This is a genomic window from Sulfurimonas sp. HSL1-2, from assembly GCF_039645565.1.
Classification (GTDB): Bacteria; Campylobacterota; Campylobacteria; order Campylobacterales; family Sulfurimonadaceae; genus Thiomicrolovo; species Thiomicrolovo zhangzhouensis.
Genome location: NZ_CP147914.1, coordinates 1 through 451666, shown reverse-complemented (window position 1 = coordinate 451666; position 451666 = coordinate 1). Strand labels below are relative to the sequence as shown.

Here is a 451666-nt window from a genome sequence, read left to right as displayed (position 1 = left end):
GCGCATGCGGCAGCAGCGCCGTTGACGGCTATGCGGACAACAGCATGGACTGTGCTGATGCCGATGCAACGGCCTATCCGGGTGCGACGGAAACGGTGGATGACGGCATCGACAGCAACTGCGACACCCGCGAACTCTGCTACAAGGATGCCGACAACGACGGCTACCGCCCCGACAGCACGAGCACCGTCCTCTCTTCGGACCTGGACTGCGTAGACTACGGTGAAGCCACCGCTGCCGACCCGACCGGAGACTGCGACGACAATGACCCACTTGTCTACCCGGGCAACGGTTGTCCAATATGACAGAGCCGTTGCACATTGAATAAATAAACAAAGTATCCCAAGAAGTCTCTTCTTGGGTAAAGAGCTTTACTTCCAAAAACAAAACTCTTCTATAAATCGACAATTTCAACAAAACAAATTATTCAGATCTTTTCAATAATACGAGCTGGTTCAAACACTTGTATTTCAAGCTTTGATCCAACGTTCTTAATATGGATATACCAAGGCAACCACTTTTCATATTCTCTTAAATATCGAATATTCTGCATGCTCAAAAATCTGTAGAGCTGATCTACGTTAGTAAAGAGTTCTGACGGCCCATAAAAGCTAAGAGCTGGCAAGGTAAAAGGCTTGAAGGTCTGCATACTCAAATGATAAATCAATGAACGAACTAGAACTGAATGTATGGCAATTCCATTAAAAATATCAAGAAACAAGGAAGGGTCTGGTAGATTTGTCTTCAATAAATAGGAGTTGGACCTATGAAAATATTTCATATTTTTTTAGCATTAGTAAATAATCATAAATTCAATACTATTAGTTTTCTTTTCGCTGTAGCTTCAATTCTTTTTGCTATTTACACAACTTATTTTAAAAATGACGATCCGATCTTCAGTATTCGAGTTGAAAAAGAACAGAACCTAATCGATATCAAAGAAGATATAGAAGAATTAACAATTCTATATAAAGAAAAAGATATCGACAAGATTCAAAAAACAATATCATCAATAATTTTTAAAATAAAAAATGAGGGAAATAAGCCTATTATTATTTCATACTACGATGACAATTATCCTATTAAAATTAATGTATCAAATGGAAAAATTCTCAAAACAGAAGTATTAACATCTAGCAATGAATATCTACAAAAGAATGCCATCCCTAAAATAATAAATGAGAACACTCTTACTTTGTCAAAAGTAATACTTGAGCCAGACGAATTTTATGACATAAAAGTTAGAGTACTACACGATGCAAAAACAAAACTTTTTTATAAAGTGAATGGAAAACTAGCATACGTTCCAACTTTGGAAATAAAAGAAAATGAGCAAAAAACAGATTACATAAAAGAAATATTTTCTGGAAGTCCTTTAATTCAAATAAGTCGATTCTTTTTCTTTTTTTTCATTTTGATACTAATGATTATGTTTACAGGATATTCTTATGGTTTCATGGACAAAAATATTTTTGTGAATGCTAGAAAGAAACTAATAGAAAATTTCAAACAAAAACATGAAGATATAGATAAAGATTTTGAGATAATTATCAAAGAATATCATGATAATGGGACCTCTTTAATTCAATCATATAGAATTATTAAAAAAATAGAAGAAGGTACATTTGTCCCTACACAAATATTAAATCTACATAATGATTCGATTTCTCAAAAAACAAAAGATTTTCTCGAAAAAAATGAAAAAACTATTTTAGATCTTCTAATAGATGCAAAAGTTATTAATGAAGAATTTGTACCTAGTAAAAATTTTGAAATATATAAAAAATTCACAGATTTTATTTATACTGACAATTAAGAAGCTAAGAATTAAGTTCAAAACTATTTAGTCTAGATTAATAGTATATTTTAAATATCACTGATCTAAACCGGTGGTTTTTATTCGAATCCCTCCTTACGAAAAACGGTGTATTTTTTCAAATCTTGCCGGTCGCGCCATCAAAGCAAAAACTTCCAAACTAGAAACTTTTCAAAAAATTTACAATTTCAACAAAACAGATCATTATCGTTTAATTCCAAAACCACTCCTAATTGGAAAGTGCATCGACATTAAGGATACAAGCAACAAATTATTCAGATTTTCTCAATAATACGAACCGGTTCAAACGCCTGAATTTCGGGCTTTCCTAAACACACTTTATATGAACGTACCATGGCAGGCATAATTCACACTCTTGCAAATAATAAATATTCTCCATTATTAAAGCTCTGTAAAGCTTGTTCCAAAAGTGTAAAAAGTTATGTCACAAAATGAAAACAAAGCGCCGGAAATATAACGTTCTTGAATAATTTATGCATCCCGCATTTTGAGTCATTGATGTGGATGTACTTCATGACATGGCAAGTAGAAATTTGATTGCACTTAATTTTGAAAGCCAGGGTGATTATTTTGAACGGCACCAATCCGTCTCAGATGAAAGTAGCATTGCAGGTGTGATTAGAGTGCCACTGGGAATGGCACTCCGGTCAGAATCAAAACCAGTAGAAGTGGTTTTAGACTATAACGCAAAACATATTTTAGTCTGTGGACTAGAAATTAGGGCTGAAAATCTAAGATTACCCTAATAAACAGACTAATATGTCACGTCTCACCACTTATGCTGGCAGCATAAGGATCAAGATATGGCAGCAAAATACTATGTAAGCAAAGAAGCAGGGAATTCAGGTGAACACGCAGTTCATAAAGAGGGTTGCACACAGTTACCGAGTGAGAGAATTTTCCTGGGCGGCTTTTCACACTGTCTGAATGCGCTTGAGGCAGCAAAAGTATTCTACCCGGCCGTAGATGGATGCGACTACTGCTCACCGATGTGTAGCAGATAGTAGACACCCCCTTGTCGGACCAATCCTAGGCATTGGGTCCGTCATGCAGGGTCTGTTTTTGCAGATCCCGCCGATCAAACTATCCAAACAGAAACTTCGTTCTTTAATCTTTCAAACCCCAAAACATCCTCAGTAAAAACTCTTCTCCAAAACGCCAAATACTATGCAATAAGTTCGTCCGCAAGAGAGGGGCTTGCATATATAATTGTTCAAATGCCACTACAGAGGAGCGGAAATGCAACTGCTTGAGGACAGCTACGGCAACGTCATCGCCGTCAGGAACATCTCGGGGGTCACCGGGATCTATGAAAACGAGAACTATGTCGCGAACAGCAACAAGATGGATGAGAAACTCTACTACTTCAAAATCATCGCGGGCATCGTGTGGACACGCTATTACAGCACGGTGGCCGAGGCGGAGACGTACAGAAACGCCGTCATCGAGGCCATGCAGCACACGCCGGACTGAATTGACCCATGGAATACGACATCATCGACGAGAAAATCCATATTTACAAAAATGCGGCGCGGACGACCACCTACGTCTACTGGCCCGAAGAGCTGATCAAGATAGTGGAAGCGCAGGAAGCGGGACTGAGGAGTATCGTGCTCCCCGATTTTGCCGAGATCCTGGCGGAAGTACTCGACGAGCGCCCCGAGTGCTTCGTGTGCCACTACAACTCGGACCTCGTCATGTGATGCTCAGGCGTGCTGCGGGTCTTCCATGATGGCGTAGGTGCCCGTAGCAAAGGCGACGAGCTTGCCTTCGTCGTGCAGTTCGATCGTGACAAAGGCCGTCTTGCGTCCCTGTCTCTTCACGGCGGCCGAGGCCAGCAGGTGCTTGCCAGATGCCGGTTTGAGGTAGTTGATCTTGATCTCCATGGTCACAGCCGTATAGCCCTCGTCCAGGTTGGAGACGGCGGCGTACCAGCCGGTGTTGTCCATGAGCGTCGAGATGACCCCGCCGTGCACGAAGCCCAGGTGCTGCAGATGGTGCGGCTGGACGTGAAGCTCCACCTCCGCTTCGCCCTGCTCCGCGCGCTTCAGTGTCGCGCCGGTGTGTTCGAGAAAAGGGAATTTGATTGCCTGCATTGCATCTCCTTTTTTGGAGCGATTTTACCCGGGAAACGTAGCAAATCCGTAGCAGCAGACCCATAGCTTCATTTCCATCCGTGGCCATTTACAGTAAAATAATACATCAATAGACTACGTCAAAGGATTCTTGATGCGTAAATCCATGCTTTTTATCCCGCTGCTGCTGGGGACCCTCTCGGCCAATGCCTGGGCGCAGCGGGCGGACCTCTATTTCGGTCTGAACCTTTTCGGCAGCGAAAACAAATTCGATTTTGAAGCCAACGGCTATCATGAAAGACCATCGATCGGCAGTAAAGGTTTCGCCCTTAAATTCGGGGCCGTCCTCTACGACGGGTGGCGCCTGCAGGGCTATCTGCTCGGTGAACTCTTCGACGAGCCGCTCTTTGACTACTCGAACGACGAGCTGTACGAGCTCGGGCTGGATGTCATGAAAACCTTCGAAACGTACTCGGCACTGATGCCCTTTATCCAGGCGGGAATCGGCAGCGGCTCGATGCGGCTTGACAGCTATTACTACCCTGATGACGACCGTATCAACGAACTCAGTCTCAAGATCGGGGCAGGACTTATCTTCCGCATCGCGCCGCAGCTGGAGCTGATGGGCGGCGTCGATTTTCAGTGGCGCACATGGCAGGACATCACGTATTACACGCCAAGCTACACCAAGCTCTCGACGGATGACAACTCCGTACGCTACTACGGCGGGATCAACTTCCTCTTTTAACAAAACGCGCGCGGGTGCGTGCGCTCAGGGACCTAGTGGTCGATCCTGTTTTCGATGTACTGGTAGAGATAATCGGTGGAGTCGGGGACGGTCATAAACGTTTTGTCGGGATGAACAGCCTCTTTGTCCACCGGTATAAACGCGAGCACCCGCCCGGGGTGTTTGAGGTCATCACGCTGGTAGAACATCTCCAGGAACTTTGCCATCTTCACCTTCATATTGCCGAATGAGGGGTCGGCCAGGTAGACGAAGTCGCCGCGGATCCCCTTGAAGACGGTAAAGTGTTCGAAGCGGCGGATCTTGACATAGAGGATGACCGGAATCCGCAGCTTGCGCAGGGCATCGATATCCATCGCAACACCCACGCCCCTGAACCCGATGGTCTGCCCGTAATCGGCGAGATCGGCAAACGAGAGGGCGAAATCGCTCTTCTCAAGTTTGTGGGCATCGCTTCCGACGCCTTTCATTTTCAGGACCGTCTGCACGATACCGTTCTCGGTCACGTTCTGCTCGTAAAAATGGTTCATGATCGTCGCCATCGACGCCGCACCGCACGAGAAGTCGTAGCGCTGGCGTACGACATCCTGCTCTTTGAGCTCGCTCCAGCTTTTCACCGGAACCCTGACGGTGTACTCCTGCTCGATGATCGGCATGGCGGTTTTCACCTCGCCCTCCGCCTGGCCGGCATACACATCAGCCGCCGCGAGCAGCCAGAGTGCCGGGAAGAGTGCCTGCAATGCCCGTTTCATCAGAACCGCTTTGAGTAGATAAGGTTGATCGTGTTCTGGCTGTACGTGGCCGTTTCGTTGTTGCTGGCATCCAGAGAGATGATGTTGCCCCGGGAGACCTCGTAGCTCACCCCGATGTTGTAGCCGATGGAGGATTCCGCAATCGTCTCCACTTTGCCGTTAAAGCGCTGCTCCGTCTGGTAGCGGTAGGTCACACCCCAGCTGAGGTTGGTATAGGGGTTGACGGCAAAGTAGACCTGCGGCGAAATCGCCAGGATATCCGGACGGTCACCCGTATCGCCTTTGTAATCCTCTTCCACACTCCACTGGTACTGCGCTTTGAAGACGAAAACAACCGGGTCCACCGTGTAGTAGGAGAGCGCATAGAAGTTGAACGATTCAAACGTCTTGTCCTGCTTCGTCGTCCCGATGACGTTGCCGTCGACATCGCGGTCTGCAAAGGTCAGCCGGCCGATCACGTTGGTCGAGACCCCCACCAGCAGCGAGGGGTATACACCCTCATCCTTGACCCTGAACGTCGCCCCGATACCGGCATGGTCAAAATCCGTGTCGGCCTGGTTCGCGATCGCGTCGCCGAGCTGCACGCGGCTGGAAGTATTATGCCCGTTGGCATACATGACCAGTTCAAGCCAATCGGTCAGACCGTACTTGAGGTTGAGGGATGTAACGACCACGTCCTGGTCGAGGACCTGCTCGCCCGCGTACGCCGGGATGTAGATGAACGAAAGCAGCGTCGAGACCGGGACCACCGTACTCATCGCCGTTTTTTGGTCGATGTTGGAATACGCGACGGAGACATCGACGTTGAACGCATTCTTTTTGGAAAGAAGCTCTTCGACTTTCAGCGGAGTCTGGCCGTCCGCGTGCAGCAGTGTCGAGAGCAGTGTCGCCGCACCTAAAAAGCCAAATAATGCTTTTTTGTTGAACATAAATAACCTTTGTGTAATTTCATCATGATTTTAGGGGGATTCAACTTAAAAAGTAAAAGCAGAAAAGGGGTGGCGTGCAGGTTGACACCTGCACACCGGGGTATGTTACAGTGAGGAAACGACCGCACCGACCAGTGCCGGGAGTCCGGAGTCGATGGTAAGCGGATCTCTACCTGTATCAATGCTCAGCAGGCCGCCGACGTTGACATCGAGGTCAGCCGTGATCGGGAATGCCGCGCCGAGTGCAGCCGGTACCAGCCCGAGCAGTGCGCCGAGGTTGAGGCTAGCGAGCAGATCCGTCAGGATCGGACCTGCAACCGGGATCGCGCCGAGTGCACCGAGTGCTTCGAGGAGTTGACCTTCCGTCTGTGCCATTTCCGCACCACTCATCGTTACGACATTGACACTGTCCTGACCAAACATGAACTGTGCATCCGCTGTGCCGAAATCTGCAGCGCTAACGCTTGTGATCATACCTGCAACTGCAATACTTGCCAACACTTTTTTCATCTTTTCTCCTTTAGATGTGATACCTGAAGCGTTTGAATTAACGTTCGTACGTAAACTTTATACCGTATCACATTAAACTATTGTTAAAAATACAACAATTTTTAAATAATTTAGCCTTTCGTATAGAAATCACAATTAAAACATTGAAAAACAGAAATTTTTTTTCTTTTCATCACAAAAATATCAATGTGATACGGATCAGAACCGTGCTGTTGCTGTCGTTAAAAGAAGGTTGATTTGGAATAGGGAAAGAAGAACCCCTCCCCGGAGGGAGGGTAAGGGTAAGAGGGGTGTGTTAACCGAGCAGCGGGAGGCCGCCGCCGAGCAGACCGCCAACGAGCGGAAGACCGCCGCCGAGCAGACCTGAAAGCAGACCGTCAACAGTATCGAGCAGACCAGAAACGATTGGTCCGACGAGCGGCAGGCTGCCGACAATGTTAAGAACCGGGTCGAGGATAGTCAGACCGAGCAGTTGTCCCTGCGTACCGACCATTTCAGCACCAGTCATTGCGACTGCATCTACATTGCTCGCACCGAACATAAACTGCGCATCAGTAGCTGCCAGTTCTGCTGCAGATGCAACTGAAGTGATACCTGCCGCTGCTGCGACACCCATCATCATCTTTTTCATATATACACTCCTGTAAAAATCTGAAGACCGTTGAGCCGTCCTCTGCAAAATATTATTTTCTTTTTTATTAAATAGAATTGAATTTAACAGTTTCCTAACTATTTTACCAAACTGTAATGTTTTTGTTTAACTTTTTTTCATCTTTACACACACTATAACATTATTTATTAATATTTATTGCTTTTGTTACTATTTTTTATCCTTTGACATTGATGCCGCTGCCGGCTGTAACCCCTTTGAAACACCTGCGCGTTACGATTTCCGACTTATCGTCACGGAGCAAGCAACTATGCGCATCTGCATTTTTACCGACACCCTCGGTGATCTTAACGGCGTCTCGCGTTTTATCCAGGATATGGGGGAACAGGCCCTCGCAAACGGTATCGACCTCCATATTGTCGCCTCAACCGCCAAATACTGTCCCAATCTTCCCAATGTCCACAACCTGCCTCCCCGCTGGAGGGTCCCTATGCCCTTCTACCGTGAACTGGACCTGGCCTATCCCTCTTCCGAAGCGCTCGAGAGGGTCCTGAGGGAGCTGCGCCCTGACATCCTGCATATCTCCACCCCGGGGCCGGTCGGCATCATCGCCAAGAAACTGGCCGTTAAACACAAGCTGCCCGTGCTCGGCACCTACCATACGGACTTTCCCGCCTATATCCGCGACAATACGGGGCTCGCCTGGGCCAAGCGGGCCGCCGACCGGGTCATGCAGCGCTTCTACCTGCCGTTTGAACGGGTCTTTACCCGCTCGTCCGAATACCTTGACATTATGGAAAAGGAGATCGGGATCGACCGCACACGCAGCGCACTGCTCCCCCCGGGCACCAACCGGACCCGCTTCCACCCCTCCCATAAAGACACGACTGTCTTCGCCAAATACGGCGTAACGGGAGAAGGCCCGAAAGTGCTCTATGTCGGGCGGATCTCCAAAGAGAAAAACGTCCCCTTTCTGCTGGATGTCTGGCAGCGCTACAAGGCCTGCAACCCCGATAGTACGGCCGAACTGCTGCTCGTAGGCGAGGGCTTTCTGCGCCACAAGCGCGCCAACCTCGCCCTCGATGACGTCACCTTTGCCGGCCCCGTCATCGGCGACGACCTCTCCATGCTCTACGCTTCGAGCGATCTTTTCGTCTTCCCCTCCGTCACCGATACGCTCGGCCAGGTCGTAATGGAGGCACAGGCGAGCCGGGTCTGCTGCCTTGTGTCGGACGTGGGCGGTCCGCAGAGCATCGTCAACCACGGCGGCGGGGCCGGAGGCATGGTCGTCAGGGGCAATGACGCCGACGCCTGGATTGATGCCTTGGAAGCCCTGCTTGAAAATGCTACACTACGGCAAAATTTCGCACGTCGTGGGTATGAGAACATGCAGCATTTCGACATCAAAGTCTCGTTCACGCACTTTATAGAGACCCACAGCGATGCCCTGAAGCGGCTGCACCGGTGACCCCGCAGCGCCAGGGCGAGCTCTACGCCGTCGTGCTCTCGCTGCTGGAGAGCTGGTTTCCCATTCTCGCCCTCGTTGCCGTCCAGTCCATCGGTCCGCTGAACACCTACGGCTTCATCCTTATTATCGCCACCGCCGTACTGCTGCTCCTGCTCTATGTGCGGGAGGGGTTCGGCGGGCTTGCCGACAGGGAGGCCCTTCCCGACCTGCTGTGGACCTCCTTTTATATCACCCTGCTCTTCACCCTCGTTTTTATCGGGCTGCGCTATACGACGGCAGGGAACATGGCTGTCATCCTGACGCTTCAGCTCTTCTTCTCCTACCTCTATTTCAATCTGCCGGGACGGGAGAAGCTCGATGCGTTGCATACCTTCGCCGCCTTTTTGATGGGATCGGGGGCCGTCATTATTCTCTTTCCCGCGACCTTCATCTTCAACCCGGGCGACCTGCTCATCCTCATTGCCGCCGCGACCGCCCCGCTGGCGAACTTCTACCAGAAGCGTGCCCGCCAGCGGGTCAGCGCCCTCACCATCCTCACCTTCCGTAACCTGGCGGCCCTACCCGTGCTCTTCGGCGCCGCACTGCTCTTCGAGGGCCTGCCCACCTTCGAAGCGCTCCTGAAGGTCCTCCCCGCCATCGCCGCTGTCGCGCTCCTTGTCTACGTCCTGGCCAAGATCCTCTGGATCGAAGCCCTGCACCGTATCGGCATCACCAAGCTCAGTGCCATGATCGCCTTCATGCCGCTTTTTACGCTGATCTTTGCCTACCCGACCCTGGGGGAGATCCCGACGCTGCGGCAGATGCTCGGCACCCTCCCGATCCTGCTCGGCGCCTACCTCATCACCCGTCCCGCCCCAGCAGCGCGCGTTCCGTAACCGCTTCGATAACAATTCTTCGCTATAATATAACCCATTCCAATATTTTTCCCGAGCTGCCTATGACCAATCTGAAAGACCCAAAATTCTATTTTAACCGTGAACTCTCCTGGCTGCAGTTCAACACCCGTGTGCTGCAGCAGGCCCAGGACAAAAAACAGCCGCTGCTCGAGCGCCTGAAGTTCCTTGCCATCTACGGAACCAACCTCGACGAGTTTTACATGATCCGCGTTGCGGGGCTTAAAAAGCTCTTCACCTCCGGGATCATCCTCTCCGGCCCCGACCGCCTCACCCCGCTGCAGCAGCTGCGCGAGATCCGCAAGTACCTCCACCGGGAGCTGCAGGTCGTCGAACATACCTTTATCGAGATCATGTCCGGCCTGAAAGACGAGGGGATCTTCCTCAAACGCTATTCGGAGCTGAACAACCAGGAGAAGGGGGAAGTCAACCGTTACTTCCATGAACATATCTACCCGGTCATCGTCCCGATCGCCGTCGACGGCACCCACCCCTTCCCGCACCTGAACAACCTCAGCTTCGGCCTCATCGTCAAACTCCAGGACAACGACGATCCAAACGTCCAGCGCTACGGCCTGGTGCGCATCCCGCGGGTTCTGCCACGCTTCGTACAGATCGGTACCGGCATTTACGTCCCCATCGGCAGCATCGTCGCCCAGCACATCGATGAGCTCTTCCCGGGCTACACCCTGCTGCAGTACACTCCTTTCCGCGTCACGCGCAACGCCGACATCACCATCGAAGAGGAGGAGGCCGACGACTTCATGGAGATGCTCGAAGAGGGGCTCAAGCTCCGTAAAAAAGGGGAGCTGGTCCGTCTCGAGATCGGGGTCGACGCCGACGACGAGCTTATCGACTTCTTCAACCGCCATACCAACGTCTATAAAGACGACCTCTACCGCTTCAAGATCGTGCTGAACCTCGCCAGCCTCTGGCAGATCGTCGGCAACAAGGATTTTGCGCACCTCGTCGCGGCGCCGTACAAACCGCGGAACCTGCCCCCGCTGGATTCCGAGGACAGCATCTACTCCGTCCTCGACAAACAGGACGTCTTGCTCTACCACCCCTACGAGAGCTTCGAGCCTATCGTCAAATTCATCCAGGCGGCGGCCAAAGACCCCGATGTCGTCTCCATCCGGATGACGCTCTACCGCAGCGGGACGAACTCCCCCATCGTCAACGCCCTGATGCAGGCGGCCGAATCGGGCAAGCAGGTCACGACCATGGTCGAACTCAAGGCGCGTTTCGACGAGGAGAACAACCTCATCTGGGCCAAGGCGCTGGAGAGCGCGGGGGCGCACGTCATCTACGGCATCCCCGGCTTCAAGGTCCACGCCAAGGCCGCCCTCGTCACCCGCAAGGTCGGCGACAAGCTCAAACAGTACGCCCACCTGGGCACGGGGAACTACAACCCCGGTACGGCGAAGATCTATACGGACGTCAGCTATATGACCTCCAACGAGGCGATCACGAACGATATGACACGCTTCTTCCACTTCCTGACGGGATTCAGCAAGAAAGGGAAACTGAACAAGCTTTACATGTCCCCGACACAGACGAAGCCGAAGATCCTCTCGCTGATCCAGAACGAGACCCGCATGGGGACGGAGGGGCGCATCATCGTCAAGGTCAACTCCCTCGTCGACGAGGATGTCATCCGTGCCCTCTACAAGGCCTCGCAGGCCGGGGTCAAAATCGACCTGATCGTCCGCGGGATCTGCTGCCTCGTCCCGGGCATCGAAGGGGTGAGCGAAAATATCCGGGTCACCTCGCTGATCGGGAAGTACCTCGAGCATGCCCGTGTCTTCTACTTCAAACACGGCCACCCGCAGATGTACATCTCCAGCGCCGACTGGATGCCGCGGAACCTCGTGCGCCGTATCGAACTGATGACGGGAATCGAGGACGAAGAGTCCAAAGAGAAGCTCCTGCAGCTGCTCACCCTCCAGCTCACGGACAACGTCCTTTCCCATGAACTGCAGAGCGACGGAAGCTACCACAGGGTCGAGTCCGGCGAAAACCCGGTCAACTCCCAGCTCCTGCTCGAACAGCATACGACCAAACTCTACAAGTCGTCGAAAAAACGCGATACGAACTACATCAACAAACTGGCCTCCCGCCTCTTCAAAGAGAGCTGAGGCCGCCGCAAGGAGCAGCAATGACCTACCCTTTCAAACAATGGGAACCCCAGATCGGCGACGATTCCTGGATCGCAAAGAGCGCCGACGTCATCGGGAATGTCACCATGGGTGAATCCTGCGCCGTCTGGTTCGGCTGCGTCGTGCGCGGGGACGTCCACCGCATCGTCATCGGCGACCGGACCAATGTTCAGGACCTCTCCATGATCCACGTCACCCACTACAAAAAGCCCGACATGAGCGACGGCCACCCGACCATCATCGGCAGCGACGTCACCATCGGCCACCGCGTCATGCTCCACGGCTGCACGATCGAAGACGCCTGTCTGATCGGCATGAGCGCGACCATCCTCGACGGCGCCGTCATCGGCAAGGAGTCCATCGTCGGTGCCGGGGCGCTGGTCACGAAGAACAAAGTCTTCCCGCCCCGTTCGCTCATCATGGGCTCCCCGGCCAAAGTCGTCCGTGAACTGTCCGATGAAGAGGTCAAAGAGCTTTACGCCTCCGCAGAACGCTATGTCGCGTTCAAAGAGGATTTCCGCATCGCGGGTGCCTGACACACCGGGACCATGGACTTTTTTATCCTCGCCGACATCATCGGCATCGTTGCCTTTGCCCTGAGCGGTTTCCTCGCCGGGGTACGCCACCGGCTTGACCTGCTGGGGCTGATTATCGTCGCTTCCCTGACGGCGCTCGGCGGCGGGGTCATCCGCGACCTCATGCTTGACCGCACCCCCTTCGCCTTTACCCACTACTACCCGGCAGTGACCGTCATTGCCAGCGTCGTGCTAGCCCTGGCCCTCCGCCTCTACCGCCGGGACGCGCTGGAACGCAAATGGCTCTTTATCATCAGCGACACGGTGGGCCTCGTCGCCTTCAGCATCACCGGCGCCCTGCTGGGCCTCGCGGCGGAATTCAACTTTTTCGGCATCATCATCGTCAGCTTCCTCACCGCCATCGGCGGCGGGGTGACCCGCGACGTTCTCGTCAATACCGTTCCCGCCATCCTCACCAGCGACTTCTACGGCACCATCGCCGTCATCGTCGCCGTCCTGCTGATCCTGCTCGATGCCCTCGGCTGGCTGAACGACACGGCCATTCTCGCCGTCGCCCTCTTTGCCACCGTGCTCCGCCTGGTCGCCCATTACCGCGGCTGGCACCTCCCCCACCTCGACCTTCCCCCACGCTGAAACCCGTACTTTCACGGGGGCACTCAGATAACTTTTTATTATTTTTCAGAAAAATGTGAATAAAATGTGATTGTCTGTATGATAAATGGAAAAAGTTTGCCTATCGTGCACACGATTTTTCTTCAAGAGAGGAGTAAAAATGAAGAAAACGACCCAACTGCTCAGCGTCCTGGCAGGCGCCGCGATTTTGTCTGCATCGGCGGCAACCGCCGCAGACAAATTCGTCCTGCTGCCCATCTTCACTGATCCGGACTGGAAAGCGAACATCGAACTCGCCGCCGTCGGCGGGACGATGAACTTTGACAATGGTTCCGTCAAGGATGACTACAACTACGGTCTCCAGTTCTCTTTCGACTGCCCCGTATTCACCCTTCCCGGCGACAACCTGCTTCGCCAGCAGCTGAGCCTGAGCCGTTACGATAAAAATGACGTGACGATTACTGCAATCGAAATGAACCCCTACTATTTCATCCATTTCACCAAGAACCTCGTCCTCGGCTTCGGACCCGGCATCGGTGCAATGTATACCGAATACCCCGTGACCACGACTACAGGCGGACTGTTCCCGACGACATCCACCGATACCCAGAATGACTGGCTCTTTACGCTGCAGGCCGGCGCGGGTCTGAAATACTATATGGGAAGTTTCCTGGCGGGTGTGGATATCCGCCGCACATGGACCACCGAAAACGATTTCGGCGGTACGAAGAAATACAGCCTCGACAATCTGCGGACCCTTCTCAAGGTAGGCTACCGCTTCTGACGACGGCCGCGCAGGCCGCCGTCTTCTCCTTCAAATCGCCGCTACGTTCTGTAGTCGGCGTTGATCTTGACGTACTCGTGCCCGAGATCGCAGCCGTAGGCGTCAAACGCTCCCTCACCCATTCCCAGGTCACAGCTGATCGTAAAGCGTTCGCGTTTCATCACCGCCGCCGCCAGCTTTTCCGATTCCGCATCAAAGAGGATCGTCCCCCTGTCGTAGACGCAGACCTCGTCGAAACTGACCGTGAGCGTCGCCTCGTCACACGCAACGCCGCTGGCACCGATCGTCGATGCGACCCGGCCCCAGTTGGGGTCCTCGCCGAAGATGGCCGTTTTCATCAGCAGCGAGTTGGAGAGTGCCTTCGCCGCCGTCTCCGCCTCTTCATCGCTGGCGGCGCCCGTCACGTGGAAGGTGACCATCTTCGTCGCCCCCTCGCCGTCGCTGACCATCATCTGGGCCAGTTCAAGCAGCATTTCGTGCAGGGCTGTCGTGAACGCCTCGGCGTCAAACGCACCGCTCTTGCGGTTGGAAAAGAGCATCACCGTATCGTTCGTCGACGTATCGCCGTCGACGCTGGCCGCGTTGAAGGTCGTCGGGATGACCGCTTCGAGGCAAGCCTGCAGCGCTTCCGCACCGGCATCGGCGTCGGTGGTGACAAAACAGAGCATCGTCGCCATCGCCGGGTTGATCATCCCCGCCCCTTTGGCGATCGCACCGAGGCGGAAACGCTTGCCGCCCTCCAGGACGACCTCGGTCGACACCATTTTGTAAAAGGTGTCCGTCGTCATGATCGCTTTCGCGGCCGCCAGGCTGTCTTTGACGGAGAGGTCGAAGGTCTTTGCCGCCGCCGTGATCTTGGCTTTGGGCATGCGGACACCGATGACCCCCGTGGAACTCATCACCGGGTTCTGAAGGACGCCGTAATGCGCCTGCAGCTCCCCGAGGACCTCGTCGATATCGCTGATCCCGGCGGGGCCCGTCATGGCGTTGGCATTTTTGGCGTTCATCAGCACAAAGTTGCTCTTGAAACTCCCTTTCGCACGGTAGTGGCGGATCGGAGCCGCCGTCATCTTGTTGGTCGTGAAGACCGCCGCCATTTCACAGGGGGTGTCGGCATAGATAAAGGCGACGTCGTCCGCCCCGTTCGGGCGCAGGCCGGCACTCGCCGCCCCCGCAAAGAACCCCTCCGGCGCGCAGACGCCGCCACCGACTTTTTTCATCTCAAACATAACGCAACTCCTGCGGTTTTTTACGCTGTTTCACCAGCTCTTTGGTCATTTTGATCCCCTTCTCGGTCCCGACGACCAGCAGTTTCGACTCGCTGGTGACGAGGTCGTCGCCTTTGGGCATGGCGACGAACTTGCCGTCTTTGCGCGTGACCCCGACGACGGAGACGTTCGCGATCTCGCGGAGATGGGTCTCCTTGAGGCGGTTGAGCACCATCCAGCTGTATTTGGGTACGAAGATCTCCTCCATATCAAGCGGGGTGTCGCTGCGGTAGAGGAACTCCTCGAGGAGGTTTTCCATATCGGGGCGCGCCGCCATGGAGGTGATACGCTGTGCCGTCAGCTTCGTCGGGGAGACGACGGTATCTGCCCCGAGTTTTTTCAGCTTCTCGACGTCGCTCATCGTCTCGGCCGAGCTGATCAGGTTGTACGGCCGCGGCAGCTGGTGCTCCTTCTCGAAGAGGCGCACGGAGGCGATGATCGCGATGTTGTCCGCGATGAGCGGCGAGAGGGTGATCACCCCGCTTGCAGAGCTCAGGTGCCCCTTGAGCATCGCCACCTCGGTGTGGGGCTCTTCGCGGAGAAAATAGGGGTACTTGTGCTGTTTCGCCCACGCCTCGATCTCCTCGCGGGGATCGATCACGACGAAGGGGATGTGCGAACGGCGCAGCTCCTTCGTGACTTCGATGGTGTAATCGTTGTGGTAGCAGATGACAAAATGCTTTTTCAAGCGCGCGATCTTGTAGAGCATGTCCCGCTCCTTTATGGTTTTGTAGATGTTGCCGCGGTTGATCTCGTTGACCAGAATACCGACCGCCATCGAGAAGACGGCGAACCCGGTAATGATCAGCGTGATCGTAAAGAGCCTTCCCGCATCGGAGATGGGGGCGATCTCCCCGAAGCCGACCGTCGTAAAGGTGATCCCCGTCTGGTAGATGGCGTCGATGAGCGAAAAGTCGTCGATGACCATGTAGCCGATGGTACCGAGGAACATGATGATTGCCGTAAAAATCAGCGGCAGTCTAAACGGTTTGAGATGGCTGTAAATATCGGGAAGTAGATCGTATTGGGGTTTGGGAGGGGTCTCCCAGTGAAGAAAGGCCCGAATCTTTTCAATTAGATTCAAACGGCGCTCTATTTTAGGCGTAAGGGGTTACGCCTGCTTTTTCTTCATAGTACGAAGCTCAGAAGCAGAGATCTTAATCTTCTTAGTCGTACCGTCTTCCATCTGGACGCGGACGGTGCGAAGATTAGGCATGAAACGTCTTTTCGTGCGATTTTTCGCGTGAGAAACGTTGTTTCCGCTCATTGGGCCCTTACCGCTAATAGCACATTTTCTTGCCATATGAAGGCTCCTTGCGTAAATTTAGTGGCGCATTATATCCTCTCAAATCAAAAGAGTTCCTTAAATAGCCACTGTAGCACTTTGGTGTCCCGACATTTTATCGCAATACACGCACTATTTGGATAAAATGCCACAAAAAAGAAAGGGTAGCGCAATGCTTGTAGCCCCCAGTATTCTCTCCGCCGATTTCGGCAACCTCGCGCGCGACGTCAACGCAATCTGCGACGCCGGGTGCGACCTGGTGCACGTCGACGTCATGGACGGCCATTTCGTCCCGAACCTCACCATCGGGCCCGTCGTCGTCTCCGCGGTAGCCGAAGCGGCCACCAAACCCCTCGACATCCACCTGATGGTCGAGAACAACACCTTCTTCGTCGACCTCTTCGCCCCGCTGAAACCGGCGTACATCTCCTTCCATATTGAAGAGGAGAAACACCCGCACCGCCTGGCGCAGTATATCCGCAGCCTCGGCATCAAACCGGCCATCGTGCTGAACCCGCACACGCCGGCAGAGAGCCTCGAATACCTGCTGCCCTACATTGACATGGTCCTCGTCATGAGCGTCAACCCCGGCTTCGGCGGTCAGAAATTCATCGACGTATACGAGAAGGTGCGCCGCCTGCGCGACCTGCGCGACCGTCTCAACCCCGACTGCCTTATCGAGGTTGACGGCGGGGTCAACGATGCCAATATCGCCGCGCTCGCCGAAGCGGGTGTAGACGTCTGCGTCGCCGGCAGCTACGTTTTCAAACATGCAGACGGCCTCAAAGCGGCCATTGACAGCCTGAAAGTCTGAGCCTTCCGTGCGCGTCAAGATCTGCGGCATCACCTCCTATGAAGACGCGATGAGTGCAATCGAGGCCGGGGCCGACGCGCTCGGTTTCGTTTTCTATCCCCCCTCGCCGCGCCATATCACCCCCGAAGCGGCTGCCGACATCATCAAACGCCTCCCCCCCTTCGTCGAAAAAGTCGGTCTCTTCGTCAACGAGGAGGCTCCCGCCATCAACGCGGCGGCGAAGACGAGCGGCATCACCCTCGCCCAGATCCATTTCGACGCGCCCGAAAGCCTCTTTGACGCCCTGGAGTGCCCCTATGTCCGGGTCATCCGGGCCCAGAGCCCTGAAGACGTCAAAGCACACGCCGACGAGTACCGGCTTGTCGACGCTTATTGCGAGGCGTACGGCGGCATGGGCAAGCGGCTCAACCTCGAGTGGTTCGAGGGTGTCGACTGTTCGAAGATCATCCTCGCCGGCGGCCTCTCTCCGGAGAACGTCGAAGAGTGCCTCCCCTTCGGTTTCTACGCCCTCGACGTCAGCAGCGGTGTCGAAGCCGCCAAAGGGAAAAAAGACCCCGACAAGGTACGAGGTTTCATCACAAAGGCCAAAGGGTGATCGAGGCGTCCCAGCTCCCCCAGAAGCTCTGCGAGGGCCTCACCGCCTACCAGATTGAGCATCTCACCGGCGAATCCGTCGACCTGGCCGTCGAACTGATGAAGGCACAGGGGCTTGAACTCGTCAGCCGCGACGGTACACGCTACTATCCCCAAAGCTGCGACCAGTTCCTCTCTGCGGCGACCTTCTGCATCGTCGATATCGAGACCAACGGGTCCAAACCCGACAAGCACCAGATTATCGAGATCGGGGCCGTCAAGGTCCAGAACCTGCATATCATCGACCGCTTCGAAAGCCTGGTGCGGTGCGACCATATCTCGGGGCACATCACCGAGATCACCGGTATTGCCGAAGAGGACACCCAGAATGCCCCGACCATGAAAGAGGTGCTCGAAGCGTTTAAACTCTTCCTGGGCAACGACATCTTCGTCGGCCACGATGTGAAGTTCGACTTCCAGTTCACCTCAAAGATGATGGAGCGCGTCGGTATGGCGCCCCTGCTCAACCGCAGTCTCTGCACCATCGATCTCGCCGAGCGCACCATCAGCTCCTACCGTTACGGCCTCGCGTTCCTGAACGAGCAGCTCGAGCTCTACAAAGAGGCGACCCACCACCGCGCCCTCTCCGATGCGATGACCACGGCCAAGCTCTTCAAGCGCACCCTGAGATGCATCCCCACGGAGATCCAGACCGTCGAGGAGCTCATCACCTTCTCCAAGAAGGCCAAACGCCTCAAACGCCCAAAATTCCCGCCCCAGCCCCCGGAACAGACACCCCCCGAAGCATAACCACTTTCCAAAAAATTTTAATTGTTGAGGCAGAAACGGTCATTAGCGTGTCAGCCAGATTACCGGGGAATGGAATGCCCCGAAAGCGGCAGCCCTTTATCCTTTTTTCTTCCCGGTTCGGCTTCTTTTTTGGATAAGCAAAAAAGAAGGGGAACAAAACAGTCTAGAAAATAAAAAGAGGTCGGAGCAGCCAAGCCGCTCCAATAAAAAAAAGAGAGTTTGTTTGATTAGTTTTCGGAGTAAGCGCCCATACCCGTCAGGCGGTCATAGCGCTTGTGGCGTCGTTCGGAGCCGCTGTAGTTCGAGAGCTCGTTAATCCGCTCGAGGATGTAGTTTTTCATCGCATCGGCCGCACCGGACTTATCACGGTGCGCCCCGATAAGCGGCTCGTCGATGATGTCGTCGATCAGGTCGAGCTCTTTGAGGTCGCTGCTCGTGATCTTGAGCGCCTTCGTCGCCGCTTCCGCCTTGGACGGATCGTTCCAGAGAATGGCGGAACACCCTTCCGGAGAGATGACACTGAAGACGGAGTAGCGCATCATCGCCAGTCTATCGGCTACGCCGATGGCCAGGGCGCCGCCGCTGCCCCCCTCGCCGATAACGATGGAGATGGTGATCGTCTCCAGTTTGGAGAGTTCCAGCAGGTTGCGGGAGATCGCTTCGCTCTGGTTGCGCTCTTCTGCGCCCAGTCCCGGGTAGGCGCCCGGGGTGTCGATGAGCATGACGACGGGGATGTTGAACTTGTCCGCCAGCTGGGCGCAGCGCAGCGCCTTGCGGTACCCTTCTGGGTGCGGCATCCCGAAGTTGCGCTTGAGCTTGTTCTTCGTCCCTCGTCCCTTCTGTTCCCCGATGACCATGACCCGTTGACCGTCGATGTAGCCCATGTAGCAGAGGATCGCCGCGTCGTCGCGGAAATGGCGGTCGCCGTGCAGTTCGTACTTGTCTTCGAGCAGCAGGTTGATGTAATCGAGCGCATACGGGCGGTCCGGGTGGCGCGCCAGCTGCAGTTCCTGGTACGGGGAGAGGTTCTTGTAGGTTTTACTGACCTCTTTCTCCAGATCTTTTTTCAGGATCTCGGCGGCGTGGAGGTCATGGCGCACTTCGGCGCTGACGATCTCTTCCTGGATCTGCTGGATCTTCTGCTCAAAATCGAGGTAGGTAGCCAAGTGCGGGGCCTTAGAGCTTCTTGAAGATGACGACGCCGTTGGTGCCGCCGAAACCGAAGGAGTTGCTCATGACAATGTTCAGTTCCGCCTTGCGAGCCGCGTTCGGGACGATGTCCAGGTCGCAGTTCTCGTCCGGGTTGATGTGGTTGATCGTCGGCGGGATGATGCCTTCTTGCATCGCCATCAGGCAGACGACCGCTTCGATACCGCCGGCCGCGCCGAGGCAGTGGCCCGTCTGGCCTTTGGTGGAGGTCACCGGCGGGCAGTTCTCTTTGCCGCCGAAGAGCTCTTTGAGTGCCGCCGTTTCGTTCTTGTCGTTCGTCGGCGTGGACGTACCGTGGGCATTGACGTAGTCGACTTTCGGGTTGCCGGCCATCGTCATCGCCGCTTTCATCGCGCGCAGCGGGCCGTCCATGCTCGGGCTCGTAATGTGGCTCGCGTCGCCGCTCTCGCCGAAGCCGATCAGCTCACCGTAGATCTTCGCACCGCGGGCAACGGCCAGATCGTAATCTTCGAGAACGAGCGCCGCCGCGCCTTCACCCATGACGAAACCGTCGCGCTCCGCGTCAAAGGGACGGGAGGCCGTTTTCGGGTCGTCGTTGCGCGTGGAGAGCGCTTTCATGGAGGCAAAACCGCCGATACCGACGCCGGTAACCGCAGACTCGGCCGCGACGACGAGCATACGGTCTGCGCCGTTGCAGATGATCGTCTTTGCCGCTTCGCTGATGGAGTGTGTTCCCGCCGCACAGGCGGTGACCGCCGCGACGTTAGGGCCTTTCAGACCGTGTTCGATAGAGACGAAGCCGCCGAGCATGTTGACCAGGGCACTCGGGATAAAGAAAGGCGAAATACGGCGCGGACCGCGGGTCTCGAGAACGATCGAGTTCTTCTCGATCGCCGGAAGACCGCCGATACCGGATGCTGCAGCAACACCAAAACGCTCGTACTCGATCTCGATCTCGTTGAAGGCCGCGTCTTCCATCGCTTCCTGGGCCGCTTTGAGACCGAGGTGGATGAAACGGTCCGCTTTTTTGACCTCTTTGGCGGCCATGACGGTCGCAGGGTCGAAGTCTTTGACCTCGCCGGCAATCAGGACACCCTGTCCTTCGGCTTCGGCATCGAAAAGGGTAATTCTGTCAATGCCGCTCACGCCGTCGCACATCGCTTTGAACGACTCTTCTTTATTGTGACCGACAGCATTGATCATGCCCATACCCGTTACGACAACTCTTCTCACATCAACTCCTGAAAAATATGTGTATAGCTTTATATACCCGTCCGAGGACGGCAATACAAAACCATTTTGCGGGAAACCCGCAAAGGAAACTTACGCCTTGTTTTCGACGTAGTTTACGACATCCTGAACTGTCTGAATTTTTTCAGCTTCATCGTCCGGGATTTCAATATCGAATTTTTCTTCGAGTGCCATGACCAGTTCAACGACGTCGAGGCTGTCCGCTCCGAGATCTTCAACGAATTTCGCATCCGGCTTTACTTCGTCCGGGTTTACGCTCAGTTGTTCAACTACGACTTCTTTGATGTCATCCAAAAGTGCCATTATAGCTCCTCTTTCCAATTTGAAATTCCGGAAGTATAGCATACGGAATATAAAAAAAAGCGCTGAAGGGGGGTCCCCCCTCCGGCCTTAGGCCATGTTCATCCCGCCGTTGACTTTGAGGGTTTCGCCCGTAATATAGGAGGCGGCGTCGGAGAGCAGGAAGGCCGTCGCTTCCGCGACTTCGCGTGCTTCGCCGAAGCGTCCCATCGGGATTTTGGAGGTAAAGTTGGACTTGATATCGTCGCTGAGTTCGTCGGTCATATCCGTCGCGATAAAGCCCGGAGTGACCGTGTTGTAACGGATACCGCTCGTGGCCGCTTCGATGGCAAAACTCTTCGTCATCGCGATCAGTCCGCCCTTCGACGCCGCATAGTTCGTCTGCCCCGCGTTGCCCGTTTCGCCGACGATGGAAGCGATATTGACGATGGCGCCCTGCTTCTTCTTGCGCATGACTTTCATCGCTTCGCGACAGCCGATAAAGGCGGAAGTGAGGTTGGCGTTGATCACGGCGAGGAACTCCTCCGTTTTCATGCGCAGGGCCAGTTTGTCGTTCGTGATCCCGGCGTTGTTGACCAGGTAGCCCAGCTCGCCGTCGGTGTCGACGATCGTCTTGATCGCATCGACAAAAGCCGCTTCGTCCGCGACGTCAAAGCCGATCGTTTCCGCTTCGCCGCCCGCTGCGATGATGGCCGCCTTGACCGCCTCGGCCGCCTCGGCGCCGCTGCGGTAGTTGACCCATACTTTCAGGCCGTACCCGGCCAGCACTTTCGCGATCTCCGCGCCGATTCCCCGGCTTGATCCCGTTACCAATACGTTTTTACCACTGAATTTCATCTCACTCCTTTTGATTAATTTACTTGCATCTACGGAAACTCTGCCGTCATGCATAAGCGCGGTTTACTGCGCGTGCCCCGCAGGAAATGCCCTTGGGGTATGGGCTCTCCGCCAAGGAGAACACAGCGTCAGCGTAGGCATCCGGGCTTTTGCTCGGATGCCGTACCCAAACTATAAGAGGCTGTCGTCCATCTCGGCCGGTTTTTCGATGCCCATCAGTTCAAGGACCGTCGGGGCGATGTTGTTGAGCCCGCCGGGGTGGACTTTATCGACCCCTTCGGCCATGACGAAGGCCCAGACCTTGCCGACGGTATGGTTGGTGAGGACGTTGCCCTCCTCGTCCCACATCTCCTCGCAATTGCCGTGGTCGGAGGTGAGGACCATCGCATAGTCATCGGCTTTCGCCTTCGCCACGATGCGGCCGAGTTCATGGTCGACGGCTTCGACCGCCTTGATCGCGGCATCATAGACACCCGTGTGCCCGACCATGTCGCCGTTGGCGAAGTTGACGACTATGAAGTCGTACCCCTCGTCCATCGCGCTCAAAACGGCGTCACCGACTGCGGGAGCGCTCATCTCCGGCTGCAGGTCGTAGGTCTTCACCTTCGGGCTGGGAATCAGCACCCGCGCTTCGTTCGTGTAGGGCTCGTCGATGCCGCCGTTGAGGAAGAAGGTGACGTGGGCGTACTTCTCCGTCTCCGCCGTATGAAGCTGGCGAAGTCCCTGGTTGCTGATCACTTCCGCCAGGGTGTTTTTCGGCGTCTCTTTCCGGAAGAGTACCGGGTAGCTGAAGCTCTTGTCATACTCCGTCATCGTCGCGATGTTCGCCACGGCGAAGGGGCGGTCGAACTCGGCGAACGCCGGCGAAGCCAGCGCCGTCGTAATTTCGCGGACGCGGTCGCTGCGGAAATTGGTCACGAGGACGGCGTCGCCCGCTTTCATCCCCGCGTAACCGTTGAAGGCCGCCGGAACGATGAACTCGTCCGTCTCTTTCCTGGCGTAGGAGGTTTCGACATAGGCCGCAGGGGTCAGCTCGCTGGCGGGCTGCGCGGTCACGATGGCGTCGTAGCCGCTCTGGACACGCTCCCAGCGGTTGTCCCGGTCCATCGTATAGAAGCGGCCGCCGATGGTCGCGATCCGGACGTTCGGGCTCAGGGCCTCCTGCAGCTTCTCCAGGTAGTGGGGTGCGGACGTCGGCGAGACGTCGCGACCGTCGGTAATGAGATGGAGCCACACCTTCTTGCCCGCTGCTTCGCCGATCTTTGCCAGCGCGATCGTATGATCAAGGTGTGAATGGACCCCGCCGTCACTGAAGAGGCCGACGAGGTGCAGCGTGTCGGAACGCTCCAGCAGCGCCGTCAATGCCGGGTTGCCTGCCAGCGTCCCTTCGGCCACGGCGAGGGAGATCTTGACGAGGTCCTGGTAGAGCACCCGGCCGCTCCCGATGGTCATATGACCTACTTCGGAGTTCCCCATCTGCCCCTCGGGCAGGCCGACGCTCAGGCCGAAGGTATCGATCAGTGCGTGGGGAACCTCCGCGAACAGTTTCTCATAAGTCGGCTTTTTGGCATGGTAAAAAGCGTTCGCTTCCGTCCGTTGGCTGTAGCCGACCCCGTCCGTAATCACGAGTACTGTCTTTTGTCCCATAAAAAATCCTTTGAAGGCCATTATGCAACCTGTCGGGATTGCAACGATGCCCTTAAACATATAATGACGGCAATTATATTAAAATAGCACTTTTTACTCACTTTATCACTATGACCTAGTGAAAACTCTTTATGGACTGATAATGCTTTACTGGTTTTACGAACTTCTGGATATCAACCTGCTGCAATATATCACCGTCCGTGCCGGCGTCGCCTTTTTCCTGGCGCTCTGCATGACCCTTTTCCTGATGCCCGTGTTCATCCGCTGGGCCCAGAAAACCTCCAGCGTCCAGCCCATTAACGACTACGCACCCGACCGCCACCGCGAAAAAGCGAAGACCCCGACGATGGGGGGTGTCGTCTTCATCGTATCGACCCTCATTGCGTCGGCTATCACCGTACGGTACGACAACTTTTTCGCCCTGGGCGGGATGCTCGTGCTCGCACTCTTCATGCTGATCGGCTTCAAGGACGACTACGCCAAAATCGACAAACAGCACAACCTTGCCGGCCTCACGGCCCGCGCAAAACTGATGTTCCAGATCGGGGCGGCTCTCGCAGGCGCCCTTTTCCTCCTTTTCGCGGCGGGGCTCGATACGGAGCTCTACGTCCCTTTTTACAAACACCCGCTCTTTGACATGCACCTCTTTGCCCTGCTGTTCTGGGTCCTTGTCATGGTCGCTTCCTCCAACGCCGTCAACCTCACGGACGGCCTCGACGGCCTGGCAACGGTCCCCTCCGTCTTTGCCCTGATGACCCTGGGCGTTTTCGTCTACGTTATTGGGCATGCCGGCCTCTCCGCCTACCTGCTGATGCCGAACTTCCCGGCCGGGGAGGCCTCCGTCGTCGCCGCGGCGCTGATCGGCGCGCTGATCGGCTTTTTGTGGTTCAACTCCCACCCGGCCGAGGTCTTTATGGGCGACAGCGGTTCGCTCGCCATCGGTGCCTTTATCGGCTACCTCGGCATCGTCGCCAAAAGCGAGTTCCTGCTTCTGCTCATCGGGCTCATCTTCGTCATCGAGACGGTCTCCGTCATCATCCAGGTCGGCAGCTTCAAACTGCGAAAAAAGCGGGTCTTCCTGATGGCCCCCATCCATCACCACTTCGAAATGAAGAACTGGGCGGAAAACAAGATCATCGTCCGTTTCTGGATCATTGCCATGCTCTCAAATCTGGCCGCGCTGATCACGCTGAAAATCCGTTAAGGCCCACCGATGCAGCACAAACGCACCTCCCTTTTCGGCTACGGCATCACGACCCGCGCCATCGCCAAGGCCTTCGGCCCCTTCACCTTCTATGACGACCATGTCCACAAGCCCTTTACCGACGACGACGGCAACCGGGTACGCCCCACGGCGGAGTTCGACCCGCGCTACTCCGACCTCGAAATCCCATCACCTGGGATCCCGCCCGAGCATCCGCTGATCCAAAAAGCGGGCCATCTCGTCAGCGAGTACGACCTCTTCCTCTCGCCGCTGTCGCGTCCCCCTTTTACGCCGGAAGCGAAACCTTTCACCGTCTGGATCACCGGCACAAACGGCAAGACAACCACGACACAGATGCTCACCCACCTGCTCGCCGACAAGGGGGCGCTTTCCGGCGGCAACATCGGCACCCCGCTGGCCGCGCTGGATACGAAGGCACCGCTCTGGGTCCTGGAGACGAGCTCCTTTACCCTGCACTACACCCATGAGGCGAAACCGGACCTCTACGTCGTGCTGCCCATCACCCCGGACCATGTGAGCTGGCACGGCAGCGAGCAGGCCTACATCGACGACAAACTGAAACCCCTGGCACAGATGCGCGAGGGCGAGACCGTCCTGCTGCCGCGCGCCTATGCCGACATACCGATGGACGCCTTCGTCATCCCCTACGACGATGCCCAGGATCTCGCCGCCTTTTTCGGTTTCGATACGGAGCGTATCCGCTTCAAAGGACCCTTCCTCCTCGACGCCCTTCTGGCCATGGCCGTCGACCGGCTCCTCTTCGACCGCATCGACTATGAGAAGATGAACGCCTTCGTCCTCGACCCGCACCGCCAGGAGGAGTTCAGCGACGCGCAGAACCGCCTCTGGGTCAACGACACCAAGGCCACCAATATCGATGCGGCCCTGGCCGCCGTGCGGCGCTACGCCGACCGCCCCATCCACCTCATCGTCGGCGGGGATGACAAGGGGGTCGACATGGTGCCGCTCTTCGAAGCCCTCGCCGACGTCGACGTCACCCTCTACACCATCGGCAGCAACCAGGCGAAGCTCGACGCCCTCTCCGAGCGTTTCGGCATCCCCTTTGAGAGCTGCGGGATCCTGACCGAAGCCGTCAAACGGATCGCCGATGTGCATACCCTGGAAAGTGTTGCCCTGCTCTCCCCGGCCTGCGCCAGCCTGGACCAGTTTCCCTCCTACGCCGTACGCGGAAACACTTTTAAAGAAGCCGTCGCCAATTTAAGCTAGGCTTCAATATGCCGTTGCTATAATTTCGGCCTCCTTAACGAATGGCCTGTTAGCTCAGTCGGTAGAGCAAGGGATTGAAAATCCCTGTGTCCGTGGTTCGATTCCGCGACAGGCCACCACGAAACAACATTTCCTTTACATTATTTCCAGAACAAACCCGCAGAAAATTCAAACACGTTTTCGCTATTCTCAACCCCATTCCAACTCCGGCTTCCGGAAAATTTTAGCTTGCACTAAACCTAATATGTTATCGTAGGGCCTATCAGCTATCGGAGGATGCCGCCAAGCAGCCTTGTATCACTCCGATCCCCCGTATTTTTCACCCGTACGGGATCTATTCATTCCAGCATGAAGGATCTGCCAATGCCCATTCCTCCCGACCTGTTCGAAGAGACCAAAACCGTTGCCCGCCGGTGGCAGGAGAATATCTCGCACCATATCGGGAAAGAGGAGCAGAGACTGCATACGATGATGCAGCGCATGCTGAAAAACCCTATTAACAAAATCTTCCTTATCGAACTGCTCGACCAGAGCTTCCGTTCCAAGGACCCCGACCGGGTCGCCGACCAGCTCGAATACATCTTCGAAAAATACAAAAGTACGGATTTCTTCAGCCACTTCGAGCAGATCCTGATCTGGCTCTTCCGCGACGTCGGCATCTATGTCAGCTCCCTCTCGGTCCCCATGTTCATCAACTACCTGCGCAACGACATCAGCAGCATTGTCATCCAGGGCGAAGACCCCGTCCTCTCCAAGCACATGAAAGCGCGCCGCTCAGAGGGAACCCGGGTCAATATCAACGTTATCGGGGAAGTCGTCCACAGCGAAGCCGAGGCTGAACGCCGGGTTGAAAAGTACATCGCGATGCTCGAGAACCCCGATATCGACTACCTCTCGCTCAAGATCTCCAATATGTTCTCGCAGATCCTGTCCCTGGCCCACGACAACAACGTCGCGCACGTCTCCTCCCGGCTGGAGCGGGTCTACCGGGCGGCCGTCGCCAACCCCTGCCACGACGGGGAGGGAAAGGCACAGCCCAAGTTCGTCAACCTCGATATGGAGGAGTACCGCGACGTCCGCATCACCATCGACGCCTTCAAAAAGGTCCTCTCCCAAGCAGAGTTCACGCAGCTGCATGCCGGGATCGTCGTCCAGGCCTACCTCCCCGATGCCATGCTCTACATCCGGGAACTGGCCGACTGGGCCAAAGCGCGCGTCGACGCCGGGGGCGCGCCGATCAAGATCCGTATCGTCAAGGGGGCCAACCAGGAGATGGAGCTGACCGAGGCATCGCTTCGCGGCTGGCCCAACGTCACCTATGCGCACAAGGCCGAATCCGACGCCAACTACAAAAAGGCGATGGACTACCTGCTCGACCCCGCCATCGCCCCCTACGTGCACACGGGTATCGCTTCGCACAACCTCTTCGACCACGCCCTGGCCATGCTGCTGGCAAAGGCGCGCGGCGTCGAGCAGTATGTCACCGCCGAGATGCTCGAGGGGATGAGCGAAGCGGCCTACCGCCTCCTCAAAGCCGAGGGGTGCAACGTCATCCTCTACGCGCCGACGGCGACCAAGGAGACCTTTACCAATGCCATCGCCTACCTGGTGCGCCGCTTTGATGAGAACACCGCCGAGCAGAACTTCCTGCGCCACAGTTTCGGACTCAGGGTGGACACCCCGGAGTGGGAGCAGCTTGTCAAAACTTTCGACGATGCCGTCGCCCTTATCCCCTCCGTGTCCGAAGCACCCAACCGTACCCAGGACCGTACCCGGCCGGTCGAAAAAACCGACATCGATCCTGCCGTCTACCATTTCGAGAACGAGCCCGATACGGACTTTATCCTCCCCGCCAACCGCGCCTGGGCGGAGGCGATCCGCGAGAAGTGGCAGCATATCGGCGAAAGCGGCGGCTTTAGCGCCTACCCCGTCGTCGGCGGGCAAGTCATGCAGCGCGACGAGACGGTCACGGTCATCGACAAGTCCCAGTACCATGAAGGCAAACGCGCAGGCGCCTACGTCGAAGCGACCCCGGAAGATATGAAAAACGCCATTGCCACGGCCAAGGCCGACCCCGACGGTTGGCGGGAACTGACCCCGCAGGCGCGCCAGAAGATCATGATGGAGGTCGCCCACGAGATCCGCGCTGCCCGGGGCGACCTCATCGGCGTGGCAGCCGCCGAAGTCGGCAAGGTCTTTACCGAGACCGACGTGGAGGTGAGCGAAGCGATCGACTTCGTCAACTTCTACCCCTACAGCGTCACCAAGCTGGCGGGACTGACGGGCATCGAGGCCAGAGGCAAAGGGGTCGGCCTCGTCATCAGCCCCTGGAACTTCCCCGTCGCCATTCCCACCGGGGGGATCGCCGCGGCCCTTGCCGCGGGCAACACGGTGATCCTCAAACCCGCCGAGGCCTCCATCCTCACCGCCTACCGCCTCTGCCAATGCTTCTGGGATGCGGGGATCAGTAGGAACACCCTGCAGTTTATCCCGGGACGCGGTGCCGTGGTCGGGGAGTATATGATCCCCAGCGAGGCGATCGATTTTACGATCTTTACCGGCGGCGAAGCGACGGCCTACCGCATCATCAAGGCCCGCCCCGACATCCACCTGAGTGCGGAGACGGGCGGCAAGGACGCCACTATTGTCACGGCGATGGCGGACCGGGACCAGGCGATCGGCCACATCATGGCCTCGGCTTTTCACAACTCGGGCCAGAAGTGTTCGGCGACCTCCCTGCTCGTCCTCGAAAAAGAGCTCTACGACGACGAGGAGTACAAGCGGCAGCTCAAAGAGGCGGCCGAGTCGATGCAGACCGGCTCCGTCTGGGACTTCGGCAACCGCGTCGGCACCCTCGTCGACCGCCCGGCGGGCAAACTGGAAAGGGCCCTCGAGGCTCTGGACGAGGGAGAGGAGTGGCTACTGGCACCCGACTATGCCGACCGGGGCAACCCCTATATGCTCACCCCCTCGATCCGCTGGGGAACCAAGCCCGGGGATTTCTGCCATATGAACGAGCTTTTCGGCCCGGTGCTCAGCGTCATGCGCGCCGAAGACCTCGAAGACGCTATCAAGATCGTCAACGCCACCGGCTACGGCCTCACCTCCGGGCTTGAATCCCTCGACCGCCGCGAACAGGAGCAGTGGAAAACGGCGCTGCTCGCGGGGAACCTCTATATCAACCGCGGCACAACCGGTGCGATCGTCCTGCGCCAGCCCTTCGGCGGGATGCGCAAATCGGCCATCGGCAGCGGCAGGAAAGCGGGCGGCTTCAACTACGTCAGCCAGTTTATGGATATCACCTGCCGCGAAACCAACCTCTACGAGTCCTGTTCCACCCCCTTCACCGACCGGATGCGGGTGATGCTCCAGCGCGACACCGTCTTTCATGACGAGTGCGAGAGGGCCCTGCGCCACCTCTGCCATTTCGCGCACTGGTATGAGACCGAGTTTATGAAACCCCATGACTACGCCCATATCCGCGGGGAGTCCAACGTGATCCGCTACCTGCCGGTCGCAAACGTCCTGCTGCGCCTCGAGGAGGGGGAGTGCCTGGAGGAGGCCCTCGCCACGATCATGGCCGTCAGGATGGTCGGTGCACGGCTGCATATCTCGCTGCCCGAACACTCCCGGCAGGCGGAGTTCCTCTGGCTCGAATCGAAGCAGGCGAGCCTGCTCGGGGAGCATGACGCCATCACCCGCGACAGCGAAGCGGTGTTCATCGACCGGATCCCCCATTACGAGCGGGTCCGCTTCCTCCGCCCTGAGATCGTCTCCCCGGCCCTCTTCGACGCCGTGGCCGACCGGGCCGTCTACATCGCCAGGGAGCCCTTCGTCGCCCACGGTCGAATCGAGCTGATGCACTACTTCATCGAACAGAGCATCTCCAACAGCTATCACCGCTACGGCAACCTCGGCATTGCCGGCCTGCACCCGGAAGAGGAGGTGTAGATGCAGACACCCGTACTGATCTCATTCGGACTCTACATGCTCGTCATGGTGGCCATTGGCCTCTACTTCTATTTCAAGACCGAGGACCTTGGCGACTACGTGCTCGGCGGGCGGGGCCTCGGCCCCGGCGTCACGGCACTGAGCGCGGGGGCCTCGGATATGAGCGGATGGCTCCTGCTCGGGCTGCCCGGCATGATGTACAGCGACGGCATCGCCGGTAGCTGGATCGCCGTCGGGCTGCTGATCGGCGCCTACCTCAACTGGCACTACGTCGCCCGCCCGCTGCGCATCATGACCCACCGTCTTGACGACGCCATTACGATTCCCGACTACTTCGCTAACCGTTTCGGCGATATCAAAGGCCATCTGCGTGTCATCACCGCCCTCGTGATTTTGCTCTTTTACACCCTCTATACCTCCTCGGGCCTCGTCGGCGGGGCAAAGCTCTTCGAAGCGACCTTCCACCTCGACTACGCCGTCGCCCTGGCCGTCGGCAGCATCATCATCGTCTCCTACACCTTCCTTGGCGGCTACAACGCCGTCAGCTGGACCGACTTCATCCAGGGAATCCTGATGATGCTCGCCCTTATCATCACACCTGCCGTCGTCATCAGCCACCTCGGCGGCCTCTCCGCCGCCCTGGAGCTGATGGAGTCGATCGACCCGACCCACCTCGACATCGTGCACGGCACCGGCATCATCGGCATTCTCTCCCTGATGGCCTGGGGGCTGGGCTATTTCGGGCAGCCCCACATTCTTGTGCGCTTCATGTCGATCCGCAGCGAGGATGAGATGCACTACGCCAAGGCGATCGGCATGGGCTGGATGGCCCTCTCCATTCTCGGCTCGCTGGCCGTCGGCTTCTTCGGCCTCGCCTACGTCGTCTCGTCGGGTACAGACCTCGCCGACCCCGAAAAGATCTTTATCGCCCTCTCGCAGCTGCTCTTCAACCCCTGGATCGCCGGCTTCCTCCTCGCCGCCATCCTCGCGGCCATCATGAGCACGATCGATTCGCAGCTGCTCGTCTCCTCGTCGGTCCTGACGCGGGACATCTACCACGCTACTCTGCGCAAAAACGCGTCGGACCGGGAGCTGGTCTGGGTCGGACGGGCCACGGTCATCGCGATCGCACTGATCGCCTGGTACCTCTCGACGGACAAAGACTCCAGCGTCCTTGCCCTTGTCGCGTACGCCTGGGCCGGTTTCGGGGCGGCCTTCGGACCGCTGATCATCCTCTCGCTTTACCGCCGCGACATCACCAAAGGTGGTGCGATTGCCGGTATGGTGACGGGGGCCCTCACCGTCATCGTCTGGAAACAGCTCGAAGGGGGAGTGTTTGACCTCTATGAACTCCTGCCGGGATTCATTGCCGGCTGGGTGGCGATCAGACTCGTCTCACCAATGACATCACCGGTCCCCGAATCGATCTTGCACCGCGTCGAAGAGACCAGCGGCGATTTCAGACGCAAGAAAGGGGAAGCGTGAGCAGACGCATCGTGATCAAAGTCGGCAGTGCCGTCCTCACCGAGGGCAATGAGATCGCCAGAGAACGGATGCTCGCCCTCGTCCAGATGATCGTCGACATCCGCGAGCGCTATGACGTCATCCTCGTCACATCCGGAGCGGTGGCAGCGGGCTACAGCGCGCTAAAACTCGACAAACGCGAACGGATTGGGAAAAAAGCCCTGGCAGCCGCCGGGCAGCCCATTTTGATGAGCAGTTATAAAAAAGAGTTCGATGTTCACGGCATCGATACGGCGCAGATTCTCTTGACGGAGGACGACTTCGATTCGCGCAAACGCACGGAGATGTTCCAGGAAATCATCAACGCGCACCTGGTCAACGACATCCTCCCCATCATCAACGAGAACGACATCACCTCCACCCCCGCACAGCTCTTCGGGGACAATGACCAGCTCTCCGCCCACGTTACCGATGCGACGGACGCCGACCTGCTCGTGATCCTCAGCGACATTCACGGCTACTACGACAAGAACCCCCGCGAACATAAAGACGCGAAACGCCACACGGTGCTCCACGCCGTCCCCCCGGAGGCCCTGAAGGCAGAATCCACCCCCAACGACCTCTTTGCCACCGGCGGGATCGTCACCAAGCTTATGGCCGCAGACTTCCTGCTGCGGCGCGGCAGAAGGATGTTCCTCTGCAACGGCTTCGAACTCTCCACGGCCGTCCAGTTCCTGATCCACGGCGAACAGACGCTGGGGACGCTCTTTGAACCGCGACCGAAGATAGCAGGTTAATCCAGGAGCGCCAACAGCCCTTCGATCGTATTGATGCGGTGGGTCGCAGCTGAGAAGTCGTGCTGCGCCGTAAAGGCGTTATCCACGATGACGCAGTCAATGCCGGCACTCACCGCCGAACGCAGTCCCCGCTGCGAATCCTCGACGACAACAGCTTCATGCTTCGCGCCGCCGAGCAGTTCCAACCCTTTCAGATAGGGATCGGGGTAGGGTTTCGCCCGGGCGTATTCGCCGCTGCAGAGTACGAACTCCATACTGTCCGTGATCCCTCTGCCGGCATGGATCAGTTCAAAATCCTCCCGCCGTGCCGAGGTGACAATGCCCATCCGGTAGCGCGCTTTGAGGGCATCCAGGACCTCGTGCACCCCTGGGATGGCGATCTCCTCGGTCTGCAGGTAGTACTGGTAGAGCTCGTTCCGCCTGCTGCGGGCCGCTTCGACCGTTTCGGAGTCGTACCCCGCCTCCTCCGCCAGCAGAAAAGCACTCTGGCCGTTGATCATGATCTCGCGGTAACGCGCCTCTTCAAGGGTGATGCCCATGGTTTTCAGGATTTCGACGTTGGCCCGGAAATACCACGCCTCCGTTTCGACAAGTACGCCGTCGTTGTCGAAGAGAATGTACTTTTTCTGCCGCACGTCAGAGGGTCTCGATGTCGACGATCTCGATGCGGTCGCACCCCTTCTTGAGCAGTTTTTTCGCTTTTGCATCCTCTTCGGCGAGGGTCAGCGCATCCATGAAACTCTCTTTGGGGATGGTCACCGTCTGGAGCGCCTTTTTATTCTTGATCGTCAACGCACCGGGGTCCGTCACCACGGCCTCGATATCCCTTTTGCCCTTGGCATAGGCATTTTTGATTGCCCGCGCAACCGCTTCGTTCTGCAGCAGATCCGCCAGCGTGACGCTGATCTCCAGATCGCCGTCGCAGAGCACAATATACTTGATCATCATTTCACCCGTCATGACTGTTCCTTTCGTAAATAAAACCATACCATAAATGAGTGTGGAGGCCCGAAAAGCGGGCGGTACGTCAGACGAGTTTGCAGATAATGCTGCCGATCTCCGCCCCGATGGAGCGGGAGACGACGTTGCATTTGACCTTGAGCAGGTACACGAGGTCGCTGCGCGGTGCGGGGGAGAGGCATTCGTAGTTGCCCATCCCCTTGGTGAGCACCACGTCGCTCGTATCGAAAAGGTGCTGCGCCGCTGTGCTGGCACGTTCGTAGACGAAGCCCGGGGTGTCGACGCCGCTGTCGACGAGGTCGGCGACCTCCGCCAACCCGTCCGCCATCGCCTCGTCGAAGGTGACGTCGTTGATGATCGGCTTGCCGCGGGTCATGTAGGTGATCGCGAGCTGCGGGTAGAGCGCCGCGATGGCTTCGATAGCCAGGGCGTCGAAGAGATGCTCGCCGGCATTGTCGCCGATATAGAGCAGCGTCTTTGCAGCGGCGAGGCGCTCGCGCAACGCATCCACGTCGTCGTGGGCAAAGTGGGTATGGAAAAGCTTGTCTATTTCCGTATCGAGGTCGAAGGAGACTTCGGCCGCAAGGTCGATGACGTTGCCCGCGACGCCGACTTTGACAGCCGTCAGGAAGGGATCTTCGGCCTTAGCGATCTGTTCGCGCAGGAAAGGGATGAAGGTTTTCGCTTTTTCGGAGGAGTGGCGCTTGACCTCATCGTAGAGGTCTTTTTTCCCGGCGAGCACGGCAAGGTGTTCGTAGACCTCCCGGGCGACTTCCGGCGGCGACTTGGCAAAATCGAAATCTTTCGACATTGCCAAAACGTCATCATTGATTTTCTTGCGAAGTGCCGCGTCGGCACCGATCGCGTCTGCTACACGCAGACTTTGACCGATGATACACTCGACGCAGGCATTTTCGATTTTCATTTACAGTTTGGTCTCGATCTCGAGGGAGTCCATCTCGACTTTTTTCGCCTTGGCGACACGGTCTTCCTGGAGCTTGATGCGCAGGTCCTCGTTCTCAAGGGCCATGATCTGCATCGCGAGGTAGGCCGAGTTGATCGCACCCGCTTTCCCGATGGCCACGGTCGCGACCGGCATGCCTGCCGGCATCTGGACGGTGGAGAGGAGCGCGTCGATCCCGCTCAGCGCCGAGGCGCTCATCGGCACGCCGATGATCGGTTTGACCGTTTTGGACGCCAGGACACCCGCAAGGTGCGCCGCCATGCCTGCCGCTGCGATGAAGACCTGGGCCCCCTTCTCTTCCGCTTCGCGGATGTACTCTTTGGTACGTTCCGGCGAACGGTGCGCCGAAGAGATAATCAGCTCATACTGCACGCCGAAAGTTTCCAGCGTATCCGCGCACGACTTCATGACGTCATAGTCACTCTTGGATCCGATAATGATAGAAACGAATTTCATTTCATGCCCTTCTGTTTTGGATGCGGAATTATACCGAATTCACGGCGGGCGTTAGCGGCGCCGCTATACGGGCGGCGACTGGTCGATCCCGTCGGCGGGGATACGCAGGAAGCAGTATTGGGGCAGTCTGCCCGGCAGAGCGATGGGGTTGACGTTGCCGCTGTGCACCGCTTCCCACTCCCGGCCGTTTTCCGCGACGAGCTTGTCAAAACGGACATACCAGCGGCCGTCGCGCTCGTAGATCGAACCGTACTCGTTCGTATAGGGAGAGAGAACGGCGTCGGAAGGCGCAACGATCTCCGCCTCGTCCCCGGGACGGGTCGTGTACTTGCAGAGGAAATGTTCGCCGTCTTCGGTGACCATGCCGCTTACCTGGTGCGTCCCCATCTGCATCGTGAAATCGAGGCTCTGGGTGTCGTGTTTCTCGAAGGGGCGGTTGACGAGGTAGGCGTCGGTAAAACCGCGGTTCTGCATCGTGTTCAGCTCCTCCTGGTAGCGTTCGCTCGGTTCCAGCCCCGCATAATAGTCATCGATGGCCATACGGTACGCCTTGGCCGTGATGGCGGCATAGTAGCTTGCCTTCGTCCGCCCCTCGATCTTGAGCGAGTCGACCGCACCGGCATCGATGATCTCCTTGATATGCGAGGCGAGGTTGAGATCCTTCGAGTTCATGATATAGGTCCCGATGCCCGGGTCCTCTTCCAGCCGGAACAGCGTCCCCGTCTCCGGGTTCGCCGCGTAGAGCTCATAGGGAAAGCGGCAGTCGTTGGCGCAGCTGCCGCGGTTGGGGACCCGGCCGCTCTGCACGGTCGAGATGAGGCAGCGCCCGCTGTAGGCGAAACACATCGAGCCGTGGACGAAGACCTCGAGCTCAAGGTCCGGCAGCTCCGTTTTGATCTGTTTAAGATCTCTGAGCGAGATCTCCCGGGCGGCAATGATGCGGCGCGCCCCCATCTCGTAGTAGACCTTGGCGTCCAGCACGTTCATGACGTTGGCCTGGGTCGAGAGGTGCAGCGGGATCTGCGGCGCGAGTTTGTGCGCCAGCTGAAGGACGCCCGGGGTCGCGACGATAAAGGCGTCCGGTTCCAGCTCCGCCATCGCAAGGATGTGCTTCTCCAGCAGGTTCAGCTGGGAGTTGAAGGGGAAGCCGTTGATGGTCGTGTAGACCTTTTTGCCCCGCGCATGGGCGTAGTCGATCCCCTCTTTGAAGCTCTCCATCGTAAATTCTTTGCCCGAACGGATCCGTAGCGAGAAGTGGCTGACCCCGCCGTAGACGGCATCGGCCCCGAAGTCGATCGCGATCTTGAGTTTCTCCAGGTTGCCCGCCGGGGAGAGTAGTTCAACTTTATGCATTCTTTTTCTTTGAATCTTTTTGCGTATTTTACCCGACCTTCTTGATACGCACCCTATAATGGCATAACTAATATGGGATTCAAGCTATGAAAATCGACCTGCACAACCATACGACACTCTGCAACCATGCCGAAGGCACCGTCGACGAATATGTCCAGGCGGCCATCGCTGCGGGCATCGACGTTTTCGGTTTTTCCGACCACGCCCCGATGGCGTTCGACCCAAAGTACCGCATGCAATTCGAGGAGATGGAGCACTACCACGCCATGGTCATGGACGCGCGGGCTAAGTACGAGGGCAGCATCGACATCCTTTTCGGCTACGAAGTCGACTACCTCGAAGGGCATATGGACGAGAGGGTGCTGGACGCCGATGTCGACTACCTTATCGGTTCCGTGCACTTCCTCGACGATTGGGGCTTCGACAACCCCGAGTTCATCGGCCAGTACGCGCACGAAAATATCGACGTCATCTGGGAACGCTACTTCGGCCAGGTCGAAGCAATGGCCAAAAGCGGCCACTTTGACATCGTCGGCCACCTCGACCTCATCAAGGTCTTCAAATTCATGCCCGAACGCGATATCGTCTCCATCGCGGGTTCTGCCCTCGATGCCGTCGCCGCGGCGGGGATGACGATGGAGATCAACGTCGCGGGCTACCGCAAACCCGTCGCCGAAGCCTACCCCTCCCCGGAACTGCTCAGGGCCGCTTTTGAACGGGGCATCCCCGTCACCTTCGGCTCCGATGCGCATGCGCCGGGACAGATCGGCCTGTTCAGAGATGAGGCAGAGGCCCTTGCACGGGAAGCAGGGTACACCGAATGTGTATACTTCCGTAACAGGAAAGCCTACAGCACGCCGCTGTAACACGCTTCAATCTCCCCATTTCCCTACAAAAAGCGACAAATTGCCTAAATTTTGTCCACACTGTTTTCTCAAGCGTAAAGGACATTCAGATATACTTACCGCAAATTATCACCTCAGGAGAAATCAATGGGCAAATTCGTTAACAACATTGACGAGTTCTTTAAATACTGTGAAGAGAACGACGTACAGTTCGTCGATCTCCGTTTCACAGACATCAAAGGGGCATGGCACCACCTCACGTACCGCATGAGCGCCGTCAATGAAGGCAACCTGACAAACGGATTCCCTTTCGACGGTTCTTCCATCGAAGCATGGCAGCCGATCAACCGCTCTGACATGCTCCTCAAGCCGGACGTACCGACGGCATTCCTCGACCCTTTTACAGCTGATCCGACCATTATCGTCTTCTGTGACGTCTTTGATATCTATAAAGGCGAACTCTACGAAAAATGCCCGCGTTCCATCGCGAAAAAAGCCCTGAAACACGCTGAAGATCTCGGTATCGCCGATGCAGCTTACTTCGGACCGGAAAACGAATTCTTCATCTTCGACGAAGTCCACTTTGTCGACTCCATCAACGAAGCGGGCTACCGCATCGACACCGAAGAAGGTGAGTGGAACTCCAACACCCGTTTCGAAGAGACCTACAACACGGGTCACCGCCCGGGCACAAAAGGTGGTTACTTCCCGGTAGCGCCGACTGACTCCATGGTCGACCTCCGTGCCGAAATGATGATGGTCCTCGAGCAGGTCGGTCTCGAAGTCGTTCTGGGTCACCACGAAGTTGCACAGGGCCAGGGCGAGATCGGTATCGTCTTCTCCGACATCATCGGTGCTGCGGACAACGTCCAGAAGTACAAGTATGTCGTCAAAATGGTCGCACACCTCAACGGCAAAACAGCAACCTTCATGCCGAAGCCGCTCTTCGGTGACAACGGTAACGGTATGCACACGCACCAGTCCCTGTGGAAAGACGGTAAGAACCTCTTCTACAAAGAAGGAAACTACGCTAACCTCTCCGAGATGGCACTCAACTACATCGGCGGTATCTTCAAACACGCTAAAGCGGTTGCGGCGTTCACCAACGCATCTACCAACTCCTACAAGCGTCTTATCCCGGGCTTCGAAGCACCGAGCATCCTGACGTACTCCAGCCAGAACCGTTCTGCTTCCTGCCGTATCCCGTACGGTGCAGGTGAAAAAGCGACACGTATTGAGATGCGTTTCCCGGACTCTACAGCTTGTCCTTACCTCGCCTTCGCCGTCATGATGATGGCCGGTCTCGACGGTATCAAAAACGCTGACATTCCGGTCGGTCCGATGGACGAAGACCTCTTTGAACTGACCCTCGACGAGATCCGTGCAAAAGGTATCCCGCAAATGCCGCATACCCTCCGCGAAGCGCTGGAAGGTCTCATCGCAGACAATGACTTCCTCAAGCCGGTCTTCACGGAAGAGTTCATCGAAGCATACCAGCACTACAAATTCGAGCGCGACGTATGGCCGGACGAAGGCCGCCCGACTGCCTACGAATTCAAAACCACTTACCAGTGCTAATCCTACCCCCGTTACGGGGGTAAACTCCTCTTGTTTTTTTCCGCTAAAATCAGCCCCGCTTTATCCTAGTTTCGCTATAAATAAAACATATATTCAGAACATTTTTCGAATCAGAGACAGGAACGAGTGAAACCGCCAAAAACCCAGACACTAATCGACGACATCCTGACCCTGTCAAGACAGTGTGACAACGGATTGCGCGAAAAGATCGAACTCCTGATCGAAAGCTACACCACCGAAGGGTCTGCACGCGAACACATGCTGGAATCGCGGGTTATCGAAGAGATCAACAAGCGTCTGGAACGTGAAAAAGTGCTGCAGAACCAGGCGAAGATGGCGGCCATGGGCGAGATGATGGATGCCGTCGCCCACCAGTGGAAACAGCCCCTCAACGCACTCTCCATGTACGGCGACCTGCTGAAGATGGACTTCGAGGCCGGGGACGTCACGCTGGAGTACGTCGAAAAGTTCGTCGAGGATATCCAGGAGCAGATCACCCACATGGTCTCGACGCTGAGCGAGTTCCGTACCTTCTTCCGTCCGGACAAGGAGAGCGGCCCTTTCGGGCTCAAACGCTGTACCCAGTCGGTCCTGCTGCTGGTTCACGACGAGATGCTGCGCAACAACATCGCCGTCACCGTCGAAGAGGGGCGCGAGGTCATCGTCTCCGGGATCGAAAACGAGTTCAAACACCTCCTGCTCAACCTCCTCGCCAACGCGAAGGATGCCTTTATCGAACGCGAGAGCCAAGCGCGCGAGATCCACATCCGTTTTTACAAAAAAGGAGCGCATATCTACATCGAGGTGGAGGACAGTGCCGGCGGGATCGACCCGGAGCTGCTTGATGAAATCTTCAAGCCCAACTTCACGACCAAACGCGACGACAAAGGGACCGGAATCGGCCTCTACATGAGCACCCAGATCGCCCAGAAGATGCAGGGTTCCCTGACCGTCGAAAACACCGGCCGCGGGGCCCTCTTCCGCCTCGAACTCCCCCTCCCCTGACCTGCTGAAACTTTTCGCGGACTGAACAAACACCCCCGCCCGCCACCCCAAATCCGTACCCGGTGACAGTTTTGCTATAATTGCGCACGATTTCTAGCAGGAGATCGACTATTTTAGTTCAAGGAGGAGCATATGAAAAATGCTCACAGCGGTAAATACCGCCCGTACCCCAAGATTGATTTGCCGCAACGCCAGTGGCCGGACAACACCATCGACAAAGCACCCCTGTGGTGCAGCGTCGACCTGCGCGACGGCAACCAGGCGCTGGTGACTCCGATGAATCTGGATCAGAAACTTGAACTCTTCGACCTCCTGCTCAAACTCGGTTTCAAGCACATCGAGGTGGGCTTCCCCTCTGCGTCCAAGGTCGAATTCGACTTTCTGCGCACGCTGGTAGAGCGGAAACTGATCCCGGACGACGTCACCATCCAGGTCCTCGTCCAGGCAAGAGAGCACCTGATCGACAAAACCTTCGAGGCGCTCCGGGGTGTCAAAAAGGCGATCGTGCACCTGTACAACTCGACGTCGACGGCACAGCGCAAGATCGTCTTCAAAAAAGAGCAGGAGGACATCACCGCCCTCGCCCTCGAAGGCGTCGACATGGTCAAAAGCCGTGCGGCAGACTTTGACGGGGAGATCACGCTGGAGTATTCGCCGGAGAGCTTTACCGGGACCGAGATGGAGTTTGCCGCCCAGATCTGTAACGCCGTGACGGCACGCTGGGGCATCAGCGCAGAGCGTCCGGTGATCATCAACCTGCCGGCGACGGTGGAGATGGCGACGCCGAACATCTATGCCGACCAGATCGAGTGGATGAGCCGCCACCTGGACAACCGGGAGCACATTCTCATCTCGACGCACACGCACAACGACCGCGGCACCTCCGTCGCGGCAACCGAGCTGGCACTGCTGGCGGGCGCCGACCGCGTCGAAGGGACCCTGCTCAGCAACGGCGAGCGGACCGGGAACGTCGACATCATCACCCTGGCGCTGAACATGTACACCCAGGGCGTCGATCCCGGACTCGATTTTGGCGACGTCAACACCGTCGTCGACGTCGTCGAGCGCTGCACGGATATCGAGACGCATGTCCGCCACCCCTACGTGGGCGAACTGGTCTATACGGCCTTTTCCGGCTCCCACCAGGATGCCATCAACAAAGGCCTGGCCTACCAGCGTGCGAAAAGCGAGCCGTTCTGGGAGGTTCCGTACCTTCCGATCGACCCGGCCGACGTCGGCCGGACGTATGAGAGCATCATCCGCATCAATTCGCAGTCGGGCAAAGGGGGTGTCGCCTACATCCTCGAGGATAAATTCGGCTACCAGCTGCCCAAGAAGATGCACCCGGAGATCGGACGTATCGTTCAGGGTGTCACGGATGTCGAAGGGCGTGAACTGACGGCGGAGGAGATCCTGGGGATCTTTGAAAAGACCTATTTCGAGGTACCGCAGTACATCGAGTTCGTCGATATGGCCGTCAACTCCGAAACGTCAAAAAGCGGGATCGTCACCGTCAAACTGACCTACCGCTATGAAGGCGAGGAGATTACGAGCACGGGACAGGGCAACGGGCCTATTGACGCCTGCCGCAAGGCACTGGCCGAGAAGTTCCCGCACGCCTTCGTGCTGCGCTCCTACGCCGAGCACTCCTGCGGGGAGCAGTCCTCGGCGAAGGCCGTCGCCTACATCGAGATCGAGACGGAGGATTTCGGCTCCTTCTTCGGTGTCGGACGCGACAACGACATCACCATCGCCGGCGTTATGGCGATGTTCAGCGCCCTGAACCGGGCGTATCATTCCTAATACACGTGATACGGAGTAAAACCCCGTATCACTACGCTGGCCGCTGTGGCACTAAAGTACAACGCTGCTTTCGGCAGCGTCATCATCATGCATCAAATGCAAAGCCCCGTCTCGCTACGCTCAGCCGCTATGGCACATGTAGCGCAGTGGAATTCCGCAGCAATGCGAGGACAAAAGCACACCGCTGTTTCCGACAGTGGCGTTATGTCCATTAAACCCCATATAGCTATTGACATCGTCAACACAGTTTTTCCCACTCAACAGTCTATTCTTTCCCTCTACCCGCTACTTTCCTCGTAGCCGTAAAGTCTAGAAACTGATGGCGGCGGTGAGTTCCGGGTAACCGCGTCTGATCGTATCGCCGTTACTGCGGCTGTACCACTCCTCAGCCCATCCTACTGACAGGTAGACGCGTCCTTCGGCGTAGGCAATGCCGGCCCGGGCACCGAGGGTCTCGTAATCGTCATAATTACCGCTGATGAAAGTGTGCCGGTAAAAGACACCGGCATAAGGTCGGAATGTAGCACTGAGGGGGAGAAAATAGGTCACCGGGAGGTCGACTTCGTTCATCGTCGGCGTACCGCCGAACCAGCCACGGTAGCCGATGCCGACGGCAAGACCGTTCAAAGCAAAATAGTTCGCACTGACGCCTACAATCGTGTAGGTATTGTCAAAGCCGGTGCCGCTGCCCACTGTCACCGCGACGCTCTTCGACCCGCGGTCAAAAACCCCCGCCTGAAGCAGGAGCGCCGTCGCCATTAACCCAAGGGTGATCTTTTTCATAGGGACTCCTTGGGGCCATTGTAGCACACGCGTTTAGAAGAGGAGGCCGTCCTCGGCCTCGGAAGGCATCTTCTCCACCGGCGGCGGGGAGGCCTTGGTAAAGAACTCCTCGGCACCGTTGCGCTCAACCTTCGTCACCCCCTCGGGCATCTCGAATTTGCGTTGAACCTGCGGGAAGAGGTGCAGAAGCTGGGTATAGTATTTCCGGAACGCCGGGGCCGCCGCACGCCCCCCCGTCTCTTTTTTCGGCAGCGGCGTATTGTCGTCGTTCCCGAACCAGACGATGGTCTCGACGCTCGGCGAATAGCCGGCGAACCAGGCGTCGATGGAGTTGTTCGTCGTGCCCGTCTTCCCGGCCGTCTCAATCCCGCCGACAGCCGAGGCACGCCCCGTCCCCCGCAACACGACGTCACGCAGGATCGTCGTCATCAGGAACGCCTGGGCCGGACTCGTAATCTCTCGATGCTTCGGCTGCGCATCGTAGTGTGTGCCGTGTTTGTCGATGCTTGTAATGAGGAAGGGTTCGCTCTGGACCCCGTCCGCGGCAAAGGAGCTGTAGGCGCCGGCCAGTTCGACCGGCGATAGGGTGATACTGCCCAGGGCCAGGGAGAGGTCCTTCGGCAGGCCGGCAAACTGGTAGCGTGAGAGCTCGCGGTAGATACGCGACAGCCCGATATCCGTCACCAGGTTGATAGTCGCGAGGTTCCGTGAATGCACCAGCGCTTCGCGCAGGGTGATCAGCCCTTTGTAGTCGCGTTCGTAGTTCTTGGGCTGCCACTTCTTCTCGCTCCCCTCCGTCTCATAGTCGTAGGTACGTGAGATGTCGACGAGCTCCGTCGCCGGCGAATACCCCAGGTCCAGCGCCACCTGGTAGATGAAGGGCTTGAAGGCCGAACCCGGCTGGCGGCGGGCCTGCGTCGCCCGGTTAAAGGCGCTCTTGGTGTAGTCCACCCCGCCCACAAGTGCAAGGATTTCACCTGTGACCGGGTCGATGCTGACCAGCGCGCCGTTGAGCTGTTCGAACTGGCTCGCGTTGGCATCCTTGTCGCGCTCCAGGGCGCGGCTGATGATGCCGTCGTAAGCATACGAGAGGGCCGACCGCCCCGCCTCCTGCAGCCGCAGGTCCACGGTCGTATTGATCGTGTACCCTCCCGTCCGGATATCGGGATAGAGCACCTCCGCACGCCGCAGGACCTCGTCCGTGACGTAGGGGGCCTGATTCTGCGTCAGGGTTTCGTCGAACACCTCCGGACGCTCCTGCATCGCCGTGTTGTACGTTTCATCGTCCACCCATCCCAAGTCATGCATACGCGCAATCACACGGTTCGCCCGCCCCAGAGAGAGTTCGTAATTGCGTGTCGGCGCATAGAACGAGGGGGCTTTCGGCAGCCCGACGAGCACGGCCGTCTCTTTAAGCGTCAGCCGGTTCAGCGGTTTGTGAAAATACCCCATCGCCGCCGTTTTGATGCCGTAATAGCCGTGCCCGAGGTAGATGGCGTTGAGGTAGCGCTCGAGGATATCCTCTTTGCTCAGCTCCGTTTCGAGTTTCAGCGAGAAGATCAGCTCCTTGAGCTTGCGCGAAAACTTCTTCTCCCGTGTCAGCAGTGTGTTTTTGACGAGCTGCTGGGTGATCGTACTGGCCCCTTCCACCAGTTTGCCCGCCTTGATATCCTTGACGATAGCCCGGAATATGGCATCGACATTGACGCCGCGGTGCTCGAAAAAGGTCGTATCCTCGATGGCAAGCAGCGCTTCGATCATTTGCGGCGGGATCTCGTCGAACGTTGCAAACGCACGGTTCTCCTTGTCGAAGATATTGGCGATCTTCTCGCCGTTGCGGTCAAAGATATAGGTCGTCAGCGGCGGATTGTAGCGGACCAGTTTGCGGGTCTCATGCCCGTACTGCGCCACGAAGTAAGCGACGAAAAGGAACAGGGCGACCACACCGGCCAGGCCTCCCCACAGCAGCATTTTTTTCACGTTCTAAACTCCCTTCCGGCGAAACTTGATTCAATCAGTGTGCGCGTATATGCATGTTGGGGCGACGCCATCACCTGCGCCATCTCCCCCTGTTCCACCACGCTGCCCTCGCGGATGACGCAGACCTCGTCGCAGAGCGCGCGGGCCGAGACGATGTCATGGGTGACAAAGAGCATGCTGAAGCCCATCTGTGTCTGCAGCTCCCGCAGCAGGGCGATGATGACGCGCCGCGTCTCGGGGTCGAGGGCTGTCGTCGGCTCGTCGAGCAGCAGCAGTTTCGGTGCATGCGACAGAGCAATGGCGATCACGGCGCGCTGCAGCTGCCCGCCGGAGAGCTCCGGCGGGAACCGGTCCAGCAGGCCCGCATCGAGGCCCACCCGTGCCATCAGCGTTTCCGCCTCCCCCCGGGTGACCCCGTCAAAATGGCGCCCCACCCGTGTCAGAGGGGAGAGGGCCGTAAAGGGGTTCTGGGGGACGAATGCGACGGTCTCGCCGCGGCGGAGCGCAAAGGGGGCTTCCAGCTCGATCGTCGGCGTCATCGCGGGCGGCAGCATCCCCAGCAGCGCCTTGAGCGTCAGACTTTTTCCGCTTCCGCTCTGCCCCACCAGGGCCAGCGCACTCTCAATGCCGAAGGCAATATCCACCAGCGTGCTGCCGTCAAAATCGATCCGTAAACGTTTGACCTGAATCATCGCGCCTATTTTACCCAACGGGCGACAATCTCGCAACCGCGCCGCAGCGCTGCCTCATCGACCCCAAGACGTCCGATGAGCCGCACGATCGCCCGCTCCACCGTCGGCTGGCGGATGGCACCTACGAGCATCCCCTCTTCCAGCAGCGCCGCCTGGATATCCATCACCTTCCGGTTGTCGCCGACGGGAACGGCCGCGATAAGGCCGTCCGCGTTGATACCGAGCATGGCGTTCATCATCGCACGGCGCGCTTCTATCTGTTCATGCAGTTCCCCGGCATGTTCCAGGATATGGCGCAGAGACGCATGGGCCAGTGCCGTATCGAAGAGGGAGGGTGCCGTTGCATAGATGACGGGTTTTGCCCGGTTGAGCAGATAGTCGGTAATATGGCGTGAGGCGAGTACGTAGGCCCCGAAACTGCCGTACGCCTTTCCCAGCGTTCCCATCTTGAGGTGGTTGGGTTTCGGCGTGATACCGTAGAGATCGAAAACGCCGAGCAGCCGCGGCCCGACCACCCCGCTGCTGTGCGCCTCGTCGACGATCAGCAGGGCGTCGTGCCGCTCGGCGATGTCGAAGATCTCGCGTGCCATCAGGTCTCCGTCCATCGAGTAGATCCCCTCGACGGCGATGATACGGCGGCGGGCATCGGACACGGCAAGTTTCGCCTCCAGCTCCCGGATGTCGTTGTGCCCGAAATAGGTCACCTTCCCCTCGACGAGTTTGGCGGCCAGCACCCCACTGGCATGGTACTTCGCATCCATAAAGAGCTCGTCGCCGCGGCGCACCAGGGCCTCGATCATCGCAAGGTTCGCGTTGAACCCGCTGCCCATGACGATCCCCGCTTCAAACCCGTTGGCCTCACAGAGTGCATCTTCGAACTCCCGGTGGATCGCGTGGTAGCCGTTGACGAGCATCGAGGCCTTGGGGGCGTGCACCTTCTCCCCGTGCAGCCGCGCGACGGCGGCGTCGAACATCTCCGGTTTCTCCGCCAGCCCCAGGTAGTCGTTTGAGGCGAGGTCGACCGTCTCCGCACCGAACACGCGGCGCGTTCTGAAACGGCCGGCGTGCCGGAGTGCGGCCAGCTCTTTGTCGTAATAGTTCATCGCTCTTCCGGGAGGCTCTTCACAAAAGCCCTGATCGCATCGATACGCGACTGGTCCGACGGGTGGGTCGAGAGGAACTCCGGCGCCTTCTTGCCCCCGGAGGCCTCTTTCATCTTCTGCCAGAACGCCACCGCCTGGTTCGGATCGAAGCCCGCTTTCCACATCAGGTAGATGCCGATCTGGTCCGCTTCGGATTCATGCTTCCGGCTGTAGGGCAGCAGTACCCCCAACTGCGTAGAGAGCCCGTAGGCCTGGCTGTAAAGCCCCTGGTACTCCGCGGGCACCCCCATGGCTGCTCCGAGCAGCTGACCGCCTGTATTGCTGACCATCTGCATCGACATCCGCTCCGCCCCGTGGCGCGCGAGGGCATGGGCGATCTCATGCCCCATCACCGTCGCAATCTGGTCGTCGTTCGCCGTCAGTTTGAGCAGCCCCGTGTAGAAGTAGACCTTCCCGCCGGGGAGGCAGAAGGCGTTGAGGGTGTCGGATTCAATAACGTTGAACTCCCACTGGAAATCATCCCTGCCGCTTACCGCGGCGATCCGTTTCCCGATACGGCGGATACGCTCCGTCTGGGCTTTGTCCGTCGAGAGCTTGGCGCTCTGTTTGAGCTTTTCGGACTCGCTGAGCCCCAGGGAGATCTCCTGTTCGTTGGAGATCAGGATCAGCTGGGAACGCCCCGTGACGGGGGTTTTGGCACAGCCGGCGATCATCAGTATCAGCATCAATGCGGTAGCAAGTCGATTCATAAGCCCTCCAGGAATGGTTTCAGGGCCTCGACGTTGAGCCCCATCGCCGTGCTTTCGTTTCCGCGAACGCTGCGGATGTAGGGTTTGCAGAAGCCTTCGACCATGCAGCCCCCGGCTTTGCCCCGCCACTCCCCGGAAGCGAGGTAGCGCTCCAGGTCCTCGGGGTCGAAGGGGTCGAAAAGATAGTCTGTCGCAGAGATGTCAATGAGTTTCAGGCGGGGGGAGTGGTAGATCATGCAGGTGATGATGGAAGTGACGTTTCCGCTCTGCGTCATCAGGATATTGCGCGCGTCGTCAAGGCAGCGCGCCTTGCGCAGGATCTGCCCCTGCGAGGTGACGACGGAGTCGGCGACGAGGAGCGGATGCTCCTCCATGCCGAAGGTCTGCATCCCCTCCTCGTACTTGCCCACCGTCGCCTGGTAGACGAAGTTTTTCGGCGACGTGGCAACGATCTGCTCCTCGTCGTAGTCCACCGGGGTCTGGATAAAATCGATCCCGGCCTGCGTCAACAGCAGGGCCCGGCTTTGCGAGGCGGAGGCGAGGCGGAGGGGTGCGGCCATAACCTTACGCGTGCGAGTAGCGCAGCGTGACTCCCAGGTAGATGGCGATAACGCCGAGGATGATGTTCAGCGGGACCATGTATTTTCCGATCAGCCCCAGCAGCCCTTTGGCCGCGGCGAAATCACCGGCATCGATCTTTTTCTGCGCCTTGTTGCGGCGCAGAATCATGGCACCGAGGTTAAGCGCCATAATGAGCCAGATCGCCTCTTTGACGTGCACGAGCTGGTAGGTCGCGAACGCCGCTTCATCGATGACGTTGCCGTTCGCGTCCACCGACGCGGCACGGAAGCCCCAGCCTACCGCCATCAGGACGGCCGTAACGATCAGGATGACGACGAAGGGAGTGACGATCGCGAAGAGGCGCTTAAGAGCCTGTGCGGTACGTGCCAGGCGCAGCGGCGGCTCCAGCTCCATAAAAGAGTGGTGCGCGGCGAAACGCATGGCGATCATCCCGCCGACCCAGACGACGGCGCTGAGCACGTGCAGGAAGACGATCAGGGTGCTGTATTCCCAGAAGAGGGTGACCATAGCCTCTTTCATGACAGCGCCTCCGTAATATAGGCTTTGGACGCCTCAAGCGCCTCGGGCAGCTTGGAGGCGTCTTTGCCGCCGGCCTGGGCGAAGTCCGGACGTCCGCCCCCGCCGCCGCCGAGGATCGGTGCGATCGCTTTGATCCAGTCACCCGCCTTGGCACCGGCGTTCTTGACGCCGGCGGCGATCATCACCTTGTCGCCTTTGACCTGGAAGAGCATCGCCGCGACGCTCTCGTTCATGTTCTTGAGCTCGTCGATGCGCCCCTTGACGTCACCGCTCTTGATCTCTTCGACGAAGACGCTGACGCCGTTGATCGTCTCCGCGGCCAGGGACTCCTTCGCAGCGTTCTGGGCATCCTGGAGTTCGACTCTCAGCGTGTTAATCTGCTCTTTGAGGCGTTCGACCCCGGCCAGTACGTCGCGGTTCTTGACCGCGGCTTCCGCTTCGCCGATCAGGTGGCGCTGCTGCTTGAAGTAGTCGTAGGCCGCCTTGGAGCAGACCGCTTCAATCCGGCGAACACCGGCACTGACACCGCTCTCTTTGGTAATGACGAACATCCCGATCTCGCTCGTGCTGCCGACGTGGGTCCCGCCGCAGAATTCGATGGAAGCATCGCCGAAACGGACGACGCGGACACGGTCGCCGTACTTCTCGCCGAACTGCGCTTTCGCGCCGCTCTGCTTGGCCGCTTCGATATCCATCTCCTCTGTCGCGTTCGTGATGCCGCGCTGAACGACGAGGTTCACGCGTTCTTCGACGGCCGCGATCTCCGCGGCGGTCATCGCCTTGGGGTGGGAGAAGTCGAAACGCAGACGGTCGGCTTCGACGAGAGAGCCCGCCTGGGAGATATGCTCGCCCAGCTCTTCGTAAAGCGCCGCATGCAGGAGGTGCGTCGCGGAGTGGTGGCGTTCGATCTCCCGGCGTGCTTCGTCGACGACCGCCGTGACGCTGTCACCGACATTGATCGTCGCCGTGGCACGGATCTTGGAGAGGTTGAGGCCGAAGAACTTCTTCGTCTCCAGGACCTCTGCAACCCCTTCAAGCAGGCCCGTATCGCCCGTCTGTCCGCCGCTTTCGGCGTAGAAAGGCGTCTCATCGAGCAGCACCCACCCTTCGTGGCGCGCATGCAGGCTCTCCTCGCGGCCGAAACCTGTGCTCAGCAGAGCCAGGACCTTCGACGTTGCCTTCATGGTGCTGTAGCCGATGAAAGCGTTCTCGCCGAACTGTTCCAGGAGTGCTTTGAAGTCCCCTTCGACGTGGGCGTCACCGCTTCCTTTCCAGGCCGCTTTGGCGCGTTCGCGCTGTTCGGTCATCAGGCGTTCGAACGTCGCCGTATCGAGGCCCAGCCCTTTTTCGCGCAGCATGTCCTCGGTGAGGTCGAGCGGGAAGCCGAAGGTGTCGTAGAGTTTGAAGGCGGTCTCGCCGCTGAAGACATCCTTGGTCTTCTTGAGTTCTTCGCTGAAGAGGGCGATCCCGTCCTCGATCGTTTTGAAGAAGCGCTCCTCCTCGAGCATGATCTGCTCCTTGACGACGGGCGCCTTTTCCGACAGGTAGGGGTACTGGTGCCCCATCAGCTCTACGACGGTATCGACGATCTCGTGCATAAAGGGTTTGCTGAAGCCCAGCAGGTAGCCGTGGCGTACCGCGCGGCGGAGAATACGGCGCAGGACGTAGCCCCGCCCCTCGTTGGAGAAGTTCGTCCCCTGTGAAAGCAGGAAAGTGACGGTACGGATATGGTCCGCGATGACGCGGTAGCTCGCGCCGCCGGCATAGTCATACGGCTTGCCGATGAGCGCTTCGACCTTGTTGATGATCGGCATGAAGAGGGAGGAGTCGTAGTTGCTGAACTTGCCTTCTTTGACGGCGACGACGCGCTCAAGTCCCATCCCCGTATCGATGGAGGGCTTGGGCAGCGGGTTCAGTTCGCCCTTCGCATTGCGCTCATACTGCATGAAGACGAGGTTCCAGATCTCTAAGAATCGGTCGCCGTCGCCGCCCATGTAGTCCTCTGGGCCGTTGAAATGCTCCGCACCCTGGTCGATAAAGATCTCTGAACAGGGACCGCATGGGCCCGTGTCGCCCATCTGCCAGAAGTTGTCTTTGTCCCCCAGGCGCATGATGCGGTCAGCCGCGATGTGTTTCTTCCAGATCGCCTCGGCCTCGTCGTCGCTTTCGTGTACCGTGACCCAGAGTTTTTCCACCGGCAGTGCGAGCACCTCGGTTACGAACTCCCACGCGTAGGCGATCGCTTCCTCTTTGAAATAGTCGCCGAAGCTGAAGTTGCCCAGCATTTCGAAGAAGGTGTGGTGGCGGGCCGTGTGGCCGACGTTTTCCAGGTCGTTGTGCTTCCCGCCGGCACGGACACAGGTCTGGCACGACGTGGCACGGGGGTTCTCGGGTACCGGCACCTCGCCGGTAAAGATCGTCTTGAACGGGACCATCCCCGCATTGTTGAACAGCAGCGTGGCGTCGTCGGGCACGAGCGGCGCGCTCGCCACCGGCGTGTGGCCCTTGGATTCAAAAAACTTCAGATAGGCTTCGCGTACATCCATACTCTCATCACTTTGTGCGGCAGCTCACCGCGTAAAATATGCGCGATTATAGCAAAGCGGGGATTAAGCGTACCTCTAATGACCGGGAGGCGCTCCTGCAGCGCAGGAAGTTAAAGGCGGGAAAGCGCCGTCGCGATATGGCGGCGGATCGTCCCGAGGGTGGCAATGAACTCGAAGTAGAAGTGCTCCGTCTCCTCGTCCACCTCGCCTGTCTGTCCTATCACTTCGAGCCACTCCATCGCCTCGCGCAGCGTATCGCGTTCGATCGCGCAGGCGCAGCAGACTTCGGGTTCGCTGTTCATGCCGTCATTGAGCATCACATAGGAGCGGGTAACGCAATCGGCAAGCTGCACGGCGTAATCACGGTCCTGCAACATCTCTGCCGACAGCGGATCGATTTTGGCGATGAGGGCATCAAACTGCCTGTGGATCGACTCGATCATCTCTTTCATGGGGTCTCCTGGCGCCGCATTTAACCCTCCATGATACATAAGTTTTCCTAAAGAGTTACTCAAACCTCATCGGGGGTTTCGCGCGGCCGTCGACGGCGGTAGACATAGAAGGCGACGAGCAGGACCACCCCGGCGAAAACCGCCAGGGTGATTTCCCGCAGGTAGGTGCGCAGCAGCGCCTCGTTCTCCCCGATCAGGTAGCCCGCCATCACCAGGATGAGGCTCCACAGCCCCGCCCCGAGCGCCGTATAGCCCAGGAAAGGGACCAGGGGCATCCGCGCCAGCCCGGCGGGAATGGAGATAAGCTGCCGGATTCCGGGCAGCAGCCGCCCCGAAAAGGTCGAAATCGGCCCGTGCGCCGCGAAAAACGCATCGAGACGCTCCAGGCTTTTTTCGGAGATGAAGAAGTAGCGGCCGTAGCGGCGCAGCAGCGGCAGTCCGAGCAGCAGCGCCAGGTAGTAGTTGACGAGCGCTCCGGTCAACGAACCCAGCAGAGCCATGAGCATGACAAGCAACGGGTGCATCTCCCCCCGGGCGATGAGATAGCCCGCCGGCACCAGGACGACCTCGCTCGGGAAGGGAACGAAGGAGCTCTCCACCGCCATCAGGGCGAAGATCCCCGCGTACCCCAGTCCCAGGACCGTCTCGACGAGCCACTGCGTCAGTTCCGCCAGCATCAGCACGCCTCCCGGACTGCGTCCATGATCCGTGCCGCCGCATCCTCGCGCTCAAGCATACGTAACCCGCGGCTGGCCGCGGCAACACCCTCATCGAGTATCTCTGCCAGCATCTCGGGACGGAGCGCTTCCTCGCGGACAACCCAGGAAAGCCCCTGCTCCGCCAGGAAGACAGCATTGTAGTACTGGTGATCCCCAGCCGCGTAAGGGTAGGGAACATAGAGCGCCGGCAGCCCGTTGGCCGCCAGCTCCCAAAGCGTGCTCGCCCCCGCCCGGCTGACGGCGAGGTCGCTGCGTGCCAGCAGGGCGGGAAGCTCCTTTGTAAACCCGTAGAGTTCCGCTTCGATCCCGCTTTGTGCATAGGCGGAGCGCACCCGTTCATAATCGCGTTCGCCGCACTGGTGGATGACGGCAATCCCGCGCCGGGCAAGTTCCGGCGCGACGGCCAGGGCGAAATCATTGATCGCTTTCGCCCCCTGCGAGCCGCCCAGGAAGATCACCGTCTGCACGCTGTCGCGTTCCCGCGCCGTCTCGAACAGCGCCCGGTTGACCGGGTAGCTCCTGACGGGGCTGCCCGGGTCGTAGGAGCTGAAAAAGCGGCGCGCATAGCGGCGCAGAAGACGGTTGAGCCTTCCGGTGACGGCGTTTTGTTCGTGAATGAAAAAGGGGATACCCAGGGCGAGGGCCGCAAAGGAGGCCGGGGCCGCCGAGAAGCCCCCGACGCTGATCACCGCGTCGGGCCGGTAGCCCTTCAGGATCCGCCGCGCTTCCGCCCCGGCCCGTGCCACCCGCCACAGCGCCGCCAGTTTCGCCGCGCCGCGGCGGTTGACGACCCCCGTCGTCCCGAGAAAGTGGGTCTGGACGAATGCCGACCCCTCCCCGAACCACATCCGGTCCTGCCCCGTGGTCGAACCGATAAAGATCGCCTCGTCGCCTGCGGCGGTGATGGCGTCCAGGAGTGCCTTGGCGATGGCCAGGTGCCCGCCGGTCCCGCCGCCTGTCAATACGAATTTCAATACTGTGCCTTTTTCGAGATCATCAGGACCATGCCCACGCCGACGGCCGACGCGATCATCGCCGAACCCCCGTAGCTGAGGAAAGGTACCGAGATCCCCTTGATGGGGGTGATGCCGCTGATGCCGAAGGCGTTGAGCAGGAATGCGAAGGCCAGCAGCAGCCCCACCCCGACGCTGAAGAGCGAATAGCGGGCATTGCCGGTGCGGTTGGCAATGGTAAAGATGCGCTTGAGCATCCAGGCGAAAAGCCCCGTCACGACGGCCACGCCGATAAATCCGAACTCTTCGGCGATCCCCGCCAGAATGAAGTCCGTATGCACCTCGCTGAGGAAGCCCAGTTTGAACGTCCCGCTGCCGAGCCCCGTACCGATGATCCCGCCGTTGTGGATCGCGTTGAGGGAGTGGCTGATCTGGTAGGGTTCGTCGTGGGACTGCACCCGCAGATGCGAGGCGATGAATTCGGGCATGAGCGAGAGGATGGAGTCCTGCGCCAGCGACCACCAGGAGATGATCCGCGCAACGCGGTGCTGGGCCGTAAAGATAAAGACAACGAAGGCCCCGACCGCCAGAGCCATCAGCACCAGAAAAAAGCGGAAACTGCTGCCGGCAAGCATCAGCATGAAGAGCAGCGACATCGCCAGGACCATCACCTGGCCCAGGTCCTTCTGCATCACGGCGATCAGGACCATGACGAGGATGAAGAAGGCGGCATAGGGGATAAACTGCCGGAATTCCCCCTTGATGCCGAGTTCGCTGTGGTGGCGGATCTTGCGCGAAAAACTCCACGCGAGGAAGTAGACGAACCCGATCTTGAAGAGCTCCACGGGGGCCAATGAAACCCCGGCGAAGCGGATCCACCGTTTCGCCCCGCCGACTTCCGTCACCAGCGACGAAGGCATAAAAGGCATCCCCAGCATCAGCACGAGCCCGCCCAGAAAGAGCAGGAAGCCGAGCCGGCCGAGCCAGACGTCGGGATCGAGCTGGGCGATGGCCCACATGAGGAGAATGGAGAAGAGGCCGAACGCCATCTGGCGCAGGGCGAAGTGCATCGGGGTGTAATCGAACAGCACGACCGTATACTCCGAAAGGGAGTAGATCATCACGACACTGATCGCGATCAGGGTCGAGGCGGTGACGAACAGGGTTCTATCGGGCATGCACACTCCGGCTTTTTGGGATGTATTTTAGCCGCCGTCGGCTTATGCCCTCCTCTGAAGCGAGCCTGTTCCAAGCGTTCGGACGCGCAGAGGTCTGCCTAGTCGCAGGTGTGGTTCGGCAGGCGGAAGGTCTGGGCGCCGCCGAAGTAGAGCGTGTTGTTTTCCAGCCGTATGTCGTAGCGTTCGGAACTCCCGTCGCCGAAGTTCAGCTGCAGGTGTTCGTCTTCGAGATGCCATTCGCCCCGGCGCAGCAGGGTATGGCGCGACGTTTCGTTCGCCACGGTATAGACCCCCCGCAGCAGCGCTTCGCCGCTGCGGCACAGCCACACTTCGCGCCTCTCGGTAAACGTGCCGCTGTTCTGGTAGAAAACGAAGTGCCCGCCGGTGATGCGCTGGTAAATCCCCTCCATATGCGCCGGCAGGGCACGCAGGGGGGTGAAGCCGATGCTGTCGCCGACCGAGATCATCGTCTGGCGCATCCCGTCATACCCTTCAGGGGTAAAAAAGCCGTACAGCACAATCGCACGCCCCTGCGGCCCCAGCACGACATAGACCAGTGCCCGCGTAAAAGGGCCGGGGCCCTCGACCCGGTAAAGCCGGTAGAGCAGCGACGTCCGCAGGGCCGACGGCTGTGACGGGGAGAAGAGTTGCAGCCCGTAATAGGTCATCTGTTCGGGCAGCATCTGCAGGGGACTGCCGAGCACGCTGGCATTGGCTTCGGCGAGGATGCGGCCGCTGCCGTCGGGCGACTGCAGGATCAGAGGTCCCCGTTCACCGGAGAGCTGCGCGTTCCACCGTGCGGGGAGCATCATCGACGCCCCCAGGCTCGGAACACCCAGTTTCTGCGGCCCTGTATACACCCGGCCGCTTTCAAGGGTCTCGGCTGACACTATTCCCGATACAAAAAGGCACAGCAGCATAAGGGTGCGAACTATCATGGGCACACTATACACTAACCCCCCTTTCAAGCACAAAACGCTATAGTCCGACTACCGAAACATGCAGGGCGGAAGCAGCACGATGGTCAACGTTGAACTGAACAAAAAGAAAAAGATCGTCATCCTCTTTTTGCTGATCACCTTCGCGTTTGCCGTCTTCGCCCTCGTCATGGCAAGCAAAGCCCTGGGCGAACGCCACACCCCGCGCCTCTACACCTCCGCCACCACCAAAGCGATGCGCGGCAGCATCGTCAGCGCCGACGGCTTCCACATCGCGACGACACGCAAACTCTACAAGGCCACCGTCAACACCCGGAACATCGACCCCGGGAAAAAAGAGCTCTTCGTGCAGCTCTTCTCCATCTACAGCGGCATCCCGGTTCAGAAGATCCGCCAGAAACTCGCCAAGCGCCAGGGCATCGTGGTGCTCAGTTACGACATCTCCCCCAAGCGGGCCCAGTACCTCAAAAGCCTCGCCTTCGAGCTGCGGCGCCTCGGGGTCTTCGTCGAGTATGAAACCCCCTCGGGCGATACGATCCTGCACGGACTGAATGTCGTCGAAAGCGGCGAGGCCCGCGTCTACCCCTACGGCGATCTGCTCACCCCGCTCATCGGCTACCCCCGCAAATTCGAGGAGGACGGCTATACCCGCAACCGCGGCATCAAAGGGCTGGAAAAGCAGTTCGATGACTCGCTGCAGGCGCGCCGCAACGGCTACACTTACGCCCCCCGCGACGCCAACAACTACAAGCGCCTCACCAAGGAGAGCCTCTTCACCCCGCCGCTCGACGGCTACGACCTCCAGCTCACGATTCCCGTCACCCTGCAGATCAGGGTCGAGCGCATCGCCGACGCCATGCAGGCATACCTGGGGGCCGAGGAGATCATGGTGGTGATCATGCGCAGCGACGACGGGAAGGTCCTCTCGCTGGCCAGCTCCAACCGCTTCCAGCCGACCCAGATCAAAAAGAGCGACTACAGCTCCCTCAATACGGGGGCGCTCGAATACAGCTTCGAACCGGGTTCGGTCCTCAAACCCCTCGTCTTCTCCATCCTGCTCGAGCACGGCAAGGTCAACCCCTTCGACATTGTCAACGGGCACGGGGGCCGCTTCAAGATGGGCCGCAAAGTGATCACCGACGAGCACAAATTCCACTGGATCAGCGCCGAGAACGTCATCGTCCACTCCTCGAACATCGGAATCGCCCAGCTGGCCCAGAAGCTCGACGGCGACGAGTTCGTCGAAGGGCTCCGCAATTTCGGTCTGACCCTCCCGACTGGGATGGATTTCCCCTACGAAAAACACGGGGTCCTTCCCAGCGTACGGCAGCTCAACGCCGAGATCTACAAGGCCACCACCTCCTACGGCTACGGTCTGCGCGTCGACCTGATGCAGCTCATCAAGGCCTACAACGTCTTCAACAACGGCGGCAAGGCGGTGGTCCCGACCGTCGTGGAGCAGCTTATCGATCCCGCGACGGGTGAGACCATCGCCCTCGAAACAGACGACCCGGTCCAGGTGCTCACCCCTTCCACGGCGGAGCGGATGAAACAGATCCTTATCAAGACCGTCCGGGAGGGGACCGGGACGGGGACGATCACCCCCGGCCTCGAGATCGGCGGTAAAACGGGGACGGCCCACATCGCAGAGCGGGGACGCTACGTCAACCAGTACAACACCTCCTTCCTCGGCTTCGCCAACGACACGCAGGGGCACCGCTATACGATCGGCGTCACCGTGATCCGGCCGAAAAAATACCATTTCGCGTCGCTGACCGCCGTCGCGGTCAACAAAAAAGTGATCGATATGATGGTGCGGGAGGGGTACCTCGTGCCGGACCCGGTAGTGGCGGCGTTAGAGGAAACAGTGACAAAGCCGCAACATTAAGAAGCGACGTAAAGCATGTCCAAAGAGATGTAAATGGTCGGGACCGAAACGGTCTTTAGCGGTCGAGCGGATCACCGGGGAGTGGCATGTCCCGAGAGCGGCAGCTTGTTGCCCTTTCTTCTTCCCGGTTCGGCTTCTTCTTTGGGCACACAAAGAAGAAGGGGAACAAAACCCCTCAAATCCAGACGTTATCCAAAAGCCGTGTCGTCCCGACAACCGCCTCGACAAGAATGATCGTATTGCCGACTTCCACCGTGTCTATAGGCATAAACGCCCGGTTGACGATGGCAACGTGTTCGACTTCCAGCGGCTCCAGGACGGCCAGCATCTCCACGTAAAGACGGTCACAGTCCAGAACCCCCTTGCCGACCAGATGCGACGCCTTCGTCAGCGCGCGGGAGATCTTCAGCGCTTCACTGCGCTCGTCGGCGGAGAGGTAGGCGTTGCGCGAACTGAGCGCCAGCCCGTCGCTGTCGCGCACCGTATGGCACGGCACGATCTCGACGTCCATGAAGAGGTTCTTGACCATCTCACGGATGAGCATCAGCTGCTGGGCATCTTTCCGCCCGAAATAGGCGCGGTCGGGACGGACGATATTGAGCAGCTTGTTCACGACCGTCAATACACCGCTGAAGTGGCCCGGCCGCGACGTACCCTCCAGGATGTAGCCGCGTACATCCGGGGCGATGAGGCTCACTTCGTCCTCGCCGTACATATCCGAGACATCGGGATAAAAGAGGAAATCGACACCGGCAAGAGCACAGATCTTTTCGTCCGCCTCTTTGCGGCGCGGGTATGCGTCCAGGTCCTCGCCTGGCAGGAACTGCGTCGGGTTGACGAAGATGGAGACGACGACGATGTCGTTCGCCTCCCTGGCCGCCTGGATCAGCGTCTTGTGACCGATGTGAAGCGCCCCCATCGTCGGGACGAAACCGACACTCCCCTGCGCCGCTTTAAGCGCGTCTTTAAGGGCATTGGGGCTCTTGATAATCTCCATGTTTTAAGCCTCGATTGAATATAATCGGCATTATATCTGATCTATTTTTGGAGAGACATTTTTGGACCATTACGAATACGGCGAACTCTTAAAAACGCTCAAAACGAAAATGAAAAATATCACCGGTGTCGTCCGGCCCGACGCCATCAAAACGCGTCTGGGCGAGATTGCGGACCTGGAAAACTCCCAGGATTTCTGGAACGATGCCGCCAATGCCGCCGTCGTGCAGAAAGAGAAGACGCAACTCGAGCGCAAGCTGGCCAAGTACGAAACGGCGGCAGCCGCGCTGAGCGACGCCGCCGACCTCTACGAGATGGCCAAAGATGAGGGGGACGACGAGACGGTCCAGACCCTCTTCGACGAAGCCGCAGACCTGGAAGAGAATGTCCGGACCATGGAGATAGAGGTACTCCTCAGCGGCCCCAACGACGGCAACAACGCCATCGTTTCCATCCACCCGGGTGCGGGTGGAACGGAGTCCCAGGACTGGGCCTCCATTCTGCTGCGGATGTATACCCGCTGGGCGGAACGCCGCGGTTTCAGCGTCGAAACCCTCGACTACCAGAGCGGTGAAGAGGCGGGGATCAAGGATGCCTCCATCATCATCAAGGGAGAAAACGCCTACGGCTACCTCAAGGTCGAAAACGGCATCCACCGCCTCGTGCGGATCAGCCCCTTCGACTCCAACGCCAAGCGCCACACCTCCTTTACCTCGGTGCTCGTCTCCCCGGAGATCGAGGATGACATCGACATCGTTATCGAGGACAAGGATATCCGTATCGATACCTACCGCGCCTCCGGTGCCGGCGGCCAGCACGTCAACAAAACCGAATCGGCCATCCGCATCACCCACATCCCGACGAATATCGTCGTACAGTGCCAGAACGACCGGAGCCAGCACAAGAACAAGGCAACGGCGATGAAGATGCTCAAGTCCCGCCTCTACGAGTATGAACTCGAACTCAAACGTGCGGAAGAAGCGGGGATCGAGAAGAGCGAAATCGGCTGGGGGCACCAGATCCGCTCCTATGTCATGCAGCCCTACCAGCAGGTCAAAGACACCCGTTCGAACGAGGCCTACTCCAACGTCACTGCCATCCTCGACGGCGACATCGACAAGATGCTCGAAGGGGTACTGATCACGCAGAGCAGGAGCTAGCATGCGCGGGCTGATCCTCGCTCTGTTTCCGCTGCTGCTGCTTTTGGGCTGCGGTGAAAGCAACAGCCGCCAGCAGCCCTACCTGATGGGACAGAACCCCAACGGCCCCTACGCGACACCGCAGCAGGTGCGTGAACGCTCCGAGAAGATCGAAACCGCCAAGATCAAAGCCGACGCGGACAAAGAGATCGCCCTCATCAACAAAGCGCGCGACATCGAAGTCCAGAAACTCATCTCCGAGACCGACGTTACCAAGGCCGGCATCACCAAAGAGGTGGCGATGGAAGAGGCGCAGACGAAGAAGATCGCCATTGAAAAAGAGCATGAGCAGACGACCTACCTCTACTGGCTTATCGCGGCCGCACTGCTGATGCTCTTCTGGTTTCTCTTCTACTACACCGGCAAGAACCGCAAGGAGCGCCTCAAGATCCACGAGGACGAGCTGCTCTACAAGCTCCGGGTCCAGGAGCAGGAGATGAAGATGAAGATGGCCGAAAAGATGCTCGACTCCATCACCTCAGGCAAGCTCTCCCCCGAACAGGAGAACCGCCTCATCGAGACCCTCGAAAATACCACTACGAAGCTGATCGAGCAGAAGCGATGAAAACCCAGGGCGCGAACCGGCTGCTCAAAGAGTGTGCCCTCGAGGAGAAGTGCGCCTACCTCCCCGGACAGGGGCAGACCACCCACTACAAGATTATCTCACACTGCTCCCCCGCCTACTGCGACCACCTCATACGCCGGGGCTGGCGCCGTTTCGGCGAAATGTTCTTCCGCCCCATCTGCAGCAACTGCACCGCCTGCGAAAGCATCAAAATCGACGTGAATGCCTACCGTTTCAGCCGCTCCGAAAAACGGGTCCTGCGCAAGAACGAGGATCTCACCGTCATGATCCGGCGTCCCGGGATGAGCCGAAGGCACCTGGAGCTCTTCAGCGCCTACCACCGCTACATGCACCACCGCCGCGGCTGGGACGAGCAGCCCGTGACGCCGCGCAACTACTACAGCTCCTTCGTCCACGGTTACAACGATTTCGGCTACGAAGTGCTCTACTTCGACCGTGAACGTCTGATCGGCGTCGATCTCATCGACATCCTCCCCAGCGGCATCTCCTCGATCTACTTCTACTACGATCCCGAATATGCCGACCGCTCCCTGGGGAAATACTCTCTCCTGCGGCAGATCAGCCTGGCCAAAGCGCGCGGGCTGCCGTGGATCTACCTGGGCTACTACGTCGAAGGGTGTCAGAGCCTGATGTACAAGCGGGAGTACACCCCGCTGCTGCAGCTGCAGGGCCGCCCCGCCGAAGAGGAGAGCGACACGTGGACCGAACTCCCCTCCTAGGCGACATCATCCGTCCCCTGCTCCCGCTGCTTATCACCGGCGCACTCGGCCTTCAGGCCGCGACGATCGAAGCACGCTACAGTATCGCTTTCTGGGTCATCGGCCATGTAGGCACTGCCACCTTGAAGCTGACGACTGAACAGCAGCGTTACCGCATTGAAGCAAACGCGACGCTCGAAGGGATTGCCGCGCTGCTGGCGCATCATCACAGCGAACACTTTCTGAGCGAGGGGCATATCGACGCCCAGGGGCGTCTTATCCCCGAACGCTACCGTGTCCTGCGTACAATGGATGATTACCGCCGCGAACAGCTCTACCGTTTCGGCCGTAACGGTATCACCGTTTACCAGCATGAAAAAATGCTCGTGACACTGCGCCGTTTCGACCCTAATACCATGCGCTACGTCTCAAAGCGCCGGCCTGCAGAACGCCGTTCCTTCCTCCGTCTACCCTACCGCGCCGAGGATGACCTTCTCACCCTTTACTTCAATGCACGGCCTCAGCTCGAGATTCTTGCACCGGATGACTCCCTCATACAGCGTGCAGCCGGGGCGGACAGCGGCGAAGTCCATGTCACGCGTATGCCCGTACCGTACCGTTACAGCGTTCAGCTAGACCAGGATATTTTCCGGAGTGCGCGCGGCGAAATGGAGATTGAGACGGACGAAGCCTATTATGTCAAAAATGCCGTCTTGAAAGATGTATTACTGTTTGGGGATTTAAAGGTAGAGAGGGAGTGGTTGAGACAGAGCCCGTAGGCTCTAGACGCAGCGGCTTAGCCGTTGCGCTTTTTGATGATCTCTTCTGCGACGTTGCGCGGAACTTCTTCGTAGTGGTCGAACTCCATCGCGTAAGTCGCGCGGCCCTGTGTTGAAGAACGCAGGTCCGTAGAGTAACCGAACATCTCGGAGAGCGGTACGAAGGCGTCAACGATCTTGTTACCACCACGGTCGCCCATGTTGTTAACCTGACCGCGGCGGCGGTTAAGGTCACCGATAACGTCACCCATGTACTCTTCCGGAACTTCGACTTCGACTTTCATCAGCGGTTCGAGGATCGCAGGGTTCGCCTTGCGTGCACCCTCTTTGAAGCCCATGGAAGCTGCAAGTTTGAACGCCATCTCAGAGGAGTCGACCTCGTGGTAGGAACCGTCGTAAACCGCTACTTCAACGTCTTCGATCGGGTAACCCGCGAGGATACCGTTCTGCATCGCTTCTTCACAACCCTTCTGGATCGCCGGAATGTACTCTTTCGGAATAACACCGCCTTTGATCTCGTTGTGGAAGATATAGCCTGAACCCGGTTCGCCCGGCTTGATGCGCAGGTAGACGTGGCCGAACTGACCGCGACCGCCTGACTGCTTGGCGTATTTATACTCCTGGTTGACTTCGTTGCGGATAGACTCGCGGTAGGCAACCTGCGGCGCACCGACTTCCGCTTCGACTTTGAACTCGCGCTTCATACGGTCGACAATGATCTCGAGGTGAAGCTCACCCATACCGGAGATGATCGTCTGGCCGGACTCTTCGTCGGTGTGAACACGGAAAGAAGGGTCTTCCGCAGCCAGTTTGCCCAGTGCGATACCCATTTTTTCCTGGTCAGCTTTCGTTTTCGGCTCAACCGCAACGGAGATAACCGGCTCCGGGAAGTCCATACGCTCGAGAACGACTTTGTCTTTTTCGGACGCCAGGGTATCACCCGTTGTCGTATCTTTCAGACCGACGACCGCGCCGATTTCACCCGCGTAGATCTCTTTGACCTCTTCACGTTTGATGGCGTGCATCTTCATGATACGGCCGACACGCTCTTTCTTGTCCTTGGTCGTATTGATCGCGTAGGAACCTGACTCCAGAACACCGCGGTAAACACGGATGAACGTCAGGGTACCGACGAACGGGTCCGTCATGATCTTGAACGCCAGTGCCGCGAATGGACCGTTGTCCGTAGATTCGACGATGACCTCTTTCTCTTCGTCGTCCATCATCGTACCGCGGATCGCCGCAACTTCCGTCGGGGCCGGCAGGTAGGCAACAACAGCGTCGAGCAGGGTCTGGACACCTTTGTTCTTGAATGCCGTACCGGCAGTCATCGGAACGATGTGCATCGCGATCGTTGCGCGTTTGATCGCCGCGATGATCTCGTCGTTGCTGATCTCTTCACCCTCGAGGAATTTCTCCATCAGCTCTTCGTTACCGTCAACGGAAGAGATCTCTTCGATCATCTTTTCGCGGTACTCTTCGGCTTTGTCCATCATATCGTCGCGGATATCCTGCTCGTGGTAAGCAGAACCCATTGCCGCGTCGGCATCCCAGACGATCTCTTTCATCTTGACGAGGTCGACGACACCTTCGAAGCTGTCTTCCGCACCGATCGGCAGCTGGATCGGCACCGGGTTACCCTTGAGGCGGTTGCGGATCTGGTTTTCAACTTCGTAGAAGTCCGCACCGATACGGTCCATCTTGTTAACGAATACGATAGACGGTACACCGTAACGGTTACGCTGACGCCATACAGTCTCAGACTGCGGCTGAACACCACCGACCGCACAGAATACGGAAACAGCACCGTCAAGAACACGCATGGAGCGCTCAACTTCAATCGTGAAGTCGACGTGGCCCGGGGTGTCGATGATGTTGATCTGTTTGCCGGCCCATTCACAGGTAGTCGCAGCAGACGTAATCGTAATACCGCGCTCCTGCTCCTGCTCCATCCAGTCCATAGTAGCCGCACCGTCGTGTACCTCACCGATCTTGTGCTCAACACCGGTATAGAAGAGGATACGTTCGGTCGTCGTCGTTTTACCCGCATCGATGTGCGCGGCGATACCGATATTTCTTACATCTTCGAGTTTATGAGATCTTGCCATTGTAATAAGCCTTAGATATAGTAGTTAGAGGGGACCGTGCCCCTAAAGCGAGACGCGATAGTAGCACGGAAGGGTTGCATGACGATTACCAGCGGTAGTGTGCGAACGCTTTGTTCGCTTCTGCCATTTTGTAGGTATCTTCTTTCTTCTTGAACGCAGAACCTTTGTCAGTTGCTGCATCCATCAGTTCGTTCGCCAGGCGCTCTGCCATCGTACGCTCATTGCGTTTACGGGCAGCATCGACAAGCCAGCGGATCGCCAGGGAGAGTTGGCGGACAGGGCGTACTTCTACTGGAACCTGATAGGTTGCCCCACCAACGCGGCGGCTTTTGACTTCCAGAACCGGCTTGATGTTGTCGATCGCTTCGTTGAATACTTCGATACCCGGTTTTTCACCGCGGGCACTGATGATATCCAGGGCGCTGTACATGATCTTCTCGGCAGTGCTTTTCTTGCCGTCGAGCATGATTTTGTTAATGAACTTTGTCAGAACTTTGCTGCCGTGAACCGGATCGGGCATGATCTCACGGACGGGCGCTCTTCTTCTACGCATTGTATTTCCTTCAATTTAAAAAAATTTACTCAAAGCCCTCAGGCTCTGTATTCTAGACTCACTTCTCAGGCTGCTGCCCGATACTCAATGAGCGTAGGACTGTAAGGGGTGGCCTTACTTGCTTTTCGGGCGTTTCGTACCGTATTTGGAACGGGCAACCGTACGGTTGGCAACACCGGCAGTATCGAGCGCACCGCGAACGATGTGATACTTAACACCCGGAAGGTCTTTGACACGACCGCCGCGTACGAGAACGATAGAGTGCTCTTGCAGGTTGTGACCTTCACCACCGATATAAGAGATCACCTCGAAACCTGATGTCAGGCGGACCTTGGCGACTTTACGAAGTGCCGAGTTCGGTTTTTTAGGTGTCGTCGTGTAAACACGCGTACAGACGCCGCGGCGCTGCGGGCAGTTTACGAGTGCAGGAGACTTAGATTTCTTGATCACAGCCTTGCGCTCTTTACGAATCAACTGGTTGATTGTAGGCATTTGAATCCTTTCATAATGTAAATGTTCCAGTAGATACTTCTCACGAGAGAGTATTGAACGCGAAATAATACTAAAGTTAAGTTGAATTTTAGCTTATCTTAAGAGAAAAGGGGGTGGTGTGCGGGGGAGACCCCCGCGGAGGGGAACGTTACGATTCGAAGTCGATCGTGTAGTCTTTGTACATACCGGTACCGGCCGGGATCGTACGACCGATAATGACGTTCTCTTTCATATCGGTCAGGTCGTCGATCTTCGCAGAGACGGCCGCTTCAGTGAGGACCTTCGTGGTATCCTGGAAGGACGCCGCGGAGATGATGGAGTCCGCACTGACGGAGGCACGGGTGATACCGACCAGGAACGGCTCGGCAATCGCCGGCTCGCCGCCGAGGCGCAGGATCTTCTCGTTCTCTTCCTTGAAGCGGTTCTTCGAGACGAGGTCGCCCTGAATGAACTTCGTATCGCCGGATTTGACGATCTTGACCTGGCGGATCATCTGGGTAAAGATGACCTCGATGTGTTTGTCCGCAATGTTAACCCCCTGGCGGCGGTAGACCTGCTGGACTTCGCTGACCAGGTAGTTGTACAGTGCCTTGACTCCGAGGATACGCAGGATCTCGTGGCTCGAGACCATACCGTCGGAGAGACGTTCGCCGGCGTGAACGAATTCGCCCGGGTGGACCAGGGCGTTCTGGTTCTTGTCGACAAAGTACTCTTTGATGATGCCGTTTTCGCCGGTAATGACGATACGCTCTTTCCCGCGCAGCGGCTTGCCGAAGCTGACGACACCGTCAACCTCTGCGATGAGGGCGACATCTTTCGGCTTACGGGCTTCGAAGAGCTCGGAAACGCGCGGGAGACCCCCGGTAATGTCGCGTGACTTCTGGAGCGCTTTCGGTGTTTTCGCCAGGATGTCGGCGACGTTGACCGTCGCGTTGTTCTGGGCGAAGACCGCCGTTTTCGGCTCGAGCGAATAACGGATAAGCTCGCCGGCTTCCGTCGCGAGCACGATCGCCGGTTTGTATTCCGGAGAGATGTACTCGTTGATCATCAGACGCGTTTTGCCCGTCAGTTCGTCGAACTGCTCGGACGCCGTGACGCCCGGGATGACATCTTCGAACTTGACCGTACCGGCCGCTTCGGAGATGATCGGGTTGGAATAAGGGTCCCACTCGGCGATGACGAGCGATTCGGCCGTTGCCGCGTGGGCAATGACCGTTGCCGCTTCCGCCTCGGCATCATCGTCGATATCGACGATGGAGCCGCGGGCGATGTAGTGGCGGTTCGCTTCACGGTCATCAGCGTCGACGACGACGGCGAAAAGTCCCTTCTCGGTGACTTCGTAGCCTTTGCTGATCGCGTCGTAGCGCTCAAGGTAATCCCCTTTGAGGAGGAAGAACTTGACCGTACCTTTCGCGCCAGCTTCGACACGCTGTGTTACCGGTGCGCCGTCGTCGACGAGCAGCTCGGAAGCGTACGGGATACGGTTCGGAACGTTCCAGCCGTCACGGATCGTCTCGACGATCGACTCATGGGCGACGACTTTCGCGCCGCTGTCGTACGGCAGGTAGAACTTCCCTTCGATCTTGCCGCTGACGCCGGCCAGTTCGTTCGGGCGGGCAACCTCGGTCTTGCGCAGGGTATAGCGCTGTGTCTGTTCCCCGTTGCTGACGCTGACCAGAACCTCGTCGTGGATCGTCTGAACGTCGATCGTACCGTCAAACGGCGCCTTGATCTTCGGTTCGACCAGCAGGACACCCGCATTACGGCGGTTGGCGACGATGTTCTTGCCTTCCTGGTTCTTATAGGTTTTCAGGTTGTAGTAGCGGATGAAACCTTTCTTCGTTGCCACAACCTGGCGCTCTTCACGGGTGCTGGACGCCGTACCACCGACGTGGAAGGTACGAAGCGTCAGCTGCGTACCCGGTTCCCCGATCGACTGTGCCGCGATAATACCGACGGCCTCGCCCTTGCGGACCAGTTCGCCTGTTCCGAGGTTTTTACCGTAGCAGAGCGCACAGACGCCGCCTTCGGACTTACAGGTCGCCGGCGTACGGATATGCACGGACTTGATGCCCGCTTCGACGATTTTGCTCGCCTTGATCTCGTCGATCAGCTCACCCTCCGGATAGAGGATCTCGTTGGTGATCGGGTCGATCGCGTCCTCGGCGAGGACACGGCCGTAGATACGGTCTTCAAGCGGTTCGATCATCTCGTTACCGATGGAGATGTCCGTGATCTCGATCCCTTCGTGGGAACCACAGTCGTCCTCGACGATCTTCACGTTCTGCGCGACATCGACGAGTTTACGCGTCAGGTAACCGGCATTCGCCGTTTTCAGCGCGGTGTCGGCGAGACCTTTACGGGCACCGTGGGTCGAAATGAAGTACTCAAGGACGTTCAGACCCTCTTTAAAGTTTGAGATAATCGGCGTCTCAATGATCGAGCCGTCCGGCTTCGCCATAAGACCCCGCATACCCGCGAGCTGACGGATCTGGGCCGCGGAACCCCGCGCCCCGGAGTCGGCCATCATGTAGATGGAGTTGAAGCCCGCTTTGTCGTTCTCGATCAGCGTCATCATATCGCCCGCAAGCGTATTGTTAACGTCGGTCCAGACGTCGATGATCTTGTTGTAGCGTTCCTGCTCGGTCAGAAGACCCGCTTCGTACTGCTTCTGGATCTCCTTGACCTTCGCTTTGGACTGCGCGATCAGTTCCGGCTTCTCTTCCGGGACGATAACGTCGTCGACGGAGATGGAGACCCCCGCCGCCGTCGCGTGTTTGAAACCGAGGTTTTTCAGACGGTCGAGGAAGCCCGCGGTGACAGCGATGCCGCCGTACTTCTGGACGTAGTCGACCAGAGCGTTGATCGCTTTTTTCTTCATGACGCGGTTCCACAGGTCGACCGGAACGAAGGACGGCAGGATCTCCTTGATCAGGAGGCGGCCGACCGTCGTCGTGATCATACGGCCGTCGACACGGGTACGGATACGTGCATGCAGGTCAAGCGAGCTCTGCTCCAGTGCGATGCGGATCTCGTCGACGTTGGCGAACAGCTTGTTCGAGCCGACGACACCGTTCTTCTCCAGGGAGAGGTAATAGATCCCGAGGACCATATCCTGCGACGGTGTCGCGATCGCTTTACCGGAGGCCGGGAGCAGAATGTTCATGGATGAGAGCATCAGAACTTTCGCTTCCGCAATCGCCTCGGCGGAGAGCGGCACGTGGACCGCCATCTGGTCACCGTCGAAGTCGGCGTTGAAGGCCGCACAGACGAGCGGGTGCAGCTGGATCGCTTTCCCTTCGATCAGGCGCGGGTGGAAGGCCTGGATCGAGAGTTTGTGCAGCGTCGGTGCACGGTTGAGCATGATCGGGTAGCCCTCGACGATCTCGGAGAGACACTCCCAAACCTCGTTGGTTTTGTCCTCGATCATCTTCTTGGCAGCCTTGACCGTTGTCGCGTACCCTTTATCTTCGAGCTTCGCAATCAGGTGCGGCTTGAAGAGTTCAAGGGCCATTTTCTTCGGCAGACCGCACTGGTCCATCTTGAGGTCCGGACCGACGACGATGACCGAACGGCCGGAGAAGTCGACACGCTTACCGAGGAGGTTCTGACGGAAACGTCCCTGCTTGCCCTTGATGACTTCTGAAAGGGATTTCAGCGGACGCTTGTTGGCACCCTTGACGGCATTGGCACGGCGGCCGTTGTCGAAGAGGGCATCGACGGATTCCTGAAGCATACGCTTCTCGTTGCGGACGATAATTTCCGGCGCTTCGAGCTCGATCAGGCGCTTCAGACGCTGGTTACGGTTGATAACACGGCGGTAGAGGTCGTTGACGTCTGAGACGGCGAACTTGCCGCCGTCCAGGCTGACCAGCGGACGCAGATCCGGCGGCAGGACCGGCAGCACGGAGAGCATCATCCACGCCGGGTTGTTCCCGGAGTTCAGGAAGGATTCGATGACCTTCAGGCGCTTGACGATCGTTTTGCGCTTCGCTTCGGAACGGGTCCCCTCCATCTCCTCTTTGAGGACGGAGAAGAGCTCGACGAGGTCGATGTCGTCGAGCAGGTCACGGATAACCTCACCACCCATCTGGGCGACAAAACCGCTCTCGCTGTAGCGCTGGTTCAGGGTACGGTACTGCTCTTCGTTGAGAACGTCGTACTTGATGACCGGTGCGCTCTGTTCCGCATCGTAGTACGCTTCACCGCCGCTTTTGACGATGTACGCCTCGTAGTAGAGTACGCGCTCGAGGTCTTTCATCTTGACACCCAGGAGCGTACCGATACGGCTCGGCAGGGAGCTGACATACCAGATGTGCGCGACCGGCGTGACCAGGTCGATATGACCCATGCGCGTACGGCGGACTTTGGAAGTCGTGACCTCAACGCCACACTTCTCACAGACGACGCCCTTGTAGCGCATCTTCTTGTACTTGCCGCACAGACACTCGTAATCGCGGACCGGTCCGAAGATCTTCGCGCAGAACAGACCGTCGCGTTCCGGTTTCAGGGTACGGTAGTTGATCGTCTCCGGCTTTTTGACTTCGCCGTGGCTCCAGGAGAGGATCTTCTCCGGGCTCGCCAGGCGGAACTGCAGCTGTTTAATGTCCTTCGGGCGATTCTCTTCCGTTACTTCAATCGGCACTAATTTGCTCATCGTCTTCCACCTCGTCAAAAATCTCTACATCAAGCGCAAGGGATTGCAGCTCTTTTGTCAGTACGAACAGCGTTTCAGGAATACCGGATTCCGGCACGCTTTCACCTTTTGTCAATGCTTTGTACGCCGCGACACGACCGTCAACGTCATCCGACTTGATCGTCAGCATCTCTTTGAGGACGGCGGAAGCACCGTAGGCCTCGAGGGCCCATACTTCCATCTCCCCGAAGCGCTGCCCGCCGAAGAGGGCCTTACCGCCGACCGGCTGCTGGGTAACGAGGGAGTACGGCCCCGTGGAACGGGCGTGGACCTTCTCGTCAACCAGGTGGTGCAGTTTGATGACATACATGTAACCGACGTTGACACGCTCTTTGAGCTGTTCACCGGTCTTACCGTCGAACAGGACGGTCTTACCGTCTTTGTCCATCTTGGCCATGGCGAAGAGGTTCTCGAACTCCTCGGCGTTGACACCCTCGAAGATCGGCGTCGCGAAACGGACACCGTTGCTCCAGTCGCGGGCATACTTGAGGATCTCGTCGTCGCTCATCTTGGCGACGGCGTCTTCGAGTTTCATCAGGCGTGCAGTAGCCGCGATCTCACCGAGCTGCTTGCGAAGCGAAGCGATCAGATCCGCCTGCTCCTTCTCGAACTGCTCCTGGATCTGGTAGCCGAGCTCGCGGCCGACCATACCGAGGTGCATCTCGAGGATCTGTCCGATGTTCATACGCGACGGAACCCCCAGCGGGTTCAGACAGACGTCGACGGAACGGCCGTTTGCCATGTACGGCATATCGACTTCCGGGACGATCGTGGAGACGATACCCTTGTTCCCGTGACGACCGGCCATCTTGTCCCCGACTTTGAGCTTGCGCTTCGTCGCGACGTAGACCTTGACGTATTTGACGACGCCGTTGGGGAGAATGTCGTCTTTTTCAAGGATCGTCAGCTTCTCTTCGTGCTCGTCGCGGAACTTCTTCTTCTCTTTCTGGAAGTGGTTCTTCGTCTTGTTGTACTTCGCCTGGACCTCTTCGCTGTACGCCTTGACGATGTTGTTCATCGCGAAGCGGTTGACGTTCTCAAGGTCTTCGGCCTTGATCAGGTCGCCGGCACTGTAGGCCGTACCATTGGCGGTAACATCGCTTTCCAGCGGCGACTTGGTCAGCAGGGAGACGACACGCATCATCTCCTCTTTGTCGATCATCAGGAGGCGGTCGTAGTGCTCGCGCTCGAGCTCGTCGCGTTCCGCTTTCTCCATCTCGAGGGTACGCGGGTCTTTGTCATAGCCCTTCTTCGTGAAGACCTTGACGTCGACGACGACCCCTTCCATGCTTGGCGGACAGTAGAGCGACTTGTTGACGACATGGCCCGCTTTTTCGCCGAAGATGGCGCGCAGGAGGCGTTCTTCCGGTGTCGGCTTCACTTCACCCTTCGGGGAGACCTTACCGACGAGGATCATGCCGCCGCTGACATAGGTACCGATCTTGACGATACCGCTTTCATCCAGGTGCGCGAGGTCTTCGTCGCGGACGTTCGGGATATCGCGGGTGATCTCTTCGACACCGTGCTTCAGTTCGCGCGCTTCCGCCTCTTTCTCGTAAATGTGAACGGAGGTGTACGCATCCTCGCGGATCAGCTTTTCGGAGATGACGATAGCATCCTCGAAGTTGTAACCGTTCCACGGCATGAACGCGACGAGCGCATTCTGGCCGAGGGCGAGCTCGCCCTGGTCCATGTTCGGACCGTCGGCGATGACCTGCCCGGCTTTAACGTGCTCACCGACCTTGACGATCGGCTTCTGACCGAAGGTCGTATTCTGGTTGGTACGCAGGTTCTTCTGCAGCGGGTAGTAGTCGATGACCGCGCCTTCGTCATCCTTGCTGATGACGTAGATGTGGCGGGCGTCGATCTTCTCGACGATACCGGCGCGTTTCGCCTTGACGCTCTCCCACGCATCGCGGGCGACAAGTTTCTCGACACCCGTTCCGACCATCGGTGCGGAGGGCTTGAGGAGCGGTACGGCCTGGCGCTGCATGTTCGATCCCATAAGGGCGCGGTTCGCGTCATCGTGTTCCAGGAACGGAATCAGTGACGCGGCGACACCGACGACCATGTGGGACGAGAGGTCCATGTACTCTGCATCTTTCGGTGAACCGAGAATGATCTCGCCGTCTTTGCGCAGCTCGATCAGGTCTTCGACGAACTGGCCGTTTGCATCAACTTTGTTCGATGCCGCGGCGATGGTCATCCCCTCTTCCTGCGTTGCCGTCAGATAGATGACGTTCTCGTCACCGTACTGGACGACGCCGTCTTTGACGACGTTGTACGGCGCTTCGATAAAGCCGTGCTCGTTGACCTTCGCGTAGGTCGCGAGGGTGTTGATAAGACCGATGTTCTGACCCTCCGGGGTCTCGATCGGACAGATACGGCCGTAGTGCGTCGGGTGGACGTCACGGACTTCGAAGCCGGCACGCTCTTTGACGAGACCGCCCTCACCGAGTGCGGAGAGGCGGCGTTTGTGCGTCACTTCTGACAGCGGGTTCGTCTGGTCCATAAACTGGCTCAGCTGGCCGCCGGAGAAGAACTCCATGATCGTCGACGTGATCATCTTGGAGTTGATCAGGTCGTGCGGCATCAGTTCGGCCATCGGCCCGCTCATCGTGGAGAGCTTGTCCTTGATCGCCTTCTGCATCTTGATGAGACCGTTGTGCAGCTCGTTTCCGAGCAGCTCACCGATGGAGCGGATACGGCGGTTACCGAGGTGGTCGCGGTCGTCGATGTGGCCCTTGCCGTTCTTGACCTTGATGACGTACTTGACCGTATTGATGATATCCTCGTTCGTGAGTACCGTGACGTACTCCGGGATCTCCTGGCCGAGCTTGTGGTTCATCTTCATACGGCCGACGCGGGTCAGGTCGTAGCGTTCCGGGTCAAAGAAGAGCTGGTTGACGAAGGCTTTCGCCGCCTCTTTCGTGACCGGTTCACCCGGGCGCATGACCTTGTAGATACGGATCGCCGCGAGGTCGTTCTCGTCTTCGAGCTCTTCGGTCTGCTTCAGCAGTTTCAGTGAATCCGCATCCGCCAGGAAGGCGTTGATAACGGAGCTGTCGACGCCGGAAGCCAGGTCGTTCGCGATAATGAAGGAGCTGATGCCCGCTTCCGCGATCTTCTTGAGCTTCATCTCGTCGATGGAGGTCATCGTATCGAAGAGGACTTCGCCCGTCTCCGGATTGATGATCGGCTCGGCAAGGTGACGTTCGCAGAGAACTTCGACCGGATACTGGACACGCGTAATGCCCGTTTCGATCATCTTCTGCGCTTTCTTGCTGGAGAGACGTTTACCGGCGGCGACGTGGACATTGCCCTCTACGTCGCGGAGGTCGAACTCCAGGCGCCCGTCGAACTGGTCCGGCTCGAACGGCATCAGGAACGCATTGTCCACGATCTCGATCGTCTGGAGCGGGTAGAAGAGCTTCAGGATATCCTGCTTGCTGTACCCCAGGGCACGGAACATGATCGTGACCGGTACTTTACGGCGCTTGTTGATGCGCATGTAAAGGATGTCTTTCGGGTCATACTCGAAATAGAGCCATGAACCGCGGTCCGGGATGATCTGACCGGTGTAGATCAGCTTGTTGCCGGCCGTCGTCGCTTCTTCTTCTTTGAAGATAACACCCGGCGAACGGTGGAGCTGGTTGACGACGACGCGTTCGACGCCGTTGATGACGAAGGAGGTACGGTCCGTCATCAGCGGGATATCGCGGATAAAGATCGACTGTTCTTTGATCTCGCTGACACCCTTCTTCTCTTTGGTGTTCTCGTCACGGTCCCAGAGGACCAGGCGCGTTTTCATGCGCAGGGAGACGGAGTAGGTCAGGCCGCGTTCCATACACTCGCGTACGGTGTATTTCGGCGTACCGATCTCGGACCCCATGTACTCAAGCGTAATGCGGTTCTGGGCATCATGGATCGGGAAGACAGACTGGAATACGCGTTCCAGGCCGCTTTCGGCGCGATCCTTCTGATCCATCATCAGAAAGTTTTCGTAAGAGCTCAGTTGCAGTTGAAGGAGGTTAGGAACATCGATCTGTTGCGGGGTTTTAGCGAAGTCAACACGTAAGCGGTTTCCGGAGTAGAGTGTGTTTAACATATAGGCTACCTCGAATGAAGTTAAATTACTGAAAGCAGTTCAGTAAGTGCAGTGTCCAAGCAGGCGTCCCTGCCATAAACGACGTAAGGGCACTTTTGCCGTCCGTTCGAAAACGGGAGGCAAAAGCGCCCGGAAAAGGTTCGGAAGGCCACGCCTTCCGAGGAAAGAGAACTTACTTGAGCTCGACGGAAGCGCCGGCTTCTTCGAGTTCTTTCTTTGCAGCTTCTGCAGTCTCTTTATCAACACCTTCTTTGATAACAGAGCCAGCAGTTTCAACCGCTTCTTTCGCTTCTTTGAGGCCGAGACCTGTCAGGCCGCGGACAACTTTAATAACGTTGATCTTCTTCGCACCAGCGTCTTTGAGGATAACGTCGAATTCAGTTTTTTCTTCGGCAGCTTCAGCAGCTACAGCAACACCGGCAACAGCAACCGGCTGAGCAGATACGCCGAATTTTTCTTCGAACTCTTTAACAAGTTCGGACAGTTCGAGAACGGAAAGGTTAGAGATGTACTCGAGTACGTCTTCTTTAGTTACAGCCATTTTTATCTCCTAATGGTAGTTAGTAATAGTAATTAAGCCTCTTCTTCGCGCTTTTTTCTAAGCGCATCGAGACCGATCGTAAAGTTGGTGAGCGGTGCCATCCAGGTAGCAGCCAGCATGCCAAGCAGTTCGTTGCGACCCGGGAGTTTTGCGAAAGCTTCGATCTTCGCTTTGTCCGCAGGCTCTTTATCGAGGTAACCCGCTTTAATGCTCAGTTTATCGTTTTTCTTCGCGAAATCCGCTGCAACTTTTGCCGCGCCGATAACGTCGTCGGACCAGATGAAGATGTTCATATCTTTCAGTTCGACGCCGGTCATATCAGCATTCGCCAGTGCGATGTTCGCCAGGGTGTTTTTTACAACCTGAACTTTCGCATCGCTTTGGCGAGCCATACCGCGCAGCTCTTCAAGATCAGCTACACCCAGACCGTTATAGTCACAGATAACGACGGCTGCAACACTTCCGAACTCGCCGGTAAGATAGTTGACAACTTCCGTTTTTTCAGCTCTTGTCATTCGTTCTCCTTTCCAGACTTCAACTTCAAGCGGGGCGGGGAAAGGCCGATTAAGCAGCACAGGCTGCCCCCAACTCTCTTTAGTCCAAAGATTTCAGATCTTCGTTTAGTGAAAATCTTGCGTCTGGCATCCGTGATGTCAAACGCAAGACTTCCGTCCCCCGGAGGGGAAAGAATTACTTGATGTCCGCCAGTTCGGCGACGTCAAATTTGAGCGCCGGGCTCATTGTCAGAGAGAGCGCAGCGTTCTTGATGTAGCGGCCTTTTGAAGAAGCCGGCTTGTGCTTGTTGATCGCGGCGACGAACGCTTTGACGTTCTCGGCGATCTTGTCAGCATCGAAGCTTGCTTTACCGATACCGGCGTGGATGTTCCCTTTTTTGTCAACACGGAAAGCGACCTGGCCGCCTTTGACGTTCTTGACCGCAGTCGCGACGTCCGGTGTTACCGTACCCGTTTTCGGGTTCGGCATCAGGCCTTTTGGCCCGAGGATACGGCCGATCTTACCGACGACACCCATACAGTCCGGCGCTGCGACAACAACGTCAAACGGCATGTTACCGGCCTGGATCATCTCGACGAGCTCATCCGTACCGACGATATCGGCACCGGCTGCTTTTGCTTCATCGATTTTGGCGCCTTTGGCGAAAACGGCGACGCGAACTGTTTTACCTGTACCGTGAGGAAGCACAACGGCACCGCGGACCATCTGGTCAGCGTGGCGCGGGTCAACACCCAGGTTCATCGCGATTTCGACCGTTTCGTCAAACTTGGCAGACTGCAGTTCTTTTACGAACGCTGCCGCTTCAACGACGCTGTACTGTTTTGTCGCGTCGATTTTTTCGTTCAGCTGCTTATAACGTTTGCTAGCCATATTATTCTCCTGAATTTATTCTGCCGCAGTTTTTTTGTATCTTTGCGGTCGAAGATAGTTCGGTTGCTTACAGTTATTCTGTAATTTCAAGGCCCATTGCACGTGCAGAACCGGCAAGGATTTTCGCTGCCTGCTCTTCGTCGTCCGTGTTGAGGTCGGCGATCTTCATCTTCACGACTTCCATCAGCTGCGCCTTGGTGATCTTCGCAACTTTGTTTTTCAGCGGGTTGTCAGAACCCTTCTTGATACCAGCTGCTTTCATCAGCAGAGCAGATGCCGGCGGCTGTTTCGTGATGAAAGAGAAGCTTCTGTCGTTGTAGACCGTAATGATGGTCGGAACTTTGAAGCCCATCTTGTCTTTTGTCTTTTCATTGAATGCTTTACAGAATTCCATGATGTTGACGCCGCGCTGACCCAGCGCAGGACCGACCGGAGGTGCCGGGTTGGCAGCGCCGGCTTGAATTTGCAACTTGATATAACCCATGACTTTCTTTGCCATTGTGCTTCCTTTTCCTTTGTAAGATTAAATAATTTTTTCGACCTGGGTGTACGAAATGTCCACCGGGGTGCTGCGACCGAAGATCGATACGTTGAGCTTCAGTGTACCGTGTTCGAGGTCGTATTCGTCGACTGTACCCGTAAAGTTCGCGAACGGGCCGTCGATGATACGGACCATCTCGCCGTTTTCGAAGTAGACCTTCGGTTTCGGCGCCGCACGGTTCTCGACGCGGTCGAGGATCGTGTTAATGTCGTTCTCGCTCAGCGGTGTCGGATGATTGGCCTCACCGATGAAGCCGGAGACGCGCGGCAGCGACTGAATCAGGTGCTGCGTCGGCGTATCCAGATCGACGTTGATGAAAACGTAACCGGAATAGAGGGAACGTTCGCTGATCTTTTTCTTTCCGTCTTTGACCTCGATGACGTCTTCCGTCGGAACGACGACCTCTTTGATCTTTTCGGCGAGGTTATGCTCGTCAATCAGGTTGAGGATCGCGTTTTTAACGCTGCGTTCGCTGCCCGCGTAGGTCTGGATAGAATACCATTGATGTGCCATATGTTCTCCCTTAGCCCAAAATCGCTGACAGTGATGAAGACATGATCAAGTCTACAAGTGCCAAAAAGATCGAAACGAAAGCAACTACCACCACGACGGCGATGAACGCCTGTTTCACCTGCGCCTTAGTCGGGAAAATGACTTTGGAGAGCTCGATGCGGGCGTTTCTGACATAACTGTTAAGTGTTGATTTCATTTCCATTCCTCTTGCGCACCTCGAAGAATCTGACGCGGAGATTTTTCGAGGTACCCATTGACATTCGCGATAACTGAAGCCCCGGGGCTGCATTGATCGGGAATGTGGCAGGCGAAGAGGGACTCGAACCCCCAACCATCGGATTTGGAATCCGGCGCTCTACCATTGGAGCTATTCGCCTATGATTCTCCCGAGCGGGAGAACAACTTACAGTTTTGCTTCTTTGTGAACCGTATGTTCGCGGCAGAACTTGCAGTATTTGCGCACAGAGAATTTCTCAGTGTGCGTCTTTTTGTTTTTGCTTGTGTGGTAGTTGCGACGTGTGCACTTCTCACAAGCCAGGTGGATATTTTCACGCATTGTTATTTCCTAGAATTGCGAATCGGAGACCCGATTACGCAAGGATTTTGGAAACGACGCCGGCGCCGACAGTACGGCCACCTTCGCGAATCGCGAAGCGTGTACCTTCTTCCATCGCGATCGGAGCGATGAGTTCTGCGACGATCGCAACGTTGTCACCCGGCATAACCATCTCTGTACCTTCCGGCAGAGTGATCGCACCCGTTACGTCAGTTGTACGGACGTAGAACTGCGGGCGGTAACCGTTGAAGAACGGAGTATGGCGTCCACCTTCCTCTTTGGAGAGGATATAGACTTCTGCTTCGAACTTCGTGTGCGGTGTGATGGATTTCGGCTTACAGAGAACCTGACCACGCTCAACCGCTTCTTTAGCGATACCGCGGAGGAGGACACCACAGTTGTCACCGGCGACACCACAGTCCATCTCTTTACGGAACATCTCAACACCTGTAACAGTTGTTGTCTGCGTGTCGCGGATACCGACGATTTCGATCGTCTCACCGACACAGACCTGACCACGCTCAACACGACCAGTAACAACTGTACCACGACCGGAGATAGAGAATACGTCCTCAACCGGCATCAGGAAGTCTTTGTCAGTTTCACGAGTCGGCTCAGGAATGTAAGCGTCGACTTCTTCCATCAGCTTGAGGATTTTTTCGCCCCATTCGCCGATTTTGCCTTCTTTAGCTTCTTCCAGTGCTCTCAGTGCTGAACCAGCAACGATCGGAGTGTCGTCACCCGGGAACTCGTACTGATCGAGCAGTTCGCGAATTTCCATTTCAACCAGCTCGAGGAGCTCTTCGTCGTCAACCATGTCTTCTTTGTTCATGAAAACAACGATGTACGGAACACCGACCTGGCGAGAAAGGAGGATGTGCTCGCGCGTCTGCGGCATCGGGCCGTCAGCAGCAGAAACAACGAGAATCGCGCCGTCCATCTGAGCAGCACCCGTAATCATGTTCTTGACGTAGTCGGCGTGGCCCGGACAGTCAACGTGCGCATAGTGGCGGTTAGCTGTCTCATACTCAACGTGAGACGTAGCAATCGTAATACCGCGCTCGCGCTCTTCCGGAGCGTTGTCGATCTGATCGTAGTCCATGAATGCAGCTTTGTCGCCATGCACGCCAAGTACCGCTGTAATTGCTGCTGTCAGTGTAGTTTTACCGTGGTCAACGTGACCGATGGTACCGATGTTAACGTGCGGTTTCGTACGTTCAAACTTTTCTTTTGCCATTGTGTCCTCCGACTTTAAGAATTAATGGAAACGGAATTATACCAGATAAAGCGTACAAAATAGCTTTTTAGGCTCCCATTATTACTCCAGCATTACAGGGAAACGTACCCAAACGTTCCGTGGAGCCCAGTAGCAGAATTGAACTGCCGACCTCTTCCTTACCAAGGAAGTGCTCTACCTCTGAGCTAACTGGGCATGTAACAGCAATAAAGTAATAATGGGAAACTAAAAACTATTTATGTAGTTGTGAAGTAGTAAACAACTTATACTACAGCTCCCAGTGGAGCGGGAAACGAGACTCGAACTCGCGACCCTCAGCTTGGAAGGCTGACGCTCTAGCCAACTGAGCTATTCCCGCAATGGTGGTGAGAGGAGGATTCGAACCTCCGAAGGTAAAAACCAGCAGATTTACAGTCTGCCCTCGTTGGCCACTTGAGTATCTCACCACGGCCTGTTATATCTGGTCTAACACTGTTTCTAAATGAAAAAACAATTTCGAAATGGTGCCGGCACGAGAAGTCGAATCCCGGGCCTACTGATTACAAATCAGTTGCTCTACCAGCTGAGCTATGCCGGCGTATTTGAAATTGAGCCAGAATTATAGTCGATTCCACCCGTGATGTCAAGACTAAATTGAAAAAATTTTGTACAATATGCAAAAAAGAGATTTCAGCATGATTTTCACCCTCTTCTCCCCCTCCGAAGGCAAACGCACCGGCGGCGCTTTCGGCGGTCTCGATACGGAAACCCTCCTTTTTGGACTCCCGCCCCGCAAGGCGATTCTCGATGCCTATAATGCCATCGTCAGCGGTGATGACCTCGACCAGGTACTTGCCCTTTTCGGTCTGAAAAAAGCCGGGGATGCCCAGCCCTTCATCGCCGACCTCTACAGCGCGCCGACCATGCCCGCGGTCGAACGCTACGACGGCGTAGCCTACGAATACCTTGACTACCCCTCCCTCGATGCGGAGGGGAGCGCCTACCTGCAAGAGCGGCTCATTATCTTCTCCAACCTTTTCGGCCCGCTGCGCGGCGGCGACCTCATCCCCGCCTATAAAGTCAAGCAGGGCAACAGCGTCGGCGACTTCGCGCCCGAACGCTATTATAAGGATGCGTTTAACGCCGAGCTCGACGCCCTGATCGGCGAAGACGAGATCCTCGACCTGCGTGCGGGCTACTACGACAAATTCTTCAAACCGACAAAACCGATCACGACGATGAAGTTCATCAAGGAGGGGAAGGTTGTGAGCCACTGGGCGAAGGCGTACCGCGGCATCGTGCTGCGCCACCTCGCGCAGCACCGTTTCGAAACCATTGAGGATCTGCTCGCTTCGCAGATCCCGGGGCTCGCCTGCCGGGAGATTCTCGAGAAAAAAGGGAAGCGTGAAGCCGTCTTCGACATTATTGCGTGATTGTGGGGTAAAATTCTCTCATGCAAACACTTACCGAGATCGAAAACACCCTCCGCGAGAAGCCGGCGGTCATGCTCTACTTCAGTGCCCCGACCTGCAACGTCTGCCATGCCCTGAAACCGAAACTCGTCGACGCCGTCACCACTAATTTCGATGCCGTCGAGATCGTCAGTATCGATATCTCCGAATCCCCGGAGATCGCTTCGCACTACAGCGTCTTCGCCATCCCGACCCTGCTCGTCTTCCTCGACGGGCGGGAGTTCCTGCGCAAAAGCCGCCACATGAGCGTCGGCGAGGTCGTCGAAGCGATCCGCCGCCCTTACGAGATGATGTTCTCCTGAGCGCCGCTAGCGCGAAAAACTGAACCCGATCGAAAATTTCGTCACGTAGTTGTTATAGTCGATAAGGCTCTCGCCGTAACCGGTGAAGGCCTTCAGGCACCAGAAGACATTCTCGCGGTGTGAGAACGGATAGGTCCAGATCAGCTGCTGCGCCCCCTTGCCCGTCACAAAGTTCTGCCGCAGCAGCAGGCTCGTCATACTCTTGCCGTACGGCAGAATAAACCGCAGCGACCCATACCCAAGGTAGTCGGTCAGATCCGGGTTATCATCCTCTTCGCTCTCTTTGAAACGGTACCAGAGCTTCAGCTCCGTAAAGAGGCTTCCCGTCTGCAAGATAGCCTCCGTCCAGGCGTAGTTCCACGAGCGCGACCGGTTGCGCAGATAAGGCGCTATGGCTGCGGGATCGCTGACATTGATATCGCCGAAATCCTGCTCGGTGATATTCCCCTGACCGTTGGACTGGTGGGCAAAACCGACGGCCACCGATTTGATCGGCACTTTGTGCGACGCCGTCGGGAAGGTAACGAAGACTTCGGGCTGGTAGTTCGTCTCCCGGAAGGGCGAAGAGCCCGCGTACACCTGCCAGAAGGAGCGCTGGGTATAGGCCGCCGAATAGGTCTCGTTCAGGCCGAAGAGATTGGGGAGGAAATCGAGGCGGAAACTCAGCTGCAGTTCCGATTCAATGTTCTTGTAATGGTCCGAGGGCACATAGCTGTCATACACGCCTTCACGGTAGCCGAAGGGGAGCAGGTAGTTCTCGTGAAAGGTCTTCAGACCGAAATCGGAAACGATGCTTTTGCGGATCGTCTCGGCGGTCTCATTGTCCTCGACGGGGTCGAGTTCGCGGTAGGTCGAAAGCAGCCGCTTGTTCTCCCGGTGCAGGGAGGAGTCCGCCGCCGCCTCGAAGTAGCGCCGCGCCGAACGGCGGTACCACCTGGCGGCCTCGGCCCGGTCGGCTTCGACCCCCTCGCCTTTTTCATACATCCTGGCGAGCATATAGGCCGCGTCCTCATCCTCCGTCGCCTCGTACGCGGCCGTAAAGATCGCAAACGCCGCGGGGTAGTCTCCCTGGCGGTAATGTTCCATCCCCGTCTCGAACCGGCTCTCCGCCATCGCCCCCAGGCAGAGCAGGAACATCCACAGCACAACCCGTCTCATGCCATTACTCCCCGGCCGGCAGAAAGGCCAGCAGCGCCGCCGTGACGGCAACGTTGAGCGACTCAACCCCCCGCTGCATCGGGATGGCGACCTGCGCGTTGCAGCGTGCCGCCACCGCGTCGCTCACCCCCTCGCTCTCATTGCCCAATACGAAAACCGTCCGTGCCGGAACGGCGAGCGTGTGGAGCGTTGCATCGGCATGGGAGGAGAGGCCGAAAATGCTCCACCCCTGCGTTTGCAGCGCCTCCAGGATCTCCGGGAGCGCCTCGCAGTAGTAGACCGGCAGCTTGAAGAGCGTCCCCGCGCTCGCCTTCATGACCAGTGGGGAGAGTTTGGCGCTGCCCTGCTTGGGCAGGAGGATGCCGTCGATGTTCCCCGCCGCCGCCGAACGGATGATCATCCCGAGGTTCTGGGGGTTGTGGATGCCGTCAAGTGCCAGCAGCCGGCCCTTGGCCACCGGTGTCTCCAGCAGCGTCTGGGCACTACGGTAGGTCGGCGCGATGATGTCGAGGGCGACTCCCTGGTCCTGTTTGGCATTCCGGGAGATACGCGACAGCGCCGCTTTGGCATGGTACCTGATCGCCACGCCCCGTGCCTCTGCTTTGGCGGTGATGCGCTCGATCACCCCCTCTTGCTTGTTCGACTCGGCCAGGTGGAGGGCATGGATCTCGACCGTCGGGTCGTCCAGGACCTCCTCGACAGCATTGCGCCCGTACAGGGTGATCATGCTTTCGAAAAAACGCTTCTTGTTTTGGTAGGTTGAGGAATCTTTCATAGCCGTTATTATACCCATCGGGACTGAACCCGGTTGATTTGTAACACTTCAGGCACTATAATGTTGCAACTCTCCCGAGGTTTTTTCGTATGACCCGATTGGCATCCCTCCTGCTACTCCCCACCCTTGGCCTGCACGCGGCGCTCCTGCAAAGCAGTACCGTCCCCTGCGACGCGCCCTATTTCACGGCCGAACTCGGCGACTGCGAGCTGATCTATACGGAAGGGAACCTCCCCGTCGCCCGTGAAGCGGCCGCGGTCGAAAACGCGATGCTGCCGCAATATGACAAGCTCTACGGCTATAGCATGGACGAGACGCTCTACGTCGGCCTGCTCTCCAGCCACAACCAGATCGCCAACGGTTTCTCGACCCCCTATCCCAACAACCGGCAAATCAACTACGGCGGCGGGGCGCTGATGATCGACTACTTCAGTTCGACCTCCTGGCTGAACACCCTGCTGTACCACGAAACCGCCCATAACTACCAGATGAACGCCAAAGACAACCCCGTCTCCGGCGCACTGCACACCGTGTTCGGCAACGGCTTCGTGCTGCTGCCCTGGTTCACCCTGCCCAATATCGTCGAGAGCAGCTTCCTGCTCGAAGGGAATGCCGTCCTGAACGAGTCGTGGCACGGCAACGGGGGGCGCCTCTACAGCGGCCGCTTCAAAGCCGCGACCCTCCAGCAGGCGAAAGCAGGCCTCCTCACCCCCGAGCGGGTCTATAATGCCCATTACGACTTCCTCTACGGCTCACACTTCTACACCCTGGGGGGCTTTTACCAGTACGACCTGGCCCTTACATACGGAATGGCCGATGTCAATGCCTACTGGAAAGAGCACTCCTATGACTGGTTCTGGCCCTTCTTCACCAATAGCACGACCAGGCGCACTATCGGCTACGATTTTGAAACGGCCCTTCGTGCCTGGGCCGACGAGATGGCGGCAGAAGCACGTGAAATGAAAGACGTCGAAGGCACCCCTCTGGCCGAAACGCAGTTCTACACGCCGATAAACAGCGACGACGACGCCGTCTACTTCACCGTCAACGCAACCGGCAGAAGCTTTCCCGAGCTGATCGTCTACGACAAGAAAAGCGGCAGGCTCACCCGGGAAAGCGGCAGCTACCGCACCGGGAAGGTCGTCAGGAGCCCTGAAGGACGCTATGCAACCCAGAGCAGCGCCTACACCTCGCCGCTGCGCATCGAAGCCGGTCTCTATACGGAAGGCGCCCACCTCATAGACGGTACGGCAGGCCGCGTCATCGAAGGGTACCTGCGCGACGGCACCCCCGTCTACTTCAACGTCCCCGCCTCCTTCGACCAGCCGCAGCTCTATGTCGGCGACACTTTCTACGCCCGTACCAACTCCTCGGTCTTTATCGACGGGGAGGACAACCTCTACTACTTCGTGCAGGGTGAAGGTAAAACGCGCACACTCTACAAAAACAAAACCCCGCTCTTCTCCCTCCGAGGGTACTATGGCAACGTCAGCGGCGTCGACAGCCGGGGCCGCATCTACTTCATCGCCAATTCGCCGCACGGTTCCGGCCTTTTTTGCTATGACCACGGACGGGTCAGCCGGGCGCACCCCGCCGACACGATCTTCGAGGCACGCCTGATCGACGACACCCATGCCCTGGCCGCCGTGATGGGCGCGGATGCCTACACCTATCAAAAGATACCCCTCGAAACGTTCGACGAAGCGCCCTATGAAGTCACCCTCTTCTTCGAGAAGACGGGGGAGACCCCTCCGGAAACGAATGCCTCGGCGGAGGCCATTGACCTCGGGCACCCCTACCATTCGCCGCTTGAGCTGCACTACAGCGGTACGGACGTCGCCCTGGGCAGCGACAGCGACGCCGGGCTGCTCTATACCCTCTCGCTCAACTTCGCCGACCCGCTGACGCGCAACGCCCTCTCAGCCTTCGTGACCCGGAACGTCGACGCCTATACCCTCGGCGGGATGCGCTACGCCAACAGCCAGTACCTTCTGCAGTTCGCCGTGACCGCCTACGGGGTCATCGATTCCCCCGAGCGCAATGCCACCGAACCCGCTCCCCGCCATTTCGGCTTCGCGGCGGAAGCGGAACTCCCCTTCTGGCGGCGCGGGTACGAATACGGGGCGCTGCGTGGCACCTACTACCAGGATTACGAGGCGGACACCCGGACCCCGATCTCCCTCGCGCTTCCCCTGGCACGCAGCGAGCAGTACGGTGTCAGCATGTACCGCAACGCCTTTTACGCTCTGACCCCCTATAGTGCCTTCGACCGGGGGGATGTCGCCTGGGGTGGAGAGGCGGCGCTGGAGCACGACCTGAGCCACGAATTCTATCTTGCCCTCGGCGGACAGTATTCGCAAAGCAGTGCCGACAGCGGCCTGGAGGCCCGCGGCGTCAAACTCGCAACGGGCATCGCCGACAAGCTCAAAGAGAACGACCCCTCGACGGTTGTCATGCCGACCCTGCGCGATACGACCTATGCCAAAAGCGCGCTCAAAGCCGATGCAGAGCTGCGCAAGGTGTTCAACCTCTCCGCCTACTTCTTCACCTTCCCCGTTTCGCTCCGCCGCGAAGCCCTGCGGGCCGGTTACGCCTACTACGACTTCGAACCCTTCAACCCCTCGGCCTCGCATCTCTATACGTCCGAGGCCTCGGCAGGGTTGACGCTCGACACTTTCTGGTTCAACAAACTCCCGCTGCCCATCACCGTGGATTACTACTACAGCGACTCACCGCTGGCCTCGGACCGCCACACGATCCGCTTCGGCCTGGGCATCGCCTACTGACCTAATAATCCAGCGTGAATCCCAGCCCGATGTTATACCCCCGCAGCCCGTCGGCCTGGATCGTGCTCACTTCGAGAAAGAAGCGCTCGATATATTTCATCGCTTCGCCGACGTACCAGTAGGCGACACCCCCGAGCGTACCGTACCCGTCGAAATGGGTCACGCTTGTAATGTCGCCGCCCAGGTAACTGCCGCGCAGGTACCCCTCCAGCGTCAGGTACATCCCGTGGTAGTCGGCCAGTGGCGCCGTTTCTCCGCCGATGGAGAAGGAGGTAACGCTTGTCTGGGTTGTGAACTTGCTCAGCTGCTTGGTGCTGATGGCGCTTTTCGTCTCATAGAGGTCGTAGGTCAATGTCGCGTACGGTTTGTAGCGATGCCATGTCTGCCGGTACTCCAGCGCCATAAAGACGCGGTAGGAGATGTTCGCGTTGTAGCTCTCTTCGAAAAAATCGCCGACGGTCTCCCCGGCACCGTTGTTGTCCCGTGCAGCGATGCCGACCCTTGAATAGATCGCTTCGAGCCCGCCGAGCAGTTCGAACCCGAGCCCCGGCCGGTAGCGCAGCCCCCCACCGATCCCGCCCGTGTAGGTGCGCAGCATGTTTGTCGCACTCAATGCGATATCACCCGAGAGCGGTGTCGATGTGTTGACGTCGTTGGTCAGCCTGGTTTCGCTGTAGCCCACCCCGCCGATCACGAAGGCATTCAGGTCCGGGGCGAACGGATCGAACTGGTAGCGAAACGGCAGGTGGATGATGTACATGCTCGTATTGGCCCGGGTGAAATCATAGGTCCCGGAGTTGAGCCCGTCCTTGGTCGTAAAGACCATCAGCGCATTGATGTTGGCGAGGTACGCTTTTTTCGCTGCCTCTTCGGCCGTATCCACCGCCGACAGGATTGAAGACATCAAAAGGAGGGCCACTGCAATTCGCGTCATCGTTCCGCTTCGCTTTTTTCGTTATTATAGCGTCATGAAGTGCCATGCCTGTAAGATCATCCTGCTCCTCCTCGCCCTCTTCCTGGGGCTGCTCTATATCGGCAGCCGTTTCCTCCCGCCGCTGGCCCCCGACCGCCTCACCATCGCCACCGGCGAGAAAAACGGCATCTACTATCAGAGCGCGCTGCGCTACAAGGCCATGCTCGCCAAACAGCATGTCACGGTCGAGATCATCCCCACCCACGGTTCGGTGGAAGCGCTCGGACTGCTCAAGGAGCACAAGGCCGACGTCGCATTCGTGCAGAGCGGGAGTACGGATGCGTTCAAAACCGAACCCTTCACCTCCCTCGCCAGCCTCTACAACGAACCGATCTGGGTCTACTACTCCGCCGCAGGGATGGAACTGCACAACCTCAGCGAACTTAAGGGGAAACGTATCGCCGTCGGTGCCGAGGGGAGCGGAACGAAAGCCCTTGCGATCACGCTGCTCGAAGCGAACGGCGTCACCCCCGAAAACAGCTCTTTTCTGACCCTCGGAAGCGAAGCGGGAGCGCAGGCACTGTTCGACGGCGACGCCGATGCGCTTTTTAGCATCATCGGCGCCTTCGCCCCGCTGACAAAGACGCTGCTGCTCGACCCGCAGATCAAACTGCTCGACTTCACCCGGACGCACGCCTATACCGTCCGCTACCCGTTTCTCAATGCCGTCACGCTCTATGAGGGGGTCATGGACCTCGAACACAATCTCCCCGCAACGACCAAACACCTCATTGCCGCGACGGCGACGCTCGTGAGCCGCGAGGGTCTCCACCCCGATCTCATCCGGCTCATCCTGCGCGCAGCGAAAGAGGTCCACGGCGGGGCGGGTGTCTTCCGCAAAGAGGGGGAGTTCCCCGGTACCTCGCGCCTGGAGTTCCCCATCAATGCCGATGCGGAGGTCTACCTGCGCGACGGCGAAAGCTGGCTGGAGAGCCTCTTCCCCTTCTGGATCGCTTCGATCATCAAACGCCTGATGCTGCTCTTCATCCCGGTCATCGCCCTGATGATCCCGCTGGTGAAACTCTTCCTGCCGCTCGTATCGTGGCGCAGCCGCTCCAAGATCTACCGCTGGTACAGAACGCTCAATGACATCGAGGATGAGATGGGGAGCTATGACGCGGCGCAGCGGCGGGAGGCGGTCAATAAGCTTGAACAGGCGCTGCAGAAGATCCAGAAAGTCGACGTGCCGCTCTCCTACCGCCGGGAGTATTACGACCTGATCCAGCACTTTGAGCTGATCCTGGGCAAGCTACGCACGCAAAGCTAGAAGGGCTACACCCCTTTGTTCGCGTCCCAGATGCGGATATGGAGCCGGTCGCTGTAGGTGTAGCCCCGGGCTTTGCAGAAATCGATGACAGCCTCGGTGTTGGCTTCGATCTCGGCACGGCTGCCGCCCATGGGCATGCAGTAGACCTGAATCTGCGGCGCATGGGCGACGATTTCGTCGATCTCGTGCTCCATGTTCTCGCCGATGGAATCCCGGTCGATCGTAAACTTGAAGTAGGCCTCTTTCGCCTGCTGTGCAATGGGGACAAAGGCGTTCGGGCGTACCCGTTTCTCAACCGGCTCGCCGCTGTTGGAGAGTTTGACGGAGAGGGCGAAGACACAGTCGCGGTAGACCGGGAAGCGGTCGAAATCGACGGGCATCGCGCCGTTGGTCTCGAAGGTGACGCGGTGTCCCCGGTCGACAAGATGGCGGACAAAGGCCGTGAAGACCTCATTCTCCGCGTAGATCAGCGGCTCGCCGCCGGTCATGACGACATCGACTTTCGGCGGCAGGGTATAGCCGTTCATGATCGTAATGAGTTCGTCGGCATGCTCGATGCAGAGCCACTGCTCACCGAAATGCTGTTTGTTGACGGCGTAGACGGTATCGCAGCCGGTGACGGTCACCCCCGTGGAAGCCGTTTCCGTACAGCCGAAACCTTCGCAGCGCATATTGCAGCCGCCGAAACGGAAAAAGAGCGACGGTACGCCCGTATAGCGCCCCTCGCCCTGGATGGAGTAGAAGTGTTCGACGAGGTAGAGCATCAGCCCCCCGTTTCGTAAAAAGCGCGCTTGGAGTGCTCGCCGTCCGGATCGCTCCAGCGGTTCTTCTCCGGTTTGTTCTTGACGACCTCTTTGAGGATCAGGGCCGCGGTTTTGATATCACCCCGCTTCACCGCATCCTTGATGCTCATCGCCTCGTCGAAATAGAGGCAGGGAATCAGCTGCCCTTCGGCCGTGAGGCGGATGCGGTTGCACTTTTTGCAGAAGTCATCCTTGTGCGGTTCGATAATGCCGAACTCGTAGCCGTCACCGAGCTTGTAGTAATGCGACGGGGAGTGGCCGTCGAATCCCTCGTCCTCGTAAGCATAACGGCTACCGATAATGCTGAGCAGCTCCTCGCTGTCGAGCCCCTTGACGTCGGAGTGCGCATGGACGTTTTCCATGTACTCGATAAAGCGCACGACCATCCCGCGATCTTTGCAGTATTCGAGGATGTCAAGGATTTCACCGTCGTTGACCCCTCTCATCGGGACCATGTTCACCTTGACCTTCAGACCGACTTTCAGCGCCTCGTCGATACCGGCGAGGACCTGGGTGAGCACATCTTTCTGGGCGATCTTCTCCGCGACGTCGGGCTTGAGCGAATCGACGGAAACGTTGAGACGGCGCAGACCGGCGTCGTAGAGTTTCTGCGCCGCGCCTTTGAGCAGAAAGGCATTGGTCGTCATCGCCAGGTCGACATCGGGTTTGTAGTCGTGGATCATCTTGATAAAGACATCGAGGTCTTCACGCAGCAGCGGTTCGCCCCCGGTGATGCGGATCTTCTTCACGCCCTCGTCAATGGCCACCTTGATAAAGGCGAATAGCTCCTCGAAACTGAGCAGGTTCTCTTTGGGCACCCAGGAGAAGGGCTTTTCCGGCATACAGTACTGACAGCGGAAATTGCATCGCTCCGTTACCGAAACGCGGAGATAATCAACGGTTCTGTCAAATTTGTCTACCAGCAATGCCTACTCTTTTTCCTGCGTCCCGTCGTCTCCGGAACAGCCTCGTATTTTGATGTGTGGAAAGGTATCCAATCCATTAGAAAAGTGAAATTATAGCGGGAAGTTGATTGGAAAGGGTTGAGATAGGTTAAGTAAAGGGTGCGGCAGGGCCGCCGCGCCCCGCTGGGCTTAGTGCAGATCTTTCCAGATCTCTTTTTTCCAGAGATAGGATGCTGCCGCGAAGACAAGCAGGAAGATCATGACCTTGACACCGACACTGTCGCGTTCGGCATGCTTCGGGTCACCGGCCTCGACGAGGTACTCAAGTACCTTCTCAGCCCCGTCCTTGCTGACACCGACACGCGGCATCGCCGTACCGTGCAGCAGGTTCTGCGGGTTCTCGATAAAAGTCGAGAGGTAGTGTTCACCGCGGGAACGGATATACATGGAGAGATCCGGCGGGAGTTTACCCATGTAACCCATCAGGTTCGCGTTGTAATCCTCGAGCTGGGTCAGGAAGACCAGCTCGTCGCGCTTCTTCTTGAAGACCGGTTTCTCGCCGATCTGCGTCCAGTTCTCGTACTTGACGGAGTGGCAGCGGCCACAGGCCGTCTCAAACGCCTGAGCCGGCGTGATCTGGTCCGGTTTCGGAGCGATGGACTGCAGGTAGGCGACCATGTCGGCGACCTCCTGGTCGATATCTCCGCCGGCACCGTAGAAGGCGATCATCGGGTGCATTTTCCCGCTTTCAGGCGTGAACTTGTGCTCGACCATCAGCGCCTGCGTCGGGTTCTTGATCAGGGCGGCAAGGAACTTCGGCTCATAGATGCCGCCCGCATTGCTCAGGTCCGGCGGGTTGACGCCGTAAGAGGCACTGTTCGTGACCGCATCCATCGCCGCCGGGAAACCGGCGGATTCGATGCTGTGACAGCCGATACAGCCGCCGGCACCCATGACCAGGTCCTGGCCGCGGGTCGCGTCGCCCGTTTTTTCGAGCGGCGGAAGGTCATCATAGGAGAAGCCTTCGCTCTCAACATGCGCATGCATCTGCGAGTGGGCGAAAGGCTCCACCAACCAATAGGTCACCAGGGTAAAGAAGATGACAACGGCTAAAATTTTAAATTCTTTCATCTACTTCTCCTTATACCCGTTTTTCCGATTTAGTAATGAACGGCAGGATGATCCAGAGCAGGAAAAAGAATCCTGCAGCATACAGACCGATCGTGCTGTAAATACCCTGCGGCGGCAGCTTGCCCATCGCGGTCAGGACGATCAGGTCGATGACCATCGCCCAGAACCAGAAGAAGAAGAGGCCGCGGCGGCTTGCCGGCACGGCGTTCGGGCTGCGGTCAAGCCACGGCAGCAGGAAGAAGATCACCTGAGCGATCCCGAAGGCGACGAGTCCCGGATCTTTCGGGAACGGGCGCAGGATCTCATAACTCCAGAGGAAGTACCACTCCGGATAGATGTGCGGCGGTGTCTTCAGGCCGTCTGCCGGGTCGAAGTTGATCGGGTCCATCGCGAAACCGAAGTGCCAGAAGACCAGGTAGAAGAAGAAGATCAGGTAGATGCTCACGACGAACATATCCTTGGAAAGGAAGTCGTTCGCGAAGGCAATGACCTTGGACTCTTTCTTTTTACCGGCTTTATACTTGGCTGCTTCCTCGTCGAAATCGAACTCCTCGCCGTCCTGGTTGTTAACGTGCGGGATACGCAGCGCACCGAAGTGCAGCCCGATGAGGCCCAGGATCGCCAGCGGGATCAGCAGGACGTGCAGCATGAAGAAGCGGTCCAGGAACGCCTGGCCCGGGACGTAGTCACCGCGGATCCACTCTACGAGTCCGTTGAACTCGAGTGAACCGAGGCTAAACAGGTTGGTGATAACCATCCCCGCCCAGTAGCTCATCTGGCCCCACGGCAGCATGTAACCGCTGAACGCTTCGGCGGAGAACGCGACGAACAGGAGCATACCGGAGATCCAGATCATCTCGCGGCCCTTCTTGTACGAGCCGTAGTAGATCCCCGTCAGCATGTGGATATAGATGATCAGAAAGACGACGGAAGCCGCGACTGCATGGACGTGACGCCAGAGCCAGCCGAATTCCACTTCGCGCATGATCGTGAAGTTGACACTGTCGAAAGCCGTGTCGACGTGTGGCTGATAGTACATCAGCAGGAAAATCCCTGATACGAGCAGGATGCCGAACGTAAACGCCAGGACCATCCCCATTGCCCAAAGAAAATTGATATTTTTCGGAATCCAATACTCTTTTGAGAGTACGCGCTGCAGCGTATCGATCGCCAGGCGCTGGTTCAACCAGTCATGTACGCTGGTTGCTTTAGTAAAGTGTGCCATTTCCCCTCCTCACTTACGCCAGCACGCCGGCTTCTTTCATTTGGCGATACGTTTCGCCCTCTTCGCCCAGAACCACGGTATTGCCTTTGACATTGAAAGGCGGAATCACCATCGGGCTCGGCGGCGGCGCAAGGGTATCGATACCGCTGCTGTCGAATTCCCCCCCGTGGCAGGCACATTTGAAGTCCTGCTTCGCCTCGCGGTACGCCGGGATACACCCAAGGTGCGTACACAGACCGATACAGATCAGGAAGTGTTCCCCGTTCACGATGATATCGCGCGCCGACTGTTCAGCACTCTCTTTCGCGACCATTTCCGGCGTTTTTTTCAGAATGAAAATCGGCTTCCCGCGCCACTTCTCGACCATCAGCTTGTTCGGTTCAGCAGCGCTCAGATCGACTGTCGTAAAACCCGCCGCTTTAACGCTCGGAAGCGGGTCCCACGATTTTTTCATAGCATAAAGTGCTCCGACGGCGCCGACACCGGCAACCGCTCCGAAGACTTTACCCATAAAACCCCTACGGCTTTGCTCCATAGTTTTGTCCTCACTTATAAAACATTTCGCTCTATCTTATATAAAATAGGATTAAGTCAATATAAATTTAGATTTTGTTTAAGAAAGGTTGCTAATTCTTCGCTATTTTTGGGACAAGCGTGATAGGTATGTGATTGCACTTCGTTTAATGCTGCCGATAATGCTGACTTATTAAAACCGTGAATAACGGGAATGGTGAGGGATTCGAAAAGCGGGATAAAATCGGTCGGGTAATCGGCACGCTGAAGGTAGATCGGTTTGCCGCCGGCGGCAAGGTGCTCCAGCACCGCCTGGGGAGACGACGTCACCAGGCATTCGCTTCCGGCGACGACCGTATCGTACGCCTCTTCATCATGCAGCGCCGTAAAACGCTCCTTGAGCTTCCCGCCGTAGCCGTAAAACCAGTAGAACCCTTCCAGCAGCTCCAGCTCCAGCCCTGCAAAAGTCTCGGCGTTCGCCGCCAGGTCCTCCTCGTAGTCGTCATCGCCGAAAAAGAAGGCCCGCTTGATTGTTTTGGGTTTTATATCGAACCAGGCGTCGTCCACGGCGACGCCTTTGAAGATCCCTTCACCTTCGAGGTAGGGGGAGACGAGCAGTTCGCCGGGGTGCTTCTGCTCGTTCGGATCGTCGCTGATGCGGATAAAGGTCGAGAAGTAGCGGGTCATGTCGTCGAGCATGACCGGATTGATCTCGGCGGAGTCGAAGATGATCTTGTCGCCGTTGTTCGCGATCTGGGGGATATTGCGTACGACGTCGACGCCGACGGCACGCTTGATGCCGTGTTCGCGTGCCATCGAAGCGATACGGAAATCGGAAGTCAGCAGGGTGATATCGACGTCGCCCAGGGCGCGGATGATCGTCGCGGCGCGGCGGAAACGGTCCAGGCCGATGCGGTGCCCGGTGTGTACATAGTAAAAGAGTCTCATCCTGCCGCCTTTTTCTGTGCCATCTTGATATAGATGTGCAGGATCTCGATCGCCGCCGGCGTCACCCCGCTGATCTGCGAGGCTGCCTGCAGGGTCGGCGGGTTGAAGGTTTTCAGCTTCTCGACGATCTCGTTGGAGAGCCCCTTGACGGAGGCAAAGTCGAACCCTTCAGGGATCTTGATGCTGATGTTCTTCTTCATCTTCTCGATCTCGTCGAGCTGCTTCTCGACGTAGCGGGCGTACTTCGCCTCGACCATGATCTGCTCCTGGATATACGGATCGTACTTGCCAAGCTCCGGAAGGAGGGTGAGCATCTTCTCGCGGGTGAAGCTCTTGCGCGCGATAAGCTGCTGCGCGGTAATTTTGTCCGTCACACGCTCCTCGCCGATGCTTTCCAGGAAGGCGAGGAACTCCTTGTTCGGGGTATATTCCGTCGCATTGACGAGGGCCACCCCCTCCTCGATCTGCTTGCGTTTCGTCTCGAACCGTTCGAAAGTCGCATCGTCGATAAGTCCCGCATCGTGGCCGTATTTGCCCAGGCGGATGTCGGCCGTCTCTTCGCGCAGCAGCAGACGGTACTCGGCACGGGAAGTGAACATACGGTAGGGCTCTTTGGTCCCCTTCGTCACCAGGTCATCGATCAGGACGCCGATATAGGCCTCGTCGCGGCCCAGGACCAGCGGCTCCCGGCCGTCCAGCGAGAGCGCGGCGTTGATCCCCGCCATCAGCCCCTGGGCTGCCGCCTCCTCGTACCCTGTCGTCCCGTTGATCTGGCCGGCCAGGAAAAGATGGTGCACCTTTTTCGTCTCCAGCGAGTGCTTCAGCTCCGTCGGGTCGACGTAGTCATACTCGATCGCGTAGCCGTAGCGGACGATCTTCGCGTTCTCCATCCCCCGCACCGAGTGGACCATCGCCTGCTGTACATCCGGCGGCAGCGAGGTGCTCATCCCGTTGATGTAGCACTCGGTGTTCTCCTCGGTCTGCGGCTCGATGAAAAGGTGGTGACGGTCTTTGTCCCGGAAACGGTTGATCTTGTCCTCGATACTGGGGCAGTAGCGGGGGCCAATCCCCTCGATCTGGCCCGTAAAGAGCGGGGCGCGGTGGAAGTTGCCCTCGATGATGCCGTGCGTATCTTCATTCGTATAGGCGATATAGCAGGGGAGCTGCCGCTTCTCTTCGGCAAACTTTTTGCGGTCGGTCCGGAAACTGAAAGGGTTCGGCAGTTCGTCGCCGGGCTGCTGCTCCATCACCGAGAAATCGATCGTCTTGGAGTCGACGCGGGGACAGGTACCCGTTTTGAGGCGGCCGACCTTGAGCCCGAGGGCGCGGAGCGAATCGGAGAGATTCTCCGCCGAAAACTCCCCGAAACGGCCGGCCGTCTGTTTCACCTCGCCGATATGCACGACCCCTTTGAGGAAGGTCCCCGTCGTGAGGACGACACGTTTGGCACGGTATTCGTTGAGCAGGTTCGTGCGCACCCCTGTGACCGTCTGCTCGTCATAAAGCAGCCCTTCAACGGTCTCCTGCAGCAGGTCGAGGTTGGGCGTGTTCAAAATCACGTTGCGTGCCGCGATACGGTATTTGTCCATATCGATCTGTGCACGGCTGCCGCGTACGGCGGGCCCTTTCGCCGCGTTGAGAATACGGTACTGGATCCCCGCTTCGTCGGTCAGCAGTCCCATCTCGCCGCCGAGAGCATCGAGTTCTCTGACCAGGTGCCCCTTCGCCAAACCGCCGACGGCCGGGTTGCACGACGTCGCGCCCACCTGTTCGGCCAGCATGGAGACCAGCAGGGTCTTTTTGCCCATACGTGCCGCCGCCAGGGAAGCCTCTATGCCTGCATGCCCGCCGCCGACGACGATAATATCGTATTCCAACACGTCTTTTCTCTCCGGAATCAGGTCTCTTTTCAACCTTTAATGACTGGAATTATAGCGACTTCGAAGCCGATACCGCTTCTTAGCCGATTCGTTTAAAACTAAATTGAGAATTGTTTGAGTATAATGCGGGTCTTCAAAATGTAGACAGGTGGCCGAGCGGTTGAAGGCGCACGCCTGGAACGCGTGTAAGTGTAACAGCTTCGAGGGTTCGAATCCCTTCCTGTCTGCCATTATTGAACCCTTCATTCCCTACAGAACGATTCAGACAAAATATCCCTAAGATCCTATCAATGTTATAGACGTTCGGAACAGTGCCAAGGAACGTATCCCCCGGCATACTTCAATTACTCCTCTTCGTCGTCCAGAGCATCCCGCTGCGGTCTATGCGTTTTCAGCCACGCTTCGATCATGTCGCGCTCCTGAGACGTATAGCCTCTTTTCTGGTTGACCAGCTCCTCGTCGGCACGCTCTTTGCGGGGCGATTTTTTGCGCGGAACGGTGTCCTCTTCATCATCGTCAAAGGGTGTGACGTTTTCCTTGCTTAATGAAGCATCATCGTCGTCATACTCCATCGTATTCCTCCATGTAAATATTCAGCATCATAATCTATTTCCGCACAGGAAACAAGAGTAAATTTTCGGCACTGAAGGTGAAAGAAAAAAGGGGGTGAACCGGCCGTGGGCCGGGGAGGAGTAGGGGTTTACTGTTTACACATTTTCCAAAGCGTGGACGTCGCCGTTCCGCCCGCGAGCTCAAGGGTCGCGATACAGTTCACGTCGGGATCATCGAGGTACTGGAAGACCAGGTAGCGAACCCCGGCGATCTCGATCACTTTCCCGTCCGCGCTGACGCCCCACTCGCCGCCGCTGCCCGTCGAGATTGTGCCGTTGTCGCTGAAATAAACCGTCGTCTCGGGAGCCGGGTTTGCGTCAAAGCCCGAAATCGTCCACGTGCCGACAACGGTGAAGTTGTAATTGAGCAGGTTCCCGAACTTGACCGTGGTGCCGTAATAGTAGCCCGTGCTCCCCATCGTGGCGCCCTCGTTCTGCAGCGTTTCATGGCAGAGCTTGAGGGTGGTGCCGTCATCGGTCACCTCGTAACAGTTCGGCTGCCCCTGGAACCCCTGGCCCGTTGCCGTGTATTGGTGAAGTATCCCGTTATAGTTTCCAACGTTCAGCGGGTTCCCGCTGCTGGCGACGCCCCATTCTCCGTAGTACGTATAATCATCCGACGCGTTTTGCTGAAAAGCGTACCCCAGTGAGGAGAACTGGTATCCGAACTGATAACGGTCGTAAAAGACGACACCGTCCGTCCGGTTCGTATTGCTTTGCGAATAAACACTCCACATATCCTCGACCACCGTCTCACCCGTCGCACTCGGGAAAAGGGCGCTGCTGTCGTAGCACCCGAAATCGTTCTCCGAATACGTCCCCGTTGGGCAGTTGTTCGCCGGGGTCGTCGGCAGGTCAATGGTGTTGTTATCCTGGGTCTGCGTATCCTCGACCTGTCCGCATCCGGAGAGCACGGCCAAGAGAGCCGCCGAGGCAATCATCGCGCTATGTAATTTCTTCATGCCTCTATTATACCCTCTGAAATTAAACCCTGTCACGGCTTCGGGAAACTCACAGCCGACTTTCTCTATAATGTGCGCAAGAAACCGAAGGCACCCGAAAAAAGGAGTTCTATTGCCCAAAATCAGCAAAGCCATCGCCAACCTCGATGACAGCGAACTGGGCGATAACCTCCTCTACTACGACTACCACGTCAAGCACCTCCTCTCCCTGCTCAAAAAGGGGCTCGGTCCCGACGACGACGCCTTCATGAGCGCCTACCGCTCCTTCGAGGGCGAAGTCTTCGAGAACTACGCCTACGAGATGCTCCTGCGCTACGTCAAGCAGCATCAGTTCATCAAAAAGTTCATCGTCAAGGGCCCCCACAAGGAGCGTACGAAGGCCCAGCCCAATGCGCTCTCCGTCAACTGGAAGGGACAGATCGTCTACCGGATCAAACGCAACGAGATCGGCGAATTCGACGCCATGTTCTTTACGGACAAAGAGCTTTACTTCGTCGAGATGACCCTGGTGGGCTCGGTGACGAACCTGCGCAAGCGCATGCGGAAAAAACGCGCACTCCTGCAGACCCTTTTCCCGCACTACTCCATCAAGGCCCTCCTGATCCTCAACGAAGGGGTGACGGGGCTGAGCACCCTGCCCGATTACGCGACGGCCTGGGTCACCAAACCCTACAGTGCCGCAAGTGTTTTCGAATGGCTGCAGCAGGAGAAACGTCCGAAACGCAAGCCTTTCAAACGCATCGGCGGGGCGCAGATCGTCGGCACGGAAGACCTGAAAATCCATCCGTTCCGCTACTACAATACCCTGGGGTGGGTGCTCAATAAAATCCGGATCAAGAACGGGGTTATCAATACCCAGTTCCTCTTCTCCAAAACCGTCCAGCGCTACCACGACCTGTTCGTCAAAATGTACATCGGCTACATGGAGCCCGAGGCGTTCCACGAACGCTTTCCCGGCATCGCGAACCCCCATGACGCCCGGGCCTATATCGCCATCGAGAAAGAGCACGCCGGGGGGTATATTCTCAACTTTTTCCTCTCCCACAGCCGCAAGAACCTGGAACTGATCACCGAGCGCAACGGCAAGCCCTATTCCGTAAAAAAAGACCCTTACGGGGTGACGGTGACGGAAATCGCCTATATCAGCAACGTGGTCAAGGTCCACCACGCCCTGACCAGCGCCCAGATCGATACCATTATCCGCAAACTCTCCAAACACCACACCGAGGATTAGGCGCTATGCCTCGGAGGACTCTCCGTAGACGATGCGGTTCCGCCCCGCTTTTTTCGCCCTGTAAAGCGCCTGGTCTGCGGCGGCGATGCATTTGGCGATGCTGTCATGCGGCCCGGGCACCAGTGAACAGAACCCGAAACTGAGCGTAATACCGCTGACCGCTTCCGCCGGCGGTGGCAGCGGCGACATCGCCCACACCTTCTCCTGCAGCCGTTTCACCAGCGCCTGTGCATCGGCATACCCCGTATCGAAAAGGATCACGGCAAACTCCTCGCCGCCGTAGCGGGCCACGAGGTCGGATGCACGCTTGATCTCACTGCCCAGGATCTCCGCAATGCTCCGGATCACCACGTCACCGGCAGGGTGCCCGTAGGTGTCGTTCACGCGCTTGAAGTGGTCGATATCGCAGATGACGAGCGAGAGGGGAATCTGCTCGCGGACGCATACCGCCCAGGATTCGTTCAGATGTTCCTGGAACGAACGACGGTTGGCGATCCCCGTCAGGACGTCCAGTCGGCTCAACGCCGTCAGCCGTTCATTGGCCCCCTTCAGCGCCTGCTCCGCCGTTTCGCGGATACGGATCTCCTCCTGGAGCTGCGCATTGGTCCATGTCAGGGCATCCGTCCGTTCGCGGACCTTCTCATCCAGGTTGCGGTTGAGTTCATCGAGTTCCGAGGTGTAGTGGCGGATACGTTCAAACATCTGCTGCATAGACTCCTCGATCATCCGCACCTCATCACAGCACGCCTCGGGCATCGTGCTCATATCATCGGTTTTCGGATCAAAGTTACGGATCCAAGTCAGCAGAACATAGATCGGCCGTATGGCGTAATGCAGAATGACAATCAGCAACAGCAACAGCAGCCCCGCAACGAGTACGAAACTGATGATGAAGGTCCGGTGTTCCTGCTCCGTCATCTGCAGCACACGGCTGGTAAAGATGAAGGTCACTTCGCCCAGCGCACTCCCGCCTTGCGGGTCCGGCACGATTTTATGCAGGCGGATAAGCGTCGTATGCTTTGGGATATGTTCCCCGATGTCAATCATCGCCATGCCCTCGGCAGTGAGAATGACACGTACGAGGTCCGGATTTTGGCGCACCAGTTCCGCAATGTACTGGCGGTTCTCATGTTCGAGTTCAAATGCCGTGTTGACCGCCAGGATGGGGAGTACCGTATCGGCCACCGTCTCATACTTGCTCTGCTCGGTCGTATTGAGGATCACTTTGAGTTTGACCTCGTACTGGTACTGCACCAGCAGGAAAAGGGCGAGAGCAAAGACGATGACCGTACCGAGGATACGGGTGCGGACGGAGGGCTTCACGGCGTCTCCTTCGGCAGTTCCAGGAACTTGGAGATACGCTTGAGGCCGCTGCTGAAATGAATCCCCGCCTCTTTGGCCTGCTGCAGGTTGAGGTAGGGGCGGACGCTCCGGCCCACATGCAGCGACATCAGCACCCCGTATTCGAGGAAGCGGTTCTCATAGGCCATTGTCAGTTTCTTGTGCGCGGTCGCATAGGAGACGGCGCGCCGGACTTTCTCTTCGTCCGCATTGAGAAAAAAAAGAAGTTCGCAACGGTCGCAGCGTGTTTCCAGTGCCTCATAGCGGCTTTTGACGATCCGTATCCTCATACCTTTCCAGCCGTCCGGATACGCCGAGCGTACCATCCCCGCAAAAGCGTCCGCCACCTCCCCCTCTCCCGCTTCGTAAATGACACAGATCGAGAGAAGGTCCGCCGGACCCTTTTCCACCCCCTCGCTCATCATCAGCAGCCGGGGGGCAAGTTTGGCCTGGGTCTCGAGCAGCACGGGTTCATACTGGTACGCCGCCAGTGACAGCGGCAGCAGGAGGACCAGGAGCAGCCACCGTTTCAAAACCGGTACTCGGCTTCCACAAGAAAATTCCGGTCTTCTCTCGGAAGGCCGTCAGGATGGCGGGAGTAGTAGCTGGGGTAGCGCACGTCGGCATCCAAGAGGTTTTTGATGGAAAAAAGCAGGCTCCAGTGCAGCGGGCTGACATAGGCCATCGTCGTATCCATGATCAGGTACGGATCCATGTTCACCGTCCCGGCCCGCGCCTCAAACTCCCGGTTGTAAGGGTGTTCCCCGATATACTTTGCCAGGACGGAGAGTGAAAAAAGCGGGCTCAGGTAATGAACAAAGTAGCCCTTGCTCATCCAGATGGCCGCCGTCGGCATCAACTGCTCGATCCCGCTGCCGGCCGTTTGGTACGTCGTGTTTGTATAAGAGAGACTCAGATGCAGATGGTCCTGGGCCAGCAGCATCGCGTCATAGGCCACTTCAACACCCGTCGATGTCCGTGACGGCCAGTTCCTGTAACCGCCTTCCGCCGGTTTATCATCGATGTCAAGGACATCATGCTGCAGGGCGTGATAGGTATTGACCTGGAAACGCTGCGCGGAATCCTTTTTGTAAATGGCGATCACTTCAAACGTATCCGTCGTCTCGGCCTTGAGGTCAGGGTTGCCGCTACGGGTGCCGTCACCGGGACCGTATTCGACCGAATACTGCTCCACCCATGACGGGATTCGGAACGCATGGCCGTAATTGGCCTTCAGCTGCCACCGGTCATTCGGGGTATACAGGGCCCCGAGCTGGGCACTCGGGTAGAACTGCTTCTCCTTGGTATAGTAATCCCCCCGCGCAGCGAGCAGCAGCCCGAAACTGCGACCCAGGTCCCAGTTGTCCTGAAGATAGAGCGCGAGGTTGTCCCGCAACAACCCTTCTTCGACGACCGGACGGTCGCCGTAAGGCGACAGCGTCTCGCTGATCTCACTGTTGCGTTCGCGTATGCGCTGCCAGAGCACCCCTGCATTCGTATGATGACCTTCCACCTCCGTACTGCTCATACGGCTCTCGACCCTGAACTTGTCCTCGCTTTCGGCAACACTGAAACGGTACGGTACCATGACATTCGTATCCGGGTCCCTGTAATAGTCCTGTGCCTCTATATCCAGATCATAATAGCTGTACATCAGGGTGGTGTGCAGCGTCGTCGCCCCGCTGAGCGTTGCTTCGTAACCGCCCTCGACGAAAAAATAACGCTCGATGTTGCGGGGATCCGTGTCAAGCTCCAGGCGCTCGTTCCATCCGTAGTAGTTCCCGCTCTCGCGGCTTTTCATACGGCTTTTCAGACTCCACCCCTTGTGGGTGATCGTCGTCCCGATACTGTAATCGTTAAGACGCTCGTTACTTTCGGGGGCCCGCAGAAACGGAATGGTGTTACCGCTCCCCGGATCATAGATGTTCTTCGGCACGAAATCGTCCCCGGCAGACAGAAATTTTTCGGAACGCTGCAGATAGACGTCGGCCTGCAGCGTCGTCTCCGGCCCCAGCACTTCGAAAAGGCGCCCGCCCCCCATTCGGTAGGCGTAGCTCCCCCCGCCGAAGAACATTGCGCTGCCGTCTCCTTCCATATGCCGTGTTGTCACGCTGATGACCCCGTTGAATGCACCGTTCCCGTAATAGGCCGACGCCGGCCCGCGCAGCACTTCGATGCGTTCGATCACGGCAACTGGCAGTTCCAGGAAGGTGGCTGTATTCGACAGAAAAGCGGTTTCGATGGGGACGCCGTCGAGTTCGAGGCGTGTTTTGTCAAAGGTAAAGGTGTCAGGGTTGTCAAAACCGCGTACAATGACTTTCTTCACCCCGAACTGGCTGATACTCGTCTCTACCCCAGGGACGATCGAGAGGGCTTCAAAGAGGGTGTTCACCCCCAGCCGGAACAGCTGATCGTGTTCGAGTACCGAGACGACCGACGTCGTGTAGTCAAGGTTCAGCCCCGCCTCGGACACATCCCGGTTTGCCTCTTCCAGCAGTGCCGCCAGTTCGTCCCCACCCGTTCCGGAAGCAAGGAGCACGAGCGGAACGGCGCAGCTCCATAGGGCTCCTAATTTCACCGATCAACCTGAATAGAATATGCCATAGACCTATACTATACGAGAAAATATAAGGAGATCGTTAAAAACTGCGTTTATATATGTTTAAAGCGTATTAAACGCCCGGTCCCCCGCATCGCCGAGGCCCGGTTGAATGAACTTATCCGCATCCAGCCCCGGATCGATCCGGGCGACAAAGAGGGCAAGATCCGGATGCGCGGCACTCACCCTCTCCAGTCCCTCGGGCGAAGCGATGATATGCAGCGACGTGATCCGCGCCGGCGCTTTCTGACGGAGCAGCGTCACGGCATCGGCAAGGGAACCGCCCGTGGCGACCATCGGGTCGACAAGCACCACATGTTTGCCGCGGCAGTCGGGGACACGGTCATAGTAGAGCTTCGCTTCGTGTGTCGTTTCGTCCCGTTTCATTGCCAGGAACCCGGCCGACGCCTGCGGGAAAAGTTCCATGGCCGCTTCGAGCATCGGCAGCCCGGCCCGCAGGATCGTCACAAAGAGGAGCTCCGACTCCGCGACCAGCGGGTACTCGGCCTCCCCCCGCCAGGTCTGAAGCCTTACCGGGTTCAGATCGTCCGTCCCGATCGCAGCGTCCGCCAGAAGCAGGGTCAGTTGGGCTATCAGGCGTCGAAAACGTTCGGCGTCGGTGGCTTCGTCACGCAGCCTGTTTACAAGATGGGTCGCCAGGGGCGTAGAGAGTTCGTGGACCATGGGATAACCTTCATCGTCGAGGTCATCAATTGTACAGAAGATTGTCTAAAAGGGGAAAAGGGAGTCGGGGCCGGAGCCCCGGAAGATTACAGGGCCGCTTTGGCCTGTGCAGCGACGGCGGAGAAAGCCGCGGCGTCGTTCATCGCCATATCGGCAAGAATTTTACGGTCAAGCTCGATGCCTGCTTTTTTCAGACCGTTCATGAACGTAGAGTAGTTCATATCGTTGAGGCGGCATGCCGCGTTGATACGAACGATCCACAGTTTGCGGAAATCGCGTTTTTTCTGCTTGCGGTCACGGTAAGCATAAACGAGGCTGCGCTCGAGCTGCTCTTTCGCTTTGCGGAAGTGTTTGCGGCGACCGCTATAAAAACCGCGTGCAAGTTTCAGTACTTTTTTGTGACGGCGGCGTCTGACGACACCTGTTTTTACTCTTGGCATATTCTGTTTCCTTTCTTTACCCGTTCATATCTTTCAATGTTTCGGGTGCCGCTGTGCGGACTTGCCCAGTCTGGACTGGAGAGTTGACTGTTGGACCGCTTACGCGATCATCGCTTTGACGGCTTTGGCATCTGTATTCGTCAGATACTTCGGCGCGTTCTGCTTACGGCGTGTACCGGCATCCTGTTTTGTCAGGATGTGGCTGCGAAACGCTGTACCGCGTTTGACTTTGCCGCTTTTCTTGACCTTGAAACGCTTGACAGCGCCCTTGACCGATTTCATCTTTGGCATCGTGCATCCTTTCTGTAATCTCGACATTTACACCCGTGGGCATAAAATGAGGACGCGATTATAGCGTATAAAGTGTTAAAATGGAATAGAGTGATTGGAAAGTGCCGGCAGCGGCCGGCAGCGGCCGGCAGCGGGGGAAAGCGTTACTTCTTCTTGTCGTCTTTTTTCGGCAGGACGAGCATGTTGTAATAGCGCCCTTCCAGGCGGGGCTCTTTATCCATGACGCCGATATCTTCGACCATCGGCCACACTTTGAGCAGGACATCCTTTGCCGCTTCGGGGTGGGCCATTTCACGGCCGCGCAGGAAGACGCGGAATTTGACGTGCTTGCCCTCTTCGAGGAACTCGCGGGCGTGCTTGACCTTGTAGCCGACGTCGTTCTCGGCGATCTTGACGGAGAGCTTGATCTCCTTGACCTCGATCTTGACCTGCTTCTTTTTGGCCTCTTTTTTCTTCTTCTCTTCTTGGTACTTGAATTTACCGTAATCCATGATCTTCGCGACCGGCGGTTTCGCCGTCGGTGAGATCAGAACAAGATCGAGTCCGAGCTCATTCGCCTTGTCCATCGCGACTTCTGTCGGGACGACGCCCAGTGCCTCTCCGCCGTCTACAACACAGCGTACCTCGTGAGCTCGGATGTCATCGTTCATGATGACGCGGTCTTGTTTTTTACTCAAAAATGTACCTCATTAATTTTCTTTTGGATCAGCCCCATGAACTCCGCTTCCGGGAGTTCGTACTGTGTCCGTTCGCGGCGGTCGCGTACCGCCACTTTTTTATTGCTTACCTCTTCGTCACCGATAACGATGATCATAGGCACCCGTCCTTTTTCCGCTGTACGGATCCGTTTGTTCAGACTCTCGTTCTTATCGAAGATCTCCGAATCGGCGCCGATATCCATCAGCATGTCGGAAAGTTCCTTCGCATAAGCGTTGTGTGTCTCGGCAATCGGGATGATCGCCACCTGCGTCGGTGCGACGAACATCGGGAATTCCCCAGCGTAATGCTCTGTCAATATACCAATAAATCGCTCAAATGAACCTAAAATCGCACGGTGGATCATGACCGGCTGCACTTTGCTGTTGCCCTCGCCGGTGTATTCAAGCTCAAAACGTTCCGGCAGGTTGAAGTCGAGCTGCACCGTACCGCACTGCCATTCGCGGCCGATGGCATCGGTAATCTTGATGTCGATCTTCGGCCCGTAGAAGGCCCCGCCCCCTTCGTCAATCCCGTAGGTGAGGCTGTTGCGGTCCATCGCGGTTTTGAGCGCGTTGGTCGCCGTCTCCCAGATCGCGTCGTCGCCGACGGCCTTCTCCGGCTTGGTGGAGATCATCATCTGGTAGTCGAACCCGAAGGTCTTCATGATCTTGTCGATGAAATCGACGATCTCGATGATCTGCCCCTCGATCTGATCCGCTGTACAGAAGATGTGGGCATCGTCCTGCGTAAACTCCCGCACACGGAAAAGCCCGTGCAGGGCCCCCGTCATCTCGTGGCGGTGGACGACGCCGTATTCGAAGTACTTCAGCGGCAGGTCGCGGTAGGAGTGCAAATCGTGTTCATACGCCTTGATATGCCCGACGCAGTTCATCGGTTTGACGCCGAACTCGATCTCGTCGATGTTGGTGAAGTACATGTTCTCGCCGTAGTTCTGGTAGTGCCCGGAGGTCTTCCAGAGGTCCGAACGCAGCATCTCCGGCCCGCGGACCGGCTCGTAGCCGCGCTTGCGGTGGGCTTTGAACAGCAGCCCCTCCAGGCGGGAGCGCAGGCGTCCTCCGGCCGGCAGCCAGATCGGGAAGCCCGCACCGACCTCTTCGCGGAAGGTGAAGAGCTTCATCTCGTTCCCGATCTTGCGGTGGTCGCGTTTCTCCGCTTCGGCCATACGGTCGAGGTAGGCCTTGAGGCTCTCCTTGTCCGCAAACGCGATCCCGTAGATCCGGGTCAGCATCTCGTTCTTGCTGTCGCCGCCGCGGTAGGCCCCGGCGATCTTCGTCAGCTTGAAGTGGCGGATATGGCCGATGCTCGGCAGGTGTGGCCCGCGGCAGAGGTCTTCAAAATCGCCCTGCTTGTAGATGGAGACTTTTGTCTCCGGGATCCGCTTCAGGACATCGAGTTTCAGCTCGTCGTTGCCGAATTTGCGTTTGGCCTCTTCCATCGAGATCTCGTAGCGTTCGATGTCATACTTCTTTTTCGCCAGTCTGAGCATCTCTTTCTCGATGTTCTTCAGGTCCGCTTCGCCGATCTCTTCGTCGACTTTGAAATCGTAATAGAACCCTTCTTTGACAACGGGACCTACGAAAAACTTGGCATTGGTGTAGAGCGAATTGATCGCCTGTGCCATCAGGTGCGCCGTTGAGTGGCGCAGCACTTCCAGGGCGGCATCCGAGTTATCCAGCACGATCGCTTCTCCGCTGATCCCGAGGGCCTCGGCAGTTTGCAGGTCTATGATATCGTCGTTGTGTTTGAGTGCAATAGCATCCATCAATCTCTGTTCCTAACATTCATTTTGTCACGGGACACCCGAAGACGTCCGGAAATAATGGCGTGATTCTAGCGCATTTTCCTATGGAACTTCGTTAAAGGATCGGATAAAGAGTGGGATTTAATTTTGTTTGGAAGAATGGTGGCCCCAACAGGACTTGAACCTGTGACCACCACCATGTCAAGGTGGTGCTCTACCAACTGAGCTATGGGACCATCAGTTAAGAGGCCGAAATTATAGCTCCTCCTACTTTAGATTTTGCTTAAGAGCGTAACCGCCGCAGACACGTCTCCCGTTTCCCGTCGGCACGTTAAAATACCGGAATATCACCAGCTATGCTATGATTATAGACTCACAGCGCAAGGAGCGGACATGACGGCAACGCAGTTGGAACATTCACGGATGAAGGGTGGAACCGTCAGCGTCAACCCTTTCTTGCTCTTTCTCATGCTGCTGGTTGCCCCCTATGTGCTCTTTCTCGGTCTGCTGGTGGTGGTGACGGGGGAGCTTGACCTGTTCCTCCTGGCCGAAACCGTCTGGCAGGGCGAGTGGAATGCCTTTGTCAAGACGTGGATCATCGGCAGTTTCGTCCTGGCCCTGCTCGGGGCGCTCACCTTCGGCGGCTACCGTACCGAACGCTACCTGCTTCGGCGGCGCACCGCCCATACGGTGGCGCCGCGATTGACCCGGCACAACAGCCACTACGTCATCGAGGACGAACCCGAACCGGAGGACGAGACCCGCTATGCCGATCTGGGTGACGCCATGGAGTCGCCGAAACAATGAGTCTCCCCAGCAGTGCCGCCGCACTGATCCCCTTCTCCCCGCGTGAACGGGAACGCGCCGCCCTCGCCGAACGGACGTTCGCGCTGGACGGCAAAGCGCTACCGCAGCTGGAAGCGGCCGTCGCGGCCTATCACGGCTGCGCGCATGCCGTCGCATTCGACACGCCGGCTTCCGCACTCGAAGCGGCCCTTAACGGTGCAGGCAGGGTCATCACCGACGCCATGGCCCCGCCCCATCGCCACACCGCACTCTCGCGCAGCGGCGCGCAAACGGTCTATGCCGATATCGGCCTCGGCGGCGTCCTTATAGGCAGCGCCATCGCCGACGCCGTCAATGCCGAAACGACGACCGTGCTCTTTGCCCATTTCGAAGGCATCCGTTCCCAGTGCCCCGCGCTGCCCCCGGCACTGACACTGATCGAAGACATCACCGCCTCGCTTGCCCCGGCCCCCATCAGCGCGACGGCCGTCTGGTCCCTGTCGCCCCTTATGCCCGAAGGCGTCAGCCCCACCGGTTTTCTGCTGACCGACGACGATGCGAGTGCGGCGCACGCACGCCTCTTCCGGAGCGCTGGCCGGAAACCGGGCAGCCTCTGGAACTACGACCTCCCCCTGCGCGGCGCCGACTGCACGCTGGACCTCCTGGCCGCCGCCGTGGGACTGGAACAGATGACACAGCTGGAAGCTGCCTGCGAACGCCGCCGCGAAAACAGTACACTGTTGGATGAACGGCTGGGCGCTTCGACCCTTTTCGACCGCATGAAACGCGCACCCGACGATGCACCGGCCAGCTACCCAGTTTTACTGACGCCGCAGCTTTACTGCCCCAAAGAGGATATTTATACCGGTATCAGCGCAAAGGGGGTGGAGGCAGCCGTCTGCTGCAAACCGCTCTACAAAACAACCGCTTTTAAAGATGACAGTGTCCGTTTACCGGTGACGGAGGATTTCTACAAAGCCCTGCTGCAGCTGCCCTGCCACCACCGGCTTACATCGTCGGAAGCGGAACAGGTCGCCGCGGTCCTGCTTGAAGCGACGGAGAAATACGCCTACCGGGGATGCCGCTTTTAGTCGCCCACGGCAATCCGCAGCGCCAGAACGTTGGCAATGCCGAGGATCATCATGGCAGGATAGAAGAGTCCGGCCATCAGAGAGACCATCACGACCGGCCCCAGGAAAGGGACCAGTATCAGCAGCATTACGACAACCATCGCCAGCGCGGCGATCCCCATGAATGCCAGCCCGAGATAAAAGACGAAACGGAAATACTCCCCCTTGGCCGCGACCTGCCACACCGCAGGTGTGAAGACCGAAAAAACCGCCTTGAACGCTTCCCCGAAGGTATCCGAGAGGATCACCCGTCCCTGGGCGATGGGGTAGACGTAGGCGATCAGCATCCCGACGACCAGCACGGGGATCACCGTTATCCCCATCGCTTCCATGAAGGCGATCAGCTGCGCTTCGTCCGTGGCGGACTCCTCGAGGACGGCCGGGTCTATTCCCACGGCAAACACCAGCACCATCCAGAGCAGGAACAGCCCCATCCCCATTACAAACCAGGCCAGCCAGGCACCGAAAGCGGGTGCCTGGTAGCGGGTCATAAACGCTGCGAACGTCGTCTGTTCCGCTGACGCGATAAAGGTGCCGATGGTATCGGCATTGACCAGGGTGCGTCCGACGTAGATCTGTACCGCTTGGGCAAAAACGCCGAGCGCCACGGCAGCGACCATCCCCAGCAGCGGTATCAGCTCCAGCAAGGAGAGCAGTATAAAAGCGGCCAGGGTTGTCAGGGCCAGCGTACGGTTGCGTTCTACGAATTCCCACCCCAGACGAAACGCGTTCTTCACCGGCTCCCGGCGGGCCTCGTCTACAAGGCGGTTCTCTGTCAGCTCCATGGTTCCCCCATTCATGATTTCGGACCATTATACAAAACCGCCGCCTTCAAAACCCTGCACCTCCCCAAGGCCGTCCGAAAAACTTGTCTCTGCCTTAATCTGGCAAACCGTTTTCAGAGCGTTAAAACTTTTTTCGCTACACTTGCGAACTCAAAACCGCAATACTATATATATAGGAAACTCATTGAAACTGATTATCGTAGAGTCCCCGGCCAAGGCAAGAACCATCAAGAACTTCCTCGGAAAAGGGTACGAAGTCATCGCTTCCAAGGGGCATATCCGCGACCTCCCCAAAAGCCGCTTCGGCATCAAGGTCGACGAGGAGGCACGCACGCTCACCCCTGAATACAGCGTCTCCAAGGAGAATGCGCCCACGGTCAAACAGATCCAGGATCTGGCCAAGAAAGCGGATGAAATCTACATCGCGACCGATGAGGACCGCGAAGGAGAAGCGATCGGATGGCACATCGCCCATGCGATCAAAAAAGACCCTGCCGCCCTGCCGCGCATCGTCTTCCACGAGATTACCAAAACCGCTATCGAGCACGCCCTGGAGACGGCCCGCGCCATCGACATGGACCGCGTCAACGCCCAGCAGACCCGCCGTCTGCTCGACCGTATCGTCGGTTACAAGCTCTCCCCGCTGCTGAGCTCCAAGATCCAGAAGGGGCTCTCCGGCGGCCGCGTCCAGTCTTCGACACTCAAGATCATCGTCGACCGCGAACGGGAAATCAAGGCCTTTAAACCCGAAGAGTACTGGACCATCGATACGGTTTTCACCCCTGGCATCGACGCCAGCCTCTACAGCTACGATGGTGAAAAGCTCGACAAACTCTCCATCAAGAACCAGGCCCAGGCCGAAGCGATGACCGAGCGCATCCGCGGCGAGGCCTTCAGCGTCAGCGCGATCGAAACCAAGCAGCGCAAAACCTCCACGCCGCCGCCATTCATGACCTCGACCCTGCAGCAGACGGCCTCGAGCAAGCTCGGCTTCTCTCCGAAAAAGACGATGATGCTGGCCCAGACCCTCTACGAAGGAGTCAAAACCCCCAGCGGCACCTCCGGGGTCATCACCTATATGCGTACGGACTCTCTCAATATGGCCAAAGAGGCCGTCGAAGCGGCCCGCGACACCATCGTGAAGACCTACGGCGAAAAGTACCTTCCGAAATCCCCCAAAGCCTACGGCAAAAAGGCAAAGGGGGCCCAGGAAGCCCACGAAGCAATCCGCCCGACGATGCTCGATTTCACCCCGCAGGTCGCGGCCCAGTACCTCAAACCCGACGAACTGAAGCTCTACCGCCTCATCTACACCCGCTTCCTCGCCTGCCAGATGACCGATGCGCTCTTCGAGCAGCAGTCCATCACCTTCCAAAGCGATAGCGCCGAGTACAAGGCGACGGGCCGCAAACTCCTCTTTGACGGCTTTTACAAAGTCCTCGGTACCGATGACAAGGACAAACTGCTGCCGGCCCTCGAAGAGGGGCAGAGGATCGCCCTCGAGTCGATCGCGCCGACGCAGCACTTTACCGAGCCGCCGTCACGCTACTCCGAAGCGAGCCTGATCAAGAAGCTCGAAGCCGAAGGGATCGGCCGTCCGTCGACCTACGCCCCGACGATCTCGACGCTCCAGGCGCGCAGCTATATCGACATCGAAAAACGCCAGATCGTCCCGACCGAGGTCGCCTTTACCGTCACCGAACTGCTGGAGAAGCACTTCCCGGAGATCGTCGACGCGAACTTTACCGCGAACATGGAGGAGATCCTCGACAAGATCGCCGACGAACACCATGACTGGCAGAACGTCCTCGTCGACTTCTACTTCCCCTTCATGGAGGAGATCACCAAGGGCAAAACGGAGATCAAGAGCCTCAAGATGGCGGAGCCGATCGGCCGCAACTGCCCCGAATGCGGTTCGGAACTGCTGATGCGCTCGGGCCGTTACGGCAAATTCATCGCCTGCAGCGGCTTTCCGAAGTGTAAATACACCGAGCAGGTTGCCGAAGAGGGTGCACCTGCCAAGCAGGCACCGGAAGCGGAAACGACCGATGAGATCTGCGACAAGTGCGGCAGCCCGATGGTCATCAAAAGCGGCCGTAACGGCAAGTTCCTCGCCTGCAGCTCCTATCCGAAATGCAAAAACACCCGTCCCCTCGAAGCCCCGAAAGCAGCAACGGTCCCCTGCCCGGACTGCGGCGGCAAACTGCTCTTCCGCCAGTCGCGCCGCGGGGCGTTCTGGGGCTGTGAGAACTACCCTACCTGCAAATTCATCTCGAAGTTCGAGCCGACGGACAAGAAGTGCGACCAGGAGGGGTGCGACGGCGTCCTTGCCCGCCGTACCTACCGCGGCAAAGAGGTCTATGAGTGCGTCAAGTGCAAGCACCGCACCCCGATCGAGGAAGAGGCGTGAAAATCGGGCTGCTCTCCGACACCCATAAAAAGGTGGAGTATTCCCAGCAGGTGATCGACCACCTGCTGGCCGAGGGCGCCGAATTCCTGATCCACTGCGGCGATATCGTCAAAGAGGAGATGCTCCAGCAGCTCAAAGCGGCCGGCAAACGCTACGTCGCCGTCTACGGCAACAACGACCCGCACCTGGCGGCGGTGCATAACCGCTACAACCTGGTGCAGGAGCCGCACTACTTCAAGCTGGCGAAGACGAAATTCAAACTGATGCACCTGCCGTTTTACATGAGTGCCGACGCCCAGATCGTGCTCTTCGGACACACGCACACTTTCGAGTGCGATTTCAAAAACGGTACGCTCTATCTTAACCCCGGTGAAGCATGCGCCCGGTCCAAACCGGTCTCGGAATGTGCTATGCTTGAGATCACGGATGACGCCTTCAACGTCACCCAGTACAGTCGGCAGCTGGACGAAGCAGCGTTCCACGCCCGGCACTTCAGTTTCGAGAGGGAATCGGAATGACCGAGAAGGTTTTCCTGTGCGCTATCAGCAACATCAACAGCGGGACCTGCAGCGAAGACTGCAAGTTCTGCTCCCAAAGCGTCCGCTATAAAGCCGACATCGCCCGCTACAAGCAAAAACCCGTCCCCGACATCATCCAAGAGGCCCGCTCGGCCAAAGCCTCCGGCGCCCTCGGCTTCTGCCTTGTTACCGCGCACAAAGGACTCGATGACCGTACACTCGATTTCGTCTGCGAAGTCGCCGAGGCCGTCAACGCGGAAGTGCCGGGGCTGCGCCTGATCGCTTGCAACGGTACCGCCTCCGTTTCCCAGCTCGAGACCCTCAAACGATCCGGGATCAAGGCCTACAACCACAACCTGGAGACCTCCCGGGAGTTCTACCCGCAGATCTGCACCACCCACCCCTGGGACGAACGGTTCGAGACCTGCGAGAACGTCAATGCCGTCGGTCTCAAACTGATTTCCGGCGGGATCTTCGGCCTGGGCGAAACCCAGGAGGACCGGCTCAGTATGCTCACCTCCCTGCAGAAACTGAACCCGGTCTCCGTGCCCATCAACTTCTACCACCACAATCCGGCCCTGCCCCTGCGTCCCAACCCGCTCACGGCGGACGAGGCCCTGGAGCTGATCACGCTGACGCGGGAGATGCTGCCCGATGCCGAGCGCATCATGGTCGCCGGCGGGCGGGAGCTGATGTTCGGGGAGCGGCAGCACGAAATCTTCGCCGCCGGTGCCAACTCCATCGTCGTCGGCAACTACCTCACAACGGAAGGGCGCGACCGCAATGCCGACCTCGAAATGCTGCGCAGTCTCGGCCTGGCCGTCGCGGACCGCGTCGGGGAGTAAGCGATGGATCATGATATCACGCTGATCATCACCCTCGCGCTGATCATCATGTTCTCTCCTTTCCTCGCCAAACTGTTCAAAATCCCCACCACGCCGATCGAGATCATCCTCGGGGCTTTTTTCGGCTATGCCGGACTGCTGCACGGCAGCCACTTCTTCGAATTCATCGCGGAGGTCGGCTTTCTTTTCCTCATGTTCCTGGCCGGGATGGAGATCAACCTGCGCACCTTCTGGCGTATGGACCGTACCGTTTTGCGGCGTATCACCCTCTACCTCATGGCACTCTATACCCTCTCGGGCATCGCCGTCTGGTACTTTGAACTCGGCCGTATTTTCATGGTCCTGCTGCCGCTCATCTCCGTCGGTCTGGTCGCCGCGCTCAACAAGGAGTACGGCAAGTCCGAGTGGCTCGCGCTGGCGATGCTCGCCGGGGGGATCGGCGAAGTCGTCTCCATCGCCATCCTCACCGTCTCCTCCGCCGCGCTCGAGTACGGCGACGGCATCGGGCTCTTCAAAACCATCGGTTCGCTCGTCCTCTTTATCGTCATCATCACCCTGCTGTTCAAGCTGCTGCAGCTCTTTTTCTGGTGGTACCCCGAGGTGGCGACGATGCTGATGCCCCACGTGGACAACCGCGAACAGGACGTCCGCCTCTCCATCGGTATTCTCTTCCTGCTGGTGGCCATCATGCTCTATCTCGACCTCGAGCTCGCCTTTGCCGCCTTCATCGCCGGGATGTTCATCCCGACCTTTTTCGAGCATAAGCATGAGCTCCCGGAGAAACTCGGAAGTTTCGGTTTCGGCTTCCTCGTCCCCCTCTTCTTCATCTACATCGGGACGACTTTTGACCTCAATGCGCTGATGATGGAGGGGCTGATTTCCAAAGCGCTGATGGTCACCTTCGTGATGATCGCGATCCGGCTCATCGCGGCGCAGATCTTCGCCCCCGCGATGGGGTGGCGCGACGCCCTGCGTATCGGGCTCAGTCACGCCATGCCGCTGACGCTCCTTATCGCCATTACGACCCTCGCCTACACCAGCAACAGTATCGACAAGCTCCACTATTATGCGCTGATCCTTGCCTCGCTCTTCGAAGTCATCGTCGTCATGATCGCCATCAAGCTGCTCCATATCGTCCGGATGCCGGCCGAGGAGCTGCATGGCTGACCTGTCACTATACGTAACATTTTGTGCTATAATCATCTGATATGGCATGAAGGAGACGGCTATGACGCTTCAGACCCTCCTGCTGCAGCTTGCACGCGCAGCGATCGCATCGGCGTTCGGCGAACCTTTCCCTTTCGATAAAGCCGAACTGCTTGCTCAATTCCCGGAACTGGATGAACCCCGCGCCACCTTCGTCACCCTCAAGATCGGGGGAAAAGCACTGCGCGGCTGCATCGGTTCCATCGTCCCGCACACCTCGCTCTACGAGGATGTCATCGCCAACGCTCGATCCGCGGCCTTCAGCGATCCCCGCTTTTCGGAACTGACCGATCGTGAATACCGCCGCTGCAGCGTAGAAATCTCGCTCCTGAGTGTTCCGGAAAATCTCCCGTATGAAGATGCCGACGACCTACGGCGCAAAATTCGTCCGAACGTCGACGGCGTTATCCTGCAGTTCAATGGCCGCAGCGCGACCTTCCTGCCGCAGGTCTGGGAGGAGCTGCCCGACTTTGATTCCTTCTTCGCCCACCTCGGCCTCAAGGCCGGCCTGGGGACGGACGTCCTCAACCACCATCCCGATATCTTCACCTACCAGGCGGAGCATTTCGAGGATGCTCCCCTGGAACAAGGAGGTGTATTATGAGCGCACGCACAACCGCACATGCCGGGACCTTCTACCCGGCCCAGGCTTCGGAAATTGAACGTTTTTTCAAAGCGTTCGAGGAGATGGGAAACGTCGACGTTCCCGAAACGCCGCGGGCGCTGATCGTCCCCCACGCCGGTTACATGTATTCGGGCTTTACCGCGCACCTGGCCTTTGAGCAGCTGCGCCATTCAACCGCCAAACGCGCCATCGTCATCGGCCCTTCACACCGGGTCGCCTTTCACGGGATGAGCGTCTCGCTTTTTGACGAGTTCTCCACCCCGCTGGGGGACCTGACCATCGACAGGACTTATGCCGAGAAGCTGAAGGAGAAATACGGGCTCGCGTTCGAGCCCGCAATGCACATGGAACACTCGACGGAGGTACAGATGCCCTTTATCAAGCACTACGCCCCGCAGCTGGAAGTCGTGGAGATGGTCTACGGCGCCTTCGACCCGAACACACTCGGCGTCATCATTACCGACCTGCTCAAAGACGAGGAGAACGTCGTCGTCATCAGCACGGACCTCAGCCACTTCTATACGGAAGAAGAGGCGAACAGGCTCGACAATATCTGCCTGAACGCCATTAACAAACGGGAGCCTTCCATGATGCATTCGGGATGCGAAGCCTGCGGCGCCATCGGGGTGGAAGGGGTACTTATTGCTGCCCAGAACGACGACCTCAATGTCAAGCTCCTCGACTACCGCACCAGCAGCTGGACGACCAAGGATACAAGCAACGTCGTCGGATATACTTCGGCGGTCTTCTACTAACCGCGGAAGAGCGCTTCTGCTGCACTGCCTAAAACACCTTTTACCAAAAGCGGCCCCCTCTGACGTACAATGAATCCAACTTCAATATTTGACATACGCCAATGCATATCGCAATATTTAATATATTTAAATTGTATGAAATATTTAAAAACTTCTATATCCTAATCATATCCTATTATTTTCTATTTAAGTTATCTCATTATTGAAAGGTGTACAATAGTTTTTAGGTAATGAAACTCGACCAGAATCATATAAGGAGTACACGATGAATTTGGTAAGCAAAATGCTGACAGCAGCTGTATCAACGGCAGCAATTGTGGCTATGACGGCTTGTGGCGGTGGTGGTGGCGGATCGTCAACACCGGCAGGGGTGTTTCTGAAAACGGTAATTGACAGCGTAACATCAGGCAATAGGTATCCGCTAAATAATGATGATGCCTATCAAAAGTATCAGAATCTATACCTGGCTTCGGAAATCGAGGGCTCGGGTAATATAGAGAAGATCTCCCTTTATTATTTTTATGATGAAGCATCCGAGATTTCGTGTCCGCAGATGACCATTAGGCTGGGACATACCAGCGAATCGAACCTGACAGCCACCTACGCTGACAACGTGGAAAATGGCTATGGTTCACTGCAGACTGTTTTCGACAACAGAACACTGACCATCCCAGCCGGCAATGCTGGAGAAGCATTTGACATCACCCTTGATGAACCGTTTGCCTACAATGGTACAGACAACCTTGTCATTGAATTTGAAAGAAGCGCAGCATGTTCGGCCAACCTCTATGCCCAGAGAGGTGATAGGCCCGAGCCGCGTAGAGCCTATAATTTTGGCGCCGTTTCACCGACAGCCACCGGTCTTGATGGAACTTTGTTGAAAGCGACATTTGCGTTCGGCGGCGGTGACAACACCCAATATTACGGTACAGGGCTCGACCATGCCTACCCATTGACGACAGGGGCAAATCTCCGTATGCAAAACATGTACATGGCAGCCGATATCAACGGTTCCGGTCCCGTTACCGGCTATGCCTTGCGGCTGAACAAGCTCTCCGTCGAAGGGAACTATACGATGACCGTGAAGATGGGGCATACTTCATCTGATGTGCTTTCGGCGACCTTTGCCGACAATGCCGACAAATTTGTGACCGTAGCACAGGATGTCACCGTCCATGTCCCGGCCGGAATTCCGGCCGGCGGATGGGTATGGATTCCTCTGAACGGCACCTTCAACTATAACGGGACAGACAACCTTGTCGTCGATTTCACTACGTCCGCTGGACAAGGGGACCTGAACTATGTCGAAGCGGTCAATCTGGGCGGCAGCCAGCGTGTTTATGGGAACAACGTCGCTACGGGCACGGTAGACGGCTATGTCAACAATGCCAAGTTCCGTTTCAATGGTGCAGGTATGAGCGTACTGATGTCGACAAACCAAACAGGTCAGGCTTTCCCATTCTGGGCCACAGAAGGTTCTATGCAGCATCTTTACAGTGCGTATCAACTGGGTTCTGCAGGTACCATCAACCGCATCGAGTGTAGAGCGAACAATGACCAAGCAGCCGATACGGGCTATGATTACAATGTCTCTATGGCACATACGACCGCCATGGATTTAGGTACTGTTTTTGCGGACAACCTTGTGTCCGATAAAACCGTTGTCTATTCCGGCATGATCAACACGCCTGCAGTAAAAGCGGGGGACTGGGTCGGTATCAATCTGACGAAGCCGTTCAAATATGACGGTGTTTCCAACCTGGTACTCGAGATCAGAGGTACAGGCGGTTCAGGCGGTATTGACTGTAGACGCGGCAATACCCCGAATCAGCAGCTCTTGTGGGGCAATTATGATGCAGCAGCAACATCCGGCTCCACAGAAGCGAAACTGGTCGACACCCGCTTCTATTTTAAATAAACAGCCTGGGGGCTGTGTTAGATGTTTCTGCTCTCGCAGCAGAAACATCATCTCTCACCAAAGAACGTTCATCAAATGAAAAAACACTCTCGTTGAATGTTAAAGTCCTGCTTTCTTTCACTCATATCGTAATCTGCGAGAGTCCAATAATGTTTTCAAATACATTCGCCTGTAGATCACGCCATCCTTGGTTGCCCACTCAGTCTTCAAGCCCTTAATTGAGCCGCTTGATAACGTCGTCGTCACGCCGCAGCGTCTTGTCGTTGTCGAGAATGTGCCGCGCGATATAGAATCCGTGGTTCAGCCCAAGTGCGATGGAGCCACCACGCTCCTGGGTGATATCCCCGGCAACAAAGATGCCCGGGACGTCGCTCTCGTAGTTTTCATCGTGGACCGGGCACCCCTCTTCGATCCCAATGCCCGATCCCGTCAGGAAGGCACTCGGTGTCGTCCCGCCGATGGCGTAAACGACGCGGTCAAAGGTCTCCGGCTCGCGATCTTCGAAGATCACCTTCACTTTGCCGTCCTCCTCTTCAAGGCCTTCGATGTTTGTATTGAGAATAGGGCGTACCTCGCCATGGGCAATGGCATTGGCGATATCGGTCTGGTTCGTCGGGTTGGCGCGTCGGAACGTCGCACGGCGGTAGCAGATGGCCACATTGTTTTTCGTGGCCAGGTCGACGGCATACTCGACCGCCGAATCCCCCCCGCCGACAACAAGAATCTTCTCGTTCTCCGTCACGTCGTCGAGGGTGTAGTTGACCTGTTTGCGGATCGAAGGCGGAATCTTGTAATCGGGTTTGTTCGGTTTGCCCATCCGGCCGATGGTGACGACAACATAGCGCGCACGGATGCTGCCGCCGGGGACCATGACATCGAAGATGCCGTCGTCGCCTCTGACGATCTTCTGCACTTCCGTCTGCGTCTGCAGTTTGACAGAGTGTTTCTCCAGTACCTCATCGAAAAAGTCGAGGGTGCTCTCTTTCGTGCCGTCGATAAAGTAGATGTTGCCGTCGAGCTCGACCTTCTGACCCTGCCAGTCTTTGTCGACACGTTTGTTGTCCTTGTAATATTTCCGGATCGTCTCGTTGTGGCTCTGCCCCTTCTCCAGGATGATGATGTCGCGCATCCCCAGCAGGTAGCTCTCTACCGCTGCGGCGATTCCCGCGGGGCCCGCCCCGATGATCGCCAGGTTGTAAACTTCGTCCATACTCTCTCTCCTGCAGCCGTTTGTATTGCCTATTATTGTAGCACTTTAGGATGACGAAACCCCTCCGGCTGCCACCTATTTGTTCTATTTATACCTCCAAATGGGAAGAAGGTATACTATAATCGTCATTCATCATGAAATTTCTGTTCTTCAGCCTGTTGTCGGTTCTGCTGTTTATCGTCCCTTATGCCGCCGGGGCAACCGCCAAAAAACCACTGAACGAAGTGCTGCCCGTTCTGCTCACCATAAGGGACGATGCCATCGAACTGGGAAAAGGCCCGACGGACGTGTACGCCTTTATCGATCCGCGCTGCCCCCATTCGCGGGATTTCGTCGGCATGATCACCGAGAGTGATAAGATGCAGGAGCGTTACCACTACTACTTTTTTCTCTACGCCCACCCCATGTTCAAGTCCGAGGCCGTCATTAACGCCATCTACAACGCCCCCCGTCCCAAAGAGGCAATGCTGGACTATATGCAGGGGCGCGCGCCCCTGCCCAAACTCAACCGCCTCACCCCGCCCTCGATCCACGTCAAAGTCGCCCGTATCAAGACGGCGGCGGAGCAGATCGGCGTCGACAAACGCCCCTACCTCATCCTCGACAAAAAGAAGCAGCCATGAGATACCAAGAGACCCCCAAAGTCAGCCGCTACGTCACCTTCATTGCCCGTAACCGTGCCGCCGTGATCGGGCTTTTCCTGCTGCTTGCAATCCTGACGCTCTCCCTGGGGCGTTTCAGTTTTGTCCTCAGCGACGAACGGTTCTGGCTGGGAGGTTCGCAGGAGCTGGCCATGACGAAGGCCCTGGGGATCGTACCGGAAAACGTGCAGCACCTTCGGGTCTACGTCGACCGGTTCGACGACGACACCAAGGCGAAACTGGCGGCGCTCCATACGCAGCTGACAGAGGTCCCGGGGGTACGGCACGTCGATTCGCTCTTTAGCAGCCGATACATCTACAACGACAAGGCAACCGAGGGGTCGTCGCTCATCAAGGCCCTTCCCCTCTCCGAACTGAACGCGGCCCAGGCGTACGCATTCATCCGCGCCCTGCCCGACGCCTACCGCCGCTACGTTACGGAGCACTTCGACGCCTTTGACTTCTACCTCTACGGGGATGAACGGCTGGCCGAAGCACAGCTTTCCATCCCTTTCGCCTATACGCTCGATGAGACCGACAGCAGCTTCAGCTACCGGCAGACCCTGCTCTACCTGGGGCTGATCGTCCTGGCCGTCATCTTCTTTTTCCGGTTCATCTTTCACAACTACGTCTCCGCCTTCGCCGCACTCATTGTCGTCTCGGGCACCCTGCTCTTTACCTTTGAACTCATCTACCTCATCACCGGACTGCACGAACTGCATCTCGCCCTGGGGCTCATTATTATCGCCATTGCCCTGGTAGACTATCTCTACTTCTACTACCGTTGGCATGTCACCCAGTACCGCGACGACTCCCACCGCGCCCTACTCAAGTCCCTCAACCGGACCGTCACCCCAGCACTCTGGACCACGGTCATCACCGCCGTGGGGCTGGGAACCCTGCTCTTTTCGGAAAACGAGATCGTCCGGATGCTCAGTATCAGTATCATCGGCGCCTCCCTCATTGCACTGCTGCTCAACACGACCCTGCTGATTGCACTGCTCAGCTATTTCCGGGTGCGCCACCCCCGGGTGCGTTTCAGCCGGCCCGTCTACTACTTCGTCAGCCGGGAACTGGAGTACAATCCCAAACTTCTGCGCCTGCTCAACCTGGCCACCATCGGCATCCTGCTGCTGGGCCTCAGCCTCTTTCTGACCCGCGCCGACCTGCTTCTCTCCCCAGGGCAGAGCGGCCGCACCCTCGTTCTCACCGTGCCGTTCGACGAGATCGACCCCGCCACCGTGGAACAGATCGACACCTTCGCCTCGGAATTGACACACCGTTTCGCCAGCGTCAACAGGGTCGACAGCGTCGCCGCGCTGCTGCACCTCATCCACCAGGCCGAAGCCCCCGGTGAGCCGATGGACGACCAGGCAATCCTGCGTGCGCTCTTCTTTATCGACATGTACGACCTCAACCAGCGCTACTTCGATGACGAAAAACAGACCCTGAAACTTACCCTTTTCATGGAACCCGGCGTCGATACGGCAGCGCTGCTCACCTACCTGCGCGGCTACCAGGCCCTCCCCCTGCACTTCAGCGACGTCCAGACCCTCGTACGCAGCGCCAAACAGCAGCAGATTGTCGTGCTCGCCGCCTCGCTCTTTACGGCCCTTGTCATCATCGGGCTCATCATGGGGATCATCTTCGGGTCGGGGCGGATGATCTACATCGGCTTCATCACCAATGCCATCCCCATTGCCTGGTTTGGGCTGGCCATGGAGATGCTCGATACCCCCGTCAACCTCGAGATGCTCATTGCCATGTCCATCTCCGTCGGGCTTGGTTCCGACGCGACGGTGCACTTCGCCTTCAAATATTTCCGCGCCCGCTTCTTCGGCCGCAGCCGCAAACACGCCCTGGAGATCACCTTCTTCTACGGTGCCGTCCCCGTCGTCATCGGCGCCTTCGTGCTCGTCATCTTCTTCGCGTCGCTGATGATGACATCGATCGCGAGCCTGCGTGACATCGGCAAATTCGGTGCTGAGCTCATCACCCTCTCCCTCGCCACCGACCTGCTCCTGCTCCCGGTCTTCCTGCTCTCCATCGACCCCTACCCCAAAAGCAGGGAGATCCACAAGGACCACTGCACGATTTAGTTAAGAGTTAAGAGTTAAGAGTTAAGAGTTAAGAGTTAAGAGTTAAGAGTTAAGAGTTAAGAGTTAAGAGAAACGTGCGACAATCCGCTTCTTCTGTCAAGGCCGAAACGGAAATTAGCGGGTCGAGCGGACCTATGACGCTTGGAATCTCCCGAAAGCGGCAGCCTTTCGCACTTTCTTCTTTCGGGTTCGGTTTCTTCTTTGTGCGAGCAAAGAAGAAAGGGAACAAAAAACCCTTTAGAAAAGCAACCCGACCAACGCCGCCAGCAGAACAGGCGGCGTAATGACAAGGCCGACTTTCATATACTCCCCCCACCCTATTTTCACGCCTTTATTGGCAAGGACATGCAGCCAGAGAAGGGTCGCCAGCGAGCCGATCGGCGTCATCTTCGGCCCCAGGTTTGCCCCGAGGATGTTCGCGTACGCAAGGGCATTCTGGCCCGCGTCGGCGATGGCGATGTCCATGATCATAATGGTGGGCATATTGTTCATCACGGCACTGAGGCCGGCGGAGAGGAAGCCGGTCCCGATAACCGCAACTGCTTCTCCCTGCGCCGCCATCGCCGATACGGCATCGGCAAGGTAATCGGTCAGCCCCGCGTTTTTCAGGCCGTAGACAACGACGTAGAGGCCTATGGAAAACCAGACGACCTGCCACGGCGCCGCCTTGACGGTCATTATGGGTTTGACCGCCTTGTAGTAGTTGGCGATGAAGAGGAAAATAACCGCCCCGCCCAGGGCGAAGAGGGAAACAGGGAGGTCATAGCGGTCGCCGATAAAGTAGCCCGCCATCAAAAGGGCGAGAAAGCCCCAGCTGAGCTTAAACATCGTCATATTCTTGATGACACTGGCGGGCTCGGGGAGTTCAGAGACGTCGACTTTGAGCGGGATATCTTTGCGGAAATAGAGCCAGAGCACAATGATCGAAGCAATAATGCTCAAAAGGTTCGGCAGGAACATCGCCTGTGCGTACTCCCAGAACCCAAGGTTGAAATAGCCCGCCGTGACGATGTTGGTGAGGTTGGAGATCACCAGCGGGTTGGAGGCGCTGTCGCCGATAAAGCCCCCCGCCATCAAAAAGGCGAACACGGCAACGGGGTTCATTTTCAGGTGTTTCATCTTCGCCAGCAGGATCGGTGTGAGGATCAGCGCCGCCCCGTCGTTGGCGAAGAAGGCCGCCACCAGGGCGCCGAGCAACAGGATGTAGACGAACATTTTGTTGCCGCTGCCGCCGGAAAGCTTTGCCATCTTCAGCGCCGCCCACTCGAAGAAGCCGATCTCGTCCAGGACAAGAGAGAGGAGGATGATCCCGATAAAGGCGAGCGTCGCATCCCAGACTATTCCCGTCACCGTCCAGACGTCACCGATACTTACGACGCCGAGTACGACGGCTATGATGGCGCCGATGACGGCCGTCGTACCGATCTGGAGCCCCCTGGGCTGCCAGATGACGAAAAGAAGTGTCACAAGAAAAAGCAGGGCTGCCGTCAACATAAGTTCCGTCCTCACCGAAAGTTCAGCCGTAAATATATCAATATTTATTGATATAATCAACTCTGCTGCCGATCGCCCCGAAAAATGCTATGCTGTGTTATTTCAATTACGGAGTCTCCTGTGAATACGGCATCCACAGAACTGCTCGCCCTCTATCTCCCCAAACCGCTGAACTACAAGAGGCTCCAGCTTGCCCTCGGGGCGGAGATGCAGAAACGGCTGGAAGGAACCTACTATCTGCGCAAAGATGACTTTATCGTCGTCTTCACGCAGTTCAACGTACTGGCGATGGTCAACATGCCGCCGCCCGAACGCATCGCCCTGCTTCAGGCGCTCGGGATCGATGCCGCCGAACATGACATGAAACAGATGGTCTACCAGGACTACAATATCTGCTTCGACCCGGCGCTGACCTCCCCGTTTACCGTCAGCAATGAAGCGATCACCCTTCAAAGCGCCTCGGATCTGAATATGGTCATCATCGCCTATGTGATCGCCCAGAGCGTTGCCCTGGACGTTTATGAACAGAAGCTGGCCGACTACTCCGAACGGAGCCGGACCCTGATCGAGGATTCCGACAGCTATTCGCTCTTCAAACGGACCCGTCTCGCCCGTTTCGCCAAGCAGCTCGTGCTTATCCGCCACGACCTCCTTATCGACCTCTACCTGCTGGACAAACCCAACATTTTATGGGACAACGCCGATGCCGAAGCGCTCTACAACAGCCTGGCAACCGCATTGGAACTCAGCGACCGTTTCGAAGTCGTCAGTTACAAGCTCGGCAGCATCAAGGACGATATCATCATGGTCATGGATATCACCAACCATAAGCACAGTTCGTTTCTGGAGTGGATCATCATCGTCCTTATCGCCGTCGAGATCGGCATGGGACTGATCGAGTGGTTCAAGCCCGCATTTTTGCACTGAGTCCGATCACTTTTCGCAGCCGCAGGACTCCCCCGAACAGCACGCCTCTTTTTTCGCGAACCACGGTTTGGCGATAAAGTAAAGTACCAGCCCCCAGAGCAGCAGTGACGAAGCGACGGCGATGATGCCCGCCTCTTCATGCAGATGCACCAGTGCCTTCGGGTCGATCTCGGCCCGGATAAAGAGCCAGTCGAGCATGAGCCCGAAAACGACGCTGGCGACGGTGATGGTGCCCAGGTAGATGGCGAGGGCCCTTGTTCCCAACATCTTTTTCACGACGCCGATGGTGACGGTGTTGGTCGCGGGGCCCGCGCTGAGGAAGACGAAGGCCGCCCCGGCGCTCACCCCCGAGAGCATCAGCCCCGCCGCGATCGGCAAAGACGCCGTCGCGCAAACGTACATCGGCACGGCGACGGCGATGACAATGAGGTAGGAGAGCCAGCTGTTCTCGGCCAGCAGTGTGCCAAGGTCCTCGGGGATCGCCACCGTGATCAGCGCCCCGACGATGAGTCCCCAGAAGAGCGGTTTGGCGATGTCGCCGAGCAGGGTCACGAAGGCGTAGCGCAGTGCCCCGCCGGGCGCAAAACGTTTTTTCTCCTCCGTTTCGCAGCCGCAGCCGGAGCTGCAGCAGCTCTCCTCCTCTTTTTGGGGAGACGCCATGCTGAAGCCGACCGGCGCGGCCTGTTTCGGCGGGGCGGCCATCGAGAAGGCCGGGGCCTTCGGCGCGGGCGCGGGTTCAGGCTCCGAACCGAACAGGTTTGTCAGGATCCCGGCAATCATCGCCATGAGCATGGAGGTGAAGACGCGGTAGAGGGTAAAGGCCCACCCGAACATCCCGTAGGTCGCGAGAATGGAATCCACCCCCGTGATGGGCGTCGAGATGAGGAAACTGAGCGTCGCGCCGTGGCTCGCCCCGCTCTTCTTGATGGAGGTCGCCAGCGGGATCACCCCGCAGGAGCAGACCGGCAGCGGAATGCCGAAGAGGGTCGACTTGACGACGGAGGCCACGTTGTCGCTGCCCAGGTGCTTCGTGACCAGCGCATCGGGCACGAGCTCATGCAGGACCCCCGCGAAGAGGAGGCCGAAAACGATATAGGGGGCCATCGCATTGCTCAGGTCGACAAGCGCACCCCAAAAGAGGACCAGATACTCCATTGCTTTCCCTTCTTCCAAAAACGCCATTGTCCGACGAAACGTTTTATAACACGCTTTTATCCGTCAATCTTACCGTTTTTATGTCCGGGCGCTAAGGTTGACCTGCACACTTCTTACACACAGCACCAGTATCATTCCCTATTCACTCAAAAGGAGACCGATGTTCCGTCCGCTCTTAGCCCTGCTGCTCGCTGCCGCCGCGCTCCGGGCCGAGGGGATCGACACCCTGATCGACCGCGCGCTAGAACAGCACCACTCGCTGAAGATGATCGAACAGCGCCTCGGCGCCTATGACGCCATGGAGGACAAAAGCACCCTCTTCGCCAACCCGGAGCTGCTCGTTGGCATCAACGACGTCCAGTTCGACGACCCCACGGACCGCACCCTCGAGCCGATGCAGTTCACCTCCGTCACCCTGAAGCAGAAATTCCCCTGGTTCGGGAAGCGCGGCGCGGCGGGTGAGAAGGTGCGGGCACAGAAAGCCGTGCTCTTCGCCTCCCTCGAGGCGGCGCAGGCGGAGCTGGCCAAGCGGATCCGGCTGCGCGCCTACACCGTCGCCGAACTGAACGCGCGCCTGGGCGTCTTGCAAAACTACCTGGAACTAACAAACCAGAACATCACCCTCAACACCGCCTACGCCTCCACCCAGCGCGACCGCCATATGGGAATAATGTCCGCCGAACTGCTCCGCTCCGACATCGCCGTGCGCCGGGAAAAGCTTACGGCGATGCTCACGGCGCAGAAAGCGCGTCTGGCCTACCTCGTACAGGCCCCCTTCGACACCGTCGAGGCCGACGAAGCGGTCACGCCCCCGCCGCCCCTGGAGACCTACCTGCAGCAGCTGGAGAACAACCGGATCTACCGCGTCAAAGCGGCCGACCAAAAGGCCGCGGCGGCGGAGACGAAGGTCAAAGCGCTCTCGGCCAACGCCGACCCCTTCGTGATGGTCGGCTACTACTACCGCGAAGCCCACCCCGACTACCTGAGCGTCACCGTCGGCGCGGCGCTGCCGCTCTACGGCGCGGAGCGCGACGACACCGAAGCGGCGCGGCAGGCGGAGCTGGCAGCAGCGGAAGCGGCCGCCGACTACCGCCTGCAGCTTCGCAGCGAGATCGAAGCGGCGTACGCGGCGCTGACCGAGGCCTACCGCACCTACCGCATCATCACCGAGGAGAGCCTGCCCCAGGTGGAACACATGGTCGATCTCAGCGACGCGAAACTGCGCAGCGGCAGCGACCTCTTCAACTATTTCGACCTGCTTGAACGCAAGCTTCGCTTCGACGAACAGCGCATCGCCGCGAAAGCCGACTACCTCCGCGCCGGCGCGCGCCTCAAAGCATTGACGGGAGAGATCAAATGAGACAACACATCCTAGTGCTCGCAGCCCTGCTGCCCCTGCTGCTATGTGCCGATGAGCGGCCGAGCGTCGAACAGCTCTTCGCCGTCAAAACGGTCAAAGTGCAGCAGACCAGCGCCGCGCGGGCGCAGACCAACTACGGCTATGTCCGCGCCGAAGATTCCCGCATGTACGACGTATCGCCGCGGTTCGGCGGCTATGTCCAGAAACTCTACGCCGATACACGCTACCGCCGGGTCAAGAAGGGCGAGGCGCTGGCCGAGGTCTACTCGCCCGAAGTGCTCCAGGCGAAGGAGGATTACCTCACCGCCCTGCGTTTCAACGCGACGCGCCCCAGCCCGGAGATGCTGCGCAGCCTCCGCAAAAAACTGACGCTGCTCGGTGTCAGCCGCGCCGAGATCGACGCGGTCCGCTCCGGGATGAAAGCCGCCTCCCTCACCACGATCCACGCCCCGGCATCGGGGTGGCTTTTTGAAAAGAGCGTCGTTGAGGGCTCCGCCTTCAAAGCGGGCATGAAGCTCTTTACCATCGTCAACCTTGAGCGCGTCTGGGTCGAGGCCGCGCTCTACCAGCAGGAACTGCCGCGGCTCGCCTCTCTGAACAATTTCACCGTCAGGGCCAGCGGCGTGGAGCGGGCCTACCCCGCCAAAAAACTCACGCTCTACCCCGACATCGACCCCAAGGCGGCCACGGTCACCCTGCGTCTCGCCGTCGACAACCCGCGCGGCGAGCTGCTGCCGGGCATGTACGCCACGGTCACTGCGGCGGCGGCGGCATTGCCGCTGCTCACCCTCCCCCGCACGGCGGTGCTGCGCAAGCACGGCGGATGGTACGTTTTCCGCGCCGGGGATTTCAAGGGGGTTTTCGAACCTGTCAAGATCGTGGTCAAACCCCTCGACAAGGATCGTTTCGAGGTCGTTTCGGGCTTGAACGCCGGGGATGAAGTCGCCGGCGACGCCCTCTTCATGCTCGACGCCGACGCCCAGATCAGCGGACTGGAGTAGGGAATGATCGAACGTCTTATCGCCTTCAGCGTCAAAAACCGGTTTCTCGTCCTTATGGCGACGCTCTTTCTCATCTTCGGCGCCTACCGGGCGATGATGACGACGCCGCTCGACGCCCTGCCGGACCTCTCCCCGCCCCAGGTAATCGTGCAGGTCACCTGGAAGGGGCAGAGCCCCGAAATCGTCGAGGACCAGGGGACCTACCCCCTGGTGTCGCAGTTCCTCTCCATCGCCGACATCCGCACCGTGCGCGGCTTCTCCACCTATGAAAACGCGCTCGTCTATATCATCTTCAAGGAGGGGACTGATCTCTACTGGGCCCGGTCACGGGTCCTGGAGCAGCTTGCCGCCATCCAGAGCAAACTGCCCGAGGGGATGGAAGTCGCCCTGGGGCCGGACGCCTCGGGGGTGGGCTGGGTCTATGAGTACGCCCTGACGTCGAAAACGAAGAGCCTCGCCGAGCTGCGCACCCTGCAGGACTACTACTTCAAATACGCCCTGATGGGCGTCGACGGCGTCAGCGACGTGGCCACCGTGGGCGGCTTCGTACCGACCTTCCAGCTCACCGTCAACAACGACGCCCTCATCCGCTACGGCCTCTCCGTCGGCGACGTCGCGCGGGTGCTGCGGCAGAACAACAACGACACCGGCGGGCGTATCGTCATCCAGAACGGCTTCGAATGGATGGTGCAGGCGAAGGGCTACCTCAAAGATCTGGATTCCATCGGAAAGCTCATCGTCACCGTCAAAAACGGCATCCCCGTCACCCTCGCGCAGCTGGGGAGGGTGGAAGTAGTCCCCGCCGCCCGCCGCGGTGTGGCGGACCTTAACGGCGAGGGCGAGGTCGTCGGCGGGATCGTCATGGTACGTTACGGCGAGGACGTCTACAGCGTCATCAAGCGGATCAAGGCGAAAATGGCCGCCCTGCATATCGACGGCGTCGACGTCGTCACCACCTACGACCGCTCCGGGCTGATCGACAAGGCGATCGGTACCCTGACTGACACCCTCGTCGAGGAGAGCGTCATCGTCGTGATCATCATCGGCCTCTTCCTGATGCACCTGCGCTCTTCGCTCATCGTGCTGCTCGTGCTGCCGCTCGTCATCGGTGCGACCTTCGGGCTGATGAAACTGGCCGGCATCGGCAGCAACATCATGAGCCTCGGCGGGATCGCCATTGCGCTCGGTACCGTCGTGGACGCGAGCATCGTCATGATCGAAAACGCCCATAAGCGGCTGCGTAAAAAGCGCGGGGAGCTGGGCCGCGAGCTCACACCGGCCGAACACGCTGAGACGGTCGTGGCGGCGGCGCAGCAGGTGGGACGCCCCATCTTCTTCGCCCTCGCCCTCGTCGTCGTCTCTTTCCTCCCCATTTTCGCGCTCTCGGGCGAGGAGGGGCTGCTGTTTACCCCGCTGGCCTTCACCAAAACCTTCGCCATGTCCGCGGGCGCCATTCTCGCCGTCACGCTGGTGCCGGTGCTGATGGTCTCCTTTATCCGCGGCCCCATCCGCGAAGAGACCGCCAACCCCATCAACCGCTTCTTCCTCTGGCTCTACCAGCCCCTGCTGGCGTGGGGGCTGAAGCTGCGCTACGTCGTCCTGGCCGCCTCCCTCGCGCTGCTCGTCGCCATCGCGCCGCTGTACGAGAAGCTCGAGTGGGAGTTCATGCCGATGCTCAATGAACAGACGTTCATGTACATGCCGGTGACGCCGTTCGGGATCAGCATCGACCAGAGCAAGGCGCTGACGCAGAAGACGGACAAGATCCTCAAGAGCTTCCCCGAGGTGGAGACGGTCTTCGGCAAAGGGGGGCGCGCCGACACTGCCACCGACCCCGCTCCCCTGGGGATGCTGGAGACCATCATTACTTTCAAAGATCCCTCCCAGTGGCGGGAAGGAATGACCTACGAGCAGCTGCGAAACGATATGGAAGCGGCCCTCCAGGTCCCCGGGCTTGTCAACTCCTGGACCTACCCCATCCGCGGCCGGATCGATATGCTCCTAAGCGGCATCCGCACCCCCGTGGGCATCAAACTCTACGGTAGCGACGCCGCGACGCTGCAGCGGCTGGCACAAGCCATCGAACAGAAACTGATGCCGCTGCCCGAATCCCAGTCGGTCTTCGCCGACCGCTCCGCCGCGGGCTACTATATCGACATCGACATCGACGAAACGGCGCTGCAGCGCTACGGGCTGGCAAAGACGGCCCTGCTCGAAACCACCCGCGCGGCCATCGGCGGGATGAAGGTGACGACGCTCTACAAAGGGATCGAACGCTACCCGGTCGCCCTGCGGCTCGAGGAGGATGAGCGGCGGAACCTCGACGATATCCGCGCCCTTCCCGTCAAGACGCCGCTGGGGTTCGTCCCCCTCTCTACCTTCGCCGACGTCCGCTACCGTGAAAGCGCCTCGGTCATCAAGAGCGAAATGGCGACGCCGGTCACCTATGTCTACATCACGCCGCGCCCGGGCGTGGGCGCCGTCGCCTACAAAGAAGCGGCCCTGAAGGCACTCACGGACTTCCCGCTGCCGCCGGGCTACCACATGGAGTGGGCGGGCCAGGCGGAGTACCTCGCCTCGGCCATGGAGAAGATGCGCTGGATCATCCCGGCGGTGCTGGCGGTGATTTTGCTGCTCATCTACCTCTCGCTGCGGCGCTTCGCCGCGACCCTGATCGTCTTCCTGACACTGCCCTTTGCGCTGCTGGGCGGGGTCGTCTACGTCTGGATGCTCGGTTTCAGCATGAGCATCGCCGTCATCGTCGGTTTCCTCGCCCTGCTGGGGATCGCCGCGGAGACGGCCATCGTCATGATCGTCTACCTCACCGACAGCGTGGAGGCCTCCCGCGCGGCGCTGGGCGAACGTTTCGACGCCCAAGCCCTGAAGGCGGCGATCAATGAGGGGGCCGTCAAACGGGTGCGGCCCAAGCTGATGACGGTCTTTTCCATCCTCGCCGGCCTCGCCCCCATCATGTACACCCACGGGGTCGGCAGCGAGGTGATGCAGCGCATCGCCGCCCCGATGCTCGGCGGGATCGTCACCTCGGCACTGCTCAGCCTCCTCATCATCCCGATTCTCTACGAAATGTACGAGCGGCGCCACTTGAACAAACAACCGGGCAACACTGCCCACACCACACAAAAGGAAAACAGATGAAACAGACTCTTTATACCACCGCGCTGCTCGCAGCGCTCGTCGCCCTGACAGGCTGCAGCGATCAGAAAAAAGCCTCCGACACCCCTACCGCCGGTGCCATGAAATGCGGGGCCGGCAAATGCGGGGCCAATATGGTCAGCGGCAGTTCGGAACTGGCGAAGAAACAGCGCTCTGTCCTCACCCAGATGTCAACGGACGACCCGCGCATGGGATGCGTCATGAATGCGAAGACGGTTGAAGCGGTCTACGACTGCGTCCGGGACCCCGACACCGGCAAGCTGACGCTCGAGTACAACGTGTCGAAATAAAAAAGGTGGGAATGCCCCCATAAAGGGGGCAGGCGGCCTCAAAGTCCGCGCCGCGCTCACTCTTTCGATTGCAGAATAAACGCCAGCGTATCACGCGCCTCTTTGCCCGTCAGGTTGGCGCGGACCCGCATGTGCTGCATGGAGATGCGCCATGCGCGTTCGGAAAGGTTCGAAGGGGGCCTCATGTTGTGGCACCGTACACAGGTGTCGGCCCACACCTTCGCCCCGTTGACAGGGTCGCCCTCACCGGCGGGCGCCGCGCAAAGGGCACCAGCCACCATCGCCTGGATACAGATTAATTGTGCAAACCGGTTCATCATCCCCTCCTAAAAACCGAAGGCAAACTGGGCCAGGACGCGGTTGTCATCGTACTCCGGCGCCTTGTCCGCATTATTGAATTCGTACGCCACCTTGGCGATAACGCTCGGGGCGAACAGATAGTTGAGCCCCACGGAGACCTGGTCGCGGTCGAGGTCGGAATCGGCCGGGCGGAACGCCCCGTAGCGCACGACGGGCTCGAGGGACAGCGCATCGAACTGGTAGGCCAGCTGCGCATACCACGCTTTCCAGGTGAAGGCGTCGGGGGCGATACTGCTGTTTTGCTTCCCGACTTTCTGCTGGCTGTATTCCGCTTTCAGATCCGCGCCGTCGTAGTGCCACGAGAGGTCCGCGTCGAACACGCTGTAATCGCGTTTCGATTCACCTTCGAGTGCCGCCTTGCCGTACGCACCGGAGACACCGATCTCGCAGTTGGGCAGCGGATCTACGGCATAACGCAGCCCGACGGTATAGCCCGCGGTATCGGAGGATGTAGGGCCCTCCGCCGCGATCGCGCCGATGGTCGTGTTGTTATCATCGGAGAGTTCGAGCACGGGTGCATTGGCCACGAAGAGGGTGTAGTTGCTCGGCAGCGCCCCAAGCGGGAGCCCGCCGCGCAAGCCGAGGCCGGTAAAGGAGATCGGGGCGGCGCCGTCCTCCCCGAAACCGATCGGCTCCGTCGGCAGTTTGTTGATCCACGAAGGGTGCAGGTTCTGCCGGAACTGCCCCAGCGGGGAGAGAAACTTCCCGGCAACCAGCACCATGTAGTCGTTTAAGAAGATGCTCGCCGAGGCATACTCCAGCTCCACGCTCGTTTCCAGATCGTCATTCATTTTCGTTTCAAGCTCTCCGGTAAAGAGGACAAGGTCTTTATAGGCGTACTGGAAAATCGGCGAGAACTGCACCAGGTCGAACCCGCCGTTGGTGTGTTCGGAATAGACATACCCCGCCGCCGCATATCCCGAGAGCATAAAGGCGGCATCGGCGTTCGTCTCCCGGGCACGCTGCAATTCGGCCACGGATGTTTTCAGCGCAGTGATCTCCTCGCGCATCTGCGCGATATCGTCCTGCGCCGCCAGCACCGTGGCCAGGGAAAACAGCAGGACTCCCTGCACCTTCAAACGTTTCATGACTGCTCCTTGGACCAGGTGCCGGCCAATGTTTGAAGAGGCACCCGGATGGTGTCTGCATAAAGCCTATCAGCATAGTGTGCACACTGTGTGCACACAATCACTCTATGATGATACAAAGCAGCATGACAAAGGAGCCCCTATGGAACACGACCACACGATGCACCATGATCACGGTCAATCGCATGACCACTCTGCGCATGCGCATGCAGGGCATGGGCACGGCGGCATGGGGCACATGCACCACATGGAGGAGATGCGGCTGCGCTTCATCGTTTCGCTGATCGTCACCGTTCCCATCCTCCTCTTCTCGCCGATGCTCCAGGGCTGGGCCGGCATCCGTTTCGACTTCCCCTACCGTGACGGCATCACCGCCCTGCTTGCCACGTTCATCTACTTTTACGGCGGCAAACCCTTCCTGACGATGACCCTGGACGAACTCAAATCGCGCCAACCGGGGATGATGACCCTGATTTCAATGGCGATCACCGTCGCCTACGGCTACTCGGTCTCCACCCTTTTTTTCCCCGGCGGCAAAGCCTTTTTCTGGGAGCTGGCCACCCTGATCGACGTCATGCTCATCGGCCACTACATCGAAGCCAAAAGCATCCTCGGCGCCTCCAATGCCCTCGAAGACCTCGTACGGCTGATGCCCAAAACGGCAACGCGCCTGAACCGGGACGGCACCTCGGAAAGTGTCGACGTCAGTGCCCTGCAGCCGGGCGACCGCATCCTCGTACGGCCCGGCGAGAACATTGCCGCGGACGGCACGGTCGAAGCGGGGGAGAGCACCGTCAACGAAGCCCTGCTCACGGGGGAGTCGAAACCCGTCTTCAAAACGGCAGGCGAGACGCTCTTCATGGGGGCCCTCAACCTCGACGGTGCCCTGCGTGTGCGGATTACGAAACCCGGCGAACAGAGCTACCTCTCTCAGGTGATCGCCCTCGTCAAGGAGGCCCAGCAGAGCCGCTCGCATACCCAGGACCTGGCCAACCGCGCCGCCGGGTGGCTTTTCTATGCGGCGCTCGCCGCCGGGAGTGGCACCTTCGCCGTCTGGTCTGTGCTGCTCTCCCCCGCCGATGCCGTTTTGCGCAGTGTGACCGTGCTTATTATCGCCTGTCCCCACGCCCTGGGGCTTGCCGTACCGCTGGTCGTCGCCATCTCAACATCGCTCGCGGCGAAATCGGGCATTCTTATCCGCAACCGTCAGGCGTTCGAAGCCCTCCGCGGCATCGATACGATCTGCTTCGACAAAACGGGGACCGTCACCGAAGGGCGCCTTGCCGTCAGCAAAACAGTGGCCCTGGAGGATGAAGAGACCCTGCTCGCCTATGCGGCTGCACTGGAACAAAACTCCGAACACAGCATCGCCCGCGCCGTCGCCGTCTATGCCGACAGTGTGGGAATCCGTCCGGTCCAGGCCGGCGCGTTCAAGGCGCTTCCGGGCATCGGGGCCTCGGCAGAGATCGACGGGCATAAGGTCATGGTCGGCGGCCCGCAGCTCATTGCACGCGAAGACCTCGACATCCCGCCGCCACTGCGCCAGTTCGAGAAGACGGCCTCGACGACCGTCTGGGTCGTCATCGACCGCCGCCTCGTCGGTGTCATCCTCCTCGATGACAAGATCCGTGACACCTCTGCGGATGCCGTCGCGGCGCTCAAATCGTTCGGCATCGAGACCTGGATGCTGACCGGCGACAACGAAGCGGTCGCCACCGCCGTCGCCAAGAAGGCGGGCATCGACCATTACCGCGCCGGGCTGCTGCCCGACGAGAAACTCGCCTTTGTCAAAGCGCGCCGGGCCGAGGGCAGGCGTGTCGCGATGGTCGGCGACGGCGTCAACGACGCTCCCTCCCTCCTCGGGGCCGACATCGGCATCGCCGTCGGCGCAGGCACCGACATCGCCATCGACAGCGCCGACATCATCCTGACCCAGAGCGACCTGCGCAGCGTCGTGGACGCCGTACGGCTTTCGCGCCGCACCTACGGCAAAATGAAAGAGAACCTCTGGTGGGCCAGCGGCTACAACCTCGTTGCCATCCCCCTCGCGGCCGGGGTACTCGCCCCCTGGCACATCGTTATCGGCCCCGCGTTCGGCGCCGTGCTGATGTCCATAAGCACCGTTATCGTCGCCCTGAATGCGCAGCTGCTCAAACGGGCGGCGCACTGAGGCCCGGTATGCACACTCTCTGCACACTATCCCACTACACTCTTTGTCAATACCATTCAAAGGATGAAGAATGAGAACGATCACTCTCGCTGCGGCATCGCTGCTGGCACTCGGACTGACGACAACGGCGGCCGCCCAAATGGGCAAGTGCAACGGTATGGGGATGCAGCAAGGAAACATGCAACAGGGCAAAATGATGATGAACGGTGATATGGATCATGACCGTATGATGATGATGCAGCACCTCGACAACGTCAAGAGCTGCGTCAACAGCGCCACAACGACGCAGGAGCTCAATATGTGCAACATGAAGATGCGCAAAGGCGGTCCCATGATGCCGCAGGGCATGGACGGCAAAAATATGGGTGGCCAGGGCATGGGCGGTCAGAAGAAGTGCAGCGGGGGCAACTAAGGCCGCAGCCTTAGCTCCCCTGCCTCAAAGGAGAGAAGATGCATACCTTCGGCATGGGCTGGATGTGGCTGTGGTGGCTGCTTCCCCTGTTGATCATCGCCGCCGTGCTTTACGTGGCTTCCGGACGCAACGGCCGCAGCAGCCGCTCCCGGGCCCTCGAAATCCTCGATGAGCGCCTGGCCCGCGGGGAGATCGACATCGGTACCTACGAACGACTCAAAGCGGAGTTGACCGAAAACGACTGAAACGGTAAAAAGCCGCTTCTAACCGTGAAAAGATTAAGATAGTTGATTCCCAATGGAGGCGGGCCATGCGCATACTGCTGCTCGAAGACGACCCCGTGCTCTCCGACATCGTCGGCGATTACCTTGCGGAGCACTACGAGACGGACCGGGCCTACACGGCTGACGAGGCAACGGCCCTGATCGGACAGAAGCGCTACGACCTCTTCATTTTCGACATCAACGTCCCCGGCCAGAACGGCATCGCCCTGCTGAAGAGCCTGCGCGGACTCAATGTCACCACCCCCGCCATCCTCGTCACCGCCTATGAAGACACGGCCCGGCTCAAGGCCGGTTTCGACGCCGGTGCCCACGACTACATCCGAAAACCCTTCGCCCTCGAAGAGCTGCGGCTGCGCGTCGAGAACAGCAAACGGCTCTTCAAGATCGAGCAGAAACAGAAGGTCCTGCTCGGCGGCGACTGCTTCTACGACCCGGATGCCAAACGCATCGAAACATCACAGGGGCGCCAATCTCTCGCCCCGAAAGAGGCCGCGATGCTGGAGTATTTCCTCGCCCATCCTGGCCGCACCCTCTCCGCGGAGGAGCTGGTCCAGAACCTCTGGGAATTCGACCAGCTCCCCAGCGATGCGACTCTGCGCTCGCATATCCGCCGCCTGCGCGAACTGGTCGGCAGCGAGCGGATCACTACCGTGCGCGGCATAGGCTACCGCTATGAATGAACTCGAAAAACGTTCATTCTACTCTTTTCTGGGGCTCTACGTCGTCTCCTCTTTTCTCTTTATTCTGCTGACGGGCTTCTGGTACTACACGGCCCAGAAACACGCCTTCGAAAACAACGAGCACTACCGGCTGGAGCATATCGCAGACCGCATCGGCACGGCGATTATCATGGCCCATATGCACGGTACCCCCCTGCAGATTCCCGAGCTGCACGGCGGGGATGTCCGTATCGCGCTGATCGGCATAGACGGCCGGCTTGTTTCGGGGGAGCTCCCCTCCGGCCTTATTCCGGAGCTCCCCGATTACCGCGAATACAACGGCCGCATGGTCCTCATTTCCGATGCCCCCAAGGAGCACCTGAACATCCGCTATGTCATCGTCAGCTCCGATACGCTCTTCGGGGTGCTCGCAGAGCTGCGCGAAATCGTGCTGGCGATGATGGCCGCCATCGCACTGCTCGCCGCCACCGTCGCCTGGACACTTTCCAAACTCTTCATGCGTCCCCTGCACCAGCGCGTCGTACAGACCGAACGCTTCGTCAACGACGTCACTCATGAACTCAACACCCCTGTAACCGCCCTCACCATGGCGGCCGAACAGCTCCTTCTGCGGGGAGGATGCAGTGAAAAGACCCTGCGCAACATCACCGCGAGCACCCGGCAGCTCTATGACATCTACCGCTCACTGACCTACCTCAATTTCGCACGCAAACCGGAAACGCCACTCCCCATCGATCTGGCCCTGGTGGCGGAAAAAAGCGCGGCATACTACCGTCCGCTGATGGAGAGCAAACAGCAGCACCTCGCCCTGCAGACCCAGCCCCTCCGCTTTGCCATCCAGGAAGCGGAGGCGCAGCTGCTGCTGGGCAACCTCATCGGCAACGCCGTCAAATACTCCCCGCCGGGCGCGACCGTGCATCTCGAGATGGACGCGCGCTGCATCACTGTCACGGATGAAGGGATGGGGATTCCACCGGAGCAGCGGCACCGGATCTTTGAACAGTTCACCCGTGCCACGGAAGTCGGCGGAGGCTTCGGCGTGGGGCTCTCCATCGTCAAACGGATCTGCGGCGCCTACGGTATCACGCTGACACTTGATTCTGAAGAGGGGAAGGGGACGCAGTTCCGCCTCTGCTTCCCGCAAGAAGCGGCTGCGGTATAGCGCGGGATGCGGCTCAACCGAGCCGGTTAAGGTCCGCTTCGTCGAACGCCTGCCTCAGCGGGAGCAGGATGCTCACGGCGACCAGCGCGCCCAGCAGCAGGGCCATCAGCAGACCGCCGAGCCACCAGGGAATACGTCTGATCATGTTAGAGCCTTTATCAATATTTATTTGTTTTCATAATTATAATACAGATAAATATAAACAATAAATCAATATTATTTTTAAAATCATTCAAACTTTTTGAGCATCGCAGCAGAGCCTATGCTATGATAAGGCCATGAATGAGACTATCGCCCCGGAATTCCTGCCGCTTGTCGACGCCGTCGAAGCGCACCTGCTCGGCAAACGCCACGCCATCTCCCTGACGCTCGCCGCCTTCTTTGCCGGGGGGCACGTCCTGCTCGAGGACATCCCCGGCGTCGGGAAAACGACCCTCGCCAAAACCTTCGCCGGCGTGATGGGGCTCGATTTCGGGCGCATCCAGTTTACCGGCGACCTGCTCCCCTCGGACATCCTCGGGGTGAGCTACTTCGACCAGGAGAGCGGCAAGTTCGTCCTGAAAAAGGGGGCCATCTTCACCCAGTTCCTCCTCGCCGACGAAATCAACCGCTCCATGCCCAAGACCCAGTCCGCGCTGCTCGAGGCGATGGAGGAGCACCACGTCACCATCGACGGCAAAAGCCACGATCTCAAAGAGCCCTTCTTCGTCATCGCGACCCAGAACCCCTACGAAGAGGTCGGTACCTTCGCACTGCCACATTCCCAGCTGGACCGTTTCCTCTGCTCGTTCGGGATCGGCTACCCCGACAAGGAGGCGGAACGCGCGGTGCTGCTGGGAGGAGGAAGGCGCGCCGCCGCGGCAGTGCCGTTGATTGATGCCACAGCCATCACAGCCGCAATGAATGCCGTGCAGAACGTCCACCTCAGCCCGATGCTGCTGGACTACCTCCAGTCACTGATCACCTATACCCGTGACAGCGGCCGCTTCGTTTACGGCCTCTCCACCCGCGGCGCCCTGGCCATGACGGCCATGACCCGCGCCTGGGCGCACCTGCACGGACGCGACTATGCCATCCCCGACGACGTCCAGGCCGTGGCCGGCGAAGTCTGTCTCCACCGCCTCGCCTTCAAAGAGGGCGTCACGACCCTCGCACGCCTCCGCCATGAGCTCTTTTCGCACGTTTCGGCGGATGCGTAAACGCGTCCGCCAGCGGGCAACGCGTTTCAGCCTCCTCGTCGTCGTCCTGCTGTTCGGCCTCTTTCTCGAGGCCTACATGCACAACTTCAACCTCGTCTATATCACCCTTTTTTTCGTCTTTGCCAGCGCGTTTGCCGCCGGGCCGCTCGGGCTGCGTAACCTCGGCTGCCTCGAAGCGGAACAAAGCGGCTGCGAACGGCTTTTCGCCCGTCGGGGCGGAACCTGCCACTTCAAGATCCGCAACACCTCCGCCCTGGGCGCCTGGGCCGTGGAGCTCCACGGCGCCGGAAGCGTCAAGCCTCTGCCCGAGATCCCCCCGCATACGACCGTGACCGCCGCACTGCCGCTCGCCCCCGAACGGCGCGGCCGGTTCGAAGCGGGCCCCTGCACTCTTCAAAGCCTCTTTCCCCTCTCGACGGTGCGTTTCGTCCTCGACATCGGCAAGAGTTGCGAGCGCATCGTCTTCCCCGAACCCAAAGGCGAACCCCTGCGCAGTTTTCTGCTGCGCCAGCGCTCCCCTTTCGGGGACGAGACGGATTTCGAGGGTCTGCGCAGCTACAGCGGGGCGGAGAGCCCTTCGCGCATCCACTGGCCCTCCGTCGCCAGGGGGGAACTCGCCGTTAAAAACTTCGACCGGGAACGGCAGACGGAGACCCTCCGGTTCGAATTTCTGCGCAGCGGCAGGGACGACGAGAGCCGCCTTTCGCAACTGACCCTCTGGGCCCTCGAATGCGAGGCGGCACGGCTCCCTTTTACCATCGTCATGCCCCGCAAGGTACTCGACAGCAAGAAGGAGGGGATCAATGCGATTCTCACTACTCTGGCGCTCTACTGATCCCTCGGCGAAGCAGCCGGGACGCATCGCCGCCCGCCTGCAGGGCTGGAGCGCATCGCGCGAGCTCTTTCTGCTGGACCTCGCCTACCTCGCCGTCATCACGCCCCTTCTGCTGCTCGTCAAAGCCCCGATGCTGCTTTTCCTGCTGCTCGTGCTCACGCTGCTGCTCGTCGGGAAAAAGGGGAGTACGGCGACCCTCATGCTCGTCGCCCTGACCGGCCTGCTTGCCGTCTTCTTCTCCATCTACGGGGCATTCAACTTCGCAGGCCTCTCGCGGTTGAAACTCTTCGTCGAGCTGATCCTCTACCTGCTGCTGCTCGCCGTCAGCCTGCAGCGGCTCACCCGCACGATCAACTTCTACCTGCTCATCTCCCCCGTACTGCTGCTGGCCCTGTCGCTCTTCTTTTTCGACTCCATCGCGATGCTTGGTTACGTTGTTTTCGAGGTCTTTGTGCTGCTGTGGCTGATCCTCGCCTACCGTACCCGTGCCGATGCGCTCTCAAGCCTCCGGATCACGGGGATGCTCTTCGCCCTCTCCCTGCCCTGGGTCGTGCTGCTCTTTTTCTTTTTCCCCCGCATCTCCTTCGAGCACGCCTCCTACGGTTTCCGGGGCGACGACATCACCCGCACCGGCCACGACGGTACGATGCGCATGGACGGCGCCGCCCTGCTCGTGCCCTCCGAACGCATCGTCATGGAGGTGGGGTTCCTGGGCGCGATCCCGCCCGAGGAGCAGCTCTATTTCCGTGGCAGTGTCCTCTACCGCGACAAAAAAGATCACTGGGAACCGCTCCCGGCCTATGTCCGAAGAGCCTTTGCACCGAAACAGCGTGCCCAGGAGGGTATGTACCGTACGATCGAGAAGGTAACCGCTTACAAGGTGTCGCTCTACCCGACCCACAAGAAGTGGCTCTACCTTCTCGACCTGCCGCTCGAAGCCCCGGAGGGGGCAACGATCAACGCCGATTTCGAAACGACGCTGGAGAAGCCCATCGACGAACCGCAGCACTACGATGCGGGCTCGGCCCTCGTCTACCGCTACGGCAGTAGGACCGAACGCACGGTGCTGGCCTACGCCCTCGACGTCAACCGCAGCGCCCATCCGCGCAGCAGTGCCGCGGCCGAAAGCATCGTGGCGGCCAACCCCGACCCGAAACAGCGCCTCGGTGCCCTTTTCCGTTTTTTCCGCGACCAGAACCTCACTTACAGCCTGCGCCCGGAACCCCTCGACCTGAACCGTACGGCCGACAGCTTCCTCTTTGACAAACGCAAGGGGTACTGCGTCCATTTTGCAGGCGCCTTCGTCACGCTCTCAAGGCTGGCAGGCCTGCCCGCCCGCGTCGTGACCGGCTACAAAGCCGACCGCAAAAACAGCGTCAACAACTACCTCGCCGTCAAGGAGCGCGATGCCCATGCCTGGGCCGAGGTCTATGTCAACGGCCACTGGCAGCGCGTCGAAACAACGGCGGCCGCCGCCTTTGTCGACGACGAGAGCGCAGAGCTGCTGCGCCGGACCGGTACCCTCGAAGACAACAGCGACCGCCTCACCCGCCTGAATCTCTACCTGCTCTATGTCAAGTACCAGGTGGAAACCTGGGTGCTGCAGTACAGCCACTTCCGGCAGATGCGGCTGCTCGAAAAGGTCAAAAAAGACCCGGCCTTTGCCGCCAGACTCGCCGCCGCCTTCGCCCTGCTCGTGCTGGCGAGCGCGGCGCTCTTCCTCTGGCTGCGCCGCCCACGCTGCGGCAACAGGCTCCTTTGCCTGCTGCGCCCCCTGCTCTCAAGGCTGCAGCGCAGCGGCTTCGTTCGGGAGGAGGGGGAGACCCTGCACACATTTTTCGCACGCTACCTCGCGGCCCACCCCGGCAGCGCTCTGGCCGAAGTCGACCGCCTCTACCACCGGCAGCAGTACGGCAGTGGCAAAGAGGATGCAGTACAATTCAAAAAATCCATCCGCGCCTTTTTGCGCGAGAAACCCTCCCAAGGAGACCCTGATGCTCGTTAACTACGACACCGTATCCGCCTCGGACATCTATAAACTGATGTCGCAATCCGTCATTCCCCGTCCCATCGCCTGGGTCGTCACCGAGAGCAACGGCGTCGTGAACGTGGCACCGTTCAGCTACTTCACCGGCCTCTCCTCGAACCCGCCGACGATGCTCTTCTCCGTCGGACACAAAAGTGACGGCACGCCCAAGGACACCCTGCGCAACCTGCGCGAAACGCAAAAATGCACCGTCTGCATCGCTTCGGAAGCGCAGCTTGAACAGCTGCACCTCTCCTCCAAGGAGCTTGAAGCCCACGTCAGCGAAGCGGAACACTTCGCCATCCCCCACACGCGCCCCGTGCCGGGGTACCCGCCGATGATCGAGGGTGCCCCCGTCGCCTTTTTCTGCGACTTCTACAGCGAAGTCGACCTGGGGGAGAGCAAGACGATCCCGCTCATTGTCGAGATCAAGTCGCAGTTCGTCGACGTTGTCTGCATCACGGATGAAGAGCGCATGACGATTACCTTCGATCCCATCGCGCGGATCGGCAAAAGCTACGCCTACCTCGGCGAGGAGCGCACCCCGCCGCCGATCCCCTGATCACTCCCGTTCAATCTTCCTGTCCCGCCCGAGCCGGAACACGTCGAAATCCTCGGCGATAAAGAGTGGGCCGCCGTAGGCCGAGCGGATTTCCTGCTCTATTTCCGTCAATTCGTGGGGACCGCCCCTGCCGAAGCGGGGACTGATGTGCGTCGCGATGAGCGCGCCGACGCCGGCAGCCCCTACGGCACGGCCCAGATCGCGGGCCGTCGTGTGCAGCTGTTTTTCGACGAGGCTGTCGTAGATCTCCTGGGTATAGGTGCATTCGTGCACCAGAAGGTCGAGCCCCTCCAGTGCCGCGCCCAGCACGGCAGGCTCCGCATTATCGCCGGCGATAAGGAGTGAACGTCCACGCACCGGCTGCAGCATGTACGCCTGCGGTTCGTAGACCCGCCCCGCATGGGTGACGGTCAGACCCCTTTTCAGCTCGCCGTAAAGCGATGAAGGTTCCAGCCCGTCACGGCGCAGCTTCGCCTCGTCGAGCCGGTTGGCGGTGTCGTTCTCCTTGATCAGGAAGGCATGGCTCTCGATGGAGTGCACCAGCGGCAAAACGGTGACGCGGAAGCGGTCAAAGACAAACTGTTCCCCCGCAGCGTACTCGATGATCTGCAGATCGTACCCCAGGTAGTCGGCATCGGTCTGCATGAAGCAGTTGATGAACGCGGCAATTCCCCTGGGGCCGTAGATCCGCAGCGGCCGGAAGGCCCGGTCCATCCGTTTTGAGGCCAGCAGCCCCGGCAGCCCGAAGATATGGTCGCCGTGCATGTGGGTGATGAAAATCGCGGCCAGTTTTCCGACGGAGGGGTGCGTACGCAGCAGCTGGTGCTGCGTCCCCTCCCCGCAGTCGAAGAGGTACCACTGCGGGTCCTGCTCCATCTGAAGCGCCAGCGCCGTGACGTTGCGCTCCTTCGTCGGTTTCCCCGCGCTCGTTCCAAGGAAGGTCAGTTTCATACGGATAGTATAGTACAATATAGGGTTTCCAGAGGTACCCTTATATGCGCAAACATCGTGGATTGGCCCCCGAAGACACCCTCTTTTTCGATCCGGAGCGGCTTGCCGTGCTGCGGCAGGCGGTCGGCGACCTCTCGTGGCTGCTGCGGCGCGGCTACAGCACCAAGGCCGCCCTGACGCTGGTCGGCAACCATTTCCAGCTCGTCGAGCGCGAACGGCTCGCCATCGTGCACACCGCCGGTGACGGCGCGGTGCGTAACACCCCCTTGGCGTTCGGGGCGCTGCGGGGCAAAACACTCTGCATCGACGGCTTCAACCTGCTCATCACCCTCGAAACGGCGCTGGGCGGCGGCATCATCCTCATCGGGACGGACGGCTGTTACCGCGATATCGCCAATATCCACGGCTCTTATGCCCTGCGGGCCGAGACCGAGGATGCCATCGTTCTCGCCGCAACTTCGCTCAAAAAGGCCGGGATCGCCGAAGCGCAATGGCTCTTCGACCGACCCGTTTCCAACAGCGGAAGAGTGGCCGCCCTCGTCAACGGTACCGCGCGCAGGCTCTCGGTCCCGATGGAGGCGCTCACGGCCGACGAGGTCGATGCCAAGGTGAAACGGTGCGGCGGCGTCGCCGTCACCGCCGATTCGGAGATCCTCGCCAGCGGGGTGGCATGGTTCGACCTCGCCGGCTGGATCATCCAAAAGCAGATCCCGGATGCGCGCCTCATCGACCTGCGTTCTCCCGCCGATGCTTAAGCCGTCCGCAGAGGGCCTGTACCCCTCAGACCTGCCTAAGCAAGCTGTGTTAAGATTGCACTATCAGACGGCCTCCCTGGAGTGTTGGCCGTTTGCTCCAACGAATGGGCGCATACCATGACGTATCCTCTCGCGCTTTTATCCATCTTTTTTTTACTTTTTCTGATCTGGGCCTTCATCTCCTTTTATCGAAGCCGCCGGCAAAGCAGGCTACTGGAAACCCTGCGTACCATGCCTTTTCCCGAACAGTGGCGACGTTACCTGGAGCGGACGCTCCACTACCCGCAGCTGGAAAATGAAGCCCGCCGGAAGATCGAACGCGCCGTCCTGCGCTTTGTCCACACGAAGCCCTTCAGCGGGGTCGGGATCGAGGTCACGGAGGAGATGAAAGTCCTCATCGCCTTCTACGCCTGCATGATGGTGCGCCACCGCCCCGAATCCTACGACTACCCGACACTGGGCGGCATCATCATCTACGCGGACGGTTTCCTCGTCGACGAGTTTCACGAACACGGCGGAATCGTCTCCGAACAGCGCTCGGTGCTGGACGGGCAATCCTCCCACGACACCGTCGTCTTCGCCTGGCCCGACGTGGAAGCCGAGGCCTACCACCCCTCCGAATACAACGTCGTCATTCACGAATTCGCCCATCTCCTGGACTTCGAGGACGGGCTGACCGACGGGCTTCCGCTGCTCCCAAAGGAGCTCGCCCCCCAATGGGAGCATCATCTGACCCGGGAGTTCAGTCACCTCAGGAACGCCGCCGACCACGGCCATCTGAACGAAAAGCAGCAGCTCCTCGGCACCTACGCGGCCACGGACATGGCCGAGTTTTTTGCCGTCGCTTCCGAACGCTACTTTATGCAGCCCGACGCTTTCGAGCAGCACTACCCCGAACTCTACACGCTCTTTTCCGCCTACTACCGCTGATACCGCACCATACGAAATCGTCTCATCCAATTGAAAACCACTCTCAAATGACGATAAAACTATATTTTTATTTTGGTTTAATCGTCAGGTATTATAATGCTGTCAGATCTTTTTTATAAGGTGGTGTAAATGAATAAATCCATATTGACCCTGATCGCAGCTGCGGCACTGACCACTTCGGCCTTTGCCTATGACACTGCCAAGGCCGCAGAGTTCAACGGCTTCTTCTCCCATATGACCCAAAAGGCGTGTGCAGAATCGACGCTCTTCGTCAAAGCCGACGACGTCATGAAGATGCTGCGCGAAGCCAAACCGATGCTCCTGCTCGACATCCGGACCGACGGGGAAGCCTCCGTCGTCGGTCTGGGCGGTGCAGGCTCCAGACACGTCCCCGTCGAGCATCTGTTCGAAAAACCGAACCTCGACGCCCTCCCCACTGACCGCCCGATCGTCATCGTCTGCTACTCCGGAAGTAGAGCGACGATGGCGGCCATGGGGCTGAAGATGATCGGAATCAAGAACGTGCAGGTGCTCAAAGGGGGCATCGTCGCGCTCGCCGCTTCCGATACGACCAAAAACGCACCGTTAAAGGATGAAAAATGAAAATCGCAGTCCCCGTAGAGGGTGAAAACCTCAAAATCGTCAAACGGACGGGGCAGGCCCCCTACTACGCTCTTTTCGACGACACCGTATTTGAGCGGATCGTCGAAGCGCCGCAGAGCGGGCATGCCCATGACGATCATCTCGACCACCATGACCATGAAGAGCACGGCGGCCACCACGGGCATCACCACCCCGAAGACGAGGAACATATCAAGGGGCACGGCAAGAGCCTCTCCAACCTCGCCGGCGTCGAGATGATGCTCGTACGCATGATCGGAACGCATATGAAAGAGGCGGTCGACCGCGCCGGCATCACCGTCAAGAAGATCCGCGAAAAACACGGCGAAACTGCCGACGAAGCCGTCAAAAACTACCTGGAGGAGAAAGCAGCATGAAAATCGTATTCCCTACCGATGAGGACATGGGGTTCCTCTCCCGCCGCGGGGCGCACTTCGGCAAGGCGAAGTTCTATACCCTCGTCACCGTCGAAAATAATCGTATAATGGATGTCGAAGGAATCGTCAACCCGGGCCACGATGCCGGGGGCTGCGGCAACGCCGTCGCCAATATCATGGCCCTGCACCCCGACGCCCTGGTTGTCTCGGGGATCGGCGGCTCCCCGGCCAAAGGATTTGAACAGGCGGGACTCTCCGTCTATGTGGACCGCGAATCGGCGACGGTACGCGACTCCGTCGAGCGCCTGATGCAGAACGCCCTCGGCGCCCTCGGCGGCAAAGGGACCTGTTCCACCCACTGAACAAGGAAAAAAAATGAAACTGGCAGCCCTTTACCGTTTTTACCGTGACGGGTTCAGCGCCATGCGGCTGGGCCGCACGCTCTGGACCGTCGTGGCTGTCAAACTGCTCATTCTTTTCGGTGTGATCAAAGTCCTCTTTTTCAGCGACACCCTGCAAAACCGCTTCGACAGTGACGAAGCACGGCAGGAGTTCGTGAGCCGGCAATTGATGAACACACCGTAAGCACACGATTCACGCCCGATTTTGACACCCCTGCGCCCCATCAAGAGGCAAGGCATGCCGAAAATCGGGCATTGATGCATCGTAAAATCCATTTTCGATAGATCCACGCGCCCATGGTGCTCCACGAAGAAGCCGACAGCTTCTTTGTGCTTCAGCGCCTTAGCGGCGAGCGAAAGCGGGATGGACTTGGTTCATCCCGCGGCAAAAGGGATAGGGTCCCTTTTAGTTTATGAAATAAAATCAAAGGAAAAATAATGCTGTATGAAACGGCCGCAAGCGTTGACTGGGCACGGGCCCAGTTTGCCCTGACGGCGATCTACCACTTCCTGTTCGTCCCGCTGACGCTGGGGCTCTCCTTTATCGTCGCGATCATGGAGACCCTCTATGTCCGCACCAACGACCCGCAGTGGAAGCGGGCGACGAAGTTCTGGATGACGCTCTTCGCCATCAACTTCGCCGTCGGCGTCGCCACGGGGCTGATCATGGAGTTCGAGTTCGGGACCAACTGGGCCAACTACTCCTGGTTCGTCGGCGACATCTTCGGCGCACCGCTGGCGGTAGAGGGGATCCTCGCCTTCTTCATGGAGTCGACCTTCTTCGCCGTCATGTTCTTCGGCTGGGACAAGGTGAGCAAAGGCTTTCACCTCCTCTCCACCTGGCTCGTCGCGATCGGCTCGAACCTCTCCGCGCTCTGGATCCTCGTCGCCAACGGCTGGATGCAGTACCCCGTCGGCATGGCCTTCAACCCCGACACCGCCCGTAACGAGATGGTCTCCTTCTGGGACGTCGTTCTCTCCCCGGTGGCCATGTCGAAGTTCCTGCACACCATCAGCAGCGGCTACGTCATCGCCGGCCTCTTCGTCGTCGGGATCTCCGGCTGGTACCTGCTGAAAAACCGTGACGTTCTGATCGCCAAGCGCAGCATGGTCGTCGGCGCCTCCTTCGGCCTGCTCGTATCGCTCTTCCTCGCGCTCAGCGGCGATGAGAGCGCCTACAACGTCGCGCAGAAACAGCCGGTAAAACTGGCCGCGATGGAGGGGCTCTACAAAGGCGAGACCCGCGCGGGCATCATCGCCTTCGGTATCCTCAACCCCGACAAGCAGCTCGGCGACGACCGCCATGAGTTCTACGGCGATATCGAGATCCCCTACGCCCTCTCCTTCCTGGGCTACCACGATATCGACGCCTTCGTGCCGGGGCTGGACGACCTCGTCTACGGCAACGAGAAGCACGGCATCGAACCGGCACAGGCGCGGATCGACCGCGGCAAAACGGCTGTGGCGGCCTTCAAGGAGTACAAAGCGGCCGTGAAAGCGGGCGATGACACCGCTGCCGCAGAGGCGCGCGGCGTCATCGAAGCCAACATCGCCGATTTCGGCTACGGCTACCTCGAAAAACCCGAGGATATCGTCCCGCCGATCGCCCTGACCTTCTACAGCTTCCACGTCATGGTCGGGCTGGGGAGCTGGTTCATTCTCCTGTTCCTCGCCCTGCTCTACCTGACGATGGCCAACGAGATCACCCGCTTCCGCAAACTCCTTTGGCTCGCCATCTGGTCGATCCCGCTGGGCTACATCGCCGCCGAGGCGGGCTGGATCGTCGCCGAGGTCGGCCGCCAGCCCTGGGCCGTGCAGGATCTGCTGCCCGTCGGCATCGCGATGACGGACATCTCGAGCAGCAGCGTCCAGACGACCTTCTGGATGTTCGCAGCGCTCTTTACGGCGCTGCTCGTCGCGGAGATAAAGATCATGCTCCGCCAGATCAAAATCGGACCCGACGGAGGAGATCACTGATGTTTGAAGCACTCACCTTTTTACAATTGCAGCAGTACTGGTGGATCATCATCAGCCTGCTGGGCGGACTCTTTGTCTATATCATGTTTATCCAGGGGGGACAGACCCTGCTGAATCAGCTCAGCGACAACGAAACGGAGAAGACGATGCTCGTCAACTCCCTGGGGCGCAAATGGGAGCTCGGCTTTACGACCCTGGTCCTTTTCGGCGGGGCGCTCTTTGCCGCATTCCCCCTCTTTTATGCCACGAGTTTCGGCGGGGCGTACTGGGTCTGGATGGTCATCCTCTTCTGTTTTATCATCCAGGCAGTCAGCTACGAGTACCGCAAGAAGCCCGACAACGTCCTGGGGCAGAAGACCTACGAGGCCTTCTTGTACATCAACGGCAGCCTCGGCGTCGTGCTGCTCGGCATCGCCATCAGCACCTTCTTCAGCGGTGCGGATTTCGCCCTCGATGACAATAACTTCGTCCACTGGCAGGGGGCTTCCAGGGGCCTCGAAGCGTTGCTGAACCCGATGAACTACCTGCTCGGATTCGCACTGCTCTTCCTTGTGCGCATCGCGGCCGGGATGTATTTCATCTCGAGCATCGACCATGCCCCGATCGAGGCCAAGGCCCGAACGATGATCAAACGCAACATCGTCTGGTTCCTGCCTTTTTTCCTCGGCTTCGTCGCGTGGATCTTCCTCAAGGACGGTTTTGCCTACGATGCCGCCACCAAAGCGGTCTCGATGGTGCCGAACAAATACTTCTGGAACTTCATCGAGATGCCGGTTGTGGGCATCATGTTCCTCGCCGGGGTCGTCATGGTCCTGCTCTCGGTCTTCAACACGGTCTTCCGCGGCAAGAGCTGCTGCGCCTGGACCAACGGGGTCGGAATCGTGCTCACCGTTATGGCGGTGCTGCTCGCCGTCGGCTTCAACGGCACGGCCTTCTACCCCTCGACGCACGACCTCCAGCACTCGCTCACGATCGAGAATGCCTCGGGCAGCCTCTATACGCTGACCGTGATGAGCTACGTCTCGCTGATGGTGCCCTTTGTCCTCGCCTACATCGCCTACGCATGGCGGCAGATGGACCGGGTCAAGATCACCGAAGAAGAGATCACCGCGCCCGATGCGCACAACTATTAAGGAGCCCGCAATGGACTACACATCCTCACTGATCTGGTTCGCCTCCTGGCCGCTGATCATCTATGTCAGCTACCGCTTCGTCCGCCTCAACATCGACGAGATCGCCCGCCGAGAAAAAGAGCAGTCGTGACCCCCTTTCGGCAAGGGGTTTCGCTACAATCGTCTTTATGAAAGAGAACTCCCGCACCAAAGAGGCCTTTGTCAAAGCCCTGCGCTCCCTCGCCGCCATGACGCCGATGCTCCTCGCCGTGATCGGGCTGGTCGGCCTCTTCCAGGCCTTTGTCTCCCCGGAGATGCTTCGCACCCTCTTCAGCGGCTCCCCCCTCCTTGACACCCTTATCGGGACCGTCATCGGCGGGATCTCCATCGGCCAGCCCGTCATCAGCTATATCATCGGCGGTGAGCTGCTCGGCCAGGGGATCTCCCTCTATGCCGTCACCGCCTTTATCCTCGCGTGGGTGACGCTCGGGATCATACAGCTGCCGCTCGAAGCCTCCCTCTTCGGAGCGCGTTTCACCCTTGTCCGCAACCTACTCAGTTTCCTTTTCGCGATGCTGATCGGCTTCGCCACGGCCTTGACGCTGCAGGGGCTCTCATGAAAAAAGCGCCGGCCCCCGCACTGAAATGCAACGGCTGCATCCTGCTCGCCGTCACCCTCCTGGTCTACGGCGCGGCCGCCCTGTTCGCTCCGGACAAAACCCTGACGGCGGCGGAGGAGAGCCTGGGGATCCTCATGAAGATTCTTCCCGTCCTGCTGGTCGTCTTTTTCCTCACCGCCCTGCTCAACACCTTCCTCAAACCCAAGAGCATCGCGAAACATCTCGGCAAAGGTTCACGGCTCCGCGGCTGGTTCATCGCCCTCTTCGGCGGGATCCTCAGCCACGGCCCCGGCTACGTCTGGTACCCCATGCTTGCCGACCTGCGGAGCCAGGGGGCCCGCGACAGCCTCATCGTCGCCTTCTTCTACGCCCGGGCCATCAAACTCCCCTGGCTCCCCGTCATGATCAGCTACTTCGGCATCGGGTTCACCCTCGTGCTCAGCTTCTACATCCTACTGGGTGCCTGGCTGCAGGGGCTGATCGCAGATAAACTCCTGGCAAAGAATGAAGCGTAAGAAATGCCTGCTTCCGTTTTTCGTCCAGGCCGAAACGGTCATTAGCGTGTCAGCCGGATCACCGAGGATTGGAATGCCCCGAAAGCGGCAGCCTTTTGCACTTTCTTTTTCCCGGTTCGGCTTTTTCTTTGTGCACGCAAAGAAAAAGGGGAACAAAGCACCTCATCAAGAAGGGAAACAATGAAAACGATCTATTTAGCCGGCCCCGACGTCTTCGAACCCGACCCTTTTGCCGCGGGCGAGACCCTCAAGCAGCTCTGCACTGCGTACGGCTTCGAGGGGCTCTTCCCCCTGGACAACGCCATCGAAGATTTCGACCACCCCCACAAGACCGCCGAAGCGATCCGGCAGGCGAACATCGACCTCATCCGCCGCGCCGACATCGTCATGGCGAATCTCAACCCCTTCCGGGGATTCGAACCCGACTCCGGTACCGTCTACGAAGTCGGGTTCGCCGAGGCCCTCGGCAAGCCGGTTTTCGCCTACGCGGCCGACCGCCGCCACATGCCCGAACGGCTGCGGGCCCATCAGCAGCTCGCACCCGACGACCTGCAGTGCCGGGAGGGCAAAAGCATCGAGTCCTTCGCCCTGTCGCACAACCTGATGTTCGCCCATACGGTCGTGGCAGAAGATGCGCGCAGCTGCCTTCGTTATATCGCGGAGCGCTTCTCCTGACACTCCCAAAGTATAGGGTGCTATAATAGTTCTCCCACCTATGAAAAAGGATTTGCGATGCGTGAGCTTTTCGAAGGGTTTTTGGACGGCATAGAGGAAGTGCTGCGATGGAGGACAATGCTCGTCCTCGTCATCTTCGCCACGGTCGCCATGGGTTTCTGGGCGGTCATAGGGATCATCTACTGGGAGCACTTTCTCGCTTTCAGCGACCGTCTCGTCGAATGGCTCCCCTTTGCGATGCTCCGCTCCAACGGGGCGTGGATGCTCTCGACCTTCCTCTGGGTCCAGGCCATTATGCTCACCGTCGCCCTGCTCTCGCTGCTGCTGACGGTCACGCTCTACCGCAACCTTCCCAAGCGGGATTTTACCGGGGCCGCCGTCTGGCTGCTGCTGGGGTCCACCGTCTTCTGGACCGTCGTATGGCTTTTCAAGGGAGGTGCTATCTACGACGGCGTGCTGAAACTGCTGACCATGCTCCCCTTCGACACCGTCGAGAACGGGGTCAGTACCCTACTGATCTTCTATTTCCTCTACAACGCCGCCATCATCACCATGCTCTTTTTCACAAGCCTCTATTCGCCGGTGCTTCTGCGGCGTATCCGCGAAGAGCTCTACCCCTATGAGGATGTACACAGTGAGGCCGAACTGCGCTCGCTGGTCTACACCGCCAGGAACACCCTGCTTTTCGTTGCCGCCTCCCTGGTACTGATGCCGCTGCTCTTCGTGCCGGTGCTCAATATCTTCGTCCAGCTTCTGCTCTGGATCTGGCTCGTCAAAGACACCTTCACCTACGATGTCGGAGCCCTCTTCTTCAACGCCAACGAGCTGCGCCTGATCAAGAAGGGCGACAAGCGCATCTGGACCATAGCCGCCGTCACCGCGCTGTTCAACTTCTTCCCCCTGCTCAACTTCGCCGGTCCCTTTATCGGGGAGATCATGATGTTCCGCTACCTCGTCGGACTCAAAAGCAAAGCCTAGGTCCGCATGGCTATGCATACGCCGGATCCGCAGCCCCAGGTGCGGACGGCTACCCCTTGAGATCGTGCACAAGGGGGGAGCCGCACTTCTTGTGCCACTTGACGATCAGCTCCCACGCCTCATCGGCCGTTTCGGCAAAAGCGAAAAGTTCCCGGTCCTCTTCGTCGATCGTCCCCTCCTCGACAAGCATCTCGAAATTGATGATCCCCCGCCAGTAGCTTTCACCGACGAAGATGACGGGCATCGGGTCGATCTTGCGCGTCTGCACCAGGGTCAGCACTTCGAAACATTCGTCAAGGGTACCGTAGCCGCCGGGGAAGATGACCAGGGCTTTGGCCCGCCGCAGGAAATGGAGCTTGCGGATGGCGAAGTAGTGCACCTGGAAACAGAGTTCGGGGGTGATGTAGGGGTTGGGGTACTGTTCATGGGGCAGGGTGATGTTGAGGCCGATTGATTTGGCACCGACATCGAAAGCCCCGCGGTTGGCCGCTTCCATGATGCCCGGCCCTCCGCCTGTCATCAGGGTGATCTTCGTATCTTCGGGCCCTTTGCCACTGCGGCCGACGATGCGGCCGAAGGCACGGGCCGTTTCGTAATAGTGGCTCTTGGCCAGCAGCCGCCGTGCGATCCCCAGCTCTTTTTCCAGGGCCTCGCCGTCCTTGGCATCCCGTTCCGACTCCAAGGCCTCGATCAGCCGCTTGGCCTCCGCCTCCTCCATGATCCGCGTGGAGCCGAAGACGACGATGGTGTGCTCAATGCCGTGTTCGCGCAGCAGCAGTTCGGGCTTGAAGTAGTCCACCTCCAGCCGCACGCCCCGCACCTCGTCGCGGCGGAGAAACGCCGGGTCCCGGTCGGCCTGGATAAAATTGTCATGGTCCATGATCGCCTTGACGCGCTTGTGCGCTTTGGGGTCATCCTCGTCGGGCTTGGGGTGTTCCCACGGCAGCGGCTTCTGGTGCCGCTTCAACAGCTTACGAAACGCTTTTTTATCATGGTTTTTCTTCATGGGCACCCCTTGCAACTCCGTTGCCCCATTGTAGCACGCATCGCGGCCGACATGGTACAATCATCCTATGGAATATGCCGTACTCAAATCGATGCTTATCGCGCTGTTGCTGGGGTTCATGATCGGCATGCAGCGCACCATGAGTTACCTGCCCAGGGGCAAAGAGAGCTTCGCCGGGAGCCGTACCTTCGCGCTGCTGGCCCTCATCGGCTACCTGGCCGGCTGGCTCGGCGAGGCGGTACCGGGCTTCGTCTTCGCCGCGACGGCGGTCGTCGGGGTGCTCGTCGGGCTCTCGTACTACCTCAAGGTCACCCGCTTCCACCAGACGGGGATGACCACCCAGGTGGCCGCAATCGTCACCTTTTTGCTGGGGCTCATGGTCTACGCCGCGCTGGAGCACTACGCCATCTTCATCGCCGTCGTGATGGTCGTGCTGCTCGAGATCAAGCCCCACCTGCGAGAGTTCGAATCCCACCTCTCCTCCACCGACATCAGTGCCGCTGTGTTGCTGCTGGCCATGAGCTTCGTCGTCCTGCCGGTCCTGCCCAACACGATGATCGGCCCCTATGAACTGTTCAACCCCTACAAGACCTGGCTGATGGCCGTCATTATCGCCGCCATCTCCTTTGTCGGGTATGCCGCGGTGAAACTGTGGGGGCACAAGCGCGGCCTCTTCATCACCGGCGCGGCGGGCGGGCTTGTCTCCTCCACCGGGGTGGCCGTATCGTTGTCAAAGATGTTCGCCAACCAGACCACACTGCTCAACAACTACGCCGCCGGGGTCGCCATCGCCTGCACCTTCATGTACCTGCGCGTCCTCTTCGAAGCGGCCGTCATCTCCCCCGCCCTGGCCAAAGCCCTCGCACCGGCCTATCTCGCGGCAACAGCAGCCGGGCTGCTCTTTACCTACTACCTCTACAGCCGTTCCCAGAGCGCCGACATCCACCTCGAGAACCAAGCCATGACAAAAAACCCGCTGCAGCTGAGTGAAGCGCTGAAGTTCGGGCTGCTCTTCGGCATCATCTACGGCGCTATCGCCTTCACCGAAAACCGCTTCGGCGATATCGGGGTCTACATCGTCTCGTTCATTTCCGGCATCACGGACGTCGACGCCATCACGCTTTCGCTCTCCGAGCTCACCCGCGACGAGAAACTCGTCATGACGACGGCGATGAACGGCATCGTCATCGCCTCCGTCACCAATTCGCTCGTCAAACTCGGCATCGTCTTCTGGATCGGCGGCCTGAAACTGGGGTGGCGTGTCGCGCAGTTTTTTGTGCTGACACTGGGGGTGATGGCTTTTGGGCTATTCGTTTCGGAAACGCTCATGATGTGATATCACAATATTTATTTTTTAACAGAAAGTGCTATTTTTTAGGCATTATTTTGTGATAGACTTCCCTTTGAAAAACAGATCAAAGGAAAAAAAATGAAAACCAGTGCACGCAATCAGATTAAAGGAACCGTGACCGAGGTCATCGGCGGCGCTGTCAACAGCGAAGTCGTGATGGATGTGGCAGGGACACCGCTCAAGGCGATCATCACCAAAGAAGCCGTCACGGACATGGGGCTCGCGGCAGGATCGGAAGTCTATGCGATCATCAAGGCATCCTTCGTCATGATCGCCAAGGAGAAACCGGGCAAAATCAGCACACGCAACGTGATCGAGACGACAGTCAGCGACATCATCGAGGGCCCGGTCAGCTGCGAGCTCAAACTGGCGATGGGCGGTACCACGCTCACGGCCATCATCACCGAAGAGGCGGCCAAAGATCTCGGCGTCGCCAAAGGCGACACCGTCTATGCACTGGTCAAAGCCAGCTCCATCATCCTCGCACAGTAACCCGCATTGCCGCCCTGCCGTGGCGGCGCTTCAACGCTTCACCCCTTTCAAAAACACCGCATTACTGTTCAGAAGGTGCCCCGTTCAGCGCCGTTTCCAGTTCGATGATCCGCGGCAGTGTCGTCAGCACGCTGTCGGGGTTGAGACTGATAGAGTCGATCCCGAGTTTGACGAGGAACTCCGCGACTTCGGGGTAGTCCGAGGGGGCCTGCCCGCAGATACCGCTGTGGCGGCCGTTGCGCTTGGCCCCCTCGACGGCCATCTCGATCATCGTCAGCACCCCCTCGTCCCGCTCTTCGTAATCGAACGCGACGATCTCGCTGTCGCGGTCGACGCCGAGGGTGAGCTGGGTCAGGTCGTTGCTGCCGATGCTGAAGCCATCGAACACCTCGCTGAAGCCGTCGATGGAGATGACGTTGTTGGGGATCTCGCACATGACGTAGATCTGCAGCCCGTTTTCGCCGCGTACCAGCCCGTGCCGCGCCATCGTCTCGACGACCCGCCGCCCCTCCTCGACCCGACGGCAGAAGGGGATCATCAGGATGACGTTCGTAAAGCCCATCTCGTCGCGGACCCGCTTCATCGCCGCGCACTCCAGCGCGAACCCCTCCTCGTAGGCAGGGTGGCTGTAGCGTGCCGCCCCCCGGAAACCGATCATCGGGTTCGCCTCGTCCAGCGGTTCGAAGAATTTCCCGCCCGCAAGCGTGGCGTATTCATTCGTCTTGAAGTCGCTCATACGCACGACACAGGGCTCGGGATAGACCGCCGATGCAATCGTCGCCACCCCCTCGGAGAGGGTCTTGACGAAGAAATCCTCCGGAGTCTCGTAGGCGGCAGTGAGCGCTTCGATCTGCACCCGCGTGGCCAGGTCTGTCTTTTCGGGGTGGATGAGCGCCATGGGGTGCGCTTTGATGGACTCGTTGATGATAAACTCCATCCGCGCCAGGCCGATCCCGTCGACGGGGAGGTGTGCGAGCGAAAAGGCGAGGTCGGGATTGCCGAGGTTCATCATGATCTTCGTGCGCGTTTTGGGGAGGTGGCTGAGATCGGTCCGCTCGACGTCGTAGGAGATTTTGCCGTCATAGACCCTGCCCGTCTCCCCCTCGGCGCAGCTGACCGTCACCTCCCGGCCGTCCGCAAGCTTCTCGGTCGCATCCTCCGCACCGACGATGGCCGGGATGCCGAGTTCGCGGCTGACGATGGCCGCATGGCAGGTACGCCCGCCGCGGTTGGTCACGATGGCCGAGGCCATCTTCATCACCGGCTCCCAGTCCGGCGTCGTCGTATCGGCCAGCAGCACCTCGCCCTCTTTGAAGTCGCCGAGCTGCGCCGTGTCGCGGATATGGTGCACCTTCCCGCTGCCGATCTTCGTCCCGACAGCGCGGCCGCTGACGAGGACCTCCCCCGGTTCGCTCAGATGGTAGATCTCAAGGATCGACCCCTTTTTCTGCGACTCCACCGTCTCCGGGCGCGCCTGTACCATGTAGAGCCGGCCGTCGATGCCGTCCTTGGCCCACTCCATGTCCATCGGCTTGTCATGCCCGACGTTCTCCGAGTAGTGTTTCTCCACCTTGACGGCATAGTCGGCCAGCACCATCACATCCTCGTCGGTGATGCAGAACCGCGCCCGTTCGGAGGGCGGCGTCTCGACGTTTTTCGTGTACTCGACGGCGATACTGCCACTGCTGAGCGCTTCGGAAAAGATCATTTTGAGCTCTTTTTTCCCCAGGCTCCGTTTCAGAACCGCCCGGTGCCCCAGGGCAAACGTCGGCTTGTGGACGTAAAAACCGTCCGGGTCGATCGTCCCCTGCACAACGTTCTCGCCGAGCCCGTAGGCAGCGGTGATGTAGACGACGTCGCGGAAACCCGTCTCCGTGTCGATGCTGAACATGACGCCGCTCGCACCGATGTCGCTGCGGACCATCTTCATGACGACGACGCAGAGCCTGACGTCGAAATAGTCGAAGCCGCTGTCAAACTTGTAGTGCAGGGAGCGGTCGGTGAAGTTAGAGGCGAGGCAGCGTTTGTAGGCATCGAGCAGCGCCTCCGGGGACGCGATGTTGAGGTAGGTGTCGTTCTGCCCGGCGAAAGAGGCCTCCGGGGAGTCCTCCGCCGTCGCGGAGGAGCGCACCGCCAGGGAGACGTCGTCACCGTATTCGCGTTTAAGCGCTTCGTAGCCTTCCAGGATCTCCGCTTCCAGCGCGCTCGGGAGCGTGCAGTTGTAGACGATCTCCCGGCACGCTTTTCCGCGCGCCTGCAGCTGCACAACATCGTCGGGGTCAAAATCATCGAGAAGGGCATGCAGCCTTTCAAGGGCGCCGTTCGCTTCGAGCACGGCGTCATAAGCCTCCGCCGTGACGGCAAAACCGTTGGGGACCAGGACCCCCGCCGCGCTGAGATGCCGGTACATCTCCCCCAGGGAGGCGTTTTTGCCCCCGACGGTGGGGACATCGCCGATCCCGATCTCCCTGAACCACTTTACATATGCCATCGCTTCCTCCTTAGAGCAGTGTTCCTTGCTCTTGCCTTTCCCGTTGCGCTACAGGTAGATCACCTCGTTCTGCTCTACGATATGCGCCTCTTTGTGCAGCTTCTCCGCAATCGCCTGCTTGAACAGCAGCTCCTTGTCCGCTTCCCCGTGGATGAGAAAGATCTTCTTCACACCGTTCATCCCTTCGATCCAGGAGAGGATCCCCGACTGGTCGGCATGGGCCGAGAAGCCGTTGATGGTGTAGACGCTGGCCTCGATCCGGATATCTTCGCGGTAGATCTTGATCCATTTCTCCCCGTCGATGATCCGCCGCCCCAGCGTCCCGGCCGCCTGGTAGCCGACGAAGATCAGCGCGTTCTTGCGATTCCAGAGGCGGTGCTTGAAGTGGTGCAGGATCCGGCCACCCGTACACATCCCGCTGCCGGCGATGATGATGGCCCGGCTGTCGATCTGGTTGATCGCCTTGGACTCCCCGACGTCGAGGGTATAGGAGAGCAGCTCAAAATCGAAGACGCGGCCGTCGCGCGCCTTCACCTCGCGGCACTTGGCGCTGAGCAGGTCGCTGTAGCGGTCATACACCTCCGTCGCCCTTATCGCCATCGGGGAGTCGACGAAGATCCTACAGTGCGGCAGTTCACCGCTTTCGTGCATCTCCTTGAGCAGGAAAAGGATCTCCTGGGTCCGCTCGACCGCAAAGGAGGGAATCAGGACGTTCCCCCAGTCAAACAGGGTATCGGTGATGACCTTTTTGAACTCCGCCGTACTCTGCAGGGCGTTCTGGTGGTCGCGGTCCCCGTAGGTCGATTCGGTATAGAGGTAATCCGCATGGCGGCAGGGGGCGAGGTTGGGCAGCACCATGTCGTTATCGTTGCCGATATCGCCGGAGAAGACGATGGTCCGCGTCTCCCCCGCCTCCTCGTAGGCGATCTCGATAAAGGCGGAGCCGAGAATGTGCCCCGCATCCCGGTAGGTCACTTCGACCCCTTTGCAGAGGGTGAACGGTTCGCCGTATTCGGGCAGGATGCGGGTGAGGCTCAGGGCATCCCTGACGTCGTCTTCGCCGTAGAGCGGAGGGTTCACCTCTTTTTCGCTGCCGCGGCGCAGCGCCTTTTTGAAGTGGGTTTCGTAATCTTCGAGCATGATCTTGGCACTGTCGAGCAGAATGACTTCGGCCAGGTCGAAGGTCGCCTGCGTCGCCACGATCGTTTTGTCGAACCCCTCTTTGACGAGTTTGGGCATCCGTCCGCAATGATCAAGGTGCGCATGGGTCAGCAGCAGGAAATCGACCTGCGCCGGGTCAAATCCGAATGCGTCTGCGTTGCGCTCCTCCTCCCCGCCCTGGAACATACCGCAGTCGATAAGGATCTGCTTGCCGTTTTCCAGTTCGAGCAGGTGGCATGACCCCGTCACCACTTCCGCCGCGCCGTACGAGATAACCGTTGCCATTTCTCCCTCCTACTGCTTCGCTGCCACTATCATAGCACTAAACCGCCGGGGGGATCAAACCCAACTGAACAAAACAATAATTATTATTTGTTGATCTTGACTTAAGATGAATCGTCTTATGATGGAATTATTACAATTTCTTAAAGGAGTCCGTCATGGCAATTCGCGGTATTTCCATACTCAAAGGCATTGAAGCGGAAGCGGTCGTCAAACTGCTCAACAAGGCGTACTGCGATGAGTGGCTGGCCTACTACCAGTACTTCATCGAGTCCAAGGTCGTCAAGGGAATCATGAAAGACGCCGCGATCACCGAGCTTGACCAGCATGCGGCGGACGAACTGCGCCACGCGACGATGGTCGCCGACCGCATCATCCAGCTCGGCGGCACGCCGGCACTGAGCCCTTCGGAGTGGATGGTGCACAGCAACTGCGGTTACGAAGCGCCTGAAAACCCCGACGTCATGGCGGTCCTCGAGCAGGCGATCAAAGGGGAGCAGTGCGCCATCAGCGTCTACTCGGACCTCGTCGACCTCACCCGCGAAAAGGACATTGTCACCTACGACATCGTCTCGCAGATCCTTGCCGACGAGGTCGAGCACGAAGAGGATCTCCAGGCCCTCTACAACGACATCGAGGAGTTCGTCGAGCAGATCAAAGCAGCCCTAAAGTAGCACGACAGCCCAGATCATCACCGTCATAACGACACTGATAAGGCAGGCCGCCGCGGCGCTGTCCTTGGCCGCCTTGGCCAGCCGGTGGTAGTCGCGCGTGCTCAGATCCACCCCCCGCTCGACGGCGCTGTTGAAGAGCTCCGCGACAATGGGGAGGAAGAGCGAGAACTGCAGCCAGAGCCGTTCGCACTTGGGCACGTCGATGCTCCACGCGACGATGCTGAGTACGACAAAGAGCGCCGTCTCGATCTTGAAGATCGTCTCGTGCCGGAAAACGTGCATGAACCCTTCAATGGCATAGCCGAAGTTCTTGCGCAGCGAATATTTCGGTTTGTTCATCCTCGGAGCCCCCTTCTCAATCCATATAATACACTAACGGCCAGGGTTCCCCCCAGGGCGACATCGAGCGCGGTCTGCATGCCGAACTGCTCCCAGAGCCAACCGCCGAATGCCGCCCCCGCCGCGGCGAAGAGCGCGACGGCGGCGTAGAAGATGCCGTAGACCGAACCGCGGTTGTCCGCCTGTTCCGCGATCATCGCCCGGTTTGCATTGAGCGTCGCGACCGTAAAGAGCCCCAGAAAAGCAAAAGCGGCCCAGGTCGCCGCAGGCGTCTGCAGCCACAACAGGGCCTGGGCGGCGATACCGCAGCCGTAGCCGAGGGCACTCACCGCCTTGCCGCCGAAGCGGTCGGACGCCAGCCCGAAGAGATAGCTTGTCAGGGTCTGCACCCCCGTCGATACGGCAAAGAGCAGCGGGATAAGCGCCGTGGCGATGCCGACGGTTTTGGCCTGCACCGTGAAAAAGGCCTCGCTGAAGATGAAAAAGAGAAAGAGGAAGTAGAAGAGCAGCTGCATGACGGTCTTTTTGTCCGCTGCGCTCAGCCGGAAGCGCTCCGTACACTGCTCGCGTTTGGGGACGTCGCGTACGAGAAAGATGACGATCACGACCCCGATGATGCCGGGCAGGAGCGTGGCCACGAAGAGCGTACGGATCACCTCCTCGCTTTCGCCGAAATACCACAGCAGCCCGAACAGCAGCAGCGTCCCGCTGAACTCCCCCGCGATATCCATCGTTTTGTGGAACCCGAAGGTTTTGCCGTGGGCGTTCTGTTTGCTGTACGCGGCGATCATCAGGTCCTTCGGGGCCGAGCGTACCCCCTTGCCCATCCGCTCCAGCGCCCGCAGCGCCGCAATGCTTCCCCACCCCTGGCTCAGCCCCAGCAGCGGTTTCGAGAGTGCCGAAAGCAGGTAGCCGCCCACCACCAGCGGCTTGACCACGCCGTAGTAGTCCGCAATGTACCCCGAGACCATCCGGAGCGCATAGGAGACAAAGGTAGCCACAGCGACGATGATGCCCAGCTTGTCCATCCCCTCGTGCAGTACCGTGACAATGAAAATCGGCAGTATGGGGTTGACCATTGCGGAGGCCAGGTCGGTGAAGTAGCTCACCCACCCCAGGCGCACGACGTTTTGATTGATTGTGTGCATTCGGGCATTATAGCGCAGCCCGGTGCGCGAAGAGAGGCTTATTTCTTGCCGAAGAGTTTGCCGAAGAAGCCGAACATGCCGCTCAGTTTTTTGTGGAAGATATCGTCAATATAGGAGGAGTAGTCGTGGAAGCCGTCATTGTGCAGCTTCAGCTCGAGGAACATCTCCGCGTCGCGCTGCGTCTTCGTCGCTTCCAGGTCGAGCAGTTTCGCATAAAGGGTCTCGACCTCTTCAAGCACCTTTTTCGGAACCGGCCAGCGGTGCGAGCGGTAGCCGCGGATCTGCTTGTGCTCGTTGAACAGCGGCTTGTACTCCGAGTAGACCCAGTAGTATTTACCGTCTTTGCGGCGGTTTTTAACGATGGCTTTGTACTCTTTGCCCGCTTTGAGCGCGTCCCAGAGCAGTTTGAAGACGGTTTTCGGCATATCAGGGTGGCGGACAATGTTATGCGGTTTGCCCATCAGCTCCTCTTCCGGGTAACCCGAGAGTTCAACAAAATATTCATTGGCGTAGACGATTTTACCCATGGCATCCGTCTCGGATAAAATCTCTTTTTTGGAATCGACGGGGACCTCGATATCGAGGGGCTTCAACTTAAACTTGTCCGACATTGGAAATCCTTATATAGCTATTTCTTTTTCGGATAGTAACAGAAGCAAAATTAATACTATACAAAATCTAATAGTTAATATTATATACGGATAATAACGCTGTTAGTTTTTATACATTAATGTGACGAATAAAAAACCCGGATACACCTCTTCGTGCACGGCACCCTCCCTGTTTTTGGTAAACCGGCAGAGGCTTTCGCCGATCGGGATGACAAGAATACCGCCGGATCGCAGCTGCGCCAGGAGCTGCTCGGGAAGCTCCGGCGCCGCGGCGGAGACGAGAATCCGGTCAAACTGTTCCCCGGGCACGCCCAGTTCTTCGCCCGCCGCCTCAATCCGGATCTGCCCGGAACCGAACGACGCGATGTTCCGGCGCCCCTGTTCCACCAGGCTTTTTCGGCACTCCAGCCCGATGACTTCCCCCTCCGGGCCGACAATATGTCCCAGCAGCGCCGTCGTCCAGCCGGAGCCCGAACCGATGTCAAGTACCCGCTGGCCCGGCTGGGCATTGAGCAGTTCCAGCATAAAGGCGACCGTCGTCGGCTGGGAGATCGTCTGCCCCTCGCCGATAGGAAGCGGGTAGTCGCCGTAGCTGTCGTCGCCGTAGATCTCAGGCACGAAGGTGCTGCGGTCGACGGCACGGAACGCCTCGATGATGCGCGGCGTACGCAACGCCCCGTATCCGATCATCTCGGCGATCAGCGCCGCCTGTGCCTGCCGGTCACGCATGCTCCGGCCCCCCTATCGTCAAAAAGGCATCGGGCAGCAGCGAGGTGGCAAGCATGACCGTGTTGATGTCCGCATGTTCCCGCCAGGTCGCAGCCGCCTGGTGCGCCTCCCGCAGCCAGAAAAGCTCCAAAACCTCGGCCATCGGCACGGAGGCCTGCAGCGCGCCAAGCTGCTCGGCCAGCACCCCGTTCTTCCAATGCCCATCGTTCAGCACCTGCATCAATGAAATACCGTGCAGGCCGATGCCCAGTCCCAGCTCCCGGAAGGCCAGCCTGGCCTCCGCTGGGTAACGCAGCGCACTGCTATGCAAAAAACGTTCCGTACCTTCCCGCGCCGCTTCCAGCATCGCGCGCAGCAGGCCGCGCAGCGGCAGGTCGTGCCCCGCCATCAGCTGGGTCACCCGCGTCGCATCAAAGAGCAGCCCCCCGAGCCCCAGCGGGTCATCCGTAGCGAGCGGCATCGTTTCGGCCATCGCCCCGGTCGCTTCAAGCTCCCCGCCGAGCCCCGCATCGTCTCCCAGGGCACGGGCCGTCACCGAGAGCTGCAGATAGGTCACGTACGCTTCGAGGGCATCATGCTGCCTCATCGACATCACCAGCGGCCGCCGCAGATCGGTACTCATTTTCCAGTACATGCGTTTCGAGCCGTCTGGCATCGCATAGGTAAAGGCGCGGTGCGCGCTTTTGGCCAGCTCGACGGCCCAGCGGCTGTAGCGTACCTCCCCGCTCACGGCCGCCATGCGGTCAAGGGCATGCATCCACTTGGTCAGGTAGTGGAAATACTGCCCGTCACGGTCCCACTCCGACGTTTCATCGTACGCCTCCGCTTCCCCGCGTTCCGGCAGTGCCTTGCCGATGCGCAGTCCCGCTACCGTCGGGTAGTTCGCCGCATCGGCCTCCCCCAGACCGCTCAGGGCACCGTGACGCCTGTCATCGTCCCGGAACGTCCCCAGCTCGCGGTGTACCGCATCGATCAATGCGCGGGCTTGGTCAAGATATGCCTTCGCTCCGAGACGCTTGAACAAGGAGAGATAGTTGCAGACGGCAAACGCGTCCGTCCAGAGGTAGCGCCCGCCCGTCCGATCGAAAGGGGTACGCGCTTCGAAAGCCTCCATCAGCGCCGCGGCCTTTTCGATGCGCGCCTCGTGGTTCAGAATCATGCGGCTGTTTCCGTTCGGGGTTCCACCTGCTTTACTCCCCCATCACCGGACCGCCGACGTCGTCCTCGCCGTAGAAACTGTGCGTCCCGTCGCAAAAAGGAAGGTTCTTGGAGGATTTGCAGCGGCACAGCAGGTACGCCTTGCTCTTCTCTACCGTAAACTTGAGCGGCATGCAGCCCGTTCCCTTGTGGCTGCCGTCGCAGAAAAGCCCCTCTTTTGCCCGCCCGCACATACAGTACATATAACTCTTTCCCGCCTCCAGGTCGACCCCTTTGGGTTTATTGAAGAAAACAACCGCATCCTTGCACATGCCGTACCCCCGTTTTCGATGGCGGAACCGCGCACCGTTTTTTTCATGATAGCCCGATGCCCCCGCGATGTCAAGCCCCATGCAAACACCGAAAGTGTGGTTATAATTATTGTATGACACCCTTTCTTCTACCGCCGAAAGTGCGCTGCAGCGACGGCGAAATGCGTCGCGTCGGTTTTGAACTGGAATACTCCGGCCCGGAGCTCGAAACGTGTGCCCGGATCGTCGCGGAGATCACCGGGGGCGAGATCACCGAAGTCAACCCCTGGCACTATGTCGTCGGCCCGACGCCGTGGGGGGACTTTACCCTCACCCTCGATTTTCAGTTCCTCATCCGCTCGGGGCTCCAGGAGTGGCTGCACAATGCCGGTTTCGACGAAGCGATGGAGCAGGACGAGATCGACGCGATCGAATATTTCATCGGCTCCTTTTCCGCGTCACTCGTGCCTTTTGAGCTGACGACGCCGCCCCTGCCGCTGAACGAACTGGAAGTGGTGGAAACGCTGAAAGAGGCGCTGCGGGATGCCGGGGCACTCGGGACGGCAGCCAACCCCCTTTATGTTTTCGGCTTCCATATCAATCCCGAGATCCCCGAGATGAGCGTACGTACCCTGCTCGCCTACCTGCGCGCCTACCTCGTCCTCTATGACCTGCTGGCAGAAGAGATCCGCCCGGTCCTGACGCGGCGCCTCTCCTTCTATATCGACCCCTTCCCCTCCGACTACATCCGCAAAGTCCTGCACCCCGCCTACCGCCCGACGATGGAGGGGTTTATCGATGACTACCTGGAAGCCAACCCGACGCGCAACCGGGCCCTCGACCTGCTGCCGCTGCTGGCCTGGAACGACCTGGGGCGTGTCCGCCGGGCCCTGCCGGCCGAGAAGATCTCGCCGCGGCCCGCCTTTCACTTCCGCCTCCCCAACTCCCGCGTCGACGAAGCGGGCTGGCACACTGCCGACGCCTGGAACAGCTGGCTCCATGTCGAACGCCTGGCCGAAGATACGGAGACGCTGCTCTCCCTCGCCTATGCGCGCTACCGCATGATGAACTCATTCTTCTACCGATTCCGTAAAAAACAGTGGATCAAAAGGATACGCCAATGGGCCGAAGCGTCACAATAGCCGTCACGGGGGGCCGTCGCGGCAGCCGGCTCGCCTGGTACTTCTCCCGGTTCCTGCTGGGGGGCCACGGGGCGGGAAGCCGTTTCCTGCACCCCGAAACCGATTACCGCGATCTATCTTTCGATGCCCTGCTGATCACCGGCGGCAGCGATATCGACCCGGAGACGTACGGCGCCCAGGCGCATCCGGCCATCGAACACACCGACCCCGCCCGCGATGCCATGGAGCTCTACCTCCTTGAGACGGCCATCCGCCGTGGGGTGCCCGTCATGGGGATCTGCCGCGGTATGCAGCTGCTCAATCTGCATTTCGGCGGGACGCTGCATCCGCATATCCACGACTTCGACCTCGACGTCGCCCACCCCCATACGCCCCTGCCGCTCAAAACGGTGACGCTGGAACACGGCACGAACCTGCACGACATCATCGGCCAGTCGACCCTGCGCGTGAACGCCCTGCACCACCAGGCGGTCGACCGGCCCGGCCAGAGCATCCGCGTCGCCGCGCGCGACGGCAACAACATCGTCCAGGCCATCGAACATACGGCGCTGCCCTTCATGCTGGGCATTCAGTGGCACCCCGAGTTCATGCCCTACAGCTGGCACAGCCGGAAAATTTTCGCAGCCTTTGTCCATGCGGCGCGCTCGATGCAAAACAGTTAAATGAAGAGACGGTAAAAAAGAGAGGGAGAAGAGCCGGCACAGCCGTCTCTTCGGGAGGGTCAGCGGATCAGTTCTGCGCGGACAGAACGGTTCTGTGCACGCCCTTCGGCCGTGGCGTTGGTGGCGATCGGATCGGTCTCCCCTTTTCCGACGGCACTCAAACGATCAGACGCGATCCCCTTGTCAACCAGCAGGCCGACAACGACTTCGGCGCGTTTCTTCGAGAGCACGTCGTTGTACGCGTTCGTCCCGCGGTCATCGGCGCGGCCGACGATCTCGGCTCTGTACGGGTTAACCTTCATGTAGTCCGCGAAGGCGTCGATCTCGTCCATATGGGCACTCGTCACCACGGCGGAGTCCGTGGCGAATTCGACGCTGAAGTGGAAGCTTGCGGCACACCCTACCTTATCAACCTTGAATCCTGTCGGTGTTTCCGGGCAGTCGTCATGGGAATCAACCACGCCGTCACGGTCGCTGTCGGGGACACAACCGAAGGCATCGACTTCTACGCCTCTGGGCGTGTTCGGACACTGGTCGTTATCGTCGATGACACCGTCGCCGTCGCTGTCGTAGGTCCGGTAGCCTGCCGCGGCTGTGGCTGCCGCCGCTTCATGCGCGCCGAAGGCGAACGAGAGACCGGCGAGCGCCAGCAGGTTGCTGTCGTAGCGCCCCCCGTTGGGTTTGAGCATATAGATCGCTTCGAGTTTCAGCGCCACCTGCTCGCTAAACGGGATCTTGACCCCCGCACCGACGTCGCCGTAGGCACCGTTCTTGTTGCCGTAGAGCGGGTCGCTCATGTTCTCGTACCCCGCACCGATCTTGGCAAAAGGACGGAAGCGGCCCTCTTCCGTATAGTCATAGACGGCGCCCATGCCAAGACGCCAGATATTCGTCGAAGCGGACATGTCGGCAGGGCTGAGGAAGAGGGGCGGCGTCGGCGCCGGCGGCTCATAGGAGTAGTCCGTATCCGTCGCGTAGTAGGCGGAGAGCTCCGGTTTGATCGGGAAGGAAAAGAGATTGTTGATCTGGATTTCACCCCCGATGATCGTCTCGTTTTCGAGCAGTATGTTGCCTTCCGGAATACCGATCCCCACTACCGGTGAAACCTCGAAATTGTATTGCGACGCTGCCGCGATCTGTGCCGCCAGCAGCGCACTCGTCATCCATGCACGCTTCATCATTCCTTATACTCCTAAGCGAAAGTCCCGGAAGTATACCATATCGATATGTACAAAAAATAACGTTTTTTAAAAAAAATGTCACCCGAACGCCGGATGCTCCTCCACCGCCCTGTGGCCCGCTTCGATCAGCATGGCGGCTTTATGGAAGTCAAACGTACTGCAGATATTCTTGGGAAGGGTAATCATGATATCGGGCGGGTAGCCGCCGATGCGGTACTGGGTCAGGCTGCGCTGCATCGTATCGAAACTCTGGTCGAGGATGGAGAAGATATGCGCCTGCTCCTGCCGGCGGAGGCGCTCCTTGATGGCATTTTTGGCTTTGGAGGCCAGGCGTTCGGCAAAAGAGTCGTAGCGCTCGGCCACGGCGGGCTCCTCCTGCTCCGAGTCGGGGCCGTAGAGGTTGACGGCGATGGTGAGATCGCTGCGGTCGCGCATCGTCGGCGCCACAGGCAGCGGGTTGAGGACCCCGCCGTCGACAAGGAGCATCCCGTCGAGCTCCACCGGCGTGAAGACGGAAGGGATGGCGACGGAGGCGCGGATCGCGGTTAGGAGATCGCCGCTTTGAAACCACACCTCCTTGCCCCGGTTCAGGTCCGAGGCAACGGCCGTGAAGCGGATAGGAAGCCCTTCGATCGTCTGCGTACCGATCAGTTCATCCAGCCGCTCGAAGACTTTGCTCCCGCTCATAATGCCCCGTTTGTCCCAGGCAAGATCCAGGAGCGAGGCAACGTCGAGGGGCTCGAGCCCCTGCACCCACGCCTTGTACTCGGCAAGTTTGCCGCAGGCGTACACACCGCCGACCAGCGCCCCCATGGAACAGCCGCTGACGGAGACGATCTCATAGCCGCGCGCCTCCAGCGCCTCGATGACACCGATATGCACGTAGCCCCGCGCCCCGCCGCTGCCCAACACCAACGATACCTTTTTCATCGCTTCCCTTTATGTTCGGATCTTTACCTAATTATAGGGCATTCGGGGGGACGGAAAGTTCAATCGTGTGTCGCGGAGGGGTTATGGAGAGGGCAGAGAGCGCCAGGCTCTCTTTGTTCCCGCAGGAAAAGGGTTAGCGTTTGCGGATAACGACACCCTGGTCCGTCTGGTGGGCCGGGTGGTAGGGGCCCGCCGGCAGAGCGTAGAAGAGGCGGGCGTTCGCAACATGGGCGTATTCGACATAATCGGCCGCGGCGGTATTGATCGCCGTGGCGATCGCCTGCACCAGCAGCCCGGCCAGTCCGCCGCCGCCACCGCTGCTGCCGGTCAGGTCGACGGTCACGCTGCCTTCGTACTCCCAGAGCTTCTCGTTGGTCTTCGTGGAGACCGCTTCGGATGCGATCGTGACCGTCAGAGACGAGGCCACCACGGCGTACATGACGTCCCACGCCTTGATACGCGTGAACATGACGACATCGGCCCCGAAATAGTCGTAAAACTTGTCCGCGGACAGACTGTAGAGCAGTTCGGTATCGTAGACGCCCTCCTGCTTGAGAATGTCGCTGACCATCTCCATCGGGAAGACATAGTAACCTGTCTGCGCGATCGGCATCTCGATCGTCGTGGCGTAGTAGTCCTTCGCCTCGGCGTCGCTGCTTTCGTTCATTGCCGGCAGGACCACGATGGAGCGCGGGTCCTCTTCATACATCTGGGGGAAGGCTTCGCCTTTGGTGATCCCCGTGTTGTGCGCGGCACAGCCGGTCATGATCATTGCGGCGAAAACCGAGGCCGCCAGTGCAGCAATTTTTCCGTATTTCATGATTCTGCCCCCTTCGCTTCGGCGTTGCGCACCTTCTCAATGACGCGGTCCATAAAGTGCGCCGACTCCGGGTAGAGGCTCTTTTCCATCTCGAAATAGTGGACGGCCTGCTTGGTGTCCCCCTGCTTGAAGTAGATGTAGCCCAGGTTCGCATACATTCCCGGTGCCACACGCTTGGAAACGCTGTCATTGGCATTTTCGATGGCCGTCAGGATCGCCTGCTGCATCGCCAGGAGGTTCTCCGCACTGGCATCCTGCTTATACGCGTAGTAGCTTTCGCTGTAGGTGCCGTAGTTATAAAGCGCTTGCGGTTTCGTGGCGCACCCCGTCATCAGGGCCACCGCCGCCAGCGGGAGGGCCGCTTTCATCAACATGTCAAGCTTCACGGGCGTACCCCGATCTCTTTGGCGATACCGTCGCCGACATAGATTTCACGTTCAACGACGATCGTATCGCCCTTGTAGACCTTCACGCTGTGCTTGCCCGGGGCGACACGGTACTGGTGGTCGCGTCCCGCTTCGACGGCGAAGGGCTGCCCGTCATCGACGGAGACGGCTGCCCCCTCGACGTCACCCGTAAAGTAGAGGTAGGACGCCCGCTCACCCGTAGCGACGCCCGACTTGTAGCCGCACCCCGTCATAAAGAGGGCGGCAGCCATCAACAGTGCTGTCAATGCTTTCATGTTTTAATCCTTGTGGACCTGGATATACAGGTCCGAGAAATTTTTCGTTTGCAGGCGCGCGCCCAGGTCACCGCTCGTAATCGACGCGAAGGAGACTTCGTTCTCTGGGGTATCGCCTGCCGTTGAGACGATCTCGATCGTCGCCAGCTTTTTGCCCGGGAGCGTGATGATGCTGTTGGTCTGCGGGTTCTTGACCTTCTTGCCCGACGCCATGACGTCGAACCTGTCCCCCACCTTGATGTTCTGGCTCTTGCCGCCGGAGGTGATCAGCATCCCCTGCTCGTAGCCCAGCAGGTAGCCGCGCCACGGTTTGTCCATCATGTTCTCGATGACGTTCGATGCGAGGTCCGAGATCGCCGCGTCGATCGCCTTGTCGTTGAGCTGAGAGTCATACGCGCTCTTGTCCCCGACGCCCATGACCGTACCGGCTTCGCTGTACGCGGTGCCTTTGCCCTCTTCGGAGTAGATGATCTGCCCCGTACTGACGTCGACGATGCGGATATGGACCTTGGCGAAGGCCTCCTGTTTCTTGACACGGCTGAACCAGCCCACGTCGCTCACCTCGTTGCGGCCGAACTCCGTGATGGAACCGAGAATGAGATAGTCAGCGCTGTTTTTCAGCGCGGGCGCATCGCCCATCGCCAGCTCTTTCTGAATCTTCTCGAGGTCCGCACGCTCGAGCATGATGAACTTGCCCGTCTCGAAAAGCTTGGAGGAGAGGATATCCATCGCCTGCTTCCCGATCCGGTCACTGTTCTCATCGATAAAGAAACTCTGGCCGTAGCGGGTCTCGTTGGTAAAGCGGCCTATCGCCACTTTGCGCTTCAGGCCTGCAGGCTCCTCTTTGAGCGCCTTGGCGGCCTGCACCGTCTTGCTGACGGCGGGCGCCGCCGTCGGCGTTTCATGCACTTCCTGTTTCTCCATGGTCGCACACCCCGTGATACAGAGGGCAGCGGCGACCGGAACAAGTAAATCCCTATACTTCATTGTAGTCTCCGGTAACAGTATATGTTTTAAATTATGCCGCATCATGCTTAAACCTATACTGCTGCAGCGGCCTATGAACGCACATACCGGCGGGGAAAAAGGGAAACAAAGGGAGAAAAAGGGTTAAAAAGTGACCAGACGCCGGGCGGCCGGCAGCGCCGGCGCGGATTTTTCACTCATACCGCAGCGCGTCGATCGGGTTCATGTTCGCCGCCTTGCGGGCCGGGATGATCCCGAAAACGATCCCGATGAGCATGGAGAAGAGCAGCGCGACCGTCGTCACGGCCGGATTGATGACGAGGGTCAGGTCCATCGCTTCCGCGACCCCCACGGTGATCCCGATGCCCGTGAGCACGCCGAAGATGCCGCCGAGTCCCGAGAGCACGACCGCCTCGATCAGGAACTGGATCAGGATATCCTGACTCATGGCCCCGATGGCCATGCGGATGCCGATCTCACGGGTGCGTTCGGTCACCGAGACCAGCATGATGTTCATAATCCCAATCCCGCCGACGACGAGGGAGATGGCGGCCACCGCCCCCAGCATCACCGTCAGCATCGAGGTGATCTGCGACAGGGTGTCGAGCAGGGCCGTCATGCTCCGGACGGCGAAGTTGTCCTCTTTGCCCGGTTTGATGTTGCGGCTCTCGCGCAGCACCTGGCGGATCTGCTGCTTGACGGTGTCGAGGGGGTAGTTTTCCTTGACCGACACCAAAATGGAGGGGATGTTCTGATTCCCCCCGATACGGCGCTGGAACATCTTGATGGGGACGAGGATCAAGTCATCCTGGTCCATGCCGAAGGTGTTCGCCCCCTTCTCCTCGAGCGTTCCGATCACCCGGCACGAAAAGCTCTTGAGGCGGATCTTTTTCCCCATGGGATCTTCTCCCCCGGGAAAAAGTTCGTCGATCACCGTCTGCCCGAGGATACAGACGCTCTGCCCCGCCCGCAACTCGCTCTCGCTGAAGCGTTCCCCCTCCGCCAGGTTCCAGTTCTGGACATCGAAATAGCCGTTTTCAACGCCGCGCACACTCGTCTGGTAACTGCGGTCGCGGTAGAGCACGTTCACGGTACTGCTGGCCATCGGGGAGACCGCCTCGAGCGTAAAGATCGATTTTTGCAGGATGCGGACATCCTTCATCTCGAAGGGGATGCTCGTTCCGGACATCCCCGGAGGCCCCTTCTCCTGGCCGGGCATGATGTGCAGGGTGTTGCTGCCGAGGCTGCCCACGCTCGCGGTAATCGACTCGCTTGCCCCCTGCCCGATGTTGACCATCGCGATGACCGAGGCGATCCCGATGACGATCCCTATCGCGGTCAGCAGGGAGCGCATCAGGTTGCGCCTGATTTCGCGGATGGCCTGCAGGAAAGCGTTAAGCAGCATGGCCCGTGTCCTTCTCAATGCGGCCGTCACGCAGGAGGATCGTACGCGACGCATACGCGGCGATCTCCTCTTCGTGCGTCACCATGATCACGGTGATCCCCTGGGCGTTGAAGCCCCGGATAAGCTCCATGATCTCATGGCTGCGCTGGGTGTCGAGGTTCCCCGTCGGTTCGTCGGCGATGAGGACCTGCGGCTGCGTCACGATGGCACGGGCGATGGCCACGCGCTGCTGCTGCCCGCCCGAAAGCTGGGAGGGGTCGTGATGCAGGCGTTCGGCGAGCCCGACCTGCACCAGAGCCTCCTCCGCGCGCTCCCGGCGCGCTTTGGCGGAAACGCCCTGGTAGATCAGCGGCATCTCCACATTCTCCAGCGCCGAGGTACGTTTGAGCAGGTTGAAGCCCTGGAAGACAAACCCGAGAACGTAGCGGCGGAACAGGGCGCGCTGTTCGTGTGTCAGCCGCCCCAGGTCCGTCCCGTCGAACCGGTAACGGCCCCCGCTGGGCACGTCGAGGGCGCCGAGGATATTGAGCAGGGTCGACTTGCCGCTGCCGCTGGGCCCCATGATGGCGACGAACTCACCCTGACCGATCTCCAGGTCCAACGGATGCAGGACGTGCGTCGCCGCCTCGCCGCTGCCGTAGGTCTTGGTGATCTGTTCCAGGCTGATCATGGCTGTTTCTCCTGGGCGACGATGAGACTGTCCCCCGGTGTGAGCACCTCCCCGGCGATGACACTCTGGGTGCCGTTCGTACCGAGCACCTCGACGTAGAGTTTCTCCGGGGTCTGGCCGTTGAGCCGCCAGACGTGCGGTTTGTCATCGTAGGCGCTCTCGTCATCATCATGAAACGCGAAGAGTTTCGTCTCCTTGGACGTTGCAACGGGAAGGTAAAGCAGCGCGGCGCGGGGGACGATCAGCGCATCGCGGAAGGTCCGGACGGTAATGTCCGCGTCGGCGCTCATCCCCGGGCGCAGCTTCAGGTCGCTGTTGTTGACGTCCAGTACGGCGATGTAGGTGACGACCCCGTCCTCGATTTCCGAATTGACCCGCACCATGCGAATCGTGCCCGAAAAGACGGTGTCGGGATAGGCGTCGACGGTAAACGATGCCGTGTCCCCCGCCTTTACCTTGGCGATATCCGCCTCGTCAACGCTTACCTGCAGCTCCATTTTGCGCAGGTCTTTGGCGATCGTGAAGAGCGTCGGCGTCTGGTAGGAGGCCGCGACCGTCTGGCCGGGGTCGATCTCCCGGGTGAGCACGGTACCGTCTACGGGCGAATAGATCGCCGTGCGCTCCAGGTCGTACTGCGAAGAGACGAGGCTGTGCTTCGCCTGTTCCACCTGCGCCTTGGCGTTATCGACCTGCGCCTTGGCTGCCAGGTAGTTTGCGTAGTCCGTATCCCAGTCGCTTTGCGACGGCAACGCCCCTTTCGTCTCTTCGCGCAGCGTTTCGTCGCGCTTGAGCGTCGCCTTGCTGCGGTAGAGCTCCGCATTCGCGTTCTCCAGCGTCGCCTTGGCCGACATCAGCGCCGCGTTGGCCTTGTCCACGGTGCTCTGGTACTTCGTCTTGTCGATCTGCGCCATCAATTGCCCCTTCTTCACAAGGTCGTTGTAATCGACAAGCACCTTCTCGATCGTGCCCGAGACCTCCGTACCGACGTCAACGCTCTCCAGCGGCTGCAGGTACCCCGACGCCGAAACGGTGATGTTGAGTTCCCCCCGCTCCGCGCTCTGGGTCACGAAACGGTAGGCCTGGCCGTTCTCGGCCGGTTGCAGGAAGAAGTAGCCGCCGACGGCCGCCGCGGTCAGCACGACTAAGCCCAGAATAATCCATTTCCAGCGGGGGCTTCTGTACGCCGTGACCTTTTCCATCGCTTCCATTACTGCTCCTTGTATATCCGGGTGTCAAAGTAGAGCGCGATCCGCTCGATCTGGATGTTGTAGTGCTGGATCTGCTTTTCGAGCTTCTGGATCTGCACCGAATTGCCCAGAGACTCGAGGTCGTAGGAGGAGGTATACCCCGCCTTGACCTGGCTCTTCGTGAAGGTGTAGAGGTCGTCGTACATGGCGATCATCTCTTCGGCCACGCCGATCTTCTCTTCATAATCCCCGATGGTCGCCGCACGCATATCGTACTCCTGCTCCAGCTCCATCTTGCGGTCGATCTGCGCCGTCTGCGTCTGAAGCGATTGCAGGCGGCTCGCCTCGACCGTCCCTCTGCTGTTGATATCGAGCGGCATGCTCAGTACGGCGCCGTAGCTGTAGCGGTCGCCGTGATAATCGAGACTGTCGCCGCGGTAGTCGTTGTAGCCGTACCCCGCATTGACCGAAAGCGTCGGCAGGTAGGCCGAACGCGTCACCTTCCACGCCGCCGTGTCCGCACGGCGCTGGGCCGTGTATTGCAGCAGTTCAATGCTGCTTTGCAGGTAGACGTCGCGGGGGACAAGGGGGAACTCCGGCAGCGCCACCGTGTCGACGCCGCGCGACCCGAGCAGCTTCTGGAGTTCGAACGCTTCGCTGCGCAGGGAGTTGCGGACAACGATCACATCACTGCGCGCACTATCGCGGTCGATGGTCACGCGGTTGAGTTCGCTGATGTCCGCGCTGCCGACCTTGTACTTCGCCCGGGTGATCATCAGGTCGATGTCGCGGTTGGCCAGCGTCAACTCGCTCTGTTGCAGCTTCAGGCGGTCCCGCTCGACCTGCGCTTTGAGAGTATAGGCCTGCTTGAGGTAGGCGGCCTCCTCCAGGTCGACGGCCAGCAGGTTCGCTTTGCCGGAGGCGTCCGCCTGTTCGACGGTATAGTAGATCCCGCCGCTGCGGAAAACATCCTGGTCCCACGACACCCCGGCGCTCGCCAGTCCGCCCTCGCTGCCCGCGGCATCCCTGGAGCGCGTATAGGAGAGCGACAGCATCAGCGGAGCAACCCAGCTTGTCTTGCCGGTCCCGGTTTGCTCTTTGACCTGTTCGCGTTTGAGCTTCAGCAGCTCCTGTTTCTGTTCCGAGAGCGGCAGCGTCTCGGCGCCCAGGAGTGCCCCGAGCAGAAACGGCAGGGGCCAGAGCCGGTGGAGAGGGAGCGTGCGATCTTTCACTTTACCGATATCCTTCCAAGTGTGTCACTTACTATTATAGACCAAGCCTGCCCCGGCAGGGACAACCTTCGTCAAACAGGGTAGCTGTTTTACTGCTTTTGTGCGCTGATGATCATCACCAGCTCGTAGGGGGAGACGCTGTTGGTCCGGGCGATCTCGGCGAGCGAATCCGCACTGCCGATCATGATCCCCCGGCCGCCCAGCAGCGTTGCGGCCTGCTCCCGGTCCGTCTCCAGCAGCCGGAACGATAAGGCCAACGGTGCATTCAGGGCGCGCTCGATCAGGGTCACCTTCGGGTTGGGGCCGCTGTCGGCAGAGGCGATAAACCCGATCGAGACGGCGGTAATCACGGCGGCATACCCCATGAAAAGCTTTTTGGGAAAGTACCGCTTCATCCCCTTCCAGTTAAAGTAGACGTGCAGAAGCGCCGCGGCGGCGAAGAGCAACCCCAGCGTCTCGTGCAGCGCCTTGACCTGGACATCGAAGACGTGAAAGTAGAGCATCACGCCGCTGACGCCGACGACAAGGAATACCAGCGCCGTTAGCGAAGTCGCACTCTCTTTGATCAATGGTTTCATCCCAAACTCCTTTCAGATCGTTGTTCGGTGGCTCGGGAACGGCAAGAAACTTTATACACCGTTCATATCTCTTTGGAAACGATTGTAGGAAAAAGCTGTATATCGGCAGCCAACGCGGCGTAAACCAATGTAAACGGCCCATGAGAGGCCGTCTGAAAAGGGAAGCGTTACGCCTCCCCGATGCGGCGTTCGTAGTGCGAACGCAGCCAGCGGTCCAGCGGGTAGAGCAGGCGGTAGATGATCGGCACGACGACCAGGGTGAGGATCATCGAACTGATCAGCCCGCCGATGACGGCGATCGCCATCGGCGACTTCGTCTCACTCCCGAAACCGCTGCCGAACGCCAGCGGCAGCATCGCGAAAACCATCGCGAAGGTCGTCATGAGGATCGGGCGCAGACGCTTTTCGCCCGCCTCGAGCAGCGCCTCGTTGACCTCCCGCCCCTTCGCAACGGCGGCGTTCGCGAAGTCGACGAGCAGGACGGCGTTCTTGCCGACCATCCCCATCAGCAGGAAGAAGCCGATCATAACGAAGAGGCTGAACTGCTGCCCGCTCAGGAAGAGGGCGATCAGCACCCCCGTAATGGAGAGCGGCAGCGCCATCATGATGATAATGGGCTGGATCAGCGACTCATAAAGGATCGCCAGGATGATATAGATCATGATGATGGTCAGGCCGATCGCCGTGACAAACGCTTTTCCCGTCTTGGCCATCTCTTCGGCGAAGCCGGTGAAGCGGTAGTTGACGCCCTCGGGCATCAGCTCGTCGATCTTGGCCATCGTGTAGCCGACGGCCCCGCCGAGGTCGAGGCCGAAGAGGTCGGCGAAGACCGTCACCTGGCGTTCGCGGTCGAAGCGGTTGACCGCCGCCATCGCGCTGCCGTTCTCAAAGGTCACGAGCCCGTCGAGGGAGACGAGGTCGCCCGCCGGGGTCCGCAGCTCCATCTTCTTGATCTGCTCCACGTCCTCGCGGTGGGCGTCATCAAACCGCAGGGTAATGTCATAGAGCTTGCCGTTCTCCTCATACTGGGAGATCGGCAGGTCGCTGGAGAAGGCCGTAGAGAGGGCCTTGGCGATATCCTCGGCGCGGACGCCGAGGCGGTTGGCGTTTTCGCGCAGAATGGAGATCTGAAGCTCCGGCTTGCCCGCCTCGAGGTTCGTATCGATGTCGACGAAGCCCTGCTTCTGCGCCAGGTAGGTCGTGAGCGCGTCCGAGGCCTTGGTAAGGGATTCGAAACTGTCGCCCTTGAGGACGATCTGGTACGGTACGGAGACCCCGGCGCCCTTGATGTTCGGGATGGCCGCCGCGGTGATGAAGAGATCCGGATCGAACCCTTTGAGCTTGCCGCGCAGCGCCTGGATGATCTCCTCCTGGTTCTCGCTCCGTGTCGTTTTGTCCGTCAGCTTGACGTAGAGCAGCGCCTTGTTGATCTCCTGGGCACTGTTATAGCCGATGCCCAGCGTCGTGTACTCCACCTGGTCGACGCTGTTGACCAGCGCTTCGACCTTGCGGGATTTGACAAGCATCTCCTCCAGGGAGATCCCCGGCTTCGCCTCGATCTTCACCTCGAACTCCGCCTTGTCCTCCTTGGGGACAAAGTCCATCCCGATCTTCGGGAAGAGCGAGAGGGAGCCGATAAAGATGACGAGGACGGCAACCATGTTCAGCACCTTGAACCGCAGGGCGAAGCGCAGGGTCGCCGCGTAGGCGCGGTCGAGCCAGACGAAAATAAACTCCGTCTTGTCATAGAAGCGGCTCTCCCCCTTGTGCAGCACCCGGGCGCTGAGCGAGGGGATAAAGGTCATCGCGATCGTGTAGGAGATGACGATGGCAAAGGCGACGGTCATCGCGAAGGAGTTGAAGAACTTCCCGACGATCCCGCTCATCATGGAGACGGGGATAAAGACCGCCAGCAGCATCGAGGAGATCGCAAGGATGGCGAAAGCCATCTCCTTGGTCCCCTCGACGGCCGCATCGAACTTGCCCATCCCCGCTTCCATCTTTTTATAGATGTTCTCGATAACGACGATGGCGTCGTCGATGAGGATACCGATCGCCAGCGTCAGCCCGATCAGCGTCAGCTTGTTCAGGTCGAAGCCCATATAGTCCATCAGGGCAAAGGTGCCGATAATGGAGGTCGGGATCGCCAGGAAGGCGACGAGGGTGATCGTGACGTTGCGCAGGAAGACAAAGATGATCAGCGCCGCCAGCAGCGCCCCGTACACCAGGTCGAACTCGACGTCTTCGAGGGAGTGGATGATAAAGGGCGAGGTGTCGTTGAGCGTTTTCACCTCGATCTTGTCGCCCGCAAGCTTCTGCAGCCCCGGCACGGCATCCTTGACCAGTTTGATCACGTCGAGGGTATTGGTGCCCGAGATCTTCTGTACCTCCAGCATGACGCCGGCCTTGCCGTCATAGGAGGAGAAGCTCTTCGCATCCGCCAGGCCGTCCTCGACCCGGGCGAGATCGGCCAGGCGGAGTTCGTCTTTGATCTTGATCGCAAGGAGATCCTCGATGTTCACCGCGTCGGCCTCGGTCTTGATGATCAGCTCGCTGGGCCCCTTCTCCAGTTTCCCGCCGCCGATCTTGACGTTCTCCTTGGAGATGATGTCGTTGAGCTCTTTGACGGTGATGCCGTACTTGTTCAGGGCATAGGGGTCGGGATAGATGCGGATCTCGCGGTCACGGTAGCCGATGATGTTGATGGCCCCGACCCCGCTGAGACGCTGGATCGCCGGTTTGGCCTTCTCGTCGGCAAAGAGCATCAGCTCCGTCGGCGTCGCCTCCTTCGCCGCCAGGAAGACGTTGATGACCGGTGCCGCGCCGATATCGAGCTTGCTCACCAGCGGTTTCTCCGCCTGGACCGGCAGCTTGACGGCGGAGACTTTGTCGCGCACGTCGTTCGCCGCCTCGTCAATGCTGCGCTCGAGCAGGAACTTGACCATGACGACGCTGACGCCGTCGCTGCTGGTGGAGGTGATCGTGTCGATGCCGTTGATCCCCGAGACTGCTTCTTCGATCTTGTCGGTGATCTGGGATTCGACGCTGGTCGGCTCCGCCCCCGGGTACACCGTTTTGACGGTCACGATCGGGAAGTCGACGTTGGGGAAGAGCGCCGCGGGCATGGCTTTGAAGCTCATCAGTCCGAAGACGACGAGCGTCAGCACGTACATCAGCGTCGTGATGGGTCGGTTAATGGCGAATTTGTACATCAGTCGGCCTCGATCTCACCCTCGCCGAAGAGCCCCGGGACGATCCCCTTGGCGGGGACCTCGACGATGATCTTGCGGTTGGCGTTGTTGGCCGTCGGGTAGACGATGCTCACCTTCCCTTCGCGCGGCGCCGTTTCGCCGTCGACACGATAGCGGAAGGTCTGGCCCGCTTTCAGTTTCGTCCAGTACTTCTGGTCGACTTTGAGCTTGAGGGTGTTCGCCTTCGCGCTCTGCAGCCGCAGCAGCACCTTGATCATGGCGCCGCTGACGACGTCCCCCACCTCGACGGGCTTGTCCGAGACGACACCGTCAAAAGGGGCCCGCAGGATCGTCTTCTCCAGCAGGGCCTGCTTGTAGCGCACGTTGACTTCCGCTTCGTGCAGTCGGCTTTTTGCCGTCTCGTACGCCGACGCGTAGCGGTCGTATTCGCCGGCATCGATGACGTTCTTGACCTTCTCGTAGCGTTCGAAATTGCGCTGGGCGAACTTGGCGTCGACACGGGCCAGCTCCAGCTGTGCTTTGGCCAGCTCCACGGCCTCTTTCATATCGTCGTTATCGAGCCAGAGCAGGATGTCGCCCTTTTTGACCCGGGAACCGACGTCGATATTGATCCCTTCGATGGTACCGCTGGAGGTCAGGGAGAGCTCGGCGGCCTTTTCCGCTTCGACATCGAACGTCGCATAGATGCTTTCGGCATGCAGTGCCGTCAAAAAGAGGACGGCCGTCACTAAGATCTTTTTCATTTGACATACTCCTTCGGGTCCATCCCCAGGTTATAGATATAGGTTGCATTGGCGCTGTTCAGCCCGCTCAGTGCGCGGTTGTACTGCGCTCTCGATTCCGTGGCCTTGCTCAGCGCGTCGAGGTAGCGGATATAGTCGACGACCCGCGCCTCGTACTTCTTCTTGACGACGGCAAAGGTACGGTCCGAGGCCGTTTCCGACTTTTTCGCCGCGTCGAGCAGGCTTTCGGCACGCTGGATCGCCTTGAGCGCCAGGGCCCGGTCCGCTTCCGCCGACTTCTCGGCGTAGCGCAGCTCGAGTGCGCGCGCCTCCTGCTGGAGCCGGATCACCTGCTTCTGCTGCCGCGCGGCGCCGAAGTCGATCAGGTTCATGGTGAGCTGCAGGGTCAGGCGGTTCTGCTTGTCGACGAAATTGACCGGGAAGCTCGGGTTGAAATTCTCGTAGTCGTACCAGGTATAGGTGTCATTAAGGGCGATGGTCGGGTAGTAGACGCTGTCGGCCTGTTCGGCCTCATAGCCCAGGGCACGGACCCGGTAGGCCATCGCTTCGAGGCTGTCGAGCCGTTTCGCTTCGGGTGCTTCGGGCAGGACAACCGCCCCCGGCACCAGTTCCCCCTCCAGCGTCGCGCCGCTGAGCAGTTCCAGCTGGCTGCGCAGGCGGTCGCTCTCGAATAGCCGCGCCGTGATCTGGTAATCCGCATCGGCCACGGCGGCGTTCAGACGCTCAACGTCCTCCTCCGTCGCAATGCCCGCGCTTTTGAAGAGTTTGAACCGTTCCAGCTGCTCGGCGAGCTGCTCGCGGTTCTTCTGCAGGGCGTCAATGTCGGATGCGACGTTCTGCAGTTCGGCATAGCGCTGGATCACCTGCAGCGAAACCGCCTTTTTGAACCCTTCGAGGTCGAACCGCCCCGCCTCGGTGAGCATGTTCTTCTCATCAAGGAGGTTCTTGCGCTTGAAGCCGTCGAGGATGACGAAGTTCGCCTCGGCATAGGCCTTGTAGGTTTCGGGGACATCGATGCTGCCCCGTTCGTCGATATACGAGGCGCTCGCCCCCACGTCGATGCGCGGCAGGTACGACGCGACCACCGCGTCGTGTGCGTGCGCCGCCGCCTCTGCGCGCTTGGCGTAGGCCTGCACCTGCTCATTCTGCTGCGCCTGGGTGATCAGCGTCGGCAGATCGAAGCCGAACAGGGCCGTCCCCGCGAAAAGTAAAGAGAAAATCTGTCGCATTAGCATCCTTTGATCATGGTCAACATCTGGGCCTGCAGTGCCGGCACCTTCGAGAGCAGGTCGCCGTCGTGGACCAGCCAGTAGTTTATGTACCCGTCGCTGAGACCGGCAATGTGATAGGACATCGCCAGGGCCTCTTCCTCATCCAGGTTAGGATTGATCCGCCGGACGATCCCGGCGATCACCTTGTACACCTGCTCCAGGATCTCCGGTTCGCTGTGACGGATATTGCTGAAAAAGAGCGGGTTGTTTTTCGCGCACTCCTCGACGGCCTTGCGTTTGGAGGCGAAATGGCTGAACTTGAGCCAAAATGCCGCTTCGAGCTGCGCTTCAGGCTCCGTCACCTCTACGCAGCGTGCCCGGAGTTCCTCGATATAGCCGCCGATCTGCGCTTTCACATAAGCCATATAGAGCCCCTCTTTGGAGTCGAACAGCCCGTAGATCGTCCCCACGGAGACCCCGACGCTCTTGGCCAGATCGGAGATCTTGAGCGCTTCGTACCCCGCCGACTCGAAGGATTCCGCCGCCGCCTCGAGGATCAGGGAGCGCTTGACATCCTGCAGTTTCGCTTTGATCATGGTTGACCTTTCCGTTCCTTTTGATCGAAATCGTATTGAATACTAGAATGTTATTTCTAAAAATGAACTTAGTTCAAATTGCCATATGCCGATTGTGATGTATACTACCGGATAGGACCCCCGAAGGAGCAGGACAGTGATCGAGGCCGAACATCTGTACAAACGTTTCAACAGCACGACGGCCGTTGAGGATGTCGGGTTCCGAATCCCCAAGGGGGAGATTTTCGGGCTGCTCGGCCCCAACGCCGCGGGCAAAACGACGACGATGCGGATGCTCTGCGGCCTGATCGCCCCCGACGAGGGCACTGTGCGCATCGACGGGAAGCCCGTGCAAAAGGCCAAGCGCTGCTTCGGCTACGTCGCGCAGTCGTTCGGGCAGTACGAAGAGCTCAGCGTCATCGAGAACCTCCGTTTTTACGCCAGCATGTACGGTGTGCATGACGCGGAACGGCTCGATGCGCTGCTCAAACGCTACGCTTTGAGCACGTACCGGAACAAACGCGCCGGGACCCTCTCGGGCGGGATGAAACGGCGCCTTGCCCTCGCCTGCGCCCTCGCCCACGATCCCGATGTCCTCTTCCTCGACGAGCCCACGGCCGGTATCGACCCCGTCACCCGCAAACAGCTCTGGGACGACTTCTACACGCTGGCGGCCGCGGGAAAGACCCTCTTTGTCACGACCCACTATATGGAAGAGGCGCAGCGCTGCCGCCGCATCGCCATCCTTGAGCACGGTCGGATGATCGCCGAAGGGGCACCCTCTGCCATCAAGTCCGAACTGGGGGAGGTCCGCGTCTTCGCCGTGCGCGTCGACTACGATCCCGCCCTTGCCGCCGCCGCCGAAAAGCATCCGGGGATCCGTCTCGTCAACCAGTTCGGCAGCGAACTGCGCCTCATGGCAATGCCGGAAACGGGCCGCGAGGCCATCGATGCGCTGCTCGCGCCGTTCGCGCCGGATGCCGCCGTCTATGAAACCGAACCCAATCTCGAAGATGTCTTTATGGCTCTGACCCAGGAGCGACGCTGATGCTCGGGGCGATGATCAAAAAAGAGCTGACCCAGCTGCGACGCGACCCGAGGCTGATCGCCCTCATTGTCGTCATGCCCGTCATCTTCTTAGTGCTTTTCGGCCTCGCCCTCAAACTCGAACCCAAAAACGTGGCGATGGCGTACGTCGACAACGACCGCTCCTTTTTCAGCAACCTCATCAAAACGGGGCTCTGGAGCGACGGCTATTTCAAGCTCTATCCGGTAACTGACAAGGCGGCGATCATCGAGGAGATCCGTTCGGGCCGGGCCGAGGCGGGTCTCTTTATCGACGGCAAATTCTCCGCCGACCTCAGCGAGAACCGCCAGCCCCACATCACCTTCTACGTCGACGGCACGATGCCCTCTTTGACGACGGCGATGAAGTACAACTCCTCCGCCGCCACCGACGAAGGGGTGACGAACGACATGTATTTCCTCGACGAAAACGCCCCTCCGACCGTTATCGCGCCGGAACCCTTCATTATGGATACCGTCGTCCTCTTCAATCCCGATGAAAAAGAGACCTGGTTCTTCCTGCCGGGCATCATCGGGGTGCTCATTATGCAGATCGCGCTTATTCTCACGGGGATCACCGTCGTGCGCGAGCGGGAGAAACAGACCCTGGAGCAGCTCCTCGCCACCCCCATCAGTAAAAGCGCCTTCGTCTTCGGCAAGATCATTCCCTACGTCATCATCGCCCTGATCGACTTCTACCTTATCCTGGGGCTGGGGTGGCTGCTCTTCGACCTCCCCAAAGCGACCTCGCACCTCTACCTTGCCCTGCTCGCCGTCATCTATGTCGCCGTGATGATCGCGCTGGGGGTACTGATCTCGCTCGTGTCGCAGACCCAGCAGCAGGCGATGTTCCTTGCAATCTTCATCATTATCCCTTCGGTGATGCTCAGCGGCCTCATCTTCCCGCTCGAAGCCGTCCCCGACTACATCCGGCCGCTCTGCTACGCCATCCCGTTTACCTACTTCGTCGAGATCATCCGCGGGTTGTTGATCAAACACACCCTCATCGCCGACCTCTGGCCCTCTTTTGCGGCGCTGGGCGGATTCGCCGTCCTCTTTATCGGGCTGAGCATCCTCAAATTCAGACGCGCCCTGCTGTAAAATCAGTCCGTTTGTTTCGTGCCGTCGGGCATGATCATTGTGTTCATATAGATGTTTTGCGGAAGAAAGAAAAGGCGGATTCAGAAGAAAAGGGTGTGTAGCACCCGGCAGCGGCGGGCTGCCGGCGAGGGTTAGGCGAGGGTGACTTCCTGGCCGTCGGTTTCATTGTCGTCGACGCCGTCTCCGTCATCATCCGTATCCTCATCATCGGGGATACCGTCGTTATCGTCATCGTCGTCATACGCATCGGTCAGGCCGTCGTGGTCGCTGTCGTTGAGCTGGTCCGCATCCTCGCTGTCGTCGATACCGTCATTGTCGTCGTCGCTGTCCGCATCATCATCGATACCGTCATTGTCGTCATCGCTGTCTACGTCGTCATCGAGCCCGTCATTGTCATCGTCAATATCGGCATCGTTGTTGATACCGTCGTGGTCGAAGTCGTTGATGCTGTCCTCGTCCACCGTGTCGGGAATATCATCGCCGTCGTCGTCCGTATCCACGTCATCCTTGATCCCGTCGTTGTCGTCATCGTCATCGTAGAGGTCGATAACGCCGTCGTGGTCACTGTCCATCGGGTCGTCGCTGAGTTCGACGGAGATCACGGCGCCTTCGGGCGTCACGACATTGAAGAGATCGTCGGAGACGCCGTTATTATCGTCATCGTAACCGGTACGCTCCATCGGCAGGTCGATATAGCCAAGGTCGATCGCGCTTGCGTTCACTTCAAAAAGGGTGCTGCCGTTAAGGGTCAGCAGCGTGACGACGGAAGCGTCCGGCGTGTTCTCATTGGTCGTCATCACCAGGCGGCAGCTGGTATTTTGGGGGACTTCGATCTCGAAGGGGTGTTCGCTGGTACCGTTGTCATTGGAGTTGACCGCGTAGTAGCTGCCGTCTTCGCAGAAGGCTTCGATCAGGGTACCCGGTACGGTACCGGTAATACTTGTCGTCGCCCTGTCGCTGCTGCTGCCTGCGCTGCCGCAGGCGGCGAAGATCAGGCCGGCGGCAAGCGTTGATAGTGCAAGAGAAGTTGTTTTCATCTTGGTTCCTTGTGGTGAAATGATCCAACCACTATGACGGCCGAAGATGAAGATTGCATGAAGAAAGTGATACATTTGTGATACATTCCAGGGTGTAATGACCTCTCTGTGCACCGTTTGCACGGTCTCAGATGCCGCCGGGCCCTGCCCCAAAAAAAAATATCTGCATTTTTTCCATTTTGCTACGCCGGTGCTACGTTTGCTTTTTACAATGGTTTTGTTCAACTTAAAGGAGTGATCATGAATCTGTTCTACTACCGTCTGCCGAGCCTGGGTCTTGGTTGGGGAATGACCGCTGTCGGTACCGCAGTACAGAACGTTCCTGCCCGCACGTCACGCTACACTTCAGTGCGCTTCTAACCTGCACGGCGGGGTCTCCCGCCGCTTTTTCCGACTTTATTATGATCTTTTGAGCTGTTTTTTTTGAGGGCCGACGCGCTTAGCAGGCGTCGCGGTAGTGGTGGTCGAGTTCCTTGCGGTACGCTTCGAGAACCTTCTCGGCCGGGATCCCTTCCTGGTAGATGCGCAGGATCTGGCGGATGAAGTTGATGGGGTATTCGTAATAGTGCCCCTCGTCGCGGCGCATGATCTCATAGAGGACCTCATACATCCCCGCGTAGACCTCCGGGTTTTCCTTGCGCAGCCGCTGCAGGTCCTCTTCGGCCTGAATCAGCGTCTGGTCATTGAATTCGCCCCGTTCATGGATGGTTTTGCGAATCTCGACATAATCCTTGAGGCTTTTGCAGTTAACGACATGGTCCGTAAAAATATCGATCAGCGTCATGGCTTCTCCTTTGCCGCTTTCGGTTTGAGTACATTGTAAACCCTGAACGTAGCAACAGTGTAGCACGGAACAGGAGCAATGCATCCTGTTTTACGATTTCAGCCCCTCGAGCAGCGTACGGTTCCCGGTTTCGAAAATCGCGTCGATGTTGTCACTGATCACCAGGTGCCCGTCGATAATCAGCGAGGCGAGGCCGTGCACCGTCGACCAGACCGTCGCCGCCAGCAGGAAAGGATCGCCCTTTTTAAACACCCCTTCATTCTGCCCCGCTTCGATCAGATGCACCAGCGCGTGGAACCCCGTCGCCTTCTCCGCATCCTCGAGGTCGCACACCTCTTCGCGTTCCTGGCGGACCGTCGGGCCGAAAAGCACCCGGTAGAGCTGCGGGTTGTTGACGGCAAAGGCGAGGTAGGCGCGCCCCATCATCGTGAAACGGGCCAGCACATCCGCATCCGTCCGTGCAAAGATATCGATAAAAAAGGCGTCGAAACGCTCGAAACCGGCCAGAATCACCTCACGGATCAGTGCCTCTTTATTCTCGAAGTGGCGGTAGATCGCCGTCCGCGACGCCCCGATGCGCGAGGAGAGCTCCCGCAGGGTAATCGCCTCCAGCCCCTCGCTCTCGAGCATCTCCAGCGCGGTTTCAATGGCCGATTCTTTGACATTGCCGTGATGATACGGCCGCTTTTCATCCTGATTCATTTCAAAAGTATAACAGAATCCCCTTTGGTGTTGACAAGTGTCACATCACTATGTTAACATTGTCAACATCACCCGAGGATGGAGGAAACCCCCATGCAAAAATGGTTACCGTTCCTGCTGCTCTTTTCGCTGAATGCCTGGGCGATCAGCGCCTACGAGCTCGCACAGAAAACCGATGCCGCGCTGAGCGGCTTCCACGATGCCGTCAGCGAAATGAAAATGACGCTGATCAACGCCAACGGCCAGACCCGCGACCGCACAATGCTGATGAAGGTCCTCGAAGGCAAGGAAGGAGACAAGTCGCTGATGGAGTTCCTCACCCCCGCGGACGTCAAGGGGACCAAATTCCTCAACTACGAACATTTCGACCGCGACGATGACCAGTGGCTCTACCTCCCCGCCCTCAAGCGGGTCAAGCGGATCGCGTCGCGGAACAAGTCGGGCTCTTTCATGGGAAGCGAATTCAGCTACGAGGACCTCGGCGCGTTCAATATCGAAAAGTACACTTACAGCGGCGATGCGGAGACGGTGGAACTCGAAGGGAAATCCTATTACAAAACCGTCCGCATCCCCAAGGAGAAGGACTCCGGCTATACGAAACAGGTGAGCTGGATCGATCCGGGAACCTATGTCATCATACAGGTGGATTATTACGACCGCAAGAAAGCGCTGCTGAAGACGGCCCGTTTCAGTGACTACCGCAACGTGAACGGCGTATGGCGCATCGGCAGGATCGTCATGACCAACCACCAAAACGACAAGAAAACGATCCTTGTCTGGGAAAACGAAAAGATCGGAACCGGCCTGACGGACAAAGATTTCCACCAAAGGGTCCTCAAACAGTGAAACAGCTGCTGCCCCTGCTCATGACCCTCCCGCTCCTGGCGGACATCGGCATCCGCGGCAATGTCAGCCTGCAGGGCGACTCCTTTCTCAACCATCAACCGGGCAAACACGAAAATGCTGCCACCCTGCTGGGTTCCTTTGAAGCCGAATACACCTATGAAGATCTCCGTATGGTGACGCGGATCAACGCCCAGCAGGATTATTATGACCTGCAGGCAAAAGAGGAGCAGACGGGCAGGAGCTTCCTCCGGGTCGATGAGCTCTACGGCACGCTCGACCTGGGTGACAACCAGCTGATGGCGGGGCGGAGTCTGCGCTTCTGGGGGGCGCTGGAGGTCCGTAACATTGTCGACGGCTTCAACCCCGTGGACCTGCGAAACGGTCTCTTCGAGGAGGACAAGATCGGCGTCTTGAATGCGGCGCTGACCCACTACACCGACACCGGATCGCTCGCCCTGATCGTCAAGTTTTTCGAAGAGGATCAGAGAATGGCCAAGCCCCCGTACGCCTTCAACTTCTTTCCTCCCGAAGTCCGCTACGATGCGACACTGCAGACAAGCGAGTCCAATACCCTCCCGACCTACTACCTCCGACTGGGCGGTTCAACGGAGACGGAGTACCCCCTCGATTATGCCGTGATCGTGCAACACGGCTACGATTCGCAGCGCTATTTCCTGGCAGGTGATCCCATCATTACGCCTATAGACCTCATCACCTATACCTACACGATTCCCCTGGCCGAACACGCCTACCGCGTCAACAAGGCGATGACCTACGACACCCTCGTCGTCGGCGACACCCTCTTCAAGCTCGAAGCGCTCTACGCAGACGTCATCGACGATGACCGCATCTCCGACTACTACCACGTTGCCTCCGGAGTGGAACATACCATCGTGCAGGTCTACGGGGAAGCGGACCTCGGCCTGCTCGCGGAGTACTACCGCTACGAGACGACGGAAAAGGGCAAGTACACGGACCTCGACCTCTTCGAAGTCTTCCAGAACGACCTCTTCCTCGGCCTGCGCCTCAGCCTGAACGACGTCAACAGCGCAACACTCGTCGGGGGCGTTATCGCCGACCTGGAGTATGACGAGCAGAGCTATTACGCCGAGTACGAGACCCGGCTCTTCGACAGTTTCAAGCTCAATATCGACTACCGCTATATCGAACCGTCGAAAAACACGATGACGGCTTTCCACATGCTCGGCCGCTTTCAGAGCATCAGCGCCAAGTTCGGGTATTACTTTTGAACGATGTCTGGAACAAAGTCCCATCCATCTACGCTTGCCGCTATGGCACTAAAGCACAAAAATGCTTTCGGCATTTTCGTAAACTGACATAAGGACGCTCTATGAACATCGACCGATTCGTTGACGGCATCATCCGGTTGCGCTGGTGGGCCGCACTGCTGATCCCGCTTATCACCCTGGCCCTCGCCTCGCAGCTGCGCTACCTGCAGTTCGAGGGGAGCTACCGCATCTGGTTCGGTGAGGAGTCCCCCATCCTCAGACAGTATGACGACTTCCGTTCCGTCTTCGGCAACGATGATGCCCTGCTCATCATGTTCCGTGACGATCACGGCGTTTTCAACCCCAAAGCGCTGGGCGTCGTCGAGAGGATCACAGAAGCACTCTGGCAGACGACGGATATCGCCCGGGTCGACTCCCTGACCAACTACCAGTATGTGCACAGCGACCCGGAGTATCCCGACGACGTCATCGTGGAGGATTTCATCGGCGATCCCTCCGCGCTCTCCCCTGAACAGCTGGCCGAAAAGGCGCGCATCGCGGCGGGCGAAGAGATGATCGTCGGGCGGATCGTCAGTGCCGACATGAAAACGACGATGATCGCGGCACGCCTCACCCCCAAAGCCGGGGACGACCCGGAGGTCTCGGCCCGGCTCAAGGCGGCGGGCGAGGCGATTGTGGCCAGGGAGTCGGCCAGCGGCTACACCTTCCACCTGGGCGGCGGCCCGATTCTCAACATGGCCTTCATTCACCTGGGGGAACATGACGTCAAGGTCTTCACCCCCTTCGTTCTGCTGATCGCGATGGTGCTGCTCTGGTTCATTTTCCGCCGCCCCTCGGGGATGCTGCTGAGCCTCTCCGTCGTCATCTTCACCTTCCTCATCGTCCTCGCGGTCCAGGTGCTGCTGGGCTACAGGGTCAACAACTTCACCGCCAACCTCCCCGTCTTCGTCGTCGCCATCGGGATCGCCGACGCCATGCACCTCTTCTGGATCTACCTCGTCGGCCGACGGAGGGGTATGGCCAACCGGGACGCCATCCGCTTCAGCGTGCGCAAGAATCTCCTGCCGACCCTGCTGACCTCCTTGACGACCGCCGTCGGGTTCGCCTCCCTGGCGGTCAGCGACGTCATCCCCGTCAAGACCCTGGGCATCGCGACGGCAACCGCCGCGCTGCTCGCCTTTGTGCTGACGATCCTTTTCGTCCCGGCCATGCTGGCGATCCTCAACCCGAAAGTAGCACAGAGCGAAGAGGAAGAGTCCGAAAGCCATGATGCGTTCTCGCTGGGCAGCGCCCGTTTCGTCATGCGCCACGACCGCGGTATTCTGCTCGGCAGCCTGCTGCTCTTTACGCTGATCGGCATCGGGATCGCCTGGGTGAAGGTCGATTCGAACACGGTGCGCTACTTCAAAGAGCACGTCCCCTTCCGGGAGACGGTGACCTTCGTGCAGCGTCACCTCACCGGGCCAATGGCCTACGAGGTCGTCGTCGATTCGGGGGAGAAGGACGGCATCAAATCCCCCGAATTCATGCAGACGGTGGCCCGCTTCACCGACGCGTTCAAAGCGGAGTACCCCGCAGTGCGCCACACCACTTCCCTCGTCGACGTCGTCGAAAAGTTCAACGACGTCATGAACGGCAGCCCGACCATCCCCGCAGAGCGGAACCTGATCGCCCAGTACCTGCTGCTCTATTCCCTCTCCCTGCCCCAGGGGATGGAGATCAACGACCGTATGGACGTCGACGAACGGCAGCTGCGGGTCACCGCGTCGGTGGACATCGTCGACACCTCCCTGGACCTGGAGATGATGCGGTGGGTCGAAGCGTGGTGGGCACAGACGCCCTATCCCGCCCGGGTCAACGGGCAGGCGGCGATGTTCGCGCATATGCAGCACGACGTCACCGACACGCTGGTCGAATCGATCCTGCTGGCCATCGCGGCGGTCTCTCTGATGATGCTGCTGATCTTCCGCAACCTGCGCATGATTCCCCTCTTTATCATCCCCAACGTCCTGCCCATCGCCCTCGTCGTCGGGGTCATGGGGTGGCTGGGGATCACCATCGACCTCGGTGTCGCGGTCTCGGGGGCCATCATCATCGGGGTGGCGGTGGACGACACCATCCACTTCCTCGTCAAGTACCGCGAAGCACGCCGGGAGGGCGAAAGCCTCGAAGCCGCGCTCGCCTACGTCTACCACTATGCGGGCAAGGCGATCGTCTTTACCACCCTCATCCTCAGCGCCGCCTTTATGATCTTCGCGCTGAGCGATTTCGTCCCCAACGTCAACTTCGGGATCGTCACGGCCTCGGCACTGGTGATCGCCGTCCTCATCGATCTGCTGATGCTCCCCGCGTGGCTCAGCCTCGCCGACAGCGGCAAGCGGAGCCTCATCGCCTGACGAGCAGCGGAGGCGCGCTAACCGCTTCCGCGATTTACCAACTGTTATATATGGATTTACACCCGATTTACCCCGTCCGAATATGATTGCGTATCACACTATCCTAGGACGGGAAAAAATGAACGAGAAAATCCACGCCATCAAAACCGAGATCGCCAAGGTGATGGTCGGGCAGGAGGCGCTGATCGACGCCCTGCTCATCGGCCTCATCACCGACGGTCACATTCTCGTCGAGGGGGTGCCGGGACTGGCGAAGACGACGGCCATCAACTCCCTGGCCAAAGCGCTCGGGCTGGGCTTCAAACGGGTGCAGTTCACCCCCGACCTGCTCCCCAGCGACATCGTCGGAACCGAGATGTACGACCAGCGCAACGGCGCCTTCAAGGTCAAGATGGGCCCCGCCTTCACCCACCTGCTCCTCGCCGACGAGATCAACCGCGCCCCGGCAAAGGTGCAGTCGGCCCTGCTGGAGGTGATGCAGGAGCACCAGATCACCATCGGGGACGAGACCTTCAAGCTCAGCGACCCCTTTCTCGTCCTCGCGACCCAGAACCCCGTCGAACAGGAGGGGACCTACCGCCTTCCCGAAGCGCAGCTCGACCGCTTCATGCTCAAGGTCCTCGTCGACTACAACAGCTTCGAAGAGGAGATGGAGATCGTCGACCGCATCGCCAACCGGAGCGTCGGGACGATCATGCAGGTCGCCGGTGCCGACGACATCCTCGCCATGCGCGACGAGGTGCAGAATGTTCATGTCGACGAGGCCGTCACCCGCTACATGATGAAGATCATCTTCGCCACCCGTGAGCCGGAGAAGTACGGGGTCGGCGAGATCGCGCAGTACCTCGAGTACGGCGCGAGTCCCCGCGCCTCCATCAACCTCTATAAGGCCGCCAAGGCCCGCGCCTACCTGCGCGGCAACGACTTCGTCACCCCCCTCGACGTCGCCGACACGGTCCGGGGCGTGCTCCGCCACCGCATGGTGCTGAACTACCGGGCCGAAGCCGCCGGCGTCACCGCCGACGACCTCATCGGCACGATCATGCAGACGATCAAGCTCCCCTAAGGCTTCACAGTGCTGGCGCACAAGAGCGAAGAGATCCTGATCCGTACCCGCCGCAACATCTTCGGCAGCAATGCCGGGGGGAATCCCAGCATCTTCGCGGGCAACGGGCTGGACTTTGCCGAACTCAAGGAGTACACCATCGGCGATGACGTACGTACCCTCAACTGGAAGGTGACCGCAAGGGAGCAGCGCCCCTTCGTCAATGTCTTCAACGAGGAGCGCGAACTCAACATCGTCTGTGTCTTCCTCGAGAGCGGCAGCATCTTTTTCGGCTCGCAGCGTTTCAAGCAGGAGGTGATGGCCGAAGCCCTCTCGCTCATCTCCTACTCGGCGCTGAAAAACGACGACAGGGTCTCCACCCTCGTCTTCAGTGACAAAGAGGAGTTCTTCCTGCCGCCGACCCGTGCCCTGGGCTCGCTGCACGTCACGATTCCCGAGGTGCTGGGCCGTGACCCCCTGGGCAAGCGGGTCGATTTCGCCGCCCTGGTCGACTACCTCAACGGCCGTGTCCGCCAGCGTTCGCTCATTTTCCTGATCGGCGACTTCTACGGTGAAGGCATAGACCTCTCCCTGCTTGCCCGCCACGAAGTCTACGCTCTCATCGTCCGTGACCGCTTCGAGGAGAACCCCGCCCTTGCCGGCGAAATTGGCCTGCTTGACGCCCAGAGCATGGAGAGTACGAGCCTGGAACTCTCCCCCGGTCTCGCCGCACGCTACTGTGACGCGCTAAAGACGCGGGACAAGGCCCTCGTCGAGCACCTTTCCGCCCACCGCATCGTCTCGACGAAACTCTACACGGACGAAGAGCCCTTCGTGAAGCTCTCCGCACTGTTTCGGAGGTAGGCGATGCCCGAACAGACCCTGCCGCTCAAAGACATCAAGCCGATAGTCGCCGTCCCCGACCACTCTCTGTGGATCCTCGTCGCCCTTGTCGCGGCCGGTATCCTGCTGCTGGCACTCCTCGGGTACTGGTTCTTCAAACGCGGACGGAAACAGACAGACCCCAAACGTGCCGAGGCGCTGAAACGGCTGCAGGCGCTGGATTTCAGCGACACGAAAAGCGCCGTCTACGATTTCAGCCTGCTGGGGCACTTCGTGACGACGCCGGAGACGGAAAGCAGTTTCAGGGCACTGCTAGCGGAGCTTGAACCCTACAAGTACCAAAAGAGCGTGCCCGCCCTGGACACAGCGCTCGAAACGAAGCTGCACGACTTCATCAAGGAGGCGCACCGTGGGTGAGTGGACGCTGGAGTATCCCTGGGCGCTGGGGCTGATCGCCCTCTTTTTGCTCTGCGAAACCCTCTGCCGGGCCAAAACGCAGCAGATGCTCTTCCCCGACACGGCGCTGCTGCGCACCCTCGCCGCCCGCAGCGGCTGGATGACACGGGGGATCAAACTCCTCATCTTCACCCTGCTCGCCCTCGCCCTCGCCTCGCCGATCCGCCAGAACGAGGTCGTCATCAGCGACGACAAGGGGTACGAGCTCTCCCTCGTCCTCGACGCCAGCGGCTCCATGCGCCAGATGGACAAGTTCGGCATCGTCAAGAAGATCGTCCTCGATTTCATCGACAAGCGCGAACACGACAAGCTTGCCCTGACCCTCTTCGCTGATTTTGCCTACGTCGCCATGCCCCTGACCTACGACAAGCAGAGCCTTAAACAGCTGCTCTCCAAGGTCGACGTCGGTATCGCCGGCATGCAGCGCACAGCGCTCTACGAGGCGCTCTTCATGAGCACGAAGCTCTTCAAGAGCTCCGACGCCAAGGAGAAGATCGCCATTTTGCTCACCGACGGGCTGGACAACACCTCCCAGGTCCCCGTCGACGTCGCTATCCAGAGCGCCGTCAAGCACGGCATCAAGGTCTACGTCATCGGCGTCGGCGGCCGGGGGGATTACGACCCTGAGGTACTCCAGAAGATTGCCCGGGAGACGGGCGGAAAGTTCTACGAGGCGGGCAGCGTCGAACGGCTTCAGCGGATCTACGACGAAATCGACACCCTGGAGAAGAGCGAGATCAAGGCGGACAAATACGTCAAAAAGCGCTACTACTTCCAGTATCCGCTCGGCGCGGCGCTGCTGCTGCTCGTGCTTTTTGCCGTCATGCGAAGGAGAGGCCATGCACTTTGAACAGCCCCACCTGCTTTTTCTGCTGATCGTCCTCGTCCCGCTGGCACTGCTGCTCTTCGCGCCGCGCAAAGCGGTCCGCAACACTTTCGCCCCGCAGGTCCTCAAACTGCTGATGCAGCGCACTTCCACCGTACCGCAGTGGCTGCGCAGCGCCCTTCTGCTCGCCACAGCGGCCCTCTTCATCACCGCCCTCGCCCGGCCGGTCATCGACAACGGCGAGATCAGGGTCCAGAGCAGTACGATCGACCTCATCGTCGGTTTCGACATCTCCCGCTCGATGTTCGCCAACGACATCTACCCCAGCCGTCTCGCCCTGGCCAAACGGAAATTCGACGACCTGCTCGGCGATGTCAACGGTACCCGCATCGGGGTGATCGGCTTCAGCGCCCGCGCCTTCATGGTCTCGCCGCTGACCGAGGATTTTGCGACCCTGCGCTACCTCGTCTCAAACATGAACACCGACTCCATCAGCCTGCGCGGCACCGACCTGCTCCAGGCCCTGCAGCAGACCGACACCCTGCTGGAGGGGAGCGACAAAAAAGCGCTGCTCCTCTTCACCGACGGCGGGGACGGCAGTGATTTCGACAAAGAGATCGCCTACGCCAAGGCACACAACATCATCGTCTTTCTCTACAATATCGGGACGGAGAAGGGCGGGGTCATCCCGACCGCGCAGGGGGCCATGACGGACAAGCAGGGCGATATCGTCGTCGTCCGGCGCAATGACAGCGTCAAAGCCCTCGCCCTGCAAAGCGGCGGGGCCTATCTGCCCTACTCGCTCAAGCACAATGACATCGAGGCCCTTGCCGATGCGCTGAAGTCCCGCTTTACACCGCGCAGGGAAAAGAGCGACGTCATCCGCGACGTGCAGGAGCTCTTTATCTGGCCGCTGGGCGGCGGCATCGTCCTGCTGATCACCGCGCTTTACTCCCTGCCGCAGCGAAGGAGACGCCATGCTTAGATACCTTCTGCCCTGTTTCGCCGCAGGACTGCTCCATGCGGGGTTGACGGATTTCCATACCCTCTCCAACGCCGCATCGGCCTACAACGGCGGCGATTACGCCGCGGCAGCCGAAGGGTACGGCGCGCTGCAGGGCAAAAACGACGCCGCCCGCTTCAACTACGGCGACGCCCTCTATAAACAGCAGAAGTACAAAGAGGCCGCAGACGTCTTTACGCAGATCCGTGCCCCGGAGCTCAAACAAAAAGCACTGCATAACCTCGGAAACAGCCTCGCAAACCTCGGCAAGACCGACGAAGCGATCAAGGCCTACGAAGAGGCACTGAAACTCGGCAAAGACGACGATACGCAGTACAACCTCGACCTGCTGAAAAAACAGAAAGAGCAGGAAAAGCAAAAACAGGACAACCAAAACAATCAGAGCGACCAGAATCAGTCCCAACAGAATGATCAACAGCAAAATGACCAGAAACAGCAAGATGATCAAACGCAGGATCAGCAAAGTAAAGAGAACGCCAGCAAGGGGGACGATTCGCAGCAGAAAGAGGAGCAGAAGAACGGCGAACAGAAGCAGCAGGATCAGGAGAAACAGGCGGACGGGGAGCGCGACAAACCGCAGCAGGAGGCGAAACAGCAAAACGGCCAGCAGGATGCGCAGCAGCAAGAGGCTGACAGGCAGCCCGAAGAAGTACCGGAAGCCCCCGATGCGCAGGATCAGCAGGCCGCGATGGCCGACCCCATCAGCGATATGGAAGAACGCAAATACAACCAGATGCTTGACAAGCGCGGCATCAAAACATTGATGATCCCGCTATCGGGTAAAGGAGAGCCCCATGATGACGAAACGACCCCTTGGTAAGATCCTGGCACTACTGCTTGTAGGGCTGCCGCTGTTCGCGGCGGTGACCGCCACCGTCGACAACCCCGCCGTCACCCGCGGCGATCCGGTCACCCTGACACTCAGCGCCACCGGGGACGACATCCGCTTCCCGGCGCTGAGCGACATTGCCGGCTACCCCATCCAGAGCCGCGGCACGAGCCGGAACATCTCCATCATCAACGGCCGTACGACGCGCGCCATCGAGCAGCGGCTCGTCTTTACCCCGACGGAGGACGTTGCCATCCCCGCCCTTGACATCACCGTCGACGGCACAGTCGAACACACCCTCCCTCTGCGCGTCAAGGTCATCTCACCCCAGGCCGCGCCGCAGGGGGCTCCGGTACAGATGCTCCTGCATCTCTCCAAGGAGAACGCCTATCTCGGCGAACCCGTCGAGCTCGACCTCGTCTTCAAATACCTGCCCGGGGAGCGCATCGACGACATCCGTATCAGCGAACCGACGCTCGAGCACTTCTGGATCAAACGCATCAATACCCAGGCCGAACGTGCCGCCGACAGCGAGGGGTACATCACCCAAACCTACCGCTACCTGCTCTTTCCGCAGCAGAGCGGCGACCTCGACATCCCCGCCATCTTCGCCCAGATCGGCACCCAGGTCACGACCCCGCGCGGCGGAGTGATGAACGACCCCTTCTTCAACGACCCCTTCTTCGGTTCGGCCCGCATGCAGTACCGCAAAGTCTACTCCGAACCGGCGACCCTGCATGTCTCGCCCCTGCCGGAAGGGCTCGAAGTCTACGGCCGTTTCACGATGCGCTCCGACGTCGACAAAACGACCGTGGATGCGAACAAGCCCGTCAACCTCCATATCCATATCGAAGGCAACGGCAACGTCGAGGACATTCCCAAATTCGAACCCCGCTTTGAACACGCCATCGTCTACGCCAACGACCCGAAAACAACAAGCACGCTCAAAGACGGCCAGTACTTCGGCACCTTCGACCAGACCATTGCCATCATCCCCGAGCGCGACTTCACCATCACCCCGCAGGCGTTCCGCTATTTCGACGCGAAAACGGCCCAGCCGGCACGCCTGCAGACCGACTCCTATTTCATCAAGGTCAAGGGTGCGACAGCGCTGCCGACGGCAGTGGTCCAAGCGGCTCCCCATGTCGAAAGCGCCATACCTGTTGCAACGGCAGCAGAACCTGCCGCTTCCGGGAACGGCCGCTTCAGCCTCTATGAAGCCCTGGGCATCTTCGCCGCCGGGGCGGCTGCGGGCACCCTCTCACTCTGGCTGCTGATGCTGCGCGGCCGCGACCGCCTTCCGGGAAAGAGAGAGCTCCCGCCGATGGCCAAGCGGATCAAAATGGCCAGAAGCGACCGGGACCTCTTCGAACTGCTCCTGCCGCTCAAGGGGAGCGCCGAAGCGGTTGATGCGGCCCTGACGCTGCTGGAATCCAATCTCTACCGCGGTACGGACCATGCCGTCGACCGTCACGCGCTGATGGCGCATTTCAGCGGCAGCGCGCCGGAGGATGTCACCTTCATCTGACGCAAAGTTGTACAGCGCGGCGATGCGCCCTTTGCTATAATGGGTGTTTTCGGAGGAGCTTTTCCATGCGCCTGATGCTTTCGGCCCTATGCCTCTTTTTCGGCACACTGCATGCCGACATCACATGGTTTACCCGTTACGACGAGGCCGTTGCGGCGGCGCAAAGGGCGCACAAACCTCTGATGCTCTTTCTGACCCGACCCCAGTGCAAAGTCCGCCGTTTTATGCGGGAGGATGTCTTCACGGACCCCGACGTCGCTGCCTACCTCGAAGCCCACTTTATCGCCGCCGATATCTGGAACGACCATGAGAGCCTCCCGAAGAAGTACCGGGTCACCGCCAGCCCTGTTTTTACCTTCCTCGATGCCGAGAAGGACGAAATCGTTGAGCAGGTTGTCGGGGGCAAACCTCCCTCCCGCTTTCTGGAGACCCTGCACAGCGTCATCGATGACAATCCCGGGTTTCAGTAGCCCCGTGCAGCGCGAACCGTTACCGGGGAGTGGTACACTCTTGCCAACGCGCTCCAAGGAGAGAGGATGAAATTAACCTACGCCGGTCCCAAACCGCTCATCTCCCACAGCGGCATTGTCTTCGACAGGAAAAAAGAGGACAAATACCGCTATATCCCCATGATCGTCTCTTTGCTGCGGGCCCTCGACCATGACTACACCTCGTCGCAAAACTATGTCTATACGCCCGACCGACACCACTACAGCGACGAGGAACTCCTCCGCATCATCGCCTCTCACTGCCCGACGGCCCTGACGGAGGCCGAGGAACAGCAGCGCAAAAAAGCGGCCAGGCTGGACGACGAACTCCGCCGGGCGGAGGGTGCCCTGCAGCGCTCACCCGAAGCGCGCTCCGCACTGCGCACCAACCTGATGCTGATGCGCGACTACCGGCTGCAGCGCACCGTCAACAAAAGCCTCTACTACAGTGCGGCCGGCGCCCTCGTAACCCTGGCCGCCGCCAAGCGGCTGCGCTATATCCAGACCCCGTTCACGCCGGAGTCTTTTCATGTGTTTCATACGATGGAGGGGATTATCCGCAGACGGCGTCTTGCACTCAACGCGCAGCTTGATGTCTATGAGGAGAAGGGAGAGTTGATGGTGCGGCTGGCGCTGGCCGGCCGCTAGGGGGTTACTTGCCGGAATCCGGCAGCGGTGTTTTGGCCGTACGGGCCGGCAGGACCGGGTACTCGACAACCGGTTTCTCACCCGTGAGGGCTTTGAGGAAAGTCTCGATACTCTCCGTCTCTTTGTCGGTCAGTTTCACGCCGAGCTGGGTCTCGCCCATGATCTTGATCGCCTCTTTCAGGCTCCAGACCGTACCGTTGTGGAAGTAAGGCGCCGTCTCTTCGACGTTACGGAGCGTCGGGACCTTGACCATTCCGTTCGCGTCACCCTTGAAGTCGCCGACGCCCATGTACTTGAACTTGCCCATCAGCGGGAAGGGCTGCATCCCGCCGCCGACCGCGACGCCGGTGTGGCAGCTCGCACACCCTTTGTCGATAAAGGTCTGCAGACCGGCTTTTTCCTCTTTGGAAAGCGCTTTGTCGCAGCCGCGCAGGTACTCGTCGAAGCGTGACGGCGTGACCAGCGTGCGTTCGAAGGAAGCGATGACGTCCGCGATGTCCTTGAAGGTCGGGACCATCGCCTGGTCATTGTAGGCGTGGCGGAATGCCGCGACGTATGCCGGGATCGAGTTGACGACGGCGGCGACATGTTCAGGTTTGGCCGCCATCTCCGGGGCTGCCTGCATCGGTCCCTGCGCCTGGTCTTCGAGGTCCGGACTGCGTCCGTCCCAGAACTGCTTTTCAGCGAATACGGCGTTGTAGACCGACGGAGAGTTCAGGTGGTGGGGGTTGTGCGCCCAGTTGTGTCCGATGGCTGCCGGAACGCCGTCCACACCGCCGGTGGCGAGGTTGTGACAGGTGTTACAGCTGATGATCTCGCTCTTTGAAAGACGCGGATCGAAAAAGAGCTGCTTTCCGAGCTCGACCTTCTGGGCATTCATCGGGTTCTTCGGGTTATCGATGAGCTTGTAGAGTTCGGACGTATTTTTCGGGATCGGGGCGAGGCCCATCGCTTTGGCCTGATCGGTCAACGTTTCCGCGGATACGGCGGATACCAGGACACATGCTGTCAACGCAATTTTTTTGAACATTTTCTCTCCTTTGATAAAATCCTCCGCGATAAAACAGAGGCTCTTCATTTCATGTAATGGGGAAATTCTACCTGTAAACGATAATTTTTTTCCTTAAATAAACAAACTACTCTTACTTAATGGAAAATAATAAACCCCGCCTTCCTTCTACTATTATTTCGACTTTTACCTTTTTGGTGCTTTAATGCTAACATGAATAAAGAACTCATAGCCACGAACCTGCGGAACCACCATCTCAAGGTGACCCCGCAGCGGCTCAAGATCGTCGAAAGCCTCAACACCTTCGGCCACCTGAACATCGATATGCTTTACCAGGAGGTAAAAGAAGCGTATCCGAACGTTTCGCTGGCGACGGTGTACAAGAATATTGCCATAATGACGGAAAACGGACTCCTCGAAGAGGTCAAAGTCCCCGAGAGCAAGAGTGTTTTCGAGATCCGCAAAGAGCCGCACCTTCACCTGCATTGCAGTGAATGCGGGAAGATCGAGGATTTTTCCTTCGATACGGAGCAGATCAGGGCGCACGCCGAAGCCGTCAGCGGCTACAGCATCCAGAGCAGTGACATCGTGCTCCGGGGTGTCTGCCCGGCGTGCCAAACAAACGCCAAAAAGTAAAAAGCGTTAACAGTTTAGTAACTTTTCTTTACTATACTTTCCCTACCTTCATTCAAAGCGTCTCCTTCTCCCGTCATCCACCGGGAGTTGGTTATAATCCTTCTATGACAATACGGCCCATCTATCTTCTCTCCGTAACACCTTCCGACGATCCCGACGTTATCCATCTGCCGATCCTCGAAACGGAATGGCTGCAGCCTGACATCGATCTCTCGCAGGTCGACGGGATCATCTTTACCTCGAAAAACGGCGTCGACGCCCTGGAGACGATCGCTCCGGAATGGAAAACGCTGCCGGTGCTCTGTGTCGGCAAAGGGACGCAGCAGCGCGCGGAAGCGCGCGGCGGTACCGTCGCCGAGACGGTCAAGGGGTACGGGGAGATGCTCTATGATCTTATCCGTGAACGCTTCGCCGGTTCGCGCTGGCTCTATGCCCGCCCGAAAACCGTCGCTTCGGATTTTGCTTCCCGGCTGCGTTCGGAGGGGATCACCGTCGACGAGGCCGTGGTCTATGAAACCGTCTGCCGGGCCGATAAAATGGACGTCTCAATTCCTGACGACAGCGTACTGATCTTCACCTCCCCCTCGGCCCTGGCATGCTTTCAGAGCCGTTTTTCGCTGGTGCCGACCCATACTGTCGTCGCCATCGGCCGCACGACGCAGAACAGCCTTCCCGGCAGAACGGTCCATATCGCCCCCGAACCGACTGTCGCGGCCTGCATCACCCTCGCAAAACAACTGGCAAAGGAGAAAGCATGATCGATACCGACCGCATGATCTGCATCTGTAATTCGATGGATATGAAAGCGATCGCCGAGTGCATTAAAAAGCATGGCTGGCAGAACATTGACGAGATGATCAATAACAGCGAGTGCGAAATGGGGAACAAATGCGAATCCTGCATCGAGGACGGGTATGAGAACGACGGCTATTCGCTGGCGATGGTCCTCTCCCTCGTCAAGCAGGGACGGCTCTGACCGCTAGCAGTCTCTGCGTTTGCCGAAGAGACAGGGGCCGTTTTTGATGATTTTCCGGATCGAAAAAAAGAGAAAAAAGAGCGAGACGGCCCCGGCGGCCGCCGCGTAGAGCAGCTGCCCGTGCGTCCAGAGGGAGAGGGCAAACGCCCCGATGACGATGAAGACGACGAAGCACATCGCTAGAACATGAAGAGCATGCCGTAGATCGTCACACCCATCAGCGACGTGACGGTCATCCCTCCAAAAACAATCAGCCCGTTGCGTTTGTGCGTAGCGGCCACGGTCGCACTGCTGCCGTAGCTTCGAAGGGCGTCGATCAGCAGCCATGCCCACCCGGCCACGGCGGCGACAGCGATCAGCACGTGCACCGCGAGGAACACCGCCAGCGAGGAGAACTCCACCCCGCTCTCCTCCGCGTAGGCGACGAAGCCGCCGGTGAAGCGTACCCCGACCTCGAAAAGCACCACCATGGCCAGCGTGACCGCAAAGAGGAGCGTCTGCGCGCGTTTATGGGCATGCTCTCGTTTGCGCATGGCCAGATAGATCGCCCCGCCCATCAAAAACGGCAGTGCCGCGAACCAGAGGGTAACGACGTCCATAAACCAGAGGGCACGCGTCCCCAGAAAACCGGCCTCAAACATCGAGCTTCTCCCGGAACGTCCGCATAAACTTCTGTACCTTCGGCGCGATCACCGCCTGGCAGTAGCCCTGCTCGGGGTTAAGATTGAAATAGTTCTGGTGGTACACTTCCGCCGGGTAGAAGGTCGGCGCCGGGGAGAGTTCCGTCACGATCGGGTCGGAAAAGCTTTCCTGCGCCTCGGCGATGGCCTCTTCGGCTTCCGCTTTCTGCACTTCGTCGTGATAGTAGATCACCGAGCGGTACTGGGTCCCCATGTCCGCCCCCTGGCGGTTCAGCGTCGTCGGGTCGTGGATCACCCAGAAGATATCGAGGATCTCCCCGAAGGTGATGATATCGGGATCAAAGGTGATCTCGACGACCTCCGCATGCCCCGTCGTCCCGCTGCAGACCGAACGGTAATCGGGGTTGTCCATTTGGCCGCCTGCGTAACCGCTGACGGCACTGCTGACCCCTTTGACACGGCGGTATACCGCCTCGATGCACCAAAAACACCCGCCCCCGAGGAGCGCTACTTCCTTCGCCATCATCATCCTTTTTTCTGAATGATGCCAAAGCGTAGCTTCAAGGTGCCCCACCCTCCGGCACATAATCCTAACGGTTGTGCTTTGGCAATGCTCTACGGACCGTCCCTTTTCCGGCGATAACCTGCGGAGCATTCAATAAAACAGACGAATAAATTAACGTTTTATTTTGGTTTTATCGTCATTGTATTATGATTATTATCAAACTGGCTTATAGGAGTAGCGATGAAAAAGGTTTTGGTGCTTGGCGGCGGGTTTGCCGGGGTTGATGCGGCAACGCATCTGCGAAAAAAAGGATATGACGTCACGCTCGTCAGCGACCGGGATTATTTCTACATCTATCCGACCTCCATCTGGGTCCCGACGGGCGAAGCCTCCTTTGACGATGTCAAGGTGTCGCTCGAGGAACTGCGGGATGCCCACGGCTTTACCCTGGTCGTGGACGGTGTCGAAGCGATCGAGGCGAAGGCGAACCGCGTCACCCTCACCTCCGGCAAAGTGATCGACGATTATGACTACCTCGTCGTCGCCGTCGGGGCGCACAAGATGAAGCACCCGGGGATCGAAAACACCCTCTCCATCTGCGGCGACCCGCGCGAATCCCTGCGGATCAAGGAGCGCATCGACGCCCTCGTCGCCAAGGGGAGCGGCAAGGTCGCCTTCGGCTTCGGCGGCAACCCGAAAGACACCTCCGCCGTGCGCGGCGGCCCCGGGTTCGAGCTCTTTTTCAACCTCCACGAACTGCTGAAGAAAAAAGGGATCCGCGACCGTTTCGAACTCACCTTCTTCGCCCCCATGCCCAAACCGGGCGCGCGCATGGGCGAAAAGGCCCTCGGGATGATGGACATGATGTTCGAGCGGGCCGACCTGAACAAACACTTCGGCAAGAAGATCAAGCGGTTCGAAGAGGACGGCATCGTCTTCGAAGATGACAGCAAGCTGGAATCCGACTTCACGATGTTCATTCCCGCCGGGGACGGCCACGGCGTCATCAAAGCGTCCGACCTCCCGACCAATGAGGCCGGCTTCGTCGCCATCAATGACTACAGCGAAGTCATCATCGACGGCGAGGTCAGCAACGTCTACGCCGCCGGGGACGTCGCGGCGCTGGAGGGGCCGGAGTGGCGGGCGAAGCAGGGGCACGTGGCCGAGGTCATGGCCAAGAACATCGCCTTCAACATCGCCGCGCGGGACGCCGGGAAAGTAGAACGCAAAGGGTACCAGGAACACCTCAACATCCTCTGCGTCATGGATACGGGTACCGGCGCGGGCTTCGTCTTCCGCGACGACAAAAAAGCCTTTATGATGCCGATGCCGGTCCTGGGACACTGGATGAAAAAAGGGTGGGGATGGTACTGCCGCAACAGCAAGCTCGGGAGGATCCCCCGCTTGCCGGGCCTCTAGACGGCCTGTTTCTTTTCCGGTTCGCGCAGCGTCTTCATCTTGACGAGGTTGTTGCGGTACATGCGGTCGAGCTGACCGAACGGTACCGGACGGCTGAAGAAGTAGCCCTGCCCGTAGTCGACGCCGAGCTTCTTGAGCAGACGGACATGCTCGGCACTCTCAATCCCCTCCGCAACGATCTTCAGCCCCATCGCCTTGCTCAGTGAAACGATCGATTCGACGATGGTGCGGTCATCCTGATCCTCGAGCATGTTCATGATAAACGCCTTGTCGATCTTGAGCGTATCGACCGGGAACTGTTTGAGGTAAGCCAGGGAGGAGTAGCCCGTACCGAAGTCGTCGATATTCACGCCGACCCCGAGATCACGGAGCTGGTGAAGGACCTTCAGGCTTTCCGTAAGGCTGATCATGGAGACGCTCTCAGTGACCTCGAACTCCAGGTATTTCGGCTCAATGTCATAGCGCTGCAACACCGTGCGGATCTGGTGCAGCAGTAACGGACTGCCGAACTGGCGGCCGGAGAGGTTGACGGCCAGTTTCAGCGGCGCAATGCCCGCGGCGCGCCACTGTTCGATGCGGCGGGCCGCCTCGTGCATGACCCACTCCCCGATCTTGATGATCATCCCCGTATGCTCTGCGACGGGGATGAAGTCGTCCGGGTAGACCGTACCGACCTTCGGATGGTTCCAGCGGATGAGTGCCTCGGCACCGATGATGGCGCCGGTCCGCAGGGAGATCTTCGGCTGGTAGTAGAGTTCGAACTGCTCCATCGTCTCGATGGCCTCGCGCATCTCGTGCTCGATCTGGAGTTTTTTGCGGATCGTCTCCCCCATCGTTTTGTCGTAGAACCGGTAGCGGTTGCGCCCGTCCTCTTTCGCCTTGTACATGGCGGTGTCGGCAAACTTGATCAGCGTATCGGCGTCCTCGGAGTGGTCCGGGTAGATGGCCACCCCGATACTCGTCGTCGTAAAGATCGCCTTGTCCCCGAACTCCCAGCGCTCCTGCAGGGCATCGATCATCTTCTTGGCAACGATGGTGATGTCTTTTTCCGAGTTGATCAGCGGCAGCAGTACGATAAACTCGTCCCCGCCGATCCGCGAGATCGTGTCTGAATCGCGCAGGGTGCGTTTGAGGCGCTCCGCCACCTCTTTGAGCAGGCGGTCGCCCAGGGTGTGTCCCAGGGTGTCGTTGACGTTCTTGAAACCGTCGAGGTCCAGGAAGAGGACCCCCAGTTTTTCGCCCCGGCGGTTGGCGTCTTTGATCGATTTCTGCAGGCGGTCCTGCATCAAGACACGGTTCGGCAGGTTGGTGAGCGGATCGTAGAACGCGAGCTTTTCGATCATCTGCTGGCTCTCCGCCTGCTCGCTGACGTCCATCGTGATCCCCGAAATAAAGGCCTTGCCGTCGCGCCGCAGACTCAGTTTCCCCTCGGTCAGCACGTGCATCGCCTCCCCGTGCGCATTGACGATTTTATGCATCAGGCGGAACGGGGTATGGGTCTGCGCCGTATTTTCAAGGGCGCGGATAAACGATTGGCGCTGCGAGGGGTCAATGACGTTGAGCAGTGTATCCCAGGTCAGCGGCATCCCGTCCATCGGGATCCCCAGCAGCACATACATCTGGTCACTGAAACTGCAGTCGTGCGTCTGCGTATCGATCCGCCAGCTCCCCATCCTGGCGATCTGCTGCGCCTCTTTGAGGTGCTGGCGCCCCTCCTCGATCTCTTTGTGCAGTTCGTTCATAAAGTCGGCGTGGTGGATGATGTTGTCGCTCATCTTGTTCGCCGCATCGGCGATCATGCCGATTTCGCTGCCGCTGGTATTTTTCAGCTCGATCGGCACCGGGTGGCTCGGGTCGAAAGCCTCCAGTTTCCGGGTCAGTTCCCGCAGCGGCATGAAAGCCCGGTAGAGCAGCCGCAGCAGCAGCACGACCAGCAGGACGTATCCGCCGATGATCGCGGCGAGGAACTGAAAATACTGCTCCATCATCGCGCGGAAGTTCCGGTCGGAAACCGCGACGTCCATCGAGGCGATGATTTCGCCGTTGACGTTGGTGACGGGAAGGGCCAGTGTAAAGAGGCGGTGGGGAGAGCCGAAGTTGCCGACGACAAGGGGACGGCCGTGGTTACGGAGCAGCCGCACCCCGTTGATCACCTGCGCGGAGCTCAAGCGGATGAGCTGCTCCTCCGCCAGAAGGTACTCCTCGTTGTGCAGGGCATCGGAGAGCTGGGGGAGCATGAAATCGATCTTCTGTTCCACCAGTTCCTGGAGCTGTTTTTTGTAGCCGCTGATGACGATTTTCGTGTTGACGTAGGCCAGCCCGCTTACCAGCAGCAGGCTGAAAAATGCCAGGGAGAACAGCAGTTTCGATGCGAGAGAGTTCCAGATAGTCAACTTCATTACGATAGATTATATCGAAAAGTGACCGACACTGTTAGTGGAACCGACCGCCTAACAGATAATCGTATCGTTGCGGTCGGGAGAGGTGGAAACCATACCGATCTTGGTCTCGGTCAGCTTTTCGATCTCGCTGAGATAGGCCTTGGCCGTTTCCGGCAGGGCATCCCACTCACGTACGCCTTCGGTCCGCTCCCAGCCGGGGAAGCTTCTGTAGACCGGGGTGGCCGCTTCAAGGTCCAGCGGCATGTAGTCGATGACCTCGCCGTCGACTTCATAGCCGACGCAGACCTTCACTTCGTCGAAACCGTCAAGGACGTCGAGTTTCATGATGGCAAGCTCGTCGCAGCCGTTGATGCGGCTGGCGAACTTCGTCGCCACGGCATCGAACCAGCCGCAGCGGCGCGGACGGCCCGTCGTCGTACCGAACTCGTACCCCTGCTCGCGCAGTTTGTCGCCGTCGTTGCCGAAATCCTCCGTCGGGAAAGGGCCGTTGCCGACACGGGTACAGTAGGCTTTGACGATCCCGGTCACCTTGCCGATGTCTTTCGGACTGATCCCCAGGCCGATACACGCACCCGCCGCGATGGTCGAGGAGCTCGTGACATACGGATAGGTACCGTGGTCAATGTCGAGCATCGTCCCCTGCGCCCCTTCGAGCAGAACGTTCCTGTCGTTTGAAAGCAGGTCCCAGACCATCTTTGTCGTGTTGGCCAGGTAGGGCAGCAGCACATCGGCAAAGCCCTGAAGCTCTGCCTTCAGCGCCGCCGCATCCGGTGCGGAGATCCCGAGGGCACTGTAAATCGCGCCGTTTTGCTCAAAGTACTCGAGGATACGTGCCGTCAGCGCGTCGATATCGCGCAGTTCGCCGAGGCGGAAGCCCGCACGGGCGATCTTTTCGCTGTAGGCAGGCCCGATTCCGCGGCCGGTCGTCCCGATCGCCTTCTTGCCGCGCAGGCGCTCTTTGGCCTGGTCGATCTCTTCGTGGAACCCGAGGATCATGTGGGCGGATTCGCTGACAAAGAGGCGCCCTTCGAGCTTGTCGAACTGCTTCATCTCCTTGATCAGTGCCGCCGGGGAGACGACGACGCCGTTACCGATGATATTGATCGCTTCGGGGTTCAGTACACCCGAAGGGATCAGATGCAGGGCATATTTGGTTCCGTCGACCCAGATGGTATGGCCGGCGTTGTGCCCGCCCTGGTAACGCGCAACCGCGTCATACTTCTGCGCGAGAAGGTCGACGATCTTCCCTTTGCCTTCATCGCCCCACTGGATACCGACGATCAAATCTGCTTTTTTCATATATTCTTTCCTTTACACGCCGGCTTCAAGCAGCACATCGGTAGCGATGGCAAAGCCGACACTGGTCACATCTTCGTTTTTATAACGTCCGCCTCTGGCGTAAACGTCATTGGCCGCGATCACGCGGAAATAGAGCTCGTCGTAGTAGAGCATCTTCGCATAGTACAGCGGCGCGACAACCGTATTGGCATACGGCACGCTCAGGCTGAGCTCTTTCATCTTCACCAGCTCGACACGCAGCTCCTCCGGCACGAGCGGCAGGACCGCGTCGATCTCCGAAGGCTTCTCGAGGTAGACGAGCTTCGTCAGCCAGTCGATACCCCGCGCCAGAAAGTTCTCGATCCGGATATGGCGGAAATCGTCCATGGGAATATCGAGCAGGCGGCTCAGAATCTTCGGGATGTTAATGTTGGAGATCTGCAGCAGCGGCTGCGTTTCCAGACGTTCGAAGATCTCCAGGCAGCGCCGCATCGCGATGGAGAGGTCCGCCTCCCCGATCACCTCGGCACCGACCTGGTACTGTTCGTGCGAGGGGTAGCGGTAGACCGGCTGGATGTAGAACCATTTGCGGTGGTCCGTATTACGTCCGAGCCGCTTGGAGATGATACGCACGACGTCGATGGTCGTGTCCGCACGCAGGCTCATACGGTTGTTGTCACGGTCCCCGAGACGGATCAGCTCTTTGGCGTCGGAGATGCTCTCATGCTGGTGGTGCGAAAAGAGCGGCACGACGATCTCTTCGAAGCCGTCGGCATAGAGCACGTCGCTGGCGATCTGCTCGATCTCCCGTTTGCGGCGGGCGCTGGCACCGAAATAGAGCTTGCTGCCTTCGGGAATCTCGTGGGCAAAAATCATGTCGCCAGCCCGAAATAGATCTCGTTGAAAATACGGCTTGCCGTCCCGTCATAACTGCGGCGACCGAGCTTGTCGAGGGCAACCTCTACGGCATTGACGACCCATGCCGCCTCGAACGGCTTGATCAGGCCCATGTGGTTGACACGGAAGATCTTGCCTTTGAGGTGGTCCTGGCCGCCGGCCATGTTGACGTCGAACTCTTTTTTCAGCAAAGCCCGGATCTCGTTGGCATTCTCGTCATCAATCGTCGTCATGGACGCCGCCGGCGTTTTGGGGTAGATATGCAGGCCGAGTGCTTCAAACGCGGCACGCGTTGCGGCACCGCGGCGGGCTGTCTCGTCGTAAAGCGCTTCAAGCCCCTTGACGTCGATCTCCGCCAAAACGGCCTCCAGGCCGATGACCAGCGTCGTCGCCGCGGTCCATGCCGTCGTATTGGTACGCTGTTTCTTGATCTCGGTCGCCAGGTTGAAGTAGTACCCTTTGCCCGCACCGATCTTCTCGACCGCCGCATTGCTCAGCCCGATGATGGCCAGGCCCGGCGGCAGCATCAGCGCCTTCTGGCTTCCCGCCAGAAGGGCATCGATGTTCGTCACGTCGATCGCCTCGACGCCGACGGCGGTAATGCCATCCGCGATAATCATGACGTCGGGGCGAACGCCCTTGACCGCGGCGGCGATCGCTTCGACCGGGTGGCGCAGACCACCGGCACTCTCGCTGATCTGGATGGCGATCGCGTCGATGCGCGGGTTCTCCTGCAGGGCTGCAAGGACATCCTCGGGCGTTGCCGGCGTATCCCACCCATAAGTCAGCTCGACGTTCTGCAGCCCGTGCGCCAGGGCGATCTTGCCGAAGCGCTCCCCGAACTTGCCGGAATTGATGTTGAGCAGCGTATCGCGGCAGAGGTTGGTCACCGCGGCTTCCATCGCGCCGGTACCCGTCGAGGCGAGCATCACGACCTCATCGGTTTTCATCAGGCCGAAGAGCGCTTTGCGCGCCCGTTCGAAGATCGCTTCGAACTCCGGCGTGCGGTGATGGATCGTCTCCTCCGCCATTGCCTTGCGGACGGATTCCGGAACAGGGGTAGGACCGGGGGTAAAGAGCAGCATGCTTTTTTTCCTTAAGTGATATGCATATGCGGCTAAGGCGGATTTTCACCGCCTTTTTCAAGCCGCGTATTATACTGTATGTTCATTTAAGGGCATCTCAAGGTTGCTTTTCACGCCAAGCGGGTACAATGACGCATCTTTGTTCCGGGACCTGTTTTTATGACCGTTTTTGACGCCATCATCCTCGGGATCGTCGAGGGGATCACCGAGTACCTCCCTGTCTCTTCCACTGCGCATCTCTACCTTGCCGGGCAGATGCTCGGACTCAAGCAGGACACCTTCCTGACCGCCTTCGAGATCATCATCCAGATCGCCCCGATCTTCTCGGTGATGCTGATCTACCGCGAGCGGCTCATGCAGAGTACAGCCCTCTGGGTCAAACTCATCGCCGCCTTCATCCCGACGGGCGTCGTCGGCCTGCTCTTTCACAAACAGATCGAAGCGATGTTCGCCGCCAACTCCACCGTTGCCCTGATGATCCTCACCGGGGTCGCCTTCCTCGCGGTCGAGTTCGCCTACAAACCCAAAACCCATGCCGTCAAAGCACTGGAGGGAGTCAGCATGAAACAGGCCCTCGCCGTCGGTGTCTTCCAGGTCTTCGCCCTCGTACCCGGGGTCTCCCGTTCGGGGATGACGATCCTCGGCGGGATGCTCAGCGGACTGTCGCGGGACACGGCCATGGCGTTTTCGTTCCTGCTCGCCATCCCGACGATGGGCGCGGCATCGGGCTATACGCTCCTCAAGGAGTATTCGGCCCTTTCGTTTGAACACTTCGGCGCCCTGGCCGTCGGTTTCGTCGTCTCCTTTGTCGTCGGCTGGGTTGCGGTCAAGACCTTCCTCGCCGTCGTCTCGCGCTACAGCTTCAAGCCCTTCGGCGTCTACCTCATCGCCAGCGGTCTGCTCTACGGGCTTTTCGGCGTCGAACTCGTCCACTGAATCACGCATATTAGCCTGAAAGCCGGCCTTCCGTCCAAAGGCCGCTTGGTTATAATCGCGGCATGAAACCGATCGAACACGTAAAAAATGCCCTGTCAGACCTCGACAAAGAGGTACAGGCGATCCTGATGGATATGAAGCTCAACCTCACCCAGAAAGACAACGCCATGCTGCCGCTGCTTCAGCAGCAGAAAGTCCTCAAACAGACCCTCGAGGACCTCGAATACCTCGAAGCGCATCCGCCCTCACCGAACCAGCCGTGCGGGATCTCAAAATACCGGGAAGATTGAAAAGGGAAAGGTCCAGAGGCCCCGTAGGGGTCAGGCCTCTTTGCTTTTGAACAGCAGCCGGTCGAAGGAGAGGTTACCGGCGCCGTGCGTCAGCAGGACGAAAAGCATAATGAAGTAGTACAGCGGGATTTCAAACCCGTTGTTGCCCGACTGGAAACCGTTGGGCAGGTGCACCAGGGTAATGGCAACGAGCATGACGGCCATCAGCGGAATGGATATCAGCCGCGTAAAAAGCCCCAGTGTCAACAGCACGACACCCGACGCTTCCGTCGTTGCCGCCATGTATGCCTGCAGTGTGGGCAGTGGAAGCCCCATGGAAGCGAACCATTCGGCCACGGAGCCGATGTCGTTCCACTTCATCTTCGCCGGTTCATAGAAACCGTAGGCGAGGATCAGCCGTACGAAAAGCAGTGCGACACTCTGAAGCTTTTCGACGGCCGGTTCGACGATTTTACATAGGTTGGAAAGCTGGCATTGCATGGCGGCTCCTTTCCTGCGCGAAACTCACTGCCGCGGGCTCACCCGCCGCATTTGCCCTGGCCGCATTTGCCTTTGGGCTTCTCTTCTTTTTTCTCACCGTTGCATTTGGCGTTCATGTTTGCTTTTTTCTCGCCGTTGCATTTGGTGTTCATGTTCGCTTTTTTCTCGCCGTTGCATTTGCTGACCGGCGCTTCCATTTTCTCACCGTCACACTTCGCAAAGGCCGACGTGGCGCCGATCCCCGTCATCAGGGCCGCACCGAGCAGCATGGCCGCCAACTTGTACGTTTTCATCATACACTCCTTGTGTTCGATCTGTCTGAAAGCATTGTAGCGGGAAGGGCTCAATACCATCGACGACCATGATCGCACAACATCAATAACATTTCATAAACAGTTTTTTGGGAAGGTGGATAAAAAGAAGTAATGAGGAACTCTCCTCCAGATACCTGCGGCACATGCACAGAAAAGGTGGGCTGCTATGTTCCCATCCTGACCCAGTGCCTCGCCTGCACATTGCACAGGTCTAAAGGAGAGCGTTGAGGGCACCTGTATGCCTTCAGCGCTGGCGGAATTATAGCACAGGGAGCGCGCGATTGCAATATCAGTGCGCTTGCCCGCTCCGGCACCAGTGCGGCTTCAGATTGAGCAGCAGCAGCCAGACCACCGCCACGTCGATCATCACGTCGGCAAAGTTGAAGACGGCGAAATCGAACCCGCAGTGCCAGTAGACGTAATCCACGACCCCCGGATGCACGAATCGGTCATAGACGTTGGAGAGGCCGGCACCCACGAGGATGCCGACGGGGAGCATGTAGCAGGTTTTTTTCAGCCGCACCACATAGATGAGCACCCCGGCGATCAGCAGCAGCTGCAGCCATTTGAGCCACGCCTCCAGGAAAGCGAACATCGAGAAGGCGACCCCTTTGTTGTAGACGAGGGTCAGATCGATGCAGTCGCTGTAGAAGCGGTAACCCTCCAGGAAAAGCGCTTTGATGTTCTGGTCGATGATGAAGATCCCGGCCAGGGCCAGGACAAGTGCGAAGATGCCCCTAGTCATTGAGGGCATGCTTGAAGAAATCGCCCAGACGTGCCATCTGCTCCGTCATCGCGTCGCGGTCACGTCCTTCGAGCAGCAGGCGCAGCTTGTTCTCCGTCCCGCTGTAGCGGATGAGATGGCGCATGCCGGCCGCTTCGATCCCGGCCAGCACATCGGGGAGGCCGGTAATGCTCTCCAGCGGTTTTTTCGTTTTGACATTGAGGTTGACAAGGCTCTGCGGGTAGAGTTCGAACGGGCGCAGTGCCGCGGACGCTTTCTCCCCGGTCATCAGGACCATGGCCAGCACCTGCAGTGCCGTCACCAGCCCGTCACCGGTCTTGGCGAAGTCGTGCATGATGACATGGCCGCTCTGCTCCCCGCCGAAGTTGATGCCGTGTTCACGCATCGCTTCAAGCACGTACTTGTCGCCGACACCGCAGCGGTGCAGTGTGAGCCCCGCGGCGGCCATGGCATCTTCGAGGGCCTGGTTGCTCATCACCGTTGCCACGATCCCGTCGCCCTTGAGCAGGCCATACTTTTGCATGAACAGTCCCAGTGCGCCGAGCAGCTGGTCCCCGTCGACGACATCGCCCTTTTCATCCACCACGACCAGGCGGTCCGCATCGCCGTCAAGGGCGAAACCGATATCCGCGCGGTACTTCTTCACCGCTTTCTGAACATCTTTGGGGTGCAGCGCACCGCACCCTTCGTTGATGTTGAAACCGTCGGGTTCATGGTGCAGGACGATCACTTCGGCCCCCAGCTCCTCCAGGACCGTCGGACCGACTTTGTAGCCCGCGCCGTTGGCCGTATCGAGCACGATACGCATCCCCTGCAGGCTGAGCGCGCTGGGGAAGGAGTTTTTGAGCTGCACAATGTAGCGGCCGATGACGTCGTCGATCCGTTTGGCCGAACCGATGGCACGCCCCGTCACCTGCGCCTTGGCGATCTGCTCATCATCGCGGTAGATCGCCTCGATCTGCGCTTCGACCTCTTCGGAGAATTTGTTGCCGTGGGCGTCAAAGAGCTTGATACCGTTGTCTTCGAAAGAGTTGTGGCTCGCCGAGATCATGATCCCCGCGTCGCAGCGCATGTTTTCGGTGAGAAAAGCGATGGCCGGCGTCGGCATCGGCCCGATCTGCACGACATCGTACCCGACCGCGGTCAGGCCGCTGACAATGGCGTTTTCGATCATATAGCCGCTGCGGCGCGTGTCTTTGCCGAGCAAAATCTTTTTGGTTTTGGAGCTTTTTTTGAAGTAGATCCCCGCCGCCATCGCCGTACGCATCGCCAGCTCCGCGGTCAGGAACGTACCCGCTTCACCACGTACGCCGTCGGTCCCGAATAATTTCATTTCTACCCCTATTGTCGTACACAAAGTGCTAGATACACTAAAGTTTAACTTAAATTTAATTATTTTTAAGGTAGTATTCTACCCTAAATTTTTTTCCAGAAGGATAAAGGCTATGGCAAACCATAAGTCATCAATGAAACGTATCCGTCAAACTGAAAAACGTACGGAACGTAACAGATTTTACCGCACGCGCCTGAAAAACATCGTCAAAGCTGTCCGCGCAGCCATCGACGAAGGCAACAAAGAAGCAGCAGCTACCGCTATGACTGTCGCTAACCAGCAGATCCACAAGTTCGTCAGCAAAGGGATCCTGAAAAAAGAGACGGCTTCCCGCAAAGTAAGCCGCCTGCAAAAAGCCGTAAACGGTCTTTAATTTATACGGCAGCGGAGCAAAGCCCCGCCGCCTACGCTAACGCTGAGTTTTCCTCGGCGGAATGCCCGCGCGCAGATAAACCGCGCTTCACCTTCCTGCCACCATACACATAACCTCAGACGATAGTACAAAATGACTGTTTTAACCGCTATGAATGGAGCATTGCATGCTATCTGACAAACTCAACCCCTTTATCGACCGTTACAACGAACTGAGCGAACTGCTGAGCAGTCCCGATATCGCCAATGACATCAAACGGATGACCGCGCTCTCCAAGGAGCAGTCCGCCCTCCAGGACATCGTCGACACGGCCAAGGCCTACAAGCAGCTGCTCGCGGACATCGAAGAGAACAAGTCGCTTGTCTACGACGACGAACTGGGAGAACTGGCCAAAGAGGAGCTCAAAACCCTCGAACCGCAGGTTCCGGTGATGGAGGAGGAGATCAAGATCCTCCTGCTGCCGACGGACCCCAACGACGATCGCAACATCATCCTGGAGATGCGCGCGGGCACCGGCGGCGACGAAGCGGCCATCTTCGTCGGCAACCTCTTCACTGCCTACACCCGCTACGCCGAGATCAAAGGCTGGAAGATCGAACTGATCAGCTCAAGCCCCTCCGACATGGGCGGCTACAAGGAGATCACCGCGCTGATCAAAGGCGACAAGGTCTACAGCCGTCTGAAGTTCGAAGGGGGTACCCACCGCGTACAGCGGGTGCCTGCGACGGAGTCCCAGGGACGCGTCCACACCTCCGCGATCACCGTGGCCGTCATGCCCGAAGCGGACGACGTCGACGTCAAAATAGACCCGAACGACCTCAAGATCGACGTCATGCGATCCAGCGGCTGCGGCGGCCAGTCCGTCAATACGACCGACTCCGCGGTGCGTATCACCCACCTGCCCACCGGCATCGTCGTCACCAACCAGGACCAGAAATCGCAGCACAAAAATAAAGAGAAAGCGATGAAGGTCCTGCAGGCACGCCTCTTCGAGATCGAGCAGCAGAAAGCCCAGGAGGCGGAGGGCGCCGCGCGCAAGGAGCAGGTCGGGACCGGCGACCGCAGCGGCCGCATCCGCACCTACAACTACCCGCAGAACCGCATCTCGGACCACCGCATCAACCTGACGCTCTACCGCCTGAGCGAGATCATGACCGGCGGTCTCTTCGACGAGATCATCGACCCCCTCATCGCCGACGCCCAGGCGAAAAGCATGGAGGCCGCAGGCCTCTAAACGGCAGCGCTACTGCTAAGTGCTAAGTGCTAAGTGCTAAGTGCTAAGTGCTAAGTGCTAAGTGCTAAGTGCTAAGTGCTAAGTGCTAAGTGCTAAGTGAAGGATGTCGGGTTCCGCTTCTTCTGTCAAGTCCGAAACGGTCATTAGCGTGTCAGTAGGATCACCAAGGAATGGAATGTCCAGAAAGCGGCAGCCTTTCGCACTTTCTTCTTTCGGGTTCGGTTTCTTCTTTGTGCGAGCAAAGAAGAAAGGGAACAAAAAAACTATTTAACGTCTAAAACCGTCTCAAAAGTCTTTTTCACGAGCCCTTTGAAGGTGATCGTCCCCTCTTCCAGCCCAAGATAGAGCGTCTCTCCGCTTTTCGGGTAGACCTCCGCTTTGTCGCCGACAAGTTCTTCACGGTTGGCGCGGTAGAAACAGGCCGCCATCCCCGTCCCGCAGGCGAGCGTCTCGTCCTCGACGCCGCGCTCATAGGTCCGTACCCGGATGGAGCCGTCGCTGTTGACAGAGGCGATGTTGACGTTGGCGTTGTGTTCAAAGCGCAGCGCACGCGCCTCCGCAAGGTCGAAGTTCTCCATGTCGGCATCGAAGGTGACGAGGTGGGGCACGCCCGTATCGAGCAGCCACCACTTTTTCCCGCCCGCGACGATGTCCTCGCGGAGAATCTTCGGCGGGGTCAGATCGCTCTGCACCATGTCGCCTTCCACCTCGGCGCCGATGACGCCCGCCTCGGTCAGAAAGGTCATGTTCGCCGGTGCCAGGCCGTTAGTATAGGCGTAGTGTGCACAGGCGCGGCTGCCGTTGCCGCACATCTCCGCCGTCGAGCCGTCGCTGTTGTAGAACTGCCACTCGAAGTCGTGCTCCGCGTGCGGCACGAGGACGATCAGGCCGTCAGCCCCGACACCGTTCTGACGGTCGCAGAGGGTGCGTGCCAGTTCAGAGCGGTCTCTTGCAATAAAGCTGTGAAAGAGGACAAAGTCGTTACCGCTGGCGCTGTATTTGGCGATCATCATCGTATATGCCTTTTGGATCGTATTCAGTATGAAAGTGTAGTGGGTATTGGTTGAAAGCTTATTGATACTTGGCTTTGATCGTATCGACAAAGGCCTCGCACTCAGCCTGAAGGTGCTTGAGGTTGCCGCTGTTGTCGATCACCCAGGTCGCGCGGGCTTTTTTCTCCTCGATATCCATCTGGGATTCGATGCGGCGCATCGCCTCGGCTTCGTCAAAACCGTTGCGTTTCATAAACCGCTGCAGCTGCGTCGACTTGGGGGTATAGACGACGACTGCGTCCGCAATGGGATACGCCTGCGTCTCGAAGTAAAGCGGGATATCGATCAGGTAGGGGAACTTGAACGCATCCTGGCGCTCGCTCTCCTCCTCGATCGCCGCGCGGATCTTGGGGTGCAGGAACGCTTCGAGCGTCGCCTTGGCGGCGGGATCGGAAAAGATTACCTTCCCAAGTTCGCCGCGATGGACTTTGCCGTTTTGGACGTACTGTGCGCCGAAAGTCTCGGCGACCCAGCCGCTGTGCTCATCCAGCAGTCTGTGCGCAATCGCATCGGCGTCGATGACCCGCAGTCCATGCAGGGCCAGCAGGGAGGCGACGGTACTCTTGCCCGTCGCGATTCCCCCGGTCAATGCGATCGCGTATTCAAACGCCATCACAGCCCCCTGGGAAGGCGTGGGCCCGCCACCGAGGCGGACATAGCGTCAGCGTAGTCGGAGGGGCTTTGCTCCTTCGGCGTACTCATAATGGAAGCCATTTAGTTGCGGATGATCCCGAGGTAGGTTTTACGGATGTAGTTCGGCATCGCGAACGCGGCCGGATGGATATCGGTGTTGTAATACTCCAGCCCGTCGAGCATGTCCGCACGGTGGAGGTTGATGTCCGCCGTCGGGTGGTTGCCCTTGCTGGCCAGCAGCAGGGTCTCCTCGTTGGCAAGACGGTAAGGCATAATCACCTTGAAATAGTTGCCGAGAACACCGAGCAGGACCGTATTGGCCTGGACTTCCTCGAGCGAGGCGTGGCGCATGGAAACGACCCCCTCCTCGCTGAGGACACGGTTGACATGTCCGGCCACCGCCGCGTCGACATCCGCTTCGCAGATCACGACGTCAACACTGCCGTCGGCAACTTCGCGCAGCGCTTCAAGGCTGGCCGGAGCATGGACGATAACGACGCCCTCGTGGCGTGCCACTTCCTTCTGAAGGCTTTCGGGCGCATTGCTGATCACCAGAACATTCTGGGGAGCCTTATGGGTACACATCGGGACGTGTACCATCATTTCAGGGTAGACAAACTCTCTCATTTTCTCAATTCCTTGGGGCCTCATCTGGCCGAAAGTGGCGCGATTTTAGCATCTTACATTTAAACCGGAATGAAGAAATTTCAAACTTCTCCCCGGCCAAGCTTTTGACGCGCCGAACACGTAGGCGAAGGATAACGCATCTGCGCTGAAAGCCCCTGCCAAACCCTATCCTAACCCCACCTTCGCTATACTTCCATTAACAATCATCTGGAGCAATCTATGAGTCAAATCAGCTACAAAGACGCCGGTGTCGATATCGACGCCGGGAACAGTTTCGTCGAGAACATCAAACCCCTGGTCAAGTCGACCCGTATCCCCGGTGTTTTGGGCGGGATCGGCTCTTTTGCCGGCGCCTTCGAGATGCCAACTGGCTACAAAGAACCCGTGCTCCTCGCCGCGACGGACGGGGTCGGTACCAAGCTGAAACTGGCCATCGACTCCGGCAAGCATGACACGGTCGGCATCGACCTCGTCGCGATGTGCGTCAACGACCTCATCTGCAACTTCGGCACCCCGAGCTTCTTCCTTGACTACTATGCCACAGGCAAACTCGAAGTCGACGTCGCAACCGCCGTCGTCAGCGGGATCGCCGAAGGGTGCCGCCAGGCCGAGTGCGCCCTGATCGGCGGCGAAACGGCGGAGATGCCGGGGATGTATTCCGAAGATGACTACGACCTCGCCGGCTTTGCCGTCGGTGTCGCGGAAAAGAGCGAACTCGATACCCCCGCCAACGTCCGCGCCGGCGACAAGCTGATCGCCCTGCCGAGTTCCGGCCTTCACTCCAACGGCTTCTCCCTGGCGCGCAAGGTCCTGTTTGAGAAGATGGGAATGAAGTTCGACGACGATTTCAACGGTAAACCGCTCATCGACACCCTGCTCGCCCCGACGCGCATCTACGTCAAAACCTTCAAACAGCTCAAGCCGAAGATCCAGGCGATGGCGCACATCACCGGCGGCGGCCTCGTCGAGAACCTGCCGCGCGTCCTGCCCGAAGGGCTGCGTGCCGTGATCAAAGGCGACGACGTCCGCGTACTGCCGATCTTTGAGCTGATGAGCGAGCACGTTGCCCGCGACGAGATGTTCCGCGCCTTCAACATGGGTGTGGGCATGGTTCTCGTTGTCCGTCCCGACGACGTCAACGCCGTCCTCGACGCGACCGACGGCTACCTCATCGGCGAGATCGAGCCGGGCGAAAAAGAGGCCCGCATCATCTGAACCGTTTCGGATAACCTACTTTTAAACCGGGGCATCCCACAGGGAAGCCCTGCCCCCTCTCCCACAATCATGACACCCTTTAAAACCTTCCATTGATTAAAGCGCCGTATTGCTTTGCCGGCATCTATCCCGTAGCCCCTATGTAAACACTCATAATGCTTCAGCAGTCACCCTGCTTAACATGAGAAAGATATGTCATATGTTTCGAAATAATGGAAGATAGGACGGAACCCGCCCGGGGTTCAGCAGTTCGGGCGGCCGTGGGAGGAAATGAACGGAAAGGACCCGTTCGGGAAAACACGGCGATCGCTGCCGTGTGCAGAGGCGGTTGGGAATGTTATTCCGCCGCCTGGTATTTGTCGTAGCGCGGGAAGATGAAGGTCGATTCGCGGTCGACGGCGATCTTCTCTTTCTCGTCGAGGGCATAGGCGTGGATCTTGATCGGCAGTACCGTATCCTTACGCTCATCCTTGACCAGCTCCTCCGTCGTATAGAGGCGGACGACTTTTTTCTTCTTCACGCCAGGGCGGACGGTAAACGGTTCGGTCGGCTTGAGAATTTTGATCTTGCCTTCCATGCCCTTCGGCGCTTCGATGTCAAAGTAGAACTTATGGTCTTTATCCTGCGTATTCTGCAGCAGGAAGATATAGTCGTTCTCGACCATGATTTTGCCGTCCGGCGTTTTCTCGATCGCATAGAGACGGTTCTCTTTGTTGATGTTGAGCAGCATATGCTCCTTCTTGCTCCCCATCATACCGAGGACGACCATAATGATCACGAGAACAACGGCGTAACCGATGATCTTCGGACGCAGGTAGTGCGTTTTGCCTTTCTGGAACAGCACCTCTTTCTCGCTCGACCAGCGGACAAGCGACGGTCTGCCAAGTGCACCCATGACCTCCGTACAGGCATCGACACACTCGAGGCAGTTGATACACTCGAGCTGCAGCCCCTGGCGGATATCGATATGGGTCGGACAGACGGTCACACAGCTTTCACAGGTCGTACACTCTGCACTCGGTTCCACCGCCTGCAGATCTTTCTGCTTGGTGTACTGCTTGTGCTTCTCCTCGTCATAGATCTCACCCCCGCGGTGCGGATCGTAGATCGCCATGACCGTGTCTTCGTCGTACAGGACCGACTGGATACGGGAGTAGGGACAGACGTAGACACACCAGTTCTCTTTGAACCAGACAACGTCGACCACGAGGAACAGCGTCGTGATCAGCAGGATCCCGACAAGGATCATGTGGTCACCCGCATTCATAATATACGGGAAGAAGTCCTCCGGCGGGACGAAATACCACAGGAAGTTCGCCGTCGCCAGCAGGGAGAGCGCCGTCCAGATTGCGATGGCGACCAGACGTTTCGCCTTGTTTTCCGGCTTGCTCCAGTCGGGCTCTTTCTGTTTGTTCTTGATCCGCTTGCGCAGCTTCAGGATCTTCGTTTCGATCAGGTCGCGGTAGATGACGCGGAAGATCGTCTGCGGACAGACCCAGCCGCAGAAGACACGGCCGCCCAGGACCGTCATCCCGAAGACCCCGATGAAGAGGATCATCAGAACAAACGGCATGAGGTACATCTCCTGCATGTCGAACTGGACAAACGCCAGGTGCAGCTTGAGCTTGTCGAAGCTCAGCAGGAAAATATGGTTGCCGTTAATCGTAATCCACGGCAGTACCAGTGACACGATGGTCATCCCCACGAAAAACCAGTAGCGTTTTACGCGGTAGGACACCCACCCTTTTAAATACTCTTTCTTACTGACCTTGGCCGATCCGGCCTGGCCTGAGACTTCTGCCTGACTCACTGTCTACTCCTTTTCATTGACTTGCGGACATTCGATCGTTTCGATGATACTGGCTTCGGCGTTGTCCACATTTTCCAAATAACTGCTGCCCATTGCCACCTCTTTGAGCTCCCGGGACTCGATGTAGTCTTTCAGGGAACTCCGGCTCACATCCAATACCCGGGCGATCTCGCTGACGCTCTGCCCCTCCCGCAGTGAACCGATGATCACCTCGAGATAGGGATCGAACTTCGAAGAGGAGCGGCTCCCTCTCGGGCGGCCGATCATCTTCTTTTCCACCGACTGAATCGTCTGCCGCAACTGGTCAACCAAGCCCATCGCGACGATGATATCACTTTGCGCATTCAAGACGATTGAAGGTTTGATCAGATGGGTTTCGATGCCGTTTTTAAGCAGACAACTCAGCATCTGCACGACATCCTCGATATTGCTGCTAAGCACCCAAAGGTCGTAGATCAGCAGCGTACCGCCCATATGCTCGGGCTGGCGCATAAACCGTACCGCATCGTCACGTTCGCTCAGACGGCTGTTCTGCGACAGCTGGTCCACCATCTCGTCTTCGATCACCAGATCATGTTTCTTTGCATAGGCGCTGATCACTTTCAGCTGTTCGTACACACCGTGAAAGTGGCTATCGGCACGTATATAACTGAATATCATTGACGTATAAACCTTTCACATTCTCCAGTTTCAACGTCATTCTACCTTTTTTGGCGAAGTAATGTCAATATTTTTTCGGTTTTTTTCGTCACATTTTTATCTCATTTTCTCCGAAAAGTTCAAAAGCGCTATAATGACTGCTACCCAGCGCCCCCCAGGCAGTGCGACAGGAGCCGACGTGAACAGCCTCTTTATCGAATTCCGAGACCCGCTTTTCGGCATCATCGTTTTCGTCGCGCTGATCTTTATCATCGCGTTCGTAAGCTACTGGTGGGGGCGGCTGCGCAGCAAGGAGGACCACCGCTACCTCGAACGGTTCCTCCATTCGTTCACAAAGCCCCCTTCGGAAACCGAACTGCACCGTGAAATCGGCTCCAGTGCCGTCTCGCAGCGCTCGTGGCTCCTTGTCGCCCAGACCTATGTGCAAAACGGCGATTTCGAACAGGCCGTCGCCATCTACCGCAGCCTTCTGGAGATGCAGCACGAACCCCACCGCCGACGCGAACTGCTGCTGCTGCTCGCCCAGACCTACTTCAAGGCCGGTTTCCTGGAGCGCTGCGAAACGATCCTGCTGAAGATCCTCGGCCGTTTCCCCCGCACCCCGCAGGCCCTGAAGCTGCTGCTCTTCACCTATGAGCGGCTACGGACCTTCGACAAGGCCCTGCAGGTGCTCGAACCCCTCGACGAACTCGGCAGCGACATTGCCGGCGACCGCCGCTACCTGCAGACCGTCAGCCTGCTGCAGGAGACCAAGACCGATACGGCGGCGAAATGCGCACGCCTCGCCGAACAGTACCGCGAACACCGCACCCTCACCTACCTGACCTTCGAATACCTTTTCCGCCACGATCCCGCCCTGGCCTGGAAAACCCTGGACCCCTCAGGCAGCCGCGTCATCGCCGACATCCTCTGGCATTTACCCGACGAACACCTTAATTTGGATATAATTACGGCCGATGGCTATTTGCGGCAGCTGTATAGCGCCAGAGGAAGCGTGAATCTTGCTCAGAACAGTTCCGAATTCGAACTGGATGTTTTGATCAAACTTCGCCAGAGCGGCCAAAGCGGGGCAACCCTGCAGTTTGAATACCTGTGCGGCCACTGCAAGCAGATCTTCCCTTTCCCGTTCCACCGCTGCCCCAACTGCCATACGATCGATTCCGTCGTCACCGAACCGCTGCTGGGCAAAGCCGTGGCGGATTTCGCCCCGTCGGAACGCGCGGAAAGGGCTTACGAAGTATGAAGCATATCACCCTGTTCAGCGACGGTTCGGCGCTCGGCAACCCCGGTCCCGGCGGCTACGGGACGATCCTGCGCTACGGCGACAAAGAGCGCGAGCTCAGCGGCGGCGAACCCCATACGACCAACAACCGGATGGAGCTGCGCGGCGTCATCGAAGGGCTCAAAGCCCTTAAAGAGCCCTGCGAGGTGGAGATCGTCTCGGACTCCTCCTACGTTGTCAAGGGGATCAACGAGTGGCTGCAGAACTGGATCAAACGCGATTTCGCCAAGGTGAAGAACCCCGACCTCTGGCGCGACTATATCGCCGCCAGCGCGCCGCACCGCATCAAGGCGACCTGGGTCCGGGGCCATGACGGCCACCCGGAGAACGAACGCTGCGACACCCTCGCCCGGGGCGTCGCCGAGAAGATGAAAAGAGGATAAGTATGGACCAGATGGCGCGCATTGAGCAGACGCTCGGCTACACCTTCGACAACAAACAGCTGCTGCGCGAGGCCCTGACACACAAGAGCTTCAAGCAGCCATACAACAACGAACGCCTCGAATTCCTGGGCGACGCCGTCCTCGACCTCATCGTCGGCGAATACCTCTTCGAGCACTTCCCCAAGCACGACGAGGGCAAACTCTCAAAGATGCGGGCATCGCTCGTCAACGAAGAGGGGTTCGCGCGCCTGGCCGACCACATCAAGCTGGGCCAGGCGATCTTCCTCTCCAACGCCGAGGAGAACAACGGCGGACGCACCAAACCCTCCCTGCTCTCCAACGCCTTCGAAGCGGTTATCGGCGCCATCTACCTCGAGGCGGGACTGGCCCCGGTGAAGACGATCGCGACCATGCTGTTAGAGAGCGTCTATAAAGAGATCTCACTCGATACCCTCTTCAAAGACCACAAGACGGCGCTGCAGGAGCTGACCCAGGCGCACTTCGGCATCACCCCGGAGTACCGGCTGGTGGGCAGCAGCGGGCCTGATCACAAAAAAGAGTTTACCATCGCCATCATCATCGACGGCAAGGAGTACGCCAAGGCCTCCGGCAAGAGCAAAAAGACCGCCCAGCAGGAGGCGGCCCAACAGACCATCGCCCGACTCAAAGAGGAGCTTTCATGAACCGTTTCGGTATCCGTTTCAGTTTTACCACCTTCGGCGAATCCCACGGCAAGGCGATCGGCTGCGTCGTCGACGGCGTCCCCGCCGGCCTTGAAATCGACGAAGCGTTCATCCAGGGGGAGCTCAACCGCCGCAAACCCGGGCAGAACGCCTACGCGACCGCCCGCAAAGAGGATGACGCCGTCGAGATCCTCAGCGGGGTCTTCGAGGGCAAAAGCACCGGCACGCCGATTGCCATGGTGATCTACAACACCAACCAGAAATCGAAAGACTACACCAACATCAAGGACGTCTTCCGCCCCGGCCACGCCGACTTCACCTACTGGCACAAGTACGGCATCCGCGACTACCGCGGCGGCGGGCGCTCCAGTGCGCGTGAAACGGCGGCCCGCGTCGCGGCGGGGGCGATTGCCAAACTGATGCTCGCCCCGCTCGGCATCACCGTCAAAAGCGGGATCAGCGAGATCGCCGGGATCGCCGCAAGCAGCTTCGACTTCGACCATGTCGCCACCAGCGAGATCTACGCCCTGGATCCCAGCGTGGAACAGGCCCAGAAAGATGCGATCCTCCTCGCCAAGAACGACCACGACTCCGTCGGCGGTGTGGCGCACGTGCGGATCGAAAACCTGCCCGTCGGCCTCGGCGAGCCGCTTTACTACAAGCTCGACGCCGTCCTCGCCGACGCCATGATGGGCATCAACGCCGTCAAGGCCGTCGAGATCGGCGACGGCCTGCTCGGCGCGCGCCTGCACGGTTCCGAGAACAACGACCCCATCCGCAACAGCGGGTTCGAATCCAACCACAGCGGCGGGATCCTCGGCGGGATCAGCAACGGGGACGACGTGCGCCTCAACGTCTATTTCAAACCCACCCCGTCGATTTTCCGGGAGCAGCACACGACTACGACACAGGGCGAGGAGGTCGACTTCGCCCTCAAGGGACGCCACGACCCCTGCGTCGCCATCCGCGGCTCCGTCGTCTGCGAAGCGATGGCCGCCCTCGTCGTCGCCGACATGGTGCTGCTCAATATGGGGCGTACAATGGAGGGGATCAGCCGTTACTACCGCGCCTAGGGCGTGCTGCCCAAACTTCGTCCACCCACATCCTTCCGCATTAAGCTTTGCAGGGTTATAATCAATTTAACTCATATGACCGAAGGATGCTCTTTCCATGAGTCCCACACAAAAATACTACCTCCTCGACACCTCGGTGATCCTTGACGATCCGGCCAATATCCTCCGCATTTCCGAAAACAACAAGAACATTGTCGCCATCACCAACACGGTGCTTGCCGAACTCAACAACAAAAAAGACGACATGCGCTCGGATGCCGGGTTCCGTGCCCGGGAGTTCTTCCGGCTCGCCGACTACGAGGTCGGGCAGACCCTGCGCTTCGAAGAACTCCCCGAACCGCTGCGCCGCTCCCGCGAAACGGCCCCCAACAACAGCGACTGCTACTACCGGCTCACCCTCCCCTTTGCGCCGGACCTCAACCCCGAAGCGGGGGGCGAAACGAATGTCGAACTGCTGATCATCTACCGCGAAGAGTACCGGATTGCCAAATCCTACTCCGAACCCAAGGGCTTCAACGACGCGAAGATCGCGGAGATCGCCTCGGACTATCATCTCAAACTCGTCACGAACGACATCTCGTTCAAAATTGCGGCCGAGGTGCAGGGGATCGAGGCACAGAGCCTCCGAAACGCCAGCGTCGAGCGTCCCGACGCCATCGAATTCGCGCACACCGTCACCTATCACGACGAGCCCGAACTGGGTACAGATGCCGATTTCCGCAACTTCGAGCAGTTCAGTTTTATCCAGGAGGCGACGAGCGAAGGGCACAACGAGATCTACGAAACCGGGCTGCAGCGCTATGCCGTCATCTATAACGGCCACCTGGAGTGGTGCGACTTCGACAAGCGCTTCGGCGAGTATTTCGACGAGACCCTCATCCGCCCCATCAACCTGGAGCAGAAGTTCTACTACACCATTCTCACCCACCCGCAGAACCACCTGACCGTCGTCGCCGGTTCGACCGGATCGGGCAAGACCCTGATGGCGCTGCAGGCGGGCCTGGAGATGGTCAAAGAGGGGATCGTCGAGGGGATCGTCTACGCGCGCAACACCGTCACCGCCTCCGACCCGCAGGCGGAGCTGGGCTTTCGCAAAGGCGATGAACACGAAAAACTCGGCTACTTCATGTACCCACTCTACTCCGCCATCAACTACACGATAGAGCACCAGAACAAGCACTCCATCGAATCCCAGGTGGAGTTTACGGGCAATACGAACTCCACCAAGCGCGAGAATGCGACGGAGCTCTTTATGGCCAAATACAACATCGAGGTCATGGATATCGCCCACATGCGCGGGACGACGATCTCGCGCAAATTCGTCATCATCGACGAAGCGCAGAACATGACGAACGCGACGATGAAACTGATCGGGACGCGGATGGGCGACGAGACCCGCCTGGTTGTCATGGGCGACCCGCACCAGATCGACCACCCCTTCCTCTCCAAACGCCGCAACGCCCTCGTGACGATGCTCAACAAGGCACAGCACAGCGATTTCCTCGCGGGCATCCAGCTGCGCCACACGATCCGCTCGGAAGTCGCGAACTGGTTCGACAAGAACCTCTAAAACAACGCGTTAGAAGAGCGCTCCGTCCTCTAGATAGCGAGTGAACCGAACCGTCGCGGATACCAGAGCTTCAAAAACACGGGGCGCGGAACGATCACGGCACCCAGGTCGTTCTTGTATTTCATATGGGGATGCCCCATATTCCAAAAGCGCAGACCGGCGTTCTGCAGGTGCCTGCCCAATAGGACCAGCTGCAGCGTCCCCCAGCTGTTGTAACGCCGCTCGGGGCTGTGGAACCCCGAGAGGCTGGTATAGATATTGTTGGCAGTGATGTAGCCGATCTCGCCGGCAACGAGGGTGCCCGTCTCTTCGTCGAACAGTTCCACGCTCATAAGCCTGAAGGCATCACCGCTACGGTCATTCAGCTGCCGCAGCAGCGCCGCATACTTCCCGACCATCCAGCACTCCGTATGCGCTGCCTGTATCCCGCGGATGACATCGTCAAAGGCCGTGTTGAAAGCGAGCCGGTAATTCGCCCTGCGCAGCAGCTTTGTCACCTTCTTGCTGACATGCATTGCATCGAACTGCAAAAGCGCGTATTCTTTCTGAATCTCCCCCAGCAGAAGCTGTCTGCCCTCGTACGAAAACGACACGCTGATAAAGCCGGCATTGGCCAGCGCGACGTACATCGCCTCGGAAAAATCGTCGCTCCAGTAGTAATCGTGTTCCATGTCGCGGTAGATCTGCTCAAGAATACGAAGATTCCCGAGGGTTTCACGGTCAATCCGGTAAACCATGACGTACCGCTTTTGCCGCTTGATCCGGGAACTTTTCCGTTTCCGCCGCCATCTGCTACAACATACTCCGCACGCCGATCGCATACCAGAGGATGATCAGGTTGAGGAAAAAGATCCCCAGCGAACTCCCCCTTGAGAGCATCTGCTGCCACTTCGTCCGGCTGATCATATGTGTTTTGAAGGCGATGACAAGATGAACAAACGTTAACATTGTCAAAACGATGACCAGGTAGACCTTGTGGTGCATCATCTGCGACAGCTCCGAGTCGTAGGCATACTTGAAGACCTCGTGAAAGCCGTGGTGAAGGTAGAGCATCGTCCCCGTCACCCAGAGCGAGACCAGCCAGAACACCTCGAACCAGCCGTAGATGGGCCCCAGGTGTTCGTAGGTCTGCCGCTGCGCCTCTTTGTCGCGCAGCAAAACGCCCAACGCGAAAAGCAGCAGTGACCCGCCGATCCATGCCGTCGCGGAAAGAATATGGATGTATAAAACGAAATGCATACAGGATTGTAGACTATCCGGGGTAAAAAAGAGGAGGCTCGGGCCGGAGAGGGCCCGAACAAAAAGGGGTTAGAAATCGCCTTTGGCAACGCGTTCCGGAATCTCTTCCATCGCTTTCTTGACAGTGAGCGCCATCGCAAGCATGTCGTCGGGGAGCGGGTGGCCGCCGTGGATCGCCAGTGTCATGTCCATTGCAACGAGGAAGCGGTCGCCGTTTCCGTATTCGACGAGCATGATACGGCACGGCATAAATCCGCCGTACCAGCGTGAATAGTTCAGGAACACTTTTGCGATCGGAAGGCTGCACAGCGAGAAGATACGCGCATGCTTGATTTCTCCCGCGACCGCGTCATCTTTCGTATACATTTTGACGTCGCCTGTAATGCGCATGTTGTACTCTTCGGCCAGGGACTTGATCAACTCCGACGCGTCGTCGTTGGAGACCTCATCACTGATCTTCCACTCTTTCATCATGGCGCGGGCTGCATCGCCGTTTTCCAGGATGTTACCGAACATCTTCATATATGCCGGAAGCGCGCCGCCGTCAAGTTGCTGGACTTTGCCGCCGAACATCGCGTATCCGCCGATCACCGCGACCAGTGTCACTGCACCGATCAGTGCCAGTATGTTTTTGAACATTATTATCTCCTTGTGAACGTTTGAAAGGCGGCATTGTACAGGAAAAGTCGGCATTTAAGCAACAGCCGCTGATAAAAAAAGGGGTGAAATCGTTAAGAGTACGGGAGGGTGAGAGGGGCGTGGCCCCTCGTCATGTCGTCAGATCGGCAGAACGCGGATCTTGTCGGAGAGCTTCTCTTTGAGGGCCGCTTCGATGGCGTAGAGCGTGCCCGTACTGGAGCTCGCGCAGCCGGAGCATGAGCCCAGGTAGCGGATGTAGACATCGATGTAATCTTCGCCGTCCTTGACGTCGATGACTTCCATGTTCCCGCCGTCCATGATGAGGAACTGGCGGATATTCTCGTCGACGACGGCGTCGATCGCCTTGATCTTCTGGACCAGCGTCATCTTCTCGAAATCGCCGCCGAGGCCCGCTTCCGCAGCCGCTTTCATCTTGGCTTCGTCCATCTCACGGCGGACGTCGGCCAGGATATCGACGAGGTAGTATTCGCGCGCTTCGTGGCCGCCCGGTTTGATACAGCTCTTACAGAAACCGCCCGCTTTCGTATAGTCGGTCACCTGCTCGATCGTGTGCAGGTCGTTGAGCTTGATGACCTCTTTCAGGGTCGAAAGGCTGACGCGTGCACATTCACAGACGATGATCTCCTCTTCGAAGCTCTCCGCGTCGACGCCCTTGTAAAGGCCCGCCGCTTTCTTGATAACGTCATAGGCCATGACCGAACAGTGCATCTTCTGCGGCGGAACAGCCGGAACGTCCGGCGTATCGCGCAGCGCCATTTCGACGTCGATGTTGGTGATCTTGACCGCTTCGTCGACTGTTTTGCCCAGACAGAGCTGTGTCATCATATCGGAGCTGGCGATCGCGGTACCGCAGCCGAAGCTCTTGAACTTGGAGTTCTCGATAACATCGTTCGCCGGGTTGACTTCCCAGTAGAGGCGTACGGCGTCGCCGCAGCTCTCCGCGCCGAAGTCCGCGACGATCAGCTTGTTGCCGTGTGCCGCCGCTTCTTCCTCTGTGATCTCCCCCTGGTGCTGGGGGTTGTTCATCAGTGTCGTTACCTTGTTGGAGTACTCATCCCACAGGGATGCGCCAAACAGATCATTCTTTGCCATAATGCTTTCCTTCTCTCTCTAATTCTCAGTGCATTTCGCACGCAGTGGCTTCACCGCCGGGCGTCGGTTTGACTTTGGCGTATGAGCTGGAGATCGAGCGCAGGCGCTCGACAGCCGATTTGAAGTGGTCGATCACGTAATCAACCTCTTCGTCCGTCGTATAGCGGCTAAGGCTCAGGCGGATGCCGGTGTGGGCCAATTCGTGGTCCGCACCGATCGCGAGCATAACCGTGTTGGCTTCAAGGTCCTCGGAAGCGCACGCGGAACCGGTGGAGGCACCGATTGCGGCGTTGTTGAGGTCCCACAGCATCCCTTCGCCTTCCACCCCGCGGATGGAGATGAGGATCGTGTTCGGCGTGCGGTGGTCGCGTTCACCGACCGTAAAGGTATCCGGGATCAGCTTGAGCAGCGCATCCTCGAGGCGGTCGCGCTTGGCGCTGATGGTGGCCATCTTCTCTTCGATATTCTCTGTCGCCATTTCCAGCGCCTTGCCCATCCCGACGATGTAGGGGACGTTCAGGGTGCCCGAACGGCGGCCGCCCATGTGCTCGCCGCCGTTGAGCAGCGGGGAGAGGGCCTGTCCGTTACGGATATAGAGTGCCCCGATCCCTTTCGGGCCGTGGAACTTGTGTGCGGACATCGACATGAAGTCAACATGGACCGCCTGGACATCGACCGGGATCTTGCCGACTGCCTGGACGCCGTCGGTATGGAAGAGCACGCCCTTCTCTTTACAGATCTCGCCGATCTCTTTGATCGGGAAGATCATCCCCGTTTCGTTGTTTGCCCACATGACGGAGACGAGCGCCGTCTTCTCCGTAATGAAACTGCGCAGCATCTGCGCATCGATAATACCCTGCTCGTTCACCGGAAGGTAGGTCACATTGACACCCTGGTCCTCCAGGAATTTACAGGTCGAAAGGACGGAGGGGTGCTCCACCTCGGTTGTAATAATATGGTTCTTTTCCCCGTGAAGGATCTTGTCGATCCAGACGGATTTCAGTACCCAGTTGTTCGATTCGGTTGCACAGGACGTAAAGACGATATCGTCATTGTCCGATGCATTGATCGCCGCGTAAACCTGGTCGATCGCTTTCGAGATCGCCGGGTGGGGCGCCGTACCGAATTTATGCAGCGAGTTCGGGTTTCCGTACTGCTCGCTGAAAAATGGAAGCATTGCTTCGACAACCGCCGGATCCACCATGGTTGTCGCATTGTTGTCCATATATACTTGCATCGCTCTTCCTCAATTCAAACGTATTTTGATAACAATTTTAAAAAAGACAATTTTTGTCCTCTTTTGCGTGGTGAGATATTAGATCATCTGTCGTTAGAACTTCCTTAATCAATTTTTATACTTAAAAAAGCTTAAGAAGCCCGTACCGCCGAAAACTAAGAGTGATGTTAATCTAATTAAGGTAGAATTGCGCAATTTTTCTCCGTATTGCCGCATGGGCCGAACCGGAAGAAACAGAAGATAAAGGTAAGAGATCACCATGGAAATGAGCACCAACAAAATCAACGCAGCCAATGCCGAAATCAGCGCGACCGTCACTGCAAGTGACCTGGACAAGCATTTCGACAACATGGCCAAAGAGCTGAGCAAGCAAGCAAACATCCCGGGTTTCCGCAAAGGTAAAGTCCCCGTTAACGCAGTCAAGAAACAGTACGGCGAACGCCTCATGCAGGATGCCGAAAGCCAGGCGGTCCGCGAAGCCCTCAACGAAGGACTCAATGCCCTCAGCGTCGCAGCAGACGCCCTGATCGGCGAACCGCAGTTCTCCAAGTTCGACAAGAAAGAGGACGGCACCATCGAGATGACGATCAAAGTTGCGATGCGTCCCGAGATCGACCTCGGCGACTACCAGGCACACGTTCCGGAGGTCAAAGCACCGAAGATCTCTGCCAAAGCGGTCACGGACCGTATCCAGGAGATCGCGAAAGCACAGGCGCCTTTCGTTGACGTTGAAGAGGACCGTCCGGTCGAAGAGGGCGACACTGCCGTTATCGACTTCGAAGGTTTCCTCGACGGTGAAGCGTTCGAGGGCGGCAAAGCCGAAGAGTTCCCGCTCAACATCGGCAGCGGCCAGTTCATCCCGGGCTTCGAAGAGCAGATCATCGGTATGAAAGCGGGCGACGAAAAAATGATCGACGTCACCTTCCCGGAAAGCTACGGCAGCGAAAAACTGGCCGGCAAACCGGCACAGTTCAAAGTGAAACTGCACAAGATCCAGACCAAAGAGAAAGTCCGCATGGACGCAAAACTGGCCAAGCAGCTGCTGCCGGGCGAAGAAGAGCCGACAATGGATATGGTCAAAGAACAGGTCCAGAAGCAGCTCGAGAACGAAGAGCGCAGCAAACTCTTCAACGAAAAACTCAAGCCGGAACTGCTCGAGGCATTCGTCGCTGCGTACAGCTTCGACCTGCCGGAGTTCGTCGTCGAGCAGGAGATGGACATGGCGCTGAACAACAAAGCGCGTGAAATGAGCGAAGAGGAGATCACTGCGCTGCGCGAGGACCAGGAGAAGGTCAAAGAGCTCCGCGAAACCTTCCGTGATGACGCCACGCGCTCCGTCAAGGCGACCTTCATCATTGACGCCCTGGCCAAAGCCGAAGGCGTCAACGTCAACGAGCAGGAAGTCATGCAGACGATCTACTTCGAAGCGATGCAGACAGGTCAGGACCCGCAGGCAGTCTACAGCCACTACCAAGAGAGCGGCTACCTGCCGGCAATCCAGATGGCGATGGTCGAAGACAAAGTGCTCAGCGGCCTTCTCAACGCCAAGACGGCGACGACCGAAGAGTAACCCATGAGCTATATTCCGTACGTCATTGAAAAAAGTGCGCGGGGCGAACGCTCCTACGACATCTACTCCCGCCTCCTCAAAGACCGCATCATCATGCTCAGCGGCGAGGTCAATGACGCCGTCGCTTCGACCATCGTCGCGCAGATGCTCTTCCTCGAAGCGGAGGATCCGGATAAAGACATCTACTTCTACATCAACTCCCCGGGCGGCGTCGTCACCTCAGGGATGGCGATCTTCGATACGATGAACTACATCCGTCCCGACGTCGCCACGATCTGTATCGGCCAGGCGGCCTCAATGGGTTCCTTCCTGCTCAGCTCCGGCGCCCACGGCAAACGTTTCGCCCTGCCGCACGCGCGCATCATGATCCACCAGCCCCTCGGCGGCGCCCAGGGACAGGCGACCGATATCGAGATCCAGGCCAACGAGATCCTGCGCATGAAAAAGGAGCTCAACGGCATTCTCGCCAAGAACACCGGCCAGAGCCTCAAAAAGGTCGAGAAAGATACCGACCGCGACTTCTTCATGAGCGCCGAAGAAGCCAAAACCTACGGCATCATCGACGAAGTCCTCGTCAAAAACGCGAAGAAATAAGCGACGGACGCTTCCCATGCAGCTTCCGATCGTCACCTACCCCGATAAACGCCTCAAACAGGTCTCCAAACCTGTTGAGCTCTTCGACGAAGCCCTGCACACCTTCCTGGACGACATGTACGAAACGATGATCGCTTCCAACGGCATCGGCCTGGCCGCCATCCAGGTGGCCAACCCGGTCCAGGTCCTGGTCATCAACCTTCCCGACGAACAGGGCGAGCAGGACAAAGCGCAGCTGCTGGAGATCATCAACCCGAAGATCGTGCTCAGTGACGGTAAGACCTTCTACCAGGAGGGGTGCCTCAGCGTCCCGGGCTTCTACGAAGACGTCGAGCGCTTCGAGACGGTGACCGTCAGCTACCAGGACCGCCACGGCAACGAACAGGTCCTCGAAGCCGACGGCCTGCTCAGCGTCGCCGTCCAACATGAGATGGACCACCTCGCCGGCAAGCTCTTCATCGAAAAGCTCACCTACACCCGCCGCAAGAAGTTCGAAAAAGAGTACAAGCGGATCCAGAAAGAGAAGAAGGGCAGCTGACGGCACTCCCTTCTCCGGGTATCAAACTCCAAAACACCTTTTAATTCATTCCTATACTCATAGACATCGACTTATAGTGCATTCCCTGAACGCAGTCTCATTCCGCAATACCCAATTCACATAATAATGGATACACGCATGCAGTCCATTCATTCAAACGCTAATTAACATTTAATGTTCATATAAATTTACAAGTGCTACTATATCTCCTGACCTATGGGAGTATCGTCATGAAACAGCTCAAATGTGCCACCCTCGAAGGCATCGACGCACTTCCGGTCACTGTCGAGTCCACGCTGACACGCGGTCTTCCCTCCTTCACCGTAGTCGGCCTGGCCTCTTCATCCATTTCCGAGGCGCGGGAACGGGTCAAAAGCGCCCTGCTCGCAAACGACTTCACTTTCCCGCCGAAACGCATCACGATCAACCTCAGCCCCAGCGATATCGAGAAACACGGCAGCCAGTTCGACCTGGCCATGGCCCTCCTGATCGCCCTGGACAATGCCGAAGAGGACTTTTCCGAGTGGTACGCGTTCGGAGAGCTGGGACTTGACGGAAGCATCAAGGAAAACGCCATGCTTTACCCGCTGATCCTCTCCCTGGCCAACCGGGGCGTGCTGCAAAAAGCCGTCGTTCCCCTGGAAGCACTCGACAAGCTCTCCAATATCCCCGGCATCACCTTTATCGGTGCGGCCACACTGCGCGAAGCCATCGCCTTTTTCAAAGCGGAACCCGGAGCCGAAGTACACCCGGCGGAGCCGAAAGCCATCCCTTTTCCCGCACAGACCCTTGGCGGGGTGCGTTACTACTACCGAAAGCATTATCCCGATGATTTCAGGGAGATACGCGGTCAGGAGGTCGCAAAGCGCGCCGCGCTCATCAGTGCGTGCGGCATGCACAACCTCCTGCTTGAGGGGAGCCCCGGTTCCGGAAAGTCGATGATCGCCAAGCGGCTCCGCCATGTGCTGCCGCCTCTGACGGACAGTGAACTCCTCGACATCGCCAAACTCGACGTCCTCGAAGGCAGGGAACCCCACTTCACACCGCTGCGCCCCTTCCGCTCGCCACATCACAGCGGCACGTCGGCCTCCATCTTCGGCGGCGGCAGCCACCGGGCGCAGATCGGCGAAGTGGGCCTGGCCCATAACGGCATTCTCTTCTTTGACGAGCTCCCCCACTTCTCCAAACAGGTGCTCGAGGCCCTGCGCGAACCCCTGGAAGACAAACGCATCCGTATCTCGCGGGTTCACTCCAAGGTGGAGTACCCCACCGACTTTCTTTTCATTTCCGCCATGAACCCCTGTCCCTGCGGCAACCTGCTGAACGACGCCCTGGAGTGCCGCTGCACCGACCTCGAGATCAGGCGTTACCGTTCCCGGCTTTCCGACCCTTTTCTCGACCGGATCGACCTCTATGTACTGATGCAGCCTGTCCGGGCAGAGGACAAGCCTTCACTCACCTCGGAAGCGATGCACGAGACAGTACTGCGGGTCCATACCCTGCAACGCGCACGCGGCCAGGAGGTGCTCAACGGTCGCCTGGACGATGCGCATATCGATCTCTACTGCCGACTCGACAACGAGGGCCAGGCGTTGCTGACACAGGCCGTTCAGCGATTCGCGCTCTCCTTCCGCGCCATCAAGAAGCTTCAGAAGGTCGCCCGCACCATCGCCGATATCGACGGCAGTGCCGCCATTACCTCCGCGCATCTGCTCGAAGCGCTCAGTTACCGCCGCCGGACATAAGGTCGCAGAAGCCCTTCGCCCATATACTGCTATAATATGGGTATATACCCGTTAACAGTCCACCGAAATGAGACAAGACACTATTAGAAGATTTACACTGTTTTTATCTATCTTCCTGGTTTTCCAGAGCAGTTTGTATGCCCTGGGCACGCTGCAGGAGAATAATGATACGCTTCCCGTAGCCACCGTGCAGCTTCCCGGCGACGGAAATACGACATCAGTCTCTCCCGACCCCGTCGGGCTGCTGATCCGCGATTTCGTCGAAGACAATGCCACGCTGCGCACGATTTTGCCGACTATCCGGCCAAGCCTGATAGCATTTTATACCTCGCGTGCATACGCACCGCTTTGGAGCAATGAGCGCGGATGCCTTCCCGGAGCCGAAGCGCTGAGTCAGATGATCGACGGTATCGCGGAGGAGGGGCTGGACCCCACCGAGCCCTTCTACCACGGTAAAGCCGTCCGGACACTGCTGCAAACGTGCGTGGCCCCGGACGACCGGCAGCGTACCGAGCTTGACCTGCTCCTCACCGACGCCTTTTTGGCCCTCGCACACGACCTGCACTATGGTCGCGCCTACGGCAGCGATCTCAACTGCACCAGCGAGTACAATGCCCTCCCTATCGATCCGGCCCACCTGTTGAACGACGATGCGGTCCGGCAGAACATCCGACAGGTACTGCTGTCGGTCGCCCCGCAGGACATCGGTTATCAGCGGCTGCGAACGGCCCTGAACACCTATCGCCGGCTCGACGAAGCGGGGGGATGGAGTACGCGTACCGCCGACTATGCCGACGACGGTAATATCTCCCGGCGTCTTCAGCTGACCGGTGATCTTGTCGGTTCCGCCGACCCGGACCCGGAAGCAGAGAAACAGCGCCTCCTCCAGGCCGTCAAACGCTTCCAGGGGCGGCATGGCATTACCGTCGACGGTGTCGTCGGTCCTGTCACCGCTTCGAAACTGGCGCTTTCACCCTCAGCCCTCATCGCGAAGATCCGCCTGAATATGGAGCGCTGGAAATGGCTGCCCCCGCACGGCGACGGCCCCTATATCATCGTCAATGTTCCGGGCTTCACCCTGGAAGTACGCCGTGCCGACCAACAGGAGCTGCAGATGCGGGCCATTGTCGGACGGCGTGACCGCGAAACCCCCATCTTCGCTTCAAGAATGCAGTACATCGTCCTCAACCCCTATTGGCGTGTGCCGGAGACGATCCTAAACGAAGATCTTATTCCCAAGCTCGTCGCCGATCCCCACTACTTAACCAAAAAGAAGATCAAACTCTTTTCCGCAGCCGACACCACGGAATCGCAGCCGATCGATCCGCTCACCGTGGACTGGTCAAAATGGCATGAGCGTGATACGAAACGCTATGTCTTCCGCGAAGACCCCGGCGCGGAGAATCCGCTGGGCTATGTGAAATTTCTCTTCAACAACCCCTATGACATCTATATCCATGACACCCCGGCGCACTCCCTATTCAAAAACAGCAACGGCAGCTTCAGTTCCGGCTGTATCCGCGTACGAAAACCGTTCGAGCTGGCCCGGTACCTGCTATCGCTTGATGATCCGGAGGTCACCTACAAATCGCTCCTGACGCTGCTGCTTTCGGGGGAAAACCGCTGGCTGCGGCTGAAAAACACCCTGCCCGTCTATATCACCTACCAAACGGCCGCCGTCGATGATGAAGGCACCGTCAGATTCTACAACGACATTTACGGTTGTGATCGTAAACTAATAAAATACATCAAAAATAAATAAATAACAAAAAGAAATATTTATATTCATCATAGTATGGTATAATAGTTATATATAGAGAAAAAGAGAGGATTTCAATCGATGACGTTTGACCAAGCAATTGATCGTAGAGCATTTTTGAAACTGGGCGGGGTTTCTGCCCTTGCCGCAGCTTTTCCGAGCATTCTCTTGAGTAAAACGGAAGAGTATGAAAAGACGCTTTCGTTCTATAACATCCATACAGGGGAGTCGCTCCGTACTACTTTCTGGGCGGAGGGGAGCTACATTCCCGAAGCGCTGGAGGATATCAACAAGATCCTGCGCGATCATCGTACGGGGACGGAAGCAGCGATGGACAGTGAACTGCTCGACCTTCTGCATGCCGTCCGTACGAAACTCGACAGCAAAGAGGCGTTTCACATCATTTCGGGCTACCGCTCGCCGAAGACGAACGCCATGCTGCACAACAATACCTCCGGTGTCGCGAAAAAGAGCCTCCATATGCAGGGCAAGGCGATCGACATCAACCTGCCCCGCACGGAACTCTCCATGCTGCGCAAAGCGGCCGTCAGCGAAAAGATCGGCGGCGTAGGCTACTACCCCGAATCGCACTTCGTTCACGTCGACACGGGCCGCGTCCGCTACTGGTAACCCCCTTCAACGCCGCGACAGCAGCGGCAGAAACAGCGTATACACTTTACAGCCCACACAGAAGCCGCACGCGGCTTCGAGCAGCGCAAAAAGCCCCATCATTCCCATAAGCCATACGGCACCCATCCCATAGTCGACAACGGCCAGCACCATCGCTACGACCGCAAGGAGCAGCCCGATCTTAGCCGCAAACTTTTTCGGTCCCGCATCGACGGGTTTGGCCGTCATCGCAAACCGCTTGATGATCTGCCGGCTTACCAGAAAGAACGGGCTCCCTTTTGGTCTTCCCAGAACACGGATCGCGAAATCGTATACCAGCAGCGCCAGCAGCCAGGACGATCCGCTTCCCAAAAATGCAGCGGCGCTGAGTACGACCAGCATCGCCTGCAGTCTTACCTGATTTTCATCAATCTTTACCAATGCCACGGGGCAAGCAGCTGCCATGACGTCTCCTTTGAAGCGCCCGATAACTCCGGACGACCTAAATGATTTGAGCGATCATAACAGAGAAAACAACGAATACACAAGTAAATATACCTTATTACTAAAGTATTGTTTACCCTTCGTGACTTCGTCTACTGAGAGATGCGGCTGCCCGCTCCGTTAAATGGGCGCTTTACCCGAAAAGGCCTATACTGTTGAAAGTTCTATCCCGAGAGGAGTTCCTATGCGCTTTGGTTTTTCAGTGCTGTTCGTGCTGTGTCTGCAGCTGAGCGCGGACGCGACAGAGATCGCCAACGGTCAGACCGCGCTGATCAGCCTGCCGGCCGGTGACGAAGCACGCCTGTTTTACGAAGGCAAAGAGATCCCGATGCTGCGTCACCCGGCCGACCCCGCCAAAAAGATCGCATTGATCCCCGTCGGCTACCGAACCGCCCCCGGCGAAAAAGCGCTGCACCGGCTGACGCCGGAAGGGGACACCCTGCTCCCGCTGCGCATCATTGATGGCGGCTATCCCTCCGAAACTCTCCAGGTTCAGCCCTCCAAGGTCAAACCCAACCCCGAGCAGCAGAAACGCGTTTCCAGAGAGTATAGCGAGGCCATGAAGATCTACGGAAACTTTACGCCGACACGCTACTGGACCGCCCCTTTTGCCATGCCGATGCAGAGCGACGTCACCAGTGACTTCGGCACGGCAAGACTGTTCAACGGCAGCCTCAAAAGTTTCCACTCCGGCACCGACTTCCGTGCCACACCTGGCACCCCCGTCGATGCCGTCAATGACGGTGTTGTCGTCCTTGCCAAAGAGCGCTATTATGCGGGGAACTCCGTTCTCATCGATCACGGAGAGGGGCTTTACAGCTGCTACTATCACCTCAGCCGTATCAATGTCAAGGTCGGCGACAGGGTCATCAAGGGCGAGCAGGTCGGACTCAGCGGAAGTACCGGCCGTGTTACCGGCCCGCACCTCCACTTTGCCGTAATGGTGCAAGGGGTCCAGGTCGACCCGATGCAACTTCTCACAACCCTCAATACGCTTTTCGAAGACGCAGGATCATCCCGCCTGGCTGCGTCACGCGAAGCTGACGCCGAATAGGGCCCCATCCAACGAAGCCACGGCAGTGATCCGCTGGGTGCAGTACATTCCCTTTGCGTTTTTCGCCCGGTAGACCGTTTGCACATGTAAACGCTCTCCCTTCCGCTCATAGTTCGTTCTAACATGCACATAGCTCTCCGGCATGCGCAGCCGTTTGAGCAGGTATTGTGTCAGCACGATATGCGAACCGTCCGTCGTGTTAAACTGTTCGGCAAAACGTGATTGCTCACCATAAGCGCTCTCAGGCCGCTGAAGCTGCAGCATTTCATCCGGCAGCCGTCGCTCGTCCTCAAGGCCTTTGCCGTCAACACTGCCTGTACTCACGAGCAACAGCACGGTAAGCGCATGTTTTACATAGTCTGTTATGGGTTTCATCGTCGATTCCGGTAGGGATTTTCCCCCATTGTAAATCGTAAAAGAAAATATATGTCACACCGTAGAAAGAACAGGAGGCGGAACGGCTTCACATGAAGCGGTTCCTCATTGAAGGAGAGGGGACTGTTAGAACGTGGCCACGACCACTTTGGTGACGTAATAACCACCAACAACCAGCCAGACGAACATCGCACCGGCAGCATAGATCGGCTTGAGGCCGAGGCCCTTGAACTTCGCGAAACGCGTTCCCATACCGAGTGCCGTCATCGCCATCGTCAGCAGAAACGTATCGATCTCGTTGACATAGGCGATCGTCGAGGTGATCAGCGCCGCAAGCTCCTCGCTCGCACTGCCGTGAACATAACCGTGAATCAGGGAGTTGACCCCCGCCATCCCGACGAAGTAGACGGCGAACCAGGGGATAACGAGCTTGATAACACCGCCCTCGCTGCCGCTTTTCTTCGCGGTGTAGGAGAGGTAGATCCCCAACAGGATCAGCATCGGGGCGATCATGATGACGCGGGTCATTTTGACGATAACGGCCGCATCGCTCGCCTCGGTGCCGTACGCGCCGCCGACGGCGACGACCTGCGCAACTTCGTGGATCGTGCCGCCGACATAGATACCGAACTCGCGCGGTGTCATGTCAAAGACGCCGGCGCTGTAGAGTGCCGGGTAGAGGAACATGGCGATCGTACCGAACAAAACGACCATGGAAACGGCGATAGCCGCTTTATGCTCTTCGGCTTTGAGGACCGGCTCTGTTGCCAGGACTGCAGCCGCACCGCAGACCGATGCACCCGATGCCGTCAACATGGCCGTATCGCGGTCGAGACCGAATATCTTGTTCCCCAGCCAAGTCCCGAGGATAAACGTCGAGGCCAGCATAATCAGTGAGACCATAAAGCCTTCGATCCCGACTTCGGCGATCTGCTGGAAAGTGATGCGGAAACCGTAAAAGACAATGGCGAAACGCAGGATCTTCTTACCGGAGAAGACGATCCCGCTCTCCCAGGCTTCCGGGAAGTGGTTATGCAGCGTGTTCGCGTAGAAGATACCGATCACGATACCGACGACCAGAGGAGAGATCCCCAGTTTCGCTACCGGTGCAAGCGCTGCGATGTAGGTAGCAGCAGCGGCAACGATTGCGACAAAGATGATGCCGCTGATCGTCCCTTTGCGTTTCTCTTTGGAAAAAGCCATATAATCCCTTTTGACGGGCCATCCCGGCGGTGCCTAAACTGCCCCGCCGCGGGAAAGCCATTTATAATTGGTCGTAATTATACTGTTTTTGGTTTATTAAGAAAAATAAGGGAATATTGATACTTGATTCAGCTTAATTGAAAGAAAACCGGCGTCAAAACGCCAGTTCGTGCAGCTCTTTGAAGAGGAAAGCTTCGACGATGTCATCGATGGAGCGCTGCATATGGGCGACGAGCACCATCATCTGCTGTTCGATAAATTCCATCACTGGCTCATAATCCCCGCTGACGATGATGGCATCCGGCCACTCTTCCAGGGCGGCTTCTTTGTCCGCGAAAAAACGGACTTCGACGACCTGCCCCTCTTCCACGTCGATCAGACCCCAGGTCTTGACCTCGGCGATCGGAACGAGCACACCTTCCTGGGTATCCTCACTGTCCATAGGAACCAGCAGTTTCATCAGCAGACCGCCTTTTCGACTTTGGAAAGGTCCAGTGCCAGCGCTTCGTTGTCCATAACACCGATCCCTTTTTCAAGTACACCCGACGCAATCGCCTTGGCTTCGTCAAGCGAGTGCATCTTGCAGGTTCCGCACTGGTAGAGGTTGAGTTCGGGGATATCCTCCTGGTGTTCCACAGCGAGCACATCGTTCATCGACGCTTTCCAGGCATCTGCAACGCGCTCCTCGTCCGGGATTCCGATCACGCTCATGTAAAAACCGGTACGGCACCCCATCGGGGAGACGTCGATGATCTCCACGTTGTTGCCGTTGAGGTGGTCGCGCATGAATCCGGCAAAAAGGTGCTCGAGGGTGTGGATCCCACGCTCGGGCATGATCTCCTCGTTCGGTTTGCAAAAGCGGAGATCAAAGACCGTGATGGCATCACCGCAGGGCGTTTTCATCCCTTTGGCCTTGCGCACTGCAGGGGCAGGCATGATGGTATGGTCGACCGTAAAACTGTCGAGTAAAGGCATATCTAATCCTTCTTGATCGGATGAAAATTTCTCAAATGGTAACGTTTGTGTATTGAAGGGGGCTTTAACGGATGGGGTTAATGAGGGGCGAAGCCGTGTCTTTTAGACACCGGCCTCTTCGCGGCGCTGGAGGTATTCCCAGTCGCGGTCGACGCGTGCTTGCCACTCGTCGAGAACATGTTTGTTCTCCGGTTTGAACAGGTGCTTGAAGCGCCCCTGTGCACCGAGGTAGTCTTTGACAGGAATGACGTTCTTCGGGCGGTAGGTGATGTTCAGCTTGCGTCCGTCGATGATCTCGTAAAGCGGGAAGACCAGGGAGTCTGTCGCCAGGTCAGAGATCGCAATAGTATCTTCCGGGAGGAACTTCCACTCTGTCGTACAAGCGGACATGGCGTTGATGAAGACCGGGCCTTCAACGGAGAAACCGTGCTGGATCTTCTTGACCATGTCTTTCCACTTGTTCGGAGCGACCTGTGCGACATACGGTGCACCGTGCGCTGCCATAATGGAGAGCATATCTTTCTTGTGCTGCTTTTCGCCGTAGCTGACGCGGCCCGCAGGGGATGTCGTCGTGCTACCGCCGATCGGCGTGGAAGAGGAGCGCTGTCCGCCGGTGTTGGCGTAGACTTCGTTGTCCAGAACGACGTGCATGATGTTGTGCCCGCGTTCGAAACAGCCGGAGATCCACTGGAAACCGATGTCGTAAGAGGCACCGTCACCGGCGAAGGAGACGAATTTCGGTTCGCGGTCCGGCTGCTTCAGGCGGCCTTTGCGCTTGAGGGCTTTGTACATAGCCTCGGCACCGGCAACGGCCGTTGAACCGTTCTCGAAACCGATGTGGATCCAGGAAGCATCCCAAGACGTATACGGGTAGACCGCCGTACAGACTTCCAGACATCCCGTGGATGCGGAGAGGATCAGATCGTCGTTAGTCGCGTTGAGGACCTCACGGACGATAATGGAGTGCGCACATCCCGGGCAAAGGAGGTTCGCTCCTTCGAAACGGTCCGCGGACGTTGAAAATTCTTTGAGGTTTTTAATCTTTTTCATTTCGCTCATAACTCTTCTCCTTAGTGGAAGCTGATCTTCGGCCCGCGGACCCCGATCAGCTGCTGCATCGGTGTAGTCGGCTTCCCTGCTTCGGCGTTGGCCAGCAGTTCGGCATAGATCTCACGCAGATGGACTTTGGTAAGGTCACGACCGCCGAGGCCGTAGACGTAGTTCGTCAGGACTTTCGCTTCACCGCAGTTAATGAGCGTACCGGCCAGTTCGTTGTAAAGCATCCCGAACGTACCGTTCGGTGAAGAGCGGTCGAGCGCACCGATCGCCTTGACGCCCTTGAGGGCTTCTACGATCTGCTCGAACGGCCATGGGCGCAGAACACGGATACCGATGACACCGACCTTTTTCCCTTCAGCACGCAGCTCGTTGGAAACTTCGATAGCCGTTTCGACAGACGTACCCATACAGACGACAGCCACTTCGGCCTCTTCCATGTTGTAAGTCTCTACGATGTTGTATTTGCGTCCCGTCAGTTTTTCAAAGGCGTTGAATGCCGCCTGGATCTTCGGGAGGACTTTCGTCATCAGATCGTTGTGCTGGCGCGCCTTGTGTTCAAAGTGCCAGTCCTCTTCCGTCTGTACCCCGTGGGTGACCGGGTGGTCGAGGTCGAGCATGTCGTTCATCGGCTTGAAATCGCCGACGAAGTTGTAGGCCGTATCGTCATCGAGGGTTTTGACACCCTGCGCCGTGTGCGACGTCAGGAAGCCGTCCTGGTGAACCATACACGGCAGGCGGACTTCATGGTCCTCGGCCACGCGGAAGGCAATGAAGTTGAGGTCATACGCCTGCTGCGGGTTGTACGCATCAAGCTGGATCCAGCCACTGTCGCGGCCAAGATACATATCGGAGTGGTCCCCGTTAACGTTCAGCGGTGCCGCCAGGGCACGGTTGACAACGTTGAGGATGATCGGCAGACGCATACCGGATGCCTGGTAGAGCGTTTCGACCATCAGGGCAAAACCCTGGGAAGAGGTTGCCGTAGCAACACGGCCGCCTGCTGCAGAGGCACCGATACAGCCGGACATCGCCGCGTGCTCGGATTCGACCATGATGAACTCGCCGTCAACGTAGCCGTTCGCGAGGTAGTTCCCGTAGTTCTCGACAATCGGGGTGGAAGGGGTAATCGGGTACGCCGCAACGACGTCGATCTGCACCTGGCGCAGCGCCTGGCTGGCGGCCATATTACCGTCCCAGACCTCGACGTCGCGCAGTTCCATTTTATCTGCCATTAGTTCTCCTTCTTCTCTTTTTCCGGCCAGCCGGCAAGTGCTTTGTCTTCATCTTCCTGCTCGGCAAACATCAGCAGGGATTTCGGGTTCGTCGGGCATACCTCGACACAGATACCGCAGCCTTTGCAGTGATCGTAGTCGACGCCGACCATCTTTTTATCCCGGGAAATGATGGAGATATCCGGGCAGTAGATCCAGCAGAACTGACAATCGATACAGTAGTCCTTGTTGAAGATCGGTTTTTCGATACGCCAGTCCGCGACACTCGCGGTAAAGGAGTTCGATTTGGAATAAGGGCGGTCTTCCTGAAGCGTCGTGGCAATATCATTGACCGCGCCGTCGAACGAGCGCAGCATTGCGCCGATTTCAAAGTCGTTCCATCCGTTGTTCATCTGCTCTCCTTATTTCACTTCATCGTAGGCACGCTGGATCGCGTCCATGTTCGCATCGACGATTTTCGGCGGCAGTTTGGCAAGAATGCGTTTCATACTGTCTTTGAAAAACTCAATGTCGTACATGCCGGAAATCTTCATGAAAGCACCGAGCATCGGGGTGTTCGGAATCGCACGTCCGATCGTCTCCTGCGCAATCTTGATACAGTCGACGGTGTACACTTTTTTCCCATCGAGCTTCGGCTGGGATGCCACCAGTTCGTCCGTGCTCATGTGGGTCGTAATGATATAGACCGTTTCCGGCTTGTCGTTGATTGTCACGTCCGTCGTATAGACCAATGCCGGGTCGATTACGAAGACGAAATCGGGGTTCATATATTTTTCATGATTAAGAATTTCATGGTCGTCAACACGGTTATAGGCGGTCATTGCCGCCCCGCGTTTTGCTGAGCCATAAAAAGCGAAGGCCTGTACATGCTTTCCGGTCGTGGAAACAACATCCGCCAGTCCCTTGGCGCCGGTTACAGCACCTTGTCCCGCACGGCTGTGCCATCTGATTTCGAGCATGGTTTCTCCTCGGGTAAATTTAAGAACAGTATATGCACAATACTACTAACTTATGATGACTATTCTCAGATATCGGGTATTCTAAACCAGTTGCTCTTAAATACAGCTTTTCGATTTGGAGGAGAAAAAAAGGGTGTTAAAACGTTACGTTTCTCCCCTTGTTTGCGATATATCGGACCGCTTCGAGGGCATCTTTTTCTATAAATGGGGTTAATGAGCGTAATTGTTCTTCGTTATCATACCCGCTTAACACACCGATGCAGCCTATCCCGGCCCGGCGTGCCGCTTCCGCATCCAGACGGGTATCGCCGATGAGCCAGCTGCGCATCGGGTCTGCCCCCATCCTTTCCAGGGCCGCCAGGACCGGTTCGGGGTGCGGTTTGGCGTGGGTCACGTCCTCCCGACCGATCAGCACCTCGAAGGCATCCATCACCCCGAAATGTTCCATCAGCTCCCGGGAGTAGAGCCCGGTCTTCGTCGTGACGATCCCCAGCCGCGCGACGGCGGCAGCCGCTTCAATCGCTTCGCGCGCCTGGGGCAGGAGCACCGTTTTAAGCGTCGAGATGCGGCGGTAGTGTTCCTTGTAGGTCCGTACATACGCCTCTACCGCCTCCGGGGCAATCCCGACCTGCAGATACATATCGTCGAGCGTATGCCCGATCAGTGCCTTGATCGCGGTATCGGTGGGGTGCTCGCCCCCCAGCACGTCAAAGGTACGGTGAAAACTCTCGAGGATCGCTTCGGTCGAGTCGATCAGCGTCCCGTCCAGGTCAAAAAGAATGGTCATCATCTGCTCCGTCGGCGTCACTCCGGCGCCATTTCCCAATCGATGAAATTATGCCAGATTCCCTCCAGTGCCGGTTCGATCGGGCGGATCCTATGGTTGACCACCGTGATATCGTCGGGGATGTAGAGAAAAAGGTAGGGGTCGTCATCCGTAATGCGCTTGAACATCTCCTGCCAGATCCGTGAAAGCGCATGCCGGTCCACTGTCATCTGCATCCGCTCGATCAGGGCATCCACCGCTTTGTTGCGGTAGCCGATGAAGTTGAAGGCCCCGGGCTTGTCGTTGTCGGAGTGCCACAGCAGGTAGGGGTCTGGGGTCAGGGAGAGCGCCCATCCCAGCAGGACCGTTTCGAACTCCCGCGGGAAAACCACCATGTTCAAAAAGGCCTGCCACTCCATGATGCGCAGGGTCACCTTCACCCCGATCTTGGAGAGCTGGTGCTGGATGATCTCCGCCGAGTAGGGACGGATGGAGTTGGAGTTGGAGGTCGCGATCTCGAAGGTGAGCGGATGTGCCTCGTCGTACCCCGCTGCTTTGAGCAGTGCCTTGGCCGCTTCAAGGTCCGGTTTCGGGACGGGTACCTCCGGATTGTACGCAGGTCCTCCGGGCAGAAAGGGTCCCGTACAGACACGGCCGTGCCCCATGAAGAGGATATCCACCATCGCCTGGCGGTCGATGGCCAGGGAGAGCGCCCGGCGTACCCGGGGGTCCTTGAACTTCTCGAGACGGAGGTTGAAGCCCAGGTAGGTATAGGTGTGCGAGATCATCTCGATGGGGCGGAACTGTTTGAAAAAGGCATCATCAACCTGGCGCTCGTACTGCATCGCCTCCAGGGCACCGAGATCGATCTGCCCCGCCTTGAGCATCAAAAAGCGCGTCGTCGGATCGGGGATGACGTGAAAGGAGATCCGGTCGATCTTCGGGCGGTGCTCGAAATAGTCGTCATTGGCGACAAGCTCGATCTGTTTCGAGAACTCCAGCTTCCCCAGCCGGAAAGGCCCCGTGCCCACGGGGTTCAGGTTGAACCCGCTGCTCATGATGTTCTCATCGTCTTTGAGCAGGTGCGCGGGCAGGATGCCCATCATCCAGGTCTCCAGTGCTTTAAAATAGGGCTGCTTGTAGACGACCCTTATCGTGTAGGCATCCGGTGCCGTGACCGATTCGACCATACGGAAGGTCGACGTATAGGGCGAGACGACGGAGGGGTCGTTGATGATCTTGTAGGTAAAGAGCACATCTTCGGAAGTAAAAGGTGCCCCGTCCTGCCACTTCACATTGCGGCGCAGTCTGAAGACGACGGTGCGGTTGTCCTCGAAACGGTAGGACTCGGCGAGATCACCGATGATCTCCTTGCCGTCTTTGTCGAACTTCACCAGGCCGTTGAAAATAAAGCCGGCGATCTCGCTGCTGGCCGTATCCGTCGCAATGATCGGGTTGAGGCGCGCGGGGTTTGCCGACGTGGCGAGGTGCAGGGTCGAAGCTGCCAGGAACAGCGGTAAGATCAGCAGGTAAAAAATGCGCATGCGCCATTGTACAGAAGCGGAGATTAGAGCAAGGGGTGCTGCCTCCCCGAAAGGAGGCGACTCAGGCTTAGTTGGCCTCGATCGTACGGTCGAAGAGCTCCTGGACCGGGCGCTCGTTGTCGACGTAGTATTTGCGGAACGCGTCGATCTGGTCTTTGGAGGCCTCGACCGGTGTTTTGAGCAGGTACCACTGGACGTTTTCCGAACACGGCGGCGTCGTCAGGGAGCCGATGTAGTGGAAGTAGTGGGCGGTATCTGCCGGCAGCAGATCCTGCGGGTCGATGCGGGCCTCGCGGCCGACGTTGCCGATGATGTTGTCAAGCATCGGGTTGTTTTTGCCCTCGGTAAAGAAGACGGCGACGACGGCCAGCTGTTTCGTTTCCGGGTTCTGGTGGACCATGTGCGCGACCATGTCGTAGCGTTTGCCGTCGACGGTATGCTCGCTCTTGCCGTGGAAGTGGAACTGCAGCAGGCGGAATTTCTCGCCGTTAAGCTCGATCATCCCCCCGGCTTTCGGGGTCACCTTGATGGAGTGGCCGTTGTCGATGATATCGGCCGTCGTATGGATATCCTCATCCAGGTGGAGGACATACTGCGGGTTCAGGGCGACGGACTTGCCCGGTACGATGTTGATCGGGGACTGGTGGTGGCCGATGCCGCAGGTCTTGCTGAACTCTTCCCAGTGTGCCGGGCCGTTTTCCGCGTAGTCCCAGTGCGCTTCGTGGTGCGCCTTCGATTCATGTTCCGCCGCGACGGAGGCCGTGGCGAGCAGTGCCGCTGCCATCAGTGATTGTGTTACTGTTTTGAGTGTCATTTTTTCTCCTTTTTATGATGACGTTAGAAGGTGTAATTCGCGATAACGCGGTACTGGGTGAGGCTGTCGAGCTGACTGACGATGCCGTCTTTCGAGGCCGCGGTGTTGTTGCTGACCCAGATCCCCTTGAGCGCCAGCGAAAAGGCGCCGCGTTTGTAACCCAGTACGGCGTTGATATCCTGCTGGTCCTTGTCATAACCGGGACGGTCGTTGCTGAACTGCGCCCAGCTCACCGTCGCCTTGAAACCGGAAATACCCGTAAAGTCGAATCCCTGTGTAAAGGCGAGTTTGATCCCCTGAGTACCGCCGATATAGGCGCTGTCGGCCTGGAATGCACTGCCGTAGAGCGACTGGAAGAGGTCGTTGGAGGTGATCATGTTTGTAAAGAGCGGCGTCCCGTCCCAGGGAAGCACGAGCGAATCATGGTCCCTCTTGCTGCGCAGGACTTTCGTATAGGCAGCAAAGAAGCTCCCCTCATGGTGGGAAACAGCTGCCTTGAGGCCGAAAGCGTTGCTTTTCAGCTTCTTTCCGCCGGTGATCGAGGTGTTGCTTTCGAGGTTGTCCGCGGCGTTCCCGATGCTTTGCTGGTTGATGTACTGCGCGCCGACTTCCAGCATGGCCCCGCTCTCGCCGAGTACATGGGTGTAACCCGCACCGGCGTAAAGGGCGTTCATGAAATCGGGGCTGCAGTAGTTATACGCTTCGAGCTTGGCGCCGTAGCCGCTGTAGACGATGCTGACCGGTGCCACGTAGCCGGCAGTGTGGCCGGTCACCGTTTCAGTATCCGCACCTAGGGCGTGTTCGACGATGTTGACAAAGTCATTGGAGGTGCGCTGCTTGAAACGGTCGAGGTAGCCAACGCTGAGTGTCGCGCCGCCCAGTGTTGCCGACGCCATGCCCCCCTGCACACTTGAAGGAAGCTCACGTACCTCCTTCGTATGGATGAGCGGCGTATCATATTTCTTGCGGCCGTACCAGAGCGTCATCGGCCCGCGCGTATACTGCACATAGGCCTCCCCCAGGACGGAAAAGCCCTTCGTCGGGTCCGCTGCACCGCGCGCGCCGTTGTCTTTGCCGATAATGGAAGTGTCCACGACATTGGGCAGCGCGAAGGGGTTGGTCGTCATAAAGGTCGCCCCCATTTTCAGACCGTAAAGCTCCCCCGTCTCGTAGCTAAGCTGGCCGCCGACCGTATTGGCGTGCGCCGAAGAGGTCGTGCCCGCACCGTTATCCTTGTCCGTCTCGATGTAGTAGTAACGGATATTTCCATATGCCTTGCCGTCAGCGAACCACGCCGCGATACTGTCATCTGCCGCCATCAGCGACGCCGAAAGAGCCACCATGCCACTTATTAGATATTTCAATACCCACCCTTGGAAAAAAGTGTGCAGATTCTAACGAAAGGGAAAAGGAAAGAAAAATAAAAAAAGTTGAATGTTTTGTGAAGAAAAGTATGGAAAAATGAAGGTCTGCCCCGAAGGGACAGAATAAGCGTTAACGCTTGGAGAACTGCGGTGAACGGCGTGCTTTGCGTTTACCCGGTTTCTTACGTTCGACGACGCGTGAGTCACGTGTCATCATACCCGCCGGTTTAAGGACCGCACGGAAAGTCTCGTCGTATTTGACGAGGGCACGGGAGATCCCGTGGCGAAGCGCGTCGGCCTGGCCGCCGAAACCGCCGCCGAGTGTTGTGGCGACGATATCGACAGAGCTGTCCTGCTTCGTCAGTGCCAGCGGCTGCTTGACACGCAGTTTTTTTGCTTCGAGACCGCCCAGCCAGGCATCAAGGGAGAGACCGTTTACGGTAATCTTGCCCGTACCCGGCGTCAGCCATACTTTTGCGATGGAAGACTTGCGGCGTCCAGTTGCGTATGTTTTTGCCATGATTCAGTATCCTTACTTAGCGATCTGTGCAGTGTGCGGGTGTTCCGCGCCTGCATAGACTTTGAGTTTTTTCAGCATTGCACGGCCGAGCTTCGTTTTCGGAAGCATACCGCGTGTAGCCAGCTTGTAGAGTTTTTCCGGGTTCTTCTCGAGAAGCTCGGTCATCTTGACGCTCTTTGTGCTACCGAAGTAACCGCTGTGCGTGAAGTACTCTTTGTTTGCGACTTTGCCCGCACCGTTGAACTTCGCTTTGGAAGCGTTGATGATAACGACGTAGTCGCCGCAGTCAATGTTCGGTGTGAAATATGGCTTGTCTTTCCCGCGAAGACGCGTCGCGACTTCCGTGATCAGACGGCCGAATGTTTTGCCTTCAGCATCGATCAGCACCCAGTTGCGCTCGATCTGCTCAGGCGATGCAATTTTCGTAAATTTCATCTTGCGACCCTTAGTGAATATAAAAGTGCGAAAGTATACCCGTTTAAACTTATTTATTGCTTAATTTAAGTTATGTATAAGGGTCATACCCTGACGATCTCCACTCCCTCTTCCAGCACATAACAGAGGTACCCCTCCACCGGCATCGCCGTGATCGCCCGGACGGCTTTGACGTAGAAGCCGACCTGTTCACGGTGTTCGGACTCAAAACGGCGCGCGCTCTTGTAATCGATGACGACCCAGCGCTCCTCCTGCCGTACCAGCAGGTCGAGGTAGCGCAGCTCCCCCTCATACATCAGCGGCTGTTCCCTGGCGATCTCTCCGCCGATAAGACCACGGAAGGTTTCATCGCCCAGCAGGCGGGTGATGCGTCGGCGGATCGTCTCGAACACATCGGCATCGAGCAGCGCGCCGTAGCGGTTGGTGACGGCGGTCATCGCCGCCTCCAGAGCCCCGGGTTCGAAGACGGCCATCATCTCCAGGGCATAATGCATCGCCAGTCCGAACGTCACGGCAAAGGGCTCCTCGGCGGCGGCCGCTTTTTCAGCCGAGATCACCTCTGTCTGCCGCCCGAGGGAGAGCGGCGTATAGGGGATATCGCGCGGCGCTTCCGGCTGTGCCGGGGCGGCGGCGGCAATCCCTTCCGCGCCCAGCGTCATCGGGGAGAGCGCCAGCCGCCCGAACATCGACTCCTTGGGCTTGCGGACGATATAGAGATTTTCCCGGGCGCGGGTAAAGGCGACATAGAGGGCGTTGAGCGCGTCGTCATCGGCCAGCGCGGACTCCTGCTCCAGCGCCGCGGCATATGCCGGGTCGAACTCGGCACGCTTGCTCTGGCGCAGGAACAGCGTGCGCAGCGCCACCCCTTCGTAGGCGTAGAGGATCGGAGCCGTATCGGCTTTTTTGCGTCCCAGACGGTCGAGTACGATGACATAAGGGTACTCCAGCCCCTTGGACTTGTGGACCGTCAGAACCCGCACCCCTTCGCGCTCCTGGGTGACGGCCTTCGTATCGATACGCTCGTACTCGAACAAAAAGGCCTCCAGATCCCGGAACCGCTCCAGCACCTCCAGGAAACGGACGATGTTCAGGTCCCCGTCAAAGAGCCCGAAGCGCGATATCACCTCCCGCACGGCTTCAGCAGGGGCGTCGAAGGCACGTACGGGGCGCGGCAGCGGCTGCACCGCGATATCGGCCAGGGCGCAGAAGTTGCGCGCATAGATCGTCGCATCGAAATAGCAGTATTTCAGGTACTCGATCACCGCGCGGACCCGCCGCTGCGCGGTCAGCCGCGAAGTCGTCTCCGTCACGACGTCGATATCCCGGGCGTTCAGCGTCTCCTGGACGGCGCCTCCGTCCTTGTTCGTCGCCGTCAGTACGGCGATCTCCCCGGGGGCGGCCCCCAGGGCCAGCAGCCGCTCCACCACGGCCGTCATTGCCTCCAGCGGTGTTTCGTCCTCGACGATCTCGACGTAGCCCGGACGCGCCCCCGGCTTGGTGAGCTGGTCTTCGTAGCCGCCGATGCGTTCGCGGAAGGTGTCGTTGACGAAGGTGACGACATTGACGCTGCTGCGCCAGTTGGTGCGCAGGGAGTCGACCGTGAGCCCGTAGCGCCCCGTCACGGCCCCGAACAGCTCCTTGGTGCCGCCGCGGAATCGGTAGATGGACTGTTTGACGTCCCCGACGAGGAAGAAGGAGTGGTGTTCACGCACCCCGCTGCCCGAGACCATCTCCTCCACCAGCGGCTCCAAAATCTCGAACTGCAGGACGGAGGTGTCCTGGAACTCGTCGAGCAGCAGGTGGGAGATATGGCTGTCGAGGCGGAAATAGAGAAACTCCCGGTCGATCCGCTCGCCCAGCAGGTAGTAGACCAGGGCCGTGATATCGTCGAAGCTGAGCTCGTTGTCCTCTTTGGCCACGGTGAGCTTCGCACTCTTGTAGAGGTCCAGCAGCTCGAAAAGGTGGGCGAAGAAGGTCTGCTCTTTCGCCTGCATATACCCCTGAAGCGCTTCCTGCAGCTGCCGCAGCAGCACGTCCATCTGCGGCTCATAGTGTTTTTTGAAGTCCCAGTACTCCAGGGACGCTTTTGCCGTCCAGGTTTTGCCGATCAGCGCCTCGACGCTCTCCGCTTCCAGCGCTTTGCGCCCCCGGTCGCTCAGCGCCTTGCCCTCAAACAGTTTGACCAGCTGTGCATGCAGCGCCATCGCCAGCGCTTCGTGTGGGGCCATCGCCTCCGCCGCGAACTGCAGGTGGCGCAGCTGCGGCGCCTTCGCATAGAGGTCATCAAGCAGCCCGAAGATGTCGCTGACCCTTTTCGCGCTGATCTGTGCCATCGCCACCAGGGTACTCTCCTTCCCCTCGATCTCGCAGAGCTTCAGAAAACGCGCCATCACCTTCAGTTCGTGCTGCGCCTCAAAGGTGCCGAAGTTCGGCATGATCCCCGCATGCAGCGCGAACTTGCGCAGAATGCGCGCGAAGAAGCTGTCGATCGTCATCACCTTCGTATCGGCGCCGAGGAGACGTTTCAGTACCTCGGGACGCCGCTGCAGTATCGCCACCTCGTCCGTGCCGCACAGCACGGCAATCTCTTTCAGCTCATCCCGTTCGTGCAGATGCGTCAGCGCTTCGATCAGACGCTCCTGCATCTCGTTGGCCGCCTTGTTCGTAAAGGTGAGCGCCACGATCTCGTCGGGGCTCTCCCCCATGAAGAGCAGGCTGAGATAGCGCACGACGAGGCTGAAGGTCTTGCCGCTGCCGGCGCTGGCCATCAGGGCCTGGAAAGGAACGAACCCGCTCACTGCATCTCCCTTTGGCAGAGGTGCGCATAGTCGCAGAAACGGCACGACGAGAGCTCATCGGTCATATCGAAACTAAAACGCTTCGTATCGCGGAGCATCTCCAGGTGCCCGTCCAGCAGTTCGCGCTTGCGCCCGTGAAGCGGGTCGCGAACGATCTCCCCGCTGTTCAGGTCGTAGTAGCCCGCGTAGTCGACCTCGCCCAGCTGTTCAGCCAGCAGGGCATAGAACTCCAGCTGGAAATCCGAGGCGTTTTCGACGCTTTTGACCGTGTAGAGCGGGTACTTCCCGCTTTTGTAATCGAGCACTTCCAACCCCTCCGGCCCGCGGTCGATCCGGTCGATCCTCCCCTCGAGCGTCAGCCCGCCATACCCCATCGACAGCTTCGTTTCGCACGCCTTGACGCGTACCTCGGCAAAACGGTTGATCTCCCGTTCGAAAAACGGTTCGAGCTTCTTGAGCCACAGCTGCTCCAGGAAGCGCTCCAGCGGCGTGCTGCCGCTGTGAAATGCGAGGGCCTGGGCGACGGCGGCCTTGAGCGTTTTGGCATCGCTGAAAGCCTCCTGCTCTGCATAGACGTCGCGCAGGGCATTATGGAGCGCGTTGCCGATTGCATGTTCCTCGGGCATCTCCCGCGGCAGCTCGTGCGGCGCTACGGCGGCGACGTAGCGGTGGTAGAAACGGCGGCGGCACTCCAGGAAGGCTTTCAGGGCCGTGGCCGAGAGTGGGCGCGCCGTAAAATCGTAATCCGCCTCGATCGCTTCGACGGGCAGCGTACGCTTCGGTGTACGGGTAAAGAGAATATCCGCCCAGGCATCATCAGCGTAGCGCCGCCCCGTTTCAATGCCCATCTCTTTGAGGAAACGGCTCGGCAGGGTCGTTTCGTTGGAAACGTAGCTGATCTCCACCCGTTTAGCCCGGGAGATGAGCTGGTAGTAGAACTGCTTCTGCAGTGCCTCGCGCTCCGCCGTCGTGGGAAGCCCCGCCCGTCCGCGGACCACGGAGTTGATGAAGAGGTCCTTGTCGCTTCGGTGGGGGACGAAAGCGTCGTTGAAATCGACGATGATCACCCCATCAAACGTGCAGGCCCGTGTTTCAAGCACCCCCATCACAGTGACCTTGCCGCCCCGCACGTCATCCAGGCTGCGCCCCCGGACCCGGTTGACGAAGAGATGCAGCAGGGAGCGCAGCGAGCTCTCCCCCAGCCTCGGGATCAGCCGCTCGAAATAGAAACGCTCTTCGCGTACCACGGCGGCGACCGCTTCCGTTTCCCCCTCCAGCAGGGCCTCCGTCACCTCCGTAAAACGCGCATTGTCGCAGCCGTCGCTGTAGGCGCCGCTGATCGCCCGGTAACCCTCGCCGAAAAGCCGTTCAAGCCGCATCGTATTCTCGACACCGGGATGCTCCGCATAGGCCATCAGGGCTTCGCATCGCCGCACAAAGAGACTCTCCTGCAGCCCTTCGCCCATCGCGAAGTTGAAATTACCCTCCGCATCGAACCCCCGCAGCAGCGGGACGAACCCCTCATCCGGGAGCACGACGGCGATCCGTTCCGGAGGGATCCCCTCCCCGATCATCTCGAACACCTTCTGCTTGATAAAGGCCGTCTGCAGAATACGCTCCGAGAGCGGCATCGCCTGGATACGCGCATCATTCGGCAGCGGCAGCGTCTCCTCTATACGCAGGGTATCGAGGGCAATCACGTACTGCTGCCCCGCCTCGGTTTCCACCCCGAGCGCGGCGAGTTTCTGCTGCATTTTGCCGTTGTAGGGGGTCGCGTCGAAACGCAGCGTGAGCGGTACCAACGACGCCATCTCCCGCAGCAGTTGCAGCTCGAAATTCGTCAGGTAGCCTTCGGCCACCACCTCCATGGCCCCCTGCCCCTCTACCCAGGCGCGGTTGAGCCGGTACAGCTCCGGGACGAAGATGCGGTCGAGGATCCTGCGCTCAATACAGAGCGCGCGGTAGCGCTCGCGCAGCAGTTTCAAAATGCCGATATGTTCGGCGAAATCCCCGTAGGTATCGGCCGTGTCAAGTGCGTCGATATCGACAAGTTCACCGGAGAGCTCTTCGAAAAAACGGAACAGGTAAGAAGCGTTGCGGGTGAATGTAAAGAAGTTACGCTCGATCTTGAGCTCGGAAAAGGCATCGAAATCGGCCGCTTCCAGCAGGGTCAGTGTCCGGGTGTCGGGGTCCACGCTCCCGTACCCCTCGACGACCACCGCCCGTGCCATCAGTTCGCCCATGGTCATAAAGCGCTGCAGAAAGGCATTCTGGGTGCGCATCCCGAGCTGCTGTTCTCGGATAGCGCGGGAGGTCGGCAGTACCGTCGTCACAGGGCCCCCTTTTTGCCTAGGAGTATAACGCTACCGTTCTGAAAAAGGGGAAAAGATGTCTTGGCGTCAGTATTCGAAGACGTTGGGATAGCGGGTATCCGCCTTGAGGTTGAGGTAACGTTTCGCCTCGCCGATATTCACCTGTGCCAGGATATCCCATCGCCCCTCTTTGGGGAGGGTGACCGTCTCGAAGGTGTAGATACCCCCGTCAACCGTCCCGATGCCGACGGGCATGTCAAACTCGTGGGTACCGGGGCGGGTCAGGCGCAGCGTGATGTTGGCGTCGTCGACAGGCGTGCCGTCGCGGGTCAGCAGTCTGAATTTCACCGTCGCCCCGTCAGCTTTGAACGTTTCCGTCACGTAGGTGAGCTCATATTTCTTGTCAAAGGCGATCTTGTTGCGGATGATCGCATTGGCGTCGTGTTCGAAATGACGATAATCCTGCATATCGAGATCACTCATCTGCACCGGGTTGTCCAGAGCGATCTTGACCGTCCAGTAGCTCAGACCCACGACACCAAGGATGCCTCCGACAACGATCCATGGCCACTTTCTTCCGGGATTACTGCTCATCGGTCTGTTTCCTTTTTCTCATCTTGTTTCTTATAAAGATTATAAGTGCGTAAAGAATGATGCCATAAAAGACCAAACGCAGAAGGTCGAGAAAAATTTTACCTTCGTTTCCTGCGGATGTACTAAGCTCTACCTTGCGGGTCGCGGCGATCTGGTCAGCGATATCCGCATAGCCGTTGTACATTGCGACGGAGTATTTTTTGACTGTATCCGCGCCTTTCGTTTTCTGGCCAAGAATCGGCAGGATTGTACCGCCGTAGTTGTCCATGATTTCATTGTAGTTTTCCCAGGTGCGGGCGAACATCACGGCACTGATCAGAGCGTCAGCGAACGTTGCGTTCGGACTGAGAACCTGCTTGCGCTTGAAATCCTTATATAATGACGACGGTTGTGCGAAAATCTCGACATCTTTGCGCTGTTCTACAAATGCCAACACAACGTAGGGCTCCTGAAGTTCGCCTGCCAATGATTTCCCGAAATCGGCAATCGTCTGGTTCTCGTCCAGGTCGCGCAGCATGACCAGGTAGAGCGATACACCTGTTTTCGCATAAAGCTCCGCACCGTACGATTCAATCTGCTTGGCAAACAGGTCGTTATGGACGACATCGTCTTTATATAAAAATTCTGCATGGAGACTAAGAGAGATAAAAAGCGTGAGGATGAGGGCCGCCAGCCCTCGTGTGAAGATCAATTAAGTTTCCTTAACCGACGAAAAGATGGTTCGGCGTCAATACCGCCCAGAGGGTGACTGCCGCGCTGACAACGAGCAGCGCCGTGATGATAAAGTTCATATCAATTTTCATTTGCCCCTCCTCTCAGTTAACCATAACGCGTTTTGCCGCGTTCTCTTTGTTGATCATCTGGATCGACTTCTCGTTCTCAATTTTGTAGAACTTGTCCGCGTTGGCCTGCTGAGCTCCCAGTGCCATCATCGTAAGATACACCAGGATACCAAGGAGCAGGACCGTTGCGATGAGCATACCGGTGACGCCGTCAAGCGCGAAAACACCTCTATTCGTATTTTCCATCTCTCGCTCCTTATTTACTCAGGCTGGTAACGTATGCACCCAGCGCTTCTTTCTGAACGTCAGTCAGGTTGGCAAACGCCGGCATTGCACCGATCGCACCCTTCTTACCGTGGTTCAGAACATTGATTACCAGTTCAGGCGTGAACGTCGCAACGCTCGGAGCGACGTAAGGCTGACCCATACCGTCCGCACCGTGGCAAGCCGCACAGGTACCGGCGAAGATATCGGCACCCGCGCCTTTCATGCCGTTAGCAACGTATTTGGAAACCGTATCGATCTCCGCATCCGTGATCAGCGCACCGGTGTTCGCATTGAACAGACCGTTGCGGTCCGGCATCGGCATTTCCGTACCGAGCAGCTGGTTGTTGGAACCGTTTTCGATCACGTATTTGACCGTGGTAACTTCCAGGCGCTGGTTCAGGTTTGCCGCTTTGCCGTCGATACCGTCCGCCGCAAGACCGTGACACGGTGCACACTGGACGATAAAGACGGAGTTCCCCATCTCAACCTTCATTTCCTCGCCCATGTCCGCGTACTTCGCATTGAATTCCGCATCGTGAGTCGCAACTTCTTCGTTGTACTCGCCGATCTGTGAATAGGCGTTGACCGGGTAACCGGCAACAAAGTACCAAACGGCCCAGATTACCAGACCGGCGAAGATGATCGCCCAACCGAACGGCAGTTCGTTTTTATACTCACCGATGCCGTCCCAGTTCTCTTCTGCAAGCTCACCTGTCGCAGTATCGGTCTGCATCTGGCGGACGTACTTGGTAACGACAACAACCGCGATGATCGCCGTTGCAGCCGCCCCCAGAAGCGCCAGTGCACCCATATAGTCCTTGCCGCCGAGATCGCCGCCGGCCATTTGCCATGTAAATCCAAGCAGGACCACGATGAACAGGGCACCTAAGATATACAGCTTATTCATTTATGCCTCCTCTTTTTTCGTCTCTTCGTTTTCCGAGACGCTTTCTACCGGATTATCGGTAATGTCGTCATTGAGCGCCATATCACCATACTTCTCGTAATTGCGACGGCCCTTCTTCTCGCTGCTGTAGAGGTGGTAGATGTAGCTATAGAGCACTACCACCAGGAACACCGTAAAGAAAAAGTAGGCGTACGCCGAAAAGGTGTTGACATCCACGCGCTACATCCTTACTTAAGGCTGTTCAGATATGCAATCAGCGCAACAATCTCAGGGACCTGGCCGTTGGCGACCATATCTTTGACATCCTGATCTTTCATGTCTGCTGCAATCATCTTGGCTTCGGCAAGCGCATCGGCTTTCGCACCGTCAAGTGAACCGGCCAGTTTGACTGTTGCCGTTCCGCCGTCCGCAGTCGGGATCGGCTTGTTGTACGGTACATTGAACACCTTGTTGACCGTGACCTGCTCCGCATAAGCGGTGTCGATGTCCGCCAGGTTTTTGAACATCCAGCGGTACGCCGGCATGATGGAACCTGGAACGATCGCTGCAGGATCTTTCATATGGTTCTCATGCCAGTCTGTCGTACGGTAGTTACCGACACGCATCAGGTCCGGACCTGTACGCTTGGAACCCCAGAGGAACGGACGGTCATACGCATACTCACCGCTGAGGGAGTAGTGACCGTAGCGGTCAGTCTCGGATTTAAACGGACGAATCAGCTGAGAGTGGCATGCATTACAGCTGTTCTTGATATAAACATGGCGGCCTGCCAGCTCCAGCGTCGAGTACGGTTTCGTACCGATCGTCGGCTGTGAAGCTTCCGCAAAGTTCGGCAGGTTCTCGATGAGACCTGCAAACGCAATCGTGACAAAAACGGCTACCGCAAAAAAGAACGGATGCTTTTCTAACCAGTGAAACATATTTCCCTCCTTCTTTCTTACGCTGCCATCGGCGAAGCGCTTTGCAGTTCGCTCTCTTCAACACGGCGGCCGGCAGTCGCAGTTTTGTACATATTCCATGCCCACATGAACATACCGAGGAAGTAGAGTGTACCACCTACAGCACGGATCGTGTAGTACGGGTGCAGGACTGTAACGGTATCGATGAAAGAGTAAGCGAGGTTACCGAACTCATCGTGTGCACGCCACATCATACCCTGCGTAATACCTGCAATCCACATAGAAGTAAAGTACAGGACAACACCCAGTGTCTGGATCCAGAACTGCGTGTTCATCAGAGACTTGGAGTAGATCTCGCGCTTGTAAACACGCGGTGCCATATGCAGGAGTGCTGCAATGATCATGAAGGAGACCCAACCGAGAACACCGTCGTGTACGTGACCGACGATCCAGTCAGTAAAGTGCGCCAGTGCGTTAACAGATTTGATCGCCTGGATCGGACCTTCGAGCGTAGAGAACATATAGAACGTAGACGCAAGAACCATGAACTTGATCAGCGGGTTGGTCGCAACCTGGTTCCACTCACCTTTCATCGTGAGGAGCATGTTGATCGCAGAACCCCAAGACGGCAGAATCAAGACGACAGAGAAAACAGAACCCATGGTCTGCATCCAGTCAGGAACCGTAGAGAAGAGCAGGTGGTGACCGCCGGCCCAGAGGTAGACGAACATCAGACCCCAGAATGCGAGCAGGGAGAGTTTATAGGAATAAACTGCCTGGCCGGACTCTTTCGGGAGGAAGTAGTAGATCATTGCAACGATAGGTACCGTAAAACCGAAGGCAACCGCGTTGTGACCGTACCACCACTGAACAAGGGCGTCATTCGTACCCGCATACATGGAAACAGAGTGGTACCATGCACCTGCACCGGAAACCAGCGCTGTCGGAACTTCCATATTGTTGAAGAGGTAAAGCATAGCGATACCGAGGAAAGTTGCAATGTAGTACCAGACAGAGATGTACAGCGATTTCTCGCGGCGGATACCGATGAGACCGAAGATCTGAATACCGAACAGGACCCAGATGACAACGATCAGGATATCGATCGGCCATTCAAACTCTGCATACTCTTTTGACGTCGTGATCCCCAAAAGCAGTGAACCGACGATCGCAACGACCGCGAGAAGATAGAGGGCGAACTGAAGTTTTGCTGTTACCATCAAGAACTTCGATTCCGCCATAGACACCTTCAGTACACGCTGACCGACGTAGAACCACGTCGCCATGATACCGCTAACCGTAAACCCGAAAATGACCGCATCTGTATGCAGCGGGCGCAGACGGCTGAAGTTCGTAAACTCAGCGAGCCCTTCCCCGGCAATCAGGTTCACACTCGGAAATGCCAGTTCCCATGCCAGGATGACACCGATAAGCATTCCGACAATACCCAATACAATTGTCATAAACATCCACAATTTGGCAATTGTATAGTCGTACTCCAATGGACGATTTTCCATTACAAGCCTCCTTAGATTTCAAAGCGTAAAAGGCCCCGGACGGGCACCTGCAAAACCGCAAGCATACTTTCGGTTTTGCAGATGCTCCATTCCCGAGACTATTTGACCCCATCATATTAACAGTGGAAATATTTAATGAATCTTAAATTTTTTAAAATGTGAGAGATATTGACAGTTTGACGAAATTTTTAAGTTTTATTTCATCTTCGTGGGTAAAATCGTATCAAATTATAGTTTATATAACGATATTCAACCCAATTTTGACATGTTAAGAAGGTAAATCGCCATTTTGCAGCTGTGTCTGCGGGGCATTATACCACTTGTTTAACTGGACGTAGGCCTTCATCAGCGTCCAGCCGCCGAAAGCGATGACCGTCACGGCGGCGAGCTGGATCATCACGCTGCGGAACTTGGTCTGGGAGAAGATCCCCACGACATAGGCGAAAGAGAAGAGCGTGGGGATCGTAAAGAGCCCGAAGATCGCCATGACGGCGGCACCGTAGAGTGCCGACTGCGTCGTCGTCGCGGTGACGAGCATCGTGTAAACAAGACCGCAGGGGAAAAGGCCGTTGAGCACGCCCAGGATGTAAAAACTCATCGGCGTGGCCGACGTCAGCTGTGCCGTGAAGACCCGCTTGAACCAGCTGTAGTTCGTGATCGGAACTTCGATAGAGGTCAAAAACTTCAGTTTCCCGGCAAAAGAGAGCCCCATGAGGATCATCATGACGCCGGCAACGGCATACATAATGGAACGTGCCAGGGGACTGACGTCCCAGAACGAACCGAAATAGCCGAACAGCGCACCGAAGAGCGTATAGGTCGTCACGCGCCCGATATTATAGAGAAAGTGATAAAAAGCGCTCTGGGTTTTGGAGAAGCGGGGTTTGATCTTTGCGGTCGTGTAGGTAACGATGAAGCCCCCGCACATCCCGATGCAGTGGCCGATGGAGCCCAGGAGGGCAAAGGTGATGATGGCCGTCCACTCTATCGATGTCACTGTCGCTCCATACGGCAAAAGAGCAAAGCCCTTTTGCCTACGCTAACGCTGAGTTTGCTTCGGCAGCAGGCCCGCGCACCCTTGGTGCTTTTGCCTTGTTTAAATCTTGTTATATCTGAGTATAGCCTCTGAGTGTTAGGCCTGCATTAACTCAGCGCTTCATCAGCGCCAGGAATTCGCCGAAGACGTATTCGCTGTCTTTTGGCCCCGGGCTCGCTTCGGGGTGGTGCTGCACCGAAAAGATCGGGGCGTCGTTGTAGCGCAGTCCCTCGATCGTACCGTCAAAGAGGTTCGTGTGCGTCACCGAGGCGATCTCGGTAATGTTTTCGGGCACGTTGTAGTTGTGGTTCTGCGCCGTGATCTCGACCATGCCCGTTTTGACGTTCTTCACCGGGTGGTTACCGCCGTGGTGGCCGAACCGGAGCTTGAAGGTGTCGTAGCCGTGGGAGATGGAGAGCAGCTGGTGTCCGAGGCAGATCCCGAACATCGGGACTTTCGCGGCGATCAGTTTCTTGATCGTCTCCTGCTCGCGTTTCAGTACGAGCGGATCCCCCGGACCGTTGGAGAGGAAAACACCGTCGATCTCTTTGGCCTCGTAGCGCGCGATCAGCGTCTCGGCTTCGATGGAGTTCGGGACGACCTCGACGGCGATCCCCGCCTGGGTCAGCTCGTTGAGGATATTGCGTTTGACGCCGAAGTCCATTGCGACGATGCGCGCCTGCACTTCAGGCGCGTCGTTGTAGCGGAAATTGACCGCATCGTAGGTGCCGTTCGTATGCTTGTAGGCCTCTTTGGTGCTCACCTGCTCGATATAGTTCACCTCTTCGATCCGCGGCGACGCCTCCAGGACCTTTTTCAGCTCCGCCTTGTCGCTGATCTCGGTGGAGGCGACCATCATCATCGCCCCCTCGCTGCGCAGCATCTTGGTGAGGTAGCGGGTATCGATATCGCAGATCCCCATGACGCCGTGGCGCTTCAGCAGGGCGTCGAGGGACTCCTCGGCGCGGAAGTTGGAGTAGCGCGGCTGGTACTGGCGGACGATGATCCCCTTCGCGTGCGCCGCGGTGCTCTCCATATCCTCGGCGTTCGCGCCGACGTTGCCGATTTCGGGCATCGTGAACGTAACGAACTGTCCGGCGTAGGAGGGGTCCGTCGTAATCTCCTGGTAGCCGCTCATCGAGGTGTTGAAAACGATCTCGCCGACCGCCGTCGTCTCGGCACCGAAGCTCATCGCTTCGAGATAGGTGCCGTTTTCAAGATAGATCCATGCTGTTTTCATGCAAGCCCCCTCCGGGTCAGCTCTTCGCGGTAGAGTTTTTCAAACCGCAGTTCGTACTCATCCGTGCCCGGAATGAGCTGTTTCTGGAACGACTTCATCTTCTCGTTCACCGCACGCTCGATCTCATCGTTGTCCGCGATAAAGGAGGTGATCGCGTCATAGATGATATTTTTGAGCCGGTTTTCGCTGACGTCGTAGTTCATCAGGTCCTCTTCGTAGATCGCGTCGAGGATCTTGTGCGCCAGGTCCGAAAAGCGGTCCTCATAGGAGAGGATGACCCCGTACTCGGGTGCGAGCTTCTTCTTGATCATGAAGAAGAGCTGGCGGTCATCCGCCTGGTAGAAATCGATCTCGTCCTCGTTATCGTTGACGATCTCCTTGACGCGCGCTTCGAGGGCCGCCTCCTGCTTCACGCTCTGTTCGAGTATCTTTTTCGCTTCGGCGACAATAGGGTCCATCCCCTGCGTCATCGTCACCAGTCCGCTGCGCGCCAGTTCGACGGCGACGCGGTTGGCGAGAAACGGTATCTGCGCGAGTGTCACTTTCATAGCCCATACCCTTGCGGGCGCCCCGTTTTTGCAGGAACGTGCACCCAGATTTTTTCGCTATTTTAGCGGGTATTCCATTACAGGGAGGTTAGAACATGCAACCTTCCCGTAACAGCGCGTTAACCCGGCCGCAGTATCATGCACGGTAAATGCATATCCCTATGCATATTGAAAGGAGACCCTATGATTTACAGCCACAAAACCGATGGCTCCGCTTCCAACCTCAGCCCTGCGGAACGGGACAAAATGCAGCGCCTCCGCCATACCCAATCGACGTCCTGGATGGTCGATTAAATCCGCCGAAGCACTCAGGCCGACCGCGTCTTTTCCCCTTTGGGCAGCCGGATCACAAACTCTGCGCCTCCGTTCCTGTTTTCCACCGAAATCTGCCCTTTGAGGTTCTTCTCCACGATGATTTTCGACATATAGAGCCCTATCCCCGTTCCCTGCGATTCGAACTTGGTCGTGAAGTAGGGGTCGAAGATCTTGTCCATGATCTCCTCCGGCACACCGCCGCCGTTGTCTGCAATGGAGAGCACAACGGCGTCCCCCTGCTCCACCGCCGCAATCATAATTTTTTTCATTCCGATCGGATGCTGCATCAGGACATCCTTCGCATTGCTGACAATGTTGAGGATAACCTGTTTGAGTTCATTCGGAAAGAGCGTCGCCTCGATGCTCTCCGGAACGTCCACATCGACGGCGATCTTTTTCTGTTCCAGTGCCGGCGTCACCAGCCCCAGCACCTCATCGACAAGCGTACGCAGGCTGACGGTTTCAAGCTGTTTGTCCCGCTTGAAAAAGTTGCGGAAATCGTCGATCGTCTGGGACATGTACTCCACCTGCCGGTGGACGATATTGATCAGCCTGTCAAGCTCCTCCTCGTCTACGGTGCCAAGCTGCCGTTTGAGATCAAGGTTGGCGATGCCGATGCCCATGACGTTGAGCGGCTGGCGCCACTGGTGGGCGATGGATTCGATCATCTCCCCTATGGTCGCCATTTTCGCCTGCTGGATCAGCATACGTTCTTTGTCCCGGTTCTCCCCCACCGCCTCTTCGATCCGCTCGTTCAGCGTCGCATTGAGTTCGGTGAGTTCACTGGTACGGCGCCGCACCAGTTCTTCGAGACGGATATACTTGTAACCGAACAGCAGTGCGATGACGGCGAGAACGGCCAGTATCTTCCAGAGCAGGGCGTAGTCGAACTGGTGCTTGTAGACCGTCGGCACCCACTCGCGGTAGATCGCTTCGCGCTCCTTCTCCCCGATACTGTCGAGCGCGCGCTGGATCAGCGTCTGCAGCATCGACCAGTCGCTGCGGACCCCCATCGCAATCTCGTAGCGGTAGGGCGTCTGCCCCACGATACGGAGGTTATTGAGCCCCTCTTTCGCGATCAGGTAACTGGCCACGGCCAGAGCATCCACTGCAACATCGGCCTTTCCGAAAGCGACCATCTTCAGCGCTTCGGAGAGCGAATCGGCCTGGACCCGTTTGATCTGCGGAAAATCGCGTTTCAAGAGGAAGTCGGCCGCATAGTCCCTGACGACGGCGACGCGTTTGCCTTTGAGCGCCGCCAGGCCGCCGACGTACTGGAACGATTCGCCGCCGACGATCACCATCGGCAGTGTGAGGTAGGGACGGGTGAAGCTTGCGTATGCATACCTTTCGGGCATCGCCATCATGGCGGTCACGACATCAAGCTCACGCTGTTTCAGGGCCGTGTCTACCTCCTGCCAGCTCCGCTTGCGCTGCAGTTCTACACGCACCCCCAGTTTTTCCGCGACACGCTGGATAAACCCGTAGGAGATCCCCCCGTACGCTCCCTTGCGCGACAGGAACTCGACCGGCGGCCACTCCGAGTCCACGCCGATGTTGATGACCGGGTGCTTTTTCAGCCACGCCTGCTCTTCCGGCGTGAGCAGCAGCCGCTCCGGGTGATAGACAAATGCATCCAGGGTACGTTTCCCCTTCGTATACCCCAGCAGCGTGTAGGCCTGGTAGATCGCCAACAGACGGTCCAGGCTTAGATCTCCCATGGGCGTATCTTCCCTGAGCGCAAACGATTTGAGGGTCTTTCCTTCAAACTGCAGTGCTTCGAGGCTCTTATGCTGGACGTTGTACTTCTCGAACAGCAGCCTGGCCGTCTCATCGATATGTTCAAAGGCGTAGCGCCACCCCTTCAGACTCGCCTCGTAAAAGCGTTTGACGCGCTCCGGGTGCTGCTGCAGTTCCGCCTGGGAGGTAAAAAGGATGTCGTTGTAAAAATCGAAACCGGCCACCTTGGGATCGATTGCGAACGTCTTGAGGCCCCGGTGTGCAAGAACAAACGGCTCATTGGCGGAGTAGGCCGCCATCGCATCCGTTTCATTCCGCTCGAGTGATAAGGGGTCGAACGTATGGGGAATCAGGTTGAGGTCCTTTTCCCGCATCCCCGCATTGCGCAGCATCGCCTGGACCGATGCCGCCGTCTGGACGTCGCTGGTCATCATGACCCGTTTGCCACGCAGGTCCTCGATGCTCCTGATGCCGGAGTCTTCCCGCGCCAGCAGCACCATTGGAGAACTTTGGAAGATTGCCGCCATCGCTACGAGCGGTTCACCCCTGTCATACTTCACCAGCAGGGATGTCCGTCCCGTCCCGTACTGCGCCCGGCCGCTCAGCACTTCGCGTTCGACATCCATCTCCGCCGTCATCGGCCGGATCTCGACATCGAGATCCGCCTCGGCGTAGAACCCTTTTTCCTTCGCGACGTAGTAGCCGGCAAACTGGAACTGGGGCAGCCACTGCAGCTGCAGCACCACTTTGTCGTCATCATGCTGATGCGCAAAGAGCGGCGGGAAAAAGAGCAGAATCACAAAGAGAACCGCACCGATGCGCATGCAACACCTTTTTTCCAACCATTTTAACAGGACAATGTTTAGATTAGTGCATCCGTGTTTGTGATTTTCGGGGGAACAGCCTCTATTATGTCAAAAAAGCACCCCCAAAAGCTCATCCGCTTTTATGCTCCCCTGCGCTAAAATAAGCCTAAAAAAAGCAGATCATGTCCGTAAAAAACGCTATTCTAGAGACCATCAAACGGCGGCCGATTATCATCGACGGCGCCATGGGTACGCAGCTGCAGCAGCGCCATGACCAGATCCCCGAGGCGGCATGGGAAGGCAACGAAGGGTGTAACGAGCTCCTCAACGTCACCGCCCCCGAGATCATGCGCGATATCTTCCACGCCTATCTGAACGCCGGTGCCGACATGATCACGACCAACACCTTCGGCGCTTTCTCCTGGGTCCTGGACGAATACGGCATCGGGCACCGCGCCTATGAGCTCTCCAGGGCCGGGGCGCAGCGCGTCAAAGAGGTGTGTGAGCAGTTCAGCACCCCCGATCACCCGCGCTATGTGCTCGGTTCCATCGGTCCGGGGACGAAACTCCCCTCCCTGGGCCATATCCACTACGACGAGATGCTCGAAGGGTACACCGAGTGTGCCCAGGGACTCATCGACGGCGGCTGCGACGTTTTCCTGCTCGAGACCTGCCAGGACCCGCTGCAGATCAAGGCGGCCCTGCACGCCTGCCAGGCGGCCAATGCCTCGCGCGGCACCGACCTCCCCGTCATGGTCTCCGGGACCATCGAGCTGGCCGGTACCATGCTCATCGGGACCGACGCGCAGACCCTGGCCGTCATTATGGAGCCCTTCGACATCCTCTCGCTGGGCTTCAACTGCGGTACCGGTCCGGAACAGTACACCAAGCACGTCAAGGCCTTGAGCGACGTCTGGGGCAAACCCATTTCCATCCATGCCAACGCGGGGCTCCCGCAGAACCGCGGCGGCTACACCTACTACCCGATGGGACCCGACGAGTTTGCCGACCGGCAGGAATCTTTCCTCGCATTCGACGGTGTGAGCTTCCTCGGCGGCTGCTGCGGGACAACACCCCAGCACATCAAGGCACTCGTCGACCGGGTGCATGCCATCACCCCCAAAGCACCCTCCGGTTCCCAGCCGACCTCGCTTGCCTCGCTCTTCAACTCTGTTCCGCTGATGCAGGAACCCGCCCCGCTGCTGGTGGGCGAACGCTCCAACGCCACGGGCTCCAAGGCCTTCCGGGAACTCCTCCTGGATGAGGATTATGAAGGGACCCTGAGCGTCGGCCAGCAGCAGGTACGCGCCGGGGCGCACGTCCTCGACGTCTCCGTCGGCTTCGCCGGCCGCGACGAAACGAAGGATATGAACAAAGTCATGGGGCTCTACGCCCAGAAGATCCCGCTGCCGCTGATGCCCGACTCGACGCAGACCCCGGCGCTCGAGGAGGCCCTCAAGCTGATCGGGGGTAAACCGATCATCAACTCCGTCAACCTCGAAGACGGGATTGAAAAATTCGACGCCGTCTGTTCGCTGGCGAAGAAGTACGGGGCGGCCCTCGTCTGTCTGACGATCGACGAAGTGGGGATGGCCAAAACGGTCGAGCGCAAACTCGAGGTGGCCGAGCGTATCTACACCCTGGCCACCGAGAAGCACGGTCTCAACCCAGAGGACCTCGTCTTCGACGTCCTCACCTTTACCGTGGGCAGCGGGGACGAGGAGTACCGCGATGCGGCGGTCCAGACCATCGAGGCGATCCGCGAACTCCGCACCCGCCACCCGGAAGTCGGGGCGATCCTGGGCCTCTCAAACATCTCCTTCGGCCTCGACAAGGACGCACGCCCCTACCTCAACTCCGTTTTCCTGCACCACTGTATCGAAGCGGGGCTCACCTCCGTCATCATCAACGTCAAACATATCATCCCGATGGCCAAGATAAACGAGGAGGACCTCGCTGCCTGCGAAAACCTCCTCTTCGACCGTAAACCTAACGGGCAGGCGCTCTTTGATTTCATCGAGCACTTTAGCCACAAGGAAGCCGTCGACAGTGCGGCGGAAGATGAAGCCTACAATGCTCTCAATACTGAGGAGAAGATCGCCAAACTCCTGCTCGACGGCGACAAGGAGCGGATGATCCCCCTTGTCGAGGCGGCAAGGAACGAGATCGCCCCGGAAAAGATCGTCAACGAGATCCTGATCGATGCGATGAAGGTCGTCGGCGAGCTTTTCGGTTCGGGGCAGATGCAGCTGCCTTTCGTTCTTCAGAGCGCCGAGACGATGAAAGCGGCCGTCGACCACCTCAACCCCTATCTCCCCAAAGTCGACAAAGCTGTCGACACGACCCTCGTGCTGGGCACCGTCAAAGGGGATGTTCACGACGTCGGCAAAAACCTCGTCGACATCATCCTCACCAACAACGGCTACAAGGTGATCAACCTCGGAATCAAGGTCGAACTGGACAACTTCGTCAAGACGCTGCAGGAGTCCAACGCCAGCGCCATCGGCATGAGCGGCCTGCTCGTCAAATCGACCCAGGTAATGAAAGAGAACCTCGAAGCGCTGAAAGCGGCGGGGATCACCGTCCCCATCCTGCTGGGCGGGGCGGCGCTTACGCGCAGCTTTATCGAGGACTTCTGCCGTCCCAGCTACGACGGCCCGATCTTCTACTGTAAAGACGCTTTTGACGGCGTCACGGCGATGAGCCGCATCGAGGCGGGGAACCTGGACACCAACCTCCACCCCGAAGCGCCGGAGATCGCCGATCAGACCAAGAAAGAGGCTGTTGTCATCCCGCCGTTTTCCGAACTGAAGATGCCCTCAAGAGAGGTCCGCATCCCGACACCGCCGTTCTGGGGGCGCCGTGAACTGAAGCTGACCGAAGCGCAGAAGGCCATGGCCTTTGAATGGATCAACCACAAGATCCTCTTCAAGCAGCGCTGGGGGTACAGTTCGAAGGGAATGGATAAGGAGGCCTACGAGAAACAGCTCGACGAACTTGTCTGGCCTGCCTACGAGAAGCTCAAAGCGCTCTTCCTGGATGAAGGCCTCTTTGAACCGACGGTACTCTACGGCTACTGGCCGGCACGTTCCGATGACAACACCCTGCTTGTCTTCCCGGAGACGGAGGGGTGGCACCGCGATGCAGATGCCAGTCGCGAGCCGCTGGAGCAGATTATCGGTGATGCCGAATGCGCCTTTACCTTCCCGCGGCAGCGCAAACAGCCCCACCGTGCACTCAGCGACTTTTTCCGCCATGACCGCCACGATGTCGTCGCGCTGACGTGTGTCAGCGCAGGCAGCCGCCTCAGTACCTATGAAAAAGAGCTCTATGATGCGGGGAAATACACCGAGTATTACCAGGTCCATGGCCTGGGCGTCGAGCTGGCAGAGGCTCTGGCCGAGATCGCGCACAAACAGATCCGGCTCGATCTCAATATCGCCGACGATGAGGGACCGACCCTCGCCGATGTCCGCATGAACCGGTACCAGGGTGCGCGCTACAGCTTCGGCTACCCCGCCTGTCCCGACCTTGAGCTCAACCGCCCGCTCTTTGATCTGCTGAAGCCGGAGGAGTTCGGGATTGAATTATCAGAAACGTTCCAGATCCATCCGGAACAGTCGACTTCGGCGATCGTCGTTCACCACAAAGAAGCGACGTACTACAACATCTAGGGAAGAAGTACTCCGTCAGCAAGGCGGGGTACGGATGGCAGACTACTTCAGGATAAGGGTGTAGCCGTACTTGGAAGGTTCGATCGTATAATCCGCAGCGCGCGTCAACTCGATGACGGCGCGATAATAGCCCGGGTGCGTTCCCATGCGGATCTCGCTGAACGGTGCAACATCCAGTGCACGTTTGCGTGTCGGAAAGTCCGTTTTCGCTTCGAAATCCAGAATAATCCGCGTCGGTTCCCGAATGACAAAGTGTTTTGCGAGCCTGTCACGGCTTTCGATCCGGACGTTCCCTTCCGTGAAAAGAAATCGCGCCTGTTGAAAATTCACGGTCTGAGACGCTGCCGTCGATGCTGAAGGTTCCGGCGCAACCGGTGCTTCCACCGCCGTGACCGGTTCAGGTTCCGGCAGAGAGGATGAGGGCATAAAAGGGTTTTCTCTGCCGCTCAGCAGCGTCGCGGCGGCAAAGGTCAGCAGGATCAGAAATCGTTTCACACATTTACTCCGATGGTTCAAGCTCTTTGAGTTCGAAATACTCTTTCTGCAGTGTCGCATTTTCTTGCTTCAATCTTGCAATTTCACTCGCCAAATGGCCTTCATAATTTTCCAGCTGGAGCAGGACTTCAAGTGACGCGTTGCCGAACAGAAGGTTGCTCAGGTAAAAAGCGCCGAGGACAACACCCGCCAGTGCAAGCAGAAAATGTTTGGTTTTGAATCCGAGGTAGCGTTCAACGATGTCGGGCGAAGCATACCCAATCTCGTCTTCTCCGGTCGGTGTGTCAGTAGGTTGCATTGCAAGGGAGTGCCGCACAAGGGCGGCACAGGTTTAGCTGAAAAGGGCGGCGCCGAGGTATTCGCCGTAAACGAGTTCGTTTTCGATCTCAAGCAGGCGGTTGTATTTCGCCGTACGCTCGCCGCGTGCCGTGGAACCGGTTTTGATCTCACCGCAGTTGAGCGCAACCGCGAAGTCGGCGATAAACGCATCTTCGCTCTCACCGGAACGGTGGCTCATAACACACTTGTAGCCGTTGCGCTGTGCCAGTCTGACCGTCAGCATCGTCTCGGAGACGGAACCGATCTGGTTCGGCTTGATCAGGATGGCGTTGCCGATTCCCTTCTCAATCCCCTGGGCAAGGATATTGGCATTGGTAACGAAGAGGTCGTCGCCGACCAGCTGAACCTTGTCGCCGAGCTTCGCCGTCAGGACTTTCCAGCCCTCCCAGTCGTCTTCGCTCAGACCGTCCTCGATGGAGACGATCGGGTATTTGCTGCAGAGGTCTTCATAGTAGGCGACAAGCTCTTCGGAGGTGACGGTACGGTTCTCGGACTCGAGGCGGTAACCGCCTTCGACGACCAGCTCGGAGCTCGCGACGTCGAGTGCGATCGCGATATCGTCACCCGGTTTGTAGCCTGCTTTTTCGATCGCCTGCATGATCACCTGGATCGGCTCCTCGTTGGAGGAGAGATCCGGCGCAAAGCCGCCCTCGTCGCCGAGCGCCGTGTTGTGGTTGGCGTCTTTGAGAATCTTCTTGAGATTGTGATAAACCTCGGCAGACGCCCGCAGCGCCTCGGCGAAATCTTCGAAGCCGACCGGCATGATCATGTACTCCTGGAAGTCTACGGAGTTGTCGGCATGGGAACCGCCGTTGATGATGTTGAGCATCGGCACCGGCATGACCATGGCATTGGCACCGCCGAGGTAGCGGTAGAGCGGCATACCGAGGCTGTCCGCCGCAGCGCGTGCGATGGCCATGGAGACGCCGAGGACCGCGTTCGCGCCGAGGTTGGAGTAGTTGTCCGTCCCGTCCAGTGCTTTCATCTCGGCATCGACCATTGCCTGGTTGAACGGGCTCAGACCGATAATGGCGTCGGCAATCTGGGTGTTGACGTTTTCAACCGCGGTGAGAACGCCTTTGCCCATGTAGCGGTCGCCGCCGTCGCGCAGTTCCAGCGCTTCGCGTTTCCCCGTACTGGCACCGCTCGGTACGATCGCGCTTGCTACCGTGCCGTCGCTCAGCTCTACTGTCGCTTTGACTGTCGGATTCCCGCGCGAATCCATCACCTCCATTGCCGTTACATTATCGATATAAATCATTCATCTACCTCATTCATTTCGGTTTCGTCCATCTGCATGATATTGCTCATGCCCATGGCATTACGTATCTTGTTCTCGATTTCAATGGCGAGCGCCGGTTCCTCTTTAAACTTTTGCTTGACGTTTTCACGCCCCTGACCCAGTTTGACATCTTCGTAGCTGAACCACGCTCCGCTCTTATCAATTATATCAAGTTTTACCCCATAATCCACCAATTCGCCCTCTTTGGAGATCCCCTCACCGAACATGATATCGAACTCCGCCTGGCGAAACGGCGGGGCCACTTTATTCTTGATGACCTTCGCTTTGACACGGTTTCCGATCTGGCTTTCGCCCTGCTTCAGGGTCGCGATTTTACGGACATCGATGCGCACGGAAGCATAGAACTTGAGGGCATTCCCCCCTGTCGTCGTCTCCGGTGAACCGTACCCCATCGTACCGATCTTCATCCGGATCTGGTTGATGAAGATGATCGTCGTGTTCATCTTGTGCAGTACGCCCGTAATCTTCCGCAGCGCCTTGGACATCAGACGTGCCTGGACACCGACCTGCTGGTCGTTCATCTCCCCCTCTATTTCCACCTTCGGCGTCAGTGCCGCAACGGAGTCGACGACGATCAGGTCGACCGCCCCCGAACGGGCAAGCGTCTCGACGATATCGAGGGCCTGCTCACCGTAATCGGGCTGGGAGACGAGCAGGTTCTCAACGTCGACACCGAGGTTTTTCGCATACCCGATATCCAGCGCGTGCTCGGCATCGATGAAGGCGCAGATCCCCCCTTTTTTCTGCGCCTCGGACGTGATCTGCAGGGCCAGGGTCGTTTTCCCCGAGCTCTCCGGTCCGTAGATCTCGACGACCCGTCCTTCCGGGACCCCGTTGATCCCCAGGGCAAGGTCCAGCCCGATGGAGCCTGTACTGATCGCGCTGATCGGCTCGATCTCCTTGTCCCCCAGACGCATCAGCGTCCCCTTGCCGAATGCCTTGTCAATCTGTTTCAGCGCCAGTTCGAGTGATTTTTGCTTGTTTGCGTCCATGTGCGTACAACCCTTTAGTCGTTTTGGATCATTTTATGACAATATGAAATTTGTTAGAAATATTATTTCAAACTGTCATATTTTCAGGTCTGATTCGTTCCGGCATTTTAGCGCGCATTGGCTAAAATGGGCGTAATAAAACACGAGGGTCTTTAATGAAAAAAATGCTGATCGCCCACTCCCCGGATGCCGACGACATCTTTATGTACTATGCCGTCAAATTCGGATGGGTGACCCAGCCCGACGTTGCCTTCGACAACATCCCCCTCGATATCGAAACCCTCAACGTCGAGGCCCTGGCGGGCACCTACGACATCACCGCCATCAGCTTCGCCCTCTATCCACACATCCGCGACGAATACGCCCTGCTGCGAACCGCCGTCAGCTTCGGAGAGGGGTACGGCCCCAAACTGATCAAACGCAAAGGCGAGAAGCTCAAACGCCGCTTCAAAGTGGCGCTGAGCGGCCGCTATACGACCAATGCGATGCTCTTCCGCATCGCCTACCCCGACGCGCGCATCGTTTACATGAACTTCCTCGAAATTGAGGAAGCCGTCAAGAACGGCACCGTCGACGCCGGCGTGCTCATCCACGAGAGCATCCTCACCTTCGACGAGAGCCTCGAGGTCGAACGCGAGCTTTGGGATGTCTGGCAGGAACTGGCCGGTCCCGACCTTCCGCTGCCGCTGGGAGGTATGGCGATCAGGCGATCCCTGCCGCTGACATCGGCCATCGCGTATGAACAGACGCTCACCGACGCCGTCCGCGTTGCCCGCGAACGCAAAGCGGAGCTGTGCGAACTGCTGCTGGAAAACAACCTCGTACGCATCGACGCCCCGACGCTGGACCGTTACCTCGAGCTCTATGCCAACGACGACTCCGTCGAGCTGAGCCCCCTGCAGTACCAGGCGATCGACAAGCTTTACGAACTCGGTTTCAAACACGGTTTTTACGACGCACCCATCCGGGCCGAGGAGTATACGATCCCCCGCGAGTACCTGGACTACCGCCACAGCTGACATGCCGTACAAATCGATCGACCTGGCCAAGCTCAGCTCCATCCGTATCGGGCCCGTCGCCGACGTCTACATGATCGACAGCGACGACTACCCCGACGGTGCCTACCTGATCGGGGCCGCCAACAACGTCCTCTTCGGTACGGAGCTCCCCCCGCTGATGAAACTCTCCAAAACCTATGATTTTATCCGCATCGAAGAGGGTGTTTTGCATATCGGGGCCGCGACCCCCGGCGGCAAGATCGTCTCTTTTTGCAAAAAACACGATATCGCCCATTTCGAATTTCTCTCCCACCTTCCGGGCACCCTCGGCGGCATGCTGAAGATGAACGCGGGACTGAAGGAGTACGAGATCTTCAACCGCCTCATCGCCCTGCGTACAAAGAGCGGTTGGCATGCGAAAGCGGCAATCACCCACGGCTACCGTACCACAGGGATCGACAAGGTCGTTTTCGAAGCGACTTTCGAGATCGAAACAGGGTTCGACCCGTCAAAAATAGAGCTCTTCAAGCAGATGCGAGCCAACCAGCCCTCCGACCCCAGCGCCGGCAGCGCCTTTAAAAACCCGCCGGGAGATTATGCCGGGAGGCTGATCGAATCCGTCGGGCTCAAAGGGTACCGCATCGGCGATATGGCCTTCAGCACCATGCATGCGAACTTTCTGGTCAATCTGGGAAGTGGGACGTTTGAAGAAGCCGCGGCGCTGCTGGAACTGGCGCAGCGGCGCGTGCAGGAGGCCACGGGCATCCTGCTGGAGCGGGAAGTGATTATTATCGACCGACGCTGGCTTTAGAAGCGCAGCATCAGACCGCCGTAGACGCCGGTGTATTCACCCTTGTTGATGTAATCGCCGATCGCGTACTGCACCTTGTGGATGCGGTAACCGATCTCCAGCCCCGGCTGGACGACGGGGAGGGACGTCAGCGTATAGTCCGCCTTGATACGGAAATCGTACCCCTTATTATCCTGGTAGTTCGTCACCTTGACCAGGGTCTCCAGGCCCAGCGAATCGAGCGGCTCCACCCGTGCACGGGCATAGGCGAGTGCCAGGGTCTCCGAATCATCGAAGCCCTTGCTGTCCGAGGTCACGTATTTGACATCAAGCCCGATGTCGACGGTGACGAAGAAGGTATCGTCCAGGATGTTGTAATAGAGGATCCCGTCAAGTTCACTGACGTTGAACGAGCTGGCCCCATCGGGGTTGTGCGTCAGGTTCAGGTACTCCAGACGGACGTTCGGAATGACCGGTACCGGGTGTTTGACATAGGCCCAGACATAGAAGTCGTTCTCCGTATCGATTCCAAGATCATCTTTCAGATCAAAGCTGGGGGCACCGCTTTTGTCTTCAAATGTACCGCCGGGGGCAGCATTGAAAGCACCGATACCGGCTTCGGCACGCAAAAAATCCGCCGACGCGTTCAGAGAGAAAAGTGCCGCAACCAGTGCCGCCGCCGTTTTCAGTTTCATAGACATCATTGACTCCATTATTACAAAGTTATCAAAAACAGAGTATATCAGAAACGCAGGAATGCGCCAACGTAGAGCCCGCTGAAGTCGATATCGCCGTCGATTGCCTTGTCGTCAACGTTGATCGTGATCTTCTGGATACGGTACCCCACCTCGACACCCGGCTGGATACCCGGCACGAACGTCATCGTCCAGTCGGCCTTGATGCGGGCGTCATACACATGCGACTTCTGATAGGAGATGTAGCTGCCAAGCCCTTCGATCCCGAGCCCTGTCCCGGGGATTTCCACCCGTGCCCTCGCATAGACGAGCGGCAGTACGAAGGTGCCGCTTTTGCTGTAGCCGCCGTAGGCGATCAGGTCATTTGTCGGGGCGACGTCAAACCGGTAATCGAGCGCTTTGACATCCACACCGAGATCCAGGGTCGTCCAGAACGTGTTGTCCAGAAGATTATAGTAGAGGACGGCATCGTATTCGTTTGTGTCGAAGCTGCTCGTGCTAGACGTCGTCACGGGGATCAGCGAGCCCAGTGTGACCGTTACATCACCGTCCGTACTGATGTTACAGTACTCCAGCCGAATGTTGGGCAGGACCGGTACGGGGTGTTTGACATAGAGCCAGGCGTAACCGCGCTGGGTCTGATCCTCACGGTTCGTACTGCTGCCCGAATCCGTCGATGTCTGATAGGCAATGGTGCCCTTCGGCGTCTGCATCCAGACGCCGCCGCCCGCTTCCACTCTCAATACATCCGACAAAACCGGTACGGCAGAGAGCGCCAGTAAAGCAACGAATTTAAACCATTTTTTCATATTTTTTAACCTCCAGTATTATGAGTGCGGACTATAACACAGAATGGGGTAACAAGAAAAAAGATAGGAGAAAAAATAAGGGGGAGGGGTACCCCCGAGGGGGCGGAAAAGCGATTATTTAACGGCTGCGAGTGCAGAGTCGTAGTTCGGCTCTTCAGTAATTTCCGGAACGATCTCTTTGTAAGTGATCGTACCTTCAGCGTCTACTGCAAAGATAGCACGGCAAGTAACACCAGCCAGCGGGCCGTCAGCGATCAGAACACCGTAAGCGTTCGCGAAATCTTTGTTACGGAAGTCGGAAGCGACTGTCAGGTTTTCGATACCTTCTGTAGAACAGAAGCGGCCGCCTGCGAACGGAAGGTCCATAGAAACGATAGTGAGGTCAACATCACCGAGTTCAGATGCCTTCTTGTTGAAGTTACGAGTTTCTGTTGCACATACCGGAGTATCGAGGGACGGGACAACAACGATCAGTTGTTTTTTGCCGGACGCGCCGCCGACAACTTTGTCTGCCAGACCGTTAGAGTTTACGACTGTAACTTCCGGTGCTTTATCACCAACGTTTACTTCGTTACCTGCGAGGTTAACTGTGTTACCTTTGAGCATTGTAGTTGCCATGTTAGGGCTCCTGTTTTTTTTGAGATGCAGGAGTTTTACATAATTCGGATAACTTTTGTCTTAATAGACCCCAACCTGGGAACTCTTAAGTTGAGTTTAAAAATCAGATTTGGGTGCGCTGTGGAGCTCTGCGATGGAGGTAAATGCCCCTGCTTCGTAAAGGTCGACGGCGATCCGCCCGATCATCGCCGCATTGTCCGAGCAGTACTGCAGTTCCGCCAACAGCAGTTCGGCGCCGTAAGGTGACAGCAGCTCCTCGATGCGTCCGCGCAGGTAGCGGTTGGCGCTGGCACCCCCGACAATGGCAAAGCGTTTGGGCGGACGGGTTTTGAAATATTTTCGTAACTTTCTAAAAAGATGCTCGGTCGCGATGTGCTCGAACGAGGCGGCGATGTCGGGGTAATCCGCTTCGCTGCCCTCCTCTACGGCCAGACGGACGGCGTTTTTGAGCCCCGAGTAGCTGAACGCCATCTCCCCGCGTTTTTGCAGCGGGATGGGGAAGGGGTAGCGCTCCCGGTCACCTCCCAGCGCCAGTTTCTCGATGACCGGCCCGCCGGGGTAGCCCAGCCCCATCATCTTCGCGACCTTGTCGAAGCTCTCCCCGAAGCTGTCGTCCATCGTCCGCATCACCGTTTCCATCCGCGCCAGGTTCTCCACCTCGATCACCTGGGTATGGCCGCCGGAGACGAGCAGCACCGTCAGCGGGAACTGCGTCTCTTTCCCGATGAAAAGCGAATAGATATGCCCCTTGAGGTGGTTGACGCCGATGAGCGGGATCTTCAGCGTCAGGCTGAGCGCCTTCGCCATCGTCACCCCTTCGACCAGCGTCACCGATAGACCGGGCGCGTTCGTGACGGCGACGGCCTTGAGCTGCCCGAACCACCCTTTACACTCCTCCAGAATCTTCGGCAGCGCCTCGGCATGCAGCCTTGAAGCCAGCTCCGGCACGACCCCGCCGTAAACGGAGTGCTCCAGCTCCTGGGAAATCTTCTTATGGTAGACGAGTTTCTTGGTCGCTATCTCGGTAATCGCGATAGAACTGTCGTCGCAGCTGCTTTCAATGGAAAGAATCACCCTAGGCCCCTTACCTGTTCAAGGATCCACGGCCATTCGCCGTAGCCGCTGTCGGCGTTAATGTGCCCGGCTGCTTCCAGCACCGTCATCGGCACGTCGAGCGCCGCCTGCAGTGCCTGCGCCTCCTCCGGCGTCATATAGGGGTCTGTCGTCGACGTCACAAGCTGCACATTCTCGGCAAAGAGGTTTGCAGGAGGTGTCACAGGGAAGAAACTCTTGATCGTCTCGATCTCGCAGTCAAGCCGCGGCGGGGCGATGAGGAAGAGGTTTGCTACCGGTGCGATCTCCCCCTCGTGGCAGAGATGAAACCAGAGGGTGTTCGCCAGGGAGTGGCAGATGACGACGTCGGGTCTGAACTCCTCCAGCAGTGCTTTCACCTGACGCACCCAGCGGTTTTTGGAGGGGAAGTGGGGATGGTCGAGCAGCGGGAAGCAGACCGTGCCGTAATCCTTGGCCAGCTCCCCGGCCAGCCAGCTCTGCCAGTGCGGGAAGTCGCTGCCGCCCCAGCCGTGCAGCAGAAGGACCTTTTTGCTCATGACATTGCTCCCACATAGGCGCGCACCTCTTCGTCGATGGCGAAAACCTCCTCGACGCTCCCCGGCACCCGGTCGAAGTGCTCGAAGGCATCGACGACCCGACGGGAGATATCGAGGAAACCGATATTCCCGGCGATGAACTGCGCGATGGCCGCCTCGTTGGCGGCATTGACGACCGCGCCACGCTGCGGCTCACGCAGCAGCGCCTCCTTGATCTCCCAGACCGGGTAGCGCTCCTTCGTGATCTCGCGGAACTCCAGGCCGCCCACCTTGAGCAGGTCCACGGGCTCCAGGATCTGCTCTTCGACCTTGCCCATCAGCGCGTAGGCGATCGGAAGCTGCATGTTGGCCCCGGCGATGTGCGCCGTCGTCGAACCGTCGGCGAAGTCGACAAAGGCGTGGATGAGCGAACGGGTCTCAATGATGGCGTCGTAGTCGAGCTCCCCGAAGAGCCAGCGCGCTTCGAGCAGTTCGAAGAGCTTGTTCATCATCGAGGCGCTGTCGATCGTGATCTTCTGCCCCATGGACCAGTTGGGGTGCTTGAGGGCGTCTTCCAGCGTCGCCGTGGCGAGCTTCTCCAGCGGCCAGTCGCGAAATGCCCCGCCGCTGGCGGTGATGGTCATCTTCTTGACCGGGCGGCTGTCGTTGAGGAGGTACCAGAGTCCGAAGTGTTCGCTGTCGATAGGGTGGATGCGGGAGGTATCGATAAAGGCGCCCGCCGCCACGAGGGACTCCTTGTTCGCCAGGGCGACCTTCTTGCCCCGCTCCAGCGCCTTGAGGGTCGGGCGGAGCCCCAGGAAGCCCACCAGGGCGTTGACGACGAATTCGGAATCCGCCTCCTCGATCACACGCAGGATCGCCTCCTCGCCGCTCAGAACGTTGGGGTGATTGACCCTGGGGATATCCGCTTCATTCGCGATGACGACCCAGTTGGGACGGTGCTTTTCGATCTGCTGGTTGAGCCGGTCGATGCTGTTGCCGGCAACGAGGGCCTCGACGTTGAGCGAAAAGCGTTCCGCGATCGCCAGGGCGTTGACACCGATGGAACCGGTCGAACCGAGAATGATCACCTTACACGAGGCCCCGCAGCAGAATTACCATGACAACAGCACCGAAAAGGTAGCCGTCGATGCGGTCGAGCACCCCGCCGTGGCCCGGCAGGACGTTACCGCTGTCCTTGACGCCGGCTTTGCGCTTGAGGTAGCTCTCGTAAAGGTCGCCGAACACGGCACTGACCGCCGTCGCCAGCGACACGGCTATAGCCACCTCAAGATTCACGACGCGCAGCCCCACGAAAACACCGGCAACGGTAGCGATGACGATCCCGCCGATGACGCCTTCGAGCGTCTTGTTCGGACTCGTTTCGGAAAACTTCGTCTTCCCGATGCTTTTGCCGACCACGTAGGCCCCGATATCGGCTGCGGCGACAACGACGATTAACCAGGCCATCGCCACCAGGCCGTAGTCTTTGTAGAGGGTCAGGAAGAAAAGCATCCCCGCCGTCGGGTACGCAAAGGGAAGAAAGAGGCGCCAGTCGGTACGGGGTTTGTAGGCGGCATAGGCGGCGAAGGCGACGCCCATCAACACGAAAAGGTCGTCCGGGTAGGGGTAGACGGCGGCCAGGAGCCAGAGCATCGCCGCAAAGGCGAAAGAGGCGTTGTGGTGCAGGCCGTAGAGGTTGGCCGCCTCGTAGAAGGCAAGCAGGTAGACGCCGCCGAGAACCAGCCACATCAGGATGAAGTTGTCAATCCAGCCCAGCAGGACAACCGCCCCGATCAGCGCGGCTCCCGTTACTACCCTTTTTGTCGTCTCCGTTGCTGCCATTTTCATCCCGTTTTTAAAGGGATTATACAACAAGTAGGCTGTACGCCCCTATGGCCCGGGAACAGTGGGCTGCTTGGAGACGGTGATCGTCTCGTACTTGTTGTAGAGCACGTTTGCCCCCTCCTGGATCTTCACCTCGCGTCTCGGGGTGTAGTCGACCTCGAAGAGCCCGGGGCTCATCACCGAGAAGTCGACGCAGAGCTTTGCTGCCGCCTCGAGGACGCTCTCGGGTACCTTCTGTTTGTCGGTCGTGATGATGACGTGGGTCGAGGGGCGGTCGCGCAGATGCAGCCAGATGTCCCGGGCGCGGGCGCGCTGCAGCAGCGCGATATTGCCCCGTTCGTTCTTGCCCAGCTGCACCTTGTACCCCTCGATCCAGAAGGTCTCGACGGCATCGTCGCTCTTCTCTTTGGTGCGTCCCGTCTGTTTCGGCGGGAAAAGGCGGGCGATCTCCTCGACCGTCGCCGCCCCCTCAACCGTCGCGATGAAGTGCCCGAAGTGGCTGGCTTTCCCCTCCAGCCCCTCACGCTCGATATGCATATGTGCCGCCTTCTGCTTCGTCTTCTTCGCCAGCTTGAAGAAGTGGTCGCTCACCTGGTGGGCCGAGGCGAAGGCCTTTGGAAGGTCGACTTCAACAGTAGTACCGTCGTAATCATCCAGCGTAAGGCGCATTTGGTAGGGCTTGATCTTGTAAAGGTTGGCCAGGGCGAGGTTGCCCAGGTGCTGTAACCGCGCCGCCTCCACCTCCAGCGCCGCTTCGTCCTCAAGGGCCTCCAGGTGTTTTTCGAGCCGTCGGAGCTTTTTGAACAGCAGACCGACCTTCTGCTGCTTGAGCGCCGCCAGCCGCTCTGCCTGTTCCCGGTCACACACCTCGTAGAGGTAGGCTTCCACGTCCGCAATGGGGTACTCTTTCGGCGTGAATGTCGGAGGCGGCGGCGGCAGCAGGGGCTGGCCGACGCGCACGATCCGGTAGGAGGTAGAGGCGTCGATGTGGCGCAGCGCTTCGAGGACGACCTCATCTTCGTCCAGGATGATCGCGTTGGTCGTTTTACCGGTAAATTCGAGCTGCAGGATCGTTTTGGAGTGCTTGTATGCCCCGCTGAGCGCCGCTTCGATGCGGAGGATCTTGTCGTCGTTGTAGAGCGAAATGTCCGTGATGACGGCGCGGTTGAACCGCTTGGCCAGCACGACGTCGAAAGGGGCCTGGTAGACCTTGCTGCGCCGGATGTCGTGACGGCACATCGCCAGGTAGCTGTGCCCCTTCTGCATGTTCGCATAGAGGCTCTTCTCCCCCAGGACGATCTTGATCGTCGTGTCATTCACGCGGTGGATGGCATTGATATGTTTGAAGGCTTGTAGGTACTCGGCGATCTGGCGCAGGTGGGAGAGTTTCATAGGGCGCATTATAGCGCAGGGGGCGTTAGAAGAAGAGGCGTCGCCACCACGGTTTTTTCCGCGGCGGCGTGAGGATTTTGCGTGCGCGTTCACGGCGTTCCGCCTGCAGCGTCAGCTCCTTGCGCAGGGCTTCGAGCTTTTCGGGCCGGACCAGCAGCTCTTCGTCACGCACCGCCATCCCCCTGCGCGTTGAGGTAGTTCATCAGCTCCCGCACCGCCTCCTCGTTCTTGATGCGGAACTTGATCTCGATGCGGCGCGACGCCTGCTTGTCCTCTTTGCCGTTTGCCCCCAGCACCGGTTCGGTGAAGCTGCGGCCGCTGGCGCTGAGGTACTCCCGGAAAAGCTTCCGGTTCTGCGGGTACTGCGTATAGAGGAACGTCATCACCGCCAGGGCCCGCTGCTGGGAGAGTTCCAGGTTGAAAAGGTAGCTGCCGTCGGAGTTCGTATGCCCCTCGATGATGATCCGGTCGATATAGCGGCGCATCTGCTTGTCGCTGAGCAGGGCGTCGATATACTGCCCCAGCACCCGGCTAAGTTCCTGCTTCGCCTCCGGTTTGAGCGTCGCCTCCCCCTGGTTGAAAAGCACGTTCGACGCGAAGCGCAACGAGCCGCTCTTGGGATCGATGCTGATCGAATCGCCCAGCTCCTCCTTGAGGTGCTGTACGACCTTGACCTTGATCCCCGTGAGATTCTTGATCTTGATCCTGGTGAGGTTGAGATCCTCCACCACCTTCTGGTAGGCGCGTTTTTTCAACAGCAGCGCTTTCTCCAGCTCTACCATCTCGTCGTCGCGCAGTTTGATCAGGTTCGTATCTTCGGCATGCTGTTTCTGGGCCGCATCCAGTTCCGAAGTGAGCCGCTCCGCCTCGCCCTGCAGTGACGCTCTTTGCGTCTCCGTCTCCAGCAGCAGCGCTTTGAGCTGTTCCATCTCCCCGCGGGTCAGCGCCAGGGCGGTTGTTCGCTCGTGCAGGGTCGCATTCAGATCATCCACGGAGATGCGCAGCCCCTCCGCTTCGCTCTGCAGCAGGGCCAGCTCCATGCTGAGGTGGGCGTTCGCCTCCCGGGAGGCCGCCAGCTGTGCCTGGATCTCCCGCAGCCGCTTTTTCTTCTCGGAGAGCGCCTTTTCGCTCAGCCCGAGCGCCGTTTTCTGCGCCTGCAGGTCCGCGCGGATCGCAAAAAGATCGGAACGCATCAGCACCGTTTTGACGACAATCGCCCCCACCAGCAGGATAAAGACGAAGAGCAACCCCGCCATCAGGTCGGCATAGGAGATCCAGAAGTTCTGCTCCCGCTCCCCGTTATCCCGTCGCCGCAGCATGCTCAGCGCGTCTCCCCGTCGCTTTTGTTCAACCGGGCGATCTGCTCGACGATCTGGGCCGTTTCCGAATCGATCAGCTTCAGGGTACGCTGGAGTTTCTCCAAAAACTGCGCGTCAAAGCCACGGATGTGTTCGTCAAACTGCACACCGACCCGGTCGATCTCCTGTTTCATAGACTCGATGTTTGAGAGTACCCCGCTGTAGAGCTCCTTGACATTGCCGGCGTTGAGGTTGGCCAGCGCCTCGCTGAGCCGCGCAATCTCCCCGCCCAGGGTCTCCGCAACGGTGACACCGTGCTGATACTCCCTTGAGAGGGTCTGCCGGCGCTGCTCCATCCGCTCGTCCTCTTCGCGCATCTGCGCCGCGAAACGCTCAACCCCCAGGCCGACGCGCTGCAGTGCTTCCGCCGAAACAGTCTGCTCCTGCATCGTGCGCTCAAACAGCGAACCGCTCTGCGCCATCAGCTTCCCGAGCGCTTCCGCCGCCTGCTGCTCCCGCTCGATGATCTGGCCGAAAATGTGCAGACGCTGCTCCAGGGTACGGTTCACCTCCGCGACGAAATCGCGCGAGGCCATCGTGTCATAAAGGGTGTCAAGCTTCTCGAAATGGGCCAGGCTCTTGCGGTAGTAGGTCTGTTCGATCTCCTTTTTCTCCCAGAAGAAGGGGCGCGTCACCTCGCGGAGCTCCGCCACGTCCCGTTCGAAACGGCTGATGCCGCTCTTTTCGAAAAAGATCCACCAGATGGAGAGGAAGATACCGTAGATGGAGACGTAGAAGGCCGTTCCCACCCCGCCGAGCAGCCGCGAGATCTCCTGTTCCAGCACTTCGGAGGTCTGGGCCGAGAAGTCCGGCATCGAAATAGCGATACTGATAAAGGTCCCCAGGATCCCCAGCGTCGGGAAGATCCCGGCGGCCACGGAGGAGAAGTTCTCGTTGCGCATCGTCCCCGCCGACTCGGCCAGGAAATCGTCCAGCGTCGCATCCGCCTTCTCAACCCCGGCGACGGCAAGGAGGTTCTTGTTGATGAAGGCGGCCAGAGCGCGCTGGATGCTGCCGAAACCGCGGCGGAGTTTGCACGCGGCGTAGTAGGCGTTGTGCGGGGCGAAAAAGAGCCAGATCAGGAAGATGGCGCCCATCATAATGACGCTGTGCAGTTCGACGTTGAAGTTGACAAGCCCCGTAAACCCCGCCATGGCGAAGAGCCAGAGCAGCAGCGGCAGCGACATCAGCCAGAGCAGACGCATGCCGCAGAGCGTGTGACGATGAAAGCGCTGGGACAGCGCCGCGAGATCCTCTTCGATGACCATTTCCCACTCCCGATGCTTTTCGGTCATACTATCCTAAATCATCTAAGAAACCTGTACACCGGGCCCTTCCGGGCGCCCTCTGTGCTATACTTCCGCTATTCATTCAAGGAGGCCGGATGCGCGTACCAAGAGGGTTCGGAAAACGCTACTTTACACTCAGCGCCATCCAGGCCTACAGTGCCGTGACCACCCTGCAGCGCCGTGAAAACAGCACCCTAGCGCACCACGGCATGGTCAGTGACGAAAGCGACGACGAGGCGTGCCTCGAAGAGGACGAGGCGGCACTGGAACCCGCCACAACGGAGCTTCCCGGCGGCCGGCGCCGCCCCTGCCACTGCAACCTCCACTTTCACCGCCTTGCCTGCAGACACCTGCGCAGCCACAACCGCCCGAAACGTGCCCGAAACCCCTTCCGCTATACCCGTTCGACCCTGTCGCCGCCCGCAGCGCCCTGCCCCCTGACCCCATTATCCATTCCCAAAGGAACCCTATGAAAAAAATTGCACTCTCCCTCGCCGTGGCAGCCCTCGCAGGCTCTGCCCTCAACGCCCAAGGCATCACCCTCGAAGCGCTGACCGTCACCTCCAGCCCCCTGCACAGTACCGAGCTCGATGCCGCAGACAGTGTCGAGGTCTACACCGCCGAGGAGATCGAAAAGAGCCATGCCCGGTCACTCTACGAGTTCATCACCCTGCAGACCTCCCTCTTTGCACTGCCCTCCTACGGCAACCCGATGGCCCAGCGCCTCGACCTGCACGGCTACGGCATCGAGAACGGCTACCAGAACATCGTCGTCACCCTCAACGGCCGCCGGCTCAACAACGTCGACATGGTCCCGCAGCTGCTCAGCTCCATCGCCCCTGCCGACATCGAACGCCTCGAGATCGTCAAAGGGGGCGGGATCGTCCTCGGCGGCGACGGCGCCAGCGCGGGTGCGATCCACATCGTCACGAGAAACGACAATACCAAGGAAGTCAGCTTCTACGGCGGCCTCTACGGTACCTACGACGCGGCGTTCCGGGTCGGCCACAGCGACGACTTCCTGACGGTTTCCGCCTCCGGCGAAGCCTACCACACCGCCGGCACGCGCCATATCGATGCGGCGCAGAACCGTGACGAGCAGCAGCTGGCCAACGGCACCTTCGACCTTGCCCTGACCCCTGGCGAACTGTTCGAATTCCGCCTCGGTGCGCAGGCAAGCCGCATCGACGCCGCCTACGGGAGCACCTTGACGCAAAGCGAGTTCAACGACGACCCTGCCCAGCCGGGCGCCTTTCCGGCCCCGGCCTACCAGCAGTACGACACCGATGCTTTCACCGCCGGCCTGACCCTCTTTCCGACGGCCGACCTCTCCGTCTCGCTCGACACTTCCGTCGAGAAGAAAAAATCCGTGTACGATCTCCCCGCGTGGTTCTACCGCAGCGTCGCCAATTACGACTACCGCACGGCAACGCTGGCGCTTGACTACACCCAAGGCGGGCTGCAGCTCTCCCTCGGCGGTACCCTCTTCGACGGCAGCCGCAACAGCGGTGCGACGGCCTTTGCGATCGCCAGCGAAACGACCAAAAAAAATTCGGCAGCCTATGCCCTGGCGCAGTACCGCACGGGAGACCACACCTTGAAAGCGGGCTACCGCTATGAAACCGTGCGCTACGACTACCGCGATGCGGGCAACGCCCTTGATCGCTCCGAGACGCTTCACGGCATCGAAGCGGGCTACAATCTCCGCCTCAGCCCGGAACGCTCGCTCTTTGTCAGCTACGCCCACGCCTACCAGGCCCCCGACGTCGACCGCTTCTTCAACCGGGACTTCAGCGGTGTCGTCACCTTCAACGGCTTTATCGACCCGATGACCTCCGACACCGTCACGGCGGGCTATACGGCGGTAACAGCGGCGAACAAGTTCAAGCTCTCCGCCTATTACGCCGCGCTTGAAAACGAGATCTACTACTACAGCGACCCCGCGTACATCGCCTCGGTCAATACGAACATCGACCGTTCCCACAAGGTCGGCGTCGACCTGTTCGAACAGTGGAAGGTGACCGAACGCTTCGGCCTCTCGCTCAACTACAACTACGTGCAGGCGGTCATCGACAAGGAGGTCCAGAACGGCGAGGATTTCGGCGGCAACGACCTCCCGGGCGTCAGCCCCCACACCCTCAAAGCGGCCCTCACGATCCTGCCGACGGACGCGCTCAGCCTTACCCTCTCGCACACCTACCGTTCGCAGGCCTACGCGATGAACGACTTCGGCAACAGCTTCGCGCAAAAACAGCGCGCCTTCAACAGCACGGACGTCGTCCTCAACTACGACACGGCCTCTTATGCGCTTTTTGCTAAAATCAACAACATGTTCAACAATCCCAACGGCCTCTGGGTCGCAGACGACGCCATCTACCCCGTCAATTTCACCACCACCGCCCTCGTCGGCGCCACGTTGAAGTTCTAGGCATGATCCGTACCCTGCAGGACCACGAAGAGAGTGCGCTGCCTGCGGGGCGTGCCGACCTCCTGCTGGCCGCGGCGGGCCCGGACACCCCAACGCCCGGTCCACTGACCCTGTCAGTCGAGGCCCTCACCCCCTTTGCCACCCTCAAGATCCTCGACCTGGGCCTTGTGTCCGCGCCGGAAAGGTACGAAACCGTGACCTTCGGCATCGCTCCGGGGGGTGCCTTCGATGCGAAAACACTCTTTGAAAAGGGGCGCGAGTTCGGGCGCTACTACAAACCGGCGGGCGACTACGTCATCCTTGGCGAAAGCGTCTCCCCGGATGCCGCGGACGCCGCGGCCCTTCTCAAACCGCTTCCCGGGATGGGACTCTTCGAACAGCTTGGCCGCACGGCGGACGGTTTCTTGATGTTCGCCGCGGGCTTCATGCTCGAGGCGTGCCGCCGCTTCCCCGTCGTCCTCGGCGGCGGAAGCAGGATGGCGGCGGCGCTGTTGATCGCCAACCGGGTCGTGCGCCGCGACGGCCTGCCGATGGACCCGCGCAAGCTCACCCTCTGCACAGTGGGCGGGATCGCGGAAACAGAGCGGGCGGCAACGCTGTCGCTGCTGGGTCAGCTCGACTTCCGCCCGCGGGCCCTCTACGTAGACCTCCCTTCTCACGAAGGGGAACCCTATGCCGGGGCGACCGTCGCCTACGGCATCATGCAGGGACTCACCGTGGCGCAGATTACGTCACGGGCCGGGAGCGGGGCGTAACCGATGCAGGCCAGAAATCTCGCCCTGAGGCCCTTCATTTGGTACAAGTTTTATAACGCACTCTTTACCGGCATTTCGGTGGGAAGCATCTTTATCATCTACGCACCCCTGCAGCCCTACGTCTACTCCCTGGGCGGGATCCTGCTCGCCCTGGCCATGCTCGTCATCGCCCGCTTCTACACCCGCATCCTCAACCGGACCTGGTTCTGGCGTATCTCCCTCGCCGTCGAAATCGTCATGCTGCTGCTCGTGCTCTACTTTCTGCTCTTTTCATACAGCTACGCCAGTGCCCTCTTCGTCTATGCCGGCTACCAGCTCACCTTCGCCTTCGGCTCCTACCTGGTGCGCGCGGAGACGATCCTGATCGAAAGAGCCAAAGCGCTGACCTACCTCGACGTCTACAAGCAGGCGGGCTACCTCGCCGGGATGCTCGTCTCGTTTCTCTTTTACAAAACAGTGGAGTACGTCGCGGGCATCGGTGAGAGCCAGGCACAGGTCTACCTCGTACACTATGTGCTGCTGGTCGCGGAAATCGTCGTCATCTACTATCTCTACCGGGCGTTCCATCCCGCCGAAAGGAGAGGGGCATGACCTATACAGAGTGGTTCGATGCCCATGCCGAGAAACACAGGGCGATCATGGAGAAACTGCTTGCCCGCGGCTTCGGCAAAGCGGAGATCATCGACTATTTCGATTTTGAGAATATGGTGGCGGCCGAGCCGGACTTCTGCCCGCTCTACGCGGAGAAAAAAAAGTGTCACGATATGGAAAAGCTCAACTGCTATCTCTGCGCCTGCCCCAATTTCCGTTTCAGCGATGCGGGGATGGAATGGCGTGAAGGCAAAACGGTCTATAGCAGCTGCGCGATCGCCTCAAAGGATGGAAAGGAAGGTGTTTACGGCGACGCCGTCCACCAGGACTGCTCCGGCTGTACCGTGCCCCACCACCGCGCCTATATCGACAAGGTGTTCGATACGGAGTGGGAGCGGATCATGGCGGCGTGCCGCCGCGGTCAGTAGGGGTAGTTGGGCAGGCGGTCGACCCGCTCGACCATGTTGCCCTGCTTGATGATCTTGACGCGGTCGCCCGGCAGGAAGCGGAGCTCGCCCTTCGCGACGATGACGATGTGCTCCCCGCTGTCTAGCCGCACGGTCAGCTCCTGGGCGTTGGACTGTCCCGCCGCGCCGCCGACGTAGGCACCGGCCAGCCCGCCGCCCAGCGTTGCCAGCCCCCGGCCGTGCCCGCGGCCGATCGCCGAGCCGAAAATGGCCCCGATCAGCGCGCCGACAAAGGCCCCCGAACCGTCATCGGAGATCCGAACCGGCCGTTCCTCTACCACGACGCCCACGAGGTAGTGCTTCACCTGACGGTAGGTCCGGCCGTCGTAATCGGCCCCCTGGCGTCCGGCACAGCCGCCGAGCACGAGCATCAGTGCCGTCGCAATGATCAAAAAACTTCGCATGGCATCTCCTTTCTTTGTAGTATAGTGTAAAAACGTGAGCATAACGTGAACGGCAGCGACCCCTTACGAAACGCCCTACGGTTAAAAACAATTGTAGTCTTTTCGTTTTTGGCGAATCTAAGCCTCGGCCTTTTAAAATAATAATTATGAGCAAGGAAAATAAGACACCCCAAAACGATCCCTACAAAGATTACGAGCCCGAGGTTATGGAGTATGACCCCGAGGTGGACGGCGGTGAGGAGCACCTGGTCCGCGACGAGCTTCTGGCGGAAAAAGAGCGTCTCAAAGACGTCATCACCCGACTCAAAGAGAAAAACCGCGGAAACCGTAAAGTCCGGCGTTAACGCCCCGGACTAACCCCTCCTTAAACCGCCTTAATCTACAATCGCGGAAAAACTCCCGGGATTTGTTCATGATTCAAGAAGCCCATAACGCCTACAACCAGCAGGATTTTGCCACCGCCTTCGTACTCTACCGCGAACTTGCCGAAGCCGGGAACGCGGATGCACAGGCCTCGCTGGGCTATATGTACCAACAGGGGCAGGGCACGGACGTCGATGATGCCGCCGCACTGAAATGGTACGAAAAAGCCGCCGAACAGAAACAGCCCTATGCGCTCTTCAACCTCGCCATTCTCTATGCCAACGGGCTCGGCGGCGTGGCGCACGACCAGTTTAAAGCCCACGAATACTACCTTGAAGCCGCCATCCACGAAGTCCCGCAGGCGATGTACGAAACGGCAATGATGCTCGAACGGGGACTTGGCTGCATCCAGAACTACTCCGAGGCTGCCTTCTGGTACGAAGAGGCCGCCAAGCGCGGCCACCGCGAAGCCTTCAACAACCTCGGCGTCTTCTACAAGGAGGGCCACGGCGTCCACCAGGACTTCGGACGCGCCTATGTCTGTTTCTCCCGCGCCGCAGAGGCGGGACTCGCGCAGGCGCAGTTCAACCTCGGCCTCCTCTATGACCAGGGGCTCGGCGTCGAAGAGGACCACGACAAGGCGCTCGAGTGGTGCCGCAAAGCCGCCTACAACGGCCACGAAAAGGCCAAAGAGATCATCAAGGGCCTGCAGGACGAAGGGAAGATCGTTTTTTAACGATTCTTTTCTTCAGCTCTTAATTCACTTCCCGTCTCTTACACACCTAGTATAACCGTAGTGACTCAAAACATCCCCACTAACCTTATCAACACTCCACATGGCGCCATCATCAAAATAAATGCTCAAAGCACTACCGGGAAGAACAGCGCTGGACGTGGAAGACCAGTAATATCCCCCTGTTAACATTTCAAAAACAGGGTCCATGGCTGGATTGTGGTGTGTAAATTCAACAATTGAAAACAGTTCATTAATATTTGGCAGCCTCCAATCGCTGAAACTGCCGAGGACAAGTGACTCACAGTAATCGATAGCACCACGCCAATTTCGCGTACCGCCACTGCCGTTATCCTGCCATTGCAAACCTGTAATATTGTCGGTGACTATACCGTCTGCATCGCGGCTGAAATCAGCTTGCAACACTGTTATGAAAACACTCAAAATCAAAAGAATTCGTTTCATTTTTCCTGCCTTATTGATCGGGATTTATAACTTCGCATAAGCCCATGGCACCATTCAACAAATGTAATTGCCGGGATATGGAGAGAAAATTACTGCTTGACTCTTACACACCGGATGAATCCGTCGGCATCTTTGTAATTATTTGTCGAACCCCCATGATAGAAATTTATCCCCAATGCAAAATTTGGAAAATACACATATGATGTAGAAGACCAATAAATGGAAAAACTTTCTGTGCTCACAACATGTTGAAACACCGGGCTCAAAGCTGGATTATAAATGCCAAAATCACTCAAGCCTTCCAATTCCTTGAGTGTCGGCAGCCGCCAATCAGTAAACCCACCTAGTGTAAGATTTTCGCAATAAGTTGCAGCCGTATCCCCAGAGGTATCAAGACAAGATGACGATGTTGCGTCACCGGAATCCGAGCATAAAAGAGCATTTGAACTGGTCAACCAGGGTTTCGAAACACTGGTAACATTGGCGTCATCCTGCCACATCAGACCGCTGCTATGGTCAGTGACGATCTCGTTGGCATTGTCTCGGGAATAATTATGATCATCTCCTTTTTGGTAGTAACCATCATCTTTGAGAGAGCTATCAATCACTTCGATACCGTTTTCATCATAGCTTTTCGTCTGACCTGTTTTGAAAAGAACCGGTGCAATTATCGTTGTGAAACTCCACCTGAATGTGTGTGCAAGCGGATTGCCCTGTACATCGGTAACTTGTGTTGTAAGTATCCCCGTGTATTTTGTTCCAAATGACAAGTCCCCGACCGGATCAAATATCGCTTTAGCTCCATTAACGACAATGTTCCCCACAACACTGCTATTACTCTCGTCTTGAATTTCAAAGCTTGTTGCATTGATGGTTGCTGCACTGATTAAAGCACTGAAGGTTACAGAAATATTCGTATCAGGCACGACACCCGTTGCATTGCCGTCAGGCGACATTGACAATACATTCAATGGAGCACCGTCTGGACTTGTCGATTCAGTAGAATCCCCACTACCACAACCTGCAAACCATATCGTCATAGTAGCGGCCAACAATGGAAATATCAATAAACGCATAACAGTCCTTTTGAACATATATTAACTTTAATGCTATTCCCTAAACATTAAAAAGGCACTTAGATTGGCCTGAAATTAAAATCAATCATGGACTAGGTACAATATGGAATTATGAATTTGGAGGCAACGCATAATGTTCACAGGGTTGATCCGGGAGATGGCAACGGTAAAGAAGTATGGCGGGGACAGGCTGAGTCTCAAGGCCGCCTACCGCCCGAAGCTCGGCGACTCCATTGCCATCAACGGCGCCTGCCTCAGCGTCGTCTCCCTGGAAAGCGACGGTTTCACCGTCGAGCTCTCCCCCGAAACGCAGGGGATCATCGCCACGGAGAACCTCAAAGGGCGCGTGCATATCGAACCGGCCATGCAGTTCGGCGACCGGTTGGAGGGGCATATCGTCCAGGGGCACGTGGACACCGTCGGCACCGTCAAAAGCATCACCGACAACGGCAACAGCTACGACGTCGTCATCGATGTCGACAAGAAGTTCATCCCCTATATCGTGCCCAAGGGCTCCATCGCCATCGACGGCGTCAGCCTCACCGTCAACGACGTATATGAGAGCAGCTTCCGCCTCACCATCATCCCCATCACGATGCGTGAAACCTTATTCGGCAGCTACAGGAACGGTACGAAGGTGAATATCGAGACAGATATGTTCGCCCGCTACATCGCCCACTTTCTTGCGCACAAGGATGCCAAGCTCGACTGGGAGACCGCCGAGCGTTTCACCGCGCTTTATTAAGCCCTTTCTATAACTTCAAAATGCCCATCATGTTCAGCATGACGACGACCAGCGCCACCGGGGCGATGTAGCGTAGGCTGAAGTGCCAGATGCCGTAGGCAAAGCCCATCTGCTGCTTCACTGCCGCTTCGACGCGGCTGGGTTCGATGACGTAGCCGATAAAAATCGCCATGATCAGTCCGCCGGTCGGAAGCAGGATTGATGCGGTAACGTAGTCGACCCAGTCGAAGAGATTCTTGCCGCCCCAGGTAAGCATCGCACCGTAGTCACTGCTGTTCGAGTAGATGACAACGATGCCGACCAGGTAGAAGAACAGCCCCATGGTCGCCGAGGCCTTGAAACGGCTCCAGCCGAAACGGTCTATGGCCAGCTGGACCATCGGTTCGACGAGGGAGACGGCGGAGGTGAGCCCGGCAAAGGCAAGGGAGATAAAGAAGAGTACGGCAAAGACGTTGCCCAGTGCCCCCATTTCGTAAAAGACCGCCGGCAGCGAGATAAAAACGAGGCCCGGTCCGGCGGAGGGTTCCGCACCATACTGGTAGAGGAAGGTAAAGAGCATCAGCCCGGCCAGCAGGGCAATGCCTGTATCGAGGGCCACGACGACAAGGGCACTTTTGACAAGGCTGCTCTCCTTGGGAAGAGAAGCGGAGTAGGTCAGCAGCGCCCCCATCCCCAGTGAGAGAGTGAAAAAGGCGTGCCCGACGGCGGTCACAAAGGCTTCGGAATTGAGCTTGCTCCAGTCGACACTGAACATAAAGTCCCACGCCTGCGAAAAACCCGCCTGGGTCGTCGCGTAGAGAAACATCCCGCCGACAATGAGAAAGAGCATCGGCATAAGGATCAGGTTCAACCGCTCGATACCGCCCTTGATCCCGCGGATGATAATGGCGGTGATGATGGCAAAGGCAAGCGTATGGTAGAAGATCTGGGTTTTGATATCCGAACCCACCATCGTCTTAAAAAGCCCCGCTGCTTCCTCCGGCGAAGAGGGCAGACTGCCGAGCGAGACGAAGATATAGTTGAAGATCCAGCCGATCACCACGGAGTAGAAGGTCATGATGAGCAGGCCGGAAAAGGCCATCAACCCGCCCCATTTCCACGCCTCCTTATGGCGCGGAGCCAGCTCTTCAAACGCGGTCAAAGCATCCCGGCGGCTGAGAAACCCTATGAGCAGCTCGGCAATCATGATGGAGAAACCGATGAGCATGACCGTAAAAAGATAAACCATGACGAAAGCGCCGCCGCCGTACTCCCCCGTAATATAGGGGAATTTCCAGATATTTCCCAGTCCGACCGCACTGCCGGCGGCGGCGAGAATAAATCCTATACGGCTAAAGCGTGCTATCTTCATCAGGGTGTCCTGTCTTCTTTGTTTACCGATCTATTTAAGCAAAAAAGTATTGACAACGGGCTTAACATCGGTTATAATTTCGCCTCACTTATCCGGATTATCCGTGTGAGGTGACAAGGTCGGGGTGTAGCTCAGTATGGTTAGAGTACTTGGTTTGGGACCAAGGGGCCGAAGGTTCGAGTCCTTTCACCCCGACCACCTCTACAACATTCTTCATGGTGGGTATAGCTCAGTCGGTTAGAGCACCAGTTTGTGGCACTGGGGGTCGTGGGTTCGAACCCCATTACCCACCCCATGTTTTGACAACATTCCCGATAGATTTTTTTTGATACACCATACATTTTTTCACTATGGAAGCGCCCGTGGCTCAACTGGATAGAGTATCGGACTTCGGATCCGACGGTTAAAGGTTCGAATCCTTTCGGGCGCACCACCGGGGTTTCCCATCATAGATGCGCTCTTAGCTCAGCTGGATAGAGCAATGCCCTTCTAAGGCATCGGTCGCAGGTTCGAATCCTGCAGGGCGTACCACTTATTGAAAACGAAAACCGTGCAAAGCCCGATTTTCTACGCTTGCCGCTTTGGCATTAAAGCTTTTGTTTTCTTCCGAAAACAAGAGATACATTTAACATTCCCACGCGGACGTGGTGGAATTGGTAGACACGCCAGACTTAGGATCTGGTGCCCAAAAGGTGTGGAGGTTCAAGTCCTCTCGTCCGCACCACCCCTAAAATAGGCACTTTTGAGGCCGAACTCTCCTTTTTTAAGAAAACCGGAAAAACATTTTTTGACTACTTTTTTACTACAACCCCCAAAATAAACCTATCCATCACTACAGTCACTATTTTTCATTTTTAAGCTAATCGTGCAGCTGTGCATCTCTTCTGAACTTGATTACATCAGAATGAAACGTTTTGATACAACTTGAACGCTCCAAACCGTTTATTAACAAGGGCCTTGATTTCGACTATGATTCACCCGTTGCGATTATTCAACGGGGTACCAAGTGTTTTTCACTCCCAAAAGTGAGGGGAGCCATCCCTGGCTTCCCGTTGAGTAATCTCCTGGAACACTTGGTACCTGTTCCTACTCAAACTTCATAGCATTGTCATCATTTGGATAGGCGTCTCATCAAGCGTCTGGTGAAGTATATATTTCGATTGTGTTCATCATTGTCTCTGGCCATAATGCCGTACCAGAAATATAGAAAAAAAAGTAGAAATTGATGCAGCTGCGGCTGGTCCTCACATGGAAACAGAAAGAGGGATCGACTACACGCAGATAGTGGCGCTGTGGCAGACACAATGCACTCTGCACCTTCTCATACCGACCTAAATCCAGAACTCTCACATACATGGACAAGGAACAAACTGTACAGCACAACCGACAGTTGGGGGTATGCTCTTGCTGAGCGTGAAAAAGGCGAAGAGGCTATTCGACGATCAATCGAAACGATGGAATAGTAACGTAAATTAAGTAAGTGAAATTTCAAAAGCGGAGAAGTATGCCCAAATTTTTGGGAGCTTCAAAGCCCCAAACTACAGCTTCTCCTCACTTCTCACTCCGGAATTGACATAAATTGAATTTTTTTCGTTTGAAATGCGACTTTTTGAAATATCCGCCTTATTTGTAGTTCAGAGAGAAAGGAAAAATCTTCACTCTCTTCAATCTAAGGAGGCTCCATGACCGAAAAAGAACTTGTTGAATTCATGTATCAAAAGCATAAAAAGTGGATGTTGAACTCGAAAGAGGCACCCTATGAATGGGGAAGTAGTTACTCATCACTATCTAAATTATTTGGTGGCAAAAACGCCCTTCCGGAAAAATTGATCTTAGTGAAAAAGATCATTCCCCCTTGGACAACCATCAACAAGAGGCGTATGTGGAAGCTGACGGATATAGCCAAATGGCTGATTGAAACAGAAGGAACAAAGTAATGGAGTCAATAGAAAGAATAACGACTTTGTCTCCGGAAATACAGAATCAGCAACTTCGCTTTTTTGCGCGTGCTGATACAGATACGAGACTAAGTATTTTTGTGCAGCAGAGACAACTTTTCCACAAACTCAAAGGCCTGCACTACAACGTCGATAAATCCGTTTTAACTCTTGCAACATTTATTTTGGCAATTCACGCAACAACGACTTCGCTGGATAAACTTGATATAAATGTCATTCACATCCGAGGAAAGAATCATAAACCTCAGTTGAAACGAGAAAAGCTTCTTGGCTACTGGGCAATTGTCAGAAAGCTCAAAATTGAAAAGGGCATGAGCTTCCGGGATATCAGCAAATACTTATTCAAATACCACAAGTTGGATGTGTCATACAGCACAATTCACTCAGTATGGGAATCCATTGAAAACGATAAAAAGGATGTAGAACATGGATGAATCAACATATGTAGGTCCCGAGTCAATAATGCAGCTGCGCCCTATTGAACTTAATGGGGACAAAGGCATTTACCTGCTCCAGGCTTTTCAAGTTGTTTATGCTACGAATAAACAGTACTTACGAGGCGCCACAATTATTGCAGGTAAAAGACTCATCACAACCAAACTATCCGATACTATTCATTTGATGGAAGAGCTGAAAATGTTCGAGCTCGGGAATGACCAAAACAAATATTTCACCGTGTCGCAACACAAAAACTCAAAGAACCTAAAACTTAATGTCGACAACAAAAATATTTTCATTTCAAGATCAGAAGCCAAAGCAATGTACAAGCTTTTCACTATGTCCTTTATGGGCTATTCTTTTTCAAGACTCTTTGAGTATGAATACACATTTACCCCGCAAGGAATCAATAAAGAAATCGACCGTTGCAACTTTTTAGAAATGCCATACCTGGAGACTTAACCATGAGGTGCCACTTACTTTTATACGAGGCTTCTTCGTTGGTCGGCATTACAAAGTCTATTGCCTTGTTAATTTATTGTTTTGTCCGTTGTCTTTCATTTCATACTTTCTACAATGCAAAAGGCACATTTACAAGGGTATGGACATCTTTTATCACCAAAAATGGAAACTGAAAAAAACAACTACCAGTATCTTATTTTTGATAGTAAAAATATTGAACAGCATTCCGTGATAAGCTTGCTACATCTTTTATTTTAAAAGACCTGATACTTATAGTTGGAGCCCAGAAGCGCTCACGAGAGCTTCGCACCATCTCAACCAAAAGAGCCAGGACAGATGCAAGTCTTGTAAAAAAATGCAGATTGACTTAACAGTATATTTGCCGAAGATAGCGGCTGAAACTATCAAAATAAAAAAGGGAGTTCCCATGCGGGGAAGTGTCTATTATCAAAGCGCACAACTCGCAAAGCAGATATTCAGATCCGGCGCAAAGAAAGAAGAACGTATAAACCCTGAACATCCTGATTTTCAAAAAGTTGCTTCCTATAAAACCATGGAAAGCTATCGAAATATCTGGAACAACTTCTTTAATTATCTCAAAGAACACTGGGGCATAAAAGATTTTGAGCAGGTTTCATCTGAACATGTTGCCGCATACATGGACTATAAAATTGAATATTACCCATCCAAACAATACCTGGAAAAGATATGCTCTGCGCTAGGAAAACTTGAGGTTGCTCTGAAGCTATTCTCACGGAATATTCACAACGAAGAAAGAGCCTATGATTTTTCTATTCGACAATATATCCTGGATGAAGCGAGGGATTTAAATTTTGTCGCCGACAATTATCACCACCGTGCCTATTCTGATCCAGAAGCACTCATCAATTCATTGTCAGATCCACAACATCAATTAGCAGCTCGTATCCAGTATGAAGGAGGGGCAAGAATCGAGGGGGTCGCACTTATAAAATCAGCCCAGCTTCATGGTACAAGATTGGATCCGATTACCGGTACTGAAAAAGGGATTATTTTCACGCGAGAAAAAGGTGGAAAAGAGGGAGATGTACTGATCGATATCAGTACATACCGTTTACTTGAAGATTACATGCGAATCAACAGCTCTTTCAAAATCAATCGTCAACAATACTGGGATGACATCATACGGGCATCCACTATCGCACATGAAAATGCAGAGGGCTCACATGGGTTTCGCTGGAATTTCGCAAAACGAAGAATGTTTGAATACGCGCTGGCTGGCTACTCGTATACCGATTCCCTTCAACAAGTGAGCAGTGAGATGAAACACAACAGGGCCAGTATCACTGAACACTATTTAGGAGGGTAGTCGTGCAACACTCTATTGGAATGTGTTTCTGCTGGCCCACCGTGTGGGAATCAAGCTTTACTATTCATGATTTGAATGCTACTTGTGACTCAACGAAAACCATTGACATAAAATTCTATGTCCTCGTGAATACTCCTAAAATAACCATAAAATTCGTTCATACTTTTATGCTCTTGATAACGAACTTCCATCATATCGAGTAGTTCAAAGCACTCTCTTGTTATATGTCCAGAATATGCTCTCACTGCAGCTAGAACCAATAGACTTGCATATGTAATATAGAATGCATTAGTTCCTTTTATGGGAATAGGTCGAAAGCATTCGTGAAAAGTCTCGATCGTGAGATACTCAATGTAAAACACCTCTGCATTATGTAAAAGTTGTATGGCTTCAATAAAATCTTTATGATCAAGATCAAGGTATTCAACCAATGCTTCACTGGAAACGACTGGAAGATTTTGCGCAATCATCACTTCTAATGAGTGCCTGGGCTTCTCAATACTATTTTTAGGTGGTTCCCCATCATATTCACATAGATAATGCCATAAGGCTTCACCTTTTAAATCACAATCATCAATTAATTCATTAAAAGTTTCTTGGTCGAGGAAAGGCTCAAGGCCATATTGATGCCTTATTTTGTTTATCTCAACTCGATAAGCCATCTCCTGATTCATTTCTTCTTTGAGACGTCTGGCATATTCATGATATTTGACTTCAGACTTTTTTCTGTCATCCGGGTTAGGAGAAAATTCTGCCCTATGTGATTTGCTTTTGATACCAAGCTTCCAATCACCTGAATAGTACTGCATCTTTCTCCCCCCTCTACTCAGTAAACGCTCTGTTCTCGACCACTATAGGCATCAAAGACATGCTGATAAACCAACTCCACAGAATGTGGCCAAATCGTATCATCATAACTTGCTGGTAATTCATCCAGAACATCCTCAATTACACGTTTCACCTGTGCTTTGGAGCGCTGCTTTTTACGCCAGTCAATCACCAGTGTTTCTTTGAGTTTTTCGAGCAGATCCTTCGCAATACGTTTAATGTCGTTGCGCTCTTTCTCGCTCAGATGAACTTCCGACACCAGAAGGTCGAATATCGCCAGCTCAGCTTCACTAAGTCCTTCACGCATTGCACGTTTTTCTTCCGGATCTAGTTCATCACGGATAAACTGTTTGAGTTTCTCAAAGAACTCTTCGGTCGTGTATGCTCCCAGATTGTATTGATCCACCAGTTCCTGGAACTTTTCCTGCAGTTGCTGACGAAGCTTGTTGCGCTTTACCATATTTGGCAGCTTTCGGGCAATAAGGTTTTTCAGTTTATCGGCATCTGATGTCTTCGGCTTTTCGATACGATCCAGCATCTTCGCCAATGCTTCAAAATCAATATTGGAGATGTCGACAGGTTCAGGGAGGTGGGATTCAATTGCTACAGTTTCTATGGATTCATCCAGTAACTCGTTGACCTGGTTGCGGATCACCTGCAGTACATCCTCGTCATCGATGTCTTCGCCACTCTTGATCTTCATCTGACGATAAATGACGTTTATCGCAACACGCTGCCGCACGTAGATATCGGCTCGCGTATCAGGAAGGATGCCTTTGAATATCCGGTTTATCTGTCTCACATAGGAAGTGAACTCATCTTCGTTGGCCGGTTCAAGAAGGATTTCACTTGCTTCATCAAGCAGTCGGAGCTTCACAAAGTCATCCGTATTCGCAGTGATAATCTCATCAAGATCGATTTTACGTTCACGCAAATACTTTTGCAGCTCAAAAATAGCATTTTCAAGGGCATGCAACAGTACGGTTTTATCCTGCGCCGGTGTATCAGATTCTTCGCCGTATCCGGTTGAAGGCTCCTTGACACCGTGGCCGTATCGTCCCAGTGCTTCCTGCAGTGCTCCAAAGATATTGATATAGTCCACGACCTGTCCGTTTGGCTTGCCCGGATAGACCCGGTTGGCCCGTGCGATGGTCTGCATCAACGTATGGTTTTTCAACGGTTTATCTAGGTAGAGCGTGGACGTGAACGGGGCATCGAATCCGGTCAGCCACATGGCACAAACGAACACGATGTTCAGCGGATCGTCGGGGTCTTTAAACTTTTCGTCCAGCCTCTCTCGCTGCATCCGCTCCCGATGGGGTCTTAGGTCGATTCCCTTCGCAGCAAGACGCTCGTATTCGTTCTGGCCTCCGGAGACGACAACGGCCATATCGGTTCGCTCCATATAGGCTATGTCTTCTTTGATCTTTGCCAGTTTGGAACCGTACATCACGCGGGACTTCACCTTCAGTCGCCCCAGTTTGTGTTTCCAGGCTTTCTGCACTTTGTCATACATTCGGATAGCCGTTGCCTTATCAATCGAAACAACCATAGCCTTGCCCATGAACTCGCGCCCCATATAGTGCTCGACGATATCGTCTGCGATGGTATCAAGCCGTTCCTCGCGGGTGATGATGTGGTAGGCATTGGCAAACTCGCGCTCAAGTTTTGCCTCCTGCTCGTCGGTAAGATCCGCCTGGTCGAGGATATCGACGATCTCCTCGCCGAGATCCTCTCGGTTGAGATTGACCTCCGGTACCCGGTTTTCATAATAAAGTGGCAGCGTTGCTTTATCCTCAACGGCATCGGAGAAATTGTAGATACTGACATAGTCGCCAAAGACCTCTTTCGTCTTCTCTTCACCGGCAAGCAACGGCGTTCCGGTAAAGGCGATAAAGGCGGCATTCGGCAATGCCTTGCGCATGTTCATTGCCAACGATGCATACTGGCTTCGGTGTGCTTCATCCGTAATGACAATGACATCATCACGATCGGAGAGTTCCGGGAAGGTCTCTCCACCCTTTGTACCGAACTTCTGTATCAGTGTGAAGACATACCGATGGTCTTCTTTCAGGAGTTGTTTCAGATCATCGCCAGACTCCGCCTGGCACTCCTGTATCAAAACCCCTGCAGCCTGAAAACCCTTATATATCTGGTCGTCCAGATCGGTACGGTCAGTGATCAAGACGAACGTCCAGTTCCCCGGTATTTTTCGGAAGATCTTTTTCGAGAAGAAGATCATGGAAAAGCTTTTGCCGCTCCCCTGGGTATGCCAGTAGACCCCTAGCTTGCCTTCGAGTTCCTTGATATGCCGCACTCCTGCGAGCGCTTCGTTGACTCCGAGGTACTGGTGATACTTGGCAACGATCTTCACCGTCTCTTTTTTTCGGATATAAAGAATGAAATTCTCGATGATATCCAGCAGGCGGGTTTTGTCGCAGGTACCGCGCAGCATTACTTCTAGGCTGACGCGACGCTCTTCTTTTTCACTTTCAACCTTTTTCCATTCGGCGAAATGCTCCCAGCCGCTTGAGATCGTTCCTACCCGGGACTGGATGCCGTTTGAAAGGATGATCAGCTGGTTGTACCAGAAAAGCTGGGGGATAGTTGAGCGGTAGTCCTTGAGGTTGTCTTTGTATGCGTTAATGAGTTTCCGGTGCGAGGTTTTGAGTTCAATGAAAACGAGCGGGAGGCCATTCACGAATCCGACCAGGTCCATTCGCCGAGTTTCAACTTCCCCGGTAATCCATAGCTGCGATGTGAGAAGGAAGTTGTTGTTTTTCGGAACGTCCCAGTCAATGATTTTTACGGTTACTGTGTCCTCGCTGTCCTCGTCAATGATATTGATTTTGACGCCATCTTTAATAAAATCGTAGACCTCTTCGTTTGCAGCAATAACGCTCATGGAAGATCGATCGCGCGTCAGTTCTTCTATTGCTTCTTGAATGACATGGTTCTCAAGTCCGGGATTTAGTTTCTCGATAGCTTCATAAAGACGACCGAATAGGAAAACTTTCGAACGGTCCTCTCGACCAAGAGTTCCTTCCAGACCAAAAGTTTCATCATAGCAGTGGCAGCTTTCCCAATCCATTCCCTCAAAGAATTGAATGGCAGGTTGTTCTACTAAAGCGTCCTCACTATAGCTCATTATGCCGCCCTATTCCAATTTATCCCTGAGCCGTTCAAGCATTCGCTCAACTTCTTTCCAAGGTAACCTGCGCTGCTTCATTTTCATATCCTCAAATGCTCCCTCGGCACGATCAATGCCAATGATACCCTGAACAACCATTTGTTCTACAATCCAGAGTGTCCCTTTGATCTCAATTTCTTCTTCAGCAGCTACAGTACGCAATGCCATGTCCCCTGTCAAAAGAGGGCACTCTTCCTGTTTCGCCAAAGCAAGGGCAAACAGATCATTTGGGCTGGTTTCTATATGCTTGGCCTGAAGCGCAACAGCATAATCGACTTTTTCTGATTCAAGCGATTTGATCAATAACCCATAGGCAGGCAACTCTCCGTGCTGCTCCTCAAGCTCTTCAATGTACAGTACATCAGGCACTGCAAACGCATATGAGAGGTCAAACATCTTTTCGATGAGCCCGCACACATCGAGATCAATGATAATATTTGTATCACTGATCAGAAGCTGCATGCCCATCCTCAATCATTCGTAATTGATAAAATTTATGGACACTCATATCCATCAAATCCGCAGCTTTTGATTCCCCGATATATTCTTCGGCCAAAGCATGAAATACCAATTGCTTGAAATGGTGCGGTTTTTCTGCCGGATATGGTTGAGGCTCATTTTTACGCCAGCGCCGCTTCGAGAACTCAATCATCAACTGTTTATGATAGCTCTGCTTGATGATTCCAAGATCTTTTGCACGATACAGGATCCCGGACATACTGATACCGAACTCCTGTTTGAGCATCAGCAATTCCTGGAGCTCCAGTCGGGTTCGAAATTCGCCAAGTTCAGACCAGATTGCATCTTCCGGCAGCAAGAATGCTCCTGCAAAACGGTGGCAAGCAAGCTCTTCATCCAGTTCATCGATAAGACGTCCTTCAAGGATAAGGTGTCCGAGCTCATGTGCCATGGTGAACCGCTGACGGTCACCGGACCAATTACTAGAGATTACAATGACACGCTGACCATTCACTTTGGCGGCCAAACCGTCAAATTTGCTATCAGCGCTTTCCCCTATTTCAAATACACGGACCCCCTTGCTTTCAAGCACATCCACGAGTTCCGGAATCGGGTTTAACCCCAGTTGCCACTGTTCTCGTACCGACTTTGCCACTTCTTCAATTTCATCCATCGATGTAACTTGCTCTGGCAAATTACTAGGGATGACAAATTCCTGGACCGGCGGCTTCGGAAAAAGTGATTCAAGCTCCATCCGACGTTCAATCAAATCAAGGATTTTTCCCTCTATCATCTGCAGTTTTTTTGCAGAAAGCGTACTCTTTTTACGGTATTCCGGTTTTTCAAGTTCCAGTGTCGTTGAACGCAGAAAATATCCGACTTTCACATTCAGGGCTTTTGCGAGTTTGATCAACATTGTTGAGTCGGGAGTTAAAGTCCCTTTCTCAAATTTGTTGATAGCTGTCTGGCTTACACCAACTTTTGCTGCCAAATCGCGTAACGACAATCCGGAAGTCTTACGCGCACGTTCTATGCGTTGGGCCAACATAAGCACCTCCTCATACTAAGTTTACAAAACAAACCAATTATGGCCACATTGTAAATTTTTTACTCTTCATTTATACTGAAATAGGTTTACATTTACAAATTATATGTTATATTTGTAAACCTATTTCGCAAAGGAATGAAAATGTTGGATTTAAAACATGCATTTCAGACTGCGGCATCAACCGCGGTCGAATTTTCATGGCCGTATCTCTTGCTGGCAATCGGTATTGGTATCGTCATATTCATTTTTCGTTTTGATCTGTCAGACACTTATCGAGAAAGAAACAAGCTGTTGGACCTATCTGCCAAACTGATTGTCTTGCCTGTAGCAGCACTTGGTTGGTACCTGGTGGCAAATGAATACTATTTTCTGGTTGCATTGATTCTGACTGCAGTCATTTTTTATTTGCTATATCTGCTCAGTTTTTTGGACAGGTTTATCTACGAATAAACTTCAAATCAATGTCGCTTGATGGCTATGACTGCCGGGTTCAGACGTTAAACGAAAAAAGTCAAATACCTATGAAAGGAGAAAAGATGCCTAATAAGAAACAGACCTCTAAGAGTGTTGCTTCCAAAGCTGCTAAGGTGCTCAAAAGTGGTTCTGCCAGCAAATCATGCAAGTCTCTTGCCGGCAGTGCTCTGAGTCAAACCCGTAAAGGGCGAAAATAGTTCTATTGTTGAGAAGGTTTTATTTCCTTCTCGACTTCAGCAATTAACTCCGGGTTTCTGTACGAGTTATCATAATCTTTATCACCTCGCACTTCGGATGTGATGAATGACAAATTTAGTGAATACGGTATCTGGGGTTCATATGAATGCATAACTTCTCCCATATCATTCCCTTTATGATCTAAAGCCGAAGCAACTACAACCTTCATCTTATCTGTTCTAAAACTATGTCGCTGTTGCTTCCATAGTTTTCTAATATATTTAGGGCTGACATTTTCCGAAAAATAGATTGCATTCAAACTATGATGCAACTGCAACTTGTTGATACTCGCAATGTCGTGAGTATTTGTGATCTCAACAAAGTTACTGGCTCCGTGATAAACAGCTTCGTCTAATAATAAAATACATGTATCAGGCGTAATAGGATAAAAAATCATTAATCCAGGAGATTGTAACCCAAGAACGCCACGTAAGTGAACATTTTGATAATACTTATTATAAATAACTACTGGTGCATCACTAAAAATAAATTCTGTAGATGTTTTGTTTTTCAGAATATAAATTCCTAAGTCTGAGATCAATGCTGTTCTTTTTGTGGCAATTTCTAGTGTCATCAGAACTGTATCTGTTAAATCCGTCGATATATCTAGAAATTCTTTATATTTGAGAATTTCATCGTTTACTTGTAGTTCCATATCCTTTAAAAATACTTCTTTAATTACTTGCCCAAACATCTCACTATGTTTTTTCGCTTCAAACTCCGTTCTTGATTTTTGAAACATAATTGCTTGCAGTAATTCAAGCAAATCTGGATTCAATCCAAGTTCTGGGGCTTCATCGCACATAGTGGCATATTCAATAAATTCTTTTTTTGAGTTAATTGATTGAATTTTTTTTAAAACTGCACTGTGTCGTCCCTCAATTTTTGAAAATAGGCTTTCAATTTCAACAGATCCGTAAAAATTGTTTTTTGAACATTGGCCTTTGATTGGTGCATTTTCAATGATTTTTCCACTATCTTTAAGCAGGACATTTATGCTTGATTGTCCTTTTGAAAAATAACGAAAATAATATTGTGGAACGAAATGCTGGTTTTTTCTATTTGCCATATAGAAGGTTAATCTTTCCCGAGATAAGTTTCGGTAGTAGCATATTTCGTTGCTTTTGAAGATTCCGATTCCTAAGCTTTAGATTAATTTCTTTGTCGAACAATGCATCTAACAACCTTTCCGCTTGTTTCCGACTTCCTTCTTCTGGCAAAATTATCTTGATTTCTTTTAAATGTTTATCTCCCAAATGGGCAACCGTAGTACCTACAATCGATTTGTTCAGATCCAAAATAGGTTTTTGGAACGAGAGAAAAACAAAGTATTTCGAATAATTATCAAACGGAGTAATCTTAACTACTCGCTGATTCAAGTACGCATGACCTCCGGACCATTTCCCCATGTGAAAATCACCATCCATACCAATAAGCAAATCGCCATTTTGAAGAATTTGATCTTCTTTTTTTGGATGTTCCTGGGTAAACGTATTTGACAACCCCTTCGGAATATCTCTAATACGTACAACGGGGATTCCATTCCCATCATCGGTGAATAGCTTAGATTTAAATGCAAAACCATATGTTGGAGCTGCGATGTCAAAAAGTTTAACAACCTCCCACCCTTCCGGGATCTTCCCAAGCTCCGAGTCAACCATCTTGATCGCTTCATGCCCCGGAAAGCGGAATTTGACAAACCATTCGCGGTAGAGTCTTCGGGCCATCTCTTCGAGGATGGCGATGCGACGGTTGTTGTTTTCGATCAGGTCGTCGTAGGTGGAGAGGATGGAAGCGATTTTCCGTTGCTTATCCAAATGTGGCAAGTCGAATTTAAATGAACGAATTGAATCCAATGTAATACTGGCTTGGCTTGCTGCCCCTTGTGCAGTACCGACTATATAATCTTTAAAATCGTTGTTTCTTAACAAGTAAAATAGATATGTTTGGTCTATAGTCTTGTTTGGGATGACTTTAACAGCATTTTGATTAAGGAGTGCCCCATTAGTACTTCTTGGTACACGTATCGTTTTACCTACAACAGATGCTGGATTGCTTGGCCAAGAGCCAACAGTTTGAATAATAATGTCATTTTGTTGAAGCTGATATTTGGAATATTCCCGTGCTAGCTCTTTTGGTATACAAATTAGATTCCTTGGATCAATGGAGTCCGAAGTAAAATCACTAACCTTAACGATGGGTTGCCCCTCTGTGACATACCATTTACTTTTAAAAGCGAACCCTTTTTGTGTCGTGATGTGCTCACCTAACGTAGTTGACACTTTCACTTATTAGTATCCTAACACTTCTGCAACATTCTGAGCAATGATCTTTTTAAGCTCATGCGCTTCACCGTTCAGAATCTCCAGCTCCTCCTGCAGCTCTTCAAGCTTGATGCGGAACTCCTCTTCATCCTCTTCCTCCCCTTCGGCAACGCCGACATATCGTCCGGGATTGAGGCTCCATCCCTGCTCTTCGATCTCCTCAGTTGTCGCAACTTTACAGAGTCCAGCGATGTCCTGATAAGTGCCATCCGGGAAGAATTTCTCGATGCTCCAATCACCACTGTTTCGCTCGTCGGGGTGGGTTGCCAGGAAAGTGTCGTCTACCATTTCGCCCCGGTAGAGCCGTACAATATTGGCAACGAAATTGAGCTGTTCGCTGGAGTAGTCGCGCACGGCCCGGGTGACCTGGGTGTAGATGTGGCGAGCATCAATGAAGAGCACTTTGTCCTTGCGACTTTCAGGCTTGCCTTTGTCGAAGAACCAAAGTGTGCTAGGTAGAGTTACCGTGTAGAAGAAGTTGGAACTGATCGCCACCATGACGTCGACGGCACCGCTTTGGATGATCTCGCGGCGGATCTCCATCTCGGAGCCGCGGGCATCACTGGCTGAGTTGGCCATGACGAAGCCGGCACGACCTTTAGCGTTGAGCGCCGAGTAGAACATCTGGATCCAAATGTAGTTGCCGTTATCCACCCGCGGCATCCCGAACGGGAAGCGGGCCTTGCTGTCTTCGAGGCGCTCCTTCTGGATCTTGTCAACGTTGAACGGGGGATTGGCCATGACGAAGTCAAACTTGCCGACGCTGTCGTGGATGTCTTCATAGTAGGAGTTGCCGTTTTTGATGTCCCCTTCGAGACCGTGCACCGCGAGGTTCATCTTCGCCAGGCGTACCGTATCGCCTGTCTTTTCCTCGCCGAAGATGGAGAGCTCGGAAGTCGCCGTTTTGTTGTGCTCCCGCACGAACGCCGCACTCTGGACGAACATGCCGCCCGATCCGCACGCCGGGTCGTACACCTTGCCGCTGTAAGGCTCGATGATCTCCGAGATCAGACGGACCAGCGGGCTCGGCGTGAAGAACTCGCCGCCGCCCTGCCCCTCGGCCCGGGCGAACTGGGTCAGGAAGTACTCGTAGATCCGACCGAAGACGTCGGAACCAATGTCGAAACGGATCGCCGCGAAGTTCTTCAGCAGTCCGGAGAGTGTATCGCCGTCGAACTTCGTAAAGGTCTTCGGCAGGGTATCCTTGATCGCCTCGTTCTCCGCTTCCAGCGCCTTCATGGCATCGTTGATCGCCTTGCCGACATCGGCACCGTCAGGCAGCTCCAACAATTTCGAGTATAGTGCTCCCTCAGGGACATACATCGCCCCCTCCGCCTGGATGGCCGTCTTGATATCGCCACCACGTCTGCGGGAACTCTGCTTCTCTTCGATCCTCGCCTTCGCCATTTCGAAACGGTACTCCGCATAGCGCAGGAAGATCAGCCCCAGCACCGGACGCGAATACTCCTGCGACGTCAGGTCGGAATTGGCCCGAAGTTCATCGGCCGCATCCCAAAGTCGTTTTTCCAGTTCCTGAATGTTTTTGAAACTCATAATTATCCTAGTTGATACAAAATTCTTTGAAGCTCAAATGATAGTCATTACGCAAGTCGATATGGTCTTCGATCGATAAATAGATATTTATCATACGCCCTTCTGCGTTACAATCTAATTTGTCAAGGTGGTCTATTATGTATTGTGTCGGGATTTTGAATAGTTTGAAAGCATGGTTGGAATCATCCAGGGCACCCGCGAGTACAATATACTCATAACTCTTGAGGTCGTCTTCGGAGAACTTGAACCACCAATTTCCCAAGTCTCCCTCTTCTTCCCATTTTCGGCTAGAACACAGTTTATGTCGCAGCAATTCGGGATAATTGCTTTGTAAAAAAGGCTTCGCGTTGGAACGTACTATATTCTGATAATACAATGCATCTAAAAATGCGGCCCTGCCATTCCATACGGACCGCTGCAACCCAGTAAGCACAGATGGATCCTGGCTCCACCACGCACAGTTGATGATTTGCGCTGTAATCAGGTCCCAATAGGTGTCTATGTTCAGCTCACGCTCGATGATCCCAAAATCCCGGCACAACTGCCTTTTGTTCTGCGAATCCACGCACATGAAATAGTCAGGACGCTTCATGGTCAGCAGTCTCGTGGACGTAGCAAGCCTGTTCTGCTCTTCCGTGAACGACTTGGAAAATTCATCGATATAAGCGAGATAGTCTTCCCGTGTAACGGTTCCATCGTTGGGTATCAGGTCCAAAGCACTTGATATATGAGGATTGTTATCGTTTATCTGTTTTTTGAAGTCTCCGCTCCCTTTCATGCTTCCGAACCACCGCCAGTCCAACCCGTCTTCAATCCTCTCATAAAACCCACCGATCTTTTTCCTGTCGAGTTCACCCATTTGTGCGAAATTCTGATGTGTACTAAACAGCTGATGAGCCTTGCTTAATACCGCATCTCTATCTATGATGGTGCCCTTCTCAAAAATCGTAAATTCCTGGATCTCATTGAAGAACTCCTCCCAGGTCAAAGAAAAAATCTCACTGTCAAATGTACGTTCTGAATCCTTTGGTGGCAGTGGAGTCGCAACACTTTGCAATGCCTGGCTTTTGGCCTTGTAAAGCTTTGTGTAAAAGTTGATGAACTCATTATCTATCTTTTTGGCGTTTTTTTCCCATTCTCCCATCACTTTCCAAATATCAAGCTGTGCAGTCGATGCATCTGCATCTGAATCACTGACAAGTACCATAATCTCGTCATTATTACCCATGGCTGCATTGGTCAAATTGGCACTCCCAATCAGGCATTCCCAGCCATTGTTACCCATATCGAAATAGTAGATTTTAGGATGGAAAACGGCGCCTTCATGCATTCTGACTCTGGCTTTTTCAAAACCCTCGAAAGCTGCCAAAAATTTCGGATCTGTCTGAAAGAAATGTGTCCCTACAATGAGCTTTTGTATTTTTTCTTTATTTTGAAGGAGGGCATCAACTACGATATTCCCGGCACTGGCCCAGGCGGAAGCAATTTGTATCCGATCACACTCATCTATCAAAGAGACCAGCTTCTCTCTCAGCTTGACGTTGTCGGCAATGATCTGCATCAGATCAAACCATCTTTATGCATGCGTTCCTGCAGTGCAATGAGGATGTAGGCACTGACCGTACCTCCATGAAATGCTTTGATCTTATCCTCCCATTCAACCGGGATTGTAATCAGCTTTTTCTTCTTCTCTTTCGATATTACTTTACTACTATTCTGCTCGCTCATTGCTGCAGAGCTTTTGACTTTTTCAATATTTTTCAGAAAATCTTTTTTTGCCATCAAGAATCCTTTTCATATCTAAAATATATCTTTTATATATTTATAATATATTTAATATCTCACCTATCTCTTTACACAACGCTTTCATCTCCAGAGCCGCCCTGCCCTGAGGAGCATGTTCTATGACACTTTTCCCTACACCAACAGAGTTAGAAAAATCCACTCGCTGCCTCAATACCGACGTCATGAGTTCAAAGTATTCCGACATCAATACAAACTCCATAACATCACCAAAATTTCTGAGAGCAGGGTTCAAGTTATTTAACACAACGTGCGTTTTAATGGTCTTTTCTTGAAAGCCCGACAACGCTTCCAATATCTCTTCATATTTCTGTAGTCCTAAAAGATCGAATGGCTTGTCGGATACTGGAGTCAAGAGGACATCTGACGCCATAATGGCTATTCGGTTGAATGAACTGTCGAACCCGCCAGAATCGATGATAGTGAGACGACCCTCATGATCTTTTTCGATATAGTGAACAAACTCGTCAGCATCTCCAAAATGACAGATATCAAGAGGTGCCATACCCTTGTCAGTACGAATCCTATTTGCAGCACTCATGGAACGCTGCATATCCAAATCGATGACTGTAACGGGTAAGAACTTTGAGAATTCCAATGCCAGGTTCCAGGCGATAGTCGACTTTCCAACGCCGCCTTTTTGGTGAGAAAGTGTAAGAATCAAGAATATCCTTTAGATATATATAGTATATCTAAAAAATATTTATTAAATATCCAATAGGCCAAGTTTCATGTTTGTCATTAGGTAACTAGATTGTGCTTGATTTCCCATCTTCACTTTGACGAACAAGACTTTTATCATAGTGTTTTAAGTGGCAAAAAATAGTATGACGTGTTGCTAGCCATACAGATCCGGTTGTCCGTATTGGCGGATGTGGCCACGGTTTTTTATATTTACTTTTTAAGGGTCATATTTGCAATAACTTCTTGAATTTTCACGTATTAGTCGCACTTTTTTTCGTAAATATATATTCTTCATAAATGAACATTAAAAGGTAAGAATTCCTCTCTGTTGCAGTGACACTATGCTTCATATCAATATGTAATGATAGAAGCTCGAAGGATCCTATTATGTTAATGTGACGCTCATTTTCTATTCAGGAAAGTCACATGAGAGATAAATACTTTTTGCTCACACCAACAACCGATACGGGAATGAAGCGCGCTCTGGTTTACTACTGTCTGCTGTTGACCAGTGAGGGGTTTTTCATTTTCTTAGATGAAAGTGAATCATCGCCAAAATCGATACAAGAAGATATTTCAGCCGTCTTGTTGGACCTGATTCACATGGGTGTAGATAACTTGGGTGAAGCGCCTATCCTATTCAAAAATCATGATTACTTCGACGAAATTCGGATAGATAATTTTGGAAACGCTTCTTTTTCTTGGCTGGGAGCTACATCGGAAAGAGAGGCGATTGTACTCATCAATAAATGCAGCACCTATTGAATTCGTACTAAGCCGTATGAAAATTCAGAGTGATGTAGAAACTGGGACGAGCGCACGCGACTTCAGTCTTAGTACCGCTTCATTAATTCGACTTTCACTGACATTCAGTGTATCGACAACATCCTTCATCGTCAACTTTTGATCCATGAGGATCATTTTCTTCACACGAGTATCGATAGTTCTCTCTTTCCAATAAAGATACAGTGACACCAGTATATAGATGAATGTAAATACGATGAAGAGTGGGAAAGGTATAAAGAACACGCCTCCAACGATGAAGGAAACAGGGAGAAATATCACCGCAAAGATGCTCCAAACCATATAGCGTTTGATATTAGGGACACGCTCCGGGATCAGGCTATTCAATAAAGCCAAAAAGACCAAATAAATAGCTATATCCATCACAGCAAACAAAATAGCAGTAGCAGCCATACAACCTCTTTTTTTTATTTAGAACTCAAAAGACTTCTGCCTTCAGGGAACTAAGGATATAAAGTGAACACAATTAACTGTATAACACATAAGACAACATATTATCGTTATTTTATTGATTTATACTTTATAGTATAGGGAGTATTTTCGATTCTGCTAAGAGAGTTTTCAAAATGCAATAGAGTCACAAAAATCTCCGAAGTGGTACCTATAATGGGGGACTATGATCTTATACGGTTGGTGTGAGGCAAAGAGATGGAAGGTTGAAATATGAAGTGGTTAATTTGGAACATAATCTTTTTTGATTCAATCCTTACTGGCTATGTAAGCAATCAGGAGGGCCTGCTTTATGGAGTCTTCCCATTCGTATTAGGCGCATTAGCGATTTACATTGTTACTAAGCCAACTTCCACTCTCAGCCAGTGGGTATTAAATCTATTCTGAACGTTTTGACAGCCAAGGGCATTTACATGAATCACTACTTTTACTTAGAGTCTTTATGCTTTTTTTCGTATTGATATTTTCCAATTGACAAAAATACGCCAACTGCGGCCAAGATGGCTAGTACAATTTCACCTGGTGTCATATCCATGTTGTTTCTCCTCTTGCACGTCTCTGAATGAGCGGTTTGGGGGCACTCGCTAGTCACTCTCTCTAGGATTTCCCAAAAATTTCCCCCTCCCCTGGTACCCAGATAAAAAGTATCATACCAGCATCTCAAATGAAAGGAGGAGATATGTCAGATATGACCAAAGAGGAAAATGATCTCTGGTCGGATATTCATAATCCGAACAACGACGCGGATATGGATGATTGGGCTGATACCCACAATCCGAATAATGACGATTATCTTTTCGATGACGAAAATGATGACGACGAATAATTGCCAATAGAGGCAATGAAAAAATAAAAGGACCAATCATGAATAAAGCAAATGCCGATCATAAGGCAAATCAGAACAACAAAAACAAGGGAACTTCAGGCACCAACAAGGTGTATGACAAAGCACAAGGGAACCGTGGGAAGCAGATGAATACTGATCAGAAATAAGATCAGTTTTGCCAGACCGATGTGCTATGGCACATCAGGCCTGGTCAACAGAGAACTCTTTATATGCCATATCAAAAAACGTTTCATAATACTCTTGCATCCACTCTACCAGCTCACTGTCCAATTGAAATGGTCTCTTTCCTTCCAGCTCTTTGGGAAAGTCCGTATTGATACCTAAGCATTCTTGAAAAAATGAATGAAGGGCCAAAGCATGGTAGTACAACATGATCGAGTTTTCCAGTGTAACAGGAGCTATATCAGGTTTTATTGCCAATAAAAGATCGCTCATATCACGATATGAGACCGGGTGCTCTCCTCTACGCCATTGTTTGAATTTTGTCCAAGCTGCGTCATTAGGATCATCCTGTTGAGTATCCGCCTGAATAAACTCTGCCATTTTTTTAAAAGAAACCCCTGTGACATCTTTCCACCGTCGGAAGAGACGTTCGATGGGACTAAGATATTTATTCTCTTCCACTCTTGGCATAATTAATTTGACGAAAGAAAACTCTGGGCCAAATTTTTCTTGATATGCAATACCTATTTCAGCATCAAAATAAGCTGCAAAAAGCATCATGATTTTGCACTTCGCTTTCCCTAATGTAATTAGAACTTCTGGTGACAAAGCAGTAGCTTTCTTCAATATGTTCTGCTCATATTTACTAAGAACCGTCTGCATATTCTTTTCTTTTGCGAAAAGATACAATTTCTTTTGCGGGCTCTTTGTCTTGTTTATATCCTGAATCAATTTGCGTTCTGAAGTTATAAGCTCTTCCAACTTTTCAAACGACTTTGGAAAGAAATCTGGGGGAAAACCAAGTTTTAAACCTTCCAATATTGGTTCCCATTCAGAAATATAGTTTTTGGGGCTTTTTTTTCCACTCAACATATCCTGTAAGCTTATTCTAGCAACAGAATTTTCGGGGATAGCATGGCCCAATTTTTCTATCGTCTTTCTAGACGGACTTGTCTCCCCTGAGAATATATTTTTCAATGTTTTTTGGGTGGGAAAATCACTAGTATCTGAAGAGCCGACTTTATATAGAAACTGTTCTGGGCTATTGAAACCATACAGTTTAAGAATATCTTTCACGCTGGGCAAAAGCAACATGTATTTTATACCTCATAATAAACTTCTATTTCGTTCTAGGAGAATAATACCTTTGTCACCTGATGTCTTACATTTGGGATAAGATGTGCATAGCGCATTGTCATCTCAATGTTTTTGTGCCCAAGTTGTTCTTTGATTTGCAAAATGTCCAGTCCCGCTTCCGCCAGCCAACTTGCATGTGTATGCCGTAATGAATGGGCGGTGATTTTGTATTTATTTTCTCTGTTTCTATTCCCTGGAATCACAATTTCCACCGCAGCCAAAAAATAGTCCGGCATTCTCAAAACAATTCCACCATTGCTATTGCATATGACATTATCATCAAACCTATTTGCATAGAGATAGTCCATAGTCTCTCTGAGGATCCCATTCATTGCGATATGGCGATCATTCCCATTCTTCGTCTTTTTGAAATAGATGGTGTTGTTTTCAAAATTGACGTCATGCCACTTCAATCGAGTATCCATGCCTGTTTTGTTCTTCTGTGCCGAAGCACCCGTAATCTCGCTGAAACGGGCCCCGGTAAAAAGCAATAACACGGTCAAATGATATGTAAGCGGATGCGTCGCTTTCAAAACCTCCAGAATTTCTCTAGCCTGTTCTTTAGTCAGATATGCCTGACGTTTATTGTCGATGTCAGGCATTTTCACTTTTCCGCCTCCGATGGGGTTGGTGAAGTTTTTGAGAACATTGTGTTTGATCGCAAAATTGATGATTGTTCGGATCAAGGTCAACTGGTGTTTGACAGTTTGAGCCTCCAGGCCTTTGGCCATGAGATCCTGCTTGAACTTTTCAAACTCCAAAGAGCTCAACCCTTTTACATTTTTATGACCGAATCTGGGTTTGATATGCTTATAATAATTCTGTTTGTCTATGAGATAGGATTTTTTATTGGCCTTGGCATAACTGAAATACTTTTCCCACAAATCATCGAGCTTAATCTTGGCAACTCTTCCACCCTTGAGCACCGGTTCTTCGTCATGTTGAAGTCGATATTTCATTTCGATGAGTTTTGCGAAAGCGTCTTTCACTGTAAAGTCGGATGTTTTGGTTTTTTTACCTACCTGAACCTTTTTCGGCTTCCCATGCTCATCGCGGTAGTTGATGTAGTATGAAACGTCACCATTTTTGAGCTCATTGATCCATACTCCATTGTACTTCCCACCGGCAGGTTTCATAGCCATGAACAACTCTCTTATGAATGTTTTTTTTATCTTTCTCTCTTGAAAGATTGTAACAATACTTTGTAATGAAAAAAATATTTTTTTACTACAGTTTTTACTACAAAATTTGAAAACCAATGATAATGAAGGCATCAACATGAAAAAGATATCACGGCCAATATGGCCGGTAAAATAGGGGTTCTGAAAAGATTTGAAACAATTTAAGAAATTTTGAAAAACGTTTAAAATTAGACTTAGGATCTGGTGCCCAAAAGGTGTGGAGGTTCAAGTCCTCTCGTCCGCACCACTTTTAGATCTTCACCATCATTTAACATTTTCCAAAACCCTGAATAAAAACGCCAGCAAGAAATACAACCTGCGATTCTGCATCAAAATATCCCAAAGAGCATGGCCGCACTTATTTGCCCCGATCGAACCGGTCGATATAGAGCAGCATCACCGGCAACACGAACAGGTCCGTCAGCAGCGAGATAAAAACAAGCACGGCACTGTAGAGGCCGATGAGCTGAAGTGACTCCACCGTTGAGAGGTAGAGTGCCGCAAAGACGGCAATCAGCACCACAGACCCGATAATCACCGGGATGCCCGAATAGAAATACATCTTCTCCAGCGCGTGCTTCTGGCTCCGGCCGAAATAGCGTGCACGAAAATACTTGTATGCGAAGTGGATCGTCGCGTCCGACGCAAGCCCGACGGCAATCGTCATGGCAATCAGCATCTCCAGGCTCAGTGGCACGTCGAGCAGCCGCACCAGCAGCCCGAACCAGGCGATCGGCACCGCGTTGACGACGAATCCGACAAAAACCATCGGCACGGAGCGGAAGATCCACCCTGTGATGAACCCGATAACGAGCAGGGCCGAAAACAGCGATGTCGACAGCAGCAGCGTCTTGTTGAATTTCGCGCTATCAAGCAGCGTCTCCTTGTCCACGAAGAAGATCTCCAGGGCGCTGTAATGCGACAGCCAGTCGATGAGTTCCAGCTTGTCGACATCAAAGAGGTTGATGCGGATATTGACCGCGTCCTCATCGTAGTAACGCTCCCGCATCCCGTAAAGATCGAGGTAGAAAAGTGCCTGCATCAGCGCCTCGTCATCAAGCGTGTCCGTCTGGGAGTTGGCGTCGTTGAGGTTCTTGACGATCGACGCGAGGGAGACGACCTCCCCCAGGCCGTCCTCGAATTTGTCTTCCAATGCCTCCGTGAAACGGTCGATGGAACGGATAAGTTCGAGATCGATCCGCGAATAGGGGATCTTGAGCTGGATCTGGTCATTGACGACGTTGAGGTTGAAAAAACGGCTGCTTTCGCCGTAAATCATCGAACCGCCCAGCACCATGAGCCCGAAGGTCGCCCCCAAAAAAAGGTGGAGAAACTTCCGGTTGTAGTGCAGCTCGCTCGACGCGAAAAAATAACCCATCTTCGCGTAGGGAATGTGTGCGTGTTCCAGTTCGAAATAGCTCAGCAGCGCCGGCAGGAAGGTCAGGTTGATGACGTAGCCGACGATGGAAGAGAAAATCACCCCCAGACAGAGCAGCCGGATAATATCCGAATCGATAAAGAGCAGGCTCCCCAGCCCGAGGGTCGTAATAACGGAGGTCCAGAGCGCCGGTGCGGAGCTGCGGTTGAGCATCTTGATGAGCGCGTTGCGTTTGTCGATCTTGTACTGGGAGACATGCCAGCGGTAATAAAAAAAGAGAAAGTCCACGAGCACGATACTGATCGTGATGAAAGGCATCGTCATATGGACGGCGTCTATTCCCGTCAGCGCATAGATCAATGCGAAGGTAAAGAGGGTACTGAGGGTGATCACGACCAGTGCGCTGATCGCGGCGATATAGTTTTTGAACAGCCCCCTGAAGACGAGGAGTATAGTCAGCAGCAGTATCCCGCCGTAGCGCAGCAGTTCCGCCCAGTCGACACGCTCGGGCGTCGCCGAATAACTATAAGTCCCCGGGATCGCCAGGCCGTCGACAGCAACGGGAGTCTGCGCGCTGATAAAGAAACGGAACGTCCTGAAATCGGCATCGACGACGTTCCCGTAGGCGTTGAACGCCTCCTTGACCAGCCGGGTCAGACGGTAGGAATCCAGTTCCCCGGTGCTGACGACACCCACCATCTCCGATTCCCCGCCGATCGCACTCTGCTCCTTGCTGAAGAGCGAGTAGACCTCATCCACCCCCTCTAATCCCTCAAGCCGGTCGTTGAGCCTGTGAAGCGCCTCCCGCGTCTTTTCATCGAACGCATCGACATGGACCGTCAGCTTCGAGAGGAGATGGGGGGTATAGCGGTTCGCTTCGCTCCGGTGCAGTTCGGCCGAATCCTTCAGCCAGAACATCGCGTCCGAGGAGAGAACTTTGGGGTGATAGAGCGACAACACCGCGAAAAAAAGCAGGAGGTAGGCGGCAATAAGGTAGCCCCTGTAGCGGGTCACGACATCGACATACCTGGTAACGTCCGGTGTTTGATAATACATAGTGCCTCGCTAGGGGTGCAGTGCCACTATAAGATACGGACGCTTGTAGACATCCATTTCACGGGCGACGGCTGCGATCTCATCGACCCGTTTCTGCATCGGTCCGGTCACATCCGCCGTATGGGCTTCCTGCCCGACCATGACTTTCAAGAGGGTTTCCGCCGGCCGTTCAGAGCTAAAAATTGCCGAGACCGTCCGCTCGGAGTGCAGGCGCGGAATGCTGTAGAGGTAGATATAGTACCTGTATTTCGAAAGCATCTGCGCATTCTGTGAGACCATCCGGATAAATTTGCGTGAATGGGGACAGAGCGGATCGACGAAGACATACACATCCGTGCTCCCCTTTCCCAGCACAATGGCATCCTGCCGGATCCCTTCAAGCAGGGCCATCGCTTTCGCGTAAGGGAGCTGCAGATGCGTCTTCTTCTGCTCGGCGTGAACAATGGAGACGATCAGCAATAACGCAAAAACTAAAATTTTCATAGTCAGATTGTATTCCAAATGCGTTACATAACCAAAACGGTTCTGAATGTTTTTTATGCAGATGATTTATGCACGCTGGTGCAAATAGAAAATTGCCGTAAAAAGGGTGCTTTGATTTTTGTTTATTTTAAGGAATGTAGCGTATAATTACGCTCTCTTTTAATTACCAATGTGCGTTCGTGGTGGAATTGGTAGACACGCTAGATTCAGGTTCTAGTGGCTTAACGGCCGTGGAGGTTCAAGTCCTCTCGAGCGCACCATCATCAAACTTTTCCCAAACAAAAATCTTTCTAACCACAAACCATTCAAACCAGATCCGCATCCCGCAGACTTTTAACATCCGGATTGCAGGCAATCTTATGCGCCATATCGACCTTCTCGAAACGTGGCAGTCCGCTTTTGCATGCCACCGTTGCGTCGCGGAACCCTTCCCCCTTGTTCAGGTAGATGTTGAAGCCGTTCTCATAGAGGGCCAGTCGGGTCCGGAGAGCCGTGGAATAGGTCGTAATGACACTTGTATCATGGGTCAGGCGCGCCAGCTCGGCAAAATATTCGGAGGTCCAGAGGATCGGGTTGTGCTCCGGGCTGAACGCATCCTGGTAGACGATGTCGAAGGGCTCCGTCAGAGTCGGCAGCGTTTCGCGAGCGTCACCGAAGAGCACCGTAATCTTCACCCGCTCATCTTCGTAGCTGCCCGTCCGGCTGATCGCTTCAATGATCGGCTGGAAAGGATGGAAGATCTCCGGGTACTCAAAGGTGTCCAGCGAGCGCACCAGCGCCTCGTCCAGCTCGGGGGAGACGATCTCGATCTTTTTGCCGATCCCCTGCTCCTGCATATAGTAGAGCGTTGCGAGCGTATTGAAGCCCAGCCCGAAACAGATGTCGAGGATACGCAGCGACGGTGCCGTCTCAAAACAGGAGAAAGCCGGAATGACGTGCTTTTGCAGTGACTCCGTCAGCGCCCCATCCTTCGTGGAGTGGTAATGCTCGCCGTACTCGACCGAATAGGCGGTATTCGTACCGTCTTCGCTGCGCACGCTTTGGTGCAGCGCATCGTCAAAACGCGGCATCAGAGACCGTTCCCCCACATATGCATCTTCTTCCCCATGACGACCGTCACCCCTTCGGCGACCTCCTCGATAACGTTACCGGCGCGGAAATCGGCCTTTTCCAGGAGCGCAAGCTGCCCCTCGGTATCGGCTGCCCCTGTCTCCGTCACGATGACCACCTCGGCGGCGTTGGCCAGGGTCGTATAGATGGCACGCAGGATGCGTTCGGGCTGGCTGTGGCGGTGCAGGACGTCCCGGATAAAGACGATGTCGTTATCCCGCGGCAGGGCGCGGAAGGGTTTGGCGAAATCGGGGACGCTCTGCCGCTGAAGCGTCGCCCCTGTCCCCTCCGGGAGCGGCAGATGCTCCCCAGGGTACTCCGCCAGCGCCAGACGGCCGTGCACCGGCCCCAGCCGCTGCAGCAGCGCCTCGGTGAGGGCATCCGTATGGGCAGTGATGTCGAGGATCTTGTAGCCGGGCTGCGGCGTAAAAAGCGCTAGAAACTGCTCCAAGCCTACTCCGGTTCCACGAGCGGCGGCGGCTGTTTGAGGCCCACTTCCTCTTTGATGTTCTCGAGCGTATTGCCGATCTTCTTCTGGTACTCGCTGCTCTGGGCGAACATCAACTGCAAGTCGGTCGGGCTGCCGCTTTGGCTGTAGGCCACCTCTTCGGAAATGACGTCGTTGAGACAGAGTTCGAAAAGGGCCTGGTTGAACGTCGTCGAACCGAAGTGCGAATGCTCGTTCTCCATCACATCGTTGAGTTCGAAATCCCGCTTGGTCCGGATCAGGTGCGCGGCCATCGGCGAGCGGAACAGCATCTCGCAGGCCGGGACGAGCCCGCCGTTCTTGTCATGGATGAGCCGCTGGGAGACCACCGCTTCGAGGTTGCTCGCAAGGTTCAGGCGGACGCGCTCCTGCTCAAAAGGCGGGAAGATCGCGATAAGGCGGTCGATCGTCTCCTTGGCGTCGAGGGTATGCAGGGTCGAAAAGACGAGGTGTCCGGTATTGACTGCCTGCAGGACGTTCTCCGCCGTTTCGAGGTCGCGCATCTCGCCGACCATAATGATGTCGGGATTCTCACGCATCGCTGCCCGCAGTGCCTGGTTGAAGCCCTTGGTATGCAACCCGACGTTGCGCTGTTCGATCACGCTCTTTTTGTCGATATGGACGAATTCGACCGGGTCCTCGATCGTGATGATGTGCTTACGGCGCTCCCGGTTGATCTCTTCGATCAGCGACGCCAGGGTCGTCGATTTTCCGCTGCCCGTCGTTCCCGTGACAAGCACCAGGCCCCGCTCCAGTTTTGTGAGCCGGTGCAGCTGATCGGGGAGGTTGAGCGCCTCGAGCGTCTTGATCTCCAGCGGCACAAGGCGGAACACCATCGCGATCCCGTCGAGGTGCCAGAAGAGGTTGACCCGGAAGCGGCTCTCGGCGTTGAGCACGTACATCGTGTCATACTCGAACTGCTGCTCGAAGATCTCGTACTGCGCCCCGAGGATATGGCGGGCGATCGCCTCGACTTTCGAGCCACTGAGCATCTCGGCCGTCAGCGGGGTCAGGTCCCCCTCGATCCGCGCCGTAACGACGGCGCCGCTTTTGACAAAGAGGTCACTTCCCTCTTTCTCGACAAGTTTGTCCAAAAAATGTTCCAGGATTAGAACCGGGTCACTGCTTCCGTTTATCATGTTTCGACTCTACCATAATCTATTTTGCCGCGTCAAGGCCGATGTGCGACGGCACCTCGCCCTTCTCGCTGCTGAGGGCTTCCGGATCACGCTCCGTGATCCGGCCCGTTTCCATGCCGTGCGTGGTGATCATATAGTTACGTATCGCTTCCGCACGGGCACGTGCCAGTGCCTCCAACGCCCCGTCGGGCAGCGGCTGGCTCGCGATCATCTTCGCGACCAGTTTCTCGCGGTAGACCCGTTTCCTCGTCTTCCGGTCCGCGTCCATCGCATCGATCTCCTCTTCGAGCGCATTAAGCGCCTCTGTGCCCAGCCGCTTCTCGAAGAGCGGTTCCAGCAGCTGCGGCACCAGCGCATTCTCCGTCGTTGCGGCATCCTCGCCGCTGCGTGCCAGCACCTCGCGGACCAGCGCCTGCTTCTTCAGCTCATAGGCATCCGCTTTCGGGTCGTACGTTCCCTGCACCGTCATGGCGAGTTTCGGACGTTTGACCAACACCTTCGCCAGCATATCGAGCCGTTCCCGTGCCACGGCGTCGACTGCCGGCGATCCCGCGGCGAAAACGACCTCTTTGAGGTCGTCGCCTTTGATGCCCAGCATGGAGCCGATCAGATCGAACGGCGCCGTGACCGCCTTCGTCAGCAGGTTGACGAAAGCCTTCCAGACCACCTTGCCCCATTTGAATTGCGGATTGTTCACATCCCCCTCGACCGGCATGTCGATATCGATGACGCCGTCGCGGTCTTCGAGCAGGGCGATGGCGAAATCGAGCGGCAGGCTCACCGAATCGTTGCTTTCGATGGTATCGCCGAGCATGATCTTGTTGATGACCATCCCGTTGTCCCCCTGCATCGCGCCCTTGACGATCCGGTAACGCAGCGTCACCGAAAGCTTTCCGCTGTCGATCGCCCGGCCGACGAACTTGCCCGAGTAGGGGGTGTAGGATTTCAGCTCGATATTGCGGAAGTTGACCCCGATATCCGTAAAGGCTTTCGGGTCGCCCGTGTTGAGGCTCCCCTCGGCCTTGGCCGCGCCGTACTCGTCGATCTCCCCCGCCAACTGCAGGTAGGTCGTGTCTTCGGGCAGCGTTGAAATCCCCAGCACCTCGCCGTTGACATCATGGATCTGCGTGTCGAAGGGGAGCGGAAGCGACTCATCGGCAAAATGCACGGCCCCGTTGTAGAGCGTAAACTTCATGATACGGACGGGGAAGGGCTGCTTGTCTGCTTCGGCCGGTTTGTCTGCCAGTTTCGTCGCCGTGGCTTTCTCCGAAGTTCGCACAAGGTTTGCAAGGTTCAGTGTTTTGTTTGCATCGATCAGGATCGAGCTGAAGAATCCGCCCATCGTCACGTTATCGACATAGAACTGGTCGGGGGAGAGTTCGAACAGAAGCTTTTTGGCCTCCAGCGTCTTCATCGAGACAAGGGGGATCCCGTCGCGGGTGTCGTTGACCAGAAGGTCATTCAGGTTAAAGTCGCCGCGAAGCCGAAGGTCCGCCGCACGCTTTGATGGGCGGTAGCTGGTCTGCCCCTTCAGGCCGACACGCCCGTCGGCGATCCGTATGAACATCCCCTTTTCCACGTAGGGGCTGAAGGGTTTCAGGCGCAGCCCCGAGACGCTGAAATCCGTCGTTGCCTTCAGCGGCTCCGGCACGACCGACCCTTTCGCACGCACCCTCCCGTCGCCGTTGATGCGGAAGCTGCCCTGCAGGCCGATGGTGCGGGAGGGGTCCGTCGTCACGCCGTTCACATCCAGGTCAAAACGCTGCAAGCGCGTCGTGGTCGTGCGCGCGATGGCGGCGTCGCGGAACGAAGCGGCACCGCTACGAACCTGTATCTTATCGATGGCGGCACTCCAGGGCGTCTCCGCCTGCTGCGCCTTTTGGGCGGTGCCGCGTTTGGCCGGTGCGGCCGGTTTCGCTTTGACCAGCTGTGCGGCGTCGATACTGCCGTCGCGCTCGCGGCGCAGGTTGACCTGGGGCTTCTCAAGCACGATCCGCCCGACCCCGGCCTTCTTCGCCGCCGTCGACGCCGTCACGCCCGTGACGGAAAGCGCATCGAAAGCGACAAGCTCCCGTTTCGAGCCTTTGGGCGTCACCAGCAGCGACTGCAGCGTTGCATTGGCGTCGTTGACGGTGACGTTGACCGACGCGTTCGCTTCCCGGGCGGTGACGTCCGCGGCGGCGCCCAGTACGGCGCTGCGCAGTACGACATCGTGCCGGGCCAGCGCGGCATCGGCGGCGGCATCGATGTAGGGGTTGAACCAGGTCACGTCCAGTCCGCTGCACGCTGCCAGGGCGGTCGCGTCCAGCGGCGTATGCGAAAGCCTCCCCTCCGCCTCGCAGCGCATCGCTTTGTTGAGCTGCAATGCCATGTCATAGGCGAGCGGCGTGGCCGGGAGCGCGCTGACATGGCGCGCGGTCAGGTTGAACTCGTCCAGCGCAAGGTGCACGGCCGGGCGGACGCTGGCGTCGTCGAAACGCCCCCGGATGTGCCTCAGTGCCACCCGGTTGATGAGCAGATCCCACGGAGCGGAAGCTGTCGCCGCCGTGTCCGGGGCCGGTGCGGCGGAAACGTTGGCTTCATCCGTCTTGGGGAAATAGTGCGCCCAGTTTAGGCTGCCGTCTCTGTGCCGCTTGAGATCGACATAGAGCCCGTCGATCCCCGCCGTATCAATCCGGCCGAACTGCGCGAGCGGATGTATCGGTCCCCCCTCGACCGTCAGCGATGCTACGCGCAGCACATCCGCGTTCTCAGCCTTGGGTTTGACGCGAAGGCGGTTGAGGGCGAAGCGAAGCTCATCGATCGTCGTGGCATTCAGCTCCGCCAGGTTGACGTCATAGGTAAAGTGCAGCTCCATGCGGCCGTCGGCCACCTCGAGGGCGCTGATCTCGCGCAGAAAGTGCCAGGCGTCATAGAGGCGCCCCGCATCGTAATCGACCGTTCCCGAGATGGCAAAGGGATCAAAGGAGTGCACGCGGCTCTTGACGTCGAGCAGTCCGCCCTCCTCCGTATGGGCAAAGAGGTGCAGTTCGTTATCGCCGCCGCCCCCGGTATCGATATCGTGCAGATCAAGGCCGATCGGTGAGAAATCCAGCTGAAGCGGCACGGGACGGGAGAGGTCGGTAAAGGTGATCCCGCCGTCTTCAAGCTCGAACGTCTCCAGGCGCAGCGAGGGCATGGTACTGCCGTTCGTCTCCGCGGGAGGTGTCTGAGTCTGTGCGGTGTCGGCACTGCCAAGGTGCGTCAGCCAGTCAAAGTTGAACCCCCCGTCTGGCTCCTGTACAATGGAGAGGCGCAGTCCCCGCAGCCCGAAATACTCGACGGAGATCTCCCCCCACAACAGGTGAAGCACATCGACGTTGACGTCCAGACGCCGCAGGCTCGCCAGCGGCGCGCCGTCGGGGTCGGCAAATCGGATCCCCTCCACCGTCAGGTCGAGGATGAAAGGGTTGAACTGGGCCCCGTCGATCTCCAGCGTCCCCCCGGTTATCTCCCCGACCAGCTCCGGCACTTTTGTGCGGATCAGGTAGGGAACGGCAAAGAGTGCCGCCAGAAGATAAAGCGAGAGCACGCCGAGCAGAATGCGCCGGATCCACCGTTTCATAACCGTCTCCTTGTCGTTTCTGCTCACATTATACCCCAGGTGGTAATGAAGCGCTAACCGATTTATGGTAAATTACCGCTATGAATGCCGAAACCGCACGCTCACTCTACATTGTCTCGAAAACCCGCAATGCCGGCAGCATCCTTGTAGCGCTCGGCATGACGGAACTGCTGCTGCGCCTGCACGGCAGAGTCGCGTTTTTCCGCCCGCTGATTGCCGATGCCCCCGGTGAAGATCCCGATACACGGACCATCCTCAGCCATTTTGCCCTGGAACAGCCCTACGAGAGTGCCGTCGGTCTGACCGTCTCCGAAGCCGAAACACTGCTCTCCGAAGGGAAGATTGACCGGCTGGTGGAAACAATCATCGAACGGCACGACGCCCTGCTGGAGGCATACGATTTCGTCCTCTGCCAGGGCGTGGTGAACGAATCACTCTCGCAGCTGATCGACTTCGACCTCAACGTCGAGATCGCCAAAAACCTCGCGGCACCCGTTGTGGGTGTCATCCCGGCCCGCGGGATGGATGAGACCGGGCTGAAAGAGGCGCTGCGGCTCTGGAGCCATACCATCAAAAAACAGGGCGTCTCGCTCATAATGCTCTTTGCGAACCGTTGCGACGCCGTGCTCTACGAAACCCACCGCCACGACCAGAACATCAGCCCCGGCATCCCGGAACCGGTCGTTCTGCTGCCAGAGGTGACGACCCTGGACCGCCCCAACGTCCTCCAGCTCGCCGAAGGCCTCGGCGCGAAGGTGCTGATCGGCACCGACGAACAGCTGCACCGCCTCATCGACCAGCCGCGCGTTGCCGCCATGCACCTGGAACACTTCCTGACACATATCCGCCCCAACGACCTCATCATCACCCCTTCGGACCGCGCCGACATCATCCTCGGCGCCACGGCCGCCAACTACGCCGGAAACTTCCCCGCCGTCAGTGCCGTCCTCCTGACGGGTGAAACGCCTCCCGCAGAAAGTATCATTGATCTGCTAAGAGGCCTTGACGCTATGCAGATCCCGCTGCTGTACCTCCCCAAAGAGACGATTGAGGCCGTCCAGATGGTCCGTGCCTTCCCCGCGCGCATCGATGCCGCAGCCCCCAAGAAGATCGCCACCGCGCTGGGGGTCTTCAACCAGAATGTCGACGCGGGGCTGATCGAAGCCAAGCTCGCCGCGGCATCGGCCGGGATCGTCACCCCGGCGATGTTTGAACACCGCCTCTTCGCCCGGGCCGCGGGCGACCGTAAAACGATTATCCTCCCCGAAACCTCCGACGACCGCATCCTCCGGGCCGCCGACATCCTGCTGCGACGGCGGGCCGTCGGCATCGCGCTGCTGGGCAAAGCAGAAACGATCGCGGCACGTGCCGCGGCCCTGGGGCTCGACCTGCGCGGGGCGATTATTGTCGACCCGAATGACGAACAGCAGAAACTTCACCTCGCCAAAGCCTATGTCAAACTCCGCGCCCATAAGGGGGTCAGCCTCGAAGCCGCCTATGACGCCCTGGGCAATACAACTCTCTTTGCGACGATGATGGTGGCAGTGGGGGCGTGCGACGGGATGGTCAGCGGGGCGACGCACACGACCCGTGAAACCATCCTCCCCGCCCTGCAGACGATTAAAACAGCCCCGGGGCAGACCCTCGTCTCGAGCTGCTTTTTCATGTGCTTCGACACCCGGGTCCTCGTCTATGCCGACTGCGCCGTCAACCCGGACCCCGATGCGGCCCAGCTGGCCGAGATCGCGATCGCGTCGGCGGAGACGGCGAAGCGCTTCGGCATCGAACCACGCGTAGCGATGCTCTCCTATTCCACCGGGAATTCCGGGGTGGGCAGCGACGTCGAGAAGGTGCGCGAAGCGACAAAGCTGGTACGCGAACGGCGGCCCGACCTCGCGGTGGACGGCCCCATCCAGTACGACGCGGCCATCGACCCGGACATCGGGGCGCAGAAGCTGCCCGGCAGTTCGGTGGCGGGGCAGGCGACCGTCTTCATCTTCCCCGACCTCAACACCGGCAATAACACCTACAAAGCCGTCCAGCGTTCGTCGGGTGCCGTCGCCGTCGGGCCGGTGCTGCAGGGGCTGAACCGCCCGGTCAATGACCTGAGCCGCGGCTGCAGCGTCGCCGACATCGTCAACACCGTCGCCATTACTGCCATCCAGGCACAGGAGAGCCTCTCGTGAAGATCCTCGTCATCAACGCCGGCAGTTCGTCGGTGAAGTTCAAACTCTTTGAAATGCGCTCGGAACAGGTGATCGTCTCGGGCCTCGTGGAAAATATCGGCCGTGATGATGCCCATGCCATCCTGCACGGATGCCAGGAGCACGTCCGTCTCGACCTCCCCGTCGCCGACCACGACGCCGCACTTGCCGCGGTTCGCGACCTGCTGATCGACAACGGGTTCATCGACAGTTTCGACGCGCTTGAGGGCATTGGCCACCGGGTCGTACACGGCGGCGAGCGTTTCAGCGGTCCCGTACGCATCGACGACACGGTCCTGGAAGCCATCGAAGCCCTCAGCCCCCTGGCCCCCCTGCACAACCCGGCCAACGCCAGGGGAATCAGGGCCATGCGGAGCCTCGCCCCCCATGTCCCGCAGATCGCGGTCTTTGATACGGCATTTCACCACACCATGCCCCCTTCCGCCTTCCGCTACGCCCTGCCGGCGCGCTTCTACAGCGAACTCTCCGTCCGCCGTTACGGCTTTCACGGCACCTCCCATGCCTACGTCGCCGCCGAATGCGCGGCGCGGATGGGCAAATCCCTCGACGCCGTCAACCTCATCACCCTGCACCTGGGCAACGGGGCCAGCGCCTGTGCCATCCGTAACGGCCGCAGCATCGATACCTCAATGGGATTCACCCCGCTCGAAGGGCTCGTCATGGGGACGCGAAGCGGCGATATCGACCCGGGCCTGCTCGCCTACCTGTCGCGCGAAACCGGTATGGGTGCGGAAGAGCTCGATACCCTTCTGAACCGTGAATGCGGTCTGAAGGGTATCGCGGGGACCAACGATATGCGCGATATCGAAAACCGGATGCGCGACGAAGACCCCGACGCCCTGCTCGCCTTCGAACTCTTCGTCCGCCGCATCCGCAAATATATCGGCGCCTACGCCGTGCTGCTCGACCGCGTGGATGCCGTCGTCTTTACCGGAGGTATCGGCGAACACAGCGCCGCCGTCCGCCATGCCGTCTGCAAAGGGCTGCATATCCTGGGAATCGAGACCGATAAGATGAAAAATGAGAATCTGACGGAAGAGGGAGGCGCATTCCACGCCGAAGAGAGCCGAAGCCAGCTGCATGTCATCCCCACGGACGAAGAACACTCCATAGCACGGCAGTGCCTGCCCTACCTCACCCAGGGAAGATAAGAACGGACAGAATACATCACAACTGACTGGCACCCATGGAACACCCAACACAGCTGTGACATGTGAAAGGCATTCAGGAAGTTATACGTCGCGGCAGCCTTTTCGTACTTTTTTCTTCCCGGTTCGGCTTCTTTTTTGTACGAGCATAAGCGCTAAAGCACAATGCATGCGAGGCACTAAATGCCTCGTTGTAAAAAAGAAGGGGAACAAAGCTGCAGAAGAAATGCCTTGAAATGAAAAAGAGCAACAGTCCCTTAGAACTGGATCATCCCGTCGATCGGGGATGAGGCCGTCGCATACGGGCGTTTCGGGATACGCCCAGCGAGGTAGCTCATGCGTCCTGCCATGACGGCATGCTTCATCGCCACCGCCATCGTCATCGGGTCATTCGCCTGGGCGATCGCCGTGTTGGTGAGGACCCCTTCGGCCCCCAGTTCCATCGCCGCCGCCGCATCGGAAGCGCAGCCGATTCCCGCATCGACGATAACCGGAACGCTGACCGCTTCGCGGACGAAGACGACGTTGTACCGGTTCTGGATCCCCAGGCCCGAACCGATGGGTGCCGCCAGCGGCATGACGGCGTGCGCACCGGCATCTTCGAGGCGCTTGGCCATGATCGGGTCGTCGGAGGTATAGGCCATGATCGTAAAGCCGTCCTTGGCCAGGACTTCGCACGCTTTGATCGTCTCGAGGACGTCCGGGTAGAGGGTCTTTTGCGTATCGCCGATGACTTCGAGCTTGATCAGGTCGATGCCCGTCGCCTCGCGGGTCAGACGGAAGGTCGTGATCGCCTCCTCGGCCGTCGTACACCCCGCAGAGTTGGGCAGGAACTGTACGCCCGTTCCTTTGAAGGTGTCGCGCAGATTCTCTTTGTTCGGGTCCGTGATGTTCAGACGGCGCACCGCAACGGTGATCAGCTCGGAGCCCGAAGCGAGTGTCGCCTCCTTCGTCGTTTCGAAATCTTTGTACTTCCCACTGCCCACGATCAGGCGGCTGTTGAACTCATATTTTCCGATTTTCAGTGTATCGCTCATATTCTCTCTCCTTGTGGGCATCACTAAAAGCCCTGTACGGTCTCAGCACCGCAGAGAAAATCATCATCAAGGCGACGCTTTGATGGCATAGCGAAGGCTACGTCGAAAAGCGACAACGCCGAGGATGGCTTTCTCTGTGGTGTCCTTTGGAAGGGCATTTGAAACACGATCTTTCCTCCGTTTCGTTTTGACATAGCCTTGGCTATGCCTACAACGAAAACAAAGACAACCTCATATTTCAAATGCCCTCTGATATCCGCACAGGGTTTTTAGTGATGCCCAAATGCTGCCGGGTTATAACACAGCTAATCTATGACGTATCTTACGCTAAAGTCCTAACGGCCGCCTCTAATCCATCCCCGCCGCCCAGCAGGTCGGCAACGGTCCTGGGAAGCAGTTCGTACTCAAGATCATGGACGGCCGCTTCGAAAGCAGCCGCATCCATCGCCTCCGTGCGCTCAAACGAGGCCTGTGCAATGACGGTACCGCCGTCAAGCTCCCCCGTCACCCAGTGGACGCTGACGCCGCAGACGATGTCCCCGCTCTCGTAGGCCTGTTCGATCGCTTTCGCCCCTTTATACTTAGGCAACAGCGAGGGGTGGATGTTGACGGCACGGATACGGTCGGTGAATACGGGGGTAAGAATGCGCATAAATCCCGCCGTCACTGTCAGGTGGGGCGTGTATTTCTCGATCCGCTCAACGAGCACGGCGTCGAACGCTTCGCGGCTCTCATACAGCGTATGGTCGATCACCTCCACCGGGACCCCGAAAGATTCCGCCCGCTTGATCCCCGGGGCCCGGGGCCGGTTCGTGATGGCGGCAGCCACCTCTATGCCCATGGGAGGCAGGTCTTCGAGCAGTTTCTGGAGGTTGGTCCCCTCCCCGCTGAACAGAATGACAACGCGCGGCTTCATAGACGGCAGACCCCTTCGATGAGATCGTCCGGCGTCAGCGCGTAGGGCTGTTTTTCATAACGTGCAGCGACTTCGGTATGCGCCAGGGAGGCATGAACGGCAGCGTCCAGCGGCGTATAGCCCTGGGCCAGCAGAGCACCGATAAGTCCGGAAAGGACGTCGCCGCTGCCCCCTTTGGCCAGGACGTTGGTGCCGTGGGGGTTGACGTAGAACCGTTCCCCCTGTCCGATGATCACATTGGCCCCTTTGAGCAGCAGCACGGCGTCGGGGTAGGCATGACAGAAGGCTTCGACAAAGCCGAAACGGTTCAGCTGCAGACCCCGTACATCGGTCGTGGCAATTCCCGTACGGCTCAGCAGGGTGGTAAACTCTTTGGGGTGCGGGGTGAGGACGATGCGTTTGCGCTTCAGAAGTTCCCCCAGCATCGGATGCGCAAAGATATCCGCGTCGCAGACCAGGGGGATATCATCGTCGATCCGCTCCCGCAGTTCCTGTTCGGCGAACTCCTGCCCCAGTCCCATCCCGATGGCGACGGCGTTGACCGTTGCGGGGCGGAGATGCGACTGCATCAGCTCATAAGGAATGGCGACCTCCTCGTTGGAGAGCAGCGTCACGAGTCCGGCACCGAAACGCAGCGCCGCCTTGCCGGCGATGACGGCCGCCCCGCTCTTTTCGCCGCAGACGATGCCGAGATGCCCGAAACTCCCCTTGTGCACGTCCGGTTCGTCGCGCAGCGGCAGGCGCAGGTCGCTGCGGTCCAGCAGTTTCCAGTTGCTCTCCCGCTCGTACAGCGCACGTGAAACGCCCAGCTCGGCTACGATAATCTCGCCCACCGCATTTTTGGCCGCGTCGCTGAACATGCCGCGCTTGAGCGCCCCCATCGTCACCGTCAGGTCGGCACGGAAAACCGCCGCGTCGCAGCCGCCTCCCGTGCGCAGGCCCGTCGGCATGTCACAGGCGAGTTTGAAAGCACTCATGGCGTTCATCAGCTTGATCATACCGATGATCCCGCTCCCCAGCGGCCGTCCCAGACCGCTGCCGAAGAGCGCGTCGACCAGGACGTCGCAGGGGGTGATTGCATTGACCACGGGCACGCCCAGCTTCTCCAGGCGCTCGAACTGCACCCGGGCCATCGGCGACTTCACCTCCAGCGGCAGCACGACCTCCACCCCGTAGGTACCGTGCAGCAATCGGGCCAGTGCAAGCCCGTCGGCACCGTTGTTGCCGGGGCCGCAGACGATGACGACGCGGCTGCCGGCGGCAAAACGTCCCCGCACCGCGACCGCCATCGCCTCGGCGGCATGCTCCATCAGCAGCTCTTCGCTGAGTCCGTAGCTGTTGTAACAGCGTCTGTCCAGGGAGTCTACTTCATCGAATAGGTTCTGCATGGGGATTCCGTTTTTGCCATATTATAGCCGATTCGGCTAAAAGGGGATCGGCAGGGTACGCGGGGTCACCGCCGTTCGACGATGGTGTCGAGGTCGAGCCGATAGTGCTCCGGCTGGGGGTTCAGGCGGTAGCCGAAGGCAATGATGAGGGCGACGGAGCGGGCCGGTTCCAGAGAAAGCTCCGCTTCGACCTTCTCTTTTTCAAACCCCTCGATGGGGCAGCTGTCGATGCCGAGCGACGCCGCGCCCGTCATCATGTTCGCCGCCGCCAGGTAGCACTGCTTGTGCGTCCATGCTTCGATCGCTTCGCGGGTGTGAAACTGCGGGCCCATGTGGTTTGCGTACACGCCGAGGTAACGCTCGTAAGCCTCTTCGGGAAGCCCCCGGCGCGCGAACATTGCCCGGACGTATTCCGTGCCCGGTTTGATACACTCGTTGTCCGCGGTGATAATGAGCAGGTGGCTGCTCTCGGTGATCTGCGGCTGATTCCAGCAGAGCGGGCGCAGCGCTTCGCGCAGGGCCGTGTCGGTGACGACGATAAAGCGCCACGGCTCCATGCCGAACGACGAGGGGGACATCCGGCCGAATTCGAGGATCTGTTCAAAGGTCCCTTCGGGGATCTTCTGCTCCCTAAAGCGCTTGCAGGCGTGGCGGAAGGCCATCGCATCGGCAAATTCAGGCACTGAGTCTCCTTTGGACCGCATGGACGGCATCGTCAAGCTCGAGATAGAGCGGGTTCTGCTTGCCGATCTGCGGCAGGTATTCGCGGTACTTCATGTAGACGCCCCACGGTCCGGGCGCTTTGTGCGGCCGGCCGCGCTTGTGCAGTTCGAAACTGACACTGGCGTTGATCAGCCCCTTGAGCAGCAGGATCTCCGGCGTCTTCTGCGTGCGCAGCGGAAACCAGAGCTCCTCGAGGGCCTCATGCGCATCGTAATAGCGCTCCTCGTTCAGGCAGGCGACAAACGCGCTGGCGTATTCACGTGTCAGCATTGTCTTTGACCTGCAGGTATTTGCGCCAGTAGCCCCGTCCCCCTCGCAGGGAGATGCAGTGCTTGCCGGGGAAGCGTTTGCGGAACTCCGGGAGACGCTCCTTGGAGGCCTTGCCCGTGTCGCAGTAAAAGACGAAGACGGAACCTTCCGGCTCCTTCTCCAGCATCGGCGGATTGTATGTGACCGTCTCGGCATGGTCGATGGGGTTGAGGATCGTATCGATCAGCAGGACCTTGACGCCCTCTGCCTCCAGCCGTTTCTTTTCGCGCAGGTACTCTTCCTGCGTCCATTCCAGGGGAAATTCACTCATGGTCGTTACTCTAGCAGGGACGGGTTGAAAGAAACGTTAGTGCCGTACGTTATTCTGACACCATCCGGTTCGTTTCATAATAGGCTTTTTGCCTAAAGATCGACCCCGTCCCAGAACTCATCAAAGTCGAGGTCCGTCATCGGGTCCGTCTGCTGCGCGGCGAGCTTCTGTTCGGCCGCTTCGAAGTAGCCCTTCAGGGCCTCTTTGATGATGACGGCGGGCGCTTTGTTCAACAGGGCGCTGTAGGTCTGAAGCGCTTCGACCGTCTCGTTGTCGAGGACGAATTTGATCTCTTCGTTCATCCGGGTACTCCTTGCAAATGGCATGCGAAACTATAACGCCTTTTTCTTTGCGGCAGCCATCCCGCAGAAGGTGCACGCTTTTGTATCAGCATCGCACAGCAAGATTTACCCCGAAACCGCTAAAATGGCTTATGGCAAAAAAGAAAAAGAAGCTGACACGCCTTAACGCCTCCATCCGCCGCTATTTCGACGGCGACGGATTTGACGAAGGGATCGAACGCGTCGAGACCGCGACCCTGAGCGAACTCGTCCAGACACTCGGGTTCGTGCCCGAAAGCTGGGAGCGCGAGGAGCTGGTCCGGACGCTGCGACGCCTCTGGAGCGACGCCGACGTCGAGATGCGCCAGGCGATCACGGCGTTTTTTACCGCCGAAGGGCGGGTCTACCCCTCCCCCAATACCAAAGAGCCCTCCGTCGAGCGCAGCGAAAAGATCGATGCCATTTTGGAGACGATGGATGTCACCCCCTCCGAAGCCCGCGCACTGCACAACAGTTTCATCGAAGTGCGCACGAAAAAGATCACGCCCGAAAAGATGGAAGCGAAGCTCGCGCACCTGCGCTTCGAGCAGAAACGCGCCCGCATCGAGAAGGCGTGCGAAGGGCGCTTTGACCTTGACGACCGTTTCGAATTCAACACCCTGCTCGACTATGACCTTTTCGGGGAGCAGTTCCGCAAGATCCACCCCCTGAAAACTCCGGCCTTCTCCTACACCTACCTGAACGACAGCGACGAAGCGGAACTGATCGCGGAGATCACAACGGCCAAGGCGGAGGTGACACAGCAGAAGCAGGCCGAACTGGGCGCCTTTCTCGCCACCCTCGGCACGGACCACCCCTACCTTTCGCCGGAGCAGATCGTCCAGACCCTCAAGAGCGCCCCGCCGGACTCCCGTCTTACCCATCCGCCGCTGCCCGACACCCTACTGCGCGCCATCCTGGAGCGGCAGACCCCGCTCAGTACGATGCTGCAGACCGATGAGGAGATCGTGCTGGGCATCCGGGACAGCTTTATCCCGCAGGGGTTCCTTCACCCTATCGAACACGAAGCGCACCTCTCCCTGCTGCGCGATCCCGTCCTTGCCGCCGTCTGGGCGGGCGGGCCGATCGACGTCACCGGCGAACTCGCCACCACGCTGAAAAACGAGCGCGAAGCCTTCGGCGGGCAGCTGGAGACCCTCGCCGGCGAATGCGCCGTACTCGCCAAGCTGCTGAGCCCCTCCCGCGATGAGATCCTGCAGTGGCTGGAGGCGGAGCTCTCCGAACACCTCGGCGACCACCTCTCCATCAACTCCAAGCTCTGGCGCAAGACCCTCTTTCACTGGGAACGCCACATCCACGACGCGCTTCTCCGCCGCCAACGCCAGGAGCTGCTCGCCCGCACCATCCGCGATTTTAAAAACCTCTTCCCCCTCGCCCGCGAACTGCGCCGCAAGCTCATCTTTTACACCGGCCCGACCAACAGCGGGAAGACCTGGCGTGCGATGCAGGCGATGGAAAAGGCCGACACCGGCTACTACCTCGCCCCCCTGCGGCTGCTCGCGCTGGAAGGCTACGAGTCCCTGCGCGAACACGGGATCGGCGCCTCGCTCATTACCGGCGAGGAGCAGCTCATCGACGAAGAGGCAACGCATATCAGCTCGACCATCGAGATGCTCGATTTCCACACGGATGTCGACGTCTGCGTCATCGACGAGGTCCAGATGCTCGGCGACCGGGACCGGGGGTGGGCCTGGGCGAATGCCATCATCGGCGCCCCCGCCAAAACCGTCATCATGACGGGTTCCGAGAATGCCGTTGACGCGGTGCAGAAGCTGGCCGACTACCTCGGCGAACCGCTGGAAATCGTGCAGTGCGAACGCAAGAACCCGCTGGAGCTGATGACCCACGCCACCCCCGTCACCCATATCCAACCCGCCACGGCCGTCATCGCCTTTTCCCGCAAGGAGGTGCTGCGGCTCAAACAGCAGCTCGCCCAGCACTTCCGCGTCAGCGTCGTCTACGGCAACCTCTCCCCCGAAGTGCGGCGGGAGGAGGCGCGCCGCTTCCGCGAAGGGGAGACGGAGGTGCTCGTCGCCACCGACGCCATCGCCATGGGGCTCAACCTCCCCATCCAGACGATCCTCTTCTCCCGGGGCGACAAGTTCGACGGCGAAAACCAGCGGCCGCTGACCGCTTCGGAGATCCACCAGATCAGCGGGCGGGCGGGCCGCTACGGGATCAAGGAGAAGGGGCACGTCGGTGCCATCCGCCCCGACGTCCTCTCCATGATCCACAAACAGTTCCACAAGCCAGCGCGCCCCGTTACGGTCCCCTTCAACGTCATGGCCAACCTGGACCACATCAAGCTGGTCTCGGGGATTTTGGAAGAGGAGTCGCTCGCAGAGATCCTCACCTTCTTTGTCAAGAACATGCAGTTCACCGGCCCTTTCCGCGCCGCCAACCTCGAGTCTATGCTCGAAGCGGCCGCCATCGTCGACCGGTATGAACTCGACCTTACGGCGAAGTTCCACCTCGCCGCCGCGCCGCTGACGCTCAAATCGCCCTACATCGTCGCGGCCTACGAGCGCTACGTGCGTTCGCTGGCCCAGGCCAAGCCGATCGCCTATATTCCCCCGGCCAACCTCGGCGAGTACGCCCTCACGACCGACGAGCTTCTCGAGGCCGAGGACCGGGTCAAGGAGATCTCGCTCTACCTCTGGCTCGCCTACCGTTTCACCGACGCCTTCGTCGATACGGAAAAAGCCCGAGAATGGCGCGGCACCCTCAACCGCTTCATCGAGACCTCGCTGAAAAAGAGCGAGTTCGTCCCCCGATGCCGCCAGTGTACGAAACCGCTGCCGCTCAACTCCGAGTACGCCATCTGCCAGAGTTGCTTCCGCCGCCTCAACCGCGAAAAACGGAGCGGGGAACGCACCAAACAGGGAAAATTCCGGGCATAACCGTTTCCCCAGGAGGAGATCATGCAAAAATCGACCGCCGCCATCCTCGGCCTCTTCATCTTTCTCGGGCTCGGGCTTTTCGGCTACCTGCTCTCCACGGCCGCACTGACCGTCAAGGAGATGGAAAGGGTCGTTACCGTCAAAGGGCTGGCCGAACGCGAGGTCACGGCGGACAAGGCGATCTGGCCCATCAGGTTCGACGAGGCCGGCAATGACCTCGGCTCCCTCTATGCGACCGTCGAGCGAAAAAGCGCCGCCGTCACCGCCTTTTTGAAGGCGCACGGCTTCAACGAGGAGGAGATCACCGTCTCGTCACCTTCCATCGTTGACCGTCAGGCTCAGAACTACGGCAATACGGCCAATATCGCGTTTCGCTACACGGCCGCAACCGTCGTCACGGTCTATACGGAAAAGATCGATGCCGTCCGCCAAAGTATGCGGGAGATCGTCAACCTGGGCAAAGACGGCATCGCACTTTCGGGCCAGAACTACGAGCACCGTACCCAGTTCCTCTTCACCGGGCTCAACAGCCTCAAGCCCTCCATGATCGAAGAGGCGACGAAGAATGCCCGCATCGTCGCCGAGAAATTCGCCACAGACTCCGCCAGCCGCCTGGGCAAGATCAAAACGGCCAGCCAGGGGCAGTTCACCATCACGGACCGTGACAGCTCGACGCCTTATATCAAAAAGGTCCGGGTCGTCTCGACGGTCAGTTACTATCTGTCGGATTAAACAGGAAAACGCCGCCGCGTAGGGCGCGCTTATTTCAGCAGGTCGCTGTAGTCGTAGTGGTAGGGGCGAAGGTGCAGCTTGCCGCCGCGCACGAGGATGCGGCTGTCCTCTTCCGCGCGGGTTTCGAAACGCTCTTTGACCCGTTTGCGGTGTTTTTTGCCATACCCTTTGAGCTTCATAAAGTCCCTGAGGGAGACGAGGTCGTCAAAGTCATCGTCCTCGAAAGGGTCGGAGGTGTCCCCCATCGTCGCCTCCTCCGGTGCCCCCTCATCGATGATCCCGTCCTCGAACTCCTCTTCGCCGAGCGGTTCGGGGACCGATTCGACGATCTCTGCGGAGACCGCCTCTTCGACGACGGCTGCGGCCGCCTGTTCGGGCAGCAGTTTCGATGCGAACACCTGCAGCACGTTCTTGAGCTGTTCGTCGCGCTCTTTGTAGATCTGCTCGACTTTTTCGCGTTCGGCAATGAGCATCGCTTCGCGCTGGTCTCGGAGGCGGTTCACCTCCGCTTCGAGCTGTTCGTTCTTCGCCTTGAGACGCTCGTTCTCTTTCTCGATGTAATCATGAAAACGGCTGTCCGCCGCCGGCGCTGCCGGTGCGGCATCGGTGAGCACGACATATTTCACGCCGTTCTCGATAACGCTGTTTAGGGTTCCGCGGCGGATCCGGTTGTGGATCGCCTCCTTGGAGACATTGAAATGTTCCGCCGCCTCTGCGACCGTCATCTTGGACATCACTCTTCCTTTCAGCGCATATTTTCAAAGACGAGCGGGGCATCCCACTCCATCCCGCGGATCTCACGGATCACCTTTTGGAGATCATCGAGCTGTTTGCCCTTGACCCGGATATGGTCCCCTTCGATCTGCGCGGTCACTTTGAGCTTGAGGTTCTTGATCTCGGCAGCGATCTTCTTCGCCTCCTTGGCCTCGATGTAGTCGACCACTTTGAACAGCTGCTTGCGGTTGCCGCCGCTGCTGTCTTCAACGCCTTGCTTGTCCAGGACGTTCGACGTCAACCCACGCTTGAGCAGTTTGCCGATGACGATATCATGCAGGGCATCTAGTTTGTTGTCGCTGGCGCTTACTAACGTCAATGTTTTGGCTTTTTCGTTGTAGTCGATATCGGCCGTGAGCCCCTTAAAGTCATAGCGGGTCGCCACCTCGCGCTCGGCCTGGACGATGGCGTCTTTGAACGCCTGCATGTCGATCTTGGCGGAAATATCGAAACTGTGCTCTTTTGCTGCCATATAACACCTCTGTTTGTCATTCAAACCGATTATAACAAAATGAGCTTAAGGGGTTTGGCCGCAGGGGCTGCAGCCGGGGAAGAAAGGTTAAAAACTCGGCGCTCCGAAGTCCAGGCCGCCGAAGCCGCCCATCATGTTCGGGTCCATGAACCCCTCCATGCCGCTCTTGGTACGCAGCAGGTTGATATCCTGCTTGGGCGCGATCCCCTGGGGACAGACCGGGACGCATTCGTTGCAGAGCGTACAGTCCCAGATGCCGTTTTGCTGGACCGCTTCGAGCTTGCCGCGGACATCGCCGGTCCGGGCGTCGCTGACATAGCGCCAGCTGCGCGTCAGGGCAAACGGCCCTTCGAAATCCGGCTTGACGGCGTAGACAGGACATGCACTGTAGCAGGAACCGCAGAGGATGCAGTCGCTTTGCAGCTCGTTCGCCTTCTCCTCCGCATGCCCCATACGGATCGCGCCGCTGACCGGGTCGATCCACGCCTGCGCACCGGCGTTAAAGGAGAGGGGACGGTCCATATTGACGACCAGGTCCCGGATCACCTCGGCATTGCGCAGCGGCTCGACGAGATCACCATCTGAGGGTTTGTAGCTGCAGGCAAGGGCCTCGGTGCCGTTGACCCGCACCGCGCAGCTGCCGCAGACGCTGGAGCGGCAGCCCGAGGCAAACGTCAGGGTCGGATCGACGTGCGTCTTGATGTGGATGAGAAGTTCCAGCAGCGTTCCCTCGAAATCGACAGCATAGGTGACGGTTTCATCCCCTCTTTTGACGGCAATTTTCATCAGTCGCACCACTCCACTTCGTTGTCATCCTCATCTTCGTCCCAGTAGGGGTCCTCGCAGCAGGCGTCTTCCCACTCCGTCTCCTCTTCGTCGAGGAAATCCTCATCGACATCATCCGAACAGATCATTGGAAATCGAAACACAGTCCCTCCTCTTTGATACAGCTGAGCGAATGCACGGCCAGGGCGGCGTCCGCTTCCGGGAAATCGCTGCGGTAGTGCGCCCCCCGGCTCTCTTCCCGGCGCAGCGCCCCCTCCGCCACCGCTTCGGCCACGGTGAGAAGGTTCACGAACTCCAGGAAGTCCGTCCGGTTGGTATTGTAGGCGACATTGCGGTCTACGACGCCCATCTTCGGCAGTTCCGCCTGCATCGCTTTGACCGCGTCGAGCGCCGAGCGCAACCGGTCGGCGTCACGCACCAGCCCGACCTGCTCGTAAAAGAGCGTCGCCAGCGTGTCGCGGCGGGCGTAGAAGTCGACTTCGGGGGCGTCGTTGAAACACGCCTCCAGCTCCGGGGCTTCCGCCGCGGCCGGCACTACCTCTGCACTGCCGTTCTTCGCCGCCACTGCCGCATTCGCCCCCGCCTGGCGGCCGAAGACGATCAGCTCCAGCAGCGAGTTTCCGCCGAGGCGGTTTGCGCCGTGGACGCGGTGGTTGGCGCATTCGCCGGCGGCAAAGAGTCCTGCAACGGCGGTCTGCGAATCCGCGCCGACCTCGATGCCCCCCATCGTGTAATGCGCCACCGGCTTGATCGGAATGGGTTCGTAAACCGGGTCGACCCCTTCGTAGCGCTGTGCCAGTTTACGCTCCTGGGGGAGTTCGCCGTCGATAAAGGCTTCGCCGAGGTGGCGAATATCGAGGGTGACCTTCTCGCCGGCCGTGATCTGATCGTGAATCGCGCGCGCTACCCGGTCGCGGGGGAGACACTCGTCGATAAAGCGCTCGCCTTTGCTGTTCAGCAGGTAGCCGCCGGCCCCGCGCGCGCTCTCGGAGATGAGGATGGAGGAGCCCGCCAGGCCCGTCGGGTGGAACTGCACGAACTCCATGTCGCTGAGCCGTGCCCCGGCCCGCAGCGCCGCCGCATGGCCGTCGCCGCTGCTGCCGGCGGCATTGGTCGAGTGGCGGCCGTAGAGCTTGCTGTAGCCGCCTGTCGCGAGGATCACCGCCCCGGCCATGTACACTTCGACGGCACCGCTGCGGATATCGAGGACCTTGACGCCGCAGGCCCGCCCCCCTTCGACGATGATATCGAGCAGGAAACGTTCGTTGTAAAAGGGAATGCCCGCGCGGTTGCACTGGTCGTAAAGGGTATGCAGGATCTTCAGTCCGCTGTAATCCTGCGCATAACAGGCACGCGCCGCATAGGCCCCGCCCAGTTTTCGCTGGGCGATCTGCGCATCGTCAGTCCGGCTGAACGGCACCCCGATCGCATCGAGCCACTGCAGGGCGTCGATCCCTTCGGTGCAAAGCGTTGCCACCGCCGTTTCATCCGCCAGCCCCTGGGCGGACTTGAGCGTATCGGCGATATGCATTTCGACGCTGTCGTCGCCAGCGTGCCCGAGGGCCGCATTGATGCCGCCCTGCGCCATACAGGTCTGCGCCCTTGTCGGGTAGCTCTTGCCGAGCACCGCCACCGATGCCCCCGCTTCTTTGGCGGAGAGGGCGGCCGCCATGCCCGCACCGCCGCCGCCGACAATTAGTACATCAACCATTCCGCTCCTTTAGAGGCCGCAATTTACCGCGCATCATAACCTAGGAAGCGTTGCGTCCGTTTTAAAGAAAACCGCTTTCCTATTCGCCAAAGATTTCTGTCACGCTGCGGGAGGACTCGCCGATCTTCTCTATCCGGCCGAAGCCGATAAGGAAGTAGGTCTCCTTGGTGACGACCTCATCGATCCCGCCCTGGGCGTTGTAACCGATCAGTACGCCGTATTCGTCCTCGTCTTCCAGTTCAAAGGAGTCCAGCTGAATGATACGGCGGATCGTCGGCGTATGGAACGTCTCCAGCAGTTCGGGCACCACAGACGCATCCGGCCGACCGATATACATTTTACGTTCCTTCTTCGCCAGCCCGACGGGTTTGATCTCCACCCGTGACTCGGTTTTGAGCAGGGCGGGGATGTTAAGCACGACGGAGAGGGCGTCGTAGGGGCTGTAAAAATCGAGCACCTCGGTTTTTTGCCTGATTTTCTGGGTCTGCTTCTCCACCAGCCGCATGGTCATCGCGTCAAACGTCGTCTCCGTCACCGTCTCGTTCTTGTCCTGGAAACGGGTCACGGTTTGGGCCTCGTGATCGAAAACGTAGACGTTGGATTCGGTCGTTTTGTCGTTGGTCTGGTAGAGCTCGAAGGTATCGGTGATATACATCCCGTCCTTGATATGCCCGCGGCTGACGAAACGGTCCCGCTCATGCCCGGAGATATCCGCCGCCAGCCCCGTAGCGTAGTCCTCGACGATCATGCGGTACTCATCCCCGCGCTCAGCCATGGTAATCTTCGCCTCGCCGACTTTACCAAAGAGCGAAAGCATCACCTTGTAGCGGGTCGTTACCGCCTCCGAACCCATCAACGCCGATAAAAAAACAAACAACAACAGCAGACTTTTCATACGCACATTATAGTACAATCACGGCATGAATTCCGCCATCGTCTCGGTACTGGGCATCTACCTCTTTATCGGCGTGGGCTACCTGGCCAAACGCAGTTTCAAAGAGCAGATCGACGAACGCACCATCACCCTGCTCTCGGTCTACTTCCTGCAGATCTTCCTGACCCTCTGGGGACTGCTCAAACGCCCCATCGACACGACGCTGCTGCAGACGCCGCTGCTCTACATCGGCATCACCCTCTCCCTCGTCGCCGTAACGATGTTCGTTTCGCGCCTGCTCTTTGCCGACGTGAAAGAGCGCTCCATCGCCACCGTCGCCGCGCTGATCGGCAACACGGGCAACCTCGGCATCCCGCTGGGCATCGCGCTCTTCGGCGAGGAGAGCGTCCCCTACACGACCATCATCAACCTCGCCAACGTCTTTTTCGTCTACACCTTCGGCGTCTACTACTACTCGCGCGGCAACTTCAGCGTGCGCGATTCGCTGCTCAACATCGTCAAGCTTCCCGTGCTCTGGGCCGCCCTGATTGCCATTGGGCTGAACCTCGGCGGCTACCGCCCCTCCGGAACGATCGAGGAGACGCTGACGATGGGCGCCTACGCCTCAATGGTGATGCAGCTCGTACTGTTCGGCATCTACCTCTATGACACAAAGCTCACCGAACTCAACCGCGTGCTGATCGGCTGGGTCAACGGGCTCAAGTTCCTCGTCGTCCCCGCCGTCACCTATGCCATCCTCTCGCTGACGGACCTGCCCGAGATGGTCAAGGGTGTCCTCTTCATGGAGATGCTGATGCCCCTTGCCGTCGCCAACGTCAACCTGGCGTCGCTGTACGACTGCCGTCCCAGGGCATTGACGGCCCTCGTCTTCATCACCTCCGTCCTCTTCCTGGGGATCATCTTCGCCGCCATGCGCTACGTGCCGTGGCTGACCATCTGAGCTTCAAAGGAGACCTTATGCTCGAACTGACCGATGCCACCTATTCGCAATTCGTCGCCGAAATGGACCAGCCGCTTTTTATCGACTTCTACTCCCCGACCTGCGGCCCCTGCCAGCAGGTACTGGCCCAGCTGCCCGCCCTGGAGAAGCATTTTGAGGGCAAAGCGGTCATCGCCAAGGTCGACGTAACCCGCAACCCGAAACTGGCCGCCAAATACGAGATCCGCAGCGTTCCGTTCTGCGTCAGCATCGGGGCGAAAGACAAGATGGTGAAGGATTATGAGCTGGGTGCCGCCACGCCGGCGCGCTATATCCGTATGATCGAAAAGGCGCAGGGGAAAGGGCTGCTGGCGCGGCTGTTCGGGAAGTAGGCCTACTTCAGACGGTAGATATTTTCGTCGGGTACGATGCAGTAGACCTCATGAATGCGTGTATCGTACCGCTCTTTGATCACCACTTCCATGCCCAGGGACTCCGCATGGGCCTTGAGTTTCGGAAGGATGTCATCGTTACCCGTCGTGATCTCGACCAGCAGGTCTCCCTTGTAGCCGGAATAGGTACGGATGTCACGGATGGGAAAATCAAGGGCGAAGCGGATCATCTGCTTACGAACATCGGAGAGTTCCTCATGCGACGCCTCCAGCGTCGATGCCGATTTACCGTACTGCCGCTGCATGAAATGCGGCATATCCTCCGTGTTTTTGTTCTGATCGTCTGCCATCACTGCCTCCTTGTTTTTTCACATGGTATCATATTTTCCAGCCGCTTCACTATATAATGGTCCGTATGAACGCACCGTTATGGACCATCCCCAATCTCATCAGCCTTTTCCGGCTGGCCTGCGCCCCTTTTCTTGTCCTCTCAGGGCTCGCGGAGAGTGCGATCCCCTTCTTTTCGATCCTCTCGCTAATGCTCGTTTCCGACGCCCTCGACGGCTTCCTGGCCCGCCTGCTCCACCAGACCAGCGTCCTGGGGGCGAAGCTCGACAGCTACGGGGATTACGCAACCTACATGGCCGTGGCGCTCGGTGCATGGCTGCAGTGGCCCGAGCGTATCGAACGCGAAGCCCCCTTCATCCTGCTGGCCGTCGCCGTTTTTATCCTGCCTGCCGTCATCAGCATCGTGAAATTCAAGCGCTTTGCCAGTTACCACACGTGGATCACGAAGGTCTCAGCGGTCCTGATGAGCCTCGGCATCTTCGCCCTGCTCGTTTTTGACCTCTCCTGGCCCTTCTACGTCGCCGTCGCAGTCCTTGTCATCGAAGCGGCTGAGAACATTGCCATCACGCTGACCCTCGACTCCCCGGAGACGGACATCCGCTCCTGGTGGCACCTGCGCCGTCGCCGCTAGAACGCCTGCGCGATCAGCCAGTAGCGCGCAATCCGCAGGCTCCCGGCAAGCAGTAAGAACCATACGACGTTGAGCCGGGCCATGCCCGCCACGAGGGTCAACGGGTCACCGATCACCGGCAGCCAGCTCAGCAGCAAGGCCGCATAGCCGTAGCGGTGCCCCGCAGCGAGCGCTTTGCGCCCCGTTTTGCTCGCTTCCAGTTTCGTATGGGTCTTTTCATAGAGCCAGAATCCGAGAAGGTAGTTGACGAGGATCGCGAGGATATTCCCGGCGGAAGCCGACGCCAGTGCCACGCCGCTTTCCATCCCGCTTGAAAGTGCGGCAACAAGGGCGGCTTCGGAACTGAACGGCAGCAGGGTCGCGGCAAGGAAAGCGGAAAGGAACAGCCCCAGAGGGCCGTAGGCATCAGGCATTGACGAAAGTACGGATGTTTTCGATGACCTTGGCGATGAGGGCATCGCGCGCCTCGACGGAGGTCCAGGCGATGTGCGGGGTGATGTAGAGGCGCTCTTTATGCTCGATTTCCATCAGCGGGTGGCCCGCGCTCATCGGCTCTTTTTCAAGCACGTCGAGGCCGATGTAGAGCGATTTGGCGTCGATGATGGCCGCCAAGGCCCGCTCGTCGACGATCCCGCCGCGGCCGAGGTTCAGCAGGACGGCCCCGTCTTTCATAATGAGCAGCTCGGAGTGGCCGATCAGCCCCTTGGTCGAAGCGTTGAGCGGGGCGTGGATCGTGACGATGTCGCTCTCCTCGAGCAGGCGGCTCAGGGTTACTTTTTCATAGTCGGCGTTGTCGTTTTTCCCCGAGGTGGAGTAGTAGCGCACCTGCGCCCCGAAGGCCTTCGCAACGGCGGCGACGCCCCGGCCGATCTCGCCCAGGCCGATAATGCCCCAGGTCTTTCCCTTGATCTCATGGAAGGGGCGCCCGACATGGGTAAACACCTCGCTGCGCGCCCAGTCGCCGTTTTTGACATAGCTGTCGTAGTAGCGGCTGTGGCCCAGGAGATAAAAGAGCATGGAAAAGGTGTGCTGTATGACGGAGTCGGTGGAGTAGCCCGCAACGTTCCTGACGGCGATACCGCGCGCCTCGGCGGCGGGGATATCGACGTTGTTTGTTCCCGTGGCCGCGACACAGATCAGTTTCAGCGTCGGCGTTGCCGCCATCATCTCATCGGTAATAACGACCTTGTTTGTCACGATAACGTCGGCGTTAGCGATGCGCTCCGCTGTCTCTTCCGGCGCCGTCGTCTCGTAAACGTCAACCTCGCCGAAGGCGTCGAAACCGCCGAGGTCCGTGTCGCCGTAGGTCAACGTGTCGAGCAAGACGATTTTCATCAGTGGTCGCTTACTTTCTCGATGATCGTGCGCGCTTTGGCCAGAGCCGCTTCGGGTTCGTCATAGACCAGGGCGACGGCAAGGCGGCGGCCCGGGTGGGATTCGGGCTTGCCGAAGACGCGCACGAAGCTGTTGGCGTCAAAAAGCGCATCGTCTATATCGACGACCGGGGCGAAGGATTCCGACGTCGCCTTGTACGCCGCCGACGCGCCGCCGCCGTAGAAGGTAAAGCCGAGCGGCAGGCCGAGCACGGCGCGCAGGTGCAGGGCGAACTCGCTCTGGCTCTGGGTGATGAGGGTGACCATCCCCGTGTCGTGCGGACGCGGGCTCACTTCGCTGAAGTAGACCTCGTCCCCCTGGATGAAGAGTTCGACGCCAAAAAGCCCGCGGCCGCCGAGGCCGTCGGTGATCTCTTTGGCGATCAGTTCCGCCCGTGCCTTGGCGACGTTGCTCATCTGCATCGGCTGCCAGCTGAAAACGTAGTCACCGTCGCGCTGGATATGGCCGATGGGTTCGCAGAAGACCGTCTCAACGCCGTTGCGCGCCGTGAGCATCGTGATCTCGTAATCAAAGGCGATGAAAGCCTCGACGATCAGCTCGCTGGCATCGCCGCGCGCCTCCTTGGCCATCTCCCAGGAACGGTCCAGGTCCGCCTCGCTCTTCATGACGCTCTGGCCGTGGCCCGAGGAGCTCATGACCGGCTTGACGACACAGGGGTAGCCGAGCCGTCCGGCCGCCGCCTCAAGCTCCTCGCGGGTTTTCACGAACTCGTACGGTCCCGTTTTGAGCCCCAGCTCCTCCGCGGCGAACTTGCGGATGTTTTTGCGGTTCATCGTTTTGTTGACCGCCTCGGCGTTCGGGATGACGTGGAAGCCTTCCGCTTCGGCCTTGAACAGTGCATCGATGCTGATCGCCTCGATCTCCGGGAGGATGAAGTCGGGCATCTCGGAGCGGATCAGCTCCAGCACAGCCTCGGTATCCTGCATATTGACGACATGGGAGCGGTGCGCGACCAGGTGGGCCGGGGCGCCTTCGTAGCGGTCGACGGCGATGACCTCGATGCCCAGGCGCTGTGCCTCGATGGCGACCTCTTTGCCGAGTTCCCCCGAACCCAGCAGCATGATACGAATGGAATTGCTTTTTAACGGCGCGGTAAACAGCATCGGAAGATCCTTAAAATCAGATGCCTAATTGTAACGAAGGGAGCTAAAAAAGAGCGGTGCCCTACTCGTGGTAATGGGCGCAGGTGGTGTAGTCGAAATTCTTGATGAGATTGGCGAGTTCCGCGATACTGACGGGCTCTTTGAGGCGGCGGCGGTTGTGGTGCTCCACGCAGTAGGCGCAGCCCTTGTGTTCGCTGTAGTCGTCCATGGCGCTGAGGATGATAACCCGCTGCTTCGGGTCGAGCGTGTCGATCATTTTCAGCGCTTCCGTCCCGGCTTCGAGGGCGAAATCAACGATAACGATCTTGTATCGGCCGACGGCATACTTGGCTTTGAAATCCTCGAGCGTAAACACATAATCAACATGATGGTGGAACTGGTCGCGCAGAATTTCTTCTCTGGCATAAGTGGCTAGGCCCTGTTTGTCGATGAGGAGGAGGTTCATAATGGGAGTGTATCCAAAAAGCCCGGAGGCTTTCGGGATTAGAGGCGTGACTCGTAACGGCGCATCATATACAGACGTTTGAGCATTTTCTTGCGTGCAGCAATTTTCTCTTTTTTCAGCTTTTCGGTCGCTGTTTCATGGAAACGGCGAGCGCGCGCTTCCGTAACGACGAGGTTACGGTCAGTCTGCTTTTTGAAGCGACGGTACGCAGCATCGAAGTTGTCATCTTGACGAAGAACGATACCTGGCATTCACATCACCTACTTTCTTTAAAATTTGGACGCGAAGTATAGCATAACCCGTCCCCGATTGCAACCGGTCGGTTATTCCCAGACGAAAACGCGCATCGGCGTGTCGTCGCGGTTGCCCCACTCTTTCATCGACGCATCGTAGAGTTTGGCCTGCTTGAACCCGAGCACGCGGTGGACGACGAAGTAGTTCATCGACGCCTCCAGCCCGCCGGTACAGTAGACGATGAGCGGCGCGTTCTTGTCCAGCCCGAGCCCCTTTTCCAGCATGCCGGAGAGCTCCGCTTTCGGCTTGAGGCGGTTTTGCGGGGTCACGTTGTAGCGCCAGAAGTAGCTGTGCGCCCCGCTGATGTGGCCCGCACGTTTGAGCACCCCCTGCTTCTCGGCGCCGAAGTAGAAGTGCGCCGGGCGCGAATCGATCATCGCGACTTTCCCCAGGGAGGCTTTCACCTCGTCCAGCGTCGCGATCATCCCCGCATCGGTCTTGACAGTGTAACTGCCCGCTCCGTCCGCCGTCGCCGTGGCGGAGAGTTTACCGCCCGCGGCGGTATAGGCGGGGAGGCCGCCGTCAAGCAGCGCCGTCTTCTTGAACCCGGCATACTCCATTGCCCAGAGCACGTAGGTCGCACGCAGCAGATCCTTGTTGTCGAGGTGGTGGGCGTAGACGACGACCTCCGTTTCCTTGCCGATCCCCAGGCGGCGCATCTGCGCCTGCAGCTCCGCGGCGCTGCGTACCTCTGCATGCTGCCCCACGCCCCGGCGCCAAAGCTCGATGCTCGCATTGCGCGCACCCGGGATGTGCCCCTCTTCGTAGGCTTCCGGGGCGGAAACATCCACGATGACGAGGTTTTTCTCCTCCGCATGCTTGACGAGCCACTCGCCCGTCACCACCGGTTCCATCGCTGCGAGCGATGCCGCCAGCGCCAAAAATATGATCAGATTACGCATCAATTTTTACCTTTTCAGTACAGATGTTCACGTTTGAAATACTCCTGCGGTACCCCGCAGAGCGGACAGGCCTTGGGCGGCTTCTTGCCGCGGTGGATGTGGCCGCACACCTCGCAGACCCAGATCTCCTCGTCCGCGCTCGCAAAAAAGCCGTCGTCGATCATCACCTGTTTCAGCGCGGCGTATTCGCGCTCATGCTCCACCTCGACCTTGGCGATGGCGTTGAAGAGCCGGGCAAGGGCCTTGTGTCCCTCCTCCTCGGCGATCGCGGCGAAGTTCGGGTACATCTCCGTGTGTTCGTAGTGTTCCCCCTCCATCCCCGTTTCGAGGTTCTTCATCGTCGCTTCGACCTCCTGGCCCTCCATCATCTTGTGATAGGCCTTGTATTCGGCCCGGGCATGCCACATCTCGTTCAGCGCCGCTTCGCGGAAGTGGCGTTCGATCGCGTGCCACCCCTCATCGCGGGCGATGTCGGCAAAGAGGTCGTATTTGTTGCGCGCCATCGATTCGCCGGCGAACGCTTTCATCAGGTTGACCGCCGTGAGGTTGTCGGTCGTGCACGCCATCGCCTGGCCGCAGCAGGTCAGCGTTCCGCCGCCGACGTGCTGTACTTCCACTTCGTTCCCGCAGACGCTGCATCTGTAGGTCTGATACTGTTTCATTTTCTTCTCCTTTACTCCGGGCGCGTCGTGCCGCCCTGCCGTGTATACCCGCTCTAACCGCCCGGCATACGCCTCAATTCATGTCAAAACAGCCATCATTATAGGGTGATGCGTCTTGTGCGACACTTACCATTAAAGGAAAATAATTATCTTTTAGATTCGATTCATATCCCTTTGTCCTGGACGACTTTGCGCTAAAATGACACCATGATTTCCCAGGACTCCATCGAAGGGCTCAAATCCCGGATCGACATCGTCGATGTTATCGGTAACTATGTCGAACTGAAAAAAGCCGGCGTCAACTACAAGGGGCTCTGTCCCTTCCACGACGAAAAGAGCCCCAGCTTCTCCGTGAGCCCCTCCAAGCAGTTCTACCACTGTTTCGGCTGCCAGGCGAGCGGGGACGCCATCAAGTTCGTCATGGAGTACGAGAAGCTCACCTACCCCGAGGCGATCGAGAAGCTCGCCGGGCAGTACAACTACAGCCTCGCCTATACCCAGGGCGAGCCTCGTCAGCAGCGCTCCCAGCTGATGGAAAAGCTCAACGACTGGTACCGCAGCCTGCTCGATAAAACGCCGCCGGCGATGCAGTACCTGCAGGAGCGCGGCATTTACGCGTCGAGCATCGAGCACTTCGGCATCGGCTACGCCCCCGCCTCGCACCTGACCCTGAATTTCATCAAACAGAACCAGTTCTCCATGGCCGAAGCGGTCGAGCTGGGGGTCGCGGGGATCGGCGAAGGGCGCGAATACGCCCGCTTCATCGAGCGCATCACCTTCCCCATCCACGCCCCCAACGGCGCCATCGTCGGCTTCGGCGGCCGGACCATCACCGGCCACCAGGCCAAGTACGTCAACTCCCCGCAGACGAAACTCTTCAACAAGTCCCGCCTGCTCTACGCCTACAACCACGCCAGGGAGAGCATCCACAAGCGCAGGGAGATGATCGTCACCGAAGGGTATCTCGACGTCATCATGCTGCACCAGGCGGGCTTCACCCAGGCCGTGGCGACCCTGGGGACGGCGCTGACCAGCGAACACCTGCCGCTGCTGCGCAAGGGCGAACCGCGCATCATCATGGCCTACGACGGCGACGCGGCGGGGCGCAACGCCGCGCTCAAGGCCTCCAAGCTGCTCAGCGCCGCGGGCTTCGACGGCGGCGTCGTCCTCTTCGAAGGGGGGCGCGACCCGGCGGACATGGTCAAGGAGGGGCGCGTCGAGGAGCTGGGAAGCATGTTCCGGCAGCCCCGCCCCTTTATCGACTTCGTGCTGGAGACGACGCTCGCACAATACGACCTTGCGAACCCACGCGCGAAGGAGCAGGCCCTCGCGGAGACGACCGCCTACCTCAAAACCCTCTCGCCCCTGATGCAGGAGGAGTACAAGCGCCACCTCGCCGCGCGCATGGGTATCTCGCCCGGACTGGTGCGCGTCGGGGGCCAGACCGTGCGTACGGCCGCACCCACGGCCCCCGTCGCGACACCTTCGGCCCACCGTGACCTGTGGGAGCTCTCCCTCATCAAGACGGTATTGGAACGCCCCGGCGTCGTCGATGCCCTGCTGGACTTCATTTCGCCGCAGATGCTGCGTTTCCATGCCGGGGAGTTCGCCACCGCGCTGCAGGGCGACAGCAATACGCCGGAGCTTATTCACATCGTCATGGACGAGGCCATCCCCGTGTTCCCCGACGACGAGACGCTCAAGAACGAGCTGCTGATCTTTCTGCGCAAATATTACGAGCACCGCCGGCAGGCTGTTATGCGTGATCCCGCCATCTCCAGCGATAAGAAATACTTCTTAAATCGTCAGATTCTCGGTAAAATTGCGAAACTCAAAAAAGGTGAACTGGTAGGAATAGACGCCTAGGCGCTACCCTGCTCCTGTGCCTTACCAAGGAATTACCAATGTCAAAACGCAAAGCCATCGCGCTTTTCTCCGGCGGGCTCGACTCTACGCTTGCCATGAAGCTCATCATCGACCAGGGGATCGACGTCATCGCCTGTAACATCAATACCGGTTTCGGGGCGACCAAAGACCGCCGTGCCCATATGCAGAACATGTGTGACCAGGTCGGCGCGGAACTGCGCATCATCGATATCCAGAGCGAATACCTCCAAGACGTCCTGTTCGACCCCAAATACGGCTACGGCAAGCACTTCAACCCCTGCATCGACTGCCATGCGAAAATGTTCGAAGTCGCCAAGCGCATCATGGAAGCCGAAGGTGCCAGTTTCCTCATCAGCGGTGAAGTCCTCGGCCAGCGCCCGATGAGCCAGAACAAAGACGCCCTCATCAAGGTCCTTAACGAAGCCAACGTCGACGGCCTGCTCTTGCGCCCGATGAGCGCCAAACGCCTGGCACCGACCATCGCCGAAGAGGAGGGGTGGGTCGACCGCGACAAGCTCGAGGGGATCCTCGGCCGCAGCCGCGAACGCCAGATGGAGCTCGCCGAGCAGTTCGGACTCGTTGATTTCGAGAGCCCGGGCGGCGGTTGTCTGCTGACGGACGCCAACTTCGCCATCAAGATCCGCGACTACATCAAGTACGACGAACAGTTCGACGTGCCGGACATCCCGGTGCTCAAATGGGGCCGTCACTTCCGTCTGCCCGATGGCGCGAAAATGGTAATAGGCCGCGACCAGGAGGAGAACGTCAAACTGCAGGAGATCGACAACGCGAAGTTCATCCACATCCGGACCGAAGGCGTTCCGGGGCCGCACGTCCTGCTGAGCAAGAACGCCAGCGAGAACGACCGCAATTTCGCCCTTCGTAGCATTCTCACCTACTGCAAGACCTCGCCGGACGAAGAGTACACCCTCGACATCAACGGTGAAACTGTCACGACGACCCCCCTCGCCTCTCGCGCCGAGGCGGCAAAGTATTCGATCCTCTGATCAGAGGGGGTCGTTTCAAACTTCCTTAAGTCTGCGGCAAGTATAATTTTGCCTCTTAAAAATCTCCCGGGCCCTTAGCTCAGCTGGGAGAGCGCGTCGCTGGCAGCGACGAGGTCACCGGTTCGATCCCGGTAGGGTCCACCATCCATCCGAATTTTCCCACTCTCATTTTTTTACGATAAACCATAAACTATTTACCGATAATCTCGAAACGCACCGCACGCTTCCCGCTGCATCAGGGTATTGTGAACCGTGTCGGAAGCGCCTCGAACGCCGGTTCGGCCAGCAGGTTCCCCTGGTAGAGTACGATCCCCTCGCCGCGCAGCCACCGAGACTCCCCGACCGTTTCGACCCCCTCAGCGATAATGTCGATCCCCAGGTCGAAACAGGTCCGGATAATGCCGCGCACGATCGCCTGCCGCGGGCCGTTATGTTCGATGCCGCGCACCAGCTCCATATCGAGCTTGATCAGGTCGGGCTGAAACTCCGCCAGTAGGTTGAGCCCGGCATAGCCGGAGCCGAAGTCGTCGATGGCAAAGTGCATCCCGAACCCCCGGTAGGGATCGAGCTTGCTCTTGAACGCCTCGAAATCGTCAATGATCTCCCACTCCAATATCTCCAGGACGATCTGCTCCATGCGCAGACCGCACCGCCGGGCCGTTTCGCGTACGGAAGCGACCGCCGTCGGTGAAATGCCGATGCTCCTGGGCAGGACGTTGAGGTTCAAGCGGGCGGGCAGCCCCAGCCGGGCCGCCATTTCAATGGCGAGGATACGGCTTTCCTCGTCAAACCGGTGCAGACTGTCCGCGTCGACCCGACTAAGCACATTCTCGGCCGTCTCGTTGTTCACGCCGCGCAGCAGAGCCTCGTAAGAGAAGATCGTACCGTCTCTGACATCGATGATGGGCTGGAAGGCAAAAGTGTAGTCGGGGTGCGGCGGCAGCCCCTCCAATAGGGCCGGCTGTGATGCCGGGGTGTCTTCGGCCGTGAGGGTGACTTCCGCCGAGGCCTCATCGGTATTGCTCAGCCTCGCACGCCAGCTCCCCTGCTTGAACGCTTCGAGCAGTTTCATTGCGCGGTCCTGCCCCAGGGCGGTAAAGGAGGCCTCCCGGGCAAAGAAGTCGCTGGCGCCGAGGAGCTTATCCACCTCATCGGGGGTGATGTCGGCATACCCCATCGTCCACGCCTCGAACGCACGCCTGGCGATGGGTTCGCGTATGATGAGGGTGACCGCATTGTGGCGCGGGTCGCGCCGGATCGTCTCAAAGAGCGCTTCGACCGTCGGCGCCTCCCCCTCCAGCACCTGGAAGAAGCTCCCTTCCGCATAGAGCAGCATGCCGGAGACGCCGATTTTTTCATTGTTGCTCCGCGATGCCGCGAGCAGCTGTGCCAGCTCCGCCCGGCTGAAAGGGTGCGCGGCGGCACTGCAGTAGATCAGTTCTATCAGCTGGGACATGGTCTTTCTCCCCCCTCTTGCGATATAACCACTGATACTACTTTACCATACCGCCCGGGAAACAGTTTTCACATACAGGAGAGAACGCGTGCGGCCGGTCAGCGAACTTCCAGGACCGTGACGACCGTCTCTCCCTCGGTCGTATAACCCGTCGCGTAGGTCAGCGTACTCTTGTCGGTGCTCGTGTCCCCCTGCTTCTCCAGGCCGAGCAGCGTAAGACCTGTCAGATAGGTGCCGATGTTCAGCTGCTCCGTTATCCCTTTGCCCTCGCTCGCTTTCTTGGCCCCGTCCATAATGACGGGCAGGTCCGCTTTAAGGGTGATCGTCGTCGTCAGTACCGCACTGCAGCGCCGCATGTTTTCGTCCATCCCACCGTCGACGATCTCGGAAATCTCATACCGTTTGTCGATAAAAGCTTCTAGCAGACCGTCGTCCTGCAGCAGATAGGCACGGACACCCTCCGCACCGCATTCGGGTGCCTTTTTGCTGCAGGCCCCGAGGCCGAACACCGCCAACAGTGCCATACCTGCCGAAATCACGCTCTTCGTCATTCTCTTTCCTTCGCATTCATGCCGTTATGTCGGGGAATTGTAACCAAACAGGCGTCACATTCCCCGGGATTCAGGCGAGCGGCCGCACCATGACGTAATCATCCATAACATAGCCGCCCCCGATCTCCTGGACCAGGGGGCCGGCGTTCGTAAACCCCTCACGCTCGTAGAACGCCACGGAGGGGTTGTGGCGGTTGACCGTCAGTACGAGTCGTTGGAGGCCGCGCGCCTTCGCATCTGATGCACAGTGTTCCAGCATCAGGTGGCCGCCGCCTTTCCCCCGGACCGTTTTAAGGACGTAAAGTTTGCTCACTTTGAGCGCATCGCCTTCGGGCACGGTGGCGCAGTACCCTACCGCCATCTCGCCGTCGTAGAGGAGACTGTAGCGGTAACCGTTTTGGATCTGCTCGGCCATCGCACCGGCGGATTGAAAAGCGCGCAGCATGTACACCACCTGCGCCTCCCCGATGATCGGCGTATAGAATTCGCGCCAGATCGTCTCCGCCAGGGAAGCGCAAAGGGCGATCTGTCCGGGCGAAGTAACGGGGACAATACGCATCGTTTCAGCCTTTTATATCGATGACTTTTCATTCGTGCAACGTCCGGCGACACCGACCCGGACAATGTGTGCGGCATATCGCATTACGACTCCACGCGGGGCTTTGCGGCCTTTTACCGTTCAAGCATAACCTATTTAGCGTAAAAAAAGTGACGTCCGTAAAAGCAATCGCCGCCAATATCACTATTTTGAGAGATAAATTTGATGTTATTTTATGTTTTTCATATTTTCATGCACTATGCTATGATACTATTCAACTGATCATTTGAAGAGCGGGAGGGAAAATGACAACCACTTTTGTCGAAGCAACAACCCAGGAGGAGCTGGAAAAAGTGTTTGCATTCCGCTACAGGATCGTCTGCGAAAAACTGGGGGTTGACACGCTCGATTACTGCGAACCCGGCCGCGAAACGGACGAATACGACGCCTACGCCATGCACTTCGCCGCCTTTGACGACCAGGGGGAGGTCGCGGCCTGCGTCCGGCTCATCCACAACTCCCCCATCGGGTACCCGACGGCGAACCATATGCGGTGCGACATCGACGAGTCTGCCTTCGAACCCCACAAGGTCGCCGAACTTTCACGCATCTTCGTCAATGCGGAAAAACGGGGTATCCAGGAGACAAAACGCCTCTTCCAGGGGCTTAAAGAGATCGTTTACCTCAAGGGCAAAGCCCTCGGCATCGAATACACATACGGCGGTCTGGAAAAGCCGTTTCTCAAACTGCTGAATATGTTCAAATACCCCTACAAGCCCATCGGGGAGGAGCAGGACTACGTCGGGCGGCGCTACCCCTGTATCATGTACACACGGGACCTCGAAGCCGAAAACCCCGAACTGCTGCGGGGAGCCGACTGATGCGCGCCCCGCTCTGCGTCCTCCTCGCCCTTTGCTTCTTAGCCGCTGCCGGGGCGACCGAAGCGCAGCCCTCCGCCCCGCTCAGGATCGCCTCCCTGACTGACCAGATCGTCCGCGACCTCGACCGCGTGACCGAGGTGGCGACCGTGACGAAAGAGAATGAGCCCTACCAGCCCTACATCATTACGACCCTTGAAGGCAAAGAGCTCGAACGGCTGGGGATTCAGAACCTCAAAGAGGCGCTGGAACTCCTCCCGGGGGTCGATTTCGGCACCAACCTCCTTGACGCCAAAACCCCGATCTTCCGCGGCTCGAACCCCTTTGCCTTCGGGCAGGTCAAACTGCTGATCGACGACATGGTTGCAAACGATCTCCTCTACGACGGATTCGCCGGCTACCTCTACATGCCAATCGAGACCATCAAACGCATCGAAGTGATCCGCGGTCCCGGGAGTATGACCGACGGTGTGAACGCCTACGCCGGTACCATCCACGTTGTCACCTACGAGGAGGAGTTCGCCGTCACCGGCAAGGTCAACCGCGCCTTCGCCAAAGCCGGTTCGTACGATTCCGCTGCCGCCGGGTTTGCGACCTCGCTCACCAAAGGGGAACTGCACCTCCACCTCGACGGCTACATGCTCAATGACAACAAAAGTATCAGCAGTGGTCCCGACTCCGCCGCGACGGGGGCATGGAATTTCACGACCCCCTTCTACACCATCGACAATACCCCGTTGGCGCAGACGGGCAAAGCGCCCCTGCAGACGGAAAGCTATGCGCTCGGGCTGAAACTCGACTACGATGCGTTCTACCTCAAAGCCAGGGGCACCTCCTTCAAACACGGCAGCGCCTACGGGATCAACGGGATGCTGCCGCGCAGAGACGACCGTACCTTTATCCCAAGCTATCTGGCGGAAGTAGGCTGGCAACCGGTCACCGGTGCGCTCAGTGCGGACATACGGCTCGGGGCGAAATACGACGCCTTCGAGAGCGATGCCCTGCTGCTGCCGCCGGGCTTTGAGACGCCGAGCCTCAGCAACCCGCTGCTGACGACGACCTACCCGGACGGGTTTACCGGGATCCATAAAGCAAGCCAGCGCGCCTTTTATCAAAGCAGCTACCTCACCTACAGCGGCTTTGACGCCCACAAGATCACGCTGGGCTACCGCCTCACCCGCGAAGAGACCTACCGCGTCGTCACCAAGACGACCAACCGGGATACCGGCGTAGGCATCGTCGACTACAGCGATATCCTCCCCTTTATCGACCCGGACGCCAAACGCGATACCGTGATGGCCTCCATCCAGGACCAGATGGAACTGGGACCTCGGGTCAGCATCCTCTACGGTATCAACATCGAGAAGACCTCCCTGACCGACACCCAGTTCGATCCCCGAGTATCGCTCGTGTTCCAACAGGACCGTGAACATATTTACAAGGCCATCTACAGCCATTCGCACCGCAACCCTTCATGGCAGGAGCTCTTCGTCATGAATACGGCCTCGGGCCTCGGCAACCCCGACCTCAAACCGGAGACCGTCGACACCTTCGAACTGGCCGCCATCCGAAGATTCGGCGGGCTCAACTACCTGCAGGCGGACCTCTTCTACCTCATCAACAACAACCAGATCGACAAGAACCAGATCGACGAGACCACCAGGGCGCATATCTTCCGCAATGCCCATGACACCGAACTCTACGGCCTGGAACTGGAACTGCGGACCAACGTCACCTCCCGCGACCGCCTCTACATCGGGTACTCCTACGTCAACGGGCACTCCGCCGAGGGCAACGCGCTGGCCAATGTCGCCCGGCACCTTGCCAAAGGGAGCTATCTCTATGAGTTCACCCCCGAGATCAGCGCCGCGGCGATCGTCAAATACGTCGGGGCAAAAAGCCGGGTCGACGGCGACCCCAGGGACGACACGGACCCGTACCTTACGGCCGACCTCTCCCTGCGCTACCATAACCCCGCCGCAAGCTTCTCCCTGACGGGCAGCGTGAAAAACCTCGCCGACGCTGCGGTCGTCTACCCCTCTGAACCCTACACCTACGTCAACGATTACCCGCAGGAAGGTCGCACCTTCTTCCTCTCCGTGACGAAGGAGTTTTGATGCGTTTGCTGACGCTGCTGCTCCTGCTCTGCACCTCCGGGTTCGCCCTGCACTACAACACCCTGCAGCTCAACGCCGAAACCATCATTTTCCCCAAGCTCCTGCTGCTGAAAAAGCATCCCGAAAGCCTGCTCATCGACGGCCGCATCCGCTTTGGCGTCGTCTACGAAGCCGAAGACCGCGACATCGCCTCGCAGCTTGTCAGCCGACTGCAGCGTCTCTACCGCGGCACGATCGAAGGCTACCCCTTTGAAGCGACTATGCTACAATACAGGGAAATCGGCCCCGAGACCAAGGCAAGCGCCCTGCTGATGCTCCACTCCGAGACGCAGATGCACCAAGCGGCCGCCTTCGCAAAAGCACACGGGATCGTCACCTTTGCCTACAATACGGCATCGCTGAAATACGGGCTCCTTTTCGCCCTGGGCATCGAACGTACCACACGGGTTTACCTCAACCGCGAAGCGCTGTCGGGATACGGCATTGAGTTTTCGGAGTCACTCTATCAAATTGTAAGGTTTGTCGATGGAACAGCAGAAACCGGCCTCGCTCCAAAATAGAGTCGTCGTCTCCGTCGTACTGGCCTTTGTGGTCATCTTCAGCTTCGTCTACCTTTTTTTCAGGCAGGCGAGCCACAACGCCCTCTACACGGTCGAAAAAGAGAAGGCCGAACTGATCGCCGATACGGTCGCCCCGCTGCTCGCCGTCAACCTTTACCTCAGCCTCGACGGCAGCATCAACGAGCTCGTTCGCCAGCTGGCCTCCAACCCCAACATTCTCGCGCTTAAACTGAATCAGGACGAAATCGTCCTTGCCGATGTCCGGAACAATGATCAAAGCTGCCGCACCGCCGAAGAGTGTTTCAGCGTCACTAAACCGCTGCTGCACCCCGTCAGCGGTGAGCCCTTCGCCATGCTGAACCTTGTCTATTCGAGCGCCCATTTCAACCAGATGGCCCACCGTTACAATATCATCATCATCTCGGTGGTGGGCGGCCTGGCCTTCCTCAGCATCCTCTTCGCGCTCTTCCTGCACCGCAGTTTCATGCCGCTCAGGGCCATCGCCGCCGCCGCGAACCGCTTCAAACCCGGCGAACCGCTCTCGATCCCCGCTTCCGAACAGTACGACGAAATCCGGCATATTTCCGATGCGCTCCGGGCGATGAACAAACGGATCACCGCGTACGCCAGGCAGCAAGAAGATACGGCGCACCACCTCGAAGAGGAGGTCAACAAAAAAACCGCCCAGCTGCGCCGCCAGCTCTATACCGACAGCCTCACAGGCCTGCCCAACCGCGCCAGGCTTTTCACCGATATCGACGGCTCCAAACCGGGCACCCTCCTGCTCATCAACATCGACGACTTCAAGCAGATCAACGACTTTTACGGCCACATCGTCGGGGACCACGTCCTGATCAAACTCTCGGGCCTGCTGGCAGAGCTGCTGCCGGGGATGAAGCTCTACAAACTCTCCGCGGACGAGTACGCCCTGCTGCAGAACGAAACGATGCAGCGGCACGATATCGAGACACTGATCGCCACCGTCATAACCGAAGTCGAATCCATGGTGATCATCTACGAGGAGGCCGAACACAGCATCCGGATCACTGCCGGGGCCAGCCTGAGCATGGACAAGGGGATGGAAAAGGCCGATATTGCCCTCAAAGCGGCCCGCAGCCAGCATAAACCCTATGTAATCTACGACGAAAGCCTCAACCTCGAACACCAGTATGAACAGAACATGCGCTGGCTCCGGCGGCTCAAATCCGCCATCGACGAGAAACGGATCGTCTCCTACTACCAGCCGATCTTCGACAATGAAACCCGGGCGCTCAAAAGCTACGAATGCCTGATCCGGCTGGTGGAGCCAAACGGCAACGTCCTGCAGCCCAACCACTTCCTCCCCGTCGCCAAGAAGGCGCGCCTCTACCTCCGGCTGACCCAGATCATGATCGAATCGTGCTGCCGCCATTTCGCCGGCCGGGACGACGCTTTCTCCATCAACCTCTCCGTCGACGACATCCTGGACGAAAAAACGGTTGCATTCATCGAGGAGCAGATCGTCGCACACGGCGTCGGCCGGCGGATCACCTTCGAGATCCTCGAATCCGAGGGCATCGAGAACTACCAGGAGGTCTCCGGATTCATCAAGACGATGAAACAGCTCGGCTGCCGTTTCGCCATCGACGATTTCGGCAGCGGCTACTCCAATTTCGAGCACCTGCTGCACCTCGACATCGACTACATCAAGATCGACGGCAGCCTGATCCGCAACCTCGACAGCGACGAGAACAGCCTCCTCATCGTCGAGGCGATCGTCAACATCGCCCAGAAACGGCAGCTCGCCTGTATCGCCGAATACGTCCACAATCAAAAAGTGCTGGAAATGGCGCAGCGCCTGGGGATCCAATACTCCCAGGGCTACTACCTGGGTGCGCCGCAGCCGGACCTGCTCGAAACGTCCCCCGCCCCGGAAGCCGGCATTACTGAGGGGTGATCGTCACGGTCATGACACGCCCGAGCGGTACACTGCCGCGCTTGACGAGATCGACGCGATAGTAGGAGACGTAGGTCTCGTCCGTGCTCGTCGCCGCCTTTTCGACCTTCCAGCCGCTGCTCCCCTCTACCGTGATCTTTGCTTTTTCCAGGACGACCCGGTCCGCGGCGTCGACATAGAGCACCAGCCGGCCGCCGCCGTGGTCTTCGACCTTCATCAGCTTCGTCCCCGGGGCGACGTATTCACCCTGACGCACGTAGAGGGTCTTGAGGTACGCTCTGCGCAGCGCGATCCGTTTCTTCGCAATCATGTCCTCCAGCTGCGCGATGAGGCTTTTGAGGTCTTCGGCCTGCATCTTCAGTGACAGGAGCTCCGTCTTGTACTGGTCTTTCGTAAAGCGGTTCTGGCTGGCGAGGTCCTTGATACTGTCGTACTGTGATTGCTTGACGGCGATCTGCTCCTGCAGCAGCTGCAGTTTCCGGCGGTCATTGGCCAGCTGCACGTCATCGAGGGCATGGTCGATCTCAATCACGACCTTGTCGAGGGTCTTGAGCTCGTCGCGCTGGTCGAGCTTCACAATGCGTCCCGAGACCTCCGCGCTCACCGTGTGCGCGTCATAGGGCTCCACCTTCGCCTTGTAGTTTCCCGCCGCGAGCGGCAGGACGGCCATCAGTATCATCAAAAAATATTTCATCGTTTTCTCCTGTCAAATAGTAGCACGTCTCTCTACATCATGCGCTGTTTTCGGCGTGGGGCCGATCCCGTTGACGACCGCATAGAGCGCCGGGACGTAGAGCAGGTTGAGCACCGTCCCCCAGAGCAGACCGAAGCCGATGGAGACGGCGATCGGCTGCAGGATCACGGCCTGCCCCGTCGCATAGAAGATCAGCGTAAAGAGGCCGAGGAAGGTCGTAATGGAGGTAATGAGAATCGGCCGCAGACGCATCTTAGCGCGTTCGTAGAAAGCACGGGCATCATGGGTCCCGTGCAGGAAATCCAGCATGATGATCCCGTCGTTGATGACGACGCCGGCGAGCCCCAGCAGCCCGATGACCCCCGGCATGGTAAGGTTCATCCCCATCAGCTTGTGACCCACCAGCGCCCCGAGGATGGAGAGGGGGATGACGGACATGACGATCAGCGCGTACTTGATCTTCGGGAAGATGAACAGCAGCGTGATCAGCATCAAAAAGAGGGCCGCACCCACGGCACGCTTCATATCCGCGGCCAGCTGCTCGTTGCGCTCCTGCTCCCCGAAGAGCTCCGCTTTCACCCCCGTTTGGCGCACCGCGCCGAGCACCGGGGCGATCTGCTTCAGGACCTGCGACGGGGTCGTCATACGCTTATTCACCTTCGCGAACACGGTTTTCACCACCGTACCGTCGCGCTTTTCAATCTGGTTGAAATCGCGGCGGCTCTCAAAAGCAACAATATCGCCGAGGTTGACATAGGTGCCGTCGGGGAGAGGGTACTGGAACCGCTCCAGCGTGCTCAGGCGGTCTTTTTCCAGGGCCCGTGTCTTGATCTCCATGACCCCGTTGTCATTGAAGGTCATCGCCCTGCGGTTATCGAGGAAATAGGCGGCAAGGGTGCGGGCCACCTCCGCTTCGCTCAGTCCCAGCCGCTCCCCGTAATCGTTGACGCGCAGCCGGATCTCCCGCATCCCCGGTTCGAGGTTGTTGCTGACGGAGACAACCCCCTTGACCTTTTCCAGTGCCGACTGCACCTGCTCCATCGCCGCGATCGTTTTCGTTTCGTCCGCCCCGGAAAAGTTGACCTGGACGTCGATGCGCACAACTCCGGCCCGCTGTTCGCGCACGCCCAGCTCCTCGAACGCGTACTGCTGCCGCAGCGGCGCAACCAGCGCCTCGAGATCGTCGACGAGTTCGAAGGTGTGCTTTGTCCGCCGTTTTTCCGGGTCGTCGTAGTTGAACGAAAAGTTCAGCAGCGGTGCCAGGTAGCGGTCGAAGACGTTGTCCGGCACCATGTCAAAGAGCTCCATCGTCACGAGGAAAACATGCTCTCCCGACTCCGCGTCCCCGGCCATGGAGACCCGCGATCCCGTTACCGTCGAGACCGATTTGAGCGCGAACTGCTCCCCGGCCTGGATGATACGCCGCTCGATCGCCCGGGCGACTTCGGCCGTCTCCTCGATCGGGGTATTGATGTCAAGCTTTCCGGTCACGTAGAGGAACGAACCGTCATGTTCCGGGAAAAACTGGAACTGCATGCTCTTGACCGTAAAGAAAGTCAGCAGCGGCACCGTGATCAGGAAGAGGGCGAGCACGCTCTTTTTATAGCGGATCAGCCCGTGCAGGAGGGTTTCATAGCCGTTCTGGATGCGCGTCCAGTCGACCATGTTCTTCTGCTTCCGGAGCACCTCTTCCGCATGCAGCGGCAAGAAGAGGAAACTCTCGATCAGCGAGCCCATCAGGATCATAATGACCATGATGGGAATAAGGATGATGAATTTGGAGATCTCCCCGCTGAGCATGAAGAGCGGCAAAAAGGCGACCACCGTCGTCACCGTCGCCAGAGTCACCGGCAGGAGCATCTCTTTGAGCCCCGCCATCACCGCGGCGTGGCGCTCCATCCCCTCGTTGAGGTGGCGCTGGATGTTCTCCGCGACGACGATGGCGTCGTCGACGACGATCCCGATGACGATGAGCGCGCCCAGCAGGGAGACGATATTGATGGAGTACCCCAATACATAGATGAAGACGATGCCGATGGCAAAAGAGAAGGGAATCCCCATGGCCACGATGGAGGCGATGCGGACGTTGATCAGCAGCGCCATGGAGAGGAAAACAAGGATCAGCCCGAACATCAGGTTCGAGAGCACCGTCTCCAGGCGGCTCTGCACCGGCTTGGAGGTATCGTGGTAGAAATCGAAAAAAATGCCGGGGTAGTCGCCCTGAAGCGATTCGGCAAAGCGCACGAGATCCCGGGAGAGGGCGATGGCATTGCCGCTGTCCCCTTTGGAAATGTTGAGTGTAATGTTCGGGCGCCCGTTAAAGGTCGAGATCGTCGTATCCTGCGGATGTTCGATCACGACACGGGCGATGTCGCCCAGGCGGACGTACTTGCCCCCGACGCCGAGCATCGTCGCTTCCCACGACGCGGCGTCGGGCTTGCCGTGGACGGTGGAGAGGAAGACGAAATCCCCCTTCTGCTCGATATCGCCGATAGGGTAAATGTAGGAGAGGTTGGCGATCGCCGACGTCACGGCGCTGCGGCTGAGCCCGAGGGCCTCGATGGCCTGCGAGTCGAGGCGGACGGAGACCTCCTCGTCCGAATCCCCGTACATCACCACTTCGCTGATGTTGGGGTAGCGGGCGAAGCGGGTCTTGATCTCCTTGGCCGCCTCGACGAGCTGCCCATGCGTCAGCGTATCGCTGGAGAGCGAGAGGGAAACGAGGGGGCGGTTGTGCACCGCCAGCGTCGCCACCGGTTCGACCATATCCGGGGGGAGGTACTGCCGGCTCTTGGCGATGGCATCCTTGGCCTTGTTGAGCGCATCGTTCTGGTCCGCCCCCTCCTGCAGCGTCAGGACGATCGCGAAACTGCCGGGTTTGATGACGGTTTCGATCTTGTCGATGCCGTCGATGCTGCCCAGCGCATCCTCGATATCGCGCACGGCCATCTTGTCGAGGTTATCCGCACTGCTCCCGGCGTATCCCCCGCTGATCGTGACCTGGTCCAGCGTCACCAGAGGGAAAAGCTCCTTGGGGATGGAGATGTAGGCGTTTACCCCCATCACCAGCACGAAGAGCAGCAGCACGTAGTTGAGCCGCTTGTTACGGATAAAATACTCGATAATTTTCAGCATACGCGATTATATCGACGCCGTTTGCCGCTGGTCAAGCATTTTGGGATATAATTTTCTAAAATTAACTTTACAGCGTAAGGAGTCCCTTATGAAAGTCGCCGTCCCCGTCAAAGACGAGACCCTCCAGTTCTTCGGCAATGCCGGACATACGCCCTTTTTCGCCGTCTACACCGTCAAGGGTGCCGGTATGTTCCGCGCCTTCGAACTCGAAGGGCTCCGGGCCAACCCCCGCACCGACCTCGACCATGATCACGATCATGAGGACGAGCACCACCACTGCTCCCACGACGACAACGACGAGGCCCACGCCAAAGCGCACCTCGTGATGGGGGAAGCGCTCGAAGACTGCGACTTCATCGTCGTCGGGCGCGCCTGCAAGAACACGGCGGCGGCCATGGCCGAATACGGCGTGCATATCCGCAAATACGCCGGTGACCCCGCCAAGGCGGAAGCCGTCCTGCGCAGCGTCTCCGCCCAGCTCGCCTGAGGGTCGTTATACTCTAACAGCCTTTCCGGCTTTTAATAGCCCGCCGTGCTTTACGGTGGCGCAGAAACCTGAAAAAATATTAATTTTTTTCATCCAACGGAAAAAGCAGGGGCAACATTGCGGCCAAAGCGCTATGATGCCTATAGCTGTATCCGGTTTTTCACGAACCCTCCTGTTTTTGAAACTCCTTTTTACTCCCGGATACAGTGTTTTTCCTTCTTTGTCGCACCCTTTGGGTGCACCTTTTCACTACGCTTTTATTTCACAGTGCGATTTCGGCGTCTCCCAGAATTCCACCGAGTTCACCCTGATGCCCAGCGGCGCCATTTTTTTCTGGACGATTGTCAGCATCCACGCCGTCAGCTGCTCGCTGGTGGGGACGAAATCGACGATGACCATCCCCTCGTATTTTTCGCGTATCGCGCCGATCTCGCCGTCGACGACTTCCAGCCGCGGCGTCCAGTACCCCTCGTCGTGCAGGAAAAAACGGGTCTCGTCCATTTTGCCCTCCGCGCAGTAGTGCGACATCATGTCGGGGAAGAGCGGGTCGTTGCGGTCAATGATGAACTTGTGGTCCAGGGTCGCGTCGAGCCACTGTTTGAACCAGTTGAGGTGTTTGAAATCGGTCACCATCCCGTTTTGCAGCGTCTCCGCCGCGAGAAAAATCTTGATCCGTCCCTGGTGCCCGTGCAGGTGGCGGCACATCAGGCAGTCGTCGAGGCTGTACTCCGTCTCCAGGCTCTGCGACCAGACCCGGTGGCCGTAACAGAAGTCGAACTGTTTGTCGATGATCCACGTCATGCCGTCCGCCTCACTGGAACTTCAACGGGATCAGGCTGCGGTCTTTTTCGAACGCGCCCGTCACGTAGGTCGTGGACGTAGAGGCGTTGATGTCACACGCCCCCCGGAAGGCCGTACAGCCGTGTTTGAGGTTGAAAAGGCCGACATAGACGGAGTCCGTCTCGAAGACCTGCATGATCTTCTTGCCGATGTAGCGGGTCAAATCCTCCTGCAGCCAGCCGCGGCGTGCGCACCAGTTGACGAAGCGGTTGATCTTGCTGATACCGCCGAGCTTCTCGCGCGGGATGTAGCCGACGACGACCACGGAGCCCGTGTCCGCCTGGTCCTGCCCGAAACGGATGAAGTGGTGACTGCAGACGGCGTCGAGCTGCGTTGTCACAAAGACGGGCTCATGTGTCTGCGCGTTGTTGGGGAAGGTCGCCATACGCGGTTCGGGGTTCCAGCGGCCGCTCATCAGTTCGCGCTCGTCCTCGGGCACGGCCCCGGTATACATCTTCGCGATGCGCCCCGCCGTACCGATGTTGCCGCAGGCGGCGTCTTCCATCACGTTGGGGTCTTCGCGGTCGATTTTGAGCGCGTCGAGTACCTGCCCCATATAGAACATCGCATAGAGGCGCATGACATAGTGCCCCTCCTCAGAAAGGCGCTGGCCGGTCTCATGGATATTCTCGTTTACGCGGAACGCCTTGACGGCGCGGTACTCCTCTACGGCGATCGCGAGTGCTGTTTCATCCTCGTGGCCGAAGTGGCAGAAAAACCGTTCGCGGACGAATGCGTCAAGCTCCTCTTGTGTCGGGACCATGGCTTCTCCTCTGCAATATTGGGGGTATTGTAGTAGCCAAACACCAACATGTCCAGCTGTATTCAGACGCTGCTTTCATTTTAAGCTTTGCTTTATATGATTGTAACATGCCATTCAAGATTACCCGCTTTGAGACGATCCCCCTGGAAGCGCCGGCGTTTGTGCGCCCCGTCCGCATCCTCTATACGCAAAACGGCCGCGAGCTGAGCTGGGAGGCCGTCAAGAGCCACGACAGCGTCGCCGTCCTGCTCTACCATACCGAACGTGAGGCCTTCCTCCTCGTCAAACAGTTCCGCCCCCCGGTGCACATGAATCACCCTGAACACTTGTTCACATACGAGCTTTGCGCCGGGATCGTCGACAAAAAGGTCCCCCTGCTCCAGATCGCCAAGGAGGAGATCGACGAGGAGTGCGGCTACGACGTCCCTCTGGAAAAGATCGAGAAGATCACCTCCTTCTTTACCAACGTCGGTATCTCCGGCGGGCAGCAGCACCTCTACTTTGCCGAAATCGACGAGACGATGCGTGTCCACGACGGCGGCGGCATCCACACCGAGGAGATCGTCCTGGAGTGGGTCCCGCTCACGGAGGCTAACGCCTTTGTTTTCGATGAAAACAGGGCGAAAACCCCGGGGCTGATGTTCGCGTTTTACTGGTTTCTCGCGAAGGAGTGACTACTGAAGGACGCCGAAGCGCGTGAGCGTCTCCGTGAGCACCTTTGTCTCCGAAGGACCGATGTGCCGATAGACGACCTGTCCGCTGCCGTCGAGAATCACCTGGGTCGGCATCATGCGGACATCGTACTGCACCGCCACCTGCCGTTCCCGCCGGATGTCGATAAAGTAGATGCCGCTGCGCGGATGCTCTTTTTTGATTCTGTACAGCGTGCGCGCCATATCTTCACAGCTTCGGCACGACGTCGAGCCCAGTTCAAGCAGCACCGGTTTACCGCGGCCGATCTTCGGAGCGACAAGCTTGTAGGGTGTTACATTCAGCATCGTCTCATGGGCAGTTTTTTCCTGGCCGCAGCCGCCCAGCAGCAGCGCGAAACCAATCACAAACATTCGAAACATATCACTCCCTAATAGACAAGATAGGCCTGGTAGGCCAGGTAGACCGCGATGGCGGCGAGCAGCAGGATGAAAAGGGCGTTAACCCCGTTTGCAATCCTCGCCAACAGCGGGCTCGAAGCCATCCGCTGGGCGAACCCGAGGGAGATCCCCGCGGCGAGCAGCAATAGACCGTGCCCCAGCGCAAAGAGCAGCACCAGGGCGTACGAGTAGACCCAGCCGCTCTGTTCCGCCACGGCGATGATGGCCGCCAGCGGCGCCGAAGCGCACGGCGTGCTGACCAGGCCGAAGATCATGCCGATAATCAGCGCGCCCGCCAGCTTGAACTTCAGCAGCCGGCCGGCAATAAGCGCCTTGTCGATCTGCCCCAGCCACCCCATGGCATAGGCGGTAACCAGGAAGGTTGCCATCGCGGCAAGTGCGTAGGCCCAGAAGGGCGCGACGCTGAGCAGCGCCCCGGCCTTGGCCACCGTCAGCATGAGCAGGGAAAAACTGATAACGAGTCCGGTGACAAAAAGCAGGGAGTAGTAGAGCGCAAAGCGCTGTTTCTGTCTTGGGGTCATCTCCGCGGACAGACCGAGCACGCTGCCGATGAGCAGCGGCAGCGTGATGATGGAACAGGGCGCCAGTGAGGTCAATACCCCGATGCCGAAGGAGGCAACAAGGGCGATAAAACCGTAGTGGCCGACCAGTTCGGCCAGACTCTGTTCAAGCATCATCCGGCGGGATCAGAAATCGTCGTCGTCGCTGAAGAAGGCGTCCTCTTCCGCCTGATCTTTGGCCGCCTCCAACGCATCGAGCTCCGCCTGGCTCATCATCAGCATTTTCATCTTTTTGACAAAGATGGTCCGGTCGGGCAGCTTGGTGAAATAGGCGTAGGTGCCGTACCCCATGACCAGCACGGTGGCGACGAGGATGAGCTTCTGCGCCAGCGAGAAGGTCTGGATGGGCTCTTTATAATTCATCTCGCAGACGCCGCCCGGACAGTATTTCGGATCTTTGCGCTTGATCCAGGCGTAGATCTTGCACCCCAGGCAGATGGAGAAGGCCGCTTCAAAAAAGAGCAGCGCCATACAGATGAGACACACCAGTACCTTGAGCGGGTTGGGCTGGAAATCGATGACCAGGTAGTAGAACATCGGCCAGGCCAGCAGAAAGCCCAGGATCCAGGCGAAACGCTTCTGGGCGGCCCCGACGTACTCGGGTTTCTGGTTCCGGACGAAAAAACGCCCCAGCATCAGGCTGGGCGCATAGCGGGGCTGGATGATACGCAGCGTAAAATCGACGGCGAAGAAGGTCACAAAGTATTTCGAAAAGACCGCCGTGCCCAGCATCACCCCGTTCGTCAGTCCCAGGAAAGCGCCGACAAACAGAATCGCCGCCGCCGCGCGCGCCTCTCTCTCATTGAGCATGCCCACCTCGTAGCCGGGCACCTTTTCACCGTAAGCGAAGAAGCTTCTAATATCCACGCTTTTCTCCTTGAATTCAGAGGCACGCATCGCGGCCAAACGCTTCCGTCATGACCGGACGCCTCTTTAATGACGGGAACTATAGCACATTCAGGCCAATAAATCAATATATCTTGATATTTGTAAATTGATTGGCTACAATGCTGTTATCCAAACGGCGAAAGGAAACAGCATGAAACGTCTCCACATCCATATCTCCGTCGACGATCTCGACAAAAGCCGGGCATTCTACACCGCCCTGTTCGGCGCGGAACCGACGAAGGAAAAAGCGGATTACCTGCAGTGGCTCATCGACGATCCCGCCGTCAATTTCGCCATCTCAAAAGGCAAAAGCAAACGCGGCCTCAACCACCTGGGGCTGCAGTTCGACAGTGACGAAGCCGTCGCCGAGACCGAGGCCCGTCTGATCGCCGCGGGTATTGCGGGCGAGATACAGAGCGGCGCGCAGTGCTGCTACGCCGCGTCGAACAAGTACTGGGTCCAGGACCCCCAGGATGTCATCTGGGAGAACTACCATACGATGGATCAGATCGAGGTGTTCGGCGGCGACGCCTTTACCGGCGGGGTGGGCTGCTGCCAGCCGACGTTCTCCGAAAACGGCAAGTGGTCGACAGGCGGGGGCTGCTGAGCATGGACGTCTTCCTCAAAAGCGTGGCGGCCCTCAACGACGAGACGCGGGTGCTGATCCTGCGTTTCCTCGACGAGCACGGGCCGCTCTGCGTCTGCGACCTGCAAAGCTCACTGGAGATGATCCAGTCGCGCCTCTCGCGCCATCTCAAGATCCTCAAAGAGGCGGGTTTCCTGAAGGTCGAGCGCAAAGGGACCTGGGCCTACTATGCCATCCGTTTTCCCCTGGACCGCTTCCGCAGCGAAGCGCTCGAGGAGATCCGGCACCTCGGCATCGACCTGCCGAAACTGCAAAAACTCTCTGAAACTGACCAAGGATGTAAGCTATGAGCAAAAAGAAAGTACTGATCCTCTGTACCGGCAACAGCTGCCGCTCCATTATGGCCGAAGCGCTGATCAACGCCAAGCTCGGCGACTGCGTCGAAGCGTTCAGCTCCGGCGTCAAGGCCAGCGGCAAGGTCAACCCCAACGCCCAGGCCCTGCTTGAATCCAAAGGGTATTGGAAAGAGGAGTACCACTCCAAGGTGATCGAAACAGTTCTGAACAACGCTTTCGACCTTGTCGTCACCGTTTGCGATAACGCCAAAGAGACCTGCCCGATGTTCCCCAAGGCGGTCAAGACGATCCACGTCGGCTTCGAAGACCCCTCGGGCAAAGCCGAAGCGGAATACGCCAAAACCCTCGACCTGATCGAACGGGAGCTGCTGCCCATCGTCAAAGCGGAGCTCTGCTAGATGTGGCATGACCTCAGCCGCGCCTTCGTCTACGAGACGCTCCACCTTCAGGGGCGGTTCGCCGACGCGCTTCACTTTTTCCTCTACGATACGGTCAAGATCTGGTTCCTGCTGATCACCATCATCTTCGCCGTGTCGTTCCTGCGCACCTGGATGAACACCGAGATGGTGCGGGCCTACCTCGCGGGGAAAAAAGAGTTCACCGGCAACATCCTGGCCGCTCTCTTCGGGATCATCACCCCTTTTTGTACCTGTTCGGCGATCCCCCTTTTCCTTGGCTTTCTGCAGGCGCGCATCCCCGTCGGCGTCACCTTCAGCTTTCTCATCTCCGCCCCGTTGAACAACGAGATCGCCATCGCCATGCTCTTCGGGCTCTTCGGCTGGAAGATCACCGCGCTCTACATCGGCTTCGGGCTGGCCGTGGCGATCATCGGCGGCTGGCTGATCGGCCGGACCAAAGCGGAACGGTACGTACTGCTGGACGTCCCGGTGATGCAGGGCGACCTCCATGTGGCGGCGACGTCGCTGAACCTGGCCCAGCGTGCCGGCGACGCCTGGAAAGCGACCCTGGAGATCTTCAGAAAGATCTACCTCTGGGTCATGGCCGGCGTCGGTGTCGGCGCATGGTTTCACGGCTTTGTCCCGGCGGAGTTCATCGCCGACTACGCCGGCGGCGACGCCTGGTACGCCGTGCCCGTCGCGGCGGTGATGGGCATCCCGATGTACGCCTCGGCCGCCGGCGTCATGCCGCTGGTCGAGGTCCTGACGGAGAAAGGGATGCTGCTGGGTACCGCGCTGTCGTTCATGATGGCGGTGACGGCGCTGAGCCTGCCCGAAGCGATCATCCTCAAGCAGATCCTGCACACCAGGCTCATCGCCACCTTCTTCGGCATCATCGGCGTCGGGATCATCGGCGTCGGCTATCTGTTCAACATCATCTTGTAAGGAGTCATTATGGAGAGACGAAACTTTTTAGGCATGGGTGCGGTCATGGCCGGGGCGGCCATCCTCCCCGCAACGTCGTACGCCGCAACCGCGGAGAAAAAACCCGAGGGGGCCGTGACGCTCTATTATGAGTTTCGCGTCCCGATGCCCGAGAAGAAGCGGGTACACGGCAACATCGACGGACTCTCTTCCTATCTGAAAGGGAAACAGGGCTTTTTGAGCTTCTCTTTCAAACAGATGACGGGGGAGTCGACCATGGTGCGCAACTACCCCGCCCACCTCAAAGGGGTACTCGACCGCGGGTACGCCGACGGCAACGGCCATCCCACTTCCCCGAAACTCCCGCTTTTCTATACGCTCTTTATCCGCTTCGACTCCTACGATGCGCTGATCGCCTCCCAGGTGCAGGCGTGGTTTGCCGAGCAGATCGTCCCCTCGCTCTTTGCCTACAAACCGACGACGCCTCCGACCAAGACGCCGATCAAGCTTGATTACTACGAAGGGATCTACACGACCATAGCCGCAGGGGACCGCCAAAAGATCTACTCGACCCCCGATGAGATCAGGACCTTCTTGCAACACCAGTCCGACGAAGTGAAAAACCGCTACGTCACCGTTGAAAACCACGTCATGATCAAAGACGCGAACCGCGAAGCCTTCAATCAGAAAGTCGCGCGCCTTCTGAGTACCGCGCAGCAAACCTTCCGGCCCGACATTCACGATGCGGGGTATGACGACCGGTATCCCCACGGCCAGGCCGGTACGGCGCAGAACAGCCATTACCGCAAGGCGGTGACGACCGAGATCCTGCAAAACGCGTTTGCCGACGGCGATGCCCGAAGCTACATCATGCACGGCGTCTGGGAGAACATGTACGATCATGAGAATTCCCATCTCGACCCGCGCTTCCTCGCCGCGGCCGGCCCCGTAGGCGCCTACGTCGTTTCCGGCCCGGTCGAGCCGTTCTACGATACGATCAAACAGAGCCATTAAAGGAGAAACGTAATGAAAATCGAAATTCTGGGCACGGGTTGCAGCAAGTGCAACGAACTCGAAGCGAAAGTGAAGCAGGCGGTCGCCAAGAGCGGCAGATTCCTTCAGGTAGAGAAGGTCAGCGACCTGCAGAAGATCATGGCCTACGGGGTCATGAGCACCCCGGGGCTGGTCATCGACGGCGAGGTAAAGTCGACGGGCCGGGTGCCGAGCGTCGATGAGATCCTGGCGATGATCGCCTAAGCCGCTTCCGGTACCTCCCGTCCGGGTAGCTTCATTGCCGGACAGCCGGCGCTCACGCAGGCTAACGTCTCCGTTTTGACTGCAAAACCGTCCGCTTGCTGCCTGTTTAGACGGCAGTAACACCTGTTTATCCAATCAGCAACCACCTTCCACTGACGATTCGACCTGTCGCCCTATCCTTCCGCTGTTACCATCATGCATTTTTTTGCAATGTTTTTTGAATAATTGTCATAAACTGTTTTAATTGTGATACAATGACTTAGGAAACTTTTAATGCTATAAAATAGTTATCACAAATGGAACTTATTAAAGGTTTCTGCTTTCCCGGGGCCGACACCCCGGGCCATACCGAACCATGGAGGAGGAAACGTATGAACCATCGCATGAAGCAGTTAGGGTGCCTTTTGGCCGTCAGCATGTTATTCGGCGGCTGTGTCGCCACGAAGAATGCCGAGCCGGCACCGCAGCCCGCCCCGGCGGAACAGCCGTCTGAAGCACCGGTAGCAACTATGGCCGAAGCACCGGCTGTACAACCAAAAGCGGCACCGAAACCGGCCGCGTCGAAAGCAGCCCCTAAAGCGGCTCCAGCGGCAGCGGCATCACCGGCCGAAGAGAAACCCTGTGACCTTTACGATGTTGAAGTGGCCATGGATGAAACCGCCCTCACCGTCGGGAAGAGCGTCAGTCTCTACGTCCACGTCAAAGCAAACGGCTTCCCGCTGACCGGCCATGAGGCCCACGGGGTCAAAGTCACCTTCAACGGGCTGGGCTTTGCATCCAACCCGCCGGCATCCGAATGTCTCCGGGTCCACCCGAACGGATCGGACATCATCTACAACGTCACGGCGGCCAATGCCGGCACCTATGATGTCGTTGCAAACGTCGCCTTCTACCCGACCCGCGACTGCAATGCTTCACGCGTATCGAAAATGTCGAACCCTCTGACGGTCACCGTCAAATAATCAGGTTGCAGAGGCGGCGCTTTGCCCGCCTTGTGCCGCCCAATCCTCTATAAGCCCCCTTTATCGCAACATCCTTTCTGCACATCAGTATTACTTATTTATCACCTTTCGTTCCAAGGCTTCCAATATTTTTAAAAATTTGCAAGATTTTGTTGCCGCTGTGATATAATAATGACCTTTTGGGATCTTTAAACTATACATATAACTAGGTATGTAGACAGATTTCGAAGGTTTCTGGTGGGCACGGGAGGTGAGAGGACCGGGCCCAATTTCATAGAGAAAAGGAAGAACATGATTCAAAAGTATGTGCGGCATGCAGGATGCCTTCTGGCCGTCAGCCTGCTTTTCAGCGGCTGTCTCAAAAATGCGGAGCCGGCAGCACAGAGTGAGGTGACAGAACCGGAAGTCCTCGGCATTGTCAATGAACCCAATGCACCGGAAGTCGAACCGGTTCCGCTGCCGATGGCACCGAAACCTACTCCGAAAAAACCGAAAGCCGTCGCCAAAGCCAAACCGGCTCCCGTCGCCGAACCGGAGCCGGCACCGATGCCGACGCTTGCCGCCCCGGCCCCCGTTGCCGACAGCCCTTTTGAAAAATACACGGTGGAACTTGTTCCGGACAAAGAGAAAGTCGTCGTCGGTGAACCGGTCAGCCTGCGTGTCATCGTCAAGGCCAAAGACTTCCCGCTTTCGGGAAGCGATGCCCACGGTGTCCAGGTGACGTTCAGCGGCCTCGGATTTGTCACGGATGCGCCTGCCGTCGAGTGTCTGCGCGCCCATCCGAACGGTTCGGAAGTGATCTATAACGTTACCGCCATGAACAGCGGTACCTACCGTGTCGCCGCCAACGTATCGGTCTACCCGACACGCGAGTGCCACATCTCAAGCGCGCATAAAACCTCTGCGCCCATCGTCGTCAGCGTCAAATAACGACACGGCGCCCCCGGCGCCGGCACCTCTTTTTCACCCACCATCATCTATCACTATCGGCCCTACCGTTTTGCCGCGTTTCAAACACTGCCGTAGCGGTTTGCCCCTTCCTAAGAGGAAAGAAAAGAGCGGTCAGACCTCGAGCACGACCTCGGGGTACTCGGCGGAGCGGGTACCGGGAATGGGCTTGGTAGAAGCGCCCTTGACCGTATAGACAAAAGCGATCTTCGGTTCGTCGGTCTGGTTGTCATAAGCGTGGTGCAGTGTCCGGCAATGAAACAGGATGACGTCGCCTTCGTGCAGGTCGTAATGCACCTTCTTCGCGATCAGGGCGTCGTTTTCCGGCAGCCCCGTCATAAAACTGGTATCGGTGTCAAACTGTTCCGGCCGGTATTCAAGTTTGTGGCTGCCGTTGATAAATTCCAGCACCCCGTTCTCCATACGCTCTTCGCCCAGTGCCAGCCAGACGCTTACGAGGTTGTCGTTCTCAAAGTGCCAGTAGCGGCGGTCCTGGTGCCAGCGGCTCTCCGTACTCTTGGAGGGCATCTTCGTCATAATGGAGTTGTGGTGCGCCAGGGTCAGGACCGGGGTGTCGTGCAGTACCTGCGCCAGCATCGGGCGGATCTCCTTGTCCGTCATCCACTCGCGGAAAATCTCGCGGCGGTCATAGACCTGGCGCAGGCGGCGCAGGGTCGAGTTGTTCGAACCCGTATACTCCCCTTCCGTCTCAATCGGCGGCGTCCGCGCCTCGATCTCCTCTTTGGCTGCCGCCAGGATCGCCTCGCAGCGCGCTTTGTCCACAAAGCCGCGCAGCAGGATGTACCCGTCGCGCTCGAATTGCGCCAGCTGCTCCTCACTCAGTTTCATTTGCTCTCTCCCACCAACTGGTATCGGTCGATCGTCTCGTCGTCAAGATCGATCAGGCCCCGTGCGCGCAGGTCGGCAAAGACGTCTGCGTCGCAGACGACGTCGCCGGGCCACTCGCGTGTAAAACCGTCCATCGGGTCCTTGTTGGTCCCGTCGACACCGATCATCTCCTCCAGCCAGACATCGCGCTGCGCATCGATGTTGTTCGTCACCCGCCACACGAGCATGTAGGGGTTGTTCACGTCGTTCTGGCGCGTGTCAACGAACACGGCGATCGCGATGTGTCCGCTAAGCGGCTTCAGCGCCTCGAAGAGTTCGCGCGCCGGGCGCTTCTTCTCGTACTGGATCACCGTCACCGGGTTTGCGCTCTGCGTCATGTACTGCTTCAGGGCGACGACGTCGCTGTCGATCGTTTTCACCTTCTTCAGCAGCGCCGTGTCGTCAAGCAGGTCGATGGTGCGTTCCACGGTGTCACCCGTCGCGTCGATGCCGAGCTTCCCGCCGATGAGGGGCCTGCTCGCCGAGTGGTCCAGGGCATCGACGATCCCCGTCGTGATCGTCACGGCCTCCGGGGTGAGGCGGTCGAGGATATGCTTTGTCAGCGCCTCGTATTCCCCCAGCTCCGGGGCCGTTTCGTCGACGAAGAGGGCGTGCTTGACGAAACTCATCTGCCCCACGCCCCAGAGCGCGTGCATGATCTGCAGGCTGTGGCCCGGGTACTGCGGCGCGATCTTGCAGAGGATCAGGTTGTGGAACACCCCGTTCTCCGGCATCTTGTAGTCTTTGAGGTCCGGCGCCTGCGTCTGCAGGAGCGGCAGGAAGATCCGCTCCGTCGGCAGCCCCATGTACTTGTCCTCGAGCGGCGGCTTGCCGACGACGGTCGCGTAGAACACCGGGTCGTTTTTCGCGGTGATGCGGCTCACCTCGAGCACCGGGTAGGGCTCTTTGAGGGTGTAGTAGCCGGTATGGTCGCCGAACATCCCCTCGATCTCGGTCACCTCCGGGTCGACCCACCCCTCGATGACGATATCCGCGTCTTCGGGAACGTGGATCGGGTTCGTCTGGCACTTCACCAGGCGGGCCGGCTTGTTCCGCACGAAGCCGTAGAGCATCAGCTCGAAGATGCCGTGGGGCAGCGGTGCGGTGCCGCACCAGGTGTAGAGCGGGTCGCCGCCGATGGCGACGGAGACGGGCATCTTGCGGCCGGCTTTCTTGTACTGGTGGAAGAGGTGGTTCGAGTCCTTGTGGATCTGCCAGTGCATCCCCAGCCGTTTATCGTCGTAGACCTGCAGGCGGTACATGCCGACATTGTGGATCTCGCCGTCGAGGCTCTGGGTATAGACCTGTCCCATCGTGATGAACTTTCCGCCGTCGTCGGACCAGGTCTTGAGGATCGGCAGCTCGGAGAGATCTGCGATCTCCCGGGTCTGGCAGGCCCCCGCGCTTTTGAGACGTCTGGGAAAGACATTGCGCAGGTCAAAGAGGAACTTGAAGGTCTCCAGTTTGTCCGAGAGCGATTTGGGCGGCTTCAGTTTCAGCGCCTTCTGCACCTTGGCCGCGATGGCGTCCGGCGTCGCGCCGAAAATCGTCTCGACGACGGCGTCGTTGGCAAAGATGTTCATCACGACAGGCATATCGTAGGTTTTGCCGAGTGCCTTGTCAACGGGGTGGGTGAACACGAGAATCTTCGGCTCGGCCTTCTTGATCTCCGCATAGGCGATATGCGGGATCTCGAGGTTGACGTCGAGGGGTTCGTCGATGGTCCTGATCCAGGGGGAGAGCGTCTCAAAAATCTTCATAATTCCGTATTGTATCCCAGAGCAACTCTAAAAAACCTACATAAGAACAGGGGATGCACTTTGAAAGCAGTATGACTAATTGAAATAATTAATATTACGACCGCACCCCCTGCGCTATAATTCCGCAAAAAAACGGAGACCTTTATGAACGTTGTCAAGATTCGCAAATTCTGCCGCCCCTTCCGTATTCTCCTCGGTGCCGCCCTTATCGGCTACGGTGCCTACAGCGGCAACCCCTGGTTCTACCTCGGCGTTATCCCCCTCGTCGCCGGTATTATGAACTTCTGTCCGCTCTGCAAAGTGACCGGGCAGTGCAACATCATCTAAACCCCGATGTCACCGGGGAGCGGCGATCCGTTCCCCTTTCCCTCACCCCTCCGCAGAACCCGCACCCTTTTTCAGAAACGTTTTGACATAAAGCACCGCCGCCGTCATGAACGACACCCCCGCAATGATCAGGAAAAGCCCCTGGATGCCGGCGTAAGCCACAATGGGCTGGAAGAGAATGGGCGAAAAAAACTGCCCCAGGAAAAAACTCATCGTCAGTATCCCCACGGCACGCCCGCGGCGCTGCGGCGGCACCAGTGAGAGCAGCCAGGCGTTGATGTTGACCATCACGAGCCCGAACCCCACCCCCATGAAGGCCGAGGCGAAAAAGAGCTGGTGCGGGGAACTCACCTGCGACATCACCAGCAGCCCCGTCCCGAAAAAGAGATAGATGATGACGAAGATCTGGGCGTAATCAAAGCGTGCACGGATCCGCGCGTACTGGCGCGCCGTCAGGGCGTTGATGAGCAGGGCGAAGGCGACGAAGTGCCCGATGCTGCTGGGGGTGCCGTGCAGCTCATCGATGACGAGGTAGGGCATCTGGGTCGGCAGCATGTAAAACAGCAGCATTGAGAAAAACGCGCTGAGGTAGACCGGGAGCAGCTTCGGCGATACCGCCGCGGCCTCCTCACCGTGCGTATGGAGCCTTTTGGGCTCATAGAGCGACCGCAGGAGCAGCGGCAGGAAGAGCAGCGGCAACAGGTAGATGGCGAAGGGGTAGTTCCACCCCAGCTGGGCGAGATACCCCCCGGAGATAATAAAGACGATCCCGCCGAGCCCCACGGCCATCCCCTGCATGGACATAAAGCGGTGGCGCCCCCTTTCATCGAAGTAGTCGCCGATCAGCGCCGTCGATGCGGTCATGATCAGCGCAACGGAGAGTCCCAGCAGGGCGCGCCCGGCGAGGACCGCTTCGAAATCCTGCAGGTAAAAGCCGGAACTGCCGCCGACAATAAAGAGCACGACGCCCGTCAGCAGTGGACGCAGGCGGCCGAACCGGTCGACGATCATTCCCGCAAAAGGCGCGACCGCGGCAATCACAAGCGAGGGAATGGTCAGCAGCAGCTTGGAGAGAAACGCGATGTGGGGAACGTCCGCGAAGTGGTGGCTGATCAGCGGCAGGGCCGCGACGATGGAGATCCCGGACATGACGCCCATCGTCGCGAGCAGGAGCAGCGAGAGTTTGACATGGCGGGCGACGGAATCATACATAAGCGGCCTTTTTGTGAAGCGCATTATACGCAAGGAGGGACAACCCTTCGCCGTACCCGGCGTTTTATCCGTAACATAAGACGCCCTTCCGGCGGGGCCGCGGCACCCCTCCGCCCCGCATTCATCTGAATCGGGTATTATTCTATATTTAAAAATGTAACACACCCAAGGGGAGAAGAATGCACCCACCGCTTACCCAACGGCAGGCCATCGTCGCATCGCTGCGCCAGCTGTTCGCCTTTTACCTGCTTTTCATTGCCATTTTCTTTAGCGGACGGGCCCTCTTGTTTGCGCTCTATTACGACCGGATCGCCGATGCGGGTGTCAACCACTGGTTCAGCTTCCTCCTCGGCCTGCAGATGGACACGATCGTCACCTGCATCATCCTGGCCCTGCCGGTCCTTCTGCTCTTTACCGTCCCGCGGATGATCAGCAGCCAGGTACGTACCTTTGTCCGTCTCTACCTACTCGTCTTCCTGCTGACAGCACTGTTCATCGAAAACGCGACCTTCCCCTTCTTCGCCGAATTCGACGTCCGTCCGAACGACATCTTTCTGAACTACCTCGATTACCCCAAAGAGGTCTTCGGCAACATCTGGGCCACCTACAAGCTCAAGCTCCTCGTGGCCACTGTTATGATGGCCGTGGCGGGCTACCTCTTCTGGACCCTGACCCGCGACACGTTCAAAGTCGTTTTCGAGATCAAATGGCCTTTCCGCCTCCTGATGCTCCTGCCCCTGGTCGCCGTGCTCTTCATCGGCATCCGCTCCTCTTTCAGCCACCGCGCGGCCAATATCTCCCTCGCGGTCTATACGGACTCTCACGTCGTGAACGAGATCACGAAAAACAGCCTCTACAGCATCGGCTACGCCTACTATTCGCAGAAGAAGCACGGCGTCGTCATGAGTAAATACGGCAAAATGCCGCTGGACGAAGCCTATGGGCGGGTCTCACGCCAGCTGCGTATCCCTGTCGGTAATATGGAGGACCCGTTCCTGCGGACCCAGAAGACCCACTTCCCCGCCGCCAAGCCGAAAAACCTTGTCATTTTCCTGCAGGAGAGCCTGGGCGCGCAGTTCGTCGGCGCGCTCGGCGGCGAAAAAGGGGTCACGCCGAATATCGACCGCCTGGCCAATGACTCCCTCTTCTTCGACCACCTCTACAGCAACGGCACCCGAAGCGTCCGTGGGATCGCCGGCAGCGTTTCGGGCTTCCTTCCGGTCCCGGGCAAAGGGGTCGTCAAGCGTAACAAATCCCAGGAGGGCTTCTTTACCGTCGCCTCGCTGCTCAAACCCTATGGCTACCGCAGCAGCTTCATCTACGGCGGGGCCAGCAACTTCGACAATATGCGCGGCTGGTTCTACGGCAACGGCTTTGATGTCCTGATCGATCAGCCTAAGTTCAAAAATCCCGCTTTTGCCGGGATATGGGGCGTCTGCGACGAGGACCTCGTCGTCCGGGCCAACGAAGAGTTCGCCAAGTGGCACGCCGAGGGCAAACCCTTCGTCTCCGTGCTCTTCAGTACGACCAACCACACCCCCTTCGAATTCCCGGGCGGGCGCATCGACCTGATCCCCGGCAAACCGAAGAACAGCGTCGAGAACGCCATCAAGTTCGCCGACTACGCCATCGGGAAGCTCATCGACGACGCCAAGCGCGAAGGGTACTACGACGATACCGTCTTCATGATCCTCGCCGACCACAACGTCCGTACCTACGGCGATGACCTCATCCCCGTCCCCAAATACCGCATCATGGGGATGATCCTCGGCGGCGGCATCAAACCCCAGCGTGTCGCCAAGCGCTCCACCCAGCCCGACGTCCTGGCCACGGCCCTCGACGCCGTCGGTATCGACCTCACCTATCCGGTTCTCGGCAAATCGATCTTCGAAGACCCCGAGAAAGAGATGGTCCTGATGCAGTTCCATGACATGTACGCCCTGCGCAACGGCGACAAGCTCGCCGTCGTCCAGCCCGACACCCCGCCGCTGACCTTCGACCTCTCCGCGGAGGACCACCTGACCCCCGCGGCGCACGATCCGGAGCTCGAACGGGATACGACGGCCTTTATCCACGTCATCAACGACCTCTACCAGAAAAAGCTTTTCAAAGCTGCGCCCGGCAGCGCGGAGTAACCTCCGATGAGCGGCCACCACCACACGCACGACATCAGCGGCGCGAAGCTGCTCGTCGCCGTCGTCCTCAACGTCCTCATCACCGTCGCCCAGGTGGTCGGGGGCATCATGGCCGGCTCCCTGGCCCTGCTCAGCGACGCCCTGCACAACTTCAGCGACGTCATGGCCCTGCTGATCAGCTGGTTCGCGCACCGCATCTCCCATAAAGCGGCCGACAGCAGCCGTACCTTCGGCTACAAGCGGGCCGAAATCGTGGCCGCGCTCTTCAACGCCTCGGTGCTTGCGGGAATAGGCGTCTACCTCGTCTATGCCTCCGTCATGCGGCTGATCTACCCCGAACCCGTCCTCTCCTCCTGGCTGATCTGGATGGGGCTTCTGGGCATCGTCGTCAACGGCGGCAGCATCTTCCTGCTCGAATCCGACGCCCGCGCCAATATGAATATCCGCGCCGCCTACCTGCACCTGCTCGGCGACGTGCTGACCTCCGTCGCCGTCGTCATCGGCGGCGTGGCCATCGCCCTGTGGGAGCTCTACTGGGTCGACCCGCTCATCTCCATCATCATCGCCCTCTACCTCATTGCCGCCTCCGCAGGCCTCATCAAAGAGAGCACGGGGGTCCTGATGCAGTTCGCCCCGCCCCAGGTCGACCTGCAGGCCGTCGCCGATACCGTCTGCGACGACCCTGCCATTGCGGGGATCCACCACATCCACCTCTGGCGCCTCAGCGACCATGCCATCCACCTCGAAGCCCACCTGGATTTCACCGAGGACCTTCCCCTTTCCCGCACGACCGCAGCGGTCGAAGCCCTGGAAAACCGCCTGCATGCACGTTTCGGCATCACCCATACGACCTTCCAGTGCGAATACGGGCGTGACGACGACAAGCGGCTGATCCGCTGAGCCGACTCACGCGCCGCTCACACTTCTGTGCGATACTACACTCAAAAAGGAGCAGTCATGCGGTATTTCCTAACGATTCTGGTCTTCTGTACGGCCCTGCTCGCCGCCGAAGCCGAAGAGATCGACACGATGATCGATGCGGTCATCAACGCGCCCAAAGCGGAGCGGTTTGAGAAGATGAACGCCTTCAAGCTCAAAATGCGCGAGCTCAACCAGCAGCAGCGAAACGAAGCGCTGGAAGCCCTTCAGAGCAGAATGCAGATGAACGGGACAGCCGTCGCGGCCGAACCGAAACCAGACGGCAACGAAGCCGCCATTCAACAGCAGATGCGCCAGCAGCTCAAAACGCAGCAGCAGATGCAACAGATGCAGCAACAGCAGAAGCAACCGCGTGCGGGACAGCCGGGACGATGAAACGGTTACTCCTGAGCACGGCGCTGTTCGCTGCAGCCCTCTACGCGGCCCCCGCGGAGCGCGACAGCGATCTTGACGGCGTCCCCGACACCCTCGACCGCTGCCCCGGCACCGCCTTTGATATGACGGTGGGGGCGGACGGCTGCGCGCCGGATGAAGGAACCGCCGTCACCTTTCTGGCGGGGATAGGGATGAGTTATGCGACCGGCAGCTACGGCGGGACAGAGACTGTCGACTCCCTTGCCACGGATGCGATGGCGGCTCTCTACATCGGGGACTTTTATGTGACGGGTATTGTCAGCTACTACCATTACGGCACGGCGGACCCGACCGTTGCCGACAGCGAAGACGGCGGCCTCTCCGATACCTTCCTGGGCGCCGGTTATGCCTTTGGTCTCACCGAAAACCTCTTTGTCACACCAAGCGTGCATCTCAAGCTCGCCACCGCCGAAACGGGGACGGGCACGGGCGAGAACGACTGGGGCGGCTCCCTCACCGGGCTTTACCGTTTTGCGGCGCTGGACGTTTTTGCACAGTACGGCTACACCGTGACGGGCGACAGCGAGACCACCGAGTACCCGGACATCGCTTTCGGTTCCGCCGGCGTCACCTTCTACCCGACGCCGGCAAGCAGCCTGAGCTTTTCATACGACTATTCGGAGTCGTATATCCCGGACAGCCCGGACCTGCGCTCCCTTTCCGCAATGGGGATCTTCCCGCTTTATGATACACTCTCGTTAAAGGTGAACTACAGCCTGGGGCTGAGTGATTCGGCCAGCGACCACGCCGCCGGCATCATGATTTTCGCCCGCTTCTAGGAGAACGTATGGCACGGATTCTGCTGCTCGAAGACGATCCGGTCCTGGGGGAATCCCTGCAGGACCTGCTACAGCGGCACGGCCATGAAACCGTCTGGGTCACTGACGGGGAAGCCGCCGCCGACACGGCTTTTGACACCCCCTTTGACCTCTACCTCTTCGATATCAACGTCCCCCTGCTTAACGGCTTCGACCTGCTGGGCGCCCTGCGCGACGCCGAGGACCGCACCCCGGCCATCTTCATCTCCGCCCTGCGCGACATCGACTCGATGACCAAAGGCTTCGCCGCGGGGGCGGAGGATTACCTCAAAAAGCCCTTCGACATCGACGAGCTCCTGCTGCGCATCAAAGCGCGCACCCACCAGCTGGAGCGCCAGCTCCGCTATGGGGAGATCACCTTCAACCCGGCCGACGGGCGGGTGAGCAAAAACAACCGCAGCGTCGATCTCGGGGAGATCCGTACGGCGATCTTCCGCCTGCTCATCACCAACGTCGGCCAGACCATCGACAAGACCGAACTGCTGGAGCTGCTGGAACAGCCCACCGACCAGGCGCTCCGTTTTCACATCAGCCGGCTCAAACAGCAGCTCGGCATCGACATCACCAACGTCCGCGGCGTGGGGTACCGTCTTGAAAGCCTCTGAAAGAGAATCCTTCTTCAAGAGCCTGGCGCTCTACTTCGTCACCATCGAGATCCTGATCGGATTCCTGCTCTACCACAATTACCGCGAGGACGTCGGCAGCCTCAAACAGCAGCTATTCCTGGAGATGAAAAACTTCAACTTCAACTTCGAGGGGGAGAAGTTCTCCCTCGATTTCGTCCCCAAACAGACGGAAGCGCCCCTGCTGGAGCTGCGAGAGGATGGCCAAACGCTCTACGCCCTTTTCCCCCTCCCGGCCAATCAGCGCTACCTGCTCAAGATCTACTACCCCAAAGCGGACTTCAGGGAGCAGACCCGGGCGCTGATGGGCCGCTACCTCCTTTTCATGCTGCTGCTCTCCGCCGTCGTCGGCGCCATGGCCTTCGGGTTTGCCCGCTACACTCTCCGCCCGCTGCGCGGCGCCCTGGAGCTGACCGACCGCTTCATCAAGGATATCATCCACGATCTCAACACCCCCGTCAGCGCGATCCTGATCAACACTTCGATGCTGAACCGGGAGGACAAAGCCGTCCGGCGCATCGAGAAGAGCGCCAAGCTGATCGGCATGCTCTACCGCAACCTCCAGGAGTACCAGGGCGGCCTGCCGCAGCAGCGCGACACCTTCCGGCTCGACACCCTCGTGGCGGAACGGCTGGCCTTTTTCGAAAGCCTCTACCCCTCCCTCGCCTTTCACGCCGACCTCGCACCGACGACGCTGACCGCCAACCCCGACGCCCTGACGCGGATCGTCGACAACCTGCTCTCCAACGCCTCCAAATACAACATCAAGGAGGGTGAAGTGACGCTGGCGCTCTCGGGGGGCACCTTCAGCATCACCAATACCGCGGCGGTACCCATCCGTTCGCCCCGCAACCTCTTTGACCGTTTCTACAAGGAGAGCGAACGCGGCATCGGTATAGGCCTGCACATCGTCAAAAAACTCTGCGACGAGGAGCGGATCGCCATCGCCGTCACCCAGGCCGAAAACCGCGTCACCTTCACCTGCACTCTGCCGCCTGAACAAACCGCGCGTTAGCGTCTGTTATAATAAGCCCGTCAAATCATTCGCCAAGGAACCCCATGCCGCCGATTCCCCTCCCTGTGATCTCCTCCAAAGGCATCCCATGCAGATAGACGGACGCTTCTGGCTGCGCAAGGACGGCAGGAACTTCTTGGGCAACGGGCGCATCGAACTGCTCGAGAAGATCGCCCAGACCGGCTCCATCCATGCCGCGGCGAAGGCAATGAAGATGAGTTACAAGGCGGCCTGGGAGCGGGTCAACGCCATGAACGACATTGCCGACCGCCCCATCATCGAAAAGACCACGGGCGGGCGCGGCGGCGGCGGGACGGTCCTCACCGCCCACGCCTACGAACTCATCGCCACCTACAAGCGCTTCGCGGAGCTGCACCGTGAATTCATCAACCGCTTCGCCGAAGCGGGGGATGACCCCGAACGGCTCGCCCGCATCCTCTCGCGTACGTTCCTCACCACGAGCGCACGCAACCAGATCGCCTGCAGCGTCGGCACCATCACGCCCCACGGCCTGCGTTCCGAACTGCGCCTGCAGCTCCCCGGCGGCGACACCCTCTACTCCGTCATCACCTCGACGTCGGTACGCAACATGGGGCTCGAGGAGGGGTGCGACGCCTACGCCATCATCAAATCCAGCGACGTCGCCATCAGCCGGGCCGCACCGGAAGCCACCGGCGACGTCAATATCCTGAAGGGCAGGATCACCTCCCTGCAGCGCAGCAGCGAAAACGCGGAGATCACCCTCCAGCTCGAAGGGGGGTCCAAACTGATCGGCGTCACGGACCTCGACGCCAGCGACGCCCTGGAAACGTCGATGGAAGCCTACGCCACCGTCGCAAAGAACCACATCATCATCGGGGCCTGAACCGGCTGCACGGCGCCCCGCACACCCTCTTATCCCCTTACCGTTCGTTTCGGAACACCCCTTAACACAAAATTAATATCAGTTGATTATTATTTTCCGTTTCCCATATTTCAGAATTGTTTTAAATGAGGAAGCAGTTTTAACCGGATGAAGAAGCATACCTGTCGACAATTTGGCGATGACAGACAGGTATGTTTGTGTTGTGTTGCAACATTTTATTGTGCCATATCCCTATGACGAATCAAATGTTGTTTTTTCCAATAGGCGCATTTTGGGCGGCCAGCCCACCCGAGTGCTACCTATGGAATCATCCCGGAGGGGCTTTTTCCCCTGCCGGGATTATCTGTTTGAGGAGAAACGGATGGATTTCATTGGCATGTTTCCACTTTTCTATTTTCCCGATATCGGCTCTGCCTGGTTGATGGGAATCACCGGAACCATTCATATTCTGGCTTCGCACACCTCCGTCGGTGCCGCACTGCTTTTTGCCTTCCTGGCGCACAAGGCGTACAAGGAGAACCGCACCGACCTCTATGACTATATGAAGAAGTACGGCATGTTCCTGCTGATCTTTTCCTACGTCATCGGTTCCATCACGGGTCCGGGGATCTGGTATACGGCCACGGCGGCCAGCCCGCGGGGAATCAGCGCACTGATCCACAACTTCGTCTGGGTCTGGGCTACAGAGTGGGTCTTCTTCATCTATGAGGTCATCGGCGTCTTCGCGCTGGTCTACTTCATCGATAAAATCGACCGCAAAACGCACCTGAAGCTGACCTACACCTTCGCACTGGCCTCCGTCGGCACCCTGATGCTCATCATCGGGATCATCAGCTTCATGATGTGGCCGGGCAACGACGCCTTCTACCAGACGGGATCGGCCAGCGACGCCTTCTTCGGTGTCAACACTTTCCCGCACATGTTCCTGCGCATCGGCTTCATGATCATGATGGCCGGTGTCATCGGGCTGATCATCTCCAGCGCAATGAAAAACAAGGAGGTCTCCAATGAGCTGACCCGCAAAATGGGCTACGTCAGCCTCCTCGGCGGCTTCCTGGTGCTCTTCTTCTTCATGTGGTACATCAAGACGCTGCCAGAGAGCGCGGACATCCTGCTGGGGATCTACCTCCCCTCCATCCTGACGACGCGGATCATCCTTATCGTGGCCTTCGCGCTCTATTTCCTCCTCGCGATTGTCAAACCGCAGTACGTCCGCCGCTCGCTGGCGATCGTCATGCTCTTTGTCATCGCCGTGGTCGGCCTCTGGCCGGGCGAAAAGCTGCGTGAAAGCCTGCGCAAACCCTACGTCGCCGGGCGCTACATCTACAGCAACCAGATCATCAGCCGGGACGTCCCGGGCAAAGGGATCAAAAGCGAAGTGGAAATTGTCGCCGACAGAGGGTTGCTGCAGGTCAATCCCTGGATCCCCGACCGGCTGCGCACGATCACGCCGGAGAACCGGCTCGAAACGGGCCAGCTGCTGACCAAGCTCGCCTGTTCCAACTGCCACGCACTGGAGCCGGGCGCCAAGTTCCGCCCGCTGATGGAGAGATTCGCCGGCCAGGACAAAGAGATGATCAAGGCCTTCATGCAGGGCTCGCTGGCGACGGGGGCCATCCCCTATATGCCCAGAATCGACCTCCCCGACGCCGAGTTCGACGCCATGGCCGCCTGGATAGCGACCCAAACCAACTAAGGAGATGCCTATGGATGCTACACTGTTAAATACCCTCCGCGACCCCGCGGGGGTCCCGTTCTACCCCGTCGTCTTTCAGGCGCTCTACGTCCTGACGTGGGCGCTGCACGCCGCCTTTGTCCTGCTCGCCATCGGCAGCATCACGCTCTCGCTTGCGGGCAGCGGAAAACAGAAAAGGAGCGCCGACTGGAAGCTCCTGACAGCGCACATGATCCAGACCGGAAAGATCAGCATCTCGCTGGCCATCCTGCTGGGCATCGCCCCGCTGCTCTTTACCCAGGTCATCTACGACCCCAACTGGTACGTGACCAACGCCCTCTCGGGCATCTGGGTCTTCGCGTTCATCTACGCATTGATCGTCGGCTATATGCTCTTCTACTGGTTCTACTACGCCAATAAAAAAGGCGGGGGCAGAGCGATCGGCCTGGTCAGCTTTGCGTTCATCGTCTTTGCCGGCGTGCTGATGCACGTCTTCTCCGTCGAGTCCATCCAGCCCAACGAGTGGATGGGGTGGTATGCCCCGGGCGGCGTCGTCGACACCTCCGGGCTCAGCTTCCACATGCATCCGGTCCGGCTGCTCTTTATGGTCTCGCTCAGTGCCCCCGTCGTCGGCATTTTCCTGCAGAACTACAGCGACTTCCTGAGCACGCGCAACGATTTCACGAAGGAGTACATCGCCTTTGCCCGCAGCCTCGGCACGACTATCGCGTCCATCGGTCTGCTCGCGAGCGCCGCGCTCTTCGTCGTCTGGATGTTTATGGAGGGGCTGCTGCTCAACCCGCTCTCCCTTGCCATCGTCGTCTCCGTGCTGCTCCTGCTCGTGATGATCCACTTCGTCAAGCGGAGCTACCTGACGACCCTCTGGCTCGTCGTGGTCGCCCTGCTGATCTCCGGCATGCGCGAGCTGATCCGCTTCCAGATCATGGGCGACCTGGGCTACTCCGTCTACGACTACCCGATGAACATCGACTGGCCCTCCGTCGTCATGTTCCTGCTCACCTTCGTCTTCCTCGGCTTCACCGGCGTCGCGTTCATCGCGACGCTGGCGTGGAGGGCCGGAAAGTCCGAAGGGGTCTTCGACGCCAGCAAAGACGCCCTCGTCACCAGGCTGGCCAACTCCACCTTCGCTATTTTGATCGTGTGGTGTCTGGTCTATTTCGGCTGGGGCATGTTCACCGTCTTCAAAAACAGCTTCGCGTGACACCCACACTTCCGGGCCCGCGCCCGGGAGAACCTTCCTGCAGGACAGTCCATTGCTTCCGGGGCACTCCACGTGCCCTGCCTCCTTGTACTTTCAAAGCGTACCGACACGATGCGGCTGTCCGGCCGGAGGGTTTGCCGCCCTCGCATGACAAAAGTCCTACCGTTTAAGACAAAACAAGACATTTTCGTTATATCATTCCAAAAACAACGCAAAATGTACCGATTTGCATGGAATATCAGCTGCATCTATGGCTGAAAAATCGTTATATCATTTAAAATATAATGGAGCGAGAACATGAACGTCTTTACCGAAGAGGGGACGCCGATCCACGGCTTTAACCAGTGCGGCACCCGCCCGTTTGAAGGGGCCGGTGCCGCCCCGCGCACCGTCGAGGCGAAAATCGATTTTATCTATCCCGAAGTCACCTTTCCCTCCGATGCGCTCTACCGCGTTTGGGGCGAACCGAACATCCGCGCCCTCGTGCGGTACCACCACGGACTGCTGCGCAAGACGGTACTGGGCGAGATGTTCCCCGCCGACGACAGCGCCTTCGCCGCCGCCACCGAAAAGGCCGCCGACTTCTTCGTCGAGGCGCTGGGCGGTGCGAAAGCCTTCAGCGATGCCCACGGCCACCCCGCACTTCGGATGCGCCACCTGCACCTCATCGTTGACGAGAAAGCCCGTGATATCTGGCTAATGATGTACCGCAAGGCGATGGCGGAGTGCGCCATGCCCGCCGAACACGCCCGGGAGTTCTGGGCGTGGATCGAGGCCCTCTCCATCCGCATGATCAACCGCCGCACCACGGTCACCCCCATCACGCGCCATCCCTATGAACCCCTCGCGGGGCGCAAGGCGGCGGAGTAGACGATGCATTCGCTTTCGCCTATCGTTGTATCAAATATGATACATGAAAACGGCCACCGTCACCGCCTGCTGGCGATGGGCGCCTCCGTACTGATGCACGGGGCACTGCTGGGCGCGTTCCTGTACGCGCCGCGCCCCGTCCTGCCCGCACCGGCAGCCGAACGGCAGACGGTGGCGATCTCCCTTGCCGCCTATACTCCGCGTGCCGCGTCACCGGCAGCGGCCGTCGCCCCGAAAGCGAAACCCCTCCCCGCCACACCGGCTGCACGCCCGCTCCCCACGGTGAAATCGTCACCGAAACCGTCGCCGGTCACCGCAAAACCCGCCCCGGTCATGCTGCCCATTCCCCAACGAAAAACCCCTGAGATAAAGGCGCCAGACGACGCGTCTTTATCTGAGGCGTTTGCCTCCCTTCCGTCCCCGCCCGTCGCTCCGGCCTCGCACGCGGAAACTTCTCCTCACACACCAGACAATGCGTCAAGCGCTATACCGCTTGCAAACAACAACAAAAAAGCTGACCCAACCGGGCCGGACGCAACGGTGTTGGGACGGATACGTGCCATGATCGAATCCGCCATCACCTACCCCGCCGCCGCAAGAAGGCTGCGGCTCGAGGGGGTGGTGACGCTCTCGTTCAAACTTGCTTCCGACGGTACGGTAGCTGCTGCAGAAGTCTTGCGCAGCAGCGGCAGTACCGTTCTGGACCGTAAAGCGTTGCAAACGCTATGGGATCTCAGCGGCGATTTTCCCTCTCTCGAATCGCTGACCCATCTGACGATCCCGATTACCTTCTCACTTTCACACTCTTAGGAATCCACCATGAACAGACTTCTGCTTACCCTCTTCATATCGGTGCTCGTCTCGGTGCCCCAGGCGCTTAGCGATATGAAAGATGACCAGGCAACCGTCAGCAGGGTCTTCGGCTCCTCGCCGCCGATGAACTACCTGCTCTATGCCCTCGAACCCGCCAAGATGATCGGCCTCAACTTCAAGGCCAAGAACCCCTTCAACGGCGCCGATCCCGCCTACCTCGACCAACACTTCCTGGAGCTGCCCGTCATCGGGTCGTTCCACGGCAGCGGCAGCCGCATCAACCTCGAGACCCTCGTCGCCGCCCGCCCCGACCTCGTGTTGATCTGGGAGGACGACATGCTCGTACAGACCGTCACCGACCAGATCAAAAAACTCGGCGTCCCGACGCTGACGGTGCCTTTTAGGCAGATCGCGTCGATGCCCGATACCATGGAGCGCGTCGGCGACGCCGTCGGTGCAGGCGAACGCGGCCGGCAACTGGCCGATTACACCCGCACGGTCATTGCCGAGATCAACGCCTCGCTGGCCGGCACCAAACCGATGCGCTATTACTATGCCGAGGGGCTGGACGGCCTCTCCACCGAATGCGACACCTCCTTCCACGTCGTCGCCATGAACTTCGCCGGCGGCGAGAACGTCCATAAGTGCCGCCAGAGCAACCTGCGCGGACTGGAGAAGATCAACTTCGAGACCCTGCTGGCCTACGATCCGGAAGTGATCATCGTCCAGCATGCCATGGTCTACGGCGACCTCGTGGAAGACCCGATGTGGCAGCAGCTCCGCGCCGTCAAAACAGGGCGGATCTACCTCGTGCCGACCGTGCCGTTCAACTGGGTCGACCGTCCGCCCTCTTTCATGCGCGTCATCGGCATCCAGTGGCTCGCCTCCCTCTTCCATCCGGAGGCGTACGACGTCGACCTGAAAATGCGCGTCGCCGCCTTCTACAAACTCTTTCTCGGCGTCGACCTGAGTCCCCGCGAGATCAATACGCTATTAGGAGATTCCCTTTGAAACCCGCTTACACCTACCCCCTCGTCGCCGTCATGGCCGCCTCCGCCCTCTGGGCCGGCCCCGTCAATATCGAGCACATCGTCGTCTCCGACACTGCCCTGGACGACACCCTCTACCTGGGCGACGTCAACGGGTCCGACCAGCGTTTCGAGAAAAAGAGCATCACGACCCTCGGGACGCAGGCCAACATGAACCCCTTTACGATCATCCAGTACTCCCCTTCGGTCAACTATACCCCCGCCGACACGGCGGGCTCCAACGAACCCTCTTACCACGACCCCATCCGCATCCGCGGCAAATCCCAGTCCGGCCCGGGGGGCGTCTACATGATCGACGGTATGCCGATCTCCGGCAACCCCGGCGGGGGCAAACAGATGCTCGACATGGAGAACGTCGCCTCCATCGACCTGCTCAAAGGGTACCTTCCGCCGGAAAAGAACATCGGTTTCTCCAGCCTGATCGGCAAGGTCGACATGAACGTCAACGCGCCGCGGCAGCAGACGAATGCCATCCTTTCGCAGTCGTTCGGTTCGGACAGCTTTACACGCTCCTACGGACGCTTCGACAGCGGGAAGATGGGGGACGTCCGCCTCTTCGGATCGATCTCCCACCTCGGATACGACAAGTACAAAGGCGACGGGGACCTCGAACGCTTCAACGCCATGGCGGGGATCGCCTATACCCCCTCGGAGATGTTCAGTGCGGAAGCCTACGTCATCTATAACAAAGACGACCACCACAACTACTACGCCCTCTCCTATACTGAGACCCAGGACCTGGAGGGCTTCTGGGACAAGGATTACGCCGCGGCCCGGCCGACGGCGAACAACGACGTCGATTATTACGACTGGAACAAGCAGAGCTTCGATACGACGGCCGCTCTGGCGACCCTGCAGTTCCGCCCGGGCGCAGATGACACGGTGACATTAAAACCCTATTACAAAACGGACAAAGGGGAGTACTGGAACTCCAGCGTCAACGCGGACCCCGCGAAAAACCGCGTCATCCAGTGGCGGATCGACCATGACCTCTACGGGGGCGTCGCCGACTACACCCACCGCTTCTCCAAGGCCCTCAAGACGACGCTGGGCTACTGGTACCACAAGCAGCAGCCTCCGGGACCGCCGACGGACCGCCTCAAATACAAGTCCGTCGGCGGCGACCTCGTCTTTGACGGGTACGCCTCCCTGGCCAAAACCGGCTACCACACCCTCCAGGCCCCCTTCGCGGAGCTCTCCGGCAGCCTCGGCGTCTTCGACTACAACGTCGGGCTCCAGTACCAGAGCTTCGAGATCGGCTCGCTCGAGAGCTACACCTTCGGCACCGATCTCAACACGAGCCAGAACTACGACACGGCGATCGCGGAAGGAACGCTCGATCCGTGGGCCAGCGTCAAGGCGAAGACCTTCTATACATGGATCCCGTCGCTCTATGCCGGCTACCGCTTCGATGAGCGCAATACGCTCTACGTCTCCTATGCCCGGACCTACGGCTTCGACGTCAACCTCTTCCCGACCTACATCAAGAACCGGGCCAGCTTCGTTTCCAAGAACGTGACCCTGCAGCAGCTGTGGAACAAACTCGAACTCGAGACCTCCGACAACATCGACCTGGGCTACAAGACGATGGTCGGCGGTATCGCGCTGAACCCGGTACTCTTCGTCTCCTACGTCAAAAACAAGCAGGCCAACGTCTACGACCCCGAATACGGCGTGAACTATCCCGCCAACGTCGGCGACGCGATGGGCTACGGCGCGGAGTTCTCCGCCTCGGGCCCGGTCAGCGAATCGCTGGAGTTCATCGCGGGACTCTCCTACAACAAGTACGCCTTTACGCAGGACTTCAAAAGCTCGCCGACGACGACGATCGACACCGAGGGCAAACAGGTCCCCGACGCGCCGGAGGTCCTGGCGAAGGCGGCGCTCTCCTACACCATCGGCGGCTGGATGATCACCCCGAGCGTGCGCTACACCTCCAAACGCTACGGCGACCTGCAGAACAGCCAGACCGTCGACGCCTACACCCTCTTCGACCTCGACGTCGCCTACCGCATCAACGGCTTCCTCGGCAGTAAAAGCGCCGTCTTCCGCCTCAGCGGTACGAACCTGACCGACGAGAAGTACATCGCGACCATCATCTCCGCGGACAACGTCCTGGCGACGACGGGAACCTCATCGACCTACATGACCGGCGCGCCGATGCAGCTCTTCGGCTCGCTGACCGTAAACTTCTGATGCAGCGCCGCTACGCCCTCTCCCTCTCGGCAGCCCTCATTGTGCTGCTGCTCGTCGCCACGCTGACGCTGATGTGGGGCCAGTACCCCGTCGACGCCCGGACGCTTGCGGGCTTTCTGGAGTACAAGCTCTTCGGCGGCGAGGCCCTGCCGCAGTACGCGCTGCTGGAGAATATCATCGTGCAGATCCGCCTGCCGCGCATCCTGCTGGCGATGCTCATCGGCGCGGCGCTCGCCACCTCGGGCGCGGCCTTCCAGGCGATGTTCGTCAACCCCCTCGTCTCCCCGGGCATCCTGGGCGTCCTCGCCGGGGCCTCCTTCGGCGCGGCGCTGGGGATGCTGGTCAGCGAGCAGTGGTGGATCGTGCAGGCGCTGGCCTTCGTCTTCGGTTTCGTCGCCGTCGGTTTTGCCGTGATGGTCGGCAGCATGGTCCGCGCCGGGCGCTCGTCGATCATGCTCGTGCTCGGCGGGGTCATCAGCGGTTCGCTCTTCACGGCGCTGCTCTCCGTCGTCAAATACGTCGCCGACCCCTACAGCACCCTGCCCGCCATCGTCTACTGGCTGATGGGATCGCTCTCGATGGCGGACCTGGACGGGGTCGCCCTCGCCGCCGTCCCGATGCTGCTGGGTATCGGCGGGCTGATCGTGCTGGGGCGCTATTTCGACCTGCTCAGCCTCGGCGATGAGGAGGCGCGCGCGCTGGGAATCAACGTGGCGCGCATCCGCTTCATCGCCATCGTGCTCGCCACCCTGGCCAGTGCGCTCTCCGTCGTCATGGCGGGGATCATCGGCTGGGTCGGCCTCATCATCCCCCACATCGTCCGGATGGCCTTCGGGCCTTCCCACACCCTGCTGATGCCGCTGTCGGCCATCACCGGAGCCGCGTTTCTGCTCCTGGCCGATTCGGTCTCGAGGCTGGCGATGAGCGTGGAGATCCCCATCGGGATCCTCACCTCGCTCATCGGTATCCCCGTCTTTATCATCGTACTCAAACACGCGAGGTCCGCATGGAACTGAAACCGATCATCGAAGTCAAAAACCTCACCTTCTCCTACCCGGCACACCAGGTGCTCAAAAAGATGAGCTTTGCCCTCTACCCCGGCGAAGTCGTCAGCCTGCTGGGCCCCAACGGCTGCGGCAAAAGCACGCTGATCCGGCTGATGCTGGGCCTGCTGCGCGGCAGCGGCGACATCCGGCTGGCGGACAGACCCCTGGGAGACTACTCGCACCGGCAGATCGCGCAGCATATCGCCTACATCCCCCAGTACCACAGCGTCCCGTTCAACTACACGGTCGAGGAGATGGTCATGATGGGGCGGGCGGCGAAGCTCGGCTTCTTCGCCCAGCCGGGGCGACGTGACCGCGAGGTCGCCATGGAGGCGCTGCGGACCGTCGGCATCGACGGCCTGGCCTCCCGCCCCTTCGGGCAGCTCAGCGGCGGGCAGAAGCAGATGGTACTGCTGGCGCGCGCCCTGGCCCAGGAGGTCTCCACCTTCATCATGGACGAACCGGTCACCGGGCTTGATTACGGCAACCAGATGCGGCTGCTGGAGATGATCGCACACCTGGCCGGCCAGGGGAAGACTTTTCTCAAGACGACCCACTACCCCGACCACGCCCTGCTCGTCTCCAGCCGCGTCGCCGTCATGCACGACGGGCACATGATCGACGAAGGCGTTCCCGACGCCGTCATCACCCCCGAGATGCTGCGCCGGGTCTACGGCGTCGAGGCGGATATTGTGGAGCACCGCGACAAGAACTGGTGCCTGCCGCACTTCCGGAGGGCCTCCGCATGAAAACGCGTATCCTTTTGCTTTGGGTCCTCTGTCTCCTCGCCCTGCCGCTGCAGGCGCGGAGCCTCACGGACGATTACGGCCGGACGGTCAATCTCCCCGAGACGGTGACGAAGATCTACGCGGCGTCGCCGCCGCTGACGATGAGCGTGCTCGCCTTCGACCCCGCGCTCATCGCGGCGCTCAACTTCCCGTGGAGCGATGCGCAGCGCCCCTACGCGGGGGCCGCTGCCGACCGCCCCGTCGCCGGGGGGTTCTTCGGGCAGGGGCAGACCCCGAACTTCGAACTGCTGGCCCAGGCGCGCCCCGACGTCATTCTCGTCTGGGGCGGGATGCCGGGGGTGGAGAAGATCGTCGGCAAGTTCGACGCGCTCGGCATCCCCGTCCTGCTTGTACGTAATTCGTCGATCCGCGACCTGCTCACCCAGTTCGCACTGCTGGGGCGTCTGACCGGCAACACCCAGCGCGCCGACGCCCTGGTCGCCTACACCGAGCAGACCCTCGCTCTCATCGATGCGCTGCAGCCCAAACTGGCCGAGCGTCGGCCCGTCCGCTACTACTTCGCCGAGGGCCCCGACGGGCTCTCCAGCGAATGCGACGGCTCGTTCCACCTCGAGCCCTTCGCCTATGCCGGGGCGAAGAACGCCCTGGAGTGCCGGATGAGTTCCAACTACGGGATGGAAAAAGTGAGCCTGGAGACGGTCATGCTCGCCGACCCGGACGTCATTGTCGCGATGGAGCCCGTTTTCGCCGACGCCGTCGGGAAAGATCCCCGCTGGCAGGCGCTGCGCGCCGTCCGCGAAGGCAGGGTCCTCACCGTGCCGTCGCGCCCCTTCAACTACATCACCCGCCCGCCGTCATTCATGCGGCTGATGGGAATCCGGTGGCTCATAAACCACTTCTACCCTGAGTGGCTTGAAGGGGAGGAGGAAGCGCGTTTCGAGGCGCTCTTTTTCCCCGTCTGCGACACGGCGGCCCCTGCCCGCTGATACGAAAAAGATGCTGCGGCGGATGCGGTGGCATCCACACCGTTATATCTATCTTGATACAAAGGAAAAACCCATGAACGGACTGAAGCAAAAAACGCACAAAGGCGCCCATGACCCGTTGGGGTTCGACGCCATCGTCAGAGAGGTGTTCGCCCCCATCTACCCGGTCATCGCATCGCAGATCATTCAGCAGACGCAGATGACCCGCGGCGTCTGTCTCGATGCCGGCTGCGGCACAGGCGCCCTGGGACGGGCCATGGCGCAGCAGAGCGGATGCGACGTCACCTTTTTCGACCAGAGCGAAAAGATGCTCGAACTGGCCCGCGGTTACGCCGAAGAAGAGGCCATCACGGCGCGCAGCCGCTTTGTACAGGGGGACATCCACGATATCCCGCTCCCCTCCGAGAGCGTCGACCTCGTCGTCAGCCGCGGCTCCTCCCCCTTCTGGGACGACCAGAAACTGGCCTACGGCGAGATCCTCCGCGTGCTGCGCCGGGGCGGCCGCGCCTACGTGGGAGGCGGTTTCGGCAACGCGGCGCTGCGCGAACAGATCGTCAGCACAATGCTCGAGCGCGAGCCGAACTGGGAAGAGCGTTTCAAGAACCGCTCCCGGAGCATGCGCAACGCGCTGCCGGAGATCCTCGAATCACTGCACCCGGCCTCTTTCGAGATCATCAACGATGAGAGCGGCTTCTGGGCCCACATCACCAAATAAGGGAGCCATGATGCAGATAGGACTCTTCTGCCTCGCCGAACACTACGGCAACGATACGGCCCAGAGCCTTCACGACCAGCTGCGCCTGGTGGAGACCGCCGACCGGCTCGGCTTTGACGAAGCGTGGTTCGGCGAGCACCACTTCAACGCCTTCAGCGTCCTGCCCGACCCCGCGGTCATGCTCGCCTATGCCGCCGCGCGCACACAGCAAATCCGCCTCGGCACCGCCGGCTTCCTCGCCCCCTTCCACCACCCCGTCCGCCTGGCCGAGAGCATCGCGGTGCTCGACAACCTCAGCGGCGGCCGCATCGACGCGGGATTCGCCAAGGGGGGATTCGCGCCGGATACCCGCCACTTCCTGCGGAGCAGGGAGGAGCTGCGTTCCGTCATGTTCGAGACGGTCGAAGCGGTCGACCTCCTCCTGCACCGCAGGGCCGTTGATTTCGAGGGCAACTACATTCAGATTCACAACAGTACGGTGACGCCGAGACCGCTGCAGAAACAGCTCCCCTTTTACGTGGCGACCTTCGCTTCGGAGGAGACGATCCACTACGCCGCGACCCGCGGGTACGGGCTGATGATGTCCCAGGGGGCGTCGTTGCGCGACTGCGTCGAAGCGCAGCACTTCTACCGCAGTATCGCCGGGCACGATCCGCAGATGGTGGTCATGCGCGTCTTCGGCGTTGCCGACAGCGCCGCCGAGGCGCAGCGGACGGCGCTTCCCGCCATCGACCACTTCGTCAAATGCATGCGCGCCGCCCAGCGCGAACAGCCCCAGCCCGGTTTCGACGCCGAAAACTACGAGGCGCTGCTGCAGGAGCGCACCGCCTTTTTCGACGGGAAACCGTTTTTCGACAACGCGATCCTGGGGACGCCGGAAATGTGCATCGAACAGATCAACACGCTCTCAGACGCGCTGACCCACCTCCATATCGCCCTGAAACCCGCCGCCGTGCATGTCGAATCGAACATCGCCATGCTCGAACGGTTCCACCATGAAATCCGACCCTACATTGCCAAAGGAGCATTATGTCCAGAAACCCTCTGCACCTGCTGATCGGCCTCACCGCGTCTGCGGCGGCGCTTCATGCCGGAAACGAAGCGGCGCTCGACGCCATTACCGTCCACGAAACACCCATTACCGTCGCGTCCGAGGGCATTGAAACGGCCCGGCCCACGTCGCTGCCCCGCAGCGCGGCGGACCTCGAGGAGGTGATTACGCGTGACACCATCGAAGCGCTCAACCCCTCCGACATCTACGACGTCCTGCAGTACGCCAGCTCCGTCTTTATCCAGCGCCAGGGGCGCAAAGCCCCGGCCTTTGTCAAAGTGCGGGGCAACCGCGCGCTGGGCATCATCATCGACGGGGTCTACATCCCCGCCGCGGTCACGAGCCGCATCCTCACCGTCCTGCCCGTGGAAGCGATCGAGCGTATCCGCGTCGTCCGCGACTCCGCCACGCTCAACCTCGGACCGCTGCCCAACGGCACCGGCGGCCTGCTCGGCGGCGACGATGCCGGCTACCTCGTGATCGAAACCCGCAACCCCGGGGCGCCGCTTGAGGGGCTGGCCGCCGTGCAGGTGGAGAGCTTCGGACGCGAACACGTCAGCGCCATGGCCGGGGGCATCGGAGAGTACGGCTACCTCAACCTCCTCGTCGACTACGACCGGAGCGACGGGGAACCCGATGAGACGACCGGGTTCGAAAAAACGACCCTCTATGCCAAAGGGGGCCTCTTCTACGACGCGTGGAGCCTGGACCTGCAGGGGTTCGTAACCCGCGGCTCCAAGGAGCTGCAGCGCAGCACCACGCCGGGCGTCAGCGATGCCAAGTGGGAGTACGACCCGATCAAGATCGGGGAGTTCTCCGCCAAAGCTTCCTATGACTGGGGACAGGGCGTCACCTCCCTCTCCTACGCGCGCAGCGACCTGCGCGTGGAGCTGCAGCAGCGCTCCTGGAGCAACCCCGACGCCTACACCCTTGAAGTCCAGGAGGAGAACTTCAGCGACCTGCGCCTCGATCATGCCCACCGCCTCGGCGAGCACACCCTCCGTGCCGGCGTGGAGGGGATCTGGTGGCACACCCCGACCGGCGAGTACTTTTATACCGGCTGGGAGAAAAAGGAGCGGACGGCGGGCGCCTTCGTCCAGGACGAATGGCACCGCGGCCGTCTCAGCCTGGACGGCGGCGTGCGCGTCGACAAGACCTGGATCGACAAGGGGTACGAGCAGGTCGTGAGCCAGAAGGTCCTGATCGAAGACGAAGCGATGGAGCCGGTCGCCGCCGCGGCGATTGGTGCGCGATGGCAGGCCGCGCCGAGCTTCGCGCTCTATACCCGCGCGCGCGCCAGCACCCAGAACGCGCCGGAGGTCGAAACCGTCGACGGGACGTCGCTCTCCGCCAGCACCCGGCTCGGGGCCGAAGCGGGCTTCGATGCCGCCCCCGCCCCCTGGTTCAAACCGCGGCTGTCGCTCTATTTCCTTGATGTGCGCGACGCCCCCTACGTCGCCGCCCAGTGGACCAATCCCGATGACCCGACGGACATCGTCAACCTCTACGGCAGCAAGGACTGGCACGAATACGGAGCGGAAGTGGCCCTGGCCGGGGTACTGGACGCCCTGACGTACCAGCTCTCCTACAGCTACAACCGCAACAACGACGATACGCTGGACAACCGTATCCCCGATTCGACGTTCAACGGCATCGTCACCTACACCTACGCCGGGCTCAAAGGCACGGTCGGGGTCTATTATGTGGACAACTTCGAAGCCGTCAACAAGGCGGGCACGGGCGAAGCGGGCGGCTATACGAACATCGACTGCTCCCTCGGCTACGACTTCAGCGCGATGCAGTTTCGCCACAAAGCGACGCTCTATGCCCGCAACCTCACGAACGACGACTACGAGTCCGTCTACGGCTTCCCGAGCCTCGGACGCGTCATCGGCGCCGCGTACCGGATCGCATTTTGATCCGGCCGCCGTGCGCAGAGGTGAAAAACGGGTTTCGCCTCTGCGGACCGCGGTCCCAAGCGGACACCCGAATCCATTTCGATACAGGAGTAACAATGCATAAACCTTTACGCCTCTCTTCACTTTTATCCATCGCCCTACTCTCCGCCTCGCTGCAGGCGGAGAGCTTCGAGCTCGGCCAGGTCTCCGTCACCGCCGACCCGCTGCTCTCGGAGCTCTTTAGCGACCGTGTGGACGCCGAACAGATCGACATCTACGGCGACAGCACGGTTTCCGAAGCCCTTACCCGTATGACGGGGGTGGCATTCTACTCCCGGGGCGGCCGGGCCGAAACAGATATCAGTATCCGCGGTTTCGATTCGCGCCGTATCGGCGTCTTTTACGACGGCGTGCCCATCTACGTCCCCTACGACGGCAATATGGACTACACCCGCTACCTCACAACCAACATCGCTGCCATTGACGTCTACAAAGGCTTCTCCTCGACGGCCTTCGGCGCCAACACGATGGGCGGGGTCGTCAATATCGTCTCCAAAAAGCCGAGCCGCCCCTTCGAGGGCACCGTCTTCGCCCAGGGGACACTCGACAGCAGCGGCGACCAGGCGGGCACCATGTACGGCGGGAACATCGGCATCCGCGAACCGCACTACTACCTGCAGCTCTCCGCGACGGGCAAGCACCGTGACCACTCCCGTCTGCCCGAAAGCTACGACGCGACGCCGGTCCAGCCCGAGGGCGACCGGCTCAACTCCGCCTCGGACGACCGCCAGGTCAGCGCCAAATACGGCTACCTCCTAGACGGCGGCGAAGTCGCCCTGGGCTATATGTACCAGCACGCTACCAAGCAGCAGCCGACTGTCACCGACCCCGTCTACGGCCGCGAAAAGTACTGGGACTGGCCGAAATGGGATATGCAGAGCCTCTATGCCGTCGGGCAGCACACCCTGTTTGGCGGGCTCTTCAAAGCGACGGCCTACTACACGGAGTACGAAAGCAAGCTCTACTCCTACGACGACATCAACCTGACGACGATGGACAAAAAATTCGCCTGGAAATCGAACTACAAGGAGTCGACCTACGGCCTCCGGGCGGAGTTCACCGTCGACGCGGCGGGCAACCGGCTCACCCTCTCATCAAACTACAAGCATGACCACCACAAAGGGTACGACATCGACAAGGTGACCAACGTCAGTACCCTGGGGGAGGAGTTCGAAGATACGACCCTCTCCTTCGGCCTGGAGGACAGCTACCGTTTCGCGGAGCGCTTTACCCTGGTCGCGGGCATCGGCTATGACGTCAAATCCTCCGACCATATCAGCGACCCGACGATCGACGACAAGAAAGACGAATCGGCCTGGAACCCGGAGGCGGCGTTCATCGCGGAGCTCGCTCCCAAACAGACCCTCCGCCTCAGCGTCGCCCAGAAGACCTACTTCCCCTCGATGAAAGAGCGCTACTCCTACAAGCTCGGCTACGGGGTGCCCAACGGCGACCTGAAACCGGAGATGACGACCCACAGCGAACTCGCCTACAAGGGCGTCTTCAACGATGCGTGGATCGCGGAAGCGGCCGGCTTCTACCTTGTGACGGAGGATTACATCCAGGCCGTCTACTATGACACCTTTGACGGTGTCAACCGCACGCAGAACCAGAATATTGGCACCTTTTACCGTTCGGGAGCAGAGCTCGCCCTCTCCTACATCGCCGACGTTTACGAAGCGGGGGCGAATGCCACTTTCCTGAAGATCGGCAGCGCCTCTTCGGACAGGCCCATCGGCGTGCCGACACGCGAATACAACGTCTTCACCCGCGTCTTCTTCGCCCCGAACCTGAGCGGCCTCGTCACCCTCCACGGCCAGAGCGGCGCCTACGGGCAGCTGGCCGACAGCAGCTACGAGAAACTGGGCGACGTGCAGACGATCGACGCGAAGGTGACCTACCTGCCGGTCGCCTCCCTCGCCCTCACACTGGGCGTCAAAAACATGGCGGACAAGCTGAACTATTACGACGACGGCTATCCGGAACCGGGGCGGGAGTTCTACGGCAGACTCTCGTACAGCTTCTGATGCGCCGCCTTTTCCTGACCGTGCTGTTTTCGGCGGCACTGCTCGGCGCGGAAACGGTGCCGCCGCTGCGCGTCGCCGTCATCGGCGGGATGACCATGAGCGGCATGTGGCAGCAGATCGCGGCCGCCTTCGAGGCCGCCCGCGGCATCCCTGTCGACGTTGTCGTCAGCGGCCCAAAATCGGAGCTCGACGCCTACTGCAGGGAACACCCCGTCGATCTGGTGACGATGCACGCCAGCGACACCATTACCGACCTGGCCGCCGACGGCCTATTCGAGCAGCTCACCCCCTGGACGCGCAATGCGCAGATGCTCCTGGGCCACCGCAGCGACCCTGCCGGGCTCACCGGCGCCGGGAACCTGAAGGAGGCGCTGGCGAAACTGAGTGCCTCGGAAGCCCCTTTCCTCGTCCATGCGAGCGGCGGCACTTTCGAAGTCTTCAACGCGCTGCGCACGAAACGAGAATGGCACCTGTCCCCGGAACAGCTCCGTTTCACCCCCGCCAAGCGCGGTTTCCTCCGGGAGACGGCGGCGCTAGAGGGGTACACGCTTTTCGGCGTCATCCCCTTCTTGATGCAAAAACAGCACCACCCGCAGATCCGCGGCTTCTACTTCGACGACCCCGCCCTTATGCGACCCTACCTGGCGGCCATCGGCAGCGAAACGCGCCTCGGCGCCGCCCGCCACGCCCGTGCCGATGCCCTGCTGGCCTTTCTGACGTCGCCGCAGGCACAGCGCATCGTGCAGGATTTCCGTATCGACGGCCACCCGGGCTACCCGGTCTTTTACCCCCTCACCCCCAACCAAGGAGATAATGATGTTTCTCGAACCCATTGATTTTGCCACCATGTACAAGGCCCACAAGCTCGCCACCGACTTCAAAGGCAAAAGCGCCGACGAATGGAACGCCAAGGCCGCGGACATGGCACCGCGCATGGTCAACAGTCCCTACGTCGACACCTTTCTCTCGAAGATGGCGCTGGATGCCGACGACGTCGTGCTCGATATCGGCTGCGGGCCGGGTACCCTGGCCCTCGCCCTGGCCAAAAAGGTCAAAAAGGTGATCGCCGTCGACTACGCCGGACAGATGCTCGAACAGCTGCGCCTCTACGCCGAACGCGAAGGGATCACCAACATCGAGACCTACCAGCTGAGCTGGGAAGATGACTGGAGCGCGCTGCCCGAGGCCGACATCGCCGTCGCGTCGCGCAGCCTGGAAGTCAGCGACATCGAAACGGCCCTCTCGAAGATGACGCGCCACGCCGCAAAGGCCTGCTACCTCACCTACAAGGCCGGGGGCAGCTACGTCGACCTGGAGATCCTCGAGTTCATCAACAGGCAGATCACCCCGAAGCCCGACTTCTGGTATATCCCGCTGATCCTCTACCAAAAAGGGCTGCTGCCGCGCGTCGACTACATCGAGACCGAACAGGGCAGCATCAACAGCGGCAGCGCCGACGCCTTCGTCACCTCCCTGCGCTGGAGCCTCGGCAGCCTCACCGGCGACGAGGAGGAAAAGGCGTACCACTACTACGACAAGGTCGTCGCCAAATCCAACCGCCACCCCCGTCCCTTCAACTGGGCCTTCGTCGCCTGGGAGACGGCGCGCTGATGCGCCGTCTAACACACCCCTAACACTCTTTGCGTACACTGGCACGACGATTTCAGCTTCCAAGGATTGTGTATGAAACCCCTCTTTTACTCCATAGTCGCCGGCGCGGCGGCCCTCTGGCTCGGCGGCTGCGGCGGCACCGGCGGCAGCGCGACCGACGTCACCGCCGAACGCGGCCCGATGCTCTATGCGCTCGTCACCGACGCCTCGGGACAGCAGGCGACGATGCTCTCAGGCGGCCGCTACCGCTTTGCCAACGACCCGGTCTACCCCGTCACCAGCCGGGGGGGTGTCATCGACATCAACCGCAACGGCTTGATCGACGCCGGCGACCTCGCCGCACCGGAACTGACCCTGCAGACGCCGCAGGGACGCGCACTCACCCTCGTCACCTCCCTGGCCCACAAAGCCCAGATCGCGACGATGCTGCAGAACGATTTCAACCTGAGCACAACGCGTATCTTCAATGCGACGCCCTCCGGCGACAGCGCCATTGCCGCGATCAGCGACGAGCTCTACAAATACTGTGTCGAGCACAATGTCAGCGACCCCTCCACCCTGACACTGAAAGTCATGCAGAGCCTGCAGGCACAGATCGCCGCGCGGATCGGGGCGTATGCCTCCGGAGAGTTCAACGCCACAAAACGCGAACGCTACCTTGTCAAAAACGAGCTGGGACTCCGGACGATGACCCAGGCCGAGGCCGATGCGATGAACCGCCAGCTCAGTGAGCGCGACGGCACGCCGCAGCTCTCCGAGCTCAACAGTACCCTCAGGGGCACGCTGGCGTTTATGTGGAACGAGGAGAAGATGGCCAAGGAGCTCTACCTTGCGCTGCATGCCCTCTGGCCGCACAAAGAGTTCTACAATATCGCGATGATGTCCGAAAGCCAGCACCAGGCCGCCATCGAAAGCCTACTGCTGACCTACGACATCAACGTCACCGACATCGACGGCGACGAGGCGCACTACAGCGCGGAGGAGCTCCAGGCATACGCTGCAGGCATTTTCCCCGACACCGGTATTCAGTCTCTCTATGACGAACTCTATGCAAAGGGTGCGCAAACCGACCAGGACGCCCTGGAAGCGGGCTGCATGGTCGAGGTCACCGACGTCAATGACCTTACCGCCAATATCGCCCTCGCAGCGGCGGCGGAGGCCGACGACCTCGTCGCAACCTTTACCAGCCTCCGCAAGGCCAGCTACAACCACTACTGGGCCTTCGACGGCGCCCTGAAAATCCTCGGTGTAACGGAAGGGTGCTGCGTCCTCGGCGGGACGTTCTGTAAAACGCCCGAGGAGTATCCCGATACCCGTGGCGGAGGCGGCGCCTAAAGATTTTGCCTAAGCGTAATTCTTCAGTTTCGGACAGGCTTGTTTGGCTAGAATCCTGCACAATGAAAACACTGCGCCAGCTCCTGCTCTCGGTTCTGTTGTCAGCCTTCTCCTTCTTCGTGGTCCACGACTACGTCATGGCGGATGTGGATACCGACACCCAGTACGAACTCTGCCTCGCGCAGAGCGACACCGGCGCACTCGATCTGCCCACCAAGATCCATGAACATATCCACTCCCTGATGAGCATCCCGGAGGCCGCGCCCCTGCCGTCTTCCGACCGCCCCGTTGCCCTCCGCAGCCACATTGCGCCGCAGCAGCTCCTTTCCCATATTTCACCCGTCCCTACCAAGCCCCCTTTAGCCTAAACCTTTTTTCAACCCTATTCAAAAATTCCCATGGGCAGGCACGCACCTGTGCCGACCCGCATAAAAGGCAATGTCAATGATCCCTTTACGACTTCTGGCCCTCTGTGCCGCCGCGTCGCTCTCGGCGGCCCCGGTCTCGCTGCAGACGTTTCTCGATGCGAGCACACACTCCGACGCGGCCCGCGCCGGGCAGTATGCCGCGGAAGCGTACACGCTGCAGCAGCGCAGCGAACTGCTGACCGACGGTCCCTCCCTCAACGCGCAGGCGGGCTACGCCGACGCCAAGTCCGTGTCTAAGAATGCCATGGAGTACCACGTCAGCGTTGAACAGCCCTTCCGCACCGCCGGGACCGGCAGACTCGAGCGGCTGCTGGACAACGGTACCGGCCTGAGCAGCGCACTGCAGACGGCCCGCCTGCAGAACCGCGTCTATACCTACTATATCGACGCCTGTACCCTCCAGGAGGAGCTCTGGCTGCTCCAAGACGCCAAAACCCGCGGCGTACAGATGGAAGCGCTGATCCGCACCGGGATGGAAGGGGGCGAGTTCGACCGCAGCGCCTGGCTGCGCAGCCGTCTGAACGTCGAGACCCTGACCCTGCAGATCGACGAGCTCAACAGCCGCTACAATGAAACGTTCCGTCTGCTGCGGGCCACGGCGCAGACGGAGGCGGAAAGCCTGCTGTGCAACGACCTCCCCGACACCATCACCCTGCCGCCGGAAACCCTGCTTGCCGACGCCCCGCTGCTGCGGCAGCTCGAAAACCGCCACGGCAGCGCGAAAGCCCTCGCTTCCTACCGCAACAGCTGGCTGCAGGAAGTGACGCTCGCCGCGGGTTATGACGACGAGATGGACGTCCAGCGCGCCAACCTCTACGTCACCATCCCGCTCGCCCCCGGAAGCCGCCGTGCCAACGACCGCGAGGCCGCCCACCGCGATGCCCTCGCCGCCGGCGCCGAACTGCGCGCGATGCGCAGCGAACTTGACGCACGGGTTACGGCCTTCACCGCAGCCCAACAGACCCGAAGAGCCAACCTGGAACGTATCAATGACGAGCTGATTCCCGAAGCCTACGAGACAACCGTTCTGCTCGAGGAGCGCTTCATGGGCTCCGAGGCGAGCTACCTCGAATACATCGACAGCCAGAAGATGCTCTTCGCCCTGCTGATGCAGGGTGTCCAGCTCCGCGCAGACGCGCTGAAGGCCGAAGCGGGCCTTTTTGCCGACCTCGGCATCACCCCCTCTATCAAGGATAAAAAATGAAATACATTATGCCCCTGCTCATTACCCTTATACTGCCGCTTGCCGCGGCCGACCGGATCGACCCCGGCACCCTGCAGGTGTCGCTGAGCACACCCAAAGCCCAGACGCAGCTTCCGCTGGGCAACTACCTCGGCACCTACACCTACCCGCCGTCGTCGCGTTTTACCGTCAGTGCCAACACGGAGGGGTTCGTGACCCGCATCGCCGTCAAACCCTTTGCCCACGTGAAAAAGGGGCAGACGCTCTTCACCCTCAAAAGCCCGAAACTCCTTGACATGCAGTCCGAGTACATCGCGACCCTGCTGGAGCTGGAGTACTACGACAAAGAGGTCAAGCGTCTCGAACCGCTGGCGAGCAAGGGGGTCGTCGCTTCAAAACAGCTCACCGAGAGCCGCAACCGCCGCCAGAAGCTCGACGCCTCCGCCGCGTTCCAGCGCGACGTCCTGCTGGCGTACGGCCTGAAACCGTCACAGCTCACGCAAATCGCTTCACAGCATAAACCCGACCCGGTCCTGACCATCACCGCCCCGGCCGCGGGCAGCATCGCCACCGTCGAGACGCAAACCGGCGGCTACGTCGCCGAAGGCGCCGTCCTGGCCCAGCTCATCGACACGACCGAGTGCCACTTCGAGATCGATATGCCGTGGGAGACCGCTGATACCCTCGCCCTGGGCGAGAAACTGACCGCGGGGGCACAGGCCTTTACGGTCTTCGCCAAGGCGCCGCAGATCGACCCCGTCTCCCAGACCCGTACCATTGACCTCCATGAGGGCGGCGAATGCGGCGAACGGGGCGGTGCCAGTATGAACATCGCGCTTTCGCGCACCGCGAAGGCGTGGAAGGTCCCGGCCGCTTCCGTCACCGAGCTTGACGGGCGCAGCGTCGTTTTTGCCCAGCGCAGCGACGGTTTCGAACCGCTCGCCGTCACCGTACTTTCGCGCCGTGAAGGCTTCTGCTACGTCACCGGCGCTTTGAACGCGGACGACCGCGTTGCCGCCTCCTCCGTCCTGGCCCTGCGCAGCGCTGCCGCCGGGGGTGAATGATGGACGCCTTGCTGCGTTTTGCGCTCTCGCAGCGCATCATCATCCTCCTGCTGGCCGCCGCCGTCGCCATCTACGGGGTGCTCTCCTACGGGAAACTCGTCATCGACGCCTTCCCCGACGTCTCCTCGACCCAGGTGAAGATCATCATCAAGGCCCCGGGCATGACCCCGAGCGAGGTGGAGCAGCAGATCACCATCCCCGTCGAGCTGGAGATGCAGGGCATCCCCCACCAGACGATGGTCCGCTCCATCTCGAAGTACGCCCTGGCCGACATCACGATCGACTTTGAAGAGGGCACCGACCTCTACTGGGCCCGCGACCGCGTCTACCAGCGTTTTACCGCTGCCAAGAACGAGCTGCCCGAGAACATCGGCGGGGGGATCGCCCCTATTACGACGCCGCTGGGCGAGATCCTGATGTTCACCATCGAATCGGAAAGCCTCAGCCTGATGGAGAAGCGCACCCTGCTTGACTGGACGATCCGTCCGGCCCTGCGCAGCGTCCCCGGCGTCGCCGACGTCAACGCCCTGGGCGGCCTGGTCAAAAGCTTCATCGTCAAGCCCGACTTCGCCCGCCTCTCCGCCTACGGCATCCCCGTCTCCCAGCTCATGGAGGTGATCGAACGCAACAACGCCAACTACGGCGCCGGGCGGGTCGAACAGGGCGACGAGGCGATCATCGTCCGGGTACTGGGGAAACAGACCGGCATCGAGAGCATCCGCGAACTTGTCCTCGCCCAGCGCGAGGGAAGTACCGTCTATGTCGGCGATGTCGCCGATGTCAGCGTCGGTGCCGTCACCCGCTACGGCTACGTCACCAAAGACGGCAAAGGCGAAGCGGTCGAGGGGCTGGTACTGGGCCTCAAAGGCGCCGACGCCTCCCGGACCGTTGCCGCCGTCAAAACGCGCCTGGCCGAACTGGAGAAGAACCTCCCCGAGGGCACAAAGCTGAACGTCTTCTATGACCGCAGCGACCTCGTCGGTAAAGCCGTCAACACGGTCCAGAAGGCGCTGTTGGAAGCCGTCGTGCTCATCATCGTCATTCTGCTGCTGATGCTCGGCGACATCATCTCCGCGCTCACCGTCGCGCTCATCCTGCCGATGGCAATTCTGAGCGCCTTCATCCTGATGCACCTCTTCGGCATCAGCGCCAACCTGATGAGCCTCGGGGGGATCGCCATCGCCATCGGGATGATCGTCGACTCCGCCGTCGTCATGGTCGAGAACATCGTCGCCTGGCTGGGGCACCCCAAATACGCGCACGAACCGCGTACGCGCCTCATCTACCTGGCAGCCAAGGAGGTGAGCCTCCCGATCGTCTCGGGCGTCGTCATCATCATTACGATCTTCTCGCCGCTGCTCATGCTGCAGGGGCTGGAGGGCAAACTCTTCTCCCCGGTGGCGCTGAGCATCGTCTTCTCCCTCGCCTCCTCCATTCTCTTCGCCCTCTACCTCATCCCCGTCATTGCCGGGATGAGCATCAAGAAGGCCCACGACGAACCGACCTGGCTGGTGCGCAAGCTCGAGAACCTCTACATCCCGACGCTCCTGCGCGCCTTCCGGTTCGAAAAGCCGATCTACGCCCTGCTGGTACTGCTTGTGCCGCTCTCCGTCTACATGTTCGGCAGCGTCGGCAAGACCTTCATGCCGACGATGGACGAAGGCAACATCGTTATCGGCGTCGAGTCCGACCCCGCCATCAACATCCCGGCGGGGATCATGCTCAGCACCCAGATCCAGCAGCAGCTCATGGCGGCGGTACCCGAGATCAAGTCCATCATCGCCCGCAGCGGCTCGGACGAGATCGGCCTCGACCCCATGGGGCTCAACGACACCGATACCTTCTTGGTGCTGCACCCCAAGTCCGAGTGGCGCACGCCCGACCCCGACTGGCTCCGGGCGCAGATGCGCACGGTGCTTGAAGGGATCACCGGGATCGAATACGGTTTCACCCAGCCCATCGAGATGCGCACCTCCGAGATGCTGACGGGTGCGCGCGGCGACGTCGTCGTCAAACTCTTCGGCGACGATCTTGAGACCCTCAATACCCTGGGGACAAAGATCGCCGACCTTCTGCGGGCGACCGAGGGGAGCGAAGACGTCTACATGCGCCAGAACGAAGGGGTGAGCTACCAGCAGGTCGTTTTCGACAAGAAACAGCTCACCAAGTACGGCCTCAACCTCGACGAGGCGGCGCAGATCCTCGCCATCGCCGTGATGGGTGCCGAGGCGGGCAAGATCTACGAGGGGATGAAGCAGTTCTCCATCCTGATCCGCGGCGACTACGCGCAAAACGACCTGCCGCTCTCGTCGATCTACCTCACGACCCCGGCGGGCGAGCGCATCGCCTTCTCCAACATCGCGCACATCGAGCGCACGGCAGGGAGCGTCGAGATCAAGCACGAGGGGGCCCAGCGCTTCGTCTCCATCCAGACCAATGTCAGCGGGACCGACCTCACCACCTTCGTGGCGGCGATCGCCGCGCAGATCGAACAGGAAGTCTCCCTCCCGGCAGGGTACCGGCTGGAGTACGGCGGGGAGTTCAAAAATCAGCAGCGTACCATGGCGCGCCTCTCCATCGTCGTGCCCATCGCCCTGGCCGTGATCTTTATGATCCTCTTCTTCACCTTCCGCTCCCTGCGGCAGGCCGCGGCCGTCTTTGCGATGATTCCGCTGGCGCTGACGGGCGGGATCGCCGGGCTGATGGCGAGCGGCCACTACCTCTCCGTCCCCGCCTCGGTCGGTTTCATCGCCCTGCTGGGGATCGCCGTGCTTAACGGGGTCGTCATGGTCAGCTACTTCAACGAACTGGTCAAAACGATGCCGCTGGAGGATGCAGTCATAGAGGGGGCGAAACGGCGCCTCCGCCCGGTCCTGATGACGGCGCTCATCGCCGCCTTCGGCCTGGTGCCGATGCTCTATGCCACCGGTCCCGGCTCGGAGATCCAGAAACCCCTCGCCATCGTCGTCATTACCGGGCTGATCAGCTCGACCCTGCTCACCCTGATCATCCTGCCGATCCTCTACCGGCGGATCGAAGCGAAGAACGAGTTACAATATACTGTGTGAAAAGGAACGTTGATGAAAACGGAACTGCTCATCGGTGCCCTGGCTTTGGCCACGGCCATCCAGGTCATCCCCTTCGGGCACAACCACGTTAATCCTCCGGTCGTTGCCGAACCGGCGTGGGACAGCCCGCAGACGCAGGCACTCTTCAATCGCGCCTGTGCCGACTGCCACTCAAACGAAACGGTCTGGCCGTGGTACAGCCATATCGCCCCCGTCTCCTGGCTTGTCGTCCACGACGTCGAGGAGGGGCGCGAGCATTTCAACGTCTCGGCCTGGGGCGTGCAGAAGAAGAACGAGGGCGATGACGCGGCCGAAGAGGTCGAAGAGGACGAGATGCCGCCGCTCGTCTACCTGCCGACCCACCCGGAAGCGCGGCTCACTCCGGAGGAGAAAGCACGGCTGATCGCCGGTCTGAAGGCGACGTTCGGCAGCGAAAAACACCGACACTGATCCACACGAGAAAGGGGATAGAATGGAAGAAAAGTTCTCGCTCAAGAAAACGGTCTCGTTGACCCTGGGACTGTCGTTCCTGGTGATGAGCTACACGGGGATCATGCTCTTCATGACCCCCAAAGGCAAGATCGCCTTCTGGACCGACTGGACACTGCTGGGGCTCACCAAGACCCAGTACACCGACCTGCACATCACCTCGATGTTCCTCTTTCTCGCGGCAGGCATCTGGCACATCTACTACAACTGGAAACCGCTGGTGAGCTACCTCAAGAACCATCTGCACCGGCTCACACCGCTGAAAAAAGAGTTTCTCGCCGCGCTTGTGCTCAACCTCTTTTTCGTCGGCGCCACCATGCTGCACCTGCCGCCGATGCAGAGCATCGTGAACCTCAATACGTCCATCAAAGATTACTGGGAGCGGCAGGTGGGCGCCCCGCCGTTCGGCCATGCCGAGGAGGCAACCGTCGCCTCCCTCGCCCCCCAGGGCGGCATCGATACACCGACAGCAATGAAACGGCTGCGCAACGCCGGCTTCCATGTGAAAAACGGCCGGCAGACCCTGGAGCAGATCGCCATTGAGAACGGCGTCTCTGCCCAGAAGGTCTATGACGCCATGCTCCCGCAGGCCCGGGTGCAGCAGAGCGTGGCGCCGCTCAGCGGCATGGGACGCAGAAGCATCGCCTCCCTCGCCGACGCGGGGCACATCGACCTGGAGAAGGCGCTTGCCTATCTCGAAGCCGAAGGCGTCGACGCCACGCCGCAGAGCACCATGCGCGATGCCGCCGGCCAGCTCGGCACCACCCCCTACGAACTCTTCGAAACCCTTAAAGCCCTGCCGTAACCCCGTTCCCTTCGGGACGTGGGTCCTGTCAACGGTAGCGGTCGTTGACATTATTACTAATTAGTAATATAATGCTCTTAACCGCTGATGGAAAGGAGGTGCCATGAAACGCACGAAACCGTACGGACCGCGCGAAGACGCCGTACTGCGGACGCATATCGAGCTGTCGCGCGCCTACAACAAGCTCCGCGCCAAGGAGACGGCAACCATTGCCGAGCACGGCATCACGATGGCGCAGTTCGCCATCCTCGAGGCCCTCTACCACCTCGGGACGCTGCGGGTCGGCCAGATCACCGAACTGATCCTCAGTACGCCGGGCAACATCACCGTCGTCATCAAGAACCTTGAAAGCAAGGGGTGGATCCGCGTCTACCCATGTGAAACGGACCGGCGCATCCGCATGGTGGAGATCACCGAAGCAGGGAGCGGCCTGATCGCCTCCCTCTTCCCGGACCATGTCCGCAACCTGACGGCGTGGTACGGTGCCGCGCTGGAGACCGAAGAGCTCAACACCCTGTCGCGCCTGCTGCGCAAACTGGAAAAGGCACAGTAAAACCGCCTGCCTTTTCATCCCGACACATAGCGATTGGAGGATGCCATGCAACGCCGCACGTTTATGGGGCTGCTGTTTCTGTCGCCTCTGATGCTTGATGCCGACACCGACTCAAAGGAGACCGTTATGTCAAGAATGTTTGTCCACCGCGCCTCGGAACGGGGCGTCGCCGAACACGGATGGCTGCACAGCCGCTTCAGTTTCTCGTTTGCCGAGTACTACAACCCCGCTCGGATGGGCTTCGGGGCCCTGCGGGTGATCAACGACGACGTCATCGAAGCCGGACAGGGGTTCGGTACCCACCCCCACCGCAACATGGAGATCGTCTCCATCGTCACGCAGGGCGCCCTGAAACACCGCGACTCCGCGGGGAACGCGGGCGTCATCCGCGCCGGGGAGATCCAGTACATGAGTGCGGGTGCGGGCATCTACCACTCCGAGTTCGCTTCCGAAACGGAGAAAACCGCCCTCTTCCAGATCTGGATATACCCCAGTGAAGAGGGGGGAAAGCCCCGGTACGAACAGCGCGATTTCAACGCCTTCTACCACCCCAACCGCTGGACGCTGCTCGTCAGCGGGGACGGCCGGGAGAACTCGATCCGGATCAAGCAGGACGCCGCCATCCACGTCAGCGACATCGAGGGGGGCCGGACCCTGGCGCTGCCTGCAGTCGCCCCGGGTCACGCCCGGCTGCTCTTTGTCATCGAGGGGGAGGTCACCGTGGAGGAACTGCGGCTCGGCGCCCGGGACGAACTGCAGATCATGGACGACAATGTCCATGATCTCACCGCCGTGCGCGAGGCGAAAGTGCTCCTTTTCAACGTGCCGCTGTGACGGGGGCTCACGGTTTACTCACAATGCAGTATTATTATTGGAGTAACGCACCCCAAAGGAGAATAAGATGAAACGTATGAGTCTCGCGGCGGCACTGCTGCTCGGAGGAACCCTGTTCGCCGCACAGGGGATGATGTCCTCTTTCAACGATTTTGACGCCAACGGCGACGGCGTGATCACACAGGCCGAGTTCGAGAATACCCAGCAGGCACGGATGACGAAGCAGGCCGAAAGCGGCAAGATGATGCGCAACGCCGCCAATGCGCCTACTTTCGGCGACATCGACGCCAATGCTGACGGCAACATCGATGCCACCGAGTTCAGAAACCACCAGATGAACCGGATGCAGCAGCGTCCGGCCGGTCAGGGAATGAACAATGCCCAAAACACAGTCCAGACCAAAGTGCAGGGCAGAATGATGTCATCATTCAACGATTTTGATGCGAACGGCGACGGCGCGATCACCCAGACCGAGTACGAAAACGCCCAGCAGGCGCGGATGGCGAAGCAGGCCGAAAGCGGCAAGATGATGCGCAATGCCGCCAATGCACCCGCTTTCGGCGACATCGACGCCAACGGGGACGGTACGATCGATGCTACCGAGTTCCGGAACCACCAGATGAACCGGATGCAGCAGCGTCCGGCCGGTCAGGGAATGGGCAAAGGGATGAAGTGCGGCAGCGGTAAATGCAGCGGGGGCGGCATGGGCGGTCCGAACCGCTAGAGCCCCTCAGCGCTGCCGGACGCAGCGCACATGCGCTTCGTCGCAGCGGTCCGTATCGAACATGTGGCCGTTGCCCCAGTAGACGGCCCAGGCATTGATGGGCATTTTGCGGTAGATCTCCGAGGTCCAGTAGGCGTTGGAGACCGTGTTTTTGAGTCCCACCTTCTTCGCGGCCGCCGCCCTGCGCAGCGTCTGCAGTTCCGCCCGTGTCGGCAGGCGCCAGTCGCGGAACCCCTCAAGCTCCAGGTTCGCGCAGTAACTGCGCGCATCTTTCCAGACCGTATCTTTCTTAGCCGCCATGGCATTGTCCTGCCACTGCAGTTTGGCCGTCGTATCGATGACCGTGTCACCGCTGCGCTTCCAGCCGGCCCAGGCCAGTGCGGAAACCATGAGCAGCAGAGAAACCACTCGAATCATTTACCCTCCTTTTCATCACCGGCACGGCAGACTATTGCCGCCGCCGGGAAACGCTCCCGTCCTCTCTCACGGGAACTTCATTACACGTCACATCTTAAACGTATTGTGCGAACGCTCAATAAACACTGCCGCTACTTCAGCGGCATCAGGGCGTAGCCCCTGTTCTGGTACGCAATGGTGTCGAGGTAGCTGTTTTTTGAGATGCGCAGGTATGGCAGCACGTCTTCGCGGTCGATCCCGTTGCCCTCCAGCGCGATGGCGCAGACAACCAGTTCCACCGTCTTGGCTTTGGAGAGACGCTCCAGACTCTCCTGCGCCTTCTTGACATAGAGCACTTCCTCCTCGGGAACGAGGTAATCGGCGCTCTCCGAGGCTACCTTGGCGCAGCCGCCGTGCATCGTCACGGCGAAACGGACCGTGTCGCCCTGGGCCTCGATCATCTGCATGGTCTTCTCAATGAGGTTGAAACGCGAAAGGATATAACGCGGGTTTGAGGAGCTGCAGTCGAAGACCGCCTTGTACTCCTGGGCCGATGCCATCACCCCCAGCAGGGCGATGAGGGCCGGAAACCGTTTCACTGCCCCAGACCGAAGACGTTGGAGAGGGTATTGATGTAGTTGAAATACCCGGTGATGGCAACGGCCTCGATGATCTGCACGTCGCTGTAGCCCAGTGCCTTGAGGGCGTCGATATCCTCCTGCTGCATCTTGTAGTTGTCTTTCTTCGACGCGCGGACGCAGAAGCGCAGCAGCGCCTTCTCTTTCTCGTCGGTGGTGATGCTGTCGATCCCCTCGAGGATCTGGGTGATGCGTTCCTCGCTCAGTCCCAGCATCTTCGCGATGTTCTTGTGCACGTCGACGCACATCTTGCAGCTGTTCTCCTTGGAGATCAGCAGGGCGATCGCCTCTTTGATGCCATAGGAGAGCTCCGTCGGCTCCAACAGGAACTTCTGGACCATCATGTCGGTGGCGAAATAGACCTTCTCGTCCAGCGCCAGCAGTTTGAAAATCTCGCCGAGGTTTCCTGTCTTCTCCAGGATGGGGCGCGCCTTCTCCTGGATTGCCGGGGACATCTCCTCGAATTCGGGTAGTGCTATGTATGCCATCTTCTTCTCCTTTGCGACAATTCTAATTGAAAAAGCGTTAAGTTGTACTTAACGCTTTGGGTTCTCATCGGCCGGGTCGTGGTAGTCGACGGTCGGGATCAGCAGGGCGACGACGAAGAGCGTCAGGCTCAGCACCAGCACGATCATGAGTTCATAGCCGCCCAGCACATCGCTGAGCCGGATCGCTCCCAGGTCCGGCCCCATGAGGTGCTTGATCCAGGGAAAGGTGAGGGTGAATACCGCGCCGCCGACCATCCCGCCGATCACGCCCACCAGCGCATCGACGCGCCCTTCGGAAACGGAGACGAAGAAGGCCGAGGGGCATTTACCGAGGATCACGAGCCCCATGCCGAACAGCACCGCGCCGACCAGCAGCCCGCCCAGCAGGGTCGGTTTCACCTGGTACTCCGCAAAGCCGCCCTGGACGAGCGCATAAAAACCGACCCCGGAAAGCGCGACCGTCATCATCGCCATGCGGGGTGCCAGGGTGTCTTCAAAGATCATAAAGCCCGCCATCTTCTCGAACTTGTCGAGCCGGCTGTAGAGGATGATCGCCCCGAAACAGAAGCCGATGAAGAGCACCGTCCAGACGGAACCGTGCCCCTGCGCCGCCACGACGTCGAACATATGCACGATACCTTCCGTCATGAACAGCTCCCTTTGCGTTTATAGAAGAAGCGGCCGGTGATCATGCCGGTACCCAGGGCAACGACGGTAAAGATCAACCCGCTGACGGCGGTTTGGCTCCCTCCGGAGAGGATATGCCCCGCGTTGCAGCCGCCGGCAAGCCGCGCCCCGTAGACGAGGAGGAAACCGGCGATGAAGCTCCAGACCATCCGTGAAGGGACCGAGCTGTTCTTACGCGCTTTCCACAGTGTCGGGATAAAGCTGATGTGAAAGGTCTTCGTCACGAAGAGCGACATGAAGAGGCCGCCGAAAAAGACGCCGATCAGCATCACCCCCTCCCAGGCGCCCGACGTCTCGATCAGGGCCGTATATTCATGGCTGTCGGCATCCAGGCCGAACAGCACCTCGGAGAGGTAGGCCATGCCCGTCGAGGCACCGATCGGCCGCCCCGCTCCCCATTCGGAAAAGGTAAAAAAGAAGAGCAGGCTCATCAGGATACCGCCGGCCCACCATGGTATTGTACGAGGCATAATGACCCCCTTATTTTGTAAATCGTCAAGTTATACTTTACGTTTTGAATTCTATGCTATAATGCTTAAACTTTCTTGAACAAGGAACACGGTGGAGTATAAGATCTCGGAAGTCGTCGCCAAGACCGGAGTGCCAAAATCGACCATCCTCTACTACATCAAAGAGGGACTGCTGCCCGAGGCGCGGAAGCTCAAACCCAACGTCCACCGCTACAACGACGAACATGTGGAGCGGCTGCGTTACATCCGGTACATGAAAGAGGAGGTGGGGAGCAGTATCGAGCAGATCAAAGCGGCACTGGGGAACCCGAACCGTTCGCTTTCAAGCTCGCTCTCGATGATCGAACCGCTGATGAATACCCTCAGCCGCGTCCCCGCCGAGGCGGAGCACTATACGCAATCGGAATTTGTGGAGGCGTTCGGACTGGATGCCGACATCGTCGCGCAGCTGATAGAGACGGGGATCCTCCTGCCGACGGGGGAGGCGGACTTTACCCATAAAGACGCGGCCATCGTCAACCTGGCCGCTGCCTTCGAGAGCGTCGGGGTCGCCCCCGATATCCTCAAAGCCTACGCCGAACACGCCAGGGGGCTTGCCAAACTGGAGCGTCAAATGCAGCAGAGCCTCTGTACCGCCCGCACCGACGACAACTTCTCGACGCTGTGGAAGATCCTCTTCGAGACCCTCTTTACCGCCAAGCCCTACCTCTTCGACCGGAATACCTACAAGGTCTTCGTCTCCGCTCTCAAAGAGGAGCTGAACGCGGACGAGACGCGCTCATAGGGTTTCCGCACTACGGCGGAACAGAACGTGGGCCGGGTCAGTGTGACCGGACGGCCATCGACAGCAGCAGCAACCCGATATAGAACCAGATCATCGCCCCCGACGCGGCAAAAGCCGCCAGGCGTTTGGCTGCAGAGACCTCGTACATGCCCAGGCGGCTGTAGAGGATGACGGCGCTCCAGATGGCCCCGACGTAGCCGAAGAGCGAAAAGAGGTGGACCCAGCCGTCGCGCATGGAGGCCAGCGGCTTCATTGTCTCCGCGCTGCCGATCAGCCAGAACCAGGCGTTGGCGAGGTCCGAAGCGTAGTGGATGAAGAAGAACGACCCTACGTGCGAGAGCGACCCGATGATCATCATCGGGGCCAGGGCGTAGCTGTTGCGGTGCAGGAAGCTCTTAAAGGGCTTCTTTACCAGCGCAGCGGCAACGGCAAAACCGCCGAAGACGAGCACGCCGGTGGCGACCAGCGCCATACTGAGCGCCGCGAACCCGACCCAGTCCACGCCGGCAGGCAGGAACGATGCAAGCCACTGCCCCGCCGCATACCACGGCGTCTGTGTCTTCACCGGCGAGTGCCCCAGACCGTGGTGGAAATGCATGGTGATCGTAATGATCGCCAGCAGCAGGATATACACATAGGTGTGGATATTGTGGCGGTCGTTGACCTCGCCGAACATCCCCTTGGAGGGTTTCACCAGCTGCAGCGACACCGCCTCGCAGGATTGGGCGCAGTCCATGCAGAGCGTACAGTCACGCATGGAGTTCTTCTTATCGAAGAGGTAGGGCTGCAGCCCCGTCTCGCAGGCCTTCGCACAGTCAAACGTCGTACACGAATCGCAGGCGTCACGGTAGGTCTGCAGGCGCACCATCCCCAGTTTGCCGTAGCTTTTGGTGACGCTGCCGATCGGGCAGAGGTAGGTGCAGTAGGCCATATTCTTGTAGCGGGAAAAGACGGCGAGCGCCAGCAGCGTCAGCCCGGCAAAAAGCAGTGCGGCGATCCAGGGAGTCTTAAGCAGGCCCGGGAAGAGGTAGGCCGGTACCCAGTACGCCGCGATCAGGATCCCCAGACCGATACCGCGGTGCTTCATCCACTCGGGTGCCTCTTTTTTCGTGCCGAACTTTGAAAGAAAGCGGCCGAGCACGCCGTGGGGGCAGACCCCGCAGAAACCCGGACCGATCAGCACGATACTGACGATCATAAAAAAGGGCCAGAAGAGCGACCAGAAAACGGCAGACGTATAGGGGTTCTCCGCCAGGGCCGGATAGCGCAGGCCGAACCAGATCGCGGAGACGAAAAGCAGTGCCGCGACCGTCCGTACGATGAAAAGGACGCGCTTGTTTTTAAACAGTGCCGCCACGAGCGGCCAGCCCAGCAGGTCGTTCCTGCTCCGCGTAATATGTTCGACCATCTGCTTCTCCTTTTAGAACGAATAGGTGTAGGTCAGCATCGCAAACTGCGGCATGCCCGGCGTATAGTAGTACTTCGGCGCACCGTAGCCGGTCGTTTTGTCCACTTCCGTCGCGTAGCGCTGATCGAAGAGGTTGTTGACGTTGAACTGGTAGCGGTGATGTCCGGTCGTGTAGGCCAGGCTCAGGTTCGTCACCAGCGTGAAACCGTCATACTTCTCCGTATTGAGGTCGTCCATGTAGAACGGACCGTAGCTGATCCCCTCGATGCGCGCGGAGAGGCTGCCGTCATGGTAAGCGGCAAAGAGCGAGTACTGGTAGTCCGGGATGTAGCGCTGCTTGTTGCCCGAATAGTCCACCCCGCTGTCGACGTAGTCGTCGTAGCTGTAATCGTACCAGGAACCGGTCGCACCGAGATCGGTCGTTTCGGTGGCAAGGTAGTTGAGGCTCAGCTCCGCCCCCAGACGCTTCGTCTTCCCGGCATTGGTGTAGTAGGTCGTATTATCCGCCCCTTTGACCGCGACGATCTCGTCACGCACGTCGTTGTAATAGAGCGAGAGGTCCATGCTCCAGTCGCGGCTGCGCTGTTTGAGGCCGACCTCGTAGTTGATCGAGGTGGAGGATTTGAGCGACGGCGAGCTGCCGTAGGAGAGGTTGGCACGTACTTCGCTGTCCGTCGGCGCCTGGTTTGCCGAAGCCACGAGGCCGTAGAGGTTCAAGGTCTCCGTCAGCGCGTAGGTCGCACCGATTTTCGGCGAGAAGAGGTCATAGGACTCGGCGACACTGTAATCACCCTCGCCTGTCGTATAGTTGCCGTCGGCATAGTCGTAGGCCAGGTACTCCGTCCCGTCAATGTCAAAAGAGAGATGGTCATAGCGCAGGCCGATATCGACGAGCAGTTTCTCCGCAGGCGAGAAAGACTCCTGAACATAAAAGCCGTAGAGCGTGCTTGTCCCGTCCTCGATGCCGGCCAGGTCCCCCTTCTCATCCGAGGTCACCTTGATAATGCGCGTGCTCGGTCCCGGTACATCGATGTAGTCGCGGTAGGTGTACTTCTTGCTGTTATCGCGGATGTCGCTGCGCGCCGTCAGACCGAAGACCAGAGAGGCGTCGCGGTCGAAGAGCGTGTGTTTCGCGTCAAAGGCGAGGTCCGTCCCGACGACGTAGTTGTCCGGCGCGTCGTTGATCATCCCCGTGACCGGGTGGTAGTGTCCCCACTTCGTGAAGTAGGCCTGCGGTTTGAAGGTGAGGTCGCCGAAGCTCTTCTCGTACTGCACGTTGAAGAAATAGGTATCGGAGTAGCGGCCGCTCTGCTGCCACGCACCGTTGGTGTTCGTCGTTTCGCCCGTCTCTTTATAGGCGGCGAACTCGTCGGCGCTGAGCGACTGGGGCAGCTGCAGGTTCGCTTCGGTATAGGCGAACTCCATCTGCAGCGTGGCGTCATCCTCGAAGATGTGGCCGTATTTCAGGCTTGCCTGGGTCGTGTCGAAGTCGTTCCAGTCCCGCCAGCTGTTGCTGGACTGGCGCCGGGAGACGCTGACGCCGACATAGTTGCTCTCGTCGATCGCAAAGGAGCCTTTGACGTTGGCATTGAGGGTGTCAAAAGTCCCGTACCCGAGCTTGATGCGGTTGTTGTCCGTATCGAAAACGGATTTGGATTTGATGAAGACGACACCCCCGCTGGCATTGGCTGCCGCGATGGAACCCGGCCCCTTGAAGACCTCGACGCTCTCCATGTCGTCCACGTCGATGAAGTCCATCCGCGTAAAGCTGTCCGGGTCCGTCATCGGGACCCCGTCGCGCATGACCATGATCTCCCGGATGCCGTAACGCGCTTTGAGCCCTGCGCCGCGGATGATGAGCCGGCTGTCGTAGCCGTTGTTCTTGCTCATCGTGATCACCCCCGGGATCGTTTCGATGGCGTCTTTGACGTTGAGTACATTGCGGTCTTCGATCTCCTCGCTGTCGACAACAGCGACGCTCTGCGGTACCTCTTTGGTCTCGCGTTCAAATTTTGTCGCGGTCACGCTCACGGCATCCAGGGAGTACTCTTCCGCTCCCATCAGCATCGTGAGTGCCGCCGGGATACTCAGCAAAATCCCTTTTTTCATACACACTCCTTAAATACGATATGTAATATTATAAAAATAGTGTTACCTAAGTGTTAAGTGAAGAAACTCCCTGCAGCACGGCACTCAGAGGGAATAATCCTTTTGAACAAAAATAAATCATTCTAATGAATACCATTTCATTTTTTTAAACTATTGACGTTATTCCGTCCAAAAACACCCCCGGCCATACGACGGCAGATTTTTAACGCGATTCTCGCTATGATTATTGAAACCACTCACACAGGAGACGATCATGTCCAGTCATAAAAACCGCGAACACCTTGAAGTGATCCGCGACAATATTGCCGCCTCTCCGGAACTCAGCGACGCCGAAAAGAGCGACGGCGTCAAACTCGTCGAAGAGTGGATCGCCGAAGACAAAGGTTTCGGCCTGTTGTATGACGCCCTCGTCGGCCTCTCCTCCAAGTTCGACCCGCTGCTCAAGGAGCTGGGGCTCGACTAGGCCCTGCCGCCGCTTTACCCCCCGGACGCTATACTGTCGTCACCAAAAAGGGGGAGACGTATGAAACATTTTTTGGTTCTGATACTGCTCGGCCTGCAGCTCTTTGCGGCCGAACCGTTCTGGCAGCAGGCCGTTGCCGTCGAAGCGGCGTTCTACACACCGCGCGGCGACGCGAATGCTTCGGAGGCGGCAGGGGTCGATGCAAAGCTCGACGCCTTTGCCGCGTTGATCACTGCCCTGAAGGCGGCCCCCTACAGCGTTGAAAACCCCGTCAACCCCTTTTTCCACCCCTCCGATGCGGACGCGCAGCTCTACCGGCTCTCTGCCAAGATCCGCATCAACCGCGAACAGGGGAACAGCCTGGCCGAAACCCGCGACCGTCTCGCCGTACAGACGCTGAAACTGCAGCAGCGCATCTATGTCTTTTTCGCCTCCCTCGCGGCGGAGTGGACCATCCTCGACAGCGAGGCACTCTCCAAACGGGTCCAGGACGAAATCGACCAGCTCCAAGAGACCGACATTGAAGGGGACGTCCGCGCCGCCGCCGAAGTAACGGAAGAGGGGGAGGTTGCCGATGCCCTGCGCCAAAACGCCGCAGCGCTGCAGGCGCACTACCTTTTCTATAAGGAGCTGCTGGACTACGTCCTGCTCAATCCCCAGAGCCTGCAGTACCGCTCGCTGCTGCAGCGCATCAGGCTCGACAGCCTGCTGACGCTGCTCAATGACAACGCCGTTTCCGCCGAGCTCAACACGGGCCTGCGCTACGTCAACACCGACGTCGGCCGCCTGTCGCTCTTCGCCGCCAGCCTGCTACTCGCCTGGATGGTCGCCGCACTGCTTTATTACCGTGTCTACCGTCTGATGCAGCACCTCATCACCCGCAAGGAGGACCTCACGGACGAGATGATGCTCAACAACATCGAGAGCATCCGGCGGCCGCTCTTTGTTATCATTCTCGCCTACGGCCTGCAGGTGGGGCTGGAGATTCTCAAGCACCCGAGCAGCTCCCAGGAGGAGAGTACCCTCTTCTTCTTTGTCTACCTGGCCGCGTTCAGTTACATCGCCATCCGCCTGGTCGACAACTTCTTCTACCACCTCCTGCATCAGCGCACCGCGCTCAAGAACCGCCAGATGCGCAGCGAACTGGTCAACCTCATCCTCTCGATCATCAAGATCGTCATCATCATCACCGCCCTGCTCTTCTTCCTGGTGCATATCGGCGTCAACATCACCGGCCTCGTCGCCTCGCTCGGTATCGGCGGCCTGGCGGTCGCCCTGGCGGCGAAGGACACGCTGAGCAACTTCTTCGGCCTGCTCAAGATCCTCTCGGACAACGCCTTCTCCCAGGGCGACTGGATCCAGGCGGGGGACGTCGAAGGGACCGTCGTCGAGATCGGCTTCATCAGTACCGACATCCGCACCTTCGACAACGCCCTCATCACCGTGCCGAACGAAAAGCTGGCCAACGTCCCGCTCAAGAACTACAACCGCCGCAAGGTCGGCCGCCGCATCAAGATGCACGTCGGCGTCACCTACGGATCGGACAGGGAAGCGCTGGCCAAGGCCATCGAGGCGATCCGGCAGATGCTGCTCGAACACCCCGATACCGTCGTGCCGGGCGAATATGACACCGAGATGTACAACCGCCTCAAAAAGCGCGAAAAACGCCTCATCTCCGTCGAGGACAAATTCGGCATCAAGACAAGCCTCATGGTCTACCTCGATGAGCTCTCCGCCTCGTCGATGGACATCCTCATCTACACCTTCACCAACACCGTCGACTGGGAGGAGTGGCTCCGGATCAAGCAGGACATCATCTTCAAGATCTGGGAGATCCTCGACGCGCACGGGCTCGCATTCGCCTTCCCGTCGCAGTCGCTCTACTTTGACAAAGACAACATCCGCGATACGGTGGAGCCGATGTTCAAAAATCAACCGGAAAAATAACCTCCGCCAACAAAAAAGGGACTATAATATGGGCAATCATGTATGAGGAGAACCCATGGCCCATCCCGACGCCGGCACCCAGGCTACCGAAGCACAGTTGATCGACCTGACCGATCTGATCGCCCGATACTACGAGCTCAAACCCGATCCGTCCGAGGCGACGCAGCGGGTCGCTTTCGGGACCTCCGGCCACCGTGGAAGCTCCCTAAAATCCAGTTTCAACGAAGAACACATCCTCGCCATCACCCAGGCCGTCTGTGAATACCGCAAAAGCGCGGGCATCACCGGACCGCTCTTTATCGGCCGCGACACCCATGCCCTCTCCGACCCGGCACAGATGACCGCCATCCGCGTCTGCGCCGCCAATGAAGTCGACGTACGTATCGCCGGGGAGGATGTCTTTACCCCGACCCCGGTGCTCTCCTTCACCATCCTCGAATACAACAAGACCCATACGGAAAAAGCCGACGGCATCGTCATCACACCCTCGCACAACCCGCCCACCGACGGCGGCTTCAAGTACAACACGCCCAACGGCGGCCCCGCGGACACCGACGTCACCGCGGTGATCGAGAAACGGGCCAACGAGATCCTCGAACACCGTCTCGAAGCGGTACATGCCCTCAGCCTGGAGACGGCGATGGCCAGCGAGTACGTCGAGACCTACGACTTCATCACCCCCTATGTCCAGGCCCTGCCGCAGATCGTCAACATCGACGTCATCAAGGCGGCGAAACTGCGTATCGGCGTCGACCCGATGGGCGGGACGGCTCTGCCGGTCTACCGCAAGATCAACAAGCTGCTCGACCTGAACCTCCTCATCGTCAACGAGAAGGTCGATCCGAGCTTTGCATTCATGACCCTCGACCACGACGGCAAAATCCGCATGGACTGTTCGTCGCCCTACGCCATGGCCTCCATGATCAAACTGCGTGACAAGTACGACATCGCCTTCGGCAACGACGCCGACGCCGACCGCCACGGCATCGTTACGCCCCACAGCGGGCTCATGAACCCCAACCACTACCTCAGCGTGGCCATCTGGTACCTCTTCACCCACCGCCGCAAAAAAGGGGTGCTGAAGTTCATCCCCTTCCTCGAAGGCAAAGCGTGGAAAGACACTAACATGGGCATCGGCAAAACGGCCGTTTCAAGCTCGATGATCGACCGCATTGCAAAAAGCCTCGGCGCGAAACTCTATGAAGTCCCCGTCGGCTTCAAGTGGTTCGTCGACGGCCTTTACGGCGGCGGCCTCGCCTTCGGCGGGGAGGAGAGCGCAGGGGCAAGCTTCCTGCGGATGGATTCGACCCCGTGGAGCACCGACAAGGACGGTATCATCATGAACCTCCTTGCCGCCGAGATCCGCGCCGTCACGGGCAAAGACCCGGGGGCCGTCTACGAGGGCTTCGAGGCGGAGTTCGGGAAATCCTACTACGCCCGCATCGACGCCGTCGCGGACCCGGAACAGAAAGCCAAACTCAAAGCGATCAAACCCGAGGACATCACCGCCGAGACCCTCGCAGGCGAGCCGATCGTGCAGCGCTTCAGCAACGCCCCCGGCAACGGTGCCGCCCTGGGCGGGCTGAAACTCGTCACCGAGAACGGCTGGGCCGCCATGCGCCCGTCGGGCACGGAGGACATCTACAAGATCTACGCCGAGAGCTTCATCTCCGAAACCCACCTCCAGAGGATCCAGGAAGAGGCCCAGGCCATCCTCTCGGACTTCTTCGCCAGATAGATGCCGCGCTACGACCGCCTGAAAGCCATCGCCCAGGAAGCGGGGAGCCTCTTTCTTGAGGGCTACCACGCCCCCAAAGAGGTCAGCTACAAGAGCGACATCGACCTCGTCACCCAGTACGACGTCGCTGTCGAGGAGCTGCTCAAAGCCAGGCTTGCCGAGGCCTTTCCCGAGCACACCCTCGTCGGCGAAGAGAGCAGTGACGACCACACCTTCCCCGAAAAAGCGATCTACATCGACCCCATCGACGGCACGACGAACTTTGTGCACGGCATCCCCTTCTGCGCCATCTCCATCGGAATCTGGGAGAATCAACAGCCTGTGGCCGGCTGCGTCTACAACCCCGTCCTCGAAGAGCTCTTCTTTGCCGAAAAGGGCAAGGGTGCCACGCTCAACGGCGAACCGATCCGTGTCGGCGATGCCGAAACGCTGACCGCATCCCTTATCGCCACGGGATTCCCCTACACCAAGATCGAAAAAGGGGTGGATTACCACTGGGTCATGCAGTCGATGGAACGGCTGCTGCCCTGCACGCGCGATATCCGCCGTCTCGGTTCGGCGGCCATCGACCTCTGCTACACGGCACGGGGAACGTTCGCGGGCTTTTACGAGATCAACCTCAAACCGTGGGACGTCGCGGCGGGGATCCTGATCGTCCTAGAAGCCGGCGGGGCGGTCAGCGGCTGCGACGGCTCTCCCTATACACTCGATCAGCGCATCATCGTCGCCTCGAACGGCACGATCCACGCCGAACTGGTCAAGCACCTGGGGGAAGCGCCCGCAACGTAGCCGCCTTTGCGCTACAATGACGGTATACCAACCCAGGAGCCGGCCATGGACGGTATCAACGTCACCATCAACCCGCTGCACCTCGAAGACCTTCGCAACGAACTTCACCCCTCCCTGTTCGACGTCAACCCGGACTACGACATGCTGATCGTCCGCCTGCCGGTGCTTGATGAGGGCGTTCAGATCCTCTCGACCGGCTTTATCCTGACGGAGGAGGGCAGCTACCGGTTCGACAGGGAACACAACCGTTTCGAAGCCCTGGAGAGCCGTTTTGAAGGGCCCCACCGCATCATCGACCAGATCATCGACCGCCTGCTCAAAGGGTTTAACGGCTATCTGGAGCGCGTCGCGGACATGGAAGAGCGGCTCTATGCCGACAGGGCAGAGGCCGATTTCATGACGCAGTGGCTGGGGCTGAAGCGGGACATTCTCCGGGTCGAACGGGTCCTGGCGCGCACCACCACCGTCCTGGCCGGGGTAACGGAGCATTACGAACCGCTGGAGCGCTTCCCCGTGGACCACTACGCCGACCTGCATGAGCACACCGACCGCCTGCTGCGCTCGGCCGTACACCAGCTCTCCAAACTCGACTACATCTACAACTTTCACAACGCCCGCACCAACGAGAAGATGAACCGTCTCATCTACCTCCTGACCGTCATCTCGGCGATCTTCCTGCCGCTGAACCTCGTCGTCGGCTTTTTCGGAATGAACACGGGCGGACTTCCCTTTGCGGACGTCCCCGCGGGAACTGGGTATGCCGTGCTGTTGATGGCTTCCCTCTTCTTTCTGACATCGGTCGGACTGCTGCTGTGGCATCGGCGGCGGGTCACGCCACACCACTGACAGGAGCCTGACGATGCGAACCCTTCTCCTCTTTTTCCTGCTGATCGGTGCCCTTCAGGCCGCCGACATCAACGCCACCCTCTTTGAAAGCATCGACAAACCCGCCCTCTACAAGGCCCTGCGCCTGCAGATCGATTCGGCGCAGACCGCAGGGACGCTGACGCCCGCCCAGGCCGACGCCGAGCGGGCCGAACTGGAGCGGCTGCGCCGCGCCGCCGCCCAGACACCCGCCCCCGAAGAGGACCCCGACGCCCTCCTGTCGAAAACCGCCCCGACGCTGGAACAGGGGTATGAAGCCCTCGCCGCGGCGGCCCTCGCCTCCGTCAGACAGGAGAGTGCGGACCGAAAACTGCGCGACATCCAGTCCAAACTCACCTTTTTGAAGCAGACGATCGAACAGCTCACCGCCGACGAGAAGTTCCGGCTGCGCGCCTACCAGCTCCAGTTCGCCTACTACAAGGTCCAGCAGCAGAATCTCGAAACCAGACGCGACCGCCTCGAACGCTACGGCAAGGCCGTGGCCGATACGCTTTCGAAGCGGCTCAAAGCGATCCGTTGCACGGATGCCGACCTGCAGACGGAGATGCAAACGGCCGATGGCGCCATCGAAAAAAGCCTGCAGCGCAAGCTCGCTGCCGAAATCGCCCTGGAGGGGGCCGAACTGGAGGAGGATGCCCGCAGCGAACGCCTGGCAGCGGCCCTCAAAAAGGCCGGCGAGGAGTACAGCAAAGCGCTGCAGGCCAAACTGGAATCGGCCGCCAAGCTGGCGCTCTGCATGCTTATCGGAGAGAAAAACGACACGTTTTTTGCCCTGCTCGATACGATGGATGCGGATGCCACGCGGCTCTCGGGGGAGGTCCGCAGCCGTTTCCGCGCCCAGAATGTGCAGCTGCGCAGCCTCGCCAAGGCGCACTTCGGGGTGACGGCCCTCGTGGTCGGCGACACCCTCCACGAAACAAAAGTGCTGCTGCAGCGCGCCGGCGATACCCTGACCGCCCCGCTCTTCATCTTTAACGAACGCCCCATCAGCATCCTCAGCCTCCTCAAGGCGCTGACGATCCTGATCGCGGGCTTCTTCCTGGGTGCCTTCTACAAGCGCTGGATCGTGCGGCTGGCACGCCGCTGGCCGGACATGAGCCAGATGTCGATGCGCCTGGCGTCGAACATCGGCTACTACCTCATCGTCTTTATCGCCGTCATCATCGCCATGGGCAGCCTCGGTATCGACATGACCTCCATCTCCCTCATCGCCGGGGCCCTCTCCATCGGGGTCGGTTTCGGGCTGCAGACGGTCGTCTCCAACTTTATCGCGGGGATTATCCTGATGTTCGAGCGTACGATCCGCATCGGGGATACCATCGAGATCAGCGACGTCCTGCGAGGGCGCGTCACCGACATGCGCATCCGCTCCACGACGGTCAAGACCTTCGACAACATCGACATCGTCGTCCCCAACTCCTCGTTCATCCAGAACAACGTCATCAACTGGACCCTCGAGGACGCGACCCGGCGTATTCACATCCCCTTCGGGGTCGCCTACGGTACGGAAGTCGATGCGGTGAAAAAAGCGGTGCTTGATGAGCTGAAAGAGAGCAGCCTGACCTACATCCGGCACGATCCCGAAAAACAGCCCGAGGTGTGGATGGTCAATATGAACAGCAGCAGCGTCGATTTCGAGCTGATCGTCTGGGTCGAGTGGGCGAACAAGAACCGCCCCAGCGCGCTGCGTTCGGACTTCCTGATCCTCATCTACAACGCCCTGAACAAACACGGCATCCAGATCCCCTTCCCGCAGCTCGACCTCTACGTCAAACAGCTGCCCAAAGACGGTTTGTAGCGCGTTAGCGGCGCAGGGTGGCGATGAGGCGCTTCTCGTTGAGCAGCAGCCCCAGGGCATCTTCGATATGCCTGCAGACGACATCGCCCGCCAGCAGGGTCTCCGTCGCGCACCCCTCGTCTCCGACAAGGGCGATGCCCAGCGCGGCCGCTTTGAGCATCTGTGCATCGTTGCCGCCGTTGCCGACCGCCGCGCAGTGCGGTGCGCCGAGTTCCCAGATATACGCTGCTTTCTCTCCCGTATGGTCGCTGCTTTGCAGCACCTTGACCGTGACGTCGTAGGGCGCGACCGCTTCGGCCACGGTCCCAAAGGTGTCGGAGGTAATGACATGGACGGAGTAGCGTTCGCACAGCGGCCCCAGCAGGGCTGCCGCCACCTCCGTCAGCGTGCCGTCCAGGGCAAGGGTCCCGTTGTAATCGAGGACGACGTGGCGCAGGGCAAGCGTCGCGTAATGGGGGATGTCGATCTGAACTTCTTTGGGCATAACGGCTCCTTTGGCAGCATCATACCATGACAGCTCTAAAGTGCGTTCTTATCGAAAGAGGACTATGATTCGAAAAAAGCGGAAAGGCTTGCGCATGAACGACATCCGACTGACCCAATACAGCCACGGCGCCGGCTGCGGCTGCAAGATCTCCCCCAAGCAGCTCGACAACATCCTCCAGAGCGCGCGCGAAAACATCAGCTACCCCGCCCTGCTGGTGGGCAATGCCAGCAACGACGACGCGGCGGCCTTTGACCTGGGCAACGGAACCTCGGTCCTCTCCACGACGGACTTCTTCATGCCCATCGTCGACGACCCCTTCACCTTCGGGCGCATCGCCGCGACCAACGCCATCAGCGACATCTACGCCATGGGGGGCAAACCCCTGATGGCCATCTCCATCTTCGGCTGGCCCATCGCCAAGCTGCCCGACGAGGTCGCCCGCGAGGTGATCGAAGGGGGGCGTTCCGTCTGCGAAGCGGCGGGCATCCCGCTGGCGGGAGGCCACAGCATCGACTCCCCCGAACCCATCTTCGGTCTGGCCGTCACCGGCATCGTCGATAACGAGCACCTCAAGCGCAACAACGCTGCCGAAGCGGGCTGCGAGCTCTTCCTGACCAAGCCGATCGGTATCGGGATCCTCACGACGGCGCAGAAGCAGGGCAAAATCGCACCGGGCGACATCGACCCGGCCGTCGAGGCGATGACGACGCTCAACGCCATCGGGGCGGCGATCGCCCACATGGAGGGGGTCACCGCCGTCACCGACGTCACCGGCTTCGGGCTTCTGGGCCACCTTGCCGAAATGGTTGAAGGCAGCGGGATCGGCGCCGTCGTCCGGTTTGACGACGTGCCGCTGCTGCCGAAAGTCAGAGAGTACCTCGCCATGGAGTGCGTCCCGGGCGGCACCCGCCGCAACTTCCAGAGCTACGGCCACAAGATCGGCCCGATGGCCCCGGAGCAGCAGGATATCCTCTGCGACGCCCAGACCTCCGGCGGGCTGCTCTGCGCCGTGCGCAAAGATGCCGTCGCCGATTTCCTGGCCCTCGCGGAAGCGGAGGGGCTCTCCCTCAAAAGCATCGGCGAGACCGTTGAACGCGGAGCGCACCTGATCGATGTCGTTTGATCTCCCGATCGGCTCCCTCGACGAGATCGAGGCGATAAAACGCAAGAACCTCCCGCTCACCGACGCCTTCCGCAGCATCGTCCTGGAGAACCGCCCTCTCATCGACGTACGCGCCCCGGTCGAGTTTGAAAAAGGGGCCTTCCCCGGTGCCGTCAACCTGCCGCTGATGACCGACGAGGAGCGCCACCTTATCGGCATCCGCTACAAAGAAGCCGGCAATGCGGCGGCCGTCGCCCTGGGCAAACAGCTCGTCGGCCCGCACAAACATGAACGCATCGAAGCCTGGGCCGACTTTGTCAAAGCGCACCCCGACGCCTGGCTCTACTGCTTCCGGGGAGGCCAGCGCTCCCAGATCGCCCAGGCATGGCTGGAGGAAGCGGGCGTCACCCTGCCCCGCCTCAAGGGAGGCTACAAGGCTTTCCGCCATTTCCTGATGACGGAGAGCGAACGTATCAGCGCAGAGGCCGACACCCTTATCATCAGCGGCCGGACCGGGACGGGTAAGACCCTGCTGATCCACCGGCTGGAGAACGCCGTCGACCTTGAAGGCATCGCCAACCACCGCGGCTCCTCCTTCGGGCGGCATATCACCCCCCAGCCCTCCCAGATCAACTTCGAGGACCGCCTTGCCTACGCCCTGATCCGCCACGAGGCCGAACACCACCGCCACCTCGTCATCGAACACGAAAGCCACAACGTCGGGCGGGTCTACATCCCCAAGCCGGTCTATAACAACTTCCTCGAAGGGGGGCTTATCATCCTGACGGCCACGCTGGACGAGCGGGTGGAGATCACCTTCGACGAGTATGTCACCCACGCCCTGGAAGAGTACCGGGTCATGTTCGCCGAACACCCCGAACGCCACTGGTTCGAAGACGCCAACGCGGGCATCGACCGCATCAAACGGCGCCTGGGCGACGAGCGCTTCCGGCAGATCAAACAGCTCTTCGCCGGTGCCTTCGCGGAACAGCTGAACAGCGGGGAGACCGAACAGCACAAACCGTGGATCCGGATGCTGCTGCGCGACTACTACGACCCCATGTATGACTACCAGATCGCCAAAAGCCCCGTACCCGTCCTCTTCCGCGGCAACGCCGATGAAGTGATCGACTATGTCCGCAGCCGTGAAGATCGACGCTGACATAAAACGTTTCGGCAAACGTCTCCAGGAGAGTGCCGTAGGTGCGAACGTCACCAACTTTTACGCCGCCAAACGCACCAACACCCAACGCCACAACCTTCAGTGCTACCTGCAGCAGCTGCGCGCCCTGCAGCCCGAAGTGCTGCTCATCGGCGAAGCCCCCGGCTACAACGGCTGCCGCCTGACAGGCATCCCCTTCAGCTCCGAAGCGCTCGTCGCCGAAGGGGTGCTGGAGGGTGCCCTCTTTACGGCGCGCCACGGCTACCGCGTCGCCAGCTCCCCTTATACCCGTGAACAGAGCGCGGGAATCGTCTGGGAAGTGCTGCAGCGCCACCGCATCGCCGCGCTCTGCTGGAACGCCTTCTGTTTCCACCCTCATGAAAAGGGAAACCCCGACTCCAACCGTAAGCCGACTGGCAAGGAGATCGACAGCGCGGCACCCTTCCTGCGCCGTCTCCTTTCCCTTTTCCCCTCCGTCACCACCGTCGTCGCCGTCGGCAACAGCGCGGAAGCTGCACTTACACGGCTGCAGATCCCCCATGCCAAGGTCCGCCACCCCGCCCGCGGGGGCAAGCCCGCTTTTACGGCGGGAATGGAAGCGGTGCTGGCATGCCGCTGACACCGGTGCCGTTCTATGTCGGCATCGATCTCGCCTGGGCGGAGGGCAACCCCAGCAGCGTCGCCGTCATCGATGCGGATGCCCGCCTTGTCGCCTACCGCTACGCCGATACGGTCGAAACGATCCTCGACGTCGTCCGCGCCTACCCGGGCTGCCGCGTCGGGGTCGACGCCCCGATGATCATCCCCAATGCCACAGGCCACCGCCCCAACGAGCTGCAATTCCTCAAGACTTTCGCCCGTTACGGGCTCGGGGTGCACGCCGTCAACACGCAGCTGTTTGAAAAACGTTTTAGACGTTATGCGGGGTTTGCCCTCTATGAAGGGCTCAAAGCGGAAGGGATTGGTTTTGAAGAAGGCACGCTCTTCGAGGTCTATCCCCATGCCACCATACTCGCCCTTTTCAACGACGGGAAAGTCCTGCGGTACAAAGCCTCGGTACCGAGGGAAGCACGTCTGGAGGCGATGAAGACGCTGCAAACGGCCCTGTTTGAAGTCCTAACAGTCCCAAACGGCCTTAAAACACCGCTGGAAACGCTCAGGGGCAAAGCGCTCAAGGCCGAAGAGGATTTTCTTGACAGCCTCGTCTGCGCCTACACACTCTATTACGCTACAGAGAAAAGATGTCTGAAGTTCGGGGATGCGGAAATCGGCGTGCTGCTGACGCCGCCACCGGGGGTCACTCCGTTGTAAAGAGGGTTCCCGACGTCTGTTTGCCGTTGAGCAGATAGTTGCGGGCGGCGGTCAGATCGAAACCGTTGCACAAGAACATGTCGATACCGCGCCGCATCACAAAATCGGCGGCTTTCAGTTTGGTCACGATGCCGCCGGTCGCGAAGAAGCTGCTGGGGGTTGCTTCATCCATCAGCTCGCCGGGGGTCAGGACCGTCACCTTTTTGCGCAGCTTCGCATCCGCATGCTCTTTGGGGTTCATGTCGTAATACCCCTCGATATCGCTGAGAATCACCAGCTCTTCCGCCCCGATTGCAAAGGCGACATTCGCGGAGAGCTGGTCGTTATCGCCGAAAAGCTGGTCAGGCGTGGAAGTGATGTCGTTCTCGTTAACGATAGGAAGAATATCGTTTTCCAGGTGCGCGTCGATGATCTCCTGGAACATCTTGGTGCGTTTGCGGGAGTCGAAATCGTCCTCGGTCAGAAGGATCTGTGCCGTATCGATATTGTAGATATCGAATTTCTTTTTGTAACTGGTCATCAAAATGGGCTGCCCCGCCGCCGCCAGCGCTTTTTTGCCGATCTGCTTGCGCTTGTCGAGCTTGAGGGCGGAGTAGCCCGCCGCAACGGCACCGGAACTGACCAGAACGACATCGTATTTTTTCTTCAACTCGGCAATGAGCGAGACGAGGTTGAGCATCCGCTCCTTTGCGATGTTGTTGTTTTCGGTCAGCACGGCAGTTCCGACCTTGAGTACTATTCGTTTCATGGTCCTCTTTCTAAATAACGTTCTTCATTTTATCGGCCATATCGATATGGCAAAGCACCTCTAAAGTAGCAGAAATTCGTAAAAAAAGCAAAATCAGCTCTGGAGCAGCAGCAAAAACTGCGCCCCGTAGCGCTCGAATTTCACCTCGCCGACACCGCCCACTTCGAGCATCTGCGCTTTCGTCTGCGGCCGCGATGCCGCCATCTCCTTGAGGGTCTTGTCCCCGAAAACGACGTAGGGCGGCACCCCCTGCTCCTGGGCGATCTCGAACCGCAGGGCCCGCAGCGCCTCGAAAAGCTCCGTATCGTAGTCGAAATGCTCCGGCGCGGCTTTCTGGACAGTCTTGGCCCGGACGTTGAGGCGGTCGGCGCGGATAAGGACCTTTTCCTCGCCTTTGAGAACGGCCAGCCCCTCCTGGGTCAGAAAGAGGCCGTGATGTTCGTTCAGGTCCACCGCCCCGATCTCGAGCATCCGGTCGATGACGACGAGCCACTGCTTCTTGTTCAGGGCTTCGCCCACCCCGTAGACGGAGAGTTCGTCATGCCCGTTGGCGAGAAGCTTCTGCTCCCGCGAGCCGCGCAGCACGTCAATGAGGTAGCTTTTGCCGAAGCGCTGTCCGGTACGGTAGACACAGGAGAGCAGCATCTGCGCCTCGGTCGTGATGTCGCGTTTGTCGTACTCGGGCTCCAGGCAGTTGTCGCAGTGCGTCCCGCAGGGCGCGATTCGGTCGCCGAAATACTCGGCGAGCTGCTGATGCCGGCAGGTCTCGGCCGAGGCGTAGCGGTGCACGGCGCCGAGCTTCTGCATCAGGTGCGCCTTGTACTGCTCATCCTCGTTCATCTCGACGAACCGCTTCTGCTGGATCAGGTCCTGGGCCCCGAAGAGCATGACGACGTCGGCGTGATCGCCGTCACGTCCGGCCCGGCCGATCTCCTGGTAGTAGTTCTCCACCGTCTTGGGGAGGCTCATGTGGAAAACGTAACGGATGTTGCTCTTGTCTATTCCCATCCCGAACGCGATCGTCGCGACGATGATCCGGACCCGGTCGTGGACGAAGTCATCAAAAACGGCATTGCGCTGCTCCGTCGGCATCCCGGCATGGTAGGCCGCCGCGGCGTACCCTTTCTGCTGCAGGAAATGCGCAACGGCCTCGACGCTTTTGCGGGAGAAGGCGTAGACGATCCCGCTCTCCGTTTTGTGGTCGTCGAGGAAGTCGCGGAGCTGGTCATACCCGTCCTTGATGCGGTGGCGGACGGTGATCTGGAGGTTGTCGCGGTAGATCTGCCCCTGAAGGACGTTGGGGTCGTTCAGGCGCAGCAGGCGCAGGATGTCTTCGCGCACGTGCGCCGTCGCCGTCGCGGTAAAGGCGGCGATGGCGATCCCGGGAAAGAAATCGCGCAGCTGCGAGAGGGCACGGTAATCGGCCCGGAACTCGTGCCCCCATTCACTGATACAGTGCGCTTCGTCGATGACGAAGTAGTTGAGCCGGATATTCGAAAGGATCGTGCGCATCCCCTCCGTGTTGAGGCGTTCGGGGGAGAGGTAGAGAAAGTCGATCTCCCCGGCATAGAGCCGCCGTACAATCTCGCCGCTCTCCTCCGCCGTCTGCATCGAGGAGAGCATCTCCGCGCGCATCCCCTGGGCTTTGAGGCTCTGGACCTGGTCGTGCATGAGGGCGAGCAGCGGGGAGATGACGACGGTCGTACCTTCCATCAGCAGGGCAGGCAGCTGGTAGGAGAGCGATTTCCCGCCGCCGGTGGGCAGGATCATCAGCAGGTCGCGGCCGGCAAGGACGGTGTCGACGGCCTCCTCCTGCAGCGGACGGAAAGCGTTGTGGCCGAAGCGGTCTTTGAGGACGGAATATTTATCGGTAGCGTGATCGGGCATGTCAAAACTTTTTCACATCATAGCCAAATCGCGGCGGCAACGTGAAAAAAGCGGCAGCAGTGTCATCCGCGCAGGGCGGACGACGGCTTACATATCGTGGGTAGAAGCGTATTCGGGGGTACAGAAGATCCCGCAGTGGCACTTGCCCTCTTCGGGGACTTCGTGATCGATGGCGGGTTTGCAGGGACAGATGCGGTCATCGGCACTTTTGTGCTTGCCGTTCTCGTCCTCGAGGACCATGAAACAGGGGCAGAAGCGCTTTCCGTAGAGCATCTTGTGACGGGCCAGGCCCATCAGGACCCCCTCGTTGACATCATGATTGGGGTTGTAGACCCATCCGAACTGGGCGTTGACTTTGTCGGTGAATTTTTTCGTTTTTTCGAGCTCCGCGAGGAACTCCGGGGAACTCATATCGACCATCTGCATCATCGTTTCCTTGTTGTTTGGGGACTGTATGACCCTCTTTTTCGATGCCACAAGTATAGGAAGAGGCGACTTAAAGGCACCAAACCCTTTTCCCGAATCGCGAATCCGTAAGGTTGATGTGTCACCGTTTGAAATAGTTAACCGGTTTGCAGAAGCGAAAAGGGCGCCACTTGACAAGGGTGTTTCACATACGAATGGCAGATGAAACAGAGGGCGGCAACTACAGCCCGAGCCCGCCCAGCAGTCCTCCGCCGATAGCCGTGAGCGTATCGCCGATGTCGCCGATCAGGGTGGTAAGATCCGTATCGCCGAGCGATCCGAGGGCGGCGGTTAAAGTGCTGTTTATGTCATTAAGCAAAGCCGTGACGGCCGCCTCGTCGATGTTGACATTGCCCTCGTGCAGTGTCTGGTTGACATCTTCAAGCAGGGCGGCGATATCCCCGGCGGTGAGCGTGCCCCCGAGTGCGCTGAGGGTACTGTTGATATCCTCGAGGATCCCCGCCAGGTCGTTGAGCAGGCTGACATTGATCGTGCGCGCCGCGGTGGCGATGGAGCGGTACCCCTCGCCGCCGTCGGTGCCCAGCGCGGTAAAGGTCACGGTGTAGTTCCCCTCCCCCGGGTTTGCAAAGGTTTCGTTGACGTCGATGCGGCTCAGGTTGGTGTCGGGGTAAACGTAAAGCGTTTCGAGTGCCGTAGCGTCTCTCAGGATCGCCACCGCTACCAGGTGCATGCCGTCTGGGTCCGTCGCCGTCGCCGTCACTGTGACCCCCGGTTCCAGCACCCCCGCACTGGCCGGGACGCCGACATCCTGCAGCATCGTCGCGGCATCGTCGGCGGTGTCCGTGATCTCGAATGAGGCATTCAGCTCGAGCGTTTTACTGCCGCTGACGCCGGCGAGCGCGCATGCAACGTGCGTCGTCGCCTCCACATTCCCCGCCGTGTAGCGGATGTCGCTGCCGTCGACGGTCATATTGAGCTCCGGGGAGAAAAAGGCCGCCCCTCCATCCGTCACAACGGTCTGTGGCTCACCGTCCGTATCAATGAAACGGTACGAATCCGCACCTTCGAAATACGCCGCGGCATCCAGCGTCCCGCTGCTTTTTTCGACGACGGAGACCGTGATCCCCTCCACCAGCGCCGACACCTCCGAAGCACCGCCGCTGCCGCCGCAGCCGCCCAGCAGGGCCAGCAGCGGCAGTGCGAACGTAAGAAACACCCTTCTTTTTTTCATGACATCTTCCTTTGACAGCGGCGCGGAACATTTTGTGCAAACATCCGGTAAAGATCATTAAAACATAAATTATTTAAAGAAAAAATACGCCAAAGTATCGGGTCAACCGGGAAGGACTATACTGTCGGCCATGAAACCGGATCTCATCATTGTAGGCGCAGGCCTGAACGGTCTGCTGCTGGCCCATCTGCTACAGGGGCACTACCGCATCACGCTGCTCGAAGCGCGGCCGCGCATCGGCGGAAGGATCCTTACCGTCGAGGAGGCGGGGGAGCGTTTCGACCTCGGACCGACCTGGGTCTGGCCCCACCAGCACCACATCCGGCACCTCGTCGATGCCCTGGGCCTCACCCTCTTCCGCCACTATGACCAGGGCGCCTTCGCCTATGATGCTCCCGAAGGCGTGCAGTACTTCCGCACCGGGCAAAACGCCCCCTCGTACAGGATCGAAGGGGGTGCCGGCATGCTGACCTCCTCCCTGGCCGAACGCCTCGGAGAGGTCGATATCCGGCTGGAGACCCCCGTACGCACGATCGCCTCGGACGGCGAAGGCGTCACCGTCCACACCGACGGGGAGGCGCTGCGCGCTGCACACTGCATCGTCACCCTTCCCCCGCGCCTCTGCGCCGACACCATCGCCTTCGAACCGCCGCTGGCCGCACCGGTGCGTGAAAAGATGCTCGCCATCCCGACCTGGATGGGCTTTTCGTCCAAGTGCATCGTCACCTATGCCGAACCCTTCTGGCGGGCGCGGGGACTGAGCGGGTTTGCCACCAGCCACCGCGGTCCCCTCTCCGAAGTGCACGACGCTTCAACCCGGAACAAGGGCGCGCTCTTCGGCTTTTACCATACCCGTTCCGCCGATGATGCCCAGCCCGAACGCGTCTTCGAACAGCTCACCCGCCTCTTCGGACCGGAGGCTCGCGATTACGAGGTTTTCCGCTACCACAACTGGCGCAGCGACCCCTACACCTCGGTCCCCGCCGACCGCGAGCCTCTCGATGCCCATCCCCGCTACGGGATGGAAACGGCGGTATCAGAGTGCCTGCACTTCTGCGGGACGGAGACCGAATCGCAGGAAGGGGGCTACCTCGAAGGCGCCGTTATTGCGGCAATGCGGCTTGCAAAAACATTAATGGAAGCCTAGCCCTCACACCACGCCGATCTGACGGCCATCATCTGCCGTTTTCGAAGCATGAGCGTTCCGGGAAAACCCACAACATTGAAACCTATCTGTGACCAACCTTGATATATTTTAAATATTTATTTTTTAAATCAATTTTCAATTAACTGTTTTTTCCTCCAAAAAATCCCAATTTTATAGCAATAGGCAAATAATTGACAGAAATACCTATTCAATTCACATAGGTATTAAATTATTATGCAATAAAAAGTTGTGACGGGTAGACGCGCTCTTTTTTTGAATTTTTATTAACTATATTCAGGAGAACATATGAAAACATCAGCACGCTTGGCACTGGCAGCCGTTGCGGCCCTCGGGGCAACCTCCGCATACGCGACTAACGGCGACCACCTCATCGGGCTCGGTGCAAAAGCACGCGGCATGGGCGGCATCGGTATCGGCATGAGCCACGGGGCGGAATCGGCGCTGGCCAACCCCGCGATGATCACCGAAGTCCCGGCCACCGAGATCTCTTTCGGCGGCACGGTGTTCATGCCGGATGTCAAATACGACGGGGGTGCGGGTTACCGCCAGAGCGATGCCGACCTTAATGTCATTCCGGAAGTATCGATCGCGGCCAAGATCAATGACAACCTCTATCTCGGCGTAGGGATGTGGGGTACCGGGGGCATGGGGACCGATTACCGCGAAGACACCTCGGGGACTACGATGCAGATGGTGACGAACCTGCAGCTGATGCAGTTCGGCGTCCCGGTAGCATATACCACCCACGGATTGAGCATCGGTGCAACGGCGATTGTGCAGTACGGGGCACTGGATATCAACTATAACAACGGGACCACCGTGGGCTCAGGCATCGCGCAGGATATCGCGCTGGGGTACACCCTTGGGGCGTCGTACGACCTGGGCGAAGCCGGCATCACGGGCGCGAAGCTAGGCTTCGTCTACAAATCCGGCATCACGATGGATTACAAAGACCAGCTCACGAATGCAACGGCCCCCTTTGCCTCCGCGGGCGTTACCGGCATCTCCTCCGAGCTGGAGCAGCCGGCCGAATACGGCGCGGGGCTCTCCTACACTCTGGGCGGCCATACTGCCGCGTTCGACTATAAACATATCGCCTGGAGCGACGCCACAGGGTACAAGGATTTCGGCTGGAAAGATCAGGACGTCTTTATGTTCGGTTATCAGTTCACTTCCGACATGGGGCAGCTCAGAGCGGGATACAACTACGCCAAGAGCCCGATCAGAGAGCTCGACTGGATGAGCAACGGCGGCGCGGCGCTGAACATGTTCAACCTGCTCGGTTTCCCGGCCACCGTGGAACAGCACTTCACTGTGGGGGGCACCTATAATTTCAATGAAACGCTCGCGTGCGACCTCGCCTTCGCCTATGCGCCGGAAACGGAAGAACGGTTTACCTCCGCCAGCATCTCCGGCCCGTACGAAATCGGATCGAAACACAGCCAGACCAGCGTCAGCATGCAGGTAACGTACTCCTTCTGATCTCCGCCATTCTCAATGGCGGCGCTCCGCGCTTACGGCAGCGTAGCCCTCTCGATAAAGGCGATCACCTTCTCCGCGGGCATCTCGCAGGGTTTGAGCAGGGGGGCGGAGGCCGTCTCATAGTAGTTAAGGCTCACGAAGTCATTTCCCCCGAGCTCTTCGGCGTAGAGCTTGATGAGCCTGCCATCCAGGTGCGTCTCTTTGCGCATAAGCCAGCGTTTCCCCTCGTAAAGCACCTCCTGCGCCCCGTCTGGAAAGGCGCGCAGTTTTTCACGGTAGGACATAAAGAGTATCCCCTTCACTGATCGTCCCGCCCGTTTCAATCACGGCGCGGATACCGCCTATCCCCTTGAGACCAATCATCATGTCCTCGCCCAAAAGGCGCGATAGGTAGCGGCAGGGCGGCGCGCTCCGCACCCACCGCAGCGTCACCTCCCCGATACGGAACCGCTTTCCCTTCAGCAGGGCCAGGTCAATCCCTTCTGTGACGATATTGCGCCGGAAATCGGCAAGGTCAAGGGTCGTACCGAGCCTCTTGTTGCATTCGGCGATCGCTTCGGCGGCGATCAGCGTCACTTCCCGCACACTTTGATCGAACTGGGGCGCATTGAAACTGCCGCGGCCGAAATAGTAGCGGTCGCCGACAAGTCCCCTGCCGGCAACGGCAGTAACGGAGGGCACACGTGTAAGCGGCTGTTTTGCTTCGGGACCGATAAGAAGGGATGTGACCCTGCCCTGTATTTCATTCATCACTGAAATCATACCCTAGTAGGGCCGGGCGGGGAGAGGAGAACGAGGGGGATTATGCGGAGAGGTCAGCTCTGAGCGGCGTGCTTACCTTGTACTGTTTCAGCTTGGCGATATGCGGGAAAAACTCGCGTTTGAGTGCATCGCTGTGCATCTTGATCTTGGAAAAATCCATTGCCTCGTCTATGTTGAAACGAATCGTATTTTCAGAACCCTGCTCGACAATACAGCTGATCGGCGAACTCGTACGCAGCCATTCGCACAGGCGGTCCGCCAGCTCTTTTCCAATGACGCTTTCAACCTCTTTTGACGTGATGAACATCTGATAATTCCTTAATGATAAAATGCGTAAGTCTACTGCGCTACCGACTCTGCAGCGTCTCAGGCTTGTCACATAATTATTACAAAAAATCATTTTTGATACGTAGTAAAACTGCGCTAAATTTCATCACCATCGTTCACAATTTAAATATTGTTACTGTTAGATACACCGGGGCAGCAGGCCGGGAGCGTCTCCAGGAAGATATATTCAAAAATATAATAAAAAAAGAAAGAAGAAAGTATAGGCATTAATAATAATGCCTTTTACCGGCTCGCATCGATGAAAAATCTGGAGAAAACGGCACCGAGGCAAGCGCCGCATTTTTACGATGGAGACGAAACGTCAGCTCCGGACACTGCCGAGCGCCTCTTTACATAACGCCGTGATCTTTTCGAACTCACCTGCACCTACTGCCGCTTTCGGAACGATCCAGCTGCCCCCCACGCAGGAGACGTTGGGCAGCGAGAGAAAGTCGTTCATATTCGCCAGACTGACACCGCCGGTGGGGCAGAAACGCATCTCCGGGAAAGGCCCCGCAAACCCCTTGAGCAGTTCGACACCACCGACGGCCGTAGCGGGGAAGAGTTTGCACCCGGTGATGCCGGCATTGATGGCCGCCATCAGCTCGCTGGCCGTCGCGACGCCGGGGATAAAGGTGATCCCCTCCTGCGCACTCGCCGACAGCAGCTCCGGGCTGATACCGGGGCTGAACGAAAACCGTCCCCCCGCATCACGGACACGCAACAGGTCGCCGGCGTTGATGACGGTGCCCGCACCGACATTCATCTCCGGTACCACTTTGGCGATCGCCTCGATGCACTCCAGCGCCGCGTCGCTGCGCAGGGTCACTTCCATAATGCCCACGCCCCCTTCGAGCAGCGCTTCGGCCAGCGGCACGGCATCCGCCACACGCGCGAGTACGACGACCGGGACGACCGGCGAGATGTTAAAAAGTTCAATCGCTGTCATGCCCGCTCCTCTCCGACCGCATCAAAGATCGTCGCGCCCTCTTCGGCGCTGCCGACGTTCTGACGCATAAGGGCGAAGAGCTCCCGCCCCATGCCGTGCCGATTGTGCAGGAGCGACGGCGCAGCGGGTTCCCGCTTGGCCAGCTCCGCCGCGTCGACGAGGAGCTCCAGCCTCTTTTCATGCACGTCAAGCACCATGCGATCCCCGTCGCGTACCTTTGCCAGCAGGCCGCCATGGGCCGCTTCGGGCGTCATATGGATCGCAGAGGGTACCTTGCCCGACGCTCCCGACATCCGGCCGTCGGTGACGATGGCGACCTTGTACCCCTTATCCTGCAGTACGCCCAGCGGCGGCATCAGGCCGTGCAGCTCCGGCATGCCGTTGGCTGCGGGCCCCTGGAAACGGACAACGGCGATGAAGTCGCGTTCGAGCTCCCCCGCCTTGAAAGCCGCCTGCAGCGCCTCCTGGGAGTCGAAGACCCGCGCTTCGCCCTCGATATGCATCAGTTCCGGCTTGAGCGCGGAGATCTTGATGACGCTGCGGCCGAGGTTCCCCTCCAGCAGCGCCAGCCCCCCTTCGTGGGAGAAGGGTTCCCCCACGGTCGAAACGACGTCGGGGTTGCGCGATACCTCCGGTGCGGGCACAAAGGCCAGTTTTCCCGCCTCGAGCAGCGGGGATTCCGCGTAGCGGCGCAGTCCCGGCCCCATCACGGTCTGGACCTCCTCGTGCAGCAGCCCCGCGTCGAGGAGTTCGCGGATAACGAGGCCCATGCCCCCCGCGTCGCGGAAGTGGTTGACGTCCGCCTGGCCGTTGGGGTACATCTTGCAAAGCAGAGGGGTCACGGCGGAAAGGGCGTCGAAATCGTCCCAGGTGAGCACGATCCCCGCAGCCTTTGCCATGGCGATGAGGTGAAGGGTGTGGTTCGTCGACCCCCCCGTCGCCATCAGGCCGATGACGGCGTTGACGAAACTGCACTCGTCGATCATCCGCCCGACGGGCAGGTAGTCATCGCCCAGCTGGGTCAGTGCCGCCGCCCGCTGCGCCGCCGCCGTCGTCAGCGCGTCGCGCAGCGGGGTGTTGGTGTTGACGAAGGCGCTGCCGGGGATGTGCAGCCCCATAATCTCCATCAGCATCTGGTTGGAGTTGGCCGTACCGTAGAAGGTACAGGTCCCGCTGCTGTGGTACGAAGCGGCCTCGGTCCGCAGCAGGGCGTCCTTGCCGACTTTGCCCTGGGCGTACTCCTGGCGCACCAGCGCCTTTTCGGCATTGCTGATCCCCGAGGGCATCGGCCCCGCGGGGACGAAAACGGCAGGCAGGTGCCCGAAGGTCAGCGCCCCGATAAGCAGCCCCGGCACGATCTTGTCGCAGACGCCGAGGTAGAGCGCCCCGTCGAAGACGTTGTGCGACAGGGCGATGCCTGTCGCCATCGCGATGGTGTCCCGGCTGAAGAGCGAGAGCTCCATTCCCGGCTGCGACTGGGTCACCCCGTCGCACATTGCCGGGACCCCGCCGGCGACCTGTGCCGTGGCACCGACGTCCATGAGGGCCCGCTTGATCAGCGGGGGATAGGTGGCAAAGGGCTGGTGCGCGGAGAGCATGTCGTTGTAGGCGGTGACGATCCCGATATGGGGTGTCACCGTTCCCGCCAGTTTGCGCTTTTCATCGTCGGACTCCGCCGCCATAGCGTGGGCAAGGTTGCTGCACCCCAGCACTTCGCGGTTGGCGCGGTGTGCATGGTGCGCCGCCTCGATCCGCTGCAGGTAGCGTTCGCGGGTCGGGAGGGATCGTGCTCGGATCCGCTCGGTCACTTCAAGGATAACGGGATGCATCATCTTCTCCTATGCGTAAAAGACTTCCAGGGCAATGTCGGGATGGTTCAGTATAGCCCTCACCGGCATTGTATCGACTTCGTCGCCGTCAAGGGCGGCTTCGTAGACGGCCAGTTTCGCCCCGCCCTCGATGTGCAGGTAGCAGTGCGCAGCAGAGGCGATGGCATACAGCGATAGCGACATCCGCTCTTTCGGATCCACCGGCGCCTCGGCGGCCCCGCAGAGTACAGTATCGTTCAGCAGCGTCTGCAGTTCAGGCCGCCCGGGAAAGAGCGAGGCGGTATGGCCGTCGCCGCCCATCCCCAGCACCACGACGTCGAAGGGGAAAAGGGCCTTGTAATCGGCCTCGACCTCGGATACCGCCTCCGTCGTCGTCTCGCCGGAATGGTACATGCCGACGAAAGTCGCCGCACCCGCCCCGTTGGCCAGCAGCTCGCTGCGGACCAGGTTCTCGTTGCTCGCCCCCGATTCCGGATCGACCCAGCGTTCGTCCACGAGCCCCACGGTCACCCGGCTCCAGTCGATATTCTCGGCGGCAAGCTGGACGAGGAAGGGGCGCGGCGTATTCCCGCCCGAGAGCATCAGCGACGCGCTCCCCTTGGCCGCAATGGCCGTTTCGAGGTCCCGCGCCACCTTGTAGGCCAGCATCTTATGCAGGGTCGGGAGCGAATCGTAGATGTGAAAAACGTTCTCAGTGCTCTTCATACCAGCTCCTGCCGTCACGTTCGATCATCGCGATGGCCGCGGTCGGGCCGTCGGTACCGGCGGCGTAATTCTTGAGGCCGACCGTGCCCCCTTCCCACTCTTCGAGAATCGGGTCCGCCCATTTCCACGCGGCTTCGACCTCATCGCGCCGCATAAAGAGCGTGGCATTGTTCCGGATGACATCGAGCAGCAGGCGCTCGTACGCTTCCGGGGTGCGCGGCGCGTTTTCGGGAATGTTCAGGTCGAGCGCCATCTCCCGCAGGTGCATCTGTTCGGAGAGGCCCGGGATCTTCGTCATGATCTTGAGCTTGATGCTCTCCTCGGGCTGGAGCATGATGACCAGCCGGTTCGGGGAGATGCAGCGCCCCTTGTTGGCGAAGATCTGGTACGGCACCTCTTTGAACTGGACGACGATCTCCGTATAGCGCTTGCTCATCCGTTTGCCGGTCCGCAGGTAGAAGGGCACCCCCTGCCAGCGCCAGTTGTCCACTTCGACCCTCACCGCCGCGAAGGTCTCCGTCGTCGAATCGGGCGAAACCCCCTCCTCGAGGTACCCGGGGACTTTTTCGGAGTTGATCACCCCCGCCGTATAGCGGCCCCGGACCGTTTTGTCCCGGACATCATCCGAACCGAAGGGGCGGAGTGAACGCAGCACTTTCACCTTTTCGTCGCGGATGCTGTCCGCTTCGAGCGAACAGGGCGGCTCCATCGCCACAAGGCAGAGCAGCTGCATGAGGTGGTTCTGGATCATGTCCCGGAAGGCGCCGTAGTCCTCGTAGTAGCTGTGCCGCCCCTCCAGACCGACGCTCTCGGCCGCCGTGATCTGGATATGGTCAATATCCTGGCCGTTCCACAGCGGCATAAAGAGCATGTTCGAGAAACGCAGCGCAAGAATGTTCTGCACCGTATCCTTGCCCAGGTAGTGGTCGATACGGAAGATCGCCTGCTCTTCGAAATAGAGGGCGACCTCGTTGTTGATCTCCCGTGACGATGCCAGGTCACGGCCGATCGGCTTTTCCAGGACCACACGGCTTTTCGGCGTGATCAGCTGCCAGTGGTTGAGCGCCTTGCAGATCGGTCCGAAGAAGGTCGGGGCGGTCGAGAGGTAGTTGACGCGGTCCCGGTCGGGGTATTCGCCGAGCATTGCCGACAGCGCGCCGTAGCTCTCCTCCACGCCCAGGTCGACGGTGACCACCTCGAGCTGCCGCGCGAAGGTCTCCCATTTGGCCTCTTCGAAGCAGCCCTCCTTGAGGAAAAACTGCAGCTTCTCCTTCACCAGGGCAAGGTGCTCCTCGCGCGGTACGTCATGGCGGCTCGTGGCGATGATACGGCTCGTCGGGGCGACGTAACCGTCGCTGCAGAGATGGTAAAGGGCCGGAATCAGCTTCCGCAGGGAAAGGTCCCCGTGCCCTCCGAAAATAACAATATCGCAAACGTTGGCGGTTTCACTCATAATGGTCGTCCTTTGTCAAAAGAGGGTTGCGGCACCCTCGGGCATCTTTTTGGAGCGCTTTTTGAGCGCCGCCGAAGCGAAATACTCCATCTCGCTCTCACGCAGGATGCGGATGGCGTTCGTCGTGCCGGGGACGCCGACGGGGTCGCCCGCGGTGACAATGTACATGGCGTGACGGCTCAGCACCTGCCGCGCCAGGCCGCTCTGGACCACCTCGATGAGCATCTTGTCCACACTTGTCGTGCGTGTCAGGAACGCCGGAACGACCCCCCAGACCAGGGTCAGCATCCGCGCCACGCGGTCGCTGTGCATGACGGCTAAAATGGGGTTTTCGGGGCGGTAACGTGCCAGTTTTTTCGCCGACTGGCCCGAGGCCGTCAGCGCAATGATGGCCTCGGCGTCGATCTTCTGCGAGAGCAGGACCGCCGATTCGTCGATGACGTCCATCTCGTCGAAGCAGATGAACTGCGCGAACTTGTGATAGGGGTAGATCTTCTCCGTTTCGCGGATGGTCTGCGTCATCGTTTCGACTGCTTTGACCGGGTAGGCCCCCACGGCGCTCTCCTCGGAGAGCATCACGCAGTCGGTACCGTCGAGTACGGCATTGGCGACATCGCTGATCTCCGCCCGCGTCGCCCGTTCGGCATGGGTCATGGAGAGGAGCATCTGCGTCGCGGTAATGACGGGTTTGCTTTTTTCGTTGGCTTTGCGGATGAGCATCTTCTGCAGCGTCGGCACTTTGTAGAAAGGCACCTCGATTCCCAGGTCTCCCCGCGCCACCATCAGTCCGTCGCTGGCTTCGAGGATGGCATCGATGTTTTCGACGGCATCGAACTTCTCGATCTTCGCAATGAACTGTGGGGTTCCGCCGTGACGCTCCACTTCGGCGCGCACGTCTTCCATATCCTTCGCCGTCTGCACGAACGAGATCGCCATAAAATCGACGCCGTTCCTTACCCCCCAGGCGATATCCTCGCGGTCCTTCTCCGTCAGGACGGCCAGTCCCAGGGAGGTGTTAGGGAAGTTAACCCCCTTGCGGGAGCTGAGCTTACCGCTGTTCTGCACTTCGCAAACGACGCTCGTTCCCGCTTCGACGACCGTGGTGCGCAGGGAGCCGTCGGCGAAATAGATCGCCTCCCCTGCCTGGACTTTGGAGAGCAGTTCCGGATGGTTGAGGCTGAGGCGCAGGCGTCCCGGTTCGACAAAGCTGCCGACCGTCTCTTCGGTCACAAACTCGATGACGTTGCCGGGGGAGAGTTCCGCTGTGCCGTCGATCTCGCCGATACGAACTTTCGGCCCGCTGATATCCTGCAGCACGCCGACAATAAGGCCGCAGCGGCCTGCCGCTTCATAGATGCGCTTGAGGTTTGCTTCGTGGTAGTCGTGGGTCCCGTGGCTGAAGTTGAGACGGAAAACGTTCACACCTGCACGGATCATCCGCTCCAGGGTGTCGACGTCCTCGCAGGCCGGGCCGACGGTCGCCAGAATTTTGGTATGTTTCTTCATCGCAATCCTTCCGAGTCCTTCCGGACATTGCGCCAAAACACGCTTCCGGTTCTCAGACCGGAAATGGCATTCAAACAGCTATGATAACCAAAATCGTATCGCGGCAGTGTGGCAGAATGATTACAAATAAGGCAGTGGGTGGACAGCAGGGAGGCAGTTGCCCCGCCGGAAGTTATTCGATGTTCGTGTAGACGGCCTGGACGTCGTCGTCCTCTTCGAGTTTGTCGATGAGCTTTTCGACCTCTTCCATCTGTGCCTCGGAGAAGCTTTGCGGATTGTTCGGTACGCGCTGCAGAGAAGCCTTCTTCACCTCGATGCCCATTCCCTCCAGGGCTTCCTGGAGTGATCCGAAGCTGGTATAGTCGCCGTAAACGTAGATCGTGCCCTCATTCTCGTCCAGTTCGTCAAGACCGGCATCGATCAATTCGAGCTCCAGCTCTTCGAGGTCCGTCCCTTCGGGAGAGTCGAATTCGAAGACCGCCTTGCGGTCAAACATGAACTCGAGTGAACCCGTTTTGAGCAGTTCGCCGCCGCTTTTGTTGAAGTAGCTGCGCACGTTGGCGACGGTACGGTTGTTGTTGTCCGTCGCACACTCGACGAAGATCAGGGCGCCGTGCGGGCCCTTCCCTTCAAAGTTGACCTCGGCGATGTCGGCGGCATCTTTGCCGCTCGCACGCTTGATCGCCGCCTCGATGTTGTCCTTGGGCATGTTCTGCGCTTTGGCGGTCTGGATCGCCAGACGCAGCTGCGGGTTCATATCGGGGTCCGGTCCCCCCGCTTTGGCCGCCATCGTGATCGTCTTGGCCAGTTTCGGAAAAATCCGGGACATAGTGCCCCAGCGCTTCTCTTTCGCCGCGCGGCGGTACTCGAACGCTCTTCCCATCGTATCCTCTTTACAGGGGGTCTCCCCTTTGGTTTCCGCAATTATAGCAAAAGCCTTTGATACAATAACGGTATGAAGCCGATGCCCGCACTCCCCGATGTCCTCGTCCCGCTCATAGACGCCCTCACCGCAGGGGGGGTCCGTCCCGTGCTCGTCGGCGGCTATGTGCGTGACGCGCTGCTGGGACTCCCCGGCAAGGACATCGACATCGAGTGTTTCGGCGCCGGCTCCCTGGAGGCCCTGATCCCGCTGCTCACACCCCTCGGCAGCGTCAACAGCGTCGGCAAATCCTTCGGGGTGCTGAAGCTGAGCCTGGGGGGCTACGACCTCGACCTCTCCCTTCCCCGTACCGAGACAAAAACCGGGCCGGGCCACACGGGGTTTGCCGTAAAGACGTTTGAAACGTTTGATTTTAAAACGGCAGCCAAACGGCGCGATTTCACCGTCAACGCCATCGGCTACGACCCCATCGCCCATCAACTGCTCGACCCCTACCGGGGAGAGACGGATCTGGAAACAAGAACCCTGCGCTGCGTCAACGAAACGACCTTCGTTGAAGACCCGTTGCGGCTGTTGCGTGCCGTGCAGTTCAGCGCCCGTTTCCATCTCGAACCGGATGCGCAGCTTCTTGCGCTGTCACAGAAGATGATGGACGCGGGCGCGCTGGCCGAACTCCCCAAAGAGCGCATTTTCGAAGAGTTTAAAAAGCTGCTGCTCAAATCGCAGACCCCCTCCGTCGGATTTGAGATGATGATACGGATGCAGATCATCCCTTTTTTCCCGGAACTCGCGGCACTGCAGGCAACCGGGGTGTGGAAAACGGTCCTGCGGGCTCTGGATGCGATGGCGGATTTGCGTCGACACGTCGACACGGACCCGCTCGCCCTGATGCTCGCCCCGCTCTGCATCGGCGTTCAAGACCCTAACGCGTTCCTCACAACGCTCACCGACGACAAACGGCTTGTTTTAAACGCGCTTGATTATGTACGGTATCACGGCGAACCGGAACGGCTCTACGCCGAAGCCGCGTCGGATGCCGACGTAATGCGCCTGGCCAAACAGGTCCGTATCGATGCCGTCGCCGCCGTCGCAGAAGCCTGCTACCGCGGCCGCCACCCCGCAGCCGAGATAAGCGATGCCGTGGCATGGCTGCTGCGTAAAGCGGCAAGACTGGGCGTACTGACAGGCCCAAGAGACGCACTGCTCGGCGGAGAAGCCCTCATTGCCGCCGGACTTGAGCCCTCCCCCCGTTTCAAAACGATCCTGGAGGCGGCCTATGACGCCCAGCTCGAAGAAACGTTTAGCGATGAAGCAGGTGCAAAGGTGTGGCTGGAAAATTATTTGTCGGATTTGGGATAGTCGTACGCCAGCGTTTCAAAACGCTCAAAACGGAATTCTGCCCAGCTTCCGGGGATCCGGAAGCGTATGTAGGATGCGGTCGGCATATGATAGACCCTGCCCCCCATCGCTTCAGCCATCCACTCAATCGTCGGATTGTGCCCGATGATCATCAGCGACTCAACAGCAGCATCAACGCGTCGGATCACCTCGGCATACGTTCCGGATGACGCCTCGTACAGTAACGGTTCGGTTTGCAGAACCAACCGTCCGTCATAGGCTTTCTGCAGTGCCGCGGCCGTCTGCTGCGTACGCAGGGCGGATGAGACCAGAACGAGATCAGGGGTGTAGTGTTCGGTATAAAGGCGCTGCGCCATGGTTTTGGCCGCTTTCCTGCCGCGGGGATTGAGGGGGCGTTCATGATCACCGAGGGCCGGGTCGTCCCAGGAGGACTTCGCATGCCGCATCAGTGTCAGGGTCCGCATCAGAGGGTCTTGATGTGTTTCTTGACGAGGACGCCGATACCGGTTTCGGAACTGGCACCGATACACGAGAGCGCATAATCGAGACGGCTGCGGTATTCATTCTCATCGATGGGCAGCCCCGTACCGTCCGCCGCCTGCATCGTAAAGGTTCCCTCGGGGGATTTAAAGTACCGGATACCCCGGCAGAAGTAACAGAGCGGTTGATCCTGCTTGAGAACGGCATAAAAATCGATGCCGTCGTCACGCATGTCCATCATAATCGCTTCCACGCCTTCACTGCTGCGTTTGGCCAGTTGACGCTCCATCTGCGTCTGAAAGTAGTCCGCCAGTGACTCTTGCATTTTTCTCCCTTGGTTCCTCATGGAATATTGGGTCGAATTTTACCACAGAATCGTTAAATATTATGCGTAATAATATTAATATTATTTATATAATTTATTTTGTTATCCGGCTGCTGTCGATCTCGATAACCGTATGGACATTCCCGCGGGGATTGTAGTCCGCCGTGATCTTCATCCACTTCGGTTTGAGTTTGCGCTCCAGGACCTCATAGATCTCGTTCGCGCTGTTTTCATGGGAGATGTGACGCTCGCGGAAGGAGTTGATATAGAGTTTGATCGCTTTGAGTTCGACGACCCACTCGTCGGGCGTATATTCCAGGTAGATGGTTGCATAATCCGGGTAGCCGCTGCGCGGGCAGAGACAGCTGAACTCCGGCAGGGTCATCTTGATCACATAGTCGCGTTTGTGTTCGTTCGGCCAGATCTCCAGATCTTTTTCCACATCGAAATTTGCAATAATCTCTTCACCGTATTTCATTCGTTACTCCTTGATGGTATCTATAGGACTGAGGTAGTTCCCCTGGATCAAATCGATCCCGACCGCTTTGGCAGCCTCGTAGGATTTTTCATCCTCGATCATCCGGATCCAGCTGCGGTAGCCCAGGGTTTTGACCGTCTGCTGAAGCCCCTCGAGCAGCGCCCGTACTTTCGGTTCGCTCGCCCCTTTACCAAGGGAGCTCTCATACCGGACCATGTCCACGTCAAGGTCCTGCAGGTAGCGCATGGAAGCATGCAAGCCGCCCAGGCGATCGAGCGCGATGTCTACTCCCGCACGCCGAAAGGCCTGCAGACGGGTATTGAATTGCTGTGTCTGGTGGTAGAAATTGCTTTCGCTGATAACAAAAACGAGGCGGGAGCGGAGTTTTTCATTGTTTGAAAGCAGCATCATGACATGCTCCAAAAAGAGCGGGTTACGCAGTGAAGAGGGTGAGACATTCACGGCGATCTTCTGCTCCCCGACAAGCGTAGGGACTTCCGCCACTGCCGCCTCGGTCTGGATCTCGTCGAATCGGCGTGACAGCCCCAGGCGGTTGATCACGGGCATAAAGCGTTTCTGGTGGACGAGTTTCCCCTCCCCCGTGACCAGTTTGAAAGCCTGTTCGAAAAGCACCGGTTTGCCGTCCTGATATACCGCCTGGTAGGCGTAGGAGAAGGCGCGTGCATTGACCGCTTCAAGAACCAGATGCTCCACCGTATCGGGGTCGATCTCCTCCTCGTCCGCCTTCAGCATCTTCGCATTTTCGCCCTGCAGTTCATAGAGCCAGTCAACCAGTTTGTCGATGGAACGCGAATGGTTTGTATCCGTCATGGAACCGACGATATCGATCTCTATCTCCTCGAGGCTGTAGTGCTGGAACTTGACGCAAAGCAGGTCCATCATCGAACCGTACTCCTCCTGCGTCCCTTCCAGTGCGATGATAAAGTCCCCCCCTTTGAAGTGGGCGATCGGGACGCGCACCATTTTATGCTCGTTCAGGTACTCGGCAATCCTGTTCGCCAGGTTGTAGAGCACTTTGTCCCCGTTGGCAAAGCCGTAGCGCTGGTTGATATCACCAAGATTGACGACACTGAGCAGGAAAAAGGTGTAATCTTTTTTCTTCAGTTCCCGCTGCATCATGGTACTAAAGTATTCCCGTGTAAAGGCGTGGGTAATGGGGTCGGTAATCCGTTCGTTAAAGCCCTGGTAAATCAGGTAAAACAGGTAGTAGACCATGATACCGAGCAGACTGAAAGCAACGATGATGAAGGTCGTCGGAATCGTATTGAAATAGCGGAACATCACCGATGCCGTGGTGATCACCGCCAATGCGAATACGGGGAGCCCCATCCGCAGGGCAAGTTTGAAGCGGTTTTCGCGCTCCTTGGCTTCGGGGTAGAGCAGACTCATCGGTTATACGTCAAGGTGTTTGACGTCCTTGGCGTGGGTTTCGATGTAGTTGCGGCGCGGTTCGACTTCATCCCCCATAAAGAGGTTGAAGGCTTCGCTTGCCGCTTCGGCATCCTCGATGTTCACGCGAAGCAGCACACGGTTTTCCGGTGTCATCGTCGTTTCCCACAGCTGTTCGGGGTTCATTTCACCAAGCCCTTTGTAGCGCTGGATGTAAGAGCCTTTGCGAGCATACTCCTTGATCTCTTCGAGGACCTCGAGCGGATCGCCGCCGACATTGATGCCCCACTCTTTCATCTTGTCATAAACGAACTGTGCCTCGTTGAAATGCGGCGCACTGAAGAGCTCGTCGTTGATGCGGAGCTCTTCCATCCCCTCTCCGGTCTGGACGAAGAGGTGGATCTCATCTTCGGAAACGAGTTTGGAGAGGATATTGTTACCGCGTTCGGCAAGGAAGCGTTCGACCTCGGCGTACATCTTCTCCGAATCCAGCCCGATAATGTCCGGGTTCTCGATAAAGTGGCGGATCAGGCTGACAAGGGAGTAGCGGCGCTCCAGCGCTTCAAGACTGCTGTTGTAGTGGTCGACCATCTTGAAATAGGAGACCAGGTCGTTATGGCCGATTCCCTCGATCTCCAGCGACTCGACGCCGTTTTCGATCAGGAAATCGTTCATGACGCGGTCGTTTTTGAAGTAGATCTCTTTTTTGCCTTTCTTGTAGCGGTAAAGCGGCGGCTGGGCCAGGTAGAGATAGCCGTTCTCGACGATCGTCGGGAAGTAGCGGAAGAAGAAGGTCAGCAGCAGGGTCTGAATGTGCGAACCGTCGACGTCGGCATCGGTCATGATGATGATCTTGTGGTAGCGCAGCTTCTCTTCGTCGAACTCTTCACCGATCCCGCAGCCGAGCGCGGTGATCATGTTCGTGATTTCGTCGGATTTGAGGATCTTGTCCAGGCGTGCCTTTTCGACGTTGAGGATCTTACCTTTGAGCGGCAGGATCGCCTGGAAGACGCGGTCACGCCCCTGCTTGGCCGAACCGCCCGCGGAGTCGCCCTCGACGAGGTAGAGTTCGCTGATCGTCGCGTCTTTGCTCTGGCAGTCCGCCAGTTTCCCCGGAAGCGTACCGACGCTCATGGAATCCTTGCGGCGGGTCAGGTCGCGCGCTTTTTTCGCCGCTTCGCGTCCTCTCGCCGCCATCAGCGCTTTCTGTACGATCGCCTTGGCCTCGATGGGATTCTCTTCAAAATACTTGGACAGCTGTTCGTAAGAGGCCTTTTGCACCAACGGACGGACATAGGTGTTCCCCAGTTTACCCTTGGTCTGACCCTCGAACTGCGGTTCGGGTACCCGGACGGAGACGACGGCAATCAACCCTTCGCCGGTATCTTCACCGCTGAGTTTGACATCTTTCTCTTTTGCATTGCCGTTTTGGCTGTTGTAAGTGGAGATGACACGTGTCAGTGCCGCGCGGAAACCGGCTTCATGCGTTCCCCCGTTTGGCGTACGGATATTATTGACGAAGCTGTAGACCTTCTCTTCGTAGCTGTCGTTGTACATCAGCGCAATGTCAAGTTCGATATCTTCGATCTTTGCATTGTACTCATACGGTGTGGCGACCTGGGTCTTTTTGTTGAGATCGGAAACGAACTGGGTGATACCGCCTTCAAAATGGTAGGTTTCGCTTCTGCCGTCGCGATCATCCTTGAAGATGATCTTGATTTTCGGGTTGAGGTAGGCGAGCTCTTTGAAACGTCTGGCAAGGTAATCGTACTCGAAAATAACCGTTTCGGTAAAGATGGACGGGTCCGGAGCGAACTCGATCGTCGTTCCGTGCTTGCGGGTATTTCCCGTCACCTCGAGAATCTCCTGGGGAATCCCCTGTTTGAAATCCTGTTCATGGATCTTGCCGTCGCGGTGGATCGTCATGTGGAGGTTGCTACTAAGGGCGTTAACGACGGAGACACCGACCCCGTGCAGACCGCCTGAGACTTTATAGGTGTCCTTGTCGAATTTTCCCCCGGCGTGCAGGACGGTCAGAACGACGGTGGCCGCGGAAATATTTTCGGTCGGGTGCATATCGGTCGGGATCCCGCGCCCGTTGTCGCCGATGATGGCGGTACCCGCTTTGGTGAGCGTTACGGTGATGGTGTCACAGTATCCGGCCATCGCTTCGTCAATGGAGTTGTCGACGACTTCGTAGACGAGATGGTGCAGACCGCGATGGCCCGTATCACCGATATACATCCCCGGACGTTTACGTACGGCCTCGAGTCCTTTGAGGACTTTAATATTGCCTGCGCCGTAATTTTGTTCCATGATCGCTCCAGTACGCTAAATGGGTTTAATTTTATCCAAAAAGGGCTAATAAATTTATTTTATGGGCCAAGAAGAAAGGGAGCAGGCAATGCCTGCGGAAAAAAAGAGAAGGTTGGATCAGATGACGATCGGCATGACGATCGTTTTGAACTGCTCTTCTTGCAGCATGAAAGGCATATTGGGTTCGTTCAGGCCGATCGTGAACTGGGTCTGATCGATCTGCCCGAGGAAGTCGAGTATATAACGGCTGTTGACGGCAAAGACGAATGTCGAGTCAATCCCCGTGTCGACATTGATCTCCGTTGAGGCCTTGTTGTTCTCGTCGCTGAGACTTTCAAAGAGGATACGGCCGCTTTCCAGGGTCAGTTTCATGTCATTGGAGATCGTCGTGATCTGTTTGATGGCATTGACGATGTCGCTTTTGGGCAGGGTGAGGTTGTAGCGTGTCGATGCAGGGATGATACGGTTGTAGTCGGGGAACTTTCCGTTGATCAGTTTCGTAAAGAAGGTGTACTGGTCGGACTTGATCAGCAGGTGGGTGGCATCGTAGTAGATGTCGATATTGCTGGTGAAGAGTTTCTGGATCTCGATGATCGCTTTTTTCGGAATGATGAGGGAGAGCTCGCTGCCGCTGCTTTGCGGAATGGCGATGATGGCCAGGCGGCGGGTATCGGTAGCGACGAAGTTGATCTGGTCGGCTTTGATATCGATCAGGGCACCGTTGAGTTCGAATTTCGGGTTGTTGGTATCCGCGGCAGGGGTGATCTTTTTGAGGGAGTTGATCAGCAGGCCGGAATCGATCTCTACCCCGGGTTTGTTTTCAATGCTGGCAAAAGCCGGGAACTCCTGGGCGTTGTACATGGGAAGCTGGAAGTCGGAGTGGCCCTGGGTGATATCGAGCATGCCGTCTTTGGTCGTGAGGTTGACATTGCCGTCGCTGAGAATGCGGACGATATCAAGGAGTTTCTTTCCGTTGGCAGTGGCCATGCCGGGTTCGGAGACATGAATGTTTTCGGCTTCGATGACGAGACCGATCTCATAGTCGGTGGCTTTGACGGTCAGGGTGTTCGATGCAGTCGCTTCGAAGTAGAGGTGGGAGGTGATCTGGGAGAGATCTTTTTTCTCCAGAAACGGCTGGGTGTGGATCAGGATATTTTCCAAAACGGATTTGGCGATCTCGAACTGCATCGAAACTCCTGTTATATATTTAAATTTTTAGTAGATGATAGTAGTCTGCCGTTTTTTTGTGAAAAAGCAGAAAACGTCCCTACTTTTAGGGCTCTTCCCATGTGAATAAAGCCGGAGAGCTTCTTCACATTTGTTCACTTGGCACATTATATCTTTTTTTATTTGCAAAGAAAATATAGCTTTTGGCCGCTTTTTTAGACACTCTCCGGCGGCATGGCGGTGATTTTGTTATGGAGCTCGTTGATCTTGACCTTGAAGTTCTCGTCTTCTTCGAGAAGCTGGTGGATCTTTTTCATCGTATGGCTGACGGTACTGTGGTCTTTCATCCCGAAATACTGCGCGATCTGCGGCATGGACATGGGGGTCAGTTCCCGGGCGAGGTAGATGGCGACGCGCCGGGCGGCGACGATGTTGCGGCTTCGGCTTTTGGATCGGATCTCGCTGGGTTTGACGTTGAGCTCTTTGGCGATGGTTTTCATGATGCCGTCGATGGAGATGTTGTCGCTTTTCTCCTGGAGCTGCTCGCGCAGGGCGTTCTTGGCGAAGTCGAGGGTGATCTCCTGGTGCATCAGCTGGGAGTAGGCGTGCAGTTTGGAGAGGATCCCCTCGATCTCGCGGGTATTGTTGTCGATGACGGTGGCGATATAGTTGACGACGTCATCACCGAGGATAACACGGTTGATGTCGCACTTTTTCCGGATGATGGCGATCTTGGTCTCTAGTTCCGGGGGCTGGATGTCGGCGACGAGGCCCCATTCGAAACGGCTCTGGAGGCGTGCTTCGAGGCCGGCGATGCGCTTGGGGGGTTTGTCGGCCGTGAGGACGATCTGTTTCCCTTCGCTGCGCAGCGTTTCGAAGGTGTGAAAAAACTCCTCCTGGGTCTGGATCTTGTTGCTGAGGAACTGGACGTCGTCGATCAGGAGCAGATCGCACTGGCGGTATTTCTCCTTGAAACGGTCCATGGTCTGGTTGCGCAGATGCCGCGTAAAGTCGTTGACGAATTGTTCGACGGAGGTGTAGACGACGGTTTTTCCCTGCAGGAGCCCCACGTTGCCGATCGCCTGCATGAGGTGGGTTTTACCGAGTCCCACGCCGCCGTAGATAAAGAGGGGGTTGTAGACCTGCCCCGGCCGGTCACTGACGCTTTTGGCCGCGGCATAGGCGAACTGGTTCGAGCTGCCGGCGACGAAGTTCTCAAAGGTGTAGGCGGGGTTGAGCATGGAGTGTTTCGGCGCTTCGGCCGGTGCTGCCGCGACCGTGCCGCCGCTTTTGCCGGCGGCCCCCTTGGGTTTTTTCACCCGGATGATGACGTCCCTTGATGTGCCGGTTTTGAGTTCAAACAGGTGGGCGATCTTATTGGTATAGCGGTTTTTGATCCAGCTGGCTATAAGGGGGTTGGGCACTTCGAAAACGGCAAGGTCGCTGCGCGAGGCTTTGGAGATAAAGCTCATCTGTTTGACGTATCGGTTGTATTCAACCTCGCTGATCTCCTCTTTAAGCATCTCCAGAATCGTATCGCCGATCGTCATCGCAGCTCCCGTTCGCTATAATTTCCACAATGTGAATAATGATGTGAATTATAGCAGACAATTTTAAGCAGAATGCT

The 451666-nt window shown here is 58.1% G+C and carries 450 protein-coding genes, 15 tRNA genes and 1 other RNA gene (1 of these 466 cut by a window edge); 208 read left to right on the top strand and 258 right to left on the bottom strand.

What is annotated here, in order from left to right:
• Positions 1 to 305: the 3' end of a MopE-related protein gene (locus tag WCX18_RS02330; protein ID WP_345989226.1), read on the top strand. The gene continues 2467 nt to the left of window position 1, outside the view; the window shows 305 of its 2772 coding nt (coding positions 2468-2772); its start codon lies off the left edge, out of view; the stop codon is at positions 303 to 305.
• Between the two features lie 122 nt (positions 306 to 427).
• On the opposite strand, the gene WCX18_RS02325 is transcribed toward WCX18_RS02330, so the two are convergent.
• Positions 428 to 649, bottom strand: coding sequence for a hypothetical protein (locus WCX18_RS02325; RefSeq protein WP_345989224.1), 222 nt, complete (start codon positions 647 to 649; stop codon positions 428 to 430).
• A 117-nt stretch (positions 650 to 766) separates the two neighbouring features.
• Here WCX18_RS02325 and WCX18_RS02320 point away from each other — a divergent pair, with 117 nt between their 5' ends.
• The 3 genes from WCX18_RS02320 (at position 767) to WCX18_RS02310 (ending at position 3540) form a co-directional block, all read left to right on the top strand.
• Positions 767 to 1816, top strand: coding sequence for a hypothetical protein (locus WCX18_RS02320; protein WP_345989223.1), 1050 nt, complete (start codon positions 767 to 769; stop codon positions 1814 to 1816).
• Between the two features lie 1260 nt (positions 1817 to 3076).
• The gene (locus WCX18_RS02315) at positions 3077 to 3310 is read left to right on the top strand and encodes a hypothetical protein (protein ID WP_345989221.1); all 234 of its coding nucleotides are present in this window, start codon (positions 3077 to 3079) and stop codon (positions 3308 to 3310) included.
• An 8-nt stretch (positions 3311 to 3318) separates the two neighbouring features.
• Entirely contained in the window at positions 3319 to 3540 is a 222-nt protein-coding gene (locus WCX18_RS02310) for a hypothetical protein (RefSeq protein ID WP_345989219.1), read from the top strand.
• A 3-nt stretch (positions 3541 to 3543) separates the two neighbouring features.
• On the opposite strand, the gene WCX18_RS02305 is transcribed toward WCX18_RS02310, so the two are convergent.
• A complete protein-coding gene (locus tag WCX18_RS02305) occupies positions 3544 to 3933 on the bottom strand; it encodes a PaaI family thioesterase (protein WP_345989217.1) in 390 nt (129 codons plus the stop codon).
• A 133-nt stretch (positions 3934 to 4066) separates the two neighbouring features.
• Here WCX18_RS02305 and WCX18_RS02300 point away from each other — a divergent pair, with 133 nt between their 5' ends.
• Entirely contained in the window at positions 4067 to 4660 is a 594-nt protein-coding gene (locus WCX18_RS02300; protein ID WP_345989214.1) for a hypothetical protein, read from the top strand.
• Between the two features lie 32 nt (positions 4661 to 4692).
• Here WCX18_RS02300 and WCX18_RS02295 read toward each other — a convergent pair whose 3' ends face one another.
• From WCX18_RS02295 to WCX18_RS02280, 4 genes are all read right to left on the bottom strand, one after another.
• Entirely contained in the window at positions 4693 to 5409 is a 717-nt protein-coding gene (locus tag WCX18_RS02295; protein ID WP_345989212.1) for a C39 family peptidase, read from the bottom strand.
• Positions 5409 to 6338 carry a hypothetical protein gene (locus tag WCX18_RS02290; RefSeq protein WP_345989210.1) on the bottom strand — a complete coding sequence of 310 codons (930 nt, stop codon included), beginning with the start codon at positions 6336 to 6338 and terminating at the stop codon, positions 5409 to 5411. The genes WCX18_RS02295 and WCX18_RS02290 overlap by 1 nt, the downstream gene beginning before the upstream one ends.
• Before the next feature lie 105 nt (positions 6339 to 6443).
• Positions 6444 to 6812, bottom strand: coding sequence for a hypothetical protein (locus WCX18_RS02285; protein ID WP_345985974.1), 369 nt, complete (start codon positions 6810 to 6812; stop codon positions 6444 to 6446).
• Between the two features lie 331 nt (positions 6813 to 7143).
• Positions 7144 to 7479 carry a hypothetical protein gene (locus tag WCX18_RS02280; protein WP_345989208.1) on the bottom strand — a complete coding sequence of 112 codons (336 nt, stop codon included), beginning with the start codon at positions 7477 to 7479 and terminating at the stop codon, positions 7144 to 7146.
• A gap of 289 nt (positions 7480 to 7768) precedes the next feature.
• Here WCX18_RS02280 and WCX18_RS02275 point away from each other — a divergent pair, with 289 nt between their 5' ends.
• The 6 genes from WCX18_RS02275 (at position 7769) to WCX18_RS02250 (ending at position 13910) form a co-directional block, all read left to right on the top strand.
• Positions 7769 to 8926 (top strand): glycosyltransferase family 1 protein, encoded by a 1158-nt coding sequence (locus tag WCX18_RS02275; protein ID WP_345989207.1) that lies wholly within the window; start codon positions 7769 to 7771, stop codon positions 8924 to 8926.
• A complete protein-coding gene (locus tag WCX18_RS02270) occupies positions 8923 to 9801 on the top strand; it encodes a DMT family transporter (protein ID WP_345989205.1) in 879 nt (292 codons plus the stop codon). The genes WCX18_RS02275 and WCX18_RS02270 overlap by 4 nt, the downstream gene beginning before the upstream one ends.
• A 62-nt stretch (positions 9802 to 9863) precedes the next feature.
• Positions 9864 to 11957, top strand: coding sequence for an RNA degradosome polyphosphate kinase (locus WCX18_RS02265; protein ID WP_345989203.1), 2094 nt, complete (start codon positions 9864 to 9866; stop codon positions 11955 to 11957).
• Positions 11958 to 11977: 20 nt separating this feature from the next.
• On the top strand, positions 11978 to 12514 hold the full coding sequence (locus WCX18_RS02260) for a gamma carbonic anhydrase family protein (protein ID WP_345989201.1): 537 nt from the start codon (positions 11978 to 11980) through the stop codon (positions 12512 to 12514).
• Positions 12515 to 12526: 12 nt separating this feature from the next.
• Positions 12527 to 13147, top strand: a complete 621-nt coding sequence (locus tag WCX18_RS02255) for a trimeric intracellular cation channel family protein (protein ID WP_345989199.1) — start codon at positions 12527 to 12529, stop codon at positions 13145 to 13147.
• 139 nt (positions 13148 to 13286) lie between these two features.
• Positions 13287 to 13910: a hypothetical protein gene (locus WCX18_RS02250; protein WP_345989197.1), complete on the top strand. Its 624-nt coding sequence runs from the start codon at positions 13287 to 13289 to the stop codon at positions 13908 to 13910.
• Positions 13911 to 13951: 41 nt separating this feature from the next.
• Here the strand turns inward: WCX18_RS02250 and argJ are convergent, their stop codons facing one another.
• From argJ to rpmB, 3 genes are read right to left on the bottom strand one after another with little or no spacing between them, the layout of a single operon-like run.
• Entirely contained in the window at positions 13952 to 15139 is a 1188-nt protein-coding gene (argJ, locus tag WCX18_RS02245; protein ID WP_345989195.1) for a bifunctional glutamate N-acetyltransferase/amino-acid acetyltransferase ArgJ, read from the bottom strand.
• Complete coding sequence (locus WCX18_RS02240; protein ID WP_345989193.1) at positions 15132 to 16262, bottom strand: NAD-binding protein; 1131 nt, start codon at positions 16260 to 16262, stop codon at positions 15132 to 15134. The genes argJ and WCX18_RS02240 overlap by 8 nt, the downstream gene beginning before the upstream one ends.
• 27 nt (positions 16263 to 16289) lie before the next feature.
• Complete coding sequence (gene rpmB / locus WCX18_RS02235) at positions 16290 to 16481, bottom strand: 50S ribosomal protein L28 (RefSeq protein ID WP_231020187.1); 192 nt, start codon at positions 16479 to 16481, stop codon at positions 16290 to 16292.
• Between the two features lie 154 nt (positions 16482 to 16635).
• Between rpmB and rpe the strand changes: the two genes are divergently transcribed.
• From rpe to WCX18_RS02220, 3 genes are read left to right on the top strand one after another with little or no spacing between them, the layout of a single operon-like run.
• A complete protein-coding gene (gene rpe / locus WCX18_RS02230) occupies positions 16636 to 17277 on the top strand; it encodes a ribulose-phosphate 3-epimerase (protein WP_345989191.1) in 642 nt (213 codons plus the stop codon).
• 7 nt (positions 17278 to 17284) lie between these two features.
• Positions 17285 to 17872, top strand: a complete 588-nt coding sequence (locus WCX18_RS02225) for a phosphoribosylanthranilate isomerase (protein ID WP_345989189.1) — start codon at positions 17285 to 17287, stop codon at positions 17870 to 17872.
• Entirely contained in the window at positions 17869 to 18660 is a 792-nt protein-coding gene (locus WCX18_RS02220; RefSeq protein ID WP_345989187.1) for a 3'-5' exonuclease, read from the top strand. The genes WCX18_RS02225 and WCX18_RS02220 overlap by 4 nt, the downstream gene beginning before the upstream one ends.
• 227 nt (positions 18661 to 18887) lie before the next feature.
• On the opposite strand, the gene accA is transcribed toward WCX18_RS02220, so the two are convergent.
• The 5 genes from accA to gpmI form a co-directional block, all read right to left on the bottom strand.
• Positions 18888 to 19826 carry an acetyl-CoA carboxylase carboxyl transferase subunit alpha gene (gene accA / locus WCX18_RS02215; protein WP_345989185.1) on the bottom strand — a complete coding sequence of 313 codons (939 nt, stop codon included), beginning with the start codon at positions 19824 to 19826 and terminating at the stop codon, positions 18888 to 18890.
• Between the two features lie 10 nt (positions 19827 to 19836).
• The gene (locus WCX18_RS02210; protein WP_345989183.1) at positions 19837 to 21063 is read right to left on the bottom strand and encodes a beta-ketoacyl-ACP synthase II; all 1227 of its coding nucleotides are present in this window, start codon (positions 21061 to 21063) and stop codon (positions 19837 to 19839) included.
• A 90-nt stretch (positions 21064 to 21153) separates the two neighbouring features.
• Complete coding sequence (acpP, locus tag WCX18_RS02205; protein ID WP_231020181.1) at positions 21154 to 21384, bottom strand: acyl carrier protein; 231 nt, start codon at positions 21382 to 21384, stop codon at positions 21154 to 21156.
• Positions 21385 to 21471: 87 nt separating this feature from the next.
• On the bottom strand, positions 21472 to 22218 hold the full coding sequence (gene fabG / locus WCX18_RS02200) for a 3-oxoacyl-ACP reductase FabG (RefSeq protein ID WP_345989181.1): 747 nt from the start codon (positions 22216 to 22218) through the stop codon (positions 21472 to 21474).
• 171 nt (positions 22219 to 22389) lie between these two features.
• Complete coding sequence (gpmI, locus tag WCX18_RS02195; protein ID WP_345989179.1) at positions 22390 to 23865, bottom strand: 2,3-bisphosphoglycerate-independent phosphoglycerate mutase; 1476 nt, start codon at positions 23863 to 23865, stop codon at positions 22390 to 22392.
• Between the two features lie 142 nt (positions 23866 to 24007).
• Between gpmI and mraY the strand changes: the two genes are divergently transcribed.
• The 6 genes from mraY to proB (WCX18_RS02165) all read left to right on the top strand — a co-directional run bounded on the left by mraY (position 24008) and on the right by proB (WCX18_RS02165) (position 32529).
• On the top strand, positions 24008 to 25069 hold the full coding sequence (mraY, locus tag WCX18_RS02190) for a phospho-N-acetylmuramoyl-pentapeptide-transferase (protein ID WP_345989177.1): 1062 nt from the start codon (positions 24008 to 24010) through the stop codon (positions 25067 to 25069).
• Between the two features lie 9 nt (positions 25070 to 25078).
• Complete coding sequence (gene murD / locus WCX18_RS02185; protein ID WP_345989175.1) at positions 25079 to 26317, top strand: UDP-N-acetylmuramoyl-L-alanine--D-glutamate ligase; 1239 nt, start codon at positions 25079 to 25081, stop codon at positions 26315 to 26317.
• 43 nt (positions 26318 to 26360) lie between these two features.
• A tRNA-Phe gene (locus tag WCX18_RS02180) sits at positions 26361 to 26436 on the top strand.
• Between the two features lie 244 nt (positions 26437 to 26680).
• Positions 26681 to 30268: a bifunctional proline dehydrogenase/L-glutamate gamma-semialdehyde dehydrogenase gene (locus WCX18_RS02175; protein ID WP_345989173.1), complete on the top strand. Its 3588-nt coding sequence runs from the start codon at positions 26681 to 26683 to the stop codon at positions 30266 to 30268.
• Entirely contained in the window at positions 30269 to 31753 is a 1485-nt protein-coding gene (gene putP, locus WCX18_RS02170) for a sodium/proline symporter PutP (protein WP_345989172.1), read from the top strand. It abuts the gene before it with no gap.
• Positions 31750 to 32529 carry a glutamate 5-kinase gene (proB, locus tag WCX18_RS02165; protein WP_345989171.1) on the top strand — a complete coding sequence of 260 codons (780 nt, stop codon included), beginning with the start codon at positions 31750 to 31752 and terminating at the stop codon, positions 32527 to 32529. Before putP ends, proB (WCX18_RS02165) begins: the two co-directional genes overlap by 4 nt.
• Here proB (WCX18_RS02165) and WCX18_RS02160 read toward each other — a convergent pair.
• The 5 genes from WCX18_RS02160 to WCX18_RS02140 form a co-directional block, all read right to left on the bottom strand.
• Entirely contained in the window at positions 32526 to 33164 is a 639-nt protein-coding gene (locus WCX18_RS02160) for an HAD family phosphatase (RefSeq protein ID WP_345989169.1), read from the bottom strand. The genes proB (WCX18_RS02165) and WCX18_RS02160 overlap by 4 nt on opposite strands.
• Position 33165: 1 nt before the next feature.
• The gene (locus tag WCX18_RS02155) at positions 33166 to 33489 is read right to left on the bottom strand and encodes a hypothetical protein (protein WP_345989167.1); all 324 of its coding nucleotides are present in this window, start codon (positions 33487 to 33489) and stop codon (positions 33166 to 33168) included.
• Between the two features lie 67 nt (positions 33490 to 33556).
• Positions 33557 to 34414 (bottom strand): ARMT1-like domain-containing protein, encoded by an 858-nt coding sequence (locus WCX18_RS02150; RefSeq protein WP_345989165.1) that lies wholly within the window; start codon positions 34412 to 34414, stop codon positions 33557 to 33559.
• A complete protein-coding gene (gene purE, locus WCX18_RS02145; protein ID WP_345985947.1) occupies positions 34415 to 34909 on the bottom strand; it encodes a 5-(carboxyamino)imidazole ribonucleotide mutase in 495 nt (164 codons plus the stop codon).
• Between the two features lie 63 nt (positions 34910 to 34972).
• On the bottom strand, positions 34973 to 36262 hold the full coding sequence (locus WCX18_RS02140) for a peptidase U32 family protein (protein ID WP_345989163.1): 1290 nt from the start codon (positions 36260 to 36262) through the stop codon (positions 34973 to 34975).
• 86 nt (positions 36263 to 36348) lie between these two features.
• Here WCX18_RS02140 and WCX18_RS02135 point away from each other — a divergent pair, with 86 nt between their 5' ends.
• The 4 genes from WCX18_RS02135 (at position 36349) to leuA (ending at position 41493) form a co-directional block, all read left to right on the top strand.
• Complete coding sequence (locus WCX18_RS02135; protein ID WP_345989161.1) at positions 36349 to 37128, top strand: histidinol-phosphatase HisJ family protein; 780 nt, start codon at positions 36349 to 36351, stop codon at positions 37126 to 37128.
• Between the two features lie 126 nt (positions 37129 to 37254).
• Positions 37255 to 38685, top strand: a complete 1431-nt coding sequence (glnA, locus tag WCX18_RS02130; protein WP_345989159.1) for a type I glutamate--ammonia ligase — start codon at positions 37255 to 37257, stop codon at positions 38683 to 38685.
• 126 nt (positions 38686 to 38811) lie between these two features.
• Positions 38812 to 39690, top strand: coding sequence for a HAMP domain-containing sensor histidine kinase (locus tag WCX18_RS02125; RefSeq protein WP_345989158.1), 879 nt, complete (start codon positions 38812 to 38814; stop codon positions 39688 to 39690).
• A 132-nt stretch (positions 39691 to 39822) separates the two neighbouring features.
• Complete coding sequence (gene leuA, locus WCX18_RS02120) at positions 39823 to 41493, top strand: 2-isopropylmalate synthase (protein ID WP_345989156.1); 1671 nt, start codon at positions 39823 to 39825, stop codon at positions 41491 to 41493.
• A gap of 309 nt (positions 41494 to 41802) precedes the next feature.
• Here the strand turns inward: leuA and WCX18_RS02115 are convergent, their stop codons facing one another.
• The 13 genes from WCX18_RS02115 to WCX18_RS02055 all read right to left on the bottom strand — a co-directional run bounded on the left by WCX18_RS02115 (position 41803) and on the right by WCX18_RS02055 (position 54687).
• Positions 41803 to 42276, bottom strand: a complete 474-nt coding sequence (locus tag WCX18_RS02115; protein WP_345989154.1) for a hypothetical protein — start codon at positions 42274 to 42276, stop codon at positions 41803 to 41805.
• A gap of 33 nt (positions 42277 to 42309) precedes the next feature.
• The gene (locus WCX18_RS02110) at positions 42310 to 44247 is read right to left on the bottom strand and encodes a PBP1A family penicillin-binding protein (protein ID WP_345990749.1); all 1938 of its coding nucleotides are present in this window, start codon (positions 44245 to 44247) and stop codon (positions 42310 to 42312) included.
• Between the two features lie 5 nt (positions 44248 to 44252).
• A complete protein-coding gene (locus WCX18_RS02105; RefSeq protein WP_345989152.1) occupies positions 44253 to 44948 on the bottom strand; it encodes an ATP-binding cassette domain-containing protein in 696 nt (231 codons plus the stop codon).
• A 5-nt stretch (positions 44949 to 44953) separates the two neighbouring features.
• Positions 44954 to 46051, bottom strand: a complete 1098-nt coding sequence (locus WCX18_RS02100; RefSeq protein WP_345989150.1) for an aminotransferase class I/II-fold pyridoxal phosphate-dependent enzyme — start codon at positions 46049 to 46051, stop codon at positions 44954 to 44956.
• Positions 46048 to 46800, bottom strand: a complete 753-nt coding sequence (locus WCX18_RS02095) for a M48 family metallopeptidase (RefSeq protein WP_345989148.1) — start codon at positions 46798 to 46800, stop codon at positions 46048 to 46050. Before WCX18_RS02095 ends, WCX18_RS02100 begins: the two co-directional genes overlap by 4 nt.
• Positions 46797 to 47360, bottom strand: coding sequence for a septum formation inhibitor Maf (maf, locus tag WCX18_RS02090; protein WP_345989146.1), 564 nt, complete (start codon positions 47358 to 47360; stop codon positions 46797 to 46799). Before maf ends, WCX18_RS02095 begins: the two co-directional genes overlap by 4 nt.
• Before the next feature lie 4 nt (positions 47361 to 47364).
• A complete protein-coding gene (locus WCX18_RS02085) occupies positions 47365 to 47901 on the bottom strand; it encodes a hypothetical protein (RefSeq protein ID WP_345989144.1) in 537 nt (178 codons plus the stop codon).
• On the bottom strand, positions 47898 to 50447 hold the full coding sequence (alaS, locus tag WCX18_RS02080; protein ID WP_345989142.1) for an alanine--tRNA ligase: 2550 nt from the start codon (positions 50445 to 50447) through the stop codon (positions 47898 to 47900). Before alaS ends, WCX18_RS02085 begins: the two co-directional genes overlap by 4 nt.
• A gap of 110 nt (positions 50448 to 50557) precedes the next feature.
• Positions 50558 to 50899 carry a hypothetical protein gene (locus WCX18_RS02075; protein WP_345989140.1) on the bottom strand — a complete coding sequence of 114 codons (342 nt, stop codon included), beginning with the start codon at positions 50897 to 50899 and terminating at the stop codon, positions 50558 to 50560.
• A 59-nt stretch (positions 50900 to 50958) separates the two neighbouring features.
• Positions 50959 to 51576, bottom strand: coding sequence for a DedA family protein (locus tag WCX18_RS02070; RefSeq protein ID WP_345989138.1), 618 nt, complete (start codon positions 51574 to 51576; stop codon positions 50959 to 50961).
• On the bottom strand, positions 51576 to 52592 hold the full coding sequence (gene murG / locus WCX18_RS02065) for an undecaprenyldiphospho-muramoylpentapeptide beta-N-acetylglucosaminyltransferase (RefSeq protein WP_345989136.1): 1017 nt from the start codon (positions 52590 to 52592) through the stop codon (positions 51576 to 51578). Before murG ends, WCX18_RS02070 begins: the two co-directional genes overlap by 1 nt.
• Entirely contained in the window at positions 52589 to 53749 is a 1161-nt protein-coding gene (locus tag WCX18_RS02060; RefSeq protein WP_345989134.1) for an FtsW/RodA/SpoVE family cell cycle protein, read from the bottom strand. The genes murG and WCX18_RS02060 overlap by 4 nt, the downstream gene beginning before the upstream one ends.
• A 98-nt stretch (positions 53750 to 53847) precedes the next feature.
• Entirely contained in the window at positions 53848 to 54687 is an 840-nt protein-coding gene (locus WCX18_RS02055; protein WP_345989132.1) for a hypothetical protein, read from the bottom strand.
• 82 nt (positions 54688 to 54769) lie between these two features.
• On the opposite strand from WCX18_RS02055, the gene WCX18_RS02050 reads away from it, so the two are divergent.
• A complete protein-coding gene (locus tag WCX18_RS02050) occupies positions 54770 to 56575 on the top strand; it encodes a penicillin-binding protein 2 (RefSeq protein ID WP_345989130.1) in 1806 nt (601 codons plus the stop codon).
• Positions 56576 to 56750: 175 nt separating this feature from the next.
• Here WCX18_RS02050 and panC read toward each other — a convergent pair whose 3' ends face one another.
• Positions 56751 to 57572: a pantoate--beta-alanine ligase gene (panC, locus tag WCX18_RS02045; RefSeq protein ID WP_345989128.1), complete on the bottom strand. Its 822-nt coding sequence runs from the start codon at positions 57570 to 57572 to the stop codon at positions 56751 to 56753.
• A 61-nt stretch (positions 57573 to 57633) separates the two neighbouring features.
• Here panC and prfB point away from each other — a divergent pair, with 61 nt between their 5' ends.
• The 4 genes from prfB to WCX18_RS02025 are packed head-to-tail and all read left to right on the top strand — an operon-like array spanning position 57634 to position 60833.
• Positions 57634 to 58731 (top strand): peptide chain release factor 2, encoded by a 1098-nt coding sequence (gene prfB, locus WCX18_RS02040; protein ID WP_345989126.1) that lies wholly within the window; start codon positions 57634 to 57636, stop codon positions 58729 to 58731.
• Position 58732: 1 nt separating this feature from the next.
• Positions 58733 to 59335 carry a hypothetical protein gene (locus tag WCX18_RS02035; protein ID WP_345989124.1) on the top strand — a complete coding sequence of 201 codons (603 nt, stop codon included), beginning with the start codon at positions 58733 to 58735 and terminating at the stop codon, positions 59333 to 59335.
• Positions 59332 to 60075 carry an arginyltransferase gene (locus WCX18_RS02030; protein ID WP_345989123.1) on the top strand — a complete coding sequence of 248 codons (744 nt, stop codon included), beginning with the start codon at positions 59332 to 59334 and terminating at the stop codon, positions 60073 to 60075. Before WCX18_RS02035 ends, WCX18_RS02030 begins: the two co-directional genes overlap by 4 nt.
• A complete protein-coding gene (locus tag WCX18_RS02025) occupies positions 60054 to 60833 on the top strand; it encodes a DUF3108 domain-containing protein (protein WP_345989121.1) in 780 nt (259 codons plus the stop codon). Before WCX18_RS02030 ends, WCX18_RS02025 begins: the two co-directional genes overlap by 22 nt.
• Positions 60834 to 60850: 17 nt before the next feature.
• Here WCX18_RS02025 and fusA read toward each other — a convergent pair whose 3' ends face one another.
• The 18 genes from fusA to WCX18_RS01935 form a co-directional block, all read right to left on the bottom strand.
• Complete coding sequence (fusA, locus tag WCX18_RS02020; protein ID WP_345989119.1) at positions 60851 to 62941, bottom strand: elongation factor G; 2091 nt, start codon at positions 62939 to 62941, stop codon at positions 60851 to 60853.
• Between the two features lie 85 nt (positions 62942 to 63026).
• Positions 63027 to 63494, bottom strand: coding sequence for a 30S ribosomal protein S7 (gene rpsG, locus WCX18_RS02015; RefSeq protein WP_345985922.1), 468 nt, complete (start codon positions 63492 to 63494; stop codon positions 63027 to 63029).
• 114 nt (positions 63495 to 63608) lie between these two features.
• Complete coding sequence (gene rpsL / locus WCX18_RS02010) at positions 63609 to 63986, bottom strand: 30S ribosomal protein S12 (RefSeq protein ID WP_345989117.1); 378 nt, start codon at positions 63984 to 63986, stop codon at positions 63609 to 63611.
• A gap of 148 nt (positions 63987 to 64134) precedes the next feature.
• Complete coding sequence (rpoC, locus tag WCX18_RS02005) at positions 64135 to 68643, bottom strand: DNA-directed RNA polymerase subunit beta' (RefSeq protein WP_345989115.1); 4509 nt, start codon at positions 68641 to 68643, stop codon at positions 64135 to 64137.
• On the bottom strand, positions 68621 to 72790 hold the full coding sequence (rpoB, locus tag WCX18_RS02000; protein WP_345989113.1) for a DNA-directed RNA polymerase subunit beta: 4170 nt from the start codon (positions 72788 to 72790) through the stop codon (positions 68621 to 68623). The genes rpoC and rpoB overlap by 23 nt, the downstream gene beginning before the upstream one ends.
• A 172-nt stretch (positions 72791 to 72962) precedes the next feature.
• Positions 72963 to 73331, bottom strand: a complete 369-nt coding sequence (gene rplL, locus WCX18_RS01995; protein ID WP_345989111.1) for a 50S ribosomal protein L7/L12 — start codon at positions 73329 to 73331, stop codon at positions 72963 to 72965.
• A gap of 32 nt (positions 73332 to 73363) precedes the next feature.
• Positions 73364 to 73846, bottom strand: a complete 483-nt coding sequence (gene rplJ, locus WCX18_RS01990; RefSeq protein ID WP_345989109.1) for a 50S ribosomal protein L10 — start codon at positions 73844 to 73846, stop codon at positions 73364 to 73366.
• Between the two features lie 175 nt (positions 73847 to 74021).
• The gene (gene rplA, locus WCX18_RS01985; RefSeq protein ID WP_345989107.1) at positions 74022 to 74717 is read right to left on the bottom strand and encodes a 50S ribosomal protein L1; all 696 of its coding nucleotides are present in this window, start codon (positions 74715 to 74717) and stop codon (positions 74022 to 74024) included.
• Positions 74718 to 74790: 73 nt separating this feature from the next.
• On the bottom strand, positions 74791 to 75216 hold the full coding sequence (rplK, locus tag WCX18_RS01980) for a 50S ribosomal protein L11 (protein WP_345989105.1): 426 nt from the start codon (positions 75214 to 75216) through the stop codon (positions 74791 to 74793).
• A gap of 24 nt (positions 75217 to 75240) precedes the next feature.
• Positions 75241 to 75771: a transcription termination/antitermination protein NusG gene (nusG, locus tag WCX18_RS01975; protein ID WP_345989103.1), complete on the bottom strand. Its 531-nt coding sequence runs from the start codon at positions 75769 to 75771 to the stop codon at positions 75241 to 75243.
• A gap of 10 nt (positions 75772 to 75781) precedes the next feature.
• On the bottom strand, positions 75782 to 75967 hold the full coding sequence (secE, locus tag WCX18_RS01970) for a preprotein translocase subunit SecE (RefSeq protein ID WP_231020109.1): 186 nt from the start codon (positions 75965 to 75967) through the stop codon (positions 75782 to 75784).
• Positions 75968 to 76072: 105 nt separating this feature from the next.
• Positions 76073 to 76148, bottom strand: a tRNA-Trp gene (locus WCX18_RS01965).
• A 26-nt stretch (positions 76149 to 76174) separates the two neighbouring features.
• The gene (gene rpmG, locus WCX18_RS01960) at positions 76175 to 76327 is read right to left on the bottom strand and encodes a 50S ribosomal protein L33 (RefSeq protein WP_231020107.1); all 153 of its coding nucleotides are present in this window, start codon (positions 76325 to 76327) and stop codon (positions 76175 to 76177) included.
• Positions 76328 to 76361: 34 nt separating this feature from the next.
• Positions 76362 to 77564, bottom strand: coding sequence for an elongation factor Tu (tuf, locus tag WCX18_RS01955; protein WP_345989101.1), 1203 nt, complete (start codon positions 77562 to 77564; stop codon positions 76362 to 76364).
• 120 nt (positions 77565 to 77684) lie between these two features.
• Positions 77685 to 77759: transfer RNA gene (locus tag WCX18_RS01950), tRNA-Thr, on the bottom strand.
• Positions 77760 to 77845: 86 nt separating this feature from the next.
• A tRNA-Gly gene (locus tag WCX18_RS01945) sits at positions 77846 to 77922 on the bottom strand.
• Positions 77923 to 77924: 2 nt separating this feature from the next.
• A tRNA-Tyr gene (locus tag WCX18_RS01940) sits at positions 77925 to 78010 on the bottom strand.
• Between the two features lie 55 nt (positions 78011 to 78065).
• Positions 78066 to 78141, bottom strand: a tRNA-Thr gene (locus tag WCX18_RS01935).
• 76 nt (positions 78142 to 78217) lie between these two features.
• Here WCX18_RS01935 and WCX18_RS01930 point away from each other — a divergent pair.
• The gene (locus tag WCX18_RS01930; RefSeq protein WP_345989099.1) at positions 78218 to 78976 is read left to right on the top strand and encodes a YaaA family protein; all 759 of its coding nucleotides are present in this window, start codon (positions 78218 to 78220) and stop codon (positions 78974 to 78976) included.
• A 20-nt stretch (positions 78977 to 78996) separates the two neighbouring features.
• Positions 78997 to 79317, top strand: a complete 321-nt coding sequence (locus tag WCX18_RS01925) for a thioredoxin family protein (RefSeq protein WP_345985912.1) — start codon at positions 78997 to 78999, stop codon at positions 79315 to 79317.
• A gap of 6 nt (positions 79318 to 79323) precedes the next feature.
• Here WCX18_RS01925 and WCX18_RS01920 read toward each other — a convergent pair whose 3' ends face one another.
• Positions 79324 to 80475, bottom strand: a complete 1152-nt coding sequence (locus tag WCX18_RS01920) for a phospholipase A (protein ID WP_345989097.1) — start codon at positions 80473 to 80475, stop codon at positions 79324 to 79326.
• Positions 80476 to 80479: 4 nt separating this feature from the next.
• Positions 80480 to 81250, bottom strand: coding sequence for an RNA methyltransferase (locus WCX18_RS01915; protein ID WP_345989096.1), 771 nt, complete (start codon positions 81248 to 81250; stop codon positions 80480 to 80482).
• Positions 81251 to 81339: 89 nt separating this feature from the next.
• On the opposite strand from WCX18_RS01915, the gene WCX18_RS01910 reads away from it, so the two are divergent.
• Positions 81340 to 84036 (top strand): hypothetical protein, encoded by a 2697-nt coding sequence (locus WCX18_RS01910; protein WP_345989094.1) that lies wholly within the window; start codon positions 81340 to 81342, stop codon positions 84034 to 84036.
• 1 nt (position 84037) lies between these two features.
• On the opposite strand, the gene WCX18_RS01905 is transcribed toward WCX18_RS01910, so the two are convergent.
• The gene (locus tag WCX18_RS01905) at positions 84038 to 84940 is read right to left on the bottom strand and encodes a hypothetical protein (protein ID WP_345989092.1); all 903 of its coding nucleotides are present in this window, start codon (positions 84938 to 84940) and stop codon (positions 84038 to 84040) included.
• 64 nt (positions 84941 to 85004) lie between these two features.
• Between WCX18_RS01905 and WCX18_RS01900 the strand changes: the two genes are divergently transcribed.
• Positions 85005 to 86276: a TAXI family TRAP transporter solute-binding subunit gene (locus WCX18_RS01900; RefSeq protein WP_345989090.1), complete on the top strand. Its 1272-nt coding sequence runs from the start codon at positions 85005 to 85007 to the stop codon at positions 86274 to 86276.
• Positions 86277 to 86281: 5 nt separating this feature from the next.
• Here WCX18_RS01900 and WCX18_RS01895 read toward each other — a convergent pair whose 3' ends face one another.
• The 7 genes from WCX18_RS01895 to mnmG form a co-directional block, all read right to left on the bottom strand.
• Positions 86282 to 87040, bottom strand: coding sequence for a 7-carboxy-7-deazaguanine synthase QueE (locus tag WCX18_RS01895; RefSeq protein WP_345989088.1), 759 nt, complete (start codon positions 87038 to 87040; stop codon positions 86282 to 86284).
• Positions 87040 to 88005 carry a GTP 3',8-cyclase MoaA gene (gene moaA, locus WCX18_RS01890; RefSeq protein ID WP_345989086.1) on the bottom strand — a complete coding sequence of 322 codons (966 nt, stop codon included), beginning with the start codon at positions 88003 to 88005 and terminating at the stop codon, positions 87040 to 87042. Before moaA ends, WCX18_RS01895 begins: the two co-directional genes overlap by 1 nt.
• Positions 88006 to 88173: 168 nt before the next feature.
• Entirely contained in the window at positions 88174 to 89115 is a 942-nt protein-coding gene (locus tag WCX18_RS01885; protein WP_345989085.1) for a c-type cytochrome, read from the bottom strand.
• A 10-nt stretch (positions 89116 to 89125) separates the two neighbouring features.
• The gene (locus WCX18_RS01880; RefSeq protein ID WP_345989083.1) at positions 89126 to 90340 is read right to left on the bottom strand and encodes a cytochrome bc complex cytochrome b subunit; all 1215 of its coding nucleotides are present in this window, start codon (positions 90338 to 90340) and stop codon (positions 89126 to 89128) included.
• A gap of 13 nt (positions 90341 to 90353) precedes the next feature.
• Positions 90354 to 90875 carry a ubiquinol-cytochrome c reductase iron-sulfur subunit gene (gene petA / locus WCX18_RS01875; RefSeq protein WP_345989082.1) on the bottom strand — a complete coding sequence of 174 codons (522 nt, stop codon included), beginning with the start codon at positions 90873 to 90875 and terminating at the stop codon, positions 90354 to 90356.
• A gap of 56 nt (positions 90876 to 90931) precedes the next feature.
• Complete coding sequence (locus WCX18_RS01870; protein ID WP_345989081.1) at positions 90932 to 91801, bottom strand: hypothetical protein; 870 nt, start codon at positions 91799 to 91801, stop codon at positions 90932 to 90934.
• Positions 91798 to 93678, bottom strand: coding sequence for a tRNA uridine-5-carboxymethylaminomethyl(34) synthesis enzyme MnmG (mnmG, locus tag WCX18_RS01865; RefSeq protein WP_345989080.1), 1881 nt, complete (start codon positions 93676 to 93678; stop codon positions 91798 to 91800). Before mnmG ends, WCX18_RS01870 begins: the two co-directional genes overlap by 4 nt.
• A gap of 145 nt (positions 93679 to 93823) precedes the next feature.
• Between mnmG and WCX18_RS01860 the strand changes: the two genes are divergently transcribed.
• Positions 93824 to 93911, top strand: a tRNA-Ser gene (locus WCX18_RS01860).
• A 114-nt stretch (positions 93912 to 94025) separates the two neighbouring features.
• On the opposite strand, the gene WCX18_RS01855 is transcribed toward WCX18_RS01860, so the two are convergent.
• Together WCX18_RS01855 and WCX18_RS01850 are read right to left on the bottom strand one after the other, a co-directional pair.
• Entirely contained in the window at positions 94026 to 94253 is a 228-nt protein-coding gene (locus tag WCX18_RS01855) for a hypothetical protein (protein ID WP_345989079.1), read from the bottom strand.
• 128 nt (positions 94254 to 94381) lie between these two features.
• The gene (locus WCX18_RS01850; protein ID WP_345989078.1) at positions 94382 to 95254 is read right to left on the bottom strand and encodes a hypothetical protein; all 873 of its coding nucleotides are present in this window, start codon (positions 95252 to 95254) and stop codon (positions 94382 to 94384) included.
• A gap of 112 nt (positions 95255 to 95366) precedes the next feature.
• Here WCX18_RS01850 and WCX18_RS01845 point away from each other — a divergent pair, with 112 nt between their 5' ends.
• Positions 95367 to 96488, top strand: a complete 1122-nt coding sequence (locus tag WCX18_RS01845; RefSeq protein ID WP_345989076.1) for a hypothetical protein — start codon at positions 95367 to 95369, stop codon at positions 96486 to 96488.
• Positions 96489 to 96491: 3 nt separating this feature from the next.
• On the opposite strand, the gene WCX18_RS01840 is transcribed toward WCX18_RS01845, so the two are convergent.
• The 9 genes from WCX18_RS01840 to WCX18_RS01800 form a co-directional block, all read right to left on the bottom strand.
• Positions 96492 to 97811 (bottom strand): diguanylate cyclase, encoded by a 1320-nt coding sequence (locus WCX18_RS01840; protein WP_345989074.1) that lies wholly within the window; start codon positions 97809 to 97811, stop codon positions 96492 to 96494.
• Positions 97808 to 98362 carry a YfiR family protein gene (locus tag WCX18_RS01835; RefSeq protein ID WP_345989072.1) on the bottom strand — a complete coding sequence of 185 codons (555 nt, stop codon included), beginning with the start codon at positions 98360 to 98362 and terminating at the stop codon, positions 97808 to 97810. Before WCX18_RS01835 ends, WCX18_RS01840 begins: the two co-directional genes overlap by 4 nt.
• Positions 98359 to 100407, bottom strand: a complete 2049-nt coding sequence (locus WCX18_RS01830; protein ID WP_345989070.1) for a TonB-dependent receptor — start codon at positions 100405 to 100407, stop codon at positions 98359 to 98361. Before WCX18_RS01830 ends, WCX18_RS01835 begins: the two co-directional genes overlap by 4 nt.
• Positions 100408 to 100491: 84 nt before the next feature.
• The gene (gene upp, locus WCX18_RS01825) at positions 100492 to 101112 is read right to left on the bottom strand and encodes a uracil phosphoribosyltransferase (RefSeq protein WP_345989068.1); all 621 of its coding nucleotides are present in this window, start codon (positions 101110 to 101112) and stop codon (positions 100492 to 100494) included.
• Between the two features lie 86 nt (positions 101113 to 101198).
• On the bottom strand, positions 101199 to 101552 hold the full coding sequence (gene rplT / locus WCX18_RS01820) for a 50S ribosomal protein L20 (protein ID WP_231020066.1): 354 nt from the start codon (positions 101550 to 101552) through the stop codon (positions 101199 to 101201).
• 99 nt (positions 101553 to 101651) lie between these two features.
• Positions 101652 to 101843, bottom strand: a complete 192-nt coding sequence (gene rpmI / locus WCX18_RS01815; RefSeq protein WP_345989067.1) for a 50S ribosomal protein L35 — start codon at positions 101841 to 101843, stop codon at positions 101652 to 101654.
• Positions 101844 to 101986: 143 nt separating this feature from the next.
• Positions 101987 to 102520 carry a translation initiation factor IF-3 gene (gene infC / locus WCX18_RS01810; protein WP_345989065.1) on the bottom strand — a complete coding sequence of 178 codons (534 nt, stop codon included), beginning with the start codon at positions 102518 to 102520 and terminating at the stop codon, positions 101987 to 101989.
• Positions 102517 to 104325, bottom strand: a complete 1809-nt coding sequence (gene thrS / locus WCX18_RS01805) for a threonine--tRNA ligase (RefSeq protein ID WP_345989063.1) — start codon at positions 104323 to 104325, stop codon at positions 102517 to 102519. The genes infC and thrS overlap by 4 nt, the downstream gene beginning before the upstream one ends.
• Positions 104326 to 104464: 139 nt before the next feature.
• Positions 104465 to 104540, bottom strand: a tRNA-Val gene (locus WCX18_RS01800).
• 157 nt (positions 104541 to 104697) lie between these two features.
• Here WCX18_RS01800 and WCX18_RS01795 point away from each other — a divergent pair.
• Together WCX18_RS01795 and WCX18_RS01790 are read left to right on the top strand one after the other, a co-directional pair.
• Positions 104698 to 105111 carry a hypothetical protein gene (locus WCX18_RS01795; protein WP_345989061.1) on the top strand — a complete coding sequence of 138 codons (414 nt, stop codon included), beginning with the start codon at positions 104698 to 104700 and terminating at the stop codon, positions 105109 to 105111.
• A complete protein-coding gene (locus WCX18_RS01790; protein ID WP_345989059.1) occupies positions 105108 to 106181 on the top strand; it encodes a DegT/DnrJ/EryC1/StrS family aminotransferase in 1074 nt (357 codons plus the stop codon). Before WCX18_RS01795 ends, WCX18_RS01790 begins: the two co-directional genes overlap by 4 nt.
• Here the strand turns inward: WCX18_RS01790 and WCX18_RS01785 are convergent.
• Positions 106178 to 107020 (bottom strand): hypothetical protein, encoded by an 843-nt coding sequence (locus WCX18_RS01785; RefSeq protein WP_345989057.1) that lies wholly within the window; start codon positions 107018 to 107020, stop codon positions 106178 to 106180. The two genes, WCX18_RS01790 and WCX18_RS01785, sit on opposite strands and share 4 nt — an antisense overlap.
• A 169-nt stretch (positions 107021 to 107189) precedes the next feature.
• Here WCX18_RS01785 and topA point away from each other — a divergent pair, with 169 nt between their 5' ends.
• The 7 genes from topA (at position 107190) to WCX18_RS01750 (ending at position 115282) form a co-directional block, all read left to right on the top strand.
• The gene (gene topA / locus WCX18_RS01780) at positions 107190 to 109415 is read left to right on the top strand and encodes a type I DNA topoisomerase (protein ID WP_345989056.1); all 2226 of its coding nucleotides are present in this window, start codon (positions 107190 to 107192) and stop codon (positions 109413 to 109415) included.
• Positions 109412 to 109933, top strand: a complete 522-nt coding sequence (locus WCX18_RS01775; RefSeq protein ID WP_345989054.1) for a YfcE family phosphodiesterase — start codon at positions 109412 to 109414, stop codon at positions 109931 to 109933. Before topA ends, WCX18_RS01775 begins: the two co-directional genes overlap by 4 nt.
• A complete protein-coding gene (locus tag WCX18_RS01770; protein ID WP_345989052.1) occupies positions 109930 to 110778 on the top strand; it encodes a biotin synthase in 849 nt (282 codons plus the stop codon). The genes WCX18_RS01775 and WCX18_RS01770 overlap by 4 nt, the downstream gene beginning before the upstream one ends.
• A 3-nt stretch (positions 110779 to 110781) precedes the next feature.
• Positions 110782 to 111945 (top strand): cation:proton antiporter, encoded by a 1164-nt coding sequence (locus tag WCX18_RS01765; RefSeq protein WP_345989050.1) that lies wholly within the window; start codon positions 110782 to 110784, stop codon positions 111943 to 111945.
• A gap of 61 nt (positions 111946 to 112006) precedes the next feature.
• Positions 112007 to 112588 (top strand): AmmeMemoRadiSam system protein A, encoded by a 582-nt coding sequence (gene amrA, locus WCX18_RS01760; RefSeq protein WP_345989048.1) that lies wholly within the window; start codon positions 112007 to 112009, stop codon positions 112586 to 112588.
• Complete coding sequence (amrB, locus tag WCX18_RS01755) at positions 112585 to 113364, top strand: AmmeMemoRadiSam system protein B (protein ID WP_345989046.1); 780 nt, start codon at positions 112585 to 112587, stop codon at positions 113362 to 113364. Before amrA ends, amrB begins: the two co-directional genes overlap by 4 nt.
• A 265-nt stretch (positions 113365 to 113629) precedes the next feature.
• Entirely contained in the window at positions 113630 to 115282 is a 1653-nt protein-coding gene (locus tag WCX18_RS01750) for a hypothetical protein (protein WP_345989044.1), read from the top strand.
• A gap of 214 nt (positions 115283 to 115496) precedes the next feature.
• Here WCX18_RS01750 and WCX18_RS01745 read toward each other — a convergent pair whose 3' ends face one another.
• Entirely contained in the window at positions 115497 to 116492 is a 996-nt protein-coding gene (locus tag WCX18_RS01745; protein WP_345989043.1) for an NAD(P)-binding domain-containing protein, read from the bottom strand.
• Between the two features lie 134 nt (positions 116493 to 116626).
• On the opposite strand from WCX18_RS01745, the gene WCX18_RS01740 reads away from it, so the two are divergent.
• Positions 116627 to 117115: a hypothetical protein gene (locus tag WCX18_RS01740; RefSeq protein ID WP_345989041.1), complete on the top strand. Its 489-nt coding sequence runs from the start codon at positions 116627 to 116629 to the stop codon at positions 117113 to 117115.
• Positions 117112 to 119232, top strand: coding sequence for a hypothetical protein (locus tag WCX18_RS01735; protein ID WP_345989039.1), 2121 nt, complete (start codon positions 117112 to 117114; stop codon positions 119230 to 119232). The genes WCX18_RS01740 and WCX18_RS01735 overlap by 4 nt, the downstream gene beginning before the upstream one ends.
• Positions 119233 to 119469: 237 nt before the next feature.
• On the opposite strand, the gene WCX18_RS01730 is transcribed toward WCX18_RS01735, so the two are convergent.
• Positions 119470 to 120726, bottom strand: coding sequence for an arsenic transporter (locus WCX18_RS01730; RefSeq protein WP_345989037.1), 1257 nt, complete (start codon positions 120724 to 120726; stop codon positions 119470 to 119472).
• 120 nt (positions 120727 to 120846) lie between these two features.
• On the opposite strand from WCX18_RS01730, the gene WCX18_RS01725 reads away from it, so the two are divergent.
• Positions 120847 to 121653, top strand: a complete 807-nt coding sequence (locus tag WCX18_RS01725; RefSeq protein ID WP_345989035.1) for an RMD1 family protein — start codon at positions 120847 to 120849, stop codon at positions 121651 to 121653.
• A 6-nt stretch (positions 121654 to 121659) separates the two neighbouring features.
• Here WCX18_RS01725 and WCX18_RS01720 read toward each other — a convergent pair whose 3' ends face one another.
• Positions 121660 to 122808 carry an SO_0444 family Cu/Zn efflux transporter gene (locus WCX18_RS01720; protein WP_345989033.1) on the bottom strand — a complete coding sequence of 383 codons (1149 nt, stop codon included), beginning with the start codon at positions 122806 to 122808 and terminating at the stop codon, positions 121660 to 121662.
• Between the two features lie 160 nt (positions 122809 to 122968).
• Between WCX18_RS01720 and WCX18_RS01715 the strand changes: the two genes are divergently transcribed.
• The 4 genes from WCX18_RS01715 to WCX18_RS01700 are packed head-to-tail and all read left to right on the top strand — an operon-like array spanning position 122969 to position 128633.
• Positions 122969 to 124168, top strand: coding sequence for a TolC family protein (locus WCX18_RS01715; RefSeq protein WP_345989031.1), 1200 nt, complete (start codon positions 122969 to 122971; stop codon positions 124166 to 124168).
• Positions 124165 to 125169 carry an efflux RND transporter periplasmic adaptor subunit gene (locus WCX18_RS01710; RefSeq protein WP_345989030.1) on the top strand — a complete coding sequence of 335 codons (1005 nt, stop codon included), beginning with the start codon at positions 124165 to 124167 and terminating at the stop codon, positions 125167 to 125169. Before WCX18_RS01715 ends, WCX18_RS01710 begins: the two co-directional genes overlap by 4 nt.
• Positions 125170 to 125172: 3 nt before the next feature.
• Entirely contained in the window at positions 125173 to 128325 is a 3153-nt protein-coding gene (locus tag WCX18_RS01705; RefSeq protein ID WP_345989028.1) for a CusA/CzcA family heavy metal efflux RND transporter, read from the top strand.
• On the top strand, positions 128322 to 128633 hold the full coding sequence (locus WCX18_RS01700) for a hypothetical protein (protein ID WP_345989027.1): 312 nt from the start codon (positions 128322 to 128324) through the stop codon (positions 128631 to 128633). Before WCX18_RS01705 ends, WCX18_RS01700 begins: the two co-directional genes overlap by 4 nt.
• Positions 128634 to 128689: 56 nt before the next feature.
• Here the strand turns inward: WCX18_RS01700 and WCX18_RS01695 are convergent, their stop codons facing one another.
• Both WCX18_RS01695 and WCX18_RS01690 read right to left on the bottom strand, forming a co-directional pair.
• Entirely contained in the window at positions 128690 to 128953 is a 264-nt protein-coding gene (locus WCX18_RS01695) for a hypothetical protein (protein WP_345989025.1), read from the bottom strand.
• Positions 128954 to 128959: 6 nt separating this feature from the next.
• Complete coding sequence (locus tag WCX18_RS01690) at positions 128960 to 130081, bottom strand: porin (RefSeq protein WP_345989023.1); 1122 nt, start codon at positions 130079 to 130081, stop codon at positions 128960 to 128962.
• Between the two features lie 142 nt (positions 130082 to 130223).
• On the opposite strand from WCX18_RS01690, the gene WCX18_RS01685 reads away from it, so the two are divergent.
• The 5 genes from WCX18_RS01685 to WCX18_RS01665 all read left to right on the top strand — a co-directional run bounded on the left by WCX18_RS01685 (position 130224) and on the right by WCX18_RS01665 (position 134789).
• A complete protein-coding gene (locus WCX18_RS01685; RefSeq protein WP_345989021.1) occupies positions 130224 to 132251 on the top strand; it encodes a copper-translocating P-type ATPase in 2028 nt (675 codons plus the stop codon).
• A gap of 70 nt (positions 132252 to 132321) precedes the next feature.
• Complete coding sequence (locus tag WCX18_RS01680) at positions 132322 to 132663, top strand: hypothetical protein (RefSeq protein WP_345989020.1); 342 nt, start codon at positions 132322 to 132324, stop codon at positions 132661 to 132663.
• Positions 132664 to 132701: 38 nt separating this feature from the next.
• Complete coding sequence (locus WCX18_RS01675) at positions 132702 to 132908, top strand: hypothetical protein (protein ID WP_345989019.1); 207 nt, start codon at positions 132702 to 132704, stop codon at positions 132906 to 132908.
• Positions 132909 to 132973: 65 nt separating this feature from the next.
• Positions 132974 to 133627, top strand: a complete 654-nt coding sequence (locus tag WCX18_RS01670) for a response regulator transcription factor (RefSeq protein WP_345989017.1) — start codon at positions 132974 to 132976, stop codon at positions 133625 to 133627.
• Positions 133620 to 134789, top strand: coding sequence for a HAMP domain-containing sensor histidine kinase (locus WCX18_RS01665; RefSeq protein WP_345989016.1), 1170 nt, complete (start codon positions 133620 to 133622; stop codon positions 134787 to 134789). Before WCX18_RS01670 ends, WCX18_RS01665 begins: the two co-directional genes overlap by 8 nt.
• A 13-nt stretch (positions 134790 to 134802) precedes the next feature.
• On the opposite strand, the gene WCX18_RS01660 is transcribed toward WCX18_RS01665, so the two are convergent.
• Complete coding sequence (locus WCX18_RS01660; RefSeq protein ID WP_345989014.1) at positions 134803 to 134934, bottom strand: hypothetical protein; 132 nt, start codon at positions 134932 to 134934, stop codon at positions 134803 to 134805.
• Positions 134935 to 135067: 133 nt separating this feature from the next.
• Here WCX18_RS01660 and WCX18_RS01655 point away from each other — a divergent pair, with 133 nt between their 5' ends.
• From WCX18_RS01655 to WCX18_RS01640, 4 genes are read left to right on the top strand one after another with little or no spacing between them, the layout of a single operon-like run.
• Positions 135068 to 135988, top strand: a complete 921-nt coding sequence (locus tag WCX18_RS01655; RefSeq protein ID WP_345989013.1) for an AAA family ATPase — start codon at positions 135068 to 135070, stop codon at positions 135986 to 135988.
• Positions 135981 to 136823 carry a DUF58 domain-containing protein gene (locus tag WCX18_RS01650; protein ID WP_345989012.1) on the top strand — a complete coding sequence of 281 codons (843 nt, stop codon included), beginning with the start codon at positions 135981 to 135983 and terminating at the stop codon, positions 136821 to 136823. The genes WCX18_RS01655 and WCX18_RS01650 overlap by 8 nt, the downstream gene beginning before the upstream one ends.
• On the top strand, positions 136792 to 138828 hold the full coding sequence (locus WCX18_RS01645; protein WP_345989010.1) for a DUF3488 and transglutaminase-like domain-containing protein: 2037 nt from the start codon (positions 136792 to 136794) through the stop codon (positions 138826 to 138828). The genes WCX18_RS01650 and WCX18_RS01645 overlap by 32 nt, the downstream gene beginning before the upstream one ends.
• Entirely contained in the window at positions 138818 to 139411 is a 594-nt protein-coding gene (locus WCX18_RS01640) for a flavin reductase family protein (protein ID WP_345989009.1), read from the top strand. The genes WCX18_RS01645 and WCX18_RS01640 overlap by 11 nt, the downstream gene beginning before the upstream one ends.
• Here WCX18_RS01640 and WCX18_RS01635 read toward each other — a convergent pair whose 3' ends face one another.
• On the bottom strand, positions 139412 to 140362 hold the full coding sequence (locus WCX18_RS01635; RefSeq protein ID WP_345989007.1) for an MBL fold metallo-hydrolase: 951 nt from the start codon (positions 140360 to 140362) through the stop codon (positions 139412 to 139414). It lies immediately after the preceding gene.
• A gap of 44 nt (positions 140363 to 140406) precedes the next feature.
• Between WCX18_RS01635 and WCX18_RS01630 the strand changes: the two genes are divergently transcribed.
• From WCX18_RS01630 to WCX18_RS01575, 12 genes are all read left to right on the top strand, one after another.
• A complete protein-coding gene (locus WCX18_RS01630; RefSeq protein WP_345989006.1) occupies positions 140407 to 141117 on the top strand; it encodes a DUF434 domain-containing protein in 711 nt (236 codons plus the stop codon).
• Between the two features lie 117 nt (positions 141118 to 141234).
• Complete coding sequence (locus WCX18_RS01625; RefSeq protein WP_345989004.1) at positions 141235 to 142047, top strand: M90 family metallopeptidase; 813 nt, start codon at positions 141235 to 141237, stop codon at positions 142045 to 142047.
• A gap of 129 nt (positions 142048 to 142176) precedes the next feature.
• Positions 142177 to 142650 carry a rhodanese-like domain-containing protein gene (locus WCX18_RS01620; protein WP_345989002.1) on the top strand — a complete coding sequence of 158 codons (474 nt, stop codon included), beginning with the start codon at positions 142177 to 142179 and terminating at the stop codon, positions 142648 to 142650.
• Positions 142647 to 143045, top strand: a complete 399-nt coding sequence (locus tag WCX18_RS01615; protein ID WP_345989000.1) for a NifB/NifX family molybdenum-iron cluster-binding protein — start codon at positions 142647 to 142649, stop codon at positions 143043 to 143045. The genes WCX18_RS01620 and WCX18_RS01615 overlap by 4 nt, the downstream gene beginning before the upstream one ends.
• Entirely contained in the window at positions 143042 to 143407 is a 366-nt protein-coding gene (locus WCX18_RS01610; RefSeq protein ID WP_345988998.1) for a NifB/NifX family molybdenum-iron cluster-binding protein, read from the top strand. The genes WCX18_RS01615 and WCX18_RS01610 overlap by 4 nt, the downstream gene beginning before the upstream one ends.
• Positions 143408 to 143420: 13 nt before the next feature.
• Positions 143421 to 143630, top strand: coding sequence for a DUF4492 domain-containing protein (locus WCX18_RS01605; protein ID WP_345988996.1), 210 nt, complete (start codon positions 143421 to 143423; stop codon positions 143628 to 143630).
• Between the two features lie 254 nt (positions 143631 to 143884).
• Positions 143885 to 145423, top strand: a complete 1539-nt coding sequence (locus WCX18_RS01600; RefSeq protein ID WP_345988994.1) for a cytochrome ubiquinol oxidase subunit I — start codon at positions 143885 to 143887, stop codon at positions 145421 to 145423.
• Positions 145423 to 146556 carry a cytochrome d ubiquinol oxidase subunit II gene (cydB, locus tag WCX18_RS01595; protein WP_345988992.1) on the top strand — a complete coding sequence of 378 codons (1134 nt, stop codon included), beginning with the start codon at positions 145423 to 145425 and terminating at the stop codon, positions 146554 to 146556. The genes WCX18_RS01600 and cydB overlap by 1 nt, the downstream gene beginning before the upstream one ends.
• A gap of 167 nt (positions 146557 to 146723) precedes the next feature.
• Positions 146724 to 147155, top strand: coding sequence for a permease (locus tag WCX18_RS01590; RefSeq protein ID WP_345988990.1), 432 nt, complete (start codon positions 146724 to 146726; stop codon positions 147153 to 147155).
• Positions 147152 to 147670, top strand: a complete 519-nt coding sequence (locus WCX18_RS01585) for a permease (RefSeq protein ID WP_345988988.1) — start codon at positions 147152 to 147154, stop codon at positions 147668 to 147670. Before WCX18_RS01590 ends, WCX18_RS01585 begins: the two co-directional genes overlap by 4 nt.
• 180 nt (positions 147671 to 147850) lie before the next feature.
• Positions 147851 to 148345, top strand: a complete 495-nt coding sequence (locus WCX18_RS01580; protein WP_345988986.1) for a nucleoside 2-deoxyribosyltransferase — start codon at positions 147851 to 147853, stop codon at positions 148343 to 148345.
• Between the two features lie 57 nt (positions 148346 to 148402).
• Complete coding sequence (locus WCX18_RS01575) at positions 148403 to 149323, top strand: EI24 domain-containing protein (protein ID WP_345988984.1); 921 nt, start codon at positions 148403 to 148405, stop codon at positions 149321 to 149323.
• 49 nt (positions 149324 to 149372) lie between these two features.
• On the opposite strand, the gene WCX18_RS01570 is transcribed toward WCX18_RS01575, so the two are convergent.
• Positions 149373 to 150329: a TIGR00730 family Rossman fold protein gene (locus WCX18_RS01570; RefSeq protein ID WP_345988982.1), complete on the bottom strand. Its 957-nt coding sequence runs from the start codon at positions 150327 to 150329 to the stop codon at positions 149373 to 149375.
• A 67-nt stretch (positions 150330 to 150396) separates the two neighbouring features.
• Here WCX18_RS01570 and WCX18_RS01565 point away from each other — a divergent pair, with 67 nt between their 5' ends.
• Positions 150397 to 151665, top strand: a complete 1269-nt coding sequence (locus WCX18_RS01565) for an MgtC/SapB family protein (protein WP_345988980.1) — start codon at positions 150397 to 150399, stop codon at positions 151663 to 151665.
• A gap of 93 nt (positions 151666 to 151758) precedes the next feature.
• Positions 151759 to 152172, top strand: a complete 414-nt coding sequence (locus WCX18_RS01560; protein ID WP_345988978.1) for a TOBE domain-containing protein — start codon at positions 151759 to 151761, stop codon at positions 152170 to 152172.
• 61 nt (positions 152173 to 152233) lie between these two features.
• Here the strand turns inward: WCX18_RS01560 and ppsA are convergent, their stop codons facing one another.
• The gene (gene ppsA, locus WCX18_RS01555; protein ID WP_345988976.1) at positions 152234 to 154663 is read right to left on the bottom strand and encodes a phosphoenolpyruvate synthase; all 2430 of its coding nucleotides are present in this window, start codon (positions 154661 to 154663) and stop codon (positions 152234 to 152236) included.
• Between the two features lie 48 nt (positions 154664 to 154711).
• Complete coding sequence (locus WCX18_RS01550; RefSeq protein WP_345988974.1) at positions 154712 to 156109, bottom strand: MBL fold metallo-hydrolase; 1398 nt, start codon at positions 156107 to 156109, stop codon at positions 154712 to 154714.
• Positions 156110 to 156264: 155 nt separating this feature from the next.
• Between WCX18_RS01550 and WCX18_RS01545 the strand changes: the two genes are divergently transcribed.
• Positions 156265 to 156780 carry a ferritin-like domain-containing protein gene (locus WCX18_RS01545; protein WP_345988972.1) on the top strand — a complete coding sequence of 172 codons (516 nt, stop codon included), beginning with the start codon at positions 156265 to 156267 and terminating at the stop codon, positions 156778 to 156780.
• On the opposite strand, the gene WCX18_RS01540 is transcribed toward WCX18_RS01545, so the two are convergent.
• The 6 genes from WCX18_RS01540 to WCX18_RS01515 form a co-directional block, all read right to left on the bottom strand.
• Positions 156772 to 157119 carry a diacylglycerol kinase gene (locus WCX18_RS01540; RefSeq protein ID WP_345988970.1) on the bottom strand — a complete coding sequence of 116 codons (348 nt, stop codon included), beginning with the start codon at positions 157117 to 157119 and terminating at the stop codon, positions 156772 to 156774. The genes WCX18_RS01545 and WCX18_RS01540 overlap by 9 nt on opposite strands.
• Positions 157116 to 158267: an MFS transporter gene (locus tag WCX18_RS01535; RefSeq protein WP_345988969.1), complete on the bottom strand. Its 1152-nt coding sequence runs from the start codon at positions 158265 to 158267 to the stop codon at positions 157116 to 157118. The genes WCX18_RS01540 and WCX18_RS01535 overlap by 4 nt, the downstream gene beginning before the upstream one ends.
• A 38-nt stretch (positions 158268 to 158305) precedes the next feature.
• The gene (locus WCX18_RS01530) at positions 158306 to 158878 is read right to left on the bottom strand and encodes a PAS domain-containing protein (RefSeq protein ID WP_345988967.1); all 573 of its coding nucleotides are present in this window, start codon (positions 158876 to 158878) and stop codon (positions 158306 to 158308) included.
• A 102-nt stretch (positions 158879 to 158980) separates the two neighbouring features.
• Positions 158981 to 159607, bottom strand: coding sequence for a protein-L-isoaspartate O-methyltransferase (pcm, locus tag WCX18_RS01525; protein ID WP_345988965.1), 627 nt, complete (start codon positions 159605 to 159607; stop codon positions 158981 to 158983).
• Positions 159600 to 160766, bottom strand: a complete 1167-nt coding sequence (locus tag WCX18_RS01520; protein WP_345988963.1) for a hypothetical protein — start codon at positions 160764 to 160766, stop codon at positions 159600 to 159602. The genes pcm and WCX18_RS01520 overlap by 8 nt, the downstream gene beginning before the upstream one ends.
• 31 nt (positions 160767 to 160797) lie before the next feature.
• Positions 160798 to 161157, bottom strand: coding sequence for a CDGSH iron-sulfur domain-containing protein (locus WCX18_RS01515; RefSeq protein ID WP_345988961.1), 360 nt, complete (start codon positions 161155 to 161157; stop codon positions 160798 to 160800).
• 32 nt (positions 161158 to 161189) lie between these two features.
• On the opposite strand from WCX18_RS01515, the gene WCX18_RS01510 reads away from it, so the two are divergent.
• Together WCX18_RS01510 and WCX18_RS01505 are read left to right on the top strand one after the other, a co-directional pair.
• Positions 161190 to 162197, top strand: a complete 1008-nt coding sequence (locus WCX18_RS01510; RefSeq protein WP_345988959.1) for an amidoligase family protein — start codon at positions 161190 to 161192, stop codon at positions 162195 to 162197.
• Positions 162176 to 162859, top strand: coding sequence for a gamma-glutamyl-gamma-aminobutyrate hydrolase family protein (locus tag WCX18_RS01505; RefSeq protein WP_345988957.1), 684 nt, complete (start codon positions 162176 to 162178; stop codon positions 162857 to 162859). The genes WCX18_RS01510 and WCX18_RS01505 overlap by 22 nt, the downstream gene beginning before the upstream one ends.
• A gap of 59 nt (positions 162860 to 162918) precedes the next feature.
• Here WCX18_RS01505 and WCX18_RS01500 read toward each other — a convergent pair whose 3' ends face one another.
• From WCX18_RS01500 to WCX18_RS01430, 15 genes are all read right to left on the bottom strand, one after another.
• Entirely contained in the window at positions 162919 to 164040 is a 1122-nt protein-coding gene (locus WCX18_RS01500) for an OmpA family protein (protein ID WP_345988955.1), read from the bottom strand.
• A gap of 78 nt (positions 164041 to 164118) precedes the next feature.
• Entirely contained in the window at positions 164119 to 164970 is an 852-nt protein-coding gene (locus tag WCX18_RS01495) for a patatin-like phospholipase family protein (RefSeq protein ID WP_345988953.1), read from the bottom strand.
• A 133-nt stretch (positions 164971 to 165103) separates the two neighbouring features.
• Positions 165104 to 165790, bottom strand: a complete 687-nt coding sequence (locus WCX18_RS01490; protein WP_345988951.1) for a GNA1162 family protein — start codon at positions 165788 to 165790, stop codon at positions 165104 to 165106.
• Positions 165787 to 166176, bottom strand: coding sequence for a DUF4810 domain-containing protein (locus WCX18_RS01485; RefSeq protein WP_345988949.1), 390 nt, complete (start codon positions 166174 to 166176; stop codon positions 165787 to 165789). Before WCX18_RS01485 ends, WCX18_RS01490 begins: the two co-directional genes overlap by 4 nt.
• On the bottom strand, positions 166173 to 166472 hold the full coding sequence (locus tag WCX18_RS01480) for a hypothetical protein (RefSeq protein WP_345988947.1): 300 nt from the start codon (positions 166470 to 166472) through the stop codon (positions 166173 to 166175). The genes WCX18_RS01485 and WCX18_RS01480 overlap by 4 nt, the downstream gene beginning before the upstream one ends.
• 3 nt (positions 166473 to 166475) lie before the next feature.
• Positions 166476 to 167459 (bottom strand): CsgG/HfaB family protein, encoded by a 984-nt coding sequence (locus tag WCX18_RS01475; RefSeq protein ID WP_345988945.1) that lies wholly within the window; start codon positions 167457 to 167459, stop codon positions 166476 to 166478.
• 172 nt (positions 167460 to 167631) lie between these two features.
• Complete coding sequence (locus WCX18_RS01470; RefSeq protein ID WP_345988943.1) at positions 167632 to 168843, bottom strand: ABC transporter permease; 1212 nt, start codon at positions 168841 to 168843, stop codon at positions 167632 to 167634.
• Positions 168833 to 169513, bottom strand: coding sequence for an ABC transporter ATP-binding protein (locus WCX18_RS01465; protein ID WP_345988941.1), 681 nt, complete (start codon positions 169511 to 169513; stop codon positions 168833 to 168835). The genes WCX18_RS01470 and WCX18_RS01465 overlap by 11 nt, the downstream gene beginning before the upstream one ends.
• Positions 169510 to 170721, bottom strand: coding sequence for an efflux RND transporter periplasmic adaptor subunit (locus tag WCX18_RS01460; RefSeq protein WP_345988939.1), 1212 nt, complete (start codon positions 170719 to 170721; stop codon positions 169510 to 169512). The genes WCX18_RS01465 and WCX18_RS01460 overlap by 4 nt, the downstream gene beginning before the upstream one ends.
• Positions 170721 to 171932 carry a TolC family protein gene (locus WCX18_RS01455; protein WP_345988938.1) on the bottom strand — a complete coding sequence of 404 codons (1212 nt, stop codon included), beginning with the start codon at positions 171930 to 171932 and terminating at the stop codon, positions 170721 to 170723. The genes WCX18_RS01460 and WCX18_RS01455 overlap by 1 nt, the downstream gene beginning before the upstream one ends.
• Before the next feature lie 89 nt (positions 171933 to 172021).
• Positions 172022 to 172510: a DUF4405 domain-containing protein gene (locus WCX18_RS01450; protein WP_345988937.1), complete on the bottom strand. Its 489-nt coding sequence runs from the start codon at positions 172508 to 172510 to the stop codon at positions 172022 to 172024.
• A 167-nt stretch (positions 172511 to 172677) separates the two neighbouring features.
• Positions 172678 to 175722, bottom strand: coding sequence for an efflux RND transporter permease subunit (locus WCX18_RS01445; protein WP_345988935.1), 3045 nt, complete (start codon positions 175720 to 175722; stop codon positions 172678 to 172680).
• Positions 175722 to 176465 carry an efflux RND transporter periplasmic adaptor subunit gene (locus tag WCX18_RS01440; protein WP_345988933.1) on the bottom strand — a complete coding sequence of 248 codons (744 nt, stop codon included), beginning with the start codon at positions 176463 to 176465 and terminating at the stop codon, positions 175722 to 175724. The genes WCX18_RS01445 and WCX18_RS01440 overlap by 1 nt, the downstream gene beginning before the upstream one ends.
• Positions 176462 to 177694, bottom strand: coding sequence for a TolC family protein (locus tag WCX18_RS01435; protein ID WP_345988932.1), 1233 nt, complete (start codon positions 177692 to 177694; stop codon positions 176462 to 176464). The genes WCX18_RS01440 and WCX18_RS01435 overlap by 4 nt, the downstream gene beginning before the upstream one ends.
• Entirely contained in the window at positions 177694 to 178272 is a 579-nt protein-coding gene (locus tag WCX18_RS01430; protein ID WP_345988930.1) for a TetR/AcrR family transcriptional regulator, read from the bottom strand. The genes WCX18_RS01435 and WCX18_RS01430 overlap by 1 nt, the downstream gene beginning before the upstream one ends.
• Positions 178273 to 178408: 136 nt before the next feature.
• Here WCX18_RS01430 and WCX18_RS01425 point away from each other — a divergent pair, with 136 nt between their 5' ends.
• Together WCX18_RS01425 and WCX18_RS01420 are read left to right on the top strand one after the other, a co-directional pair.
• Positions 178409 to 179299: an ABC transporter ATP-binding protein gene (locus tag WCX18_RS01425; RefSeq protein ID WP_345988929.1), complete on the top strand. Its 891-nt coding sequence runs from the start codon at positions 178409 to 178411 to the stop codon at positions 179297 to 179299.
• Positions 179299 to 180417, top strand: coding sequence for an ABC transporter permease (locus WCX18_RS01420; RefSeq protein ID WP_345988927.1), 1119 nt, complete (start codon positions 179299 to 179301; stop codon positions 180415 to 180417). The genes WCX18_RS01425 and WCX18_RS01420 overlap by 1 nt, the downstream gene beginning before the upstream one ends.
• 131 nt (positions 180418 to 180548) lie before the next feature.
• Here the strand turns inward: WCX18_RS01420 and WCX18_RS01415 are convergent, their stop codons facing one another.
• The 3 genes from WCX18_RS01415 to WCX18_RS01405 all read right to left on the bottom strand — a co-directional run bounded on the left by WCX18_RS01415 (position 180549) and on the right by WCX18_RS01405 (position 182940).
• Positions 180549 to 181454 carry a hypothetical protein gene (locus WCX18_RS01415; RefSeq protein ID WP_345988925.1) on the bottom strand — a complete coding sequence of 302 codons (906 nt, stop codon included), beginning with the start codon at positions 181452 to 181454 and terminating at the stop codon, positions 180549 to 180551.
• 439 nt (positions 181455 to 181893) lie between these two features.
• On the bottom strand, positions 181894 to 182238 hold the full coding sequence (locus WCX18_RS01410) for a hypothetical protein (RefSeq protein WP_345988923.1): 345 nt from the start codon (positions 182236 to 182238) through the stop codon (positions 181894 to 181896).
• 90 nt (positions 182239 to 182328) lie between these two features.
• Positions 182329 to 182940: a TetR/AcrR family transcriptional regulator gene (locus tag WCX18_RS01405; protein WP_345988922.1), complete on the bottom strand. Its 612-nt coding sequence runs from the start codon at positions 182938 to 182940 to the stop codon at positions 182329 to 182331.
• A gap of 93 nt (positions 182941 to 183033) precedes the next feature.
• Between WCX18_RS01405 and WCX18_RS01400 the strand changes: the two genes are divergently transcribed.
• The 12 genes from WCX18_RS01400 to WCX18_RS01345 all read left to right on the top strand — a co-directional run bounded on the left by WCX18_RS01400 (position 183034) and on the right by WCX18_RS01345 (position 195119).
• A complete protein-coding gene (locus WCX18_RS01400) occupies positions 183034 to 183786 on the top strand; it encodes an outer membrane lipoprotein-sorting protein (RefSeq protein ID WP_345988920.1) in 753 nt (250 codons plus the stop codon).
• Positions 183783 to 185036, top strand: coding sequence for a hypothetical protein (locus WCX18_RS01395; RefSeq protein WP_345988918.1), 1254 nt, complete (start codon positions 183783 to 183785; stop codon positions 185034 to 185036). The genes WCX18_RS01400 and WCX18_RS01395 overlap by 4 nt, the downstream gene beginning before the upstream one ends.
• A 101-nt stretch (positions 185037 to 185137) precedes the next feature.
• Positions 185138 to 187432, top strand: a complete 2295-nt coding sequence (locus tag WCX18_RS01390; RefSeq protein ID WP_345988916.1) for an MMPL family transporter — start codon at positions 185138 to 185140, stop codon at positions 187430 to 187432.
• 118 nt (positions 187433 to 187550) lie between these two features.
• Entirely contained in the window at positions 187551 to 188498 is a 948-nt protein-coding gene (locus WCX18_RS01385) for an AAA family ATPase (protein ID WP_345988914.1), read from the top strand.
• 9 nt (positions 188499 to 188507) lie between these two features.
• On the top strand, positions 188508 to 189341 hold the full coding sequence (locus WCX18_RS01380; protein WP_345988912.1) for a DUF58 domain-containing protein: 834 nt from the start codon (positions 188508 to 188510) through the stop codon (positions 189339 to 189341).
• A 3-nt stretch (positions 189342 to 189344) separates the two neighbouring features.
• On the top strand, positions 189345 to 189737 hold the full coding sequence (locus WCX18_RS01375; protein WP_345988910.1) for a hypothetical protein: 393 nt from the start codon (positions 189345 to 189347) through the stop codon (positions 189735 to 189737).
• Positions 189730 to 190626, top strand: a complete 897-nt coding sequence (locus WCX18_RS01370) for a VWA domain-containing protein (protein ID WP_345988909.1) — start codon at positions 189730 to 189732, stop codon at positions 190624 to 190626. The genes WCX18_RS01375 and WCX18_RS01370 overlap by 8 nt, the downstream gene beginning before the upstream one ends.
• Positions 190616 to 191587: a VWA domain-containing protein gene (locus WCX18_RS01365; RefSeq protein ID WP_345988907.1), complete on the top strand. Its 972-nt coding sequence runs from the start codon at positions 190616 to 190618 to the stop codon at positions 191585 to 191587. Before WCX18_RS01370 ends, WCX18_RS01365 begins: the two co-directional genes overlap by 11 nt.
• Positions 191580 to 192446, top strand: a complete 867-nt coding sequence (locus tag WCX18_RS01360; RefSeq protein WP_345988905.1) for a tetratricopeptide repeat protein — start codon at positions 191580 to 191582, stop codon at positions 192444 to 192446. The genes WCX18_RS01365 and WCX18_RS01360 overlap by 8 nt, the downstream gene beginning before the upstream one ends.
• Positions 192421 to 193983 carry a BatD family protein gene (locus tag WCX18_RS01355; RefSeq protein ID WP_345988904.1) on the top strand — a complete coding sequence of 521 codons (1563 nt, stop codon included), beginning with the start codon at positions 192421 to 192423 and terminating at the stop codon, positions 193981 to 193983. The genes WCX18_RS01360 and WCX18_RS01355 overlap by 26 nt, the downstream gene beginning before the upstream one ends.
• Positions 193984 to 194048: 65 nt before the next feature.
• Positions 194049 to 194453 carry a thioredoxin fold domain-containing protein gene (locus WCX18_RS01350; RefSeq protein ID WP_345988902.1) on the top strand — a complete coding sequence of 135 codons (405 nt, stop codon included), beginning with the start codon at positions 194049 to 194051 and terminating at the stop codon, positions 194451 to 194453.
• 66 nt (positions 194454 to 194519) lie between these two features.
• On the top strand, positions 194520 to 195119 hold the full coding sequence (locus tag WCX18_RS01345) for a hypothetical protein (protein WP_345988901.1): 600 nt from the start codon (positions 194520 to 194522) through the stop codon (positions 195117 to 195119).
• Positions 195120 to 195123: 4 nt separating this feature from the next.
• Here WCX18_RS01345 and WCX18_RS01340 read toward each other — a convergent pair whose 3' ends face one another.
• Positions 195124 to 196149 (bottom strand): cytochrome-c peroxidase, encoded by a 1026-nt coding sequence (locus tag WCX18_RS01340; protein ID WP_345988900.1) that lies wholly within the window; start codon positions 196147 to 196149, stop codon positions 195124 to 195126.
• A gap of 192 nt (positions 196150 to 196341) precedes the next feature.
• Here WCX18_RS01340 and WCX18_RS01335 point away from each other — a divergent pair, with 192 nt between their 5' ends.
• The 3 genes from WCX18_RS01335 to WCX18_RS01325 all read left to right on the top strand — a co-directional run bounded on the left by WCX18_RS01335 (position 196342) and on the right by WCX18_RS01325 (position 197740).
• A complete protein-coding gene (locus WCX18_RS01335) occupies positions 196342 to 196764 on the top strand; it encodes a transcriptional repressor (RefSeq protein ID WP_345988899.1) in 423 nt (140 codons plus the stop codon).
• A 104-nt stretch (positions 196765 to 196868) separates the two neighbouring features.
• Positions 196869 to 197522, top strand: coding sequence for a uroporphyrinogen-III synthase (locus WCX18_RS01330; RefSeq protein WP_345988898.1), 654 nt, complete (start codon positions 196869 to 196871; stop codon positions 197520 to 197522).
• Positions 197519 to 197740 carry a hypothetical protein gene (locus tag WCX18_RS01325; protein WP_345988897.1) on the top strand — a complete coding sequence of 74 codons (222 nt, stop codon included), beginning with the start codon at positions 197519 to 197521 and terminating at the stop codon, positions 197738 to 197740. Before WCX18_RS01330 ends, WCX18_RS01325 begins: the two co-directional genes overlap by 4 nt.
• Positions 197741 to 197743: 3 nt before the next feature.
• Here WCX18_RS01325 and WCX18_RS01320 read toward each other — a convergent pair whose 3' ends face one another.
• From WCX18_RS01320 to msrA, 3 genes are read right to left on the bottom strand one after another with little or no spacing between them, the layout of a single operon-like run.
• Positions 197744 to 197917 (bottom strand): hypothetical protein, encoded by a 174-nt coding sequence (locus WCX18_RS01320; RefSeq protein ID WP_345988895.1) that lies wholly within the window; start codon positions 197915 to 197917, stop codon positions 197744 to 197746.
• A gap of 2 nt (positions 197918 to 197919) precedes the next feature.
• Positions 197920 to 198381, bottom strand: a complete 462-nt coding sequence (locus WCX18_RS01315; RefSeq protein WP_345988894.1) for a DUF420 domain-containing protein — start codon at positions 198379 to 198381, stop codon at positions 197920 to 197922.
• Positions 198374 to 198904, bottom strand: a complete 531-nt coding sequence (msrA, locus tag WCX18_RS01310) for a peptide-methionine (S)-S-oxide reductase MsrA (protein WP_345990747.1) — start codon at positions 198902 to 198904, stop codon at positions 198374 to 198376. The genes WCX18_RS01315 and msrA overlap by 8 nt, the downstream gene beginning before the upstream one ends.
• Before the next feature lie 222 nt (positions 198905 to 199126).
• Between msrA and WCX18_RS01305 the strand changes: the two genes are divergently transcribed.
• Positions 199127 to 200305, top strand: coding sequence for an FAD-dependent oxidoreductase (locus WCX18_RS01305; RefSeq protein WP_345988892.1), 1179 nt, complete (start codon positions 199127 to 199129; stop codon positions 200303 to 200305).
• Here WCX18_RS01305 and WCX18_RS01300 read toward each other — a convergent pair.
• The 4 genes from WCX18_RS01300 to WCX18_RS01285 are packed head-to-tail and all read right to left on the bottom strand — an operon-like array spanning position 200302 to position 205967.
• Positions 200302 to 202704: an EAL domain-containing protein gene (locus tag WCX18_RS01300; protein ID WP_345988891.1), complete on the bottom strand. Its 2403-nt coding sequence runs from the start codon at positions 202702 to 202704 to the stop codon at positions 200302 to 200304. The genes WCX18_RS01305 and WCX18_RS01300 overlap by 4 nt on opposite strands.
• A gap of 51 nt (positions 202705 to 202755) precedes the next feature.
• Positions 202756 to 204006 (bottom strand): adenylosuccinate synthase, encoded by a 1251-nt coding sequence (locus WCX18_RS01295; RefSeq protein WP_345988889.1) that lies wholly within the window; start codon positions 204004 to 204006, stop codon positions 202756 to 202758.
• Positions 204007 to 204018: 12 nt separating this feature from the next.
• The gene (locus tag WCX18_RS01290) at positions 204019 to 204861 is read right to left on the bottom strand and encodes an ATP phosphoribosyltransferase regulatory subunit (RefSeq protein WP_345988888.1); all 843 of its coding nucleotides are present in this window, start codon (positions 204859 to 204861) and stop codon (positions 204019 to 204021) included.
• Complete coding sequence (locus tag WCX18_RS01285) at positions 204858 to 205967, bottom strand: alanine--glyoxylate aminotransferase family protein (RefSeq protein WP_345988887.1); 1110 nt, start codon at positions 205965 to 205967, stop codon at positions 204858 to 204860. Before WCX18_RS01285 ends, WCX18_RS01290 begins: the two co-directional genes overlap by 4 nt.
• A gap of 159 nt (positions 205968 to 206126) precedes the next feature.
• Between WCX18_RS01285 and WCX18_RS01280 the strand changes: the two genes are divergently transcribed.
• Positions 206127 to 206903, top strand: a complete 777-nt coding sequence (locus WCX18_RS01280) for an undecaprenyl-diphosphate phosphatase (RefSeq protein WP_345988886.1) — start codon at positions 206127 to 206129, stop codon at positions 206901 to 206903.
• 62 nt (positions 206904 to 206965) lie between these two features.
• Positions 206966 to 207193: a hypothetical protein gene (locus tag WCX18_RS01275; RefSeq protein WP_345985775.1), complete on the top strand. Its 228-nt coding sequence runs from the start codon at positions 206966 to 206968 to the stop codon at positions 207191 to 207193.
• A 30-nt stretch (positions 207194 to 207223) separates the two neighbouring features.
• On the opposite strand, the gene WCX18_RS01270 is transcribed toward WCX18_RS01275, so the two are convergent.
• The 5 genes from WCX18_RS01270 to glmM all read right to left on the bottom strand — a co-directional run bounded on the left by WCX18_RS01270 (position 207224) and on the right by glmM (position 210065).
• The gene (locus WCX18_RS01270; protein WP_345988885.1) at positions 207224 to 207673 is read right to left on the bottom strand and encodes a DoxX family protein; all 450 of its coding nucleotides are present in this window, start codon (positions 207671 to 207673) and stop codon (positions 207224 to 207226) included.
• Between the two features lie 38 nt (positions 207674 to 207711).
• Positions 207712 to 207969, bottom strand: coding sequence for a hypothetical protein (locus WCX18_RS01265; protein ID WP_345988884.1), 258 nt, complete (start codon positions 207967 to 207969; stop codon positions 207712 to 207714).
• Positions 207970 to 208107: 138 nt separating this feature from the next.
• Positions 208108 to 208205, bottom strand: an RNA gene (gene ffs, locus WCX18_RS01260) — signal recognition particle sRNA small type.
• 71 nt (positions 208206 to 208276) lie between these two features.
• On the bottom strand, positions 208277 to 208732 hold the full coding sequence (gene lspA, locus WCX18_RS01255; RefSeq protein WP_345988882.1) for a signal peptidase II: 456 nt from the start codon (positions 208730 to 208732) through the stop codon (positions 208277 to 208279).
• Positions 208725 to 210065 (bottom strand): phosphoglucosamine mutase, encoded by a 1341-nt coding sequence (glmM, locus tag WCX18_RS01250; protein WP_345988881.1) that lies wholly within the window; start codon positions 210063 to 210065, stop codon positions 208725 to 208727. Before glmM ends, lspA begins: the two co-directional genes overlap by 8 nt.
• A 112-nt stretch (positions 210066 to 210177) precedes the next feature.
• On the opposite strand from glmM, the gene rpsT reads away from it, so the two are divergent.
• Complete coding sequence (gene rpsT / locus WCX18_RS01245; protein ID WP_345988879.1) at positions 210178 to 210438, top strand: 30S ribosomal protein S20; 261 nt, start codon at positions 210178 to 210180, stop codon at positions 210436 to 210438.
• Between the two features lie 166 nt (positions 210439 to 210604).
• A complete protein-coding gene (gene prfA / locus WCX18_RS01240; protein ID WP_345988877.1) occupies positions 210605 to 211672 on the top strand; it encodes a peptide chain release factor 1 in 1068 nt (355 codons plus the stop codon).
• Positions 211673 to 211935: 263 nt separating this feature from the next.
• On the opposite strand, the gene dapF is transcribed toward prfA, so the two are convergent.
• From dapF to WCX18_RS01225, 3 genes are all read right to left on the bottom strand, one after another.
• Positions 211936 to 212685: a diaminopimelate epimerase gene (gene dapF / locus WCX18_RS01235; protein ID WP_345988876.1), complete on the bottom strand. Its 750-nt coding sequence runs from the start codon at positions 212683 to 212685 to the stop codon at positions 211936 to 211938.
• A 58-nt stretch (positions 212686 to 212743) separates the two neighbouring features.
• Positions 212744 to 213337, bottom strand: coding sequence for a dephospho-CoA kinase (coaE, locus tag WCX18_RS01230; protein ID WP_345988875.1), 594 nt, complete (start codon positions 213335 to 213337; stop codon positions 212744 to 212746).
• A 101-nt stretch (positions 213338 to 213438) separates the two neighbouring features.
• A complete protein-coding gene (locus tag WCX18_RS01225; protein ID WP_345988873.1) occupies positions 213439 to 213984 on the bottom strand; it encodes a spermidine synthase in 546 nt (181 codons plus the stop codon).
• A gap of 219 nt (positions 213985 to 214203) precedes the next feature.
• Between WCX18_RS01225 and purM the strand changes: the two genes are divergently transcribed.
• Entirely contained in the window at positions 214204 to 215199 is a 996-nt protein-coding gene (purM, locus tag WCX18_RS01220) for a phosphoribosylformylglycinamidine cyclo-ligase (protein ID WP_345988872.1), read from the top strand.
• 337 nt (positions 215200 to 215536) lie between these two features.
• Here purM and ccoG read toward each other — a convergent pair whose 3' ends face one another.
• Positions 215537 to 217009, bottom strand: a complete 1473-nt coding sequence (gene ccoG, locus WCX18_RS01215; RefSeq protein WP_345988871.1) for a cytochrome c oxidase accessory protein CcoG — start codon at positions 217007 to 217009, stop codon at positions 215537 to 215539.
• Positions 217010 to 217012: 3 nt separating this feature from the next.
• Positions 217013 to 217669: a hypothetical protein gene (locus WCX18_RS01210; RefSeq protein WP_345988870.1), complete on the bottom strand. Its 657-nt coding sequence runs from the start codon at positions 217667 to 217669 to the stop codon at positions 217013 to 217015.
• A gap of 178 nt (positions 217670 to 217847) precedes the next feature.
• Here WCX18_RS01210 and WCX18_RS01205 point away from each other — a divergent pair, with 178 nt between their 5' ends.
• The 5 genes from WCX18_RS01205 to WCX18_RS01185 all read left to right on the top strand — a co-directional run bounded on the left by WCX18_RS01205 (position 217848) and on the right by WCX18_RS01185 (position 222660).
• Positions 217848 to 218912 carry a tetratricopeptide repeat protein gene (locus tag WCX18_RS01205; RefSeq protein WP_345988868.1) on the top strand — a complete coding sequence of 355 codons (1065 nt, stop codon included), beginning with the start codon at positions 217848 to 217850 and terminating at the stop codon, positions 218910 to 218912.
• Positions 218909 to 219334 carry a ribonuclease HI gene (gene rnhA, locus WCX18_RS01200; RefSeq protein WP_345988867.1) on the top strand — a complete coding sequence of 142 codons (426 nt, stop codon included), beginning with the start codon at positions 218909 to 218911 and terminating at the stop codon, positions 219332 to 219334. The genes WCX18_RS01205 and rnhA overlap by 4 nt, the downstream gene beginning before the upstream one ends.
• Positions 219335 to 219336: 2 nt before the next feature.
• Positions 219337 to 220017, top strand: a complete 681-nt coding sequence (rnc, locus tag WCX18_RS01195) for a ribonuclease III (protein ID WP_345988865.1) — start codon at positions 219337 to 219339, stop codon at positions 220015 to 220017.
• Positions 220014 to 221090, top strand: a complete 1077-nt coding sequence (gene aroC / locus WCX18_RS01190; RefSeq protein ID WP_345988864.1) for a chorismate synthase — start codon at positions 220014 to 220016, stop codon at positions 221088 to 221090. The genes rnc and aroC overlap by 4 nt, the downstream gene beginning before the upstream one ends.
• Before the next feature lie 97 nt (positions 221091 to 221187).
• Positions 221188 to 222660, top strand: a complete 1473-nt coding sequence (locus WCX18_RS01185) for a PhoH family protein (protein ID WP_345988863.1) — start codon at positions 221188 to 221190, stop codon at positions 222658 to 222660.
• Between the two features lie 29 nt (positions 222661 to 222689).
• On the opposite strand, the gene WCX18_RS01180 is transcribed toward WCX18_RS01185, so the two are convergent.
• The 5 genes from WCX18_RS01180 to WCX18_RS01160 all read right to left on the bottom strand — a co-directional run bounded on the left by WCX18_RS01180 (position 222690) and on the right by WCX18_RS01160 (position 226888).
• Positions 222690 to 223397, bottom strand: a complete 708-nt coding sequence (locus WCX18_RS01180; protein ID WP_345988862.1) for a GNAT family N-acetyltransferase — start codon at positions 223395 to 223397, stop codon at positions 222690 to 222692.
• Between the two features lie 55 nt (positions 223398 to 223452).
• The gene (locus WCX18_RS01175) at positions 223453 to 223899 is read right to left on the bottom strand and encodes a hypothetical protein (RefSeq protein ID WP_345988861.1); all 447 of its coding nucleotides are present in this window, start codon (positions 223897 to 223899) and stop codon (positions 223453 to 223455) included.
• Between the two features lie 69 nt (positions 223900 to 223968).
• Positions 223969 to 224538 (bottom strand): DUF302 domain-containing protein, encoded by a 570-nt coding sequence (locus WCX18_RS01170; RefSeq protein WP_345988859.1) that lies wholly within the window; start codon positions 224536 to 224538, stop codon positions 223969 to 223971.
• 138 nt (positions 224539 to 224676) lie between these two features.
• Positions 224677 to 225651, bottom strand: coding sequence for an iron-sulfur cluster assembly scaffold protein (locus WCX18_RS01165; RefSeq protein ID WP_345988858.1), 975 nt, complete (start codon positions 225649 to 225651; stop codon positions 224677 to 224679).
• Between the two features lie 25 nt (positions 225652 to 225676).
• Positions 225677 to 226888, bottom strand: coding sequence for a NifS family cysteine desulfurase (locus tag WCX18_RS01160; RefSeq protein ID WP_345988856.1), 1212 nt, complete (start codon positions 226886 to 226888; stop codon positions 225677 to 225679).
• Between the two features lie 259 nt (positions 226889 to 227147).
• Between WCX18_RS01160 and tig the strand changes: the two genes are divergently transcribed.
• The 6 genes from tig (at position 227148) to WCX18_RS01130 (ending at position 233724) form a co-directional block, all read left to right on the top strand.
• Positions 227148 to 228458, top strand: a complete 1311-nt coding sequence (tig, locus tag WCX18_RS01155) for a trigger factor (protein WP_345988855.1) — start codon at positions 227148 to 227150, stop codon at positions 228456 to 228458.
• Between the two features lie 3 nt (positions 228459 to 228461).
• A complete protein-coding gene (gene clpP / locus WCX18_RS01150; RefSeq protein ID WP_345988853.1) occupies positions 228462 to 229052 on the top strand; it encodes an ATP-dependent Clp endopeptidase proteolytic subunit ClpP in 591 nt (196 codons plus the stop codon).
• 16 nt (positions 229053 to 229068) lie between these two features.
• Positions 229069 to 229590 carry a peptide deformylase gene (gene def, locus WCX18_RS01145; RefSeq protein ID WP_345988852.1) on the top strand — a complete coding sequence of 174 codons (522 nt, stop codon included), beginning with the start codon at positions 229069 to 229071 and terminating at the stop codon, positions 229588 to 229590.
• A gap of 194 nt (positions 229591 to 229784) precedes the next feature.
• On the top strand, positions 229785 to 231335 hold the full coding sequence (locus tag WCX18_RS01140) for a YifB family Mg chelatase-like AAA ATPase (RefSeq protein WP_345988851.1): 1551 nt from the start codon (positions 229785 to 229787) through the stop codon (positions 231333 to 231335).
• A 133-nt stretch (positions 231336 to 231468) separates the two neighbouring features.
• Positions 231469 to 233097, top strand: coding sequence for a L,D-transpeptidase family protein (locus WCX18_RS01135; RefSeq protein WP_345988849.1), 1629 nt, complete (start codon positions 231469 to 231471; stop codon positions 233095 to 233097).
• A gap of 78 nt (positions 233098 to 233175) precedes the next feature.
• Entirely contained in the window at positions 233176 to 233724 is a 549-nt protein-coding gene (locus WCX18_RS01130) for a DUF882 domain-containing protein (RefSeq protein WP_345988848.1), read from the top strand.
• 6 nt (positions 233725 to 233730) lie between these two features.
• Here the strand turns inward: WCX18_RS01130 and WCX18_RS01125 are convergent, their stop codons facing one another.
• Entirely contained in the window at positions 233731 to 234168 is a 438-nt protein-coding gene (locus WCX18_RS01125; RefSeq protein WP_345988846.1) for a DUF4395 domain-containing protein, read from the bottom strand.
• A 223-nt stretch (positions 234169 to 234391) separates the two neighbouring features.
• Between WCX18_RS01125 and WCX18_RS01120 the strand changes: the two genes are divergently transcribed.
• A complete protein-coding gene (locus WCX18_RS01120; protein ID WP_345988844.1) occupies positions 234392 to 235261 on the top strand; it encodes a M23 family metallopeptidase in 870 nt (289 codons plus the stop codon).
• Here the strand turns inward: WCX18_RS01120 and WCX18_RS01115 are convergent.
• The 27 genes from WCX18_RS01115 to WCX18_RS00985 all read right to left on the bottom strand — a co-directional run bounded on the left by WCX18_RS01115 (position 235238) and on the right by WCX18_RS00985 (position 262286).
• Complete coding sequence (locus WCX18_RS01115; protein ID WP_345988843.1) at positions 235238 to 235636, bottom strand: hypothetical protein; 399 nt, start codon at positions 235634 to 235636, stop codon at positions 235238 to 235240. The genes WCX18_RS01120 and WCX18_RS01115 overlap by 24 nt on opposite strands.
• 126 nt (positions 235637 to 235762) lie before the next feature.
• Complete coding sequence (locus tag WCX18_RS01110) at positions 235763 to 236839, bottom strand: YeiH family protein (protein WP_345988841.1); 1077 nt, start codon at positions 236837 to 236839, stop codon at positions 235763 to 235765.
• Positions 236840 to 236993: 154 nt separating this feature from the next.
• Positions 236994 to 237299 (bottom strand): hypothetical protein, encoded by a 306-nt coding sequence (locus WCX18_RS01105; RefSeq protein ID WP_345988840.1) that lies wholly within the window; start codon positions 237297 to 237299, stop codon positions 236994 to 236996.
• On the bottom strand, positions 237299 to 237814 hold the full coding sequence (gene luxS / locus WCX18_RS01100) for an S-ribosylhomocysteine lyase (RefSeq protein WP_345988838.1): 516 nt from the start codon (positions 237812 to 237814) through the stop codon (positions 237299 to 237301). The genes WCX18_RS01105 and luxS overlap by 1 nt, the downstream gene beginning before the upstream one ends.
• A 102-nt stretch (positions 237815 to 237916) precedes the next feature.
• Positions 237917 to 238873 (bottom strand): thiamine pyrophosphate-dependent enzyme, encoded by a 957-nt coding sequence (locus WCX18_RS01095; protein ID WP_345988837.1) that lies wholly within the window; start codon positions 238871 to 238873, stop codon positions 237917 to 237919.
• A gap of 11 nt (positions 238874 to 238884) precedes the next feature.
• Positions 238885 to 240105 carry a 2-oxoacid:ferredoxin oxidoreductase subunit alpha gene (locus WCX18_RS01090; protein ID WP_345988836.1) on the bottom strand — a complete coding sequence of 407 codons (1221 nt, stop codon included), beginning with the start codon at positions 240103 to 240105 and terminating at the stop codon, positions 238885 to 238887.
• Positions 240105 to 240497, bottom strand: a complete 393-nt coding sequence (locus tag WCX18_RS01085) for a 4Fe-4S dicluster-binding protein (protein WP_345985723.1) — start codon at positions 240495 to 240497, stop codon at positions 240105 to 240107. Before WCX18_RS01085 ends, WCX18_RS01090 begins: the two co-directional genes overlap by 1 nt.
• Positions 240498 to 240506: 9 nt before the next feature.
• On the bottom strand, positions 240507 to 241064 hold the full coding sequence (locus tag WCX18_RS01080) for a pyruvate flavodoxin oxidoreductase subunit gamma (RefSeq protein WP_345988834.1): 558 nt from the start codon (positions 241062 to 241064) through the stop codon (positions 240507 to 240509).
• A 136-nt stretch (positions 241065 to 241200) separates the two neighbouring features.
• On the bottom strand, positions 241201 to 241854 hold the full coding sequence (locus WCX18_RS01075; protein ID WP_345988832.1) for an HAD family hydrolase: 654 nt from the start codon (positions 241852 to 241854) through the stop codon (positions 241201 to 241203).
• Between the two features lie 14 nt (positions 241855 to 241868).
• Positions 241869 to 243374, bottom strand: a complete 1506-nt coding sequence (locus WCX18_RS01070; protein ID WP_345988830.1) for a peptide-binding protein — start codon at positions 243372 to 243374, stop codon at positions 241869 to 241871.
• Positions 243375 to 243441: 67 nt separating this feature from the next.
• The gene (locus WCX18_RS01065) at positions 243442 to 244188 is read right to left on the bottom strand and encodes a carbonic anhydrase family protein (protein WP_345988828.1); all 747 of its coding nucleotides are present in this window, start codon (positions 244186 to 244188) and stop codon (positions 243442 to 243444) included.
• Positions 244189 to 244211: 23 nt separating this feature from the next.
• Positions 244212 to 245531, bottom strand: coding sequence for an OprD family outer membrane porin (locus WCX18_RS01060; RefSeq protein WP_345988826.1), 1320 nt, complete (start codon positions 245529 to 245531; stop codon positions 244212 to 244214).
• 151 nt (positions 245532 to 245682) lie between these two features.
• The gene (rpsI, locus tag WCX18_RS01055) at positions 245683 to 246072 is read right to left on the bottom strand and encodes a 30S ribosomal protein S9 (protein WP_345988825.1); all 390 of its coding nucleotides are present in this window, start codon (positions 246070 to 246072) and stop codon (positions 245683 to 245685) included.
• Positions 246073 to 246084: 12 nt separating this feature from the next.
• Positions 246085 to 246507 carry a 50S ribosomal protein L13 gene (rplM, locus tag WCX18_RS01050; RefSeq protein WP_345988823.1) on the bottom strand — a complete coding sequence of 141 codons (423 nt, stop codon included), beginning with the start codon at positions 246505 to 246507 and terminating at the stop codon, positions 246085 to 246087.
• A gap of 83 nt (positions 246508 to 246590) precedes the next feature.
• Positions 246591 to 249305, bottom strand: coding sequence for a RecB-like helicase (locus tag WCX18_RS01045; RefSeq protein ID WP_345988821.1), 2715 nt, complete (start codon positions 249303 to 249305; stop codon positions 246591 to 246593).
• Complete coding sequence (locus WCX18_RS01040) at positions 249302 to 251638, bottom strand: PD-(D/E)XK nuclease family protein (RefSeq protein ID WP_345988819.1); 2337 nt, start codon at positions 251636 to 251638, stop codon at positions 249302 to 249304. Before WCX18_RS01040 ends, WCX18_RS01045 begins: the two co-directional genes overlap by 4 nt.
• A 66-nt stretch (positions 251639 to 251704) precedes the next feature.
• A complete protein-coding gene (locus WCX18_RS01035; RefSeq protein WP_345988818.1) occupies positions 251705 to 252211 on the bottom strand; it encodes a FixH family protein in 507 nt (168 codons plus the stop codon).
• Positions 252201 to 252902, bottom strand: coding sequence for a 3-dehydroquinate dehydratase (locus tag WCX18_RS01030; protein WP_345988816.1), 702 nt, complete (start codon positions 252900 to 252902; stop codon positions 252201 to 252203). The genes WCX18_RS01035 and WCX18_RS01030 overlap by 11 nt, the downstream gene beginning before the upstream one ends.
• Positions 252903 to 253026: 124 nt before the next feature.
• Positions 253027 to 253239 carry a DUF4006 family protein gene (locus WCX18_RS01025; RefSeq protein ID WP_345985712.1) on the bottom strand — a complete coding sequence of 71 codons (213 nt, stop codon included), beginning with the start codon at positions 253237 to 253239 and terminating at the stop codon, positions 253027 to 253029.
• 10 nt (positions 253240 to 253249) lie between these two features.
• A complete protein-coding gene (locus WCX18_RS01020) occupies positions 253250 to 254167 on the bottom strand; it encodes a c-type cytochrome (RefSeq protein ID WP_345988815.1) in 918 nt (305 codons plus the stop codon).
• A complete protein-coding gene (locus WCX18_RS01015) occupies positions 254168 to 254383 on the bottom strand; it encodes a cytochrome c oxidase, cbb3-type, CcoQ subunit (RefSeq protein ID WP_231019724.1) in 216 nt (71 codons plus the stop codon).
• 11 nt (positions 254384 to 254394) lie between these two features.
• On the bottom strand, positions 254395 to 255087 hold the full coding sequence (gene ccoO / locus WCX18_RS01010; RefSeq protein ID WP_345988813.1) for a cytochrome-c oxidase, cbb3-type subunit II: 693 nt from the start codon (positions 255085 to 255087) through the stop codon (positions 254395 to 254397).
• A 17-nt stretch (positions 255088 to 255104) separates the two neighbouring features.
• Positions 255105 to 256583 carry a cytochrome-c oxidase, cbb3-type subunit I gene (ccoN, locus tag WCX18_RS01005; RefSeq protein WP_345970350.1) on the bottom strand — a complete coding sequence of 493 codons (1479 nt, stop codon included), beginning with the start codon at positions 256581 to 256583 and terminating at the stop codon, positions 255105 to 255107.
• Between the two features lie 268 nt (positions 256584 to 256851).
• On the bottom strand, positions 256852 to 257580 hold the full coding sequence (locus tag WCX18_RS01000; protein WP_345988811.1) for a sulfite exporter TauE/SafE family protein: 729 nt from the start codon (positions 257578 to 257580) through the stop codon (positions 256852 to 256854).
• 151 nt (positions 257581 to 257731) lie between these two features.
• A complete protein-coding gene (carA, locus tag WCX18_RS00995; RefSeq protein WP_345988809.1) occupies positions 257732 to 258859 on the bottom strand; it encodes a glutamine-hydrolyzing carbamoyl-phosphate synthase small subunit in 1128 nt (375 codons plus the stop codon).
• Positions 258856 to 259407 (bottom strand): DUF507 family protein, encoded by a 552-nt coding sequence (locus WCX18_RS00990; RefSeq protein WP_345988807.1) that lies wholly within the window; start codon positions 259405 to 259407, stop codon positions 258856 to 258858. Before WCX18_RS00990 ends, carA begins: the two co-directional genes overlap by 4 nt.
• A gap of 308 nt (positions 259408 to 259715) precedes the next feature.
• A complete protein-coding gene (locus WCX18_RS00985) occupies positions 259716 to 262286 on the bottom strand; it encodes an ABC transporter substrate-binding protein (protein WP_345988805.1) in 2571 nt (856 codons plus the stop codon).
• A gap of 164 nt (positions 262287 to 262450) precedes the next feature.
• Here WCX18_RS00985 and metH point away from each other — a divergent pair, with 164 nt between their 5' ends.
• Complete coding sequence (gene metH / locus WCX18_RS00980; RefSeq protein ID WP_345988804.1) at positions 262451 to 265942, top strand: methionine synthase; 3492 nt, start codon at positions 262451 to 262453, stop codon at positions 265940 to 265942.
• A gap of 42 nt (positions 265943 to 265984) precedes the next feature.
• Here the strand turns inward: metH and WCX18_RS00975 are convergent, their stop codons facing one another.
• From WCX18_RS00975 to recA, 4 genes are read right to left on the bottom strand one after another with little or no spacing between them, the layout of a single operon-like run.
• Complete coding sequence (locus tag WCX18_RS00975) at positions 265985 to 266437, bottom strand: AMIN domain-containing protein (RefSeq protein WP_345988802.1); 453 nt, start codon at positions 266435 to 266437, stop codon at positions 265985 to 265987.
• A gap of 4 nt (positions 266438 to 266441) precedes the next feature.
• The gene (locus WCX18_RS00970; RefSeq protein WP_345988800.1) at positions 266442 to 266735 is read right to left on the bottom strand and encodes a hypothetical protein; all 294 of its coding nucleotides are present in this window, start codon (positions 266733 to 266735) and stop codon (positions 266442 to 266444) included.
• A gap of 33 nt (positions 266736 to 266768) precedes the next feature.
• Positions 266769 to 268037, bottom strand: coding sequence for a phosphopyruvate hydratase (gene eno, locus WCX18_RS00965; RefSeq protein ID WP_345988799.1), 1269 nt, complete (start codon positions 268035 to 268037; stop codon positions 266769 to 266771).
• On the bottom strand, positions 268034 to 269071 hold the full coding sequence (gene recA, locus WCX18_RS00960; protein WP_345988797.1) for a recombinase RecA: 1038 nt from the start codon (positions 269069 to 269071) through the stop codon (positions 268034 to 268036). Before recA ends, eno begins: the two co-directional genes overlap by 4 nt.
• Positions 269072 to 269226: 155 nt before the next feature.
• Between recA and WCX18_RS00955 the strand changes: the two genes are divergently transcribed.
• Positions 269227 to 270090, top strand: coding sequence for an MqnA/MqnD/SBP family protein (locus WCX18_RS00955; RefSeq protein WP_345988795.1), 864 nt, complete (start codon positions 269227 to 269229; stop codon positions 270088 to 270090).
• 1 nt (position 270091) lies between these two features.
• Positions 270092 to 270880 (top strand): UDP-N-acetylmuramate dehydrogenase, encoded by a 789-nt coding sequence (locus tag WCX18_RS00950; protein ID WP_345988793.1) that lies wholly within the window; start codon positions 270092 to 270094, stop codon positions 270878 to 270880.
• On the opposite strand, the gene WCX18_RS00945 is transcribed toward WCX18_RS00950, so the two are convergent.
• The 11 genes from WCX18_RS00945 to WCX18_RS00895 all read right to left on the bottom strand — a co-directional run bounded on the left by WCX18_RS00945 (position 270877) and on the right by WCX18_RS00895 (position 280463).
• Positions 270877 to 271563, bottom strand: coding sequence for a TIGR04219 family outer membrane beta-barrel protein (locus tag WCX18_RS00945; RefSeq protein WP_345988791.1), 687 nt, complete (start codon positions 271561 to 271563; stop codon positions 270877 to 270879). The two genes, WCX18_RS00950 and WCX18_RS00945, sit on opposite strands and share 4 nt — an antisense overlap.
• 38 nt (positions 271564 to 271601) lie before the next feature.
• Positions 271602 to 272363 carry a TIGR04219 family outer membrane beta-barrel protein gene (locus WCX18_RS00940; protein ID WP_345988789.1) on the bottom strand — a complete coding sequence of 254 codons (762 nt, stop codon included), beginning with the start codon at positions 272361 to 272363 and terminating at the stop codon, positions 271602 to 271604.
• A 114-nt stretch (positions 272364 to 272477) separates the two neighbouring features.
• Positions 272478 to 272981 (bottom strand): thiol peroxidase, encoded by a 504-nt coding sequence (gene tpx, locus WCX18_RS00935; RefSeq protein WP_345988788.1) that lies wholly within the window; start codon positions 272979 to 272981, stop codon positions 272478 to 272480.
• A gap of 96 nt (positions 272982 to 273077) precedes the next feature.
• Positions 273078 to 274055, bottom strand: coding sequence for a tRNA (adenosine(37)-N6)-threonylcarbamoyltransferase complex transferase subunit TsaD (gene tsaD / locus WCX18_RS00930; RefSeq protein ID WP_345988786.1), 978 nt, complete (start codon positions 274053 to 274055; stop codon positions 273078 to 273080).
• A complete protein-coding gene (locus tag WCX18_RS00925; RefSeq protein ID WP_345988784.1) occupies positions 274052 to 274591 on the bottom strand; it encodes an alpha/beta hydrolase in 540 nt (179 codons plus the stop codon). Before WCX18_RS00925 ends, tsaD begins: the two co-directional genes overlap by 4 nt.
• Positions 274588 to 275661 (bottom strand): 1-deoxy-D-xylulose-5-phosphate reductoisomerase, encoded by a 1074-nt coding sequence (gene dxr / locus WCX18_RS00920; protein ID WP_345988782.1) that lies wholly within the window; start codon positions 275659 to 275661, stop codon positions 274588 to 274590. Before dxr ends, WCX18_RS00925 begins: the two co-directional genes overlap by 4 nt.
• Position 275662: 1 nt before the next feature.
• Positions 275663 to 276421, bottom strand: a complete 759-nt coding sequence (locus WCX18_RS00915) for a phosphatidate cytidylyltransferase (protein WP_345988781.1) — start codon at positions 276419 to 276421, stop codon at positions 275663 to 275665.
• Positions 276422 to 276463: 42 nt separating this feature from the next.
• Positions 276464 to 277810 (bottom strand): NFACT RNA binding domain-containing protein, encoded by a 1347-nt coding sequence (locus tag WCX18_RS00910; protein WP_345988779.1) that lies wholly within the window; start codon positions 277808 to 277810, stop codon positions 276464 to 276466.
• 25 nt (positions 277811 to 277835) lie between these two features.
• Entirely contained in the window at positions 277836 to 277982 is a 147-nt protein-coding gene (locus tag WCX18_RS00905) for a hypothetical protein (protein WP_345988777.1), read from the bottom strand.
• Positions 277975 to 279129: an OmpA family protein gene (locus tag WCX18_RS00900; RefSeq protein ID WP_345988776.1), complete on the bottom strand. Its 1155-nt coding sequence runs from the start codon at positions 279127 to 279129 to the stop codon at positions 277975 to 277977. Before WCX18_RS00900 ends, WCX18_RS00905 begins: the two co-directional genes overlap by 8 nt.
• A gap of 2 nt (positions 279130 to 279131) precedes the next feature.
• A complete protein-coding gene (locus WCX18_RS00895) occupies positions 279132 to 280463 on the bottom strand; it encodes a MotA/TolQ/ExbB proton channel family protein (protein ID WP_345988774.1) in 1332 nt (443 codons plus the stop codon).
• A gap of 89 nt (positions 280464 to 280552) precedes the next feature.
• Here WCX18_RS00895 and WCX18_RS00890 point away from each other — a divergent pair, with 89 nt between their 5' ends.
• From WCX18_RS00890 to WCX18_RS00870, 5 genes are read left to right on the top strand one after another with little or no spacing between them, the layout of a single operon-like run.
• On the top strand, positions 280553 to 280930 hold the full coding sequence (locus WCX18_RS00890) for a hypothetical protein (protein WP_345988772.1): 378 nt from the start codon (positions 280553 to 280555) through the stop codon (positions 280928 to 280930).
• Positions 280927 to 282885, top strand: a complete 1959-nt coding sequence (locus WCX18_RS00885; protein WP_345988770.1) for a TonB-dependent receptor — start codon at positions 280927 to 280929, stop codon at positions 282883 to 282885. Before WCX18_RS00890 ends, WCX18_RS00885 begins: the two co-directional genes overlap by 4 nt.
• 2 nt (positions 282886 to 282887) lie before the next feature.
• The gene (locus WCX18_RS00880) at positions 282888 to 283640 is read left to right on the top strand and encodes a hypothetical protein (protein WP_345988768.1); all 753 of its coding nucleotides are present in this window, start codon (positions 282888 to 282890) and stop codon (positions 283638 to 283640) included.
• Between the two features lie 3 nt (positions 283641 to 283643).
• A complete protein-coding gene (locus WCX18_RS00875) occupies positions 283644 to 284231 on the top strand; it encodes a hypothetical protein (RefSeq protein WP_345988766.1) in 588 nt (195 codons plus the stop codon).
• A complete protein-coding gene (locus WCX18_RS00870; protein WP_345988764.1) occupies positions 284228 to 284659 on the top strand; it encodes a hypothetical protein in 432 nt (143 codons plus the stop codon). The genes WCX18_RS00875 and WCX18_RS00870 overlap by 4 nt, the downstream gene beginning before the upstream one ends.
• Here WCX18_RS00870 and WCX18_RS00865 read toward each other — a convergent pair.
• Entirely contained in the window at positions 284653 to 285102 is a 450-nt protein-coding gene (locus WCX18_RS00865; protein ID WP_345988762.1) for a glycine zipper 2TM domain-containing protein, read from the bottom strand. The genes WCX18_RS00870 and WCX18_RS00865 overlap by 7 nt on opposite strands.
• Before the next feature lie 146 nt (positions 285103 to 285248).
• Here WCX18_RS00865 and WCX18_RS00860 point away from each other — a divergent pair, with 146 nt between their 5' ends.
• Positions 285249 to 285446, top strand: coding sequence for a hypothetical protein (locus WCX18_RS00860; protein ID WP_345985680.1), 198 nt, complete (start codon positions 285249 to 285251; stop codon positions 285444 to 285446).
• Between the two features lie 68 nt (positions 285447 to 285514).
• Positions 285515 to 286201: a tetratricopeptide repeat protein gene (locus WCX18_RS00855; protein ID WP_345988761.1), complete on the top strand. Its 687-nt coding sequence runs from the start codon at positions 285515 to 285517 to the stop codon at positions 286199 to 286201.
• Positions 286202 to 286225: 24 nt separating this feature from the next.
• Here the strand turns inward: WCX18_RS00855 and WCX18_RS00850 are convergent, their stop codons facing one another.
• The gene (locus WCX18_RS00850) at positions 286226 to 286663 is read right to left on the bottom strand and encodes a DUF1566 domain-containing protein (RefSeq protein WP_345988759.1); all 438 of its coding nucleotides are present in this window, start codon (positions 286661 to 286663) and stop codon (positions 286226 to 286228) included.
• 89 nt (positions 286664 to 286752) lie between these two features.
• Positions 286753 to 287739, bottom strand: a complete 987-nt coding sequence (locus tag WCX18_RS00845; protein ID WP_345988757.1) for a DUF1566 domain-containing protein — start codon at positions 287737 to 287739, stop codon at positions 286753 to 286755.
• A 133-nt stretch (positions 287740 to 287872) separates the two neighbouring features.
• On the opposite strand from WCX18_RS00845, the gene ribE reads away from it, so the two are divergent.
• Positions 287873 to 288484 carry a riboflavin synthase gene (gene ribE / locus WCX18_RS00840; RefSeq protein ID WP_345988755.1) on the top strand — a complete coding sequence of 204 codons (612 nt, stop codon included), beginning with the start codon at positions 287873 to 287875 and terminating at the stop codon, positions 288482 to 288484.
• Positions 288485 to 288491: 7 nt separating this feature from the next.
• On the opposite strand, the gene WCX18_RS00835 is transcribed toward ribE, so the two are convergent.
• On the bottom strand, positions 288492 to 289835 hold the full coding sequence (locus WCX18_RS00835) for a sodium-dependent transporter (protein ID WP_345988754.1): 1344 nt from the start codon (positions 289833 to 289835) through the stop codon (positions 288492 to 288494).
• A 120-nt stretch (positions 289836 to 289955) separates the two neighbouring features.
• On the opposite strand from WCX18_RS00835, the gene WCX18_RS00830 reads away from it, so the two are divergent.
• The 9 genes from WCX18_RS00830 to WCX18_RS00790 all read left to right on the top strand — a co-directional run bounded on the left by WCX18_RS00830 (position 289956) and on the right by WCX18_RS00790 (position 294041).
• Positions 289956 to 290033, top strand: a tRNA-Pro gene (locus WCX18_RS00830).
• A gap of 20 nt (positions 290034 to 290053) precedes the next feature.
• Positions 290054 to 290130, top strand: a tRNA-His gene (locus WCX18_RS00825).
• Between the two features lie 61 nt (positions 290131 to 290191).
• Positions 290192 to 290268 (top strand) — tRNA-Arg (locus WCX18_RS00820).
• A gap of 21 nt (positions 290269 to 290289) precedes the next feature.
• Positions 290290 to 290366, top strand: a tRNA-Arg gene (locus WCX18_RS00815).
• A gap of 107 nt (positions 290367 to 290473) precedes the next feature.
• Positions 290474 to 290559 (top strand) — tRNA-Leu (locus WCX18_RS00810).
• Positions 290560 to 291517: 958 nt separating this feature from the next.
• Positions 291518 to 291772 (top strand): hypothetical protein, encoded by a 255-nt coding sequence (locus WCX18_RS00805; protein ID WP_345988752.1) that lies wholly within the window; start codon positions 291518 to 291520, stop codon positions 291770 to 291772.
• The gene (locus tag WCX18_RS00800) at positions 291772 to 292227 is read left to right on the top strand and encodes a hypothetical protein (protein WP_345988750.1); all 456 of its coding nucleotides are present in this window, start codon (positions 291772 to 291774) and stop codon (positions 292225 to 292227) included. Before WCX18_RS00805 ends, WCX18_RS00800 begins: the two co-directional genes overlap by 1 nt.
• Positions 292220 to 292693, top strand: coding sequence for a hypothetical protein (locus WCX18_RS00795; RefSeq protein WP_345988748.1), 474 nt, complete (start codon positions 292220 to 292222; stop codon positions 292691 to 292693). The genes WCX18_RS00800 and WCX18_RS00795 overlap by 8 nt, the downstream gene beginning before the upstream one ends.
• Positions 292694 to 293048: 355 nt before the next feature.
• Entirely contained in the window at positions 293049 to 294041 is a 993-nt protein-coding gene (locus WCX18_RS00790; RefSeq protein ID WP_345988746.1) for a hypothetical protein, read from the top strand.
• Positions 294042 to 294130: 89 nt separating this feature from the next.
• Here the strand turns inward: WCX18_RS00790 and WCX18_RS00785 are convergent, their stop codons facing one another.
• From WCX18_RS00785 to WCX18_RS00770, 4 genes are read right to left on the bottom strand one after another with little or no spacing between them, the layout of a single operon-like run.
• Positions 294131 to 294850, bottom strand: a complete 720-nt coding sequence (locus WCX18_RS00785) for a hypothetical protein (RefSeq protein WP_345988744.1) — start codon at positions 294848 to 294850, stop codon at positions 294131 to 294133.
• Positions 294851 to 294867: 17 nt separating this feature from the next.
• The gene (locus WCX18_RS00780) at positions 294868 to 298017 is read right to left on the bottom strand and encodes a type I restriction endonuclease subunit R (RefSeq protein WP_345988742.1); all 3150 of its coding nucleotides are present in this window, start codon (positions 298015 to 298017) and stop codon (positions 294868 to 294870) included.
• A 9-nt stretch (positions 298018 to 298026) separates the two neighbouring features.
• Entirely contained in the window at positions 298027 to 298521 is a 495-nt protein-coding gene (locus tag WCX18_RS00775) for a PIN domain-containing protein (protein ID WP_345988740.1), read from the bottom strand.
• Entirely contained in the window at positions 298502 to 299566 is a 1065-nt protein-coding gene (locus WCX18_RS00770) for an XRE family transcriptional regulator (protein WP_345988738.1), read from the bottom strand. The genes WCX18_RS00775 and WCX18_RS00770 overlap by 20 nt, the downstream gene beginning before the upstream one ends.
• A gap of 141 nt (positions 299567 to 299707) precedes the next feature.
• Here WCX18_RS00770 and WCX18_RS00765 point away from each other — a divergent pair, with 141 nt between their 5' ends.
• Positions 299708 to 300016, top strand: coding sequence for a hypothetical protein (locus WCX18_RS00765; protein ID WP_345988736.1), 309 nt, complete (start codon positions 299708 to 299710; stop codon positions 300014 to 300016).
• Between the two features lie 223 nt (positions 300017 to 300239).
• Here WCX18_RS00765 and WCX18_RS00760 read toward each other — a convergent pair whose 3' ends face one another.
• From WCX18_RS00760 to WCX18_RS00735, 6 genes are read right to left on the bottom strand one after another with little or no spacing between them, the layout of a single operon-like run.
• Positions 300240 to 301346 carry a DUF4238 domain-containing protein gene (locus WCX18_RS00760; protein WP_345988734.1) on the bottom strand — a complete coding sequence of 369 codons (1107 nt, stop codon included), beginning with the start codon at positions 301344 to 301346 and terminating at the stop codon, positions 300240 to 300242.
• Positions 301336 to 302559 carry a restriction endonuclease subunit S gene (locus WCX18_RS00755; protein WP_345988732.1) on the bottom strand — a complete coding sequence of 408 codons (1224 nt, stop codon included), beginning with the start codon at positions 302557 to 302559 and terminating at the stop codon, positions 301336 to 301338. Before WCX18_RS00755 ends, WCX18_RS00760 begins: the two co-directional genes overlap by 11 nt.
• Positions 302560 to 302568: 9 nt before the next feature.
• Positions 302569 to 304155: a class I SAM-dependent DNA methyltransferase gene (locus tag WCX18_RS00750; RefSeq protein WP_345988730.1), complete on the bottom strand. Its 1587-nt coding sequence runs from the start codon at positions 304153 to 304155 to the stop codon at positions 302569 to 302571.
• 7 nt (positions 304156 to 304162) lie between these two features.
• Positions 304163 to 305716, bottom strand: a complete 1554-nt coding sequence (locus WCX18_RS00745) for a phospholipase D family protein (RefSeq protein ID WP_345988728.1) — start codon at positions 305714 to 305716, stop codon at positions 304163 to 304165.
• The gene (locus tag WCX18_RS00740) at positions 305716 to 305937 is read right to left on the bottom strand and encodes a hypothetical protein (protein ID WP_345988726.1); all 222 of its coding nucleotides are present in this window, start codon (positions 305935 to 305937) and stop codon (positions 305716 to 305718) included. Before WCX18_RS00740 ends, WCX18_RS00745 begins: the two co-directional genes overlap by 1 nt.
• 40 nt (positions 305938 to 305977) lie before the next feature.
• Positions 305978 to 306622, bottom strand: a complete 645-nt coding sequence (locus tag WCX18_RS00735; protein ID WP_345988724.1) for a ParA family protein — start codon at positions 306620 to 306622, stop codon at positions 305978 to 305980.
• A gap of 446 nt (positions 306623 to 307068) precedes the next feature.
• Here WCX18_RS00735 and WCX18_RS00730 point away from each other — a divergent pair, with 446 nt between their 5' ends.
• Complete coding sequence (locus tag WCX18_RS00730) at positions 307069 to 307407, top strand: hypothetical protein (protein WP_345988723.1); 339 nt, start codon at positions 307069 to 307071, stop codon at positions 307405 to 307407.
• 24 nt (positions 307408 to 307431) lie between these two features.
• Here the strand turns inward: WCX18_RS00730 and WCX18_RS00725 are convergent, their stop codons facing one another.
• Positions 307432 to 307839, bottom strand: a complete 408-nt coding sequence (locus tag WCX18_RS00725; RefSeq protein ID WP_345988721.1) for a hypothetical protein — start codon at positions 307837 to 307839, stop codon at positions 307432 to 307434.
• A gap of 736 nt (positions 307840 to 308575) precedes the next feature.
• On the opposite strand from WCX18_RS00725, the gene WCX18_RS00720 reads away from it, so the two are divergent.
• Together WCX18_RS00720 and WCX18_RS00715 are read left to right on the top strand one after the other, a co-directional pair.
• The gene (locus tag WCX18_RS00720) at positions 308576 to 308722 is read left to right on the top strand and encodes a hypothetical protein (RefSeq protein WP_345988719.1); all 147 of its coding nucleotides are present in this window, start codon (positions 308576 to 308578) and stop codon (positions 308720 to 308722) included.
• Positions 308723 to 308760: 38 nt separating this feature from the next.
• Positions 308761 to 308889, top strand: a complete 129-nt coding sequence (locus WCX18_RS00715) for a hypothetical protein (RefSeq protein ID WP_345988717.1) — start codon at positions 308761 to 308763, stop codon at positions 308887 to 308889.
• A 34-nt stretch (positions 308890 to 308923) separates the two neighbouring features.
• Here the strand turns inward: WCX18_RS00715 and WCX18_RS00710 are convergent, their stop codons facing one another.
• The 4 genes from WCX18_RS00710 to WCX18_RS00695 form a co-directional block, all read right to left on the bottom strand.
• Positions 308924 to 310000, bottom strand: coding sequence for a hypothetical protein (locus WCX18_RS00710; RefSeq protein WP_345988715.1), 1077 nt, complete (start codon positions 309998 to 310000; stop codon positions 308924 to 308926).
• Positions 310001 to 310035: 35 nt separating this feature from the next.
• The gene (locus WCX18_RS00705; RefSeq protein ID WP_345988713.1) at positions 310036 to 311184 is read right to left on the bottom strand and encodes a site-specific integrase; all 1149 of its coding nucleotides are present in this window, start codon (positions 311182 to 311184) and stop codon (positions 310036 to 310038) included.
• 397 nt (positions 311185 to 311581) lie between these two features.
• Positions 311582 to 313657 (bottom strand): hypothetical protein, encoded by a 2076-nt coding sequence (locus tag WCX18_RS00700; protein WP_345988712.1) that lies wholly within the window; start codon positions 313655 to 313657, stop codon positions 311582 to 311584.
• Positions 313658 to 313666: 9 nt separating this feature from the next.
• Complete coding sequence (locus WCX18_RS00695; protein WP_345988710.1) at positions 313667 to 314140, bottom strand: hypothetical protein; 474 nt, start codon at positions 314138 to 314140, stop codon at positions 313667 to 313669.
• Positions 314141 to 314313: 173 nt separating this feature from the next.
• Here WCX18_RS00695 and WCX18_RS00690 point away from each other — a divergent pair.
• Positions 314314 to 314400, top strand: a tRNA-Leu gene (locus WCX18_RS00690).
• Between the two features lie 45 nt (positions 314401 to 314445).
• Here WCX18_RS00690 and WCX18_RS00685 read toward each other — a convergent pair.
• From WCX18_RS00685 to WCX18_RS00670, 4 genes are all read right to left on the bottom strand, one after another.
• Positions 314446 to 315210: an MnmC family methyltransferase gene (locus tag WCX18_RS00685; RefSeq protein WP_345988708.1), complete on the bottom strand. Its 765-nt coding sequence runs from the start codon at positions 315208 to 315210 to the stop codon at positions 314446 to 314448.
• Positions 315210 to 315701, bottom strand: coding sequence for a hypothetical protein (locus WCX18_RS00680; RefSeq protein WP_345988707.1), 492 nt, complete (start codon positions 315699 to 315701; stop codon positions 315210 to 315212). Before WCX18_RS00680 ends, WCX18_RS00685 begins: the two co-directional genes overlap by 1 nt.
• Before the next feature lie 2 nt (positions 315702 to 315703).
• Positions 315704 to 316831: a PilT/PilU family type 4a pilus ATPase gene (locus tag WCX18_RS00675; protein ID WP_345988705.1), complete on the bottom strand. Its 1128-nt coding sequence runs from the start codon at positions 316829 to 316831 to the stop codon at positions 315704 to 315706.
• A gap of 64 nt (positions 316832 to 316895) precedes the next feature.
• Positions 316896 to 320480, bottom strand: a complete 3585-nt coding sequence (locus tag WCX18_RS00670; protein ID WP_345988703.1) for a DUF748 domain-containing protein — start codon at positions 320478 to 320480, stop codon at positions 316896 to 316898.
• Between the two features lie 80 nt (positions 320481 to 320560).
• On the opposite strand from WCX18_RS00670, the gene pta reads away from it, so the two are divergent.
• On the top strand, positions 320561 to 322666 hold the full coding sequence (gene pta / locus WCX18_RS00665; protein WP_345988702.1) for a phosphate acetyltransferase: 2106 nt from the start codon (positions 320561 to 320563) through the stop codon (positions 322664 to 322666).
• A complete protein-coding gene (locus tag WCX18_RS00660; protein WP_345988700.1) occupies positions 322663 to 323856 on the top strand; it encodes an acetate kinase in 1194 nt (397 codons plus the stop codon). The genes pta and WCX18_RS00660 overlap by 4 nt, the downstream gene beginning before the upstream one ends.
• Before the next feature lie 254 nt (positions 323857 to 324110).
• Here the strand turns inward: WCX18_RS00660 and WCX18_RS00655 are convergent, their stop codons facing one another.
• The 7 genes from WCX18_RS00655 to WCX18_RS00625 all read right to left on the bottom strand — a co-directional run bounded on the left by WCX18_RS00655 (position 324111) and on the right by WCX18_RS00625 (position 328799).
• Entirely contained in the window at positions 324111 to 324890 is a 780-nt protein-coding gene (locus WCX18_RS00655) for a thiazole synthase (RefSeq protein ID WP_345985663.1), read from the bottom strand.
• A 322-nt stretch (positions 324891 to 325212) separates the two neighbouring features.
• On the bottom strand, positions 325213 to 325806 hold the full coding sequence (gene purN, locus WCX18_RS00650; protein ID WP_345988699.1) for a phosphoribosylglycinamide formyltransferase: 594 nt from the start codon (positions 325804 to 325806) through the stop codon (positions 325213 to 325215).
• Positions 325803 to 327194: an NAD(P)H-hydrate dehydratase gene (locus tag WCX18_RS00645; protein ID WP_345988697.1), complete on the bottom strand. Its 1392-nt coding sequence runs from the start codon at positions 327192 to 327194 to the stop codon at positions 325803 to 325805. Before WCX18_RS00645 ends, purN begins: the two co-directional genes overlap by 4 nt.
• 65 nt (positions 327195 to 327259) lie before the next feature.
• Positions 327260 to 327877 (bottom strand): NAD(P)H-dependent oxidoreductase, encoded by a 618-nt coding sequence (locus WCX18_RS00640; RefSeq protein ID WP_345988695.1) that lies wholly within the window; start codon positions 327875 to 327877, stop codon positions 327260 to 327262.
• Entirely contained in the window at positions 327870 to 328187 is a 318-nt protein-coding gene (locus tag WCX18_RS00635; RefSeq protein WP_345988693.1) for a DUF309 domain-containing protein, read from the bottom strand. The genes WCX18_RS00640 and WCX18_RS00635 overlap by 8 nt, the downstream gene beginning before the upstream one ends.
• A complete protein-coding gene (locus tag WCX18_RS00630; protein ID WP_345988691.1) occupies positions 328174 to 328497 on the bottom strand; it encodes a hypothetical protein in 324 nt (107 codons plus the stop codon). Before WCX18_RS00630 ends, WCX18_RS00635 begins: the two co-directional genes overlap by 14 nt.
• 92 nt (positions 328498 to 328589) lie before the next feature.
• Complete coding sequence (locus tag WCX18_RS00625; protein ID WP_345988689.1) at positions 328590 to 328799, bottom strand: hypothetical protein; 210 nt, start codon at positions 328797 to 328799, stop codon at positions 328590 to 328592.
• 131 nt (positions 328800 to 328930) lie between these two features.
• On the opposite strand from WCX18_RS00625, the gene WCX18_RS00620 reads away from it, so the two are divergent.
• Together WCX18_RS00620 and WCX18_RS00615 are read left to right on the top strand one after the other, a co-directional pair.
• Positions 328931 to 331738: a helicase-related protein gene (locus WCX18_RS00620; RefSeq protein WP_345988688.1), complete on the top strand. Its 2808-nt coding sequence runs from the start codon at positions 328931 to 328933 to the stop codon at positions 331736 to 331738.
• Between the two features lie 21 nt (positions 331739 to 331759).
• Positions 331760 to 332470, top strand: coding sequence for an SIMPL domain-containing protein (locus WCX18_RS00615; RefSeq protein WP_345988686.1), 711 nt, complete (start codon positions 331760 to 331762; stop codon positions 332468 to 332470).
• Positions 332471 to 332499: 29 nt separating this feature from the next.
• Here WCX18_RS00615 and WCX18_RS00610 read toward each other — a convergent pair whose 3' ends face one another.
• The 6 genes from WCX18_RS00610 to WCX18_RS00585 all read right to left on the bottom strand — a co-directional run bounded on the left by WCX18_RS00610 (position 332500) and on the right by WCX18_RS00585 (position 337108).
• The gene (locus tag WCX18_RS00610) at positions 332500 to 333204 is read right to left on the bottom strand and encodes a hypothetical protein (RefSeq protein WP_345988685.1); all 705 of its coding nucleotides are present in this window, start codon (positions 333202 to 333204) and stop codon (positions 332500 to 332502) included.
• 11 nt (positions 333205 to 333215) lie between these two features.
• Positions 333216 to 333716 (bottom strand): YajQ family cyclic di-GMP-binding protein, encoded by a 501-nt coding sequence (locus WCX18_RS00605; protein WP_345988683.1) that lies wholly within the window; start codon positions 333714 to 333716, stop codon positions 333216 to 333218.
• Between the two features lie 87 nt (positions 333717 to 333803).
• Complete coding sequence (locus WCX18_RS00600; RefSeq protein WP_345988681.1) at positions 333804 to 334502, bottom strand: 2Fe-2S iron-sulfur cluster-binding protein; 699 nt, start codon at positions 334500 to 334502, stop codon at positions 333804 to 333806.
• Positions 334502 to 334645 (bottom strand): hypothetical protein, encoded by a 144-nt coding sequence (locus WCX18_RS00595; protein WP_345988679.1) that lies wholly within the window; start codon positions 334643 to 334645, stop codon positions 334502 to 334504. Before WCX18_RS00595 ends, WCX18_RS00600 begins: the two co-directional genes overlap by 1 nt.
• Positions 334627 to 336213 (bottom strand): FAD-dependent oxidoreductase, encoded by a 1587-nt coding sequence (locus WCX18_RS00590; RefSeq protein ID WP_345988677.1) that lies wholly within the window; start codon positions 336211 to 336213, stop codon positions 334627 to 334629. Before WCX18_RS00590 ends, WCX18_RS00595 begins: the two co-directional genes overlap by 19 nt.
• A gap of 79 nt (positions 336214 to 336292) precedes the next feature.
• Complete coding sequence (locus WCX18_RS00585) at positions 336293 to 337108, bottom strand: hypothetical protein (RefSeq protein ID WP_345988675.1); 816 nt, start codon at positions 337106 to 337108, stop codon at positions 336293 to 336295.
• Between the two features lie 25 nt (positions 337109 to 337133).
• Between WCX18_RS00585 and WCX18_RS00580 the strand changes: the two genes are divergently transcribed.
• Together WCX18_RS00580 and WCX18_RS00575 are read left to right on the top strand one after the other, a co-directional pair.
• Positions 337134 to 338048, top strand: coding sequence for an AEC family transporter (locus WCX18_RS00580; protein ID WP_345988673.1), 915 nt, complete (start codon positions 337134 to 337136; stop codon positions 338046 to 338048).
• A gap of 17 nt (positions 338049 to 338065) precedes the next feature.
• Positions 338066 to 338419: a thioredoxin domain-containing protein gene (locus WCX18_RS00575; protein ID WP_345988672.1), complete on the top strand. Its 354-nt coding sequence runs from the start codon at positions 338066 to 338068 to the stop codon at positions 338417 to 338419.
• Between the two features lie 2 nt (positions 338420 to 338421).
• Here the strand turns inward: WCX18_RS00575 and WCX18_RS00570 are convergent, their stop codons facing one another.
• Positions 338422 to 338769 carry a hypothetical protein gene (locus WCX18_RS00570; protein ID WP_345988670.1) on the bottom strand — a complete coding sequence of 116 codons (348 nt, stop codon included), beginning with the start codon at positions 338767 to 338769 and terminating at the stop codon, positions 338422 to 338424.
• 65 nt (positions 338770 to 338834) lie between these two features.
• On the opposite strand from WCX18_RS00570, the gene WCX18_RS00565 reads away from it, so the two are divergent.
• On the top strand, positions 338835 to 339398 hold the full coding sequence (locus tag WCX18_RS00565; protein ID WP_345988669.1) for a CDP-alcohol phosphatidyltransferase family protein: 564 nt from the start codon (positions 338835 to 338837) through the stop codon (positions 339396 to 339398).
• Here the strand turns inward: WCX18_RS00565 and WCX18_RS00560 are convergent.
• The 7 genes from WCX18_RS00560 to WCX18_RS00530 form a co-directional block, all read right to left on the bottom strand.
• Positions 339395 to 339811 carry a DedA family protein gene (locus tag WCX18_RS00560; protein ID WP_345988667.1) on the bottom strand — a complete coding sequence of 139 codons (417 nt, stop codon included), beginning with the start codon at positions 339809 to 339811 and terminating at the stop codon, positions 339395 to 339397. The two genes, WCX18_RS00565 and WCX18_RS00560, sit on opposite strands and share 4 nt — an antisense overlap.
• The gene (locus WCX18_RS00555) at positions 339804 to 340733 is read right to left on the bottom strand and encodes a D-2-hydroxyacid dehydrogenase (RefSeq protein ID WP_345988666.1); all 930 of its coding nucleotides are present in this window, start codon (positions 340731 to 340733) and stop codon (positions 339804 to 339806) included. Before WCX18_RS00555 ends, WCX18_RS00560 begins: the two co-directional genes overlap by 8 nt.
• Positions 340733 to 341896: a formate-dependent phosphoribosylglycinamide formyltransferase gene (gene purT / locus WCX18_RS00550; RefSeq protein WP_345988664.1), complete on the bottom strand. Its 1164-nt coding sequence runs from the start codon at positions 341894 to 341896 to the stop codon at positions 340733 to 340735. The genes WCX18_RS00555 and purT overlap by 1 nt, the downstream gene beginning before the upstream one ends.
• A gap of 61 nt (positions 341897 to 341957) precedes the next feature.
• Positions 341958 to 342341, bottom strand: coding sequence for a hypothetical protein (locus WCX18_RS00545; RefSeq protein ID WP_345988662.1), 384 nt, complete (start codon positions 342339 to 342341; stop codon positions 341958 to 341960).
• A gap of 38 nt (positions 342342 to 342379) precedes the next feature.
• Entirely contained in the window at positions 342380 to 342592 is a 213-nt protein-coding gene (gene rpsU / locus WCX18_RS00540) for a 30S ribosomal protein S21 (protein ID WP_231019645.1), read from the bottom strand.
• Positions 342593 to 342664: 72 nt separating this feature from the next.
• Positions 342665 to 343537, bottom strand: a complete 873-nt coding sequence (locus WCX18_RS00535; RefSeq protein WP_345988660.1) for a rhodanese-like domain-containing protein — start codon at positions 343535 to 343537, stop codon at positions 342665 to 342667.
• A 14-nt stretch (positions 343538 to 343551) separates the two neighbouring features.
• On the bottom strand, positions 343552 to 344199 hold the full coding sequence (locus WCX18_RS00530; protein ID WP_345988659.1) for a ferritin family protein: 648 nt from the start codon (positions 344197 to 344199) through the stop codon (positions 343552 to 343554).
• Positions 344200 to 344406: 207 nt separating this feature from the next.
• Between WCX18_RS00530 and dnaG the strand changes: the two genes are divergently transcribed.
• The 3 genes from dnaG to WCX18_RS00515 all read left to right on the top strand — a co-directional run bounded on the left by dnaG (position 344407) and on the right by WCX18_RS00515 (position 347237).
• Complete coding sequence (gene dnaG, locus WCX18_RS00525) at positions 344407 to 346065, top strand: DNA primase (protein WP_345988657.1); 1659 nt, start codon at positions 344407 to 344409, stop codon at positions 346063 to 346065.
• A gap of 38 nt (positions 346066 to 346103) precedes the next feature.
• Complete coding sequence (locus WCX18_RS00520) at positions 346104 to 347093, top strand: argininosuccinate synthase domain-containing protein (RefSeq protein WP_345988655.1); 990 nt, start codon at positions 346104 to 346106, stop codon at positions 347091 to 347093.
• A 68-nt stretch (positions 347094 to 347161) separates the two neighbouring features.
• Positions 347162 to 347237 (top strand) — tRNA-Ala (locus WCX18_RS00515).
• A gap of 91 nt (positions 347238 to 347328) precedes the next feature.
• Here WCX18_RS00515 and WCX18_RS00510 read toward each other — a convergent pair.
• From WCX18_RS00510 to WCX18_RS00500, 3 genes are all read right to left on the bottom strand, one after another.
• The gene (locus WCX18_RS00510; protein ID WP_345988653.1) at positions 347329 to 348549 is read right to left on the bottom strand and encodes a diguanylate phosphodiesterase; all 1221 of its coding nucleotides are present in this window, start codon (positions 348547 to 348549) and stop codon (positions 347329 to 347331) included.
• 98 nt (positions 348550 to 348647) lie between these two features.
• On the bottom strand, positions 348648 to 349100 hold the full coding sequence (locus WCX18_RS00505) for a hypothetical protein (protein ID WP_345988651.1): 453 nt from the start codon (positions 349098 to 349100) through the stop codon (positions 348648 to 348650).
• A gap of 70 nt (positions 349101 to 349170) precedes the next feature.
• Positions 349171 to 349659 carry a GNAT family N-acetyltransferase gene (locus WCX18_RS00500; RefSeq protein WP_345988649.1) on the bottom strand — a complete coding sequence of 163 codons (489 nt, stop codon included), beginning with the start codon at positions 349657 to 349659 and terminating at the stop codon, positions 349171 to 349173.
• A 284-nt stretch (positions 349660 to 349943) separates the two neighbouring features.
• On the opposite strand from WCX18_RS00500, the gene WCX18_RS00495 reads away from it, so the two are divergent.
• The 4 genes from WCX18_RS00495 to WCX18_RS00480 are packed head-to-tail and all read left to right on the top strand — an operon-like array spanning position 349944 to position 355129.
• Complete coding sequence (locus tag WCX18_RS00495; RefSeq protein WP_345988647.1) at positions 349944 to 350519, top strand: GNAT family N-acyltransferase; 576 nt, start codon at positions 349944 to 349946, stop codon at positions 350517 to 350519.
• Positions 350519 to 352633, top strand: coding sequence for a TonB-dependent receptor (locus WCX18_RS00490; protein WP_345988645.1), 2115 nt, complete (start codon positions 350519 to 350521; stop codon positions 352631 to 352633). Before WCX18_RS00495 ends, WCX18_RS00490 begins: the two co-directional genes overlap by 1 nt.
• Entirely contained in the window at positions 352633 to 353193 is a 561-nt protein-coding gene (locus WCX18_RS00485; protein WP_345988643.1) for a hypothetical protein, read from the top strand. Before WCX18_RS00490 ends, WCX18_RS00485 begins: the two co-directional genes overlap by 1 nt.
• Positions 353159 to 355129: an EAL domain-containing protein gene (locus tag WCX18_RS00480; RefSeq protein ID WP_345988641.1), complete on the top strand. Its 1971-nt coding sequence runs from the start codon at positions 353159 to 353161 to the stop codon at positions 355127 to 355129. Before WCX18_RS00485 ends, WCX18_RS00480 begins: the two co-directional genes overlap by 35 nt.
• Here the strand turns inward: WCX18_RS00480 and WCX18_RS00475 are convergent.
• Together WCX18_RS00475 and WCX18_RS00470 are read right to left on the bottom strand one after the other, a co-directional pair.
• Positions 355116 to 355823, bottom strand: coding sequence for a hypothetical protein (locus WCX18_RS00475; protein ID WP_345988639.1), 708 nt, complete (start codon positions 355821 to 355823; stop codon positions 355116 to 355118). The genes WCX18_RS00480 and WCX18_RS00475 overlap by 14 nt on opposite strands.
• A gap of 12 nt (positions 355824 to 355835) precedes the next feature.
• The gene (locus WCX18_RS00470) at positions 355836 to 358958 is read right to left on the bottom strand and encodes an efflux RND transporter permease subunit (RefSeq protein ID WP_345988638.1); all 3123 of its coding nucleotides are present in this window, start codon (positions 358956 to 358958) and stop codon (positions 355836 to 355838) included.
• An 88-nt stretch (positions 358959 to 359046) separates the two neighbouring features.
• Here WCX18_RS00470 and WCX18_RS00465 point away from each other — a divergent pair, with 88 nt between their 5' ends.
• A complete protein-coding gene (locus WCX18_RS00465) occupies positions 359047 to 359445 on the top strand; it encodes a hypothetical protein (RefSeq protein ID WP_345988637.1) in 399 nt (132 codons plus the stop codon).
• Between the two features lie 249 nt (positions 359446 to 359694).
• Here WCX18_RS00465 and WCX18_RS00460 read toward each other — a convergent pair whose 3' ends face one another.
• The gene (locus WCX18_RS00460; protein ID WP_345988636.1) at positions 359695 to 360246 is read right to left on the bottom strand and encodes a 6-carboxytetrahydropterin synthase; all 552 of its coding nucleotides are present in this window, start codon (positions 360244 to 360246) and stop codon (positions 359695 to 359697) included.
• Between the two features lie 10 nt (positions 360247 to 360256).
• Positions 360257 to 361048: a GTP cyclohydrolase I gene (locus tag WCX18_RS00455; RefSeq protein ID WP_345988634.1), complete on the bottom strand. Its 792-nt coding sequence runs from the start codon at positions 361046 to 361048 to the stop codon at positions 360257 to 360259.
• A 107-nt stretch (positions 361049 to 361155) separates the two neighbouring features.
• Here WCX18_RS00455 and WCX18_RS00450 point away from each other — a divergent pair, with 107 nt between their 5' ends.
• Positions 361156 to 361722 carry an NUDIX hydrolase gene (locus tag WCX18_RS00450; RefSeq protein ID WP_345988632.1) on the top strand — a complete coding sequence of 189 codons (567 nt, stop codon included), beginning with the start codon at positions 361156 to 361158 and terminating at the stop codon, positions 361720 to 361722.
• Here the strand turns inward: WCX18_RS00450 and WCX18_RS00445 are convergent, their stop codons facing one another.
• From WCX18_RS00445 to WCX18_RS00435, 3 genes are read right to left on the bottom strand one after another with little or no spacing between them, the layout of a single operon-like run.
• Entirely contained in the window at positions 361723 to 362121 is a 399-nt protein-coding gene (locus tag WCX18_RS00445) for a thioredoxin family protein (protein ID WP_345988630.1), read from the bottom strand.
• Positions 362122 to 362129: 8 nt separating this feature from the next.
• Entirely contained in the window at positions 362130 to 362837 is a 708-nt protein-coding gene (locus tag WCX18_RS00440; RefSeq protein WP_345988628.1) for a cytochrome c biogenesis protein CcdA, read from the bottom strand.
• 9 nt (positions 362838 to 362846) lie between these two features.
• On the bottom strand, positions 362847 to 363587 hold the full coding sequence (locus WCX18_RS00435) for a DUF4395 domain-containing protein (protein ID WP_345988627.1): 741 nt from the start codon (positions 363585 to 363587) through the stop codon (positions 362847 to 362849).
• A gap of 172 nt (positions 363588 to 363759) precedes the next feature.
• On the opposite strand from WCX18_RS00435, the gene WCX18_RS00430 reads away from it, so the two are divergent.
• The 8 genes from WCX18_RS00430 to WCX18_RS00395 all read left to right on the top strand — a co-directional run bounded on the left by WCX18_RS00430 (position 363760) and on the right by WCX18_RS00395 (position 369021).
• Positions 363760 to 364215 carry an ArsI/CadI family heavy metal resistance metalloenzyme gene (locus WCX18_RS00430; protein WP_345988626.1) on the top strand — a complete coding sequence of 152 codons (456 nt, stop codon included), beginning with the start codon at positions 363760 to 363762 and terminating at the stop codon, positions 364213 to 364215.
• A gap of 2 nt (positions 364216 to 364217) precedes the next feature.
• Positions 364218 to 364544, top strand: coding sequence for a metalloregulator ArsR/SmtB family transcription factor (locus WCX18_RS00425; RefSeq protein ID WP_345990819.1), 327 nt, complete (start codon positions 364218 to 364220; stop codon positions 364542 to 364544).
• Positions 364541 to 364948 carry an arsenate reductase ArsC gene (locus tag WCX18_RS00420; protein ID WP_345985614.1) on the top strand — a complete coding sequence of 136 codons (408 nt, stop codon included), beginning with the start codon at positions 364541 to 364543 and terminating at the stop codon, positions 364946 to 364948. Before WCX18_RS00425 ends, WCX18_RS00420 begins: the two co-directional genes overlap by 4 nt.
• Positions 364949 to 365893: a permease gene (locus WCX18_RS00415; protein WP_345988624.1), complete on the top strand. Its 945-nt coding sequence runs from the start codon at positions 364949 to 364951 to the stop codon at positions 365891 to 365893. It abuts the gene before it with no gap.
• Positions 365894 to 365902: 9 nt separating this feature from the next.
• Positions 365903 to 366886 (top strand): hypothetical protein, encoded by a 984-nt coding sequence (locus WCX18_RS00410; protein WP_345988622.1) that lies wholly within the window; start codon positions 365903 to 365905, stop codon positions 366884 to 366886.
• Positions 366887 to 366898: 12 nt separating this feature from the next.
• Positions 366899 to 367129 carry a thioredoxin family protein gene (locus WCX18_RS00405; protein ID WP_345988620.1) on the top strand — a complete coding sequence of 77 codons (231 nt, stop codon included), beginning with the start codon at positions 366899 to 366901 and terminating at the stop codon, positions 367127 to 367129.
• A gap of 371 nt (positions 367130 to 367500) precedes the next feature.
• Positions 367501 to 368091: a hypothetical protein gene (locus tag WCX18_RS00400; protein ID WP_345988618.1), complete on the top strand. Its 591-nt coding sequence runs from the start codon at positions 367501 to 367503 to the stop codon at positions 368089 to 368091.
• Between the two features lie 291 nt (positions 368092 to 368382).
• On the top strand, positions 368383 to 369021 hold the full coding sequence (locus tag WCX18_RS00395) for a hypothetical protein (protein WP_345988616.1): 639 nt from the start codon (positions 368383 to 368385) through the stop codon (positions 369019 to 369021).
• A gap of 132 nt (positions 369022 to 369153) precedes the next feature.
• Here WCX18_RS00395 and WCX18_RS00390 read toward each other — a convergent pair whose 3' ends face one another.
• Complete coding sequence (locus WCX18_RS00390; RefSeq protein WP_345988614.1) at positions 369154 to 369888, bottom strand: phytanoyl-CoA dioxygenase family protein; 735 nt, start codon at positions 369886 to 369888, stop codon at positions 369154 to 369156.
• Positions 369885 to 371687, bottom strand: coding sequence for a menaquinone biosynthesis decarboxylase (locus WCX18_RS00385; RefSeq protein ID WP_345988613.1), 1803 nt, complete (start codon positions 371685 to 371687; stop codon positions 369885 to 369887). The genes WCX18_RS00390 and WCX18_RS00385 overlap by 4 nt, the downstream gene beginning before the upstream one ends.
• A 144-nt stretch (positions 371688 to 371831) precedes the next feature.
• Here WCX18_RS00385 and WCX18_RS00380 point away from each other — a divergent pair, with 144 nt between their 5' ends.
• Complete coding sequence (locus tag WCX18_RS00380) at positions 371832 to 372014, top strand: DUF2892 domain-containing protein (protein ID WP_345988611.1); 183 nt, start codon at positions 371832 to 371834, stop codon at positions 372012 to 372014.
• 42 nt (positions 372015 to 372056) lie between these two features.
• Here WCX18_RS00380 and WCX18_RS00375 read toward each other — a convergent pair whose 3' ends face one another.
• Positions 372057 to 373226, bottom strand: coding sequence for an MFS transporter (locus WCX18_RS00375; protein ID WP_345988610.1), 1170 nt, complete (start codon positions 373224 to 373226; stop codon positions 372057 to 372059).
• Between the two features lie 179 nt (positions 373227 to 373405).
• On the opposite strand from WCX18_RS00375, the gene WCX18_RS00370 reads away from it, so the two are divergent.
• The 32 genes from WCX18_RS00370 (at position 373406) to WCX18_RS00215 (ending at position 408486) form a co-directional block, all read left to right on the top strand.
• A complete protein-coding gene (locus WCX18_RS00370; RefSeq protein WP_345988608.1) occupies positions 373406 to 375361 on the top strand; it encodes an LTA synthase family protein in 1956 nt (651 codons plus the stop codon).
• A 6-nt stretch (positions 375362 to 375367) separates the two neighbouring features.
• Complete coding sequence (locus WCX18_RS00365; protein ID WP_345988607.1) at positions 375368 to 376261, top strand: cation diffusion facilitator family transporter; 894 nt, start codon at positions 375368 to 375370, stop codon at positions 376259 to 376261.
• A 57-nt stretch (positions 376262 to 376318) separates the two neighbouring features.
• The gene (locus tag WCX18_RS00360) at positions 376319 to 376675 is read left to right on the top strand and encodes a hypothetical protein (RefSeq protein ID WP_345988605.1); all 357 of its coding nucleotides are present in this window, start codon (positions 376319 to 376321) and stop codon (positions 376673 to 376675) included.
• Entirely contained in the window at positions 376672 to 377493 is an 822-nt protein-coding gene (locus tag WCX18_RS00355) for a hypothetical protein (RefSeq protein ID WP_345988603.1), read from the top strand. Before WCX18_RS00360 ends, WCX18_RS00355 begins: the two co-directional genes overlap by 4 nt.
• Before the next feature lie 8 nt (positions 377494 to 377501).
• Positions 377502 to 378137, top strand: coding sequence for a response regulator transcription factor (locus WCX18_RS00350; RefSeq protein WP_345988601.1), 636 nt, complete (start codon positions 377502 to 377504; stop codon positions 378135 to 378137).
• Positions 378124 to 379170 (top strand): HAMP domain-containing sensor histidine kinase, encoded by a 1047-nt coding sequence (locus tag WCX18_RS00345; protein ID WP_345988599.1) that lies wholly within the window; start codon positions 378124 to 378126, stop codon positions 379168 to 379170. The genes WCX18_RS00350 and WCX18_RS00345 overlap by 14 nt, the downstream gene beginning before the upstream one ends.
• An 88-nt stretch (positions 379171 to 379258) precedes the next feature.
• Complete coding sequence (locus WCX18_RS00340; RefSeq protein ID WP_345988597.1) at positions 379259 to 380035, top strand: TOBE domain-containing protein; 777 nt, start codon at positions 379259 to 379261, stop codon at positions 380033 to 380035.
• A gap of 361 nt (positions 380036 to 380396) precedes the next feature.
• Positions 380397 to 381731, top strand: coding sequence for a cytochrome c (locus WCX18_RS00335; protein ID WP_345988596.1), 1335 nt, complete (start codon positions 380397 to 380399; stop codon positions 381729 to 381731).
• A gap of 10 nt (positions 381732 to 381741) precedes the next feature.
• Entirely contained in the window at positions 381742 to 382932 is a 1191-nt protein-coding gene (locus WCX18_RS00330) for a hypothetical protein (protein ID WP_345988594.1), read from the top strand.
• Positions 382933 to 383229: 297 nt separating this feature from the next.
• A complete protein-coding gene (locus WCX18_RS00325; protein WP_345988592.1) occupies positions 383230 to 383802 on the top strand; it encodes a globin in 573 nt (190 codons plus the stop codon).
• A 36-nt stretch (positions 383803 to 383838) separates the two neighbouring features.
• Positions 383839 to 384612: an energy transducer TonB gene (locus WCX18_RS00320; protein WP_345988590.1), complete on the top strand. Its 774-nt coding sequence runs from the start codon at positions 383839 to 383841 to the stop codon at positions 384610 to 384612.
• A gap of 9 nt (positions 384613 to 384621) precedes the next feature.
• Positions 384622 to 385626, top strand: a complete 1005-nt coding sequence (locus WCX18_RS00315; RefSeq protein ID WP_345988588.1) for an ABC transporter substrate-binding protein — start codon at positions 384622 to 384624, stop codon at positions 385624 to 385626.
• On the top strand, positions 385623 to 387860 hold the full coding sequence (locus WCX18_RS00310) for a TonB-dependent receptor (RefSeq protein WP_345988586.1): 2238 nt from the start codon (positions 385623 to 385625) through the stop codon (positions 387858 to 387860). Before WCX18_RS00315 ends, WCX18_RS00310 begins: the two co-directional genes overlap by 4 nt.
• Positions 387860 to 388876: an iron ABC transporter permease gene (locus WCX18_RS00305; RefSeq protein ID WP_345988584.1), complete on the top strand. Its 1017-nt coding sequence runs from the start codon at positions 387860 to 387862 to the stop codon at positions 388874 to 388876. Before WCX18_RS00310 ends, WCX18_RS00305 begins: the two co-directional genes overlap by 1 nt.
• Positions 388867 to 389655, top strand: a complete 789-nt coding sequence (locus WCX18_RS00300; RefSeq protein WP_345988582.1) for an ABC transporter ATP-binding protein — start codon at positions 388867 to 388869, stop codon at positions 389653 to 389655. The genes WCX18_RS00305 and WCX18_RS00300 overlap by 10 nt, the downstream gene beginning before the upstream one ends.
• Positions 389652 to 390641: an ABC transporter substrate-binding protein gene (locus WCX18_RS00295; RefSeq protein WP_345988580.1), complete on the top strand. Its 990-nt coding sequence runs from the start codon at positions 389652 to 389654 to the stop codon at positions 390639 to 390641. Before WCX18_RS00300 ends, WCX18_RS00295 begins: the two co-directional genes overlap by 4 nt.
• Before the next feature lie 73 nt (positions 390642 to 390714).
• Complete coding sequence (locus tag WCX18_RS00290; protein ID WP_345988578.1) at positions 390715 to 391356, top strand: class I SAM-dependent methyltransferase; 642 nt, start codon at positions 390715 to 390717, stop codon at positions 391354 to 391356.
• Between the two features lie 7 nt (positions 391357 to 391363).
• Positions 391364 to 392413 (top strand): LLM class flavin-dependent oxidoreductase, encoded by a 1050-nt coding sequence (locus WCX18_RS00285; protein WP_345988576.1) that lies wholly within the window; start codon positions 391364 to 391366, stop codon positions 392411 to 392413.
• Complete coding sequence (locus tag WCX18_RS00280) at positions 392386 to 394326, top strand: TonB-dependent receptor plug domain-containing protein (protein ID WP_345988574.1); 1941 nt, start codon at positions 392386 to 392388, stop codon at positions 394324 to 394326. Before WCX18_RS00285 ends, WCX18_RS00280 begins: the two co-directional genes overlap by 28 nt.
• Before the next feature lie 95 nt (positions 394327 to 394421).
• Positions 394422 to 396392: a TonB-dependent receptor gene (locus tag WCX18_RS00275; protein ID WP_345988573.1), complete on the top strand. Its 1971-nt coding sequence runs from the start codon at positions 394422 to 394424 to the stop codon at positions 396390 to 396392.
• Positions 396392 to 397228 carry a substrate-binding domain-containing protein gene (locus WCX18_RS00270; RefSeq protein ID WP_345988571.1) on the top strand — a complete coding sequence of 279 codons (837 nt, stop codon included), beginning with the start codon at positions 396392 to 396394 and terminating at the stop codon, positions 397226 to 397228. The genes WCX18_RS00275 and WCX18_RS00270 overlap by 1 nt, the downstream gene beginning before the upstream one ends.
• On the top strand, positions 397206 to 398003 hold the full coding sequence (locus tag WCX18_RS00265; protein WP_345988569.1) for a class I SAM-dependent methyltransferase: 798 nt from the start codon (positions 397206 to 397208) through the stop codon (positions 398001 to 398003). Before WCX18_RS00270 ends, WCX18_RS00265 begins: the two co-directional genes overlap by 23 nt.
• A gap of 72 nt (positions 398004 to 398075) precedes the next feature.
• A complete protein-coding gene (locus WCX18_RS00260; protein WP_345988567.1) occupies positions 398076 to 399338 on the top strand; it encodes a DUF2202 domain-containing protein in 1263 nt (420 codons plus the stop codon).
• A 62-nt stretch (positions 399339 to 399400) separates the two neighbouring features.
• Positions 399401 to 399706, top strand: a complete 306-nt coding sequence (locus WCX18_RS00255) for a hypothetical protein (protein ID WP_345988565.1) — start codon at positions 399401 to 399403, stop codon at positions 399704 to 399706.
• A gap of 76 nt (positions 399707 to 399782) precedes the next feature.
• The gene (locus WCX18_RS00250; protein WP_345988563.1) at positions 399783 to 400970 is read left to right on the top strand and encodes a hypothetical protein; all 1188 of its coding nucleotides are present in this window, start codon (positions 399783 to 399785) and stop codon (positions 400968 to 400970) included.
• Positions 400967 to 402013: an efflux RND transporter periplasmic adaptor subunit gene (locus WCX18_RS00245; protein ID WP_345988561.1), complete on the top strand. Its 1047-nt coding sequence runs from the start codon at positions 400967 to 400969 to the stop codon at positions 402011 to 402013. The genes WCX18_RS00250 and WCX18_RS00245 overlap by 4 nt, the downstream gene beginning before the upstream one ends.
• On the top strand, positions 402010 to 405081 hold the full coding sequence (locus WCX18_RS00240) for a CusA/CzcA family heavy metal efflux RND transporter (protein ID WP_345988559.1): 3072 nt from the start codon (positions 402010 to 402012) through the stop codon (positions 405079 to 405081). Before WCX18_RS00245 ends, WCX18_RS00240 begins: the two co-directional genes overlap by 4 nt.
• 12 nt (positions 405082 to 405093) lie before the next feature.
• Positions 405094 to 405531, top strand: a complete 438-nt coding sequence (locus WCX18_RS00235) for a heme-binding domain-containing protein (RefSeq protein WP_345988557.1) — start codon at positions 405094 to 405096, stop codon at positions 405529 to 405531.
• Between the two features lie 22 nt (positions 405532 to 405553).
• On the top strand, positions 405554 to 406375 hold the full coding sequence (locus WCX18_RS00230) for a DUF4405 domain-containing protein (RefSeq protein ID WP_345988555.1): 822 nt from the start codon (positions 405554 to 405556) through the stop codon (positions 406373 to 406375).
• 103 nt (positions 406376 to 406478) lie between these two features.
• The gene (locus tag WCX18_RS00225) at positions 406479 to 406928 is read left to right on the top strand and encodes a MarR family transcriptional regulator (protein ID WP_345988553.1); all 450 of its coding nucleotides are present in this window, start codon (positions 406479 to 406481) and stop codon (positions 406926 to 406928) included.
• A 126-nt stretch (positions 406929 to 407054) separates the two neighbouring features.
• Entirely contained in the window at positions 407055 to 407762 is a 708-nt protein-coding gene (locus WCX18_RS00220; RefSeq protein WP_345988551.1) for a pirin family protein, read from the top strand.
• Positions 407763 to 407829: 67 nt separating this feature from the next.
• Positions 407830 to 408486, top strand: coding sequence for a hypothetical protein (locus tag WCX18_RS00215; RefSeq protein ID WP_345988549.1), 657 nt, complete (start codon positions 407830 to 407832; stop codon positions 408484 to 408486).
• A 6-nt stretch (positions 408487 to 408492) separates the two neighbouring features.
• Here WCX18_RS00215 and WCX18_RS00210 read toward each other — a convergent pair whose 3' ends face one another.
• From WCX18_RS00210 to WCX18_RS00190, 5 genes are all read right to left on the bottom strand, one after another.
• Entirely contained in the window at positions 408493 to 408903 is a 411-nt protein-coding gene (locus WCX18_RS00210) for a DUF1566 domain-containing protein (protein WP_345988547.1), read from the bottom strand.
• A gap of 131 nt (positions 408904 to 409034) precedes the next feature.
• Positions 409035 to 409481: a DsrE family protein gene (locus tag WCX18_RS00205; RefSeq protein WP_345988545.1), complete on the bottom strand. Its 447-nt coding sequence runs from the start codon at positions 409479 to 409481 to the stop codon at positions 409035 to 409037.
• On the bottom strand, positions 409478 to 410008 hold the full coding sequence (locus tag WCX18_RS00200) for a carboxymuconolactone decarboxylase family protein (RefSeq protein WP_345988543.1): 531 nt from the start codon (positions 410006 to 410008) through the stop codon (positions 409478 to 409480). The genes WCX18_RS00205 and WCX18_RS00200 overlap by 4 nt, the downstream gene beginning before the upstream one ends.
• A gap of 48 nt (positions 410009 to 410056) precedes the next feature.
• Positions 410057 to 410656: a YeeE/YedE thiosulfate transporter family protein gene (locus tag WCX18_RS00195; protein WP_345988541.1), complete on the bottom strand. Its 600-nt coding sequence runs from the start codon at positions 410654 to 410656 to the stop codon at positions 410057 to 410059.
• Positions 410653 to 411165 carry a YeeE/YedE thiosulfate transporter family protein gene (locus WCX18_RS00190; protein ID WP_345988540.1) on the bottom strand — a complete coding sequence of 171 codons (513 nt, stop codon included), beginning with the start codon at positions 411163 to 411165 and terminating at the stop codon, positions 410653 to 410655. The genes WCX18_RS00195 and WCX18_RS00190 overlap by 4 nt, the downstream gene beginning before the upstream one ends.
• Positions 411166 to 411256: 91 nt before the next feature.
• Between WCX18_RS00190 and WCX18_RS00185 the strand changes: the two genes are divergently transcribed.
• A complete protein-coding gene (locus WCX18_RS00185; RefSeq protein WP_345988538.1) occupies positions 411257 to 411949 on the top strand; it encodes a MerR family transcriptional regulator in 693 nt (230 codons plus the stop codon).
• Positions 411950 to 411986: 37 nt separating this feature from the next.
• On the opposite strand, the gene WCX18_RS00180 is transcribed toward WCX18_RS00185, so the two are convergent.
• Together WCX18_RS00180 and WCX18_RS00175 are read right to left on the bottom strand one after the other, a co-directional pair.
• Positions 411987 to 413357: a 4Fe-4S binding protein gene (locus tag WCX18_RS00180; RefSeq protein WP_345988536.1), complete on the bottom strand. Its 1371-nt coding sequence runs from the start codon at positions 413355 to 413357 to the stop codon at positions 411987 to 411989.
• 12 nt (positions 413358 to 413369) lie between these two features.
• Complete coding sequence (locus WCX18_RS00175) at positions 413370 to 415466, bottom strand: TonB-dependent receptor (RefSeq protein WP_345988534.1); 2097 nt, start codon at positions 415464 to 415466, stop codon at positions 413370 to 413372.
• A gap of 253 nt (positions 415467 to 415719) precedes the next feature.
• On the opposite strand from WCX18_RS00175, the gene WCX18_RS00170 reads away from it, so the two are divergent.
• Genes WCX18_RS00170 through WCX18_RS00145 form a run of 6 tightly spaced genes read left to right on the top strand, consistent with a single transcriptional unit; the run spans position 415720 to position 423086 of the window.
• Entirely contained in the window at positions 415720 to 415929 is a 210-nt protein-coding gene (locus WCX18_RS00170; protein WP_345988532.1) for a hypothetical protein, read from the top strand.
• Between the two features lie 60 nt (positions 415930 to 415989).
• Positions 415990 to 417876 carry a mechanosensitive ion channel family protein gene (locus WCX18_RS00165; RefSeq protein ID WP_345988531.1) on the top strand — a complete coding sequence of 629 codons (1887 nt, stop codon included), beginning with the start codon at positions 415990 to 415992 and terminating at the stop codon, positions 417874 to 417876.
• A 55-nt stretch (positions 417877 to 417931) separates the two neighbouring features.
• Positions 417932 to 419614, top strand: a complete 1683-nt coding sequence (pgm, locus tag WCX18_RS00160; RefSeq protein ID WP_345988529.1) for a phosphoglucomutase (alpha-D-glucose-1,6-bisphosphate-dependent) — start codon at positions 417932 to 417934, stop codon at positions 419612 to 419614.
• The gene (locus WCX18_RS00155; protein ID WP_345988527.1) at positions 419615 to 420403 is read left to right on the top strand and encodes an inositol monophosphatase family protein; all 789 of its coding nucleotides are present in this window, start codon (positions 419615 to 419617) and stop codon (positions 420401 to 420403) included. It abuts the gene before it with no gap.
• 45 nt (positions 420404 to 420448) lie between these two features.
• On the top strand, positions 420449 to 421249 hold the full coding sequence (locus WCX18_RS00150) for a CorA family divalent cation transporter (RefSeq protein WP_345988525.1): 801 nt from the start codon (positions 420449 to 420451) through the stop codon (positions 421247 to 421249).
• 13 nt (positions 421250 to 421262) lie between these two features.
• A complete protein-coding gene (locus tag WCX18_RS00145; protein ID WP_345988523.1) occupies positions 421263 to 423086 on the top strand; it encodes a mechanosensitive ion channel domain-containing protein in 1824 nt (607 codons plus the stop codon).
• A gap of 4 nt (positions 423087 to 423090) precedes the next feature.
• Here the strand turns inward: WCX18_RS00145 and WCX18_RS00140 are convergent, their stop codons facing one another.
• The gene (locus WCX18_RS00140; RefSeq protein WP_345988521.1) at positions 423091 to 423570 is read right to left on the bottom strand and encodes a haloacid dehalogenase; all 480 of its coding nucleotides are present in this window, start codon (positions 423568 to 423570) and stop codon (positions 423091 to 423093) included.
• 94 nt (positions 423571 to 423664) lie between these two features.
• Here WCX18_RS00140 and selD point away from each other — a divergent pair, with 94 nt between their 5' ends.
• The 4 genes from selD to WCX18_RS00120 are packed head-to-tail and all read left to right on the top strand — an operon-like array spanning position 423665 to position 427148.
• A complete protein-coding gene (selD, locus tag WCX18_RS00135; protein WP_345988519.1) occupies positions 423665 to 424696 on the top strand; it encodes a selenide, water dikinase SelD in 1032 nt (343 codons plus the stop codon).
• Positions 424686 to 425837: a tRNA 2-selenouridine(34) synthase MnmH gene (mnmH, locus tag WCX18_RS00130; RefSeq protein ID WP_345988517.1), complete on the top strand. Its 1152-nt coding sequence runs from the start codon at positions 424686 to 424688 to the stop codon at positions 425835 to 425837. Before selD ends, mnmH begins: the two co-directional genes overlap by 11 nt.
• A complete protein-coding gene (locus WCX18_RS00125) occupies positions 425809 to 426456 on the top strand; it encodes a uracil-DNA glycosylase (protein WP_345988515.1) in 648 nt (215 codons plus the stop codon). Before mnmH ends, WCX18_RS00125 begins: the two co-directional genes overlap by 29 nt.
• On the top strand, positions 426447 to 427148 hold the full coding sequence (locus WCX18_RS00120; protein WP_345988513.1) for a DUF429 domain-containing protein: 702 nt from the start codon (positions 426447 to 426449) through the stop codon (positions 427146 to 427148). The genes WCX18_RS00125 and WCX18_RS00120 overlap by 10 nt, the downstream gene beginning before the upstream one ends.
• Here the strand turns inward: WCX18_RS00120 and proB (WCX18_RS00115) are convergent.
• The 4 genes from proB (WCX18_RS00115) to WCX18_RS00100 all read right to left on the bottom strand — a co-directional run bounded on the left by proB (WCX18_RS00115) (position 427135) and on the right by WCX18_RS00100 (position 431440).
• Positions 427135 to 427896 (bottom strand): glutamate 5-kinase, encoded by a 762-nt coding sequence (gene proB, locus WCX18_RS00115; RefSeq protein WP_345988511.1) that lies wholly within the window; start codon positions 427894 to 427896, stop codon positions 427135 to 427137. The genes WCX18_RS00120 and proB (WCX18_RS00115) overlap by 14 nt on opposite strands.
• 93 nt (positions 427897 to 427989) lie before the next feature.
• Positions 427990 to 429783, bottom strand: coding sequence for a DNA helicase RecQ (gene recQ / locus WCX18_RS00110; protein ID WP_345988509.1), 1794 nt, complete (start codon positions 429781 to 429783; stop codon positions 427990 to 427992).
• Between the two features lie 87 nt (positions 429784 to 429870).
• Positions 429871 to 430212, bottom strand: a complete 342-nt coding sequence (locus WCX18_RS00105; RefSeq protein ID WP_345988507.1) for a ferredoxin-thioredoxin reductase catalytic domain-containing protein — start codon at positions 430210 to 430212, stop codon at positions 429871 to 429873.
• Positions 430213 to 430429: 217 nt separating this feature from the next.
• The gene (locus WCX18_RS00100; protein ID WP_345988506.1) at positions 430430 to 431440 is read right to left on the bottom strand and encodes a hypothetical protein; all 1011 of its coding nucleotides are present in this window, start codon (positions 431438 to 431440) and stop codon (positions 430430 to 430432) included.
• Between the two features lie 130 nt (positions 431441 to 431570).
• On the opposite strand from WCX18_RS00100, the gene WCX18_RS00095 reads away from it, so the two are divergent.
• On the top strand, positions 431571 to 432587 hold the full coding sequence (locus WCX18_RS00095; protein WP_345988504.1) for an FAD-dependent oxidoreductase: 1017 nt from the start codon (positions 431571 to 431573) through the stop codon (positions 432585 to 432587).
• Positions 432588 to 432893: 306 nt separating this feature from the next.
• Positions 432894 to 434090, top strand: a complete 1197-nt coding sequence (locus WCX18_RS00090) for an outer membrane protein transport protein (protein ID WP_345988502.1) — start codon at positions 432894 to 432896, stop codon at positions 434088 to 434090.
• A gap of 32 nt (positions 434091 to 434122) precedes the next feature.
• Here the strand turns inward: WCX18_RS00090 and WCX18_RS00085 are convergent, their stop codons facing one another.
• From WCX18_RS00085 to WCX18_RS00045, 9 genes are all read right to left on the bottom strand, one after another.
• Positions 434123 to 434374, bottom strand: coding sequence for a peptide methionine sulfoxide reductase (locus WCX18_RS00085; protein ID WP_345988500.1), 252 nt, complete (start codon positions 434372 to 434374; stop codon positions 434123 to 434125).
• Positions 434361 to 434840, bottom strand: a complete 480-nt coding sequence (locus WCX18_RS00080; RefSeq protein ID WP_345988498.1) for an MOSC domain-containing protein — start codon at positions 434838 to 434840, stop codon at positions 434361 to 434363. Before WCX18_RS00080 ends, WCX18_RS00085 begins: the two co-directional genes overlap by 14 nt.
• A 52-nt stretch (positions 434841 to 434892) precedes the next feature.
• Complete coding sequence (locus WCX18_RS00075; RefSeq protein WP_345988496.1) at positions 434893 to 435159, bottom strand: hypothetical protein; 267 nt, start codon at positions 435157 to 435159, stop codon at positions 434893 to 434895.
• Between the two features lie 342 nt (positions 435160 to 435501).
• Positions 435502 to 436128: a bifunctional 4-hydroxy-2-oxoglutarate aldolase/2-dehydro-3-deoxy-phosphogluconate aldolase gene (gene eda, locus WCX18_RS00070; protein WP_345988494.1), complete on the bottom strand. Its 627-nt coding sequence runs from the start codon at positions 436126 to 436128 to the stop codon at positions 435502 to 435504.
• Positions 436125 to 437957 (bottom strand): phosphogluconate dehydratase, encoded by a 1833-nt coding sequence (gene edd / locus WCX18_RS00065; protein ID WP_345990817.1) that lies wholly within the window; start codon positions 437955 to 437957, stop codon positions 436125 to 436127. Before edd ends, eda begins: the two co-directional genes overlap by 4 nt.
• Positions 437958 to 437966: 9 nt before the next feature.
• Positions 437967 to 438662, bottom strand: coding sequence for a 6-phosphogluconolactonase (gene pgl / locus WCX18_RS00060; RefSeq protein WP_345988492.1), 696 nt, complete (start codon positions 438660 to 438662; stop codon positions 437967 to 437969).
• Positions 438649 to 440115 carry a glucose-6-phosphate dehydrogenase gene (gene zwf / locus WCX18_RS00055; protein ID WP_345988490.1) on the bottom strand — a complete coding sequence of 489 codons (1467 nt, stop codon included), beginning with the start codon at positions 440113 to 440115 and terminating at the stop codon, positions 438649 to 438651. Before zwf ends, pgl begins: the two co-directional genes overlap by 14 nt.
• A gap of 15 nt (positions 440116 to 440130) precedes the next feature.
• A complete protein-coding gene (gene pyk, locus WCX18_RS00050; RefSeq protein ID WP_345988488.1) occupies positions 440131 to 441621 on the bottom strand; it encodes a pyruvate kinase in 1491 nt (496 codons plus the stop codon).
• A gap of 172 nt (positions 441622 to 441793) precedes the next feature.
• Complete coding sequence (locus WCX18_RS00045) at positions 441794 to 442504, bottom strand: YebC/PmpR family DNA-binding transcriptional regulator (protein WP_345988486.1); 711 nt, start codon at positions 442502 to 442504, stop codon at positions 441794 to 441796.
• A 72-nt stretch (positions 442505 to 442576) separates the two neighbouring features.
• Between WCX18_RS00045 and WCX18_RS00040 the strand changes: the two genes are divergently transcribed.
• Positions 442577 to 443863, top strand: a complete 1287-nt coding sequence (locus WCX18_RS00040) for a hypothetical protein (RefSeq protein ID WP_345988484.1) — start codon at positions 442577 to 442579, stop codon at positions 443861 to 443863.
• Here WCX18_RS00040 and WCX18_RS00035 read toward each other — a convergent pair.
• From WCX18_RS00035 to dnaA, 7 genes are all read right to left on the bottom strand, one after another.
• Positions 443842 to 444327, bottom strand: coding sequence for a histidine phosphatase family protein (locus WCX18_RS00035; RefSeq protein ID WP_345988482.1), 486 nt, complete (start codon positions 444325 to 444327; stop codon positions 443842 to 443844). The two genes, WCX18_RS00040 and WCX18_RS00035, sit on opposite strands and share 22 nt — an antisense overlap.
• Positions 444327 to 444668 carry a hypothetical protein gene (locus WCX18_RS00030; protein WP_345988480.1) on the bottom strand — a complete coding sequence of 114 codons (342 nt, stop codon included), beginning with the start codon at positions 444666 to 444668 and terminating at the stop codon, positions 444327 to 444329. Before WCX18_RS00030 ends, WCX18_RS00035 begins: the two co-directional genes overlap by 1 nt.
• 94 nt (positions 444669 to 444762) lie before the next feature.
• A complete protein-coding gene (gene queF, locus WCX18_RS00025; protein WP_345988478.1) occupies positions 444763 to 445146 on the bottom strand; it encodes a preQ(1) synthase in 384 nt (127 codons plus the stop codon).
• A 3-nt stretch (positions 445147 to 445149) separates the two neighbouring features.
• A complete protein-coding gene (locus WCX18_RS00020) occupies positions 445150 to 446556 on the bottom strand; it encodes a GGDEF domain-containing protein (protein WP_345988476.1) in 1407 nt (468 codons plus the stop codon).
• A gap of 3 nt (positions 446557 to 446559) precedes the next feature.
• Positions 446560 to 448872, bottom strand: a complete 2313-nt coding sequence (gene gyrB / locus WCX18_RS00015) for a DNA topoisomerase (ATP-hydrolyzing) subunit B (RefSeq protein ID WP_345988474.1) — start codon at positions 448870 to 448872, stop codon at positions 446560 to 446562.
• A gap of 117 nt (positions 448873 to 448989) precedes the next feature.
• Positions 448990 to 450060: a DNA polymerase III subunit beta gene (gene dnaN, locus WCX18_RS00010; RefSeq protein ID WP_345988472.1), complete on the bottom strand. Its 1071-nt coding sequence runs from the start codon at positions 450058 to 450060 to the stop codon at positions 448990 to 448992.
• Between the two features lie 194 nt (positions 450061 to 450254).
• Positions 450255 to 451589 (bottom strand): chromosomal replication initiator protein DnaA, encoded by a 1335-nt coding sequence (dnaA, locus tag WCX18_RS00005; RefSeq protein WP_345988470.1) that lies wholly within the window; start codon positions 451587 to 451589, stop codon positions 450255 to 450257.
• Between the last annotated feature and the right edge of the window lie 77 nt (positions 451590 to 451666).

What these genes read in the sequence shown, in the direction of transcription:
- WCX18_RS02325 (WP_345989224.1), bottom strand. Translation starts at nt 649, where the DNA reads ATGCAGACCTTCAAGCCTTTTACCTTGCCAGCTCTTAGCTTTTATGGG.
- WCX18_RS02320 (WP_345989223.1), top strand. Translation starts at nt 767, where the DNA reads ATGAAAATATTTCATATTTTTTTAGCATTAGTAAATAATCATAAATTC.
- WCX18_RS02315 (WP_345989221.1), top strand. Translation starts at nt 3,077, where the DNA reads ATGCAACTGCTTGAGGACAGCTACGGCAACGTCATCGCCGTCAGGAAC.
- WCX18_RS02310 (WP_345989219.1), top strand. Translation starts at nt 3,319, where the DNA reads ATGGAATACGACATCATCGACGAGAAAATCCATATTTACAAAAATGCG.
- WCX18_RS02305 (WP_345989217.1), bottom strand. Translation starts at nt 3,933, where the DNA reads ATGCAGGCAATCAAATTCCCTTTTCTCGAACACACCGGCGCGACACTG.
- WCX18_RS02300 (WP_345989214.1), top strand. Translation starts at nt 4,067, where the DNA reads ATGCGTAAATCCATGCTTTTTATCCCGCTGCTGCTGGGGACCCTCTCG.
- WCX18_RS02295 (WP_345989212.1), bottom strand. Translation starts at nt 5,409, where the DNA reads ATGAAACGGGCATTGCAGGCACTCTTCCCGGCACTCTGGCTGCTCGCG.
- WCX18_RS02290 (WP_345989210.1), bottom strand. Translation starts at nt 6,338, where the DNA reads ATGTTCAACAAAAAAGCATTATTTGGCTTTTTAGGTGCGGCGACACTG.
- WCX18_RS02285 (WP_345985974.1), bottom strand. Translation starts at nt 6,812, where the DNA reads ATGATCACAAGCGTTAGCGCTGCAGATTTCGGCACAGCGGATGCACAG.
- WCX18_RS02280 (WP_345989208.1), bottom strand. Translation starts at nt 7,479, where the DNA reads ATGAAAAAGATGATGATGGGTGTCGCAGCAGCGGCAGGTATCACTTCA.
- WCX18_RS02275 (WP_345989207.1), top strand. Translation starts at nt 7,769, where the DNA reads ATGCGCATCTGCATTTTTACCGACACCCTCGGTGATCTTAACGGCGTC.
- WCX18_RS02265 (WP_345989203.1), top strand. Translation starts at nt 9,864, where the DNA reads ATGACCAATCTGAAAGACCCAAAATTCTATTTTAACCGTGAACTCTCC.
- WCX18_RS02260 (WP_345989201.1), top strand. Translation starts at nt 11,978, where the DNA reads ATGACCTACCCTTTCAAACAATGGGAACCCCAGATCGGCGACGATTCC.
- WCX18_RS02255 (WP_345989199.1), top strand. Translation starts at nt 12,527, where the DNA reads ATGGACTTTTTTATCCTCGCCGACATCATCGGCATCGTTGCCTTTGCC.
- WCX18_RS02250 (WP_345989197.1), top strand. Translation starts at nt 13,287, where the DNA reads ATGAAGAAAACGACCCAACTGCTCAGCGTCCTGGCAGGCGCCGCGATT.
- argJ (WP_345989195.1), bottom strand. Translation starts at nt 15,139, where the DNA reads ATGTTTGAGATGAAAAAAGTCGGTGGCGGCGTCTGCGCGCCGGAGGGG.
- rpmB (WP_231020187.1), bottom strand. Translation starts at nt 16,481, where the DNA reads ATGGCAAGAAAATGTGCTATTAGCGGTAAGGGCCCAATGAGCGGAAAC.
- rpe (WP_345989191.1), top strand. Translation starts at nt 16,636, where the DNA reads ATGCTTGTAGCCCCCAGTATTCTCTCCGCCGATTTCGGCAACCTCGCG.
- acpP (WP_231020181.1), bottom strand. Translation starts at nt 21,384, where the DNA reads ATGGCACTTTTGGATGACATCAAAGAAGTCGTAGTTGAACAACTGAGC.
- fabG (WP_345989181.1), bottom strand. Translation starts at nt 22,218, where the DNA reads ATGAAATTCAGTGGTAAAAACGTATTGGTAACGGGATCAAGCCGGGGA.
- gpmI (WP_345989179.1), bottom strand. Translation starts at nt 23,865, where the DNA reads ATGGGACAAAAGACAGTACTCGTGATTACGGACGGGGTCGGCTACAGC.
- mraY (WP_345989177.1), top strand. Translation starts at nt 24,008, where the DNA reads ATGCTTTACTGGTTTTACGAACTTCTGGATATCAACCTGCTGCAATAT.
- murD (WP_345989175.1), top strand. Translation starts at nt 25,079, where the DNA reads ATGCAGCACAAACGCACCTCCCTTTTCGGCTACGGCATCACGACCCGC.
- WCX18_RS02175 (WP_345989173.1), top strand. Translation starts at nt 26,681, where the DNA reads ATGCCCATTCCTCCCGACCTGTTCGAAGAGACCAAAACCGTTGCCCGC.
- putP (WP_345989172.1), top strand. Translation starts at nt 30,269, where the DNA reads ATGCAGACACCCGTACTGATCTCATTCGGACTCTACATGCTCGTCATG.
- WCX18_RS02155 (WP_345989167.1), bottom strand. Translation starts at nt 33,489, where the DNA reads ATGACGGGTGAAATGATGATCAAGTATATTGTGCTCTGCGACGGCGAT.
- WCX18_RS02150 (WP_345989165.1), bottom strand. Translation starts at nt 34,414, where the DNA reads ATGAAAATCGAAAATGCCTGCGTCGAGTGTATCATCGGTCAAAGTCTG.
- purE (WP_345985947.1), bottom strand. Translation starts at nt 34,909, where the DNA reads ATGAAATTCGTTTCTATCATTATCGGATCCAAGAGTGACTATGACGTC.
- WCX18_RS02140 (WP_345989163.1), bottom strand. Translation starts at nt 36,262, where the DNA reads ATGCATAAAGTTGAACTACTCTCCCCGGCGGGCAACCTGGAGAAACTC.
- WCX18_RS02135 (WP_345989161.1), top strand. Translation starts at nt 36,349, where the DNA reads ATGAAAATCGACCTGCACAACCATACGACACTCTGCAACCATGCCGAA.
- glnA (WP_345989159.1), top strand. Translation starts at nt 37,255, where the DNA reads ATGGGCAAATTCGTTAACAACATTGACGAGTTCTTTAAATACTGTGAA.
- leuA (WP_345989156.1), top strand. Translation starts at nt 39,823, where the DNA reads ATGAAAAATGCTCACAGCGGTAAATACCGCCCGTACCCCAAGATTGAT.
- WCX18_RS02115 (WP_345989154.1), bottom strand. Translation starts at nt 42,276, where the DNA reads ATGAAAAAGATCACCCTTGGGTTAATGGCGACGGCGCTCCTGCTTCAG.
- WCX18_RS02110 (WP_345990749.1), bottom strand. Translation starts at nt 44,247, where the DNA reads ATGCTGCTGTGGGGAGGCCTGGCCGGTGTGGTCGCCCTGTTCCTTTTC.
- WCX18_RS02105 (WP_345989152.1), bottom strand. Translation starts at nt 44,948, where the DNA reads ATGATTCAGGTCAAACGTTTACGGATCGATTTTGACGGCAGCACGCTG.
- WCX18_RS02100 (WP_345989150.1), bottom strand. Translation starts at nt 46,051, where the DNA reads ATGAACTATTACGACAAAGAGCTGGCCGCACTCCGGCACGCCGGCCGT.
- WCX18_RS02095 (WP_345989148.1), bottom strand. Translation starts at nt 46,800, where the DNA reads ATGAATCGACTTGCTACCGCATTGATGCTGATACTGATGATCGCCGGC.
- maf (WP_345989146.1), bottom strand. Translation starts at nt 47,360, where the DNA reads ATGGCCGCACCCCTCCGCCTCGCCTCCGCCTCGCAAAGCCGGGCCCTG.
- WCX18_RS02085 (WP_345989144.1), bottom strand. Translation starts at nt 47,901, where the DNA reads ATGAAAGAGGCTATGGTCACCCTCTTCTGGGAATACAGCACCCTGATC.
- alaS (WP_345989142.1), bottom strand. Translation starts at nt 50,447, where the DNA reads ATGGATGTACGCGAAGCCTATCTGAAGTTTTTTGAATCCAAGGGCCAC.
- WCX18_RS02075 (WP_345989140.1), bottom strand. Translation starts at nt 50,899, where the DNA reads ATGAAAGAGATGATCGAGTCGATCCACAGGCAGTTTGATGCCCTCATC.
- WCX18_RS02070 (WP_345989138.1), bottom strand. Translation starts at nt 51,576, where the DNA reads ATGCTGGCGGAACTGACGCAGTGGCTCGTCGAGACGGTCCTGGGACTG.
- WCX18_RS02060 (WP_345989134.1), bottom strand. Translation starts at nt 53,749, where the DNA reads ATGCCCGATAGAACCCTGTTCGTCACCGCCTCGACCCTGATCGCGATC.
- WCX18_RS02055 (WP_345989132.1), bottom strand. Translation starts at nt 54,687, where the DNA reads ATGATAGTTCGCACCCTTATGCTGCTGTGCCTTTTTGTATCGGGAATA.
- WCX18_RS02050 (WP_345989130.1), top strand. Translation starts at nt 54,770, where the DNA reads ATGGTCAACGTTGAACTGAACAAAAAGAAAAAGATCGTCATCCTCTTT.
- panC (WP_345989128.1), bottom strand. Translation starts at nt 57,572, where the DNA reads ATGGAGATTATCAAGAGCCCCAATGCCCTTAAAGACGCGCTTAAAGCG.
- WCX18_RS02035 (WP_345989124.1), top strand. Translation starts at nt 58,733, where the DNA reads ATGCGCGGGCTGATCCTCGCTCTGTTTCCGCTGCTGCTGCTTTTGGGC.
- WCX18_RS02030 (WP_345989123.1), top strand. Translation starts at nt 59,332, where the DNA reads ATGAAAACCCAGGGCGCGAACCGGCTGCTCAAAGAGTGTGCCCTCGAG.
- fusA (WP_345989119.1), bottom strand. Translation starts at nt 62,941, where the DNA reads ATGGCAAGATCTCATAAACTCGAAGATGTAAGAAATATCGGTATCGCC.
- rpsG (WP_345985922.1), bottom strand. Translation starts at nt 63,494, where the DNA reads ATGCGTAGAAGAAGAGCGCCCGTCCGTGAGATCATGCCCGATCCGGTT.
- rpsL (WP_345989117.1), bottom strand. Translation starts at nt 63,986, where the DNA reads ATGCCTACAATCAACCAGTTGATTCGTAAAGAGCGCAAGGCTGTGATC.
- rpoC (WP_345989115.1), bottom strand. Translation starts at nt 68,643, where the DNA reads ATGAGCAAATTAGTGCCGATTGAAGTAACGGAAGAGAATCGCCCGAAG.
- rpoB (WP_345989113.1), bottom strand. Translation starts at nt 72,790, where the DNA reads ATGTTAAACACACTCTACTCCGGAAACCGCTTACGTGTTGACTTCGCT.
- rplL (WP_345989111.1), bottom strand. Translation starts at nt 73,331, where the DNA reads ATGGCTGTAACTAAAGAAGACGTACTCGAGTACATCTCTAACCTTTCC.
- rplJ (WP_345989109.1), bottom strand. Translation starts at nt 73,846, where the DNA reads ATGACAAGAGCTGAAAAAACGGAAGTTGTCAACTATCTTACCGGCGAG.
- rplA (WP_345989107.1), bottom strand. Translation starts at nt 74,717, where the DNA reads ATGGCTAGCAAACGTTATAAGCAGCTGAACGAAAAAATCGACGCGACA.
- rplK (WP_345989105.1), bottom strand. Translation starts at nt 75,216, where the DNA reads ATGGCAAAGAAAGTCATGGGTTATATCAAGTTGCAAATTCAAGCCGGC.
- nusG (WP_345989103.1), bottom strand. Translation starts at nt 75,771, where the DNA reads ATGGCACATCAATGGTATTCTATCCAGACCTACGCGGGCAGCGAACGC.
- secE (WP_231020109.1), bottom strand. Translation starts at nt 75,967, where the DNA reads ATGAAATCAACACTTAACAGTTATGTCAGAAACGCCCGCATCGAGCTC.
- rpmG (WP_231020107.1), bottom strand. Translation starts at nt 76,327, where the DNA reads ATGCGTGAAAATATCCACCTGGCTTGTGAGAAGTGCACACGTCGCAAC.
- tuf (WP_345989101.1), bottom strand. Translation starts at nt 77,564, where the DNA reads ATGGCAAAAGAAAAGTTTGAACGTACGAAACCGCACGTTAACATCGGT.
- WCX18_RS01930 (WP_345989099.1), top strand. Translation starts at nt 78,218, where the DNA reads ATGCAAAAAAGAGATTTCAGCATGATTTTCACCCTCTTCTCCCCCTCC.
- WCX18_RS01925 (WP_345985912.1), top strand. Translation starts at nt 78,997, where the DNA reads ATGCAAACACTTACCGAGATCGAAAACACCCTCCGCGAGAAGCCGGCG.
- WCX18_RS01920 (WP_345989097.1), bottom strand. Translation starts at nt 80,475, where the DNA reads ATGAGACGGGTTGTGCTGTGGATGTTCCTGCTCTGCCTGGGGGCGATG.
- WCX18_RS01915 (WP_345989096.1), bottom strand. Translation starts at nt 81,250, where the DNA reads ATGAAAGATTCCTCAACCTACCAAAACAAGAAGCGTTTTTTCGAAAGC.
- WCX18_RS01910 (WP_345989094.1), top strand. Translation starts at nt 81,340, where the DNA reads ATGACCCGATTGGCATCCCTCCTGCTACTCCCCACCCTTGGCCTGCAC.
- WCX18_RS01905 (WP_345989092.1), bottom strand. Translation starts at nt 84,940, where the DNA reads ATGTCTTCAATCCTGTCGGCGGTGGATACGGCCGAAGAGGCAGCGAAA.
- WCX18_RS01900 (WP_345989090.1), top strand. Translation starts at nt 85,005, where the DNA reads ATGAAGTGCCATGCCTGTAAGATCATCCTGCTCCTCCTCGCCCTCTTC.
- WCX18_RS01895 (WP_345989088.1), bottom strand. Translation starts at nt 87,040, where the DNA reads ATGCTCTACCTCGTCGAACACTTCTACTCCATCCAGGGCGAGGGGCGC.
- WCX18_RS01885 (WP_345989085.1), bottom strand. Translation starts at nt 89,115, where the DNA reads ATGAAAGAATTTAAAATTTTAGCCGTTGTCATCTTCTTTACCCTGGTG.
- WCX18_RS01880 (WP_345989083.1), bottom strand. Translation starts at nt 90,340, where the DNA reads ATGGCACACTTTACTAAAGCAACCAGCGTACATGACTGGTTGAACCAG.
- petA (WP_345989082.1), bottom strand. Translation starts at nt 90,875, where the DNA reads ATGGAGCAAAGCCGTAGGGGTTTTATGGGTAAAGTCTTCGGAGCGGTT.
- WCX18_RS01870 (WP_345989081.1), bottom strand. Translation starts at nt 91,801, where the DNA reads ATGAGACTCTTTTACTATGTACACACCGGGCACCGCATCGGCCTGGAC.
- WCX18_RS01855 (WP_345989079.1), bottom strand. Translation starts at nt 94,253, where the DNA reads ATGGAGTATGACGACGATGATGCTTCATTAAGCAAGGAAAACGTCACA.
- WCX18_RS01850 (WP_345989078.1), bottom strand. Translation starts at nt 95,254, where the DNA reads ATGAAGAAATTACATAGCGCGATGATTGCCTCGGCGGCTCTCTTGGCC.
- upp (WP_345989068.1), bottom strand. Translation starts at nt 101,112, where the DNA reads ATGGTCCACGAACTCTCTACGCCCCTGGCGACCCATCTTGTAAACAGG.
- rplT (WP_231020066.1), bottom strand. Translation starts at nt 101,552, where the DNA reads ATGCCAAGAGTAAAAACAGGTGTCGTCAGACGCCGCCGTCACAAAAAA.
- rpmI (WP_345989067.1), bottom strand. Translation starts at nt 101,843, where the DNA reads ATGCCAAAGATGAAATCGGTCAAGGGCGCTGTCAAGCGTTTCAAGGTC.
- thrS (WP_345989063.1), bottom strand. Translation starts at nt 104,325, where the DNA reads ATGGATGCTATTGCACTCAAACACAACGACGATATCATAGACCTGCAA.
- WCX18_RS01795 (WP_345989061.1), top strand. Translation starts at nt 104,698, where the DNA reads ATGACGGCAACGCAGTTGGAACATTCACGGATGAAGGGTGGAACCGTC.
- WCX18_RS01790 (WP_345989059.1), top strand. Translation starts at nt 105,108, where the DNA reads ATGAGTCTCCCCAGCAGTGCCGCCGCACTGATCCCCTTCTCCCCGCGT.
- WCX18_RS01785 (WP_345989057.1), bottom strand. Translation starts at nt 107,020, where the DNA reads ATGAATGGGGGAACCATGGAGCTGACAGAGAACCGCCTTGTAGACGAG.
- WCX18_RS01770 (WP_345989052.1), top strand. Translation starts at nt 109,930, where the DNA reads ATGACCGAGAAGGTTTTCCTGTGCGCTATCAGCAACATCAACAGCGGG.
- WCX18_RS01765 (WP_345989050.1), top strand. Translation starts at nt 110,782, where the DNA reads ATGGATCATGATATCACGCTGATCATCACCCTCGCGCTGATCATCATG.
- amrA (WP_345989048.1), top strand. Translation starts at nt 112,007, where the DNA reads ATGACGCTTCAGACCCTCCTGCTGCAGCTTGCACGCGCAGCGATCGCA.
- amrB (WP_345989046.1), top strand. Translation starts at nt 112,585, where the DNA reads ATGAGCGCACGCACAACCGCACATGCCGGGACCTTCTACCCGGCCCAG.
- WCX18_RS01750 (WP_345989044.1), top strand. Translation starts at nt 113,630, where the DNA reads ATGAATTTGGTAAGCAAAATGCTGACAGCAGCTGTATCAACGGCAGCA.
- WCX18_RS01745 (WP_345989043.1), bottom strand. Translation starts at nt 116,492, where the DNA reads ATGGACGAAGTTTACAACCTGGCGATCATCGGGGCGGGCCCCGCGGGA.
- WCX18_RS01740 (WP_345989041.1), top strand. Translation starts at nt 116,627, where the DNA reads ATGAAATTTCTGTTCTTCAGCCTGTTGTCGGTTCTGCTGTTTATCGTC.
- WCX18_RS01735 (WP_345989039.1), top strand. Translation starts at nt 117,112, where the DNA reads ATGAGATACCAAGAGACCCCCAAAGTCAGCCGCTACGTCACCTTCATT.
- WCX18_RS01730 (WP_345989037.1), bottom strand. Translation starts at nt 120,726, where the DNA reads ATGTTGACGGCAGCCCTGCTTTTTCTTGTGACACTTCTTTTCGTCATC.
- WCX18_RS01720 (WP_345989033.1), bottom strand. Translation starts at nt 122,808, where the DNA reads ATGGAGTATCTGGTCCTCTTTTGGGGTGCGCTTGTCGACCTGAGCAAT.
- WCX18_RS01715 (WP_345989031.1), top strand. Translation starts at nt 122,969, where the DNA reads ATGTTCCGTCCGCTCTTAGCCCTGCTGCTCGCTGCCGCCGCGCTCCGG.
- WCX18_RS01710 (WP_345989030.1), top strand. Translation starts at nt 124,165, where the DNA reads ATGAGACAACACATCCTAGTGCTCGCAGCCCTGCTGCCCCTGCTGCTA.
- WCX18_RS01705 (WP_345989028.1), top strand. Translation starts at nt 125,173, where the DNA reads ATGATCGAACGTCTTATCGCCTTCAGCGTCAAAAACCGGTTTCTCGTC.
- WCX18_RS01700 (WP_345989027.1), top strand. Translation starts at nt 128,322, where the DNA reads ATGAAACAGACTCTTTATACCACCGCGCTGCTCGCAGCGCTCGTCGCC.
- WCX18_RS01695 (WP_345989025.1), bottom strand. Translation starts at nt 128,953, where the DNA reads ATGATGAACCGGTTTGCACAATTAATCTGTATCCAGGCGATGGTGGCT.
- WCX18_RS01690 (WP_345989023.1), bottom strand. Translation starts at nt 130,081, where the DNA reads ATGAAACGTTTGAAGGTGCAGGGAGTCCTGCTGTTTTCCCTGGCCACG.
- WCX18_RS01685 (WP_345989021.1), top strand. Translation starts at nt 130,224, where the DNA reads ATGGAACACGACCACACGATGCACCATGATCACGGTCAATCGCATGAC.
- WCX18_RS01680 (WP_345989020.1), top strand. Translation starts at nt 132,322, where the DNA reads ATGAGAACGATCACTCTCGCTGCGGCATCGCTGCTGGCACTCGGACTG.
- WCX18_RS01675 (WP_345989019.1), top strand. Translation starts at nt 132,702, where the DNA reads ATGCATACCTTCGGCATGGGCTGGATGTGGCTGTGGTGGCTGCTTCCC.
- WCX18_RS01670 (WP_345989017.1), top strand. Translation starts at nt 132,974, where the DNA reads ATGCGCATACTGCTGCTCGAAGACGACCCCGTGCTCTCCGACATCGTC.
- WCX18_RS01665 (WP_345989016.1), top strand. Translation starts at nt 133,620, where the DNA reads ATGAATGAACTCGAAAAACGTTCATTCTACTCTTTTCTGGGGCTCTAC.
- WCX18_RS01660 (WP_345989014.1), bottom strand. Translation starts at nt 134,934, where the DNA reads ATGATCAGACGTATTCCCTGGTGGCTCGGCGGTCTGCTGATGGCCCTG.
- WCX18_RS01655 (WP_345989013.1), top strand. Translation starts at nt 135,068, where the DNA reads ATGAATGAGACTATCGCCCCGGAATTCCTGCCGCTTGTCGACGCCGTC.
- WCX18_RS01650 (WP_345989012.1), top strand. Translation starts at nt 135,981, where the DNA reads ATGCGTAAACGCGTCCGCCAGCGGGCAACGCGTTTCAGCCTCCTCGTC.
- WCX18_RS01645 (WP_345989010.1), top strand. Translation starts at nt 136,792, where the DNA reads ATGCGATTCTCACTACTCTGGCGCTCTACTGATCCCTCGGCGAAGCAG.
- WCX18_RS01640 (WP_345989009.1), top strand. Translation starts at nt 138,818, where the DNA reads ATGCTCGTTAACTACGACACCGTATCCGCCTCGGACATCTATAAACTG.
- WCX18_RS01635 (WP_345989007.1), bottom strand. Translation starts at nt 140,362, where the DNA reads ATGAAACTGACCTTCCTTGGAACGAGCGCGGGGAAACCGACGAAGGAG.
- WCX18_RS01630 (WP_345989006.1), top strand. Translation starts at nt 140,407, where the DNA reads ATGCGCAAACATCGTGGATTGGCCCCCGAAGACACCCTCTTTTTCGAT.
- WCX18_RS01625 (WP_345989004.1), top strand. Translation starts at nt 141,235, where the DNA reads ATGACGTATCCTCTCGCGCTTTTATCCATCTTTTTTTTACTTTTTCTG.
- WCX18_RS01620 (WP_345989002.1), top strand. Translation starts at nt 142,177, where the DNA reads ATGAATAAATCCATATTGACCCTGATCGCAGCTGCGGCACTGACCACT.
- WCX18_RS01615 (WP_345989000.1), top strand. Translation starts at nt 142,647, where the DNA reads ATGAAAATCGCAGTCCCCGTAGAGGGTGAAAACCTCAAAATCGTCAAA.
- WCX18_RS01610 (WP_345988998.1), top strand. Translation starts at nt 143,042, where the DNA reads ATGAAAATCGTATTCCCTACCGATGAGGACATGGGGTTCCTCTCCCGC.
- WCX18_RS01605 (WP_345988996.1), top strand. Translation starts at nt 143,421, where the DNA reads ATGAAACTGGCAGCCCTTTACCGTTTTTACCGTGACGGGTTCAGCGCC.
- WCX18_RS01600 (WP_345988994.1), top strand. Translation starts at nt 143,885, where the DNA reads ATGCTGTATGAAACGGCCGCAAGCGTTGACTGGGCACGGGCCCAGTTT.
- cydB (WP_345988992.1), top strand. Translation starts at nt 145,423, where the DNA reads ATGTTTGAAGCACTCACCTTTTTACAATTGCAGCAGTACTGGTGGATC.
- WCX18_RS01590 (WP_345988990.1), top strand. Translation starts at nt 146,724, where the DNA reads ATGAAAGAGAACTCCCGCACCAAAGAGGCCTTTGTCAAAGCCCTGCGC.
- WCX18_RS01585 (WP_345988988.1), top strand. Translation starts at nt 147,152, where the DNA reads ATGAAAAAAGCGCCGGCCCCCGCACTGAAATGCAACGGCTGCATCCTG.
- WCX18_RS01580 (WP_345988986.1), top strand. Translation starts at nt 147,851, where the DNA reads ATGAAAACGATCTATTTAGCCGGCCCCGACGTCTTCGAACCCGACCCT.
- WCX18_RS01575 (WP_345988984.1), top strand. Translation starts at nt 148,403, where the DNA reads ATGCGTGAGCTTTTCGAAGGGTTTTTGGACGGCATAGAGGAAGTGCTG.
- WCX18_RS01570 (WP_345988982.1), bottom strand. Translation starts at nt 150,329, where the DNA reads ATGAAGAAAAACCATGATAAAAAAGCGTTTCGTAAGCTGTTGAAGCGG.
- WCX18_RS01565 (WP_345988980.1), top strand. Translation starts at nt 150,397, where the DNA reads ATGGAATATGCCGTACTCAAATCGATGCTTATCGCGCTGTTGCTGGGG.
- WCX18_RS01560 (WP_345988978.1), top strand. Translation starts at nt 151,759, where the DNA reads ATGAAAACCAGTGCACGCAATCAGATTAAAGGAACCGTGACCGAGGTC.
- ppsA (WP_345988976.1), bottom strand. Translation starts at nt 154,663, where the DNA reads ATGGCATATGTAAAGTGGTTCAGGGAGATCGGGATCGGCGATGTCCCC.
- WCX18_RS01550 (WP_345988974.1), bottom strand. Translation starts at nt 156,109, where the DNA reads ATGGCAACGGTTATCTCGTACGGCGCGGCGGAAGTGGTGACGGGGTCA.
- WCX18_RS01545 (WP_345988972.1), top strand. Translation starts at nt 156,265, where the DNA reads ATGGCAATTCGCGGTATTTCCATACTCAAAGGCATTGAAGCGGAAGCG.
- WCX18_RS01540 (WP_345988970.1), bottom strand. Translation starts at nt 157,119, where the DNA reads ATGAACAAACCGAAATATTCGCTGCGCAAGAACTTCGGCTATGCCATT.
- WCX18_RS01535 (WP_345988969.1), bottom strand. Translation starts at nt 158,267, where the DNA reads ATGCACACAATCAATCAAAACGTCGTGCGCCTGGGGTGGGTGAGCTAC.
- WCX18_RS01530 (WP_345988967.1), bottom strand. Translation starts at nt 158,878, where the DNA reads ATGTCGGACAAGTTTAAGTTGAAGCCCCTCGATATCGAGGTCCCCGTC.
- pcm (WP_345988965.1), bottom strand. Translation starts at nt 159,607, where the DNA reads ATGCGTGACCGGCAGGCACAGGCGGCGCTGATCGCCGAGATGATCGGA.
- WCX18_RS01520 (WP_345988963.1), bottom strand. Translation starts at nt 160,766, where the DNA reads ATGATTCTGAACCACGAGGCGCGCATCGAAAAGGCCGCGGCGCTGATG.
- WCX18_RS01515 (WP_345988961.1), bottom strand. Translation starts at nt 161,157, where the DNA reads ATGGGGCTTGACATCGCGGGGGCATCGGGCTATCATGAAAAAAACGGT.
- WCX18_RS01510 (WP_345988959.1), top strand. Translation starts at nt 161,190, where the DNA reads ATGACACCCTTTCTTCTACCGCCGAAAGTGCGCTGCAGCGACGGCGAA.
- WCX18_RS01505 (WP_345988957.1), top strand. Translation starts at nt 162,176, where the DNA reads ATGGGCCGAAGCGTCACAATAGCCGTCACGGGGGGCCGTCGCGGCAGC.
- WCX18_RS01500 (WP_345988955.1), bottom strand. Translation starts at nt 164,040, where the DNA reads ATGATGAAGCGTGCATGGATGACGAGTGCGCTGCTGGCGGCACAGATC.
- WCX18_RS01495 (WP_345988953.1), bottom strand. Translation starts at nt 164,970, where the DNA reads ATGAAAAAGGTATCGTTGGTGTTGGGCAGCGGCGGGGCGCGGGGCTAC.
- WCX18_RS01490 (WP_345988951.1), bottom strand. Translation starts at nt 165,790, where the DNA reads ATGAAATACGGAAAAATTGCTGCACTGGCGGCCTCGGTTTTCGCCGCA.
- WCX18_RS01480 (WP_345988947.1), bottom strand. Translation starts at nt 166,472, where the DNA reads ATGAAAGCATTGACAGCACTGTTGATGGCTGCCGCCCTCTTTATGACG.
- WCX18_RS01475 (WP_345988945.1), bottom strand. Translation starts at nt 167,459, where the DNA reads ATGAAGTATAGGGATTTACTTGTTCCGGTCGCCGCTGCCCTCTGTATC.
- WCX18_RS01470 (WP_345988943.1), bottom strand. Translation starts at nt 168,843, where the DNA reads ATGCTGCTTAACGCTTTCCTGCAGGCCATCCGCGAAATCAGGCGCAAC.
- WCX18_RS01465 (WP_345988941.1), bottom strand. Translation starts at nt 169,513, where the DNA reads ATGATCAGCCTGGAACAGATCACCAAGACCTACGGCAGCGGCGAGGCG.
- WCX18_RS01460 (WP_345988939.1), bottom strand. Translation starts at nt 170,721, where the DNA reads ATGGAAGCGATGGAAAAGGTCACGGCGTACAGAAGCCCCCGCTGGAAA.
- WCX18_RS01450 (WP_345988937.1), bottom strand. Translation starts at nt 172,510, where the DNA reads ATGAAACCATTGATCAAAGAGAGTGCGACTTCGCTAACGGCGCTGGTA.
- WCX18_RS01445 (WP_345988935.1), bottom strand. Translation starts at nt 175,722, where the DNA reads ATGTACAAATTCGCCATTAACCGACCCATCACGACGCTGATGTACGTG.
- WCX18_RS01440 (WP_345988933.1), bottom strand. Translation starts at nt 176,465, where the DNA reads ATGAAAAAGATCTTAGTGACGGCCGTCCTCTTTTTGACGGCACTGCAT.
- WCX18_RS01435 (WP_345988932.1), bottom strand. Translation starts at nt 177,694, where the DNA reads ATGCGACAGATTTTCTCTTTACTTTTCGCGGGGACGGCCCTGTTCGGC.
- WCX18_RS01430 (WP_345988930.1), bottom strand. Translation starts at nt 178,272, where the DNA reads ATGATCAAAGCGAAACTGCAGGATGTCAAGCGCTCCCTGATCCTCGAG.
- WCX18_RS01420 (WP_345988927.1), top strand. Translation starts at nt 179,299, where the DNA reads ATGCTCGGGGCGATGATCAAAAAAGAGCTGACCCAGCTGCGACGCGAC.
- WCX18_RS01415 (WP_345988925.1), bottom strand. Translation starts at nt 181,454, where the DNA reads ATGAAAACAACTTCTCTTGCACTATCAACGCTTGCCGCCGGCCTGATC.
- WCX18_RS01410 (WP_345988923.1), bottom strand. Translation starts at nt 182,238, where the DNA reads ATGACGCTGATCGATATTTTTACGGACCATGTCGTTAACTGCAAAAGC.
- WCX18_RS01405 (WP_345988922.1), bottom strand. Translation starts at nt 182,940, where the DNA reads ATGAATCAGGATGAAAAGCGGCCGTATCATCACGGCAATGTCAAAGAA.
- WCX18_RS01400 (WP_345988920.1), top strand. Translation starts at nt 183,034, where the DNA reads ATGCAAAAATGGTTACCGTTCCTGCTGCTCTTTTCGCTGAATGCCTGG.
- WCX18_RS01390 (WP_345988916.1), top strand. Translation starts at nt 185,138, where the DNA reads ATGAACATCGACCGATTCGTTGACGGCATCATCCGGTTGCGCTGGTGG.
- WCX18_RS01385 (WP_345988914.1), top strand. Translation starts at nt 187,551, where the DNA reads ATGAACGAGAAAATCCACGCCATCAAAACCGAGATCGCCAAGGTGATG.
- WCX18_RS01375 (WP_345988910.1), top strand. Translation starts at nt 189,345, where the DNA reads ATGCCCGAACAGACCCTGCCGCTCAAAGACATCAAGCCGATAGTCGCC.
- WCX18_RS01365 (WP_345988907.1), top strand. Translation starts at nt 190,616, where the DNA reads ATGCACTTTGAACAGCCCCACCTGCTTTTTCTGCTGATCGTCCTCGTC.
- WCX18_RS01360 (WP_345988905.1), top strand. Translation starts at nt 191,580, where the DNA reads ATGCTTAGATACCTTCTGCCCTGTTTCGCCGCAGGACTGCTCCATGCG.
- WCX18_RS01355 (WP_345988904.1), top strand. Translation starts at nt 192,421, where the DNA reads ATGATGACGAAACGACCCCTTGGTAAGATCCTGGCACTACTGCTTGTA.
- WCX18_RS01350 (WP_345988902.1), top strand. Translation starts at nt 194,049, where the DNA reads ATGCGCCTGATGCTTTCGGCCCTATGCCTCTTTTTCGGCACACTGCAT.
- WCX18_RS01345 (WP_345988901.1), top strand. Translation starts at nt 194,520, where the DNA reads ATGAAATTAACCTACGCCGGTCCCAAACCGCTCATCTCCCACAGCGGC.
- WCX18_RS01340 (WP_345988900.1), bottom strand. Translation starts at nt 196,149, where the DNA reads ATGTTCAAAAAAATTGCGTTGACAGCATGTGTCCTGGTATCCGCCGTA.
- WCX18_RS01335 (WP_345988899.1), top strand. Translation starts at nt 196,342, where the DNA reads ATGAATAAAGAACTCATAGCCACGAACCTGCGGAACCACCATCTCAAG.
- WCX18_RS01330 (WP_345988898.1), top strand. Translation starts at nt 196,869, where the DNA reads ATGACAATACGGCCCATCTATCTTCTCTCCGTAACACCTTCCGACGAT.
- WCX18_RS01325 (WP_345988897.1), top strand. Translation starts at nt 197,519, where the DNA reads ATGATCGATACCGACCGCATGATCTGCATCTGTAATTCGATGGATATG.
- WCX18_RS01320 (WP_345988895.1), bottom strand. Translation starts at nt 197,917, where the DNA reads ATGTGCTTCGTCGTCTTCATCGTCATCGGGGCGTTTGCCCTCTCCCTC.
- WCX18_RS01315 (WP_345988894.1), bottom strand. Translation starts at nt 198,381, where the DNA reads ATGTTTGAGGCCGGTTTTCTGGGGACGCGTGCCCTCTGGTTTATGGAC.
- msrA (WP_345990747.1), bottom strand. Translation starts at nt 198,904, where the DNA reads ATGGCGAAGGAAGTAGCGCTCCTCGGGGGCGGGTGTTTTTGGTGCATC.
- WCX18_RS01305 (WP_345988892.1), top strand. Translation starts at nt 199,127, where the DNA reads ATGAAAAAGGTTTTGGTGCTTGGCGGCGGGTTTGCCGGGGTTGATGCG.
- WCX18_RS01300 (WP_345988891.1), bottom strand. Translation starts at nt 202,704, where the DNA reads ATGAAGTTGACTATCTGGAACTCTCTCGCATCGAAACTGCTGTTCTCC.
- WCX18_RS01295 (WP_345988889.1), bottom strand. Translation starts at nt 204,006, where the DNA reads ATGAAAAAAGCAGATTTGATCGTCGGTATCCAGTGGGGCGATGAAGGC.
- WCX18_RS01290 (WP_345988888.1), bottom strand. Translation starts at nt 204,861, where the DNA reads ATGATTTTTGCCCACGAGATTCCCGAAGGCAGCAAGCTCTATTTCGGT.
- WCX18_RS01285 (WP_345988887.1), bottom strand. Translation starts at nt 205,967, where the DNA reads ATGCTGCTCTTTACCCCCGGTCCTACCCCTGTTCCGGAATCCGTCCGC.
- WCX18_RS01280 (WP_345988886.1), top strand. Translation starts at nt 206,127, where the DNA reads ATGACCGTTTTTGACGCCATCATCCTCGGGATCGTCGAGGGGATCACC.
- WCX18_RS01275 (WP_345985775.1), top strand. Translation starts at nt 206,966, where the DNA reads ATGAAACCGATCGAACACGTAAAAAATGCCCTGTCAGACCTCGACAAA.
- WCX18_RS01270 (WP_345988885.1), bottom strand. Translation starts at nt 207,673, where the DNA reads ATGCAATGCCAGCTTTCCAACCTATGTAAAATCGTCGAACCGGCCGTC.
- WCX18_RS01265 (WP_345988884.1), bottom strand. Translation starts at nt 207,969, where the DNA reads ATGATGAAAACGTACAAGTTGGCGGCCATGCTGCTCGGTGCGGCCCTG.
- lspA (WP_345988882.1), bottom strand. Translation starts at nt 208,732, where the DNA reads ATGACTAGGGGCATCTTCGCACTTGTCCTGGCCCTGGCCGGGATCTTC.
- glmM (WP_345988881.1), bottom strand. Translation starts at nt 210,065, where the DNA reads ATGAAATTATTCGGGACCGACGGCGTACGTGGTGAAGCGGGTACGTTC.
- rpsT (WP_345988879.1), top strand. Translation starts at nt 210,178, where the DNA reads ATGGCAAACCATAAGTCATCAATGAAACGTATCCGTCAAACTGAAAAA.
- prfA (WP_345988877.1), top strand. Translation starts at nt 210,605, where the DNA reads ATGCTATCTGACAAACTCAACCCCTTTATCGACCGTTACAACGAACTG.
- dapF (WP_345988876.1), bottom strand. Translation starts at nt 212,685, where the DNA reads ATGATGATCGCCAAATACAGCGCCAGCGGTAACGACTTTGTCCTCTTT.
- coaE (WP_345988875.1), bottom strand. Translation starts at nt 213,337, where the DNA reads ATGGCGTTTGAATACGCGATCGCATTGACCGGGGGAATCGCGACGGGC.
- WCX18_RS01225 (WP_345988873.1), bottom strand. Translation starts at nt 213,984, where the DNA reads ATGAGAGAGTTTGTCTACCCTGAAATGATGGTACACGTCCCGATGTGT.
- purM (WP_345988872.1), top strand. Translation starts at nt 214,204, where the DNA reads ATGAGTCAAATCAGCTACAAAGACGCCGGTGTCGATATCGACGCCGGG.
- WCX18_RS01210 (WP_345988870.1), bottom strand. Translation starts at nt 217,669, where the DNA reads ATGATATTCAGTTATATACGTGCCGATAGCCACTTTCACGGTGTGTAC.
- rnhA (WP_345988867.1), top strand. Translation starts at nt 218,909, where the DNA reads ATGAAGCATATCACCCTGTTCAGCGACGGTTCGGCGCTCGGCAACCCC.
- rnc (WP_345988865.1), top strand. Translation starts at nt 219,337, where the DNA reads ATGGACCAGATGGCGCGCATTGAGCAGACGCTCGGCTACACCTTCGAC.
- aroC (WP_345988864.1), top strand. Translation starts at nt 220,014, where the DNA reads ATGAACCGTTTCGGTATCCGTTTCAGTTTTACCACCTTCGGCGAATCC.
- WCX18_RS01185 (WP_345988863.1), top strand. Translation starts at nt 221,188, where the DNA reads ATGAGTCCCACACAAAAATACTACCTCCTCGACACCTCGGTGATCCTT.
- WCX18_RS01180 (WP_345988862.1), bottom strand. Translation starts at nt 223,397, where the DNA reads ATGGTTTACCGGATTGACCGTGAAACCCTCGGGAATCTTCGTATTCTT.
- WCX18_RS01175 (WP_345988861.1), bottom strand. Translation starts at nt 223,899, where the DNA reads ATGCATTTCGTTTTATACATCCATATTCTTTCCGCGACGGCATGGATC.
- WCX18_RS01170 (WP_345988859.1), bottom strand. Translation starts at nt 224,538, where the DNA reads ATGTTCAAAAACATACTGGCACTGATCGGTGCAGTGACACTGGTCGCG.
- WCX18_RS01165 (WP_345988858.1), bottom strand. Translation starts at nt 225,651, where the DNA reads ATGGCAAAGAATGATCTGTTTGGCGCATCCCTGTGGGATGAGTACTCC.
- WCX18_RS01160 (WP_345988856.1), bottom strand. Translation starts at nt 226,888, where the DNA reads ATGCAAGTATATATGGACAACAATGCGACAACCATGGTGGATCCGGCG.
- tig (WP_345988855.1), top strand. Translation starts at nt 227,148, where the DNA reads ATGGAAATGAGCACCAACAAAATCAACGCAGCCAATGCCGAAATCAGC.
- clpP (WP_345988853.1), top strand. Translation starts at nt 228,462, where the DNA reads ATGAGCTATATTCCGTACGTCATTGAAAAAAGTGCGCGGGGCGAACGC.
- def (WP_345988852.1), top strand. Translation starts at nt 229,069, where the DNA reads ATGCAGCTTCCGATCGTCACCTACCCCGATAAACGCCTCAAACAGGTC.
- WCX18_RS01130 (WP_345988848.1), top strand. Translation starts at nt 233,176, where the DNA reads ATGACGTTTGACCAAGCAATTGATCGTAGAGCATTTTTGAAACTGGGC.
- WCX18_RS01125 (WP_345988846.1), bottom strand. Translation starts at nt 234,168, where the DNA reads ATGGCAGCTGCTTGCCCCGTGGCATTGGTAAAGATTGATGAAAATCAG.
- WCX18_RS01120 (WP_345988844.1), top strand. Translation starts at nt 234,392, where the DNA reads ATGCGCTTTGGTTTTTCAGTGCTGTTCGTGCTGTGTCTGCAGCTGAGC.
- WCX18_RS01115 (WP_345988843.1), bottom strand. Translation starts at nt 235,636, where the DNA reads ATGAAACCCATAACAGACTATGTAAAACATGCGCTTACCGTGCTGTTG.
- WCX18_RS01110 (WP_345988841.1), bottom strand. Translation starts at nt 236,839, where the DNA reads ATGGCTTTTTCCAAAGAGAAACGCAAAGGGACGATCAGCGGCATCATC.
- WCX18_RS01105 (WP_345988840.1), bottom strand. Translation starts at nt 237,299, where the DNA reads ATGAAACTGCTGGTTCCTATGGACAGTGAGGATACCCAGGAAGGTGTG.
- luxS (WP_345988838.1), bottom strand. Translation starts at nt 237,814, where the DNA reads ATGCCTTTACTCGACAGTTTTACGGTCGACCATACCATCATGCCTGCC.
- WCX18_RS01095 (WP_345988837.1), bottom strand. Translation starts at nt 238,873, where the DNA reads ATGAGCGAAATGAAAAAGATTAAAAACCTCAAAGAATTTTCAACGTCC.
- WCX18_RS01090 (WP_345988836.1), bottom strand. Translation starts at nt 240,105, where the DNA reads ATGGCAGATAAAATGGAACTGCGCGACGTCGAGGTCTGGGACGGTAAT.
- WCX18_RS01085 (WP_345985723.1), bottom strand. Translation starts at nt 240,497, where the DNA reads ATGAACAACGGATGGAACGACTTTGAAATCGGCGCAATGCTGCGCTCG.
- WCX18_RS01080 (WP_345988834.1), bottom strand. Translation starts at nt 241,064, where the DNA reads ATGCTCGAAATCAGATGGCACAGCCGTGCGGGACAAGGTGCTGTAACC.
- WCX18_RS01075 (WP_345988832.1), bottom strand. Translation starts at nt 241,854, where the DNA reads ATGATGACCATTCTTTTTGACCTGGACGGGACGCTGATCGACTCGACC.
- WCX18_RS01070 (WP_345988830.1), bottom strand. Translation starts at nt 243,374, where the DNA reads ATGCGCATTTTTTACCTGCTGATCTTACCGCTGTTCCTGGCAGCTTCG.
- WCX18_RS01065 (WP_345988828.1), bottom strand. Translation starts at nt 244,188, where the DNA reads ATGACACTCAAAACAGTAACACAATCACTGATGGCAGCGGCACTGCTC.
- WCX18_RS01060 (WP_345988826.1), bottom strand. Translation starts at nt 245,531, where the DNA reads ATGGTGGCTCTTTCGGCGTCGCTGATGGCGGCAGATGACAGTATCGCG.
- rpsI (WP_345988825.1), bottom strand. Translation starts at nt 246,072, where the DNA reads ATGGCAAAAACATACGCAACTGGACGCCGCAAGTCTTCCATCGCAAAA.
- rplM (WP_345988823.1), bottom strand. Translation starts at nt 246,507, where the DNA reads ATGAAATTTACGAAAATTGCATCGCCTGAGCAGATCGAGCGCAACTGG.
- WCX18_RS01035 (WP_345988818.1), bottom strand. Translation starts at nt 252,211, where the DNA reads ATGAGCAGTAATCCCGGAAGAAAGTGGCCATGGATCGTTGTCGGAGGC.
- WCX18_RS01025 (WP_345985712.1), bottom strand. Translation starts at nt 253,239, where the DNA reads ATGGAAAATACGAATAGAGGTGTTTTCGCGCTTGACGGCGTCACCGGT.
- WCX18_RS01020 (WP_345988815.1), bottom strand. Translation starts at nt 254,167, where the DNA reads ATGAATAAGCTGTATATCTTAGGTGCCCTGTTCATCGTGGTCCTGCTT.
- ccoO (WP_345988813.1), bottom strand. Translation starts at nt 255,087, where the DNA reads ATGTTTCACTGGTTAGAAAAGCATCCGTTCTTTTTTGCGGTAGCCGTT.
- ccoN (WP_345970350.1), bottom strand. Translation starts at nt 256,583, where the DNA reads ATGGAAAATCGTCCATTGGAGTACGACTATACAATTGCCAAATTGTGG.
- carA (WP_345988809.1), bottom strand. Translation starts at nt 258,859, where the DNA reads ATGAAAACAGCATGGATCTATCTTGAAAACGGCACCTATCTCGAAGCG.
- WCX18_RS00990 (WP_345988807.1), bottom strand. Translation starts at nt 259,407, where the DNA reads ATGAAAGTGACACTCGCGCAGATACCGTTTCTCGCCAACCGCGTCGCC.
- WCX18_RS00985 (WP_345988805.1), bottom strand. Translation starts at nt 262,286, where the DNA reads ATGCGCATCGGTGCGGTTCTCTTTGTGATTCTGCTCTTTTTCCCGCCG.
- metH (WP_345988804.1), top strand. Translation starts at nt 262,451, where the DNA reads ATGTCCGTAAAAAACGCTATTCTAGAGACCATCAAACGGCGGCCGATT.
- WCX18_RS00970 (WP_345988800.1), bottom strand. Translation starts at nt 266,735, where the DNA reads ATGCAACCTACTGACACACCGACCGGAGAAGACGAGATTGGGTATGCT.
- eno (WP_345988799.1), bottom strand. Translation starts at nt 268,037, where the DNA reads ATGATTTATATCGATAATGTAACGGCAATGGAGGTGATGGATTCGCGC.
- recA (WP_345988797.1), bottom strand. Translation starts at nt 269,071, where the DNA reads ATGGACGCAAACAAGCAAAAATCACTCGAACTGGCGCTGAAACAGATT.
- WCX18_RS00955 (WP_345988795.1), top strand. Translation starts at nt 269,227, where the DNA reads ATGAAAAAAATGCTGATCGCCCACTCCCCGGATGCCGACGACATCTTT.
- WCX18_RS00950 (WP_345988793.1), top strand. Translation starts at nt 270,092, where the DNA reads ATGCCGTACAAATCGATCGACCTGGCCAAGCTCAGCTCCATCCGTATC.
- WCX18_RS00945 (WP_345988791.1), bottom strand. Translation starts at nt 271,563, where the DNA reads ATGATGTCTATGAAACTGAAAACGGCGGCGGCACTGGTTGCGGCACTT.
- WCX18_RS00940 (WP_345988789.1), bottom strand. Translation starts at nt 272,363, where the DNA reads ATGAAAAAATGGTTTAAATTCGTTGCTTTACTGGCGCTCTCTGCCGTA.
- tpx (WP_345988788.1), bottom strand. Translation starts at nt 272,981, where the DNA reads ATGGCAACTACAATGCTCAAAGGTAACACAGTTAACCTCGCAGGTAAC.
- WCX18_RS00925 (WP_345988784.1), bottom strand. Translation starts at nt 274,591, where the DNA reads ATGAGCAAAAAGGTCCTTCTGCTGCACGGCTGGGGCGGCAGCGACTTC.
- WCX18_RS00915 (WP_345988781.1), bottom strand. Translation starts at nt 276,421, where the DNA reads ATGAAAATGGCAGCAACGGAGACGACAAAAAGGGTAGTAACGGGAGCC.
- WCX18_RS00910 (WP_345988779.1), bottom strand. Translation starts at nt 277,810, where the DNA reads ATGAAACTCTCCCACCTGCGCCAGATCGCCGAGTACCTACAAGCCTTC.
- WCX18_RS00900 (WP_345988776.1), bottom strand. Translation starts at nt 279,129, where the DNA reads ATGCTGCGGCGACGGGATAACGGGGAGCGGGAGCAGAACTTCTGGATC.
- WCX18_RS00895 (WP_345988774.1), bottom strand. Translation starts at nt 280,463, where the DNA reads ATGACCGAAAAGCATCGGGAGTGGGAAATGGTCATCGAAGAGGATCTC.
- WCX18_RS00890 (WP_345988772.1), top strand. Translation starts at nt 280,553, where the DNA reads ATGCGCGTACCAAGAGGGTTCGGAAAACGCTACTTTACACTCAGCGCC.
- WCX18_RS00885 (WP_345988770.1), top strand. Translation starts at nt 280,927, where the DNA reads ATGAAAAAAATTGCACTCTCCCTCGCCGTGGCAGCCCTCGCAGGCTCT.
- WCX18_RS00880 (WP_345988768.1), top strand. Translation starts at nt 282,888, where the DNA reads ATGATCCGTACCCTGCAGGACCACGAAGAGAGTGCGCTGCCTGCGGGG.
- WCX18_RS00875 (WP_345988766.1), top strand. Translation starts at nt 283,644, where the DNA reads ATGCAGGCCAGAAATCTCGCCCTGAGGCCCTTCATTTGGTACAAGTTT.
- WCX18_RS00870 (WP_345988764.1), top strand. Translation starts at nt 284,228, where the DNA reads ATGACCTATACAGAGTGGTTCGATGCCCATGCCGAGAAACACAGGGCG.
- WCX18_RS00865 (WP_345988762.1), bottom strand. Translation starts at nt 285,102, where the DNA reads ATGCGAAGTTTTTTGATCATTGCGACGGCACTGATGCTCGTGCTCGGC.
- WCX18_RS00860 (WP_345985680.1), top strand. Translation starts at nt 285,249, where the DNA reads ATGAGCAAGGAAAATAAGACACCCCAAAACGATCCCTACAAAGATTAC.
- WCX18_RS00855 (WP_345988761.1), top strand. Translation starts at nt 285,515, where the DNA reads ATGATTCAAGAAGCCCATAACGCCTACAACCAGCAGGATTTTGCCACC.
- WCX18_RS00850 (WP_345988759.1), bottom strand. Translation starts at nt 286,663, where the DNA reads ATGAAACGAATTCTTTTGATTTTGAGTGTTTTCATAACAGTGTTGCAA.
- WCX18_RS00845 (WP_345988757.1), bottom strand. Translation starts at nt 287,739, where the DNA reads ATGCGTTTATTGATATTTCCATTGTTGGCCGCTACTATGACGATATGG.
- ribE (WP_345988755.1), top strand. Translation starts at nt 287,873, where the DNA reads ATGTTCACAGGGTTGATCCGGGAGATGGCAACGGTAAAGAAGTATGGC.
- WCX18_RS00835 (WP_345988754.1), bottom strand. Translation starts at nt 289,835, where the DNA reads ATGAAGATAGCACGCTTTAGCCGTATAGGATTTATTCTCGCCGCCGCC.
- WCX18_RS00805 (WP_345988752.1), top strand. Translation starts at nt 291,518, where the DNA reads ATGACCGAAAAAGAACTTGTTGAATTCATGTATCAAAAGCATAAAAAG.
- WCX18_RS00800 (WP_345988750.1), top strand. Translation starts at nt 291,772, where the DNA reads ATGGAGTCAATAGAAAGAATAACGACTTTGTCTCCGGAAATACAGAAT.
- WCX18_RS00795 (WP_345988748.1), top strand. Translation starts at nt 292,220, where the DNA reads ATGGATGAATCAACATATGTAGGTCCCGAGTCAATAATGCAGCTGCGC.
- WCX18_RS00790 (WP_345988746.1), top strand. Translation starts at nt 293,049, where the DNA reads ATGCAGATTGACTTAACAGTATATTTGCCGAAGATAGCGGCTGAAACT.
- WCX18_RS00785 (WP_345988744.1), bottom strand. Translation starts at nt 294,850, where the DNA reads ATGCAGTACTATTCAGGTGATTGGAAGCTTGGTATCAAAAGCAAATCA.
- WCX18_RS00780 (WP_345988742.1), bottom strand. Translation starts at nt 298,017, where the DNA reads ATGAGCTATAGTGAGGACGCTTTAGTAGAACAACCTGCCATTCAATTC.
- WCX18_RS00775 (WP_345988740.1), bottom strand. Translation starts at nt 298,521, where the DNA reads ATGCAGCTTCTGATCAGTGATACAAATATTATCATTGATCTCGATGTG.
- WCX18_RS00770 (WP_345988738.1), bottom strand. Translation starts at nt 299,566, where the DNA reads ATGTTGGCCCAACGCATAGAACGTGCGCGTAAGACTTCCGGATTGTCG.
- WCX18_RS00765 (WP_345988736.1), top strand. Translation starts at nt 299,708, where the DNA reads ATGTTGGATTTAAAACATGCATTTCAGACTGCGGCATCAACCGCGGTC.
- WCX18_RS00760 (WP_345988734.1), bottom strand. Translation starts at nt 301,346, where the DNA reads ATGGCAAATAGAAAAAACCAGCATTTCGTTCCACAATATTATTTTCGT.
- WCX18_RS00750 (WP_345988730.1), bottom strand. Translation starts at nt 304,155, where the DNA reads ATGAGTTTCAAAAACATTCAGGAACTGGAAAAACGACTTTGGGATGCG.
- WCX18_RS00745 (WP_345988728.1), bottom strand. Translation starts at nt 305,716, where the DNA reads ATGCAGATCATTGCCGACAACGTCAAGCTGAGAGAGAAGCTGGTCTCT.
- WCX18_RS00740 (WP_345988726.1), bottom strand. Translation starts at nt 305,937, where the DNA reads ATGGCAAAAAAAGATTTTCTGAAAAATATTGAAAAAGTCAAAAGCTCT.
- WCX18_RS00730 (WP_345988723.1), top strand. Translation starts at nt 307,069, where the DNA reads ATGAGAGATAAATACTTTTTGCTCACACCAACAACCGATACGGGAATG.
- WCX18_RS00725 (WP_345988721.1), bottom strand. Translation starts at nt 307,839, where the DNA reads ATGGCTGCTACTGCTATTTTGTTTGCTGTGATGGATATAGCTATTTAT.
- WCX18_RS00720 (WP_345988719.1), top strand. Translation starts at nt 308,576, where the DNA reads ATGTCAGATATGACCAAAGAGGAAAATGATCTCTGGTCGGATATTCAT.
- WCX18_RS00715 (WP_345988717.1), top strand. Translation starts at nt 308,761, where the DNA reads ATGAATAAAGCAAATGCCGATCATAAGGCAAATCAGAACAACAAAAAC.
- WCX18_RS00710 (WP_345988715.1), bottom strand. Translation starts at nt 310,000, where the DNA reads ATGTTGCTTTTGCCCAGCGTGAAAGATATTCTTAAACTGTATGGTTTC.
- WCX18_RS00705 (WP_345988713.1), bottom strand. Translation starts at nt 311,184, where the DNA reads ATGGCTATGAAACCTGCCGGTGGGAAGTACAATGGAGTATGGATCAAT.
- WCX18_RS00700 (WP_345988712.1), bottom strand. Translation starts at nt 313,657, where the DNA reads ATGTATTATCAAACACCGGACGTTACCAGGTATGTCGATGTCGTGACC.
- WCX18_RS00695 (WP_345988710.1), bottom strand. Translation starts at nt 314,140, where the DNA reads ATGAAAATTTTAGTTTTTGCGTTATTGCTGATCGTCTCCATTGTTCAC.
- WCX18_RS00685 (WP_345988708.1), bottom strand. Translation starts at nt 315,210, where the DNA reads ATGCCGCGTTTTGACGATGCGCTGCACCAAAGCGTGCGCAGCGAAGAC.
- WCX18_RS00670 (WP_345988703.1), bottom strand. Translation starts at nt 320,480, where the DNA reads ATGAAACGGTGGATCCGGCGCATTCTGCTCGGCGTGCTCTCGCTTTAT.
- pta (WP_345988702.1), top strand. Translation starts at nt 320,561, where the DNA reads ATGAATGCCGAAACCGCACGCTCACTCTACATTGTCTCGAAAACCCGC.
- WCX18_RS00655 (WP_345985663.1), bottom strand. Translation starts at nt 324,890, where the DNA reads ATGAGCGATACACTGAAAATCGGAAAATATGAGTTCAACAGCCGCCTG.
- purN (WP_345988699.1), bottom strand. Translation starts at nt 325,806, where the DNA reads ATGAAGCCGCGCGTTGTCATTCTGTTCAGCGGGGAGGGGACCAACCTC.
- WCX18_RS00645 (WP_345988697.1), bottom strand. Translation starts at nt 327,194, where the DNA reads ATGCAGAACCTATTCGATGAAGTAGACTCCCTGGACAGACGCTGTTAC.
- WCX18_RS00635 (WP_345988693.1), bottom strand. Translation starts at nt 328,187, where the DNA reads ATGCTGACACGTGAATACGCCAGCGCGTTTGTCGCCTGCCTGAACGAG.
- WCX18_RS00630 (WP_345988691.1), bottom strand. Translation starts at nt 328,497, where the DNA reads ATGAGTGAATTTCCCCTGGAATGGACGCAGGAAGAGTACCTGCGCGAA.
- WCX18_RS00625 (WP_345988689.1), bottom strand. Translation starts at nt 328,799, where the DNA reads ATGAACGAAGAGATCAAATTCGTCCTCGACAACGAGACGGTCGAAGCG.
- WCX18_RS00620 (WP_345988688.1), top strand. Translation starts at nt 328,931, where the DNA reads ATGGCAAAAAAGAAAAAGAAGCTGACACGCCTTAACGCCTCCATCCGC.
- WCX18_RS00615 (WP_345988686.1), top strand. Translation starts at nt 331,760, where the DNA reads ATGCAAAAATCGACCGCCGCCATCCTCGGCCTCTTCATCTTTCTCGGG.
- WCX18_RS00610 (WP_345988685.1), bottom strand. Translation starts at nt 333,204, where the DNA reads ATGTCCAAGATGACGGTCGCAGAGGCGGCGGAACATTTCAATGTCTCC.
- WCX18_RS00605 (WP_345988683.1), bottom strand. Translation starts at nt 333,716, where the DNA reads ATGGCAGCAAAAGAGCACAGTTTCGATATTTCCGCCAAGATCGACATG.
- WCX18_RS00600 (WP_345988681.1), bottom strand. Translation starts at nt 334,502, where the DNA reads ATGAAAATTGCCGTCAAAAGAGGGGATGAAACCGTCACCTATGCTGTC.
- WCX18_RS00590 (WP_345988677.1), bottom strand. Translation starts at nt 336,213, where the DNA reads ATGGTTGATGTACTAATTGTCGGCGGCGGCGGTGCGGGCATGGCGGCC.
- WCX18_RS00585 (WP_345988675.1), bottom strand. Translation starts at nt 337,108, where the DNA reads ATGAAAAGTCTGCTGTTGTTGTTTGTTTTTTTATCGGCGTTGATGGGT.
- WCX18_RS00580 (WP_345988673.1), top strand. Translation starts at nt 337,134, where the DNA reads ATGAATTCCGCCATCGTCTCGGTACTGGGCATCTACCTCTTTATCGGC.
- WCX18_RS00575 (WP_345988672.1), top strand. Translation starts at nt 338,066, where the DNA reads ATGCTCGAACTGACCGATGCCACCTATTCGCAATTCGTCGCCGAAATG.
- WCX18_RS00570 (WP_345988670.1), bottom strand. Translation starts at nt 338,769, where the DNA reads ATGGCAGACGATCAGAACAAAAACACGGAGGATATGCCGCATTTCATG.
- WCX18_RS00565 (WP_345988669.1), top strand. Translation starts at nt 338,835, where the DNA reads ATGAACGCACCGTTATGGACCATCCCCAATCTCATCAGCCTTTTCCGG.
- WCX18_RS00560 (WP_345988667.1), bottom strand. Translation starts at nt 339,811, where the DNA reads ATGCCTGATGCCTACGGCCCTCTGGGGCTGTTCCTTTCCGCTTTCCTT.
- WCX18_RS00555 (WP_345988666.1), bottom strand. Translation starts at nt 340,733, where the DNA reads ATGAAAATCGTCTTGCTCGACACGTTGACCTACGGCGACACGGACCTC.
- purT (WP_345988664.1), bottom strand. Translation starts at nt 341,896, where the DNA reads ATGCTGTTTACCGCGCCGTTAAAAAGCAATTCCATTCGTATCATGCTG.
- WCX18_RS00545 (WP_345988662.1), bottom strand. Translation starts at nt 342,341, where the DNA reads ATGAACCTCCTCCTCATCGACAAACAGGGCCTAGCCACTTATGCCAGA.
- rpsU (WP_231019645.1), bottom strand. Translation starts at nt 342,592, where the DNA reads ATGCCAGGTATCGTTCTTCGTCAAGATGACAACTTCGATGCTGCGTAC.
- WCX18_RS00535 (WP_345988660.1), bottom strand. Translation starts at nt 343,537, where the DNA reads ATGCGTAATCTGATCATATTTTTGGCGCTGGCGGCATCGCTCGCAGCG.
- WCX18_RS00530 (WP_345988659.1), bottom strand. Translation starts at nt 344,199, where the DNA reads ATGAAACAGTATCAGACCTACAGATGCAGCGTCTGCGGGAACGAAGTG.
- dnaG (WP_345988657.1), top strand. Translation starts at nt 344,407, where the DNA reads ATGATTTCCCAGGACTCCATCGAAGGGCTCAAATCCCGGATCGACATC.
- WCX18_RS00520 (WP_345988655.1), top strand. Translation starts at nt 346,104, where the DNA reads ATGTCAAAACGCAAAGCCATCGCGCTTTTCTCCGGCGGGCTCGACTCT.
- WCX18_RS00510 (WP_345988653.1), bottom strand. Translation starts at nt 348,549, where the DNA reads ATGTCCCAGCTGATAGAACTGATCTACTGCAGTGCCGCCGCGCACCCT.
- WCX18_RS00505 (WP_345988651.1), bottom strand. Translation starts at nt 349,100, where the DNA reads ATGACGAAGAGCGTGATTTCGGCAGGTATGGCACTGTTGGCGGTGTTC.
- WCX18_RS00500 (WP_345988649.1), bottom strand. Translation starts at nt 349,659, where the DNA reads ATGCGTATTGTCCCCGTTACTTCGCCCGGACAGATCGCCCTTTGCGCT.
- WCX18_RS00495 (WP_345988647.1), top strand. Translation starts at nt 349,944, where the DNA reads ATGACAACCACTTTTGTCGAAGCAACAACCCAGGAGGAGCTGGAAAAA.
- WCX18_RS00490 (WP_345988645.1), top strand. Translation starts at nt 350,519, where the DNA reads ATGCGCGCCCCGCTCTGCGTCCTCCTCGCCCTTTGCTTCTTAGCCGCT.
- WCX18_RS00485 (WP_345988643.1), top strand. Translation starts at nt 352,633, where the DNA reads ATGCGTTTGCTGACGCTGCTGCTCCTGCTCTGCACCTCCGGGTTCGCC.
- WCX18_RS00480 (WP_345988641.1), top strand. Translation starts at nt 353,159, where the DNA reads ATGGAACAGCAGAAACCGGCCTCGCTCCAAAATAGAGTCGTCGTCTCC.
- WCX18_RS00475 (WP_345988639.1), bottom strand. Translation starts at nt 355,823, where the DNA reads ATGAAATATTTTTTGATGATACTGATGGCCGTCCTGCCGCTCGCGGCG.
- WCX18_RS00470 (WP_345988638.1), bottom strand. Translation starts at nt 358,958, where the DNA reads ATGCTGAAAATTATCGAGTATTTTATCCGTAACAAGCGGCTCAACTAC.
- WCX18_RS00465 (WP_345988637.1), top strand. Translation starts at nt 359,047, where the DNA reads ATGAAAGTCGCCGTCCCCGTCAAAGACGAGACCCTCCAGTTCTTCGGC.
- WCX18_RS00460 (WP_345988636.1), bottom strand. Translation starts at nt 360,246, where the DNA reads ATGACGTGGATCATCGACAAACAGTTCGACTTCTGTTACGGCCACCGG.
- WCX18_RS00455 (WP_345988634.1), bottom strand. Translation starts at nt 361,048, where the DNA reads ATGGTCCCGACACAAGAGGAGCTTGACGCATTCGTCCGCGAACGGTTT.
- WCX18_RS00450 (WP_345988632.1), top strand. Translation starts at nt 361,156, where the DNA reads ATGCCATTCAAGATTACCCGCTTTGAGACGATCCCCCTGGAAGCGCCG.
- WCX18_RS00445 (WP_345988630.1), bottom strand. Translation starts at nt 362,121, where the DNA reads ATGTTTCGAATGTTTGTGATTGGTTTCGCGCTGCTGCTGGGCGGCTGC.
- WCX18_RS00440 (WP_345988628.1), bottom strand. Translation starts at nt 362,837, where the DNA reads ATGATGCTTGAACAGAGTCTGGCCGAACTGGTCGGCCACTACGGTTTT.
- WCX18_RS00430 (WP_345988626.1), top strand. Translation starts at nt 363,760, where the DNA reads ATGAAACGTCTCCACATCCATATCTCCGTCGACGATCTCGACAAAAGC.
- WCX18_RS00425 (WP_345990819.1), top strand. Translation starts at nt 364,218, where the DNA reads ATGGACGTCTTCCTCAAAAGCGTGGCGGCCCTCAACGACGAGACGCGG.
- WCX18_RS00420 (WP_345985614.1), top strand. Translation starts at nt 364,541, where the DNA reads ATGAGCAAAAAGAAAGTACTGATCCTCTGTACCGGCAACAGCTGCCGC.
- WCX18_RS00415 (WP_345988624.1), top strand. Translation starts at nt 364,949, where the DNA reads ATGTGGCATGACCTCAGCCGCGCCTTCGTCTACGAGACGCTCCACCTT.
- WCX18_RS00410 (WP_345988622.1), top strand. Translation starts at nt 365,903, where the DNA reads ATGGAGAGACGAAACTTTTTAGGCATGGGTGCGGTCATGGCCGGGGCG.
- WCX18_RS00405 (WP_345988620.1), top strand. Translation starts at nt 366,899, where the DNA reads ATGAAAATCGAAATTCTGGGCACGGGTTGCAGCAAGTGCAACGAACTC.
- WCX18_RS00400 (WP_345988618.1), top strand. Translation starts at nt 367,501, where the DNA reads ATGAACCATCGCATGAAGCAGTTAGGGTGCCTTTTGGCCGTCAGCATG.
- WCX18_RS00395 (WP_345988616.1), top strand. Translation starts at nt 368,383, where the DNA reads ATGATTCAAAAGTATGTGCGGCATGCAGGATGCCTTCTGGCCGTCAGC.
- WCX18_RS00390 (WP_345988614.1), bottom strand. Translation starts at nt 369,888, where the DNA reads ATGAAACTGAGTGAGGAGCAGCTGGCGCAATTCGAGCGCGACGGGTAC.
- WCX18_RS00385 (WP_345988613.1), bottom strand. Translation starts at nt 371,687, where the DNA reads ATGAAGATTTTTGAGACGCTCTCCCCCTGGATCAGGACCATCGACGAA.
- WCX18_RS00380 (WP_345988611.1), top strand. Translation starts at nt 371,832, where the DNA reads ATGAACGTTGTCAAGATTCGCAAATTCTGCCGCCCCTTCCGTATTCTC.
- WCX18_RS00375 (WP_345988610.1), bottom strand. Translation starts at nt 373,226, where the DNA reads ATGTATGATTCCGTCGCCCGCCATGTCAAACTCTCGCTGCTCCTGCTC.
- WCX18_RS00370 (WP_345988608.1), top strand. Translation starts at nt 373,406, where the DNA reads ATGCACCCACCGCTTACCCAACGGCAGGCCATCGTCGCATCGCTGCGC.
- WCX18_RS00365 (WP_345988607.1), top strand. Translation starts at nt 375,368, where the DNA reads ATGAGCGGCCACCACCACACGCACGACATCAGCGGCGCGAAGCTGCTC.
- WCX18_RS00360 (WP_345988605.1), top strand. Translation starts at nt 376,319, where the DNA reads ATGCGGTATTTCCTAACGATTCTGGTCTTCTGTACGGCCCTGCTCGCC.
- WCX18_RS00355 (WP_345988603.1), top strand. Translation starts at nt 376,672, where the DNA reads ATGAAACGGTTACTCCTGAGCACGGCGCTGTTCGCTGCAGCCCTCTAC.
- WCX18_RS00350 (WP_345988601.1), top strand. Translation starts at nt 377,502, where the DNA reads ATGGCACGGATTCTGCTGCTCGAAGACGATCCGGTCCTGGGGGAATCC.
- WCX18_RS00340 (WP_345988597.1), top strand. Translation starts at nt 379,259, where the DNA reads ATGCAGATAGACGGACGCTTCTGGCTGCGCAAGGACGGCAGGAACTTC.
- WCX18_RS00335 (WP_345988596.1), top strand. Translation starts at nt 380,397, where the DNA reads ATGGATTTCATTGGCATGTTTCCACTTTTCTATTTTCCCGATATCGGC.
- WCX18_RS00330 (WP_345988594.1), top strand. Translation starts at nt 381,742, where the DNA reads ATGGATGCTACACTGTTAAATACCCTCCGCGACCCCGCGGGGGTCCCG.
- WCX18_RS00325 (WP_345988592.1), top strand. Translation starts at nt 383,230, where the DNA reads ATGAACGTCTTTACCGAAGAGGGGACGCCGATCCACGGCTTTAACCAG.
- WCX18_RS00320 (WP_345988590.1), top strand. Translation starts at nt 383,839, where the DNA reads ATGATACATGAAAACGGCCACCGTCACCGCCTGCTGGCGATGGGCGCC.
- WCX18_RS00315 (WP_345988588.1), top strand. Translation starts at nt 384,622, where the DNA reads ATGAACAGACTTCTGCTTACCCTCTTCATATCGGTGCTCGTCTCGGTG.
- WCX18_RS00305 (WP_345988584.1), top strand. Translation starts at nt 387,860, where the DNA reads ATGCAGCGCCGCTACGCCCTCTCCCTCTCGGCAGCCCTCATTGTGCTG.
- WCX18_RS00300 (WP_345988582.1), top strand. Translation starts at nt 388,867, where the DNA reads ATGGAACTGAAACCGATCATCGAAGTCAAAAACCTCACCTTCTCCTAC.
- WCX18_RS00295 (WP_345988580.1), top strand. Translation starts at nt 389,652, where the DNA reads ATGAAAACGCGTATCCTTTTGCTTTGGGTCCTCTGTCTCCTCGCCCTG.
- WCX18_RS00290 (WP_345988578.1), top strand. Translation starts at nt 390,715, where the DNA reads ATGAACGGACTGAAGCAAAAAACGCACAAAGGCGCCCATGACCCGTTG.
- WCX18_RS00285 (WP_345988576.1), top strand. Translation starts at nt 391,364, where the DNA reads ATGATGCAGATAGGACTCTTCTGCCTCGCCGAACACTACGGCAACGAT.
- WCX18_RS00280 (WP_345988574.1), top strand. Translation starts at nt 392,386, where the DNA reads ATGTCCAGAAACCCTCTGCACCTGCTGATCGGCCTCACCGCGTCTGCG.
- WCX18_RS00275 (WP_345988573.1), top strand. Translation starts at nt 394,422, where the DNA reads ATGCATAAACCTTTACGCCTCTCTTCACTTTTATCCATCGCCCTACTC.
- WCX18_RS00270 (WP_345988571.1), top strand. Translation starts at nt 396,392, where the DNA reads ATGCGCCGCCTTTTCCTGACCGTGCTGTTTTCGGCGGCACTGCTCGGC.
- WCX18_RS00265 (WP_345988569.1), top strand. Translation starts at nt 397,206, where the DNA reads ATGATGTTTCTCGAACCCATTGATTTTGCCACCATGTACAAGGCCCAC.
- WCX18_RS00260 (WP_345988567.1), top strand. Translation starts at nt 398,076, where the DNA reads ATGAAACCCCTCTTTTACTCCATAGTCGCCGGCGCGGCGGCCCTCTGG.
- WCX18_RS00255 (WP_345988565.1), top strand. Translation starts at nt 399,401, where the DNA reads ATGAAAACACTGCGCCAGCTCCTGCTCTCGGTTCTGTTGTCAGCCTTC.
- WCX18_RS00250 (WP_345988563.1), top strand. Translation starts at nt 399,783, where the DNA reads ATGATCCCTTTACGACTTCTGGCCCTCTGTGCCGCCGCGTCGCTCTCG.
- WCX18_RS00245 (WP_345988561.1), top strand. Translation starts at nt 400,967, where the DNA reads ATGAAATACATTATGCCCCTGCTCATTACCCTTATACTGCCGCTTGCC.
- WCX18_RS00240 (WP_345988559.1), top strand. Translation starts at nt 402,010, where the DNA reads ATGATGGACGCCTTGCTGCGTTTTGCGCTCTCGCAGCGCATCATCATC.
- WCX18_RS00235 (WP_345988557.1), top strand. Translation starts at nt 405,094, where the DNA reads ATGAAAACGGAACTGCTCATCGGTGCCCTGGCTTTGGCCACGGCCATC.
- WCX18_RS00230 (WP_345988555.1), top strand. Translation starts at nt 405,554, where the DNA reads ATGGAAGAAAAGTTCTCGCTCAAGAAAACGGTCTCGTTGACCCTGGGA.
- WCX18_RS00225 (WP_345988553.1), top strand. Translation starts at nt 406,479, where the DNA reads ATGAAACGCACGAAACCGTACGGACCGCGCGAAGACGCCGTACTGCGG.
- WCX18_RS00220 (WP_345988551.1), top strand. Translation starts at nt 407,055, where the DNA reads ATGTCAAGAATGTTTGTCCACCGCGCCTCGGAACGGGGCGTCGCCGAA.
- WCX18_RS00215 (WP_345988549.1), top strand. Translation starts at nt 407,830, where the DNA reads ATGAAACGTATGAGTCTCGCGGCGGCACTGCTGCTCGGAGGAACCCTG.
- WCX18_RS00210 (WP_345988547.1), bottom strand. Translation starts at nt 408,903, where the DNA reads ATGATTCGAGTGGTTTCTCTGCTGCTCATGGTTTCCGCACTGGCCTGG.
- WCX18_RS00200 (WP_345988543.1), bottom strand. Translation starts at nt 410,008, where the DNA reads ATGGCATACATAGCACTACCCGAATTCGAGGAGATGTCCCCGGCAATC.
- WCX18_RS00195 (WP_345988541.1), bottom strand. Translation starts at nt 410,656, where the DNA reads ATGACGGAAGGTATCGTGCATATGTTCGACGTCGTGGCGGCGCAGGGG.
- WCX18_RS00190 (WP_345988540.1), bottom strand. Translation starts at nt 411,165, where the DNA reads ATGCCTCGTACAATACCATGGTGGGCCGGCGGTATCCTGATGAGCCTG.
- WCX18_RS00180 (WP_345988536.1), bottom strand. Translation starts at nt 413,357, where the DNA reads ATGGTCGAACATATTACGCGGAGCAGGAACGACCTGCTGGGCTGGCCG.
- WCX18_RS00175 (WP_345988534.1), bottom strand. Translation starts at nt 415,466, where the DNA reads ATGAAAAAAGGGATTTTGCTGAGTATCCCGGCGGCACTCACGATGCTG.
- WCX18_RS00170 (WP_345988532.1), top strand. Translation starts at nt 415,720, where the DNA reads ATGTCCAGTCATAAAAACCGCGAACACCTTGAAGTGATCCGCGACAAT.
- WCX18_RS00165 (WP_345988531.1), top strand. Translation starts at nt 415,990, where the DNA reads ATGAAACATTTTTTGGTTCTGATACTGCTCGGCCTGCAGCTCTTTGCG.
- pgm (WP_345988529.1), top strand. Translation starts at nt 417,932, where the DNA reads ATGGCCCATCCCGACGCCGGCACCCAGGCTACCGAAGCACAGTTGATC.
- WCX18_RS00155 (WP_345988527.1), top strand. Translation starts at nt 419,615, where the DNA reads ATGCCGCGCTACGACCGCCTGAAAGCCATCGCCCAGGAAGCGGGGAGC.
- WCX18_RS00150 (WP_345988525.1), top strand. Translation starts at nt 420,449, where the DNA reads ATGGACGGTATCAACGTCACCATCAACCCGCTGCACCTCGAAGACCTT.
- WCX18_RS00145 (WP_345988523.1), top strand. Translation starts at nt 421,263, where the DNA reads ATGCGAACCCTTCTCCTCTTTTTCCTGCTGATCGGTGCCCTTCAGGCC.
- WCX18_RS00140 (WP_345988521.1), bottom strand. Translation starts at nt 423,570, where the DNA reads ATGCCCAAAGAAGTTCAGATCGACATCCCCCATTACGCGACGCTTGCC.
- selD (WP_345988519.1), top strand. Translation starts at nt 423,665, where the DNA reads ATGAACGACATCCGACTGACCCAATACAGCCACGGCGCCGGCTGCGGC.
- mnmH (WP_345988517.1), top strand. Translation starts at nt 424,686, where the DNA reads ATGTCGTTTGATCTCCCGATCGGCTCCCTCGACGAGATCGAGGCGATA.
- WCX18_RS00125 (WP_345988515.1), top strand. Translation starts at nt 425,809, where the DNA reads ATGTCCGCAGCCGTGAAGATCGACGCTGACATAAAACGTTTCGGCAAA.
- WCX18_RS00120 (WP_345988513.1), top strand. Translation starts at nt 426,447, where the DNA reads ATGCCGCTGACACCGGTGCCGTTCTATGTCGGCATCGATCTCGCCTGG.
- proB (WP_345988511.1), bottom strand. Translation starts at nt 427,896, where the DNA reads ATGAAACGAATAGTACTCAAGGTCGGAACTGCCGTGCTGACCGAAAAC.
- recQ (WP_345988509.1), bottom strand. Translation starts at nt 429,783, where the DNA reads ATGCCCGATCACGCTACCGATAAATATTCCGTCCTCAAAGACCGCTTC.
- WCX18_RS00105 (WP_345988507.1), bottom strand. Translation starts at nt 430,212, where the DNA reads ATGATGCAGATGGTCGATATGAGTTCCCCGGAGTTCCTCGCGGAGCTC.
- WCX18_RS00100 (WP_345988506.1), bottom strand. Translation starts at nt 431,440, where the DNA reads ATGAAAAAAAGAAGGGTGTTTCTTACGTTCGCACTGCCGCTGCTGGCC.
- WCX18_RS00095 (WP_345988504.1), top strand. Translation starts at nt 431,571, where the DNA reads ATGAAACCGGATCTCATCATTGTAGGCGCAGGCCTGAACGGTCTGCTG.
- WCX18_RS00090 (WP_345988502.1), top strand. Translation starts at nt 432,894, where the DNA reads ATGAAAACATCAGCACGCTTGGCACTGGCAGCCGTTGCGGCCCTCGGG.
- WCX18_RS00085 (WP_345988500.1), bottom strand. Translation starts at nt 434,374, where the DNA reads ATGTCCTACCGTGAAAAACTGCGCGCCTTTCCAGACGGGGCGCAGGAG.
- WCX18_RS00080 (WP_345988498.1), bottom strand. Translation starts at nt 434,840, where the DNA reads ATGAATGAAATACAGGGCAGGGTCACATCCCTTCTTATCGGTCCCGAA.
- WCX18_RS00075 (WP_345988496.1), bottom strand. Translation starts at nt 435,159, where the DNA reads ATGTTCATCACGTCAAAAGAGGTTGAAAGCGTCATTGGAAAAGAGCTG.
- eda (WP_345988494.1), bottom strand. Translation starts at nt 436,128, where the DNA reads ATGACAGCGATTGAACTTTTTAACATCTCGCCGGTCGTCCCGGTCGTC.
- edd (WP_345990817.1), bottom strand. Translation starts at nt 437,957, where the DNA reads ATGCATCCCGTTATCCTTGAAGTGACCGAGCGGATCCGAGCACGATCC.
- pgl (WP_345988492.1), bottom strand. Translation starts at nt 438,662, where the DNA reads ATGAAGAGCACTGAGAACGTTTTTCACATCTACGATTCGCTCCCGACC.
- zwf (WP_345988490.1), bottom strand. Translation starts at nt 440,115, where the DNA reads ATGAGTGAAACCGCCAACGTTTGCGATATTGTTATTTTCGGAGGGCAC.
- pyk (WP_345988488.1), bottom strand. Translation starts at nt 441,621, where the DNA reads ATGAAGAAACATACCAAAATTCTGGCGACCGTCGGCCCGGCCTGCGAG.
- WCX18_RS00045 (WP_345988486.1), bottom strand. Translation starts at nt 442,504, where the DNA reads ATGGGAAGAGCGTTCGAGTACCGCCGCGCGGCGAAAGAGAAGCGCTGG.
- WCX18_RS00040 (WP_345988484.1), top strand. Translation starts at nt 442,577, where the DNA reads ATGAAGCCGATGCCCGCACTCCCCGATGTCCTCGTCCCGCTCATAGAC.
- WCX18_RS00035 (WP_345988482.1), bottom strand. Translation starts at nt 444,327, where the DNA reads ATGCGGACCCTGACACTGATGCGGCATGCGAAGTCCTCCTGGGACGAC.
- WCX18_RS00030 (WP_345988480.1), bottom strand. Translation starts at nt 444,668, where the DNA reads ATGCAAGAGTCACTGGCGGACTACTTTCAGACGCAGATGGAGCGTCAA.
- queF (WP_345988478.1), bottom strand. Translation starts at nt 445,146, where the DNA reads ATGAAATACGGTGAAGAGATTATTGCAAATTTCGATGTGGAAAAAGAT.
- WCX18_RS00020 (WP_345988476.1), bottom strand. Translation starts at nt 446,556, where the DNA reads ATGAGTCTGCTCTACCCCGAAGCCAAGGAGCGCGAAAACCGCTTCAAA.
- gyrB (WP_345988474.1), bottom strand. Translation starts at nt 448,872, where the DNA reads ATGGAACAAAATTACGGCGCAGGCAATATTAAAGTCCTCAAAGGACTC.
- dnaN (WP_345988472.1), bottom strand. Translation starts at nt 450,060, where the DNA reads ATGCAGTTCGAGATCGCCAAATCCGTTTTGGAAAATATCCTGATCCAC.
- dnaA (WP_345988470.1), bottom strand. Translation starts at nt 451,589, where the DNA reads ATGACGATCGGCGATACGATTCTGGAGATGCTTAAAGAGGAGATCAGC.